Raw genomic sequence first — 461373 nt, forward strand, 5'->3', positions numbered from 1 at the left:
TTGAGGGAACCAATACTTTAAAGCAAAGTGGTGTGTCAAATCCACAGCTAGATTGTGAAATTTTATTATCTAACTCAATTAATAAAGATAAAAGATATATCATCCTAAATCCGAAACAAATTTTAAATGATGGGCAATTAAGTGATTTTAAGAGTCTTATTGAAAAAAGAAAAAAAGGAGAACCCATAGCTTATTTGATAAATAAAAAAGAATTTTGGAATAATGAATTTTTTGTTAATAAAGATGTTTTAATTCCAAGACCAGATACAGAATTAATAATTGAAGAGGTATTAAAAATATATTCAAAAAATACTCATCTTCAAGTTTTAGACATAGGTACAGGATCAGGATGTATTTTGTTATCAATATTAAAAGAAAGAAAATATTTCTATGGAACAGGAATAGATATTTCTAAAAAAAGCATAAATGTGAGTAAATTCAATGCAAAAAAGCTAAATTTAGAAAATAGGGCTAAATTTTTTCACTCTAGTGTTGACAATTTCACTATAGGCAAATATGATCTTATTGTTTCAAATCCTCCTTATATTGAATTAGTAAGTTTAAAATATTTGGAAAAAGATATTATTAATTTTGAACCAAAATTAGCTTTGAGTGGTGGATTTGATGGTTTTTCAAAAATCAGAAAAGTTATTAATAAAGCAAACTATCTGATAAAAAAAAATGGTAAATTTATTTTAGAGATAGGTTTTAATCAAAAAAATAAAGTTAAGGAAATATTAAAACAAGAGGGTTTTTATATAAATAAAGCTGTAAGAGACTATGGCAATAATGATCGCTGCATAATCAGCACTAAAATATAAATTAAAAATATAATTATGGTAACATTTAGAAGTAATAATTCAAATAACAACAGAAGATCTCCATTTAGAAATAATAATAACAGAAGACCCTCGTTTAGAAATAACAATGAAGGATCAAAATTTTCTAATAATGATAATTTTCAAAGAAAAGTTCCAGGTAGAAACAATCATAATGCTGTTAAACTAATTGAAAAATACAATGATTTAGCAAGAGAAGCTCTAGCCAATGAGGATAAGATTTTATCTGAAAATTATTTTCAACATGCTGATCACTTTCAAAGAGTTCAAAATGAACAAGAAAGTCTTAGAATGGCAAGAGTAAATTCATCTCCAACAGAGATAGTAAAGCCCATTACACCAGCAGATCAGATTGTAAAAGAAGCTAAAATAGAAGCACCTATTGTTAAAAAAGAAACTCAAGAGCAAGAGACAGAATTAAAAAAGCCTTCAAAAACAATTGAGAAAAAAATCGCAGAAAAAAAATCTGCGGCAGTTTAATTCAAGCCAATAATAAGCTCTGACTTTAAAACATCTAATTTAATTCGTGTAACCTCAAACAATTCTCTATTTTTACTTTTAAGAATTTTTCCAGAAGGCAGTTTTAGTTTTTGTGAATTAATTTTTTTTCCATTTTCTATAACTTCATAATGTAAATGGGGTCCAGTAGATTTTCCTGTTGAGCCAACATAGCCAATTATTTGACCCTGCTTAACTCTGACACCTTCTTTAATCCCTCGTGCAAAATTTTTCATATGAGCATAAATGGTTTCATATGTTGAGTTGTGTTTTATTTTTACGCAGTTTCCACCACCACCACACCATCTTGCTCTAGTAACGACACCACTTCCTGACGCCATAATAGGTGTGCCCATTGGTGCTGCAAAATCTGTTCCTCTATGCATTTTATTATAACCATCTATTGGATGTTTTCTCATTCCAAAAGCAGAGGAAAGTCTTGCACCGTTAATAGGAGTTTTCATTAAAGCTTTTTCAACACTCTTTCCATTTTGATCGTAGTGCCCCTCATTTCCTTTTTTATCAAAATAATATAAAGAATTATTTACTCCACTAAGTTTTAAATCTGCAAAAATAATATTTCCAGTTTCAAACACTTTTCCATTATCATCCTCAAATACTTCATACATAATTTGAAAATTATCATTTTTTCTAATATCTCTTTGAAAATCTACCTGAAAGCCATAGATTCTTGCAAACTCGATTATTATGTTGGGTTGAACATTAAGATCAATAGCGGTTTTATACAAACTTTGTAAAATCCTTCCTTCTTTAAAGATAATTTTTTTATTTAAGTTTGTAATAATTTTTTTTTTGTTAAATTTATCTGTGTCTAAATTTCTAGTTAACAAAATTTTTTCAGTTCTAGATACAGGGAATAAAAAAGATATAATTTTTTTATTATTTGATTGATCAATTGTAAATTTTATATCAAGATTACTTTTTAAATTGCTTAAGTTATAATCTGAACTTAAACTTTTTTTGATATCTAAAATTTCTTTACTTGGAATAGAATAGTTATTTAATATTTTATCAAATGTTTCACCACTAGATATTTTATGATCAATACTTTTATATCTAGGTTTTAGATTATCAAAAATTTGCTTTAAGCTTTTTTGAAAATAAATATTATTTATTACCTCTTTATAATTCTTATTAGTTTTCAATTTTTCATTATTATAAATTGTGGTGCTAAAAATTGTAAAGATCAGCAATAAAAAGAGTAAGAAAATCTCAGTATTTTTTTTTACTAATTTAGTTAATTTATTTAGACTAAAAATCATTTGGAATTTTCAATTATTAATTTAGTAATACCAAAAAATCAAAAAAAACCTTGTATTTACTGATGTATTTATTGATTTATTTAAATGCTAAAAGCTTGATTTACTTTTATTTTAGCTTATAAGCAGCACACTTTCTCAGTAAAATTATTGTTTATTCAATAGATTAGTGAGGATTATTGGGCGTTTTAGACCCAATTAGCTATTTTAAAAGTAAAAATTTAAGAAGAGAAGTGTGGACGGTTAAGGTTACCAAAATTTGTCGTACACACTTCAAAATCGTATGGATTGTATTCTTACAATTTATATATGAAGCTAGTGTGCGCCGTTTTTTAACTTGAGAGTTTGATCATGGCTCAGAACGTACGCTGGCGGCACGCCTAACACATGCAAGTCGAACGAAGTAGCAATACTTAGTGGCAGACGGGTGAGTAACATGTGGGTATCTACCCTTTGGCCTGGAATAACACGAGGAAACTTGTGCTAATACCGGATAAGTCTTTACGGAGAAAGCTTTATGCACCATTGGATGAGCCCGCACTTGATTAGTTTGTTGGTAGGGTAATGGCCTACCAAGACTATGATCAATAGCTGATTTGAGAGGATGATCAGCCACATTGGGACTGAGACACGGCCCAAACTCCTACGGGAGGCAGCAGTGGGGAATCTTGCACAATGGAGGAAACTCTGATGCAGCGATGCCGCGTGAGTGAAGAAGGCCCTTGGGTTGTAAAGCTCTTTCGTCGGGGAAGAAAATGACTGTACCCGAATAAGAAGGTCCGGCTAACTTCGTGCCAGCAGCCGCGGTAATACGAAGGGACCTAGCGTAGTTCGGAATTACTGGGCTTAAAGAGTTCGTAGGTGGTTGAAAAAGTTGGTGGTGAAATCCCAGAGCTTAACTCTGGAACTGCCATCAAAACTTTTCAGCTAGAGTATGATAGAGGAAAGCAGAATTTCTAGTGTAGAGGTGAAATTCGTAGATATTAGAAAGAATACCAATTGCGAAGGCAGCTTTCTGGATCATTACTGACACTGAGGAACGAAAGCATGGGTAGCGAAGAGGATTAGATACCCTCGTAGTCCATGCCGTAAACGATGTGTGTTAGACGTTGGAAATTTATTTTCAGTGTCGCAGGGAAACCGATAAACACACCGCCTGGGGAGTACGACCGCAAGGTTAAAACTCAAATGAATTGACGGGGACCCGCACAAGTAGTGGAGCATGTGGTTTAATTCGAAGATACGCGCAGAACCTTACCAACACTTGACATGTTCGTCGCGACTCTAAGAGATTAGAGTTTTCGGTTCGGCCGGACGAAACACAGGTGCTGCATGGCTGTCGTCAGCTCGTGTCGTGAGATGTTGGGTTAAGTCCCGCAACGAGCGCAACCCTCACTTTTAGTTGCCATCATTAAGTTGGGCACTCTGAAAGAACTGCCAGTGATAAGCTGGAGGAAGGTGGGGATGACGTCAAGTCCTCATGGCCCTTACGTGTTGGGCTACACACGTGCTACAATGGCATCTACAACAGGAAGCAAAACGGCAACGTTAAGCAAATCCCGAAAAGATGCCTCAGTTCGGATTGCACTCTGCAACTCGAGTGCATGAAGCTGGAATTACTAGTAATCGTGGATCAGCGTGCCACGGTGAATGCGTTCCCGGGTCTTGTACACACCGCCCGTCACACCATGGGAGTTGGTTCTACCTTAAGGCAAGGTTTCAAACCCTTGACCACGGTATAGTCAGCGACTGGGGTGAAGTCGTAACAAGGTAGCCGTAGGGGAACCTGCGGCTGGATTACCTCCTTTCTAAGGATGAGTGAAAGTAAAATTTCACTCTAAATAATATACATCGGTAATGTTGACCGTCCTCATTTCTCTTCTTAAAGTAATGTTTCCTTCTTGTAGGGCCGGTAGCTCAGTTGGTTAGAGCACACCCTTGATAAGGGTGGGGTCGAAAGTTCGAGTCTTTCTCGGCCCACCATACTTAACTGGGGGATTAGCTCAGCTGGGAGAGCGCCTGATTTGCATTCAGGAGGTCAGCGGTTCGATCCCGCTATCCTCCACCAGGAAACATTTAGTTATTAAAACTGTAAATAAAAATAATTTATATCAATATCTATATCCGAACATTAAAAGTTATTATTTAATGTTCAAAATAAAAATTTGATCACAACATAGATAAATTTTCTGTAAAAAGAATTTTTTTCTGTGCATAAATCAAGCGTTTAAGGGCGTGTAGTGAATGCCTTGGCACTGAAAGCCGATGAAGGACGTGATATACTGCGATAAGTTTCGGGGAGCTGTATGTAAGCTTTGATCCGAAAATTTCCGAATGGGGAAACCCACCACTTTATGTGGTACTTTAAACTGAATACATAGGTTTAAAGAGACAACCTGGAGAACTGAAACATCTAAGTAACCAGAGGAAAAGAAATCAATTGAGATTCCGTTAGTAGTGGCGAGCGAACGCGGAGTAGGCCAGTAGTTTTGTTAGAAAAATTTGAATAGTTTGGAAATGCTAACCATAGAGGGTGATAGTCCCGTATGAGTAATGTCTAACAAAATTCTTGAGTAAAGCGGGACACGAGAAATCCTGCTCGAATATAGGGGGACCACCCTCTAAGCCTAAATACTCTTCAGTGACCGATAGTGAACTAGTACCGTGAGGGAAAGGTGAAAAGAACCCCTATTAGGGGAGTGAAATAGAACCTGAAACTGCATGCCTACAATCAGTCCGAGCCCTTTTTAGGGTGAGGGCGTACCTTTTGTATAATGGGTCAGTGACTTAATTTATTAAGCAAGCTTAAGCCATCTAGGTGTAGGCGCAGCGAAAGCGAGTCTTAATAGGGCGATTAGTTTAATGAATTAGACCCGAAAACGAATGAGCTTACCATGAGCAGGTTGAAAGTTGGGTAACACCAACCGGAGGACCGAACCAGTTGACGTTGAAAAGTCTTTGGATGACTTGTGGTAAGGGGTGAAAGGCCAACCAAATTCGTAGATAGCTGGTTTTCCGCGAAAACTATTTAGGTAGTGCGTCGAATAAATAGATGTTTAGAGGTAGAGCACTAAATGGGCTAGGGGGAAGAGATTCTTACCAAACCTAATAAAACTCCGAATGCTAAACATTGTTCTTCGGCAGACAGACTGTGGGTGCTAAGGTCCATGGTCGAGAGGGAAAGAGCCCAGACCACCAGATAAGGTCCCAAAATCATGATTAAGTGTGAAAGGATGTGGAAATTCCTTAACAGCCGGGAGGTTGGCTTAGAAGCAGCCATCCTTTAAAGATAGCGTAACAGCTCACCGGTCTAATAGAGTTTCTGCGCCGAAGATGTAACGGGGCTAAAATCATGTACCGAATCTGTGGCTTTGCAAAGTTTTCGAACTTTGTAAGGGGTAGCGGAACGTTCTGTAAGCCTGCGAAGGGATACCCGTGAGGGATCCTGGAGGTATCAGAAGTGCGAATGCTGACATAAGTAACGATAAACGAAGTGAAAAACTTCGTCGCCGAAAATCTAAGGGTTTCTATGCAAGGTTAATCCGCGTAGAGTTAGTCGGCACCTAAGGCGAGGGCGAAAGCCGTAGTCGATGGAAACAAGGTTAATATTCCTTGACCTGATGGTAGTGACGGATTTCGTAAGTTGTGAGTTCTTAATGGATTGAACTTGCCGCGAAGAGGTCCCAAGAAATAGCTCCATCATGAAGACCGTACCCGAAACCGACACAGGTAGATTAATAGAGTATATTTAGGCGCTTGAGAGAATGATGTTGAAGGAACTCGGCAAAATGCTTCCGTAACTTCGGGATAAGGAAGACCCTTTGGTAGGCAACTATAGAAGGGTGGCACAAGCCAGGGAGAAGCGACTGTTTATCAAAAACACAGGGCTCTGCTAACACGTAAGTGGATGTATAGGGTCTGACGCCTGCCCGGTGCTGGAAGGTTAATGCGGTTGGTGCAAGCTAACTTCTGAAGCCCCAGTAAACGGCGGCCGTAACTATAACGGTCCTAAGGTAGCGAAATTCCTTGTCGGGTAAGTTCCGACCTGCATGAATGGCGTAACGATTTCTCCGCTGTCTCCAACATCAACTCAGTGAAATTGAATTCTCCGTGAAGATGCGGAGTTCGCGTAGTTAGACGGAAAGACCCCGTGCACCTTTACTGCAACTTTACATTGGTGTTAGGAAAAACATATTTAGCATAGGAGGGAGACTTTGAAGCAAAGGCGTTAGCTTTTGTGGAGTCACCAGTGAAATACCTCTTTTGTTTTTCTTGACATCTAACCGCTAGCCGTCATCCGGCAGCGAGACATTGTATGGTGGGTAGTTTGACTGGGGCGGTCGCCTCCCAAATAGTAACGGAGGCGTGCGAAGGTAGGCTCAGAACGGTCAGAAATCGTTCGTAGAGTGCAATGGCATAAGCCTGCCTGACTGTGAGACTGACAAGTCGAGCAGAGACGAAAGTCGGTCATAGTGATCCGGTGCTTCTGAGTGGAAGGGGCATCGCTCAACGGATAAAAGGTACGCCGGGGATAACAGGCTGATACTGCCCAAGAGCTCATATCGACGGCAGTGTTTGGCACCTCGATGTCGGCTCATCACATCCTGGGGCTGGAGCAGGTCCCAAGGGTTTGGCTGTTCGCCAATTAAAGTGGTACGTGAGCTGGGTTCAGAACGTCGTGAGACAGTTCGGTCCCTATCTGCTATGCGTGTAGAAGAATTGAGAGGAGTTGACCCTAGTACGAGAGGACCGGGTTGAACATACCACTGGTGGACCTGTTGTGGCGCCAGCCGCAGTGCAGGGTAGCTAAGTATGGAAGAGATAACTGCTGAAAGCATCTAAGCGGGAAACTCACCTCAAAACTAGTTCTTCCTATAGAGCCGTGGTAGACCACCACGTTGATAGGCTGGATGTGGAAGCGCAGTAATGCGTGTAGCTGACCAGTACTAATAGCTCAATTGGCTTGATTTATGCACTGAAAAAAATTTTTATAGAAGTAATAAAGATAAAGATAAAGATATTGCAAACTCTAATATTTTAATAAATAATTTAGTGACGTTTTTGTATAATATTTAGAAAAATTACCCTCAGACGATCCTAATTATTATCAATAAAAAATTTTATGTTTAAAAAAATATTTTTTTAAATTCCAAAGAAATTATATGCTGTGTTAATGTTAAAAAAAACAGATATAGTAAAATATGAAAAAACTATTTTGGTCAGGTAAAAATGGACCAATGTTGATTGCTGAAATTGGTGGAAACCATGAAGGCAATTTCAACTATGCTAAAAAACTTGTAAAACTTGCCATTAAATCTGGTGTTGATGTTGTTAAATTACAAATTTATAAAGGAGATGAGCTTGTTAGTACTTTTGAGTCAAAAAAAAGAAATAAGCATTTTAAGAAGTTTGAGTTAACTAAAGACCAACATATTCACCTTGCAAATATTTGCAAAAAAAACAAAGTAATATATGCGGCTTCAGTTTGGGATAATGAGTCTATTAAATGGATTGACAAGTATTTAAAATTTTACAAAATTGGTTCTGGTGATCTTACAGCATTTCCAATTATTGAAAGTATAATCAAAAAAAAAAACCTATTATATTATCAACTGGCCTCTCAACGCTTCAGGAGATTAAAGAAACAATTAATTTTATTCAGTCTAAAAACAAAAGATACAAAAATTCTAATATGTTGTCTTTACTACAGTGCACCTCATCATACCCAACACTTGATAGTGAAGTTAACTTAAATGTTATAAAAGCTCTTAAAGAAAAAACTAATTTAACTGTTGGATATTCTCATCATAATAAGGGGTCGTTAGCGTTATTAGCCGCATATGCTTTAGGAGCAGAAATTTTAGAGTTTCACTTTACAGATGACAGGAGAGGAAAAAAGTTTAGAGATCATAAAATTTCCTTAAATTATAATGAAACAAAAAATTTGATAATAGATATTAAAAAAATGGGCAAGTTATTTGGAAATTTTGAAAAAAAACCAACAAAATCAGAAATATCTAGTGGCCATGTTACATCTTTCAGAAGAGCAGTATATTCAACAAAATTTTTAAAATCAGGAGAAAGGTTGTCAAATAATACTTTGGTATGTTTGAGGCCAAATTTGGGACTAGACCCAAGAAACTTAAAAAAAAATTTAGGAAAAAAAGTGAAAAAAAATATATTCCCATTTCAAAGAATTTTGCTTAAATAAAATGATTAAAGACCCACACTGGTGAGCATTTATATTACCAATCATAATTATGGTAAGTATATTGCAAAAAGTATTAAAAGTGCGCTAAATCAAAACTATAAAAATATTAGAAATATTAAGTTAATTTTTAGTTCTAAAAAAATTGCTCAATTGACTTGATTTATGCACTGAAATTTTTTTTTATGAAAATTTGATATTTTATTTCACAAGCCCCAACAATATAATTGTTAGGTTTTTTATATGTTTATTGTGAAATTATCTTAAAAATATCTTCACCATTTATTTTAACCGGATTATTTCCAAGTCTTAATAAATTAATGCCTTTAATTATTTTTTCTGAACTTTGTTTAATATTTATATTAAGTGCATGGAGATCGTCTTCCAGGTTGGCTTTTTTTTTATTAATTTTATCTTTGAGCTAAAATCATTAATATTTTTTACATTAAAAAGATTAAATATTAATTCAAATCTTTTTTGTAAATCAAAAGACGTGTCTGATTTATCTAAATTATTAAAATTAAATTTAAAAAAACTTTCAAAAAATAGAGCAACAGCATGACCATGACTAATATTAAATAAAGATGTAAATGGATAGGATACAGCATGTGGTGCAGTTGTTTTGGATATATTAATAGCTTTGCCCGCTAAATTAGAGGAAATACTCATTTCTGATGCATTTTTATAATTTGGATTATTTAAAAAAGAGATGTAGCTATTAATTGATATTTTTAAAGATTTTGAAGCATAGTCTACACTTTGAGCGTTAGATTTTTTTGAAACCAAAGATTCTAAGGCTTGAGCAATAGAATCAAATCCTGCCGAAGCTTTAATTTTATTTGGTGCTGAAATCAAAAATTCAGGTATGAGAAAAAAATTATCAGGTATCAATAGCTCACTTTCAAAGGAGTGTTTGATGCCATTTACATAAATAACAGCATTAGAAGTAACCTCAGCCCCTGAACCAGCAGTTGTTGGTATGACAGCCAAGTGTGAATATTTTTTTTTAAAAGGGTAAGAATAGTTTATAATTAAATCTTCAAGATCAGGTCTTACATTAACTATATTAGCTATTTTTGCATAATCTATTATAGCTCCACCGCCTACAGCTAGAATTAAGTCAGGTTCAAAATTTCTAATTTTTTTTATAATAATGATTAATTCCTCAAGAACAGGTATCTCTGAGTTTTTATAAGAAAGTTTAATCTCTTTTTTATATAATAGTTTTTTAAATAAAGTTTCTGCACCTGAGTTTGCAAAAGATTTTTTTCCACACAAAATAAAAATTTTTTTAAAACTTTTATCCTCAATAAATTTTCCAATATCTTCCAAAGAGTTAATCATTTATTTCATAAATTGGTTTTTTATTTTAATTAAATCGTTAGGCCTTGGTAGTTTTTTTATCTTACTGTTTGCTACCCTAACCTCTAAAAAGCTTAAACTCTTTTCGGAAAGAAAATTAATTATATTTTTTTTTAAATTTTTTTCATTTTTGATGGAATAGAATTTTTTAAAACCTAGACTTTTTGAAAGTTTTTCAAAATTAACATCATCTGCATAGGTGCTTTGACCACCAACAGAGTCATGAGAATTATTATTCAACATTATATATTTAAAGTTTTTATTAGCAAAAGTTCCAGCTGTTTTAATTGAACCCAGATGCATTAATAATGAACCATCACCATCAATACAGACTGTATTATTTATACTTGATAATGAGTATCCAAGAGCAACTGATGACGCATGACCCATGCCACCAACCATATAAAAATCTTTACTATCTTTTAATTTATATTTATTTCTGATAAGCATTAGCTCTCTTGAATTATATCCAGTACTTGAAATAATTTTTGTTTTTTTTTTAAATTTTCCAATAAAGTTTTTAAAAAAAACTTTTTGTCTAATTTGTAATAATCTATTTTTTTAGTTGATTTATTATTTTTTTCTAAGGTACCTTGTTCTATTAAACAAGCCACAATAGATTTATTTTTTTTAGCAATTTTAATTTGTTTTTCAAATTTATGAAAATCAGCATTTGATCTTAAGATAGTATATTTTATATTCAAAAGTTTTAAAATCTGTTCGGTGATTTTGCCTTTTACATTATGTTGAGGCTCATCACTAAATCTAGGCGAACCTCTCCAGCCAATAATTAATATTAATGGGATAGAATAAACCTTCTTATGTGCTATTGAAATTAATGGATTAAGTGCATTTGATAAGCCTGAATTTTGCATATAAATGCAGGGCACATTCTTTGTTGCTAAATAGTGACCAATACCAAGTGAAACTGCAGAACCTTCATTTGTTGACACAATATGGTTATTTTTACCTTTATTCTGTAATGCAGAAGAAAGCTCTTTAAGAACACTATCAGGAACACCTGTAAAAAAATTACTTTTATTTTTTTTTAATATATTAATTAAAGTGTTAACTTTAATCATTTTTAATTAAATTAATAATCTCTTTTATTGAAATAATTTTTTTATCAACTTCAAAAGCACGTCTCTTTTCTAGTATTAATTTTGCTGCTTTCTGCATAGCTGGGTATGCGGCTCTTAAAAGTTGATTTGCATAAATAACCAATTTAAAACCATTTTTTATTAAATCTTTTTCATAAACTTTTGGATACGTAGATGGAACAGAAACTAGGGGTATAAAATTTTTACTTTTTTTAAATTCTTTTGCAAAAGCAAATATTTCTTTTGGAGTTTTTTCTTTGCTATGAATTAAAATTGCATCAGCTCCTGCTTTTGAATATATCTCAGCTCTTTTTAAGGCATCATTTAACCCCTTACCAACAATAAAACTTTCAATTCTTGCAATTACCATAAAATCTTTTGATTGCCTTGAGTTGCAAATTTTTTTGATTTTTTTTGCAAAAATTTGAGGCTTATCTTGTTTTGTGCCAGTTTGATTTTTAAATAAAGAATTTTTTTTTAGCCCTATTTTATCTTCCATAATCATTGCTGAGACACCAGATCTTTCTAACGATCTAACTAAAAAGGGTAAATGTTCTAATTGACCTCCATTGTCAGCATCAAAAACTAATGGTTTTGTTGTTACATCCATCATGTCATTTAAAGAAGATATCCTAGCAGAAAAATCTAAAGATGAGTTATCGGGCTTACCTTTGGTCGCTGAATCAGTTAAGCTTGAAGACCACATACCATCAAATTCTATATTTTTATTTTTATTAATAACTTTAAGTTTTTCAATTATTAAACCAGTCAAAGAGTTGTGAGACTCAAGTATTCTAACTATATTTTTTGTTGACATAAGCCTTTTTAGCTTATCAACTCTTTGTTGAGGTAAAGCACTAAGTTCTAAGATTTTATTTTTTATAATAGTAGAAGAAATATTTTTAGTATATTTTGGCTCTATTAACTTACCTGACCATTTTTTTAAAGTTTTTATTACCCTGTCTCTTGTTTTTTTTTGAACACCTTTTTTCCAGTCATCTCCATGAACAACAAAATCAGGTTTAATTAGGATTAAATTTGGAACATAATCTAAGGTATTTTGAGGTATTACTTTTTTAACATATTTTATATTTTGAATGATAATTTTCCTCCTTTTATAATTTAAATGAGGAATATTTTTGTAGGATGCTATAGCTTCGTCTGTTAAAAGGCCTACAGTTACTTCACCGTAGCTATTTGCAATTTTTAAAATATTAATATGACCTTCATGAACAATGTCTACAGCCAAACCAACATAAACTTTTTTTTTAATATTCATTGAATTATTCTTAGAATGAAGTTGTTTTATACACAAGCTTTAAATTAAACTTAAAATTATTTAAGAATTTTAATCTATAATAATAAGTTACTTTTTTCCACTAAAGCTTTTGAATCATTTTTACTTTTATCTTTATCTTTAAAATACCTCTTATATTTAGACCCATATTTTTTTTTTGTATATGTATAATATATTATTCTTCTATTTTTTTTAGAGTTATTTATGTTTGACCTATGTGGACATGTATGTAAAAAGAAAAGCATATCTCCAACTTCTAAATTTACTAATTTAAATACAGTTTCATCCTCTATTGTTTTTTTTATTGCTGGCGTACCGTCATTTTTAGTATTTTTTAATAGATCATCAAAACTACCTTTGTGAGCATTTGCAATTTCAATAGTACCATTTTTTTTATCACACTTATCAAGAGCCACAAGAACGTTTATAAAAAAATTTCCATATTCATACCAACCTTTTTTTTTTTCATTATTATGATTTATAAATTTAAAAATGCCATCATAGTGAGCAAAAAAACCATCTCCCCCTGGTGGCTTAACATTAAATTTGTCTTTAAAAATTGTGTATTCTTCACCTAATAAATTTTTTAGTATCATTAGTATTTTTTTGTTTAAAAGTTTTAAGGCTTCGCTTTTGTCATAAATTTTTTCTATTCTTCTTAGATTTTTCTTACTATCAAAATATTTAATAGTACCTTTAGCAGATTTTATATCTTTTTTGATATCTGTAATGAATTTTTTATCAAATATTCTTTCATATTTAAAAAAACCTTCAGTTAAAATTTTTTTCTTAAAATTTTTATTTTCAATAATCATACTTTTTTTTATAATAATATTTTTAATCTTATTTTGTAATTCCAGTTCATAAAAAGTTAAATGCTTATTAAATGTATTGTATATTGTAATATCTGGATTTTTTGGAAATTGGGGTTTTATATTTACACCAACAATATTTTTTTTATTCTTATAAATTTTTTTTTCTTACCTTTTGATATTATCTTTTGAACGTCTGATTTAATAAAAATTTCTATATACTTTTCTATATGTTTTCTATTCCACGCCCTAGGTTTATTCATTAGACCAACTATAGAAAATACCACATTAACACCCTGATCTGTAAAAAGTTTTGCTAGGCTTACGAATTTTTTTGAATTAGATATCCTTTCCTTAAATGTATAGCCATATAACTCTAAAATGCCTCTTAGTGTATCACCATCCAGGTGTATTGTTGCCCCATATTTTTTATTAATAAAAGGTAAAATTTTTCTGGCTAAATTAGTTTTACCAGATCCTGACAAACCAGTTATCCAAAATAAAATACCTTTTTTTCTATTTTTATTCATCATGATTAATAAATGTAATTATTTAATAAATATACTTTCTATTAGAAAAAAAAATAAGTTTTTAATGCCTCTTGTAAAAATTTTATTTTCATATAATTGTAAAATGATGAAGTTTATTTCAGAAATTGGTTTAAATTATAACAATAACTCTAATCTTTGTTATGAGTTAATAAAACAGTCAAAACTTTCTGGTGTTGATATTGTTAAATTTCAATTAGGTTGGGGGGGAAAGCAAAATGAAATAAATTATCTAGATTACGAAAGGCTTTAGAACATAATATTTTTACAAAATTTCCTTAAAAAATATTAAAAAATGAAATTTCTAAATGTAAAAATTTAATAGAAAAAATAAGACATCCTATCCAGAAAGAAAATACAATACTAATATGATTAAGATTTTAAAAGGACTTAATATTTTAACTTGTCCAATAGCAAGTGGACAAAAGATTGCAAAAAAAAAGATACATATAAGATAAAAAGAATTATGGTAGGATTTAATGATAAAAAATTTCCAAAATTTTAAATTTAAATTAACCTTCGTATAAAATATTATAATTTATTGTTTGTGAATAAGAAATATCAAAAAGAAATTTCCAAAATAAATAGTTTACCGATTTTAGCATTGGGAGCCAATGCACATAATGGACTAGATTGGGTTCATAGTCTAATTGATGGTCACACAGAGGTTGGAATATTACCTGCTTTTAGTTTTTTTAGGTTTACAGTAAGAGAGAAAATAAATCAAAATATGTTTGATAATAAAAAAAAATTGATCCTAAGAATAGGCAACATACTTTATAAAAATAAATCATATAATGTCCCAAGAAGAAAATTCTTTTCAAACTATAAAGAAAAAAAAATTTTTGAAAATTATTTAAGAATTTATTTAACAATTCAAAAGGAAATTTCTTTTAGATCTTTATTTTTTGCAATCCATTTTGCATATTTAAAATTAAAAAAAGAAAATATTATGTCAAAAAAAATTATTGTCAGTCATGAACATATGTGCTGGAATCATCATAAATACTCTATTTTTAAGAATGTTAAGTTTTGTTTTGTGATTAGAGATCCTAGAGCAGCTTTTGCGGGAAGTATACTTCAAATGAAAAAAGTAAATAAATTTTTTTTTTTAGAAAGTTCTGCAATGAATAAAATTTTATTAAATTATATTGCTGGATGGAAATTTATTAAAAGTGAAAAACTAAATAATCCAAATAATATTTTTTTTTTATAAATGAAAAAATGAATAAAGATTTAAAAAATGAAATGATTAAGTTTTGTAAATGGAGTAAGATTAGTTTTAAAATAAGTATGTTAAAAAGTACTTTTAATAAAAAACTCTGGAAAGGTGAGTCTTCTTATTTAATGAAAAAAAAAATTGACTTAAATAAAAAAGCTCCCAAAAATTATTATAATTTAGAAAAAGTAAAAAAGAGATGGATGTCCTTATTAGGCCCCCGAGAAATTCAAATAATAGAAGCCTTTTCTTATGATTACATGAAAGTATTCAGTTATAAAAGAAATTATGTTAATAAATTTTATCAAATTTATATTAATAAGTTTTTAATTTTATTTTTTTATATATTACCTAACATGAATAAAGATAAGAATTTTTTATATCAATTAATAAAAAATACAATTAAAAGACTTTTAATTGTAGTATTACCTATGAAATCAATAAATATATTGTCAATAAAATAGACTATGAAAATATTAGTTACTGGAGGTGCAGGATTTATTGGTTTTCACCTATCATTAAATTTACTTAAACAAGGTTATTCAGTTGTAAGTATTGATAACCTAAATGAATATTATGATATTAATTTAAAAAAAAATCGTATTAAAATACTTAATAATAAATTCAGTAAACAAAAACAATTTCAATTTAAAAAAATTGATATCACAAACTTTGTAAAACTTAGTAAGTTGGGTAAATTTAAATTTGATATAGTTATCAATTTAGCAGCACAAGCTGGCGTTAGGTATTCGATAGAAAATCCAAGAGCATATATTAATTCAAATTTGGTTGGTTTTTTTAATGTTTTAGAATTTTCTAAGGTTAATAAAGTCAAACACTTGTTATACGCGAGTACAAGTAGCGTATATGGAGCTAATGAAAATTTTCCTTATAAAGAAAAAAATTCAGCAGATAATCCAATCCAATTATATGCTGCAACAAAACGATCAAATGAATTAATGGCTCATAGCTACAGTCACTTATACAATTTACCCACAACTGGATTAAGATTTTTTACCGTTTATGGTCCATATGGCAGACCAGACATGGCACTATTTAAATTTACAAAAAACATACTTGCGGGCAAAGCAATAGAGGTATTTAACTATGGAAATCATTATAGAGACTTTACTTATGTCGACGATTTAGTTGATGTAATAAAGGTTCTTATAAATAAAATTCCAAAATTAACAAAATGGAATAAAAAAAAACCTGATCCTTCATCAAGTACGGCTCCGTTTGAAGTATATAATATAGGGAACAATGATCCTATTAAGCTCACTAAATATATTGAAATTTTAGAGAAAGTTTTGAATAAAAAAGCAAAAAAGAAATATATGAAATTACAAGCAGGGGATATTAAAAAAACATTTGCAGACAACTCAAAGATTAAAAAGTTTTATAAAAAAAAACCAACTCGAGTGACAAAAGGAATTCAAAATTTTGTTGAATGGTACAAAAAATATTATAATGAATAATCTTAAATTAAAAATTGGAATTGTTGGATTGGGATATGTAGGTTTACCTTTGGCAATAGAGTTTGGAAAATTTTTTGATGTGGTGGGATATGATATAGATAAAAAAAGAGTCTATGAAATAAATCAAAAAAAAGATCGTAACAATGAAGTTAAAAAAAAAGAATTTGTAAATTCAAAAAATTTATCAGTTTATGATAAAATTTCACAGTTAAATAATTGTAATATAATAATAATCACAACACCCACACCAATTAACAAAAAAAATATTCCAGATTTAAGAATGTTGAAAAATTCTACGACAAAAGTTTCGTCAATACTAAAAAAAAATATGATTATAGTTTTTGAGTCAACTGTCTATCCAGGTTGTACCGAAGAAGTTTGTATTCCAATCTTAGAAAAAAAATCAAAATTGAAATTTAATAAAGATTTTTTTTGTGGTTATTCACCAGAAAGAATAAATGTTGGAGACAAAAACCACAAACTAACCAATGTTAAAAAAATAATTAGTGGCTCAAATTATAAAACTTTGAACTATTTAGACAAAGTATATTCTAAGATAATCAAGGCTGGGGTATTTAAAGCAAGTTCAATTAAGGTGGCAGAAGCAGCAAAAGTAATTGAAAATGTTCAGAGGGATTTAAACATTGCATTGATGAATGAAATTTCAATTATCTTTAATAAATTAAATTTAGATACAAAAGATGTAATAAAAGCTGCTTCAACAAAATGGAATTTTCATGAATACCAACCAGGCCTAGTAGGTGGTCATTGCATAGGAGTTGATCCCTATTACTTAACTTACAAATCAAAAAAAATTGGCTATGAGCCAAAGGTAATCTTGGCGGGTAGAAAAATTAATGACTCGATGTACTTAGAAATTATTTCAAGGATAAAGAGTAATAATAAGTTCAAATTAATGAAAAATAAAAAAAAATTTTTAATTTTAGGATTGGCTTTTAAAGAAAATTGTAACGATATAAGAAATTCCAAAATTTTTGATTTAGCAAAACATTTTATTAAAGAGGGTCATGAAGTGCATGGCTTTGATCCATTAGTAAATACTAGCATACCAATAAAAAAGATGATTTTTCATAAAACAATGACTAAAAAAAATTTTTTTGATATTATAATAATTTCAACTCCTCATAGAAACTTTATAAGACTAGGTATTAATAAAATTAAAAGTTTTGGAAAAAAAAATTCAATTATATTTGATGTTAAAAGTGTTTTTAATAAAGATGTAAATGTTGATGAGAACCTTTAGGAATTAAATTAATGATTTCAAATAAAAAAAAAATACTAGCTGTTATACTTGCAAGAGGTGGCTCCAAAGGGATTAAATTAAAAAATATAACTGATCTAGCGGGCAATCCACTAATTAGCTATACAATAGAAGCTGCAAAAAGATCAAAATACATTGATAATATCATTGTATCCACTGATAGTAAAAAAATTGCCAAGGTGGCTTCTGACTTTGGTGCAGAAGTACCTTTTTTTAGAAATAAAAAATTAAGTGGCGATAAAGTGAACTCAGTTGATGCACTACATGATGCTGTAGTCAGATATCAAAATATCAAAAATACTTTTTTTGATTATATAATAGAACTTCCATGTGTCAGTCCATTAAGAGGACACAAACATATAGATGAAGCTATAAAATTATTGGATAAAAGCTTCGACAATAATATTGACAGTGTTACAGCATACGTAAATACTGGAGAAAAACATCCAACCAGATTAAAGAGAATCAAAAACAATTTGATCACCGACTTTTGTAAAGAGTATCCTGAAAAAAATAATATCTCCAGAAGACAAGACTTTGAACCTTGTTATATTAGAAATGGCTCTATATATGCGATGACAAATAATTGTCTTGTTAAACATAAAAGTAGACATGGAAAAAAAATGTTACCTTATATTATGTCATCAATAAGCTCAATTAACATTGATGAAAAATCAGATTTAGTGCTTGCTGAATCATTGATTAAAAACGGTTATTCTGTAAACTTTCCAAAAAAAATTTTTCGTTCAGAGATATTCTACTCAAAGCAAAAAAATAAAATAAAATTATTGATAACTACAGACTTAGATTTTGTTCCATTAATAAGAAAAAAACTTGAAAATGAATTTGAGTGTGTATTTATTAAAAATGAAACTAATATAAATACTATCAAAAATGAAATTAAAAAAGTAGATGGCTGGATATGCTCTCCATGTCCAAATTACAAAATTGATAAGAGTCTAATTCCAGATACAAATAAATTAAAATTTATTTTAACACCCTCAACTGGGGTAAGCCATATTGATGTAAAATTCTTTGAAGAAAGAGGAGTTATTGTAAAAAGTCTAAAAAATACAAAACTAATAAATAAAATTTCTGCCTCATCGGAATTTACATTTTTGATGCTTTTAAATTCTTTTAAAAATTTTGTTAAAGGAGTTTCCAGCGTTAAAATTGGATATTGGAGAGAAAATGAGAGAAAATTAAGAGGAAACGAAATTTTTGATAAAACTTTAGGAATTGTAGGTTTTGGAAGAATAGGCTCAAATGTTGCAAAATATGCTCTTTCAATGGGAATGAAGATTTTAGTTTTCGATCCATATGTAAAAACTAAAAATCCAAAAATTTTTCAATTTAACAACTTATATCAAATGTTAAGAAAATGTGACGCAGTAATTGTTTCGGTCCACCTTGATAAAAAGACAAAAAATTTGATTGATAAAAAATTTTTAAATAATCTTAAAAATGGATCAATATTGATAAATTCATCTAGGGGCGAAATATTAGATGATAAAGAACTGATAAAGTTTTTAAGAAAAAATTCAAAATCAAAAGCAATTATTGACGTAATTAAAGATGAACAAAAAAAAATGTTGAAGGGTAATCTTTTGTACAAGTTTTCAAAAATAAATGAACGTTTGCTCATAACACCACATATGGCAGGATTAACCTATGAGTCTGAGTCTAAGGCGGCTATACAAACATATGATAGTCTAACTAAAATAATAAGGAGAATAAATTTTGAATAAAATTTTCTTACCAGATATTAGTGTTATTGTATGTACTTATAATCATGAAAAATGGATTGAGAGATGTATAAGAAGTATCATTAACCAAGCAAATATAAAAAAAGATAAATGGGAATTAATTATTGTAGATGACTTTTCAAAAGATAGTACAAAAGAAATTCTAAAACCTTATAAAAAAATAGAGAATATCAATTTTATTCATAATAAAAAAAATTTAGGTTTACCAAAGTCTTTAAACTTAGCCTTAAAAAAAGCCAAGGGAAGATATGTTGTTAGAGTAGATTCTGACGATTACATAGCAAGAAACTATCTCTTTGTCTCAAGTTTGTTTTTGGAGATGAATCGAGAGTATCAAGCTGTAGCCACAGATTATGTTGAGGTTAACAACTATGAGCAAAAAATCAAAAAAGTAAACTGTTTAAAAAAACAAATTGCTTGTGGGGTGATGTTTAGAAAAGAATGTTTGTTTGATATTGGTATGTACAATGAAAAATTTAAAATGAGAGAAGGCCATGAATTAAAAACTAGATTTGAAAAAAAATTTCAAATAGGGAGAATTGAATTTCCCATGTATAAATATAGAAAACATGAGAATAATCGTACAAACAATAAAAAAAATATTAAACGATATGATCATTATTTAAAAGAAAATAAGAAATAATAATGAGTTCAAAACATAATGCAGGAATAGTAATTCTTTTAGCAAGAACAAAAATTTTAGAAAAAACTTTAGAGAATTTTTATGAAAATTTTAATTCAAAATATGATTATCCAATTTATTTACATACTTTTGGAAAATTAACAAGTGATGGTTATTTAACAAATCTTAGAAAAAAATTCTCAGAAAATATTTTTTTAAAAGAAATTGACTATGAAATTCCCAAACAAGTAAAAGAGAAAGAGTTATTTTATAATAGATCATATAACAGGTATGTAAAAAAAAATTTTTCAAAAAAGAGAATTGGGTATCTTCACATGCTAAGATTTTCAACTAACCTAACATCATTTGGTAAAATTGGCTGTATGTGTAAAGATATGGAAAAGTATGAAAAGTTAATGAAATTTGATGACGAGTCATGGTTTAAAAAAAAAATTAATTTTGATCTTTTTGACATACTTAATGAGTATCCAACAGCCTCAGCTTACGCTGATGGAGATAATGTCTCAATTCAAACAAGGCGCGAGACTACAGAAAATTTATGGAATTTTTATAAATATTATTTAAAAAAATATAATTACGAGCCCTTATGCCCAAAACTAAAAAATGCCCTTAAAAATAATGATGAAGATATAGTCAATACACTAATGTTTAAATGTGGGAATATGGAATTATATAATATTGATATGATAAAGAAATCACCATGGAATGAATATATTGAAGAAGTTAATCAATATGCGGGTGATTATAAATATAGATGGGGTGATAATGAAGTCATAGGACTTTTTTTCTTAACTCATTTTGAAAAACCTTTTTATGATTTTAAATTTAAAGAAAAAGGAATCTATTTTCCATCAATACCAAGTGAATATACTGAAGGATATGCACCATCTCCAAATAACCTATTAAATATTCATAGTAAAAGTTTAATTATATCACATATTTATAAGTTGATTTTAACTATAAAAAAAAGTTTAAAAAAGCTACTTCCATTTAGATGAAAGAAATTTGTATTCATCAAATATTTTTTTAAGCTCTAAATGCCTTTTTTTAGATAAATCATCATAGAAATTTTTTCCTGCTGAAGTTTTACTTTTATATTTTGATTCACCATCTAAAAATTCTTTAAGTTGTAAAAATAAATCATCTTCATCATTTAAATCAAATTCGTTAACAAATTTTGCATATTCATCGTCCAATATAGCTTTTGAATAAAAAACTGGAAGATTAAAATAAAAAGCCTCAAGCAAGGGTAGAGTTGATCTTGCTACGTATGTTGGCATAAGTAGGGCGTCGGAATTCATATATAGTGATATAATTTGATCTTCATTTAAGAAATTGTAAAATTTAACATAGTTTTCTAAATTATATTCAGTGACCTTTTTTTTTAAAAATTCTAAGTTACCTTTGTTTCCACCAGTCAAAATTAATATGAAATCGCTATTTACTTTTTTAAGTTTTTTTATAACATTAAATAAATAAATGTGATTTTTATGAGGCCAATATTGAGCAGGATAAAAAAAAATTTTATTTTTTTTGTCTATTTCAAAATTATCAAAAATTTCATTATAAAATTCTTTATTATTATTTTTTGATATATTAGGTAAGGGAGTATTAAATGGGATTATTGAAATTTTTTTTTGATTACAATTGTAAAATTTCTCTATATCCTCAGATGCTTTTTTACTATTTACAATTATTTTAAAAGAATTATTTACAACTTTTTTTAAAACTTTTTCTTTTTGATTAAATGTTTCTATAGATTTAAATTCAGGGAAGTAGTTATCTAATTTATGATTAATATCCCAAATATTTACTATAAAATTGGAATATTCAGTATTTTTAACTAAATCAATTAGAGTTGAGGGTCCAAGAAAAAAAAATAGATCAATTTTATTTTTTTCTGAAATTTTATGAATTGAGTTTCTATATCTTAATTTTTTTAAAATTTTAGAAAAAAAAATTTTTTGATCAATTATATTAATAAATCTTTCAAAATAGCCAATTTTTAAAATTTTACTTTTTATATTATGTTTGAAAAGTACTTTTTGAACATTTTCTGATGTACAAAAAAAAACTATTTTAAGATTGGGATTTTTGAAGTCATTAATTATTTTAGCAGTAGAAAGAGATTGATAAAATCCACCACCACCATTTGTTTCAGTGTCAAAAATTACAGCTAAGTTAATTGTCATATTTTAATTACTAATCACACATTTATTCACTAGTTAAAATAGACTTTTACATATATTAATATATTAATACAGCCTTTAATGATTCAATTAATAAAAAAGTATAAAAAAACTTCCATATTACTGGTTGTCATCTTAACGATCACTTCTTTAACCTCTTATTATTTTGGGGCCTTATCTTATCATTATAAATTTTTTCCATTCAATTCTAAAATTAAAAAAGTAGAGGAACAAATTAGTTTTATTGAAACAGCTAAGAATAATCTTAAATTATTAGAATATAATTTGCCCACTTATAAAAAATATGGAGCGATAGATAATTTTAAAGATAAGATAATTTTTGTAGATAATGACGGTTTTCTCTATTTATTTGATACAAAAAATAAATCATTTGTTAAAATTAAATCACCAATACTTATAAATAATAAAAAAAAATTTATTAAAAAATATGAAAATGAATTAGGCACAGTTAGATTAGAAAATTTATTTGGTACTAGAGATATTTTAATAGAAATTATAAATGGTCAAAATCAAATTTTTCTGTCCTCTTTAGACTATAATGTTCAAAATGATTGTTATGTAATTTCAGTTTATAACAGCCAAATTAAAGATAAAGACAACGAAATTTTAATTAATGATTGGAAAAAAATATTTAGTTCCAATCCTTGTTTAAAAACTGATTTAACTCCTAATGATTTATTTGCATCGTCATCATCAGGGGGAAGAATTGCAAAATTAGATGAGTCTAATATTTTAATTACCTTGGGAGATTTTTATGCTGATGGAGTGAATGGTCCAATATTAAGTCAAAAATTAGATAATGACTATGGAAAAATTGTTCAATTAAATATTAACACAAAACAAAAAAAGTTTTTTTCTGTTGGTCATAGAAACCCACAGGGTCTCTTTGTAAATAAAAATAAAGAAATTTTTTCAACTGAACATGGGCCTGAAGGTGGCGATGAATTAAATTTAATTTTAGAAAATAAAAATTATGGATGGCCCTATGAAACGTTTGGTACAGATTATAATAGTAAAATTTGGCCCTTAACTAAAAAAAATAGAATCATCGATAATTATGAGAAACCATTATTTTCTTGGGGTCCAGGGCTAGGGATTTCTAATCTTATAGTTTATGGCTCAAATTATTTTTTTGAATGGGAGGACAATATACTTGTAACATCATTAATAGGAAATAAAATTATTAGACTTGTGTACGATAAAGAAAACAATAAGATTGGCTATATTGAATATATAAAATTAAATCATAGAATAAGAGATATCATTGAATTAAAAAATGGTAGAATAGCTATTTTAACAGATATTTTAGATGCAAATGCATATGGAAGTATTCCAAAACTTCTCATTTTGGAAAAAAATCTATAGGCGATGTTGCCAAAATATAATTTAATAACTACTGCATTAAAAACTAAAAAAAGTAAGTACGATAAATTTTATCTTGGAGATTGGTGTATAAAATACAATAACAAAAACACTAGCTTAGATGCAAGCAAACACCCATATCATTGGAATGATAAAAAAAAATTAATTAAAGATTATAAATATTTAAAAAGCCTTCATCCAATAATATTAGATACAATATATAAAAAATTAAATAAAGAACTTGGAATAAATTATAAAAAAATTTTTTGGGAAATTTATTTGGGTCCTTGGTTGAATTATTATTTACAAGTCATGTTTGATAGATGGGAAATAATAGACTCTTTTTTAAAAATACATGGAGACAATTTTTTAACTGATAAATTTGATTATGATGAAAATGATTTTATCTGTAAAAATCTTGAAGAGTTTGTGTATAGTTTATATTCAGATGAATATAACCATATTATATTTAATGAGATACTAGCATATAGATTAAACACAAAAAATATTTTCTTCAATAATGGAATTAAAATAAAACCACTTATAAAAAAAAAATATAAGATAGGTAGAAATATAAAAATTTTAAGAACATTTGAAAAAATATTTTCATCAATTATAAAAAAACAAAATTTTCTTTTATTTGACACATACTTATCCAGATATGAAGAAACTTTATTAAACTTAAAATTAAAACAAATACCAACTGTACATTCTCCCAATTTATCTCTTGAAAACTGGATTATAGACAGAAAGTTTAGAAGAGAAGTTTTTAAATATGAAAATAAAAGTAATAGTTTTGAGGATTTTTTATTAAAAAAGTTAAATTTATTTATACCATCAGAGTTTTTAGAAAATTTTTCCAACTTAAAAGATCAATCAAATAACTTATGTTGGCCAAAAAATCCCAAAATAATTTTTACATCACACGCGCTAAATAATTATTCACTATCAAAATTCTATATTGCCGATAAGGTAAACCATGGCTGTAAGCTAATTCATGGACAACATGGAGGTGTTTATGGTTTAGATGAATTCACTACTCATGAAGATTATGAATTAAATGTTTCAAATTATTTTATTTCTTGGGGTTGGTCACATAAGGAAAAAATTAAACCTATTGGAATTTTAAAGCCTATTAAAAATATTAGCAGAAAAAACAATTTTAAAAATAATGATAAGGATAAACTACTTTATGTTTTAAGATCTCGATCACGTTATTCGGTCAACTTATTGCATTCAGATATAAGAAGCTCTCAAATGATCACTTACTATAATGAAAATATTAATTTATTATCAAATATTGATGACAAAATACAAAAAAAAACAATTTTAAGACTTCATTCTAGAAAATATGGATGGGACGAAAAAAAGAGATTTAGTGACTGTTTTAATACTATAAAAATTGATGAGGGACATAAAAAAATTTCCGATTTAATTAAAAAATCACGTTTAGTGATACATACTTATAATGCAACAGGGTTTCTAGAAACTTTAGCAGCTAATGTTCCAACAATTATTTATTTTAACTCCAAAAATAATTTGATAAGAAATGATGCAAAAGTAATATTTAAAGAATTACAAAAAAATAAAATTTATTTTAGTGATGCAAAAGAAGCATCGGATCATATTAACAATGTTTGGAATAATATCGATTTATGGTGGAACAACAAAGAAACACAAAGCACAAGAAAATTATTTTGTACAAAATATGCAAAAATAAATGATAATAAGTTGAATGAAATAAAAAATTTAATTATTGATTCTACTTATGAAAAATAAAATTTTACAATTGATTTCTAATAAAGAAAAAAAGAAAGTTTTTATAATCATTATTGGATTATTTATTATTGCATTTCTAGAAATGATAAGTATAGGTTCTATTCCTGCATTTGTTTATTTATTTCTAGATGTAGATAGAGTTTATGATGTAATTAATCAGTATAATTTAAATTACGAATTTATTGTAAATCTAAATACATCAAAGTTATTAATTTTTTCAAGCCTTATCTTAATATTTATTTTTTTAATAAAGAATATAATAATTTTATTTTTTAATTTTTTTCATTTTAAATTTAATTATGAAATTAAGAAAAACCTCTGTCTAAAGTTTTTTTCGAAATACATTGATGAAAACTATGAAATAATTAAAACAAAAAGTAATTCAAAAATTACTAGAGACATTCTCGTTGAAACATCCCAATTTGTTGACATAATTGATAATTCTATAATATTTATAAGAGAAATTTTAATTTTAACTGGAATAATAATATTACTAATCATTACTGATCCAATTATTACTTTTACAATTGGAATTACATTGAGCCTAATTTTAATTTTTTTTTATTTGTTCTTTAGAAAAAAAATAGCCTCTAAAGGAAAAATAGTTCAACTTGAAAGAGAAAGACTTTTTCAGTGGATTAATCAAACTATGGGTTCAATTATTGACATAAAAATTTTTAACAGGAAATTGTTTTTCTTTAAATTGTTCTCCTCATCTATCAAGAGATATGAAAAGCAAAACCTTTATATGAATTTTATATCAACTTTACCAAGAGTTATACTTGAAATAGTAAGTGTTAGTATGATCTTGTTATTTATGGTTATTTATATTATATCAAATGAAGATTTAGCTTCATTTTTGCCATTTCTAACATTATTAGTTGTTGCATTATTGAAGATGATACCATCTTTTAATAATTTAATTCTTTCAGTTAATACCTTAAAATTTAGAAAACCTTCTTTAGATTTAATCTATGAGAATCTAGCAAATTACAAAACTACTACACAAAAAATAAATCAAGATAAAAATTTAGAAATTAAAGAAGGATTAAAAATAATAGATTTAACTTACTCATACCCAGATAATAAAATAGAAATTTTAAAAAATATTAATTTAGTAATTAAAAAAGGTGAATTTACAGCAATAATTGGAAAAAGTGGATCAGGAAAAACAACACTGATGTTAATTTTATTGGGTTTACTTCAGCCGAAGAAAGGAAAAATTTTAATTGATGGAAAATGTATACACAAAGGACTGATAAATTTTTGGCAATCTAAGATTAGTTTTGTTTCACAGAACCCTTATTTAATAAATGATACTATCAAATCAAATATAATGTTTGGGGATGCAGAAAATAAAAAAAACATTAAATTGCTAGAAGTAGTTTGTAAAATATCAAAATTAGATGAATTTATTTATAAAAATAAAAATGGATTAGAGTCAATTATTGAAGATAATGGAACCAATTTATCTGGTGGCCAGAAACAAAGAATAAGTATTGCAAGAGCATTATATAAAAATTCAGAATTCATATTTTTTGATGAAGCAACTAACGCATTGGATGAAAAATTAGAAAAAGAAATATTTGAACTCATTCATTTATATTTCCCTAAAAAAACAATAATAGTGATTACACATAGATTAAATTCTATTAAGGATGCAGACAATATTATTTATATTGAAAAAGGAAAGCATATTGATAATGGAAAGTATGATTTTATAAAATCAAAATACATTGATGTATAATAGAAGATAATATAAATTAATTTTATTAAAATTTAACTATATGAAAAAAATATCTTACCCTCTTTTAAAGGATGCCTTTTCCAAGTCTGATTTGATGGCAGCACAAAAAGTAATAAAAACCGGACAATTAACAATGTCAAAAATAACAAAAAATTTTGAATTAGAATTTGCTAAAAAAATTGGCTCAAAATATGCATTAATGGTAAACTCAGGATCTTCTGCAAATTTATTGGCAACTTTTGCTGCATGCAATCCTTATAGAAAAAATATCTTTCGAAAAGGTGATGAGGCAATTATCCCTTCCCTGTGCTGGTCAACATCACTATGGCCACTAGTTCAAGCCGGATTAAAACCAGTGTTCGTTGATGTAGATCCTAAGACTTTAAATTTAGGTATAGAAGATATTATTAAAAGTATTACAAAAAAAACCAAACTAATCATGGCGGTACATGTTTTGGGAGGTTGCACTGATATGAAAAAATTAACGCAGATTACTAAAAAAAAAAAAATTATATTAATAGAGGATACTTGTGAAAGCTTAGGATCTACATTTAATAAAAAAAAACTAGGAACCTTCGGTGATTTTGGAACGTATTCTTTTTATTATTCTCACCAAATAAGCTCAGCGGAGGGGGGAATGGTAGTTTGTAACAATTATAATGATTATTCAATTTTACATTCATTAAGATCCCATGGGTGGACTAGGGATTTAAAAGTGGAAAAAAAATTTAATAAATCTGATAAAAGATTTATTTTTTACAATATGGGGTTTAATTTAAGACCAACAGATATTACAGCATCAATTGGACATAATCAGCTAAAAAGAATTAAAACTTTTCAAATACAAAGAAGCTGGAATAGAAAAAAGATTATAGACACAATCAAACAATCAAAGTTATGGAAAAATCAATTTTCATTTCAGGAAATCCATGAAAAATGTGACCCTAGTTGGTTTGGTTTGCCAATAATGATTAATAAAAAATACAGTAAGTATAAAAATAAATTTATAGAGTATTTAGAAAAATCAGGAATCGAAACAAGGCCAATTATAAGTGGTAATTTTGCCAATCAACCGGCTATAAAAAAATTTAACCTTAATAAAAAAAATAAAAAGTTTCCTAATGCTCAAATCATTGAAGACTCAGGTTTTTTTATTGGCTTACATACAAAAAAAATTACTACTAAAGAGGTTAATTATTTAACTTCAAGGTTATTTAAAATTGAAGAATTTAATTAGAACAAGAAAAGTGGTCGGTATTACTGGTGGAAGTGGAGTACTAGGTAAGTTTTTTATTGAAAAATATAAAAATATTTTTAATTTTAAAATGTTTCAAGGTGATATTACCAACTATAAAGTTTTAAAAAGGTGGTACATTGAAAGCAAACCAGATTATTTCTTACATTTTGCTGCTAAAGTTCCTGTTAAATTTGTTGAAAAAAACTATAAAAAATCAAAAAAAATTAATGTTGGGGGAGTAAGCAATATAATAAAAATTATTGAAAATGATAAAAATTTATTATGGTTCTTTCTAGCGTCTACATCCCATGTTTATAAAAAAACTAATTTTCCTTTATCAGAAAATTCAAGAACAGTACCTGCAAACAAATATGGAAAGACTAAATTATTTGCTGAAAATAAATTAAAAAAAATTTACAAAAAAAAAACTATCTGTATTGGTAGAATTTTCAGTTTTACTGACAAAAGTCAATCTAAAGATTTTGTAATACCATCAATTTTTAAAAAGATAAAAGAATCCAGAAATAAGAAGTTTATAATAAATGAAGCTACACGAGATTTCATTCATATAGATGACATATGTTCAGCAATATATTTTTTGCTTAGAAATAATGCAAAAGGTATTTATAATATTGGCACTGGTCATATATCTAAAATAACTGATGTTATAAAATTTTTTTCAAAAAGATTAAAAAAAAAAATATCTATTATTTTAAAAAAAAATAAAGTTAGCGATGTTTTAATCTCTAATAACAATAAAATTAAATCATTAGGCTGGTATCCCAAAAAAAGTTTTTTAGACATTTTAAATGATTATTATTTATCAAATAGATAAGTTTAACACTTTTTTATATAGTTCGATTAATTCTTTTGTATTCTTATCAAGATCAAAATTTTTAACAGTTTTCATGGTTTCTAACTTGGTTATAGATATTTGATTTTTTGAAATTTTATCAATAACATTAACGTACTTTTTATAATTAAAGCTATTAATTAAAAAACCATTTTTATTGTTTACAATCAGTTCGTCAATTCCTTTAGTATTAAACGATAAAATTGGTAAGTTCGAAGCTAAGGCCTCAATAAAAGTAATACCAAAAGATTCAATTCTTGATAAATTTAAGTAAATATCAGACGATTTGTAGTGCTTAATCAGTTCTTCATTTGGAAAATATAATTCATTGATATTTTGTATATCTTCAATTATTTCAAAATCATCTATATTTTTTTTTAATTCTTTATATTTTAAAACTTTATTTGTACCTTTTCCAATAATTTTCCATTTAAATTTTATTTTCTTTTTATTTAAAATAGGTACAATTTTTTTAATTAAATCGAATCCCTTTTTTTTTCTGCAAATCTTCCAACAGTTATAAATTTTATATAATAAGATTTTTTTTTTTAATTTGTGTTTTTTTAAATTTTTTTAAATAAACACTATTTGGAATTAAAAAAATTCTATTTTTTTTTACACCTAATTTTATAAGATCTTTTTCTATGTTTTTTGAAATTGCTGTGAATGCATCTATATATTTGATTGTAGATATTAATAAATCATTATATTTTTTATTTAATCTATAACCATAATTAATCTTAGTCAAAATTTGAACATCGATACCTTGAAATGTAACTATTACTTTTTGATCTAATTTTTTTAAGCAATTAATCAAAATTAAACTTTTAAAGTTTAAAAAACAAAAATGCCAAATATCATATTTTTTTTTTTAATTTTTCTTCTTAAAAAAAATGTAATAATAAAATTTAAATTAATCCCAAGATGATAAAAAAAAAATATACTATAGAGGTTAAAAAATAATTAATTTTTATAATATTATAATTTGTGTTCTTAATATTTGCCTTTCTGTAAATTAAGCAATCTACTTTTAAGCCATTTTCTATAAGTTTATTTGCAAAGTTATTTACCTGTACTTGAGCACCACCTGGTTGGGGGAAAAATACCCCTGGAATAAATGCGATATTCATTTTTTATTAATAAAAAACATAATTGCTTTATGTGTTATAATGGTAAAAAAAAGAAAAAATAAATAAATTTTGCTTTGTTTGTTATTAGCTCTTATTCTTATTTCTTCAATTAATCTTGTGTAATACGGTAATCTTGAAGAAAGACCATCTACTGCAAATTTACCAAATATCTCATTTTTATTAGTTGCCATACCAATAAATTTAGACCTAATTAATCTGTATAATAAATCTCTGTCTGATGAGAATCTAAAATTTGTATTATATAATCCTATTTTTTGTTGAACTGTTCTCTTTATAAAAAAACCAACAGAATGTGAGGGATAAATATTTAATTTGTACCAGATTTTTTTGGGATAAAAACCATGATAAAGTTTTTTGTGTTGAACACTGCCAAATAAAAAGTCTATTTTATGTTTTAAGAAATAATTATTTACAATATTAAATGTATTTGGATAATAATAATCATCAGAATTTAATATTCCTATAATTTCTCCACTACAGAGTTTAATACCTTTATTCATTGCATAATAAATACCTTTATCCTTATGGCTCTCCCAGTGTTTAATTTTATTATTATATTTTTTAATTATATTAACAGTGTTATCTGAAGATTTACCGTCAATTATTATATGTTCAATTTTATTTTTAGTATAATTCTGATTTATTACACTTTTTATAGATCTCTCTATCTTACTCCCTGAATTCAAACTAACAGTTATAATTGATATTTTTAATCTTTTTTTCATTTAACCAATTAACTTTAAATATTGATTTGAATTATTGATTGTGTATTTTTTTAAATTTTTATGAGTTAGTTTTAATTTATTAACTGACAGATCATAGTCATTAATAATGCTTTTTAATTTTTTTTCTAAATCACAATAATCATTTATTTTAAAAATGTGTTTTGTATCATTTTGCAAAATATCAGTTACACCACTACAGTTACTTGCTAAGACAGGCGTACTATTGTTGATAGCATCAAGGAGAACATTTGGAGACCCTTCATATAGAGACGTTAGTATAAATAAGTTTGCATTTTCGTAATATTTTTTTAAGTTTTTTTTCCAACTCTTAATTTTAATAAATCTACTATTTTTAATTAATTTTTCTAATGAATTTTTTTTATAGCCACTTCCTATAATTAATAAATTTATTTTAATATTTTCAGCGGCTATTTTTTTAATGACATTTATTAACATTTCAAAGTTTTTTTGTTTTACAAGCCTACCAGTAGAAATTATATTAAATTTTTCATTTTTATTATATTTTTTTTGGTAAAATTTCTCTTTTTTTTTCAAATAAGGATTGTAAATTATTTTTATTTTTTTTTTATTAAAAACTATTTTTTTTAATGATTTTTTAGATAATCTCGAAAGTGCTATTATTTTATATGTAAATTGATAAAATATTATCTTGGCAATAAATACAAGACAAGCATTTACAATGTTATCTGAGTATTTAGTAGCTCCAATAATTTCTTCAGAATTTCTTATTATTATTTTATTTTTTTTTATTAGAGAAACAAATATTGAAAATAAATGATTTTGCATTGATAAAATTTTGTCATTTTTTTTTAAATTGTTAAATAATAAAATTGCAGAAAAAAAAGAACTTAATAAATTTGAAAAAAAATTGTTTTTATTACTTTTATAATTGATAATTTTTAAATATTTTGATTTTATTAATAATTTTTTATTAATATTGTTTGTAATTAGAACAACTTTTCTTTTTTTATAAACAAAAAAGTTAATTAGATTCAAAGCAATTTTTGAGACACCACCTCGATCAAAACTTGGAAGATAAATACAAATTCTTGAAGATTTATTATTAAGTTTATTCATTTAAAATATAATACTGATTAAATTATAAATAAGTTTAAAAATATTATTTACTATTAATTTGATTTTTTCAGTTTTTACTATAGTTTGGTGGCAATTTGATGATTAATTTTCTAGCTAGAATTATACTAAAATTATTAAAGATATTAGATTTTATTTTAAAAAAAATGAATAAAACTCTATTATCTCATTCATTATATGAAAACCTTAGAAATACTTATACTATTCACCAAATAAATTTTGAAAAAGTGGCCTTTCAAACATTTAATTCTCAATTATATTTCAGGTCCAAAACATTGTTCACTAAAGAGCCGGAAACAATTGACTGGATTAATAAATTTGAAAACAAAAATGATAATATATTTTGGGATATAGGTTCTAATATTGGCCTATATTCAGTTTATGCATCAAAAGCAAAAGATAAAATAAAGGTATTTTCATTTGAACCTTCAACAAAAAATTTAAATATTTTAAGTAATAATATCTCAAAAAATAAATTGGAAGAAAGAGTCAAAATTATTCAATTACCTTTAACAGAAATTAAAAATCAAATTTTAAAAATGTCTGAAAAAAACTCAATTGAAGGTTCAGCGTCAAATAGTTTTGGTGTTGATTATACTTTTGGAGGAAAAAAATTTGATTTTCAAAATAATTATTACTTATTTGGTACCTCAATAGATAATTTAATAGAAGAAAAAATATTAGAAGTTCCTGATTATATCAAAATTGATGTTGATGGTATTGAACATTTAATACTAAATGGTGCAAAAAATACACTACAAAATCAGAAAATTAAGTCAATATTAATCGAAGTACAAGAAGATTTTGAAGAACAATTTGAAGGAATTAAAAAAATTTTAAATGAGAATAAATTTCATTTATCATCAAAAAATCAAAGTGAAAGATATAGAAATCATCCTAAATTTAAATATTCATACAACTATATTTATTACAGATGATAGATGTTATTGAATATAATAATTAATATTAATTGATTTTCTTAAAGCATTTTTTTCTAAAATTTTTTCAATTTTATGAAATGAATTATTTGTTTTTAAAAAACCAATAAGCTTATTTGCTGTAAAAGGAGACTGATAAAATTTTTCCATGTGTTCTAAAAATTTTGAAGACATTTCTTCATTCATAAATTTTGAATCCCATAAATCAACCTTTTGATTTTTATCTTTAAATTTAAAGAAACAAGTCCCCCAATTATCAGAGTTATTTATTTTTTTTAGGTCTGGCAAATAAACCATCAAAGAAATAAGTTTGTTTTTTTTATCAGTATGTAAGGGTATATAACAATTACTTTTTATTATTGAGAATTCAAAGCCAAGTTTAACAATTTTAATATTAAATAAGCCCATAAAATATTTTAAAACTTTAATTATAAATTTATTGTTAATTGTAACTAAAAAAAATTTATTAAAATTTTTTCTCTCATCAATTTTGTTTATTTCAGTTTTTAATAAATTGTAAATTTTTTTGAATATTTCAGGGTTATTTAAATAATTATATAATTTATTATAACTATCTTTTTTTTTTAAAAATTTGAAAAAATCTATACTTTCATTATTCAAATAATTTTTTTTACCAATTTCAAAAGCATTTTTAAATTCACTTTCAGGAGGAAATTCAGATATTAAATTATCATAAAATTTTGTATCAAAAATATTGTTTATCTCAAAAATACAAAATGGTTCAGCTATATATATATCTGAATCCTCGATTCTATTTGGAAGTTTAAATAAAGAATTTTTCATTTAAGTTTATACATTTTTTTTTTTAAAAATTTAGGACAATTATAATCAAGGGCATTTTTATGAAGAACATAAAAGGGTATTTTTTGTGAAATAAAATCATAGGCCATAGTTGAGTATTTAGAAATAAAAACCTGTTTGTATGTTAAAAAGTCGAGTTTATTGAAAATTTTAACATTATTTGGTAATTTTTGTTGAATTTTTGAAATATCAACTTTTGGGTGTATTTTTAATATAAATTTTTTGTTTGAAGAATTTATCAATACATAATTTATAATTAATTTAATTGTTTCTTTATAATCATGCAGACCTAGGATTATTAGATAAACATTTGAAGACTTAGAAATTTTTATAACATTCTTTTCTTTATTGTTAGTATTAAATATATTTATTATATTATTGTTCTTAAAATATTTTAAATAATCAATTCTACTTTTTTTATATTTACAACAAACTAAATCAGGAAGATATTCTTTAAAATGCTTTCTAAGCTTAATGATATCTAGCCACATTAGATTTTCATTAAAAATACCGTGTTGAAAACCAAAAAATTTAATTTTTTTGTTCAACCTAAAAAAATTTTTTTTAACATAGAACCCAAAATGATATTCAAAAAGGTAATAATTAATTACTTTTGGAGATAAGGTTGTGTTAGCTCTTTCAATAGCTGATTCTGTTGTAGATAGTTTAAAAAAATTTAACAAAGAAATTTCAAAATAATCTAAAAGTGATTCATTGATCTTAATGTTTTCATAATTAATATCTGCTTTAAAATTTTCTGTAAGAATATTGTTATATTTAAAAAAATATTTTATTTGTCGCAATATATCTCTTAATTTAACAAAATATTCTATATTGATCATATCATTTTGTATTGATTGAAAAATCTTTTTCATTGTTTTGAAATAATTGTCAGAAAAATGAGTGTCATCTGTGTGAATAAAGTTCAAGTTATTTTTATCATGTGATGATTTAAAAAATAATTTTGGAAAAATTGAGATATTTAATATTTTTTTTTTTTATTAGTTTTTTAGAAGTAAATATTTTGCAAAGTAAAGATGTTACATATAACTTAAACATAAATTTTAATAAAGTTACAGATTTAAAATTTGGAAATATTTTATTATTTACTTTACTGGAGATTAAAATTAGTTTTTTTTTAGTAAATAAATTTGAATATATATTTTTAAGTCTAAAATCATCATAATATATCAATATCTTTTGGTATTTATTAAAATCTAATTCATTTTTTAAAATTGCAAGTATGATTATTTTTTCAAAAATAGGGTTTTTATCATTTCGTAAATTATTAAACTCTAAAAAATTTTGATCTATATAAAAATTTTTGAATATCTTATCAAATTCTTTATTAATTTTTTGAGCAAATTTTTTTCTATACGAGGGAAAAAATTTCTTAACATATTTTTCAAAATATATTTTTTTAAAATTTAAGTTTTTGCTAATAAAGCTATTTCCAATGTTGATTAGATCAAAATTAGAATATTTAATATTAATATTAATGTTTGTATCAACAATAATTAATGTTTTGTTAAACATTATAACTAGAAATTTTTGTTTTTATTTTTTTTTCTTTTATATGAGTTTTAATTTTTGAGATAATATTATTATTAAATTTATTTTTAGCCAAACCATAAATATTAATATTTAAAAAGTTCCTGCTTATAAAATAAGCAACCGCATACACAAGTGCTAGATTTAGATTGAACGTGCAATAATTTTGTTTTATTGATAATTTTTTTGAAAATAACATATCGTATATAATTATTTGTTTGTTTTTTAAATTATTATCAATTCTTGCTTTTTGTGGCACTACTAATTTATTTTTAAAATTTTTTAAATATTGATTTTCAGTTACTAATCGAAATGGATTACATAAAAAAAGATAATCAATGTTACTATTTTTGATGTGCTTTGAATAGTTAAGTAAGGCATATATGTCACTTTTTTTCTTTCGAGTTAATATGGTCTCAATTTCCCTTGTGCTGTTAAGAATTATATTTGCACTAGTTTTGTTTTGAATTACAATTTTTTCTTTTGAAATATTAATTGTTTTATTTTTTATATTATGATTTTTTTTATAAAAAAGATTATCAAATATATTCAAATCATATTTAGATGCTTTTTGTTTCTTTAAAAAATTAAGGATATTTTGTATTTGTTTATAATTGAATTTTTTATCTTCCAATAATCTCTGAACGTATGTTGGATGTATAGTGTTTTTAGCCGCATATTGATAATACTTATTTGAACCCCAGTTGTATTTTTTTTTTAATTTTATAAAATTTTTTTTTATAAAATTTTTTAAATTTTTCTCTCCGGCGTCATCTCTTTTGACATGAGTCAGAAAATCTTCCAGTTTAAGATTCCCCGCTCCTCTTCCCATACCTAGTACAGATGTATCAATTATACCAAATCCTAATTCTTTTGCTTTTAAAGAATTTTTAAGCGCATTATTCATATTATCATGAGCATGGAACCCCAGCTTATTTATATCAATTTTTTTTTTTAAGAGTTTTGCTGATAAATTTTCAATAATCTTTGGATTACAATTCCCATAACTGTCTGCAAGATAGTAATAATCAATTAATTTTGAATCCAATTGATTAAAAAAATTATATATTTGTTTAGGATTAAGTGAAGTAAATTTCATTAAATTTACTGCAATTTTATATCCTAACAAGTTTAATTCTATTATTATTTTGGAAAGATATCTAAGGTCATCAAAACTTACCGCAATTCTAACCAAGTCAATATTTGTATATATCTTGTTTTTGAATAATTCATTAATTTTTAAATCTTTTTTAAAATCTGCCAGGTCAATCATGACTGAAATTTTAAAATTATGTTTATTTGTTAATTTAAAAATATCTTTATCTGTTATTGAAAAAAATTTTCCAAATTTTTTTTCTTTATCAATTTTTCTGAAACCTATTTCGACATAGTCAACCTTCAAGATTTCCATTAAATTAAGATATTTTCTAACTAAACTATCATTAAAATCCCATTGATTATAGTATCCACCATCTCTAAATGTACAATCTAATATTTTATTAGCCATGTTTAAGGATTACCTATATTAATTAAATTGTAAATGAAAAAATTAGTCGTCGTAATTCCTTGTAGATTAAATTCAAAACGATTATCAAAAAAACTTATCAGAAAAGTGGCCGGAAAAGAAATTTTTTTGCATACTTATAAAAAGTGCTGTTCAGCAATTTCAAAAAAAAATATTTTTATAGCAACAGATAGCTATAAGATTATTAATATATGTAAAAATAATAAAATTAACGTAGTTAAAACTTCATCAAAACATTTAACAGGTTCAGATAGAATTTATGAGTTTTCAAAGAAAGTTAAGGCAAAAAATTATATAAATGTACAAGGTGATGAGCCAATTATTGATCCAAAAAATATTAAAAAAATAATAAACTCTACAAAAAAGAATAATGCTAGAGTATACAATTGTTACACTGAAATTAGCCATGAAGAAGCTTTAAAAAGTAGCATTCCGAAAGTTATTATAAATAATAGAAATGAGCTAGTTTATATGTCAAGATCAACTATACCGTTTAATCAATCAAAACTTAAAATAAACTATTATAAGCAAGTTTGTATTTATTCTTATCCAAGAAATATTTTAAAAAATTTTAATAATAAAAAAAGCAAAGTTGAAAAAAATGAGGATATAGAAATTTTAAGGTTAATTGAAAATGGCATAAAAATAAAAATGATAAAAGTTAATACAAGCAGTTTTGCAATAGATACAAAAGATGATCTAATTAACTTTAAAAAGCTGATTTGATTAACTTATTATAAATTTAATAATTCATTCTCAAAATCTTTTTCAATTCTATCAAAACTAAATTTATTAAGAGCATTATGTGCATTTAATGCAAAATTTTCATACTTTTTTTTATTCTTTTTAAAATTTAATATTTTTTGTGATAAAGCTTTTGAATTATTTGTTTCAAAAAATACCCCTGAAAAGTTATTTTGGATGATTTCATTTATGCCACCAAATGATTTTGAGGTGATAATTGGTAAACTATTATTTATAGCCTGAATGACAGAATTTGGAAAACTTTCATACAGAGAAGTACTTATATATAAATTTGTAGAATTAAAATATTTAGTTAAATTTTTTTTATAACCACAAAATACAAATCTTTTGGTTAATTTTAATTTATTTATTTTTTTTAAATAATCTCTCTTATTTATATCATTTGATAAAATAAATACTTTTATTTCATCATCGTTTATAATTTTAATGGCATCAATTAACGTATCTAAAGATTTTTCTTTTGAAAATCTCCCAATCCACAAAATATTAATTTTATTTTTAAATTTTTTTTTAAAGGGTTTTATTTTCTTAATACTTTTTGAATAAATGGTAATTACTTTTTGTTTTGTCAATTTAGATAAGTCAAAACTGGTTGTTTTAGAGTTAGCTATTATTTTGTCTGAAAACCTATATGTTAAAAACATAAGAAACTTAATAGTTTTATTCTTAATTTTTCTATAAAAACTTCCATAATCAAAATCAAGTTCCTGAATTGGCGTTCTCTCATATAAAATGATTTTTAAATTTTTTAAAGAACGAAAAAAGATTATGCTTAAAATATTGGCATAATTAATGTTAGAAATTAAAGTAATTTTTTTTTTATGAATTATAAAACTATTAATTAAACCTCTTATTTTAAGCATTGAAAATAAAGTTTTATTAGAAAAAATTTCAAAAATCTTAATATCATATTTTGTTAATTGTTTTTTATAAAAACATTTATTCAAACAAATTAATACACACTCGTATTTTTTTTTTGCTAAATATATCATTAACTTACTAATTGATTCTGCAGCACCACCCTGAGAAAAATTAGGTAAAAAGAAAATAAAAGTTTTTTTTTTCAAAGCAAAAATGATTGTTAATTCAAACATTTTTATATTATAAAAAACATAATGAAAGTTTTAATTTGGAGCCCTTTTATATCAAGTGACATAGGCACTGTAGGAACAGTTTTAAATACAGCTAAATGCATCAATAAATTTTCAAATCAAAAGTATAATCTATCATTAATAAATGTTGCTGGAGAATGGCAAAAATTCAACAAATTTCTTTCAGAAAATGAAATAAAATCAATTAATCTTAACATTAGATTAAGTTTTAAAAATTTACCAAAAGGATCATATTTTAAAAGTAGGCTCACTTATATTTTGATTTCTTTATTTTCATTATTCAAGTTACATAAGCTACTCAAAAAAGAAAAACCCGAATTTTTTTTTGTACATTTGTTAACTTTTACCCCCTTGTTGTTAATGATCTTATTTAAGTATAAGACAAAATTTATTTTAAGAATTTCAGGTTACCCTAAAATAAATTTTTTAAGAAAATTTTTTTGGAAATTATCTAATAAAAAGATAAATAAAATTTTATGTCCAACATATCAGACAAAAAAACAGTTGATGCAAGAAAATATTTTTGATGAATCGAAGTTATATGTTGTGCATGAACCAATATTAGACCTGAAAAAAATCAGAATATATAAAGAAATTAAAGACCACTTTAATTATAAACAATATGGTAAATATGTTGTGTCAATAGGAAGATTAACTAAACAAAAAAATCATAGATTCTTAATAAAATGTTTTAATGAAATATTAAGAAAGGATCCAGATTTAAAATTGTTAATTTGTGGTGAGGGTGAGGAAAGAAATAATTTAAAAAAACTAATAATTGATATTAAAAGAGAGAATAATATATATTTATTAGGGTATGTAGAAAATATCATACCTGTTCTTAAAAACTCACTTTTCTTTATTTTGACTTCTGAATGGGAAGACCCAGGGTTTGTAATAATTGAGTCTATGTTTTCGAATACTATTGTTTATTCAAGTGACTGTAAAAATGGCCCAATAGACTTGATTAAAAACTATAATAATGGTTTTTTATATAAGAAAAATAATAAAATAGAATTTATAGAGAATTTTTTTTCGATACATAAGTTAATTCTTCAAAAAGATCAATTAATCAAAAAAATAAAATTTAATGCAAAATATAAAACTAGATTATATACTTTATTCAATCATTATAAAAAATTAAAAGAAATTTTAAAATAGGAAACAATAAATTAGAAAAATATGTTTGATATATTGTTGCTAATGTTTTTGACTTTCATTATAGCTTTTTTAAACTTTGTCTTTAAAAAAAATAATTTTCTTTTAAGTTTTACAGGAGAAAAACATCAGATATTTGCATCTAAAGAAAAAATACCCTTGTCAGGTGGAATAATAATCTTAATTAGCTATTTCATTTTTTTTACTACTTATTCAAAGTTATTATCAATTTTTATAATTTTAATATTTGCCATAGGAATAATATCAGATGTAAAAGTCAATTTTTCTCCTAATATAAGATTATCACTTCAATTTTTGATTATAATTTTATTTTTATTGCTTTATGATCTTAAAATTGAAAATACAAGAATCATAATTTTAGATAACCTTTTAAAAAACCAATACTTAAATTATTTTTTTGTTTCATTTTGTTTATTGATTTTGATAAATGGATCTAATCTTATAGATGGCTTAAATACGAATGTTATTGGATATTACTTAATTATTTCAATATTACTTCTTCAAACGAATTTTATTAGTGATCTTGCATTTAGTAAAATGCAATGGATTTTATGGACTATTTCACTATCAATTGTTTATATATTTAATTTTTTAAAGAAAATTTTTTTAGGTGATAATGGGTCTTATATTTTAGCTTTTATTTATGGTATTTTTTTAATTGAATTTTATTCAAATAATAATTATGTCTCACCTTTTTTCATAATTGCTATACTTTGGTACCCGTGTTTTGAATTGTTATTTTCAATATCAAGAAAATTATTAACAAAAAAATCGCCATTTTCAGCAGATACAAGACACTTACATCAACTTTTGTTTTCTAAAATTTTAAAATCTAAAATAAAAATAACTGACAAATATAAGAATAGTATTGCTGGAACATTCTTAAATATCTATAATTTTTTTTTTATACATTTCAGTTTTACAGAAATTAGCAATAGCTCATATCAAATAACTTTAATAATAATCAATACAGCCATTTATTCTTATTCTTATTTCTATTTAATAAAAAATAATTAGTTTGTGTTATTTGAATAAATTTAAAATATAGAATTTAATACCAATTTTATTTAAAACACGTCCTACAAATCTTCTTATTAGTCTTTTTAAAATCAAAAAGTTACCAAATTTTAAATATTTTTTTTCTATATTTTGAATTTCTTCTATTGTTTCATTATAGTGATATTTAATTTCTTCACTCACCATTGAAACCTTACACAATGCTTGAATTTTTTTATTTATTTTGAGTATACATAAATTGTTTTTTATACAGAAATTTTTAAATGAATTTAAAGAAAAATGATAGCAATGAGCAATATGTAGATATTTTAAAAAATCTGAGTCATACATATTATCAATCATATGAATTGAAGGAACCTCAATATAAAATAATGTATTTTTATGAGCATAATTTTTTATTATATCTATTTCGATTTCGGGATTTTTCATATGCTCAAGGACATGTGATATGATGATAAGATCAAATTTATAATCACTTTCAAAACTAAATTTATTTATTAAATTAAGTTTTTGATTTTTCCCATAATTTAGATGTTCCTCGTCAAGGTCTAAGCCCGTTACAGAAAATCCTTTATTTTTAAAATATTTTAAAATACCCCCTGGTCCACATCCAATTTCCAATATTCTAAATTTTTTTTTATCATTAATATTTTTTAGATAATCACATAGAAAAATAAATTTATCATTTGCTAATTTAAATTGAGATTCAAATCTCTTTTTTGGATCAATAAAATTAAAATATATTTTATTATAAAAAGATTTGTAGAAATGATTTAGCGCATCTTCAGAGTAATATTCTATTTGTTGTAAATTACCACATTCCCTACATATGCCGGTAGTGTAAGATAATCCATATCTATCCTTTTCTGAAATAACCTCAAATTTATAATTTTTACAGATTAGACATGATAATTTCTCTGAAGGTTTAAATCTATTTTTGTTAAGATCATCTACAAATCTATTAATATTCTCTTTTTGAGTTTTATTAAGTTTTACATGTGGTTTAAAATTTTGCTTGTATCTTTTACTTAATAACATCTATTCTTTTTATATTAGATTTTATTTGAATTAAATTCTTTTTATTGCACTAACATTTGTTAGTGTATAATAAATCATAAAATGATAAATAAAATCAAATTATCTGATTACGGATTTACTATTTTACAAATCGAAAGTACTGCTGCTTGCAACATGGCGTGTAGTTTTTGTCCATACCCACTTAAAGAGGATAAATCTTCAAAAATGAGCATTGAAGATATAAAAAATATTATTAACCAATTAAACCCGGATGATGAAAAATTTAAGTATGTAACTTTTTCACAATTTAATGAGCCATTATTAGACAAAAGAATATTTGAGCTAATAGAATATGTTCAATCACAAGGATTTAAAGTATTAATGATTACAAATGGCTTATTGTTAAATAAAGAAAAAAATATTCAAGAATTATTGAGATTAAAACCAGATTTAAAAATATCTCTTCAAGTTATAGAAGAATCTACACTAAAAGAAAGAGGCCTGAATTTAGAAATGGAGGCATATGCAAAAACTATTTTTGATTTTTGTAATAGAATTAAAGGAACAAAATTAAACACAGTATTAGATATTGGAAATCAATATAATAATTCAAAAATAAAGTTTTATTTAAAAAAATTACTAGGGATTTCAACTGGTGATCCTGCTGCACCCAAAAGTACAAATGAAACTTTGGATAAATTTAAAATATTTTTAAGAAAACTTAATAAAATTGATAGCAATTATATAGATGCCTCAAAATTAGATGAATTAAATAAAAAACAAAATGAGTCTGCTTTTGAGTTTGCACCAAATGATCACAATGCGGAAAAAGGGTTTAAGTTAGCTGAAAATATTGAATTAAAGTTAAAACATTTTTGGTATGGGAGAAAAATTAAGGATTTTTATCCAGCTTTAGATAGATCTTTTTCTTGTCATAATCCAATTTTAGGAATTCAGGCCGATGGAAATGTGGCACCTTGTTGTTTGGCTTATGATGACTCAATTTCTCAAGGAAATATAAAAAATAAGAGTTTGAAAAGTATGTTAGAAAATAATGTATTTTTAAAAAATTTAAGATCCAAAAATGGAAAAAAACATATTACATGCAGGAAGTGTATGGGGGAAAAAACAAGAAGAGGAGTAATATTTCAATACCTAAGAAGAAGATTTAATAGCATTTTTAGTTAGCTGTAGACAATTATCACAAAGTAAAACAATAAATAATTTATTTAAGATTATGGACCTAATCAGTATAATTTTGCCATATTACAAGAAAAAAAAATTTATTGATCAAACTATAAAATCAATATTATCCCAGTCTTATAAAAAATTTGAATTAATAATAATTTATGATGACTCTGATAAAACTGACCTCTTTTTTTTAAAAAAATTAATTAAAAATAATTCAAAAATAAAGATTGTTATTAATAAGAATAACAAAGGAGCGGGCAGATCAAGAAATATAGGACTATCAATGTCAAAGGGTAGCTATATCTGTTTTATAGACGCAGATGATATTTGGACTAAAAATAAGTTAAGAATACAGATAAATTTTATGAAAAAAAATAAACTACCAATATCATGCACCTCATATAAGGTTATCAACGAACAAAATAAAATAATTAGTCATCGAAAATCTTATAAATCATTAAATTATTCTACTCTCCTCAAGGATTGCAATATAGGGCTTTCTACAGTTATGTTAGATTCTTCAATATTAAAAAATAAACTCAATTTCCCCAATTTAAAAACTAAAGAAGATTTTGTGTTATGGCTCAAAATCTCAAAAACTACAAATATAGCTGGTATTAGTCAATTTTTATCATACTGGCGTGATACCAAAAATTCACTATCTAAAAATATAGTTCAAAAGATTTTTGATGGATATAGAGTTTACAGAATTCATATGGATATGAGTATTGCAAAATCAATTTATTTCTTAGTTTTTCTGTGTATGAAGCACTTAATAAAAAAATTAAATTAATAATTTAACTAAAAAATTATTGAAATATTTTTTTTATAATAATTATTTTTAGTAATTTTTCTTGTGGTGTAAAAATTTAGAATAATTTCTAATGTAATCATTCTTAAAGTACTCTGTATTAGTTAATACTAATAATTGGTCATCGTCATTGTTAAAAAAAATCTCAGTCCAATTGTTTTCAGGCACAAATAAGGCAGTTTTATTTTTTTTTTCAAGATAAAAAGTTTTTTTTTTGTTAACTAAAATCTTAATTTTTCCTTTAAGAGGTATGTAAATTTGTTTTGATTTAATATGAGCATGTTTACTTCTGACATGATTTTTTTTACCAAATATTATGAAAAGTCTTTTTATAGATAAGGGTAAATCTTTTTTAAATGAAATTGGCAAAAGAGAACCACTGCTATCTTTGAAAATTTGTAATTTGATTAATTTGACTTGCATGATTAAATATTTATAAATTAAATAATGAGAATTAAATTCAATAACTTATATAAAAATTTCAATAAAAGCAAAAAAATCTTTAAAAATTTCAATTCATTATTAAAAAATAATGAATTAATGGGTGGCAAATATCTAGAGTCTTTTGAAAGAAAAATTTCAAAGTATTTTGGTACTAAATATTGTATTTCTGTTGGTAATGGAACAGATGCTATTGAAATTGCACTAGAGTCTTTAAATCTAAAAAAAAACTCTGAAGTAATAGTTCCTGCAAATACATGGATATCAACCGCTTCAGCAGTTATAAGGCAAAATTTGAATTTAGTTTTTTGTGATATCAACCTTCAAGATTTTAATCTTTGTTTGAAAGATTTAAAAAATAAAATTAATAAAAAAACATCTGCGATAATAGTTGTCCATTTATTTGGTAAGGCTGCAAAAATGAATGATATTTTAAAACTAGTAAAAAAAAAGAATATTAAGATTGTAGAAGACTGTGCTCAATCAAGTGGCACAAAAATAAACAATAAACATGTAGGTACATTTGGTGATATTGGAGCAATAAGCTTCTACCCAACAAAAAATTTAGGAGCTTATGGAGATGGTGGATGTATTTTGACTAATAGTAACAAGATAAATTTAAAATGTAGAAGAATTAAAAACCATGGAAGTTTGTTAAGACATGATCATCAATTAATTGGAAGAAATTCAAGACTTGATAATTTCCAGGCATTGGTAATTACTGAAAAACTAAAAAAATTAAATTTTGATATTAAAAAAAAAAATTATATTGCTCAAAAATATATTGATAAATTATCGATTTTGAAGGATTTTATTTTATTGCCCAAACTTTACAATCATGAAGTACATTCTTTTCATCAATTTGTTATAATATGTAAACATAGAAATAAATTGAAAGAATTTCTTATAAAGAATAAAATAGAAACATTAATTCATTATCCAAAAATGCTAAGTGATCTAAATATTTTTAGACATAATATTAGTAAAAATAAAATTACTAATGCTAAAGGATTGGGTGGAAAGCTTCTTAGCTTACCTATATCCTCTGAACATAAACTTAAAGAAATTAATTATATATGTAAAAAAATAATATTTTTTTATGAAAAAAAAATATTTTTAAGAAAAATATAATTTAATTAAACTTACTAAGATATATAAGCCATCCTTAAAAGCATTAACTTTTTTTTTACCAGCTATTCTAGGCCGCTCATAAGATGGGCTTGAAATTATAATGTTTTTTCCCCTTTTAGCTTTAATTGGTAGTTCAACACAAAAACTAAAGTCTTTCTTATTTAGATTTAACAACTTCGCTTTTTTTGTATCAGCCAGCACGTAAGTGTAAAGGATATCAGATATATTTAATGAAAAGAAAAAATTTCCAAAAAAAGTAAATATTTTATTACCTATGTAAGTAATTATTGTATCATCTTTACTTCCAGAATTTTTCATATACCTAGATCCAAAAATAAAATCAGCTTTTTTTAAAACAGCAAGATTATACATGTTTGTAAGTTCTTTAGGATCAAAGGAGCCATCAGCATTAAAAATACAAAAATATTTTGTTTTGCACTGCTTGATTCCTTGTATTAAAGCATCACCATATCCCAAGTTTTCTTGATAAATTATATTTAGGTCATATTTTTTAATTGCTTGAATTGTTTCTAAGTCAGTGATGTGTAAAATAATGTTTATTTTACAATTATATTTTTTTAATTCATCCAAGACAATTGGAAGACTTTCTGCTTCATTTTTTGCAGGTATTAATAAGGTTAGTTCATTCATTTATGTTAATTATTTAGACAAATGTTAATTTAAATTTTATAAACAATTTCAACATATCAATAAAATATAAGTTAATAACAATACTAATATAATGTACAATTTTTTTGTATTTACCACATATTACTTTCTAATTCTTACATCAATAGTTGGCTATGGCCTATATTCTCTAAAATTACTAAAAATTAAATTTAATTTTGTTAACTTTGGATATTCAGGCTTATTTGGAATTTATATATTAATTGTATATTCGTATTTTAGTAATCTTTTTATTGCCCACACTGAAATTCATAATCTTATAATACTCTTTATTGGATTAATTTTATTTATTTATTTAGTAAAGCAAAAATATTCTTTATATAAAAGTGAAATTATTTTTTCTTTTATAGTTTTTATTTTATTATTTTGTGCTGTATTTCAATTTAAAAATCACGATGATTTTCCATATTATCATTTTCCTTATACATATTATCTAACACAACAAAGTTTACATATAGGAATTGGCCAATTTAATCATGGCTTTAGAACACCATCATCTATATTTTATATAAATTCTTTATTTTATTTGCCATATGCAAAATTTTATTTATTTAATTTTACTTCTTTATTTATCTTAGGATTTACAAATATTATTCTTCTAAAGAAAATCCATAATTATTTTAAATTTATATTTATTAAAGTTGAGCAATTAAATTTAATTCATTTTTTAAGCCTACTATCATTTGTTTTTATAAATATATTTTTTTATAGGATGTCTGAATATGGAACTGATCGTGCTGCAATGATATTAATATTTTTATTTATAATTGAATTGTTAAATTTTGTTAATTTAAAAACTATTAAAACCTTAAATTTATTTAATATATATTTGCTTGGTGCATTGATTGTTTCTTTTAAAACTTTTTATATTTTGTATATAATCTTTGTTATTCCATTATTTTTTTATATTTTAAAAAAAAATAAAAATTATATTCAAACCTCATATTTTTTATTTTTTAATAAATATTTTGTGTTATTTTTAGTTTTATTTTTATTTATTTTACTTACATATTTTATTAACACAGGCTGTTTAGTTTATCCATTAAGTTTAACATGTTTTAATGGGATCGAATGGGGCATACCATTGGCACAAGTTCAACAAATGAACGACTGGTATGAATTGTGGTCGAAGGGAGGTGCAGCTCCAAATTTTAGGATAGACAATCCTGAAGAATATATAAAAAATTTTAATTGGGTAAGTAATTGGATTAATATTTATTTTTTTAATAAAGTAAGTGATTTTATATTAGGTATAATATTGCTAATTAGCATATTCCTATTTTTTTTTAGAAAAAGTTTTTTTAAAAAAGTAATAATCAAAATAGATCATCATGTGTATTTAGTTTATTTGTTAATTTTGATCTTAGGTATTGAATGGTTTTATAATCACCCAGCATTAAGATATGGTGGTTACCATATAATAGCTTTATTGCTATTTATTCCAATATCAATAAAACTTGGATTATCTCAAATTGACCTAAAAAAATATTCAAAAATTTCTATTGTGCTAATTTCTTTAACAATAATTATTTTTTTATCGAGGAATATAAGTAGAATAGTTAATGAAGTAGAGCAGTATAGCTATAAACCAATCAGGCAAACTTACTATTTTCTTGATGATAATCATTTTAGAATACAAAAAAAAATGGATCAATTAATTGAACAATATAACAACTGTAAAAATAAAAATTTTAAGTGCAATAAAGATGTTAAAATAAAAAAAGTAATGGGTAAGATTATATTTATAAATCAATGATTCAAAAAATAATACTATGGGGACTCAGTTTATTTGATTATTCTTATCAAAAAAAGTGGATTAAATTTTTAAAAAAAAATAAGTATAATAATTTTAAACTCCTTATAGATATTGGTGCACATAAGGGAGAGTCAATTGAATTATTCTCAAAAAACTTTATTATAAAAAAGATTATTTCTTTTGAAGCAAGTCCAATTAATTTTGAATATTTAAAAAAAAAAATAGAAAAAAATAAACAAAGATATCATAATACAGAGATAGTTTTAGAAAATAAAGCTCTTGGTGCAGAAGATAAGATTATTGAATTTAACCAGTTTAATGAAAGTTCATCATCTACAATTAAAGAAATAGATAAAGAGTCCAAATACTATAAAAGAAAATTTAGATTAATTAATTTTTTAAATAATAAAGAAACCTACCAAAAAATAAAAATAAAAATATCCAAATTAAAAGATTACATTGAAAAAAATAATATAAAAAAAATAGATTTTATGAAAATAGATACGGAAGGATATGAATTTGAAGTATTATTAGGTTTAAAAAATAAGATTAATTTAGTTGATATCATTATGTTTGAACATCATTATGATAACATGATTAAAAAAGGGTATACATTCAGAGACATTAATAAGTTACTAATTAAAAACAATTTTAATAAAATGTATAAATCTAGAATGCCTTTTAGAAAAACATTTGAGTATATTTATAAAAGAAAAGAGATCATTAATTGAAAGATATTAAAGTATCAGTACTAATTGCTAACTATAATAATGAAAAGTATTTAAATGAATGTATCGATTCAATAAAAAAACAAACTTATCAAAATGTTGAAATAATAATTCACGACGACTCATCATCAGATAATTCCATTAAAAGAATCAACAAATATAAAAATATTATTATTATAAGGAATAGAAAAAGAGGCAAATATGGCTCTTATAACCAAATGAACGGGTATTATAGGGCTTTTAAAAAAAGCAAAGGAAAAATTATTTTTTTATTAGATAGTGACGACCTATTTAAAAAAAATAAGATAAAAACTGTAGTTAATAAATTTTCAAAAAATAAAAAAATATCCTCACTATTTGATCTACCCATTTATAAATATAGTAATAAATTAAAATTTATCAAAAACAAAAAAAAAATTATTTCTAACTTTTGGCCATTTATTCCACCTCAAAGCTGTATTGTTATGAAAAGAGAAAAGTTTAAAGAAATAATTAAGAAGATAAATTTTAATTTGTTTCCAGATATATGGATGGACTTCAGGATTGGAATGTATTTAAAGTATATTAAAAAAGATTTTTATATTTTAGATCAAAACCTTACTTATTATAGACAATCTCAAGAAATGATTTCAGCAAACTTTAAATTTTTATCATTTGCTTGGTGGAAAAGACGTAAGCAAGCTCACCATTATGTAAAATATTTTTTTTTTAAAAATAATATACGATATAAAAAAAATTTAGATTATTTGATAACAAATTTTGTTAATTATTTTATAAGATGAATAAAAAGATACTTATTATTGGTCTAAAAGGACTTATAGGTAGCAACTTATTTAATTATTTTAAGATTAAAAAATTAAATGTTTATCAACTTAGTTTTGAAAACTTTATAAAAAATAAAAATATACATGTTGATAAGTTTGACGTAATCATTAATTGTACATCCAATCAAAAATTTATTAAAAATCAATATCAAGATAAAAATGATAATGATCTAAGAATTGCAAAAAAAATTCTACATTCTAAAACAAAATTAGTTATGCTAAGCACTAGAAAAGTTTATAAAGCCAAATTTAATATTGATGAATTAGATAAGGAAAAACCGAATTGTAATTATTCAAAAAATAAAATTAAATCTGAAATTAATATAAAAAAAATCCTTACTAATAGAGTTTTAATTTTAAGAATTTCAAACATTATATGTTATCCAAATAGTAATAAAAGAAAGTTGCACAAAACTTTTTCTGATATTTTTTTTGAAATGGCAAAAAAAGGCTTTATTTATAAAAACAATAAAACATACAAAGACTTCATTTCTATTAAAAAATTTAATCAAATAGTTCTTGAATTAATAAAGAAAAATTCTTTTGGATTATATAATGTATCTTTAGGTAAGAAAATTTACCTAAATCAACTTATTACTTGGTTAAATTTTTATAATTCAGCACAAATAAAGATTATTAAACTAAAAAATAGTTTCAATAATGATAGTTTTACTTTAAATAACAAGAAACTTATGCAAGAGATTAAAATTAAGAATAATACTTTGGAACTTAAAAATGAATGCTTAAGAATAAGTAAGAATTTTTTTACTAAAAAATGAAAAAAAAAATTGCTTTAATTTTTGGTATTACTGGACAAGATGGTTCTTACCTTGCTAAATTATTAATTGATAAAGGTTATATTGTTCATGGTGTAAAAAGAAGGTCATCATCATTTAACACAGGAAGAATAGATCATTTATATCAAGAGCCTCAAGTAAAAAGTAGAAATTTTATTTTGCATTATGGGGATATCACAGATTCTCTGTCTGTTTCAACAATGATTAAAAATATTAAACCAAATGAAATTTATAATCTAGCTGCACAATCACACGTAGCAGTCTCATTTGAAGTTCCAGAATACACAGCAAATGCAGATGCTGTTGGTGCATTAAGAATATTAGAGGCTATTAAGTTTCATGGGTTTCAAAAAAAAACAAAATTTTATCAAGCAGGAACTTCAGAGATGTTTGGTAAAGTTCAGCAGACTCCACAATCTGAAAAGACACCTTTTTACCCAAGAAGCCCGTATGGTGTTGCTAAAGTGTATGCACACTGGATAACAGTAAACTACAGAGAAGCTTACAATATATTTGCATGTAATGGAATTTTATTTAATCACGAAAGTCCTGTAAGAGGCGAAACTTTTGTTACAAGAAAAATTGTTGTGGCGTTATGTAAAATAAAATTAGGATTGCAAAATAAATTATATCTTGGAAATTTAGATGCGAAACGTGATTGGGGACATGCTAGAGACTATGTGGAGGCTATGTGGAAAATGATGCAAAAAAAAAATCCATCTGATTATGTAATTGCGACTGGAAATCAATATACAGTGAAACAATTTGTAGACCTTACCTTAAATCAGTTGGGTATAAAGTATTATTGGAAAGGATCTGGAATTAAAAAGAAATGCTTTGATATAAAAGGAAAATGTATAGTTGAATGTGATAAAGAATATTTTAGACCTTTAGAAGTTGATACACTACTAGGAGACTCATCTAAAGCAAAAAAAGAACTTAATTGGAGGCCAAAGATTAAAATAAAAATGCTTGTAAAAGAAATGGTTGAAGCCGAGTTGTCAAAGCTAGGGAATGATTAGTTTTAAATCAAAAATATATGTTGCTGGTCATAAAGGTTTAGTTGGGAGTGCAATTGTAAGAAAACTTAGACAAAAAGGGTATAAAAATATTATTTTTAGATCTAGAAAACAATTAGATCTAAAAAATCAAAAAAAAGTTTATAGTTTTTTAAAGAAAAATAAACCTGATTTTATTTTTATTGCTGCAGCAAAAGTAGGTGGAATTTATTCAAATGACAAATATAGAGCAGAATTTATTTTTGATAACTTGTCTATCCAAGTTAATTTAATTCATTCAGCATACTTGTGTGGAATAAAAAAATTGATTTTTCTTGGCTCTAGTTGTGTTTATCCTAGAACCTGTAAGCAACCGATTAAAGAAAGCTATTTATTAACTGGAGAATTAGAAAAAACCAATGATGCATACGCAATTGCTAAAATTGCAGGAATTAAAATGTGTGAGAATTATAATGTTCAGTATAAAACAAACTACAAGTGTTTAATGCCAACAAATACATTTGGACCAAATGACAATTATGATGCTTTAAATTCACATTTTTTACCCGCACTCATTAAGAAAGTGCATAACCTAAGATTAAACAATAAAAAAGAACTAATACTATGGGGAAATGGCTTAGCAAAAAGAGAGGTTGTTTATGTTGATGATTTGGCAGATGCCTGTATTTTTTTTATGAAAAAAAATTTTTTTGGAACAACTATTAACATTGGTTCGGGAAAAGACTTTTCAATCAAAGAATATGCAAAAAAAATACTTAATATAATTATACCCAAAAAAAAAATTAAAATTAAATATGACCTATCAAAACCAAATGGTACACCAAGAAAAGTTTTGGACATTAAATTGGCAAATAAATATGGTTGGAGACCTAAGACTAAATTAGATGTAGCAATAAAAAAAACTTATAAAAATTTTTTAGAAAATAATAAAATTGTATAAAAAAAAAAATTAATAGTAATTACTGGTGGAGCTGGTTTTGTTGGTTCTAATTTGATTAAATATTTATTAAAAAAAACAAACTTTGATATAATAAGTTTAGATAATTATTCAACTGGAAAAAAAATAAATCATATCAAAAATAATAGAGTAAAATATATAAATTCACATACAAAAAATATTTCAAAAAGTTTAGAACAATTTAAAAAAAATATTCATTCACTATTTCATTTTGGTGAGTTTTCTCGAATATATCAAAGTTTTTTAAAAATGACTGATTGTATTGACTCAAATACAATTGGTTCAAATGAAGTATTTAATTTTTGTCTTACTAATAAAATAAAACTTATATATTCTGCAACATCAGCAAGTATTGGCAATAAAGGAAATGATAAAAATTTATCTCCATATGCATTTACTAAAGCTAAAAATTTGGAATTATTGGAGAACTTAAAAAAATGGTTTAATTTTAAATTTGAAATATTGTATTTTTATAATGTTTATGGACCAGGTCAATTAGAAACAGGACCAATGTCTACAGTAATAGGAATATTTGAAAATCAGTTTAAAAGAAAATTACCATTAACAGTTGTTAGGCCAGGATCACAATCTCGAAGATTTACACATATTAACGATACTGTTCAAGCCTGTTATTATGTATGGAAAAAAAACCAGTGTAATCACTACAGCATATCTAATAGAAAAAGTTATACAATTATGGAAGTTGCAAAATTATTTAATGTTAAAATTAAATTACTACCATCCAGAAAAGGTGAAAGATACGCCTCAGCTTTAACAAGCATGAATTTATCAAATAAAGTTCATAAATTGTTTGGAAAAATTAACCTTGAGGATTATTTGAAGAATATTGTTAAAAATGACAAAAAAAAATTATAATTCCTTGTTTACAATATATTTATTTTAGATATAACTCTTTCGCCGGTGATTATTGCGAAGGGGTAATACCCGATCCCATTCCGAACTCGGAAGTCAAGCCCTTCAGCGCCAATGGTACTTTGTCTTAAGACACGGAAGAGTAGGACATTGCCGGCTAAAAAAAAATTATGAAAATTAAAAGCTCGTTAAAATCACTAAAAAAAAGAGACCTTAATTCTAAATTAGTTAGAAGAAGAGGCAGAGTTTATATAATTAATAAAACAAACCCAAAATTTAAAGCAAGACAGAAGTAGTTTTTATGGATAACCAAGACCATAAAAATACCTGGAATAACTTCACAAAGTTTGTGTTGTGGGGAACTGTCGCTGTTATAGGTGTTTTAGTTTTAATGGCAATATTCTTGCTATAAAGTTCTCTTATGAGAATCGCTTCAGTTTTAGAAAACCAAAATATTGAGAAAAGAATTGCAATTACTCCCGAGATTGCAAAAAAATATATAGCTCTTGGTTTTGAAATTACTTTATTTGAAAAATATGGTGAACATTTAGGCTTTAAGGATAGTGACTACAAAGAGTTAGGTGTTGAAATCTCTTCTAATGAAACAGAAATATTAAGTAAAGCAAATATTATTATTCAGTTAGGCTTATTATCTGACGAAAATCTTTCAAATTTAAAAGAAAACCAAACGCTTATTGGAGTATTCAATCCATATGCTAATAAAGAAATAATAGAAAATTTATCTAAAAAAAATATTAATATTTTTTCTTTAGAAATGCTGCCTCGAATAACTAGAGCCCAATCAATGGATATACTTTCTTCTCAAGCTAACCTTGCTGGTTATAAAGCCGTAATAGAGTCGTTTGCAAAGTTTGAAAAAGCAATACCCATGATGATGACAGCAGCTGGTACTATTCCAGCAGCAAAAGTATTAGTGGTTGGTGCAGGTGTTGCGGGTCTTCAAGCAATTGCAACTGCGAAAAGAATGGGTGCTATCGTATTTGCAACAGATGTTAGAATGGCATCAAAAGAGCAAGTTGAAAGTTTAGGTGGAAAATTCTTAACTGTTGAAGGGTCTGAAAACCTTGAGACAGAAGAAGGCTATGCAAAAGAAGCATCTGAAGAATTTAAAAAAAAACAAGAAGGTCTTTTAGCTGAAACTTTAAAGAAAATTGATATTGTAATATGTACTGCTTTAATTCCAGGAAAAAAAGCTCCATTAATCATTAAAGCTTCTATGATTGATAATATGCAATCAGGCTCTGTTATTTATGATTTAGCTGCGATTCAAGGTGGAAATTCAGAGTTTACTGAGGTTGATAAAATTGTAATTAAAAAAGGAGTAAAGATTATGGGTGAAACAAATATTTTAAACAAACTGCCTGTTTCAGCTTCAAACTTATATTCAAAAAACGTATTTAACTTTGTCTCAAATTTATATGACAAAGAAAATAAAAAGATTAATATTAATTTAGAAGATGAAATAATTGAAAAAACTTTAATAAAATAGAATTATGGAAATAGACCCTTTTATATTTAGATTAAGTATATTCATTTTATCAATTTTCATTGGCTATTATGTTGTATGGAGTGTAACTCCATCTTTACACACACCATTAATGTCTGTTACTAATGCTATATCATCAGTAATTATTGTTGGTGCTATAATTGCAGGTTTAGCAGGAAGTATAGACAGTACTTTTACAATCTCAAATATACTTGGATTTTTGGCAATATCTCTTGCTGCTATTAATATATTTGGAGGATTTTTGGTCACTCAAAGAATGCTTCAAATGTATAAAAAAAAGAAGAAAGATAAATAATTATGTCAGCAAATTTATCAGCAATATTTTATTTAGTTTCAGGAGTTTTGTTTATCTTAGCATTAAGAGGTCTTTCATCACCAGAAACATCAAGACAAGGTAATTTTTTTGGAATCTTGGGAATGGTGATAGCTATCGCTGTTACTTTTTTATCTGTTGGAAATTTCTCTAGTGGAATAATTTACGTATTAATTTTTTTACTGGTTGGAGGACTTATAGGGGCATTCATAGCCTACAAGATACCAATGACTGCTATGCCAGAATTAGTTGCAGGATTTCATAGCTTAGTTGGACTATCAGCAGTTTTTGTTGCAATTTCAGCTTTCTTAAATCCGGAGGCATTTAATCTAGGATCAGTAGGTGCCATTAAACTTGCAAGCTTAATTGAAATGTCAATTGGAGCCGCAGTTGGTGCCATAACATTTTCAGGTTCAATAATTGCTTTTTTAAAACTTCAAGGAATAATGTCAGGTTCACCAATTACTTTTAAAGGGCAGCATTTTGTTAATGCCTTATTGTTAATCTCAATAATAATTTTAACTTACTTGTTATGCTCAACTCAGTCCTCTAATTTCTTTTGGATATTAATAGCTGTTTCATTTTTAATAGGATTTTTATTAATTATCCCTATTGGTGGGGCAGACATGCCAGTAGTAATATCTATGTTAAATTCATACTCTGGTTGGGCTGCTGCAGGAATTGGTTTTACTTTAGAAAATACTGCATTGATTATAACAGGAGCTCTTGTTGGATCTTCAGGTGCAATTTTATCTTACATAATGTGCAAAGGTATGAACCGTTCTTTCTTTAATGTAATCTTAGGAGGATTTGGTGCAACAGAACAATCTGCATCATCTGGAAATAAAGAACAAAAACCTGTTAAGAGCGGTAATGCTGAAGATGCAGCTTTCTTAATGAAAAATGCATCATCTGTTATAATTGTTCCAGGTTATGGAATGGCTGTAGCTCAAGCACAACACGCACTAAGAGAGATGGTAGATACCTTAAAGAAAAATGATATTAAAGTGACTTATGCAATTCATCCTGTAGCAGGAAGAATGCCGGGACATATGAATGTATTGTTAGCTGAGGCAAACGTTCCTTACGATGAGGTTTTTGAACTTGAAGAAATTAATAATGATTTTGCTAATGCAGATGTTGCATTTGTAATTGGGGCAAATGATGTAACAAATCCAGTTGCAAAAACTGACCCTCAAAGCCCAATTTATGGAATGCCTGTATTAGATGTTGAAAAATGTAAGTCTGTATTATTTGTAAAAAGAAGTTTATCTCCTGGATATGCTGGAATTGATAATGACCTATTTTATAAAGAAAATACTTTAATGCTATTTGCTGATGCAAAAAAGATGACTGAAGATATAACTAAAAATCTTTAAGACTAATGACAATAAAAATATTTTGTGACATTGCAGAATTAAATCAGATAAAAAAATTTAATAAAAAAAAAATAGTTAAGGGATTTACAACTAATCCAAGTTTAATGAGAAAGGCAGGAGCAAAAGATTATAAATCTTATTCGAAGAAAATACTAAAAATTTGTAATAACAAACCTGTTTCTTTAGAAGTCTTTGCTGATGAATATAAACAAATGAAGCAACAAGCTCTTCAGATCAATACCTGGGGAAAGAATGTTTATGTAAAAGTGCCAGTGGCTAATTCTAGAGGTATTTTTATGGGTAAGATTATTAAAGAGCTTAATAGTTTAAATATTAAACTTAATATTACAGCAGTATATAGTGCTAAACAGACAGAAAAAATTCTGAAATTAATTAATAAGAAAACTAAAGTTATAATTTCGATATTTGCTGGTAGAGCAGGTGATACTGGTAAAGATCCAATCCCAGAATTTAAAAAAAGTATTTCTATAGCAAAAAAGTTTAAAAATGTTGAAATACTTTGGGCGAGTGTTAGAGAGCCTTATAATTATCTACAAGCAAAACAGTTAGGTTGTCATATTATCACTATTCCACCAGCAACTATTGAAAAAATAGAGAATTTTGGAAAAACATTCGATCAACTTACCAAAGAAACGGTTAAAGCTTTTTTGGTTGATAGCAAAAAATCTAAATTTAAAATTTAATTGATTTTGGTTGCGGGGGACGGATTTGAACCGCCGACCTTCAGGTTATGAGCCTGACGAGCTACCAGACTGCTCCACCCCGCGGTATATTTAAATTCTATTTTTAAGCTTATTAAGCTTTTTAACTCTCTTAATATTTTCTTGTAGAATTCTTTTTTTCTTTTCAGAGGGTTTTTCGTAAACACTCTTTAATTTTACTACTTTAAAAAAACCATCACGTTGTAATTTTCTTTTTAAAACTCTTAGAGCTTGTTCAATATTGTTATCTTTAACTTCAATTTTCATAAATTTTAAGTGTGTTTAACTAACATTATATAATTTTACTGTCTATTAAAATTATTCAATGTTTGAGACTTCCCTTGCTAATTTTGCCTTTTCTTTTTCTTTTTTTTCTCTTTTAATTCGTCTTTCTGCTTTTTCAATAGCCTCTACTAAATCTTTTTGAGAAAATAACCCTAAAGCGACAGGATCTTTTGGATTTAAGTTATTATAATTCCAATAACTTTTATTCTTTATCGCTGTAATAGAAGCTTTAGTTACTCCAACTAATTTTGCAATTTGAGAGTCTTTTAGCAATGAATGATGTTTAATTAACCACAAAGCTGAGTCTGGCTTGTCTTGTCTTTTTGATAACGGAATATACTTCTTAATTTTTTTATCCTCAGTTGAGATTTCAATATCAGTATTTTTAATTTGTAATTCTTTATTTTCATCTTTTGAAGCTAATTCAATTTCCTCCCTAGTAAGCTGACCAGATATAATTGGGTTATAAGCCATAATTCCTTTTGCAACTTCACCATCAGCAATACCTTGTACTTCAACTTCATGTAAATTACAAAATTTAGCAATTTGTTTGAATGTAAGTGTAGTATTTTCTACAAGCCAAACAGCTGTTGCCATTGGCATTAAAGGTACGTTTGACATTTAATCTTTTTTTTCTGATCTGAAGTTTTGGAATTTTTTATTAAACTTACTAACACGACCCTTATCCATTAATTTTTGTTTACCACCTGTCCAAGCAGCATGTGATTTTGGATCTATTTCTAGTCTTAAGACTTCTCCTTGTTTTCCCCAAGTTGATCTTGTTTCAAATTGAGTTCCATCAGTCATCTCTACTTTAATTGTATGGTAGTCCGGGTGTATGTCTTTTTTCATATCGAGACTTATAGCAAAAGAATTCTATAAAACAATTAAAAGTTCTTTAATTTTTCAAGCATTTTGTCGTTAATTGCCATACTCGAAGCTCTTATTTGTATATTTTTATTTTGTGAAAGGTCGATTTCATTAATCATTCCACCTGCTTCTTTCACCAATATTATACCTGCAGCTATATCCCATAAATTAAGGTCATTTTGAAAATAACCATCGTATCTTCCTGCAGCAACATAGGCAATATCTAGAGCAGCACTTCCAGACTTTCTTAAAGGTAAGTCGACTTCATTTTTAGCTACACCACCTGTTGCAAACAAACAGCTATTAAGCTCCTTTTTTTTGGATACTCTTATCCTTTGATTATTAAAGAAAGCACCACTGTCTTTTTCAGCATAAAACATTTCATCTTTAATTGGGTCATAAATTAAACCTGAAATAATTTCATTACCATATTTTAAGGCTATAGATATTGCAAAGTGAGGTACACCATGTAAAAAATTTGTAGTACCATCAATAGGATCTATGATCCAAGTATGCTCCTTATCTTTGTTGTTTTCAGAGCCATCTTCTTCACTGATAATAGAATAGTAAGGTCTTGCTTTTTTTAATTCTTCTATAATTATTTTTTCAGCTTTTAGATCAGCGTTTGATACAAAGTCAGTAGGGCCTTTAATTGAAACTTGTAATTTTTCTATTTCTCCAAAATCCCTGATTAATGCTCTAGATGCTTTTTCAGCAGCTTTAATCATAACGTTCAGATTAGCTGATATAGATTGCATAAAAATTATATCTTTTTTATGTATTCCATAGTTCGAGTATCAACTATAATTTTGTCACCACTTTCAATAAAAGGGGGAACTTGAATGTTTACTCCATTATCTAATACGGCAGGTTTATAAGAAGAGGAAACTGTTTGTCCTTTTAGAGCAACATCAGTTGTCTCGATAGTGCATGTCACTTGATTAGGCAATTCTACCGTTAAAGGTTTTTCATTATAGAAACTTATATTAACCTCCAAGTTTTCTGTTAGCATTTTACCCTTTTCACCTACTGTTTCTTTTTTAATATTAATTTGTTCATAAGATTTAGGATCCATAAAATAATAATCTGTTTCATCTTCATAAAGATAATTAAATTTTGTCTCATCTAATGAAGCCTTTTCAACAGATTCACTTGATCTAAATCTTTCATTTAATTTTGTATTTTTATTTACACTTTTCATTTCAACTTGTGCAAAAGCACCACCTTTACCAGGTTTTACATGCTGAGTTTTTAAAACTTGCCAAAGATCATCTTTATATTCTATTAGCATCCCAACTCTAATTTCACTTGCGTATATTTTCATTTTAATTTTTTAATAGCTTCTAAAGGTTTATATTTTTTATTGTGCCAAATGTAGCCTGAAATAGCTAAAAAGTTAGCTTTATTCAATAAGAGTTTTTTGTAATTATTCAACTTTATACCACCAATAGCAACAACCGGTAAGGTAGTTATCTTTTTTATAGATTTCAGTATTCTCAAATTTGCTCTATATTTAACTTTTTTAGTTTGAGTTGAGTAAAACGCACCAAACGCTAAATAATCAGCCCCATCCGAAATTCCTTTTTTTGCTAATTTTATTGAATTATGACAGGTAACACCAATAATCTTATTCTTTAATAGTTTTCTCACCTTAACAATACTCATATCGCTTTGGCCCAAATGACAACCATCTGCATTCAGTTTTTTTGCAATCATGGGATCATCATTCACTAAAAATTTTACTTTGTACTTCTTGCATATTGTTCGAATTTTTTTTCCAATAATAAGTTTATTTTTGATTGTTTCTTTTTTTAGTCTCAATTGAAAATAGCTAACTTTTCCTGATTTTAATACTAATGATAAATTAGTATAAAATTCATCGTCTTCTATTTTATTTGGTGAAATTAAATATATAAACTTTGTATTTTTTTTATTGAGACTCAAGTTCAGCTGACCATTTCCCTTGAGCTGCTAATGTACACATGTTTGCTCTATGATTAAATACGTTTTGTGTGCCTTCAATATTTTTAATATCTTTTGACCAGAATTTAAGAGCGCTTTGTTGTAAGGCTCTTCCATACGAATAGGTTATGATAAAATTTGTATTATTGTGCTTATTTATTAAATTTAAATTTTCTGTTGCCTCAACCTCTGTCTGACCCCCTGATAGGAATGCAATACCAGGTACTTCAGTTGGTACATTTTCTTTAAGACATTTTAGAGTAAGTTTAGCAGTTTCCTCATTAGATATCTTCTTATCAGAACTAGCTCCTGCTAAAATCATATTAGGTTTTAAAATTATTCCACTGAAGTCAATGTTATGGAGCATTAACTCCTCAAAACATTTTTTAAGAACTTTTGAAGTTTTGTTAAAACAGTCTTCAGCTGAATGATCACCGTCCATTAAAACTTCTGGTTCTACTATTGGCACCATTCCACATTCTTGAACCAAGGCTGAATACCTTGCAAGAGCATGTGCGTTTGAATGAATAGATAATTCACTTGGGTGCTTTTTTGTAATATTATAAACACCTCTCCATTTTGTAAATCTTGCCCCTAATTTATAATATTCTTTCAATCTTTCTCTTAAACCATCAAGACCTTCTGTAATTTTTTCTTCAGTAGAATTTGCCATAACTTTAGCTCCAGTATCAACTTTAATTCCAGGAACAGCACCTGTTGCAGAGATTAATTCTGGTATAGCTTTGTTAGAATTAGAAATTTGTTTAATTGTTTCATCATATAAAATAACCCCACCAATAAATTTTTTCATTGCTTCTGAGGTAAAAAGTGTCTCTCTAAATAATAATCTATTTTCTGGAGTTGAAGGAACTGCAACAGAATCTAATCTTTTTGTCATAGTGCCATTACTTTCGTCTGCAGCAAGGATGCCCTTGCCATTTGACAGTATTTTAAGTGCTATTTTGTTTAGTTCTGACATATTAGTTAAGAGCTTTTATACCAGGAAGTTCTTTTCCTTCAAGAAATTCTAAAAAAGCTCCACCTGCGGTTGAGACAAAATTAAAAGAATTAACTCCATCGATAGTATTTAATAGTGAAACAGTATCACCTCCACCTGCTACAGAATAAATTGTATTATTATTATTTTTTTCGACAATTTTTTTTGCAATCTGAATACTTCCTTTAGCAAAATTAGGGTTTTCAAAATAACCTGCAGGTCCATTCCAAAGGATAGTATTGCTTTTATCTATTAAGTTATTGATGGTTTTTATTGATTTAGGACCAATATCTAAAATTAAGTCATCTTTAGAAATATCTTTTAATTCTTTTACTGTTGGATCGTCATTTAAATTTTTTCCAACTACAACATCTTCTGGAAAAAGTATTTCACAATCTTCTTTTTTTGATAAAGAAAATATTCCTTCAATGATTTGATGACAATTATCCTCTTGAAGAGATTTTCCAATTTCATAACCTTGATATTTAAGTATATTATTGGCCATTCCTCCAACTATTATAATATTATTAAACTTTGAAATTAAATTTTTTATAATATTAATTTTAGAAGAAATTTTAGAGCCACCAATTATACAAGTAATAGGCTTCTTAATTTCAGAAGTAATCTTAGTTAATGCTTCAATTTCTAAGTCAAATTGAAGACCTGAATATGAGGTAATAAATTTTGTTATTTTAAAAATAGAGGCATGTGCTCTGTGAGAACATGAAAATGCATCATTAACATAAATATCAGCTAAACTTGCCAAATGTTTAGCAAAAGCATTGTCATTTTTTTCTTCTTCTTCATAAAACCTAAGATTTTCAAGTATCACAATTTTTTCATTTTGATTTTTAAAAAGATCAGTTGAATTTATTTCTCGAATATTTTTAGTGATAAGTTTAATATCAGTTTTTAATTTGATTTTTAGATCTTCACATATAGGTTCAAGGGATAGTTCTTTGACAACTTTACCTTTGGGTCTACCAACATGTGAAAGTATTATTATTTTTGCATTTTTTTCTAATAAATATTTAATGGTTGGTAATATTTTATCAATTCTGGTGGTATCAGTAATTGCTCCATTTTCTAATGGAACATTTAAATCCAACCTAAGTAATATATTTTTTTGATTAAGATCAGCCTGGTCCTTTATACTTTTCATTAAGAGTTTTTATGAAGATATTCTGCTATATCACACATTCTGTTTGAAAAGCCCCATTCATTATCATACCACGCAGAAATCTTACCCATATTTTTACCCACAACATTAGTCAAGGAAAGATCAACGATTGCAGAAGCTGAATTGTGATTAAAATCAATGGATACTAATTTTTCTGATGTTGCTTCTAAAACTTTTTTTTTTTGTTTCTTCACTGCATTTGTAAATGCCATATTTATGATTTCTTTACTTATTTCTTTTTTAGTACAAAAAACTAATTCTATTAAGGAAACATTTGGTGTAGGCACTCGCATAGCTACACCCTCAAGTTTTCCTTTTAAAGCAGGTATAATTTCACCAATTGCTTTTGAGGCACCTGTAGAAGTTGGAACTATTGATTGACTGGCAGATCTTGCTCTTCTTGGATCTTTATGAGAATTATCTAAAATTCTTTGATCACTAGTAAAAGCATGGATAGTAGTCATAAATCCTTTTTCAATTTCAAAATCATTATTTAAAACATTTGCAACAGGAGCCAGACAATTAGTAGTACACGAAGCGGCCGAAATAATTTGGTCATCATTTGTTAAAATATTTTCGTTAACACCAAATACAATTGTTTTATCTGCATCTTTACATGGGGCTGAAACTATAACTTTTTTAGCGCCATTTTTAAGGTGAGCTAATAATTTATCTTTTGAATTAAATTTTCCAGTACATTCAAAAACATAATCAACTCCATATGATTTCCAATTTATATCTTCAATATTTGAGTGTTGAGAAAAAGTAATCTTATTTTTATTAATAATTAAATGCTTTTCATCAAATTCTAACTCTGCGTTAAATTTTCCATGAACAGAGTCATATTTTATTAGTGTACAGCTTGTTTCAGCATTGGATCGGTTGTTTATATGTTTAATTTCTATATTTTTGTTTTGGCTTTCAATGATTGCTCTAATTACCATTCTACCAATTCTGCCCATTCCATTTATTCCAACTTTTAATGTCATTTCTTATTCTTTATAAGGTTTTTTGTCTTTTTTGAAATATTTTCAACTGTTAATCCAAAATATTTATAAATCTCTTTATAAGGTGCACTTTTTCCAAAAGTATCTATTCCAAATGTCAAACCATCAGTGCCAATATATTTCTTCCAACAATCTGTTGATGCAGCTTCAATAGATATTTTAAATTTTGTTTCACCAAGTATTTTCTGCTTATAAGAAGATGACTGTTTGTCAAAAATATCATGGCATGGAACAGATATTACTTTAGAGTATATTTTGTCTTTGGCTAATTTGTGGCTAGTTTTAATTGCAAGATTAACTTCGGATCCACTAGCAAGTATAGTGAGGTTGATCTTTTTATTTGTTCTAAAAACCTCGTATGCTCCTAATGAGCATTTATTTAAGTTTGAATATTTTTTTCTTATAGGATCAAGATTTTGTCTAGTCAATGATAAGATACTGGGTGTATTTGAATTTTTTAGAGAGAATTCCCAACATTCTATAGTTTCCATTCTATCTGCAGGTCTAAAAACATTTAGGTTTGGAATAGATCTTAAGCCGGACAACTGTTCTATTGGCTGATGGGTTGGACCATCCTCACCCAAACCAATAGAGTCGTGTGTCATTACATATATAACTCTTTGACCCATTAGCGCTGATAGACGTATCGATGGTTTACAATAATCTGAGAATATTAAAAATGTTCCTCCATAAGGGATGAGCTTACTATGAAGTGCAATACCATTCATTATTCCACACATTGCATGCTCTCTAACACCATAATGAATATATTCCCCATTAAAATTGTTAGAATTTATAATTTTTTGGTACTTAGTTTTAGTATTATTAGATCCAGCTAAATCAGCAGATCCTCCAATTAAAGTATTGCTCTCTTTAGTCAATGCATTCAAAACTAATTCAGAAGATTTTCTTGTAGCTAGGCTTTTATTTTCTTTTAATGAAATTTGTTTTTCGATTTTTAATGATTTAGAAAAATTATTATTTAATATTTTATCTATTATAAATTTTTTTCTTTTATAAAATTTATTCCAATTTTTTTCTAATTTAATTCCTTTATCACCAGTTTTTTTCCATTCGTTTAAAATATTTTTGGGTATTTCAAAGGGCGCATATTGCCAGTTTAATGTTTTTCTAACAAGTTTGATCTCATCTATCCCAATTGGACTACCATGTGAAGATGATTTACCAGATTTATTTGGTGACCCATAACCAATTTTTGTTTTACATGAAATGACAGTAGGTCTTTTTGCATTCTGAACTTTTTTTAATGCATTAAATATTTCTTTTTCATTGTGACCATTAATTAAGATATAATCCCAACCATAGCTTTCAAATCTTTTTTTATAATTATCAGATACAGCCAAGCTTGTTGGTCCATCAATTGAAATTGAATTATTATCAAAAAGCATAATAAGATTTTTTAATTTTAAGTGACCAGCCAAACTCATAGCTTCGTGACTTATGCCTTCCATTAAACAACCATCACCTGCTAAAACATAAGTTTTATGATTAATTATTTCTTTACCTAATTTTTTTTTAAGAATTTCTTCTGCTACAGCAAATCCAACAGAGTTAGCAATACCCTGCCCAAGTGGACCAGTGGTTGTTTCAATTCCTGTTCCAGGATGATATTCTGGGTGTCCTGCACAAATTGAATTTAATTGTCTAAAATTTTTAATATCCTTTATCGAAACGCTTTTGTATCCAGTTAGATAGAGTAAAGAATACAATAACATTGATCCATGACCCGCAGACAAAACAAATCTATCTCTATTTAGCCAGTTAGGATTATTGGGATTAAATCTTAAAAAACTTCTAAATAAAACTGTAGCAACATCGGCCATACCCATAGGCATTCCAGGGTGACCTGAGTTGGCTTTTTGTACCGCGTCTATAGACAAAAACCTTATTGCGTTTGATAAATCTTTATGTAGTTTGTTCAAAAATTATCCTATCTAGACTTCGTAGACTCAATTTAATATTATAAATATATATATATGAAAACAGAGACTGAAAAAGAAAAAAAATTGAGTTTTGCAATTAATAAACTTAAGAATTTGAAATTACAAAACCCTTCACTAAAAACTAATCTAGAAAATTTGAATGCTCAAAAAAATCAATTAGAAATTGAAAAAAAAGAAATTGAAGAAAAATATCAAAACCTAATGAGCGAACATAAAGCTCTTAATCAAAAATTAGAGGAGATTAAACAACAAAAATTGGATGAACAAAAAAAAGAAACTGAATTTTCAGAAAAAATTGATGAATTAAATCAAGAAACAGATACTTTATTGGAAGAAATAGATAAATGGCAAATGTAAATATCAAATTTAATGGTAAAGATTTTTTATTGTCTTGTGACGATGGACAAGAGGAGCATCTAGAAGAATTGCTTACTCATATTAATGAAAAGTTTAATAAACTTAAAAATGATTTAGGAAATATTGGTGAAAATAAACTTTTATTAATTACTTCTGTTCAAGTAATGGATGAATATTTTGAGACTAAGAAAAAAGTAGAATTAAAAAAAGAGCAGTTAAAAGATCTTTCTAATAAATTTAGAGAGTTAAAATCTTTAGTTTATGAATATAAAGATAAAAAAGAAGAAGAAATAGCTCAACTTACTCAAAATCATGAAGAATTTAAAAATGAAATTGAAAAAAATAAGCAAGACTATGAAAAGATAATAGAAGATGCTGCTGATGAAATTGAAAATTTTGTTGCAAAAGCTAATTTAGAAAATCCAGTCCAGTAAACTTGTGCTAAAAAAAAGATTAAGAAATAAAATTCTTAAAATTAGAGAAACATATAATAAAGATAATATTAAGTTAGATTACAAGAGAATTATTAATTTTTTTAAAAAAGAAAATATAATTGCTAAAAAAATTGGTGGATACTTTCCTATCAATTTTGAATTTGATGATTTAGATTTACTCAAAAAATTTGAAAAAGATAATTATCAAATATCATTACCAGTAATTAAAAAAAGTTTTCAAATGGACTTTTACAATTGGACTTTTATTGATCCATTAAAAATTAATAATCTTGGTATACCAGAGCCAGAAGCAAAAAAATTAGTTCACCCTGATATTTTATTTATTCCTATGGTCGCATTTGATAAAAATTTAAATAGATTGGGGTATGGTGGTGGATATTATGATCGTTTTATTGAAAAATTATCAAGAAAAAAAAATATTATCAAAATTGGCTTAGCTCTATCATGTCAAAAAATAAAAAAAATTCCTATTAACAAACATGATCAAAAACTTGATTTTATTATAACAAATGAGGATATTATAAAATGAGAATCCTTTTTTTAGGGGATGTAGTGGGTATCTCAGGCCGCTCAATGGTCTTAAACAATTTACTATCAAAAATAAAAGATCATAAAATTGATTTTGTTATAGTTAATGGTGAAAATGCTGCTGATGCAGGCGTTGGACTTACAGAGGAAATTTGTAAAGATTTTTTTAACTGTGGCGTGGATGTCATTACGACAGGCAATCATGTTTGGGACCAGAAAGAAACTATGTCTCATATTGAAAAAGAAAATAGATTGTTGAGGCCAAAAAATTTATTTGAACCTTCTCCAGGAAAGGGATTTGAAATATTTAATTCAAAAAATGGGATGAGGGTAGGAGTACTAAATTTAATGGGGAATGTATTTATGAAAAAATGTGATGATGTATTTCAAGTGGCAGAAAAATTTATTAAAAAATATAATTTGAAAGAAGATTATGATTTTCTTGTTGTTGATTTCCATGGTGAAATTACTAGTGAAAAAAATGCAATCGGTCATTTTTTTGATGGAAAGGCCACATTAGTTGTTGGTACTCATACCCATATACCAACAAATGACGCTAGAATTCTTAAAGGAGGAACCGCCTATCAAACAGATGCAGGAATGTGTGGAGATTATGACTCTGTAATTGGAATGAATAAAGAAAATTCAATTAACCGTTTTCTAAAAAAAAAATCTACTAAACACTTTCCATCAATTGGTGATGCTACTTTATGTGGTGTGATTGTTGATTGTGATATAGAAACAGGTTTAGCAAATAAAATTGAAAACTTTATATATGGAGGAGAATTAAAAAATTCTCATTAATTATTATGTCGGGTCACTCAAAATGGGCAAGTATCAAACATTCTAAAGGAAAAGCAGACAAACAAAGATCAAAAGTATTTTCAAAACTCTCAAAAGAAATAAGTGTTGCTGCAAAATTAGGCGACAAAGATCCAGCAATGAATCCGAGACTTAGATCTGCTATCCAGGCTGCAAGATCAGCGAATATGCCAAAAGATAATATCGAAAGAGCAATAGACAAATCCTCAGCTAGCAATGACAATAATTTTGAGAATTTAAGATATGAGGGTTTTGGACCAGATAAAATTGCAGTAATTATTGAAGCTCTAACAGATAATAAAAATAGAACAGCCTCCAATATCAGAACAATATTTCAAAAAAGTGGTGGTAATTTAGGAACACAGGGGTCTGCCTCTCATAATTTTAATCAACTTGGTATTATAAAAATAGATAAAAAAGAAATTTCAGACGAACAAATTTTTGAACTAGCAATTGAGTCGGGTGCAGATGAATGTATTTCCTATGAAAATTTTCATGAAATACAATGTCCCATGAATGAAATTTATAATGTAAAAAAAAATCTTGAAAAAACGATAGCAAATTTTATTTCTACAGAAATCGAATGGGTACCTTTAAAAAGTGTTGATGTTGAAAAAGATAAAATTGACTCTGCAATTGAATTTCTAGAAACTCTTGAAGATGATGATGACGTACAAAATGTTTACTCAAATATTAATTTAAAAAATAATTAATGCTTATAATTGGAATTGACCCAGGCATAACAGGTTCTATTTGTTTTTTTCAAGATGGAAAAATAATTGATGTTGTTGAGATGCCCAATATGCCCGAAGGGAAAAAAAATAAAAAACAAGTAAATGGAGCTCAAATTTATCATGAAATTTCTTTAAGAATAAAAGATTTAAAAAAAGAAGATATTAAAGTGGTGATTGAGCAGGTTTCGGCTATGCCCGGTCAAGGAGTTACAAGTATGTTTAATTTTGGTCAATCATTTGGAATTTTAAAAGGGATATGTTCTGCAATGCAATTACCAATGTATTTTGTTAGACCTGCTAAATGGAAAAAGTACTTTAATCTTATTAATTCAGAAAAAGATGCCAGCAGAACTAAGGCAATCGAAGTATTTCCTTATTATTCATCAGAATTATCTAAGAAAAAAGATTCTAACAAAGCGGATGCAATTTTAATAGCTAGTTTTTATTACGAAACTTATAAATTAGAGGGTTAATTTAACTTTAATAAAGTCAAATTCATGACACATTTTAGTGTGAAAGCTTAATAATGGAAGCTGATATTACATCACAAGCAGTAGGACTTGCATCAAATACTGATTTCTCGTTATGGAGTTTGTTTTTAAGAGCAGATTTTATTGTAAAATCAGTAATACTTACGCTTATTGCCTGCTCTATATATTCATGGGCTATTATTATCGAAAAATTTAAATTATTTAAAAAAATAAATATAGAGTCAGAGGAATTTGAAGAAAAATTTTGGAGATCAAAATCTGCAGAGACTTTTTATAATAGTTTACCAAGTAATTTAGAAAACCCTATGGCTTTATTATTTAAGGAAGCTATGCAAACTTTATTAAAAGCTAAAAATAAAGCTAATTTAAGTGACAGAATGAGTGGAATGCTGGAGGTGAGTATTGAAAAACAAATATCAAAAATTGATAAAGGTTTTACTTTTTTAGCAACAGTTGGTTCAACGGCACCGTTTATTGGTTTATTTGGAACTGTTTGGGGAATAATGAATTCATTTCAATCAATTGCCATTTCAAGAAATACTAGTTTAGCAATTGTAGCACCAGGAATAGCCGAAGCTTTATTTGCAACCGCATTAGGTTTGTTAGCAGCGATTCCAGCAGTTGTTGCTTACAATAAATTTAATTTAGACTCAAAAAAATATTCACAAAAATTAGAAAATTTTTCTAAAAGATTTTTATCAATAATTTAAAATGGCTTTTAAACTCAATCGTTCATCAAAAGAGCCTATGAGTGAAATAAATGTTACTCCTTTTGTGGATGTAATGTTAGTTTTGTTAATTATATTTATGGTTACAGCTCCATTGTTAACAGTCGGAGTACAGGTCGACTTACCTGAAAGTTCTGCAGACACATTACCAGAAGAGCTTGAACCATTAACACTATCTATTAATGCTAAAGGTGAGATATTTATTCAAGAATCAAAAGTTGATTATGATAAAATAACAGCGAAGATTTTAGCTGTATCGAAGAATAGAACAGATACAAGAATCTATGTCAGAGGAGATAAATCAATAAATTATGGTAGGGTTTTGGAGATAATGGGAATGTTGTCTGGGTCTGGTTTTACTAAAGTAGCATTGATTTCTGAACCATATAAAGAGAGGTAGTAAAAGTGAATAGAAATATATTTATTTCTTTTGGGTTTCATATACTTCTTGTATTAATTACTGCCATGAGTTTACCTTTCTTAGCTAAAAAACCAATTGATTTACCACCGATTGTTTCAGTTGAACTAATTCAGATTACAGATAAAACAAATATTCCATTTGCACCTAAAGCAAAAAAAATAATTGAAAAAGTAAAAGAAAAAGAAAAAAAACTTGTCTCTGAACAAGCCCCTCCAAAAGCAGTTAAAAAAGACAAACAAGATGCAATACCTTTACCTGATGAAAAATTAGAAAAGGTTAAAGAAATTAAAGAAGACAAACAAAACCCTGAAAAAGTTGAAACAGAAATTAAACAAGTTTCAGAATTTGAAAAAAAAGATTTATTTGATCCAAATAATATTGCAGCCTTAATTGATAAATCTAAAGTAGAAAGTGCTGAAACAAACAAAAAAAGCAATGAAATAAGCCAGGATCAAGATAAGAATATAGAATTTGGTGGTTTAACACTAAGTGAAGAAGATGCTCTAAAAGCACAAATATTTGGATGTTGGAGTATTCCTTTAGGATTACCTTACAACGAAAATTTACTAGTTAGAATTAAGTTACAATTAAAGCCAGATGGATCTATTGTAGATTCCGAAATTCTTGATCATGCTAGAATGAATAAACCAGGACAAGGATTTTATAAAGTTTTAGCAGAAAGTGCATTGAGAGCAGTAAAACTATGTCAGCCTCTTAGAGTACCTAGCACTGGATATGAGAGATGGAAAGAGTTACAATTAAATTTTGATGCAAGAGAAATGTTAGAAGGATAAAATGCTATATAGATATTTATTAATATTACTGATCATATTTCCAATTAAAGCAATGGCTTTGATAGAAGTTGATATTACGAGAGGAAACTTGAGCCCTCTTCCTGTTGCTGTTTCTCCACTTTCAATCGATGATAATTCTAAAGAAAATTTTAAAAAAATTTTAAAAAAAGAAAATTTAGGAGCTGAAATATCTTTAATAGTTGAAAATAATTTAAAACAGACAGGCCTTTTTAATCCTTTAGATAAAAATGCATTTCTTCAAAAACCTGATGTTGCAAATTTAAAACCTAGATTTGAAGATTGGAATTTAATTAAAGCACAAGCATTAATAACTGGCAAAGTAACTTTTGTAGAAGATAAATTAAGAGTTGAATTTAGACTGTGGGATATTTTAGCTGGAAAAGAAATGATGGCATTAGCATTTACTACCGTTCCAAGTAATTGGAGAAGAGTTGGTCATATAATTACAGATAAAGTTTATGAGCGTCTAACAGGTGAAAAAGGATATTTTGATACAAGAATAATTTATGTAGCGGAAGAGGGGTCAAAAACTAATAGAATAAAGAAATTAGCTATTATGGATCAAGATGGTTTTAATAATAAATTTTTAACTCTAGGGAATGAGTTAGTTTTAACACCAAGATTTAGCCCAACTAATCAAATGGTTACATATCTTTCATATTTTAGAAACTTACCAAGAGTTTATTTACTAGATATTGAAACGGGAATGCAAGAGGTAGTTGGAGATTTCCCAGGAATGACATTTGCACCAAGATTTTCTCCAGATGGAAAAAAAATTATAATGAGTTTTGCTCAAGATGGAAATTCAGATATTTATACAATGGATTTAGAGAATAGAATTGTTGAAAGAATTACAAATCATCCTTCAATTGATACCTCCCCTTCTTATTCTCCTGATGGAAAATACATTACTTTTAATTCTGATAGAAGCGGTTACCAACAAATTTATATAATGGAAAGCAATGGAAAAAATGTTAAAAGAATATCTTTTGGCAACGGTCTTTACGGTACGCCAGTATGGTCTCCAAGAGGGGATTTAATTGCATTTACAAAGCTGCATAAAGGAAAATTTTATATTGGAGTAATGAGAACAGATGGAAGTGGTGAAAGATTATTAACTGAAAATTTTTATCAAGAGGCACCATCATGGTCCCCAAATGGAAGAGTATTAATATTTTATAGAGAAACTAAAACAAACGCAAAAGGAGAGGGATTTTCTGCTAAATTGTGGTCTATAGATTTGACAGGTTATAACGAAAGATTGATTGAAACAGAAACAGATGCTTCAGACCCATCTTGGTCATCTTTATTAACGAATTAGCTGTAATTAAGCTTGATTTTTAACTTGAAAGGTCTAATTAAATATGAAAAAAATAACGAATTACAATAAATGGACTAAGGAGCAATAATGAACTTAAGCAAGATTTTAAAAAATACATTTTTGATTTTAATAGCAAGTTTAGTGCTATCAGCATGTGCAACTAAAAAAACAACAGGTCAACTTCAAGGTGATGTTTATACGGGAACAGATTCAGTAGAATATTTAGCCTCAGGTGTTCCTGACAGAGTTTTCTTTGCAACAAATGAAACAGTACTTACAACAGCTTCAAGAGATACTTTAAGAAAACAAGCTGCATGGTTAAGAAAAAACTCAGATATTAATGTTGTATTAGAAGGTCACGCAGATGAAAGAGGTACAAGAGAGTATAACTTAGCATTAGGCGAAAGAAGAGCTAATTCAGCAAAAGATTATTTAATGACTTATGGAATTTCTTCTGACAGAATTTCAGTATTAAGTTATGGTAAAGAAAGACCTGTAGACTCAGGATCTAATCCATTGGCTTGGTCAAAAAACAGAAGATCGGTTACTGTTAAAGCTAATTAAGTTAGTTAAATAAATTAATTTATAAAAGACCCTATCACTATTTAATTAGTGAATAGGGTCTTTTTTTTGCCATCATTATAATTACAAATTAGACTTTATGTTAAGTTATAAAAAAATATTTCACATCAAGGCCCTAGCTTTATTTATTTTATTTTCAAATATTACGTTGGCTGATAATCATAATTTAAATGAAGTATTAGAACTAATTCAAAAAGATTTAAAAACACTTGAGAAGGCAGTTTATTCAGGATCAATCAATACAAGCAGTTTAAGTAATCAAGAAAATTTTGATCAAAGTTCAGAAGATGTTCTAACAAGACATTTACTAAAACTATCAGATATTGAAAATCAGTTTCAAGAATTAACTAACAAATTTGAAGAAATAAATTTTAAGCTTGATAAATTATCAAATAGACTTTCTAAAGTTCAAGCTGATAATCAAGTAAGATTTCAAGAAGTTGAAAATGCATTATCATCAGGAGAAGTAAATCAAAAATTAACATCTAGACCAAAAGAAACAGTGGAAAAAGTTTTACCAGGCTCTTCACAGCCACAAGATTTGGGCTCAATTTCTTATAAAGATAATGAAGACCAAAATACTACACAACAAATTCAATCTATTGAAACAACCTCTTCAATAGTAACAGAAACTTTTCAGGCAGAACAAACAATACTGCCAGATGATATACCTGAAAAACAATATGAGTTTGCAACAAGTTTTTTAAAAGTGGGAGATTATAATACCGCTGAGCGAGCTTTTAGAGAGTTTGTATTAGCTAATCCAGAAAATGCTTTAGCAGGTAATGCACAATATTGGTATGCTGAAACTTTTAGAATTAGGCAGCTTTATACAGATGCTGCCTCAGCTTATTTGGAAGGTTATCAAAAATATCCAAAAGGTGAGAAGGCTCCTATAAATTTATTAAAACTTGGTGTATCAATGGTACAGATAGGTGAAAAAGAACAAGGATGTAAGATGATCGAAGGTGTTGCAAAGCAATATCCTAAAGCCAATCAATCAGTATTACAAAAAGCTAAGTATGAATCTAAAAAATTTGAGTGTGAAAAACAAAACACGTAGTCAGATTCTTGAATACTTAAATAAAAAAAAAATTTCTAGAATATATAAAAAGTTTGCAGCATCTTTGCAGGTTGAAGAAAACCTAGCCGTGGCTGTATCAGGAGGCCCAGATAGTCTAGCTTTAGCATATTTAGCAAAATGTTATGCTATTAAAAAAAATATAAAAATATATTACTTTATTGTTGATCATAGACTTCGAAGTGAGTCATCTTTAGAGGCCACAAATATAAAAAATTTTTTAAAGAGCATTGATATAAATTGTGAGATTTTAAAATGGAATGGAAAAAAACCAACTAAAAATATTCAAGCTATAGCAAGGAATAAAAGATATTCATTATTAATTAATCAGTGTAAAAAAAAAGATATAAAACACTTATTGTTAGGACATCACTTAAATGATGTTTTAGAAAACTTTTTAATCAGAATAGTTAGAGGAAGTGGATTAAATGGATTAATTTCATTCAATAAAATTAGTAAATACAGAGATCAAAATATTAATATTTTAAGACCACTTCTTGATATAGAAAAAAAAGATTTAATTTATATCACAAAAATTATTTTTAATTTTTATGTTAATGACCCATCTAATAAAGATGAAAAATATAAAAGAACAAGGATTCGAAACTTATTACACTCTTTAGAAAAAGAAGGTTTGGATATTAAAAAGCTTGAACTAACCATTAACAATCTCAGAGACTCAGATAGATCAATTAAATTTTATGTGGATAGAAATTTAAATAAGAATTCAAAGTTATTGAATAAAGGTAAAACTTACATTTTAAATAAATTTTTTTTTGATCAGTCACATGAGGTAATTTTTAGATCTTTAACAAAAATTATTCAAATTATTGGAAGAAAATATTATCCTGTTAGGGGAAAAAGTATTGATGAAGTAATTAATGCCATTAAACAAAAATCTTTTACCAAGTTAACATTGGGTGGCTGTTTTATTGAAAGGATTAATGAAACGATATTAATATCCAGAGAAAGCGTGCATAAAGTCTGAATTATGTAACAATTTGACACTTGTTTAATTAGCAATAATTATTATCTTAAGGGTATGAACATGAAAAATTTAGCAATGTGGGCTGTAATTGTTTTTCTAACAATTGGACTTTACAATATGTTTAAAAACCCACAGGCTAGCATGGGTGCAAATAATGCAATTATATTTTCAGAATTTTTAACTGAGGTGGAAAATGGTGGAGTTGTAAAAGTTGAAATACAGGGCAACAATATAAAAGGTGTTTTTTCTAATGGAGAATCTTTTTCAACATATTCACCTAATGATCCTAATTTAATTGAAAAACTGTCTAGTAAAGGAGTAAGTATTTCTGCAGCTCCAATAGAAGATAAAATGCCATCGCTTTTTGGTATTTTATTATCTTGGTTTCCAATGTTGTTATTAATAGCTGTTTGGATTTTTTTTATGAGACAAATGCAAGGTGGAAAAGGTGGCGCAATGGGCTTTGGTAAGTCCAAAGCTAAAATGATGAACGAGTTAAAAGGAAAAGTAACTTTTAACGATGTTGCTGGAGTTGAAGAAGCAAAAGAAGAAGTTGTAGAAGTTGTAGAATTTTTAAAAGATCCAAAAAAATTTAGTAAGTTAGGAGGTAAAATCCCTAGGGGGTGTTTGTTGGTTGGTCCTCCAGGTACAGGAAAAACATTACTTGCAAGAGCTATAGCAGGAGAAGCTGGGGTTCCTTTCTTTACTATTTCAGGTTCAGATTTTGTAGAGATGTTTGTTGGTGTTGGTGCCTCACGAGTTAGGGACATGTTTGAACAAGGTAAGAAGCATTCCCCATGTATAATCTTTATTGATGAAATAGATGCAGTAGGAAGAAGTAGAGGAGCTGGTCTAGGCGGTGGAAATGACGAGAGAGAGCAAACATTAAACCAATTATTAGTTGAAATGGATGGATTTGACACAAACGAGGGTGTCATAATTATTGCGGCTACTAACAGACCAGATGTTTTAGATCCAGCCTTATTAAGACCAGGAAGATTTGATAGACAGGTAGTTGTTTCAAATCCTGATATTATTGGTAGAGAAAAAATTTTAAAAGTGCATGTTAAAAAAATAAAGATGGCTCCAGATGTTAACTTAAGAACTATTGCAAGAGGAACACCAGGATTTTCAGGGGCTGATCTTGCAAATTTAGTTAATGAGTCAGCTTTATTAGCAGCTAGAAAAAATAAAAGAATAGTAACTCTTGATGAGTTTGAAGAAGCCAAAGATAAAGTAATGATGGGTGCCGAAAGAAGATCAATGGTTATGACAGAGGATGAAAAAAAATTAACAGCCTATCATGAAGGTGGGCATGCACTTGTGTCTTTTAATATGGAAGGCTATGATCCAATACATAAAGCAACAATCATACCAAGAGGTAGAGCCTTAGGAATGGTAATGAATTTACCTGAACGAGACAAGCATGGGTATTCAATTAAGTTTTTAAAAGCTAGAATGGCTGTTTGTTTTGGTGGAAGAGTGGCTGAAGAAGTAATTTTTGGAAAAGACAATATTTCAACAGGAGCTGGCGGTGGAGCTGGATCAGACATAAACCAAGCCACACAATTAGCAAGAGCGATGGTAACAAAATATGGAATGACAGAAGAATTAGGACCTGTAGAATATGGTGAAAATGAAGAAGAGGTCTTTTTAGGTAGATCAGTAGCTAGAACACAAAGTGTGTCAGAAGCTGTTGCTCAAAAAATAGATAAAGAAATAAGAAAACTAGTTGATGAAGGGTACAATAAAGCAAAAGAAATATTAACAACTAAGGTTGATGATCTTCATAAAATTGCAAAAGCACTTTTAGTTTATGAAACATTAACTGGTGAAGAGATAGACAACCTAATAAATAAAAATATATACCCAAGCAACAAAGAAGATTTAAAAGTGGAAGATGATGATAAAGACTCTGCTTTAAGCTCAATGGGTCTTAAGCCAAAAATAGTTCATTAAAAATTAATGAAAAAATATTACACAAGAGCGTGTAATTTTACTCATGGAATAAAATCAATTAATCTTGTAAATAAAAAAATTAATTTACCATTAAGAGGAAATAATAAAATTTCCTTTAATGAAATTGAGATAATTTCTAGAAATTCAAAAAAAACAATTCAGATAAAAGATGTTAAGAATTTACCAAAATTTTTAAGAAATAAAGTTACAAAAGATCTTTCCATAATTACTAAAAAGAATAAAAATTTTGCCAATCTTAATTTAAATGATATTCCAAATTTAATGGGTGTGTTAAATTTAACACCAGATAGTTTTTCTGATGGAGGAAGATTTAATAAAAAAAATAGAGGTGTGACTCATGCTATGAATTTATTTAAATTTGGATCAAATATTATTGATGTGGGCGGTGAGTCAACAAGACCAGGGTCACAAACTGTAAGCAATGCGAGAGAATGGAAAAGAATTGAAAATACTATTAAGAAGATAAGTAAAAAATTGCCAATATCATTAGATACCAGAAAATCAGAAATAATGAAGAAAGGAATTAAACTTGGAGTTAAAATTATAAATGATATTTCAGGGCTAGAATATGATCAAAAAACAATTGAGATCTTAAGAGATTATAAAACACCATTTGTTATTCATCATTGTCAAGGGACACCAGAAACAATGCAAATTAAACCAGTCTATAAAAATGCACTATTAGATATCTATGATTTTTTTGAAAAAAAAATAAAACTGTTAAGAACGAAGGGTATAAAACATAATAATATTATAATTGATCCAGGTATAGGTTTTGGAAAAAATTTGAAACATAATATGAATTTAATAAGGGATATTTCTATTTTTCATACACTTGGTTTTCCTATATTAGTGGGTGTGTCAAAAAAAAGATTTATCAAAGAAATTGCAGGCATAAATGATACAGAAAATAGAACTGGGGGAACAGTTGCTTCGTCTCTTTATTTAGCCTCACAAGGGGTGCAAATTTTGAGAATACATGACGTAAAGGAATTAATGCAAAGTATAAAAGTATTTAAAAACATAATCCAAAACTAATGACAAAAAAATATTTTGGCACAGATGGCATCAGAGGATTAGTTAATAGCAAGAATATTAATGGTGATATGTTTTTCAAGTTTGGATTAGCATCAGGAACATATTTTAAAATTCAAAAAAAAACAAAACAATTAGCTATTATTGCAAAAGATACTAGGTTGTCAGGTTATACACTTGAGCCTGCTTTAGTATCGGGGTTAGCTTCAGCAGGCATGCATGTTTATACTTTGGGCCCCTTACCAACGAATGGTCTTGCAATGCTAACAAGAAAAATGAAGGCTAATATGGGCATTATGATAACAGCTTCACATAATCCTTATTCCGACAATGGTCTAAAATTATTTGGACCAGATGGTCTAAAATTATCTGACAAAATTGAAAAAAAAATAGAAAAATTAATTGATAAAAAAATTGATAACAATTTAAGTCGACCACAAAAATTAGGGAGAGTTAAAAGACTGGAAACAGCAAATGATGAATATATTAAAATTTTAAAAAAAAATTTTCCAAAGGATTTTAACCTTATAGGTTTAAGAATAGTAATAGATTGTGCAAATGGAGCTGGCTATAAAGCAGGTCCAGAATTATTAAAATCCCTTGGAGCAAAAGTGTTTACAATTGGCGCAAAACCAAATGGATTAAATATTAATAAAAATTGTGGTTCAACACATCCAAGTAAAATTAAAAATGCAGTAAAAAAATATAAAGCACACCTTGGTATTTCTTTAGATGGCGATGCGGATAGAATTATTTTGTGTGATGAAAAAAGTAATATCATTGATGGAGATCAAATAATTGCAGCAATAGCTCTAAGGTGGAAACAAAAAAAAATGCTAAAAGGAGGTGTGATTGGCACTCTAATGTCTAATTATGGTTTAGAAAAATTTTTTAAAGGAAAGAATATAAAATTTATAAGAGCAAATGTTGGGGACAGATATGTAAAAGAAAAAATGCAAAAATATAATTTTAATCTTGGAGGTGAACAATCAGGTCATATTATTTTAGGTAAATTTGCAACTACAGGAGATGGTTTGTTGGTTGCTTTAGAAGTATTATTTTCTCTAAGAAAAGGGAAAAGGGCTAGTAATTTTTTTAATACTTTTATTAAAACTCCACAAATCCTAGAAAATATTGAAGTAAAAGATAAAAATATAATAAATAATATCGATGTAAGAAGTTCTATTAAAAAAGCTGAAAAATTAATAAAAAATCAGGGAAGAATCCTAGTTAGAAAGTCAGGAACAGAATCTAAAATAAGGATTATGGGAGAAGGTATAAATAAAAAACTTTTACTGAATTGTTTAGAAATTATTAGGAAAAAAATAAAATAAATTGAAACCTAAAGCAAAAATATTGATAATTGCTGGATCGGACTCTTCTGGTGGAGCGGGCATTCAAGCTGATATTAAAACAGTCACTTCTCTAGGATCCTATGCCATGACAGCAATCACAGCAGTTACAGTTCAAAATACCACAGGTGTAAAATCAATAATCCCAATAAATCCAAAAGAAATATCTAAACAAATAGAATTTACTTCAAAAGATATTAGGCCTGATGCAATCAAGATTGGCATGTTACACTCTTCTAAAGTTATCAAGTCTGTTATTAAATCTTTAGACATAATAAAAGTTAATAAAATTATTTTAGATCCAGTTATGGTAGCCAAAGGAGGTGCAAAGCTAATTGATAATGAAGCAATAAAATTACTAAAAAATAAATTGATTAAAATGGTTAGTTTAATAACTCCAAATATTCCTGAAGCAGAAATCTTAACTAATACAAAGATTAAAAGTAAAGAAGATATGATTTATGCAGCAAGCAAGCTGTTAAACCTTGGTGCTAAAAATGTATTTATTAAAGGGGGGCATCTAAATTCTAAAATAGTCCAAGATATTTTTGTTAATAAAAAAGAGATTATGATTTTTAAAAACAATCGAATTACAACTAATAATACACATGGAACTGGTTGCACTTTATCTTCAGCTATTACTTCATTTTTTGGATGTGGAAAAACACTAAAGAAATCTTGTGAGCTTGCAACTAAGTATGTAAATAATTCAATTAATTCTAAGATTAACTTTGGTAAAGGCCATGGACCGATTAACCATTTAAGCTCGATAACAATAGAAAAAGAATTTAGATAATGAGAAACGTTGTAGTTGTTGGATCACAGTGGGGAGATGAAGGTAAAGGAAAAATCGTTGATTGGCTGTCAGACCAAGCAGATGTTGTAATTAGATTCCAAGGCGGACATAATGCGGGGCATACTTTAGTTATAGATGGTGTCACGTATAAGTTAAGGTTGTTACCTTCTGGAATTGTAAGAAAAAATAAAATTTCAATTATTGGCAATGGAGTTGTTGTTGATCCCTGGGCATTATTGGAAGAAATTAAAGAAATTAAATCTAAAGGTGTTGAGGTTAATATAGATAATTTTATAATTTCAGAATCTGCTAATTTAATTTTACCATTTCACAGAGAAATGGATGAGATAAGAGAAGATGCTGCTGGAAAAGGAAAAATTGGAACTACAAGAAGAGGAATTGGCCCTGCTTATGAAGATAAAGTTGGAAGAAGATCAATTCGAGTTATGGATTTATTGTCGGAGAGTAATCTTGATCATAGATTAGAAACTGTACTTTTACACCACAATGCAATTAGAAAAGGCTTAGGTAAGAAAATCTTTGAAAAAGATAAACTCAAATCAGACTTGTTAAAAATTGCACCAGAAATACTTAAGTTTTCTCAGCCAGTATGGCTTAGAATTGATGAATTCAAAAAACAAAAAAAGAGAATATTATTTGAAGGAGCACAAGGAATTTTACTTGATGTTGATCATGGAACATATCCCTTTGTAACATCCTCGAACACTGTAGCTTCTAGTGCTGCGACTGGAACTGGTTGTGGACCAAATTCTATTCATTATGTTCTTGGAATAACTAAAGCTTACACAACAAGAGTAGGCGAAGGTCCTTTTCCCACTGAACTAACTGATGATATTGGAGAATTACTTGGGTCAAGAGGAAAAGAATTTGGTACTGTTACAAGCAGAAAAAGAAGATGTGGTTGGTTTGATGGGGTCTTAGTAAGACAAACAATTAAAATTTCAGGAATAGATGGTATTGCACTGACTAAATTAGATGTTTTAGATGAATTAGATGAAATTAAAATGTGTGTTGAGTACGAATTGGATGGAAAAAAAATGGATTATTTGCCTGCAGCTGTTGAGGATCAACTAAAAATAAAACCAATTTATAAAACTTTTCCTGGATGGAAAAGCTCTACTCAAGGAATAAAAAATATTGAGGATTTACCCGAGAATGCAAAAAAATATATTTATGAGCTAGAGGACTTTATTGGAACTAAGGTTTCAAGTATTTCGACAAGCCCTGAACGAGAAGACACTATTCTTTTAGAAAATCCTTTTGAAGTTTAGTTAACAGGTAGTAAATTTTTTGATTTAGCAGATAACAGCATATGTTTTTGAAGTTTCTCAAAAGCTTTATTCTCAATTTGTCTAATTCTTTCTCTACTAATTTTATACTTTTTACTTAAGTCTTCCAGTGTAGTAGGTTCATCATTTAATCTTCTTGAATATAAAATTTCTCTTTCTCTTTCATTTAATATTTTTATAGAGTCTTTTAACAAACCTTGTCTTTGAACCATCTCTTCTTGATGAGCAAATTTTAAATCATGATCTAATTCTTTGTCAACCAACCAATCCTGCCACTCATCTCCATCCTCACCAACTTGAGCATTAAGAGAAAATTCTTTACCTGACAGTCTTCTATTCATTGAAACTACTTCATCTTTACTAACATCAAGTTTATTTGCTATTTCATTTACATGTTCTGGTCTTAAATCACCTTCAGATTGAGGTGCAATTTGATTTTTAATTTTTTTTAGATTAAAAAATAATTTTTTTTGAGCAGTTGTTGTTCCTATTTTTACTAGGCTCCAAGATCTTAATATATATTCTTGTATAGATGCTTTGATCCACCACATTGCATATGTAGCCAATCTAAAACCTTTTTCTGGTTCAAATTTCTTTACAGCTTGCATTAATCCTACATTTCCTTCAGAAATCATTTCATTTACTGGAAGACCATATCCTCGGTATCCCATTGCAATTTTTGCAACAAGTCTAAGATGACTTGTTACTAACTTTTCTGCAGATTTTATATTTCCTGTTGCCTTCCAATTTTTTGCTAACATATATTCTTCTTCAGCCTCGAGCATAGGAAACTTTTTAATCTGCTCAAGATAAGCGGATAAACCACCTTCGTTAGAAAGTGTTGGCAGGTTGTTATTCATAGTAGTGCTCATGATTAGTATTTATTTAGTTGACCGTGATATTATTTCAAGACTTTATTTACTAGTATTTCTAAGCAATGTTAGAATATTTTCAAGTTCTTGTGGCAAAATTGAGGTAAAGACCATCTCCTCATTAGTTTTTGGGTGAATAAAACCCAACGTTTGAGCATGTAGAAATTGTCTGTTTAATTTACAAATTAAATTTTCTAAATTTGTGTCAATATTTTTAAGTTTTTTATATTTCTTTTTATATTTACCATCACCCATAATGCTATTACCCATGTGAGTCATGTGAACTCTTATTTGGTGTGTGCGTCCAGTTTCTAATCTACATTCAACAAAACTTAATGTAGGTGTTTTGTCATTTTCAAAAACTTCAATAGTTTTATAATTTGTAATTGCTCTTTTACCTTTAGAATTACTTACTTCCATCATTTGTCTATTTTTTGAACTTCGAGTGATAAACGTATCAATTTTTCCAGACGAAGGTCTAAGTTTTCCCCAGATTAAAAGTTGGTAAACTCTGGTAATTGAATGTTCGCTAAATTGATGCGATAAATTTTCATGTGTTTCATTGTTTTTTGCAATAACAATTAATCCAGAAGTGTCCTTATCTATTCTATGAACGATACCAGGGCGCAGTTCATCACCAATTGTAGATAAAGAGTCTTTATTATAATGCATTAGAGCATTTACAATTGTCTCATCATAATTACCTGCTCCTGGATGCATAATAATTCCAGCTGGTTTATTTATTACAAGAAGGTCACTATCTTCATAAATGATTTCTAATTTAAAATTATAAGGTTTTAATGAAGCTTCTTTTGGTTCAGGAATTTGAAGGGTTATTTTATCACCAATTAGTACTTTTTTGGATGGGCTATTAACAATCTTATTATTTAGCTTTAATTTTTCTTTCAGTATTAAATTTTTAATTCTTGTTCTGCTAATCAAATTTTCACGTTTATTAATAAATACATCAAGCCTGAGGTTGTTTTCATCTTCTTTAACTATTAAATTAATGTTTTTTTCCATAAAATATAATATTAATACTATACGCGCTTGTAGCTCAACTGGATAGAGCGCCTGACTTCGGATCAGGAGGTTCTGGGTTCGACTCCTAGCAGGCGCACCAATTATTGTTGTTATTTTACTACATCTATTTAGTCAAAGTAAACCAACAATCTCATTTGCTTAGCTTCAAAATTAATTTTATCAACCATCATCTTATTTTTATATAATTTTAAAAAATTGATTAGTTCAATTGGTTTTTTTTAATCAAAATTTAGAGGCTCGAATTAATCTGTCATTAATTGATTTTCCAAGAGCCACATTAGGGATTTTTTCTACTGCAATTGATTTATAACCTTTGTTTTTTATTTTTCTTAAACAGGAATAAAGGTTTTTAGCAGCTTCATTCAAATCTCCTTTTTTACTCAGATAAAAATAATTAGATAAATGATTTTTTCTTTTTTTTATTAAAATATATGCCTCATCAATTTTAGTTTTTTTAATATTCATTTTTAGTGGAATACCAGGTGAATAGTGAATTTTAGATTGGCCAGGAGAAATTTTTTTTTTAGGATTAATATTTATTTTAATTTTCTTAGACAAAACTTTTTCTATTTTAGAAATTTCTAGACCACCTAATCTAAGTATTTTTGGTTTATCTCTTAAATCAATTATTGTTGATTCTATACCTATTTTACATTGACCTCCATCTAAAATATATTTAACTTTATTTCCAAAATCCTCTACAATATCTGAACTCTGCACAGCACTTACTTTTGTTGAAATATTTGCACTAGGAGCAGCTAATGGGTAATCAAGCTCTTTTAATAATTTTCTAAAGATTTTATGTTTAGGAAATCTTACTGCTAAATTAGATTTTTTGTTAGTGACTATTTTAGAAATTTTGGAATTTTTTTTTAAATCTAAGACATATGTAATCGGCCCAGGAGAGAATTTTTTATACAATTTGATAAAACTATCATTTAACAAACAATCTTTTTTTAAGTCTTTGATATTGTGATAGTGAACAATTAAGGGGTTAGATTTTGGTCTTTTTTTCAATTTATATATCTTTTTAACTGCATTATTAGAGTAGGCGTTGGCCGCTAATCCATAGACAGTTTCTGTAGGGACACCTATGCAATAATGATTATCAAGATAATTTTTCGCTTTTTTGATTTTTGATTGATAAGATTTCATATATTAATAATTATTATTATATGAAAGATAAAAATTTACCACTTGATAATACCCCTGGTTCTTTAGAAGAATTAACAATTGAAGCAAATAAAATTATTGAATATCTAGAAAAAAAAAAAGATCTAGAAAATTCTATAGATGATTATCAAAAGTTGTTAAGATTAAATAATATTATTGAAAAAAAATTTCATAAGGATAATAAAAAAATTAATGAAGAAACAAAAAATAGAATTAATAAAATATTAATAAAAAAAAATGAGAAATAAGCTTAAAGAAATAGCAAAAGATACAAATATATTTTTACAAAAATTTATTACCAAACAAAAAAAAACTGAATTAATTCCTGCAATGAAATATGGCTTATTTCCTGGCGGAAAAAAGATTAGGTCAAAAATCTTATTAGATATTGGTTCTATATTTAAGATTAAATATCAGACATTAATTGCTATTGGTGCAGCAGTAGAATGTATACATGCATACTCATTAATTCATGATGATTTACCCTGCATGGATAATGACGCTTTAAGAAGAGGTAAACCCTCAACACACATTAAATTTGGTGAGGCTACAGCAGTTCTTGCAGGCAATTCACTTTTAACATTGGCTTTTGAAATTTTAAGTAGCTCTTATTTAAAAATAAGTGAAAGTAGTAAATTGTCTTTAATTAAAAGATTATCTGAATGTTCTGGTCATTTAGGAATAGCAGGAGGACAATATTTAGATTTAAATTTTGAAAAAAAAAAAGTTTCAAAAAATAAGATTATAAATATGGAAGTAAAAAAGACTGGAAAATTATTTAGTTTCTGCTGTTCTGTTGCTCCAATAATAAAAAATAGATCAGCAAAAGAAATAAATTTTTTTGATAAAATTGGTTCTAATGCTGGTCTCTTATTTCAGATAGCAGACGATGTAATCGATTATCAAGGATCTTCCAAGGTTGCTGGAAAAAAAACAGGTAAAGATAAAAAAAAAGGTAAGGCAACCTTAATCAGTTTACTTGGATACAAAAATGCTATTAAATATAGTGAAAATATTAAATTTAAGATAATTAGTGATCTAGATAAACATAATTTTAAATCAAATAATTTAAATGAGACACTGAATTATATTTTAAAAAGAAATAAATGACTGAAGATTATAAATATTTAAAAGAAATTAATTTTCCAGCAGATTTAAGGAAACTTTCTGAGAGTCAACTTCAAGATTTATCTAATGAATTAAGAGCAGAGATGATAAACGCAGTTTCTCAAACTGGTGGACATTTGGGTGCTGGACTAGGTGTTGTAGAATTAACTGTAGCCTTACATTATGTATTTGATACACCAAATGATAAATTAATATGGGATGTAGGTCACCAAACATACCCCCATAAAATTTTAACTGGTAGAAAGTCAAAGATTAAAACTTTAAGACAAGGAAATGGTTTGTCAGGTTTTACTAAAAGATCAGAGAGTGAATACGATCCATTTGGAGCAGCTCACAGCTCAACATCCATTTCATCAGCGCTAGGAATAGCTGAGGCAAACAAGCTATCTAACAAGTCAAATAATGTAATTGCCGTTATTGGTGATGGTGCAATTAGTGCAGGAATGGCTTATGAGGCAATGAATAATGCTGGGGCCTCAAAAACTAAAATGATAGTAGTCTTAAATGATAATGACATGTCGATCGCTAAACCTGTAGGAGCAATGAGAACTTATTTAGCAAAATTATTTTCTGGTAAAATATATTTTAGCTTAAGAGAGACTTTTAAATTAATTACTTCAGCCTTTTCTAAAAGATTTAGTGCAAATGCAGGTAAAGCTGAGGATTTTTTACGTTCAGCTGTTACAGGAGGAACACTATTTAATTCACTGGGATTTTACTATGTTGGTCCAATTGATGGACACGATCTGGATACACTTGTTCCAATTTTAAAAAATGCAAGAGACTCTAAGCATCAAGGACCAATTATGATTCATGTTAAAACGCAAAAAGGAAAAGGATATTCATTTGCTGAAAAAGCAAGTGATCATTATCATGGTGTTTCCAAATTTAATGTAGTTACAGGTGAACAAGTAAAAAGTGGTGTAAATCTTCCAGCTTATACAAAGGTGTTTGCAAATACTCTAGTCAAACATGCTGAAAAGGATAGTAAGATAGTTGGTATTACAGCAGCAATGCCAGGAGGCACAGGTATGGATATTTTTGCAAAACAATTTCCAAAGAGAATGTTTGACGTTGGAATAGCAGAACAACATGCGGTTACTTTTGCTGCTGGTTTATCAACGGAAAATTATAAACCCTATGTTGCAATTTATTCAACTTTTTTACAAAGAGCGTACGATCAAGTTGTTCATGATGTAGCAATACAAAGTTTACCAGTAAGATTTGCTATAGATAGAGCTGGTTTAGTAGGAGCAGATGGATCTACACATGCGGGCTCTTTTGATATTACTTATTTATCAACCTTACCAAATTTTATAGTAATGGCTCCTAGTAATGAGTCTGAATTTATAAAAATGATCAATACTTCAGTGCACATTAATGACAAGCCATGTGCAATTAGATATCCTAGAGGAACTGGAGTTGGTCTGGAGCTTCCATCTATAGATGAAACTTTAGAAATAGGTAAGGGAAGAGTTATTCAAAAGGGAAAACAAGTTTGTATTTTGTCTTTAGGAACTAGGTTGGAGGAGTGTAAAATTGCAGCAGAGGAGCTTAAAATTAAAGGCATTAACCCCACAATCATTGATGCAAGATTTGCAAAACCTTTAGATCAAGAACTTATTTTAAAATGTGCTAGAGAACACGATTTGATGATAACTATAGAAGAAGGTTCAATTGGTGGTTTTGGTTCTCATGTTAAAAATTTATTAGCAGAGAAAGGAATATTTGATAAAGGTTTGAAATTTAGATCAATGACATTACCAGATATTTTTATAGAACAAGATGATCCAAAAAAAATGTATGATGTTGCTGGTTTAAATGCTTCACAAATTTCAAAAAAGATACATGATGTTCTTTTTGTTAAAGAGTCAATTAAAGTAGTTAAAAATTAAAATAAGAACTATCCACACTGAGCTTTATTCATCAGGTAATGATCTAATAAAACACAATTCATCATAGCTTCCCCTACAGGAACCGCTCGAATTCCAACGCATGGATCATGTCTACCTCTAACAGAAATAGTTGTATTTTTTCCAAATTTATCAATCGTTTTTCTAGTTGATAAAATAGAAGAAGTTGGTTTTACAGCAAAAGATGCAATAATTTCTTGACCAGTTGAAATTCCACCCAATATGCCTCCTGCATTATTTGAATTAAATTTTAATTTTTTTCCTTTTTGAGAAATTTCATCAGAATTTTGTTCTCCACTTAATTGAGCTGAATTCATACCTGAGCCAATATTAACTCCTTTGACAGCATTAATACTCATCATAGCAGAAGCAATATCCATATCTAATTTAGAATATATGGGGGCACCTAATCCAACAGGAACTCCTCTTGCTCTTATCTCAATAATTGCTCCACAAGAAGAACCTGATTTTCTTATATTCAATAAATATTTTTCCCACAATTTTATTATATTCTTATCAGGACAAAAAAAAGGGTTTCGATTGATAGTTTTATCTGACCATTTAGTTGTATCACATCCAAGTATACCTAGCTGCGTAACAGCACCAATAACTTTGAATTTCTTACCTAATTTATTTTCCAAAACTTTTTTCGCAATTGCACCAGCTGCAACTCTAGCTGCTGTTTCTCTAGCTGATGATCTTCCACCTCCACGGTAATCTCTTATTCCATATTTTTTAAAGTATGTAAAATCTGCATGGCCAGGTCTAAATTTATCTTTAATATTTCCGTAATCTTTTGATCTCATATCTTTATTATAAATAATTAAAGATATTGGAGTCCCTGTTGTTTTTCCTTCAAATACACCTGATAAAATTTGAACTTTATCATCTTCTTTTCTTTGAGTGGTAAATTTTGATTGTCCAGGTTTTCTTCTATCCAATTCTTTTTGTATATCTAGTTCTTTTAAACTAATATTTGGTGGACATCCATCAACTACACACCCTAGAGCAGGACCGTGAGATTCTCCCCATGTTGTGAAACGAAATTGCTTTCCAAAAGTATTAAATGACATTATCTATATTATATAGATTATTTTGTTAAAATTATGAATCAAAAAAACTCACTAGGACTTAATAGTTGCTTTTTAGATATTAAAGACCCAATAAAGCTATTTGAAGTTTGGATGAATGAGGCAAAAAGGTCAGAGTCTAACGATCCCAATGCTCTTGCATTGGCCACATCTGATCTCAATAATTTTCCTTCAGTAAGAATGGTTTTATTAAAAGATTTTAATAAGCAAGGATTTGTTTTTTATACTAACTTAGAAAGTCAAAAAGGTAATGAATTAAAAAAAAACCCTAAAGCAGCAATGTGTTTTCATTGGAAAAGTCTTTTGAGACAAGTAAGAGTAAATGGTATAGTTAAAAAAGTTACAGATGAGACAGCTGACCAATATTATAATTCTAGAAGCTATGAAAGTAGGATAGGCGCATGGGCCTCCAAACAAAGTTCTGTATTAGATAGTAGAGATGATTTAATAAAATCGATAGAAGATTATAAAAAAAAATACAAAGATAAAAATAATGTTCCACGACCAAATTATTGGTCAGGCTGGATTTTAGAACCCTCAAGTATTGAATTTTGGTTAGATGGAAATAGCAGAATCCATGAGAGGCTTAAATTTACTAAAGATGATAATGATGAGTGGAATAGAACGCTATTAAGCCCTTAAAAACTTCTTTCAAGACTAAACGAAGTAAGATCTTCTAAAATTTTTTTCTCTTCATTATTTTTAAAAATACTTAATGAATTAGATGCAAGGTTTATAAAATGTTCTGCTTTTTTATAGCATTCTTTAATAATCTTATATTTATTAATTAGATCTAGTGTAAAACTTAAATCTTCTTTAGATCTAATTTCTTGTTTAAAAATATTTTGTAACTTATCTTTTTCTAAAGAATTAACTTTTTGAAATAATAAAATCACTGGAAGGGTAATTTTACCTTCAAAAAAATCCTTACCAATTTTTTTACCAAAATTTTTAAGATTAGAATTATAATCTAAAGTGTCATCTGCAATTTGAAAAGTTAATCCTAAATTTTTTCCATAAAACTCCAAAGCTTCTTTTTCTTTAGTTTCACTATTTGATAAAATTGCACCAACTTTAGTGGCCGCTGAAAAAAGTTCTGCAGTCTTAGCTGTAATTATTTTAAGATAAGTTTCCTCAAGCATGTCTGTTTCTCCTTTATACTGAAGTTGTAAAACTTCTCCCTGAGCTATTTTAGACGATGTTGAAGATAAAAGTTTTAAAACTTCTAAATTACCATCCTCTACCATCATTTCAAAACATCTGCTAAGAAGGTAATCTCCAATTAATACAGAAGAGTGATTTCCCCAAATTGAGTTAAGAGTTTTTTTTCCTCGTCTTATATTTCCAAGATCAATTACATCGTCATGCATAAGAGTAGCACCATGTATCATCTCAACACAAGCTGCCAAATTAATATCTCTGCCACCTTTTGTGTAGCCACACAATTTAGCAGATCCAAGAGTCAACAAGGCTCTTAGTCTTTTTCCTCCAGTTAATATATGGTAATCAGTCATTTTTTGAACTAAATCTACATCACTTATGAGTTTTGATTTAATTTTTTCTTCAACAAGAACTAATTTTTCATCAACAGAATCTTTCAGTTGAAAGTAAGAATTATTTATTTGATTTCTTAGTTGAACTACAGTGCCCATAATTATTAAGTTAGTATAATTCAGTTATATTTATTACTTATCAATTGACGCACCTTAATCTTCAACTATAAGTAGGCTTTATATTAAATCAAAAATTCTGTAAGGAATAACAATGTTCTCTTTTTTTAAAAAGAAAAAAATAGTAGCCCATATTAGATTAAATGGAGTTATTGGAAATGCTGGTAAATTTAAGCAGGGTATTGATTTTGCAGGTCAAGAAGAGATAATAAAAAAAGCATTTTCTCTAAAAAAAGCTAAAGCTGTAGCAATTACCATAAATTCCCCTGGAGGATCACCAGTTCAATCTCATTTAATATATAAATTCATAAGAGCTCAAGCAAAAAAGAATAATATTAAAGTAATAGTTTTTGCTGAAGATGTTGCTGCATCAGGAGGCTATCTAATAGCATGTGCGGGGGATGAAATATACGCAAACTCAAGCTCAATCATTGGCTCCATAGGAGTTATATATTCTTCATTTGGTTTCACCGAACTTATAAAAAAAATTGGTGTTGAAAGAAGAGTGCATACTGCTGGGAAAAATAAAAGTTCGCTGGATCCTTTCCAAGATGAAAAAAAAGAGGATATAGATAGACTTAAAAGTATTCAACTAGACTTGCATAAAGATTTCATAGATGTTGTTGAAGAAAGCAGAGGATCTAAATTAAAAAAAGATGGTATTGAACTTTTTTCGGGTGAGTTCTGGGCTGGCAGTAAAGCAAAAGAACTAGGTTTAATTGATGAATTAGGTGATGCTAGTCAAATTTTGAAAGAAAAATTTGGAGATGATGTTGTTATCAAAAAATTTGAAAAACCAAAAGGATGGTTTAGCAAAAAATTTTCTTCTTCTTTAAATCAAGTTGACCAGTTGGCAACTATTTTGGAGGAAAGATCTATCTGGCAAAGATATGGCTTCTAAAGAAAAAATCAAAAATAAAAAAACAAAATCATTTCAAGATATAATTCTGAATCTTCAAAAGTATTGGAGCAAGCAAGGTTGTTTAATCCTTCAGCCATATGATATAGAAGTTGGAGCTGGTACTTTTCATCCTGCAACGACACTAAGATCATTAGGGCCAAAACCTTGGAAGGCTGCCTATGTGCAACCATCAAGAAGACCTACAGATGGTAGGTATGGAAATAACCCAAATAGATTGCAGCATTATTATCAATTTCAAGTTTTGATTAAACCATCACCAGATAATATTAAAAAACTTTACTTAAATAGCCTGTCAGTAATTGGCATTAATCATAAAGAACATGATATTAGATTTGTGGAAGATGACTGGGAAAGTCCAACGTTAGGTGCGGCAGGATTAGGATGGGAAGTTTGGTGTGATGGTATGGAAATCACACAATTCACTTATTTTCAACAAATGGGTGGCATAGAATGTAAACCTGTATCAGTGGAAATCACATATGGCTTAGAAAGAATATGCATGTTTACTCAGCAAAAAAAAAATGTTTATGATCTTTTGTGGAATGATGAAGGTATTAAATATGGAGAAGTTTTTTTGCAAGCTGAAAAAGAATTCTCAGCATATAATTTTGAACATGCCAATACAGATAATCTATTTAAAATGTTTGATATGCATGAATTTGAAGCAAAGGCGCTAGTAGAAAAAAAAATTTCATTACCTGCATACGATCAATGCCTAAAAGCTAGTCATGTATTTAACATTTTAGATGCACGAGGAGCCATAAGTGTTGCTCAAAGGGCAGGGTATATTGGACGTATTAGAGATATTACCAAGGCAGTTGCAGAAATGTGGTTGAGTAGCCAAATAGATTAATGTCTGAATTTTTTTTAGAATTATTTAGTGAAGAAATACCCGCTGGATTACAACAAAATGCTCGTAAAACACTATTAGAGAGTTTTCACAAACTTTTTTTAGAAAAGAAAATTGTCTTTAAAAAAAGTACATCTTTTTCAACACCAAATCGCCTTGTAATTTTATTTGAGGGACTATCTAAAGAAGTAATACAAAAAGAAGAAGAAATAAGAGGACCAATTATAAGTGCACCAGAAAAAGCATTAGAGGGCTTTATAAGATCAAATAAAATAGAAAAAAAAGACTTATTTAAAAAAAAAATAGAAAAAGGTGAATTTTATTTTTATATAAAATCTTCTAAAAAGACCAACACAATTAATTTATTACAAGAGCAAACACCAATAATACTTGAAAATCTTCAATGGAAGAAATCAATGAAATGGGGGAATTATAGTTTAAATTGGGCGAGACCTTTAAAATCAATATTGGGTATTTTTGATGGTAAAAATTTAAACTTTAAATTCCATCATTTAAGCTCTTCCAATACAACCTTTACAGATAAAGAATTTGAAGATAAGAAAAAAAATTTTAAAAATTTTAAAAATTATGAAAAGTTTTTTAGCCATTCAGGAATTATTATTAATCAATCTTTAAGAAAAGAATTTATTATAAAACAATTTGAAAGAATATCTCAAAAAAAAAATTTCACTATTGAGGCTAATAAGAAACTTTTAGATGAGGTTACTGATTTAGTTGAACAACCAAATATTATAGTTTGTAAATTTGATGAAAAATTTTTAGATATACCAAAAGAAATCTTGATAATTACAATGCAACATCATCAAAAATATTTTCCAACCTTTGATAAAAACGGAAAGATCACAAATGAATTTTTAGTTGTTGCAAATAACAAGGATACGTTGGGTTTTATAAAATCGGGTAATGAGAGAGTTGTTGATGCAAGATTAAGTGATGCTCAATTTTTTTGGGAAAAGAATAAATCCCAAAATCTTGTTAAGCAAGTTTCCAAATTGAAAAACATGAATTACTTTAAAGGATTGGGCTCTTATTTTGATAAAATCCAAAGAATGAGAAAACTAGGAGGAATGATTTCAGACCAATTATTAATTAGCAAAGATCAAGTGGAGTTATCAGCATCAATCTGTAAGGTAGATTTAATCTCAGATTTAGTTGGTGAGTTTCCAGAGCTTCAAGGAATAATGGGTGGTTATTTTTCTGAAGTACAAGGTTTTGATAAGGAAATAGCTCTCGCTGTTCGTGAACATTATTTGCCATCCGGTCTTGATAGCAAAACACCCAAAAAGCCATTTAGTGTAGCTTTAGCTCTTACTGATAAAATTGATACCCTAGTTGGATTTTTTGGTATTAATCAAAAACCTACAAGCTCAAAAGATCCATATGCACTAAGGAGATCTGCTTTGGGTGTCGTAAAACTTTTAATTGATAACAATAAAGATTTTAAAATTAAAGATTTAATCAGTTATTCAACATCCCTGCATAGAGACCAGGGTTTTGAGTTAACTAATGAGTTGCATCAAAAAGAATTAGCAGAATTTTTGATGGATAGGCTTAAATATTATATGAAAGAAAAACAAATTAGAGGAGATATTATTGAAGCGAGTGTTAGTTCTCACAATTTAGATAATATGAATAAAATATATAATAAGGCATCAACATTAAATAGCGTTATTTCTAAAGAAATTGGAGAGGATATTGTCATAAATTATAAAAGAGCATCAAGTATATTAAGTGGTGAGTTAAAAGATAAAGATATTGAATTATCAAATACAACTGATCCTGGTATTTTTAAAAATGATTATGAAAAAAACCTATTTAAAAAGATAAATGAATTAAGGAAATATTTTAGCAGCATTAACAAAGATGAAAATTATAAGGAAACACTAATAGTTTTAGCGAGTGCAAAAAAAGTAATTTCAGATTTTTTTGATAACGTAAAAGTCAATGATGAGGATAAAAATATTAAAAAAAACAGATTGGAACTTTTACAAATGTTATGTAGAACATTTAACAATTATATTAATTTTTCTAACATAGAAACCAAATAGTGAATAAACTGATATTAAATTTTAAATCTAAAGAGTCTAAAAAAATAAAGAGTCCTAAAAATTTTTTAGGTGGTAAGGGAGCTAATCTTTCAGAAATGGGAAGAATGGGGCTACCTGTCCCACCAGGCTTTACAATCTCAACTAAAGTTTGTGAATTATTTTATAAAGATAAAAAAAAATTAAATTCCAAAATAATTAATAGTATTAAAAAAGAATTAAGAATTATTGAAAAAGAAGTAGGAAAAAAATTTGGTGATTTAAAAAATCCATTATTATTGTCTGTTAGATCTGGTGCTAGAGTATCAATGCCAGGTATGATGGATACAATTTTGAATTTAGGCTTAAATGACAAAACTGTAATAGCTCTAGCAAATAAAACTTCAAATACAAGATTTGCAAAAGATAGTTATAGAAGATTTATCCAAATGTATGGAAATGTTGTAATGGGGGTGGAGAGCTATCATTTTGAAGAGTTAATTGAAAATTATAAATTAACAAAAGGTGTGCTTTTAGATACAGATTTAGATGCTAGTGATTGGGAGGGGTTAATTAATGATTTTAAAAAAGTTGTTAAAAATCAAACAAAAAAAGAATTTCCACAAAATGTATTTGAGCAATTGCTTGGAGCAATAGATGCAGTTTTTTTATCTTGGGAGAGTAATAGAGCAAAGGTTTATAGAAAATTAAATCAAATACCAGCAGAGTGGGGCACAGCTGTTAATGTACAATCCATGGTTTTTGGTAATATGGGTAATGATTGTGCAACAGGAGTTGTCTTTACTAGAAACCCATCTGATGGCTCTAATGAAGTTTACGGAGAATACTTAATTAATGCACAGGGTGAAGATGTGGTAGCTGGAACAAGAACACCACAATATATTACAAAAAAAGCTCGTAAGGATGCTAAAGCTAAAGAAGCATCTATGGAAGAGTCTATGCCAAAAGTATTTAAGCAACTAGATAAAATTTTAAAGGTTTTAGAAAAACACTACAAAGACATGCAAGATGTAGAGTTTACAGTGGAGAATAATAAACTTTGGATGTTACAGACAAGATCTGGAAAAAGAACTTCAAAATCTGCAGTTAAAATTGCCGTAGATATGGTTAAAGAAGGATTGCTGTCAAAAAAAGAGGCTGTAATGAGAATAGATCCTGCTTCACTTGATACCTTATTGCACCCTACACTTGATGAAAAAAGTTTAGTTAATGTAATAGCAAATGGATTGCCTGCATCTCCAGGTGCAGCAAGTGGAAAAGTTGTTTTTTCATCAGAAGAGGCTGAAAGATTAAATGATGTGATGCAAGATACAATCTTAGTGAGAGTTGAAACTTCCCCAGAAGATATTCATGGAATGCATGCTGCAAAAGGAATTTTAACTGCTAGAGGAGGAATGACTAGTCATGCGGCAGTTGTGGCAAGAGGCATGGGAAGACCATGCGTTTCTGGTTCAAGTGAAATTGATATCAACTATGAAGCAAAAACTTTTAAAACATCTTCAATTGAAGTTAAAGAAGGACAGATAATTACAATTGATGGTTCAACTGGTAGAATTATTCTTGGAGAAGTTCCAACAGTTAAACCAGAAATTTCTGGGGATTTTTCAAAATTAATGAGTTGGGCAGATAGTTTCAGAAAGTTGAAGGTTAGAACTAATTCAGAAACTCCACTTGATACAAAAACTGCAAGAGACTTTGGTGCCGAAGGTATTGGTCTTTGTAGAACAGAGCATATGTTCTTTGATGAAGAAAGAATTTTATCAGTTAGAGAAATGATCCTGTCAAAAACAGTTGATGATAGAAATAAAGCTTTATCAAAACTATTACCACATCAGAGAAATGATTTTATTGAAATATTTAAAATTATGAGTGATTTGCCAGTAACAGTTAGATTGCTAGATCCCCCTTTACATGAGTTTCTTCCTAGAACAGAAAAAGAAATAAATGATGTAGCAAATGTAGTAGGCTTACCATTGAAGGAAATAGAGTCCAGAATTAATGAGTTACATGAACAGAATCCAATGTTAGGACATAGAGGCTGTAGATTGGGAATTTCCTTTCCAGAAATTTATGAAATGCAATGTAGGGCAATTTTTGAAGCTTTATCTGATTTAAAAATTAAGAAGATTAAATCAGCATTTCCTGAAATAATGATTCCTCTTGTATCGACTGAAGCTGAAATTAAAATAATGAAAGATCTAGTAATAAGAGTTGCACAAGAAGTTCAAAAAGATAAAAAAGTTAAAATTGATTATTTAGTAGGAACCATGATTGAGCTCCCTAGAGCAGCTATAAAAGCTAATGACATAGCAAAACATGCAGAGTTTTTTAGCTTTGGCACTAATGATTTAACTCAAACAACATTTGGTTTGAGTAGAGACGATAGTGGAAAATTTTTAAATGATTACCTTGATAATAAGATTTTTTCTATAGATCCTTTTGTTTCCATAGATGATGGCGTAGGTGATCTTGTCGAAATTGCAGTAAAAAAAGGCAGAGAAACAAATAAAAAAATTAAACTTGGAATTTGTGGAGAACATGGGGGAGATCCAAAAAGTATTCATTTTTGCTCAAAAGTAGGTTTAGATTACGTTTCATGCTCACCTTATAGGGTACCAGTTGCAAGATTGGCCGCTGCTCAAGCAGAAATATCAAAAAAAATTAAATCTCTAATTTAAAGTCAACAGCTGGAACGCTATGAGTGATACTACCAATAGAAACTCTATCTACACCTGTTGCTGCAATTTTTTTTATGGATTTTAAATTGACGTTTCCTGATGCTTCAGTTTCGTAGTATTTTTTTGCGATTTTAACTCCAGTCTTTAGCGTTTTTATATTCATATTATCAAATAAGACTGTATCAAACTTTAGACCTATTATTTTTTTAAGTTGATTAAGATTATCAACTTCAACCGTAATTTTTCTTCCTTTTTTATTCTTTATAGCCAGCAAAACTAAAGTTTTAATATCATAACTTGCTATATGATTATCTTTAATTAAAAACTCATCACTTAAATTGAATCTGTGGTTTGTTCCACCACCTAACTTTACAGCATATTTTTGTATTATTCTTAAAGTTGGAATTGTTTTTCTGGTACAACAAATTTTACAGTTCTTATTAACTAGTTTAACAAATTGATTGGTTTTAGTTGCTATACCAGAGATATGACTCAAAAAATTTAATGCAACTCTCTCACCAATTAAAATATTTTCAGCCTTACCTTGTATTATTGCAATAACATCTTTTTTTTTTACAATTGAACCTTCTTTTTTCTTAATAGCAAATTTTATTTTATTATCTATTAGCTTAAATGTGTGTTTTGCAAATTCTAATCCCGCAATTATTGCTGGTTGATTGGAAATTAATTTAACTTTAATAGTTTTATCATTTTTGATTAAATTTGATGTAATGTCACCATCTGGATAAAGGTCTTCATTTAAGGCAAGCTTGACTTTATTTCTTATATAATAGGTACTAAGTTTAAATTTAGACACTTTTGTTATCTGCCAACAGCAGTCATTCTTTCAACAGGTATGCGAGCTTTATTGATAGTTTCTTTATCCATAATTATTTCACCTGTTTCATTTTCCAAACAAGCTAAAATCTTTGGAAGTGTAATTCTTTTCATATGAGGGCATAAATTGCATGGTTTAATAAACTCAACGTTAGGATTCTCTACTTGAATATTATCGCTCATAGAACACTCCGTAACCATCATTACTTTTTTAGGCTGATTATCTTCAACATATTTAATCATTCCAGAAGTTGATCCTGCAAAATCACTAGCTTTAATAACATCTGGAGGACATTCTGGGTGGGCAATTATTTTTATTCCAGGATTATTATTTCTTATCTCGTTTATCTCTTTTTCATTAAACTGATCATGTACAATGCAAATACCCTTCCAAGCAATTATTTCAACATCAGTTTGAGACGCTACATATTTAGCTAGGTAGTCATCTGGCAAAAATATAACTTTTTTGACACCTAAAGAATTTACAATCTTAACCGCATTAGCTGACGTACAGCATATATCAGTTTCAGCTTTAACATCTGCCGATGTATTAACATATGATACAACAGGAACACCCGGATACTTTTCTTTTAGTAATCTTACATCTTTACCTGTAATAGAGGATGACAAAGAGCATCCAGCTAGCATGTCTGGTAATAAAACTTTTTTTTCAGGACTCATTAATTTTGCTGTCTCTGCCATAAAGTGTACTCCAGCCATTACAATTATATCAGCTGAAGTTTTTGAGGCTTCAACTGCTAGCGCTAAAGAGTCAGCCGCAAAGTCTGCAACACCGTGATAGATTTCAGGTGTCTGATAGTTATGAGCTAGAATTACTGCATTTTTTTCTTTTTTTAATTGATTAATTCTATGAACATATGGAGCATGAACCGACCATTCAATTTCAGGTAAAACCTTTGAGATTTTTTGATAAATTGGATCGGTTGCTTTTTTTACTTCTTCAGTGAACTCCATACTAAAACCTATCAATTTGATACAATCTTGTCATGCATTTATTCTGACGCACTAATTAATCCAACTAGGAATGTTAATTTTTAACTTGGCGTTTTTGCTTTTAAACTCATTTTCTTGATTAAAATTATCATCCAAATATTTAATTAAAGCAAAAGGATATTCATTACTTATTAAAACTTTTCCTATCTCAAAATCACCATTATAGATTAAATCATCTTGATTTATTTCTCCTTCAATTAAATAAATAGGTAATAATCTTTTTGAAAGTTTATTTTTTAATTTAATTCTTGCAGTATTCTCTTGCCCAACATAACAGCCTTTTTTAAAGTCTATTCCATTCAATTCTTCAAAGTTACATTCAATTCCAAATAGCTTATTCTGTAATTCATTCATGTTTTTTTGAGGAATTCCTAATTGATGACTCAATTCATAATATTCAGAAATTGGAGAGTCTTTTAGCTCTAATTTTTTTAAAGATAGATAAAGCTTTTCTAAATTAATGATAAGCCTGGCACCTAAATCTTTATTTCTTGGGTCTAACAAGATGGAATCTTCTCTATATTTAATTGTGTTCCCAGCAATATCTTTTGATCCTTCAAATTCTAAAAATTTTTCTTTATTAAACGCAGCTACAACAAATTCGTTACTAAGATTCATAATTTCAACTTTTGATCTAAGTTTATAGACACTAAGTTGTTTGAAAAGTGCTTCTGTTTGGGATTTTTCACAGTCAATGAAGTAGCCAGACTTGTGTTTTATAATAATAAAAGCAAAAAGAAATTTTCCTTGAGGAGTTAATAGTGATGCAAAACAACTACTGTCTTCACGTACTTTATCAATATCATTACTAATCATATTCTGTAAAAATTCTTTAGCATCTGTACCGTTTATATACAGAATTCCTCTATCTTCTAAAATGTACACATTTTGATTATTCATAATTGATTGATGTCTTAATATAATATAATTACTTTTTTCATAAATGTTAGATCTAATAATTAAAAACGGTTCTTGCTACATAGATAAAGATCTTAAAGATCAAGATATAGCAATCAAAGATGGTAAAATCATAGAAATTGGTAAAATTGATAGTGAAGCAAAAGAAGTTTTTGATGCCAAGGGATTAACTGTTTTACCAGGATGTATTGACACTCAAACCCATTTTAGGGAACCCGGATCAACTGACACTGAAGATCTTCATTCTGGAAGTAGGGCAGCAATTGTTGGGGGAATAACGAGTGTTTTTGAAATGCCAAATACTAATCCACCAACTTCTAATAAAGTTGAATTTCAAAAGAAATTAGATCTTGCAAAAAATAGAATGTATTGCAACTATGCTTTTTATTTTGGCGCAACACCAGATAACGCTGATGAGTTAGCAGACTTAAAAAACTTAGAAGGATGTTGTGGAATTAAGCTTTTTGCCGGTTCTTCGACAGGAAATCTATTGGTTCAATTTGAAGAAGATATTGAAAAAGTATTTAAAAGTAGTTCTAAAGTTGTTTCAGTTCACTCTGAAGATGAAGAAATTTTAAATAGGAATAAAAAATTAATTAAAGATGGAGATGTTCACTCACATCCAATTTGGAGAAGTGAAGAATGTGCAATTTCATCGACTAGAAGAATTGTAAGAATAGCTGAGCGATATAAAAAAAAAGCACACATCCTTCATGTAACAACAAAACAAGAAATTGATTTTTTATCGCAGCACAAAGGTAACATCACATTTGAGATAACGCCTCAACATCTAACAATCTACGCCCCAGATTGTTATGATAAACTTGGAACATATGCTCAAATGAATCCACCAATAAGAGATAAGTCTCACTATGACAGGTTGTGGTATGGAGTAAAAAATAATCTTAATGATACAATTGGTTCTGATCATGCTCCACACTTAAAAGAAAACAAAGAAAAAAAATATCCAAATTCACCATCTGGAATGCCAGGTGTTCAGACACTTTTACCAGTTATGTTAAACCATGTTAATGATGGAAAATTAAGTTTAGAACAATTAATGAATTTTATATGTGAAAATCCAGTAAAAATTTTTGGCATTCAAGATAAAGGTTTTATTAAAGAAGGATTTGATGCAGACTTCACAATCGTTGATATGAATAAAAAAATTATAATTAAAAATGAAAATATTGAAAGTAAATGCGCCTGGTCACCTTTTGATGGGTATGAATTTAAAGGAACTCCTGTGTCAACAATTATTGCTGGCCAAATCAAAATGAGAGACGGTAAGATATTGGGTGAACCTGACGGTAAGCCTTTAAAATTTTAGATATTTTTTATAGTAAAGCTATTTACCAGAACAACACCAGTAACAATAAAGAACAACCCTAAAACAGCCTGCCATGATAGTGATTGTTTGAAGAAAATATATCCTAATATTGCAATTGTAAATATACCAAGGCCACTCCATGTTGCATAAACAATGGCGATAGGAAGTTTATCAACCACAAATGTTAAAAGGTAAAATGAAGATAGATACAAAATTGCAAGTGTTGTGGTTGGAATTATTTTGGTAAAATTTTGTGAAACGGGTAATAACATTGTTCCACCTACCTCACAAAAAATTGCAATAGTTAAAAATAAATATGTCTTTATCATTATTTAAGAATATTATTTTTCATTAAGTCTTCTTTTATCTCAGTTAAAATTGAAGGATCATCAATAGTTGCTGGCATTTTATAATCTTCCCCATCAGCAATTTTTCTTATTGTTCCTCTCAATATTTTTCCAGATCTTGTTTTTGGCAATCTTTTAATAACAATTACAATCTTAAATGCAGCAACAGGACCAATTTTATCTCTAACCATCTGAATGCACTCTTTTGAAACTGTTGCGTGATCTTTTTCAACACCAGATTTAAGAACGACCAAACCAATTGGCAATTGTCCTTTTAATTTATCCGCAACACCTAATACTGCACACTCAGCAACTGATTGGTGTTCTGATAAAACTTCTTCAATAGCTCCAGTTGATAATCTGTGGCCTGCAACATTAATAATATCATCTGTTCTAGACATAATCCAAATGTAACCATCTTCATCTATATGACCTGCATCATAAGTTTCATAGTAACCGTCATAGTTCGTCATGTAATTATCTTTGTATCTTTTATCTGCATTCCATAGTGTTGGAAAAGTTCCAGGAGGCAAAGGTAATTTTATAACTATATCTCCCATCTCATTAGGTTTTGCTAAAGTTTGATCTGGCTTCATAATTTGAACGTCATAACCAGGGACTGCCTTACAAGCTGAGCCATACTTTGTTTTCATCATTTCAATTCCTGTACAATTAGAACTAATTGCCCAACTAGTTTCTGTTTGCCACCAATGATCAATTACAGGAACTTTTAATAAATTTTCTGCCCACTTAATGGTATCAGGGTCAGCCCTTTCACCAGCTAAAAACAATGACTCAAATTTACTTAAGTCATACTTAGAAAAAAACTTCCCCTCAGGGTCTTCTTTTTTAATAGCCCTAAAAGCAGTTGGTGCAGTAAAAAGTGATTTTACTTTATAATCAGAAATTATTTTCCAAAAAGCACCAGCATCAGGAGTGCCAACAGGTTTTCCTTCAAATAGTACTGTGGTGCAACCTTTAAACAAAGGAGCATAGACTATATAAGAATGACCAACTATCCAGCCAATATCACTTGCTGACCACCAGACATCATCAGTATCAATATTATAAATATTTTTCATAGTCCATTTTAGAGCAACTATATGACCACCAATATCTCTAACTATTCCTTTAGGAACACCCGTAGTTCCTGAGGTATATAAAATATAAGCTAAATCATTTGAATTCATTTCAACACAATCTACTTCTTTTGCATTTGAAAGCGCTTCATCCCAACTGATTTCTTTTGGAGCATTTATATTTGCTTCATTTCCAGATCTTTGAAATAGGATTAATTTTTCTATCTTATGAGATGCCATTTTTATGGCCTCATCCACTAGAGGTTTGTACTCAACAGTTCTTCCTGGTTCAAAACCACACGAAGCCGTTACTAATATTTTTGCTTTACTATCATCGATTCTGCTTGCTAATTCACTGGATGCAAAACCACCAAATACCACTGAGTGAATTGCTCCAATTCTTCCACAAGCCAACATTGCAATAACTGCCTCTGGGATCATGGGCATATAGATTATAACTCTATCTCCCTTATTAACCCCTTGGTTTTTTAAAGCTCCTGCAAATTTTGAAACTTTTTCTTTTAATTCTTTATAGGTAAACTGCTTTTTGTTACCAGTTATGGGACTGTCATAGATTAAAGCTAATTTTTCACCTCTACCTTCATCGATATGAATGTCTAAAGCATTATAACAGGTGTTGGTAACTCCATCTTCAAACCATTTATAAAAAGGAGGATTAGATTTGTTTAGAATTTTTGTTGGTTTTTTAAACCAAAATATATCCTTCGAGACTTCTTGCCAAAACTCTTCAGGTTTTTTAATAGAATTTTCGTATATTTGGTGAAATTTATTATTCATTGGTTTTGATTCTATTTTTTATTATTTTTGGGTTTTTAAATTAAAAATTGTATTTAAATTTAAAAAGTCAATAAAATCAACACAAATTAGACGAATTTAAAACTTCTAAAAACTTACTTATTTTGATAGTTAATCCACATTGTAGATACAAACTAATATTTGTGTCTAGTTTATATAAACTAAAAGTTAAAAACTAACAAAAGAGGGAGTTTTTTATGAAAAAACTAAAATTGTTTGCTCTTACAGCTGTAGCCCTTATGGGTGTTACAGGTGTAGCAAACGCAGAAACTGCACTGTTAGCTTCTGATGACTTTGTCGGAATTTCGTTCTGGCTTGTGTCAATGGCGTTATTAGCGTCAACGGCATTCTTTTTTATTGAAAGAGCATCAGTTCCAGCTGGCTGGAGAGTTTCAATAACTGTTGCAGGACTAGTAACTGGTATTGCATTCATACACTACATGTACATGAGAGATGTGTGGATCATGACTGGTGAGTCACCAACAGTATACAGATATATTGACTGGTTAATTACAGTTCCATTATTGATGTTAGAATTCTATTTTGTTCTTGCAGCAGTTAATAAAGCAAACTCTGGAATATTCTGGAGATTGATGATTGGTACTTTAGTAATGTTAGTCGGTGGATACTTAGGAGAAGCAGGATACATTAATGCTACACTTGGTTTTGTAATCGGTATGGCTGGATGGTTCTACATTCTTTATGAAGTGTTTTCAGGTGAAGCAGGTAAAAATGCAGCGAAGAGCGGAAACAAAGCTCTTGTTACTGCGTTTGGTGCTATGAGAATGATCGTTACAGTTGGTTGGGCTATTTACCCATTAGGTTATGTATTTGGTTACCTAACAGGTGGTGTAGATGCTAACGCGCTAAACGTGATTTACAATGCAGCTGACTTTTTGAACAAGATCGCTTTTGGTCTAATCATTTGGGCAGCAGCAATGCAACAACCTGGTAGAGCTAAGAAGTAGTTTTACTCGTTAAATAATTAAAAAAAAGGGCAGGTATGTTTTTGCATACTTGCCCTTTTTTCTTTTGTAATTATATTTAGAATATATGCCTAAAATTACTTATTTAGAAAACAATGGTAACAGCAAAATTATAGAAGTGCCCAATGGGCTAACCGTTATGGAAGGCGCTGTCCAGAATGATATTCAAGGTATTGATGCAGATTGTGGAGGTGGTATGGCTTGTGCTACTTGTCACGTTTATGTAAATGAAGAGTGGTTTGACAAACTCCCTAAAAAAGAAGATGGTGAAGAAGATATGTTGGATATGGCATTTGAGCCAAAAAAAAATAGTAGATTAAGCTGCCAACTAATAGTTTCAGATGAATTAGATGGCTTAATAGTAAGCATTCCATCAAAGCAAGGTTAAATGATTAAAACAGATACATTGATTATTGGTGCTGGACCAGTTGGTTTGTTTTGTGTTCATCAACTGGGAATAATTGGGTTGACTTGTGAAGTAGTAGATAATTTAGATAAAATTGGTGGACAATGTATTGAGCTCTATCCAGATAAACCTATATATGACATTCCAGCTATTCCAGAATGTACTGGGGAAGAATTAACTAATAATTTACTTGAACAAATAAAGACATTTAAAACAAATTTTCATTTAAATGAAAGAGTAGAAGAAATTAAGCAAGATGAAAAAAAATGGTTAATAAAAACAAATAAAGGAACTCAATTTGAAACTTCAAGCATAATTATTGCAGCTGGAGTAGGCTCATTTGAACCAAGAAAATTTTCAACAAAAGAAATAGAAAAATACGAAGGTAAAAAAATATTATATTCAGTAAAAGATAAAAAAATTTTTAAAAATAAAACTGTTACTATTTTTGGTGGAGGAGATTCAGCATTAGATTGGGCAATTGAATTATCAAATACCTCAAAGGTAATATTAGTTCACCGAAGAGATGATTTTAGAGGAATGCAAGCAAGTATTGATAAAGTTAATCAAATGAAAGAAGAAGGTAAAATAGAGATTTATACTAAGTACCAACTAGACTCAGTTGAAGGTGATGATAAAATTGAAAGTATTAACATTAAACATGATGATGAAAGTATAAAAGAAATTAAAACAGATTATGTTTTGGGTTTTTTTGGATTGATTATGAAATTGGGACCTATTGCTGAGTGGGGATTAAATTTAGATAAAAAAACTATTCCTGTTAACACAGAAAATTTTGAAACTAATAAAAAAGGTATTTTTGCAATTGGAGACATCTGTTCCTATCCTGGAAAACTAAAACTAATTCTTTCAGGTTTTCATGAAGGGGCATTAGCTGCTAGAGGCTGTTTTAAGTATGCAAAACCAGATGAAAAATACAGATTTGAATTTACGACTTCTTCGAAAACAGTAAAAAGTAGACTGGGTATTAAAGAGTGATAGAGCTTTTTACTGCCGACACTCCAAATGGAAAAAAAATCACAATAATGTTAGAAGAGTTAGGCTGTGATTTTAAAGTTACTAAAATTGATTTATCTAATGGTGAGCAATTAAAAAAAGATTTCATAAAAATAAGTCCTTTTGGAAAAATTCCAGTAATCATTGATCATGAAAATGGACAATCTTTATTTGAGTCTGGGGCAATTCTTATTTATTTAGGTGAAAAATATAACAAGTTTTATGATCTAAAAGATCGCTATATTATTAATCAATGGTTGATGGCGCAGATGGGAATTATTGGACCAATGATTGGTCAACATCATCAGTTTCATCATTATAATCCTGGAAAAAGTGAATTTGGAGAAGAAAGATATTTTAAAATCGCTAAAAGAATTTATGGTGAGTTAGATGAAAGATTATCTTCATCAAAATACTTAGCTGGAAATGAATATACCATTGCTGATATTGCAACTTGGCCCTGGATAGCAAGACATGAATGGCATGATATTGGACTTAATAATTATAAAAGCCTGACAAGATGGTATTTGGATATTTCAAAAAGAGAGGGTGTTATAAAAGGATATGATTTATTAAAAAATGGCTCAATAATACCAAAGCCTTAATCGTCAGCGTATACTTTTTCCTCTTTTTCGTGTTTTTCTTGAGCAGCTATACATAAGTCAGCAACAGGTCTAGCCACTAATCTTTTTAATCCTATTGGCTCAGCTGTTTCTTCACAAAATCCATATGTTCCATTTTTAATTCTCAATAGAGCTTGATCAATTTTAGAAATTAATTTTATTTGACGGTTGATCGCTTTCATTTCAACAGCTTTATCTGTGTATGAGCTTGCTTGGTCCACAATGTCTGCTGAAATACTATTGTCATCCATTGATCCATGATAGAGAGCCTCATTATTTGCTTTAACTAACTCTTTTTTCCACTCAGTTAATTTTATTTTAAAAAAAATTAAGTGCTTTTCACACATATATTTTTCAGTTTCTTTTGGAAGATAGTTTTTTGAAATTTTAACTGGTGCTTTAGTTTTTTTTTCTTCAACAATAACTTTTTTAACTTCTTTAACAGGTTTTGTTTTTATAGAAGTAGATTTTTTAGATTTAGCAACTTTTTTTTTAGCAGTTTTTTTTGAAGTTTTGGGCATATGTATAAATTTAGTGGCCGGAGTATATTCAGCAATTAATAGGTGTCAAGCAAGCTTAATTCATATAAAATCTATATAAAATGTTACTTAATAAAAATAATATTAATAAGTTCTTTTATGTCTTTCTCACAGCACATTTATTTTTATGGACATTTATTCCTTCGTTAACAAATAACAATCTACCTCTTGATACAATTGAAGCCTTAGCATGGGGCAGCAATTTAGAGTGGGGTTTTAACAAACATCCTCCAATGAGTGCTTTTTTTCCAGAAGTTTTTTTTCAAATTTTTGGATCTCAAGATTGGATATATTATTTGCTTAGTCAAATATTTGTAGTTATTTCTTTTTATTATGTATTTAAATTTTCTAAAGAATTCTTTAATAGTGATTTATTAGGTATAATTTCAGTTTTACTTATTGAAGCAATTTATTTTTATAATTTTACCACTCCTGAATTTAACGTAAATGTTTGCCAGCTTCCATTTTGGTCCTTAACAGTTTATTTTTCATGGAAAATTTATACTAGTAAAGAAATAAAATTTACTGATTGTTTTTTAGTTGGATTATTTGCAGCATTTGGTTTTTTATCCAAATATTTGTTTGTTTATCTTTTAGTTTCAATTGATCTTTTATTTATATATTTAATATCTATTAAGAAGGATAGAAAATTTGATTTTAAGTATCTTATAACTCTAGAGGTATTTTTGATTGTTTTAGTTCCTCATCTAATTTGGCTAAACAATAATGATTTTATTACTATAACTTATGGACTTGCAAGAACTGGATTAGAACAATCTGGTTTAATTGATCATATAAAATTTCCATTAATCTTTCTAATAAAGCAAATTGGATTACTAATCCCATTTTTAATTTTAGTTTGGCTTTTAGTAAAAAAAATCAAATTTAGAATATCTTTTAAAGATAAAAAATTACTTTTTTTGTTAGCGATTAACATTTTACCTATCATTTTAATGTTTTTAACTTCAGCGGTTACAGGCTCTAAGATTAGAACAATGTGGATGACACCGTTTTATTTATTTTTTGGAACTTTATTTGTCTATTTATTTCAAGCTCAAATCAATATTAAAAAGTTAAAACCATTTATGATTGGCTTCATCTTTTTATTTTTTCTGTCACCAGTGCTTTATGCTTATGTCTCAATATCAAAAGAAGACAAAAGAACTGATTACCTAGGGAAGGAAATTGCTATTAAAACTCAATATGCTTGGGATCAACAGTTCAATTCTAAGATAAATGTAGTTTATGGAAATGAGTGGAATGCGGGTAATTTATCATATCATCTAAAATCAAGACCGGTGTGGGGGGGTTTTGTTGAAAAAGAAAAGCTTGATCAATTGAAAGATTATATGTGTCTTGATAATGTTTGTGTTGGATCAAAATAGCTATGAAAAAATATGTAATTTTAATTCCAGTTTACAACGATCGAGAGAGCTTAACCAAGCTAATTGAAAATATAAATTCTGAAATAGAAGGTGTCAATTCTGAGATTTCAATTGTTGTTATTAATGATGCATCTTCTCAACAAATAATTGATGAATATCAAAACACTGAAAATATTAATTCAATTGAAATTGTAAATATGAAAGAAAACAGAGGTCATGCAAGATGTATTGCCTCAGGATTAAAGTATATTTATGAAAAAAAAGAATTTGACTATGTAATACCTATGGATGGAGATGGTGAAGATAGACCTGAAGAAATTAAAGAGTTTATAAATCAAATACAAAATTCAAATGATAAACCTATAGTTGGAAAAAGGGTAAAAAGATCCGAAGGTTTGTTTTTTAAATTATGTTATGAATTTCACAAAATAATAACCTTAACATTTACAGGAAAATCAATTAAATTTGGAAATTTTACATGTCTTCCAAAAATAACTGTAGAAAAATTGATAAATGAAAAAGCTACATGGAATAGTTTTTCTGGTTCATTAACAAAAATAGAAAATGACTTATTAGAGATTTCATCTATTAGAGGAGATAGGTATTTTGGTCCTTCTAAAATGAGTTTTATGAATTTGTTGAAGCATTCACTTTCAATAATAAGTGTTTTTAAAAAAACAGTATTAATTCGATCAGCTTTATTTATTGTAATTTATATCCTTTTAATAAAGAGTTATGCCTCTATTTTAACATCAATTCCTCTCGTACTTTTACTAGCAATGATCTACTCAATTTCTGCTTTGGCTTTAAGAGAAAATATGGATGAATTCGATAAAGCTTTATCAAACATAAGTAATATTGATCAAATTAAATGAAAAATTTTTTTTTTACAATATTTCTTAGTTTACTAATTTTAGGAACTACAAATTTTTCTAAAGAAGTAAATGCGAAAGAAATTACAAATCTTCAATGGAAAAAAAGTGTTGCAACAGGTAAGAAACTTTCGAAATTTAGAGAAACTGTTACTTCTCCAGCTTTAGGTGAAAAAGCCTGGAAGATAACATTGCTGCCAAGAGATTGTGGTAAAGATAAAGATGGAGATTATTCTGATTGTAAAAACAATGGAAGAGATGCAGTTGTTGGACATGGAGGAGGAGACAGAGCTAGAAGCGAGTATTCCTCATCTGGTCCGAGATATACAGGTGAAAAATGGATTTCTGTAAGTATTTATATACCAGAGGATTTTCAAACAGTTGAACCTGTAAGCACTTCTCTGTTTCAGATTTATGAGTGGGGAAATACAAATCAACAAAGACATCCAAGAATGATGCTAAGAGTTAAAAGAGGTAATTTAGAACCAAGATATTTTGCTATAAATGGAATGGACTCCCAGGGACTTATATACAAACATCTTAAAATTGATGATATGCGAGGTAAGTGGACTACAATCATATTTCATACCAAAATGTCTAAAGATCCTAATAAAGGATTTATAAAGATGTATGTAAACGATATTCTTTATAATGACTATAAAGGAAGGACTGGTTATGGAGGAAAATATTATAATAAATTTGGAATTTACCATAGTTGGATCAGTAGATGGAACGATGAAGTGCACGGAGAATACCCAACGCAAGTTGTCTATTATGACAATTTATTTAGAACAAATAAAAAAGAAAAACTTTTGAAATTAATTCAAAATTAATTATTTAAGCTCTTATTATTGGTAGACAATAAAAATCAGCAGTATCTATTTTAGAAGAATACTCTCTTTTCATATTCCATTTTTTTTGAACTCCTGCACTTGCAAGACTTAAAGTTGATCTACCATATCTATAATTAGTATTATCAATAGATCTCATTAAAGTATTTATCTTTTCATCTTTTTCAGATGAAAATAGATTTGTTTTTTCATTAGCGTTAGATAATCCTGTAAGCATGACACCTGCTTTTTGGTACTGGTAACCATTTTTGAAAATTGTTTCTAGAATTGTTACTGCAGCTTTAACTATTTCAATACTATTGTTTGTTGCAATTGGAAAATCAACTGTCTTTGCATTTGAGTAATATCCATAGTTTCTTTGAAAGGGACTAGTTCTAACAAATACTGTGATTGCTTTTGCAACTAGCGACTCTGATCTAATTTTTTCAGATGCATTTAAACAATAGTTTGCAACTGCTTCTTTTAATTCTTGAAATCTTTCTACTCTTTTCCCAAATGATCTTGAGACAACACAACTCTTTCTTTTTGTAGTAGTTGTTTCTAAATTAATACAAGGAATACCTTTAAGTTCCATTGCAGTTCTTGAACTTAAAACATTAGAAGATTTTTTAATCCAGCTGTTAGATTTATTTTTAAGCTGCTTAGCATTATAAATTCCATTTTTATTATAAAATTTTGTAAGTTGTCTACCAACACCCCATATATCATTAATATCTATTTTTTCTAAAATAGGGTCAATATTTTCAATATTAATTAAACTAGTAACTCCTGATTGTTTTTTCTTTGCAATATGATTTGCAATTTTACTTAGAGTTTTTGTTTTAGCAATTCCAATACTAGTTGGGATCCCTGTCCATTGTAAAACTGTGTCTCGAATTTCTTTGCCAACTTTTTCTATATCTTGATCTGGAAAATTTGATAAATCTAAAAAAGCTTCATCAATAGAATAAACCTCTATTTTTGTATTAAATCTTTTAAGAGTTCGCATTACTCTTCTAGATAAATCACCATATAAAGAATAATTAGAAGAGAAAACTTCAACCTTATTTTTTATGATAATATCTTTTTCTTTAAAATAAGGCTCACCCATTTTGATCCCTAAAGCTTTTGCTTCATTAGATCTTGAGATGATACAACCATCATTATTAGATAAAACTACAACAGGTTTTCTTCTTATTTTAGGATTGAATAATCTTTCACAAGAAACGTAAAAAGAATTACAATCAACTAATGCTATTTTTTTAGTACGTAGAATGTATGACATAAGTTACAACCCCCCAAATAAAGATGTCTTCTTCTTCATTAATTAAAATTTTATCAGTAAAATCTTTAGACCCTGACGTTAAAAACTTTTTATCTCTTTCTTGAACCAAGCTTTTAACCACAAGCTCATCATGAACGTTTGCAATAACTGTTGAAAAGTTTTTTGGTTTTAAACTTTTATCAACTACCAATAAATCTCCATCATTAATTCCAACATCGACCATTGATTTACCCTGAACACGAATGATGAAAGTTGCTGGAACATTTTTTATTAAATGTATGTTCAGATCAATATCTTCTTCGATATAATCCGTTGCAGGAGAGGGAAACCCAGCACCTGCTTTATGCAAGTAATAAGGGATAGTTAGTTTCATGTTCTTATTTTGTTCTTATTTATAGACTAGTTATACAATGCACGCAATAGGTTGTATTTTGAGTCTGGAAGTGAATCAAAAGTGAATCAAAAGGTGAACATCCAAAACCACATTTTGTATGCTTGTGGATAACTTCAACCAGAGATAGTTTAAAAAATTCGAAAATGAAAAAAATTTTATTAGTTTTAACCTTTATATTAACTTTAAGTTCTCAATTGATGGCATACGAAGAAACAAACTACGAGGTAGTAAAAGAGAATAAAATTTATGAAATAAGAAAATACCCTAATCGTTTGGTCATTGAAACAAATTCTGTTCAAGGTAATGGTTTTAGAAAATTGTTTAATTATATTTCAGGAAATAATAAAGAAAATGAAGAAATAAAAATGACAGTTCCAGTTACTCAAGAAATTAAAAATGAAAATATGACGATGCAATTTTATTTGCCATCAAAATTTAATAAAGATAATGCACCAAAACCAGTCGACTCAGAAGTAAAAATTTTAACTATTGAGGGGGGATATTATGCTGTGATTGAATATTCGGGGAGATCTTCAGATAAAAATTTTTTAAAAAATAAGGATATTTTAGAAAAAGCGCTTAAGCAAGACAACTTATTGGTTCTAAGTCCACCAATAAGAGCGTCATATAACTCACCATTTACTTTACCAATACTTAAAAGAAATGAAGTAATGTATAGAGTAGATTTATAGAAATGGAGAAAAAATAATGAAAAAACTAACTTGTCATTGTGGCACCGTAGAAGCAGAAATTAATTTAGAAGGAGATTTAGCTAAAGTAATAAAATGCAATTGTTCTATTTGTAAAAGAAAAGGAGCAATTATGTCGATGGTAAAAAATGAAGATTTTAAAGTTACCAAAGGTGAAGATAAATTAACTCTTTATCAATTCCATTCAAAAATAGCTAAACATTATTTTTGTTCAGTTTGTGGAATTTATACTCATCATAATCCAAGAGCAAATCCTGCAATGACAGGATTTAATGTAGGATGTATAGATGAAATAAATACTTTTGTTATGAAAGATGTTCCTGTCAATGATGGTCAAAATCATCCTTTAGATAAAAAATAATTTTTTATGTGGTCTGTTGGCGAATGTTATAGCAAGGTTAAGAAAGATTGTTTTAAATTTATTTCTTCACAAGAAACAAAAAAAGATAAATTTAAAAATAAAGATAAGATGATAAAATCTTTTCTAATCCCAATTAGTTATTGGATTTCAAAAAAAACAAAAAAAAATCCATTGATAATTGGTTTAGCAGGAGGGCAAGGATCAGGAAAAACAACCATCTCATCACTTTTAACATTAATTTTACAAAAATATTTTAAACTAAATGTTTTTAAAATTTCAATTGATGATTTTTATAAAACAAGAAAAGATAGAAAATTATTATCTAAAAAAAAACATTCTTTATTAATGACAAGAGGTGTGCCAGGAACACATGATGTTGATTTAATGCTAAATTTTTTTAAAAAGATTAAAGCTAAAAATTTTAAAAGATTACAAGTGCCAGCATTCAATAAAGCGATTGATGATCGTTATCCAAAAAATTTGTGGCATAGAATAAAAAAAAAACCTGATGTTGTAATCTTTGAAGGTTGGTGTGTAGGGGCTAGAGCGCAATCAAATAAACAACTTAAAAAACCAATAAACTCAGTTGAAAAAGTCTATGATCAGCAAGCTAGATGGAGAAAGCATGTTAATGATCAGTTAAAAAATAAATACAAAGCATTATTTGGTCAATTAGATGGATTACTATATTTAAAAGCTAAAAACTTTAGTTTATTAAGAGAGTGGAGGCTAAAGCAAGAGAGAAAGCTTTGGTTACAAACAAAAAATAAGAAAAACTTAAAGATTATGAGTAGCGGTGATGTTATAAATTTTATGCAAACCTATCAAAGAATTACTCAACAAATGTTTAAAGATGCTGTAAAAAACTCTTCAGTTATTATGTATTTAAATAATAAACATCAAATACAAAAAATAAAATTTAAAAAATAATGAAAAAAAACTTTTTAATATTTATATTATTTATTTTCTTTAGTGGAAATGTTTTTTCTGCACCATTATCAGAAGCATTGTTACAAGCTTACAATGAAAATCCAGTGCTGAATGCAGAGCGTGAAAACATTCAAGTTTCTTTAGAAGAAGTAAAAATATCAAAAAGTCAATTTTTGCCAAGCGTTACTTTGTCAGGCTCAAAAAGCCAAGAAAATACTGAAAAGCAAACTGATAGTTCAGGAGCAAACTCTGCGTTTACAGACGTTAATCCTAAAACACAATCTATAGATATCGAACAAAAACTATTTCAAGGATTTGCAGGTACAGCAAGTTTAAAAAAAAGTAAAATTGGATTAACTTTGGCTCAAGCAAAACTATTAAAAACAGAGCAAGAAATTTTATATCAAGCCATAGAAGCTTATACAGGACTTATATTTGCTGAAGAAAAATTAAAGATTAATCAAGATAATGTTAATTTATTAGAGAGACAAGTTGAAACAGACCAGGCTAGATTAGAAAGAGGACAAATTACTTTATCTGATCTCTCTCAATCCGAGTCATCACTTGCAGGAGCGCAAGCTAAATTTTTACAAGCTCAAAATGAAACAGTAACTGCCAAATTAAACTATGAAAAAATAATAGGACCAATTGCTGATACAAATTCTTTAGACAAAGAATCTGATTTAAATTTTGCATTACCAGTAAGCTTAAATGAAGCAATTGAAATTTCTAAAAAAGAAAACCCGAATTTAATTATTTCAAGATTAGAATATGAACAATCAGAAAAAGATATAATTATTGCCAGATCAGATCTATCACCCTCTGCATCCTTATCTTTTAATAGTTCAAAATCAGACGATGTAAGTTCAACGATAGGTGAACGTGATAAAGAAATTTTAAAAGCAACTATTTCATGGCCAATTTTTAGTGGAGGAAAAAATTATGCTTCATTAAATAAAAGTAAAAATCTTAAAAATAGAAAAAAATTATTATTAGATAATGCTCTAAAATCTAATGATACAAATGTTGCAAGTGCATGGTCAAATTTTCAAGTTTCTAAAAGCCTATTAAATTCTGTTACATCTCAAGTTAAAGCAGCTGAGATTGCAAACGAAGGAATAACAGTTGAATATGAGTCAGGACTTGGAAGATCAACTTTGGATGTGATCCAATCCAATTCAATTTTATTAAATGCCAAAATAAGCTTGGCAGATTCAGAAAGAAATTATCTACTGTCTCAATTTAAATTGTTACAGTCAGTAGGCTACTTAAATAGCAAGTATCTAAAACTCCAGTAATTACCTAATTTTTTCACTAAAAAAATAACTATTGAAAATAAGAACAAAATGTGTACATTTAAAACACGATTCGAATACTAATTATTTAATAAAAAAGGGCATAAAATGACTAAAAATAACCTAAAAGTAGTTAAATCTACAAAACAACAAGCAACAGACGCAAACGATAAAAATAAAGCTTTAGACGCAGCAATGAGCCAGATTATTGATAACTTTGGAAAAGGTTCAGTAATGAAGCTAGGTCAAAGAAGAGCAATGGACATAGAATCTGTATCAACTGGATCGTTGAGTTTAGATGTGGCTCTTGGTATTGGTGGCTTGCCTAAAGGAAGAATTGTAGAAATTTATGGACCAGAGTCTTCTGGTAAAACAACATTAGCATTACAGGTGGTTGCTGAAGCTCAAAAAGCAGGTGGTATATGTGCTTTTGTTGATGCTGAACATGCATTAGACCCAGTATATGCAAAAAACCTTGGTGTAAATACTGATGAATTATTAATTTCTCAACCAGATGCTGGTGAGCAAGCTTTAGAAATAGCTGATACTTTAGTTAAATCTGGATCAATATCTGTTATCGTAATTGACTCAGTGGCTGCATTAACACCTAGGGCTGAAATTGAAGGCGAAATGGGAGATCATCACGTAGGTCTTCAATCACGATTAATGAGTCAGGCTTTAAGAAAATTGACTAGCTCAATTTCAAATACAAACACAATGATGATTTTTATAAATCAAATAAGAATGAAAATTGGAGTTATGTTTGGTAGTCCAGAGACAACATCTGGTGGTAATGCACTTAAATTTTATTCATCAGTAAGAATGGATATTAGAAGAATAGGTGCAATTAAAAATGGAGATGAAATAATTGGAAATTCAACAAGAGTTAAAGTGGTGAAAAATAAAGTAGCACCACCATTTAAAGTTGTTGAATTTGATCTAATGTATGGAAAAGGAATTAGCAAAGTTGGTGAGTTGATTGACCTTGGTGCAAAAGCTGAGATTGTTGAAAAATCAGGTGCTTGGTATGCTTATAAAGGTGAAAAAATTGGCCAAGGAAGAGAAAATGCTAAAATTTACTTAGAGCAAAATCCTCAAGTTGCAGCAGAAATTGAAATGGCAATTAGAGAAAAAGCTGGTGTAATAGCAAAAAAAATTGAAGGTAATCCATTAGATCCTGAAAAAGCTGCGAAGGATCAAATAGAAGACCCAGTTACTGAGACAAAAGAAGAAGTAACTCCACCATCTAAAAAGAATTAGTTAAAGTCATCTTTAATTATTAAAAGGCGCTTAATTTAAGCGCCTTTTTTCCCTACTCATATCTAGACATCAAATAAAAAAGCTGTATTTTATAAATATGGCAGACAAAACACTAAATCAAATTAGAACAACTTTCTTAGATTATTTTAAAAAAAATGATCATGAGATAGTAGATTCTAGCAATTTAGTTCCAAATAACGATCCAACCTTAATGTTTGCAAATTCAGGCATGGTTCAATTTAAGAATGTATTTACTGGACTGGAAAAAAGAGATTATGTAAGAGCAACCACTTCACAAAAATGTGTAAGAGCTGGTGGAAAACATAATGATCTTGAAAATGTAGGTTACACACCAAGACACCATACTTTCTTTGAGATGCTGGGCAATTTCTCATTTGGAGATTACTTTAAAGAAGAAGCCATTAGTTATGCCTGGAATTTAATCATTAAAGAATTTGGAATTGATAAAGATCGTCTCTATGTAACTGTATATCATAGTGATGATGAGGCATTCAATTTTTGGAAGAAAATAGCAGGCTTTAGTGATGATAGAATAATTAGAATTTCTACTACAGATAATTTTTGGTCAATGGGTGATTTAGGTCCCTGTGGCCCATGCTCTGAAATATTTTATGATCATGGAGACCATCTTGTGGGTGGATTACCAGGAAGCAAAAATGAAGATGGTAATCGTTTTATAGAAATATGGAATCTAGTATTTATGCAATATGAGCAAATTTCAAAAGATAAAAGAATTGAATTACCAAAGCCATCTGTAGATACTGGAATGGGCCTTGAGAGAATAGCTGCACTTTTACAGGGAACTCATGATAATTATGAAACAGATCATTTTAAAAAATTAATACAATCAGCATCTGATACTTTAAAAGTTAAGGTAACTGATGACAATCAATCAAGCTTTAGAGTAATAGCTGATCATTTACGTGCAAGTTCATTTTTATTAGCAGAGGGAGTTTTGCCTTCTAATGAAGGAAGAGGTTATGTCTTAAGAAGAATAATGAGACGTGGCATGAGACACTCACATTTGTTGGGATCTAAGAAACCAATCTTTTATGATATTTTTAAAACACTATTAGAGGAGATGTCTAATAATTATCCAGAACTTGAAAGAGCGCAATCATTAATTAAAGAAACTCTTAAAACAGAAGAAGAAAAATTTTTAGTTTTATTGGATAAAGGAATTAAAATTCTAAATGAAGAAATATCTAAGATTGATAATATTTTGCCAGGAGATGTAGCATTTAAGCTGTATGAGACTTATGGATTCCCAATTGATTTAACAGACGATATTTTAAAATATAAATCTTTAAAATTTGATAAAGAAAGATTTGATGAATTAATGCGAGAGAGCATAGAACTTGCAAGAAAAAATTGGAAGGGCTCCGGCGATAGTACTGTTGAAAAAATTTGGTATGGTATTAAAGAAAAAATTGGGACAACAGAATTTCTTGGTTACGAATATGACCAAGCTCAAGGCATAATCAAATGTTTACTAAAAAATCATAAAGAAGTATCGGTGCTAAACAAAGGTGATGAAGGCATTATAGTTGTAAATCAAACACCATTCTATGCTGAATCAGGAGGTCAAGTAGCTGATACGGGAGTGATTATTAAGGATGATTTCAAATTTGAAGTAACGGATGTTCAAAAAAAAATAGGAGATTTATTTGTTCACTATGGAAAAGTTTTGAGTGGATCAATTAAACTTGACCAAGATGTTGAAATGAAAATAGACACTAATAGAAGGAATGATACTAGAGCTTATCATTCAGCAACTCATTTACTGCATGAGTCATTGAGAAGAGTATTAGGTGATCATGTCACACAAAAAGGATCACTAGTTCAATCTGATCGATTAAGATTTGATTTTAGCCACATGAAACCTATCTCAAAAGAAGAAATAGAAAAAATTGAGCACAATGTTAATGCTGTTATAGAAAAAAAGTCTGACGTTAAAACAAGAATAATGACCCCAAAAGAAGCGGTTGCTAATGGTGCCCTCGCTTTGTTTGGAGAAAAATATGGTGATGAGGTCAGAGTTTTATCAATGGGAGATGAGGGGGAAAAGTATTTTTCAACTGAGTTATGTGGAGGCACCCATGTTAAAAATACCTCCGATATTGGAAGGTTTAAAATTATTAGTCAATCCGCAGTGGCATCAGGCATAAGAAGAATTGAGGCATTAAGGGACAAGCAGCTTGATGAATACCTTAAAAATAAAGAAAAATTATCAACAGAAACCAATCAAAAAAACAATGAGATTATAAAAGATTTATCAAAAAAAATTATCGAGCTAGGTGGTAAACCAAATATTGAAAACGAGGATACGTTATCTCTAATTAAAGACTTAAATAGACAATTACAGCAACTTAAAGTCGGATCTATATTACAAGATAAGTCAAAAAATAAGATAACCAATTTAGTTGTAAATAAAATTAATGTTAGATTTCAGAATATTCAAGATCTACCCTTCAAAGATTTGCGTAAATTAATTGATCAAGGAAAAAAAGAAATTGGTGAAGGGCTGATTGTAATTTATGCTGTAAATGATAACAAAGTTGGATTAGCAGTTGGTGTTACAAAAACTTTAGAGAACAAATTTAATGCAGTAGAAATTGTGCGTGCTGGTTCAGAGATTATTGGTGGAAAAGGTGGTGGTGGCAGAGCAGATTTTGCTCAAGCAGGTGGAACATTACCGAATAAAATTGAAGAGTCTTTTGAAAATATTAAAAATTTAATTAATTAAGCTTCTTTTTAAGCTGTCCATCTAATTCATCTAAAAACTGGTTAGTAGTTAAATAATTACTAGTTGGACTAATTAAGATCGCCAAGTCTTTAGTCATCGATCCATTTTCAACACAGTCTATACAAACTTTTTCCAAGGTAGTTGAAAATTTAATTAATTCTTCATTGCCATCTAATTTTCCTCTATGTGCTAAACCTCTAGTCCAAGCAAAAATTGAAGCTATAGGATTAGTAGAAGTTTCTTTACCCTGTTGATGCATTCTATAATGTCTTGTTACAGTACCATGAGCTGCTTCAGCCTCCATAGTTTTTCCATCAGGTGCAAGAAGCACACTGGTCATTAATCCTAACGACCCATATCCTTGAGCCACAGTATCTGACTGAACATCACCATCGTAGTTTTTACAAGCCCAAATATATTTACCACTCCATTTCATTGCACATGCTACCATGTCATCAATTAATCTGTGTTCATAAGTAATATTTAGTTTTTCAAATTCTGTCTTAAATTCTTTATCAAAAATATCTTGGAAAATGTCTTTAAATCTTCCGTCGTAAATTTTTAAAATAGTATTTTTTGTTGACAAATAGACTGGCCATTTTTTTATTATTCCATAATTAAAACAAGATCTGGCAAAGTCCTCAATAGATTTATCCAAATTGTACATTGATAAAGCTACCCCTGGTCCTGGAAAGTTAAATACTTCATGTTTTATTTCATCCTTTCCATCTTCTGATGTCCATTTGATTTCCATTTTACCTTTACCAGGCACCTTAAAATCAGTTGCTCTATATTGATCTCCAAAAGCATGTCTTCCAATAATTAAAGGATCAGTCCATGTTGGCACAAGTTTTGGAATATTTTGACAAATTATTGGTTCTCTAAAAACTGTTCCACCTAGTATATTTCTTATAGTTCCATTAGGTGATCTCCACATTTTTTTAAGCTTAAACTCTTCTACACGAGCCTCATCTGGAGTAATTGTTGCACATTTTATACCAACATTGTGCTCTTTAATTGCATTAGCTGAATCTATAGTTATTTGATCATTTGTATTGTCTCGACTTTTCATTCCTAAGTCGTAGTGCTTAATATCTAAATCTAAATAGGGTAAAATTAGTTTCTTTTTAATGAACTCCCAAATGACTCTAGTCATTTCGTCACCATCTAGTTCAACAACTGGATTTTTAACCTTTATTTTAGCCATAATTAAATAATAAATATTAGTAATTGTAATTTAGTGCTTTATATACATATTAATAAAATATTATCAAATAGAAGCTTATGTTAGACAAGGTTTTTCCAAAAATTCATTCTGAAGGGTACAAGTTTTTGGCAATAGCCATAATCGCAACTTTTTTTTTGTATTTGTTTAGTACTTTTTTAGGATTAATTGGATTGGTACTATCTATATGGGTTTACTATTTTTTTAGAGATCCTGAGAGAATTTCAATCAATGATGAAAATTACTTAACAAGCCCAGCAGATGGAGAGGTTTTAATGGTTCATGAGGTTGATGGACCAAAAGAATTAGGTTTGGAAGATAAAAAATTTACAAAGATTAGTATTTTTATGAACGTATTTGATTGCCACGTTAATAGAACACCATGTGATGGTAAAATTTCAGAAATACTTTATAAACCAGGAAAGTTTTTAAATGCATCACTTGATAAAGCAAGTGAAGATAATGAAAGAAATTATTATAAAATTACAAACTCTCAAGGAGAAGAAGTAATTGTCGTGCAGATTGCAGGCTTGATTGCAAGAAGAATTGTATGTGAGTCATCTAAAGATCAACAACTACAGCAAGGTGATAGAATAGGAATGATCAGATTTGGAAGTAGAGCTGATGTCTATTTTGAAAATTATCAGCCTTTAGTTAAAGTTGGACAAAAGACAATCGCAGGTGAAACACTATTAGCTAAGAGGTAGCATATGGAACAACCCAAAAATAATTTTAAAATTGTATCTGATAAAAAAGCAAGGATGCTTCTTCCAAATACACTTACCCTAATCAATATTTGCATTGGTCTTAGCTCTATTAAATTTGCATTAGATGAAAAATTTGAATTATCTATTATAGCTATTATTTTTGCTGCAGTTTTTGATGCACTAGATGGCAGAGTTGCAAGATTAGTAAAAGGCACTTCGTTGGTTGGAAAGGAGTTAGATTCATTAGCTGATTTAATTAGTTTTGGTGTTGCTCCAGCTTTTATAATGTATTTTTGGTCTTTAAATAATTTTGGTAAATTTGGTTGGTTACTTACAATGATCTACGTGGTTTGTGTTGCCCTTAGACTTGCGCGGTTTAATGTAACTTCAAATACTGAACCTTCATGGAAAGATAATTATTTTGAGGGTGTTCCGTCTCCCGCTGGAGGAATTTTAATTCTTATGCCATTAATATTAAGTCTAAGTGATATAAATTTAATTAATATTAATTATGATATTCTTGTACCATTATTCTTTATTGTAAATTCATTTTTATTGATTAGTAAAATACCAACTTTTGCATTTAAAAAGATCTCAATACCTCGTCGAATGACAATTTTTGTATTATTTGGTGTTGTGTTATTTTTTGGTCTATTATTTATATATACATTTAAAATCTTAGTCATTTGTGGCCTGATTTATATAACCTTACTTCCATTTGGATATTTCAGTTATAAAAAAACCTATAAACAAAAGATTTTAAGTGGTGAAAACCAAGAAGTCGAAGATCTTGAAGACATACTCTAAATGAAAAAAAACGTAATTGTATCTTTGGCTGACTCAAATTACTTTGAATTACTTAATGAATTAGTTGATTCTATTAAGAGTTTTGAAAAAAGCAAAGATACAGCAATTTGTATTTTAGATGCCGGTTTATCTGAAGAACAAAAAAATGAATTATCTAAAAAGGTTGATGAAATTAAATCAGCAGAATGGGATATTGATGTTCCAGCATTTAAAGTAAAAGGAAAAGAGTGGCTAAAGAGTCAAGTATCTCGAGCATTTCTACCAAAATATTTTCCCAGTTATGAAAAATTTCTATGGATAGATTGTGACGCGTGGGTGAATGATTGGAATTCTGTTGAATTATATTTTAAAGCTTGTGAAAATGGCAAATTAGGAATTACTCAAACATTAGGACCGGGATACAAAATAATGTCAAAAGTAAATTGGCTGTTTGGTAAAGTAGCAATAATTAAATCTCAAAATTTTAAACATGCAATAAAATCAAAAGTTGGAATTAATAAAGCTAGAAAATTAGCTTTTGCTCCTCATATAAATATTGGCGTTTTTTCATTAGAAAAAAATTCACCTGGTTGGGCTTCTTGGCAAAAAAATCTAGAACAAACATTAAAAAGTGGAAATATCTTTGGTTCAGAGGGTCTTGCTATCAATATGTCAGTTTATATAGATGATCTAGAAACTGAATTTTTACCATTAAATTGCAATTGGATTGCTAGTAATTTATTACCAAAATTTGACGAAATTAAAAATACATTCGTTGAACCTTACTTACCAAATTATAAAATAGGAATTATGCACTTAGCTGCTGGAATTTGGGACTCAGGTAAAGATATGAGGTTAGATAGAGAGGTTAAAATTAATATTAAGACTATCCAGCAAAAAATATTATCTAAAAGTCTTAGATTTGGTCATTAATTGAAAAAAAATAGAATCTCTAAAAACTGGATCAACAAACAAAAAAGAGATATTTATGTTAGACAGTCCCATGTGGATGGGTATCGAGCTAGATCTGCATATAAATTAATTGAAATAGATGAAAAATTTAAGATATTTAAAAATGGAATATCAGTAATAGACTTAGGCGCATCACCCGGTAGCTGGTCTCAGTATATAGCAAGGACAGTAAAAAGTGGAAGATTAGTTTCTATAGATTTAAAAAATATGGAAGCAATTGAAAACATAATTCAAATAAAAGGAGACTTTACTGATTTAGAATCTCAAGAAAAAATAAAAGGTTTATTCAAATCAAAAGTTGATGTTGTCGTGTCAGATATGGCTGTTAATACAACGGGCATAAAGGATATTGATGCAATTTATACAGGGGAACTTGCCATGGAAGCAATGAACTTTTCGAAAGAAATGCTAGTTAAAGATGGGAGATTTGTTTCTAAAATTTTTTTAGGATCATCATTTAACGAAATAGTCGCACTTGGTAAAAAAATATTCAAAGAGGTGAAGGTATTTAAGCCAAAATCCAGTAGAAAAGAATCTAAGGAAAGCTTTATTATTTGTAAAACTCTAAGATAGTAACTTTATTTTTAAAAGGAATCGTATATAAATTATTATGGATCCTATTAAAGAAGCACTCACCTTTGACGATGTCACAATGGCTCCGAAGTACTCAGGGGTTTTACCTTCAGAAGTTGACACAAGCACAAAATTATCAGCTAATTTAACATTAAAAATACCTTTGTTATCATCAGCAATGGATACTGTTACAGAAAGTAAAATGGCAATAGCGATAGCTAAAGCAGGAGGCATTGGTGTAATTCACAGAAATTTAAATATAAAAAAACAAATTGAAGAAATTAGAAAAGTAAAAAAACAAGGATTATTAGTTGGAGCTGCTGTAGGAGCCGGTCCACTAGAACTTAAAAGGGCAGAGGCGATTTTAAAAGAACAAATTAATTTAATTGTAGTTGATACAGCACATGGTCACAGCAAAAAAGTAGCTGAAATTGTTAAAGCAATTAAGAAAATTAAAACTAAAAAGACAACCTTGTGTGCTGGAAATATTGCTACAGCGGATGCTGCAAAATTTTTAATAAAATTAGGTGTAGATATAGTTAAAGTTGGTATTGGACCTGGTTCAATTTGTACTACTAGATTGGTAGCTGGTATTGGTGTACCTCAATTGAGTGCAATCCTAGCAGTTAAACAAGGGATAAAAAATAATAAAACAAAAATAATTTCTGATGGTGGAATTAAATATTCTGGTGATATTGCAAAAGCATTGTCAGCAGGAGCAGATGCTGTAATGATTGGTTCATTATTTGCTGGAAGCACAGAGACACCAGGAAAACTAATAAAAAAAAATGGAAAATTATTTAAAAGTTTTAGAGGAATGGGTTCCGTGGGAGCAATGAATAAAGGTTCTGCTGATAGATATTTTCAAAAAAAACAAAAAGATTCATCCAAATATGTACCAGAAGGTGTAGAGGGTTTTGTTAAATATAAAGGTGATGTTAAAAATATAATTTATAAATTAATCGGAGGATTAAAATCTTCTATGGGCTATTTGGGCGCAAAAAAAGTTTTATATCTAAAAACTAAACCTAATTTTGTAAAAATAACAAAAGCAGGATTTTATGAAAGTATGGTTCATAATGTTGATGAAGTAAAGAGTGACAGCAAATACTAATGATTAAATTTAACAAACTAGTCTTTATAATTTTTGTATTTTTAAATATTTCGAATTTATCTTTTGCAGAAGATAATTTTTTTGAAGAGGGAAAAATTAAATACGATGAAAAAAGTTATGAAGAGGCCAAGTTTTTATTTCAAAGAGGAATAGTATTCAATCCTAAAGATGAAAAATCATATTTATATCTAGCAAAAATTTTTAATATTGAAGAAAATAAAAAAGAAGAAAAAAAGAATATAGATACAGTTTTGTTACTAGAACCTAAAAATGAAGAAGCAAATTATATGCTTATGGAAATAGAACTTAAAAGAAGCAATTATTTAAAAGTTAGAGAATTGGCCCAAAGTTTCTCTAAAATTTGCATTGAGTTATGTGGTAAAGAAAAAATTATTTTACAGTCTTTAAAAGATTTGGAACCAAAAAATGAGTCTTAATAATAAGCTCACCAAAATTCTAATAATAGATTTTGGGTCTCAATTTACACAGCTTATTGCAAGAAGGGTAAGAGAATTTGGTGTTTTTTCAGAAATCATTAGTCATAAAAAAATAAAAATAAATCATATTATTAATAATAACATTGGTGGAATAATTCTCTCAGGCGGTCCACTTAATGTATATGAAAATGATAAATTTAAATTTGATAAAAAGATATTAAGCTTAAAAATACCAGTTTTAGGAATATGTTTTGGACATCAAATACTGTCCAAAGAACTAGGTGGACGTGTTAAAAAATCTAAACATAGAGAGTTTGGTCTAGCAACTATTAAAAAGATTTCAAATAGCAAACTAACAAAAAATTTTTTTAATAAAGACAACAGTAACAATGTATGGATGAGCCATGCAGATCAAGTATCTAAAATGCCAAAAAATTTTAAAATTATTGCATCCTCAAAAAATTCAAAATTAGCAATAATTGAAAATACTAAAGATAATTATTATGGTGTACAGTTTCACCCTGAAGTAACCCATACTTTTAAGGGTAAAATCTTATTACGTAATTTTGTTTTTTATATATGTAAAATCAAAAAAAATTGGTCTTCAAAAGATCAAAAATTAGAATTAATCAGAGCCATAAAGAAACAAGTAGGTAAAAATAAAGTAATTTGTGGTCTATCGGGTGGAGTGGACAGTAGTGTTGTTGCTCAATTATTGAGTAAAGCTATTGGAAAAAACCTTACCTGTATATTTGTTAATAATGGTCTTTTAAGAAAAAATGAGGAAAAACAAGTAGTCAATACATTCAAAAAAAAATTAAAAATAAATTTAGTTTATGTTAATGCAGAAAAAGAATTTATTAATAAATTAACTAACATATCTGATCCTGAAAAAAAAAGAAAAATTATTGGAAATTTATTTATTAAAATATTTGAAAGATACGCAAAAAAAATAAAGAATGTAAAGTTTCTTGCTCAAGGTACTCTTTATCCTGATTTAATAGAAAGTAAGTCGGTTACAGGAAGTCAGACATCAAAAATTAAATCCCATCATAATGTAGGAGGTTTACCAAAAAGAATGAAATTAGAATTAGTTGAACCATTGAAATTTCTTTTTAAAGATGAAGTTAGAAAACTTGGGTTAGAACTAAATTTATCAAAAGATATAATATCTAGACATCCATTTCCAGGTCCTGGTTTAGCAATAAGAATGCCAGGAAATATAACTAGAGAAAAAATTACCATTTTAAAAGAAGCGGACTATTATTTCATCAAGGCTTTAAAAGATTACGGTTTATATGATAAAATTTGGCAAGCTTATGCCGCTTTATTGCCAGTAAAAACAGTTGGTGTAATGGGAGATAACCGAACTTATGAACATATTTGTTTATTAAGAGCAATTACATCAGAAGATGGAATGACAGCAGATTTTTTTGATTTTCCAAAAGGCTTTATGCAAGCAATCTCCAATCAAATCATTAATAATATTAGGGGCATAAATAGAGTGGTTTATGACGTAACATCAAAACCACCAAGTACCATTGAATTAGAGTAACTTTGCTATAAAATATTAAATTATGAAATATCTTTAATATTAGTTACAGTCTTAGGTCAAGTATAGAAACCAGAAAAAGAAATGAATAAAAAAATTATAGATTTTATAAAAAAAAAAATAAATCTAAAATTATAAGCCTTACCGCTTATTCAAAGAATATCGCATCTATTATAGATAAACATTGTGATCTTATTTTAGTAGGAGACTCTCTTGGATCAGTTCTTTACAATTTTTCTTCTACAAAAAAAGTTACACTTGATATGATGATTGAACATTCCAAAAGTGTAAGACAGGGTGTTAAAAAAAGCTTATTAGTAGTAGATATGCCTCATAACACTTATAGAAATTCACGAGAAGCTCTTAACAATGCTAAGAAAATAATATCAAAAACTAAGTGTGATGCTGTAAAATTAGAGGGTGGAAAAAAAGTTGCTCAAATAATAAAAACACTGGTTAAAAATAAGATACCGGTAATGGGACACCTGGGAGTTTTGCCTCAATCTGCAAAAAGTTTTAAATTTAAGGGAAAGAAGTTAACTGAAAGAGCACAAATTTTAAAAGATTCAAAAATTTTAGAAGAGGCCGGTGTTTTTTCGATGGTTTTAGAATGCATTGAAAGTTCTCTTGCAAAAGAAGTTACAAAATCAATAAATATTCCAACTATTGGAATTGGTGCTTCTGTAAATTGTGATGGTCAGGTATTGGTTACTGATGATTTGTTAGGACTTAATTCAATCAATGTTAGGTTTATTAAAAAATACATTAATTTAAAAAAAATTATTAATAAAGCTACGATATCTTTTAAAAATGATGTTAAAAATAAAAAATTTCCAAAAATGAAACACTCTTATTAAAATGAATTTTACAAAAGAAGAATATAAAAATAGATTAAAAAAAGTTCAAAAAATGATGCAAGATAATGGCATCGAATTGTTAATTTCACAAGATCCATCAAACATGAATTATCTAACAGGCTACGATGCCTGGTCATTTTATTATGCCCAGTGTGTAATAATACATCTTAATGCAGATGAACCATTATGCTTTGTTAGAGACCAAGATGCAGGTGGCGCATATATTAAAACTTATTTAAAAGATGAAAATATTATAAAATATGGTGAAAAATATATCCATAATTGGCCACTTCATCCCTATGATGCTTTAACTGATATTATTAAAGAAAGAAAATGGGAAAAACTTTCCATTGGTGTTGAAATGGATAGTCATTATTTCACTGCTTACTGTTATGAAAAAATTAAAACAGGTTTACCTAATGCTAAAATTTTAGATTGCAAAAGATTAGTCAATTGGGCAAGAGTTGTAAAATCAGATTCAGAAATTGATTATATGAAAGCTGCATCAAAGATAGTTCAAACTGGAATGCAAAAAGCTTTTGAGGTAATTAATCCAGGACTTAGACAATGTGATGCTGTTTCTGAAATACAAGCTGCGCTTATAAAAGGAACTCCTGAATTTGGGGGTGATTATGCATCTATTGTTCCAATGCTTCCAACAGGAAAAGGTACGTCAGCCTCACATTTAACATGGACGCAAGATAAATTTGTTGAAGGTGAAGCAACAATTGTTGAAATTGCAGGATCCCATAAAAAATATCATTGCCCAATGGCTAGAACAGTATTACTTGGAAAACCTGACCAGCTTAAAATTGATACAATGAAAAAAACTAATGAGGCTCTTCAAGCAGGAATAGATGCTATTAAACCTGGGAAAACAGCAGATGATGTGGCCCAGGCATTTTGGAAGGTTCTTGATAAGTATGGCATAGAAAAAACCTCGCGTACTGGATATTCTATTGGAATTGGTTACCCACCTGATTGGGGTGAACATACTCTAAATATATCTAAAGGGGATATGACAATTTTAGAACCAAACGTAACATTCCACATGATTGCTGTAATGCAATTTGGAAACTGGGGTGTGGAAGCATCTGAAGCTATTAGAGTTACAGAGAAGGGTAGTGAATTATTTTATAATTTTTCAAGAGACTTACATATTAAATGACCAATAAAGGGCTTGATTAATATCTCCACAAATGTTTTAAATATCTCGTATGTCAAAAAATAGTGAATTCGTAAAATTTGATAATGTCGATAAAAGCTACGATGGAAAAGTCTTAGTTGTTAAGGGATTAAACTTAGATATTCAAGAAGGTGAATTTGTAACTATGTTAGGACCCTCTGGTTCGGGTAAAACAACATGTTTAATGATGTTGGCTGGTTTTGAAACTCCAACTCATGGTGAAATTTATTTAGATAATAATGTTATTTCAAACATTCCACCTCACAAAAGAGGAATTGGAATGGTGTTCCAAAACTATGCTTTGTTTCCTCATATGACAGTTTATGAGAATTTAGCATTTCCATTAAGAGTTAGAAAAATTCCAAAAGATGAAGCTGATAAAAAAATTGACAAAGCTTTATCAATGGTATCGCTTCAAGGTTTTGAAGCTAGAATGCCAATGCAATTATCTGGTGGACAACAACAAAGGGTAGCAGTGGCTAGATCACTGGTGTTTGATCCAAAGCTTGTTTTGATGGATGAACCACTAGGCGCATTAGATAAAAATTTAAGAGAAAGCATGCAATATGAAATAAAACATATTCATGAAAGTATTGGTGTAACAGTTGTGTATGTTACTCATGACCAAACTGAAGCATTAACAATGTCAAATAGAATTGCAGTATTTAATGATGGGAAAGTTCAACAACTTTCAAGTCCTGATGATCTTTATGAAAAACCAGTTAATTCTTTTGTGGCAGAATTTATTGGTGAGAATAACACGTTTAATGGAACAGTGAACGATGTGTCTGGAAACACTTGTAAGATTAAATTAAATAATGGAACTGAAATTTTAGCTAATCCTATTTCTGTAAAAGCTAAAGGTGATAAAACTACTGTATCTTTAAGACCAGAAAGAGCTTTAATTAATCCAAAAGATAAAATGGACAATAATCATAAAGGAAAAATTAAAGAAGTAATTTACCATGGAGATCACACTAGATTGAGAATGGACATATTAGGTAATGAACAATTTATTTTAAAAATTCCAAATAGCTCATCAAACCTAGATATCAAACTTGGAAATGAAATAAATGTTGGCTGGAATGCTATTGATAGTAGAGCCTTAGATCCTAAATAAAAAAATAAAACCTTATATAATTTCTACTCAATCTTTATAATATTCATACATAAATAAAGGTAAAAAACCCAGATTCAACTGTTGACTCATCATTCTGATCTTGTTTTACTTTCTTTTTTAAAAAAACGTTTAAACGGAGGATAAATGAAAAAACTAAGTAAACTATTGTTAGCCTTATCATTTGTACTTTCTATTACTACTTCGGCATTTGCAGTTACTGTAGTGTCATGGGGTGGAGCTTATACAGAAAGTCAAAAATTAGGCTATGGAGATCCAACAGCTAAAAAGCTTGGAATACCTGTTAACTGGGTAGACTACACTGGTGGATTATCAGAGATCAAAGCACAAAAAGAAGCTGGAAAAATCACTTGGGACATCATTGATGTGTACGCAAAAGACACTATCATTGGCTGTGACGAAGGTATTTTTGTTGAATTCGATTTCGACAAAGACTTCGCTCCTGCTCCAGATGGAACACCAGCAAGTAAAGACTTTTTCACAGGCATGCCTTCTAAGTGTGCAGTTGGAAACATTCTTTACTCTTGGAACTTTGCTTACAACAAGAATAATGTAAAAGGTACTCCAAAATCAGCGAAAGACTTTTTTGATACTAAAAAGTTTCCTGGTAAAAGAGCTATCTACAAAGGTGCAATGTCTAACTTAGAATTAGCTTTAGCTGGCACTGGAACAAAAGCTGGTAAAGGTGGTGATAAGATTTACAAATCACTTGAAAAAGGTGGAGTTGATAAAGCAATTGCTGCTATTAAAAAACTTTGCCAAGATCCAAATGGCGGATGTGTATTCTGGAATGCTGGAGCTCAGCCACCAGAACTATTAGCTAATGGTGAAGTTGTTATGGCTACTGGTTGGAATGGTAGATTCTTTAACGCACAAATGGAAGGAACTCCAATTGTGCAAGTATGGGATTCACAAATTCTTGACTATGAGTATTTCGCTATGGTTAAAGGTGGACCTAACGATGCTAACGGTAAAGCTATGAAAGTTCTTAGAGAAATGACAAGTACTGAAGGTCTAGCAGGAAGTGCTAAGTATATTGCTTACGCTCCTTGGAGAAAATCTTCAATTGCTATCATGGAAGCGGGAGAGCCTTGGTTTAAAGATGGTAAAACTAACATGGTACCACATATGCCAACAGCACCTGCGAACACTAAAGCATACATTCTTATGAACCCTGAGTTCTGGGCAGATAACCAGGATGAAATTGGTGAAAAATGGGAAGCTATGAAAGCTGGTCTGTAATTTAATTATAGATTAAACTTTTATTTTATTTAAAGGGCGGTTATTATGTAACCGCCCTTTTTTTATTATGAGCACAGAACAAATTTTATCATCTGATGGTGTACCTCTTGAGGTTAGTTTAAAAAAAGCCGAGAGAAGAAACAAGATAAGAGCATTAATGCTTGTGGGTCCTTTATTTTTATTTCTTTTAATTACTTACGTGTTCCCAATCGGCGATATGTTGTTTAGAAGCGTTGATGATAGAATGATTACAAGTAAGTTGCCGAATACCTTTGCAGCACTAGAGCAGTGGGATGGTAAAGATTTACCAGATGAAAAAGTATATGAAGCATTTTACAAGGATTTTTATCCGCTAGCTATGGCTAAAGAAGCGGGAAAACTTTATCAAAGATTAAATTATGAAAAATCTGGTTTTAGTAGTGGATTAAAAAAAACAAATAGAAAAATTAAAAAATTTGAAGAAGGAAATTATAAAGAGCAGTTCATGGCAACTCACAAAATATGGAATGAAGTTGAATATTGGGTAGCTTTAAAAAATACAGCTCCCAAATGGTCTTATGCAAAGTATTTAAAAGGAATGGATTTAAAATTTGACGATAAAAGAAACATTGTTGAAGTAGCTGAAGATAGAAAAATACATAAAATTTTATGGTTAAGAACTATAAATGTAGCTTTTTGGGTGACAGTTTTTTGTTTTTGTTTAGCTTATCCAATTTCACATTTATTGGCTACATTGCCTATGAAATATAGTAACTTATTGATGATCTGTGTTTTACTTCCTTTCTGGACTTCATTATTAGTTAGAACTTCAAGCTGGATGGTATTACTTCAACAACAAGGCCCGATTAATGATTTAATTGTCTGGTTAGGTTTTGCTGCTAATGATAATAGGCCAGAACTAATGTATAATGTAATTGGAACTTTTGTTGCAATGACACAAATTCTTTTACCTTTTATGGTATTGCCGCTTTACAGTGTAATGAAAACGATTTCTCCAAGCTTAATGAGAGCAGGAAAATCATTGGGTGGCACACCTTTGACAGCATTTTTTAAAATTTATTTTCCATTAACTATGCCTGGAATTGGTGCGGGCTGTTTATTAGTATTTATTATTTCAATTGGTTACTATATTACTCCTGCTTTAGTGGGTGGTGCTAGTGGATCATTAATTAGTAATACAATTGCATATCACATGAAGAGTTCATTAGACTGGGCTTTTGCTTCTGCATTAGGCACAATGTTGTTGGTTGGAGTTTTAACAATTTATTGGATTTATAATAAGTTAGTTGGAATAGATAATATTAAACTAGGATAAACTATGGCTTTACCAAATTATACACCAATACATTACAGAATTTGGCACTACACATATTTAACTATTTGTGGACTAGTATTCTTTTTCTTGATCGCTCCATTATTTGTAATTCTACCACTTTCATTTAATGCTGAGCAATATATTCATTTTTCGGAAAAAATGTTGGCGCTAGACCCAGATGGTTTTTCTTTGAGATGGTATAAAGACATGATTTGGGGAACAAAAAATCCTTGGGGCTTAGCAACAAAAAATAGTTTAATTATTGCATTTTTTGCAACCATAGGATCAACGATCCTGGGAACTGTTGCTGCTCTTGGTTTAAGCAGTCGACATATGCCGTATAAAGCTGCATTTATGGCCTTGTTAATTTCACCGATGATCGTTCCATTAATTATTTCAGGAACAGCAATATTTTTCTTTATGGCAAAAGTAGGCTTGGCCGCAACACACACTGGAATTATTTTATCTCATATAATTTTAGGAACACCATTTGTTGTTATAACAGTTACAGCTACTTTAAGTGGTTTTGACCATAGTGTAACAAGAGCAGCCGCAAGTCTTGGAAGCAATCCTGTTAATACTTTTATGAAAGTGACATTACCTTTAATCACGCCAGGAGTTATCTCTGGTGCATTATTTGCGTTTGTAACATCATTTGATGAAGTGATAGTTGTTCTGTTTTTAGCTGGATTAGAAAATACAACTATTCCAATTCAGATGTGGGTTGGTTTAAGAGAGCAATTAAGTCCAACGATATTAGCTGTTGCAACATGTTTGATTATTATGTCAACTTTAATTCTTGTTAGCGCAGAACTTTTAAGAAGACGTTCTGAGAGACTAAGAGGAATTAACCGATAAGATATTTTCAAATTTCATGGATATTAAAAAAGTAGTTGTCATTGGTTCTGGAACAATGGGAAGTGGAATAGCTGCACATCTTTGCAATGCAAATATTCCTGTAACTTTATTAGATTTAAAGACAGAGATTAGTGAAAAAGCAAGAGATCGAATTCATAAATCAAAACCACCATTATTAATTGATAAATCTAAAATCAATAATATTAAAGTTGGAAATATATCAGATAATTTTGATGCAGTTAAAGATGCAGACTGGGTTGTTGAAGCAGTGGTTGAAAGAATTGATATTAAGCATCAAATTTATGAAAAAATATTCAAAGTAAGAAAAGATGGAGCAATAGTTTCTTCAAACACCTCATCAATTCCAATTAAGATATTATCTGAACATTTAACAAATATTGAAAAAAAAGATTTTTGTATTACACACTTTTTTAATCCAGTTAGATATATGGGTCTTTTAGAGATAGTTAAAAATGAAAATAATGACCTTAATAAGATTAACCAATTAAAAAAATTTTGTGAAGTTGAATTAGGCAAAGGAGCTATAATTTGTAATGATACTCCAGGTTTTTTAGGAAATAGAGTTGGTGTATACGCAATGCAAGTGGCGATGACTGAAGCTTTTAAAATGAAACTTTCAATAGAAGAAGCCGATGCAATTTTTGGAAGACCAATGGGTATTCCAAAAACAGGTGTATTTGGATTATATGATTTAATTGGAATTGATTTAATGGCCGATGTATTAAAAAGTTTTATTAAAGAATTGCCAAAATCTGATGAGTTTCACGAGGTAGCAAAAGAAATTCCATTGGTGAAAAAATTAATTGAAACAGGTTATACAGGTAGAAAAGGTAAGGGTGGTTTTTATAGAATGAATAAAACAGGATCTATCAAAGTCATGGAAGCAATCAATCTTGAAACTGGTGATTATTCAATTAGTAAAAAGATTGATATTAAAACAGACCAAGTAGATTTAAAGAGATTAATTAATAGAAAAGACAAATATGGAGATTATGCTTGGTCAGTTATATCTAAAATAATCAAATATGCATCCTCATTAGTTCCAAAAATTACCAAAGAATTTAATGATATTGATGAAGCAATGAGACTTGGTTTTAACTGGTCAAAAGGTCCATTTGAGATGCTTGATGAAATAGGAGTTAAAAATTTCTTTGATAAAATAGATGATTTTAAAGGAAATAACTTTTTAGAGGAGTTATCAAAAAATAAAAATGAAAATTTTTATGGTGAAAGGCAAAAGTACACAAATATTGAAACTTTAGGAAAAGTAAAAAAAACTGCCTCAAGTGTTGATGGAAATAATTCTGCAAAGATTTATAGATTTAATGATTATAATATTGTTGAATTTACAACTAAAGCTAATGCACTTGATTACGATTCGATGGATGCATTAAAGAAAGCAACCGATAAACCATTAATAATAATCAATGAAAGTATGCAATTTTCAGCTGGTGTTAATCTAACTTACACAATGGAGTTTGCAGATAAAAGAGATTTCAAATCAATTGAAAAATTTATTAAATATTTCCAAGAAACTTGTAAACACCTAAAATATTCAAAATATCCAGTAATTTCAGCCCCATCAGGATTAACATTAGGTGGTGGTTTTGAGGTAATGGTTCAAAGCAACTTTGTAGCATCACATACCAATATTGTAGTCGGATTAGTTGAAACTATTGTAGGATTAATTCCAGCAGGTGGCGGATGTAAAGAAATGTTAGCTAGATGGCTTGATACAGATGAAGCTAAAAAAGATCCTAATTTTGCACCTTTAAAAGTGTTTGATATTATCGGTTACGGTAAAACCGCAACCTCACCTGTAGAGGCAGAACCAATGAAATATTTGATGCCAGAGGATAAAAAAATAATGAATAGAAACAGTTTATTTGAAGTCTCAAAAAAAATTATAATGGAGAACACAGACTTTAAAGCACCAGAAGAGCTTAAATTCAATCTTCCTGGAAAATCAGTATTGGAAGATATGAATAAAATTTTAGATAATCTTTATAATGAAAAAATAATCTTAGATCATGGAGTAATAGTTGCAAAAGAATTAGCGAATGTATTAAGTGGTGGTGACACTACAATAGATAAAACATTATCAGAGAATGATTTATTTAAATTAGAACTAGACGCATTTATGAAATTAATTGAAACAAAAGAAACTCAAGATAGAATCAAACATACTCTAGCTACTGGTAAACCTTTGGTAAATTAATTTTCTTTTGTTTGATTGTTTGCAGATAAACTATTTTCTTCTGAATCTTTTTCGTGCTTAAATGAATTTTCTCGTTCATTTAGTTTTTTTATCATTTCTTCTTCTTTTTTTCTTTGCTCCTCATCAAATCTTCTTTCCCATTCTTTAATTCTTGCATTTTCTTCTTCTATTCTTTTTTCTTCAGCAATTCTTGCATCATGAGCCTTTTGTTCTTCAATCTCTCTCAATCTAATTTCTTCTTCTTTCTTTTTAATTTCTATCTGTCTCTTTTTATATTCTTCATCTTTTTGTCTTAAGGCCCTTAACTCTTCAATTTCTTTTTTTTCTTTTAATCTAAATTCTTCTTCTTTTTTTCTCAATTCCTCAACTTCTTTAAGTTTTTGGATTTCAATTTCTCTTAATCTTTGAGCTTCAATATCCTTTATTCGCTCTGCAGCTTCTTTAAGTTTTTGTTCTTGATATTTTAATTTACGCTCCTCTTCATCCAGTCTACGTTGCTCTTCTAATTGTTTGGCAATTTGAATATCTTTTAGCCTCTGTTTTTCATCTCTTGCTATTCTTCTTTCCGTTTCTAATTTCTCTTTTTCAATATTTTTTATTTTTTCTTCTTCTTCTTTAATTTTTTGTCTTTCTAATCTTATTCTTTGTTTTTCTAAATATTCTAATCTTATTTTTTCTTCTTTTAATTTTAAATCATCTTCTCTGATTTTTTTTTCTTCTTCGTCCTTAATTCTTTGCGCTTCAGCTTGCACCCGCTGTTGTTCTAGTTTAATTTTTTGATTTTCAATAAGTTGTTGTTGTTTTTGAATTTTTATTCTCTGTTTTTCTTGATCAAGTATTCTTTTTTTTTCTTCTTTTTCTTTTAAATCTTGCTCCCTTTTGATTTGACGAGCCTCCTCTAATTTTTGTTTTTGTTGTTGAAGTTTTTCTTGTTTAGCTTGTTTTATTTTATTCTTTTTTAAAGTCTTAATTCTTTCTAATTCAGCTTTTCTTAATTTTTCTTTAAAATTAGTTAAAGTTTTGTTTATAGAAAATGATTTAATGATATTAAGTTTTTGAAAATTTAATTTTTTTATAGCAGCAATAGGCTCTTTCAGAATTTTACTATTACTTTTTTTAAGTATTTTAATTTTGTCTTCTATTACATTTTTCACACATTATTTAACCAAAATTTAGAGGATAAAAAAAGACCATGATTGACTATAATGGGTTCAACTTATAGTTTATTTCTCAATTTAGCATTCTAAATGAGTTAATGAAATCAGGTCTCAATATATATTCTGAATGTCGTTGATATTTAATTTTCTTTAAAATTTCTAAACCATAAAGAACTTTTCCTACAGGTGTATATTCGCCCTCGAACAATGGTTCATCTTGCAGAATTATAAAAAATTGACTGTCTTCTGTATCATTCTTAAAAGTTCTTGCCAAACCCACACTTCCTTTTGTAAAGCTAAAATCATTATCTACTTCAGATCTAATAGTACCTAAGCCAGACTTGCCTGTTCCAATTTTACCATAATTAATTGAATTTTTTTTACCAAACTCTAAGTCACCTGCTTGGACTAATTTATCTTTTATCACTCTATGAAAAGCTACGTCATCATACAAGCCAGATTTTATTAACGTTTTAAATCTTTCAACACCTTTTGGAGACACATTTGGGTACAGCTCAATAATTACATTTCCACACGGTGCATTAAGAATTACTATGTTTTCTGGTTTTTCAAAATTGATATTTTCAGGATTATGATTTTTAACAAATAAACATTTATTTTTTATAATATAATAAGAACCTAGAGTAACTGAAGCCAAAATTATCAAAAATACAAATATTATTTTTTCAAATAACGTTGCTTTAATTTTTTTAATCATTTTACTGTTAAATCCACACTTGTTTAAAATTCTTCTGAAAATTTAAAATCTTTATAAATTTTTAATAGCCTATATTTTATAAATTCAACTTTATTTTTTAAAATATTGTCTGCATCATTAATTTCTTTTAATTTTTTTGGACTTAAAGTCATTATATGAGAAAATGTTTCTGCCATATCTTCAGAGGGTGTAGATTGAGAATATTCAGTAAAAAAACCATTTGTATTTGTATAAGTATTTAACCCAAGTTTTTTAGTGCAAGTAGAACAATCGGCATATTTAAAATTTTTATTATTAAATTTAACCCACTCATCTTCATTGAAAATTTCTTTAAAGCTATCATTGATTAAATGAAAAACCTCATGGTGAATTGTTCTTTTAAAATACTTTTCATTAAACTTGATGTCTAATATCAAAGTCTTCATAATGTTATCTGGTATCCCAGCAGTATTAATTCCAGAAATTGATAAATTTTCACACATAACTACGTATCTTAAGTTTATTTTTTTTAAAAAGTCTTTTGAGTATTTATTAAGGTTATAACTAATTAAATCAAATTTTTTGTTATAATCTTCTTTGGTAGAGTTCATGCATACTATATTTTTTTTAACTCCTAATCTAAACGAGCTTGAAGCGTACAAATATCTAAGCTGATTTTTTTTATCGATTTGATAAAGTTCTAAGTTAGGTATCTTAATCAGATTATAGATAGTGTTTGCTTTTAAAGGTGTAATAAAAAAAATTATTAATAAAATTACTTTAAATAGCTTCATAAATAGTAATATAGAAGATATTCCAAATTCAAAGAATGTGGTACATTTTATTTAGATGAAAAAAGAAAAAAATAAAAACCCTGTTCAGCCAGTTAGTGGAACTAAAGTACCAAGATTTGCTGGACCTTCCACCTTCGCAAGGCTGCCAGAATTAAGAGATGTCAAAGATTGTGATGTAGCTATCGTTGGAATACCTTTTGATGCTGGTACAAGTTATAGGCCTGGAGCTAGATTTGGACCCATGAGCATTAGACAGGCATCACGACATTTAAGAACTAATTATCATCCAAGTTATGATGTTGAGCCATTCAAAGTTCAGCAGGTAGCAGATGCTGGAGATATAACTTGTAATCCATTTAATATTGATGAGGCCATTAAACAAATAGAAGAAGGAGCGACAGAGCTTTTAAAAAAAGTTGGTGGTATAATAAGTTTAGGTGGAGATCACACAATTGCACTTCCGCTTTTAAGAGCTATTAATAAAGAAAATAACGGACCAGTTGCACTAGTTCATTTTGATGCTCATTTAGATACTTGGGATACATATTTTGGAGCACCTTACACTCATGGAACACCATTTAGACGAGCTCGTGAAGAAAATTTATTTCTTGATGATGCATCTATGCATGTAGGGATCAGGGGTCCTCTTTATAGCAGAAATGATATTAAAAATGATGAAGAGTTTGGTTTTAAGATTATTCATTGTGATGATTTTCAAACACAAGGAACAGATAAAATTGCAGAAAGAATACGACAAAGAGTAGGAGATAATCCACTGTATCTTTCAATCGATATAGATGTTTTAGATCCAGCTTTTGCTCCAGGAACTGGAACACCTGAAATTGCAGGAATGACTACAAGAGAAATGGTTAATGTTATAAGAGGTTTGTCAGGTTTAAATTTAATATCTGCAGATGTAGTTGAAGTTTCACCAGCATATGATCATGCAGAAGTTACATCATTAGCTGCTGCAACAATTGTTTATGAGCTAACTAATTTATTTGCAAAAACTAAAAGATAAGGTACTTTTTAAAATGCTAGATAAACGAAATTTTTATATTAATGGAAAATGGGTTGCTCCAAAAAAACAAAATGATTTTAAAGTAATTGATCCCTCAACCGAAAAAGAATGTGCAGTAATATCTCTTGCGGGAGCTGAAGATGTGAATGAAGCAGTAAGTGCTGCAACAAAAGCTTTTCAAACTTGGGCGTTCTCTTCTAAGGAAGAAAGAATAAAATATTTAGAAGCACTATATGATGTTTATAAAAAAAGATGGAATGATATGGCGCAAGCTATTTCTCTTGAAATGGGAGCTCCTATTGATTTTTCAACGCAATTACAGGCTGGAACTGGAGCAAGCCATATCAAATCTTATATTAAAGTATTGAAAGAATATACATTTGAAGCAAAATTAGGAGAGCATGCCCTTAATAATAATATTTTACATGAGCCAAAAGGAGTTTGTGCATTAATCACACCATGGAATTGGCCAATGAATCAGGTTTGTCTAAAAGTAATCCCAGCCATTGCTGCTGGTTGCACAATGGTTCTTAAGCCTTCTGAAATAGCACCACTATCATCTATGATTTTAGCAGAAATGATCGATGAAATTAAATTACCAAAGGGTATATTTAATCTGGTTAATGGGGATGGAGCAGTTGCTGGCAACACATTAACAAGTCATCCTGATGTTAATATGATTTCATTTACAGGATCTACTAGAGCCGGTGCTTTAATTTCTGAAAATGCAGCAAAAGATTTTAAAAGAGTTAGTTTAGAGCTTGGAGGAAAAGGTGCTAACATTATATTTAAAGATGCTGATGCTGAAGCGGTTGAAAGAGGAGCGCTTAGATGTTTTAGAAATACAGGACAATCTTGTAATGCTCCAACAAGAATGTTGGTAGAAAAATCAATGTATGATGAAGCAGTTGAAAGAGTTAAGAATTTTGCTAATTCTATGAAAGTTGATGTTGCTAATAAAGAAGGGGATCACATAGGACCTGTAGTTTCAAAAACCCAATTTGATAAAATTCAATCATTAATCCAAGTTGGAATAGATGAAGGAGCCAAAGTAGTTGCTGGTGGATTAGGTAAACCTGAGGGTTTAAATAAAGGTTATTTTGTAAAACCTACAGCATTTGCAGATGTTAATAATCAAATGCAAATTGCAAGAACAGAAATATTTGGACCCGTGTTATGTATAATTCCTTTTGAGACAGAGGAAGAAGCAATTGCAATTGCAAATGACACACCCTATGGTTTATTAAATTTTATTCAAACTCAAGATCAAGAAAAAGCGAATAGAGTTGCTAGAAAATTAAGATCAGGAATGGTTGATATTAATGGAGCTGGTTTAGCACCAGATGCTCCATTTGGTGGTTATAAACATTCAGGCATTGGTCGTGAAGCTGGTAAATTAGGCCTAGAAGAGTATCTTGAGGTTAAAGTTGTTAGTGGTTGGAACGATTAATCCAATTTATGTTGCTGTTCATAATAGGTTTTCTGCAATTCAATAAGCCCTATATTTATTAGTTAATTTTCTAAACTAGAAGTTGTATCGCTTTATACTTTACAGAACATGAATAATCCATAATGTCGCAGACAGTGTTACCATAGCTTTATAGTTAATAAGAGTAACAAAAATAAATAGGAGAAATAATATGGGTAGATCGTCAAAACTCTACAACTCAGATTTAGCTCCAACTCCAAGCAATAAAAAAAATTGGGGATGGTTCGAAATCTTTAATGTCTGGGCTAATGATGTTCAAAGTTTATTTGGTTATACTTTGGCAGCATCTTTGTTTTTAGCGTCAGGACTAAATGGTTGGGCTGTATTTGCTGCATTAATTCTAGCAGGATTTTTTATAATGTGGCTAGTAAACTTATCAGGTAAACCAAGTGTAAAACATGGAATACCATATCCAGTATTCGCTCGTGTCAGCATGGGTGTATTTGGAGCAAACTTTCCAGCAATGGCTAGAGGCCTTGTTGCAATGTTTTGGTATGGAGCACAAACTTACGCAGCATCAACTGCTGTTGCACTTTTAATCACAGGTATTACTGGCAACGCTGGTACGGAGATGTTCTTAGGAATGACAGGAGTAATGTGGGTGTCATTTATATTTGTGTCAGGTTTTCAAGTCTATTTATTTTGGCAAGGTGTTGATCTTATCAAAAAATTCTTGAACTTTGCTGGACCAGCTGTTTACGTTGTAATGATTGTTTTAATGTTGGTCATATGGGCTAAAGCTGGTGGAGGACTATTTTCAGAAGTAGGAACTATATTCTCTGGAGGAGAACGAACTGGTGGTTTTGAAGGCTTAGGATCATTTGGAGCTTTCATAGCTGTATTTTCAATTATGGTTGGATATTTTGCTGCAGTAGTTATTAATTTTGGTGACTTTGCTAGATTTGTTAAAAATGAAGATGAAATGAGAAAAGGTAACCTATGGGGATTAGTAGGTAACGTAATCTTATTCTCTTTTATTACTTTAATGATCACAGGCGGAACAATCGCAATTTTTGGTGAGTATGTTGCAAGTCCTACAGAGATGGTAGCTAAAGTAGATAACCTAGGTTTAACAATTATTGCTGCATTTGCTTTCTTTGCTGCAACAGTTGGTATTAACATGGTTGCAAACTTTATACCTCCAGCTTATGACTTGGCTAATTTAATGCCAGATAAGATAAATTTCAAAACAGGTGGATTAATTACTGCTGGTTTTGGTTTTATTATTGGTGGTATGTGGGTTGCTGTTATTACTCAAATGGGTTTATTTCCATTTGTTAATACATTAGGAGCAATTCTTGCACCTGTATTTGGTATTATGATTGTTGATTATTACATCATCAAAAAAGAAAAACTAGATGTAGATGCATTGTTTGATGCTAGCCCTAGTGGGAAGTATCATTACAATGGTGGCTTCAATCATAAAGGAATGTTAGCTTGGATACTATCAGGTTACATCGCAGTTGGAACTGTTTGGCCAAACATTTTAGTTTTTGGTTTAGATGATTTCTTCGCAAACCTAGGTGGTGGCGGAGGATATGCTTGGATAATTGGAGCATCATTAGGTGCTGTAGTTCATTTAGCAATATCTAAAAGATAATAAAACTAAATATTTAAAATTAGAAAAACCCGCCGCATTTATGCGGCGGGTTTTAGTATTTTAAGAAAATTTCTTTGTTATTTAAATCTTCAATTACTAAATTGTCTCCAGTGCCTTTTCTATCTACAACTAAAAAATTCATGTCCAAAGTAGATATTAAAGGAAAATGCCATGTGCCAGGTTTATAATTCACACCAATATTTGGAGGAACAATGAAGGACTCAATTTCATCAATATTTGGTTTATCACCTTTCGGAGCAACCAATACTAAAAAAGTAGTTTCTTGCATTGGTATAAAAGCCTGACTTCCTAAAGGATGTTTTTCCATCATATCAATTTTCATTGGAAAGGATCTTTTTAAGGCAGAAAAAATACAAATAGTAGTTTCTCCATTATCAGTTGACGTATCTAAATTTGCTATACCATCAAATCTTTTTGCATAACCATTATTAATTTCAAGTGGCTTTATATCTTTAGTTGTTATTACGTCTCCATACTTAGAGAAGTTTTCTTTAGTGATTGGTTTTGGTTTAATTATAATTTTCATTAAAGCGCCTTACCAAACATTCTAAATCTTGAAATACCACCATCTGGAAAAATATTAATTTTAACATAATTAATTTTATTATTTTTCATTAATTTATTTTTAAATATATGTGTTTTATTTGCTGATAATTTAACTTTATCTAATAGAATTTTCCACTTCTTAGAGTTTTTTATAATTGAAGATGATGTTTTATTGTTTGGAATATAAATCGCTTGAATAGAGCAGTGACTTGGATAATTTCCTTTAAAATGATGTGTTGATATTTCAATTTTATCAATTTTATTGCCATCAATTGAGTTTAGTATTAGCCAATCAAAACCTTTGTCTCTTCTTCTTCTAGTCTCCCATCCATCACCCATATTTTTTGCTTTACCAGGTGCTAAAATATTTTCAGCTTTTCCAAAATGTTCATTATTACAAGCTATAACTGAGGCTCCGTTTAAAAGAGATGTTAAATTTGTAGTCTTATTTTTCAAATTAATTGTGTCCTTTGAAATTTTTCCAAAAAGTCTTAATCTAGCAACTCCTCCATCTGGAAAGATATTAAATTTAATATGAGTAACTGTAGATTTGGATGAGATATTAAAAAAATGATGATTGTTAGCTTTTATTTTTTTTTTACCCAGTAAAGTTTTCCATTTAAAATTTTTATACAAATTGGATTTAGAGTTGCAGGCCTCTAAAGAAATCATAGATGGTTGATTTCCATTGAAATGAGATGTATCTACATCTACTTTAGAAATTTTACCTGGTTTACCTAATTTAATAATTAAATAATCATGTCCTAGATTTCTTTTTCTTCTCGACTCCCAACCATCCATCCATTTTCCATTTCTATCAAACAATCCTTCCTTAAAGACAGCTGATGATGGATTTATAATTCTATTGGCTGAGGCAAAAAAATCATCTGTTTTATAAATAACTTTTGAACCCAATCGAGGTTGAGCCAAGTCTATTAATCCATTTGTGAAAATTATTTTTTCAGACATTGTTAGGAATAGTTTTTAATCCAATGTTTGGCAATATCAACTCTTTTGCAAACCCAAATATCTTCATGTTTTTGTATATAATCTAAAAACTTTTTTAAAGATTGAATTCTACCAGGTTTTCCAATTAGTCTACAGTGTAGTCCAACAGACATCATTTTTGGGTTTGTCCTTCCTTCTTCATATAAAGCATCAAAACTATCTTTAAGATAACTATAAAAATGATCACCAGTATTAAAACCTTGATTTGTTGCAAATCTCATATCATTATTATCAAGAGTATAAGGAATGATTAATTGTTTTTTTTTATTTCTGTTTTCCCAATATGGCAAATCATCACTATACGAGTCACTGTCATATAAAAATCCACCATCTTCCATTACCAAATCTCTAGTATTTGGACTACATCTTCCCGTATACCAACCATCAGGTCTTTTACCAAAAATTTTAGTATGAGTTTTAATAGCAAGCTGCATATGTTTTTTTTCTTCTGATTTTTTAATATTTTGATAATCAATCCATCTCCATCCATGTGAAGCTACTTCATAATCAGCTTCTATTATGGCTTTACAAATTTCAGGGTTTTTTTCTAAGGCCATCCCAACTCCAAAAATAGTTATAGGAATTTCTTTTTCTTGAAAAAGATTGTGAAGTCTCCAAAAACCTGCTCTTGAACCATATTCATAAAGCGACTCCATATTCATATGCCTTCCCTTTATGGGTTGAGCGCCTATAATTTCTGACAGAAAAACTTCTGAATTTTTGTCTCCATTAAGAACACAATTTTCTGCACCTTCTTCATAATTTAAAACTATTTGGACTGCTATACGTGCTTTGTTCGGCCATTCAACTCTAGGTAAATTTGAACCATAACCAATTAGATCACGAGTATCTTTTTTTTTCATAAAAAATTATAATTTAATTTGACCGAATTAACAATTTGTTAATTTATTACAGATTTTTCTTTAATACCATCCAGCAAGCTTAAACATTTTTTAAGCTCATCAAGTTTTATAAATTCATCAATTTTATGTGCTTGTTCAATTGAACCAGGACCACAAACAACTGTGCTTATTCCTATCTCTTGAAATAGACCAGCTTCGGTTCCAAAAGAAACAACTTCTCTTGAATTATCTCCTGTTAAACTTGAAACTAATTCACAGGCTTTTGATGTTTCATCTCTATCAAAACCAATTACTTCACCAATAATTTTTTTACTAATTGTAGCCTTAGGATAAACTTTTTTCATATCTGGCAACAAAACTTCATTAGCATATTTATCTATTTCTAAATTCAAAAATACACCATCCTCTTTAACAACAGGTCTTGTTTCCCAGTTGATGTGACATTTGTCAGCAATTACATTGTGAGCTATCCCGCCAAATATTCCACCAATTGATAGTGTGGAGTGAGGAGGGTCAAAAATAGAGTCCTCAGGAGATCTTTCTTTTAGTTTTTCTCTTAACTCAATTAATTTATTTACATATCTTGATGCGTATTCAACAGCACTGACACCTTTATGTGGAGCAGAGCTATGACCTGCTAAACCCTCAAAATAAGTTGTATATTCATAACACCCTTTATGAGCATCTATGATTTTCATATTAGTTGGTTCTCCAATTATACAAATTCCATCTTTTATTCCTCTTTTTTTTAATTCAGCAATTAATATTGGAGCTCCAATACAAGCTGTTTCTTCATCAAAGGTATAAGAAAAATGGATATCTCTATCAGAATTTGCTTTTGCATAAATTGGAGCGAAAGCTAAAGTGCAAGCAATAAAACCTTTCATATCACAAGCCCCTCTACCAAAAAGTTTTTCATCTTTAATTATCGCTTCAAATGGATCCGCACTCCATCCTTTAGAAACAGGAACAACATCAGTATGACCTGATAAAATTATAGGTTTTTTATTACTAGGGTTCTTTGCTTTAAGTGTTGCAAAAAGATTAACTCTTTTTTTTTCATCATCAAAAGTTCTAAATGATGTAGCACCTATCTTTTTTAAAATTTCATCACAATAATTAATTAAAGAGCTATTATCTTGACCAGATATAGTTTTAAATGAAATCAAATCTTTTAAAATTTTTATAGAATTATTAAATAATTGATTAGAACTATTTTCTGTACTCATAAATTATTTCTATTATATATTAAAATAATGAAAGAACAAATAACGTATGATATTTTTGACAAAGTTGATATTAGAGTTGGAACAGTCATATCTGTTAAAAAAAATGAAAAAGCTCGAAAACCCTCATTGGTAATAAAAGTAGATTTTGGAGATGATATAGGAATTAAACAATCATCTGCTCAAATTACTCATTATTATAATGAAGAAAATTTAAAAGGAAAACAAGTAATTGGTGTTTGTAATTTTCCAGAAAAAAATATTGCAGGAGTTGTTTCGCAAGTTCTTATTTTAGGATCAATAGATGAAGAAGGTAAAGTGATATTGGTTCATCCCTCTCAACCATCTGAGAATGGCCTTCCTATAGCTTAATTTTTTATGTACTCAGAATTATTATTGTTGATTGGTATATCGGTTTCACTTGGTTACACTCCTGGACCAAACAATGCTGTAGCATCTTATTCAGGATTTAATTTTGGTATAAAAAAAACAATTCCACTAATACTAGGTGTTTGGCTAGGATATACTACATTAGTTATATTAATTAATTTTGTTCTAATATCAACTTTTGTTAAGTATCCAATAATTCAAGAGATAATTAGAATATTAGGTACAATTTTTTTATTTTATCTAGCGTATAAAATTTCTTTCACTAATTCATCAACTGAAGATAAAAAAGAAAATCCTGTAAAATTTTTTGATACATTTATATTCCAATTTTTAAATCCAAAAGGTGTAATGGCAGCAATTACTTTAATATCTAAATTTGTCAAAGAGGATAATTATTTGATGAGCTCTTTATCTGTTATTATTGTTTGTTCCTTAACAGCTATAACAAGTATTACTGTATGGGCATTTTTAGGTAAATTCTTAAGGGGTTTTGCGACAAATATTAATTTCATTAAACGTTTCAATTATGCTATGTCATTGCTTCTTATTCTTTGTATAATAGGATTTTACATCTAACTAAATGAAACCAGGAAACAAAAATTCATATAAGTCTTTAAAATCAATCAGTATTGATGGCAAAAACTATAAATATTATTCATTAGCTGAAGCTGAAAAAAATGGATTAGAAGGTATTTCAAAATTACCAAAATCTTTGAAAGTTTTGCTAGAAAATCTTTTAAGATATGAAGATGATTTATCTGTTAATAAAGATCAAATAGATGCAATTAAACTTTGGTTAAAAGATAAAAAATCAAACACTGAAATAGCTTACCGTCCTGCAAGAGTTTTACTGCAAGATTATACAGGTATACCAGCTGTAGCAGATCTAGCTGCTATGAGAGAGGCTGTAAAAGAAAAAAATAGAGATCCAAATTCTATTAATCCTTTGTCAGCGGTAGATTTAGTTATTGATCACTCTGTACAAGTAGACAAATCTGCTAAATCAGATTCTTTTGATAAGAATGTTGATATAGAATTTGAAAGAAATGGAGAACGATATTCATTTCTAAAATGGGGTCAGCAAGCGTTTAACAATTTTAGGATTGTTCCTCCTGGAACAGGAATCTGTCACCAGGTTAATTTAGAATACCTATCCAAAGTAGTGTGGTCAGAAAAATTTAATGAAGAGGATTATCTATTTCCTGATACCTTGGTTGGTACAGATAGCCACACGACAATGGTTAATGGATTGTCAGTGCTTGGATGGGGTGTTGGAGGCATTGAAGCAGAAGCTGGAATGTTAGGTCAGCCAATTTCAATGTTAATTCCTGAAGTAATAGGTTTTGAAGTTAAAAATAAAATGCCAGAGGGTACCACTGCTACTGATTTAGTATTAACAGTTGTAAAGATGTTAAGAGATAAAGGAGTTGTTGGAAAATTTGTTGAATTTTATGGTGAGGGTTTAAAAAATTTAACACTAGCTGATAGAGCAACAATTGCAAACATGGCACCAGAGTATGGTGCAACTTGTGGATTTTTTCCCATTGATAATGAAACATTAAAATATTTAAGATTTTCTGGAAGAGATGAAGCAACAGTAAAAATTGTTGAAGTTTATGCTAAAGAACAAGGTTTATGGGCAAGTGAGGGCATAGAATTTACAGACACTATTTCTTTAGACATGTCTACGGTTGTACCCACAATTTCAGGGCCCAAGAGACCTCAAGATAAAGTTTTGCTTACAAATGCTTCTGTTGAATTTAAAAAAGTTTTTGAAGAGGCAACACAAAGAAATAAACAAAGTGTTTCAAAAGTTGAAAATACAGATTATGAAATTAAAGATGGATCAATATTAATTGCTGCCATAACATCCTGCACCAATACATCAAATCCTAATGTTTTAATTGGTGCTGGTCTTTTAGCTAAAAAAGCTGTTGAATTAGGTTTAACAACTAAACCTTGGGTCAAAACATCTTTAGCCCCAGGATCACAAGTTGTGACTGATTATTTAGAAAAAGCAGGCCTAAACATATTTTTAGATAAACTTGGATTTAATTTAGTGGGCTATGGGTGTACAACATGCATAGGAAACTCTGGGCCTCTACCTGAAAATATTACAGACGCTATCCAAAAAGAAAATTTATATGCTGTATCTGTATTATCAGGAAATAGAAATTTTGAGGGAAGAATATCTCCTCATATCAAAGCTAATTATCTAGCTTCTCCACCTCTTGTAGTAGCTTATGCATTAGCAGGTCATATGGAATTTGATTTATACAAAGATCCTTTAGGACAAGATAAAGATGGAAAAGATATTTTTTTAAAAGATATTTGGCCTTCAAATAAAGAAATTGAAGAAACATTAAGAGACGCACTTAATGCTGACATGTTTATTAAAAGATATTCCAATGTCTCAGAAGGACCTAAACAGTGGCAAGAAATTAAAACAGAAAATACAAGTATATATAATTGGGATGACACTTCTACTTATGTAAAAAAACCACCTTTCTTTGAAAATTTATCTGATACACCAGAAGGCTTTAAACCAATCAAGGATGCAAGACTACTTTTAATTTTAGGTGACATGGTAACGACTGACCATATTTCGCCAGCAGGAAATATTCAAAAAGAAAGTCCAACAGGTGAATATTTTATGGAACATCAAATACAACCGAAAGATTATAATTCTTATGGTTCGAGAAGAGGAAATCACGAGGTTATGATGAGAGGAACATTTGCAAATATTAGAATTAGAAATGAAATGGCACCTGGAACAGAAGGAGGTTTTACTAAATTATATCCAGAAGATAAAGTTATGCCAATTTACAATGCAGTTGAAGAATATAAAAAAAGAGGTGTAGATTTAGTTGTTATAGGTGGCAAGGAATATGGAACAGGTTCTTCAAGAGATTGGGCGGCAAAAGGAACAAAACTATTAGGTGTAAAAGCAGTTATTGCAGAAAGTTTTGAAAGAATTCATAGATCAAATTTAATTGGAATGGGTGTTTTACCGCTTCAGTTTACAGAGGGAAACAATAGAACCAACTTAAATTTAATTGGTTCTGAATTGATTACTGTTTTAGAAATACAAGATGGAGTGAACCCTTCTGACTATATTAGTATAGAGATAAAATATGCAAATGGAGATATAAAAAAGATTAAAACTCTTTGTAGAATTGATACAAAGAACGAATTAGAATATTATAAGCATGGCGGTATTCTTCAATTTGTTTTAAGAAATATGATTTAATATGGATGAAGAAATTTCAATAATCGACTCAAACACGAGAAATGAAAAGATTAAAAACTTTTTAACAAATAATAAAAAAAAAATAATCTCATCAGTATTAATTTTAGTTATTTTGGTAATTGGCATTTATTCAATTGATACCTATAAAAAACAAGCCAAACTCAAGTTGGCTGATAAATATAATTTTGCTGTAATAAATTTTAAACCTGAAAATTCTCAAAAAATAATAGAAGACTTAACTGAAATAGTGAAAGCGAATGACACTACCTATTCACCACTGGCGTTATACTTTTTAATAGATAATAGTTTAATTGAAAACCAAGAAGAAATTAATCTGTTATTTGATGAGGTAATTAACAAAACGAAGCTTGATAAAGAAATAAAAAATCTAAATATTTATAAAAAGGGGCTATTTAATTCAAACTTTGTATCAGAGAATGAATTATTAATTATTTTAAATCCTTTAATTAACTCAGAGAGCATATGGAAATCTCATGCTTTATATTTGATTGCTGAATATTTCTACTCAAAAGATGAAAAGCAAAAAGCAAAAGAATTTTTTAATCAGATACTAAGCCTTCCTCAAGTTAATAACGACATCAAAACAGCATCACAAAAAAGAATAAATAGAGATTTAAGTGAGTAAAAATTTTACAATATTATTAATTTTTATCTTTATCACCAATTGCTCATTTCATAAAAACTCAGAATTTTGGAATAAACAAAAAATTGAAGAAGAAACAAAAGAAAATCTAACAGAAATTTTTAAAAAAGAAGAAACGCTTAATTTTGAATTTAATCCTACTTTGAAAATTGAGTTAGACTCAAGAGCTGTAAATAATAGTGTTTTAAATAGTTTAGATAATAATCATGGAAAAATTGATTTTGACGGCAAACTTGAAAATATTTCTAAATATAAATTCAAAAAAATTAAAAATTTTTTTGAATATGAATCAGAAATTACATTTAACCGAGAAAATGTCATTTTTTTTGATAACGAAGGATCTATTTTAAGTTTTGATAAAAACTCTAATTTAAAATGGAAAAAAAACTATTATTTAAAATCTGAAAAAAAACAAAATCCATTTCTATTTTTTGGATACACCGATAGAATTTTAGTAATTGCAGACAATGTAGCAAAATTATATGCTATAAATATTAATACAGGTGAATTGCTTTGGGAAAAAAAAAATACTGCTCCATACAATTCACAAGTAAAAATTTATAAAGATAATATTTATGTGGTAGATTATGATAATACATTAAAAGCTTACTCTATAAATAATGGTGATGAGATTTGGTCAATAAAAACTCAAAAGTCATTTATAAGGTCACAAAAAAAATTATCATTAGCCATCAAAAATGAAAAAATTTATTTTAATAACTCTTTAGGCGATATTAGCTCAGTAGACATCAACAATGGTAATTTGATATGGCAAATACCAACACAAAGCAGTTTAGCGTTTGATGCTGGTTTTTTCTTAAAGACATCTGATATTGTAGTAGAAAAAAATGCATTATTTTTTTCGAACAATCAAAATGAATTTTTTTCACTTGATGCTCAAACTGGTAATTTGAACTGGAAACAAGAAATAAACTCTAATTTAAGACCAGTAATAATTAATGATTTAATTTTTACTGTTACATTAGAGGGATATTTAGTAATTGTAGAAAAAAATAGTGGGAATATTGTAAGATCTAATTATTTACTTAATCAATTTAAAAAAAAGAAAAGACCTGATATTGAACCAACAGGATTTATTATTGGTAACAAAAACATTTATTTATCAAATAATATTGGGCGTCTATCAGTTATTGATATTGCAACTGGTGTAACAAGAAATGTTTTGAAAATTGATAATAAGAAAATTTCAAGACCAGCTATATTTAATAAAAATTTATATATTATAAGTAATAACTCTATTATTAAGTTAGATTAACATGTTTCTAAAGCTCCTTGAAATATTAGGAAAAAAAAAAGTTGTATTTGATAGAGGTCCTTCTCACCCGAAATATGATCAAGCAAAACCTTGGATGAATCGATATTATGTTTTGTTTAGACATCGTCCAAAATGGTTTCCATTTAACATTTTAATCCATGAAATGCTCGCAGATGATCATGGTGAAGGTGTGCATAATCACTTATGTCCATATATCACTATCATTCTTAGAGGTGGTTACTGGGAAACTACAAAAGAGGGTAAATTTTGGAGAAAACCAGGTTATATAGGATTTCGTTCAGCAAATGCCCATCATAGAGTAGACTTAAAAGAAGGCACAAAGCCTATGACAATATTTATTCCTGGTCCCTTTGGATTAAGAAAAGGGCCAAGATCAGAATATGGTATCGATTTTAAAACCAAAAAAAATTAATGGTAAACCAATTACAAAATTTTTTTATATCGCATTGTGATATTCAACAATTAGAAGTTAATTCAAATCAAATAGAAATTGTTAAGAAATTAGAACAATATTATAAAGAGAATTTTCAATCTTATTTTTCAAAATTATTTTCAAAAAAATCATCAAAAAAATGTTTTTATCTTTATGGTGATGTTGGTGTAGGTAAAACTATGATCTTAAATTTTTTCTTTGAGCATCTAAAAGAAAAAAAATTAAGACTGCACTTTAATGAGTTTATGTTAAATTTTCATAATTTTGTACATGAAAAAAAAGAAAAAGAAGAAGAAAATATAATCAGTCATTTTGTAAAAAATCTAAAATTAAAAGCTTCATTAATTTATTTTGATGAATTTCAGGTAACAAATATAGTTGATGCTATGATTTTAGGAAAATTGTTTGATCAAATTTTTAAAGAAAATATTAAAATTATTGTAACTTCAAATACTAAAATCGATGAGTTATATAAAGATGGACTTCAAAGAGATCAATTTAACCCTTTTATTAAAATTATGGAACAGAAGTCAATTGAATGTGAGCTAAAAATTGAAGATGATTATAGAAAATCCAGTAATAATCAAAAACAAAGATATTTTTATCCGCTTAATCAGGAAACCAACTTTAAGATTAATAAATTTTTTAGAACTATTACAAAAAATAAAAAACATTCTTTAAAAATAATTAATATTAAAGGTAGAGATTTTAAAATAGAAAATTTTTATGAAGGGGTTGTTAGATTTAATTTTAATGAGTTATGTGCTCAAAACTTAGGTGCAGAAGATTATTTGGAAATTATTAAAAATTGTAAATTTATTGTAATAGATCAAATACCACAATTTAATGATATAAATTCAAATCAACAACAACGTTTCATTACTTTACTAGATATAATTTATGATAAAAATATTCCAATTTCAGTTACAGCAAACCAAAGCCTGGATAAATTTGCCTCATCAAAATTATTAGAAAAACCATTCAAACGTACCATCAGTCGTCTATACGAATTAACATCCATGGAAAATAATTGATGAAACAAGAATTTTATAATCTTAAAATAAATACTGATGGTCAAAAATTATACGAATTTACTAACCTAACAATTGAATGGATTAATCAAAACAATTTTAAAAATGGGATGCTTAATTTAAGTATTCAGCACACCAGTGCATCTTTAATTGTACAAGAAAATGCTGATCCAGATGTTCAAACAGATCTAGTAAATTATTTCGATAAACTAGTTCCTATGGATAACAAATTATATATTCACACAGCTGAAGGAAAAGATGATATGCCCGCACACATTAAATCTACCTTAACTAATAATCAAATTGCTCTTAGTATTAAAGAAGGTGAATTATTGCTTGGAACTTGGCAGGGTTTATATCTATTTGAACACAGGTTAAATGCTCAAAATAGAACAATTATTCATCATTTTATTGGAGATTAATTTGTTAATTTCTTACTTTTTTTAAGCTTTGAAAAGCTTCTAAGGCAGAAGCTCTAGCTTTTTCATGTACGACTATTGGCTGAGGATAATCTTTTCCAATTATTGTTTTAATTGCTTGTTGGTACTTTAATTCCATTTCCCAAGGCTTATGAATAAATTTATTTGGCACTTTATCCAATTCGGGGACCCATTTTTTTACATAAAGCCCTTCTTTATCAAATTTTTCACCCTGCAGGATTGGATTAAAAATTCTAAAATAAGGAGCGGCATCTGCCCCACAACCAGCAACCCACTGCCATTGTGCAACATTGTTTGCTTTATTAAAATCCAATAAACAATTTCTGAAATGTTTTTCTCCTTCAGTCCAATTAATTCTTAAATGTTTAACAAGAAAAGATCCAACTACCATACGAACTCTATTATGCATCCAGCCAGTCTCATATAATTCTCTCATACCAGCATCCACTATTGGATATCCTGTCATTCCAGTTTTCCAAGCTTTTAAATATTTTTCGTTTTTAATCCATGGAAATTTATCAAAGTCTTTTCTATAATTGCCTTTTAAAAATTCTGGAAAATAATTGATCAAACTATGTGAAAATTCTCTCCAACCAAGTTCATTAATATATTTTCTATATCCAATACCTTTAGATTTGATTTCACTACATTTTTTCCAAATACTTGCCACATGAATTTGACCATGTTTTATATATGGTGAAAGTTTTGAAGTTCCTTCAACAGACGGAATGTCTCTTGTTGTTCCATAATCTTTGATTTTATTTTCTATTAACTCATTTAGAATTTTTTTTGAATTAGTTTCAGATATTATCCAGTATTTATCAAATTTTTTATACCAATTTTTTTTAGGCAAAATATCTTTAGGTTTAATACAGTTTTTAAAAAAAGTTTTTTCTTTTGACTTATCTTTAATAATATATTTTTTACTAGGAGGTGAAGATAAATATTTTTGCTCAGCAGTTCTCCAAAATGGAGTAAATACTTTAAAAGGTGTTCCATCATTTTTGGTTACTTCTTGAAATTCATTTAAAATATTTCCTTTAAAGTATTTAAAATTGATTTCATTTTTTAAAAAAATATCTCTAATTTTTTTTCCTTTAGCGATTACATCTGGCTCATAAACTTTATTCCAATATATAGAAAGATTATCTTTTTTTTTAATCTTAGAAAAAGTATCAAGCTCATCACCTTTAACTATTTGAAGAGCAATATTATATTTAGATAAGTCTTTTTTATAAACTTCTAATGACTTTGAAACCCACCATTTTTGAGCTTCAGTTTGATTATCAAAATTTTTGTTATTATAGATAAACAATCCAATTACACTCTCATGATTTAGAGTTGCAAAAGATAATGCAGGATTATCTTCTATTCTAAAATCATCTCTTATCCAGAAAATGCCTATGTCTGACATGTAATTAATTTTGATTGATTAACTTTTGGTACATTGCTTTATCTGTATCACCTTCACAACCAATTACTAAAACATTTGAATTTTGATCTAATCTTAAACTTTGTTTTAAATTTTGATCCTCACAACTTGCAATTAAACTTATTACTCCTGGGGCCGAATTTTCACCAGCAATAATAGGCTGATCACTAAAGCTTGAGTTTCCTAATAATTTCATAGTTTTTGCAATATCGTCATCCGGCAGACTTATACAATGTTTAACAGAGTTCTTTAGAATCTTCCATGGGACCAGTGATACTTCTCCACAAGACATACCACCCATCAAACTCTCTCTTTTGATGTCAATTTTTTCTATTTTTCCAGTTTTTATACTTTCTAAAACGCAAGCTGCACTATCAGGTTCAACTACTATAGTAGATGGAATATTATTTAAATATTTGGCAATCCCTGCGATCATTGCTCCAGCCATTCCACCAACACCAGCTTGTAAAATTATATGAGAAATTTTTTCATTATGAATTTGATCTGCAATTTCTTTCATCATGACCGTATATCCAGCCATCGTATACGTAGGCACCTGTATATAATCTCTCCAAGCAATATCTTGTACTATCTGCCAATTATTTTCCGTAGATTGCTTGATGCATTCAATTAATGATTTTTCATAATTTCCTTTTACTTTAATTACATCTGCTCCAAGATCAGCCATAGCTTGACCTCTTGCATCACTTACAAACTCACTAATAAAAATTTTACAGTTTAAACCTAATCTTCTAGCACCCCAAGCAACAGATCTTCCATGATTACCAGCAGTTGCGGTTGCGACTACAATATCTTTATTACCTTTTGTTATTTTTTCAACAGCATAAGCGCCACCTAAAGCTTTAAAAGATTTTAAATTAAATCTTTTACTCTCGTCTTTGTAGTAAATATTTTTTAAATTTAATTCTTTTGATAATTTATTTAAAGAAATTAAAGGAGTAGGGGCATATCCATTCCATTTTGAAATGCTAGAATAAGCATCATCTATTTCATTTTCTGATAATGAGTTTAAAATTTGTTGTTTATCAAAGGAATAATTTTTATTATTTAAAATTTCAGAAAATTTCCATTGATGACCATTAGATAAAATTGTCATTCTAACAATCTAGAGTATTATCTTTTTCCCACTTTGAAATAGGTTTTGTCTTATCAAAACTTTCTTTGGATTGGAATTCTCTAATTTCCAAACTTCTAAGTTTGATATAGCTCATAATTGTTTCTTTACCAAAGGCCTCATTCATTTCTTTATTATTCTTTAATTGCTCTAATGATTGACCTAACTCATTAGGTAATTTTGGTAAATCTGGATATTTTGCGTGGTCCTCGTACATATTACAATTAAGTGGTTTTCCTGGATCGATTTTATTTTTTAAACCATATAATCCAGCAGCTAATACGCTTGCTTGTAACAGATATGGATTAACAGATCCATCCATTAATCTTAATTCAAATCTACCTGGGTCAGGTATTCTAATCATATGAGTTCTATTGTTTCCTGTATAAGAAATACTACTAGGTGACCATGTAGCACCAGATTTTGTTGGTGGAGCATTTATTCTTCTATAACTATTAATTGTTGGATTAAAAAAAGCTGAAAGAGAAGATGCATTTTTGATTACTCCACCAAGAAAATTATAAGCCATTTTACTTAAGCCAAGACTATCTGATTTATCTAAAAATTTATTTTTATTACCTTGCCATACTGAAACGTGTGCGTGACAGCCATTTCCAGTTAAATTTTCAAATGGTTTAGGCATGAAAGTTGCTCTTAGACCATGTTTTTCAGATATTGTTTTAACCATATATTTAAAAAAAGTATGTCTATCTGCAGTTTTTAAGCAATCGTCATAATCCCAATTCATTTCAAATTGGCCATTAGCGTCCTCGTGATCATTTTGATATGGGCCCCATCCCATTTCAATCATACAATCACAAATTTCTTTGATTAAATCATACCTTCTCATTAATGCCGATTGATCATAGCAAGGTTTTGATTGAGTATCTCTTGAATCTGCAATTGAGTTACCATCTTGTGAAATTAAAAAATATTCACATTCAACACCTGATTTCATTATTAAATTTTGTTTTTTAAGTTTTTGAATTTGTTTTTTAAGCATTACTCTTGGTGAGGCCTCAACTGGCTTGCCATTCATCCATAAGTCAGAAGCTAACCATCCTACTTCTTTATTCCATGGCAATTGGATTAAGCTATCTGGATCTGGTATTCCAAACATATCTGAGTCTGCTGGAGACATATCAAGCCATGCAGCAAACCCCGCAAAGCCAGCACCAGCACTCTGCATTTCTTTTATAGCATGAGCAGGAACTAATTTTGATCTAAGTACACCAAATAAATCAACAAAACTTATTAGAAAATATTTAATTTTTTTTTCTTTTGCAATTTTGAATAAATTTTTAGGCATAAATTAAGTTAACATTATTATCTAAATAGTGAAAAGATAGTTTCCTTATAATAAATTAAATTTACAACAATTATTATTACTATAGCTAATATTACTCCATATTTTGCTTTAGGAAAAACAACACCCCTCATTTTAGTAGGTCTCAATTCTTCGTTGTTATTGTCAGCCATATTTAAAGATTATAAAATAGGGCGCCACTTTCAAGTAGCGCCCAAATTTTAAGTTTAATTACCAATCGGTAATATTGCTTTTATGATCATCAGCACCATGTCTTTTTCTAGCTAAACTTGAGAGTTTTTCACTCTCAGATTTAGCAGTCAAAACATGCCAGCCAATCCAAAAAACTACACCAAGAATAACCAGTAAAGTTTCAGTGGATCCAGCTCCCGGATAAACTGCTCCGACAACCTCTTTTGCACTTAAATGATCTATCCAGTTTGTAACTGTAGCCATATTTTTCTCCTTTACCTAGTTGAAGAGGCGACTGCTTTTTCAGCTTTTCTATCGTCCTCCATTATTTCATAGTCTAGTCCAGCTATTTCAACTTCACGAGGTATTCTTAATTTACCCATTCCATGAAGTACTTTAGCTATTACATAACCCGGTAGCATTCCAAGAACACCAAACATAATTATTGCTCCTAAGAATTGCCCCAATGGATTGATTGATGCATAAGTTGATCCGTCCCACATAGCTCCAACACTGTATCCAGATGAAGGATAGCCATTTAAAACAAATCCACAAATTACAAGACCAACAAACCCTGCATAACCGTGCACTGCTACTGCACCAACTGCATCATCGATTTTGAACTTACGTTCAACCCAGTAATGCATTTTATATGCAATAACTACACCGATCGCACCAATAAGCATTGCTTGTATCGGGTGATACAAATCATTACCTGCAGATGCACAGATGATACCTGCTAGTCCACTTGAGTATGTCCAGAACGGATCACCTTTGGCGACCACGTATCCAGCCAATAATCCACCTGATAATGACATCAAGAAGTTAAAGGTAATTCCACTCAGCGTGGTAGGGGTTACATATATGTTTGTTGCTGTCCAGTACGTGACACCTTCCATTCCATATTCAGGTCCAAGATCAAATATCGGTATATTACATGCCGCATAAAATCCCCAGAAACCAGTATAGATTAAAAATAATCCAACTGTAACTAGCCATGGGTTCCTTGGTCCTATATTTCTTGGTTCACCACTAGATGAGAATTTTCCAATTCTAGGTCCTAAAACGATTAGAACACCTAAAGCAAATCCACCCGCAATTGCGTGAATTACTCCTGATGCGTAAGCGTCATGATACCCTAAAATTTTAAGCATCCATCCATCAAAGTGCCATCCCCAAGCAGCATCAATCACCCAGAAGCACGAACCAATTGCAATTGCTAAAATTCCAAATGCAAAAGTTGTAATTCTTTCAATGATTGCTCCAGAGACGATTGAAGCAGCTGTCCATGAAAATAGTAAGAATGCAGCCCAGAATACTCCACTTATGTGATCACCTAAATTGATCGCCATAAATTCTGAGTTAGCTAAATACCATTTAGCACTAAAAGTGCTATCGTCAGTAATTAACGCTGTACTCTCATTCATTATTGAAGGTGCAATTCCTGGTCCTGTTGGAAATGCCCAGTAAATCCACCAACCAAAGAAAAACCAAGTTACTGTAACCAATGGTATCAGCATTGTGTTTTTCATTAAAGTATGTTGGTGATGTTTGTATCGAGAAGCTCCAACTTCATACATACAGAAACCGACGTGAATTAAAAACATCAGTACTACTGTTACCCAATAGTAAAACTCTGTAAATATAGTTGTAAGAGCACCTAACTGATCAGTCATATTCTCTCTCCCATATTAGTTTTTAAAAAAGCTTATGAGATTTCTAAGGGTGTGACAAATGAAACAATCTATAAAAACCTAATATTCACAATAAGTTTGTAAAATAAAAACAACTATAGATTGAGATATTAAAATTTTAAGTAAGCTTTTTTCAAATCAACAAGAGGGTGTTTTGGAGACATTTGAAATTTAACCAAAAGCTCTCTTGCTATCATATCTCTATCTTGTTGGTTGTTCGGTAATTTAATAGATTTTGGAATTGTAACCCAACCATTCGCATTTCTACAAAATACTGCTGGTCTTCCTTCTTCATAACCCATATGAACGTCTTCTAACCAGTTAAGATCATCCCATCCCATTGCTTCCACATATTTTTTAAGAAATGGAGTTACTCTTTTATAATCTGGAAGTAAGTTTACATCATATCTGTAACCGATATGTTGACCAATTAACTTTTCTCTAGCTGTTTCTTTAAAAGTACCAAGTTTTAGTTTTTTTTCTTTTTTAACTTTACTTTTAACTTTTGCTTTAGTTTTTGTTTTTTTCTTAGCCATATTTACCTCTATATTTTGTGATAGTTATCAACACCTACAGTGTAGTTAGTTCCAGCTAAAGGAACTTTTGCTAAAGCAGATGCTTCTGTAGTTAATGCAGCTAAATCCTCAGGCTCTAAAGAGTGGATATTAGTTTTACCACACGCTCTAGCCAAAAGTTGAGCTTCTAACGTCATTGAATGAAGATAGTTGTAAACTCTTAAAGCAGCATCATCTGGATTTAATCTAGCTCTTAGTTTAGGATCCTGCGTTGCAACACCAACTGGACAACGACCAGTATGACAGTGGTAACACTCACCAGCTTTTACACCCATTTCTTTTTCAAAATTAGCTTCAGGGATATCTTTATTACAATTCAAAGCGATCATAGATCCAGTTCCAATTGCAATTGCATCAGCACCTAATGCCAAAGCTTTTGCCATATCAGCACCATCTCTTATACCACCAGCGTAAATTAAAGTAACTTTTCCAGTTTTGCCGACATCATCAATTGCTCTTCTAGCTTCTCTAATTGCAGCAATTCCTGGAATACCAGTATTTGCAGCAGCAATGTGAGGGCCAGCTCCTGTAGAACCTTCCATTCCATCCAAATAAATAGAGTCAGGATCACATTTTGCAGCCATACGCACATCATCATAAACTTTTGATGCACCAAGCTTTAATTGAATTGGTACTTTATTTTTTGTAAGTTGTCTTAATTCCTCAACCTTTAAAGCTAAATCATCTGGACCTAGCCAGTCAGGATGTCGAGCAGGTGATCTTTGGTCAATACCAGATGGTAATGATCTCATCTCAGCTACTTGATCAGTTACTTTTTGACCCATTAAGTGTCCACCCATTCCAACTTTTTGACCTTGACCAATGAAAACCTCTATTCCATCTGCAAGTTGAGCGTGGTGTGGATTAAATCCATATCTTGATTGGATACATTGGTAATACCATTTTTCAGAATACCTTCTTTCATCAGGTATCATTCCGCCTTCTCCAGAACAAGTAGCACTACCAGCCATAGTAGCTCCTCTTGCTAAAGCAGTTTTAGCTTCATAAGAAAGTGCTCCAAAACTCATACCGGTAATGTAAACAGGTATATCAAGTTCAATTGGGTTTTCACATCTTGGACCAATTACAGTTTTTGTTTCACATTTTTCTCTGTAACCTTCAATTACAAATCTTGTAAGTGTTCCAGGTAAGAAAACTAAATCATCAAATGTTGGAATTTTCTTCATCAATGCCATTCCACGCATTCTGTATCTTCCTAACTGAGCTTTTATGTGAATATCGTCAATTACTTCAGGAGTAAAAATAGCATTATGACCTAATAAACTTTTATTTCTTTTACCTTCCTCGTAGGCATGAACATCAGCTTTTCCACCAACACTTCCATTACTTTTTTTCTTTTTAGTTTTTTTCTTAGGCATTAAATTGCTCCTTTCTTCTCAGTAGGTTCTAAATTATCGTAGTTCCATAATTTTTTACCAGCTACAATTTTTTTCATTTTACTTACATCAAAATTTTCACCGATTTCTGCAACTTTTAATTTTCTTCTTAACCAGTCTTGATCACTCTTAGTAAGTTCAGCGTCAACTGCATCACTTCCATAAGATCCAATACTGCCACCAATAAAAATTGTACCATCATACATAGAGTCACCTAAATTTATTCCAACATCTCCAAGAATAATTATTCTCCCTCTTTGCATCATGAAACCTGTAAATGCACCAGCATCACCACCAATAATGATAGTTCCACCTTTCATATCAATACCAGTTCTAGCACCAACACTACCTTTACAAATTAAATCTCCACCTCTAATAGCAGCGCCGAAACAAGATCCTGCATTTTTTTCAATAACTACTTTACCAGCCATTAAATTTTCAGCACAAGACCAACCAACTCTACCGTTAATTCTAACAGTTGGACCATCGCATGAACCCATACCAAAATAACCTAAGCTTCCTTCAAAAATTAAGTTTAATTTATTTAGAATCCCAACACCTAAACTGTGTTTTCCTTGAGGATTTTTTATAACAATTGTTCCATAGCCTTGGCTCATTAAATTATCTATTTCTTTATTTGCGTCTGGAGCAGTCATATCTTTAACATCAAGCTCTGTTCTTTTATTAAAATCAACATCATATGTGCCAAAGTAATAAAAGTTTTCTGCTTCATCAGGATTAAAAAACTTTTGTTGAGTTCTTCCTGTTAAAACTTCTGTGTGCATACCCATTGACTGGGCTTTTGATTTTTTCTCGGTTGTTTTTAGATTTGCCATACTTTTACCTCTCCATCAAATGGATCATATGTATCAATTTCTTGTGGAAGAACTGATCTGATCGCTATTTCTTCTGAACCCATTGCAACCAAATCATCTGACTCATAAAGAACCAAAGGTTTTGCTGCCATAGTGTCTTTTGCCATTCCTAACGAGTCTTTTGTTGCAACAAAATAAGTGAATACTCCATCAAGACCTGTTAAAGAGTCCCTCATACCTTCTTCAAGACTTGCTCCTTCTCTCATCTTTTGAGCAATATAAACGGCAATTAATTCTGAGTCACATTCAGACATAAATCTCATACCTTTATTTTCTAACAGTCTTCTATTATTCCAGTAATTAGTTAATTGTCCGTTATGAACCACGGATACATCACTAAAGGGATAACCCCAGAAAGGATGTGCTGATTTAATATCAACACCAGACTCCGTTGCCATTCTTGCGTGACCAATTGCATGAGTTCCAACCACTTTATCTAAATTATATCTATCACAAACCATTTTAGCATTACCTAAATCTTTAATCACTTCTAATGATTTTCCCATAGAAAGTATTTCCACACCTGGAATACTTTCAATTTTTTGTGAAAATGAAAGTAAATCTTTTGCGCTATAATCAAGTTCATATCTTAAAGAGTAAGGTAAAATCCTTTCTTCCTTAAGAATTTTTGCACCCATCTCGGAAAGATATTGATCAACAATTTTTTTTCTTTCATCATAAACTGAAGTTTCTTCCATTATTGATGAGCTTCCTTCCCCAACATTTTCTCCAACTTTAAAGCGCATGATAAAATTTTTACCATCTGTATCACCGTATAAAGCGTAACCAGTTGAGTCTTCCCCTCTATGTTTTAGGGCCTGCAGCATTCCCTGCAGCTCACTTCCTACATTTGATGATTTACCTCTATGTATTAATCCTGCTATTCCACACATATATTTTCCTTTTTATAATTAAAGACTACGGTAGGCAGTCCAGATAAGTATCTAAATCCCACTGAGTTGTTGCACCTAAAAATCTTTCCCACTCATCGTTTTTGTACCAATGAAACACTTTATACATTTCATCTGGCATAGCTGATTTGATAACTTCGTCTTCAGCTAAACGGTCAAGAGCTTCACCAAGACTTAAAGGTAATTTTTTGACTTCTTTACCAGCTGCTTGAGCTTCGTACATACTTCTAGATTCTGGTTTTCCAGGATCAATATTATTTGATATTCCGTCATCAAAAGATTTTAATAATCCTGAACCCATTAAATAAGGATTATGCATCGAGTCTACCGATCTATATTCAAATCTTCCAGGGGCAGAAACTCTTAATCCACATGTTCTATTTTGATATCCCCAGTCAGCATAAACAGGAGCCCAAAAACCTGTGTCCCATAATCTTCTATATGAATTTACAGTTGAAGAACCAATTGCAGTTAAAGCACCAAGGTGTTTCATTACACCACCAATTGCTTTTAGACCAACCTTACCAGGTAACTGAACATCTTTTGTATCTGGCATGAATGTATTTGTTCCACCCTCAACATAAGTAAATACATGGTCCATTCCTGGTAAAGATTTATGACTTAATTTATTCACAACATCTTTTCCACCTGTCCATAAAGACATATTTGTATGGCAACCACTAGCAGAGACACCCATAAAAGGTTTTGTCATAAAGCAAGCAATTAAATTAAATTCTCTAGCAACTTGGGCACAAATTTGTCTGTAAGTTGATAGTCTATCAGCATTTCTTAAAACATCATCGTACATCCAGTTTAATTCTAGTTGTCCTGGTGCATCCTCATGGTCACCTTGAATCATATCAAAGCCCATTGCTCTAGCATATTCGAAAACTTTCATAAATACAGGCCTTAAAGATTCAAATTGATCTATGTGATAGCAATAAGGTTTAGAAAATCCTTTACCTGTTGGAGACCCATCTTCATTTTTAGTTAACCACATCATTTCTGGTTCTGTTCCAACTCTTAATTGGTAGCCATGCTTTTTTTTAAATTCTTCAGCATGAATTCTTAAATTTCCACGACAATCAGAGGTTAAATGAGCGCCTGGGTTTTCTCTTTCTTCACGATTTCTAAAACAAGTAACAAAAACTCTGGCTACTTTTTTATCCCATGGAAGTTGACAAAAAGTTTCCGGATCAGGTATCCCTACAAGCTCTTTTGCTTCGGGTCCATAACCTATGTATCTACCATGACGATCTGTAAATAAGTTTGCAGTTGCTCCATAAACTAATTGAAAACCTTTTTCACATGTTCTTTCCCAATGGTCTGTTGGAATTCCTTTTCCAACAACTCTACCAGTTACTGATATGAATTGAAAAAATATATATTCAACACCAAGCTCATCAATTTTTGCTCTAACTTGTTTTACTAGTTTAGCTCTGCCTGGTTGGTTAACGTGTTTATCTAGATCAGTCATTTTAATTTCACCCCTCAATGAATTATAATTTATTCAAAGGTAGCTGAAATTTTTATTAGTGTCTAGACTTGAAGTTTAACTCCAAGGGAACGGACTGTTCGATGTAGGGTGAAGTTCACCTTTCTCGTAACGGTTGAATCTAAACGGTTTTAATAAATCACTCTCAGTACCAAGAATTTCTTTTGCTACAAGTTCTCCTACACCAATCATTTTATAACCGTGATTAGCATCAGCAATCATATATACATTCTCTAAAAATCTATCAAAGATTGGAAACGAGTCTGGTGTCATACATCCAAGACCACCAGACGGCCCTTTTCTATAAAGATCAGATTTTCCTTCAAATCTTTTTTGACAATGTGCCAAAGCCGAACACCACATATCATTGAATTCTTCTGTAGTTTGATATTCAGGAGATTCAACTCCATAAGGATCTACATTCACTTTATCAAAATGTTTATCAACTATGTAAGGAGACGTTCCACCTTGAACACCAAGTCCTTCAATGTCAGGTTTATAATAAATTCCCCAAATTTTATCAGTGATTAATTTTTTTGTTTTATCTGAATATAATGGAGCAGTAGAGTCAACATGGATCACAGGAGGTTGTTTTCCATTGTTCATTTTTAAAAAGTCGGGCTCAACCCCAATCACTCCTTCTTGAAGCATCCAATATGTCCACATATCAGTTTCGTGCATTTTGCCATCTTTACCCTTGATATTTGCTGTTTTTGGAAGTTCTAACATATTCCAAAAATCTCTAGCCCAAGGACCAGCACCAACTACTACTTGCTCACACTCAATAGTTCCTTTGTCAGTTTCAACTCCAGTAACTGCTTTACTATTGCTACCTCTTTTAAAACCTGTAACTTTAATACCTTTCATTACCTGAACACCATTTGAAGTAGATTTATTTTCAAGAGCTTTGATAGAATCTTTATTAAATGCATAACCACCTTTTTTTTCATGGAGAACTGAAGTGATGCCTTGAGCTTGCCAGTCATCAAACATCCCCTTCATATAATTCATACAATCTTTTTCACCTTCAATAAATTCTGAATCGTATCCAATTGCTTTTTGTTGCTCGTAAATTGTTGCTACATCTGCATGCATTACTTCTGGAGAAATTTGTAAATATCCTACCGCATTATATTTAAATGCTTTTGGATCACTTTCCCAAACAGAAACTGAGTGTGCCATTAATTCTCTCATGGCTGGTTGAAAATAATTATTTCTAATAACTCCACACGCAATCCCACTTGCACCAGCTGCAATATCTTTTTTTTCTAGGACAACAATGTCACCAGGATTTTTATATGTCTCTGAAAGTTTCCAAGCAGTACTCAATCCATGAATACCACCACCAATGATAACTACTTTTGCTTTTGTAGGTAATGTTGACATATCAAAACATTATTTTTTGGTAATAGTAATTAATATAATTTTTTATAGAACTAAAAATTATATATAAAAGATATATACTTTGTAATTTTGATAAATTAATGGCTAATAGCTTATGTTTTTAAGTGTATCTAAATAATCGTTAAACTCATTAATAAATGACTCACTTGGCACTATATTTTTTATTCTCTGATCAGTTGAAGTTTTTTCAAGGCGAAAGAATCCTTTTTCGCAAGCTTCAGTAATGATTAGTGCAGATTTTGGTCTAGAAGTTTTAAAAAGTTTTGTTTTTAATTCTTCAACAGACAATTTTGTTTGTTCTTTATAAGCTGACATAACTAATAACATCATATGATAATGAGAAGGAGACTTTCTAAAAAAATAGTTACTTGATGTATGAGATTGTTTCATTTGGTCTTCCCAAAAACTTAAAAGAGTTTTTTTATCTTTGGGCATTTTCAAGCTCTTACTCTAGATTTTGTTGGATCATAGAAAGGAAAAGCAACAACCTTTGCACCAATTCTTTTTTGGTGCCCATCTAATTTACCAATCTCAACTTCAGTTCCAATTTCAGAATATTTTACATCAATTCTACAAAGCGCAATATTTTTACCAAGCTTTGGTGACAACATTCCACTCGTTATAACTCCAATTTGCGCTCTACCAACATGAACACAATCACCATGAACAGCTGGTTCATGACCAACAAGTTCTAAGCCTACTAATTTTTTTTGAGGATTAGCTTTTCTTTTTATTAATTCTTCTTTACCAATGAAATCATCTTCTTTAGTTTTAAGTGGAACAGTAAAACCAATTCCAGCTTCAAAAGGATCTGTTTGATCATCAAATTCATATCCATAAAATATAAGTCCAGCTTCAATTCGAACCATATCTAAAGCTTCTAAACCTAAAGGTGTGATGTCAAATTCTTTTCCAGCTTCCCAAACTTTATCCCAAACCTCACTAGCATCTTTTGGATGACACCATATTTCATAACCAAGTTCCCCAGTGTAACCTGTTCTAGAAATTACAATAGGTGTTCCTGTTTCATGTTCAATTCTTGCAATATTAAATCTAAACCATTCAAGTTCGGTTATTGAGGGCTGGATAGGGGCCGTCCAAACAAATTTTTCTAAAATTTTTCTACTATTAGGTCCTTGAACAGCAATATTGTGTATATGGTCTGTTGCAGATTTTATCCATACTTTATAATTTTTCTTTTTAGCCTGTTCTTTTAACCACTCACCGCTGTATTCATCTCCACCAATCCATCTAAAATTATCTTGTCCAAATTTGAACAATGTACCATCATCTAACATACATCCGTTTTCATAACACATTGCAGTGTAGACAACTTGACCTACTGATAGTTTTTTAACATTTCTTGTTAAAGTGTATTGCATTAAATTTTCTGCATCAGGACCAAGTATTTCAAATTTTCTAAGTGGAGAAAGATCTGTTGCTATCGCACTTTCTCGACAGGCGTTATATTCTTTTATTGTTCCCGAATTAGTAAAATTATTTGCTAACCAAAAACCTTTGTATTCAACAAAATTTCTAGTTAGTTCAGATGTTTTTTTATGAAAACCTGTTTCTTGTGTAAGTTTTGGTTCTGAGTCTGTTTTCATTCTAAATGCAATTGCTTTTGAATACTTATTATTCTTTCCGTAAGTTCTAACAAATATATCAGTAGGGTTCCACCCATTAGCAGCATCAACATCACAAGGGCAAGCAGATGAAATGCACGTTAAATCTTTTAACGCTCTAAATAGAACATAATCTCCAGGTCTTGACCATGGCTCATCAAATGTTGCAACATTGTTAGCATCAATAGCTGTATTAAAAAAAAGATTTATAGCTGACCAACTTTTTCGAGCACTTATATCGTATTTTTCTAAACCTTTGTTAAAATTATCTGTGCAATTAATGTGACCCATGTAACCTAGGTCTTCATAGTATTTAGAAGTACAAGCTAAATTAAAAGTGTCATGCCTTCCAACCGTATCCCTTACCACCTCAACCATTGCCTCATGATTTCCATCATAGAATTTTGAAAACAATCCTGGACCAGGATAGGCACTACCCATAAACGTTCTTGTGGCTTTATCGTCAATAATACTTTCAATACCATCATTTAATTTATGAGTATCAAAAGCTAAAAAATCAGAACATTGTCTTCCACCTGTGTCTATAATTTGAATATATTCTCCAGCTTTTACTTCGTAAGTTTCAGCAGTTCTTCTTTTAACAAGCTGTTCAACTATAGGATCATTTAAGGGTTCTGGTAAAATAAACTGTTCATCAGTTTCTGAAAATTTTGCTCTATTAACAAAAATTGTTAAATCTGTTGGTGGATTTTGCTCATGAACATTTAGCGGGTCACCAGGCGCTGCTATTAAAACAAAACATTTATCTTTTGAAGAAAGTGTTATCTTTTCTCCCATCAGACAATCTTCGTTGAATATAATTGATGATTTAGCTTGTTTAAGATTTAGATTTCTTTTCTTAAAAATTTTTGAAATTTTTTCATCTTTTGCAATTGTTCTTTTAGAGAAATCTGCATTTGAATTTTCTTTTAAATCTAAAATTGACAAATCAGGTTTGCCAATTGAGTCAAAGACAATTATTTCACAAATTTGTTTTCCTTCTTCATTAATTATTTCAATTTTATCTTCGGGAAAAACTTCTATTACAGATAAGCCACCACCTTTGACAAAATATCTTTCAACCCCCGGTGGTAAAATCCTTAAACCTGGATTATTGATATCTCTGCTAGTTCCTAACATTTACTTAGCTTTTTATATATATATTATATGAAGCATAATATAATCAAAATGAGTTGACTAGAAGTTTAATTAAGAACATAATTAAAATTAAATTAATAGAGGGAGAAAAAATGAAAAATAAATTACCGTTATTAATCGGTGTAATAATTGTTATTGCAGGTTTAGTTTTCTTCATGGGTGGAGGAGATAAAACTGCTAAGAAATCAGGCGATAGCAGTGCCCCTATAGTAATTCCAACACATAACTGGTCAAGCCAAATTGTAATGGCTTACGTTATTGGTGGAATTTTTGAAAGTATGGGAAACAACGTGAGTTATGTTAATGCTGACTCACAAGCTGTTTACGAGTCAATCAGAATTGGAGACGTAACCATCTCTCACGAGGTATGGGAGTCTGCATTTGGTAAATCATTTACAACTGCTTTAGATAAAGGTGGTGTGTTAGATTGGGGTGATCACGAGGCAAGAACACTTGAGGATATGGGTTATCCTAATTGGGTTGCTGACAAAGGATTATGCCCAGGTTTACCAGACTGGACAGCTTTAAAGAATCCAGACTGTGCCAAAAACTTTGTAACACCTGATTCAGGTGGAAAAGGACGTATGTTAGAAGGTCCTCAAACTTGGCATGGTGACTTAATTCCTCAAAGAGTAGACGCTTTAGGATTAGGTGATCTTTGGATGGTTAAATTCGCTGGAAGTGCTGATGCACTTTGGGCTGAATTATCAGCAGCTGAAAAAGAAGGAAGAGGAACTATTATTTTTAACTGGACACCAAACTTTACAGATGGTGCTGGTTTTACATTTATAGACTTTCCTCCTTATACAGCTGGTTGTAGACCAGAAGATGGTGGAGATGGAAAATGCGGATCTCCAGATGGTTATTTGAAAAAAGCAGTGCATGAGGATTTTCCAAAAACTCATCCAGGTGCAGCTGCAGCTTTCAAAAAAATGTCATTCACTACAAGTCACATTGGAGCAATGGCTGCTTTAGTTGATATTGACAAAATGACTCACGAAGATGCTGCCAAAAAATGGTTAGCTGACAATGAGTCAGTTTGGAAACCATTTACCAAATAAGGTAAATAACAATTAAATTTATAAATCTCCCCCAACAAAGTTGGGGGGGATTTTTTTTAATTTAGATTTCATGTTCAAATATTATTTAGTTATATTAATAAGTTTATTATTCTTTAAGCAGTCATTTGCAAAAAATATTAATATACAAGAAAATGTAAATCTTACTTTTAAATGTGAATTAGAAAAAAAAATAATAAAGAATTCAGAATATAACTATCAAGTATTTTTGGCCAAAGATTTGAAAGAAAAAGATTTAAGTAAATTTGAAATTAAATCACAACAACCTGAAAATCTTGATATTAATGGATTGTCATCATTTCTCTCTGAAATTTTAAAACTTAATGTTAAAGTTGTGAATAAAGATATAATTTTATTTAAAGCAATTGATAAAGATTCTAACTATTCAGAGTCAGGCATTATTAATAGAAAAACAGGTGAGCTAGTTCATGAAATTACAAAAAATATTAAAAGTGAAAATTCTGAAAAGGATATTACTTTTTATTCTTGTAAGAAGAGGGAAAAAGTCTGATTTTTTTTTAATCAATTTGTGTAAGATATAAATATGAAAAATTTTTTGATAAGTTTGATTATAAGTTTATTATTTGTTTCTTCTGCTTTAGCACGTAGCACAGGATGTAAAGAAGGAAATTGTGAAAATGGTTATGGGAAATGGATTTACACTGACAAAACTACATATGAGGGCCAGTGGGTAGAAACAAAAAAAAATGGTCAAGGAACTGAAACCTGGCCAAATGGATATATTTATAAAGGAGAATTTAAAAATAGTGAGTGGAGTGGCATAGGCACTCTAAGTTTTCCTGATGGCTCAACATATGAAGGTGAATGGAAAAAAGGTTTTATGAACGGCCAAGGTACTTTTACTTGGGCTGATGGAAAACAAAAATCAGGAACATGGATTAATGGAAAGTTACAAGAGTAATGTTAAAAGAAAATTATTTACATAAAATAAAAGAGTTGCCAGATACTATCAAAGAATTTGCTGGTTTGACACTCGTAATGATAATTGTAATTTTATTTTTTGCTATCTTGAATAACATTTTTGGAGAAGGAGACGAGCTTGTTGCAAAAATGAAAATTGAGGAAGAAAGAGTTGCTGAAACAAGAAAACTAGACAAGTTAATTTCAAGTCTTCCTTCAGGAATTTTAGTATATTTTGATGGGACTGATCATTTTAGACTAACTGATGAAGTTTATGAGAAAGTTTGTAATGCTACAAAGCTTATTCCACAACGTGCAATAATGGGAGCAAATTTTTTAAACTTTAGAGCACATGAGCTGTACACAATGAATGGTAATCAAATAAGTGATACATTTGTAAAATGGGACAAAGAAAAGAATAAATGTTTTGCAGGATTTGTAGTGAGTGGAGAAAACGTTGGTGTCAACGAAACAATTACTGTTAGTGGTGAAGCTTTAAGTTTTTTAAGCACAGGAATTGATACAAGAGTTTATTATATAAAAAATTTTTAAGGAGGAAAAAAATAATTATATCGATTTTAATTTATCTTAATTTCGTATAACCTAATTACAAGTTATGTCCGATCCAATAATCAAATGTGAAGGCGTTTATAAAATTTTTGGAGAAAATGCCAAAAAAATGCTTCATGAATCTAATGGCAATGTAGATGCAAAAACTTTTCAAGATAATGGATGTATTGTAGGCGTTAATAATGCCTCTTTTGAAGTTTCAAAAGGAGAAATGTTAGTTGTAATGGGTTTATCTGGTTCAGGTAAATCAACTTTATTAAGATGTATTTCTAGATTAACAGATGCAACAAGTGGAAAAATTTTTATTGAAGGGCAAGATTTACTTCAACTTAACAATAAAGAGCTAATTGAACTAAGACGAAATAAAATGGGAATGGTTTTTCAAAGCTTTGCTCTATTACCCCATAAAACAGTTGTAGAGAACATTGCTTTTCCACTTCAAATTAAAGGAATTAAAATTGAAGATAGTATTAGTAAAGCAATGGAAATGGTAAAATTAGTTGGTCTTGATGGAAGAGAAAACTATTTTCCAAGAGAACTTTCAGGAGGTCAACAACAAAGAGTAGGTATCGCCAGATCATTAGCTGTTGAACCAGACATATGGTTTTTAGATGAACCTTTTTCAGCGTTAGATCCATTAATAAGAAAAGAAATGCAAGACGAGTTTTTAAGACTTCAAGGAAAATTACAAAAAACAATAATGTTTATTACTCATGATTTTGATGAAGCTTTAAAACTAGCGGATCGAATTGCGATTATGAAGGACGGTATTATTGAACAATTAGACACACCAGCCAATATTGTTTTAAATCCCGCAACAGAATATGTAAGAAAATTTACTGAAGAAGTCCCTAGAGAAAAAGTTTTGCTAATTGAAGATGTAATGGACGTAATTACAAAAGAAAATTTAAGTGATTTAAAAGTTTCAAAAGATGAAATTATTGAAAATGTAGCAGAAAAAATTCTAACTCAAGAAAAAACAGTTTCTGTAGTAGATGAAAATAATCAAATTGTAGGTTCTATTAATCCATCAAAAATAATTAATACAGTTTTTGGAGGACGTAAAAATAACAATTAAAATATGGAATTTATTAAAAAATATCCCAAATTATTTCAGTGGTTATTTTTATTAATTGTATTTTTTGCACTATGTTTTGCTATTGATGTTCCCGAAACATACAATTTTATTAGAGGACAAGCAGAATTTATTAAAGATCCTAACCAAAGTTCATACGTCTTATTTGGTAAAGAGGTAAGATACTATGCATTTGATGTTTTTTGGAGATTGCCCCCACTTCTAGGGTGGCTTCCTATTTGGATAAATGACTCTTTATTTTTCTTAATGAATGAGTGGATGCCAATGGAGTTTTGGAATGAAGATACTCAAGAGTTTAAAACTCGACCCTTAGTGCTGCAAATCACTAGAAATTTAACTTCTTTTATGACTTTTCTTATTGAGCTAATAAGAGAGTTTTTGTTAGGTGGGCTTAATACTATTGTTGCAATTTCTAGTTGGGACTGGATTGACGCTAATCCTTGGGCAGAATTACCAGGGTTACCATGGACAATCGTGGCAGCAGGGGCAACAATTTTAGCTTATAAACTTAGTGGTAAGGGTCTTGCGTTATTTGCTGCTTTAGTCATGATTTATATTTCCATTTTTGGTCAATGGAAACCTTCGATGCAAACACTCTCTTTTATATTAGTTGCAGCACCTTTATCATTTATTTTTGGTTTGGGTCTAGGGATTGCAGCATTTAAAAGTAAACGAGTTGAGAAAGCTTTATATCCAATACTTTTGGTAATGCAGACTATGCCTCAATATGCAGTTTTAGTTCCAGCAATTGTTCTTTTTGGAGTAGGTGATCATGCGGCTGTAATTATAACTATGGTTGTTGCAGTACCGCCAATGATACTACTAACTTTATTGGGTCTTAGAGGTATATCCCCAGAGGTTATTGAAGCAGGTAAAATGAGCGGATGTAGTAATTGGCAACTGATGTCTAAAGTATTAATTCCAACAGCCAGAAGAGATATATTAATTGGAGTTAACCAGGTTATCATGGTGTGTTTTTCTATGGCTGTTATTTCAGCTTTTATAGGAGCAAAAGGTTTAGGATTTAATTTATTACTAGCTTTAAATCAGTTAAACATAGGATTAGCGTTAGAAGCTGGATTATGTATAAGCCTGATTGCAATCTTGTTAGACAAAATGTCTTTAGCTTGGGCTAATAAACAAATTGATTATTTTGGAAACTTAACTTTTTTTCAACGTCATAAAAATATATTCTTTTTTGTTGTAGCTATAATATTAGGGATTGTATTTGCATACATTGGATCTTTTTACTTTAAAGAAGGTTTTAACTATCTTTTTGAAATTCCACATAACAAAGGAATATCGACAGCTGATTTTTGGAACAAAGGTGTTGATTGGATTTTTGATACGTTCTTCGTATATATAAAAGCATTTAATACTTGGTTAATTGTAGATGTGCTTCAGCCGATGCGTGCTTTATATTTAAGAATGCCTGCTGTAGCTACATTAGTTTTGGTTGTTGGTGCAGGATATATAATAGGTGGCATTCGTTCTGCTTTAATTGTTTGTGGATTAACATTATTTATAGCATTAAGTCCATGGTGGGATAGAGCTTTAGTTACAACTTACATGGCAACCTTTGGAGTTGTCATATCTTGTATAATTGGATTTACAGTCGGCACTTTGTGTTTTCAAAATAAAAATTCAGCAAGTTTTATGTTGGGAGTTTGTGATATTTTTCAAACATTTCCATCATTTGTATATTTAATACCTGTAATGATGCTTTTTGGAATAACAGATACGTCGGTATTGATTGCGGTAATAGTTTACGCAACTATTCCTGCAACAAGGTATACCATTGAGGGATTAAGAAGTGTTCCTGCAGCCTTACATGATGCAGCAACAATGTCGGGTGTAACAAAATTTCAAAGATTATTCAAAATAGAATTTCCTTTAGCATTTCCTCATATGATGCTTGGTTTAAATCAAACAATAGTATTTGCTCTATTCATGGTGATTATCGGTGCATTTATTGGAACAGAAGATTTAGGTCAATATATTCTTAAGGCCTTGTCGGACAAAAATGGAGCGGGTATAGGATTAACACTAGGACTCTGCGTTGCCTTTATTGGCTTGATATTTGATAACTTAATTAGAACTTGGGTTGATCAGCGAAAGAAACACCTTGGGTTAAATTAGCTTAGATATTTAACCTCTGAAAAACGATCTGTTGGAAAAATCCAATAAAATTCTAAAGTTTCTTTTCCATTATTTTTTAAAGCGTGTTTTTCATTTCCACCAATATATACAACGTCACCTTTTTTGATTTTTTCTAAATCACCTGATTTATTTAATATACCTTTGCCATTTGTAATCACATATATTTCATCAGGAGAATGATAGTGAAGAGTTAAATCACCACCCGGTGCTATTTCAGCATAACCAAGTGATAGTCCAGAACTCCCATCAAAATCTTTATCAATTAAAAATTTCCATCTCACTCCCGGGTATTTATCCGTGGTTGTCCAATCTTGATCAGAGACAGATTTAAGGTTTTTTACAAATATCATATAAATTAAACATCAAATACTTATTTTTTTTGATCTAAAAAAACTTTCAAAGAGTCGTCCATTGCAGTTTCCCATGGTGTATGATGAACTGGTCCAACAGAACCCGTTACCGGTGAAGAGAAAGATTTATTTCTATAAGTCATAATATTTTCAACTTTATGATGTTCCCATTCTTTAAAATGTTTTCTGATTAATTCAAAATCAATTTTAGGATAATCAGATAAAGAGTGGAGTTCTTTGGTATATTCAGTTTGAAAATCAATCATTTGGTCTGGATTTTCTAATTTTTCTTCCATCGATACCCATTTATTTATGTCCGTTTCAATTTCTGAGTCATTTGGAATTTTTATTTTTCCCATTATAACATCTCGCGCATACCAAGCCTGACAATCAAACATATTAAAGGTATGAAACTGATCTTGCATACCTAAATACATTAGTTTGTGATTATTTTGCCAAACAACACCTTTATATAATTTTGGTGGATACAATCTATTGTTAGTTTTAAGTTTAAGATCTTCAGATAAAAAGGGGAAATGGTGAAGATAGCCAGTGCAAAGAATAACAGCATCTGTTTCTTGTTCATGACCGTCTTTAAAAATTGCTTTATTGCCCTCAAGTCTATCTAAGTGAAAAACTTCCTTCATTCCTTTAGGCCAATTAAATCCCATTGGATTATGTCTGTAGCCTATGGTTACACTTTTTGCTCCATATTTATGACACTGAAGAGCAACATCTTCAGCAGAATAACTACTTCCCAAAACAACAACATTTTTTCCTCTAAATTCTTCTGCATCTCTAAAGTCATGAGAATGCATTATTCTTCCAGGAAATGATTTCATTCCTGGGTATTCTGGAATGAATGGGACTGAAAAATGACCTGTTGATACAATCACATAATCAAATATATCTTTTAAAATTTTATTATTTATCTTATCTCGATAAGAAACTTCAAAACTTTTACCATTATAAGAAACATTGGTAACAGACGTATTAAATTTGACTTTATCTTTTAAATTTCCTTTTTTAACTCTACCTAAAATATAATCGTACAATACTTCCCTAGGTGGAAAAGATGGAATTGGTTTTCCAAAGTGTTCATCAAATGAATAATCTGCAAACTCTAGACATTCTTTAGGACCGTTTGACCAAAGATATCTATACATACTGTTAGGTACAGGGTCTCCGTATTGGTCAGAACCTGTTCTCCAACTGTAATTCCATAAGCCTCCCCAATCTTCTTGTTTATCAAAACAAACTATTTCAGGTATCTTTTCACCTTTTTTTTCAGCTTGTTCAAAAGATCTCAAAGCAGATAAACCACAAGGTCCAGCACCAATAATTGCCACTTTTGTCATAAAATCACCTCTCCCTAATAAATTTATAACTGTACTTTATCAACAAAATGCTAAAAATTAATATAAAAAAATACAGTATTATGAAAAAAATTATTATTATTGGTGCTGGAGCAATGGGGTCAGCATTCGCTGTTCCATGCCTTGAAAACCAGAATGAAGTAACACTTGTTGGCACACATTTAGAAGATGATTTAATAAATAAAATTAAATTAAATAATAATTTCCATCCAGCTTTAAATATTGAATTACCATCAAAATTGAAGGTAGAAAAATTTGAAAAATTACGATCAATACTTGAAGATAAGGTAGATATAATTGTTGCTGGAGTTAGTTCTATAGGAATTGAATGGTTTGTTAATCAAATATCAAAAAATTATAAAAAAAATATTCCCATTATTTTATTAACAAAAGGTTTGGCCATAGAGGATAATGAATTAATAACACTTTCAGATAAAATTAAAAAACTTCTAAAAAATCAAGGTCAAACTGAAGTAAATGTTTCAGCGATTAAAGGTCCCTGTTTGGCAGCTGGTCTTGCAAATAAAATGAGAACAGGCACAGTTATTGCAAATCCAAACATTAAAGAAACTGAAAAACTAAAAAAATTTATATCAACTGATTATTACTCAACAGAAACTTCAGATGATTTAACAGGTGTAGAATTAGCTGGTGCAATTAAGAATATATATTCAATGTTGATTGGGGCTTCTGAGGGATTGAGTAACTCTAAAGCTTCAAAAGAAATTCAATCTAAGTATTATTTAAACACATCTGCTTCATTAATTCATAGATCAATTTCTGAGATGGTAGAATTTGTTTCTTACTATGGAGGCAAAACAGATACAGTTTATGGTCTAGCTGGCTTGGGTGATTTATATGTCAGTGCAATAGGTGGAAGAAATAGTTTAATGGGTAAATATTTAGGAGAAGGCTATCTTTATAAAGATGCTAAAGAAAAGTTTATGAAAAATATTACAGTTGAAGGAGCACAACTTGCTTTAGAGATTGGACCAAAAATTTTAGAAGAACTTGATCAAAAGGACTTCCCACTTATGTTTAGTATGTTAAAAACTATTTGTGAAAATAAAAAATTAGAAATTCAATGGTAAAAAATATTTTAATATTTGTTTTTATAGTGCTTGGAATGGTGGTTATTTTGAACTTTAGTGACCACAATCTTAAAAGAGCAGTTGATGCCTGTTTAGCTGGAAGTCAAAAATTATCTAAATCAAAGATTACAGATCTTGATGAAGCTAAAAAATTTTGTGAAGAAGAAATAAAAAAAAATAAAAACTAGAAATTTATGCCAAAAATATTTTCAATTTATGTAAATATAATAGATAACATTTGTATCAAAGTTGGCAGATTTGTAATGTATGGTGTTTTTTTTATGATGTTTCTTTTAATACTATCTTTCGTTACAAGAAACATAATCAATTACCCTTTAATGTGGATTATAGAGATGGCTCAATTTACTCTTACTGCATATTATTTGCTTGGTGGTGGGTACTCTATGATCACAGACGACCATGTTAGAATGGATTTATTTTATGGAAAACTATCAACAAAAGGAAAAGCTAAAATGGATATTTTTACTAGTATTTTTTTGATTTTTTTCTTAGTAATTCTCCTTTATGGCTCTATTTCAAGTTTACAATATACATTAGAGTATAAACAAAAACTTTTTACTGCATGGGCACCTTATCTTTGGCCAATAAAATCTTTGATGTTATTAGGTATACTTTTGATGTTATTACAAGCTTTCTCAATGTTGATTAAAGACATTGCAAAAATTAAAAATATTAAAATATAATGTTAGCTCAATATCTAAGTTATGAATTTATTGCCTTGTTTATGTTTATAACGATGTTGGCAATGATGTTTACTGGTCAAAGAGTATTTGGTGCAATTGGGTTTGTAGCTGTTATTTCAGCATTATTGGTTTGGGGAAATGGAGCTATCGAAATGCCATATACGGCTACATGGAAACTTTTTAAATGGTATCCAATGCTTACACTTCCACTTTTTATTTACATGGGTTTTATGATTTCGGAGTCAGGTATTGCTAGTGATTTATATAAAATGTTTCATGTATTTTTTGGTGGAATAAAAGGAGGTTTAGCAATTGGCACAATGTTCATGATGGTTGGAATCTCAGCTATGAATGGATTAAGTGTTGCTGGTATGGCTATAGGGGCAACTATTGCTCTCCCTGAAATGTTAAAACGTAATTATGATAAAAGAATGATTACTGGTGTTGTTCAAGCAGGAAGTTCGTTAGGAATTTTAATACCTCCAAGTGTTGTAATGGTTCTTTATGGAATGATCGCACGTCAACCAGTAAGTAAACTTTGGCTTGCAGGACTTTTACCAGGTCTTTTAATGGCTACTTTATTTATAATTTATATTTATGTAAGATGTCGTCTTCAACCTGAGTTAGGTCCAGTATTAAGCGAAAAAGAAAGAGATATTCCATTTAAAGAAAAACTAAAACTTTTAACAGCTGGAATAATTCCATTTGTAATATTCATGTCTATGACTGGATTATTCTTAATGGGTATAGCAAGTTTAGTTGAATGTGCTGCTGTAGGTGCTTTACTTGCAACTTTAGCATCCATATACAAAAAAAGATTTACCCGAAAAGTTCTTGATACAACACTTAGAAAAACTCTTGGCGTTTCCTGCATGTTTATGTGGATAATATTAGCTGCACTATGTTTTGGAGCGGTATTTGATGGCCTTGGTGCTGCGCGTGCAATTGAAACTTTATTTATAGAAAGATGGCATTTAACTCCTTGGGGAGTTTTAATTATGATGCAACTTTCATATATATTTATGGGAATGTTTTTAGATGATACGGCGATGTTAGTTATAGTGGCGCCACTTTACGTACCTCTAATTATCTCATTAGGATTCGATCCAATCTGGTACGGTGTTCTTTACACAATCACATGTCAGATTGCATATATGACCCCTCCATTCGGCTATAATTTATTTCTTATGAGAGCAATGGCACCAAAAGAAATAACTTTATCTGATATTTATAGATCTATTACACCGTTTCTCCTGGTAATGCTCTTAGCATTAATTTTGGTTATGGTTTTTCCTCAAATTGCAACTTATCTTCCAAATAAGTACTTATAAAAATAATAATACAACTTTAGGTTTTAAAGTTGAAAAGATTATCATTTAATACAAAAAAATATTTCATTTTTTGGTTTAATCGTAATTTTTTTTATAATAGGCTTTAAGAATACTTTTTAACTAATAGGGAGAGTTAATGAAAAAAGAAAAAAAAATAATAACAAGTAAGAGGCGATCGTTTATTAAGAAAGCTGGCTTGTTAACTTTTGGTGTAGCAGGGGCAAGTGTTGTTAAGGCACCCTATGCTTATTCAGCATCAAACCCAATTAAATGGCGGCTTCAAACATATTCTGGAGCTCCACTTGGTGCACATGTTATCAAACCACAAATTGAAGCATTTAATAAAGCAGCTTATGGTGAAATGGAAATTGAACTGTATTATGCAGATCAATTGGTTCCTACCGATGAACTATTCAGAGCTATGCAAGCAGGTACACTTGATGCCGTGCAAAGTGATGATGCTACAATGGGATCACCAGTTGATATCTCAGTGTTTGGTGGATATTTTCCATTTGCAACAAGATACAGCTTAGACGTTCCAGCTTTATTTAAATATTATGGTTTAAATGAAATTTGGGATGAAGCTTATAGTGAGGTTAAAGGTGTTAAATGGTTGAGCACAAGTGCTTGGGATCCATGTCATCTTTTCACTGTAAACAAAAAAGTTACTTCTCTTGCAGACATGAAAGGCTTAAGAGTTTTTGGTGTTCCTACTGCTGGAAAATTCTTAGCGCAATATGGTCTAATACCAGTTACGGTCCCTTGGGATGATGTTGAAGTTGCTATGCAAACCGGAGAACTAGATGGTGTTGCTTGGTGCGGGTTTACTGAGGCATATGAAGTGGGTTGGGCTGATATCTGTAAGTATGCATTAACTAACTCTGTTACAGGAGCATGGTTTGGATCTTACTTTGCCAATCAAAAAGCTTGGGACAAATTAAGTCCAAAACTTCAAGCACTTTACAGAATGTCTATTAATGATTCTCATTATTATAGACAAGTTTGGTATTGGGGTGGAGAAGCTGATCTTCGTGTTAATGGGAAAAAAATGGAACTAACAAGTCTTCCTGATAATGAATGGGCTAAAGTTGTAAACGACTCTAAAGCATTCTGGGATGAGACTTCAAGTATTAGTCCAAGAGCTAAAAAAGTTGTGGATGCATTTAAGTTGTATGCAAGCACAATGGAAAAAGCTGGATACCCTTACAGATAATAAATATTTTTTAGGCGCCTCAAGAAAGAGGCGCCTAAAGTTAATAACTACGGCTTAGCCGTAAGACCCCCATCAACAATCAATTCAGTTCCAGTAATATAACCTGCTTGGTCACTTAATAGGAATAAAGAAGCATTTGAAATATCTTCAGGTTTACCCACTTTATTTAATGGAATAAATTTTTCTAAATTTTTCTTTGCATTAGGATTTTTTTTCCATCTAATCTGCATGCCAGTATCTATTGGCCCTGGTAAAATTATATTTGATCTAATTTTATTTGATGCAAATTGAATAGCAAAAGACTTTGAAAGTCTTATCATTGCTGCTTTTGACGCCCCATAAGCATCCTGTGGTTTGTCATCACCTGATAATGCATCAATAGATGATATATGTACCATTGAACCAAATTTGTTTTTAATCATTTTAGGCACAATAATTTTTGAAAGATACATCATAGATTTTAGATTTATTTCAAAAACTTTATCCCAAACATTTGAGTCTATATTTACTGCTGAAATATCTTTATCAAACCAAAGAACACCAGTTGTATTAACTAAGTAGTCTAATCTTTGGTGTTTTTTATAAAAACTGTCGATATATAACTTTAATTTTTTAAAGTTGGTAACATCAGCTTTTTTAAATTCACATTTTTTATAATTATTTAGAAACTCTTTACTAGGACTTTTAAGATCTAACATCAAAACTGAAATATTATTTTGAGATAATTTCTTGGAAATCTCTAAACCCATGCCACCACTTGCGCCAGTGATTACAGCGGTCTTACCTTTAAAATCTAATTTCATTTTATTGTTCTTTTCTTAGGTGAAAGCTTTTTGGAGAAGTTAATTTTTCATAAGCAACCTCTGATAACGAACAGCCTTTTCCAGTTTCTTTAACGCCCGTCCAAGATAATGCTGGATCAAGGTAATCACATCGGTTCATATAGAAAGTGCCTGTTTCAACTTGATTACCAATTTTTTCAGCAATCTCAATATCTTTTGTCCATATAGAAGCAGTTAAACCATATGGGCTATCATTCATTAATTTAATAGCTTCATTTTCATCTTTAACTTTCATTATTCCAACACAGGGTCCAAAAGTTTCTTCAGTCATAAAACTCATCTCATGAGTGACATTTGTTAAAATTTGAGGAATTAAATAATTTTTATGTTCTTTTGGAAATGTAAATTTATTTTCATCAATCATTTTTTTAGCACCTTTATTAATTGCAGAATTCATTTGTTGTAAAATAAAATCAGCAGCTGACAATTTAACTACAGGTCCCAAATTAGTTTCTTTTTCCAAAGGGTTTCCAAGTTTGTAATTATAAGTTTTTGAAACAAATAATTCTAAAAAGTTATTATAAATTTTTTCATCAACATAAATTCTTTCAATTCCACAACAAGATTGACCTGAATTAAAAAAAGATCCATCAACCAAATTTTCAACTGTTTTTTCTAAGTCACAATCATATCTTGCATAAGCAGGGTCTTTACCACCTAGCTCTAAAGTCATATCAATAAATTTATTCTGGGTTGCTTTTTGAACATCATAACCAGCTTTTACTGAACCAGTGAAAGAAACAAAATTAATTCGTTTATCAGAAACAATTTTTAAACTATCCTCATGGTTTAAGTGTAAATAATTAAAAACATCCTTGGGCAGAATTTTTTTAGCTGATTGGTAAAGTTGTTCAGCACATAAAGGAGTTTGAGCAGAATGTTTTAAAATAACAGAATTACCTGCTGCCATTGCTGGAATTATAGAGTTTACTGCAACAAGATACGGATAGTTCCATGGTGCTATTACAAATACTACTCCAAGAGCTTTTCTTTTTATATAACTTTTAAAATTACCTTCTTTAGTTATATCAATATTTACTAATTTTTTTTCAGCAATAGATAGCATGTAATCAGCTCTCTCTTTAAAACCTTTCAATTCACCAGCTGTTTGAGAAATAGGTCTACCAATTTGTCTACTTAGCTCTTCACAAATCAGATCACTTCTTGATAAAAAATCTTCTATAAAGCTTGTTAATAGTTTTACTCTTTCTTTAATATCAAGATCGGCCCACACTTTTTGAGCTTTCATTGAGCCATTAATAGTTTCTTCTATTTTAGCTCCATCATAATTTCTTTCGATATAAAGAGTATTATCAATAGGTGTAATTGTTTTTTGCATAAATATTTCAGTTAAAATTATTTTAGAAGGTGATATACAATATTTAATTTTAAAAACATTAAACAATAATATGCATAAATACAACTGGAATTACCCTACAACAATGTGGGTAGGCGATAATAGAATTAATGACATTGCTCTAGCATGTAAAAATTTAGATATTAAAAAACCATTACTTGTTACTGACAATGGATTGGCACAATCAGATATTGTTAAAAATACTTTATCAATTTTAAAAGAGAATGGAATTACTACTGCATTATATTCAAATGTAGTAGGTAACCCGAATGGTACAAATGTAACTGAGGGAGCTGATTATTATAATAAAAACAATTGTGATGGAGTAATAGCTTTTGGAGGAGGTAGTGGCTTAGATGTTGGTAAGGCAATTGCATTTATGTCAGGTCAAACTCTGCCTATCTGGGATTTTGAAGATGTTGGAGATAATTGGACCAAAGCAAATTCAGATAAAATTGCACCAATTATTGCAGTACCTACAACTGCAGGTACGGGTTCTGAAACAGGACGAGCATCTGTAATTTTAAATGAAGAAACAGGTGTAAAAAATATTATTTTTCATCCAAAATTTTTACCTTCAATAGTTATTTTAGATCCAGTTTTAACAGTTGGGTTGCCATCAAAAATGACAGCTGCAACTGGGATGGATGCACTAGCACACAATTTAGAAGCTTATTGTGCGCCAAGTTATCACCCAATGGCAGATGGAATTGCTTTAGAAGGAATGAGGTTAATTAATAAATGGCTATTAGAAGCTGTTAATAATGGATCTAATATTGAAGCACGACAAAACATGTTAACTGCAGCCAGTATGGGCTCAACAGCTTTTCAAAAGGGTTTAGGTGCAATTCACTCTCTAAGTCATCCTGTTAATGCATTAAATAATGTTCATCACGGTTTATCGAATGCAATATTCATGCCTTATGTTTTAACATTTAATAAAGATGTTATCGAAGAGAAGATAATTAAGATTTCCAATTATTTAGAACTTAAAGATAGATCTTTTGATGGTTTTGTTAACTGGGTTTTAGATTTAAGAAAAAAACTTGATATGCCTCATAAACTATCAGAAGTGATTGAGGAAAAAGATTTTGATCTTGATAGATTATCAAAAATGGCTTTAGCAGACCCATCTACTGGAGGAAATCCTAAAAAATTAACAGAAGATGATATGAGGATAATGTACCAGCACAGTATGACTGGCGAATTGTTTAAATGAGTAATTTAAATATTTTAATTGTTGAAGGAAATATTAGAGAAGATAGTGAGTTTTTTATTAAAGCAGCTGGTGCCTCTGCAGCAGACAATTTAAAAAATCTAATTTTAAAAATAGAACCATCAACAAATACAGAAATTATAAATCCTGGTCATGATGATGAGACAGCAAATGCTCTAAAAGATATGAGTAAATATAATGGTATTGTATTTACTGGTGGTGCAATGAGAATAAATGATATGACGGATGTAATTAAGAAACATATCAATTTTGCATCTAATTGTTTTTCTCAAAAAAAGAAGATTTTAGCAATTTGTTGGGGGTTACAAGTCTGCACAGCAGCAGCTGGGGGTAAAGTAAACCCTGGAAAAAATGGTGCCCATATTGGAATTGCATCAGATGTAATTATTAATAATGAAGGTGAAAAACACTTTATATACAAAAATAAAAAACAAATTTTTACATCACCAGCATTTAACTTTGATGAAGTAACTGAATTGCCAAAAAATGCTATTCTTTTATCAAGTGATAAAGTTAATAATGTAATGGGTGTTACCTTTAATGTAGGAAATTCTGAAATTATTGGCTTACAATATCATCCTGATTATGAATATTTTCAGATGCTCAAACTTATTGCTGGTCGTAAAGAGCGACTATTTGTAAATAAAAATTTTTTAAATGAAGAAGAATATGAAAGCCATATCTCATATATAAAATCTCAAAATGAACTATTGGATTTTAATAATAGAACATGTGAAGTTAGAAATTGGCTTAATTATTTAAGAAACTAATTTTAAAATAAACCTTCAATTTCACCATCTTTATTTAGCTTAATCGAGTCTGCTGCTGGAACTCTTGGTAGTCCAGGCATAGTCATAACAGCTCCACATATCACAACAATAAACTCTGCTCCTGAAGAAAGTTTAATCTCTCTAATTGGCAAAGCATGACCTGTGGGTGCGCCTTTTAAGCTTGGGTCTGTTGAAAAGCTGTATTGAGTTTTTGCAATACAAATTGGAAAATCTCCATAGCCAGCTTCTTCAAAGCTTTTTAATTGATCTCTAATTTTGGTATCAGCAATAACTTCATCCGCTCTATAAATTTCTTTTGCAATTGTCTCTATTTTTTTAAATAGAGGAGTTTTACTCTCATATAAAAATTTGAATTTATCTTCATTTTTCTCACATAATTCAGCAACATGACTTGCAAGTTCTTTTGTACCTTCACCACCATTTGCCCAATGAGTACAAAGACTTGCTTTAACTCCAATAGTGTCACAAAATTCTATTAATGCTTTTACTTCGTTATCTGTGTCTTTAATAAAATGATTAACAGCCACTGCAACTGGTAAACCAAATTTCTTTACATTTTCCACATGTCTTTGAAGGTTAACTAAACCTTTTTTTAAGGCTTCTACGTTTTCTGTTTTAAGATCATCTTTTGCTACACCACCATGCATTTTTAATGCTCTAATAGTTGCAACAATTACAACACAGCTAGGTTTTAAATCTGATTTTCTACATTTAATATCAAGGAATTTTTCTGCACCAAGGTCTGCACCAAATCCAGCTTCTGTAACAACATAGTCAGCAAGTTTTAATCCAGTCTTTGTAGCAATTACAGAATTGCAGCCATGAGCAATGTTTGCAAAAGGGCCACCGTGAATAATTGCAGGATTATTTTCTAAAGTTTGAGTAACATTAGGTCTAATTGCATCTTTTAATAATACTGTCATTGGTCCTTGTGCTTTTAAGTCTTTAGCATAAATAGGTTTTCTATCTCTAGTATAGGCAATTGTAATATTTCCTATTCTCTTTTCTAAATCTTCTAAATCATTTGATAAGCAAAAGATTGCCATGATTTCAGATGCAACTGTTATATCAAAACCATCTTCTCTTGGAAAACCATTTGCAACTCCACCTAAGTTTATATTTATAGATCTTAAAGAACGATCGTTCATATCTATTACTCTTTTCCAAACAATTCTTCTAACATCGATGTCTAATTTATTTCCCCAATAGATATGATTATCAATTAAGGCTGACAGCAAATTATGAGCTGATGTTATTGCATGAAAATCTCCAGTAAAATGTAAATTAATTTGTTCCATTGGAACTACTTGAGCATAACCACCACCTGCTGCTCCACCTTTCATTCCAAAAGAGGGACCAAGGCTTGGTTCTCTTAAACAAACAATAGATTTTTTTCCAATTTTATTTAATCCATCATTTAAACCAACAGAAGTTGTTGTTTTTCCTTCACCAGCTGGAGTAGGAGTGATTGCTGTTACTAATACAAGTTTTCCATTTGGTTTATTTTTTAAAGTATCTAAATATTCTAAATTAATTTTTGCAATGTGCCTTCCCATTGGACTAAAAGCAGCACTTTCATCAGGTACATTTATCTTTGCTAAAATATCATTTATAGGTTGCATTTTAGCTTCTCTAGCTATTTGAATATCTGACTTAACTTCGCTCATTTAAACTCCTATAAAATTAATTTTTAATGCTCAATTGATATCCTATTATAATTTTTTGGAAACTTCTAAAAAATATATATAAAAAAAATAAGAACTATTTATATTCGTTTGTATAAAATTATTTAATGCAAAAATATTCTATATTTAATTTGATCAAAAATGCTTTTTCTGGTCATCAAAATTGGGATTTAGCCTGGAAAGATCCTACTCCTAAAAAAGAGTATGATGTTGTCATAATTGGTGGAGGTGGACACGGTCTAGCAACCGCTTATTATTTAGCAAAAGAGCACAATATTACCAATGTCGCCATTATTGAAAAAGGATGGATAGGAGGAGGAAATGTTGGAAGAAATACCACAATCATTAGATCAAACTACATGCATGATGATAACGCTTTATTTAGTGAATTTGGAATGGATTTGTGGAGAAAGATGAGCCAGGATTTAAATTACAATGTAATGTTTTCCCCAAGAGGAATTATTAACCTTGCTCACTCAGATGCCCAGATGAATGTTTTTGCAAGAAGAGGAAACTCAATGCGATTAAATGGTATCGACGCAGTTTTATTAAATAGAGAAGAAGTGAAAGAAATTATTCCAATGGCTGACTTTTCAGACAATGTAAGGTTTCCTATATTTGGTGGATTGATGCAACCCAGTGCAGGTACTGCTCGTCATGATGCGGTAGCTTGGGGATATGCACGACAAGCAGATTCTATGGGTGTAGATATAATTCAAAATTGTGAAGTAACAGGTTTTGATGTTGTGAGTGGAAAAATCCAGGGAGTTAGAACTTCACGTGGAGATATTAAAGTTAAAAAAATTGGACTTTGTGTTGCAGGCAGTACAAATATTTTAGCAGAGAAATTAAATATGACATTGCCAATTGAAACACATCTTTTACAAGCTTGTGTTTCAGAACCAGTTAAGCCTGTTTTAGATAGAGTTGTAACTTTTGGTGCGGGTCATTTTTACATAAGTCAGTCAGACAAAGGTGAGATGGTAATGGGAGGAGATTTAGATGGCTATAATAGTTATGCACAAAGAGGTAACCTTCCAACTCTTCAACATGTTTTAACCGAAGGAATTGCAATGATGCCGTTTCTTAGCAAACTAAAAATGCTCAGAACTTGGGGTGGGATAATGGATATGTCTATGGATGGTTCACCTATAATAGATAAAACTCATATTGAAGGATTGTATTTAAATTGTGGATGGTGTTATGGTGGGTTTAAAGCAACACCTGCATCAGGATGGACATTCGCACATACAATTGCACAAGATAGAGTTCACAAATTAAATGCTGGGTATAGTTTGAATAGATTTAACACAGGTCACTTACTAGATGAAAAAGGACTTGGAACTAAAACATGGATTTCATAAATGCTCCATATTAAATGTCCTCACTGTGGGATGAGATCTCAAAATGAATTTTCATATGGTGGAGATGCAACTGTTAAAAGACCAGAGCTTAATAAGGAAGTTTCAGACCAAGATTGGAATAATTTTGTCTATAATAGAAAAAGCTTAAGAGGAAAACACAAAGAGTTATGGCAACATATATCAGGATGTAGACAGTGGATTAAAGTAGAAAGAGACACTGCAACTCACGAAATATTCAAAACAGTTAAAGCAAATGAAGAACTTTAGTATGAAACAGGATTATAGATTAAATGATATTGGTTTAATAAATAGAGACAAAAAGATTTCTTTTAAATTTAATGGTAAAAAATACTTTGGTTATGAAGGGGATACGCTGGCTTCAGCCTTATTAGCTAATGGAGTTCATTTAATTGGAAGAAGCTTTAAGTATCATAGACCCAGAGGCTTTTTTGGAGCGGGAGTGGATGAACCTTATGCAGTTGTCCAACTCTATAGAAATAATGAAACTGAACCTAATGTAAAAGCTACAGAACAAGAGTTGTTTGAAGGCTTAGAAGCTAACAGTGTCAATTGCTGGCCAAGTGTTAATTTTGATATTGGAGCTATAAATAATTTTCTAAAAATATTTTTACCTGCAGGATTTTATTACAAAACTTTTATGTGGCCCAAAAGCTTTTGGTACAAAGTTTATGAACCTTTTATAAGAAAAGCGGCAGGACTTGGGGTAGCATCAATTAAACATGATAAAGAGAGATACGAACATAAATATGAGTACTGTGATTTACTAGTTGCAGGTTCAGGACCTTCTGGTTTAGCAAGTGCATATGCTGCAGCTAAAAATGGTGCCAGAGTTATATTAGCAGAGGATAAACCAAGGTTTGGTGGATCATTGTTAACTAGTGAAGTTAATATTGGTAATCAATCAGGAAAAGAGTGGGCAGATAATATAATTTCAGAACTTAAAGAATTGCCCAATGTTATTGTTAAAAATAGATCTCAAGTATTTGGTTATTATGACCACAATATGCTCGTGATGTCTGAAAAATTAAGTGATCATTTGCCTAATACTAAAAAATATAATCCTAAACAAAGATTATGGTATATCAGAGCTAAAGAAGTTGTAATTTCATCTGGATCAATTGAAAGACCATTAGTATTTGGAAACAATGATACACCAGGTGTGATGTTGTCTTCAGCAGCAAAAGAATATTTAAAAGTCTACGGGGTTTTAGTAGGTAAAAAACCATTAATTTTTACTAATAATGATAGCGGATATGAAACAGCTATAGAATTTAAAAAAAATGGAGTTGATCCAGTTGTTTTAGACACGAGAAAAGAACTAAAATCTGAAATTATAGATGAAGCAAAAAAATTAAATATTCAAATTAAATTTTCTTACGTAGTTGTTGCAGCCAAAGGATATAAAAAAGTTAAATCTGCTGAGGTTGCTAAAATTTCAGATGATAAAAAAAAATTAGGAGCTTTAGAAAATATTAATTGTGATTGTATTTGTGTTTCAGGCTTTTGGACTCCAACAATACACTTAGCTTCCCAATCAGGAAATAAAACAACTTTTAATAAAGAGATAGATGCATTCGTGCCAGGACTATCAAAACAAAATGAAACAACCTTGGGTGCTGCAAATGGAACTTTCACATTAGAAGAAACTTTAAAAAAATCATTTGAAAGTGGATATGAACTTTCAAAAAAAATTACTAAAAATGAAAACAAAACATCAACCCCAACAGTTATGGAGAAAAAATCAACTACACATGATAAATTTTGGTGTGTACCTTTGCCTAAAGACAAAACATATAAAAGATTTTTAGATTTTCAAAACGATGTAGCAGTGTCCGATGTAGAAATTGCACTAAAAGAAGGTTATCGATCAATAGAGCATGTAAAGAGATACACGACACTAGGAATGGCTACAGACCAAGGAAAAACAAGTAACCTCAACGGTTTGCAACTAGTTTCAAACATCGAAAATAAAATAGTGCCAGAAGTAGGTCATACAACTTTTAGACCTCCATATACACCAGTTACTATTGGTGCAATTGTTGGAAGAGAAATTGGCAAACATTCTAAACCAACAAGAAAATCACCGATGCACACTTGGCATGAAAAAAATAATGCAGTGTTTGTAGATGCAGGTGTTTGGTTGAGACCAAGATATTATAAAATTGGAGAAGAAACTTTATTTGAAGGTTCAAAAAGAGAAGCTAAAAATGTTAGAACAAATGTAGGAGTTTGCGATGTAACTACTTTAGGTAAAATTGATATTAAAGGACCTGATGCAGCAGAACTACTAAATCGAGTTTATACTAATGCTTGGTTAAAACTGCCCGTTGGTAAAGCTAGATACGGTGTAATGTTAAGAGAAGATGGAATTGTTATGGATGATGGAACAACAACGAGGATTTCTGAAAATCATTATCATATGACAACAACAACAGCACAAGCAGCAAATGTTTTATCTCATCTTGAATATTATCTACAACTTGTATGGCCAGAACTAAATGCAAATGTTGTTTCAACTACAGAGCAATGGGCAGGAGCTGCAATCGCTGGACCAAAATCTAGAGATTTATTGCAAAAACTATTTCCAAATATTGATGCTTCAAATGAAGGGTTGCCTTTTATGGGGTATTTAGAGGCTGATTTATTTGGAGTTCATGCACGAATTTTTAGAATTTCATTTTCAGGAGAGCTTGCTTATGAAGTTAATGTAGAATCTGATAATGGAAACTTTATGTGGGAGAAAATAATGGAAATAGGACAAGAATTTAAAATTCAACCCTATGGAACTGAAGCATTATCAACATTAAGAATTGAAATGGGACACATTGCAGGATCCGAACTTGATGGTAGAACTATTCCTTATGACAACTCTTTAGAAGCATTGGTCAGTAAAAAGAAAGACTTTATAGGAAAACGTTCTTTAGATAGAGAAGCATTTATAGCAGACGATAGACAAAAGGTAGTAGGAGTTGTTCCAATTGATAAGAAAACAAGTATCCCTGAAGGATCTCATTTAGTTAAAGACGCAATGGCTCCAATCCCAAATCCTAAATTAGGATATATTTCAGCATCTTGCTGGAGTGTTGAATACGATAATCCGTTTTCCTTAGCAATTCTCAAGGATGGAAAAAATATGATAGGGCAAAAACTATTTGCAATGTCACCTTTAAAAAATAAAACAATACCGGTTGAGATTGTTTCATCACATTATGTAGATCCAAAAGGTGAAAGGGTAAGGTCATGAGCTCAATTTCTGCTTTAAAAAATACTCATATCAAAGGTTTATTTGGTGATCATGAAGGAAAAAATGATAATGAGTTGTTAAAAGTAAGTGAATTAACTGATTTTCTAATTATTCAAATTTTTAAATATAGCAGTTCTACAATAGCTATTGAAAATATTAGGTTAGATAATCTGAACTTAAAAAACGAAGCTCTAAATATAAGCTGTAACACTAATACAAGAATTTTATGGAATGGCCCAAATAACTGGCTTTTAGTTTCTTCAAAAAAAGAAACTATAAAAGAAATTAATGAAAAATTACCAGTAACAGATTTTGCTATAACAGATATATCTCATAGCAGAGCAATAATTCAAATAGAGGGAAACAATACAAAAGAGATTTTAAAAAAGGGATGTCCTTTTAATTTTAATGAATTAAAAAAAGATACATGTTTAAATTCAATTTATAACGGAATGTCGGTTACAATTGATATGTTAGAAGACAATCCAGATAAAGTTAGAATGTTCACATTAAGAAGTTTTGGAGAATCCTTTTACCATTCAATTACTGATGCTTGCTTAGAGTTTGGCTATAAAGGAGTTTAAAAATTTATTGCTTTCTTGTTGCTATATAAACACCAAGAGTTGCCACAGCAAAACCAATTAAATCTAGATTATTTAATTTTTCATTTAAAAATAACCAGGCCATTATTGCTGTAGTTGGTGGTATTAAAAAAAATATAGAAACAGTTTTACTTGCTGAGTTATTTTTAATTAAAAACATTAAGATTGTAAATGCTCCAAAAGACACAAGAAATATTTGATGACTCATTGCTATTAAGAATGTGGATGTAAAATTAATATAAGGTTCACTAAAAATTAAAATGATTATTATGTGAAAAGAACAGCCACCTATTGCTTGATACATGTTGCTGACAGACAAAGGTAAATTGTTGCTTATTTTTTTTTGCCATAAAGTAGATGTTGTAATCGCCAGAAGAGCAACAAAAGATGCTACCACTCCAAAAACAGGAAGGCTTGATCCAATATCAAAACCTAAAACTAAAGCAGCACCAATAAATCCGAGGATAACTCCAATCCATTGTATAAAAGTAACTTTTTCACCTAAGAATTTTCCTGCTAAAGCATTAGTTAAAATTGGCTGCAAGGTTACAATTAATGCAGCAATACCAGTGGGCATTCCAATTGAAACTGAATAAAAAACACCCCCTAAATAAACACCATGAAAAAGTACTCCACTCAAAAGTGACTGCAGAAGGTTTTTCGAGTTAGTTAAAATTTTTTGTTTTGCATAAATTGAAAAAATAAAGAAACCAAATGCTACCACAAAAAATCTAAAGGCTAATGCAGCAAAAGGATCACTGTTATCTATTATTGGTTTTGTTGTCACAAATGCTGAGGACCACAAAATAATAAAAATGAATGGGAAAATTTTAACCATATCAAGGTTATAGGCCATATTTAATAGCAATATTAGGGATTAATATGCAAAATGAACACTTTCTCTCTTGAGTTGTGCTTTTAAATACTTAGGATCAAGAGGGAGAATGATGAGTCTAAAAAAAATATTTGCTGGATTATTTTTGCTATTTTTTCTTAATGGGTGTGTACAAGGTACAGCTTTATTGGGACCAGCTTATACATTGGCTAGTAATGGTAATATCTATCAAGCTGGTCTTACATATGGATCGAACCAAGCAATTACAAAAATTACAGGAAAATCTCCTACTGAAAATATAAAAAGTTTTACAGATAGAAAAAAATCAAAAATTGATGAAGAGCAAAACTATGATGAGTTTATTGCTTTAGTAAAAAATAAAATAGAAAAAACAAGTAAAATTATTAATTTAGCTAATCAGTAATACCCAATAAAAGTTGCTCTGATTGCCCAGTTTCTTTGCACCAAAGTTCATAACTTTCACACATACGCCATAAGAATTGGTTTGCTCTATTAGATACATCAATGAGAGTATTATTTTCAGTCTCGTAAAGTTTAGGAATTTTAATTAAATTTTTAACAGTCATATCTTTTTGAATTTTTAAAAGTTTGATGGTTTCATCTGGTATTTTTTTTCCAGTATCTTTGTCTAAATATTCATTTTTTTTTAATTCACTAAACCATTCATCATGTAATGCGCCAGTACTTAATTTTGCAAATTCATTAGTTTCCATGAATTTATTAATAGCTTGTTTTACATCGATTTCTGGATATTTGTTTTTTTCGATGGAAACATAAGAGTAAATAATTTCAGCCATATATATAACATATGGCTTTTTGACTTTTTCGCTCATTTTCTATTTTTTATATTTTGCCATACATGAGTTAGCCAATATTAAATTAGGATCAAGATACAATTTTGAAACTTTAGCATTTTGTAGAGATTTATAAGCAAAAATTGCTATAGGTATCTCAGTACATCCAAGTATTATTTTTTTACACTTTTGTTTAATTAAATATTTAATTGCAGGTTTGATAGTTTTTTCTGCCAATTTTATATTCCCCATTTTTACATGTTTAATAGTTTTATTTACTGAACTTGCTTGTAAATTATTTGAAGGTTTAATTAACACAAAATCTTTTTTAAAAATCTTATCATAAATCTCTGTTTTTAAAGTTCCTTCTGTTGCAAGAAGTCCAATTTTAGAATTTTTCTTACAACTCTTTTTTGTTTGTGTAAAAACTTCTTTAGGCATGTTAATGACAGGTATCTTGATTTTTTTTTTTAAATCTTCATACCAATAGTGTGCAGTATTACAGGGTATCACAATAAATTTGCACCCACTTTTTTCTAATGATTTACAACCCTCTAACAAACTTTTTAAAACGCTATTGTATTTTTTTGTATTTTTGGAATTCCTTGGAATTGTAGATAATAATTTAGTTTGAACACCTATAGATTCTGGTCTTCCAGGAATATTTGACTTGTTATAAAGCATGAATAGAGGGTATTCTTGATCACTTTTTCCTCTATTTAACATTGCAAGTTTATTGCAAAAATCAAGCCCTGCTTGAGTTCCCATTCCACCTAAAATTCCAATCATAAATATATATTTTTTATTAAATTTATTTAATATTTCCTAAAGAGGTTTATTGATACCTCTCATAAAAACTAAAATTAAGCAACCATCTTTAGTATAAGACGAATGTGTTGAGCCTGGTTCGAAAGTAACAAAATCACCTTTTTTAAAAATCTTATTATCTGGATCAGTTAATTCACCTTCTAACATCAAAAACTCCTCAAAACCCGTATGAACATGGGGCAAACTTTTTGTATTTGGCTCCATCTTTAAAAGATAAGTTCCATTACCACCATTTTCTTTATTATAACTTATTTTATGCCAACTCATTCCAGGCACAACTACCCCATAATTATCAAATGGAGTGAATTCAACATTATAAAGGTCAGTTATTTTTCTACTTGTCATGCTTGTTAGTTACTTATTATTAAATTGTTATATCTGATGATTATTAATAAAATATAAATATGCAAGATATATTTATTGAAGATGTTGGAAGTGGTGCTCCACTGGTATTAGTGCATGGTTTTTTAGGATCCTCTGAAATGTGGACTTTACAAACTGACTTTTTTAAAAATAATTTTAGAGTTTTGGCTCCAGCACTACCTGGTTTTGGAAAAAGTAATAAAGTTAAATCATGCAATTCAATTGAAGATATGGCCAAATCTATATTGACATCTTTAGAAAAAAAGAAAATAGAACGCTTTTATCTATTGGGTCACTCAATGGGTGGCATGATTGTACAAGAAATGGTTAAGTTAGTAGGTGAAAAAATCTTAAAGTTAATTTGTTATGGTACAGGACCAAGAGGGAATATGCCTGGTAGATTTGAAACTATAGATGTTTCTAGAGAAAAGCTAAAAACTAATGGACTGGATAATACAGCTTATAGAATTGCAAAAACATGGTTCATTGAAGAGGATAAATCTAAATATTTTTACTTATGTGAAGAGGCGGGAAAGCAAACTTCTTTAGAGGCTGCAGACAATGCTCTTGTTGCTATGAAAAATTGGAGTGGTATTAAAAATTTAAAAAATATTAAGAACGAAACTTTGATAATTTGGGGAAATCAAGACAAAGCATATAATTACAATCAAGTAGAAACTTTAAAAGAAAATATTATAAATAGCGATCTTAGAATAGTTGATGGCTGCTCTCACAATGTTCATTTAGAGAAGCCAGATGAATTTAATTCAATAGTAAGTAATTTTCTTAAAAAAAACTGATTGGTATTGGCTGAAATATTTAGCTAAATAATTAAAAAATTAATTTAATTAAAAAATTGCAGCCAATAAAAAGTGTGAAAATTATGCAGTTTTTAAATTTACTGCAGAAGGACCTTTAGGACCATCTTCAACATCGAAAGTCAAAGCTTGACCTTCATCTAAACCATTCATACCAGCATCTCTTACAGCTGAAACGTGAACGAATACATCTTTTTCTTTATCTTCTCTTTCAATAAAACCAAAACCTTTAGTTGGATTGAACCATTTTACTTTTCCTTGTAGACTCATATTTATCTTCTTACTTTTTATTATGTTACTTTTTATTACTTATAATTAAGTAATTATCGCTTTGTTTAGATTTATAGAGGTTTTGTCAACAAAAAATAGAATATTTATCTAATTTAAACTTTTTTAGTTGTTTATTAGCATGCTCATATAAACCGAATTGATGTCTTCTTTGTAGTGCGAGAAGGGCCCAGTAACTTTAAATCCAGATTGGGTAAAAAGTTTTCTAGCATTTTTAAAGAAAACACCTGATCCAGTTTCCAGGCTTAATTTCTTAATATTTAACTTTTTAGCCTCAAAAATTAGGTGATTGATAACCTTTATTCCATTACCTTTGCCTCTAAATTTATCATTAACTCTGATAGATTTAAACTCACCATGCTCTTTATCTAAAAATTTAAGAGCTCCGCAACCCATTAACTTCTCATCTTCCCATAAGCTCCAAAATTTTATAGTAGGATTTTTTAATCCTGCGATATCAAGTACATGAGCACTTCCCTCTGGTGATACAGATCTCAGTTCTATAAAATGCTTAACTAAAAGTGAATTAACCTCTGGATGATCAAAATTACCTTCAATTGATTTTAACATGAAAATTTTTTAACTAATTAAAGTTGTTAAGTGGCCCATTTTCCTTTTTTCTTTAATTTCTTTTTTTAAATAGTCAAAGAAAAATTCATTTTCAGCATATTTTTTGTCTCTATAATTAATTATTTGATTTCCAATTATATTTAACATTCGGGCATCAGAAATTTTTTTAATAGGTAGTTGATCTAATTTACAAACAGCTCTTATATGATTTTCAAACTGACTAATATTATAGGCATTAATAGTTAAATGGCCAGAGTTATGCACTCGTGGTGCTATTTCATTTACATATAAATTTTCATTTCTGTCTATGAAAAACTCAACACACAAAGTTCCCACATACTTTAGTTCTTCAGCAATTTGTGTTGCCCATAATTTTGATTGTTCTAATATTTTTTCATTAATCTCTGCTGGTATTTTAGAGCTTCTTAAAATTTGATCTTCATGTACATTTTCAATAGGTTCATATATTTCATATTTTCGAACATCAAATCTTGTAATAATAATTGAAATTTCTTTTTTGAGTTTGACTAATTTTTCTAAAACATAACCTTTTGAATAATCAATATTCAGAGAATTTAAAGCTTCTAAATTTTGAATTGGATGTTGGCCTTTACCATCATACCCCAAAGTTACAGTTTTAAGAATTCCAGGCAAAAGATCCTCAACAGACTCTATTTCAGATTTTTTTTCAATTGAAACGTATCTTGTAGTTCTAATATTCAAATTATTAATGAAATCTTTTTCTGCTAATCTATGTTGAATTATTCTATTAACTGAAGGTTTTGGCAAAACAGGTTTAATCTTATTGATTTCTTTTAGTGTCTCATAAGGAATATTTTCAAATTCATAAGTAATAACATCAACTTTGCTAATGAATTCTTTAATCTTATTTTGATCATTATATTCTCCATGAAGAAAATCATTTGCAAATTGTTGGGCAGGAGCGTCTACATCATCGCAAAAAATTACAGTTTTAATTTCTAATTTTTTTGCTGCAACTGCTAGCATGCTACCTAATTGACCTCCGCCTATTATTCCAAGAGTTGGTTTAAACATATGTAAATTATTTAGGTTTTTTTTTAACAGCTTTACTTTGACTTGAGCGCCATTGATCTAATTTTTTTTTTACAACAAGATCATTTATTCCAATTATAGATGCCGCTAATAACGCAGCATTAATTGCACCATCCTCACCAATTGCTAAAGTACCTACTGGTATACCTTTTGGCATTTGAGCTATTGATAAAAGACTATCTAGTCCTTTAAGTTTTTTACTTTCAATTGGAACTCCTAAAACTGGTATTGATGTAAGTGCAGAAATCATTCCTGGTAAATGAGCTGAACCACCAGCACCAGCTATAATAACCCCTATATTATTTTTTTCCGCATCTTTAGCGTATTGATACATTCGATCTGGTGTTCGATGAGCTGATATGATTTTAGTTTCATATTTTATATTTAATTTTTTGAGCGCTTTTTCACAAAATATCATGGTTTTAAAGTCAGATTGACTACCCATTACAATTGATACTTTTTTTTTATTATTTTTGCTCATTTAATCTAATTCCATCTTAACTTAAATTGTTATTTCAAATTAAGCTAAATAATTCAATAAAATTAATAGAATTTATTCAACTTATTGATATTCTTTATAACAAATAAAATCATTATGAATTTCAAAATTGATAACTTGCAATACTGCAATTGGTCTAGAGAAGTTTTTCAAATTAATAGGGAAGCAGGTCTTGATGCGATACACGTAACTATTGTTTATCATGAAGATTTTGATGAGTTAAAAACAGTGGTTAAACAATGGGAAGATCATTTTACAAAAAATTCAGACCTTATATTTCATGGTAAAGATTTTAAAGATATTGAAAAAGCAAAATTAGAAAATAAAACGGCAATATTTTTTGGTTTTCAAAATTGTTCTCCTATAGAAGACGATATTAGCTTAGTTGAAAAGGTATATAATCTTGGCTGCAGATTTATGCAATTAACTTATAATAATCAATCGTTACTAGCCACAGGCTGTTATGAAAATACAGATAGTGGAGTAACAAATTTTGGAAGAGAAGTAATTAAAGAAATGAACAGACTGGGATTTGTAATTGACATGTCTCATTCTGCGGAAAAGAGTACAATTGATGCAATTAAAATAAGTGAAAAACCAATTGCAATCACTCACGCCAATCCATCATTCTGGCACCCAGCAAAAAGAAATAAATCTAATGAACTTTTAAAAATTTTATCTGAAAATAAAGGAATGTTAGGACTGTCTCTTTATTCACATCATTTAAAAAATGGCAAAAATTGTACGCTAGATAGTTTTTGTGAAATGGCAGCAAAAACTGCTGAAATAATGGGAGCAGAATATATTGGAATTGGCTCTGATCTTTGTTTGAATCAACCAGACACTGTTGTTGAGTGGATGAGAAATGGTACCTGGACAAAAAATAGAAATTATGGAGAAGGTTCTAAAAATAAACCAGGTTTTCCTGAGCAACCAAAATGGTTTTTAGATGCAAGAGGTTTTAAAAATATAGAAGCTGGCCTTAAAAAAGTTGGCTTTTCAGAAAATGAAGTAAACGGAATTCTAGGAAATAATTGGTATAATTTTTACAAAGGTCTGAATTAATGAATGTTGAGCTAAGAGATCCCAATGTAGTAATGAAATTATCTAGACTTGGATCATTTCATCAATCTAAACTTTCATTTTTAAGAAGTTTTTTAAATGAGTTTAAAGACTGGGATTATAAAAGAGATTTATTTGAATTAAATGAGAAAGGGTATGGAACAGCAGTTTATTCATTTAAGAAAAAAAATAGAGTGTATTCCTTAATCTGTTTTGCTAATGAATTAGACGAAAGTGAAAGATCAGACAGAGTAATTGCTACAAAGTGGGACGCAGCCTTCACACTTCATGATGGTGTTCCTACAAAACAAGATATTGAACGTTTAAGAAATGAAGTGCCAAAGCAAGAATTTGGAAGGCTTTCTTTTAAAGAATTAACACTATCCAGAGCCAATAAATCAGTTAGAGTTTTTAATCATGTTGTTGAAAACTTAAGTGAGGGCAAACAACCTGATAAAAATTTACTAAATAGTGTCGGATATTTATATAGAACTACAGCAGTTTATGGGTCAGGTAAGTTTGGGTTAGCAGATAGATTTAGAATTAAAGATAGAGAAGAAATATATGGACCTTTTAGACTGGAAATGATGTTGGTTTATTTAGTTCGACAATTTACTTTTGATCAAGTCAATCATGTTGCAAAAACTAAAAATCCAAAAAAAGCTGTAAAGCTTGATGAAAATATTTGTAAAAGTTTAGGTATTGGAAATTCAACTGGACTTGGCATGGCCCCATTTATTGTTAATCATCCAACACTTTTAAATAATTGGATATCAGCAAGAGAAATTGCTCTAAAAAAAATAAGAGAAATAAAAAAAGTATCAAAAAAAGATCAGAATATTTTTTTAGAATGTTTAAAAAAATCAATAAAAAATATTACTTCTTGGAATACTGAGAGTGAGTATCAAATAAATAAGATTAAGTCTTTACTTGAAGATTTAAATAGACTTATTTTGTTTTTAGATCAAAATTTTGATTTTGATCAAGATTATGCTTTTAATGAATTGTACTCGCATTTAGAAAAGAAATATTGTGAGGAATGTATTGAGTATGTTGTTTCAATGATGATGGAGCCATATGATGATATTGTCTCATCACTTATTAAAGGAATGAGCTCAGAGGAAGAAAATTACTTTAATATTCCAACTGATAGAACTGTAGAAGAATTAAGAAAAATTATAGAAAATAAATATCCAGATATTTTAGATTTAGATTTCTCTAAAGATGAAAATAATTTAAATTTTTGGTTTATATCAAAAAATAAAGAGGAGCCAAGATTAGCAAATAGATTTGATGAAATGGGTGCAGAATTAGAGCAGCCTCTTGCAATCGCTCGAGATATTAAACGATTATATGAAGTATTATTAGAAACTAATAATAATTGGACTATTGCTAAATTTTTATCAACCAATAACGAATTGAGACATGTTATTAGAAGGGCATTTATAGTTGAAAAATTTCCTTATTCAGAAATACAGGATAATACAATTGGTAAAACAATTGTACCAATTGATATGTTGAGATTAAAATTGTCATTTTTTGGGGCTTTAAAATTTGATCCACGCTCTGATAAATGGTTAAGAATATGCATGTTTCAAGGCGCGCCCTTACCAGAACAATTAAAAAACTATGACGAGTATTGGGTTTATAATTAAAGAAGATGAAGTCTTTAAGTGAAATTGAAACTGTTTCAAAAAGAGCAAGTAGAGCTGCCGGTTATTCCTGGGGCATTGCAGAAGAAGTTGCAAAGAATATAAGATTGCTCGAGATTTTCAATCTGCCTGGAATTAAAAATCTTAATAGTTTTTTTAAGAAAAAAAAAAATTAAGCCTTGATATGATTAGTATGATTAATCAAGACAACATAGCAAATAGAGACGGATATTGTCCAATAATTGCTGGAGTAAATGTTTTAGATCAAATTAAAACTTTAGAAAATTTAAACCAGATAAACTTTAAAAAGGTACTCTATCCTTTACTTTTCTTACCATTTATAAGTCGAGCTACAGCAGTAATTGGAAAAAGAATTTTCTTAAAGATTGATGATAAAGAGTTTCTATTAAACTTTAATAATAATATTTATTCAAATTATACAAAAAATGAAATTATTGAGAATGCTGACAATATTTATTTTAAAGTTATTGAAAATAGAGATTCCTTTAATATTGAAGAATGGAATGAACTTTATAAACTTTCAGAGGAAACATTTGTTGAAGAAAATGAGTCATTAAAACAAAGTGGAGCTGGTGCTGGATTAACAGATAACGATTAGCTATCTAATTTCACTCATTGCTTTAATATGAGATGGCCTTGTTTCACAACATCCACCTAAAATAGTAGCACCATCATCTTTAAATTTTTTAACAAATTTAGCCATAAATTCAGGTGTTAAATCTTTTCTTTGACCTAAAAACTCATTTGGATTTCCTGTTTTGCTTTTATTATAGTGATTAGTATATCCATTTTTGGGCTTGGTTGTTTCAAATGCATTAAACTTAAATCCAAAAGGAATACCCAAATTTCTAACCTCTTCCAAATTTTTAGAAAAATTTTCAGGTGAAATACAAGACAAGATTACCCCAAGTAAATTTTTGTGGTCAATATTATTTATAATATCAGATATTTTTTCACCACTTGGAAGATTGACACCCTCAGATATGTGCGCACCCATCAGATAAGGTTTTTTGAAATTCTGGATTGCTTCAATTGCTAGTTTGAATTCTTTAACACTTGATAAAACATCTAAATAAAAAAAGTCAACATATGGATCAAGTAATTTTGCTTGATCATAAAAATTTTGTTTAATTTCTTCATCTGCTCTCGTATCTTCTTCGTAAGTTAAATATTGAGGTGGAAGACCCCCGGCTATAAAAATATGTGGAAATTGTTTTTTAGCTTTTTGAGCTATCTCCCCAGCTTTTTTATTTAGGTATTCAAATTTATCCTCAACTTTATTATCACGTAACCTAACCCTTCTAGTTGTAAAAGTTGTGGTAACAATAACTTCAGCTCCAGCTTTAATAAAATCTAAATGAGTATCTAATAATAGCTGATGATATTCTTCTTTAAGTAATGCATTAGCACTCCACAATGTTCCATTAGGCTTCATACCACGAGCTAATAATTCTTGCCCCATACCACCATCTAGAATTCGTGTTGTTTTAAAAAAATTAATATCCATTCTTACTCCTTACTTTTTTAGTGCTTTGGCTTTATGCCAGGTGCACAATATAGTCCAACTACCTTTACCAATTATCTAATGATTTCCTTTTTAGCAGTTAGTACCTGCAATATGGATCAAATCGGTTAGTGTATTTATATATCTAATAGACTGATTAGTAAATCACTTCTTAAATAATATTTTAGCATTAAATGAAAAAGATCTTCTCTCACCATCAACATTAAATGGGTAAGCTGTGTGCATTAAATAATTGGGAAAAATTAATAAATCCCCTAATTTAGGGTTTAAATTGTAGATGCTTTTACTTAAAAAATTTTTCTGACCATTGATAAAATCAATAGTTCCATTAGTTTTAATCTTTTTATTCTTAAGAAATTTATTTTGATTCATATCTTTTGGGATTTTAAGATAGCCAACCCCTGATAATTGTCCTCCATGATAATGAATGGGGTTATACTCATTTTTTAATTGTCTTACTACCCATAGGTTAATTATCTTAATTTCTTTAATTTTTTTAACTTCTGACTTATCAAGATAAACTTTGATATTTTTTATTATTTCTTTAGACAAATTTTTATTAACTATTGTTTTAGGTATCTTAATTTCACTCTTAATTTGACTTGCTAGTTTAGAACTATAATCATTTTTTATAGATGATTGGGTCTTATCAACGTGATTATTTAATATACTAATAATTTTTTTGGATAACTTTGTTTTTCCTATAGTTGGTCCAAAAGCTCTAAATGTTTTCATATTTTATCTATAATAATTTAATACTTCCGTTATGCAAACAACTTCAATCCTATTCGAATAGCGACAAATATGACAAGTGCTGATGTCACTAGAGCCAACATTCTTGCAGGAAAAATTTTAAGATTTAAATAATTTCCTAGTTGACCGCCTATTAAAACAAGCAGAAATAAAGGCCAATAATCGTAAAGCCCATTTATTGTTGATGACTTTGTAGATTGACCAGCAAGACCTGATAGAGAATTAATCAGTATGAATAATGATGCGGCAGTTGCAATATTTTTTACTTTATCTGCTCTAATCAATAACAATATGGGGCTTAAGAAAATTCCACCACCAATTCCAACTACACCAGACACAAATCCAATAGATGCGCCTATTAATGATGATAACATTTTTGGTATCTTTTTATAAACTTCAATCTTTTGATCAAAAGATTTAAATTTCACAAGAAGTAGAGCTCCTGCTAGTGTTAAGACTACAAAAAGTAAAATTTCAAAAATTTCTTTATTTATTGATAAAGAGCCACCTATAAATGCAAGTGGTACAGATGATATTAAAAATGGGGCAAGGATCTTAAGATTAATATTTCCAGCTTTAATATAATTAATACAATTTCCTGATACGACAATAATATTACAAAAGAGGGCAATTACAGGAAAGATTAAGTAAGGAACATCCCAAATTAACAGAAGAGCTAAATACGTAGAACCACCACCAAATCCAACACTAGAGTATAAAGTTGCTGTTAGAAGAAATAAAAATGATAATATAATCATAATAATTATTTTAAATTTATGATTGTAAATATAGCACTTTTAACTGTTACGGACACCAGAACTTTTGAGAATGATAAGTCAGGTGCGATCTTAGTAAAAAAAATAGAGGAGGCTAAACATAAATTGGTAGATAGAAAAATTTGTAAAGATAACAAGGAAGAGATTATTAAAATCATTAAAGATTGGATCAATCAATCTGATATAGACGTTGTAATTACAACAGGTGGCACTGGACTTACGGGTCGAGATATTACACCAGAGGCAATAAACGAGATAGCTGACAAACATATTCCAGGTTTTGGAGAGGTGTTTAGAACGATAAGTTTAAAAACAGTTGGTACATCTGCCATTCAATCTAGAGCTTGTGCTGTACTGGCTAACGGTAAGTATGTGTTTGCTTTACCAGGATCTTCAGGTGGGGTCACGGATGCCTGGGATGGAATTTTAAAACACCAGTTAGATGTAAATCATAAACCTTGTAATTTTGTAGAGTTATTTCCAAGACTTAAAGAAAAATAATTATTTTTGATATTTTTCTTTCCACTCAGAATAAGGCATACCATACACATGCTCACGTGCATCTAGGTCTGAAATTTCAACGCCTCTTTTCTCAGCTTCTTCTCGATACCATTTTGATAAACAGTTTCTACAAAAACCAGCAAGGTTCATAATATCTATATTTTGAACATCTTTTCTCTCATTTAAATGTTTAAGTAGTCTCTCAAAAGTAGCTGATTGTAATTCTTGTTTTTTATCTTTAGTCATAAATAAAATATTAGACACATTTTAATTAAGCACAAGATGTAGGTTTAATTCAATCGTTGGTAGAAATAAAATTTTTATAAAAGTAGATCCTACGCAGTTTCTTTGGTTAAATTAATTATGGCGACTAAAAAGAAAAAAAAAGCCAAAAAGAAAAAAACTAAGGCCAAAAAGAAAAAATCTAAGTTGGTCAATAGATCTAGAAAAATAAAAAAAAATAAAAAAGTTGTGACCAAAAGGTCTGCGACTAAGAAGCGTTCTAAAAATTCTAGAATAAATAATACGCTAAAAAATAAAAAAACAAGAAAGGTAAAAAAGATGAGTACAGAAACAATCAAAGCTGGGAAGTCTCCTTTACTGGATACATCTCACCTTAAAGTTAAATTTCCTTTTAAAGAGCAATATGGAAATTTTATAGGGGGTAAATTCGTTAAACCAAAATCAGGTAAATATTTTGATAACGTAAGCCCAATTAATAATGAAGTTATTTGCTCTGTTCCAAGATCTGATGCTAAAGATGTTGATGCTGCTTTAGATGCTGCACACGCTGCATTTCCTACATGGGGAGTTACTTCAATAACTGAAAGATCAAACATGCTGCTTAAAATAGCAGATGTAATTGAAAAAAATCTAGAACTATTAGCTACTGCTGAGTGTTTAGATAATGGAAAGCCAATTAGAGAATGTATGGCAGCAGATTTACCATTAGTTGTTGATCACTGGAGATATTTTGCTGGAGTAATAAGAGCAGAAGAAGGTTCGGTCGCTGAGATAAGCAATAGTGAATATTCTTATCATATACCTGAACCTCTTGGTGTAGTTGGTCAGATTATACCATGGAACTTTCCATTGTTAATGGCAACATGGAAACTTGCACCAGCACTTGCTGCAGGTAACTGTGTAGTTCTAAAACCAGCTGAACAAACACCAGCGTCTATCTTACTTTTAATGGAACTTATTGGAGACTTATTACCTCCAGGAGTTGTTAACGTTGTAAGTGGCTTTGGTCTTGAGGCCGGTAAACCATTAGCTTCATCTAAAAGAATTAGAAAAATTGCTTTTACTGGTGAGACAACAACTGGACGTTTAATTATGCAATATGCATCACAAAACTTAATTCCAATAACTTTAGAATTAGGTGGAAAATCTCCAAATGTTTTCTTTGAAGATGTCATGGATCATGATGACGATTTCTTTGATAAGTGTATGGAAGGATTTGCAATGTTTACTCTTAACCAAGGTGAGGTTTGTACTTGCCCTAGTAGAGCGCTAGTTCAAGAGTCTATCTATGATAAATTTATGGAAAAAGCTGTAGCTAGAACTAAAGCTGTTAAACAAGGAAATCCTTTGCAGATGGAAACTATGATTGGTGCACAAGCATCGGTAGAACAAATGGAAAAAATAAAATCTTATTTAGATTTAGGTAAGAAAGAAGGTGCCAAAGTTCTATGTGGTGGAAATGTTGCGAAAGTAAATAGTGGTCTTGAAAAAGGTAACTACATTGAACCAACTATCTTTGAAGGAAAAAACTCTATGAGAGTTTTTCAAGAAGAAATTTTTGGACCAGTAGTTTCAGTTACTAAATTTAAAGATGAAGCGGAAGCATTAGAAATTGCTAACGATACTCTTTATGGGTTAGGTGCTGGTGTATGGACTAGAAATGGTAACATAGCCTATAGAATGGGAAGAGGAATCCAGGCAGGAAGAGTTTGGACTAATTGTTACCATGCTTATCCGGCTCATGCTGCTTTTGGAGGTTACAAACAATCTGGTATTGGTAGAGAAACCCACAAAATGATGCTTAATCACTACAGACAGGTGAAAAATTTACACGTGTCTTACAGTGAGAAAAAATTAGGCTTCTTTTAACAGATATATTATAATGGCCCGTATTAAATTACGGGCCATATAAATATGAAAGTTACAGCGACACCTTCTGCTTTAAAGCTTATTGAAGATTTAAAAAAAGATCACGGTAAAGAATTGCTATTCCATCAATCAGGCGGATGTTGTGATGGTAGTGCTCCAATGTGTTATCCATCTAAAGAATATCAAGTAGGACAAGATGATTTAATGATAGGTAAAATAGGTGGCATTCCTTTTTATATAAGTGAAACACAACATGAAGCTTGGAAAAATACAGATTTGATAATTGATTGTGTTAAAGGTATGGGTGGAATGTTTTCTCTAGATAATGGTACTGGTAGAAGATTTTTAACTAGATCTGAGATCTGTATTCCCGAAGATACTACGATAAATTAAATTTCTTTAAATTTATTCTGAATAAAAGAAGAATAATTAAGATAATTAAAAATATTAAAGGTTTAAAAAATATTGTTTTTGATAACCAAATAAAGTGCAAAACTCCAAAAATTGAAATTACATAAACTAATCTATGTAGTTTTTTCCAATTTTTTTTTAAAATTCTAACCATTTTATCTGATGAAGTTATCGCTAAAGGGATTAGTAATAACCAAGCAGAAAATCCTATAAAAATAAATTTTTTTTTCAAAACATCATCAATTAATGGTTCAAAATCAAACCTATAATCTAGACCAACATAACTAAGCATATGAACCGAAGCATAAAAAAATGCAAACAAACCCAGCATCCTTCTAAATTTTATCCACTCTAAGGAATTTGTGATTTTCTTAAGAGGTGTCATTGAAAGAGTTAAAAGTACAAAGATTAAAGTCCATTCTCCAAAATGATTTACAATCCTATCAACAGGCTCAGGACCTAATTTATTATATATTAATTGATAGGTGATTATATAAATTGGCCAAAGTGATAGTAAGAAAACAGCGGGCTTGAAATAATTTTTCAATTTATCTAATAATTTTTTTTAAGGTCCATACCACTATAAAGATGAGCAACCTCATCCCCATAACCATTGAACATTAAAGTTTCTATTCTTGGAGCTAATATACTTTCCCCAATTACTCTTTCTGTGGATTGAGACCATCTTGGATGATCCACTTCAGGATTTACGTTTGAGTAAAAACCATATTCTCGTGGTGAAGCATTTTTCCAAGCAGTATTTGGCATATTTTTTGTTAATTTGATTTTGACAATTGATTTTGCACTCTTAAAACCATACTTCCACGGAATAAATATTCTTAAAGGTGCACCATTTTGATTTGGTAGTGACTTGCCGTATAAACCAGTTACAACAGTTGTTAGAGGATGCATTGCTTCATCTAATCTCAAACCTTCAATGTAAGGCCAGTTTAAAACAGGATATCTCTGTCCAACCATCTCTTCTGGATTATAAACTGTTTCAAATTCTACAAACTTTGCAGTTGATTTAATCTGAACTTTGTTAAGTAGCTCACTTAATGAAAAGCCTAACCAAGGAATTACCATAGACCAACCTTCAACACATCGAAGTTTTAGGATTCTCTCTTCAGATTTGATATCTAGAATTTCCTCTATTGGAAGTTCAATTGACTTTTCAACTTCACCTTCAATTTTAACAGTCCAGGGTCTGGTAGTAAAATTTTTTGCTCGTCTATAGGGATCACCTTTGCCGGTACCAAATTCATAGAAATTGTTATATGTAGTTATATCTTTATAACTAGCTGGCTCATTTAAATTATTTGCTTTAGCATTAATTAGTGGAACTGAACTAAAGGTAAGTGCACTCAAACCATAGCCCATAGACTTTATAAAAGACCTTCTTTTGTTATAAATTTTTTCTGGAGTTATCTCTGAATATCTAAACTTTTTCATTAGCAATAGGATTTCCTTTTAACCATTCACTTTCTTCATTTTCATAATGTTCTTTTTTCCAAATCGGAGATCTTTTTTTAATTTCTTCAATTATATATCTTGAGAGTACATAAGCTTGATCACGATGTTTGCAAGCAACTGCGATAATAATACTTATTTCACCTAATTTTAGATGACCTTTTGCATGTTCAATAAATACAGCTTTATCTTTAATATCAAGTTTTTGATCTGTTTCATTATAAATTTCTTCAAAACTTTTGATCACCATTTCGTCATGGCTATCATAAGTAATTCCAATAACTTTTTTATTATCATTAATGCTTCTTACAGTACCTAAAAAATAAATTGATGCTCCAAACATAGAATCTTTAATAAATTTTTCAGCGTTTGAAGTTAGTATTTTATCTTTTTTATAATCTACTATTTTTGTATGAAGCATTAGCCTCCTCCGATAGGTGGTATAATACCAATCTTTTGATTTTTTGTGATTTTATAATTGTCGCTAATTATTTCATTATTTTCAGAACAAAAAGCAGAAGATTTTACAACTTTAATGAAGTCTTCGTTACCTTGAAAATTTTTGTCTATATATTTGATAATTTCATTCCTTAAATCATCTATTGAAGCTTTATCTTTAATATCTAATTCTAAGTGATCTTTATCACTAAAATCTCTACTAGCTCCAAATAATTCTAATTTGATTTTCATTTTTTTAATTTAGATGAAAATTTTAAGTCTTTACCTTTAAATTCAGATTTATTTTTACTAATAAAGCCATTCATAATCTTTACTTTTTCTTCCTCAAATTCAGCAACTTTTCTTTCATTAAGATCTACATATAAAGCTAGAATTTCAATTGTTGAGGCTAGGAATTTTTTTTCTTTATGTATCATTTCCATTTTATATTGAAGTCTTTTTTTATCATGATCAAAAAAAACACAATTAATATCAACCTCATCATTTAGTTGGAGTTCTTGATTGTAAGTTATATGAGACTCTACAATCATTGTACTTTTCTTAGTTGTCTTTGCAGAGTGTTCACCCATTTTAAACATATTATTTAGAGTATCAGCACCATATTTATCAAACATTAAAAGATAATATGAAACATTCATATGATTGTTATAATCAATCCAATCCTTGATAACTTTTTGAGAACTTAAATAAACAGACATTAAATATTAAAAAATATTTTTAAGAAATTCAGGTAATCCATCTGGATTAGTCCACAATCCACTTTTTCCACCTTCTTTAATTAATAACTTAACATTATCAATTTTAAGATGAGGATTTACTATTTTACTTAAATCATAAATGGTTATTAATGCAGCATTAACTCCCATGATTGCTTCCATCTCAACACCTGTTTTAGCTACCGCTGACACAACACAAAAAACTTCCAATGAGTTATCATCTTCATTCATAATAATTTTTGTTGCCGTGTGATCAATTGCTAGTGGGTGACACAAAGGAATTAATTCACTAGTTTTTTTAACACCCAGTACAGCTGATACTTCTGCTAATGCAATGGGATCACCCTTAGGCATTTTCTTATTTTTGATTAAATTAAAAACTTCTATTCCAACATAAATTTTTCCAGAAGCCAAAGCTCTACGGAATGTTTCTTTTTTAGATGAAACATCAACCATATTAAAAGAGTTTTTTTGAAAAATTTCTTTTGCCCAATCTTTTAATTTTTCTTCATTTATAATTTTTAAGTTTTTCATTTATCCCCCGGTACTTGATAAATTAGGAGTAATTCCAGTATCACCTAATTCTAAATAATGTGACTCTTTTTTAAGATGCAATTGTTTTATAATAAGATTTACAAGTTCATCTTTTTGAGCATCGTCTTGCAGCAAATGTCTAATACTAATTCCAGTATTACCAAACAAACATAATCTCAAATCACCTCTTGAGGTAATTCGCAATCTGTTACATGTTTGACAAAAATCTTTAGTGTAAGGAGCAATTAATCCAAATTTACCTTTAAATTCTGGATGTATAAAATTTAATGAAGGGCCTGCGTCTTTCCCATAAGTTTGAGGGATCCAATTATTTTTCTCTAAATAATCTTTGAATAAATTAGAAGAAACATGATTTTTCTTAAAATATTCAAAATTATCACCAGTTTGCATTAATTCTATAAATCTAAAGTCAATTTTGTTATTTTTAATAAAATTTCCAAATTTATTAAACTCATCAGGGTTATCATTAACACCCTTAAGTAAAACAGCATTAATTTTGATATTTTTAAAATTTAATTTTTGTAAAGTCTTTATGCCTTCTAAAATTTCTTCAAGCCTATCATGTCCTGTTAGTTTTTTAAAAGTTTGTCTATTTAAACTGTCTATACTAATATTTATTCCATCTAAGCCAGCTTCAGATAATTGTTCTGCAATTTTGTCCAAACGATAACCATTAGTCGTCATTGTTACTTTGGGAATATTTGAATTTTGTTTCATATCTTTAAGGATATCAAAAAAATCTTTTCTAACTGTTGGCTCTCCACCAGTTAATCTAATTTTACAAACACCTAATTCAGATAATGCTTTTGTTAATCTGGATATTTCTTCAGCAGACATAAAGCTTCTCGTGTCTCCAGGTGTTTTTTTATAACCTTGAGGCAAGCAATAAGTGCAGCTGTAATTACACACATCTGTAATCGATAATCTTATGTAGGGGAATTTTCTTCCAAAAGTATCAGTTAGTGCTTTCATCTAATTTTAATTACATTATTAAATTGAAACATTAAAACATATTTGTTAGATAATTGAGACAAAATTTTATAAGATCAATTCTATATTTAGCAAATAATGTACGAAAAATTTGGACAATTCATCGATGGTAACTGGTCTCCTTCAACAGACAAGGGAACTTATGAGGTTATCAATCCAGCGACAGAAGAAGTTTTAGGTCATGCTTCTAAAGCAACATCTGCTGATGTTGATAAAGCATTAAAGTCAGCTGAAAAAGGATTACAAGTCTGGAAAAAAACAACACCTTGGAACAGATCTTATATTCTTAGACGTATAGCAGATAAACTTCGAGAGAAAAAAGATGTATTAGCCAAATGGATGACTTTAGAAAATGGAAAACCATTAGCAGAAGGTGTTGGTGAAACAAATGGAGCAGCAGACATTTTTGAATGGAATGCTGAAGAGACAAAAAGAATTTTTGGACAAACTATTGAAAGTAGATTTGAAGACACAAGAGTTCATGTTTATTACCAGCCAGTTGGAGTTGTAGCAGCATTATCGCCTTGGAATTTTCCACTTATTTTAGCAGCTAGAAAAATATCTACTGCACTTGCCGCCGGTTGTTCGGTAATTATTAAACCTGATACAATCACCCCTGGTGTTGTAATGGAGTTAGTTGATATTTGTAGAGAATGTGGTGTTCCTCCTGGAGCAGTTAATCTTTTATCAGGTGACCCTCCAAGTATTGCATCTCAATTAATTCAATCAGATATTATTAAGAAGATTTCTATTACTGGCTCCGTAAGAGTAGGAAAACTAATATTAAAACAAGCCGCTGATAAAGTTCAAAGAGTAACAATGGAATTAAGTGGTCATTCACCATTTATAGTCTTTGATGATGCTGATATTAAAAAAGCAGCTGATATGGCTATAGCTGCAAAATTTAGAAACAATGGCCAAGTATGTATTTCTCCTAATAGATTTTACATTCATGAAAAAAAGAAAGATGAATTTATAAATCTATTTATAGAAAAAACTAAAAAATTAAAAATTGGTAATGGTATGGATCCTGATACTCAACTAGGTCCTTTAACAACCCAAAAAAGATTGAATGAAATTGAAACACTAGTTGAAAAAACAAAGCAAGAAGGAGCTAAAGTTTTATTAGGTGGAAAAAGACCCGCAGGATTCAATAAAGGGTTTTTTTATGAACCAACAATATTTGATGATGTAAAAGATGATTTTACCATTATGAAAGAAGAACCTTTTGGACCATTGGTTCCAATGTTATCATTTAAATCATTTGATGAAGTAATCGAAAGAGCAAATAATCACGAGCTTGGTCTTTGCAGCTATGTTTGTACCAACTCAATGGAGAGAGCTCATTTAGCATCTGAGCAATTAGAGACAGGATCAGTTGCTGTTAACACAGGATTTGTTGCGATTGCGGAAGCACCGTTTGGAGGTATTAAACAAAGCGGCTATGGTAGAGAAGGTGGATCAATGGCCATCAAAGACTATCTTAATGTTAAATATACTCATATGGGAATTAAAGGCTAAGTTAAATGCAGATAGGGTTTGATGTTGGGGCAACAAAGATTGAAAGTGTAGTTTTAGATAAAGAAGGAACTGAACATTTTAGAGAAAGAAGAGACTGCCCAAAAAATTATAACGAAATTATTAAATTAATAAAAAACACTTCTTTAGAATTAGAGAAAAAAACAACACAAACTCTTCAAGTGGGAGTTTGTCATCCAGGTGTTCATTCACCCCAAAGTGGTCTTGTTAAAAATGCACCCAATTGTGTATGGATTGAAAAAAAACCATTTCAAAAAGATTTACATGAAGCTTTAGGAAGAGAGGTTTTTTGTGAAAATGATGGTAATTGTTTTGCATTATCAGAAGCAATTGATGGTTCAGGAAAAAATTATAAAATTGTTTATGGTATTATTCTAGGTTCAGGAGCTGGAGGAGGACTTGTTATAGATAAACAAATTGTATCTGGACCAAATGGTATTGCAGGAGAATGGGGTCATAATCAACTACCATATATGGCTGCTAAAAAAGAAAACCTTGAAACATCGAACCTTAGAGAGTCTGAGATAGAAAGTTTTATTTCGGGGATAGGTTTAGCAAAAAAATATAATAAAAAACATAAAACAAATTTAAAAACTAAAGATATTTTTCAACTTTACTCTAGACACGATATAGATGCTGAAAAATTTATTGATCAATTTAAAATTAATTTAGCAATGTCATTAGCAACCATTGTAAATATAATTGATCCTGATGCATTTGTTTTTGGTGGAGGTGTTTCTAATTCAATTGATTTTTTCCCTGAAGTTCAAAATCTGGTAAAAAAATACGTTATTGGAAGAGAATATGAAGGAGTTTTTCTTAAACCTAAATATGGTGATGCTAGCGGTGTTAGAGGAGCTGCTAGATTGGGTAGAAAAAGTAACTATTAGTTAATTCTCGTGAAAAGTGATTTTTATTCTTTTTACAAATAGAAATTAATAATTAAATCAATATCAATTAATAAAATCTGTCTAAACAATTGTAAGTTGTGTGTTCAATTAGCACTTACTATTTAAAGATTTTATTTGTACAAATTCTATTCAAACATTTAATTTACTTAAATTAACTAGAAGGAAAAATATGAAAATGAAAAAAGTATTAATTGCATTATTTACAATTTCTTTAGTTCCAAATATTTCATTTGCTGCACCTAAAGCTGAAGTACTTCACTGGTGGACATCTGGTGGAGAAGCAAAAGCTTTGAGTGTTTTAAAAGCTGACTTTGCTGCAAAAGGTGGAGTTTGGACTGATATGCCTGTTGCAGGTGGTGGTGGAGATGCTGCTATGCAAACTTTAAAGGCTCGTATTGTAGCTGGTGATTCACCTGCTGCTGCACAAGTTAAAGGACCTGCAATTCAAGAATATGATGATCAAGGTGTTATCAAACCTTACAACATCGACTCTGTTGCAAAAGCTGAGGGTTGGGACAATTTAGTAAGCAAACAAGTTGCACAACATATGAAGTGTAATAATTTTACGCAATATTGTGCTGCTCCAGTTAACATTCACAGAATTGATTGGTTTTGGGCTAACAAAAGTGTTTTAGACTCTAATGGAATTAAAATGCCTACTACTTGGAAGCAATTTAATGCTGCAGCAGATAAACTACAAGCCGCAGGTATAATTCCATTTGCTCATGGTGGTCAGCCTTGGCAGGATGCTACTGTTTTTGAGGCTGTTGCTTTAGGAATAGGTGGAAATGATTTCTATAAAAAAGCTTTTATAGATTTAGATCCAAAAGCCTTGAGCGGTTCAACTATGGTTAAGATATTTGACCAAATGAGAAAACTTAAAGGATACACTGATGCAGGTTCACCAGGAAGAGATTGGAACGTTGCAACTGGTATGGTTATGGATGGCAAAGCTGCTTTTCAAATTATGGGTGACTGGGCAAAAGGAGAATTTTCTGCAAAAGGCTTAACACCTGGAAAAGATTATCTTTGTTCACCAACACCCTCTAATAACGGATACCTTTATAATGTAGATTCTTTTGTATTCTACAATGTTAAAGGAGCTGATAAATTAGAAGGTCAAAAGTTGCTTGCTAGTTTAATCATGGGTAAAAACTTTCAAAAAGTTTTTAACATGTACAAAGGTTCAATACCTGCAAGATTAGATGTTTCAATGGCTGACTTTGATGATTGTGCAAAAAAATCAAATTCAGACTTGAATGCAGCTAGTAAAGCTGGTGGGTTAATGCCAAGTTATGCTCATGGAATGGCTCTTAAAGGAGCTCAATCAGGTGCAATTACTGACGTGGTGACTGAACATTTCAATTCAAATATGTCTTCAAAAGATGCTGCAAAAAAATTAGCAGCAGCTGTTAAAGCATCTTTGTAATTTTTAATTAAAAGCACTAAAATCTGCGCTACTAACTTAGTAGCGCAGATTACTTATTTATAATGTATTGGTTAAAAAAAAATTTACCTAAAATTGTAGTAGCACCATCTTTTGCGGTAGTGCTTTGGTTTGTGTATGGTTTTATTGGATGGACTTTATATATATCATTTACAAAATCAAAACTATTACCTAATTATGAATTTTGGGGAATTCACCAATATGTTCGCTTATGGCAAATGCCTCGTTGGCATATAGCTGTTGAGAATTTATTTATTTTTACAACTTTATTTATTATTTTATGTATTTTCATTGGTGTTATCCTTTCAATATTTTTAGATCAAAAAATTAGATCTGAAGGAGTTATAAAAACTATTTATCTGTACCCAATGGCATTATCTTTTATTGTTACAGGTACTGCTTGGAAGTGGATTTTAAACCCTACAATGGGAATTGAAAAATTTGCACATCAAATAGGATTTGAAAATTTTCAATTTGATTGGTTGGTTACCCCAGGAATGTCTATTTACACAATTGTAATTGCAGGAGTTTGGCAATCATCAGGATTTATAATGGCTATTTTTTTAGCAGGCTTAAGATCTATAGATGATGAAGTTATTAAAGCTGCAAAAGTAGATGGTGCTAGCACTTTTTCAATTTATATAAAAATTGTTTTACCGATGATGAGACCAGTTTTTATGAGTGCAATTGTAATTTTAGTTCATTTATCAATTAAAAGTTATGACTTGGTAATTGCCTTAACTGCTGGTGGCCCAGGAATTTCTTCAGATATGCCAGCAGTATTTATGACAAAAATGGCTTTTGGCAGAAGTGAGGTTGGTTTAGCATCTGCAAGCGCAATCATGATGTTTGCAACTGTTTCAGCAATAATCGTACCATATCTTTATTCAGAATTAAGAAGGGAGCAAGATGCTAAATAAAAAAAAAGTATCACGTATTTTTCTTTTTTTAGTTTTAGGAATATTTGTCTTTTATTATATTACCCCTTTGTATGTAATGATTGTTACTTCATTAAAGACAATGAACGAAATAAGAGAAGGTAACCTTTTTAGTTTGCCAAACAGTATTAATTTTGAATCATGGAAAATTGCATGGGCTGGTAGAGGTGAAGGAACTAGCGATGTTTTTTTAAAACCATATTTTTTTAATTCACTTAAAATAGCTATACCTGCTCTAATAATTTCAACATTTCTAGGAGCTCTAAATGGATATGCTTTAACAAAATGGAAATTTAAAGGTGCAAATTTAATATTTTTACTATTTCTTTTTGGCACATTTATTCCTTATCAAGCAATACTTCTTCCCATGGCTAGAACCTTGGGTTTTCTTGGAATATCAAATTCCCCATTTGGTTTAATACTTGTTCACACTGTGTACGGCTTAGGGTTCACGACTTTGTTTTTTAGAAACTATTATGTTTCAATTTCAGATGAGATTATTAGAGCTGCTAAAGTTGATGGAGCAGGTTTTTTTAAAATTTTTTTTAAAATATTGCTACCTGTATCATTACCAATCTTAGTAGTGACAATTATTTTTCAATTTACACAAATTTGGAATGATTTTTTATTTGGTGTGACTTTTTCATTTGGTGAAAATGCACCGCTTCAAGTAGCGTTAAACAATATGGTATTAACATCGGCCTCTGTAAAATATTATAATGTTGATATGGCAGCAGCAATTATGGCTGCATTACCCACACTAATAATATATGTGTTAGCAGGCAATTATTTTATTAAAGGACTAACAGCAGGTTCAGTGAAAGGATAACATGGCAACGTTAAATATTAATAATTTAGAAAAAAGATTTAAACAAACAGAGGTTTTAAAGGGAATAAACTTAAACGTTGAAGAAGGTGACTTTCTCGTATTATTGGGCCCATCCGGTTGTGGAAAATCTACGTTGCTAAATACTATTGCTGGTCTTGAAGAATCTAGTGCAGGCGAAATATTAATAGACAACCAAATAGTAAACAACATGGAGCCTAGTGAGCGAGATATAGCTTTTGTGTTTCAGTCTTATGCTCTTTATCCAGCAATGAGCGTCAAAGATAATATTACATTTGGTTTAAAACAAAGAAAAATTTCTAAAGAAAAAATTGATCAATCGTTAAGCAAAATAGCAGAATTGCTTAAGATTACTGAATTGTTAAATAGAAAACCAGCGCAACTATCTGGAGGACAAAGGCAAAGAGTAGCCATGGGCAGAGCATTAGTTAGAGAGCCTAAAATCTTTTTGTTTGATGAGCCACTTTCAAATCTAGATGCAAAACTTAGGATTGAGATGCGTAGAGAAATTAAGAAACTACATAAGAATTTAAAAACAACTATGGTTTATGTAACACATGACCAAACTGAAGCTATGAGCTTGGGAACAAAAATTGCAATAATGAATAATGGTAAAATTGAACAATTTGATACTCCAAAAAATATTTATAATAAACCTAGTAGTGTGTTTGTTGCTGACTTTGTAGGCTCTCCGTCAATGAATTTTATTAAAGGCTCTTTGACATCAAATAATAAATTGATTTCATTCTTACCAGATAATGCAAGTGAAAATGAGACTATAAATTTTAATCACAATAAAGAATTACAAAATAATTCTGCAGCTTTATTCGGTATAAGACCAGAACATATTTTTTTAAAAAAAACTCATGCTGCTAGAGTGGCAAAAGATGAAAATTTTGCTGAAATTAAAGTTAAAACCGAATTACATGAATATATTGGTCATGAACAAATAATTACTTTTAGTTATTTGGGGCAGGAACTATTGGGTAAATTTGCATCTTCTATAGATGTTGAGATTGATAAAGAAATGACACTGTTTATTGATTTAAATAATATTTCTATTTTTGATAAAGATACCAAACAGAGAATATAAGCTATATAATCAATATAATGAAAAGTATTGGGTTTATTGGAATCGGACTCATGGGTTTTCCCATGGCAAAAAACCTTCTTAAATCAGGGTATAATTTAAAAGCCTATAATAGATCTCAAGATAAAGCAGATAGATTAAAAGAATTTGGAGCAGAAATATCCCTATCCGTTAAGGACGTTGTTACTAATGCAGATGTAGTTATTACAATGCTTACAGACGATGCTGCAGTTGAGAAAGTAATGAGTAGTGATGAATTTATATCTAATATTAAAGAAGGAGCTACTGTTATTGATATGAGTTCGGTTAATCCAGTTTTGACCATTAAGTATTCAAAAAAATTAAAAGAAAAAAAAATAAATTATTTAGATGCCCCAGTTTCAGGTGGAACAATAGGAGCTGAAGAAGCAACTTTAGCTATAATGGTTGGTGGTGATGAAGAAACGTTTAAAAATTGCTACGAGCTTCTAAAAAAAATGGGTAACCCTACATTAGTTGGCCCAGTATCATCAGGTCAAATATCTAAATTAGCTAATCAAATTATTGTAGGCGTTACTATTGGAGCAGTTGCAGAAGCAATTACATTATGTGAAAAATCAGGAACCAATCCTAATAAAATGATTGAAGCTTTATCAGGAGGTTGGGCTGATAGCAAAATACTGCAAACGCACGGAAAAAGAATGATTGATAAAGATTTTACACCAAAAGGAAAAACAACAACACAACTAAAAGATATGACTAATATTGTTAATGCAGGAAAGGCTGTAGAGACTCATTTGCCTATTTCGAGCCTAATAAAAGAAATGTATAAAGACTTAGTAGCTGATGGACATGGAAATACTGATCATAGCTCTTTATACAATGCTATTGAAAAAATAAATAAAAAATAGAATGAAATTATTAAGAATAGGAAAAATTGGCCAGGAAGTTCCAGCAGCTATAGATAAAAATGGAAAATTTAGAAATTTATCATCAATTATCAAAGATTTAAATCCAGAAAATATTAATTTTGAAACTCTCGATAAATTAAAGAAAATAAATTTAGAAAATCTAGAAGAGATAGATCGAAGTGGAAGAATAGGATCTTGTATTACTCAACCAGGAAATTTTTTTGCTATTGGATTGAATTATACTGAGCATGCAAAAGAAACTGGGGCAAAGCCACCAGAGCATCCAGTATTATTTAATAAATCTGTTCATTCAATTATAGGACCAAATGACAATGTAATTATACCTAAGAACTCAAAGAAACTAGACCATGAAGTTGAAATTGCTTTTGTAATAGGAAAAAAAGCAAAAAGAGTTTTAGAAAAAGATGCACAAGATTATATTTTTGGATACTGCATTTGTAACGATATAAGTGAGAGAGAGTGGCAAAAAGAAAAAGGCGGTCAATGGGTTAAAGGAAAATCTGGCGATACCTTTGGACCTTTAGGCCCATATTTAGTGACAAAAGATGAGATAGAAGATGTTGATAACTTGAGTTTAACGCTAGATGTTAATGGTAATAGACATCAAACAGGAAATACAAGCCAGATGATTTTTAATTTTAATTTTTTAATTGCTCATATTACTAGTTTTATAACATTAATGCCTGGTGATATAGTGACAACAGGAACACCACCGGGTGTGGGTCTTGGAATGACACCACCTATTTTTTTAAAAGATGGAGATGAAATGGAACTTTCGGTCGATAATCTTGGAAAACAAAATATTAAGGTTATAAAAGAATAATTTGATATGATAGAATTAGTCGTTGCGCTAGGAGCAGGTCTTATTAGTTTTTTATCACCTTGTGTTTTACCTTTAATACCTGGTTATGTTTCTTTTGTTACTGGAAGTTCATTAAATGAAATTTTAGAAAATAAAAGAATTAATTTATTGCCGTTAATAATTTTTTCACTTGGCTTCTCTTTTGTTTTTATTATTTTTGGAGCAACTGCATCCTTTTTAGGGCAAATTCTTTTACAAAATTCACAAATCTTAAGACTTATTGCTGGAAGTATAATAGTTATTTTCTCACTTCAATTGATTGGTATTTTAAATATTAAATTTCTTAATATTGAGAAGAAATTTTATACAAAAAAATCAAACAATATATTCTTTGTATTTATTATAGGAATGGCATTTGGTTTTGGATGGACACCTTGCATAGGACCTATTTTAGGATCAATACTTGCTTTAGCTTCAACAGAGGAAACAATTTATAGAGCAATTATACTTTTAAGCTTTTACTCTTTAGGACTTGCGATACCTTTTGTTTTATCAGGGTATTTGATGCAAAGGTTTCTGTTATTTTCAAAGAATTTTAAAAAAAATATTAATTTAGTAACTAAAGGGGGTGGCATAATACTTTTAATAACTGGGGTTCTAATTTTAACAAACCAATTGCAAATTTTAGGCTACTATATTTTAAACTACTTACCCTTTTTGCAAAACTTCGGTTAATAGGTTAATAACAATCTATACTTATGAAAATTTATCAAATTGACTCAAGTGCCAGAAAAGAAGGATCAAGTTCAAGAGCATTAGCAAAAAAATTATTAGATAAAATCAAAAAACCAGGTGATGAAGTAATTTATAGAGATTTAGATGATGATATGCTTTTTGTTAGTGGTTTAACTGAGTCTGGAATGAAAATCGCAGAAAAAGACCAAACTGAAGAGCATAAAAAAATGTTCGAACTATCAGATAAACTTGTAAGTGAATTAAAAGAAAGTGATATCATTATAATTTCAGCACCAATTTATAATTATGGCCCTCCAGCAACTCTTAAAGCTTGGTGTGACTTAGCAGCAAGAATTGGTGAGACTTTCAGGTTTAAACCTAATGGGAGAAGAGAGGGATTACTTAAAAATAAACAAGCTTATTTAGTAATTACTTCAGGTGGAACTAAATTAAATAGCTCAGAGGATTTTTTAACCCCATGGTTAAAATTTATATTAAATTTCTTTGGAATTGAAAAAGTTGAAGTAATAAGTGCTGATCAGATGGCGTTAGATTATGAAAAATCAATTAAAGAAGCTGAAAGTCAAATTGAGAACATAACACAATGAGCTTATTAAGTGTGAACGAGTACAAATTATATTCAAACTTTTTAAACACTTTAGCAAAAGACTTAAATAAATTTTATTATTCAAAACTCAATAAAACTTTTGCCATATCTAACAAACTAAAAGGCAAAGGGTACGATCCTGTTACAACATCTGATAAAGCATTTGAAAAATTTATCAGATTAAAAATTAAAAAAAAATTTCCAAATCATCAAGTTATAGGTGAAGAGTTTGGTCACAAAAAATCAACTAGTGATTTTACATGGGTGATAGACCCGATTGATGGGACAAGATCATTTGTAATAGGTAACCCAACTTGGAGTAATTTAATATCTCTTAATTTTAAAGGTGTACCAGTTGTGGGTTTAGCAAATTTCCCGATATTAAATAAATATTATTTAAACTTTGATAATAAAAATTCTTTTGTTTTTGAAAAAGGTAAAAAAAGAAAAATTTCTGTTTCAAAAAAAATACTATTTAGTCAGATTAAAGTATCAGGAGCATTTCATGGAGCAGTCTCTCTTAAGCAGCAAAGTAGAATTCCAAAAGTTTTAAAATTAATGCAATTTCCAACTGCAGATGCGTTAAGCTACTCTCATTTATGTGAGGGAAAAATTGATGTTGTTTTTCAAGCTAATAATAAAATTTGGGATATTCACCCATTGATGCCAATTATAAAAGCTTCAGGAGGAATTGTTACAACTTGGGATAATAGAAATGCAGTTAATGCTGGAAATATTTTAGTTTCAGCTAATCAATCTATTCATAATAAAATGCTTAAACTTTTAAAACCTATTTCAAAATAAATGCATACAAGAGCTAAAAAAATATTAGATTTTTGGTTTAAAGAAACCTCACCAAAAAAAAGATTTCAAAAACATAAAGATTTTGATGCACTAATAAAAAATAATTTTTTAAAAGATTATGAACTGGCAGGTTCCAATGAGTATGATGATTGGCAAGATAGCCCCCTTGGTTCATTAGCTTTAGTTATTTTATTTGACCAATTTTCAAGAAATATGTTTAGAGATGACCCAAAAGCCTTTAGCCAAGATCATAAAGCAAGGTTAATAGTTAATGATTCTGTTTATGCAGGATTTTTAGATGAAATGGAACAAGACCAAAGATTTTTTATGTTATTGCCACTTATTCATAGTGAAGAAATAACCGACCATGATATGGCCTACTATTTACTCGATAAATATTTAAAAGATCATCCAGACTTAGTTTCTATAAAAAAATTTTGGAAAGATCACACATTAGCAATTAAGAAATTTCATCGATACCCTCACCGAAACATAGTATTAGGAAGAAAATCTACTCCTGAAGAGATAGAGTTTTTAAGTCAACCGAACTCTTCCTGGTAAACATTCATTAAGTGAACAGGTAAAATAAGATATTCAATATTATCATACCTATAATGATAATATATCGTTTTAATATTTTGATGTGCCGTCTATAAAGAATTTAAGAATTCAAAAATTAACATTATCTTCTCCCTCTATTAGGTAGTTAATATAAACTTCCCCGCAAGGGGAAGTTTCTTATTGTCATCATCCTCACTGAATAATATAAATTTTAAATGAACTTTAAGTTTGTTTATAAAATATGCACTAAATCTGAGTGGCAAGAAGTTAAAAATATAGGTCAATTAACAGGTTCTAAAAAAGATTTAGAAGATGGCTTTATTCACTTTTCAGGTGATGACCAAGTTGCAGGAACTCTTAAAAAATTTTACCAAAATCAAAATGATTTAATTTTATTAAAGGTTGATACTTTAAAGTTAGATCATTTAGTTTGGGAACAAGCATCAGACGGAACTATGTTTCCCCATTTATATTCACCACTTGATTTATCTAATGTTGTAGAAGAATTTGAAATTTCTTTGAAGGATGATGGTTCTCACGTATTACCAGATAATTTCTAAGGGGGACACCCTTTCGGAAACTCCAAAAGAGTTCCCCTATAATTTAGCGATTTACGCAAAATCCATAATAATGGACTTATTTTTTGTTTTCTTATTAACTTTGATTATTAAATCACACCAGCTAAGTGTCAGGTGGTGATAAATTCATAATCGCACCTCCTTTGTTGATATATTCAATATAACATTTTAAAAAACTTCATTCAAAATATTTATTTAAATATATTTATTGAATACAACCTGACTTAAGAATAGAGTCTCGATAATTTAATAAACTCTTCCATAATATTTTTTACTAAATCATTGTTTAATTATTTCCAAGCAAGTTAACCATTAACACACCTATTATAATTAAACCTAAACCAATCATTGAATAAAGATTTGGTATTTGATTAAATCTTATGACGCCAACAATTACTGTTGAAATAATTGTTAATCCTGCAAATGATGCATAGGTAATTCCCATTGGAATATTTTTCATCACCATAGACAAAGCATACATGCATGAAACAATTGTAATTGCGGTAATAATACTTGGAAAGAGAAGGGTAAAACCTTCTGCACTTTTTGCAAAACTATTTGAGGTTACTCCAAGAATAACTGCTAGGAGTAGAAATCCATATGAAGTAGCAAGACTCATTCCTTAACATTAAATGAAATCTTGCTAAATATATATAATTATTTAGGTAATTTAGTTGCCCCTGTTTCAAGTGAAATCATTTTTCCATCTTGATATTTAAAGCCAATTAGGGAAAGGCAAGCCTTTTTCTTCAAGAAATTTTTTATTAAACATTTTTGTAGAATATTTATCACTTCTGTCACAAAGAATGGTCACAACAGTTTTTCCAGGCCCCAATTCTTTACCTAATCTTATTGCTCCTGCTATATTAATTCCACAGCTAGTCCCAAGACTTAGTCCTTCATTTTGAATTAGATCATAAAGAATAGGTAATGCTTCATTGTCATCAATAGAATAGGCATCATCTATTTTAGCATTTTCAAAATTCTTTGTTATTCTACTTGAGCCAATTCCTTCAGTAATTGAGCCACCCTCAGATTTTAATTCACCATTTTTAATATAATTATAAAGAGCAGAACCTTTAGGGTCAGATAAAAATATTTTAATATCTTTATTTTTTTCTTTAAGAGCATTACTTACTCCAGAAATTGTTCCACCTGTTCCAGATGAACATACAAAACCATCAACCTTACCTTCTGTTTGTTTCCAAATTTCTTGTCCTGTTCCCTCGTAATGGCCTTTTGCATTTGCAGTATTGTCAAATTGATTAGCCCAGATAACTCCATTATTGTTTGATGGTCTAAGCTCATCAGCAAGTCTAGCTGCAATTTTTACAAAGTTATTGTCATCTTTGTAGGGTTTTGGAGCAACCAATCTTAGTTCTGCACCTAAATTTCTAAGTAAATCTTTTTTTTCTTGAGTTTGATTATCATTCATTACGATAATTGTTTTGTATCCTAATGAATTTCCTAAAAGTCCTAAGCCAATTCCAGTATTGCCAGCTGTACCCTCAACAACGATTCCACCTTTTGAAATTAATTTTTTTTCTTGAGCGTCTTTAATTAAAGCAAGGGCCGCTCTGTCTTTAACTGATCCACCTGGATTTAAAAATTCAGCCTTACCATAAATATTGCACCCTGTAATTTCTGATGCTGCTTTTAATTTTATTAAAGGAGTATTACCAATTCCTGAAATAAAATCATTTTGAATGTTGCTCATTAATCTGATTTTGTATCACTATCTGGAGTAATACCATAAGGTTTGAATTCACTATCAGCGATACCAACATTTTTCGCAGGTATGCCAACCATTACAGCTTTTTCTGGAACATCTTTTGTAATCACTGCATTAGCACCAATCTTTGCGCATCTTCCAACTCTAACAGGACCTAATACTTGCGCACCTGAGCCAATTACAACTTCATCTTCAATTGTTGGATGTCTCTTTATATTACGCTGATCCTTTGAATTAATACTTGGAGCAATTCCACCTAGTGTTACCATATGATAGATAGTGACGTTATCACCAATTTCAGAAGTTTCTCCAATCACAACTCCCATACCATGATCAATAAATAAATTTTTTCCAATTTTTGCTTTTGGATGAATTTCAATACCAGTTAAGAATCTTGAAAATTGTGAAATAATTCTAGCAATTAAATCAAATTTAGCAGTACTAAAAAAATTAGCAATTCTGTGAAAAAAAACTGCTTTAACTCCAGGATAAGTTAATATTAAACTTAATTTTGATTTTGCAGCAGGGTCTCTGTCTATTATAGATTGTAAAAATTTTTCCATTTTATCTTTTTGCTAGATTGACTTAAAAGCGATCTTTATATAGTCATTATATCTAGTAATTAAAGAGAAAAAAATATGTACAAAAATACCAACTGTTTTCACCTAGCAATACCTTGCGGTGACTTAGAAGTTGCAAAAAAGTTTTACAACGAAGCTTTAGGCTGCAGATTAGATAATTCAGCTCAAGAATGGGCTGATGTTGATTTTTGGGGAAATGAATTAACCCTTCACGCAAGTGCTCATAAATTAGAAAACGAAAGACACGATGTTGATATGGGAAATGTTTCTGTCCCACACTTTGGTGTTCATTTATCAAGAAAAGATTTTGATGCTCTTAAACAAAGATTAAAAGATAATGGTACTAAATATTACGATGAACCTTATTTAAGATTTAAGGGTACTAAATATGAGCAAGAAACTTTCTTTGTAAAAGATCCTAACGAAAACATTTTAGAAATTAAAACTCTTACAAGTAATCCTGAATAACTGTTAAATAACAGCTTATCTTCAAACAAAAACTATCTGGATCAGTCATAATTGATTTTGATAAATTTGTAAAATATAGGCCAGTTATATATATTTTTTATATCTTTATTTCCTTTGACACACTTTGTTCATTCGCGTTAGACTTATTTTTTAAATTAATAGGAGAAAATAATGAAAATAATTAAAACTACACTTGTAGCTGGTTTGATTTCTTTATTTGCTACTTTTTCAACATTTGCTGAGAAAGTAAAAATTGGAGATCCAGGTTGGACAGGTGCAACAGCTATTGCAAATTTATTAGCAGCAGTTGTTAATGATAAAATGGGTGGAGAAGCAGAATTAGTTCCAGGGAACAATACTGCTATCTACGCAGCAATTGATAGAAGTAAAGGTGAAATAGAAGTTCACCCAGATATCTGGCTACCTAATCAACAGGCTTATACTAACGATCTAGTTCCTAAAGGAACTCTTAAGTTAAGTTCAAAGCCGTATGAGGGAAACCAAGGATATTGTGTGTCTCAACAATTTGCTAAAAAAATGAATATTACAGCAATTGAAGACTTAGCTAGACCAGAAGTTGTTAAAGCAATGGACAGCGATGGAAATGGAAAAGGTGAGTTTTGGATTGGTGCTGATGGATGGGCTTCAGCAAATGTAAACCAAGTTAAACTTAGAGATTACGGTTTATATGATGCTGGTATTGAAGGCATAAGAGCAGCAGAAGCTGTTAAAAATGCAAGAGTGCTTGATTCAATTAAAAAAGGTGAGGGCTATGCATTTTATTGTTACAAGCCACATGCAATTTGGGGAATGGCAGATGTTGTAATGTTAACAGAACCAAAGTTTGATGAAGCTAAATATAAAATGGTTCAACCCAAAGAAGATGCTGACTGGTACAAAAAATCTTATGTTGCATCGAAAGATGCTCTTAAACAAATTCAAATTGGTTGGGGAACTTCATTAGAAGCTAAATCACCAGCTATTGTTGAATTTTTTAAGAACTTTCAATTGTCAGCAGATGATGTTTCATTAATGGCCTATCAAATTTCAGTTGAAAAAAAGGATCCAGCTGCTGTTGCTAGAACATGGATGAAAAATAATAAGTCTAAAGTTGACGGTTGGTTAGGACTTTAGGTTAAATTAAATTTTTACCTGGCAACTAAAAAGTTGCCAGGTAGTTTTCTTAAAAAAAATTTATTAAATTTTCGAATGGATCTGATGGAATCAGCTATTGAAATAAAAAATGTTTGGAAAATATTTGGTAATAATTCTGAAGAAGCATTAAATGCTATTCAAAATCAACGTATTTCAAAACAGGAAGCTTTAGAAAAATATAATTCAGTAATTGGTGTATCTGATGTTTCTTTTAATGTTAAAAAAGGAGAGATTTTTTGTGTAATGGGTCTTTCTGGAAGTGGTAAATCTACTTTAGTTAGACATATTAATAGATTATTAGAGCCAACCTCTGGACAAATTTTAATCAATAATGAAGACGTGATGAAGTTTGACTCAAAAAGTTTGCAAGATTTAAGAAATAAAAAAATAGGTATGGTTTTTCAAAACTTTGCTTTAATGCCCCATAGATCTGTACTGGATAATATAGCAATGCCACTTGAAATAAGAGGTATAAGCAAAAATGATAGGCTAGATGCCGCTAATAAAATTTTAGATATCGTAGAACTTCAAGGCTGGGGAAATAAATTTGCTCATGAGCTATCAGGCGGAATGCAACAAAGAGTAGGATTAGCAAGAGCTTTAGCAGCCGATCCTGATTTTTTATTAATGGATGAACCATTTAGTGCATTAGATCCATTAATTAGAAGACAGCTTCAAGCGGAATTTATCAAACTTTCAAAACAAATGAAAAAAACCACAGTGTTTATAACGCATGACTTAGATGAAGCTGTTAGGGTAGGTCATAGAATTGCTATCATGAGAGATGGAAAAGTTATTCAAATAGGAACACCAGAAGAAATAGTAATGAAGCCAGTAGATAACTATGTTGCTGATTTTGTAAAAGGAATATCTAGATTAAAAATTGTTCAAGCTAAATCTATCATGCAACCAATTGAAAAATTCAAAAAAGAATTTGGATCACTGGCCAAAGATTTAGAAAGTGTTTATGAAAATGATTTGCTAAATAAATTGATTGAAAAATCTTCTATTAAAGACGAACCAATATTAGTAATTAACAATGATAATAAAAATGTTGGGGTGATAACACAAGCTGATTTACTTAAGGCTGTTGTAGAGGGTAGTGATGGATAATAGAGCAGTTAAAAATCCATCTAGAGATGAATTGATTACTGATTTTGTAAAAAGTAATCCAAATTACTATATTAAAGAGTTTAAAAAAATTGGTAGTAAACCAACTTATTCATTTTCATTTAATCTATTTGCATTTATTTTAGGTCCAGTTTGGTTTGGAATGCGTAATGTTTGGAATTGGACATTAGCTTTTTTAATTATTGAAACTTTTTCAGTAGTACAAATTATTAGAGGTTTATTTGGCAATATTACAGCAGAAGCTATTGCTAAAGTAGAACAAGTTAAAAGTACAATAGCTTTTAGGAATAAACAATTAGAAGCAGCAATAGAAAATAATCCAGATAAGATTGATGTTTTTAAAAGAAATATAAAATCATTAGAGGATGCTATGCAAGGTTATCTTGATGAGATTACAAGAGTAGAAGCCTCAGCAATTTGGATTACAATTTTTGGATTTATTTTATTGATAGCAGTAAAGGTTGTCCAAGGAGTTTTGGCAAATTCAATTTTGGAAAAAAAATATTCTGAATGGTTATCTGATAAATCTATTGATCCAGGTATGCAGATAAAAAATTATATCTTAAGTAGTGTTTTTACTTCTGTAATAATGATTTTTACTGTTATCCATTACAGCTTTCCAGGTTTACTTCAGTTAATGGATACGTTTCCGACCCATCCAGAAATAAGATTATTTTCAATTAAGTGGATAGAAATTATTTTTGATTATGCAGTTGTTAAAGGAGATGTAATTTTTACTGCTATAACAATTGGTATTAGGTCAGTTCTAGATTTTTTAGAATTACTATTCGTTAAAACCCCTTGGATAGTAATTATAACAGCCATTGTAACACTTACTGGTTTATCAGCTGGACCAAGGGCAGCAATATACTCAACTGGATTTTTATGTTACATGGGATTTTTAGGGTTTTGGGTAAAAGCCATGACAACTCTTGCGTTACTTGGAACTGCTGCAATTTTAAGTATAGCAATTGGTATTCCTCTTGGAATTTATTGTGCAAGAAGACAAAGATTTTATTCACTAATAAGACCCATAATGGATTTCATGCAAACAATGCCAGCTTTTGTATTTATGATTCCAGTTATAGCTTTTTTTGGAACTGGAAAGGTTGCGGCAGTAATTATTACAATGATTTTTGGTGGTACACCTGTTGTAAGACTTACGGTTTTAGGGTTACGTGGAGTGCCAGAAACAATTCGAGAGGCAGCTATCGCTTACGGTGCAACTAAATGGTATTTACTTAGAAAAGTAGATTTACCACTAGCCACACCTTCAATTTTGGCAGGTGTTAACCAAACTGTAATGCTTAGTTTAGCTATGGTAGTTGTAGCATCTCTAATTGGTGCAAAAGGTTTAGGACAAGATGTTCTTGAGGCTTTACAGTATGCTAATGTTGGACAAGGTATACTAGCAGGTATTGCTATTTTGTTTGTTGCTTTAATATTGGATAGAGTTGTTCAAGGTAAAAAAAGAGTTTAATAAAACTTAATGGATTTTTTATTATTGGGTTTTTTTACTGGATTAAGTTTAATCTTAGCAATAGGTGCTCAAAATATATTTGTCATTGAACAAGGTTTAAAAAAACAACAAATCTTTATTGTTTGTTTAGTATGTTCATTATCAGATTTATTGTTAATTTTTTTAGGTATTTTTTTATTTCAATATTTAAGTAATTTTTTTACTCCAACAGTAGAGCTAATCTTTAACATTTTACTCTTAATATTCTTATTACATTTTATTTGGGGAAAATTAAAAACTGAAGTTTTAGAAGCAACATTCAATATGGATAGTAAAACTAATAATTTTTTTGGGATTTTAACTAAAACTCTGGGATTTACCTTTCTTAATCCACATGTTTATTCAGATACTGTATTTTTTCTTGGAAATTTTTCTAAAAATTTTAACCAGATAGATAAGTATTATTTTGGAGTTGGTGCAGCTACTTCCTCGTTCTTATTTTTTTTTATGTTGGGATATTTATCAAAATATTTTTCCAAACATCTAAAAAGTAAAAATATATGGAGAAGAATAAATTATTTAATTATTCTTTTTATGTCTATTTTAGCCTTAACAGTGTTAATAGAAATTATCTAAGTTTAGTTAGAATAACCATACTTTTTAAGTCTAACATCACCGGTTCTTGCGTGCGCTTCCATTCCTTCGTATCTAGAAATTCTTGCAGCTGCAGCACCAACTAGCTCTGTAGATTCTTTAGTCATTCTTTGGAAACTTAAAGTTTTAACAAACTTACCAACAAATAGTCCACCCGTATATCTTCCTGCACCTTTAGTTGGAAGTATGTGATTAGTTCCTGAACATTTATCCCCATAAGCAACAGTCGTTTCTTCACCGATAAATAAAGAGCCGTAGTTAGTAAGTCTTTTGTGAAACCACTCTAAATTTTCTGTCTGAACTTCTAAGTGTTCTGGAGCATACTCGTCACTAATGGTTGCCATTTCTTCATCAGTATCACAAAGAATAACTTCTCCATAATCTCTCCAAGCTGCATCAGCGTTTGTTCTTGGAACTTCAGGCAATTCTGCAATTAATTCTGGAACTCTTTTTATCACTTTTTCTGCTAGTTCCTTGCTTGTTGTATATAACCAGCAGGGTGAATTATAACCATGTTCAGCTTGACCCACTAAATCAACAGCAACTATTTCAGGATCAGCTTTAGCATCTGCAATAATTCCAATTTCAGTAGGACCTGCAAATAAATCAATACCAACTTTTCCAAATAAAATTCTTTTAGCTTCAGCAACAAATTGATTTCCAGGACCAACAATAATATCAGCAGGAGGATTATTAAATAAACCATTAGTCATTGCAGCTATAGCTGGAACACCACCTAAATTTAAAATTACATCAGCACCACACAAGTCAGCAGTATAAATAATTGTTGGATGAGCACCCACACCTTCTTTAGGAGGGCTGCATGCAATAACATTTTTTACACCAGCAACTTTAGCAGTTGTTACACTCATCACTGCAGATGCAATGTGCGCATAACGACCTCCTGGTACATAACATCCAGCAGTATTAACTGGTATTAATTTTTGACCAGCAAATAATCCATCTGAAAGCTCCACTTCAAAGTCCTGACCATAGTTTTTTAATTGTGCTTCAGCAAACTTTCTAACTCTTTCATATGAAAATTGAACATCATCTTTTGTTTTTTGGTCTAATGTTTTTTTGATTTCTTCAATTCTTTCTTTGGAAACAATAATATCACCATCATATTTATCAAATTTCTTTGTAAGATCGATACACCCTTGTTCTTTAGTACTTTCAATATTTTTTAATAAATCTTGAACAATTCCAGTTGTTTTAGTGTCATCCGTTGATGATGTTTTAGGTGATTTTTTTAAATAAGTTATAGTCATTGTTTTCCTCTTTAATTTTGAAGCTTTATTTAAAACATTAATATGATTATTTCAATAAAGAACTAGTCTAAAGCAACAACAGCAGCAGCAATAGAGGCCAATCTAGCTTGTGCCTCATCTGATCTACTTGTAATTACTATTGGAACTTTACCACCAACAACTACACCAGCTGCACAAGCTCCCATAAAGTAAATCATCATTTTAACCAAACTATTTCCAGTTTCAACACTTGGAACTAATAATACGTCTGCATCACCAGCAACAATATTCTTAACACCTTTTATAGCGGCAGATTTTTTTGAAATACTATTATCAAATGCCAGAGGACCAAAAACATCAGCATTTAAATTCTCTTCTTTTGCAAGTTTTGTAATTTCATCTGCTTCGATTGAGCTTGGTACACTATCTAAAATTTCTTCTGTTGCTGATAGAACTGCAACTTTTGGTCTTTCAATTCCTATACGATTTGAAAAATCAATTACATTTCTTAAAATATGCATTTTTGTTTTTACATTAGGCAAAACATTTAAAGCACCATCAGTAATTATAAGTGGTTTGTCGTCTTTAGTATTTGTCATATGCCATATATGACTTAGTCTAGTTTTTCCAAGTAAACTATAATCTCTTTTTAAAACTTCTTTCATTAAAATATCTGTATGAATATGACCCTTAACAATAATCTTTATCTTTTTTTCACTGGCAAGCTTTGCAGCAATAGCTGCTGTATTATTTTCTACAGGCTCATCAATAATTTCAAATTCAGAAATATCCCATTTTAAATTTTCTGCACATTTTAAGATCTCTTTTTTATTTCCTATAAAGATAGGTCTGATCAGACCTTCTTTTACAGCATCTTGAACAGAGAGCATGGGCAAAGGTAGACCCGCATTAACAATAGCTGCATTAACGCCTCTTTTTTTATTGGCATGGTCTAAAAGGTTATTTGGACAAACAATTTCTTTATTAGAAAGCATAGGGTATTTTTATCCTCAAATTTACAAAAGTATATAGTGTAAAAATATCAAGATAAATGCTTTTAAATTTCAAATTTTAGATCAAGAGTTAGTTAATTTATAAATATTACTTTATGGACTGAGATAACAAATGAGGGACTTTTTGCTGCTTTAGAGGAACCAAGGCTTTTAGTTAACGATCCTTTAAATACTCCAAGTCTTTTAAAACAGCTTTTGAGATATTAATTTCTTTTTTAAGATTACTTTTAAATCTTTTGAACTTACTTTGTCCTGGATAAAGAATTTCTTTTACGCCTTTTATTTTAGGTAGTTTTTTTATAGTTTTAATATTATCTTTTATTCTTTTATTAAAAGAATTACCGACAAATAAATTAGGCTTTAACACAAAAAATAAATGACCAATATTTTGTGGTCCACTAAAATCAGTAAATGGATCTTTAACTCTTCCGGCATGATTACCACCAGTTAATACCCCACTTAAAATGTCAACCATCCAGGCTAATCCTGAACCTCTAAAACCAGCTATTGGTAATTGAACACCTTCTAATGCTTTTTTAGGGTCAGTAGTGGGTTTACCAAACTTATCTAAAGCAACACCTTCAGGAATTTTAGTTCCCTCTCTTGCTGCTACTCTAATTTTTCCTCTATTAATCATTGAAATAGATGTATCTAAAATAAAAGGAACCTTTGATCCAGTGGGAGTTCCAAAACAAATAGGGTTTGTTCCAAATAAACTTTTTAATGCACCATGAGGTGCAACTGCTGGAGGTGCATTTGTAAACACCATAACCATTAAGCCTTTTTTAACAGCTTGCTCTGCGTAATAGCCGGACAAACCATAATGACCACTATTCTTAACTGCAACTAAGCCTATCCCTGTTTTCTTAGCATTATTTATGGCAGTTTTAATAGCAGTATCTGCCGCAACAAAGCCAATACTATTATTCGCATCAATATGAGCAATTGATTGAGAAATCTTTTTAATTTTAATTTTAGCTCTTGGATTGATCACTTTTTTTGAAATTCGATCACAATACATTTTAAGACGAGATAACCCATGTGAGGGTGCACCAACTAATTCAGCATTGATCAATGCCTCAGCACAGATCGAAGCATGATCTTTACTTAATTTATATTTTATAAATATATCTTTAATTATTGCCTTTAATTTTGAAGAATTCATAATTGTTCAAAAGGATAGTGTGATTATCCTTTTCCTCTCCAAGGAATATATTTGTCTATAAGTTTTCTTAAAGTTACATCAAACAATAATCCAAGCATTCCCATTATAAAAATTGTAATCCAAATAACTTCATATTGAAAATATTTTTTAGCAACATTTTCAACAAACCCTATACCAGTTGTTCCTGCTAGAAATTCAGCTGCAACTAGAGTTCCCCAACACATACCAACCGCAACTCTTATACCCGTTAATATTTCAGGTAAAGAATTTGGAAATATTACATATCTCAATATTTGTTTTTTTGATGCTCCTAGAGAGTGAGCTGCATGGATTTTTGACAATTGCGTTCCAGATGCTCCAGCTCTTGCTGAGATAATCATAATAGATAATGAGACCATGAATAATAAGAAGATTTTTCCTGAATTATCAATTCCAAGTACAGAAATAATTAAAGGAGCCCAAGCTAGAGGGGGTACCGGTCTATAAAGCTCGATTAAAGGATCAAAAAATCCTTTAGCAAATCTATTAAGACCCATAAATAATCCTAAGGGAACACCAATTATTATTCCAAAAATTAATCCTAATAAAACTCTTAAAAAAGAGTCCCAGATATGCCCGTAAGGAACAGGAACTTTAAATAAACTAAAGTCACCTGTAACAATTTTTAAAACATTTCCTTTAAAGTTCTGCTCAACAATACCTTCTTTAGTGTGAATAGGGTACTCACCAGGTATAATATCTGCAAGCCAATCAGGCAAAATGAAACCAATCATTTGACTAACATCAATTAATTGTATCCATAGAAGAGGAACATCCTTATAGCCAACGCTAGGATTAGACATTAGTATAAATTTATTAAAAGTATCAGATGGTTTTGGAAGCCATCTTCCTGAACCTTGCTCTGAACAACTTTGACCACTAGCTACAATAGTTCCTGCAGGAAATAAGAAAATATCAACTAATCTTAACCCACCTTGAATTTCATTTTTTGCATTGTCAAAATTAACAACAGCTCCTTGTAAATTATCAAGGGCATTAGGTGGATAGATGCTTGCAAACTCTATACGTCTTGCAATTTTAACAATATTTTTTGCATATTCAGAAGCAACATCTTCACTTTCATTTAATTCACCTCTGTAAATTTTTATTTGATCTTTAATCTCATTAATCTGATCTTTAAATTGTGAATTATGATTTCTTAATTTAAAAAACTCTTCACTTATTAAACCTATTTCTTCTGCAGCCACATGAAATTTTAAACCTAAATTGGTTGAGGGGATTAATGGTACCTCTAGGGTATTTTCAATAGATCCAGATCCAGCATCAACTTTTACTATACCCCAACCGCCTTCTTTATTTGCTGCATCAAGTCTTTCTTGAAGTTGTTGTTCAGTTTCAAAAGGATATTCAGGTTTTTTAAAATTTTCAGTTAATAGATTAATTTTTCCTGTTATTTCATTTATTTTTTCTTTTGTTTTATTTTCAATTAAATCTTCATTTGTTAATAATGGGATTAATTGAGAAGTTTTATTAAGAAAACCAATTAAAATTTCTTTTTGCTGAGCACTTACACCTGAATTTTGGATTTCAGTTAATAAGCTTCTAATATTTTCATTTTCTTTTTTTATTTGGGCTGTACTTTTTAATTCTCTTTGTTCTATTGGAAATTGATATTTTAATCCTAAAAGAGAATCGTTAATTTTAGCTACCTGACAAAGCTCATTAGCAGATTTTGGATAAAAACCTCTCGCAATATCCCAAGAATAATACATCCAAATTAAAAGTAACGAACAACTTCCTAAAACTACCCAATGTGTGCCACCTTTAGATCTTTCTGGATTACCAAAAACTGCATCAATTTTTTCAGTTTGAATTAATCTTCGACCATAAACAATAGATCCAATAATTGTAATTAAGATTAATATTGTAAGAATTTGTGTAATCATTTCATTCTTTACCCATAATTTCTTCTTCCATATTCCAAATCATAGTTAAGATTTCTTCTCGTGTTTTCGAAAATTCTTTATCTTTTTTAATTTCTCTTAAATCTTCTTTTAATCCTCTGTTTGCAAAAGGTAATTTGTATTCTTTATGTATTCTTCCTGGTCTTGGAGCCATTACATATAATCTTTCACCAAGTAATAACGCTTCTTCAACAGAGTGTGTTATTAAAATAATTGTCTTTCCAGTTTCTTTCCAAATTTTTAATACTAAAGATTGCATTTTTTCTCTTGTCAAAGCATCTAATGCACCAAGAGGTTCATCCATTAAAATTAAATCAGGGTCATTAATCAAACATCTTGCAAGCGCTACTCTCTGCTGCATTCCACCTGATAATTGATAAGTTGGAGTATTGCCAAACCCTTTAAGACCAACAATATCAAGCCATTCATCAACTTTTTTCTGAGTTATTATAGGATCTTCTTTTTTCATACGAAGACCAAAGTTAACGTTCTCAGAAACTGTTAACCATTCAAATAAAGCGCCTTGTTGAAAAACCATTCCTCGTTCAACACCAGGTCCATCAATTTCATTATTATTTAAAGTAATCTTTCCTGATGTTGGTCTAATAAATCCTGCGGTAATATTTAATAAAGTTGTTTTTCCACAACCAGATGGACCAAGGACAGTTAAGAGCTCACCTTTTTTTAAAGTGAAATTTACATCTTTTAAAGCATGAACAGTTTCTCCTTTAGGAGTTTTAAAAATCATGTTTAGATCTTGAGAAACTAATTCACTCATTGAATAATTTTATATTAGAATTTTTAATAAAAATAGGCACCAAAAAATTTTGGTGCCTATTAAACTTTTATATCTCTGTAATATTATAGAGGTAAGAAACTAGTATCTACATTTCCTCTAGGTGTACCCATACCTTGAAGGAACTTATGTAAGTTACCACTTTCCATAGATGTTTTTGTTTCTTGTGCATCTAGAAATTTAAATCCACCAATAGTTTCTTTCATATCACCAAGTTTCATTTCAGCATCTTTTGCTATAACATTTAAGTCAGATTTACCTGCTTTGTATCTAGCATTAGCTTCATGAGTTACTTCGATAAAAGTTCTAACCATTCCAGGATTTTCTTTCATAAACTTTGTAGTTACAGAAGTAATATCGATACCTAATATTCCAGCATCTCTAGCTTCTTGGACTGTTAAAAGTCTAGAACCAACTGCTGTTGCAGCTTTGATAGAATTACCACCAAATAAACAAGCCATAACAACGTCACCACTTACTAAAGCAGCAGCACCTTCTTCAGGGTCCATTTGAATGATATCCATTTTTTTTCTGTCAGCACCAACAACTTTCATACTTTCATCAAAAACGTATTCAGCCATTGTTCCAAGTGGAACAGCAACTTTTTTACCTTCTAATTCAGAACCATTTGCTTTTGTGATTCCTGAAGCATTTGATGTTACACAAGTTGTTCCACCCATCCCGTATTCCATAGCGACATCAATTAATTTGATAGGCGCTTTTGATTTTACAGCATTGATAAAAGGAACTAAACCTTGTGAGTAAGAGATATCAATATCTCCTGCTAACATTGCATCAGTCATTGCACCACCGTTAGTGAAGTTTGTCCACTTAACTGGTACACCCAATGCTTTTTCGTACATTCCTTTAACTTTATCTTCTTGGTTTGGAGTAGGCCATTCTAAAAAGAATGCAACTCTAACTTCTTTAGCAGCTGAATTTGCAACTGATATAGATAAGTTAAGAGCAACTACAGCACCAAGAATAAAACTAAGTATTTTTTTCATTATTGTTCCTCTGTTAGTAATTTAATTAAATTATATGTATTTAAATTGAAATTCGAAAGGATGTAAAACAAATTTTTTACACTTGTAAGTTGTATTTACTTAAGAAAGATTCTAAAAAAAATAATTCTAGAAAACATTATGATTTAGTCTAATACTTAAAAATAGAATTTATTAAACAACACATAAACAGAGAGAAATTTATGAGCTCAGAAAATAGAACTGCCGTACCTAATTCACTAAATGAACATTGGATGCCTTTTACATCTAATAAAGATTTTAAAGCAAATCCAAGATTAATCACAGAAGCTAAAGGGGTTTATTTAAAAACTCATCATGGCAAAACTCAAATAGATGCGAGCTCAGGTTTATTTTGCAATCCACTTGGTCATGGTAGAAGAGAAATTACAGAAGCTGTTACAAAACAATTAGAAACATTAGACTATGCACAACCTTTCCAACAAGGTTTTGGTGGTTCATTTGAGCTTGCTACAAAAATTTCAAAACATACACCTGGTGACTTAAACAAAATGTTTTTTACTATATGCGGATCTACAGCCGTTGAGACTGCACTTAAAATTGCTATAGCTTATCATAGAGCAAAAGGTCATGCAGAAAGATTTAGGTTTGTTGGCCGTGAGCGGGGTTACCATGGAATGAACATTGGCTGTATTTCAGTTGGTGGAATGGTAAACAATGTTAAAACATTCGCAAGTGTTTTAATGCCAGGTGTTCAACATATTAGTCATACACATTTGCCAGAGCATAAATTTGTTAGTGGTCAACCGGAAACAGGGGACTACTTAGCAAATGATTTAGAAACTATTTGTCAAAACTTTGGTGGTGAAAATATAGCTGCTTGTATTGTTGAGCCTATTGCTGGATCAACTGGAACACTAGTTCCACCAAAAGGATATTTACAGAAATTAAGAGAGATCTGTGACAAACATGGAATACTTTTAATTTTTGACGAAGTAATTACTGGCTGGGGAAGAACAGGTTCTAAATTTGGTGCTCAAGAGTTTGGTGTAACTCCTGATATTATGACAATGGCTAAAGCTACAACAAATGGTGTTGTACCTATGGGTGTTGTTGCATGTAATGATTATATTTATGATGCGGTAATGGATGCTTCACCAACTGGTGCTGTTGAATTATTTCATGGCTACACTTATTCAGGAATTCCAGTTGCAGTTGCGGCTGCTCTTGCGGTTCAAGATATTTTTGAAAAAGATGATATTTTTAATAGAGCAAAAAACTTAGCTCCTTATTTTCAAAAAGGGCTGTTCTCTCTTCAAGATCTAGAGTCAGTAGATAATATTAGAGGATATGGAATGATGGGTGGTATAGACATGAAACTAAATACTAAACCAGGTAAAGCTGGCTATGAATGTTTTAAAGCATGCTATGAAGCTGGTGTTAACTTTAAGGCTACAGGAGATTGTTTGATTATAGCTCCTCAATTTATTTGTGAAGAAAAACACATTGATGAGATTATTGAAAAGTTAAGAACTGGTATTACTAACTATCAAAAAAATCAAAAAAATTAAAAACTTTAAAATTTTAAATTAAAGAGAGAGAGAGATAGAGAGTTATGAAAATTGGTGTACCTAAAGAAATCAAACCCCAAGAACATCGTATTGGATTAACACCCGAGAGTGTAAAAACTTTAATATCAGAGGGTCATGAAGTTTTAGTTGAAAATAATGGTGGTTTTGAAGCTGGTTTTGAAAATGATCAATATACAAGTGTTGGTGCTAAAATAGTTGATAAAGCCGAAGATATTTTCAATGATGCAGACATTATTGTTAAAGTAAAAGAACCTCAATCAGGTGAAGTTAAGATGATTAGAGAAAATCAGATTGTTTATACTTATTTACATTTAGCAGCAGCTAAAGAATTAACAGAAGGTTTAATTAAATCCAAAGGTGTTTGTATAGCTTATGAAACGGTTACAGATGACAATGGAAGATTGCCATTACTAGCACCAATGAGTGCAGTTGCTGGACGTATGTCGGTTCAAGCTGGTGCGCATTGTTTAGAAAAAAATCAAAAAGGCAGAGGACTTTTATTGGGAGGCGCTCCTGGAGTAGAAGGTGGAACTGTTGTTATTTTAGGTGGTGGTGTTGTTGGAGAAAATGCTGCTGTAATTGCAACAGGCATGCAAGCAAAAGTTCATATTGTTGATAAATCTGAAGCAAGATTGAAACAATTAGTTGAAATGTTTGGAGATAAAATAATTCCAGAACAAAGTGATAAGATTGATTTAAATAAATTAGTTGCAAAAGCTGATTTATTAATTGGAGGTGTTTTAATTCCAGGTGCCGAAGCTCCAAAGTTAATTACTAAACCAATGTTAAAACTGATGCAAAGAGGATCTGTTATTGTTGATGTTGCAATTGATCAAGGAGGCTGTGTTGAAACTAGTAAACCAACAACCCATGGTGATCCAACTTATATTATTGATGATGTGGTTCATTACTGTGTAGCTAATATGCCAGGGGGAGTTCCAAGAACTTCAACAATTGCATTAAATGCTGCAACACTTCCCTATTTAGTTAAACTTGCTAACAAAGGTTATCAAAAAGCTTTAAGTGAAGATAAAAATTTCCTTGCAGGATTAAACGTTCATAAGGGTATGGTGACTTATAAAGCGGTTGCTGATGTTTTTGGACACGAATTTGTAGCAGCGGAAAAAGCTATAACCCAGTAAAAAAGTATGGATAAAATGCTTCCGGCCAAAGCAAAAGTTGTTGTTATTGGTGGGGGAGTTGCTGGTTGCTCTGTTGCATATCATCTTGCAAAATATGGTTGGAAAGATACCATTTTATTAGAAAGAGACCAATTGACGTCAGGAACTACTTGGCATGCAGCTGGTCTTGTTGGTCAGTTGGGAGCATCCGCTACAATTACAAGACTTCGCAAATACTCTTTAAATCTTTACAAAGAATTAGAAAAAAAAACTGGTTTATCAACTGGACTAAAACAAAATGGCGCAATCACAGTTGCAAGCACACCCGAAAGATTACAAGAATTGTTGAGACAAGCAACTGCTGCTCAACTATTTGATGTTAATGTTGAAAACGTTAGTAAGCAAAGAGTTAAAGAACTTTATCCTGTAATTAATGATGATGATGTATTAGGAGGAGTTTACATGCCCGAAGATGGTCAAGCAGACCCCGTTGGAGTGACTAATGTTTTAGCAAAAGCTGCAAAAATGGAAGGTGCTCAAATATTTGAAAAAACTCCAGTTGAAAAAATATTAGTAAAAAATAAAAAAATTATTGGTGTTCAAACTAAATTTGGCAAAATTGATTGTGAATATGTTGTAATAGCAACCGGGATGTGGGCTCGACAAATGGGTGAAGATATTGGTGTGAGTATACCCCTATATCCGAATGAACATTTTTATATAATTACAGAACCATTAGATAAATTGCCTAAAAATCTACCAGTTTTAAGAGATTATAATTCTTGTCTTTATCTAAAAGAAGATGCTGGCAAAATGTTAGTTGGAATATTTGAACCTAATGCAAAACCTGCCTTTAAAGATAAAGGAATAGTACCAGATGATTTTTCATTTGGAGAATTTCCAGACGACTTTGATCATTTTGAACCTTATTTAGAAAAATCATTTCAAAGATTACCCATTTTAGAGACAGCCGGAATTAGAAAATTTTTTTCAGGACCAGAATCTTTTACGCCTGATACTCAATACCTTTTAGGAGAAACAGCTGAAGTTAATAATCTTTTTACTTGCTGTGGATTTAATAGCATTGGTATAGCAAGCTCAGGGGGAGCAGGTCGTGTTACTGCTGAATGGATGATTAATGGATATATGAATGAAGATTTATTCTCTCTAGATATAAAAAGATTTCAAAAATTTCATTCTTCAAAAAAATTTATTATGGAAAGAGTAACAGAAACTCTTGGTGACTTGTATGGAATGCACTGGCCTTACAAGCAACATAATACTTCGAGAAATCAAAGAATATTACCTTATCATGAAGAGTTAAAAAAGGAGGGAGCATGCTTTGGTGTATCGGGTGAGTACGAAAGACCTATGTGGTATGCAAGAAATAAAAAAAAAGCAGAATACAAATATAGTTTTGACTATCAAAATTGGTATCCAGCAGTTGAATTTGAAACCAAAAATACAGTTACTAATGTTGGTCTGTTTGAGCTTTCTCCTTTTTCAAAATATGAAATAAAAGGAGAGCAAGCATATAGTGAATTGCAAAGAATATGTACGGCAAATATTAAAAACGAAATAGGAAGATCAACTTACACACAAATGTTAAATGAAGCAGGAGGAATTGAAACTGATTTATCGGTTATTTGTATTGATAAAGATTGTTTTAGAATAATAAGTTCAGCTGCAACAAGAACTCATGATAAGGCACATATTTTAAAACATTTATCTCCAACTTTAGAATTAAAAGATATTACGGATGAGCTAGCTTGTCTTGGAGTTTTTGGACCAAAAAGTAGAAACTTAATTTCAAAAATCTCAAAAGATGATTTTAGTAATAAAACATTTAAATTTGGTTATGGAAAATTTATAACAATTAACTCAAAAAAAGTTTGGGCTCAACGATTGTCATATGTGGGTGAACTAGGTTTTGAACTTTATATAGAAAACAAAAATGCTAAAGAAATTTATCAATTAATTATTGAAGAAGGAAAAAATCATAATTTATCACATTGTGGCTCTCATGCAATGGATACCATGAGAATGGAGAGTGGATTTTTACATTGGGGGCATGATATTTCACCAGAAGAAAATCAATATCAAGCAGGATTGAACTTTGCTATTAGCTATAAAAAAGAAACCGGCTTTGTTGGCAAAGAAAGTTTATTGAAAATAAAAGATCAAGAACAAACCAGAAGATTTATTATGTTGTCCTTGAAAGATAGTAAGCCTGGTTATCCTCTATTACTTCATGAAGAGCCAATTTATTTAAAAGATGAAATTATTGGTAGAACCACTTCAGGCAATTATTCTTTTAATTTTAAAAAAAACCTATCTTTTGGATATGTAACCTCAAACCATACAAATGAAGAGCTTTCTAAAATGGATCTATATATTGAGGTTGCTAAACAAAAATACCCAGCCAAGGTAGAGATTACTCCTCTTAAAGATAAAAGTTCTAGATTTTTATGATTTTAGTTGCTGAGTTAAGTAATTGATGTTTTAATAATTAATGCAAAAAAACTTTTTTCACGACAGTAAACATATCAGTGAAAAAAATGATCAAAAAAAAGCTATTACAGTCGAACAAATTAAGCAAAATAGAAGAGTTGATATCAACAAATTATTGAACAGAGTAAGAGTGGACAAAAAGAATGAAAATAAAAGAAAAATTATTTTTTATAGTTCAGTAATTTTATCTTTAGGTCTTTTTTCAACTCTTTTAACAATCATAAAATAAATACACAGATCAAAAGTTAATTGAACTAAATTAAAAACCTATTATAAATCAACAATAATTAAGTGGCGGGGTAGCTCAGTTGGTTAGAGCGCAGGACTCATAAGCCTAAGGTCAGTGGTCGTTATCCTTGTTCCTATTACCTTAATTCATCTTCCTTAGAAACTTGACACACTCCTGACACAACAAGGAATATTAAAACAGTGACAGCGGGAAACTAAACTATTTTTTTAATTTAATTTTTCTTCTAAAAACAATTGTATACATATCAATTGGTTTCTTATTGCAATATTGAATGTGTTCTAAATATTTTTCTTTTTTAAAACCCAGAATCTTCATCATTTCAACAATAGTTGTTGGTGATAATTTCCACCACGTATCATAATTTAAATTTGAATTACTATTTCTTGGTAAAAATTTTGTTAAAGAATTTTTCTTAAAGTATTTACTCGATATAGACTTAGTAATATTGCTAATCTTAATTTTGTTCTTACTAGAAACTATTCCCATATCATCTATAAGGTCTGAAATAATCATCTTTTCCTTAACTTTTGAACTCATCATTTGAAGCGCTAAAAAAGGATTTTGAATATGCAGAAGTACTGTAGCGACAAGACCATAGTCATGTATAGAGGTTGACTCAGGTAAATTTTTTATATGAGTTTCTATCATTCTTGCTTTAGATTTATGCTGTTTATGTGCAAACCAAAATGCGTTTCTAACTTTAGACAATTCTTTCATTCCTTGAATTTGTTTTTTTTTCCAGTCTTTATTAGCGTGGGGTACTGTGTCCCATTTATCTTTTTTGATAGATAAGTCTATGCATGTCATTTTAGCACCTAAAGATTCAAGATAAAATGTAATGTAGCCACTTGCTGGTCCAAGTTCTAAAATTTTTTTGTTTTTAAAATTACAATTTCCAAGTAATTTGTTAATATTTTTTCTAAGATCGAAAAGACCTTTTGTGGGTTTTATAATTCCTGGAATTTCTTGTACCGTATAAAAAGAACAATTTTTTGGTATTTTTTGAATCATAAGATAGTTTTTTTATATTGATTGACTTTTATTTAACAGTTTAAGACAATGTATTATAACTCTTAGTATTTGTATAGATAGTTTATTTCTCAGATTTGCTTCATAACAATATATTATTTATACATAACCATTCCCACTCAACAACAAACCCAGAACCACGATCTCTAAAAGTTTTTTCATAATCTCTAAACGTTACTATAAATCCTGACACACTAAAAATGCATAAATACCTGACACACTCCTGACACAGTAAGAAGGAAAACAAGGCAAATACTTGATTGCAGAAAAAAATAAAACTATTATAAATCAACGATAATTAAGTGGCGGGGTAGCTCAGTTGGTTAGAGCGCAGGACTCATAAGCCTGAGGTCAGTGGTTCGATCCCACTTCCCGCTACCATAAAAATAATGCAAAACCTTAATCAAATTACAGCTGTTATAGTACTGTATGATACAACTGATATTATATTTGAATGTTTAGAAAACCTTAGAAATATAAATATAATTATAGTTGATAATGGTCGTAATAATCAAAATTTAATTAAAAAAATTAAAAGTAATAAAAATATAATTAAATATTTTAGATTTAAAAAAAATATTGGTTTTGGTAGGGCGTGTAATTTTGCTTTTAAATACAGCAAAACAAAATACACACTTTTAATAGAACCTGATGTTTTAATTAAAGAAATAGATATTATTAATCTAGTTGAAGGGTTTAAAAATTACCCTGAGGCTGGTGTATTAGTACCAACATTAGTAGATAAAGATAGTGCAATTATTGATAAACTAGAAAATTTGCCAGAATTAAATAGTAAAGAAGCCAATTTAGTAAAATCTAAATTTAATAATTATCTTCCAAAAAATATTATAAATGGAGATGTTTGTGTAAATTTTTGTTGGGCGGCAGTATTATTACTTAACAACGAAATAATTAAAAAAATAGGTTTGTTTAATAAAAAAATATTTATCTTTTGGGAAGATTTTTATTTTTGTAGAAAATTAAGAACATTAAAAATTCCTATTATCAAAATATTTAATTCTAAAGCAATTCATATTGAAGGTTTTTCAACTAAAAAAAATCTGTTAAGCAATTTTATAATCAATAAACATCACATATTATCTTCATATATATACTTTAAAGTAAATAAAAATGAATTTTATTTGACAAAAAAAATATTTTTATATCTTTTTAGATTTATGACTTATTTATTTATACTTAATTTGAATAAATCATTAAAAAATCTAGCAAGATTTTGTGCCACATATAAGTATAAGTATTTTAAATGAAAAAAAATTTTGTTTATTATTTAATATTCTTAATTATTGTTGCAATCTTATTAGATAGCACCAAGTTAAGATCTGGATATGTTAATAAATCTTATTTTTATTTAAGTCCTGAAAATTTGAGTGCCTCAATTTTTAAAAAGCCTTTTAGATATTTTAGCAAAAAATATGAAATTTTTTTGTTAAAATACTCTAAAAGACACAGGGAATATTGGAGTTTAGAAAGTGACAAAGATAGAAAAAATCTAAAAAAAAAATATACAATAAAAAAAAATAGTAACAATCTTACTAAAAATATTTCACAAAATCCTTTGAATTTTGAAAATTGGGAAAGAAGTCATGGAAATAATCATTCTAATAGATTTTCTAATCTAAAATTAATTAATAAAGAAAATATTAGATTATTAGAGGTGGCTTGGATTTATCATTCTAACAATAAAAAATCATTAGGCATAGACATCCAGTGCAATCCCATAATTATAAATGGCACAATATACTCTCCAATCGTAAATGGAAATATAGTTGCCTTGGATGGTTATACTGGTCAAGAAATCTGGAAATCTCCAATATTCAATGCTGATGTAGCTAGAAGAGGATTAGTATATTGGGAAGGAAATAATTTAATAAAGCCCCAAATTTTTTTTAATGACGGCTCTAAATTGATTTCTTTAAATGCCAAAGATGGGTCTTTAAATAAAAATTTTGGAAAAAATGGAAGAGTAAGTACAGGCTATAGTAAAATTACCCCAATAATTTATAAAAATTCTATTATAGTTGCTTCATGGAAAAAAGACCTTGAGGTTTATGATATTTCAACAGGCAAACTTAAATGGAAATATTTTTTTGGTGACAAAAAAAATGAGATAAATGGTGGAAAAAAATATATGAATGAAGGGGGAAATCCCTGGGGAGGTATTTCTGCAGATATTGAAAGGGGAATTGTTTATATAACCACTGGAAATGCATCAAAATATTTTGATGGGAGTAAAAGACCTGGCTACAACAAAAATTCAAGCAGCTTATTAGCAATTGACTTAGAGAAAAAAAAAGAGCTTTGGTCATTTCAGGAAACAAGTCATGATATTTGGAATTATGATATGCCCGGCCCACCAATTCTTACAAGCATAAACATTAATAGCAATAAAGTTGATGTTGTTATTGCTGTAACAAAGAGAGCAAACACGATAATTCTTGACCGTATAACAGGTCAAAATATCTTTGATTTGAATTATCAGCTAGTAGAAACCTCTAAGGTGCCTGGAGAAAAAACAAGCCCTTATCAGTTAAATTTAGAATTACCCGAAGCATTTGGTAAAAATATCTTTAATAAAAATGATGTTACAAATATTAGTGCCGATAGTGAGAGTTACATTAATTATATAGTTAATAATTCTCAATTTGGTTTTTTTAAACCTATAAGTTTAGATAAAAACACAATTATTTATAATTTTCATGGAGGAGCGGAATGGATGGGGGCATCTATTGATTCTGATAGTCAAACCATGTATGTGAATAATAATAATATAGCTTGGAACGCAAAACTTATAAAAAAAGAAAATATAAATGAGTATGAGTCAAGCTTTTCAAGATTACTTGATCAAGATGGATATCCAGGAACAAAACCACCATGGGGAACTCTTTCTTCAATGAATCTGAATACAGGAAAATTAAATTGGACAGTACCGTTTGGATATTATCCTGAGTTAAAAAAAAAAAATATCATAACGGGAACAGAAAATTTTGGTGGAGTTACCGCCACTAAAAGTGGCCTGGTATTTGCGACTGGAACTTTAGACTCTAATATCTATGCATACGATAATTTAACTGGAAAAGAATTGTGGGTAAGGAAATTACCATTTATAGGATCTGCACCTCCCTCAGTATATTTAGCAAAAAATGAGCAATTTATAATAGTGCAATCAACCGGGTCAAATTCATTAAACCAAGGTTATCCCAATATAAATAAATTTGGAGATGCTATTGTAGCTTTTAAGTTAAGAAAATAAAATTAATTAGATTGTTTATAAGCTGTATAAACGAGCAAAATCAGAGAATGTTAAGTTCGTTCTATCTTTTGCTGAAATAGAAGGATTTTTAATTGGCCATTTAATTTTAAGTACAGGATCGTTCCAAAGTATTCCAGTTTCTGTCTTGGCATCTCTATAATTTGTGCACTTATAATGAAGCATGGTGTTGTTTTCTAGTGAACAAAATCCATGAGCAAAACCCCTAGGGATATAGAGAGATGTATTATCATGTTCAGACAAGTTTATACTAAAATATTTCCCAAAAGTTTTTGATTTTTTTCTACAATCCACAGCAACGTCAAACAATTTACCTTTCATCACAGTAATTAGTTTACCCTGTGATTTTTTTATTTGTAAATGCAATCCTCTTATTACATTTTTTTTTGAAAGTGACATAACATCAAAAGGAAATTTTTCCTTAAAATTTTTTTCTAAAAATAATTCTCTAAAATAACCTCTATTATCTAAATGGGTTTCTTTTTTAAAGATAATTAAACCTTTAAATTTTGTATTAATTATTTTCATTTCTATGATAACTTTTTCTAAGAAAATTTTTAAAGGTATCACATATATAGACGAGTTCTTTTTTTACCATACCTTGGTGGCAACCTAATAAAATACCATTTCTCATTACATCATCAGCAACAGTATGACAGTTTGGATGTTTTTTGCAAAATCTGTTTTTCATTGCTGGTTGTTTTAGGATATTACCAGTAAAAATTGTTCTTGTTTGTATATTTTTTTTTTCAAAATAAATTTGCATTTCTCTACGATTGAAAATATCATTTTTCTTAATTACTAAAGGAAAAGCTAACCAGGGCGTTTTAATTTTTTTATACTGCTCTGGCAAATGAAAAAATTCTTGATGTTTACTAAAAAAATTTATTAAATATTCAAAATTTTTATTTCTTATCAAGATATTATTTTTAAGTTTCTTAATTTGTTCAAGTGCAAATGAAGCAGAAATTTCAGAAGGTAGAAAATTATAACCCATTTCTGAAAAAATATATTTAGCATCGTAATCAATGCCTGAAATCTTAACATTAAATCTTTTTGAAATATCTTCAGACTCATTGAATGTAGCTGAAGATCTTCCCCAACCTCTAAGCAATTTAGCTCTTTCGTATAACTTTCTATCATTAAAACAAACTATACCGCCTGTCCCAGCACCATTAATAATGTGAGAGGCGTAGAAACTATTAGTTGTTACATCTGATAATCTGCCGTTAATAGCACCGTTATCAGTGTAACCTATCGTGTCAGCAGAATCCTCAATAACTTTCAGCTTGTATTTTTTTGCAATTTTATTAATTTTTTTCCAATCTGCAATATTTCCTAACAGATTAGGTATCATCATAGCCACAGTTTTTTTATTAATACATTTTTCTATATGTGTAACATCAGCAACAAATTTGTTTTTTTCAACTCCTATGAAATGTGGCACAAGACCTAATTGATAAATTGGAGCAACTGTAGTTGAAAAAGTAAGATTAGGAGTTATTACCTCTGAACCTTTTTTAAAATTTAATGCTGCTAAAGCTAATAAGTTTGCTGAAGATCCCGAGTTAACCATTAGCCCATATTTTTTGCCAAATAATTTTGCGACTATATTTTCTAATTTTTTAACGTGAGGACCGTCAATCAAAGTTAAGCTGTGATTTTTTAATACATTTATTACAGCATTTATCTCTTTATGATCATATACAGCTTTTCCATAATATATTTTTTTCATTACAAAGAGGTGATATAAGATTCCTTATTCAATAGCAATATAATCTAACTTAAATATTATTTATGATATAATATATTTTTTTCTTAAAGAATGAGTGAATTTAATTTGTATAAAGATATAACGATAGTAATTGTTTTATATAAAGAGACTTTTGAACTTTTATCAAAAACATTAACACCTATAAATTCTTTTAAAAAAATTATAATAGACAATGATGGAAATTTTGAATTAAAAAAAAAAGTAGAATCACAATTTTCTATCAATCAATACATACTGAATAAGAAAAATAATGGCTTTTCAGCAGGATATAATCAAGCAATAAAATTATCTAAAACTAAATTTACGTTAGTGCTAGGGCCTGATTGTATAATAGAAGAACAAGATATTCTTAAATTAATTCAAAAAATTTCAGAAAATAATAATTGTTTTATTGTTTCACCAACTTCATATGATGAAAATAATAATTTAACTTATGCAGGTGGACTTCTGCCAGAAAATGGTGAAAAAAATATTATTTTGGATATAGAGGGTGACACATGTGTAGAAAATACCTTGGGTGCATGTATGCTTTTTAGAACCAACGATTTGATCGAAAATAATTTATTTTTTGATGAAAGCTTTTTTTTATATTTTTCAGATGATGATTTATGCCGAAGAATAAAAAAAATAAACAAATTTATTATTCAGGTGCACGATTCAAAATGTATTCATCAACATGGAATCATTAAGGTAAAAAATAAATATATTAAAAAATTTATTAGAGAGTATAACTATACTTTCGATAAATATTATTATTTTTTTAAAATAAATAATCACATTAATCTAATCAACACATATAAAAGAAGAATACCTTTATTTGTATTAAGATTTTTTTTGAAAGTTTTAACATTAAATATTTTGGCTGCTGTTGGATTAGCTGCAAAATTCTATGCATATCAGCGATTTAAATTTAAAATTTTAAAGAAATAATTGTCAAAAATTTAATATAGTATTAATTTGCAAAAAACATTAAAGGCATTTTTTTTTGTGGTGTTAAAGTGAATTTATAATTTCATTACACGTCTAGACATTCTTAAGAAAGTATTTTTTTTAATTTTGATACATTCATAGAAGGGTTAGGTGGAAATATTTTTTTTCCACTGGTTTTTATTACATCTTTTTTTGTCTTTTTAGCAAAGTTAAATACTGATTGAATTTTACCTCCAATATTTATAATCCCTTTTTTATTAAGGATTTTTGGAATAATTTTTGCAACTTCATCCTGGAACATAAAATTAGTTTTAATATCGTAAAAAGCTTGATTATGTATAAATGGTCTTTCACACATCATAATTCTTAAAATCAGAGATTTTTTGTATAAAATTACAGAAGACTCACCACCCAATTTTGACCAAGCATAATTATTTATTGGTAATACTGGGTCCTTTTCACTGTAGTTACCTTTCTTTCCTTCGTAAACATATCCTGTGGAAAAATAAATTAATTTAATACCAAACTCATTACACAATTTAACTACATTAGCCGTTCCAATAATATTTAAACTTATACTTTTGTTAATATCTTTGACATGTAAATCCATTGGTCTAGATAAACCTGCACAATGAATTATGTATTTAGGTTTAATTTTTTTGATATATTTTTTCATTAAATTTATATTCAAAATATTAAACTTTTTTTTTGTTGGAAAAAAAATTTTTAGTTTTTTATTTTCTTTTTTTAAAACTTGTGCAAATCTTCCATTTCCTCCAGTAACAATTATTTTTTTATTTAAATTTAGTGTAGTCAATTTAATTTTTTAATAATTAAGGTTTAATAATTTTATCTTGAATTAATTTATTTAAATATTTCGAATAGTTACAATTGCCATAAAATTTTATTGATTTTATAATTTCTTTTTTACCTATCCAATTATTAGTAAGTGCAATTTCTTCTATACAAGCAATTTTAAATCCTTGTCTATTTTCAATTGCCTGTACAAAAGCTATTGTTTTATAATAATCATCAATTGAACCTGTATCTAACCAGGCACCACCTCTTCCAATAAAATCAGCTGATAATTTATTATTTTTTTTGTATCTTAATAAAAGATCAATAATTTCTACCTCACCTCTTTTAGATGGTTTTAGTTTTTTTGAATATTGCACAACTTTATTATCAAAAAAATATAGCCCTGTTATGGCGTTATTAGATATAAATTTTTTTGGCTTTTCTTTTAATTGTATAATTTTGTTATTTTTATCTACTTTTGCAACACCAAATAACTCAGGTGTTTGAACACTATGTAATAAAACTTTAGCACCATCTTTAATTTTTGCACAGTCTATTAGTTTCGCAGTTAGGTTCTGACCATAGAAAAAATTATCTCCCAAAATCATTGCAACGTTATCTTTACCAATAAATTTTTCACCTAAAACAAAGGCATCAGGTAACCCCCTGGGTTTAGCTTGCTCTATATAGGTAATTTTAATTCCTAGATTGTTGCCATTAGGAATTAGTTTTTTATATTGATTTAATTGTCCTTTATTTACAATAATTAAAATGTCTTTAATTTTTGCCAACATTAGTATTGAAAGTGGATAAAAGATAAGAGGTTTGTCGTAAATTGGTAAAAGTTGTTTATTTACAGCTTTTGTAAGAGGACTCATTCTTGTCCCCATTCCTCCAGCTAAAATTATCCCTTTTTTAATCATTTTGTACCCAGTCTTTTAACAATATCCTTTTTAGATATAGATTTGTAGTAATTATTATTATGAAGGTACCATAAAAAAGTTTTCTTCAAACCTTTCGCAAAATTTACTTTTGTCTTCCATCTTAAGGTTTTTAATATTTTTTTACTATCAAGCGCATATCTTATGTCATGACCTGGTCGATCCTTAACAAATTTAATCATAACATTTGAACCAATTACATGATTTTGTTTAGCAATATTTATCAAGGCTTTACAAATCTCAAGATTATTCAAATTTTTATTTGAACCTATATTATAAAATTCACCAACCTTACCTTTTTGAAAAACTTTTATTAATGCATCACAATGATCTTCCACATATATCCACTCTCTTGAATTTTTTCCATTACCATAAATAGGTAAACTTTTATTTTTTAAAATATTGTAAATTAATTTTGGAATAAGTTTTTCAGGGTGTTGTTTTGGTCCATAGTTATTTGAACAATTTGTGACTATAGCAGGAATACCATAAGTTCTAACATATGAACTTACAAGATGATCTGAGGCTGCTTTACTAGCAGCATAGGGTGAGCTAGGTTTATAAGGAAAATTTTCATGAGATCGTCCCTTTAATACATCACCATAAACTTCGTCAGTAGAAATATGAATTAACTTACTTTTTTTATTTAATTTTGAATATTTTCTAAATATTTCCAGTAGATTAAAAACACCAATAATATTGCTATCAATAAAACTTTTAGGACCGTCTATTGATCTATCAACATGAGTTTCTGCTGCTAAATTAAAAATACCAATCGGCTTATGTTTAAAAATAATTTTATTAAGTTTATTTTTGTTATTAAGATCACATTTTATAAATTTGTAATTCTTATTTTTTTTATACTCTTTTGTATTATAAAAATTTGATGAGTAGCTAACCTTATCTAGATTTATAACTTTATATTTTTTAAGGAGCAATAGCTCAATTAGATTACTACCTATAAACCCAAGTCCACCAGTTACTAAAATATTCTGCATGATTTTATTTATAATAAACGTTATAATAAGTATATAATAATTTACTTTAAAAATGACTTTAAATTTAAATAACCTAACATTTATAATTGTTACATTTAAAAGCAATCATATAATTTATGAATGTATCGAGTCTTTACCAAAAGAGTCTAGTATAATTATTATTGAAAATTCTAATGATCTAAAACTTAAAGAAAAACTAGAGACAAAAAATTCAAAAATTAAAGTTATTGTTCAAGAAAACAAGGGTATGGGTGCTGCAAATAATGTTGGAATTAAATTATGTAAAACAGATTATGCTTTTGTGATTAATCCTGATGTAAAATTTTATAAAAATACTATTGATGAATTAATCACTTTGTCATCAAAGCATAATGATTATGCAATATTAGCACCAATCTCTGATGATATTCAATATCCAAATTATAAGATTAAAAATAAGAAATTACAAAATAATGACTTAGAGTTTTTAAGTGTCGACTCTGTAGATGGATATGCAATGCTGATAAATAAAAATAGATTTCAAGACAATCTTTTTTTTGATGAGAATTTTTTTCTTTATTTAGAAAATGATGATTTGTGTCTAAGAAAAAAAAAGATAACAACAAAATATATATATCAAAAAAAGCAAAAATAAATCACCTTGGAGGAAAATCCCATTCACCTATTTATGGAAAAGAAATTGAATTTTCACGAAACTGGCATTGGATGTGGTCAAAATTTTATTTTAATAAAAAACATTTTGGTTATACAAGATCTTTTTTAAAGAGCATTCCTACACTGACCACTTCTATAATTAAATTTTTTTATTATTTCGTAACTCTCAATAAATTTAAAAAAAAGATTTACATGATGAGATTTTTAGGACTTTTTAACTCTATGCTTGGCAAAAAATCTTGGTATAGACCAAAAATTTAATACTAGTGACCAGGAAAATCAATCAAGTTTTCTATTTTGTATTTTTTTTTAATTAATTTATTAGATCCTCCTAAATCAAAAAGATTTATTGCAAAAATAAATGCTGCAACATTACCTCCTGAAATTTCTATAAGTTTAGCAGCAGCTTCTGCAGTACCACCTGTTGCAATCAAATCATCTATTATTAGAACGGAGTCACCTTTATTTATAGAGTCTTTGTGAACCTCAATTGTAGCAGTTCCATATTCAAGCTCGAAATCAATTGAATGCACATCAGCTGGTAATTTATTTTTTTTTCTAAGCATTATAAATGGTTTTTTTAAAATATAAGAAACTGCTGATGCAAAAACAAAACCTCTAGACTCAATTGCAGCAATTTTATCAATTTTATATTTTTTTGATCTTTCTATAATCTGGTCAATACATTCTCTGAAAGCATTTTCATCTTTAATTAGAGTTGTAATATCTCTAAATAAAATTCCTTTTTTTGGATAATCAGGAATTGATCTAATAAAATCTTTTAAATTCATAATATTGATATATTTATATCTTTGATAAGAAAAATCTATGGACAAATTATTCCTTGCAGCGATAAAAGAAGAAACTGTTGGCTTAGACTATTTTAAGCACATAGGAGTTGGTAAAATTAATGCTACATACAATACTCTTAAGTTAATACAAATTCATAAACCTAAGATTATTGTTAATTATGGAACTGCTGGTGCAATCAATACTAAATTAAAAGGGATTGTTGAATGTACAAAATTCTATCAAAGAGATATGGATGTTAGAGGTCTTGATTTTAAATTAGGCGAAACACCATTTGATAAAGTTAATGAAATAATTATTTCTGACAGTGGCTATTCTTGTGGTACAGGAGATAATTTCGTTAATCAAAAAATTGAAATGGAAGTTGATGTTGTTGATATGGAAGCTTATGCAATTGCTAAAGTTTGTATGTTGGAAAATATAGAATTTAAATGTTTTAAATATATATCAGATAATGCTGATGAAAATGCTAACAATGATTGGAACACTAATCTGGCATTAGGTGCCGAAGCTTTTGCAAAAATGATTAACAAAAAATTTTAACTTTAATGACTAAAAAAGTGCTGATATTTATCTTTATAGTAGTTACTAAGATTACAGTTCCGAACCAAAGTGAGTAAAATATTGATAGATCAATCAATGCGTGTGTTGAGAAAAAAAGTATATCTACTAATTTTGATAGAGAAGAAGCAATAATTCTTTGTGAGGAGAGGTTAAATTTATAGTAATTGATTAAGTATTGAAAATTGTCCTTACACGTATATAAAACTTTTAAGTTTAATAATAACAAAAATTATAAGAGGAATAATTTTTATGACTAAAGTCGGCGAACATATAACTTTAGACATTATTGGCACCACTCGAGAGTATGACCCCTCAGTCTACGAAAGTGTTATTCATCAAATTGCAAAAGCTGCCGATGTTACAATTCTAGAGATTTCCAAATATAAATTTAAACCACAGGGTTTCACTATACTTGCTTTATTAGCCGAAAGTCACATCAGCTTTCATACGTTTCCAGAAAAAGGAATTATTAGTTTTGATTTTTTTACCTGTGGAAAAATTAGCCCTTCTATTGCACTTGATATTGTTAAAAAAGAATTCAAACATAAAAGAATTGTTAAAAAAGAATTTAATAGAGACACGAAATCTTTGTACCATGACATTTATAGTTCGCCTGGCTTACAAAAATCATATGTAGTGAATGAAGTTTTGGAAGATTTTAAATCAAAAGTTGGACAACACATTGAAATATTAGATTTAGAACAATTTGGTAAGTCACTTTTTATAGATAACGAAATTCAAGTCGCAACCAATGATGAAGTTTTATATAGCTCAACATTTGTTAATGCTGCTTTAAAGTTAAACAAAAATTTAGGCACTGCTGCAATTATTGGTGGTGGTGATGGTGGTGTTGCTAGAGAATGTATCTCTCAAGGCTTTGATTTTATTGATTGGTACGAACTAGATCCAGAAGTGGTTGAAGTTTGCAATAAACATCTTGGAAGCATTAGCAATAAATCTACAGAAAAAAACTCAGTCAAATGCGTTTGGGGCGATGCATTTGAAAGTATAAAATCTGTCGAAGATGATAAATACGATAAAATTTTTGTGGATCTAAATGATGATCAGTTTTGTATAGATCTTGCAGCAAAAAATATGGACATTTTAATTAGAATATTAAAACCAAGTGGAGTAATAACTGCACAAGTTGGTAGCCAAGACAAAAAACCAGAGCAGGTTGAAAAATGGCTAGATGTATTCAACAAGAACTTTGGTAATACAACTTTGGATAGGGTTTATATTCCAAGTTTTGACTGTTCTTGGAACTTTTCTTCTTCAATTAATCACTAAAATTTTCTTTTTAAATTATTAAATTTGTGAAATAAATCCTACATAAATCTATGGAGGAAAAAATGAATATATTTAAAAAAACAATTTTAACTGTTCTTGCTTCTTTATTGTTAATTGGAAATGCTTATTCTGATACAATAAAAATTGGAACAGAAGGTGCTTACCCTCCTTGGAACTCTAAGGATGCATCAGGCAATCTTATTGGTTTTGAGGTTGAATTAGCTCAAGAACTTTGTGCAATTATGGAACGTGAATGTACAATTGTTGAGCAAGATTGGGATGGAATGATTCCAGCTTTATTAATGAGAAAGTTTGATGCGATCATGGCAGGAATGTCAATTACTGCTGAAAGACAAAAAACAATTACTTTTTCACAAGGTTATGCGGATGAAGTTGCAGCCCTTGCGGTAATGAAAGGTTCAAGTTTAGAGAGCATGGATACACCAGAAGGTATTAATTTAACTTTAGGTGGAAGTGCTGTTAAAAAAACTCTTAAGACTTTAACTGCTGCACTTGCTGGAAAAACTGTTTGTACACAAACTGGAACTATTCACCAAAACTTTTTAGAATCTGGTGATGTGGGTAAAGTAAATGTTAGAACTTACAAAACTCAAGATGAAGTAAATTTAGACTTAACTTCTGGTAGATGTGATGTTGCATTAGCAGCAGCAGTTGCATTCACTGATTATGCGGACAAATCAGGAAAACCAGTAGTATTAGTTGGACCTACTTTTTCAGGTGGTGCTTTTGGTAATGGTGTTGGTGTTGGAATTAGACAAGGTGGAGATGATGCAATCGGTACAAGAGATGCAAAACTTCTTAAAGATTTCAACAAAGCAATTAACACTGCTAGAAAACAAGGAATCATCAGCAAATTAGCGATCAAGCATTTTGGCTTTGACGCTTCTATGTAAATAATATTTTGAAAAGGCGACTATTTATTTAGTCGCCCTTTCGATATGGATCTTTTATCATTCGGAAAAACAGGCTGGGGAGACGAGTTGTTTTATGCAACTCTAATGACAATAGCAGTAGCAGTTACTGCAATGTTAATTGGTTTTTTATTTTCATTAATTTTTACACCTCTAAAATTATCAAATAACAAAATTTTAAATTTTATTGGAAATATTTACACAACAGTAATAAGGGGAGTACCAGAATTACTTGTAATTTACCTTTTATTTTTTGGTGGTAGTGGAGCCATAATGTATGTTGCATCAATATTTGGCTATTATGAATATATAGAAATTAATGCATTTATTACTGGATCAGTTGCAATTGGTATTATTTCAGGGGCATACTCAACAGAGGTTTTTAGAGGTGCCATTCAATCAATTGATAAAGGTCAATTTGAAGCTTGTAAGGTTTTAGGTTTTAAAAAATATATTTATTTTTTAAAAGTAATTTTACCTCAAGTGTTAAGACTAGCCATTCCAAATTTAAGTAATGTTTGGCAAATTACTTTAAAAGACACATCATTAATATCAGTTACTGGTTTAGTAGAAATCATGAGACAATCTTATATTGCGGCAGGTTCAACAAGAGATCCATTATTCTTTTATTCTTTTGCTGCAGTTTTATATTTAATGTTAACCTTTATAAGCATGAAGTTAATAAATCGACTTGAAGTTAAATACAGTAGGGGCTTTTAATGGATTTAGATTTAATGCTTACTAGTCTACCAAAACTACTTAGCGCTGCTTTGGTTACTTTAAAATTGCTATCAATTTCATTAATTATTGGTTTATTTATTGGATTTATATTTGCAGTTTTAAGACTTAATAAAAATCCATTCATTAATAAATTTGCCTATGGCTATTCTTATTTATTTAGAGGAACACCATTATTGGTTCAAATATTTATAATTTATTTTGGTCTTGGACAAATAGAGTGGCTTAGAGAAACTTTTCTCTGGGTTATATTAAAGGAACCCTATTGGTGCGCAATTATTGCATTCGCTCTAAATACGGGCGCTTATACTTCTGAAATATTAAGATCTGCTTTTGAAACAATAAAACCTGGAATAATAGAAGCGGGTAAAAGCCTTGGGATAACAAACAAAATAATTTTATATAAAATTCAAATTCCAGTCGCGATCAGACAATCGCTACCAGCTTATGGAAATGAAATTATATTAATGATGAAAGGAACATCACTTGCTAGCACTGTAACCCTAATGGATATTACTGGTGTTGCTAAACACATTGTCTCAACGACTTATAAACCCTTGGAGGTATTTCTTTTAGCAGGTGGAATTTATCTATTTATGACTTTTATCATTCATAACTTGATAAAGTATTTAGAAAAAAAATATAGCTTTCAATAAGACGTATATTCTTTAATTTCTTTTATTTTAGAGCCTGTATGATTATTCATCTCTAATTTTATTTTAGCACGATCATCATTTAAAAAATGAACATCTCTTGAAAGTTTAATAAAGTTTTCAGTAAAATCTGAATTTTTTTCACACAATCTTTTATCATCTTCAATAACCCATAATTTTGCATTAATATCTTTTAGTGAGTTAAAAAGTGTATTGAGCTTTTCATCAGATTTAACATTGTTATTCAATTGATCTTTTAAAATACTGTGTTCAGCATTAATAAATTTTAATTTTTCAGGATCTTTAATTTTTTCTTGTTTAATCTCTAAAATAGAAATTTTATCTAAAAGTTCACCCACAGATACTTCAACTAGAATTTTATTCATAAAAATTTATACTATGTTAAGTTGTTAGAAATATGTCTAATATTTTAGTTATCAAACATGGTTCTTTAGGAGATATAGCCCAAGCAAGTGGGGCAATTCAAGATATTTCTGAAAATCATCCAGAGGATCAAATTCATTTATTAACAACAAAACCTTATTTTGAATTATTTAAAAAAAATCCATTTGTACATAATGTTATTTTAGACAAACGTAAATCAAGATTTAATTTAATTTATCTATATATGTTAATGGGAAACTTGAAAAAGAAGAATTTTAAAAAGGTTTATGATTTGCAAAACTCATCTAGAACAAAATTTTATAAAAATATTTTATTTCCAAAAGCAAATTTTAATATTTGGTCTAGTTCAGAGACTACCTTACCAAGTAATATTTTAAAAGAGGAGTTTGATAAAGATCCAGTTTTGAATAGATTTGATCATCAACTTAAAACTTCCGGAATTAAAACTGAACACACTATGAAACCAGACTTTAATTGGGCTGTAACTAATATTGATAATATTAAACAAGAATTTAATTTAGATAAATATGTTGTTTTATTTCCATTTTGTTCAGCGCATCTAACCCATAAAAAGTGGCCCCATTACAATGAGCTAATAGAGTTAATTAAAAATAAATATAAAAATCAAATTAAAGCTATTGTGGCACCTGGACCCTCTGAAATCGATGATGCAAAAAACATTAATGCTGTTTCAATTTTAGATAAAGGTAAAGCTTTAGATATTTCTCAACTTGCAAGTTTGATTAAAGAAAGCTCATTTGTTGTTGCAAATGATACAGGACCTGCTCATATGACTGCTCATCTTGGAGTAAAAGGTTTGACTTTATTTGGTAAACATACAACAGCTTTTAAAGTTAGTATTGAGCGAGAAAACTTTAAAGCAATACAAGTTGAAGATTTAAATAAATTAAGTGCAGAAAAAGTTTTAGAAAAAATATTAATTTAATTTCTTACCAATAATTTTCAATATTATAGGAACAGTGAAGAGTATCATTAGTAATCTAATAATATGATGAAATGCCACAAAGTTAGGGTCTAAATCAAAAGCTATTGCTATTACAGCTACCTCATAAATTCCTCCAGGAGAAAAAGATAAAAGTAGAGTTAAGAAATTGGTATCAACAAAATATGTTGCAACAATTGCAGCTAATAATCCAAGAGCTACAAGTATTACAGTTGCAACTAAACTATGAAATGAATTACCTGCAACTTCTTTTAATGATTTATCTGCAAAACGACAACCAACGGAGGCACCCAAGATAAGCAAACAAAAATTTATACTTTCATCTGGTAGTTTATAGGAAGCAACTTCAGTTATTTGCAAAATTCCACTTGCAACTAATGTCCCAGATAATAATGCAGCAGGCACACCAATTTTATCAAATAAGAAAATTAATAATATCGATCCTATTAAGAGAATTAAAAGATGAAAATGGTTTTGATCAAGATAATTAAATTTTTCAATTGTTAGTGCTTCATTTGTTGAATAGTTAACAACAAAAAAGGGAATGACAGTTATTATTATAATTAATCTAATTAAATGTGATGTAGCAACTTGCGATAAGTCAGATTTTTCATGTTCAGCCAGTATCATTAACGGACCTAATGCACCCGGTGCTGCTGAAAAAATAGAAGTTTTGACATTATAGCCTGAAAATTTTTGTAAATATTTTGAAACAATTAAAATACTTATTAGAATATAGACAAACATTATTATTGAAGTCCACACCCATTCAGTCATTTGATTGATTAAATTTTGATCGATATAATTTCCAATATGAAGACCAAGAACTATTAAAATTGAACTTAAAGCTAGTTTTGGCATTCTAATTTTCAATCCACTTAATGCTACAATTGAAACTGCAAGCATAGGGCCAAGCATCCATGCTAATGGAATATTAAAATAATCAGCTACAATTGCACTTGGGATTGAAATTAAAATGACTAATAAAAATTTTTTAGAAAATAATTCTTTAATGTTAGAGGAATTAAATTGAATAGAAGAATTTTTCATTAACAAATATTCTTTTATCACTTACCTTTAAAAAGATAACAGAAAAGAAATTCTCTTAATTAGGGATAGTTATTTTTTTTATTATTGAAATAACAAAGCGAATAGTTGCTAATTTATTAAATAAATAAAATCAACTTTAAGTTGTATGTCGTTCAAAAACTTGCATTCATAACTATAGTATAATTAACTGCAACTATTAAAAACAAACAATAGAGGAATATAATGAAAAACATTAAAAAATTAGTTTCAGTATTATTCTCAGCAATTCTATTATTCTCTGCAACAGCAACAAATTCAATCGCAATGGATAAAATCCATTTCGTGATTGGTGGTGGTGCTGGTGGTGGATGGGATGGAACTGCTAGAGGTACTGGAGAAGCTTTAACAAAATCAGGAATGTTAAAAAGTGCATCATTTGAAAATATGTCAGGTGGTGGTGGTGGAAAAGCTTTAGCTTACATGATTAACACTCAACCTAAAAATACGGTTTTAGTACAATCTACACCGCTAGTTTTAAGATCTATTACTAGACACGAAGGTTATGTTACAGGATCTGGAGTTTTATCTTATAAAGATGTTACACCGATTGCTGGTGTAATTGGTGACTACGGTGCGATTGCAGTTGCAAAAAACTCACCTTACAAAAACTTTAAAGATGTAGTTGATGCATACAAAAAGAATCCAAGCTCTATCAAAATGGCTGGTGGATCAGTAAGAGGAAGTATGGACCATTTAATTGGTGCTTTAGCTTTCCAAGCTGCTGGTGCTAATCCAAATGATGTTGCTTACATTCCTTATGATGCTGGTGGAAAAGCGTTAGCTGGACTTTTATCTGGAGAAACTCAAATTATCTCTACAGGTTTAGGTGAACTTATGGGTGCAAGAGACCAAGTTAGAATTATTGGTATCACTGCTCCTTCAAGAGTAGCTGATGCACCGGATGCACCAACTCTAAAAGAGCAAGGTTATGATGTTCAGTTCGTAAACTGGAGAGGATTTTTTGGACCTCCTAATATGAGCAATAAAGATAAAAAAGCTTTATCTAAAATGTTAGGTAAAGTTATGAAAACTCCTGAATGGGAAGCTGTTAGAAAAAGAAATGCTTGGGTTAATATTTATAACTCAGATAAGGATTTTGTTAAATTCTTAGAAAAGCAAACTGTAGAAATGACAGCTCTTATGAAGAAATTGGGAGTTATATAATCCTTTAGGATTATTTAAAAATTAGAGCAGTGAATATAAATACTACTAAAATTATATCACTGCTCTTTTTTATTTTCTCAGCATTCTATTTATATATCGCATATCAAATTCAAGTTTTTTCATTTGATGAAAATGCACCTTTTAATGCCAGAACATTTCCAATTTATTTAGGTTATGCAGGTTTATTTTTTTCTGGTTTAAAAATTATTTTACCAGAGCGTAATACAATTAAAGTCGATCATAATAGTTTAGAGTACAAGAAAACGGCTATACTTGTGATCATAGCAATTATTTATGGAGCAACTATATTAAAAGTAGGTTATTTTTTAACAACCTCTTTATTTCTAGCGTCTTCTTATTATGCGTTAGGTGAGAGAAGGTGGAAGTTAATATTTTTACTCTCTTTCCCTTTTGTGGGTGCTTTTATGTACCTTTTACATGGAGTTCTTGAAATTTATTTAAGGGATCCATTTTTAAAACTAATTGGAGTTATGGGATGATCGAAGGAATTTTAATTGGTTTAAAAACAGCTCTTACATTTCAAAACATATTTATGGTCATGATTGGTTGTTTTTTTGGAACCATCATTGGAATGTTACCTGGCCTTGGACCAATGACGGCAATTGCATTAATGATACCTATTACTTATGGTTTTGATCCAGCTACTGGATTAATTTTAATGGCAGGTGTCTATTATGGTGCAGTATTTGGTGGATCAACTTCATCAATTTTATTAAATGCTCCAGGTGTTCCTGGAACTGTTGCAACATCATTTGATGGATATCCAATGGCTCAACAAGGTAAAGCTGGAAAAGCTTTAGCGATTGCTGCTTGGAGTTCTTTTGCAGGAGGAACTCTTGCTTCAATTTATTTATTATTTCTTGCACCAAGCTTATCTAAAGTAAGCTTATCTTTTAGGTCACCAGATTATTTTGCTTTAATGATTTTAGGTTTAACAGCAATTGCAGCCTTTTCATCAAAGGGACAATTTTTAAAAGCAATGATGATGGTTGTTTTAGGCTTAATGTTAGCGTCAGTTGGTCAAGATAGTCTTTCTGATATTACAAGGTTTACTTTTAATAACATGAATTTATCTGATGGGATAAGTTTCGTTTTAATTGTTATGGCAACTTTTGCAATGAGTGAAGCCTTAACAATTATTTTAAAACGAAATGATCCATCTGTTGTTGCTAAACAAGTTTCATTAACTGAACTTGGTTCAATTAAGATTAACAAAGAAGAGAGAGGTAAAATGTTAAAAACTATTCCTCGAAACTCAGTTCTTGGTTTTTTAATTGGAGTTTTACCAGGAGCTGGTGCAACTATTGCATCATTTCTAGCCTATGGAATGGAGAGAAATTTTGTTAGTGATGAAGAAAAAGAAAAATTTGGTAAAGGAAGCGTTCATGGTTTAACCGCACCAGAAACTGCAAATAATGCAGCATGTTCTGGAGCTTTTGTTCCATTATTAACTTTAGGAATACCTGGAAGTGGAACTACTGCGGTAATGCTTGGTGCTTTATTGGGATTTGGAATTCAACCAGGACCTAGACTTTATATAACCAATCCTGAAATTTTTTGGTCAGTTATTATGTCGATGTATATTGGAATGGTAGTGTTACTTATTCTAAACTTGCCTTTAATACCTTACATAGCAAGAATACTTGCGGTACCTAAAAACTATTTAATTCCACTTATTTTATTTTTTTCAATTACCGGAATTTACGTAATGTCATTTAATAATTTTGACATTTATTTAATGATTGGAATTGCTGTTGTTGCAACTTTTATGCGCTTATATGATTTTCCAATGCCACCACTCATATTAGCCTTTGTCCTTGGTGGATTAATGGAGGAAAATTTAAGAAGATCTTTATTAATAAGTGATGGTTCTTGGACTTTTTTATGGGACAGACCTCTTACTGCTATAATAATAGGAATAACAATTCTAATTGTTGGTTGGCAAATTTATAAAACAATTAAAATTAAAATGATCTAGTTTAGAATTTTTTTATATTCTTCAATAATTGTACTCCACTTAAACTTAGTAGAATTTTCTTTGGCAGCTTTTCCAAATTCGTGAAATTTATTATTTTGTAACATTAAATTAATTGATGAATAAACTTCATCTAATTTATTGCCATCACAGATTAAACCCGTTTTTTCATGTTCAATTGCATCTGCTGCACCACCATCTTTTCCTCCAAGAGAAGGCAATCCATATTGAGCCGCTTCAACATAAGCAATACCAAATCCTTCAACAGATTTTTTATAAACAACTGAAGGCATGACAAAAATATCTGATTTAGCAACTAATGCATTTTTTAATTCATTAGAGATATCTCTAAAAAACATCACTTGAGGCTGAAGGCCGAGTTCTGCTACTAATTTTTTAATATTTTCTTCCTCATCTCCATAGCCTACACAAATATAGACAATACCTGGATAGATTTGTTTTAAATTTCGAAGAGCCATGATTACTTTTTCATGATTTTTTCTTTTATCAAATCTTGATACAGTAATAAGCCTAGGAGACTTATGTTTTAATAAGTTCTCCACTTTGTCTAAAGTTTTTTTATCTAATTCTTCAACTGGATCAACGCCAGGATTAATAACTATAATTTTATCTTGCTTAATTCCCAATGAAATAGCTAAATTTTTAGTATACTCAGAATTAGCAACAATCGTTTCAACATTATTTAAAACTTGTAATACTCTTTTATTAAGAGAAGTATCTTTTTCATGATTAATCTCTTTGCCATGGATTAAACAAATCTTTTTTTTATTTGTTTTAAGATGTTCTAGACTTTTCCAATGATCAGCAATTATACCGTCAACCTTATTTTCTCTAATAAATTCATTAATAAGTTGAGCTTTTCTAAATTTTCTTAGAAGTTTTATTCCACCAACTCGTTCTATTGAAAAAGATACCTCTTCATCAAAAAAATTATGATTTTCATAGTAATCAGCAAAAACTTTTATCATGTGATGTTTTGAAAGTTCATTTGCTAAACCCCACATTAAGTTTTGCATACCACCCACTTCTGGAGGAAATGTTTTTGTAACAATTAAATACATTAATTATCTAACCATTTAATACCGCAGCCTATACTTGGAATTTGTTTTTCTGGACCTTTACCTGTTTCAGCTATTTGCTTCATTGCTACAAATAAATCACTATCACCAGCCCTTACTGGTTTTAAATTTTCTAACTCTCTTATTCTACCTCTATATTGTAATTCTAGGTTATGGTTAAATCCAAAAAAGTCAGGGGTACAAACAGCATCATAACTTTTTGCAACTTTTTGACTTTCATCAAAAAGATATGGAAAATTAAATTGATGTATCTTTGCAAATTCAATCATATTTTCAAAACTATCTTCAGGGTAATTAATCGTGTCATTAGCAGAAATAGCTACTGCTTTTATTCCAAGTTTTTCTAATTTTTTACAGTCATCAACAATGTCTTTAATGACAGCCTTTACATAGGGGCAGTGGTTACAAATAAACATTATTAAGGTCCCAGCATCACCCTTAATATCACTTAAAGAAATAAGCTTATGGTCGGTAGACTTTAGTTTAAAATCTTTAGCGTTTGTTCCAAAATCACATATTGGTGTTTTTAGTGGAGGCATGATAAACATTATATAGTTATGTTTTACGATTTGGAAAATAAAAAAATTAAAAATGTAGGTGAAAATTGGGTAGCTCCCAACGCATCAATTATTGGTGATGTTACTTTAGAAAAAAATACCAGTATTTGGTTTAATGCAACTTTAAGAGGGGATATTGAAAACATTTATGTTGGTGAAGGATCAAATATTCAAGATGGAAGCGTACTTCATACTGATCCAGGTTTTCCTTTAAAAATAGGTAAAGATGTAACTATTGGTCATTTAGTTATGCTTCATGGATGCACCATTGAAGACAATTCTTTAATAGGAATTGGTGCTGTCATTTTAAATGGAGCAAAAATTGGAAAAAATTGCATCATAGGAGCTAATGCTTTGATCACAGAAAACAAAGTCATTCCTGACAATTCTCTAGTGATTGGATCCCCTGGTAAAATTGTAAGACAAGTCTCAACAGAAGAGGCAAAAACAATTACTGAAAATGCAATTCATTACCAAGATAATTGGAAAAAATATTCTAAATCAGTATTTTAAAACTCAAAATAGGTTTTTGTTTATTAGACATTTGAGTTTTAAATAGTTAACTTATATTGGGTTTTTTATAATTTATGAAAAAAATATTTTTAATTTTAATTGTAATTTTATTTTCATCATCTGCTTTTGCAGATCATGATAAATACAAATGCTCTAAAAAAGAATCTATTTTATATGGTGCAGATAAAGTTTTAAAAGATGGGGAGATAATCGCATTGCCTTCTTACACAACAATGGGTTTGTATAACGTTTTAAATGAAAAGTATTTGTTGAACCCAGTAACTGTAACAGGATATTTAGCTTTTCCAAAAGGTACCAATAAAGCTCCTGTAGTGATTATGACTCATGGAAGTGGAGGTGCTGGATCATTATTTACTAATCCTTATTATGTTAAAGCGCGTAAAAATCTTCTGGAGGCTGGGATTGGAGTAATGTTGATTGATAGCTTTTGTAATAGAGGCACAAAAGATACATGGAGAGATCAATCTAAGGCGACGATGGTTAGTCAAGCAATAGATACTATGATGGCTTATCAATTTATAAAATCTCATCCAAGATCAAATGGAAAAATTGGAACTAATGGTCACTCAAGAGGTGGTACGAATTCTTTACTTGTTGCAGATGTAAAATTTACATCAAAATTTTTAGAGGGATCAAATGGATTTGATGCAATACTTCCAGAGGCTGCAGAGTGCAGAATGGCTGGATTGTTTAAAAATGCTGAACTTACAAAGAATACAAAAATGCTTTATGTCCACGGTGAAGATGACGATTTAACTTTAGCAAAGCCATGTGAAGAATATGTTAAAAATATTCTGGCTAAAGAAGGACAAATTGAAATTGATATTAAATCAGGCTGGGGTCATGATTGGCATTCACCATATAAACCTCAAAAAGTTAAGGCAATGGTTATGCCTACATGTCCTGCAAATTACGTTGATGATAATGGTGTTGTTATGGGCAAACTTGCTGACCTAGGTTTAAATAAGTATAAACTTTTTAATAGTTGGGAGGAGTACGGTGAAGCTGCTGCCACAGAACCTAAAAAAACTTTTAAAAAAATGTTTAAAATTTTAAAAGGTGAAAAATGTTTAAAAAGAGGAGCTCATGTTGGAGGAAATCATGGTGATGAATATATGCCTCAATTTATAAATTTTTTTAAGAAAAATCTCTTATAAGTCATGGTTAAAGGGATAGACAATGAATTGATATATTTTATTGTTTCTCATCATATTAACCATTTTCTAAATGTAAAAAAGATGGCGAAACATGATTATGAAAGTCACATGATCTTGTCAGTAGTATATACACATTTTCTCTATCAAACTATCACTTCAGGAAAGTCACTTAGTTGGACTGAAGTTTTTGATGAGACAGAGACTGAAGATCACAAGATATTAATGAAAGATAAAAAATTGACAATCTTTGCAGTTGCAGAAAATCTATCCATGCCTCAAGAAACGGTTAGGAGGAAATTAGAAAAATTAATTAAAAAAAAATTATTAGATTATTCTAAATCAGAAGGGCTAAGTTTAGGTAAAAAATTTAAGGAAACGATTGAACCATTAGGAAAAATAGACACTGAAGATTGTTTAAAACTATATAAAAAATTTGCTAAGCAACTTAAATAAGACTTAAAAAAAAGTATCACCCTCAAAAAGTAAAGTTTTTTCAACAAAAAAAACCTATTTTGAGTTATAAAATATTTGTTTTTTAAGTTATTTAAATTAAGCAATGATAATGAAAGTTTTAGTAATAATATTATCACTATTTATCACAACTGTAGCTAATGCAGATACCAAAGGGCAAACTTTATCTAAAGTTTCAGAAAAAATTTCAGAATACACAATTGGCTTAATTCCTGGTGAAGGACACACTGAGGTAAGTATAGATTTAAGAGAGGACTCTAAACCTAATTATAGTATTTTAGCGGTTAGAGAATTATTAAAAATTGATAGTGGAAATATTTTCACACAATTTTCACTACTTGAAACTGAACAAGCTAACGAAGAAAAAATAATCGGGAATTTTGGGCTAGGTTCAAGAAAATTACTTAATGAAAAAAATTTATTAGTTGGCCTTAACGCTTTTGTGGATAATGATTTTAGTGAAACAAATAGAAGAGCGAGTATAGGTTTTGAATTAAGAAATTCTGTATTAGATTTCCATTCTAATATTTATAAAGGTTTACAAGATTCAGATGATGAAAGAGTATTAGACGGCTGGGACTACAGATTAGCAAGTCAGGTACCTTATCTACATTGGTCAAAAATATTTATTAATCATTATGAGTGGGATGGTGTTTTAAGAGACGATATTAAAGGAACAAAAATGGGTTCTGAAGTGATTTTAACAAAATCACTAAATCTTGAAGTTGCTTATGATGATAAAGACAAAAAAGGTTTAGAAGATGAATGGTATGCAAAAATTCAATTAGTGCACCCACCAAGAAACAATGGTCCAACAGCAATGGATGGTGTTAGTCAAGTTGCTTGGAAAGAAAATAAAGATATGTCAGGTGAATTATTAAGCAAAGTTAAGAGAAATAATAAAATTATGATTGAATTTAAAGGGAGTGCTACGGTTTCAAGAGCAGACTAGTTATGAAAAAAATTATAAACATATTTATTATTACACTTATTTTATTTTTATCAAAAATTTCGATGGTTTATTCTGCTACTGGTGATGCTGCGGTATACAAAATTACAATGAGAAAATTAGAATTTTGCACAGGAAGCACAGGTGTAGCCAATTGTGATGATGCTGTGGTTGTTGGAGATAGTGATACTGTAATTGACATAGCTTCAGTAAACGCTGGGGAAACTGCCGCTTCTTACGGAGATCCAATGGTTTTACCACTTGGAGAAACTTATACCCATATGAGAGTTACAATTGACAGAAAGTTTACTGTGAAAAATGTGACTGCAATAAGTGGTGGTAGTAATACATGTAATACAAAGACTTTAGCTTCAGATGTTTTTACATCTGGATCCAGTGAGTCAGCAAGAAAATATACACACAAACCAGTAGTGGCTGCAGGAGGTACTGCAGCAGAACAAAATATTTATTTGGTAAATGATACTTATATAAGATGTAATACTGCAAACTGTGGAAATACTACGACAGGTCAAACACAAACATATGATCAAGGAACAGGATCATCTTTATTTGCAAGTACACACCCTAGCGATACTGGAAATGACCACGTATTAATTTATGAGCTAACATCTCCTTATGTTGTTACAATGATGCCACCAATTATTGATATTGCATTTGGCACACAGGATTCTATCCAAGCAAATGATGTAGGAAGTTTATGTATGTTCGATGCATCAGAACCAATTGTAACAATTTCAATTAAATAATTATCTAAGTAATTCAAGTAACTTATTTTCTTTTTCTAAAGCTCTAATATCGCCTACATTTGGAATTGAGAGGTGTACTTTTTATTAAGGAACTAACCAGGTATTTTTATTATTCTCTAAATCAAATCTAGCACGACGGTGACCTTTGGCTGCTAAATAAAGCCACTCCATACTTTTAATTTTACATTGAATAACAGTAAAGTTTTTATATCCCACCTCACTTTGCTCCATTGTAAATTCAAAATTATCCAGTTCAGGTTTTAGTCCTGAAGTAGGGGTTTCAGATAATGTTCCTGGCCCGTTATCAACTAAATAACATTTTCTACTCATGTGTCCTGTTTTTAACCAAGACTGTTTTGTAATATCATTGTCATGATTAACGGTGCATTCAACTTTAAGTCTAACTTGGATTTTCTCATCCTTGTCATAAAATAACATTGCAGCGTTTTTATTTGATTTTAATTTAGCAATTTTATCTGATCTGATATCACTATGGTATTGAACAAGATTATTTTCTCTATCTGATTTTCTAAGAACCACAATTCTTCCATCAAAATCATCCTGGTCACCACAGATAAACACAGGAATTCTAAATTGAGAACCTCTATCTTTGATTGCATTGTCCAGCATGGACCAGATTTTATTTTTGATCTCCTCAAAATCTTCGTAGTATGCTGGTTGCATTATGGATTATTTACTTAGTCTTCTGATCAAACTAGAGGTGTCCCATCGGTTTCCACCCATTTTTTGAACTTCAGCGTAATATTTATCAACAATTTCAGTTACTGGAAGTAGGGAACCATTATTTTTAGCTTCATCCATTGCGATTTTTAAATCTTTTCTCATCCAATCAACTGCAAAACCAAATTCAAACTGATCATCAATCATTGTTTTGTATCTGTTTTCCATTTGCCAAGATTGAGCCGCACCTTTAGATATAACCTCAATTACATCTTCCATATTTAAACCAGCTTTCATTCCAAAATTTATTGCCTCAGATAAACCTTGAACAAGACCTGCAATACAAATTTGGTTAACCATTTTTGCTAATTGGCCATTACCAGCGCCACCTAATAATTTCATTTTTTTGCTATAACAATCAATGATGTCCTTAGCTTTATCAAAATCAGCTTGATCTCCACCGATCATCACTGTTAGTGCACCATTTTCAGCACCAGCTTGACCCCCTGATACTGGTGCATCTAATGCACCAAAACCATTTTTTTTAGCAAACTCATTTATTTCTCTAGCAATTGTTGCAGAGGCCGTTGTGTTATCAATATAAACGGAACTTTTTTTAATTGTTTTGAAAATACCGTTGTCACCAAAAGTAACCTCTCTTAAATCATTATCATTACCAACACAGGTAAATATAAAATCTGCACCTTCTGCAGCTTTTGCAGGTGTGTCTGCTTTTGTCCCTTTATATTCTGCAACCCATTTATCAGCTTTTGCAGTAGTTCTATTATAAACAGTTACATTATGACCTGCTTTTGATATATAACCTGCCATTGGATAACCCATGACACCTAATCCTATAAATGCAACATTGCTCATAATTTTTTTTTCCTATGTTTAAAAGTTTGAATTTTAAAGTAATTTTATTTGGTTTTATATTTACATTTTTTTCAAGCTTTGGACAGAGTTTTTTTCTAGGACTATTTAATTCAAGCATAAGAGACGCACTTTCCATCACCCATGGTCAGTTTGGATCAATTTATGCATCTGCTACTTTGTTAAGTAGTTTTATACTTGTTTGGGTTGGAAAAAAAATAGATGACTTTAATATTTTAAAATTTGCATCTTACGTCATTGCGTTACTAGCGATCTCTTGTTTTTTATTTTCTAAAATTTCATCAGTCGCTTTCTTATTTTTATCAATTTTCTTAATGAGGTTATCAGGTCAAGGACTAATGTCTCACACTGCAACTACAACAATATCAAGATTTTTTGAAAAGACTAGGGGACGCGCACTAAGCACAACTTGGCTTGGTTTATCGTTAGCTGAATTTATTTTACCCTTATTAATTATTTTTTTATTAACTTTTGTTGATTGGAGAAATATTTGGATAGCCATTTCAATTTCAGTTATTATTATTTTACCTATTGTCATCATTAAATTAGTTAAAAACGTTAAATTAGATTCAAGAGAAACATCTAGTGCTACAAATATTAAAACTAAAGATATAAAGCAGTGGACGAGAGGTGAAGTTTTAAAAGATTATCGCTTTTATATTATATGTTTAAGCATGTTAGCGATGCCTTGGATTGCAACAGGTACATTTGTTTATCAATCTTTTATAGTGTCATCTAAAGGTTGGGGACCTTATGTTATTGCACAATCTTTTATGGTGTATTCAATTTTATCAGTGATTACTTTATTTTTAACAGGCTTTTTAATCGACAAGTTTAGTAGTCGAAAATTGATAATTTATATGAACATTCCTTTATTGGTCTCAACGTTTGTGCTTTATTATTTTAACTCACCAATTTCATCATTTGCATTTTTAGGTTTAATTGGAATTTCAAATGGACTAGCAAATGTTCTAGGTTCAGCTACATGGGCTGAAATTTATGGTGTAAAATACATTGGTTCAATTAAAGCACTAACGACCGCTTTAATGGTATTTTCAACAGCCTTTGGAACAGCACTTTTTGGAATACTTATAGATGATGGATTTTCTATAGAGCAAATTGCTCTAGTTTCAGGATCTTATATTTTAATAGCTATATCACTGCTATTTCTCATTAAGAGTAAGCTTAATCCTCAATATTTATAAAATTATCCTTGATTTTTTTTAGCCACCGTATAGATACTGCGCATGGCTAGAGTAACTGTAGAAGATTGCATAGATAAAGTAGATAGTCCTTATGAATTAGTATTAGTTGCTAAAGAAAGAGCAGTTCAATTAAATTCAGGATTAGAGCCCACTCTTGATAGAGATAATGACAAAAATACAGTTATATCTTTAAGAGAAATTGCAGCTGACACGATTAAAGTCTCAGATTTAACAGATAGTGCTATTCACAAACTTAGAAAACACGTTGAGCAAGTTGACGATGGTACTGATGATGATGAAATTATTGGTGATGATTTTGAAAGTATGTACAAAGGTGAAATTTCTAAAAGTGGAACTCCTATTTTACCATCTAAAAGAGCTAGAAAAATTCCTGAAAAAATTCAAGTATCCTCTGATGATTTAGAAGAATTAACTGCAAAGGCAGACCCAGAAGTTGATGTTGATGCTGAGTTAGAAGCGGGAGACGAGGAGACAGCAGTTTCTTTAGATCAACTAGCTGAAAGTGAAACTACAGAAGATAGCTCAGAAGAAACTGAACCTAACAGTTAATTACTAAATTCCTTTAAGATTTTTTCTCTGTGTTCATCAAGATCAGGAATATCACCACGTGTTTTTTCATCTTTATAGTTAGACATTTTAATTGGATTGCCCGCTAATTTAAAATCTCCAATTACTTTGTGATGTGCTTTAACAATCATGTTTCTTGCTTCAACTTGAGGGTTTTCAACAGCTTCTTTTATATTAAATATTGGACCACATGGAATTTTTTCTTTTTCCATTTTACTAACCCAATCACTTGTATTTTTCGCACCAAGTTTGTCTTCAAGTATTTTTTTAAGATCTTCCATATTTTGAGATCTTAAAGAGTTAGTATTAAATTTTGGATCGTGAGCAATTTCAGAAATATCTAAAACATTACATAGTTTTTCAAATAATTTTTCATTGCCTGCTGCTATAATGATATGGCTATCTTTAGTTTTAAATGCTTCAAAAGGTGCAATAGATGGGTGACGAGATCCCATAGGTTTTGGTATTTCATTTTTTGCAAGATACCTTGCAATAGCATTTTCTAAAATTGCAATTTGACAATCTAACATTGAAACATCAATAAAAGTTCCCTTACCAGTTTTTTCTCTATCATAAAGTGCAGCATTAATTCCAACAGTTGTAAATAAGCCTGCGGTAATGTCACCAATAGATGTACCAACTCTTGTTGGTTCAGAGTTTGGTTGACCTGTTACACTCATTAAGCCACCCATCCCTTGAACAACCATATCATAAGCAGGTAATTCTTTTAACGGACCTGTTTGTCCAAAGCCTGATGCTGATGCATAAATTAGTCTTGGATATTTTTTACAAACATCTTTCCAGCCATAGCCCCATTTTTCTAACGTGCCTGGTTTAAAATTTTCAACTAAAATATCTGCTTTAGCTAAAATTTTATCAAATATTTTTTTATCATCTTCATTTTTTAAATTAAGAGCGATACTTTCTTTCCCTCTATTTAGTGACATAAAATATGCTGAATAATCTTCAATAAATGGTCCAAATTTTCTAGAGTCGTCCCCAACTTCTGGTGCCTCAATCTTTATTACGCGTGCACCCAGATCTGAAAGCATCATCGTGCAATAAGGACCAACTAGTACTCTAGTTAGGTCAAGAACAAGTAAGTTTTTTAAAGGACCATCCATATTTTGTACTGTAATTATGTAGTCTTGACTCTTATCAATATCTCTAATTAAATACATCACTTAATTAATAATAGAGGAGAGAGTAATGTTAAAAAAAGTATCTTTATATTTTACGGCATTAGTTTTGGTTTTATCAACTGTTGGTTCTGCTTATGCGGTAACGTTAAAAGCAAGTCATCAATGGCCTGGTACACCTAGAGCTGATGGATCTTTTGACCCACGTCATGAGATGGTTCAAATTATTGCTGATGAGGTTAAAAAAGCTAATGTCGATATTGATATTAGAATTTATCCAGCAAAATCTTTATATAAACCTAAAGAGCAATGGAAACCTATGACTACAGGTCAACTAGATATTTCAGCTTTTCCATTAGGATATGCATCAAAGTTTCACCCAGAGTTTAGTGCAACATTAATGCCTGGAACAGTAAAAAACCATGATCACGCATTAAGATTTAATAAATCTCCAATGATGACTGAGATTAAAAAAATTATTAATGATGCAGGTGTAGTTGTTTTATCTGATGCCTGGTTAGGTGGTGGTTTTGCATCAAAAACTAAATGTATTAGAAACCCATCTGATGTTAAAGGACAAGTAATGAGAGCAGCTGGAAAAGCGTTTAACCAAATGTTAGAAGGTGCAGGGGCTGGTATTCAAAGTATGCCATCTTCAGAAATTTATACTGGTCTACAAACAGGTGTATTAACTGGTGCAAACACTAGTTCAGGAAGTTTTGTTAGTTACAAAATTTATGAACAAGTTAAATGCGCAACACCTCCAGGAAAATTTGGCCTTTGGTTTATGTATGAGCCGATCCTTATGTCTAAGAAATCTTTTGATGCTTTAAGTTCGAAGCAACAAAAAGCTCTTATGAAAGCTGGAAAAGTAGCTGAGAAATATATGACAGCACAAGTGTCAAATTTAGATAAAAAATTTGAAGACGCTTATAGAGATGCTGGTGTTGAATTAGTATATATGTCTGAAGCAGATCATGCTGCATGGGTAGAAATAGCTAAGAAAACTTCTCACAAAGCATTTGCTGAGCAAGTACCAGGTGGTGCTAAGCTTATGGAAATGGCTTTAGCAGTTAAATAAAATAATATATAAAGAACCCCTATTTATGAAAATAAATGGGGGTTTTTTTTATGAAAAATAAATATCTTAATTTTTGTCATTATGCTTCTCAAGCCTGTGGTGCTTTCGCAGTAGGAGCTTTAATTTTATCTATTTTAGTCATTGTTGAACTTGTTTTTGAAAGATATTTTTTTCAACGTGCTATTACTTGGCAAACTGAATTAGTTACCATGTTACTTGTTGCATCTACCTTTATTGGTAGTGCTTATGTTTTAAGCGAAAAAGCGCACGTAAGCATGGAATGGATTTACGATTTTTTATCAAACAGAAATATTATTAAATTGAAGATTTTTACTTCATTTATAAGTTTGGGTTTTTTTTTAATACTGTTTTACTTTGGTTTTTTGATGGTAGAGGAAGCTTTTGTTAAAAATTATACTACAGGAACAGTTTGGGATCCTCCTTTGTGGATACCTTATTCTTCAATGTTAATAGGCTCAATACTAATGATACTTCAATATATTGCTGAGATAATTAAACTGTTTGATGAAGGAGATTTAAGATAATGGATCCTTTAATGATTGCACTAATAGTTGCTATCTTTACTTTAATAGTTTTGTTCTCAGGAATTCCAATTGCTTTTGGTTTAAGTTTTGTCTCAATTGCTTTATTAATCGCTTTTGAAGGATTTCAAATGCTAGATGTTTTTGCAGAAACATTTTATGCAGGCTTAAATTCATTTGTTTTACTATCAATCCCAATGTTTATTCTTATGGGAATGGCTGTAGCCAACTCTCCTGCAGGAAAAGATCTTTATACTGGTCTTGATAGATGGTTATGGAGAGTTCCTGGTGGCTTAGTAATCTCTAATATTGGAGCGTGTTCAATTTTTGCAGCATTAAGTGGGTCAAGTCCTGCAACGTGTGCTGCTATTGGAACTATGGGAATTCCTGAAATGAGAAAAAGAGGATATTCAGACCAAATAGCTACCGGTACAATTGCAGCTGGAGGAACGCTTGGGGTTTTAATTCCACCAAGTATAGTTTTAATTGTTTATGGAATGGCAACAGGTACTTCTATTGGAAGATTATTTTTAGCAGGTATTGTTCCTGGTTTTATGTTGGCCAGTCTTTTTGCTGTTTGGGCACTAATACACAGTTACTTTATTGATAAAAATGCAGCTAAATTATTAAGAAACAGAAAACCACCAACGTTGAGAGAAAAATTTGAAGTTCTTCCTAGAATTTTTCCGTTCTTAGCTATTATTGTTGGAGTTTTATACGTTCTCTATGGAGGTGTAGCCACACCATCTGAAGCATCTGGTGTTGGAGCATTCTTAGTTTTTGTAATGATTGCGGTTGTTTACAAAATTTATCAGCCTAAAAAAATATGGAATATTGTTAAAGTTTCAATGAAAGAGAGTGTTATGATAATGTTTATTATTGCAGCCTCTTATCTTTTTGCATTCACATTATCTCAACTTTACGTAACCCAATCGCTTGCTCAAAGTATGATTGAGTTAAGTAGTAATAAATGGATGATTTTTTTAATGGTTAATGTGTTTTTACTTGTTGCTGGTTTCTTTTTACCACCAGTTGCTGTTATTGTGATGACTTCAGCTATATTGTTACCTGTGATAACTACACTTGGTTTTGACCCTTATTGGTTTGCGATTGTATTCACTATAAATATGGAAATAGGTTTAATCACGCCACCCGTTGGATTAAATCTATATATAATTAAAGGAATAACGCCTGATGTAAGTTTATCTACAATCTTAAGGGGATCATTTCCATTTATGATGATGATGGTTTTATCTATATTGATATTGTGTATTTTTCCTGAAATTGTAAGTTGGTTACCTGATAAATTAATGGGTAAACCTCTTGGATATTAAAAAAGACATTAATAGAAAAATTTCTGTAGCACCGATGATGGATTGTACCGATCGTCATGATCGATACTTTTTAAGATTGATGAGTAAGAATGTTATGCTTTACTCAGAAATGGTTGCAACAAAATCTGCAATCCATGGAGATCGTAAAAAAATTTTATCTTACAGTCCCGAAGAAAAACCTCTAGCATTACAAGTGGGTGGATCCGATAAAACAGAGTTAGCTGAAGTTGCAAAAATTGCAGAAGACATGGGCTATGATGAAATTAATATTAACTTAGGTTGCCCCAGTAAAAAAGTTCAAAAAAATATGTTTGGTGCTTGCTTGATGAGAGAACCTGACCTTGTTGCGGAATGCATTGATTCAATGGTTAATGCTTGTAAAATTCCAGTTACTGCAAAAACTAGAATTGGCTTTGATGACACGGAGGAATTTGATTATTTAAATAATTTTATACTAAAGATGAAAGGGGTTGGTTGTAATACTTTTATACTACATGCTCGAAAAGCTATCTTAACTGGTATGTCACCTAAACAAAATTTAAATATTCCAAAACTAAACTATGGAATGGTTTATAAAGTTAAAGAAGAAAATCCTGATTTAGAAATTATTATTAATGGAGGTATTTCAAAGATTGATGAAATTAAAAACCATTTAACTTTATGTGATGGAGTGATGATTGGTAGGTCCATCTATCAAAATCCTTATTCTTTAGTTGAGATTGAAAACGAAATTTTTGGAACAAAAGAACAGCCAACAAGAGAGGAAATAGCTGCAAAACTACTAGAATACCTTGAGAAAGAAGTTAAGCTTGGCACAAAAGTAAATCATATTATGAGACACACAGTTGGATTATATCACGGTCAAATAGGTTCAAAAGAATGGAAGAGATATTTAAGTGATAATATGATGGCAAGAGACTCTGATTTTCAAAAATCAAAACATATAATGACCATTGTGCAAAATAACGAAAAAGCTAATCAAGCTAACTCATAATGGAAAACCTAAACTATGGTGAGATAATTAACCTACTGTCGGTCCTTGCAATATCTGCAGCTGTTGCAGGATTTATGGCTGGATTACTAGGTGTTGGTGGTGGAATTATAATGGTTCCAGCTTTGTATTATGCTTTTACAGTATTAGATTTTGAATTAGTTACCAGGATGCATCTAGCTGTTGGAACTTCTTTAGCGATTATTATTCCAACTTCAATAATTTCAACCAAAACTCATATGGAATATGATGCAGTAGATTTTAAGATGGTAAAATCTTTTGGTATATTTATTTTAATAGGCGTTATTGCTGGAACTTTTTTAGCAGTTAATTTAAAGACACCAACTTTAGTATTATTCTTTTCAATATTTGCTTTTATGGTGGGTTTATTTTTTATTTTTCTTAGAGAAAAACTTGTTGAAAATCCCAAAACAATTTCTGACATTGTCAAAAATATCTCAGGGATTGTGATTGGTTTTATTTCAGTTCCTCTAGGCATTGGTGGAGGATCTTTAATGGTACCATTTATGAGAACTTTTGGTTATGACATAAGAAAATCCATTGGTACAGCTGCAGCAGTTGGCTTTTTGATTTCACTTAGCGGAACGATCACAATGATTATGGGTGGAAAGATAATTGATAATATCAACACACCTTTTAGTGTAGGTTATATAAATTTATTAGGGTTTGCAGTATTTGTTCCAGTTACAATGATTATGGCTAGGTTGGGAGCAAAAGCTGTTTATAAAATAGATAAAAAATTATTAAGTAAAATTTTTGGTACTTTTTTACTTATAGTGTCCATAAGATCTTTCGTTGAATATCTAAATATTATATAATTAATTATGTTTAATTTTAAAGAGATAATCTCATCTATTGCTGATGCAGGTCAAAAACTTTTTAGTATAAAAAAGATTAAAAAAAATGACTTAGAATCTATTTTTTCTTTATGTGATGATTTAATTTCACACAAAGGTGCAGCATTTGGAATAACTGTAGCTAGAGATATTACTGAACTATATCAATCACTATCTCCAGAAAATAAATTATTATTTTTTAAAAAAATTAATGAGAAATATAAGCCTAGCTTTACAAAAGTTAACGAAGCAATTGAAAAATATACCAAATCTCAAAACGAAAATACTTTGTCAAATTTATTTAAAGTTTCTGAAGGTAAGAGAAGAGAACTTTTTAGAAGAATGAATATGGCGCCAAATGGAACAGCGATTATAGTTGCATTAAGAGAAGATTTAATAAGAATATTAAAAGACAACAAAGAACTTTCAGAATTAGATAATGATCTTAGACATTTATTTAGAGCTTGGTTTAATCCAGGATTTCTTAAACTTTCTAAAATCACATGGGATACAAAGGCTGCAGTTTTAGAAAAAATAATTAAATATGAAAGAGTTCATCATATAAAAGATATGAATGAACTTAAAAGAAGATTAGGAGAAGATAGAAGGTTTTTTTCTTACTTTCATCCAGCTCTTGAAGATGAACCTATTATTTTTGTTCAAGTAGCCCTTACAAAAGGTCTTGGTAGATCTATTCAAGAATTAATGAAGCCGACTGATAATGAAGGAAAATCTTATGATACTGCTACTTTCTATTCAATTAGTAACTGTCAAGAAGGCCTATCTAGAGTAACTTTGGGTAATTTTTTAATAAAGAGAGTAGTTTATGAAATACAAGAAGAGCTTCCTCATATTAAAAACTTTGGCACCTTATCACCTATACCAGGGTTTGCTGATTGGTTTAGTTATTTAGAAGAAACTAAGATTAAAAATATTTTAGGCGATCTAAAAGATCAAGATGTTATCTTTTTAAAATCTCAAGACTTAAAACTAGGTGATGGTAGAATTGTAAAAAATAAAGAAGCAATAACGAAATTAGTTGCACATTATATTGTTAATGAAAAAAACCAAAAAGGGTTACCTGTTAATGATGTGAGTAGATTTCATTTAGGTAATGGAGCTATTGTAGAAGATATTGTAATTAATGCTAATATTTCAGAAACTGGCTTTAAAAGATCTTATGGTGTGATGGTCAATTATCTTTATGAATTAAAAAATATTGAAAAAAATCATGAAGATTACATGAATAGCAATAAAGTAATTGTCTCTGATAAAATAAAGAAATATTTATAAATATAATCTTTGAATTTTAATTAAGACCCCATTTAACTTTATTCCAAATTCTTTCATGAAAATAATAAAAAAAAAGAGGAATTATAGAGCCCAGTCCCAATATTCCAGCTCCTTTAAAACTACCAGTAAAAATATATCCAAATATTACCCAGTAGATAAAAATAAAAAGTCTCCATGAAAATGTTTTAGCAACGGATCGTATTTTTTTGTCAGCCATAATTAATTTAGCCTATAATAATTTTTGCTTATAGAACACATTTATATTAATGTTTAACAATGGCAAATAAAGTAAGTAAAAGTTTTCTAAAAGATTCTCATTTAATAACTGAATTAAAACTGTGTAGTATTCGTTTAATTGATAACGCTAAATTTCCTTGGATCATTTTAATTCCTAAGCGAAAAAATATTACTGATATTTCTGAACTTAACTCAAAAGACCAAATGCTATTAATGAAGGAAATTGTTCATTGCAGCAAGTTAATGAAAAAAATATTTAAAACAAAAAAACTTAATGTTGAAAAAATTGGTAATATTGTTCCTCAGTTACACATTCATATAATTGCAAGATCTACTAAAGATAGTACTTGGCCGTTATCGGTTTGGGTGGTTAAAGGAAAACCTTATACAAAAAATTTATTAGCTAAAACTATTTCTAAAATTAAAAAGTATTTTTAATAGAGGGTGAGGACAGAGGTAGTTTTAGTCTCCCGCCACTACCTCTTAACTATTATGTATCTGATTCGTCTCTAATTTGTTAACACGTTTTAATTGAAACTAGACTTTATCAACTGCTTGCTTTACTAATTGGTAAATAAGATGAGCAAAGAGATAAAAGCAGATGATGTTATTTTCAATTTCTTTAAACAAATTTGTGATGAGAAAGATGATGTTAAATGTGTAGAGCTTGGCAATAGTTGGATTAACGCAATGAAGACCAATCTTACTAACATGGAAAAAAATCTGGATGAAGTGGATAAAGCTAAACATCAAGAAAATATAGATAGCAACATGAGCCACCTTAATAACCTTAAGGATAAATCTGCTGTGGAATGGCGTGAATACGCAACTCAGTGTATGATTGAGATCTTAGATCATAAAACTAAATCGTGAATTTCTTTAAGAAACTATTCTCAAGTAGCAATCTAGAATTACAAATCAATGATGGAGGCAGAGCGGCTGCCGGATATAAAGGAAAAGCAGGAGACTGTGTAGTTAGATCTATTGCAATTGTAACAGGTCTTCCTTATCAAAAAATTTATGATGATCTTTATAAAGCTAATGAAGAATTTAGAACTACATCTAGAACAAGACTTGCTAGAAGTTTAAAACAAAAAAATGATAGCCCAAGATCAGGCACTCATAGAGTTGTGGTTAAGAAATATCTTGAAAAACTTGGGTGGCAGTGGACGCCAACGATGTTTGTTGGTCAAGGCTGTAAAGTTCATTTAAAAAAAGATGAACTTCCAAGTGGGACTTTAATTGTATCTTGTTCAAAACACATAACGGTTGTTAAAGATGGTGTTTTACATGATACTTATGATTGCTCTAGACGGGGCACACGTTGTGTTTATGGATATTGGACTAAGCCTAATTAGTCTTAGATAAAAGTAGTTAATAAATTTTATTAATATATAAGTTTTAAAAATGAGTTTTAAAGATAACGTCAACTTACATGTAGATAAATCAGCTAAATTACTAAACTTTAGTGATGATTTACTTGAGCATTTAAAATCTATTCATTCATTAATTAAAGTAAATGTGGGTGTTGTCTTAGATGGAAAAATTAATAATTTTACTGGATGGAGAGCGGTTCATTCAGAGCATATTCTTCCAACTAAAGGTGGACTAAGATATTCTGAAACTGTTGATCAAGATGATACAGAAGCTTTAGCATCTTTAATGACTTACAAATGTGCAATAGTTAATATTCCTTTTGGTGGTGCAAAAGGGGGTTTGAAAATTAATCCTAAGAACTACACAATGCCTCAACTTAGAGAAATTACTAAAGCATTTGCAAGCAAACTAATTAATAAAGGTTTTATTTCTCCAGCATTAAATGTTCCAGCCCCAGATGTTGGAACGTCTGAAAGAGAAATGGAATGGATTTTAGAGACCTACAAAACACTTAAACCTGATGATATAAATTATAGAGGCTGTGTAACAGGCAAACCAATACACAGAGGAGGTATTGCTGGCAGAACTGAGGCTACCGGTAGAGGTATTGAAGAAGTAGTTAGAGAAATATTTAGACATGAAGATGTTGTTAAAGAAGCAGGATTGAAAAATGAATTAAAGGATAATGAAATTATAGTTCAAGGCTTTGGTAATGTTGGAAGTAATTTAGCCAAACATTTATACAATAGAGATAATGCAAAGATTATAGCCATAGGTGAATTTGATGGTTATTTATATAATAAAAAAGGCATTGATATAAATACACTAATTGAATTTTATAAGACAAATAAAACTATCAATAATCCTAAACTTGGAGAATTTAAAAATAATCCAAGCGAACTTTTAGAATTAGATTGTGATATTTTAATTCCAGCTGCATTAGAAAATGTAATCACCATTGATAATGTAGATAAAATTAAAACGAAATTAATAATTGAGGCTGCAAATGGACCCATTTCATTTGAGGCGGATCAAAAATTATTTGAAAAAGGCGTTATGATTATTCCTGATATCTATGTCAATGCGGGTGGTGTTGTGGTTTCTTATTTTGAGTGGGTAAAAGATATTTCTCATATACGTTTTGGTAGAGTTGAAAAAAGATTTCAAGAACAAAAAATATTAGACATTATTGATTTGATAGATAAAAAAACTAATACTAAAACTGACTTTGATACCATTAAAAGAATTGTTCATGGTGCTGATGAAGAGGACTTAGCTTTTTCAGGACTAGAAGACAGTATGAGAAATGCATTTATTGAAATTTATAATGCTAAAAAACAAATAAAAAAATCCTTTAGAGATAGTGCTTATTACGTGTCTCTAAAAAAGATAAGAAACTTCTATACCGTAGAAGGCTTCCCTAAACGATAAATAGCGGTTTAATTTTACCTATAATTAAATTAATAGAAGACTCCTGATCTATGATTTGTTAGCATTTATTATGATAAAATTAATAAGAGCAGGCTTTATGAGCAAGCTTTTTACCATTTTAGTCTTAAGCTTATTGTTAACTAACGGTGCAAAAGCAGGTTGTGATGATGCTCCAACTGATGGAGTGGATTATTCTAATTGTCAATTCTCAGAAGGCCAAGATTTAAGTAGAGCTTATATACCAAATTCTAATCTTTCTTTTATCAGCTTTATTAAAGTTACCTTTGATAAAGGGGTAATGATGAATGCAATATTATCTAATGGTAATTTTGTAGAATCTTCTTTTATTAGAACTAATTTATATGAAGCAAATCTTGAAGGGGGTATTTTGAAAAAGCTAACTTTTCAAGTGCGAACTTAACAAGAGCAAACTTCAAAGGAGCTTCATTGATTGAGACAAACTTCACTAACAGCAATCTTTTTGAAGCAGATTTAACGGGGGCTAATATCTTAAATGCTACCTTTGAAGGTGCCAATCTTAACAATGCAACTTGGATTGATGGAACTAAATGTTCTTTAGGTTCTATTGGTAACTGCAATAAATAAAAAAATTTTAAAAATTATTTTACAGTTTTAATTTTCTGATTAATCACAAGTACTGCTCCAATTATTAAAATGGGTAGACCTATAATTAAATCTTGTTGCCATTCAAGGTTTTCAAATACAGTTGAAATTAATAAAGCAAGTACAGGCATCACAACACCCACATAACCCGCTCGTCCAGCTCCAACTTTTTCTAACAATCTTAAGTAAAATATAAAAGCAAATATTGAACCAACTATTGATAGATAAGCAAGGGAAGCGATATAACTAAAAGTATATTCAAATAATAATTCAGTACCTTTTATCTGGGTGATTAATAGTGTGACCAGTGATCCATAAAGCATTGAATACGCAAGTGTTGGTATTAATTGAAAGTTATTATTTAAGTTTCTTTGATGAACCATGTTACCTGTTGATGCACTTAGTGTACCAAGTAAGGCTAAAAATAATCCAACATGGGTTCCATTCGCAAAGCTGAAATTGAAAATCTCATCATTAAAGATGATTATAATCCCAATCATTCCAATAGTTGCACCCAGTAAAGTTTTTAAAGATGGTTTCTTTTTAAAATAAAACCCTTCTCCTAAAATATTCATAATGACGACCGTTGAAAAGACAATCGCTGGAAATGCGCTTATTAAATAAGTGTTTGATAAATAAAAGAAAACGTAATTTAGAGAATAAAGACAAACCCCAAATAGCAAAAACCAAAGATGTTGATTAAAAGAGAACTTAAGATTTTTCTTCTTATAAATTAGATAAATAAAGATAACTATTCCAGCTATCAAAAACCTATAGAACACGGATACTAAAGGATCAACGTAGCCTAATTGAAACTTGATGACATACCAAGTAGGAGACCAGCAAAAAAGTGTGACAATAAATAATAAAAAATTGTTCATTAATAAACACTTATAATCAATCAATCTTAAAAAAATATAAGATTAATCTAACAATTTTAATATATAAGTTTAGTTGTTATGAAAAAGATACTTTTAATTTTAACTCTGTTTATATCATTAAGTAGTATTTCTTATTCAGATAATCATTTTCCAATTACCAGAGATTCTGAGTTAATGATTGCTAGAGGTAAAATTGTATACCAAAATAATTGTGCTAGTTGTCACCAAGTTAATTTATCGGGAGCTGAAAATTGGAAGGGTTTAGATGAAGATGGTCATCGTAAAGCACCACCACTAAATGGAACGGGTCATACTTGGCACCATGATGATGAGACATTACATAAAATTATTAAATATGGCTTAGTTGGAATAATTAGTGACTATGAAGGTAAAATGGGTGCTTTTGGAGACAAGTTAAATGACAAAGATATAGATTCAGTTTTAGCCTACATTAAAAGTTTTTGGCCAGATGATTATTACCAACATCAAATAAATTTAAGTAAATAAATTATATGACAACAGATACATTTCATTGGTCTTGTAAACACACCTGGAAAAGAAGTGCCAAAAATACTGCCTGGTGTTTGTTAGGTTGTGCTATTGGTGATTTTGGTACCATTTTATATTTTCAAATAACAGGTATTCCTTGGCCTGTCTTAGCTATTATGACTTTAGCAATTATTAATGGTTTAATTACAAGTATTATTTTGGAAACTATAATTTTGATAAGACAAAATTTTAAATTTAATGATGCTTTAAAAACAGCATTGGGAATGAGTTTTATTTCAATGGTTAGTATGGAAATCTCTATGAATGCTACAGATTATTTTTTAACAGGAGGAGCAATGTTAACGTGGTGGGTAGTACCTATTATGTTAACCGTTGGTTTTTTAACACCTTGGCCGTATAATTACTGGAGACTAAAAAAATTTAATCAAGCGTGTCATTAAATATTGAAATGGTTACAACTTTTGAAATTATATTAGCAGTTATTATCGTTACCTTATCGATTGTCATGCCTATTTATTACACTTATCAAAAAAAGAAAAATCCAAAGGTAGACGATAAACTCTCAGAAAGTACTGAAATTAAAAACTATATTGATAAAATTAATGAGATAACACGCACTAAACGTAAATGAAAAAACGTTTATCTGGTTGCAGTGAGTGTGGAGATGATACAGCCATCTTAACACAAGTAAGCTCTGGACCAGAGGTTATCTTACTTTGTACAGATTGCTATAATCTCAAACATTCAAATGAAACACAAAATCATATTAGCCATGAAGAAGAAAAAAACTAAAAAATTACAGACTAAAAAAACAGAACCAAATTCCTACGGTCTTGGGAAATTTAACTATATGATCTTTAAGTTTTTGTGCTTAAGGTTTAAGCTTAAATAATTAATACTTGAAACTATTTTGCTTAAATTATTAAGCCCTAAGCAATAAATTAAATGCTTAGAGCTAATAATTAAATGTTAATTGTCTTAAAACTTAAAACCAATTATTTGGAATTATGATGTAGTGAATTGCAAGCACAATTCCAACTGACACACTTAATCCGAATATCATTTTAAGAAAGTCTTTACCAATTAGTGGAAACACATATTTGAACTTATAGTCTTTATTCATTGATGCGATTGCTAATTCTCTTCCACATAATAGACCAACAAATACCCAGGTTGTGGACATTGGTAAATCATTAAGCTCTTTAAAGTAATAAAGAACAGCAGCATAAATAATATTAATAATAGTTGCTGATCTTGCATATCTTGTTCCAGTTTTTTCTAAGACAACCTTTTGAATAGTTCCACCATGAATGTAGAAGATATAAAAAAGTAGTGCTGTAAAGTAACCCAGAACAACTAATAAAAGAGCAACATCTAATTGTCTTGGAAGGTATACGGCAATGTTTGCTACATCATGAGATAACCAAACCCACCATAACCAGCCTGAAGTTACCCATACAGAGTTACGCCAAAAGGAAATCCATTTGTCACTAACTTCATCTAATTTTTCATTAATAAATTTAGAGATAACAATCCAACAAATATAAGCAGCAGCTGCAGCTAAACCATAGCCGACAACACTTTTCATAAGCATCTTCTCAAGTACTACCGTTGAGGCAAAAGCTGATAAAACTAAGAAGGTTGTTGAAACAGGTATACCTACTCTTGTTAATATAAGAAGTATTCCTGGTGCCACTGCGTGGTACCATTGTATTTCTTGGAAAGGTATTCTTGTTAATCTACCGTAAGAGATATCTCCATTATTACTGTACCAACCCCAAGTAATAGCAAGTATCATTACAAATGATGCTGCACTAGCAAGAGTGTACCATTTAAACCATTTTTGTTTTGACGCGATAAAAGTTCCCAATGTTTGAATTGAGTCATTTGCAATAACACTGTACCCCGCTAAAGCAAAGCCTACTATCGTATATATTAAGGTCATTTCCATTTTTCTATTTTCCTATTTTATGTTTTTTTTATTGTTTTTCATTTCGAACGATTCTTAGTCTTAAGGTCGATTTAATAGGTTGGTAAAAATATATCTATAGTTAAGTTTATTAGTTTACTTTGGGGAGAGTTGATTCATCAATTTTTATATTATTCGAAGTTGAAGTCTAGCTAGAGAATTTAATAATAAGTTTTAAGAGGAGTTGATTCATCGTTATGTATATTAATTAATGATTTTGTCTAGCTGAATAATAACTTAAATTTCATTTAATAGAGGCTTATAATTAACATAACTATAACGCTTAATGAGTTATATGAATTTACTGATAAAAGTATTTAAAAGATGCTCTATTACAAAAATTCTTAACTAATCTTACTATTTCATTAAGTAACAATCGTCCTAGATATAGACACCCGATTTAGGACTTGTTAAGGTCTGATTATGAAAGGTTATAGATTTATTACAAGTGACGACACTTCAGAATTTTGCCATCGTGTAACGGAGGCCATATCCAATGGATGGAAATTGTATGGTGAACCCAAAATGACTTTTGATAAAAAAAGAGGGGTCATGCGTTGTGCTCAAGCAGTTATAAAAAATTCACCTCAGAAAAAGTATTCCAAAAAGATGAAGCTATCATCGATATAAATGGCAGATCAGATAATACCCTTTGTTTATATGCTAGGGATACTCTTATTAGTACTCCCAGCTTTTCTACAATCTAATTCTAAATTAAAGCAGTTTTTAACTAATCTTAGTATTTGGATTGTCATTATTCTCATAATTTTAACTATTATTTATTTTTTCAATTGACAGTTTGAGAGAAAGTTGATTATATGTGATTGCGCTGAGTTAAGTTAAATTGCAGAGCGCGTTATAAATCCTGCTAAAGCGACGCTTCAACCACCGCTTTAGACAGGTGGTTTTTTTTTATCTTTCATAAAATTAAGCCGGGCAGTTGAACCATATTGTGCGCCCTGCATTTGCTTAAGCACTAAAAAGGAGAAAAGAGGCCTATGAATATAACCTCTGATTATTTTGTGACCTTTTTTCTCCAAAACAAGAGGAAAAAAAATGAGCACAAATAAATTAAAAGAAAGATTAGATAAAGGACCTGTTATATGCGCAGAAGGTTTTTTATTTGAGATAGAAAGACGTGGCTATATGTCATCAGGGGAATTTGTTCCAATGGTGTCATTAGATCATCCTGAAGTTTTAGAAAATTTACATAGAGAATTTCAACACGCAGGATCTGATGTAGTTGAGGCCTTTACTTATAATGGACACAGAGAAAAAATGCGTGTTATTGGTAAGGAAGAACTTCTCGAACCACTAAATCGTTCAGCATTAAAAATTGCTAAAAAAGTAGCACTAGATACTCCTAAAGGATCAAAACCAAATTTGATGGCAGGTAATATTTCAAATTCAAATATCTGGAAACATAATGATCCACAATCTCAAAAAGAAGTTGAAGGAATGTTTACAGAGATGATTGGTTGGGCCGTTGAAGAAGGTGCTGATATGTTAATTGGTGAAACTTTTTATTATGCTGAAGAAGCTTTTAAAGCTTTAGAGATAATGAAAAAAACAGGTTTACCAACTGTATTAACCATATCCCCAATGGGTGAAAATAAAATGAGAGATGGAAAATCAGTTGTTGATACCTGTAAAGAGCTAGAGCAATTAGGGGCTGATGTTGTTGGTTTAAATTGTTTTAGAGGACCTGCTACTATGTTTCCTTTTTTAAAAGAAATTAGAAAAGCAGTTAAATGTCATGTTGGAGCTTTACCTATTCCTTATAGAACCAGTGAAGATTACCCAACATTTTTTAATCTACCAGATAGAAGTAATTGTCAGTGTCCATCACCTCATGGAAGAACGTTTCCAACAGCATTGGACCCACATTTTTGTAATAGATATGAAATAGGTAAATTTGCAAAAGATGCTTATGAGCTAGGTATTAATTACCTTGGAGTATGTTGTGGAGCAAACCCAATGTTGATTAGGGAAGTTGCTGAATCTATTGGTTTAACTGTTCCAGCAAGTAAATATCGAGAGAACATGGAAAATCATTTTATGTATGGAAAAAATAAAAGAATTCCAAAACATATGACTGAATATGGAGACAAAGCGTAAATAAATTAAGAAGGGCATTTAACTAAATTGTGCGCCTGACATATGTCGAAGCACTAAAACAGGAGAAAAAAAATGAGTAACAATCTAAAAGAAACAATAAGTAATCTACAGAAGGATTTTACAGCTAACCCAAAAAATGCTGTGGTCCAATATGAAAGCAACTCAATTCTTAAAGAAGGACTTCAATCTGTAGTCACTCTTAGAGAGCATAAATTAGTTGTTGATGAACCCAAAAGTTTTGGTGGTAAAGACGAAGGTCCGAGCCCAGTAGAGTTAATATTAGCAGCGTTAGCAACGTGTCAGGAGATAACTTATAAAGCATTTGCTACAGCAGCGGGTATTAATATTGAGAGTGTTAGTGTTAAATTAAAAGGTGAATTAGATCTTCAGGGTTTTTTAGCTTTAAATAAAAACACTAGACCTGGCTTTCAATCCATCTCAGGCACTGTTGATATTAAATCTTCATCACCTAAAGCAGAAATAGATAAATTGATTGATACAGTAAATACACATTGCCCGGTATTAGATATTTTATCAAATGGAGTTCCTATTAAATTGTTTCAAAAGGTTTCTTCAAACTCTTATAATGAAGAGCACATAGAGCAAAGAGTAAGTGCTGCTTAACTAATCTAACTCAAGCCCTATGAAAAATAGGGCTTGAGTCTTTTAAGTTCATTTCAAATCCTAAAAAATTAGAAGTTTGACTAGAATTAACTATTAATTGCGTGCTAGGGTCTTGTTAATGAAAAATATTTATCATTCTGATATTTATCAATTTAACACCCCAGTTAGTAGTTATTGGGAAGATCATTCAAGCGAAAATTTAAATCTAGAAAAACTTAATAAAGATATCAGCTCAGAAATTGTTGTAATAGGTGGAGGGTACACTGGTTTATCCTGTGCAATTAATTTAATAGAAAATCATAATTTAGAGGTTATTTTAGTTGAAGCTGGAAAAATAGGCTGGGGGGCTTCATCTCGTAATGCAGGTTTTTGTTGTCTGCCGCCAAGTAAGATGTCTTTTAAAAAGATGCAATCTATTTACGGCAATGATGAAACTAAAAAATTCTTTAAAAATTCTGTTGAAGGCTCAAATTATACAAAAGACATTATAAAAGAATATAATATTGATTGTGATGTAACGGGGGATAGTAATTACGTAGTCGCCCATCACCCAAGTAAGTTTAAAGATATTCAAGAGCAAGCTACAGCTTACAAAGAAGAGTTTGGTATTGAAACTGAAATTTATTCAAAAGAAGACTTTGATAAAATTGGCCATGGTGGCACAGAGCAATTTGGAGCTTTTTCTTATAAACCTGGTTTTGCAATCAATCCTCTTAAATTTGTTAATGGCATTGCAAAATATGCTTTATCTAAACAATTAAAAATCTTCGAGCACACTAAAGTTGATAAAATTGATAAAGATAAGGGTGCTTATATTTTAAGGACTAAAGAAGGATCTATTCGTTCAAAAAAAATAGTCGTTGCAACAAACGGGTTTTATCAAGAAGGCTTAATCCCAGAGATGAATTCAAGAATTTTACCAGTAATTTCAAATATTATTGTCACCAGAGTCTTAACGAAGCAAGAAATTGACCAACATAATTTTACAACATTTTCACCAATAGCTAATACTAAAAATCTTTTATATTATTATCGAAAGTTACCTGACAACCGAATTTTATTTGGCACTAGAGGGGATTTAAGTGGCAGTGATCAATCTAATTTAAATATGTCTAAGAAAATGGAAAAGTTTTTAAAAGATATTTTTCCTAAATGGAAAGACATTAATATTGATTATAATTGGCGGGGATTAATTGCTTTATCTCAAAAATTAACTCCCTCCATTGGTAAAATTGATAATGAAGAGATTTATTATGGATTTGGCTATAATGGGGTTGGAGTGAGTGCTGCTCCTTGGACTGGAAAACAATTGTCTAAGTTAGTATTATCAAACAGTAAAGAGTTAGATATTTCAAAAATTTATAAAGGATTACCTAAGAAATTTATCTTCCCCCAGTTAAGAACGTTTTATTTTAGATTAGCGGTGTGGTTTTATGCAATTAAAGACAGATTTAATATTTAAGAAAATATATGATAAAAACTAATTTATGAACGTATTTATAATTTTATCAGTATTGGTAATTGTTGTTGGGGTTATTTTACTAGTTGCATCACCTGCTGCGTTATTTACTTTAAATTGGAAGGAAAAGTCAGGAAAAGACAAATTTCTAATGTTCGTATTTTATGGTATTTTGGTTTATATAATAAATATCATTTTTTGGATTATTAAATAAAAATATTACCCATTCCCGAGATCTCTTTATTCCTATTTACTATTAGCTAATTCCATCACCTAGACACCTGATTTGAATATTGGTAGGGTTGGATGGTGAGTGATATTTTTCCAAAAGGATCGGCATGGATGAACAGTGAGTTCATTCAACTTTCTGAAGCTAAAATTCCTATTTTAGATTGGGCTTTTTTAAGATCTGATGCCACATATGATGTTGTCCATGTTTGGAAGGGTAGATTTTTTCAATTAGATAAACATATTGATCGTTTCTTTAAATCAACAGAAAAACTGAGAATGCCATGCAGACTTAGTCGTGAAGAAATAAAAAAAATATTAGCAGGTTGTGTTAAAAAAGCAGATCTTGAAGATTCTTATGTTGAAATGATACAAACAAGAGGAATGTCTCCAAACTTTGTTAGAGATCCTCGAAAAGCGACACCACGTTTTATGGCTTTTGCAGTACCCTTTGGTTGGATACTTAAACCAGAAGATTTTGAAAAAGGATTAGATGTATATTTAACCGATATAACAAGAATTCCTCCAAGTTCAGTTGATCCTACTATTAAAAATTATCATTGGATGGATTTAGTCACCGGTATGCTTGATGCTTATGAGAGAGGACATCATACTGCTTTATTAGTAGATGAGGATAACAATATCTCAGAAGGCCCAGGCTTTAATATTTTCTCTGTTGATGAAAATGGAATTAATACCCCAGACCATGGAGTACTAGAAGGAATTACAAGACAAACCGTTATTGATTTAGCTAAAGAACTAAATATCAAAGTTAATAAAAAATCTATAACGATTGAAATGTTAAAATCATCTAAAGAATTATTTGCAACTTCAACAGCAGGAGGGGTAATGCCAATAACAAAAATAAGTGGGGAAAATATTAAACAAGGAACGGTAGGGGATATTACAAGAAAAATTCACAAACTCTATTGGGATAAGCATTCAGATCCTATGTGGAGCACATCTATAAATGATATATTGTAAAAAATGAACATTAAACAAACAGTTATCTTTGTCTTCATTCCATCAACTGGACACCTGATTTAAGGTTTGGTAGGTTTAAATTATGTCTGGACTTGAAATATTATTAGCCATTGAACTTACTTATTTAGCTTACACAATAATTATGGATTTATGATCAAATATATTCTGCCAGCTATAATCATCTTCTTAATCGTATTATTCTGGGAAAAGATTACCGAAATAGTCTTTAAAAAATTTAATATTAGATTGAATTATATTATTGTCAGTGCTGTGTTAGTAGCTATCGCCATAATAGTTTTATTGGTAAATTATTGATAAATTTAATTAATGAATAAACAAATAGATAAAAAAAAATACAAAAAAGCTTTAGATTTTACTTACAAGATACACTTTAAACAAAACCGCAAAGGAACAGGAATTCCTTACTTCACTCACTTAGTATCAGTTAGTAACAATATTATTGAAGATGGCGGTACTACTGATGAAGCTATAGGAGGTTTATTACATGATGCTGTTGAAGATCAAGGTGGATTAAGAGTTTTAAAAGAAATTAAAAAGCAGTTTGGTAGTAAAGTTGCTAAAATAGTTGATGAATGTAGTGATACTGCAGTAGTTCCAAAACCACCTTGGCAGGAAAGAAAAAAGAAATACATTTCTGATATTAAGAAAAAAGGCCAATCTTCTATGTTTGTATCCCTTTGTGATAAATTACATAACGGTACCTGTATTGTTAATGATTATAAAAGAGTAGGTAAGAAAATCTGGAACAGATTTACAGCGTCTCCTAAGCAAGTTGCCTGGTATTATGAGAGTTTATACAAAGAGTTTTCAAAACATCTAAAAGGTCATAAAGTTCTTAAAGATAATTACTTAATGGTGGTTAAAGAAATTAAGAAAGCAGCATCAAAATGAAAATAATTGATATTGAAATGAAGGATAAGACTATCAACTGCCCTATTTGTAAATCTGAAAATCTTAATGATAAAGGAATAAAAGATATTTGTGAACATTTAATTTTTATAGGAACTAGTCACTCTGATGATCCAGAAATAGATACTGAAGATTTAAACTCAAAATATGATATGGAAAAATATGAAACTATAACTGATTTTTTTAAAGCCGATCTGGATGATAGTTACTCACTATTTGTAGACTCTAGCACCAGACAAATTGATGTTTATTTATTATACAAAAATATTTAATTTTAAGTATATTTCAATCAGTTAACAAATTGTTGAAGAAACATTTTGAAGTATTACTAAGATTATTTGAAATTAAATTCACTCATTATTTTATCAGAGTCTTTTTTATTCAATATTGTTGGGCAATTTAGTAAAATAAATCCTATTGAATTGTCTTTCATCAAATCTAATTTTTCAAAAATTTTTAAACCATCAATCCATTCTTTAGTATTCAATGATTTAACTAATTTAGTTTGAATAGAAACTTCATAGCTTTTGTCATATTTAATTATTATTGGAAGATCAACTATCTCGTTAGATAAAATTTCCCTGATATCAGAAAATTTTTTAATTTTTGAAATATATGTAAAAATTATATCACCTTTATTAAATATTAATTTTTTTGATTTGCTTTTAGAAATACCTAAATTCTTATATCCATTTATTTCATCTTGTTTTCTGTTAAATTCGCTTTCAACAAATAACCAATAATTTTTATGATTTTTTGAATACATTGATGATTTCTTTAAATGAATTTGGTGTAATCTTAATTTGATCCCATATTTCTTGTTTTACGTATAAATAGTCCCAACTTTTTCCAGTTGTTTCGGTTGCATCTTCACACCAAGTTTTTAACCTCTCAATTTTTTTAGGATCATCAATATTTTCTGCACCTTTTGTCTCAACTATCCACATACTTCCATCATTTAATTTAATAGTGAAATCAGGGTAATAGTTTCCAATGCTTTTATCACTTTTTATATAACTAATTTTAAAATTTAATTGTTTAAAATTTTTAACAAAAGCTCTTACATCTATAGTTGCATCTAAAAATCCAGCAAATCTTAATTCAAACTTAGAATCTCCTACAATTTTATTAAATACAGATTTTTTTGCTGGTAAATATTCTGTAGTTCTTGCAACACTAAACGTTCTAGTTTGACCTACTTTAATATAATCTACAATTTCTGATGTTCCAGTATCACTAATAGTTAATTCGTTTATGTGTGTTTTGAATGTTTCAATTATCGATCTTCTAACTTCAGTTTCACTTAAATTTCTAGCTATATTGAGATCTTCAAGATTAACTTTTCTATCAAAAAGAATTTCTTGCATAAATAATTTAACTTTTTCATATAAAATTTCTTGACCTCCAAACAATCTCATTTCGCTCATTATAGATTTTGTAAAAAAAGATACTATGGAGGAAGAGTTTATCATCAATTCATCATTAACTTTTATTTCATAAGCAACCTCGCCCTCTAGTAGATATCTAAATACAAAGTTTTTCTGATCTTCAGCATTAAACTCTTTTATTTTAAGTGATTTAAAATTAAATTTTTTAGGATTTAATTCATTTAAATTATTATAATTTCTTTGAATTCTTGGTGAAAGTATTGGAATTTCCAAGTCTAATTTGTCTAAATCTTTTTTCTTATCAACCTCAATAATTGTTGGGCCAGACGCCTCAGAGTTTTTGCCCATTGATCTTTTTTCTAAAACAACTCCCTCTGATTTAATACTTTCAACAAAATCTAAAAAATTTTCCGTTCCAATTACATTTAATTCTTCAGATATATTTTCACCAAAATACATTCTTCTTAATCCTCTGCCGAGAGTTTGTTCAGGTAGAATATTGGACTTTGCAGAATAAGGTCTTAATCCAATTACTGTAGTTACATTTTTTACATCCCAACCTTCTTTTAACATTAATACTGAAACTATTGCTTTTATATTATTTTTATCTGAGTCTACTTGATTAGACAGATCTCTTAACTCTTTAAGTTCTTGCTGACTTTTTGAAGAAACACCTTCTTCAATTCTTCCTTCTTTGTTTGTGTGAATAGCAAATGTACTATCTTTTAGTAAAGGAAAATTATTTTCCAAATACTGTTTTACATCATCACAATCCTTGGTGTCATCAACCATAACAAAAAGTAATGCTTTTTTTCCAAGTTTGGCATGTTTCTCATAATCCTGATGCCACACGGTTACACCTAAATTGATATAATCTCTATATCTTTCTGAAAATTTTGTTGAAGTTTTTTCACTTAATTTTCCTCGACTTGCTTCGTCAGGTAAAACTGGTTTTTTAACAACTTCTTGAGCAATTGCTTCAACAAGTGGGTAATCGGAAACAGTTTGAATAAAAATATCTCCATTCTGATGTTTTGGAGTTGCTGTAACATCTATTTGAATTCCAATTCTTTTTCCTTTTTGTACTAAATTATTATTTATATTTTCTATAGTTTTTGCCCATGACATTGTAGAGTCATGTATGTGATGTGCTTCATCATTTAAAACAACTATATCTTCGAGCTCTTTAACAATATCTTTTACAAAAATTTTATTATCTGATGATTTAATTGCTGGCTTTTCTCCTAAAAAAAAATCTTTTAAATCATTTTTTTTTCTTGATTTTTTCTTTCTTTCAGCAAATCTTTGAATATTTGTCAGAAATATATTTCCATCTTCAGATAAATGATAAATATCATCTTGAATGTGAACCTTTAATCTAAAATCATTTATCCATGTTTTGTTGTCATAATTATTTGGAGGAATAATGGGATCCTGATTAAAAATTTTTAAATCTTCTATGTCTGTTTTTAATCTATCAAGAACTATTGTGTTTGGTGCAATAAGTAAAAAGTTTTTAGATAAGTCTGAATTTTTTTCATAAAGTTTGTTAAAATAACACCAAGCAATTAATAAAGATAAAACTTTAGTTTTACCAGTACCCGTCGCCTGTTTTATAATCAATCTTAACCATTGTTCTTCAAACATAGAGGGCAATATGACACCCGATGAGTCATATTTAATTAAGTCTGAAGGATTAGTAATTTGTGCAACTTCATATAAATAAATTATAGTTTCTACTGACTCTCTTTGTGCAAAATAATAATTAAATTCATTTTCATGTGGAGTTTTAAACCAATATTCTAACAGAGATTTAGAAGTACTAGAAATATTTGGATAGTTTTTTTTTCTCCACTCAAAGACTTCTTGACGAATTTTAGTTACTAACGGTGCTAAGAGTTTTTCTCTACCTTTGTTTCCTAAACTTTCATCTCCAGGAAACCATCTCACGTCAGGATTGATTACATTAAACGGAGATTTTGGAAAATTTTTATTTAAACCCATTTTCAACTACCTCAATAAATTTTTTAAAAGAACATAAAATTCCATTTGTAGGTGGTTGTCCTTTCTCTAATTTATTTATTTGTTCAATACTAAGTTTAAAAACATAACAATTACCAGTTAAATCTAACTTTGAACCAACTTTTTTTAAAGTGTTTGCACAGACCATATACAAATCAATATTCAAATCTTCACAGTCTTTTACAATTCTCCGTAAAGACCTTGCTCCATAAATACCTTTCCAAGAAGGTCTTCGATTAATTTTTGAAATTAATCTTTCTGCCTCATGTTTGTTTTTAAATGGCATGTAAAATGTTGTAAATTCAAATCCCTTCCATCCATTTAAACTTTTAAAAACATAATCTATATCAATTGTATAATAATCATTATTATTTTTTGATAATGTAAATTCCATCAAAGATTTATATTTGCCATCTATAAGAAATTGAAGTTCGTGATAATTTGGATAAAGTTTTTGATTATTGGATTTAAGATCTAAATATACAAAAGGTATACCTTTTTGACTTTTAGGTAAATTTTTTATATCTGAATTAATTTCATTTTTTTCTAATACATAAAATACTGTTCCATTATCAAGTATTTTTCCTAAACAGATTATATTCAAAGTATTTTTCTTTCCATATTTTCTTGAAAGATCATTTGATATATCTGTTTCGATTTTTCCTATAGAATTTATATATGAAGGTATCGCTTGTGGCATGATTAGATTTTTACTTCCATAACTTTCATTGTGTCATTGCCAAAAATATCAACAACTTTTACAGCAATCTTAGTCTTATTTTTTCTAATTTCTTTTTTTGATGATAATAAATCAATTTTTTGATTCTTTTTTGTTCTGAAAGATTGCCATTCATTTTCAAAAATATAATTACCAGTCCAAACTTCCTCTACTTTATTATTTTTTTTAAATTTTATTATTTCTGGTTTTGACTCAAAGTCATAATCCACAGACCAATAATCTATCCAATCATACCAATTTTTTGTTAGCACATCTCTTTTAATTATACCTTCTTTGCTTTTTGAAACTCTAATGATATTTCCTGCTTCTGCTATTATTTTAGAATTCCCATTTTTAAGTTCCTCATCAATTCCAATATTATTTTCATTATAGAAAACTGCAAAATCTGTTAATTCGATAGAAACAAAATTTTTTTTTATTATTGGTTTAAATTCTATTGCAGCAACATCAAAAAATACTACTTTCCCTTTTTTAACTGCTTGATCATCAAAAATATCCATTGGTATTTGTTTGTAATTTAATCTGAGTCCCTGTGATTTTGCATCCTCTTGTACAGATGGAAAAAGTCCCATCTCATATTCAAAACCTAATATATCAACACTAGTTATATTATTTTTGATACATTCTTTAATAACTTCTTCGACATGATTTCTCGATAGACTCTGATTGATTGGTCCTATTGAAACAAAAGTGCTGCCCTTTTTACCTTTTATAGTTAAAAAGCCATCAACTTTATCTGCTTTAAATGCTTCCAGAATTAATTCTTGAAATGCCTCTTCCTTTCTTTTCTTATCTAATAACTTAACTTCATCTCTTTCAGATATTCCATCATAAATATAATATTGTCTTTGATATTTCCCTAAATTTAATAGTTCAAATGCTCTCCAATTTTTTCCATCTTTTTTAAGTTTTCTTTGTGTGTCTATTAATCTTTTTTTAGTAACATGAATTGAAAATTTACCAATGTCTGTTACCAACCATTTTCTATTTAAATTTTCACATACATTTGCTGTGGTTCCACTTCCGTTAAAAAAATCACAAACAATATCATTTTCATTTGTACATGCCCTTATAACTCTCTCCAGAAGTTGGGTAGAATTTTCAGTTGGATAACCAGTTGAAAATGAATAACCTGGAATATCGGTCCAATTAGTATCTATGGTTCCTGTTGATGAAGCTTCAACTAAATATTGAACTTTATTAGTATTTTCATTAATTCTTAGTTTGCCATGTTTATATAATTCATCCATTCTTTCTTGACTAAATTTAAAATGACACCCTTTTCTTGCATAAAAAGTTTTTCCTTTCACATTTCTAGTTGGAGAACCAGACACACCTGCCGAGTCATCTGTTGCCCTCCAATAACTTTCTCTTTTTTCCTTCAAATTATATTCAGTGTTTAGATAGAAAAATTTTTCTGATTTAGAATATACAAATAAAGATTCTACCCCAGATAACAATGCTAGTTGTTTAGTATTTTTAGTAACATTTTTTTTTGTTCTATTGATAATTATTTCATTTCTAAAATTATTAAATCCAAATATTTCATCTAAAATTCCTTTAACATAATGACCCCAATGAAAATCAATTCTTAAAACCAAAACACCATCATCTCTTAATAATTCTTTCATTAAATAAAGTCTCTCATAAAGCATCTGTAAGAAACTATTTCCTTCTCTGTTCCAAGTATTTCTATATGCAAAGTTTTCTATAACTGATGGTTCTTTGTTAAATATTTCTCCATCTCCAATTTCCACATCAATTGTATAATCTTGGCCCACACTAAAAGGAGGATCGATATAAATAAGTTTTACACCTCCTTCATTATCCATTTCATTTCTCATTGGCCCATTTTTTATTGAAGAGAGAATATATTTATTGTCACCCCAAATTAATTTATTGGTCCAACCAGCATTTTGTCTTCCTGAAGCAAAATCAAATGACCCTTGTAATAATTTAATTTTTTCATCCCTTGGTTCATCTACTTGTTCTATTATTTGAAAGGGAAGTGATAAATTGGATATTTCGTTTACTTTGTTATTCCAGGTTATCTCAACTTGTCTTTTATCACCAAAAAGAAGAAATCTATACTTTTCAGGTATATCTTTTCCTTCTTCAATTAATCTTACAATATCTCTTTTTTCATTGTCAGTTAAATTCATTATTATTCTCTTTTTTAACAAAGTTTAGACCTATTGAAAACAAAACATTATGTAATAGTTATATGATGCATTGGATTTCATTCCTTTTCACCCGTTTACGTTTCTTTTCATTGTTCTCCTCTTTACGTAGACCTCTTGATATGAGAAGGGGTGAAACCATTACTAACTACAAATTACTTTCCCTTAAAAATACAACCAACAATAGGAGTTTTGATATATGGAAATAAATGGTATTAATAAATACTGTCATGTAAGCGCTTACATTGCTTATGATAACTGCAGCCCAGTTTACAAACAAACCTTCAAGTTTGAACTCAGTCCAAGTACCCATAACAGCATCATTTGGGAGAAAATAATCAAAATATTCAAGGAAAACGGAATAAATGTGGAGCTTAAATCATGAAGCGGTTCTTAATTTTTGTGTCAGCTCATTTGGTTTTGTTTCTATTAGTTATAGCTTACCAAGCCCAAGCAGATCATGAGGAATGGAATATTAATAAATTTGAAAAGCTAGTTTATGCAAGAGTTTCAGGCGAAGTAACCCACGGAGACTCGCTTAACTTTTTTATACACGTTAATGATGATTGTGAGCGAGTATGGAATAACTTTACATTTTACACCTATGAAAAACCAGGCGATATCAAACAGTTAATAGGAAAACATATCCCAATAAGAATTAATAACCAAGAAGAGACTGCAGAAGTTGAAGCTGTAACCCCTTTTTTAATGGGTTACCGTGTTTTGTTTTCTATTGGAACTTTTGACTTAAAAAAATACATCTACAAATTAAATGATTTTTATAAGGAAGAAAAAAGGTTTGAAATTGAAATAGTTGATGGAGTTGGCTTTAAAGTAGCTAAATACTTTGACATCCCTAATAATAATTGGAAATTAGATAAACTAGTACCCTCTGTATTAGAAGCACGTAAACTTTGTAAAACTATTGATCAGGTGGGTAGTTAGACAATGTTAAGAGTTCTTTTATTTATCTTAATATTGCTACCAACAACCTCTAAAGCTGATCAAGGTTTAAAAATCTCATGTCTTAATATGAAAGATGTAATCATTGGAAGAAAGCATGATCCTTTAAATTTTACAATGCAAGCAGTAGGGCTTGAATACTTTGATAAAGAAAAGGGTGAATTTGTCATGATTGAAGCTAATAAATTAGATATTGGTGAAAACCAGGTTACTGCAAGATTTGCAGATTATGAATTAGGGTTTCAAATGATTGTATTTGATGGAGACACAAAACCTAGCATGACCATGTCAAAATACGACTTTAAAAATAATAGGTTCTTAGAGCATTATCAGTGTGATTTTGAGACTGCAAATATTGATTAAAAATTTATGATTGATCAGTTCTTTCTTTGGTGTGTGTGGGTTCTTGAAGTTATAGGGGAGGTAACCGGCATGGGCTATGAACTTGCTAACATTGTTATCTTTGTAATTTTACAACCTGGGCTAATACTTCTATTTTTTATTTTGTGGAGATTTGAAAAGAAGAGAAAAATAAAATTATCCAATAATATTAGACTTATATAGAATAATTAACATTGAATGTCTTAAAGAAGAGTGTAAGTTAATTAAAGGTAAGTTTTTATAATATATTAAGGATTAATATATATACTTTTTGTTAATAACTTTCTGAGAGTATATTTACTAATCCTTAATGTTAATTCTGACGAAGCCTTAATAACTTTTCAAGGTTATTAAGAAGGTTGGAATAAAATTCATAAATATTTACCTGTAAAATAAACTTAAAGAACAAAGGTTTATCTTGGTAATTAGAAAGTTAATTTTTAATAAATTTCATTTTTGTACCAAATAACCCTCTGTTTCAGAAAGAGGTAATATGAGTAAGAAAAAGATTACAAAACTAGAAAGCAGTGAAGACCATAATAAATTAATACAACTATTCTATGAAAACAGCCCAGAAGAGAGACAAAGGTTGTTAACTAATATTGATACGGTGTTGTGTTCTATGCTAGATTTAGAACATGACGATTTGCCTTGGCTTAATCCCAACCAGCACAATCACAAATGGGAAAAAATCATGACCAATCTTAGGTTAGTGGTAGGTAAAATAGAATTTGAAGCTGCACAAAAAGCAAGGTCGGTACACTAATGACAGATAAAATTTATAATTTAGATAAAACCAACATTAAAGATGGAGTCCAATGTGTTAAGAAACTTTGGTTTAACCTTCATGAGCCAATTAAAATAAGAGATAACCCTGAATTCCATAAAGGGGATCGTTTTGGCTTAATTGTTCGAAAAATCTATGGAGATGGCTTAGATTTATCAGATAATTTTAATATCAAAGATGTGATGAGTAAAACTGAAGAAGCATTAAAATCTAAAGATATTAATGTTATCTATGAGGGTGCATTTATTTTTGAAAATACTCTGGTGAGAACTGACGTTCTGATTAAAAATAAAAATGGTTGGGATTTATTAGAGGCAAAAGCCACAACTAATATTGAAGAAAAAAAAGGTATTTTAAAAAAAGAGTACCTATTAGATTTATCAATTCAAACTTTCATACTAAAAAAAAGTGGAGTTAATTTAAAAAACATTAAATTAATTTATATTAATAAAGAATTTATTTATAATGGAGATAACAAATACACTGATCTTATATTAGAAGAAATAATGAATGACGTAATATCGTTAGAGGAGAAAGAAGTTCCAAATTATATTAAAACTTTAGAACCTTTAATAAATAAAAAAACTACAAGCCCAAACATAGAAATGGGTTCTCATTGTGAAAAACCACACAAATGTAGTTATGAAAAAAACTGTAAAACTTTATTACCTAAAACAGATATCGTTCCATACACGATTTTACCTTATGTTTCTAAAAACAAAGAAATAACTGAATATTTTAAGGATAAAAAAAATAAAGATTTACAGGATATACCAGAAAAACTTTTATTTTTTAAACGAAAAGGTTATGTGGAAAATTTTTATAAGATAATACAAGAAGCACATAAAGAAAATAAACCTTGGTTTAGTGAAAACTTAAAAAATATTTTTAAAGATTATACGTGGCCTTATTATTTTATGGATTTTGAAACAGCTATACAAGGAGTGCCAATTATTAAAGGAACAGAACCTAATTATCAATTACCATTTCAATGGTCAGTCCATAAATGGGATTCAATAAAAGAGGAAATTGAATTAAAAGAAGCTAAATCCTTTTTAGATTTTGAAGACCAGAATATAGAAAGAAATTTTATTGAAAGTTTATTAGATGCAATTGGTAGCAAAGGAACAATATTTGCACATAGTGCTAGTACCGAAATATCTACATTACAAAGATTATTAAAGAAAGATAATCTTAAAGACCTATCTGATAAAATTACTAAATTAATTGATAGAGTGGTAGATACAAAAAAAATAGTTAGAGAGAACTTTTATTCACCCCTTATGAATGGGAGCTCATCGATAAAAGAAGTTGTAAAAGCTATTCCGGGTGACATTGTTTACAACAAAGATGATAGTATGGCTGGAGGTGCAGATGCTATGTTGGCTTGGTTTCTTTATACTGATCCAAAAACATCAAAAGAAGAGAAAAATAAACTGAAAAAAAACCTCTTAGAGTACTGCTCTAAAGATACATTAGCCATTTACCATTTGATTAAATATTTACTAGACCAAAAAAATATAAACAAAAAGGAGCTTAAATGAGCACAAAACAAGAAATTAAATGCCCACATTGTAATAAATCTTTCCCAATACAAGAGGGTTTTAAGCATCAAGCAGAAGAACTTAGAAAAAAATTAGAAACTGAGGAAAAACAAAAATCAGCTATTAGACAAAAAGAAATTGAAGAGGCTTATAAAGCTAAAGTTTCAAAACAAGATAAAGAACATCGGGCACAATTAGTAAAAATTGAACAAGAAGCCTCTATAAAACAGAAAAAAGAAGCTGAAAAATTAGCAGCAGTTCAGGTTAAAAAATTCAAAGAAACTGTAGATCAACAATCTAAAAAGATAAAAGATGAAGCTGAGGCTAAGGCTAAAAGAGATAAAAAAGATAACGAAGTTTTAAAAGAAGAAATGATAAAAATTAAAAAAGCCCATCAAATTGATTTAGACAGGGTAAGAACTAATGCGGAAGCGCAAGCACGTGTTGCAAGCCAATCACCTGTTGAAAGAAAAGGTGAAATTCAAGAAGAATTAATTGAAGAGTATTTAAAAAAACAGTTTCCTATGGATCAATACGAACCAGTTAAAAAAGGCAAAAGAGGAGCCGACGTAATTCAATTTGTGCATCACAAACAGCAAGAAGTTGGAAAAATTTTACACGAAAGTAAAGATGTTTTAAATTTTGATGAGAAGTGGGTTGGTAAATTAATTGATGACATGCATCGTGAAGATGCGATGTTAGGTATAATTTTTACCAGAGTTATGCCTAAAAAATCAAAAGGTGTTATGGAATTAAGAGAAGGTGGAAGAATTACAATTTGTTCTGATGAATCTGTTTTTCAATATATAGTAGACATGTCTAGAAAATTAATTATTCAACAAAATTCACTAAGCAACAATATTAAAGAGGATATCTCTTCAAAATTACAGCAGCTACATGATTATGTGAATAGTAATGAATTTAAACTCCAATATAGAAAAATTAGAAATAATCTTCAAGCAACAAGTGATCAATTAGAAAAAGATGAACGTTCATTTGAAATGCAAATCAAAAATCGTAAAAAAAATCTAGATGAAAGTAAGAAGAATATTCATGGTGTAGTTACATCCTTAATTTCTAATGCTGGATTATCTGACGATTTATTATTGGAGTAATAAAAAGAGAACTATTTATGAAAAAGATATGGGTATAATCAAAAAAAAACCAATCTATGGATATGTTAGATGTGAAACAAAACATTGTGTAAATAATTTCAAATTACTCAAAGTTCCAAAAGTTTTAGTTGGTAAACAAAAATGTCAGATCTGTAAAAATGTTATGCAGAATGTAAAGATTGACAAAAATATGGAGGTAGTTGAAAATAAAAAGACAAAAAACAAAAGAAAGATTGATCATTTTTATAAAAATTTAAACATAGATAAACTTTTGAATATTTTAAATAATTGGAAGCCAGAGCTAGTTTATGACTTAGCAGAAAAGATAACTGAATGTGTAAAAGGGTATAATGATCTTAATGATGAAGAGGAACATTTTACAAATTATTTAGCTCCATTAATTTATAGTGGTGGATTATTTCAAAAACTTAAGAAACATTTTAAAATTATAAGCTGTTACGAATGCATAATGTATGAAGACACAATGTGGAACGATGCATTTGTTCTTTATTGTTCTAAAGATCAAAAATACAGACTAATTAATACAGAAAAAAGATCAAACATGCATGACTCAGTTTTTATCTTAGATACTATTACTGAAAAAAATTATAATAAAATTTCAAATAAGAATGAATATTTTATGAAAATTTTAGATAAATATGTTGAGAAAGAGTATGACTTTATGTTTAAAGACAAAAATGTTGATGATGATTTTTTTAAAGCTAAAAATCCCCCATATTACAAGCCGGTAAAAACCTTAATATTACCTGAAAGTTATTACCGATCATATCATAAGGAAGCTTTATTTCTTGAGCATGTTGAGAGAGTTGAGAAAGACATAACTGAGATTACAGAAGCATATTCAGGAAAATATAAGTTTGGAAAAAAACATGGATATGGAACCATTAAATATAAAAGTGGAGATATTTATAAAGGAGAATTCAAAATAGATTTATTTAATGGAATTGGTGAATATATTTGGAATGATGGTTTAAGATACAAGGGTGATTGGATGAAGGGTAAAATGAATGGAAAAGGAACATTAACACATCCTAGTGGCGAAAAATATTCAGGAGAATTTAAAGACGATAAAAAACATGGCGAAGGATATTATATTTATCCAAATGGTACTACTTATGAGGGTGGTTATAAAAATGATGTCTTTCATGGAAAAGGTAAATTTATTGATCCTATGGGAAAAGTAATAGAAGGAAATTTTAAAAACGGAAAATTCTTAAAATAAAAAATGAAAAAGAATTTAAATTTTTCTCAAATTGCTCTTTTAAATGAAATTAAAACTTATAATGATGAAATGAGATGGGACTCATATTATTTTGAAGGTTACCAACATGATCCTGAACCACATACGTTAGAAGAAGCAGGTGAAGCATATTTTGATGACAAAGATTTTATGTTGGAAGCTGTAAAGATTGATGCTTATTGTCTAAAATATGCATCAGAAAGATTAAAAAATAATAAGATCATTGTTAAAGCTGCCGCTAAGAGTGAAAGATTTGCTGATTATGTATTTGAATTCATTGGTGAAGATATTAAAAAAAATAAAATATTTATTAAGAAGTTAAAAAAAATATAAACAAAAAAGTTGTTCTGATCCTATAAACGTAGGGAAATTTGGCTCATCTAGGTCTTTTATTAAAAAAATAGATAGGAAATATTACTAAAAATAGAGACGGTACATGAAGTTAACAGAGACAACTGTTAGAACAATTACTAGTAAGTAAAGAGAGATATAGTCTTTTGGAGTTAACATGGCTTATGAATACTAGACTTACTAAGAACTTGCTAGTTTCTTTTTAGGATCATAGAAAGGTTTTTCAACAACTGTTGCCTTAATAATTTTGTCATTCATTTTAACATCAAGTATCGTTCCAGTCTCTGAATTGTTAATTGTAACCATTGCAAGGGCAATGTTTTGTTTTAGTCTTGGTGAATAAACCGCAGAAGTAATTTTACCAACTACTTGTTTGTCTTTTAAGATTTCCCAAAAGGTAGTGTTAGGTCCAGTTAAAGGATCACAGTCTAAAATAACCCCAACTTGTTTTCTTTTAATGCCATCCTTGTTTATTTTTTGTAACGCAACTTTTCCAATAAAGTTTATATCAGTATCTAAATTAACAAGTCTTCCTAAATTCAGTTCATAAGGGTTTGTATTTATATCAGCATCTGCATGGTACGATAACATTCCACCTTCAATACGTCTAATCGATGATGTATGACCTGGTTTTAATCCGTGAGGTTTGCCAGCTGCCATTATTTTTTCCCATAACTCATCTCCTTTAGATCCATCTCTTAAATATAACTCATAACCAAGTTCACTTGACCAACCTGTACGGGACACAATTAAAGGAATGCCATCTAAATCTAATTCACGTAACCAATAATATTTAAGATCATTAATACTTTCACCAAATAAAGCCTCCATAATTTTTCCAGAGTTTGGTCCTTGTAATTGAAGAGGGGAGACATCGGGCTCAATAATTTTAACATTAAGACCTGAATTGATTGCAACCCCTTGTGCCCATAATAAAATATCACTATCTGCAAGAGATAACCAATAATGGTTTTCTTTTAATCTTAATAAAACTGGATCATTTAAAATTCCACCTTCATTATTAACTATTAAAACATATTTACATTGACCAACTGCAAGCTTTGATAAATCTCGAGGGGTTAACAGTTGAATAAATTTAGTAGCATCGGGTCCTGTAATTTCTACTTGTCGCTCCACTGCAACATCACATAAAATTGCTTCATTGACTAAATTCCAAAAGTTTTGTTCAGGAGAACCAAAGTCACGAGGAATATACATGTGATTATAAACTGAAAAACCAGTTGCACCCCATTTAACAGTTGAGTTAAAATAAGGGGATTTTCTAATTTGAGTGCCAAAACCAAAGTTTTTCTTATCTTCCATTTTTAAAATCTATTAATTATTTTATTATTTGAAAAGCTATTTATTATTTTCGCACTCAATTGTCGCAAATTCAGTTAATTGTTGAATCTCATCAGGCTCTTTGCTGAAGACTTCATCCATCTCTTCATCACTAAATTTTGCGCTTAATTTATCAACGGTGCACTGACAGTATATTTTAGCGCCATCTGGGCCAATATATGCTTTAGAGTTAGAGTAACAACCAATGTACAATTCCTTCTCATATTCAGGGCTTAAAGCGTGACTTTTAGAGGTAAACAGGAGGATAAGGATTAGTAAATATTTATATTTTTTGATCATATTCACCGACTTTGCCAGTTTTTTGTAAAAGATCATCAATAAAATCAAAGATCTTTTTCTTTCTCTCATCTGATGTCGGGCTTTCAGTTACAACAACAAGGGATGGTTTATTAGATGAAGCTCTAATCAAACCCCATGAACCATCTTTAAAAGAAAATCTGATACCATTAACCGTTAAGACTTCACTTATCTCTTGGCCATCAATTTTAGTGTGATTATCTTTCAATTCATTTACTTGTTTAACCAACTCTTCAACCACTTGATATTTCTCTTCATCTTTACAATGTGGTGCCATAGTTGGAGTTTGAAAAGTATTAGGTAGTTCTTTTATAATCTCATTCATACTTTTATTTTCATTATCTAATAAATGGCACACTTGAATTGCTGAATTTATTCCATCATCATAACCAAATCCCAAAGGTTGATTAAAGAAAAAGTGACCACTTTTCTCAAATCCCGCTAGTGCTTTTTCAGTATTAACTTTTCTTTTAATATGTGAGTGACCTGTCTTCCAATAAATAGTTTCACAGTTGTTCTCATTTAACACTTTGTCAGTTGCGTACAGTCCAGTTGATTTAACATCGACAATAAATTTAGAATTTTTATGAGTTTTAGATAAGTTTCTTGCAATTAATAATCCAATTTTATCTGAAAATATTTCATCTCCCAAATTATCAATTACACCAACTCTATCACCATCACCATCAAAACCAAAACCAATATCAGCGTTATTGTCTTTTACTGCTTTTGCAATTGCATGTAACATTTCTAAATCTTCTGGATTTGGATTATATTTTGGAAAGGTCCAATCCAAATTACAATCAAGTTCAATTACCTCACAACCAATTCCTCTTAAAATTTCAGGGGCAAATATTCCAGCTGTACCATTTCCACAAGCAACAACAGCTTTAATTTTTTTTGTTATTTTATTTTTAGTTATTAAATCATCTTTATAAATTTGTTGAAAACCTTCTATTTGTTTTTCATTACCTTCACCTTTGATAAAATTTTCATTTAGTGTTATTTCTTTTAATTCTTTCATCTCTTCAGGTGCATGAGTTAAACCTTTTTTGATACCCATTTTAACACCAGTCCAACCATTTTCATTATGACTAGCAGTTACCATTGCAACAGCATCCGCATCTAAATTAAATTGTGCAAAATAAACAGTAGGGGACAATGATAAACCGATGTCTTCAATATTACATCCCGTTGAAAGTAATCCTTTCTTAAGTGCAGTTTTTATTTCCTCACTGTAGGACCTGTAATCGTGACCAACAATTATTCTCGGATTCGTTTTTTTAGTATGTTTTATAATTTGTGTGCCTAAACCTTTACCTAGATTCTCTATTCCAAGGCTATTAATATCTGTTCCATACAACCATCTCGCGTCGTACTCCCTGAAGCCATATGGATCTATTTTTAATTTTGTTGTCATTGCTAACCTTTCTTACATTCATTTTATTTTTTTATTGATATTTTTTTTATATGTTCTATAAATGTTCTGTTGAATAATGATTTATATGGTGTATCAATGGTTCTAGCATACAACATATAGTTGTTTTGTTAAAAATAACTGAAAAACTTAAAAATTTATGAATAAAATACTATCACAGGCACTCAAGAAAGCTGTCTCCGAGTATAGCCCAAATAACAGCGAACTTTCTAAAAACAAAGGACCTGATTTATTCTCACTTAATAATGACACTGAACTTTTTCAAAATGAAAAAGGCATCATTATTAAAATTGATAGAACAAAAGATTCTAAATTAACAGACTTTGGTAAAGCAACTTTAAAAGATCGTTACTTAGGTCACAATGAATCTTATCAAGATTTATTTGCACGTGTTGCAAGTTCATACGCAGATGACAATTTACATGCACAAAGAATTTATAACTACATTAGTAATTTATGGTTCATGCCAGCAACTCCAGTTTTATCAAACGGGGGAACTAAAAGAGGTTTACCCATTTCTTGTTTCTTAAATGAAGCATCAGATAGTTTAAGTGGAATTTTAGATCTATGGAGTGAAAATGTTTGGTTAGCTGCTAAAGGTGGTGGAATTGGAAGTTACTGGGGTAACCTTAGATCCATTGGTGAAAAAATTGGTAAAGTGGGTAAGACTTCAGGAATTATTCCTTTCATTAAAGTAATGGACTCGTTAACGATGGCAATTAGCCAAGGATCATTAAGAAGAGGATCGGCTGCTTGTTATCTACCAATTGATCATCCTGAAATTGAAGAATTTATTGAAATGAGAAGACCCACTGGTGGAGACCCAAATAGAAAAGCATTAAACCTTCATCATGGTATTTTAGTATCAGATGCGTTTATGAGAGCTGTTGAAACAGATGAACAGTGGGCACTAAAAAGTCCTGCTGATGGAACTGTTCAACAAACGATCTCTGCAAGAAATTTATGGATTAGATTATTAACGGCTAGAATGGAAACTGGAGAGCCTTACATTATCTATATCGATACAGTGAACAGACAAATTCCACAACATCATAAGTTAGCAAACCTAACAGTTAAAACTTCTAACTTATGTAGTGAAATAACTTTACCAACAGGCATTGATAAAGATGGCAGAGACAGAACAGCTGTTTGTTGCCTATCTTCTTTAAACTTAGAAAAATATGATGAGTGGAAAGATGATGCGATGATGATCAACGATGTGATGAGATTTTTAGATAATGTTTTAACTGACTTTATCGAAAGAGCACCAGATCAGTTTGCAGATGCAAAATATTCTGCAGCAAGAGAACGAAGTGTTGGTCTTGGAGTTATGGGTTTCCATTCTTATTTACAAAAGCACAGCATTCCACTTGAATCGGTCATGAGTAAAGTTTGGAATAAAAAAATATTCAAACACATTCAAGAACATGTTGATCAAGCATCAAAAGATTTAGCGGATGAAAGAGGACCTTGTCCAGATGCTGCTGAATATGGATTTAATGAGAGATTTTCAAATAAAACTGCGATTGCACCAACTGCATCAATTTCAATTATTTGTGGTGGAGCTTCTCCAGGGGTTGAGCCAGTTGCTGCAAATAGCTACACACATAAAACATTGTCAGGTTCATTTAATGTTAGAAATAGATATTTAGTAGAACTGCTTGAAAAACATGGCAAAAATAATGAGGATGTTTGGTCTGGGATTACAACTAACCAAGGCTCAGTTTCTGACTTAGATTTTTTAACAGATCATGAAAAAGATGTTTTTAAAACTGCTTTTGAATTAGATCAAAAGTGGATCATTGAACTAAGTGGTGACAGAACTCCACACATCTCACAAGCTCAATCTATTAATTTATTTTTAGCAGCAGATGTTCATAAAAAAGAGTTACATAAAATTCATTTTGATGCTTGGAAAAAAGGCTTGAAGAGTCTTTATTACTGTAGATCAAAATCAATTCAGCGTGCAGAAAATGTTAATGATGAAAAATCAACAGATATTCTTGCAAACGTTTACAAACAAAAACCAACAGCGGCGAAAGATCCGGAATACGAGGAGTGTTTATCATGTCAGTAGCAGAAAAAATAAAAGCTGAAATTGTTCAGCCAAAAAATAATAACGGCTTATTAGTAGCCAATCCAGTTTACAAACCATTTAGATATCCATGGTGTTATGATGCTTGGTTAACCCAACAAAGAATTCACTGGTTACCAGAAGAGGTGCCTCTTGGAGATGATGTTAAAGACTGGCAGAAAAATTTATCAGCATCTGAAAAAAATTTATTAACTCAAATTTTTAGATTTTTTACTCAAGCGGATGTTGAAGTAAGCAACTGTTACATTCGTCACTACATGAATGTATTTAAACCAACTGAAGTATTAATGATGATGTCAGCGTTTGCTTCAATGGAGACAGTTCACATTGCTGCGTACTCTCATTTATTGGATACAATTGGAATGCCTGAGTCAGAATATTCAGCGTTCATGCAGTACAAAGAAATGAAAGATAAATACGATTACATGCAAGGCTTTGATGTTAAATCAAATCATGACATTGCAAAAACAATAGCGGTGTTTAGTGCATTTACTGAAGGCTTACAATTGTTTGCAAGTTTTGCAATTCTTCTTAACTTTCCAAGACACAATAAGATGAAAGGAATGGGCCAAATTGTAACTTGGTCTGTTAGAGATGAAACATTGCACTGTAATTCTATGATTAGACTATTCAAAGAGTTCGTTAATGAAAATCCTGGTATCTGGACTGAGAAGTTAACAAGCGAATTATATCACGCTTGTAAAACAATCATTGCTCACGAAGATGCTTTTATTGATTTAGCTTTTGAAATGGGTCCAATGGAAGGTCTAACTGCACAAGAAGTTAAAGATTATATTAGATTTATTGCTAATAGAAGATTAACTCAGTTAGGTTTAGAACCGCTTTACAATGTTCATAAAAACCCACTTACATGGTTAGATACGATGTTAAATGCGGTTGAGCACATGAACTTCTTTGAAGGTCGTGCAACTGAATATTCTAAAGCATCAACTCAAGGAACTTGGACAGAAGCCTTTAGTTAGGAAAATTGAAAAGTTTTATCCTATCAAATAATGAAGCTAGGTTAGTTGTTTTACAAAGAATTGAATTAATCAGCCCTTTCTTAAAAAAATTAAGAAAATTTTTTGGTAGGACACTTTTTACTAATTTTGTAACAAAATATTTTTTAAACTCTAATCAAACCGGAATTAGCTATTATGCAGCTATGCATAAAGAGTTTTTAACGTTTCAAAATCTAATTAATTCAGATCAAGACCAACTCTTTTTGAGCATTGGAGGAGGTCTTGGAGGTCTAGAGCTCATTATAAATCAAAATTTGCCAAGTAAAAAATATTATTTTATTGAAAGAAATTTTATTTCTAAAAAAGTTAAGTATGGGTGGGGTGGGACAATTAACAATGAAGCATACAACAATTTAGAAATACAAAAAAGATTTTTAAAAAATAATGGAATGCAAAATTCTCAAATTAATATTTTTGATTATGACAAGGATAAACTTCCAGGGCAAAAATTTGACGTAGTGATTTCACTACTTTCATTGGATTACCATTATGACTTTGAGATCTATGCTGAGTACTTAAAAAAAATATCTAAACCTGATACTAAAATTATTTTTGATACAATAAGACCTGATTATTTCTTGAAAGTTTTTAAAAGTGTTAAAATACTAGCAATACAAGAAAATACTGTACATAAATCCAAGCGTATTTTATGCAGCGAATTTCTTGTTTAAAAATTATCTTTGGTTTAGTTCTAAAACTTTTCTATGTTTTTGACCTTTGTAACTTGCAAGGGGTCTAATTAATTTATTAGCCGCATGTTGTTCCATAATATGTGCAGACCAACCCGTAATTCTAGAAATAACAAATATAGGTGTAAAGAAATCTGTATCAAATCCCATTAAGTGGTAAGTAGGTCCCGTTGGGTAATCCACATTGGGGTAAATATTTTTTTCTTTAATCATTACTTTCTCTACAATATCGTAAATTTTTTCAAAAGTTTTGTCTTTTTTAATAATGGCCACTCTTTTAAAATATTCTCTCATTGTCGGAACTCTTGAGTCTCCACTTTTGTAAACCCTATGACCAAATCCCATCACAACATCTTTATTTTTAAGAGCTTTAGTAATCCATTTTAAAGCATTTTCTGGTTTTTTAATCTTTTTCATCATGTGCATTACTTCTTCATTGGCACCACCATGAAGAGGTCCCTTTAAACTAGCGATTGCACCGGTGATTGCCCCATGGATATCTGATAAACTACTAGTGATAGTTCTTGCTGTAAAAGTTGATACATTAAAACTATGTTCAGCGTATAAAATTAGAGATACATCAAATGCTTTAACAATTTCTTTTTCAGGCACATTGGCAAAACACATATGAAAAAAGTTTTCAGAGAAAGAAAGATTTTTCTTAGGAGCTATAATTTTTTTTCCTTTTCTAAGTCTATAAAAAGCAGCAAGAGCAGTTGGAGTTTTTGCAAAAATTCTTAAAGCCTTTCTTAAATTTGCTTTAGGAGAGTTGTCTTTACTCTCTTTGTCCTCTAAACCCATTACACTAACAGCCGTTCTTGCAACATCCATTGGATGTGAATTTTTTGGAATTCTTTTTAAAATTTCGATTAAATTTTTAGATAATGTTCTCTCTTTTATTAAGTCCTTAACAAATTGTTTAAGCTGATTCTTTTTTGGTAGTTCTTTATTTAATATTAAATAAGCAACTTCTTCAAAGTTACATCTGGCACACAAATCTTGAGCAGCATAACCTCTATAAGTAAGAGAGTTAATTTCTGGCATAACTTTAGAGATTTCAGTTTCATCAACAATTATACCCAGTAAACCTTTTTTAATATCATCGCTCATTATTCATGTCCTTCCGTACTAAAGTTATAAATCTTTTCATCTAGCGAGTTATATTTCTCATATTCCACTAATTCGTATAATCGTTTTCTAGTTTGCATTTTATCAATAATATTGTTCTGATGTCCATTTACAAAAATGTTCTTCAAGCCATCTTCTACATTTTTCATAGCTAATCTTTGTGTTGTCACTGGATAAATTACAATATTATAGCCAAAATTTTCTAATTCCTTATAGTTGAATAGTTTTGATTTACCAAACTCGGTCATATTGGCTAGTAAATAACATGATAATTCTTTTCTAACTTTTTCAAAATCTTTTTCATCATAAAGAGCCTCTGGAAATATAATTTCTGCTCCAGCATCAATGTAGGCTTTACATCTATCAATCATTTTATCAATTCCCTCAACACCTTTAGCATCTGATCTTGCTATAATTTTAAAATTTTCATCTTGTTTTGCAGCAACACACTCTTTAATTTTTTTAACCATTGCTTCAGTTGAAATTAATTCTTTGTTATCCAAGTGGCCACATCTCTTACGTTCCACTTGATCTTCTAAATGAACAGCAGACACTCCAAACTCTTCAAAAGTTTTAATAGTTTCTTCACAAGATTTAAAACCAGTATCGATATCAACAATTGTTGGTAAATTAGTAACTCTTGAAATTAAATATGATCTTGTACTAACATCTTGTAGTGTTGTTAAACCAATATCAGGAAACCCAAGATCATTTGCCATAACTCCACCTGACACGTAAACTGCGTCATAACCAATTTCTTCAATTAATTTTGCAGTTAAAGGATTGTAAGCACCTGGCACTCTTAAAATTTTATTAGATTTTAATTTGCTGACAAAGTCAGCTCTCTTTTGATTAGGTTCTTTTTCTACAAAATGCACTAAAAAATTCCTTGTTTTGTATTTTTCTTTATTTGATTTTTCTTAACTTGAATGTTCAGTTTATGTAGTTCTCCCACTTTTAAATTCTTAAGGTTTTGAACTGTCTTTAAAAAACGAGCACTCTCTTTCTTATCTAATATTCCATCTGTTAAAGTTAGAAACTTTTTAATATAATTTTCTCTTTTAAAAGGACGTGCTCCATAAGGGTGCGCATCTGCTCTATCAAGTTGTTCGATAATTTTTTTCCCATTGTTCAAAGTAACCACCACTTTTGCACCAAACGATTTATTCTTTGGATTTGGATCGTGATATTTTTTAGTCCATTTTTTATCTTCATAAGTAGTAATTGATTTCCAAATTTTTACAGTACTCTTTCTACTTGCTCTTTGTTTTGTGTAAGATTTTACATGATGCCAATCTGCATCTTCAAGCGCTACTGCAAAAATATACATAATAGAGTGATCTAGCGTTTCTCTACTTGCATTAGGATCCATTTTTTGAGGATCATTAGCGCCTGTTCCTATTACATAATGAGTATGATGACTTGTAAAGATATCAATTTTTTTAATCTGTCCTAAGTTTGGAATTTTTTTATTTAATTTTTTAGCAATATCTATCAACGCTTGAGATTGGTATTCTGCAGAATATTCTTTGGTGTACGTTTCAAGTATAGCTTTTTTAGGTTCATTCTTTTTAGGTAATGGCACATTATATAAAGCTTTCTTACCATCTAAAATTCTAGCAATAACACTATCTTCACCTTCATAAATTGGACTCGGAGCACCTTCACCACGCATGGCTCTATCTACTGCTTCAATTGCAAGTTTGCCTGCGTGAGCAGGGGCGTAAGCTTTCCAACTAGAGATTTCTCCTTTTCTAGATTGCCGAGTTGAAATTGTTGTGTGTAGAGCCTGTTGAACAGCTTGATAAATTGTTTCAGTATTTAATTTTAACATCGTACCAAGTCCTGCTGCAACACTAGGCCCTAAATGTGCAATATGATCAATTTTATGTTTATGCAAACATATACCTTTAACTAAATTAACCTGAACTTCATAACCAGTAATAATCCCTCTTAATAAATCTAAACCACTTTTTTTAGTTTGTTGAGCGACACTTAAAATTGGAGGAATGTTGTCTCCTGGGTGACTATAGTCAGCAGCTAAAAAGGTATCATGGAAATCAAGTTCTCTTACAGCAGTACCATTTGACCATGCAGCCCATTCACAATCAAATTTTAATTTTGTATCTATACCAAATAAATTTGCTCCATTTTTTCTTGGATGTTTTAAGGCCATCTCTCTTGAAGAGATTACTGCTTTTCTATTTAAAGAAGCTATAGCAACTGATGCATTATCAATAATTCTATTGATGACCATTTCAATTGCAGCTTTGTCTAATTTTGCATTGTCAGAGGCAATTTCAGCAATTTTCCATGCTAATTGATTTTTCTTAGGTAGATGAATTTTTGATGGATAAACTTTTACTTTATGTGAAATCATTAGACCTCCTAAATTGTCTGCACATATTAATAGTAAGAAAAAAAATTAAATCAATCTTTTAAGTAAGTAGAAACTATTTTTTCAACACCAATAAAGTCTTTTATTAAATGATTATGGTAAATTTCATTAGTATTTTTTTCGGTATAACCATTTTCTAATAAAACAACTGGAATTGAAGCAGCTTTTGCAGCATTTGCATCGGTTTCACTGTCACCAAACATGAGAGATTTATTTATTTCACCACCCATAATTTCGATTATATTTGTAATGTGTCTTGGATCAGGTTTGCAATAATCAAAAGTATCTGATCCAGCTACATATTCAAAGTAATCATAAACTCCAATTTTTTTTAAAAGATCTATTGCTAAGTGTTCTTGTTTATTTGTGCATACTGCCATTGAAATATTCTGAGATTTACACCATTTTAAAAATTCTATAACTCCATTAATAAGTGTGCTTTCATTAATAATATTTTTTCCATAAAAATTTATAAAATCCTTAACCATTTCAGCTTTAATCTTTTGATCATCAATTTTGCTAAATTCTTTTTTTGCTTGCCCCCATATAGATCTTCCAATCATAGCGCCTGCGCCTTGACCAACTAGATTTCTAATTTCTTCAGTAGATTTTGTGGGATAACCATATTTTTTCATTACATGGTTATGGGCATTCATTAAGTCTGGCGCTGTATCAACCAGTGTTCCATCAAGATCAAATATAATTGTGTATTTTTGAGTCATTTATAAAGTATTTTTAAGAAATAAATTGTGAATTAAGATACCTATACACTTAATATAAAAGTATTTCCAGATGAAACAAATAAATTCTAATAGCAATCAAGAAAAACTTAGAAAATTTTTTATAAAGTCTGGTGTAAGGATGATTGGACCAGAGACAGTTTTTTTTTCCAAAGACACTAAAATTGGAAAAAATGTAACGATTAATCCTTATGTTGTAATTGGACCAAAAGTTAAAATTGGTAGCAATGTAATTATAAATTCATTTTCTCACCTAGAAGGTTGCAATATAAAAAATAAAGTTGAAGTTGGTCCTTACGCAAGACTTAGACCAGGAACAATTTTAGAAGAAGGATCTAAAATTGGAAATTTTGTAGAAGTTAAGAAAAGTAAAATTGGAAAGAAATCAAAAGTAAATCATTTGTCTTATATTGGTGATAGTGAATTGGGAAAAGGTGTAAATATCGGAGCTGGCACAATTACATGTAATTATGATGGTATCAAAAAAAGTAAAACAAAAATTAAAGATAATGTTTTTGTAGGCTCAAATTCATCACTAGTCGCACCAGTAACTTTAGAAAAAAGCAGTATTGTTGGGGCGGGCTCTGTAATTACAAAAAATGTAAAAAAAAACTCATTAGCTTTAACTAGAGCATCTCAAACCTCAGTTAAAAATTATAGAGGAAAAAAATAATATGTGTGGAATTATTGGAATAGCTAGTAATAAACCAGTTTCATCGACAATCATAAATTCACTTAAAAAATTGGAATATAGAGGGTACGACTCAGCTGGAATTGCGACATTGTCAAATGGCATTGTAAGTGAAGCAAAATCTGAAGGTCGAGTTGATATTTTAGAAAAAAACTCAATTGTTAAAAATATGATTGGATCAATTGGTATTGGCCATGTGAGATGGGCAACGCATGGAGTGCCAAACACTCTTAATGCTCACCCACATTCTTCTGAAAATGTATCTGTTGTACATAATGGTATTATAGAAAACTCAACTATTTTAAAAAAATTTTTAGTAGGGAAGGGACATATATTTAAGTCTCAAACTGATACAGAGGTAATAGTTCACCTTATTACTGAGTATTTAAAAGAATTAAATTTAAAAGAAGCAATTATAAAAACTTTAAAGCAACTTCACGGTAGTTTTGCATTGGGGATTATTTTTAAAGATCAGCCTGACCTTATAGTTGGTGCCAGAAGAGGATCTCCCCTTGCAGTTGGTTATGGTCCTAGTGAGAATTATTTAGGATCAGATTCGTATGCATTAAAATCAATGACTAATAAGATTTCATATTTAAACGATGGAGAGTTTTGCATTATAAAAAAAGACCATGTTGAATTTTTTGATGAAGAAGGATTAAAAGTTAATAAAAAAGTTTTAGAATTATCATCTAAAGAACAGGATTACGACAAAGGTGATTTTAAGCATTTCATGGCCAAAGAAATCGAAGAACAGCCTGCAACACTTAAGAATTGTATTAATGAATATGTTGACAAAATTAATAACGATATAAATATTTACAATTTTCCATGGAATATAAGTGATATTTCATCAATTACCTTAATTGGCTGTGGAACAGCTTATCACTCTTGTTTAATGGCAAAATATTGGTTTGAAGAAAATACCTCTCTTGAAGTTGCAGTTGATATTGCTTCTGAGTTTAGATATCGAAAAAATAGATTTAAAAAAGACAACTTATATATATTTGTCTCTCAATCAGGTGAAACAGCGGATACGTATGCTGCATTAGATTTATGTAATCAAAATAACATGAAAACTTGTAGTATTGTAAATGTTGTTGAAAGTTCTATTGCAAGAGATTCTAACTTTGTATTACCTATTCATTGTGGACCAGAAATTGGAGTAGCATCTACTAAAGCATTTATGGGACAGATGTTAGTGCTTTATATTTTAGTATTAAAACTTGGAAGATTAAGAGAGGATTTTGATAAAGAAACATATTTAGACAAAATTAAAGAATTAAAAAAATTACCTAAATTAGTTGAAGATACTTTGTTAACTGAAAATAAAATTCAAGCAGTCTCAGGTTCTTTTACTGATGCCAAGGGTTCAATGTTTTTAGGTAGAGGTTTTTCTTATCCAATAGCATTGGAAGGTGCTTTAAAGTTAAAAGAGTTAGCATATGTGCATGCAGAAGGGTATCCAGCTGGTGAGATGAAGCATGGTCCATTAGCCTTGATTGAAGATGGAATGCCTGTGGTAGTTTTAGCCCCAAGAGATAATTATTATAAAAAAACTATTTCTAATATGCAGGAAGTAATAGCAAGAGGAGCAAAAGTTTTATTAATTACCAATAAAAGTAAAGATGAAGTTTTTTCAGAAAATATTTGGGAAACAATATTAGTTGAAAGCGCAAATGATGATTTACTTCCATTTTTATTAACCGTTCCTTTACAAAAATTAGCTTATTATTCAGCACTCCTTAAAGGCTATGATATTGATAAACCAAGAAATTTGGCAAAATCAGTCACAGTTGAATAATAAATAAACTCTGATACAACACTCCCAGGTTGAACATGAAAAATTGGAAAATAAATAGCTGGAGAAATTATCCTGTAAAACACATTCCGGAATATCCGGATCAAAAAGAATTAGATGGTGTTTTAAGTAAGATTAAAAGTTTTCCACCATTAGTTTTTGCTGGTGAGACAAGACATTTAAAAGAGCAATTGGCAGATGTTGTTGATGGAAAAGCTTTTTTACTTCAAGGTGGCGATTGTGCTGAAAGTTTTGCTGAATTTCATCCAGACAATATTAGAGATACATTTAAATTAATTTTACAAATGTCATTGGTGCTTACTTACTCTGCATCATTGCCTGTAATTAAACTTGGAAGAATTGCTGGACAATTTTCAAAACCAAGAAGTTCACCTGTTGAAAATATAAATGGTGTTGAGCTACCAAGTTATTTAGGTGACAATATAAATGGAATGGATTTTAGTGAAAAATCAAGAATACCAGATCCAAAAAGATTATTTAAAGCTTACTCTCAGTCAGCATCGACATTAAACCTCATAAGAGCATTCTCTCATGGTGGTTTTGCTGATCTTAAAAAAGTACATACTTGGAATTTAAGTTTTATTAAAAATACTCCAACAGCTAAGAAATTCAAAGAATTAGAGGATAGAATAGCCGATGCTTTAGCCTTTATGGATGCTTGTGGTATTAACTCAGATTTTAATAGAAGATTAAAAACAGTAAATTTTTGGACATCTCATGAAGCTTTACTACTTCCTTTTGAACAAGCAATGACAAGAATAGATTCAACAACTGGTGAATATCATGATACCTCTGCTCACTTTGTTTGGATAGGAGATCGTACAAGACAATTAGATGGAGGACATGTTGAATTTTGTAGAGGAATAGAAAATCCTATTGGTATTAAATGTGGCCCAACTTTAAAACCAGATGATTTAATAAATCTATGTAACAAGATTAATCCAAAAAATGAAAAAGGAAAAATTACTTTAATATCAAGATTTGGACATGAAAATGTTTCTAAATTTTTACCAAAATTAATTAGAGCAATTAAAAAAGAAGGTTTAAATGTTATATGGTCATGTGATCCTTGCCATGGAAATACTATTAAATCGACAACTGGATTTAAAACTAGACCTTTTAATAGTGTTGTTAAAGAAGTAAAAAATGTTTTTGAATGCCATCAAAGTGAAGGTAGTTATGCAGGTGGTCTACACATTGAAATGACTGGTCAAGATGTAACAGAATGCACCGGTGGAGCTCAGAAAATATCTGACCAAGATTTATCACATCGTTACCACACACATTGCGACCCAAGGCTTAATGCAAATCAAGCTTTAGAGTTAGCATTCTTAATTTCTGATGAAATTAAGAAGAATGCTGCCTATTCTAAAAAAAATATTAAAGCGGCATCTTAAGCCATTGTATTAAATACAATTTTGTTTAATTTCTTTGAATAATGAAACCTTTAGAAAAAGCACAATTTATAAGTAATTGGATCAAGGATTACGTAGAAAAAATGCCAAGTAAGGCTCAATCTTTGGTTATTGGAATTTCTGGCGGAATTGACTCTTCAGTGTCAAGCACCTTGAGCGCCATGACAGGTTTAAAAACAATTGTTTTATCAATGCCAATTAAACAAAAAGATGCTCAACATGATTTAAGTTTAAAGCACCAAGAATGGCTTGTTAAAAATTTTAAAAATGTTGAAGCTCATACTATAAATTTAGATAAGCTTTTTGAAACATTTGAAAATACATTGTCTAATTTTGACAATGAACATGGAATGGCTAACTCTAGAGCTAGAATTAGAATGACCACACTTTATCAAGTAGCCGCTGCTAACAAAGGAATAGTAGTTGGTACTGGGAATAAAGTAGAGGATTTTGGTGTGGGTTTTTACACAAAATATGGTGATGGAGGAGTTGATATTTCTCCAATTGCAGATTGCAATAAATCAGATGTTTGGGAAATTGGAAAATCTCTTAATATATTAAATGAAATTATAGAGGCACCACCAACAGATGGTCTATGGGATGATGGTAGAACGGATGAGGGTCAACTTGGTCTTAAATATGAAGAATTAGAAGAAGCAATGAATAACCCTAAATCAATAAATCGAGAAAAATACGAAAAAATAAGAAATATGAACTTGCACAAAATGGAGCCAATCCCAGTTTGCAAGATTCCCAACTAATCTTATAGATTCACAAATCTATAATTAAAGTATAATTCTAAGATAATGAATAAGGATATTTTTTTAACAAACAATCTAAGTAATAAAAAAGAGAAATTTATTCCTCTAGATCAAAACAATGTTGGAATGTATGTTTGTGGTCCTACTGTCTATGATAATCCACACATAGGCAATGCAAGACCTCTTGTAATTTTTGATATTTTATACAAAGTTTTGAAATCCAAATATGGACATGACAAAATTACCTATATTAGAAATATTACAGACGTTGATGATAAGATTATAAAATCTTCTAAAGAAAAAAATGTTTCAATAGTAGATTTAACTAACAACATTATTGCTGAATTTAATGATGATTGTAATTATCTAAATTTAGAAAATCCATCTCAACAACCTAAAGCAACAGAACATATTGATCTAATGATAGAAATGATTAATTCTTTAATCAACAAAGGTTTTGCTTATGAAGCAAACAATCATGTTTATTTTGAAGTAAGTAAATTTTCTGATTATGGAAAATTATCTAATAAAAAATTAGAAGATTTGATTGCTGGATCAAGAGTTGAAGTTTCAAAAAATAAAAAAAAATCAGAAGATTTTGTTTTATGGAAACCTTCCATTAATGATGAGCCTTTTTGGGATTCTCCTTGGGGAAAAGGAAGACCTGGTTGGCATTTAGAATGTTCGGCCATGTCAAAGAAATATTTAGGAAATGTATTTGATATTCATGGAGGCGGAATTGATTTAATTTTTCCTCATCATGAAAATGAAATTGCTCAATCAAGATGTGTAAATGATACAAAAGTTTTTGCTAATTATTGGGTTCATAACGCATTTATTACAATGTCTAATGAAAAAATGGCTAAATCCACTGGCAATATTTTAAAGATAAAAGATTTTAAGGACAATATTGATGGCCAAGTTTTAAAGCTTGCTCTTATGAGTGCTCATTATAAGCAACCTCTAGATTGGAATGAAAAACTTTTAGAGGATTGTAAAAATACTATTGATAAATGGTATGAGGTCTACAAAGTTGTAAAAGATAAATCTGTTTTAAATGAAGATATTTTATCTCCACTCTATGATGATTTAAATACACCAGGTTACATAGCAAATTTACACAAACTATATGATAAAGCTTTAAAAGGAAATGATGCTGATAAAAATTTATTTGTTTCAGCTTGTAACTTCATAGGTATTTTAAATAAGACAAAAGAAGAGTGGTTAGAATTTAAAAAGAAAAAATTATCAATAACTGAAGCTGATATTTTAAAAAAAATTGAACTTCGTAATAAAGCAAGAGAAGACAAGGATTATAAACGGGCAGATTTAATTAGAGATGAGCTTTTAGACAAAGGGGTTTTAATAGAAGACAAAGATGGTAAAACAGTTTGGAAATTTAAATGAGCAAAGAACAACTTTTTATATTTGATACAACATTAAGAGATGGTGCCCAAACTCAAGGGGTAGATTTTTCTGTAGATGATAAGATTAAAATAGCCAAAGCCTTAGATGCTTTAGGTGTTGATTATATTGAAGGAGGATGGCCTGGAGCAAATCCTACTGATACTGAGTTTTTTCAAAAAAAACATTCGTTTAAAAATGCAAAATTAACTTCATTTGGCATGACCAAAAGAACTGGTCGAAGTGCTGATAATGATCCAGGTTTATCTGCTCTATTAAATGCCAACACACCAGCAGTTTGCATTGTTGGTAAAGCTTGGGATTTTCATGTCGATATTGCTCTTGGTATTAGTAATGAAGAAAATTTAGAAAATATTAGTGAGACTGCAAAACATTTTGTTAAGGAAAATAAAGAGTTTATGTTTGATGCAGAACATTTTTTTGATGGTTACAAAGCTAACCCTAGTTATGCATTGTCTTGTCTTAAAGTTGCGTATGATGCGGGAACAAGATGGATTGTTTTATGTGACACTAATGGAGGAACGTTACCTCATGAAATTAGCAAAATAGTAACAGAAGTTACAAAAACTATACCTGGAAAAAATTTAGGCATTCATGCTCATAATGATACAGGTAATGCAGTTGCTAATTCTTTAGCTGCAGTTTGGGCTGGAGTAAGACAAGTTCAGGGAACAATTAATGGTTTAGGTGAACGATGTGGTAATGCCAACTTAATGTCATTAATTCCAACATTCTTTTTAAAAAATGATTTTAATGAAAAATTTCAATTACAAATTAAGCCCAATAATATCAAAAATTTAACTCAATGTTCTAGATTATTAGATGAAATATTAAATAGAAAACCTAATAAACATTTACCTTATGTTGGTGCCGCTGCTTTTTCTCACAAGGGTGGCCTTCACGTATCAGCAGTTCAAAAAGATCCAAAGACTTATGAACATATCGATCCAGAAGAAGTTGGTAATTCTAGAAATATTGTAATTTCAGATCAATCAGGCAAATCTAATATCATCTCAAGATTAAGATCTATTGGTATTGAAATAGAGGAAAGCGATCCTAAGATTAAAAAATTATTAGATGAAGTAAAAGACAGAGAATTTATTGGCTATAGTTACGATGGGGCAGATGCATCGTTTGAATTACTAGCTAGAAGAATTATCAGTAAAATACCAACATATATCTCAATTAAAGAATACGATGTTTCAGTTAAAAAAGATTCTTCTGGAAAAATTATTTCATCTGCAAAAGCAGAACTAGAGGTTGATGGAAAAAAAATTGTTTGTACTGGTGAAGGAAATGGTCCAGTTAATGCATTGGATAATGCTATTAGACAAAATGTTGAGAGATTAAATAAATACTCATCTTATTTGAAAGATCTTAAATTAGTAGATTACAAGGTTAGAATTTTAAATACAGGTACAGAAGCCATCACTAGAGTTTCAATTGAGAGCACTGACTCAAAAGGTAAGAACTGGTTTACTATTGGAGTTTCAGCAAATATAATTGATGCTTCATTTAAAGCATTAGTTGATAGTTTGGATTATAAGTTATTCAAAGATAATGCTCCAGCTAGTCTTTAATGTCATTTAATAATATTTCATTTATTTTACACCAACCCCAACTATCTGAAAACATCGGTGCTTGTGCTAGAGCAATTAAAAACTTTAACTTTAAAAAATTAGTTATAGTTAAGCCAAAGCCAATTTTTCCAAACGATAAAATTTTAGCAACCTCTGTAGGTGCAAAAGACTTAATCACTAATGCTAAAGTTCACGAAACCTTAGAGACTGCTGTAAAAAAAGTAGATTATGTTATTGCAACGTCAGCAAGATTTAGAAATAAGAATATCAAACATTTAAATTTGGAAGATCTTAAAAAAATTGATTTCAGTAAAAAAGTTGCTTTCTTGTTTGGTTCTGAAGCGTCTGGATTATCTAACAATGAGATTAGTTATGCTAATTACACTATGCAAATCCCAACTAATCCTGATTTTAAGTCACTAAACCTATCTCATAGTGTTATTATTATTGCCCATACAGTTGCAAGTATTATTAATTTAAAAGGTGCAAACTACTCTAAATCAAAGAAAGTAACTTTAGCTAGCAAGAAAGATGTGCAGGCTATGACCAACTTATGCATTAACAAACTTGAAGAAAAAGACTTTTTTAAACCTTTAGAAAAGAAACCTATTATGCTTGAAAACTTAAGAAGTATTTTTTCTAAAATGGAGCTTTCAGAGAAGGAAACGCGTATTTTATCAAGTGTATTTGCAAGTCTAGCCAAAAAAGGTTGATTGACAAAATAATGAGTAAGTTTATAAACCCTCCTATCAAATGACAAAAAGAATTAGTTCTAAACACAAAATTGACAGAAGACTTAAAATAAACTTATGGGGTAGACCCAAAAGTCCTTTTAACACTAGAGCCTATGGACCAGGACAACACGGTCAGTCTAGACAAGGTAAGCCATCTGATTATGGAATTCAGCTTCAAGCTAAACAGAAACTAAAAGGTTACTACGGTAACATTAATGAAAGACAATTCAGAAATATTTATAAAAAAGCAACCATGTTAAAAGGAGATACTGGTGAAAATTTAATTGGTTTGCTTGAAAGAAGATTAGACTCAGTTGTGTATAGAGCTAAATTTTCAACTACAGTTTTTTCTGCAAGACAACTTATTAACCACGGCCATGTAAGAGTTAATGGCAAGAAAGTTAATATTGGTAGCTATGTTGTTAAAGAAGAGGATGTAATTGAAATAAGAGACAAGTCAAAACAATTAGCTTTTATTGATATTGCTTTAGCAAACAAAGAAAGAGAAACTCCTGAATATATTCAATTAGATGAAAAGAACAAAAAAGTTACTTTTGTTAGAACACCTAAGTTTGAAGAAGTTCCATACCCAGTTGTAATGGAACCTAATCTAGTAATCGAATATTACTCTAGATAATAAAATTTTATTTTTTAAAATTTATTCCTTTATCCTCAAGTACTTTCTTGAGCTCACCGTTTTCATACATTTCTTTAACGATGTCACAGCCACCAATAAATTCACCTTTGATATAAACTTGGGGAATAGTAGGCCAGTCACTAAATTCTTTTATACCTTCTCTTAGTGCTTGAGATTCTAAAACATTAATTCCTTGATACTTAACTTCTAAAATTTTTAACATGTTTGAAACTGCCATAGAAAAACCACACTGAGGAGCATCAGGAGTTCCCTTCATAAATAAACAGACTTCGTTTGAATCAATATGACCTTGAATTAAATTTTTTGTGTTATCATCCATTATTGTTCCTTTGTTTTAATTGCTAATGCGTGCAGTTCATTGCCCATTTTTCCTTTTAAAGAATTATAGACCATTTTGTGTTGTTCAATTTTACTTTTTCCAGAGAATTCTTTAGAGGTCACTGTTGCTGAATAATGATTGCCATCACCTGCTAAATCTTCAATCACAACAATTGCATCAGAAATAGCTTCTTTAATTAGTGTCTCAATTTCTTTTAAATCCATTGCCATATTAGTTACTAATGTAGTTAGTTAGCCAAGTTGTATGCGATTTAATCAAATCGTCAATTGATACTTTTGTCTTATCATTTATGATTAAATCACCTTCATTGACCATTCCAAGCTCATCATAATGAACAGAATTATCTTTAAGAATTTTAGTTACATTTTTAAGATCATCTTTACTAATTTCAATAATATATCTTCCTTGATCTTCACCAAATAAATATTCAAATTCATTTATCAAATAATTAGGTTTTTTAAGAGTTGCACCCTTTTTTCCTTTAATACACATTTTTGAAAGAGCGGTAACTATTCCACCAAGAGATACATCATGAGCTGATTTTATAAATTTTTGATCAATTAATCTTAAGATTGTTTCACCATTATTTTTTTCATTAAAAAGATTAATTTCGGGTGGCGGTCCATTTTTTTCACTTAAGATTTCTCTTGCAAATAAGCTTTGATCTAAGTGACCCTCAGTTTTACCAATAACCAAAAGTATATTATCGACTTCTTTTAAATTCATGGTTACCATATTTTTATAATCTTTAATTAAACCAACACCTCCAATAGTGGGAGTAGGTTTAATTCCAACTTCTTTTGTTTGATTATAAAAAGAAACATTTCCTGATACTACTGGGAACTCCAAATATGCACTTGCCTCACCTAATCCTTGAACACATTCAACAAACTCACCCATATTTTCTTCATTTTCAGGACTACCAAAATTTAAGCAATTAGTAATAGCAATTGGTTTAGCACCAACTGAAATTAAATTTCTCCAACTTTCACAAACAATTTGTTTACCTCCACTTAAAGGGTGAGCCCAGCAATAAACTGCAGAAGAGTCTACAGAGGCTGCAACCGCTTTCTTGGTACCATGAACTCTAACAACACCAGCATCTCCACCAGGTTTTTGAATAGTATCCCCCATAACAGTATGATCATACTGTTGCCAAATCCATTCTTTACTACATACATTTGGATTAGATAAAATTTTATTTAAAACGCTAACGACTTTAAGACTTTTTAAATCTTCTTTTTGAATCTTAATTTTTTTAGGAAGTTTTGCCTTCTTCCATTTACGATCATACATAGGAGAGTTTTCAACTAAGGTATTAACAGGAATGTTAGCAACTTTTTTTTCATCAAAGTATAATTCTATTCTTTTACTTTTTGTAGTTTTGCCAATTATTGCAAAATCTAAATTCCATTTATCAAATATTTTTTTAGCCAAATCTTCTTTACCATTTTCTAGAACAATCAACATTCTCTCTTGGCTTTCTGACAACATAATCTCATAAGGTGTCATATTTGCTTCACGACATGGAACTTTGTTTAAATTAATCTCAATTCCTAAATTTCCTTTTGAAGCCATTTCAATACTTGAAGAAGTTAGTCCAGCAGCTCCCATATCTTGAATTGCTATAATTGAATCTCCTGCCATTAACTCTAAACAAGCTTCTAATAATAGTTTTTCAGTAAAAGGATCACCAACTTGAACTGTTGGTTTTTTTTCTTCAATTTTATCATCGAATGATGCAGAGGCCATACTTGCACCATGGATACCATCTCTACCTGTTTTTGAACCAACATAGATGACAGGCTTTCCTAATCCAGCAGCTTTGGAGTAAAAAATCTTATCTTTTTTAACAAGTCCTAAAGTCATAGCATTAACTAAGATGTTTCCATTATAAGACTCATCAAAGCTTGTCTGACCAGCAATAGTTGGAACCCCCATACAATTACCATAGCCACCAATTCCATGAACAACACCACGTAATAAATTCTTTGTTTTTTTATGCTGAGGAGATCCAAAGTGAATTGAATTTAAATTAGCAATAGGTCTAGCTCCCATAGTAAACACATCTCTCATAATTCCACCCACTCCAGTTGCTGCACCTTGATAAGGTTCAATAAAGGATGGGTGATTATGACTTTCTATTTTAAAGACAATTGCATCATTATCTCCTATATCAATAACACCTGCATTTTCTCCAGGACCTTGAATTACATTTTTTCCTTTTGTGGGTAAGTTTTTAAGATGAAATCTTGAAGATTTATAAGAGCAATGTTCATTCCACATTGCAGAAAAAATACCTAATTCAGTAATATTTGGAACTCGCTTTAGTAAATCACAGATCTTTTTATACTCATCTTTTTTTAAACCATGATCGATTGCAAGTTTTTCGTTTACTATCATTATCTAAGATTATTAATTAAGTTTTCAAAAAATAAAGAACCATCTTCACCCGATAGAGCAGGGTCTATCATTCGTTCAGGATGAGGCATCATTCCTAAAACATTTTTTTGTTTATTAAATATTCCGGCTATATTCTGTAATGAGCCATTAGGATTTGATTGTTCATTAACGTTTCCATTTTCATCAGAATAAAACATGGCAATTTGATTGTTGTCATTAATATCTTTAATTTGATCATTAGAGCAAAAGTAATTTCCTTCATTATGTGCTATATGAAATTCATAAACTTCTTTTTTGTTATCCTTAAAATAAGAGTTGTCTTGATTATTAACTTTTACAAAAACATTTTTACAAATGAACTCTAAATATTTATTTCTAAGTAGAACTCCTGGCAACAAACCTGACTCAACTAAAATTTGAAACCCATTACAAACCCCCATAACTTTACCACCACCTTGGGCAAAATTTAAAACAGATTTCATGATTTTAGATTTTGATGCCATACTTCCACATCTAAGATAATCTCCATATGAAAATCCACCTGGCAAAACGACTAAGTCGCTTTTTGGAAGCTCAACATCATCATGCCAAACCATTTTATTTTTAAAGCCAAATTTCTTTAAGGCAACATCCATATCTCTGTCACAGTTGGATCCTGGAAAAGTGATTACGGATGAATGCATTATTTATTATTCTGATCCGATAATTTTATAATCTTCTATAACTAAATTCGCTAAAAGCTTTTTACACATATCTTCAACATTTTTTTCAGCTTTTTTTTTATCAGTTTCTTTTGTATTAATTTCAAAGTACTTGCCTTGTCTAACTTCATTAATGTTTTCAAACCCCATACCAGCAAGTGTTTGATGAATAACTTTACCCTGAGGATCCAAAACATCTTTTTTAAGTGTGATGATAACTGATACTTTCATATTATTTTATTTTCTTTATTGAGCTTAATTTTGTAACGTTTACAGCACTCATGTTAGATTGTTCGTGTAAAATTCCTAACCTTTTAGCAACTTCGGTGTAAGCGGGTATTAAATCTCCAAGATCTTTTCTAAATCTATCTTTATCAAGTTTTTTATCAGTAATACTATCCCATAATCTGCAAGTATCAGGGCTAATTTCATCTGCTAAAATAACTTCAGATTTACCGTTTTCTTTAAGTCTGCCAAATTCAAGTTTAAAATCAATTAACTTAATCCCAACTCCTCTGAACATACCAATCATGAAATCATTAATTCTTAGGATCATTTTTTTAACTTTTTCTAATTCAGATTTTGTAGCCCAATCAAATGCAAGAATATGCTCTTCAGCAATAAGTGGATCACCTAATTTATCATCTTTAAGGCAATACTCTAATAGAGGCTGCTTTAGAACAGTTCCGTCTTCGATACCTAATCTTTTAGTAATAGAACCAGTAGCAACGTTACGTACAATAAATTCAATAGGTATAATCTCAACTAACTTAATAATTTGCTCTCTCATATTTAGTCTTTTTACTAAATGATTTTTAATTCCGATTTGAGAGAGATTTGTTAGAATGTGTTCTGATATTCTATTGTTTAAAACACCTTTGCCTTCAATAGTTGATTTTTTTAAATTATTAAAAGCAGTAGCATCATCTTTGAAATATTGAATAACTAATCTTTTATCAGCAGTTGCATAAATTATTTTTGCTTTACCTTCATATAATTTTTTACCTTTTTTCATTATTTAAATACTCTTCTAAAGATTAAATCTACGTTTTTAAAATGGGATGAATAATTGAATATAGCTTTTAATCTTTTTGATGAAATTTTAGCCATTATAAATTTATCGTCTGATATAACGTCAAATAAATTTAAATTGTCAGCAAAACATTTTTTGGCATAATTTTGCACCATTTTGTAAGATTGTTCACGGCTCAATCCTGATTTTGTAAGCTCTAGCATTACTTCTTGAGAAAAAATTAAACCTTTAGTGATATTTAAATTTTCAATCATTTTTTTTGGATAAACTATCATTTTATCTAAAATATTACTTAGTCTTACTAAAGCAAAATCTAGAGTAATATTTGCATCAGGGCCAATATTTCTTTCAACACTTGAATGAGAAATATCTCTTTCATGCCAAAGTGCAATATTTTCAAGAGCAGGAATTACTGCACTTCGAACCATTCTAGCAAGCCCTGTTAAATTTTCACTTAAGATTGGATTTTTTTTGTGTGGCATTGCTGATGAACCTTTTTGATCTTTTGAAAAAAATTCTTGAACTTCATAAACTTCAGTTCTTTGTAAATGTCTAATTTCAATTGCAACTCTTTCAACTGAGCCTGCAATAATTCCAAGGACTGAGAAATAAAAAGCATGTCTATCTCTTGGTATTACCTGTGTTGATATAGGCTCAACTTTTAAACCTAGTTTTTTAGCCACATGTTTTTCAACATTAGGGTTAATGTTTGCAAATGTTCCAACTGCTCCAGATATTGCGCATGTTGAAATTTCATCAATCGCATCAACTAACCTTTTTCTATTTCTCTTAAATTCCTCATAAAATGACGCAAGTTTTAATCCAAAAGTAATAGGCTCGGCATGAATACCGTGACTTCTACCCATACAAGGAGTGTATTTATATTTCTTGGCTTGTTTTTTTAAAACTTTTAAAATTTGATCAATATCAGTAAGTAAAATTTTGCCTGACTGAACTAATTGTATATTTAAACTTGTATCCAGTACATCAGAAGATGTCATTCCTTGATGAAGGTACCTTGCTTTAATACCCGCTTTTTCAGTAACAGAAGTTAAAAAAGCAATGACATCATGCTTAACCTTAGTCTCAATTTGATGAATTCTTTTAACATTTATCTTGGCTTTTTTTCTAACAACTGATGCTACCCCTTTAGGGATTTGACCAAGTTTTTCCATGGCTTCAGCTGCTGCAACCTCTACATCAAGCCAAATTTGGTATTTATTTTGTTCTGACCATATGTCAGTGAGTTGTTTTCTAGAATATCTTTCAATCATTAATTATAAGTAAGGGGGCTTTGAATAACCTTTAACAGATTCTGTAAAGATTTCATAACCATTTTCAGTAATACCTAGTGTATGCTCAAATTGTGCTGATAAAGATTTATCTTTTGTAACAGCTGTCCAACCATCTTTTAGCATTTTTACATCCCATTCACCTGTATTTATCATGGGTTCAATTGTAAACGTCATGCCTGGTCTAAGTTCCATTCCGGTATTTTTTCTTCCATAATGTAATATATTAGGAGGCTCATGAAAGGTAGTGCTTATTCCATGACCACAAAAATCTCTAACAACAGAATAACCTTTTTTTTCAACAAAAGATTGTATTTCATAACCAATGTCACCAAGTTTTAATCCTGGTTTTAATAAATCTATAGCTCTCATCATAGACTCGTGCGTTGCATCAATTAAATTATTTACTTTAACTGAGGTTTTACCAACACAAAACATTCGACTTGTATCACCATAATGTTCATCAACTATAGCAGTTACATCAACATTTAAAGCATCACCTTCCTCCAATACTCTATCTGAAGGTATTCCATGACAGACAACATGATTTAAAGAAGTACATAATGATTTTTTAAAACCTCTATAATAAAGAGGAGCTGAATATCCACCATGGTCTTTTATAAATTCATAACTCAACTTATCAATATGATCAGTTGTAATTCCAGGTTTAATATTTTCTGTCAACATATCAAGAGTTCTTGCCGCAAGATTTCCAGCAACTCTCATTTTTTCAAATTTTTCTAAATAATCAGGCATCAATAATTTTAATTTTTTTATCTATCTTAATTGCTTTTGCACTTATTTTACATTGATAAGCTAAAAAAATAACACCAGCTTTTTTTGCTAGTAAATAATTTTCATAATATTCTTTATCAATATCTTTGGCTATTTTAAAATTATTAACTCCTTGGATTTGAACTAAGAACAATAGATAGGATTTATAACCTTTTTTAACAGCTTCAATAAGAGTTTTTAAATGTTTAGACCCTCTAGACGTTACAGCATCAGGAAATTCTGCAGTTTTTTCATCCCTAAATAAAGTAACATTTTTAACCTCTACAAATATTTTTTGCTTGTTCTTTTCAATTAAAAAATCAAATCTAGTTTCTTTATCAAAGAATACTTCAGGTTTAATACTGTCACTATTTGCAACCTCTTTCACTAGATTATTTGATAAGCCATGATAAGCAATTTTATTTGCAAAATGAGTATTTACACCAACCAAATTTTTTTTAGCTTTAATGATCTCGAGCGTATATTTTAGCTTTCTTTTTGGGTCATCATTTTTGGACACAAAAACTTCATTACCCTCATCCAACAAACCCTTCATTGATCCTGTATTAGGGCAATGTGCTGTAACAATTTCCTTACCAATTTTAACATCAGTAAAAAATCTCTTGTAGCGTTTGATAAGTTTGCCTTTAATTAAAGCTTTGGTAAATTCCATATATAAAATGTATATTTAATAATGACAGAAAATACAAAATTTAATGCCGCAATTCTTATTATTGGTAATGAAATTCTTTCAGGAAGAACACAAGACACTAATACGGGAACTATTGCCAAGTGGTTAAACTCTATTGGAGTGACAGTTAATGAAGTTAGAGTAATTCCAGATATTGAGAGCACTATTGTTGAAACAGTTAACCACTTAAGAAAAGTTAACAACTACGTATTTACAACTGGAGGTATTGGTCCGACACATGATGATATTACCGCTCAATCTATATCAAAAGCATTTAACCTTGAGTATGAAATTCATCAGGAGGCATTTAAAATATTAGAGGCGTATTATAAAGTTGGAGAATTTAATCAAGGAAGACAGAAAATGGTTTGGATGCCAAAAAATGCTAACTTAATTCTTAACCCAACAAGTGGTGCCCCTGGATTTTATGTTGAAAATGTTTTTTGTTTACCTGGAGTGCCATCAATTTTAAAGTCAATGTTAGGTGGATTAAAAGATAAAATAGTAGGGGGAAATCCAATAATAAGTCATACGATAAGTTTAAAAACTGTTGAAAGTGAAATTGCAAACTCATTAACCAACGTTCAAGACAACAATAAAGATGTTGAAATAGGAAGCTACCCTTTTTTTCAAGCAGGTAAATTAGGAGTATCTATTGTTATACGATCAGAGGATCAAAAAAAAATTGATAAATGTAGTACCGAGATATTGGAATTTGTTAATCAAAAAAAAATAGAAGTAGTTATTAGATAATAAGAATGCTGTATTTTGCCTACGGTAGTAATCTAAATCATTTTCAAATGAAAAGAAGATGCAAAGATAGTGTTTTTTTAAAAAAAATTAATCTTAAAGATTTTAAATTAACTTTTAGAAGTAAATATAGAGCGGCCGATATAGAGCCTAAAAAAAATTCATTAGTTCCAGGTGCATTATTTGAAATATCTAAAAGTGATGAAAGAAAATTAGATATTTATGAGGACTACCCAGTTCTTTATAAAAAATATTATTTTACTTATTATGGTAAGAAAGTAATGACCTATACAATGACAAAAAAAACTTTGTTTGCGTACCCAACAGAACGATATTTAAATACTGTAAAGAAAGGTTATAAAGATTGTAATTTAAATTACCAAATTCTTAAAAGAGCATTAAAAGCTTAATTGAGATATGGTTAAGATTGTTAACAAAAATAAGTTGAGTTATAAATAAAAACAGTTAAACAAATGAAAATAATACGTGCCCTCGTGGTGAAATTGGTAGACACAAAGGACTTAAAATCCTTGCCGCTTGCGGAGTGCCAGTTCGAGTCTGGCCGAGGGCACCAATAAATGAAAGATAAAATTTATTTAGTTTTTGACAAAACAAAAGCTTCCTTAAAAGTTAAATCTTTACTTGTAAAAAAACTAAATATCACCTCTTTAAAAAAATCTAATGTAATTATTGTAGTTGGTGGCGATGGTTTTATGCTTCAAACCTTAAAAAGACTTTACAAATTTAAAAAACCTTTTTACGGAATTAACTCTGGAAACTATGGCTTTCTAATGAATAAATTTTCAAATAAAAATATTATTAAGAATTTAGCAGTTTCTAATAGTGTTAAGATTTATCCTTTACAAATGACGGTTACTAATAAAAGTAATTTAATTAGAAAATCTATAGCAATTAATGAGATATCAATTTTAAGACAAAGCAAGCAAGCGTCATCAATTGCAATTACAGCTAATAAAAAAAATATTATTAAGAAATTAATTTCTGACGGAGTTTTAGTATCAACTCCTGCAGGGAGCACTGCTTATAATCTATCAGCTCATGGACCTATTTTAGATTTAGACTCAAGAAAATTAGCAGTTACACCTATAAGTCCTTTTAGACCAAGGAGATGGCGAGGAACCATTGTAAGTGATAAATCTAAAATTTTAATAAAGAATTTAGATACAAATAAAAGACCAATAAGTGCTGTTGCAGATAATTTTGAAGTAAGAAATGCAAAAACAATTAAAATTCAAGCTAATAAAAATATTAGCTTTGAGTTATTGTATGACAAAAACAATAGCTTACATAAAAAGATAAAGATTGAGCAAACAAGAAAAGAGACTACAAACAATTAAGTGATGGTGCCCCCGCACGGAGTCGAACCGCGGACCTATTGATTACAAATCAATTGCTCTACCAGCTGAGCTACAAGGGCATAGGTGATTTCTATTAAGAAATCTTAGACTAATCAAGAATTTTTTTTTAAATAACTTAAATGATGAAACACAATTGCAGCACTATTTGAGATATTTAAGCTTTCTACATCCTTATTTATATCAATCTTAACAAAAAAATCTGTGTACTTTCCTGTGTGCTCTCTCATGCCAAATCCCTCAGAACCAAATAAAAGAACATTTTTTCCTTCCCATTTTATATCTGTGAAGTCTTTTTCTCCTCTTGCATCAAAACCATAAACCCAAAAATTTTTTTCCCTTAAGTTTTTTAGCGTGGAATTTATATTTGCCACTTCAAAAATATTGATATGTTCCATACAACCACTTGCAGCTTTATACATAAGCTTACTATCTGATGGAAATTGTCTTTCTTTAACAATTAATCCATCAATATTAAATGATGCTGCACTTCTAATTAATGAACCAATATTTCTTGGGTCCGTTACCTCATCAATACAAACAAATGTTAAATTATTTTTTTCTTTTATAAACTCTTTTAAGTCAGGTTGATCAATATGTTCCACTTCAGCAACGTATCCACCGTGCATAATTTGATCTTTAGAAGTGTATTTATCTAGTTCTTTTTTTGATTTGAAATAAACCTTAACATCTTCAAGGACATTATTTTTTGGATTTTTTCTGTGAATATTTTTTTTACTTTCTTCTGTTAAAAATACTTTTAAAACCTTCCTTTTAGGGTTTCTTAATGCTTCAATTACAGCATGTTGACCAACGATTAAAAAAGATGATTTATTCATAAAATTAGTTTGTTTTATACGTTTTTTCCTCCATTTTCACAGTAAATCTCGTGTTGCAATTGCATAATAAAAATATATAAAACGCCTGTTGTTTGAAGCTTTATTGAACAAGGGGACACTTCCCCAAAAAGGAGGGGTTCCAGAGCGGTCAAATGGGGCGGGCTGTAAACCCGTTGACTTCGGTCTTCGAAAGTTCGAATCTTTCCCCCTCCACCATTCAATAAAATTTTTTATAACAATGGAGTGTTATTCTTGATGTTGTGCGGGTGTAGTTCAATGGTAGAACGCTAGCCTTCCAAGCTGGATGTAAGAGTTCGATTCTCTTTACCCGCTCCAAGAAAAAAAGAAATTATTAATAAAACTAAACTGAGGTAAAAAAGTAATGTCAAAAGAAAAATTTGTAAGAAATAAACCACACTGTAACATTGGTACAATTGGTCATGTCGACCATGGTAAAACAACATTAACAGCTGCTATCACAATTACATTAGCAGCAACTGGTGGAGCAAAAGCGGTTGCTTACGATCAGATTGATAAAGCCCCTGAAGAAAAAGAAAGAGGAATTACAATCTCAACTGCTCACGTTGAATACGAAACTGAAAAAAGACATTACGCACACGTTGATTGTCCAGGTCACGCTGACTATGTAAAAAACATGATTACAGGTGCAGCCCAAATGGATGGAGCTATCTTGGTAGTTAATGCTGCTGATGGTCCTATGCCTCAAACAAGGGAGCATATTCTTTTAGGAAGACAAGTTGGTATTCCAGCAATTGTTGTTTACTTAAATAAAGTAGACCAAGTTGATGATAAAGATATGATTGAACTTGTTGAAGAAGAAATTAGAGAACTTCTAACTTCATACAAATATCCAGGTGACAAAACTCCCATCGTTAAAGGTTCTGCATTAGCTGCTGTTGAAGGTAGAGATGATGAAATTGGAAAAAATTCTATTTTAGAATTAATGAAAGCTGTTGATGATTTTATTCCACAGCCAGCAAGAGAAGTTGACAAACCTTTCTTGATGCCAGTTGAAGACGTATTCTCAATTTCTGGAAGAGGAACAGTTGTTACTGGAAGAGTAGAGACAGGTGTTGTAAAAACTGGTGAAGAAATTGAAATCGTTGGTATTAGAGATACTAAAAAATCAGTTTGTACTGGAGTTGAAATGTTTAGAAAACTTTTAGATTCAGGAGAAGCAGGTGACAACATCGGTGTGCTTTTAAGAGGTGTTGAAAGAACTGATGTTGAAAGAGGTCAAGTTCTCTGTAAACCTGGTTCAGTTACTCCTCACACTAAATTTGAGGCTCAGGCTTATGTACTTAAAAAAGATGAAGGTGGAAGACACACTCCATTTTTTACTAAATACAGACCTCAGTTTTACTTTAGAACAACAGATGTAACTGGAGAAGTTACATTACCAGCTGGAACTGAAATGGTTATGCCAGGTGATGATGCTAAGTTCACTGTTACATTAATTACTCCAATTGCGATGAGTGAAAAATTAAACTTCGCTATTCGTGAAGGTGGTAGAACAGTTGGAGCTGGAGTAGTAACTAAAATTATAGAGTAAACTCTATAGGAGTGTAGCTCAATTGGTAGAGCGCCGGTCTCCAAAACCGGAGGCTGAGGGTTCGAGTCCCTCCGCTCCTGCCAATAAGTGAACAGTATATTATGAAAAACCCGATAAAATTTATACAGGAAGTAAAACAAGAAGCCTTTAAGGTTTCTTGGCCAACAGGAAAAGAGACTATGCAAGGTGCTTTAATGGTATTTGCAATGGCTGTTATTATGTCTTTGTTTTTTTTACTTCTTGATCAAGTTCTTAAATTTTTATTGGAAGCTTTACTGAAGGTAAGCATTTAATGAAAAATTGGTATATTGTTCAATCACACTCAAATTTTGAAAATAAGGTTGCTGGATTAATAAAAGAAGAGGCTGAAAAAGCTAAAATCTCAGATAAAATTGAGGAAATTGTTGTACCAACTCATGATGTAACAGAAGTTAAAAGAGGAAAGAGAATTCAAAGAAAAAAGAAATATTTTCCTGGTTACGTACTAATTAAAAGTGAGATGGACAATGATCTTTATCATTTAATTAAAAATCTTAAGAGAGTAAGCGGATTTTTAGGTTCAAAAGGTATTCCAGTACCTGTTTCAGATAAAGAAATAGAAAAAATATTAGGACAAATAAAAGATGGTGTAGCACAGCCAAAATCTGGTATAGAGTATGCCATTGGTGAAAAAGTTCAGGTTGTTGACGGTCCTTTTGCATCATTCAGCGGTATGGTTGAAGACATTGATGAAGAAAAATCAAGACTTAAAGTTTCTGTGTCGATATTTGGAAGACCAACACCCGTTGATTTAGAATATAACCAAGTTGAGAAAGTAAGTTAATGGCTAAAGAGATAAGTGGATATATAAAATTGCAAATTATGGGTGGACAAGCTAACCCAGCTCCACCAGTTGGTCCTGCATTAGGACAACGGGGCATTAATATAATGGAATTCTGTAAAGCATTTAATGATAAGACAAAGGCGTTTGCTGGAAAACCAATCCCAGTTATCATTACCGTATATAAAGATAAAAAATTTGATTTTGAAATTAAATCACCGCCTGCTTCACATTTTATAAAAGAAGCAGCTAAACTTAAAGGTGGATCTAAAGAACCAGGAAGAAGTATAGCTGGTTCAATTACAAAAAAACAAGCAGAAGAAATTGCAACACAAAAAATGAAAGATCTTAATGCGCACGACTTAGACCAAGCTGTAAAGATTATTGCTGGATCTGCAAGATCTATGGGAATTGAGGTTAAAGACTAATGCCATCAAAAAGATTCAAACAATTACCAGAAAAAACTAAAAATTTGCCTGCTGATGCAATTGAAAGTTTATTATCTATAGTTAAAAAAAATTGTACAACTAAATTTGATGAGTCAATTGATTTAAGTTTCCAAGTTAACAATAAGCAAAAAAAAGGTGAGGTAAATATTAGAACTGTTGTTAATTTACCAGGTGGAACAGGAAAAAAAGTAAAAGTTGCCGTTGTTTGTGAAGATGCAAAAGCTAAAGAAGCTAAAGATGCAGGTGCCGACATAGTTGGCAGTGATGAATTTATAGAAAAAATTAAATCAGGTGAATTAAATTTTGAAAAACTTATCTGTACACCAGGGATGATGATTAAGCTCTCAAAGTTAGGTAAAGTTTTAGGCCCCAAAGGTTTAATGCCTAATCCAAAATTAGGTTCAGTTTCAGACAACATCAAGCAAGCTGTAACTGATGCAAAATCAGGTCAAGCTGAAATTAGAAATGATAAAGATGGTAATATAGGTGTTAGCATTGGAAAAAAATCTTTTCATGATGATCAATTATTGAAAAATTATCAAGCAATTTTAGACACTTTAGAAAAAGAAAAAGGAAATCTTACTTTAAAAGGTGATTTAATTAAAAATGCCTTTGTAACATCAAGTATGGGTGTGTCATACAAAGTCAAATTAGGAAAAGCTATATAGTTATGATGAACAAGGAACAAAAAAAGAATTATATAAGTGAAATGGAAACTCAGTTTCAAAACAATGAGGCTGTTATGGTTACTCATTATCAAGGTTTAACAATGTCTCAATTAGATGAGTTAAGAGCTCAAATGAGAGAACATGGAATAAAATTTAAAATTACTAAAAACAGAATTACTAAGTTGGCAATTGAAAAAACTAAATGTAAAGATCTTGCTAATTTATTTACAGGAGCTACTGCTGTAGCTTTTTCTAACGATGCTATTATCTCGGCTAGAATTTTATCCAAATTTGCGAAAACTAATGAAAATCTAAAACTTTTAGGTGGAATAATGGGCAATGATGTTTTGGACCAAGCTGGAGTTCAAAATGTAGCTAATTTACCAACATTAGATGAAGCTAGAGCAAATATAGTAGGTATTCTAGCAACACCAGCATCAAAATTTGTAAGTATTTTACTTGCACGTTCTGAAAAAATGAGTAGTTTGTCCCCAGAAAATTCTGAAAAATAACCTAAAGAAGTATAAATATTATGCCTGATCTAAATAAAATTATAGAAGATTTATCAAGTTTAACTGTAGTTGAAGCAGCTGAACTTTCAAAACAACTTGAGGAAAAATGGGGTGTTACAGCTATGGCTGCAGCAGCACCGGCAGCAGCAGCAGCAGGTGGAGCAGCTGAAGAAGCAAAAGATGATTTTACAATTATGTTAGTTTCTGCGGGAGATAAAAAAATTAATGTTATTAAAGAAGTTAGAGCAGCAACATCTTTAGGTCTTAAAGAAGCAAAAGATCTAGTTGAAGGTGCACCGAAAGAAGTTAAATCGGGTGTAAACAAAAAAGATGCTGAAGAGATCAAAGCTAAGTTGGAAGCAGCTGGCGCAAAAGTAGAACTTAAATAATTTAATTAGAAAGAACTTAATTGCTAGTTAATTTAATTAACTAGTAACTGATTATAAATGCAATTATCTTTTACTGAAAAGAAAAATGTAAGAAAAAGCTTTGGTAAGTTAGCTGAGACTTTATCTATTCCAAACTTAATTGAAGTTCAAAAAAATTCATACAAACAATTAACTGACTTTGATTCAGATGCAGGAGATCTGACAAAAGGTTTTGATAGAGTTTTTAAAGGCATTTTTCCAATTGAAGACCTTAATGACAAAGCTACTTTAGAATATGTTTCTTATAGATTAGAAAAACCAAAATTTGATACAGAAGAATGTATACAAAGAGGTTTGTCTTTTACCTCTGCACTTAAATGTACTTTAAGACTTGTTGTTTATGAAATAGATCAAGAAAATAATACTAAAGATATTTTATCAGCAAAAGAACAAGAAGTTTACATGGGAGAAGTTCCAATGATGACTGATAGTGGTACTTTTATTACTAACGGTGTTCAAAGAGTTGTTGTAAATCAAATGCATAGAAGTCCAGGTGTATTTTTTGATCATGATAAGGGAAAGTCTCATGCAAGTGGTAAACTTCTTTTTAATTGTAGAGTTATACCAAATAGAGGTTCATGGTTAGATCTTGAGTATGATGTAAAAGACTTTTTATATTTTAAAATTGATAGAAAGAAAAAAATTTTTGTATCAACTTTATTAATGGCCCTAGGTTTTACTAAAACTGAAATTGCTGATGAATTTTATGATAAAGAAACTTACACATTAGATCCTAAAACAAATAAATGGAAAACAAAATTTAATCCAGAAAACTATAAAGCTAAAAACTTTTCAGAAGAAGTTATGGATGCAAAAAATGGCAATGTTGTCATTAAACTAGGTGATAAAATTAATTTTTTAACTGCAAAAAAACTTGCTAACGATGGTTTAAAAGACATTTTAGTTTCACAAGAGTCACTTTATGGAAAATATCTTCATAAAGAAGTTGTTGTTAGTGACAACGAGGAAGAAGGTACTTTTGGTATTGGAACTGAGCTAAATGATACAATCATTAAACAAATCTTAGAAGCGAACATCAATTCAATTGACATTTCTATAACTAATTCAATTAATAAAGGCCCTTACTTACTAACAACAATTTTGAATGATAAAAATAATAACAAAAATGATGCTATTACTGAAATTTATAAAGTTTTAAGACCAGGTGAACCACCGACAATTGAAATAGCCACTCAAATTTTTAATAACTTATTTTTCAGTTCAGATAGATACGATCTTTCTGATGTAGGTAGAGTAAAAATGAACTCTAGATTAAATTTAGAATGTTCTGACAAAATTACAATTTTAAGAAATGACGATATTATAGCTATAGTTCATAAAATGTTAGATCTTCGTGATGGTAAAGATGAAGTTGATGATATTGACCATCTTGGAAATAGAAGAGTTAGGTCTGTTGGAGAACTTGTAGAAAATCAAGCTCGTATTGGTGTTTACAGAATGGAAAGAGCTATCAAGGAAAAAATGACAACTCTTGATATTGAATCTGCAATGCCTCAAGATTTAATTAATGCTAAACCTCTAACAGTTTCTTTAAAAGATTTTTTTGTAAGTTCTCAACTTTCACAGTTTATGGATCAAACCAATCCTTTATCTGAAATTACTCATAAAAGAAGAGTATCAGCTTTAGGACCTGGTGGTTTAACTAGAGAAAGAGCTGGCTTTGAAGTACGTGACGTACACCCAACGCATTATGGAAGAATTTGTCCGATTGAAACGCCTGAAGGGCCAAACATTGGGCTGATTAATAGTTTATCTACTTATGCAAAAATTAATAAATATGGTTTCATTGAAAGCCCGTACAAAAAAGTTAAAAACGGAGTTGTAGAAGATAAAGTGGAATATTTATCTGCAATGGAAGAAACTAAATATACTATTGCTCAAGCCAACACTAAATTAGATAAGAATGGAAAAATTATAGAAGACCTAGTTTCTTGTAGAGAAAACTTAAACTTTATTTTATCAAGACCTGAGAATATTGATTATATAGACGTATCCCCAAAACAACTAGTCTCAGTTGCAGCATCATTAATTCCTTTTTTAGAAAATGATGATGCAAACAGAGCTCTAATGGGATCTAACATGATGAGACAGGCAGTGCCTTTATTAAAACCTGAATCACCATTAGTTGGAACTGGTATAGAAAGGGATGTTGCTCTAGACTCAGGAGTAACAATTGTTGCTAAACGAGATGGTACAGTTGATAAAATTGATGGTAAAAGAATTGTTATCAAAGCAACAGAAGAGACTGATTTTACTAAGTCTGGTGTAGATATTTATAATTTACAAAAATTTAAAAGATCAAATCAAAATACATGTATAAACCAAAAACCTTTAGTAAGAGTTGGTGATAAAGTTAAATCTGGCGATATAATTGCTGATGGACCATCTACAAAGCTAGGTGAATTAGCATTAGGTAAAAATGTTACCGTAGCATTTATGCCTTGGCAAGGTTACAATTTTGAAGACTCTATCTTAATTTCAGAAAGATGTGTAACAGACGATGTATTCACATCAGTGCATATAGTTGAGTATGAAGTTATGGCTAGAGATACTAAATTAGGAGAGGAAGAAATTACAAGAGATATACCAAATGTTAATGAAGAAGCTTTAAAAAATCTTGATGAATCAGGGATCGTTTATATTGGTGCAGAAGTTAAAGCTGGAGACATTCTTGTTGGTAAAGTTACACCTAAAGGAGACTCAGCTTCAGGTCCAGAAGAGAAATTATTAAGATCAATTTTTGGCGAAAAAGCAATTGATGTTACAGATACCTCTTTAAGAATGTCTAGAGGAAGTAGTGGTACTATTGTTGATGTAAGAGTTTTCAACAGACATGGAATTGAAAAAGATGAAAGATCAATTACAATTGAGAGAGCTGAAATCGAAACTGTACAGCAAGATAAAATTGTTGAAGAAGAAATTCTAGAGAGAAGCATTAAGCAAAGAGCAAATCAAATCTTATCTGGTTCATCTTTAACTAAAAAAATTAAAGATTTAGAAGTTGGAACGAAGTTAGATCTCGAGACAATCAACAAAATTAGCATAAATGATATTTTCAAAATAACAGTAGGAAATGTCAATGATGAAGCAAGTCTTGCTCAATTAAAAGATCAATACAATAAGGCAAAACAATCAATTTTAGAAAGATTTGAAGATAAAGTTTTAAAAATTAGAAGTGGTGATGATTTACTACCAAGTGTAATGAAAATGGTAAAAGTTTTTGTTGCTATTAAAAGAAGATTGAGACCTGGAGATAAAATGTCGGGTAGGCATGGAAACAAAGGTGTTGTTAGTAAAATTGTTCCAGTTGAAGACATGCCATACAGAGAAGATGGTAGACCAGTTGATATTGTTTTAAATCCATTAGGTGTTCCAAGTCGTATGAATGTTGGTCAAATTTTAGAAACTCACCTTGGTTGGGCATGTAAAGAATTTGGTGAAGAAGTTAAAAGATTAGTTAATGAAAATAATAAAAAATTTGAAAAAACAGATAAGATTTCTTCGTTTTTAAAGTCTGTTTATGGAAATGATGTTTTTGACGGTGCCATAGACAAATTAAATAAAACGGAATTTAGTGATTTATGTGAAAATCTTCAAAATGGTATAGCTATCTCAACACCGGTTTTTGATGGTGCTAAAGAAAAGGATGTTTCTGAGATGCTTAATTTAGCAAAACTACCAACATCTGGACAAACTAATTTATGGGATGGAAGAACAGGAGAAATGTTTGATAGACCAGTGACTGTTGGAATAATTTATATGTTAAAACTTCATCACTTAGTTGAAGACAAAATACATGCTAGATCTACTGGACCTTACAGTCTTGTTACACAGCAACCTTTAGGTGGAAAAGCTCAACTTGGTGGTCAAAGATTTGGTGAGATGGAAGTATGGGCTCTTGAAGCTTATGGAGCATCTTATACTTTACAAGAAATTTTAACTGTTAAGTCAGACGATGTGGCTGGTAGAGTTAAAGTTTACGAAACAATAGTTAAAGGTGAAGAAAATTTTGAATCTGGAATACCAGAGTCATTCAACGTATTAGTAAAAGAAATAAAATCATTAGCACTAAACATTGAGTTAAATTAAATATGAAAAAAGAATTAACAGATTTATTCAAAAATAGTGAAGTTTCTGAAGCTCAAAATTTTAATAGTATTAAAATTACTTTAGCAAGTCCTGAAAAGATAAAATCATGGACTTACGGTGAAATTAAAAAACCTGAAACAATAAATTATAGAACTTTTAGACCTGAAAAAGATGGTCTTTTTTGTGCTAGAATTTTTGGTCCAATTAAAGATTATGAATGTTTGTGCGGCAAGTACAAAAGAATGAAATTCAGAGGAATAATTTGTGAAAAATGTGGTGTTGAAGTAACAAAATCTAATGTTCGTAGAGAGCGAATGGGTCACATCAATTTAGCAACACCTGTTGCACATATATGGTTCTTAAAATCATTACCAAGCAGAATATCACTTGCAGTTGATATGAAGTTAAAAGAAGTTGAGAGAGTTTTGTACTTTGAAAACTTTATTGTAATTGAACCTGGTTTAACTGGTTTACAAAAAAATCAATTATTAAACGAAGAAGAATTAGCTAAATATCAAGATGAATTTGGTGAAGAGTCATTTGAGGCTGGAATTGGAGCAGAAGCAATTTTAACAATTCTTAAAGCAATGGATTTAGAACTTGAAAGAACTAAATTAATTAATTCAATTAAAGAAACAAAATCTAAAGTTAACGAAGAAAGATCAATTAAAAGACTAAAATTAATTGAGTCATTTATTGAAACTGGTCAAAAACCAGAATGGATGATTTTAACTGTAATTCCAGTTATTCCGCCTGAATTAAGACCTCTAGTACCTTTGGATGGAGGTAGATTTGCTACTTCAGATTTAAATGATCTTTATAGAAGAGTAATCAATAGAAATAATCGTCTAAAGAGATTAATGGATCTTAAGGCTCCAGACATTATTGTTAGAAATGAAAAAAGAATGCTTCAGGAATCAGTAGATGCACTTTTCGACAATGGAAGAAGAGGTAGAGTAATTACTGGAACAGGCAAAAGGCCTCTTAAATCATTAGCTGAAATGCTTAAAGGTAAGCAGGGTAGGTTTAGACAAAACTTATTAGGTAAAAGAGTAGATTATTCAGGAAGATCTGTAATCGTCGTAGGACCAGACCTTAAACTTCATGAATGTGGTTTACCAAAAAAAATGGCTCTTGAACTATTCAAACCATTTTTATATGCAAGATTAAATAAATTAGGATTAGCATCAACAATCAAACAAGCTAAAAAGTTAGTTGAAAAAGAAACTAATGCAGTTTGGGATGCATTGGAACTTATTGTAAGAGAACACCCAGTTTTATTAAACCGAGCTCCAACTCTTCACAGATTAGGTGTGCAAGCATTTGAACCTAAGTTAATTGAAGGTGATGCCATTGAGTTACACCCGTTATGTTGTGCGGCTTTTAACGCTGACTTTGATGGAGATCAGATGGCAGTTCACGTTCCATTAAGTTTGGAAGCACAGCTAGAAGCAAGAATTTTGATGCTTTCTACTAATAATATTTTAAGTCCATCAAATGGAAAACCTATTATTGTACCGAGTCAGGATATGATTTTAGGTTTATATTATTTGTCTCAAGCTCCTTTTCAAACAGAAAAACCAGATGGCTATTTTATAAATAATGATGAAATTGAACATGCTTTGTCTACAGGTCAAATAAAAGTTCATTCTACTATTGTTTCAAGATTTGAAACTCTTGATGAAAATGGAAATAAGAAAGTTGAAAAACACACTACAACTGCTGGAAGATTTTTATTAGCAAACTTACTACCTAAACATAAAGATATTACATTTTCAATGATTGATAGATTACTGCCTAAGAAAACGGTATCTGAAATTATTGATAGCGTATTTAGATTTTGTGGTCAGAAAACTACCGTTATATTTTGTGACCACTTAAAAGATTTAGGTTTCAAACATGCATTTAAAGCAGGTATTTCTTTTGGTAAAGATGACTTAGTTATTCCAGAAAACAAAGGTCAATTAATTGAAGATACCAAAAAACTAATTGCTGATTATGAAAATCAATATTCTGAAGGTTTGATCACTCGAGGTGAAAAATATAACAAAGTAGTTGATGCTTGGTCTAAGTGTACAGATAAAGTTGCTGGTGAAATGATGAGAGGTATTTCTGCAACTGAAAGTACTGCTGATGGAATGAAAATTAACTCTGTATTTATGATGGCAGATAGTGGTGCGAGAGGATCTGCAGCTCAAATGAAACAGTTAGCTGGGATGAGAGGACTAATTGCTAAACCATCTGGCGAAATTATTGAGACACCTATTATATCAAACTTTAAAGAAGGTCTAACAGCCTTAGAATACTTTAACTCTACCCATGGAGCTAGAAAAGGTCTGGCAGATACTGCATTAAAAACAGCAAGTTCTGGATATCTAACAAGAAGATTATGTGATGTTGCTCAAGATTTAACAATTTCAAAAATTAAATGTGATAATCCAGGTTTTATTGAATTAGCAGAAATTCTTGAAGGTGGAAATGTTGTTGTCAGTTTATCTGAAAGAGCTCTTGGAAGGGTAACAGCATTTGATGTTAAAAATCCTATTACTGGTGAAGTTGTAATTAAAAAAGAAACAATGATCGATGAAGCTGGTTGCGATAAAATTGATGCAGCAGGGGTTAAATTTATTAAAGCATACTCTGTTATGACTTGTAGCTCTAAAAAAGGTGTTTGTGCAACTTGTTATGGACGTGATTTATCTAGAGGAAAAATGGTACATGTGGGTGAAGCAATTGGTATGATCTCAGCTCAATCTATTGGTGAACCAGGCACGCAATTAACAATGAGAACTTTCCACGTTGGTGGAACAGCTTCTGTTAAACAAGAATCGCAAATCATCACTAAATCAGCTGGTACTTTAAAAATAATTAATTCTAACTTATTAGAAGACTCTAAAAAGAATTTGATAGTAATGGGAAGAAATACTCAGCTATCAATTGAAGATGATAATGGTGTTCAAGTTGCTGTTTATAAAGTCGCCTATGGTTCAAAATTATTTTTCCAGAATGGAGATAAAGTTAAAGCAAATGAAAAAATTTGTGAATGGGATCCCTATACAACACCAGTTATTGCTGAAAAAAGTGGTATAGCAGGTTATGTTGATTTAATTGACGGTGTTTCAATTCAAGAAACTACTGATGATGCAACAGGAATTTCATCTAAATCAGTTATTGATTGGAGAGCTCAATCTAAAAATACTGATTTAAAACCAAGAATTACTCTAAGAGATGACAAAGGTAATGTTATTAAAAAAGCTGATGACAATGAAGCCAGATATTATTTAGTTCCAGACTCAATTCTTTCAGTGAAAGATGGTCAAAAAATATTTGCTGGTGACATAATAGCTAGACTTCCAAAAGAAACTACTAAAACAAAAGATATTACAGGAGGTCTACCTCGTGTTGCTGAATTATTTGAAGCTAGAAAAGCAAAAGATAGTGCAATAATTGCAGAGAATGATGGTCAAGTTTTATTTGGTAAAGAAGTAAGAGGAAAACAAAGAATTTCTATTCAACCTGAAAATGGAGAACCTTCAAACTATCTAATTCCAAAAGGCAAACATATTAATTTCAACCAAGGTGAAAAAATTAAAAAAGGTGAGTATCTTTTAGACGGACAGCCATTACCACATGATATTTTAAGAATACTTGGTATAAAAGATTTAACAGAATACTTTGTTAACCAAGTACAAGAAGTTTATAGGTTACAAGGTGTAATTATAAACGACAAACATATTGAAACGATTCTAAGACAAATGCTTAAAAAAGTAGAAGTTAAAGAGTCTGGTGACTCGAGTTATTTACCAGGTGAGATGATAGATAGAATTAAATTTGATAATACAAATGAAAAGCTTGTTGCTGAAGGAAAAAATCCAGCAACTGGAGAAAGAGTTTTAATGGGTATTACTAAAGCATCTTTACAAACAGAGTCTTTTATATCAGCAGCTTCATTCCAAGAAACTACAAGAGTTCTTACAGATGCGGCTATTAAAGGTAAAGTTGACCCGCTTAATGGCTTAAAAGAGAACGTCATTGTTGGTAGATTAGTTCCAGCTGGAACAGGTCACATTAAGAACAAATGGAACAAGAATGCTTTAGAAGCAGATAATAAGTTCTTGGCCGATCAAGATAAAATTGAACCAGCAGAACCCACTGAAACTCAAGCAAACTAAACAAAATAACACTCTTCAAAAGTAGTTTTTAGTTTGACAAACTAGAATTAAATAGTAGTTTGGCGATGTTTTTGGTTGGAATGTAGTACCTACTTTATGGAACTAAACGCTGCCACAAAATAACCTGTCAGTTATTTTCATTCAAAAATATATTAATTAATTATAAAAATTTATGCCAACTATTAACCAGTTGTTAAGAAAAAAAAGAATTAAACCTGTGGCTAGGAACAAAGTTCCAGCTTTGCAGAAACAACCTTTAAAAAGAGGTGTCTGTGTAAAAGTTTATACAACAACTCCAAAAAAACCTAACTCAGCATTAAGGAAAGTTGCAAGAGTTAGACTATCAAATGGTTTTGAAGTTACCGCTTACATTGGTGGCGAGGGTCACAATCTACAAGAACACTCTGTTGTATTGATTAGAGGTGGTCGTGTAAAAGATTTACCAGGTGTACGTTATCATATTCTAAGAGGAAACTTAGATACTCAAGGTGTTGCAAATAGAAAGAAGCGTAGATCTTTGTATGGAACTAAAAAGGGTAAATAATAGATATGTCTAGAAAAAAAACACAACCCAAAAAAGTTGTTACCCCAGACCCGATATTTAATTCTACAATTATTCCAAAACTAATAAACTCGATTATGTATGATGGAAAAAAAGTTGTAGCTGAAAAAATAGTTTATGAAGCAATAGAAAAAATTAAATCAAAAACGAAAGAAGAGCCAATTAATGTTTTTAATGAAGCAATTAATAACATTAAACCAACTGTAGAAGTTAGATCTAGAAGAGTTGGTGGTGCAACATATCAAGTGCCAGTTGAAGTAAAATCAAAAAGAGCACAAGCTCTGGCAATCAGATGGTTAGTTGATGCATCTAGAAAAAGAAAAGATAAACAAATGTCTGATAAAATTTTTAACGAACTGTATGATGCTTATGAAAAAAAAGGTTCTGCAGTTAAAAAAAGAGAAGATGTTCACAAAATGGCTGAGTCAAATAAAGCATTTGCTCATTTCAGGTGGTAAAAAATTATGGCTAGAACACATACTTTAGATAAATACAGAAACATTGGCATCATGGCACACATTGATGCTGGAAAAACTACTACTACAGAGAGAATATTATACTACACTGGTAAAAGTCATAAAATTGGTGAAGTACATGATGGTGCTGCAACAATGGACTGGATGGAACAAGAACAAGAAAGAGGAATAACAATTACCTCTGCCGCTACAACTTGTTTCTGGAACGATCATAGAATTAATATTATTGATACCCCTGGCCACGTAGATTTTACTATCGAAGTTGAAAGATCCCTTAAAGTTTTAGATGGAGCTGTTTGTGTTTTTGATGGTGTCGCAGGTGTAGAACCTCAATCAGAAACTGTTTGGAGACAAGCTGACAAATATAAAGTTCCAAGAATATGTTTTGTTAATAAATTAGATAGAACAGGTGCTGATTTCTATAGATGCGTTGAAATGATTAAAGATAGACTAGGTTGTACGCCTCTACCTATTCAAATTCCCATTGGTATTGAAGCAGATTTAGTGGGTGTTGTAGATTTAGTAAAAATGAAAGCACAAATTTGGAAAAATGAAGCTCTAGGTGCAGAGTGGGAGTACAAAGATATCCCAGATGATTTAAAAGAAATTTCTCAAAAATATAGAACAGAATTAGTTGAGTTGGCTGTTGAGCAAGATGAGAAATTAATGGAAGCCTATTTAAATGGTGAAGAAATTAAAGAAGAAGATTTAATTAGATGTATAAGAAAAGGTACATTAAATTTCACTTTTGTACCAATAACAACTGGTTCTGCTTTTAAAAATAAAGGTGTACAACCACTTCTTGATGCAACAATAAATTATCTTCCAAGTCCAATTGATATTGGATCAATTAAAGGTACAAAACCTGGAACAGAAGATGAGTTAGATATGAAGTTTGATGATAAAGAGCCATTTTCTGCATTAGCTTTTAAAGTTGCTAACGATCCATTTGTTGGATCTCTTACATTTATTAGAATTTATTCTGGTACAATTAAAACTGGTACAGCTGTATATAATACATCAAAAGACAAAGAGGAAAGAGTTGGCAGAATGTTATTAATGCATGCAAACTCTAGAGAAGATATCAAAGAAGCTAATGCTGGAGATATAGTTGCTTTAGCTGGTCTTAAATATACTATTACAGGTCACACATTATGTGATGAAAGCAATCCAGTATTACTTGAACCAATGGAATTCCCTGAACCAGTAATAGAAATTGCAGTTGAGCCAAAAACAAAAGCTGACCAAGAAAAAATGGGTGAAGCCCTTGGTAGATTGGCAGCTGAAGACCCTTCATTTAGAGTTACCTCTGATGAAGAGTCAGGACAAACTATTATTAAAGGTATGGGAGAGTTACATTTAGATATTATTGTTGATAGAATGAAAAGAGAATTTAAAGTTGAAGCAAATGTAGGTGCTCCTCAAGTTGCTTATAGAGAAACTTTACAAAATCCTTCTGAATTTGAGTACACTCACAAAAAACAAAGTGGTGGTGCAGGACAATTTGCAAAAGTTAAGCTTTTAGTAGAACCACAAGAACCTGGTTCTGGAAGATTAGTTGAAAGTAAAATTAAAGGTGGAGCCATTCCTAAAGAGTTTATTCCAGGTGTTGAAAAAGGAATTGAAACAATTTCTGATGGTGGAATTTTAGCTGGATTTCCAATGATTGATTATAAAGTGACAATACTTGATGGTTTACACCACGATGTCGACTCAAGTGTTTTAGCTTTTGAATTAGCTGGAAGAGCTTGTTTTAAAGAAGCCTGTACAAGAGGAACTTTAAAACTGTTAGAACCAGTAATGAGAGTTGAAGTTGTAACTCCTGAAGATTACATGGGTGATGTTATTGGAGACCTAAATAGTAGAAGAGGTCAAATTAGCACTCAAGAGCAAAGAGGAAATGCCACAGTTATTACAGCAATGGTACCTCTAGCTAATATGTTTGGTTATATTAATAGCTTAAGATCAATGTCACAAGGTAGAGCTCAATATTCAATGTTTTTTGACCATTATTCTAAAGTCCCACAAAACGTTCAGGATGAAGTAACTAAAAAGATTGCAGGCTAATCATTATGGAAAAACAAAATATAAGAATTAAATTAAGAGCATACGATAATAAAATTTTAGATGCTTCTACAGAAGAAATTGTAAACACGGTAAAAAGAACAGGTGCTACGATTAAGGGTCCAATACCTTTACCAACTAGAATTGAAAGATATACAGTTTTAAAAGGTCCACATATCGATAAAAAAAGTAGAGAACAATTTGAAACAAGAACGCATAAAAGACTAATAGATATTATAGAGCCAACACCTCAAACTGTTGAGGCTTTAATGAAACTTGATTTAGCATCAGGTGTTGATGTGGAGATTAAAATTTAATCATGAGTGAAATTGCATTAATTGGAAAAAAAATTGGTATGACTAGGGAGTTCTATAAAACAGGACGACTAGTACCCGTTACAGTCATTAAGATGGAAAAAGCAAGAGTTATTCAAGTAATTAACGAGGATAAACGAGGATACAAGGCTGTGCAGCTTGGTTTCGGTAAAATTAAGGCTTCAAAACTTACTAAGGCAATGAAAGGTTTTTATGCTAAAAAAAATACAGAAGCCAAAAAGAAATTAAAAGAATTTAGAGTAGAAGATACTGAACAGTATAAAGAAGGCAATGAGTTTGGATTAGAAATATTTAATGAAGTAAAATTTGTTGATACCACATCTAAAACTATTGGTAAGGGTTTTGCTGGAGCAATGAAAAGACATAATTTTGGGGGATTAAGAGCCACACATGGTGTTTCAGTCTCTCACAGATCTCATGGTTCAACTGGTCAAAGACAAGATCCAGGTAAAGTTTTTAAAGGAAAAAAAATGGCTGGACATATGGGTGACAGATTAAGAACTATGCAAAATTTAGAAATCGTTAAAACCGATTTAGAAAATGAATTATTATATTTAAAAGGTTCAATTCCTGGATCAAAAAACACTGAAATTTTGGTTAAAAAATCAGTTAAAGTTATTAATAAAATGACTATTAATGAAAAAATTGTTGCTGCAGAAGAAGCTAAAAAAACACCGGATAAAAAGAAAAAATAATGAAAATTGATAAAATAAATTTAGACGGAAAAAAAGTTTCTATTGAAGTTTTAGACAAAGTTTTTGGAGCTAAAATCAATAAGAAATTAGTTGATAATGTTTTGTTTAAAACAAATGCAAACTACAAGGGTAGACACGCAAAAACCAAACAACAAAATGAAATTACTGGATCTACCTCTAAAATTTATGCTCAAAAAGGAACTGGTGGTGCTAGACATGCTAGTAGAAAAGCGCCTATTTTCGTAGGTGGTGGTGTCGCACATGGTCCAAAGGGAGAGTTAGCCTACAAAAAAAGAAAATTAAATAAAAGTGAAAAAAAACTAAGTATTGCTTCATTGATAACTGAAAAAAATAAATTAAATAATCTATTAATCTTTAATGATTTTGGAAGTGAGATTAAAAAAACAAAAGAGATGAATTTAATAATCAAGAAATTTGAAATTACAAACTCATTAATTGTTTTAGATAAATTATCTAAAGAAAAAATAGAAAAATCTGTAAGAAATATTCCAAATGTTAAAGTTACAGATATTAATCATTTTAGTGCTTTTGATATAATAAAATTTAAAAAAGTAGTCTTTACTGAAAGTTCAGTTAAAGAGCTAGAAAAGAGATATTCGTAATATGGACAAGATACATCTATACGATAAGATTTTATCACCGATGGTTACTGAAAAAACCACAAATTTATCTGAGCAAAATAAAATTGTGTTTAGGGTGCCTCGTGCTGCAAACAAAACAAACTTAAAAAAAAATATTGAAAAAATTTTTAAAGTGAATGTAACAAAAATAAATATTATCAATAAACAGAATAGATCTAAAGTAACAAGAGGCAAAAAAGTTAATGTCCAAGGTTACAAAAAAGCAATAGTAACACTTAAAAAAGGTCAAAGTATTGACCTAACAACAGGAATTTAAGAAATGGCATTAAAAACTTTTAAACCATATACAAAATCAACTAGAGGAACAATTTTAGTTGATAGAACTGGACTATGGAAGGGAAAACCTTTTAAAGCTTTAGTAGAACCAAAAAGTTCTATGCGTGGAAGAAATAATAATGGTCACATAACTTCTCGTAATATGTCAGGTGGTGGACATAAGCAAATGTATAGAGTTGTAGATTTCTACCGAAAAAAAATTGATATGCCAGGTACTGTAGAAAGAATTGAGTATGATCCAAATAGATCTTGCTACATCATGCTTGTTAAGTTTGATGACGGACAACATTTTTACTATTTAGCTCCTCAAAAAATTCAAGTTGGAGATAAAGTTGAAAATGGTCCTGAAAAAGAAATTAAAGTTGGTAACTGTATGCCACTAAGAGATATTCCAGTAGGTATAAACATTCATAATGTTGAATTAAAGCCCGGAGCAGGTGGAAAAATTGCAAGATCTGCAGGAACTTCAGTTACAATCAGCGGTCTAGATGGAAATTATTCATTAATTAAGATGACCTCTGGAGAAGTTAGAAAAATTGACTCAAGATGTATGGCAACTATTGGGGTACTTTCAAATCCTGATCAAAAAAATATAAAAATAGGTAAAGCTGGTAGATCTAGATGGCTTGGTCGAAGACCTCATACTAGAGGAGTTGTGATGAACCCAGTTGATCACCCTCACGGTGGTGGTGAAGGTAAAACAGCAGGTGGAAGACACCCTGTATCACCTACGGGTCAGTCAGCCAAAGGATTAAAAACAAGAGATAATAAGAGTACTGACAAATTTATTGTAAGAAGAAGAAATAATAGGAAGGATTCTAAAAAATAATGTCTAGATCAGTGTGGAAAGGACCATTTGTTGAAGAAAGCTTGATCAAAAAAGTTGAAAAACAAAAATTAGATCCAAAAAAAATGCCTATTAAAACATGGTCAAGAAAGTCTACAATTATTCCTGAATTTGTTGGAGTAAGCTTTTTAATCTACAATGGTAAAAAATTTATTCCTGTAACGATATCAGAAGATATGGTCGGACATAAACTTGGCGAATTTTCTCCAACAAGAACATTTTTTGGACATACACCAGCTGATAAAAAAGCAAAACCAGCTGAAACGAAAAAATAATTATGAGTAAGACAAAAAAAATTAATAAATTAAAAGAAAACACTGTTAGATCAGTTAATAACAACATCAGATCTAGTGTTAGAAAACTAAATCCAATTTTAAAAGCTATAGTAGGCAAAAAAGTTGATGTTGCAATTCGAGAACTTCAATTTTCTGCTAAAAGAATTACTAAAGAAATCAGAAAAACAGTTTCATCTGCAGTTGCAAATGCAGAAAATAATAATCAATACGATATAGATAAACTAATAGTTAAAGAGGCATATTGTGGAAAAAAAGTTGTTATGAAAAGGTTTAGACCAAGAGCCAAAGGAAGAGCAGCTCCGATTTTGAAACCATATTCAACAGTTACTATAATTTTATCAGAAGCAAAAAAAATGGAGAGTCATGGGACAAAAAGTTAATCCAGTAGGTTTTAGACTTGGTGTGAATAGAGGATGGGACTCTGTTTGGTATGCGAAAAAGAAAGATTTTGGAAATTATTTAATAGAAGATTTTAAAATAAGAGAATATATCAAAAAAAATGTAGTTAATTCTGGTGTTTCAAAAGTTATGATCGAAAGAACATCAAACAAATGTTACGTTACCATTTATACTTCTCGACCAGGTTTTGTGATTGGTAAAAAAGGTAGTGATATTGATAAAATTAAAAATAATTTATCAAAATTTACTAGCAATGAAGTTACTCTAAATATTAAAGAGGTAAAAAAACCTGAAACTAATGCATATTTAGTTGCAGAAAATATTGCTCAGCAACTTGTTAAAAGAATTTCATATAGAAGAGCAATGAAAAGAGCTATGCAATCTTGTCTAAGGTTAGGAGCAAAAGGAATTAAAGTATCTATTAGTGGGAGATTAGGTGGAAATGAAATTGCAAGAACTGAATGGTTAAGAGACGGAAGCATTCCTTCTCACACTTTAAGAGCTGATATTGATTATGCTGAAGCTGAAGCACTAACTACTTTTGGGATTATTGGTATCAAAGTATGGATCTATAAAGGAGAAGTTTTTGCTAAAGAATTTAGCCAAGAAACAAATAAAATAGTACCAAAAGAGGTTAAAGAATAATTATGCTACAGCCAGTTAGAACAAAATACAGAAAAGCTCATAAAGGAAGAATTCATGGTACAGCAACACGTGCAAGTAAAATAAATTATGGATCTTATGCTTTGAAAGCAATGGCCCCAGAAAGAATTATTGGTAAACAAATTGAAGCTGCTAGAGTCGCTTTAACTAGACACATGAAAAGACAAGGTAGAGTTTGGACGAGAATTTTTCCAAATATTCCTGTTTCAAAAAAACCTGTAGAAGTACGTATGGGAAAAGGCAAGGGTGCACCAGAATATTGGGCTTGTAGAGTTAAGCCAGGCAGAATTTTATTTGAAATTGATGGTGTTTCAGAAACTATTGCTAAAGAAGCCCTTTACAAAGCTTCAGCTAAATTACCAATTAAAACTAAATTTATTAAAAGATTTGTATAAAAATGAAAAAACAAGAAATTAAAAAATTATCAAAAGATGAAGTTATCAAGAATATTGATAAATTAAAAAAAGATTTATTTAATTTTAGATTTCAAAAAATTAACTCACAAGTTACAAATCCATCTAAAATAGGACAGACTAAAAAAACTATAGCAAGATTAAAAACTATACTAAAAGGAAAGTTAAATGCCTAAAAAAATATTAACAGGAGTAGTAACTAGCGATAAAGCCAATAAAACTATAACTGTTTCAGTTGAAAGAAAATATTCACATCCTGTATTAAAGAAAGTTGTTAAAGTAAGAAAAAAATATAACGCTCATGATGAAAAAAATAAATATAAAATTGGAGACACGGTTTCAATTATTGAAAGTAAACCTTTTTCAAAAAATAAAAAGTTTCAAGTAATGGATGGATCTAAATGATACAAGTACAAACAGAATTATTAGTAGCTGATAACACTGGTGCAAAAAGAATTGAATGTATCAAAGTTTTAGGTGGTTCTAAACGTAGATATGCAAGTATTGGAGATACCATTGTAATTGCTGTTAAAGAAGCTTTACCAAAAGGTAAGGTAAAAAAAGGATCAGTTCATAAAGCTGTAGTAGTAAGAGTTAAGAAAGGCATTCATAGAGATGATGGGTCTAAAGTTAGATTTGATAACAATGCAGCTGTTCTAGTTGATGATAAAGGTGAACCTGTTGGCACAAGAATTTTTGGTCCTGTAACAAGAGAATTAAGAAATAGAGGTCAAATGAAGATTATTTCATTGGCTCCAGAGGTTTTATAATGATTAAAAAAGGTTTAAAAGTGAGAATTTTAACTGGAAGAGATAGAAAAAAAGAAGGTGAAGTTATAGAAATTGATAGACCTAATAATAGAGCAAAAGTTCAAGGAATTAACATTGTTAAAAAACATGTCAAAACAACAAAAGAAAAAAAAGGTGGAATAATTTCTAAAGAAAGCTTTATTCATTTATCTAATTTAAAACTTGTTGATGACAAATCGAAAACAAAAAAAATTGAGGCTAAGAAATAATGACACCTAGATTAAAAGAACTTTATTACAAAGAAATCCAGCCACAGTTAAAAGAGCAGCTTGGTTTTAAAAACACTTACATGGGTCCAAAATTACAAAAAGTAGTTATAAATATGGGCCTAGGTTTAGATGGTGCGGATGCAAAAATCATGAAATCTACCGAAGAAGATTTAGGAAAAATTGCTGGCCAAAAACCAGTTGTTACTAAATTTAAAAAATCAGTTGCAAATTTTAAGACAAGAAAAGGCACAAATGCAGGATTAAAAGTTACGTTAAGAGGTAACAAGATGTATGAATTTATAGATAGATTAGTGAATATTGCCTTACCTAGAATTAAAGATTTTAGAGGCTTATCACCTAAGGGTTTTGATAAGTTTGGAAATTATACTTTTGGAATCAAAGAACATATAATTTTTCCTGAAGTTAACTTCGATAGAATTGATAAAATTAGAGGTCTTGATATTGTTGTCGTGATTTCTGCGATAAGTAAAGAGCATAGTTTTGCTCTACTAGAAAAACTTAATTTCCCGTTCATTAAAAAAGGAGATAATTAAAAATGGCAAAAGTAAGCGCAATTAATAAAAACAATAAGAGAATTAAACTTTCTGATAGGCTTTATAAAAAGAGACAAGCTTTAAAGAAGATTGTAATGGATAAGAAAATATCATTAGAAGAAAGATTTAAAGCTCAACAAAAATTATCAAATTTACCACGTAATTCTGCAAAAAATAGAGTTATGAACAGATGTCAAATTACAGGTAGACCGCATGGTGTTTACAGAAAATTAAAAATATCAAGAATAGCCTTAAGAGACTTGGGACTGCATGGATTAATTCCTGGCATGACTAAGTCCAGTTGGTAGAAAGGATAATATGAGTTTAAGTGACCCAATTGGGGATATGATTGCAAGAATAAAGAACGCTCTACTTAGAAACCATAAAAAAGTATCACTGCCTTCTTCTAACTTTAAAGTTAAGATTGCAGATATTTTAAAAAGTGAAGGCTTTATAAAAGATTATAAAATTGAAACAGATGATAAAAAACCAACATTATCTGTTGACCTTAAGTATTACTCAGGAAATCCAGTAATTAGCACTTTTGAAAGAGTGTCTAAACCAGGAAGAAGAATATTTTCTAGTGCTGATAGCTTACCAAAAATTAACGGTGGTCTTGGAATAGCAATTGTATCAACACCAAAAGGTGTAATGACTGATATTGAAGCTAGAAAACAAAAAGTAGGTGGCGAAATTATTTGTAAGGTATTTTAATGTCTAAAATTGGTAAAATAAGTATTTCAATCCCAGAAAAAGTAAAAGCAGTTCTATCTGGCAATGTTTTGAACATAGAGGGGCCATTAGGTAAAAAATCGTTAAACGTTGATTTAGATATGTTTAATGTAGATATTGCTGAAGGCAAAGAAATATCAATTAAACCAAAAAAATTAGATCAAAATTCAAAAAGATTATGGGGCATGAATAGAAGTCTAATAAATAATGCAGTAATTGGTTCAAGTAAAGGCTATGAAAAAACACTTGAGCTTGTAGGAGTTGGTTATAGAGCTGCCCTTAAAGACAAACAGCTAAATTTACAGCTAGGTTACAGTCATGATATAAACTTTGATATCCCTGAAGGTATTAAAATTGCTGTAGAAAAACAAACTATAGTTAAAGTTAGTGGATCAGACAAACAACAAGTGGGAATGGTTGTTTCAAAAATAAAATCTTTTAGAAAGCCAGAACCTTATAAGGGCAAAGGTATAAGAGAAAAAGGACAGTATATTTTAAGAAAAGAAGGAAAGAAAAAATAATGAAATTAAACACAATTCAAAGAAAAAAGTTTAGAGTAACTGGAAAGTTAAAAAAGGTATCTTCTCCAGACAGACTAAGATTGAGTATTTCTAGATCTGCAAATAATATTTCAGCTCAAATTATTGATGATACAAAAAATATAACTGTGGTCTCATGCTCATCTGTAGAAAAAGATATCAGGGCAATGGATAAAACTAACAAAACTGAAATTTCAAAAATTGTAGCTGAAAAATTAGCAAAAAAAGCACAAGAAAAAAAGATAACAAAAATATATTTTGATAGAGGAATATATAAATATCACGGTAGAGTTAAGGCTTTTGCTGATACTTTACGTAAAAATGGAATGGAATTTTAATTATGGATTTTAAAAATAAGAACGATGACGGTATCTTAGAAAAATTAGTTCACATCAATAGAATTACAAAAGTTGTAAAAGGTGGACGTAGGTTTGGTTTTTCAGCACTTGTGGTTGTTGGAAATCAAGCAGGAAAAATTGGTATAGCTCACGCAAAAGCAAAACAAGTACCTGATGCTATAAAGAAAGCTAATGAAACAGCACGTAGAAAATTAATACATATTCCACTTAGAGAAGGAAGAACTATTCACCATGATGTTTATGGTAAAGATGGTGCTGGTAAAATTGTTTTAAGATCAGCTCCTAAAGGAACCGGTATTATTGCTGGTGGACCTGTTAGGTCTGTTTGCGAAGTTTTAGGTATAAAAGATATTGTTGCAAAATCTATGGGAACATCTAACCCACATAATATGATTAGAGCAACAATGAAAGCTTTATCAAAACAAAATTCACCAAAACACATAGCAACGATTAGAAATAAAAAAATTTCTGATGTAATTGAAAAAAGAGGATAATGAGCACACTTAATACAACTGGAAAAGTTACAAAGAAAAAAATTAGAGTAGGTAGAGGTATTGGATCTGGTAAGGGTAAAACATCTGGAAGAGGTGTGAAAGGTCAAAAGTCAAGATCTGGTGTAGCAATAAAAGCTTTTGAAGGTGGACAAATGCCTTTATATAGAAGACTGCCTAAAAGAGGATTTAATGCAATCAAAAGATACCAGGCAGCAATTGCAATTATTAATTTAGAAAAAATTCAATCATTTATTGATGAAAAAACTATCAATTCAAGTGATGTTATTAACATAGCTTTATTAAAAAAATTAAAATTGATTAATAAAAACTCAGATAAATTAAAAATCCTTGGTACAGGAGAGATCAAAGATAAAATAAATATTGAAGCTGATTTAATCTCAAAGTCCGCAGTAGAAAAACTTGAAAAAGCAGGTGGATCAATACAGTTAAAAAAATAATTAAGATATTATGAGTGCATCTTCTCAAACTAATGATCTTAAAAATCGAATAATTTTTACAATATTTATTCTAGCAGTCTACAGATTTGGTACATTTGTACCTCTTCCAGGTATTGACCCAGATCAATTGCAGGTAATGATGGATGGTAATCAAAAAGGGTTGCTAGGCATGTTTAATGTTTTTGCAGGAGGAGCTGTTAGTAGAATGGCTATATTTGCATTAGGTATAATGCCTTATATTTCCTCATCTATTATTGTTCAGTTGTTAACTGGTGTTTCTGATTACTTTAAGCACTTAAAATCTCAAGGTGAAACAGGTAGAGCAAAAATTACTCAAATTACAAGATACGGAACTGTTTTGCTTGCTACAATTCAAGGTTACGGATTATCGATTGGTCTAGAGTCTTCACCAAACTTAGTTATAAACCCAGGTCTATTTTTTAAAATAACTACTGTTTCAACTATTGTTGCTGGCACAATGTTTTTAATGTGGTTAGGTGAGCAAATTACACAAAGAGGGATTGGAAACGGTATCTCGCTAATTATTTTTGCTGGTATAGTTGCTGAAATACCAAGAGCTTTAGTTACTACTTTTGAGTTAGGTAGAACAGGAGCTGTTTCAACATTCATGATTATAGCAATATTTGTTTTATTAATTGCCACAATAATGTTTATCGTTTTTATGGAAAGAGCATTAAGAAAAATTCTTATAAACTATCCAAAAAGACAAATGGGTAACAAAATGTATGGTGGAGAGTCTTCTCATTTACCTTTAAAGATAAACCAAGCTGGAGTTATCCCTGCTATTTTTGCTTCTGCTTTATTGTTATTACCAGTGACTTTTTCAGGATTTAGCTTTTCTGACAATGATACATTTTTAAATATAAGTTCTTATTTTACACAAGGTCAGCCTCTTTATATGATCTTATATGCTTCAGGAATAATATTTTTTACTTTTTTTTATACCTCAATTACTTTTAATCCGACTGAGACTGCAGATAATTTAAGAAAATATGGAGGGTTTGTTCCTGGAATTAGACCTGGTGAAAATACAGCATTATATATTGAAAAAATTATAACAAAACTTACAACAATTGGCGCTCTTTATTTAACATTAGTTTGTTTAATGCCTGAGTTTTTAATTGCAAATTATCCAATACCTTTTTACTTGGGTGGAACATCAATTCTAATTGTTGTTGTTGTAGCAATTGATACCGTAACTCAAATACAAACTAGATTAATGAGCTCTCAATACGAGCAATTAATAAAAAAAACAAAATTCGGTAAGTAAAAATCGTGAATATAATTTTATTTGGACCCCCAGGTGCTGGAAAGGGGACTCAAGCACAGTTCATTGTAAAGAAGCATAATTATTTTCAATTATCAACGGGTAATTTATTAAGAAATGAAGTTAAGCTAAATACTGAACTTGGAAGTGAAATTGAAGAACTTATTTCAAACGGAAAATTTGTTTCAGATGAAATAGTGAATAAATTGCTGAAACAATCAATTACTAATTTAAAATTTAGAGATAGAATTATATTTGATGGCTATCCAAGAAATGTCGAGCAAGCAATTAATTTAGAAATTATATTGAATGAATTTAATCAATCTATAGGTCATACAATATTCTTAAATGTTTCAAGAGATATTATTGAAAAACGTATTATGGGAAGAATGACCTGTGATATATGCAATATGACTTTAAACGCTTATTTTAACAAAAAAGAAATTGAATTGCATCCCTGTGGTGCTGAACATTTAAAAAAAAGAAAAGATGATAATTTAGAAGTGGTCATCGCAAGATACGATACTTATATGACGGCTACAAAACCTGTATTAGATTTTTATATTAAAAATTCAAATTTCACAGAAATTGATGGAGCAGATGAAATTGGTCAAATTACCAATAAAATTAATGATATTCTTAAGGTTTAAGACGTTGACTTTGGAACATCTTCTTATATAAAAGGCTAAATTTATTCTCAAAAATATGGCTCGTATAGCAGGTGTAAATATTCCGCAAAACAAACTTGTTCACATAGGACTTACCTATATCTATGGTATTGGTGATAAGTTTTCTAATCAGATTTGTACATCACTTGAAATTCCCAGAGAAAAAAGAATTAATGAACTTACTGACGAAGATATTCTAAAAATTAGAGAATATATTGACTCAAACTTTAAAGTAGAGGGTGACTTAAGAAGAGATTATTCTTTAACCATAAAAAGATTAATCGATCTTGCTTGTTACAGAGGGTCTCGTCACAGAAAAAAACTTCCTGTTAGAGGGCAAAGAACAAGATGTAATGCAAGAACAAGAAAAGGTAAGGCGATCGCGATTGCAGGAAAAAAATTAACACCACTTAAAAAATAATTTATTTATGGCTAAAGTTGACAAAGTTGAAAATAAGGATGCTGTTGTAGAAAAAAAAGCTGATAAGAAATCTAAAAAAAGCTCATATTCTAAAAAAAAGAAGATAAAGAAAAATATTCTTAATGGTATTGCTTATGTGCAATCAACATTTAATAATACAATAATATCCATCGCAGATACTAATGGTAACGTTATTTCATGGGCTTCGGCAGGACAAAAAGGATTCAAAGGTTCAAGAAAATCAACTCCATATGCTGCACAAATTGCTGCAGACTCTGCCGCATCTAAAGCTTTAGAGTACGGAATGAAAACTTTATCAGTTGAGGTTAAAGGACCTGGTTCAGGAAGAGAAACTGCTTTGAGAGCTTTACAAGCAAGAGGTTTTAAAATTCTTTCAATTAAAGATACTACACCAATGCCACATAACGGCGTAAGACCACCAAAAAAAAGGAGAGTTTAATAAATGGAAAGTTTAAATGTAAATGCAAAAAATTGGAAAGCATTAATTAAACCAGCCCAATTAGATGTAAAAATTAATGATGATAAATCACATGCAAAAATTGTAGCAGAACCTTTAGAAAAAGGTTATGGATTAACATTAGGAAATTCACTAAGAAGAATTTTACTTTCATCTATAAGAGGAGCCGCTGTAACTTCTATTCAAATTGATGGTGTGCTACATGAATTTACATCTATAAAAGGTGTTAGAGAAGATGTAACAGATATAGTTCTTAACGTTAAATCTTTAGCATTAAAAAGCTCATCTGAAAGTACTAAAAAACTTATTTTAGACGCTAAAGGTCCTGGTGAAATTAAAGCCTCTGATATAACACCAGTTACTGATATTGAAATTTTAAATCCAGATTTAGTTATCTGTAACCTTGATGAAAATACACATTTTCACATGGAAATGAATGTTGGCACAGGTAAAGGTTATGTCCCTGCTGTAATGAATAAACCTGAGGAACCACCATTAGGTTTAATAGCAATAGACTCTTTATATAGCCCAGTTAAAAAAGTTTCTTTTTCTGTTAGCACAGCTAGAGAAGGAAAAGCTCTTGATTACGATAAGTTAACTATGGAAGTTGAAACAAATGGTTCAATTTCAGCTGAAGATGCAGTTGCTTATTCTGCTAGAATTTTTCAAGATCAACTAAATATGTTTGTTAATTTTGATGAACCAGTTGAAGCTCCTATAAAAGAAGTGTCAACTGAACCAGAATTTAATAAGAACTTATTAAGAAAAGTTGATGAACTTGAATTATCAGTACGTTCTATGAATTGCTTAAAGAATGATAATATAATTTACATTGGTGATTTAGTTCAAAAATCTGAAGGTGAAATGCTTAGAACACCTAATTTTGGTAGAAAGTCATTGAATGAGATTAAAGAAGTATTAACTGGCATGTCTTTATATCTTGGTATGGAAATACCTAACTGGCCACCAGATAATATTGCTGAAATGTCTAAGAAGTTAGAGGAACAGATCTAATGAGACACGGAATGGCCAATAAGAAGTTAAACAGAACTTCTGAACATAGAAAAGCTTTACTGAAGAATATGCTAAATTCTTTAATAAAATATGAACAGATTACAACGACACTTCCAAAGGCTAAATTCCTAAAACCCCAAGCAGACAAGATTATAACACTTGGAAAAAAAGAAACTTTACAAACTACAAAAATGTTAATGTCAAAACTACAAGATATTTCATCAGCAAATAAGGTTAAAAAAACTTTATCTAAAAGATATGCCTCTAGAAATGGTGGTTATACTCGAATAGTTAAGGCAGGTTTTAGATATGGTGACAATGCACCAATGGCAGTAATTGAATTTGTTGATAGAGATGTAGAAGCTAAAAGAGTTGATAGAAAGAAAAAAGACGTTTCAAAAGATAAAACTGAAGAGAAAAAATTAGCTACTGCTTAATTTTTATATAATAATATAACATCATGAAAAAGTCATTCAACGTTGATTCAACGTTCAACGATATGCGTATCGACAGATGGATTCGTAATAATCTTGGTAATTATCCACAAAGCTTAATTGAAAAAAGTTTAAAAAGTGGAAAAATAAAAATAAACACTAAAAAAGTAAAAAGCTCACATAAAGTTAAAACTGGTGATGTGATTAATATTTTTAATTTTGATTTTAAAGAAACTATAGCTCAAAAAACAATTAAATTTGTTCCTACAGAGGAGGTTATTAAGGAAAATGAGGATTTGATTATTGATAACAACGAAGATTTTATTGTTTTAAATAAGAGTGCAGGTATTTCGGTTCAAGGTGGAACTAAGTCTAAAAAAAATCTAGTAGATATTTTTGCTCGAAGTGAGATTTTTCAAAATACCAAACCTTTTTCAGTTCATAGATTAGATAAAGATACCTCAGGTGTTTTTATTATGGCTAAACATAGAGAGTCAGCCCAACTATTAACATCTCTATTTAGACTAAGAAAAGTTCACAAAACTTATCTTGCCATTTGTCATGGAGAACTAGAGAAAGACTCTGGTGAATGGAATAATGATTTAACAAGGTATGATAATGATAAAGAAATAGTTGAAAAAGCTAGAACTCTTTATAAGGTTTTAGATAAAAATTCTATATGTAGTTTAGTTGAAATGAAACCTATAACGGGACGAAAACACCAATTAAGAAAACAACTTTATGCTGTTGGATGCCCTATTTATGGAGACCAAAAATATAAATTTAGTAATACTGACAAGGCAATTAATAAGAATTTAATGCTACATTCATATCAAATTAAATTTATGATAAAGGATAAGAAGTATACCTACACGGCTTTGTTACCCGATTATTTTAAAAAACTTTTAAAAACTAAAAGACTTAGACTTCCAAATTCTTAGAAAATTTATCAATAACGATATCTTTTAAATTCTCATAATTTTGGTTATTGATCATTTTAAGATTAGTCACACTTTTATCTGAAATACCACAAGGTATTATTTTTTTATAATTATTAAGATCATTATCAATATTGATTGCAAAACCATGATAAGCAATCCACTTACTCACTCTAACTCCAATTGCTGCAACTTTACTAATTTCATCATTATGCTTAATCCAAATTCCTATATTTTTAGGATCTCCAAAAGTTTTGATATTAAATTCTAATAAACTTTGAATAATTGTTTTTTCAATTAATGTAATAAATTTTCTAATATCTTTTTCTCTCTTTTTTAAATCGATAACAAAGTAACAAATTAGTTGTCCTGGACCATGATAAGTAATTTTGCCACCGCGATTTGTTTTAACTAGATTTATTTCATTATTGAGAACTTCCTCTGATTTATAGCTGGTACCAGCAGTAAATACTTCTTCATGTTCAAGAATCCAAATTAGTTCATTATTTTTACCACTATTTATTTCAATCAGTCTATTTTCTAAGAAATTTATAGCATCTTGGTATTTTACTGGTTTTGTTGACTTTTTTATCTCTATCTTCATTTATAAATTGTATTATTCTTATTATACACTATTAGTGCAAAAATTGATTTATAGGTAAATTTATGTCTTTAATAAAAAAAATAAAAGATAAAAAAGTTAATTTTGAATTTAACAAAGAGTATATAAAAGTAGTTACTTCAAAGATTAGCAATAATGATGCTGAATTTATTACAAATTCTTTTAATGAAATGCATCCAGCTGATGCTGCTGATATTATTGAACACTTAAATCAAAGCGATAGAGAAAGTTTAATTAAACTTAATAAATTTAATATCGATCCTCAAGTTTTTATTGAATTAAATGAGGCAATACAATCTGAAATTATAGCCTATCTATCACCTGAAAGTATTGTTAGACTTTTAAAGAATCTTGAGTCTGACGATGCCATCACAATATTAGAAAACGTAGAAGAAAAAGATAAAAATTCTATATTAAGCTCTTTACCACCTAAAGATCGTTTCGCATTATTGGAAAGTTTAAGTTATCCAGAAGATACAGCAGCGAGAATTATGCAACGAGAATTTACAGCAATTCCAAGCAATTGGTCTGTAGGTCAAACGATAGATTATTTAAGAGATAATAAAGATTTACCTGAAGAATTTTTAGAAATTTTCATAATAGATGAGGATTTTAAACCAATAGGAACCGTTCCTTCTTCTAAAGTTTTAACTACTTCTCGAGAAACAAAAATGTTGTCTATTATGTCGGAATCTCAATTATTAATTCCTGTTGATATGGACAAAGAAGAAGTGGGACATGTTTTTGAAAATTATAATTTAAATTCAGCTGCAGTTGTAGACAAAACTAATAAGTTAGTTGGAATGATCATGTATGATGATATTTTAACTGTCCTTAAAGAAGAAGCAGAAGAAGATGCTTTAAGATTGGCTGGGGTAGGAGATGAGGAAATTACAGATGGTGTTTTTAAGAAGACAAGACGTAGATTTAATTGGTTATTATTAAATTTATTTACTGCTTTTCTAGCAACATGGGTTATTAGTTTATTTGGTGCCACTATAGAACAAATGGTTGTGCTGGCATTTTTAATGCCAATTGTAGCTTCAATGGGTGGTAATGCAGGAATGCAAACTTTAGCTGTAACAGTTAGAACTTTAGCAACCAACGATTTAACTAAAAACAATTTTACACAAAATATTCTCAAAGAATTTAATATAGGTATTTTAAATGGAATTATTTTTGCAGTAATTAGTGCATTAATAGTTCAATTATGGTTTCAGGATAATTTACTTTCATTGATTATTTCTATGTCCATGATTATTACAATGATGGTAGCAGGTTTATTTGGAATTGTTGTACCCATTACCTTAAAAAAGATGAGCATAGACCCAGCAATTGCCTCAAGTGTATTTGTTACAACAATTACAGATGTTATTGGTTTTGTATCTTTTCTAGGAGTAAGTGCGTATTTTCTTTAAAAGTTATCTATAAGTCGAATACCACTTAAATAATAAGCAACAAATAATTTGAAATTATGTTTTTTAATTTTTTTACTCAAATTTATAAGATTTCTACATTCTAAATATTCAATCTTTATATTAAATTTTTTTATAAGATTATGAGAGGCTTTTTTTATTAAGTTTTTATCTTTAATATTTTTTTTGATCAATTTCTTTAATTTGAATAATTCACCAGCAATTGTTCCAGCTATTTTTAGATTATGAGCATTTAATAAAAAATTTCTCGTTGATAAAGCTGCTTTATTAGAGTCTCTGATAGTTTTACAAACATTAACTTTAGTTTTATATTTTTTCTCAATAAAATTACGTACTAAAAAGAATTGTTGATAATCTTTTTCACCCATCCAAATAATTTTTGGTCTTATTATGTTTGTTAAACGGTCTAAAACATCAATAACCCCTTCAAAATGACCTTTTCTAAATTTAGCACATAATATTTTTTGTGATTTTTTTAATAAAATTTTGTTCAGTTTTTTTTTACCATAAATCTGATCTACTGAAGGAATAAAAAGGTAGTCAATCTTTAATTTCTTAAGAAGCTTAATGTCTTTATTAAGGTTTCTAGGATATGTTTTATAATCTTTTTTGCTGTTAAACTGTGAGGGGTTTACAAAAATACTTACTAGAGTTTTTTTACATTTTTTTTTGGAAATATTTATAAGTGATACATGGCCTTTATGTAAACCACCCATTGTAGGAACAAATCCCAGTCCTTTCTCTTGGACTATTGCCTTATTTAAATCAACTATCTTTCGTATTAATTTCATTTGTAATAATAGTATTAATAAGTAAAACATTTATATGATTAAACAAGCAATTATTCCGCTTGCAGGACTTGGAACAAGACTGCTACCTCTCACAAGTGTTTTTGCTAAAGAACTTTTACCAATTAACGGTAAACCTGGAATAGAATATATTTTAGATGAATGTATTAATGCTGGTATAAAAGAAGTTATTTTTATTATCTCAAAAAAAAAATTAATGATAAAGAATTATTTTTATAACGATAAATTTTATAAAGATATTATTAAAAAGAAAAAAGACCAAAGAATCATTAAAGAGTATAAAAAAATATTAAAATACAAAAAAATGATTAAATTTGTATTTCAAGAAAAACCATTAGGAACAGGTGATGCTGTTTTAAAAACAAAAAAATTTATTAAAGATAAATATTTTTTAATGTTATTACCTGATGATCTAATAATGAAAAGTAATTGCTCAAAGTCTATGATTTCTATTCATAAAAAATATAACTCTTCTGTTATGGCGAGCATGAAGGTTAATAAGAAAGATGTTTCTAGATGGGGTATTTACAATATAAAAAAGAATATTGATAAAAATAATTTTATAATCAAAAATGTTGTAGAAAAGCCTTCAATTAAATCTGCTCCATCAAAAAATGCTGTTATTGGTAGGTATATTTTGCCTAAAACAATTTTTAAAAAGTTATCAAAGTTAAGACCTGGTAGTGGTAAAGAAATTCATATCACTGATGCTATTCAATCTTTGATAGATGAAAATTATAGATTTATTGGACATAACTTTAATGGCAAATATTTAGACTGTGGAACAATGAACGGTTATATTAACTCTACTTTAGAAATTGCAAAGATATGAAACTATGTATGATAGGCACTGGCTATGTAGGTTTAGTAAGCGGTGTTTGCTTTTCTGATTTAGGTAACGATGTCATTTGTGTTGATAAAGATTCAAATAAGATTAACAATCTTAAGCAGGGCATTATTCCTATTTATGAGCCTGGTTTAGAAGAGTTAGTTTTAAAAAATTTTAAAAACAACAGATTAAAATTTACAACTAATTTAAAAGAAGCTGTTTTAAAATCTGATATTATTTTTATATGTGTTGGAACACCTACCAAAAAAAATAGCAGTGCTGCTGATTTAACACAGGTTTATGATGTAGCTAAAGAAATTAGCAGATCTATTTCTAAATTTAAGATTATTATTACTAAATCGACTGTACCTGTTACTACGGGAGATGAAATTGAAAAAATAATATCAAAAAAAATACCAAAAAAGTTATTTTCTGTTGTTTCAAATCCAGAATTTTTAAGGGAAGGTGAGGCTATAAGAGACTTCATTTACCCTGACAGAATTGTAATAGGTACATCAAATAAAAGATCAAATAAAATTTTAAAAAATCTCTATTCTCCACTTATATCTAAAGGTGCAAAATATATTAATACCTCAAGAAGAGCAGCAGAGTTAATCAAGTATGCGTCTAATGCTTTTTTAGCCACAAAGATAACCTTTATTAATGAACTTTCTAATCTATGTGAAAAAATAAATGTGAATATTGAGGATATTTCTATTGGAATGGGTCTTGATAAAAGAATTGGTAGTCGTTTTTTAAGAGCTGGTCCGGCTTATGGTGGATCATGCTTTCCAAAAGACACGAAAGCTATTGTTTCAACTGGTGACAAATTTAAAACAAATTTATCAGTAATCAAAAGTGTAATTAAATCTAATGACAATAGATCATCTTTATTACTTAAAAGAACTTTTGAAATTTTAAACAACAAGATAAAAAATAAGAAAATATGTTTTCTAGGTGTAACATTTAAAGCAAATACAGATGATATGAGAGATTCGTCTAGTCTATCTATGATTCCTTTGTTACATAAAAAAGGTGCAAAAATTAATTACTTTGATCCTACTGGTGAGAAAAATGATTTTAAGAAATTAAAAAATGTAACATTTTCTAATGATATTAAATCTGCAATTTCTAACTCAGATCTAATTATTATTCACACTGAATGGAATGACTTTAAATCAATAAATTTTAACAAACTCGTTAAAAACAAAAATTATAAAATCTTTGACATGCGAAACATTTATTCAGCAAAAAAAATGTCCGAGCAGAAAATTAAATATTTTGCTATTGGATCCTAGTTTAATTCAAATATTGCATCAACTTCTACTGACACGCCTAGAGGTAAACTATTAGTACTAACTGCTGCTCTGGTATGCATTCCAGCTTCACCAAAAACTGATACAATTAAGTCAGAGGCACCATTAATTACTTTTGGTTGTTCAGTAAAATCTTCTGTAGAATTTACAAATCCGGTTAACTTCACACATGATTTAACTTTAGAGAGGTCATCATTGCAAGCTTTTTTTACTTGAGAGATAATGTTTAGGCCACATCTTTTAGCCGCTTCATACCCATCTTCAGTGCTTAATTCTTTGCCAATTTTACCTTTAATTAGCTCACCATCTACATTAGTAGAAATTTGTCCTGATATAAAAAGCATTTTGCCAATTATTTTTGATGCCACATATGAGCCTACAGGATCTCTTGCTTCTGGTAATTTTAATTTTAATTCGTTAATTTTTTCATCATAATTCATTTTTATTTACCTTTTTTCTTTTTTTTATTTTTTTTATTTCTATCGTATTCTTTTCTTTTCTCAATTAATATTAAAGCTTCTTCCATATTTAACTCCAATGGGTCTTTTTCTTCAGGAATAGTTGCATTTAAAGATTTATACTTAATGTAAGGTCCATATTGACCTTTCATTACTCTAACTGGTTTTTTGTCCTCAGGATGTTCTCCTAGATCTTTAATTATAGATGCTGACATTCTTCCAGGTTTAGCTTCTGCTATTAATGTTATTGCTCTATTTAAGCCTATAGAAAAAATTTCTTCTACATTTTCAATTCTTGCAGATTTATTTTCACATTTTAAATAAGGGCCAAATCTACCAGAATTTAATATAATATCTTTTTGATTTTCAGGATTGATGCCTAAGCTTTTAGGTAATGAACATAAGAATTTAGCTCTATCAAGATCTATACTATCTAATGTAATTCCTTTAGGTATAGAGACATTTCTTAAATTGTTATCTTCTTTTTCTATTTTCTTTTTTTTTGTTTTCTTTTTTTTTTCGTTTCAACAATAGCTTCATCTTTTAATTCTTCAATTTTTTCATATTGTAAGTAGGGACCAAATCTTCCATTTTTAAGATACATGTCATTGCCATTTTCATGCTTTCCTATAAACTTTGGTTCTGCTAGTTGAGATTGAGCAGCTGCTTTAGCTTTAGATAAAGGTCTAGTAAATTTACACTCTGGATAATTTGAACAACCTATAAAAGCACCACCTCTAAAACTATTTTTTAAACTTAATGATCCCGTATCACAAAGTTTACATTGTCTATTTATATTACCTTCTTTATCTCTTTCAAAAATTAAACTACCAAGACTGTCATTTAAAAGGTCTAAAACTTCTCTAGTTCTTTTTTCTTTAACATCAGACACATTTTGATTGAAATCTTTCCAAAACATTTCAAGAACTCTAATCCATCCTTCTTTGCCTGTAGTTATGTCATCTAATTGATTTTCTAATCCAGCAGTAAAATTATAATCAACGTATTTAGAAAATAATTTTTCAAGAAATGCAGATATTAATTTTCCTCGGTCAGTAGGATGAAATCTTTTATTTATAGTTTCAGCATAACCTCTAGTTGATATGACTGATATTATGCTTGCATATGTTGATGGCCTTCCAATTCCTAATTCTTCTAGTTTTTTTACTAAGCTTGCCTCAGAATATCTTGGAGGAGGTTGTGTAAAGTGCTGTTCGTCTAATAAAGCTTCAATATTTATTGGCCCTTTGTCCATTTCTGGAAGAATATCTTCATCTTCATCTTTCTTATTATCGTTCATAACTTTTAAGAATCCGTCAAATTTAATCACCGAACCACTAGCTTTACAAATTGTTCCATTATCATCTGAAGTTATTGTAATAGTATTTCTGTCAAATTGAGCAGGCTGCATTTGAGAAGAAAGGGCTCTACTCCAAATTAAATCATATAATTTATGCTGATCAGGACTTAAATATTTTTTAACAGACCCAGGTGCGCGCATAATATCTGTTGGACGGATTGCTTCATGTGCTTCTTGAGCATTTTTTGCTTTTTTACCAGAATAACTAGCTGGCTGATCAGGCAAATATTCACTTCCAAACTGAATCTTGATATATTTTCTGAAAGCATCCACAGCATCTTTAGATAGATTTGTACCATCTGTTCTCATATAGGTAATTAAGCCAATAGTTTCTCCCTCAATTTCTATTCCTTGATACAATTTTTGAGCGATTTGCATTGTACGTGATGCTCCAAACCCTAATCTACCTGAAGCAACTTGTTGAAGAGTAGAAGTTGTGAATGGACCAGAAGGATTTCTATTTACAACTTTGCTAGAAATATCACTTATTTGAAATTTTTTAGATTGAACAGTATTCATTGCTTTTTTGATTTCATCTTTATTTTTGAATGAAAATTTTTCAATTTTTTTATTCTCTAGTTGAGTGATGCTAGCGAGAATACTATTTTTATTATTATCATTAAATTTAATACTTAGTGTCCAAAATTCTTCTGGATTAAATAATTCAATTTCATGCTCTCTTTCAGTAATAAGTTTTAAGGCTACTGATTGAACTCGACCTGCAGATTTTGATCCTGGCAATTTTGTCCACAGTATAGGCGATATGTTAAAGCCAACTAAGTAGTCTAGAGCTCTTCTAGCCATATAAGCATCAACAAGTAAAGGTTCAATTTGCCTAGGATTTTCAATGCCATGCACTACTGCTTTTTTGGTTATTTCATTAAAAACAACTCTTTCAACATATTTATCTTTTATCAATTTTTTTTCATTCAAATATTCTTTTACATGCCATGCTATTGCTTCACCTTCACGATCAGGGTCTGTTGCCAAAATTATTTTTGAAGAAATTTTAGCAGCATCAGTAATTTCCTTAAGATATTTTTTTGAAAAACTATCAACTTCCCATTCCATTTTAAAATTATTTTCTGGATCAACAGATCCATTTTTTGATGGAAGATCTCTAATATGTCCATAACTTGCTAAAACAATATAGTTATCACCTAAATATTTATTAATAGTTTTAGCTTTAGCAGGACTTTCTACGATGACTAGATTCATTATAAAACAAACTACTCAAAAGCTTTTGATAGTCAAATCAATAAATTTTTGTCTTTGTTTCTTCTTTATTTTTAAGGCGTTTAACGTTTTCTCTATGAGTATAGAGTATTAAAATAAACATTATCATAAAAAAAATTGAATTATGATTTCCAAAAATGAATAAATAAAGTGGAATAACCAAACTTGCAATTATTGATGATAAAGATGAAAATTTTGAAATGACAAATATAATTCCCCAACTAACAACAAAAACAAAACCTAGAATAATATTTATAGAAAAAAGTATACCAACATAAGTTGCAACACCTTTTCCACCTTTAAATTTTAGCCATACAGGAAATACATGACCCAAAAATGCACTTAAAGAAGCTATAAAAACGTATTCTGGATAGTTAAATTTTACAAATAAAACTGGAATAACTGCTTTTGCTATATCTAGGGCTAATGTCGTATATCCTAAAGTCTTATTACCAGTTCTTAGGGCATTCGTTGCACCAATATTTCCTGAGCCAATATTTCTAATATCTTTTTTTAAAAATATTTTTGTGAGTATAAAACCAAAAGGTATAGAGCCAAGAACATATGATACTAATGCAATTAATAAATATTCCATTATTATAATTTAAATAGTTCTTCACCTTTTACAAATGTATTTGTTACTTTACCTTGGAGTTTTTTATCTTCTATCGAAGTATTTTTAGATTTTGATATCAGTTTTTCTTTTTTTACAATCCACGGTTTATCAATATCAACTATACAAAAATCAGCTTCATTTCCGACTGAAAGATTACCTTTGTTTATTTTTAATATTTTAGCTGGGTTTGATGTAAGTGCTTTAATTATAGTTTCTAATTTTACTGATCCGTTATGATATAATTCTAAACTTAATGAAAGTAGTGTTTCAATACCTGATGCACCAGTAGCTGCTTGAGCAAATGTTAATCTTTTTTGCTCTTCATCTTCAGGCTTATGATCTGAAACAATTACATCAATAGCACCATCCTTTAAACCTTGCACAAGCCCAATTCTATCTTCTTCTGTTCTTAATGGTGGTGATAATTTTAAGAAGGTTCTGAAATCCCCAATATCATTTTCATTTAATGAAAGATTGTTTATAGAAACACCAGTTGTAAATTTAACTTTTTCTTTTCTTTCTTTAATTATTTCAATTGATTTTGCAGCAGATACTTGTGATATATGATATCTACACTTTATATTTTCTAGTAACGTTAGATCTCTCTCTATAATTATTCTTTCAGCCACCGAAGATATTCCTGATAGTCCTAGTTTTGTTGCAATAATTCCTGAATTGATCATTCCATTTTTAGATAACTCATAGTCTTCAGCATGCTGCATAATTAAAGTCCCAAGATCTTTAGCAGAATTCATTATACGAGACATTAATCTAGTATTTTGAATAGTTTTTATACCATCTGTAAATCCAATTATACCTCTGCTTTGAAGTAAACCAAATTCTGTCATTGTAATTCCTTCAATGTTTTTTGTAAGGGCTGCACTAGGAAACACGTTAATTTTAGATTTATCTCTTCCACGTCTTTTTAAAAAATCTACAATTGAAACATTATCTATAATAGGATCTGTGTTTGGCATAGTGACAACTGAAGTTACGCCACCAGCAAGAGCCGCATTACTTAAGGTTCTAAAATTTTCCTTGTATTCATAACCTGGCTCACCTGCAAAAACTCGCATATCTACTAAGCCTGGAAATATATATTTTCCCTTTAAATCAATAATCTTTTCTCTTGAAGGTATATTGTTTGTGTTTACTTTTTTGCCAATAGCTTCAACAGAACCATCTTCAGCAATAATCATTCCACCATTTTCATTAATTGAATTATGAGGATCAATTATATTAGCATTTATAAAGTATTGTTTTTTCATTTATTCACAAAATATTTTTAAACAAGCCATTCTTACTGCCACCCCAAGCTCAACTTGTTCTTTAATTACACTCCTGTTGATATCGTCAGCTAACTTTGTATCTATTTCAATACCTCTATTCATTGGCCCTGGATGCATTATTAATGCATCATCTTTTGCATGTAATAGTTTGTCAGGAGTTAATCCATAATATTCATAGTATTCTCTATTTGAAGATAAAAATGAGCTAGTCATTCTTTCATTTTGTAATCTTAACATCATCACAATGTCACAGTCCTTTAATCCTTTTTTCATGTCTGTAAAAGTATTTACACCAAATTTTTCTATCTCTTTTGGCATTAAATTAGATGGTGCAATAATATTAACTTCTGCCCCTAACATATTGAGCAGATAAATATTTGATCTTGCAACACGTGAATGTGTTATGTCACCACAAATTGCTATCCTCAAACCTTCAATTTTTTCTTTTCTATTTATAATTGTTAAAGCATCTAATAAAGCTTGAGTAGGGTGTTCACGACTTCCATCACCAGCATTAAGTACAGCACAATTTACTTTTTGAGACAAAAGATTACATGCTCCAGAGTCTTGATGTCTAATAACAATAATATCAGGATGCATTGCATTCAAGGTCATTGCTGTGTCTATAAGCGTTTCACCTTTTTTAATTGCAGAATTTGCCATATTCATAGACATGACATCTGCACCAAGTCTTTTACCAGCTAGTTCAAACGAACTTTGTGTTCTTGTAGAAGGTTCAAAAAATAAATTGATTTGTGTCTTACCATTTAAAATATTTGTTTTTTTGCTTTTACTTTGATTTAATTTAATAAATGATTTTGCTTCATCTAAAATTAGATTGACATCATTGATGGATAAATCTTGAATACCTAGGAGGTGTTTTTGAGAGATTTTAATAGCTTTATTTGTTTTACTTGCCATTAAAATTAACTCTATAACTATTAATAGGCACTATGGCAAGTATTAATTATTCAAATAATCTATTGCCCCTTGTAAAATAAAGGCAGCAGCATTTTGATCTATAGTTTTTACTCTTTTAGATACATTAACATCCAATAAACTAGAAATATTAAATGCCCCAACCGTTGAAAGTCTTTCATCCCATAGTATCACTGGCAGATTAATTGATTTAGATATATTTAAAGCTACATCATTAACAGATTGAGCTGATCTGCCCATGCTACCGTCCATATTGACAGGGTTCCCAATAATTATCCCTCCAATATTGTTTTCTTTGATAATAATTTTAAGTTGGTCGATTAGTTCATTGGTGTTTGTTTTATCGATAGTTTTAAATGGTGTGGCAATTGATTGCCTCTCATCACATATGGATACACCAATTCTTTTAGAACCCAAATCTAAACCAATAAATCTGACTTTATTTGCTTGTTTTAATTTGAATTCTTCAATTGTGATCATATTGTATATTTTAAACTTAAGTGATAGTTTGCCGACATATTTAATTATCACATGACTATTGATCTTAAAACAATAAAGCACATATCAAAATTATCAAGGATTTCTGTAGAAGAAAGTAAAGCTAAAAAATTGGCTGGAGACCTGAATTCGATATTTGATTTTATAGAAAAATTAAATGAACTTGACACTGAAAATATTGAACCTTTAACCTCTGTTGCTGAAATAACTTTAAAATTAAGATCTGATGAAGTTAAAAGTGAAAATATTAGAGAGCAAATATTGAAAAATTCACCTGATGAAAATGAAGATTTTTTTGTCGTACCAAGAGTTGTTGAATAATGACTAATATTACTTCATTAACATTGTCTGAATTAGTAAAAAATATTAAAGATAAAAAACTATCCTCAGAAGAAACTACAAAAGCTTACATAGAAAGAGGAGAAAAATCTCAAGATTTAAATACATATATTACTGAAGATTTTTCTAATGCTCTCAAAAAGTCAAAAATTTTTGACCAAAAACCAAATTTTGATTTAAAACTACCTGGGGTCCCCATGGCAGTTAAAGATTTATTTTGCACTAATGGAGTAAAAACAACTGCGGGAAGCAAGATGTTAAGCAATTTCATTCCAACATACGAGTCAACAGTCACTCAGAATATTTGGAACGAAGGTGCCATTTTACTTGGTAAGTTAAATTGTGATGAATTTGCAATGGGATCTTCTAATGAAACAAGTTTTTTTGGAAATGTTCAAAGTCCAATAGATAAAGATCTTGTCCCTGGTGGTTCATCTGGTGGTTCAGCATCAGCTTTAGCTGCTAACTTAACTCCAATTACAATTGGTACTGATACAGGAGGTTCTATTAGACAGCCAGCATCATTTACAGGAACTGTAGGATTAAAACCAACTTATGGAAGCTGCTCAAGATATGGGATAGTTGCTTTTGCATCTTCTTTAGATCAAGCAGGTCCAATGTCTAAAAATGTAAAAGATTGTGCTTTGCTTCAAGAAGTTATTAGTACCTACGATGAAAAAGACTCAACATCAATAAACTTTAAAAGAAATGAGTACAGCAAGGAGTTAACAAACAATATTAAAGATATGAAAATTGGAATTCCTAAAGAATATAGAGTTGATGGCATGCCTAAAGAAATTGAAGATTTATGGTCTAAAGGGATTGAGTATATAAAAGATTGTGGTGCAGAAATTATAGAAATTACGCTGCCACATACGAACTATGCTTTACCAACTTATTATATTGTAGCTCCTGCAGAGGCGTCTTCAAACTTAGCAAGATACGATGGTGTAAAATATGGTTTTAGGTCTAATGGTGAAAATCTTATTGATATGTATGAGAGAACTAGATCAGAAGGTTTTGGTAGTGAGGTTCAAAGAAGAATAATGATTGGAACTTATGTTTTGTCATCAGGTTACTATGATGCATATTATTTAAAAGCACAAAAAGTTAGAAAATTAATTAAAAATGATTTTGATGATGCGTATAAAAAGGTTGATGCAATTTTAACCCCCTCAACACCCAGTGCTGCTTTTAAGATTGGGGAAAAAACTAACGATCCAATTTCGATGTATTTAAACGATATATTTACAGTACCAGTTAATCTAGCTGGTTTACCTGCAATTTCTATACCAGCAGGTTTGGATGCAAAGGGTTACCCGTTAGGACTTCAAATTATTGGAAAAGCCTTTGATGAACAAAAAATATTAAACATTGCTTATGCAATGGAAGAAAAAATTCAATTTAAAAATAATATTACAGATTGGTGGATTAAGTAAATGTCAAAAGATAAATCAGAATATCTGGTTGAAAGAGGAGACAACATCTATGAGGTAGTCATTGGTCTTGAAGTCCATGCACAAGTAACCTCAAATTCCAAATTATTTTCATCATCATCAACAACTTTTGGAGCTGAGCCCAATACACAAGTAAGTTTAGTAGATGCTGCCTTTCCTGGAATGTTACCGGTTATTAATGAATTTTGTGTTCAACAAGCAATTAAAACTGGCATTGGATTAAAAGCTCAAATTAATAAAAGATCAGTTTTTGATCGAAAAAATTATTTTTATGCAGATCTTCCACAAGGGTATCAAATATCTCAGTTTAAATATCCCATAGTAGGTGAGGGCACTGTAATACTTGATATGCCAGATGGTCAAAAAGAAGTTGGTATAGAAAGACTTCATTTAGAGCAAGACGCTGGAAAAAGTATACATGATATGGATCCACAAAATACATTAGTAGATTTAAATAGATCAGGAGTAGCATTAATGGAAATTGTGAGCAAACCTGATTTAAGATCACCCGATGAGGTGAGTGCTTATATTAAAAAGCTAAGATCAATTATGAGGTACTTAGGTACTTGTGATGGAAACATGCAAGAAGGTTCTTTAAGAGCAGATGTAAATGTTTCTGTACGATTGAAAGATTCTAAAGAACTAGGGACACGTTGTGAAATTAAAAATGTAAATTCAATTAAATTTATGCAAATGGCAATAAATTATGAAGCAAATAGACAGGTTGATTTAATTGAAGAAGGAAAATCAATTGATCAAGAAACAAGATTGTTTGACACTAAAAAGAATGAGACTAGATCAATGAGATCAAAAGAAGATGCTCATGATTATAGATATTTTCCAGACCCAGATTTATTACCATTAGAAGTATCAGATGAATTTATTGAAAAACTTAAAAGTAATATTCCAGAACTTCCTGATGATAAGAAAAAAAGATTTATTGATGAATTTAAGATTTCTTCCTATGAAGCTACAATATTAGTTTCTGACATTGATATAGCAAAATATTTTGAGGAAGTTGTTGCCAAAATGGGCAAGAACAAAGATATGAAGTTAGCAGTTAATTGGATTACTGGTGAGTTATTTGCAGTTCTAAATAATAGAAACTTGGAAATTTCAGAAAGTCCAGTAAGTGCAAAAAATTTAGCTAAACTTATCAACTTAATTAAAAATGGAACTATTTCTGGAAAAATAGCCAAGTCAATTTTTGAATTAATGATAGATAATGATAAAGATCCTCAAATAATTGTCGAAGAAAAAGGTTTAAAACAAGAAAGTGACCCAAAAGCTTTAGAAGCGTTAATAGATAAAATAATTGATACCAATAGAGAAAAAGCTATTGAATATAAACAGGGTAAAGAAAAACTATTTGGTTTCTTTGTAGGGCAGGCAATGAAGGTTTCTGGTGGTAAAGCTAATCCACAGCTAATAAACGAAATATTAAAGAAAAAACTTCAATAGCCCTATAATAGGTAGACATAAAGTACTTAAAAGATTGTCGGTAGAAGATTAAGTCAGTCCATAGTAATCCAAGACAACATGAACATCTTATTAAATAATATAACTTTAACTTAGCTTTCATTACTATTAAGATTAGAAAATAAGGTTTAATTAAATTGAGCAGACTAGTAACAAACTGGTACCCAAAGAGATAATATTATAGAGTAAAAAAATGGAACTTTTAATAGATATTATAAATTTAGTTAGTCTATTTTTTTAGACTTTAAACATGGATATAAAGAATGAAATCTAGATAAAAATATCTCAACAAAGTTTTAATAATAAAAATTTAACAATTTTAAATATGATTAATCAAGATAATATTTCTAGAAATTTATTGTTTTCATTTTTTTCAACAACTCTCTTCGTTTCTTTTTTTATTGGTGAAAATTCAGCTGGTGGTGCTAAATATGATCATTTAGTAACTAGTGAATATATATTATTATTTTCAAACAATATTAAAGAAAATTTATTAATATACGATCCAAAGACAAATCCGCACTTACCTTTTTTTTATATTATATTAGGAAAATTACTTAATTTATTTAGCTTAGAGATTTTAAGATTTTTTTATTTATTGATATCATTAACATTACCAGTTGTGTTTTATAAAATTTTAAAATTAAAATTTAAAAGTAGTGATAAAAATATATTATTTATAATTAGTTTATTAATTTTTTTATCTCCATACTTCAGATCCTCAGCTGTATGGTTAACTAATGACAATTTAACATTAATATTACTTTCTCTTTCAATTTATTATTTTTTTAAAACTGAAAAATTTAAATCAAAGAATATAAACCATATACTAAAGTGTTTTATTTTTTTAGCACTAGCTGCCTATCTTAGACAAAATTTTATATTGTTTATTTTTTTTTATCTTTATTATTTATTTTTAAATTCAGAATTAAGAATAATATTCATTGTTTTGCTTATAAACTTTTTATTATCAATACCAATATTATATTATGCAATTTATTATGAACATATATCTTATTATATTGTTACTAATTCTATAGATAGAATTAATTTTTTATTAAATATCACAATATATTTAAATTTAATTTTGTTTTATTTATTTCCTTTTATAATTTCTAAAATAATTTTTAAAAAAATAATATTTAGATTAAAAACTAATCTAAAAGAAATTTTAATATTAATTTTATTAATTTTTTTAGTTAACTATTTTATTTTAGATTACTCATATTCTACTCATGGATTTGGAGGAGGTGCATTTTATAAATTATTTGTTAACTTTCTAAATATTCCTGAATTATTTTTTTTATTTTCAATTATTTCTTTAGTTTTATTATTTTGTTTTTTGGATAAAAAAATTAGCAATTATATTGTAATAATTTTACTTTTTTTGCTTTATCCTTTGCCTACTCTTTATCAAAAGTATTATGATCCATTATTTATGATAATATTATTTTCTTTATTAAGTTTTGATAAAGATATTAATATAAATTTTTTAGATAAAAAGTATGTTGTAATCCCAACAATATATTTTTCTTCATTCTATTTATTTGCATTGTATTATTATTCATAATGAAGTTTAAAAATTTTTTGAATGAAGATTTAGATAAAGATATAGAGCTTAAAAAAAATATATTCAACTTTATAATAAAAAATTTAAAACATTCTATTTTTAACCTTTTTAGTTTCAATGAATTTAAAAAAATATATTTCAATTACAACAAAAAATTTATATATATAAATTTTGTCAACAATGAAATTAATTGTTTATTAACATATCTAAATAAAGAAAATGAAGTTTATCTAAGAAAAAACTTTTTAAAGTTTTTTTTAAAAAATCCTTTAAAATTTATAATTTTTATCATTAACCCTATTAATTTATTTAAGAACATTAGTCCTCCAAAAGATTATTTACAGTTATTTCACTTTGTAAATTTGAATTTAAAATTTATTGATAGAAAAAGAAAATATGAATTTATTAATTATGTTCATAAAATTGTTATTAAAAATGAATATAAAGGTATTTACGTGATATATAGAAATTCTAATATCTTTGCCAAAAAATATTATCAAAATAATGAATATAAGACATATAAAAAAAATTTTTTTTACACATTAGCACTTAAAAAATTTTGAATTTTCTTAAAAAATTAATTTTAATTGAAATTAAATAAAAAAAACATTTTATAATTAAATCAAGTTTATTGCTCGTAGTTTTTGACACACCACTTCTTCTATCTAATTCAACATATGGTAATTCAATAATTTTTAAATTATTCATTTTTGCATCTACTAATAATCTTATAAAATAATCACCATAATAACCTTTTAATTTATGATTTTCCAAAAAAGTTTTTTTAATTAATATAAAACCACTAGTGTAATCATATAAATCTTTAAATAAAAAAAAATTACATAATTTATTTAAATATATACTTAATTTATCAATTGTTTGAGCTGAATACTTTTTATTTTGAAAATATCTTTTGCTTTCTTCTAAAAATCTTGAAAAAAAAATCAGATCATAATTATGTTCATTCATTTTATTAATCATTTCATTAATATACTTAGGTGGATGAGAATAATCTGCATCAAGCCAAATAACATAATCAAATTTTGATTGTTTAATACCTTCATTTAATGAATTAACTAAACTATTCTTATAATTGGTTCTAACAATCAAACTTAGGTTATTAATTGAGGTTTTTAATTGGTTGATCTTTTTTATAGTACCATCTTTTGATCCATCATCGACAACGATAATTTCAAACTGAATTTTTTTTTTTGTAAAAATATTATGTATATCTTGAATTAAATCCTGAATATGTCCAGCTTCATTATAAGTTGGAAGTATTATTGAATATGTGTTATTTAAATTTATTGGCATTATAATATCGTAATATGGTTAAACTAATTAAATACAAGAATAATATTTTTGCATATATTATTAAAATATCAAATAAAAATGGGGTTAATTTTTGCACGCCTAAAGATATTACTCAACAAGTTGGGATATTAAATCATAAGAAGGGTCATATAATTAATCCTCATATTCATTTCAAAAACCCAAGAAAAATAATCTATACAACAGAGGTTTTAATTATATTGGAAGGAAAGGTAAGAGTTGATTTCTTTGATAAACAAAAAAAATACCTTTTTAGTAAAATTTTAAATAAAAATAAAATTATAATATTTATAGATGGAGGTCATGGATTTGAAATTATTCAAAATGCTAAAATTATAGAGGTAAAGCAAGGTCCTTACAATGAAGTAAAAGATAAGATAATTTTTTCTTCTAAAATTAAAAAGAAGATCATCAAATAGGCATAAAAAATTATGTTACCTAAATCATATAAATTTATACCTGTAAATGAGCCTGTAGTTACAAGTTCAGACGCAAAATCAGTTTATAAAACTGTAAAATCTGGTTGGATTAGCTCAACAGGAAATGAAATTAATAAATTTGAAAAAAAATTTGCAAAAATTATTAATAAAAAATATGCAACAACTGTTTCAAATGGGACTGCAGCTTTAGAAATAGCATTAAAAGCGCTTTGTATTGGAAAAAATGATGAAGTTATAATTCCTAATTTTACTATTATATCAACAGCTTTAGCAGTAATAAAATTAAATGCCACTCCAGTGCTTGTTGATTGCGATCATTTTAATTGGAATATGAATATTGATCAAATAAAAAAAAAATTACAAAAAAAACTAAAGCAATAATAGCTACACATATTTATAACTATCCTTTAGAAATTGATAAAATAATTAGAATTTGTAAAAAAAAAAATATTAAAATCATTGAAGATGCCGCAGAAGTAATTGGTTTAAAATATAAAAATAAGATGTGTGGTTCTTTTGGAGATATTTCTACATTTAGTTTTTATGCAAACAAACATGTTACCACAGGTGAAGGTGGAATGATTTTAACAAATGATTCTAAGATTTATGAAAAATGCAAATCATTAAAAAATCTTTGTTTCGGTAAAAATGATAGACGGTTTTTGAATTCAGATGTCGGATGGAATTATAGATTTACAAATATTCAGGCATCGCTTGGCTTATCACAATTAAATAGATTAAAAAGTATTGTTAATAAAAAAATTTTTGTAGGTAAGACATATTATAAATATTTAAAAAATAATAAAAATATTTATTTTCCAGAACCAAAAAAAAATAACCTTGAAAATATTTATTGGGTTAATGGTTTATTAATTTTAAATGGTGCAAAAAAAGATGCAAAGAAATTAGCAGAAGAACTTAAGAAACATAAAATAGAAACAAGACCTTTTTTTTGGCCAATGCATAAGCAACCAATATTAAAAAAAAAATATCTTCAAATAAAAATGATAAATTCCCATTTTCAAATATATTAAGTAAGTATGGAATTTACTTGCCATCTAGCATTAACCTTTCTTATAATAAAATAAGATATATTAGCTTAATTGTTAATAAATTAACTAATGAAAAAAAAAATTAAAAAATTTTTACTTATTTACTTTGTACAATTATTAATATTAGCAAAAACACCAATGAAATTCTTTAATGTTCTCGTGGCGAAATTAATAGACACAAAGGACTTAAAATACCATGGGTAAAGCAATTAGAATTACTGAAAAGCTTGAAAAATATATAAATGATTTTAGTTTAAAGTTAAATCCCATCCAGCAAGAAATCATCGATTATAACAAATCACTTGGTGACGTTAAGAGAATGCAAGTAGCAACATCTCAGTGTCATTTTCTTCATTTAATTATAAAAACCTCTAACATTAGAAATGTTCTTGAGATTGGTACTTTTACTGGGTTAAGTGCGCTTTCAATTGCTTTAGCATTACCAGAGAATGGTAAACTTATAGCTCTTGATAAAAATGAAGAGACTAACAAGATTGCAGTAAGTTTTTTTAAGAAAGCTAATCTGGACAATAAAATTCAAACAATTGTTAAGCCTGCATTAGATACTTTGGAAGAATTAAAGAATAATAAATTCGATATGGTTTTTATTGATGCTGATAAAATGAATTATAAAGAATATTACGAAAGATCTTTAAAATTAGTGAATAAAGGTGGATTGGTTATTGTAGATAATGTTTTGTGGCACGGTGAAGTTGCAGATGAGAATAATTTAGATAAATTTACTGTAAATATTAGAGACTTTAATGATTATGTTGCAAAAGATAATAGAGTGGAACAAATCATTGTACCATTAGGTGATGGAATGACTGTTTGTAGAGTGTTGTAATGTTTGATGTATTTGGATTTTACAAATTTAAAAAACTTACCTCATTAAAAAAATATAAGGTTTTACTTCAGAATTATTTAATAAAAAAAAATATCCGAGGAACAATAATTATAGCGAGTGAAGGTGTAAATGCAACCATCTCAGGAAAAGCTAACGATCTAAAGTCAACTATTACCAAGATTAAAAAGATATTAAATTTTAAAAAGTTTGATAGTGAAAATATTTCAAAAAGTAAATTTCAACCGTTTCACAAACCAAAAGTAAAAATTAAAAAAGAAGTAGTTCCCATGGGTCTTTCTTTGTCATCAAAAAATAAAAAAGATAATCATGTAGATCCTAAAAAATGGAATAAGTTAATTAATGATAAAAACACATTAGTTTTAGACTCAAGAAAACCATTTGAATATAATGTAGGTACCTTTAAAAGATCAGTTAATCCTGATGTTGCTAATTTTAGAGAATTTCCAAAATACCTAAATAAGTTAAAAAAAACAAAGCCAATAGCGATGTTTTGTACAGGTGGAATCAGATGTGAGAAAGCTACAGTATTTTTAGAAAAAAAAGGTTTTAAAAATGTTTATCAATTGAAAGGTGGAATTTTAAATTATTTAAAAAATATTAAAAAAAAAGAAAGTCTATGGAATGGTGAATGCTTTGTTTTTGATAACCGAATTAGTGTTAAACATGGATTAAAGGTTGGCAGTTATTCAATGTGTAGTGGATGTAGAAAACCTGTCTCTCCAAAAGATAAAAAGTCTAAAAAGTATGAAGAAGGTGTTTCTTGCCCAAATTGTCATGATAGTTTGACAATCGTTCAGAAAGAAAGATTTAGAATGAGACAAAGTCAAATAAACCTTGCTAAAAAGGCTGGTTCAAAGCATAAATTCCAAAAAGAATTTAAATAGGAAAATCATTTGTCTAAAGCTATTAACTTAACAAAAGATCCAATTTGGTCACTACTTCAAAAAGTAACGATACCTGCTAGTGTAGGTTCTTTATTTCAAACTTTCTATAATTTAGTTGATACATGGTTTGCAGGAAGAATTTCTGCTGAAGCTATAAGTGCTATAGCTAAATCATTTCCAATATATTTTGTAATTATTGCAGTTGGTGTTGGTATTGGGGCTGCAACAAATTCATGTATTGGTAATCTTTTAGGTGAAAAAAAAATAAATAAAGCTTCATTATTTATTGCTCAATCAATAATTTTTGCATTAGTTACTTCAATCGTTGTAACTTTATTTGGACTAAACGCTGCTGATTTTCTTTTAAGCGTTATGGGATCTGATGCAACAGGTATTGCTTTAACTAGAGAGTATTTAGACATCATTTTTTATGGAACGTTTATTGTGATGATTCAAATCTCTTTAAATGGAGCTTTGAATGCGCAGGGTGATACCAAGAGTTACAGAAATGTACTTATTTTTAGTTTCTTTTTAAACATTTTTTTAAACCCTTTGTTTATTTGGGGATATGGAATTATCCCTGCATTTGGAATAGGGGGACTTGCTATTGCAACTGTCATATCTCAAACAATTGGAACTATTTATTTAGCTTACAAAATCAATTCTTGTAAATTAAAAAAATATTTATCAATAAATTGTTTTATACCTAAGTTTATTCTCCTAAGAGAATTGTTCATGCAAGCTACTCCAATTATGATTAGCATGCTTTTTATTGGTGTGGGTATCTTTAATATATTGTATTTTATTGGACAGTTTGGAGATCTTGCTACTGCTGGTTATGGTGCGGCTTTAAGAGTAGAACAAGTTTTTTTACTTCCTGTAATTGGATTAAATACAGCCGTCCTTTCAATTGGTGGACAAAACTTTGGTGCAAAAAAGTACAATCGTATTCGTGAACTTTATACCAAAGCTTTAACCTTTGGATGTTCTTTTATGGCTGCTGCAGGTGTAATTTTGTTTTTTGGAGCAGATTTCTTTGTTTCTTTATTCACAGAAAACCAAGAAGCCATTTATCATGGAGCTATTTATCTAAAAATTGCTGCTTTAATTGCACCAATTTATCCTGTATTTTTTATTACCACAGCAGTATTTCAGGCTCTAAAAAAACCAATTTTTAGTCTTTACCTTAGTATTTTGAGATTAACAGCTTTTCCGTTTTTGTCTTTATGGTATGTAATTAATATTAGAGGTGGTGATTATGCAGACATTTTTTACACAATCATGGCTACAAACTGGTTTATGGGTATTGCAGTAATTATATTTATTGGATATTTTTTAAATAATGTTTTTAAACAAAAGAAAAGCCATTTTACTTATTAGCATAAGTTTAATAATATTTTTTTTAACATACAATCAAGTTAAGTCTCAAATTATTAAAATAGTTGATGGAGATACAATTCATCTTAATGGAGAAAAGATCAGATTTACTGGTATTGATACTCCAGAATTAAAACAAACATGTGTGAAAGCTGGTGTTAGTGACCCCTGTGGAATTACCGCAAGGCAGATACTTATTGATAAAATAGGAAATAATACTGTTGAGTGTATTGTAGAGGGACAAGATCAATACAAAAGAAGCTTGGCTGAATGCTTTGTAAACAAAGAAAGTCTATCAACTTATCTTGTAAGAAAAGGTTATGCTTTTGCTTATAGAAAGTATTCAAAAAAATTTATAGCAGATGAAGACTATGCAAGAATAAATAAAATTGGCATGTGGTCTATGAGTTTTGATTATCCTTGGGATTATAGAAAATCTAAAAAAAATTAAACCTAAAGATTACTTTTTTTTAACAGTCTTAATTCTTAATTATTACCATCTCTTTTGAGGCGATTTTCAAACTTTCTTACAAAAAATGAGACAATTAAGATCAAAACTAAATATTCTAATATTAAGAAGGTATAAATTTCTAATGGTCTATAAGTAGACACAACTAATTCATTAGCCTTTCTTGTTAAGTCACCAATACCAATAATTGAAACTAGTGAAGACATCTTTAATACATATACAAATTGATTGCCTAATGCAGGTAAGATATTTTTAATTGCCTGAGGAAGGATGACCAATCTTAACCTTTGATAAAAAGTTAATCCAAGTGTTGACCCTGCTTCCCACTGAGATTTTTTTATTGAGTTTATACCAGCTCTAAATATTTCTGCTTGAAAAGCACTCTCACTTATCGCAAGTGCAATTATTCCAGATACAAAGGGACTAAAACTTATTCCTGTCATTATTGGAAGTCCATAATAAATCCATAAAATTAAAACAAGCAGGGGTATAGCTCTTACAATTTCTACATAGCAAACATTTATGTATGTTAAAAATCTATTTTTAGCTAAAGATGGAATTGCAACAATAAACCCTAATATTGCAGATATGATTATAGATACTACTGAAATATAAATTGTTGTAGTTAAACCACTTAATAAAAATTTAAGATTTGTTAACCCTTCAACATTATTGGGCGAAAGAATAAACCAGCCTAATTCTTGGCCACTACAAGAAGTAAGAGTTATAAATAAAAGTAAAAAAATTAAATTTTTCACTTTTAAATTATAATTGATTAAAGAATATTATCTAATCTTTATAAGCTTTTTAAATTATATTTTGCTAAAAGTTTATCAAAGAAACCAGAGGATTTTTTATCTTTAATCCACTTATTTACATAATCATTCCAAACTTTATCATTTTTATTAACCATCATAGCTAAAAAAGCAGGATTTTTTTCTCCATCAGGAACAATGGCTAGCTCAGGATATGTAATAACTAATTTATTTGCCTCAGTAGAGCTTGTAATATTTCCATCTGCTCTTCCAGCTAAAACTTCTTGAAAATCTCTTGCTGGCGCTTCAACAGATCTTAGATTTGATTTTGGAAAAAACTCCTTTGCTTTTTCTTCTTGTGAAGTTCCTAGTGTTGTTGCAATAGTAACATTACTGTTGTTCAATGAATCCCATGTCGAATATTTTTTTAAATTCTTTTTAAGCACCAATGGTACAGTTCCATATTTATAATATGTATCAGTAAATCCAGCTACTTCTGCTCTTTTTGGTGTTTTCGTAACACTTGTAGAAATATCATATCTTCCTGCAGTAATTCCAGAAACTATAGTTTTCCATTCTGTAGGTACAAATTTAATTTTAACACCCATATCTTTAGCTAGTTCGCTCATTACATCAATATCAAATCCTTTATACTTATTTGTAGCAGGATCTTTTAGAGTCATTGGATCCCAGTCACCTGTAGTTCCAACTTTTAATTCACCAGAAGATAAAATCTGATCAAGTTTAGATTCTGCGTTAAGTGAGAAGGGTAAAAGTGCTAATAGCACCACAAGGAGTATTTTTTTCATAATTTAAATATATATGAAAATTAATGTGTGTAAGGTTATAACCTTGACGCACTATCACTCATCCAGGAGTGTAAATGTTGGGAAAAAGAGCGCCTAATGAATAAATCCACATTATTTATCTCTTTATGGTGAATAATAACATCAATATGAGCTAGAATCGTTTGAACAACCAAACCTTTTTTCGTTTTAAAATTATTAAAGTTAAAAGGCGAGCCTGTTGCTAGTAAATCAAAAACCTTACTACCCTTAATATTTAGCATTACAAACTGATCACTTACATCAGTCACTGCACCCAATTTAACTTTTGATATATTTCTAATTAACTCATCTTCAACTTCATAAGTATTATTGTCTTCACTTACAGTTTCATTTGATATTAACATCCATTCATCAGGGCTTAACCAAAAAGCAGTTAACTTTTCAGTTGAAGTAGAAGTATTAGCTTCTGTCGGTAAAAGCATATTAAGATTTTTTCCAATTGCCGTCATAAATTCTTTTGTTTTGCCTCTTATGATTAGTTTCATTATAGGTTTAATTTCTTTTATTTCTAAATCAGAATAAGCGATATCACCTTTAATAGATGTTTTATAATTAAGCATTTAACCTTTCATTTTCTTTGTCAAAAAAAACAGGGTTAACAATTGTGACGTTAATATTTTTGTTTTCCATTGGAATAAATAATTTTTGACCAAGCATATTTTTTCCACCCCTAACTACAGCTAGTGCAATTGATTTATTTAGATTGGGACTATAATAACTTGAAGTAACATGACCTAACATTTCAACTGGTTTTTGATTTATATTAGCTACTATCTGAGCACCTTCTTCCAATACCTCTGATGGATTATCTGTTAATAGACCAACCAGTTGTTTACGGTCCTCTCTCATAGTGTCTGATCTATATAAAGATCTTTTTCCAATAAAGTCATATTTTTTCTTACTAACAATCCAGTCCATTTGTAGGTCTATAGGTGTCATCGTTGCATCGGTATCCTGACCAACAATAATAAATCCTTTTTCCGCTCTTAATAAGTGCATCGTCTCAGTGCCATAAGGTGTAATGCTGAACTCTTCACCGGCCTCCATACATTTTTTCCATAAAGCTTCACCATAATTTGCTTGAATATTAATTTCATAACTATGTTCACCCGTAAAACTAATACGCATAATTCTACATTTAATATTATCTATTTTGACATTCTTGAATGACATATGAGGAAAATTTTCATCAGAAAGATCAAGATCTGGTGCTAATTTTTTTAAAATCTTTTTACTATTTGGCCCACAGATACTAGCTGTTGCATAATGATCAGTTACCGACGATAGGTAAACATCTAGTTCGGGCCATTCGGTTTGAAGATAATCTTCTAATTTTCCAAGTACATTTGCTGCGCCCCCAGTTGTGGTTGTCATTATATAATGATTTTCATCTAGTCTAGTTGTAACACCATCATCATAAACCATACCATCTTCATTGAGCATTAAACCATAACGACATTTTCCAATAGCAAGTTTTGACCATGCATTTGTGTAAACTCTATTTAAAAATTCAGAAGCGTCTGTTCCTTGAATATCAATTTTACCAAGTGTTGAAGCGTCTAATATGCCTGCACTCTCTCTTGCTGCTTTACTTTCTCTTTGTACGGCTTCATGCATGGTTTCATTATTTTTTGGATAGTACCAAGCTCTTTTCCATTGACCTACGTTTTCAAATTCAGCCTTATTTTCTATATGCCAATCGTTCATAGGCGTTCTTCTAAATGTATCAAAAAATTCACCAACATTTCGTCCAACAATTGTTCCAAATGTTAAAGGAGTGTAGGGAGGCCTAAAAGTTGTTGTTCCAAGTTCACCCATTTTTACACCTGCAGTTTCTGCAATAATACCAAGTGCATGCATATTACCAAGTTTGCCTTGATCGGTACCCATCCCTGTTGTTGTATATCTTTTTACATGCTCAATTGATCTGAAACCCTCTCTTAGAGCAAGTTTAATATCTTTTGCTGTTGCATCATTTTGATAATCAACAAAGGGTTTGGTCTTTCCTAAAATCTTATCAGAAGGAAGCAACCAAATATTTCTAAAATTCTTATCTTTAGGACATTTTATTTCTAAATTGTCATATTCAGTTTCGTTTATATTTAAAAATTCTTTTATAGATTTTACAGAGCTGGTTATTACATCATCAATTTCAAAATCACCATTACAAGATCCGATACTTATTTGATCGGAAGAGTATTTATTTGGTATAAAAACCTGATCTTCATCTCTAAATTTTAATTTACCACCTGATTGAGTAAAAAGATGTACTGCTGGTGTCCATCCTCCCGCAATAGATAAACAATCACAATTCAATATAATTTTGTCAGAACCACTAAATGATTGTCCATCTTTAGATAGTTTCATAATTGTAATTTTATTTATTCTTTTATAACCCCCTGTATCCACTACTGTATAAGAGTTATATATTTTAACTCCTAGATTTTGAGCTTCTTTTGTAAATTCTGTATTAGATTTTTCTCTAATATCGATTATTGCATCTACATTAATTCCTTTTTTTATCAAAGAAATTGCTGCTTCATAAGCTGTATCATTATTAGTAAAGAAGATATTTTTTTGACCAGTTGCTACGCCATAATAATCGGCATATTTTTTAACAGCTGAAGCAAGCATAATGCCAGGTCTATCATTGTTATTAAATATTAATGGTCTTTCTAATGCTCCTGTTGCAACAATAACTTTTTTTGCTCTTATCTTTAATAATCTTTGTCTTACTTTATTTCTTTTATCTGAATGAGGAAGATGATCTGTTAAATTTTCTCTTGCTAATAAATAATTATATCCATGATAAGCTGCCACACTAGTTCTTGTTTTAATTTCTAAATTATCAATTTTTTTTAAATCATTAATTTCATTTTCTAACCAAATTGATGAATTTTGATCATTTATCTTAATATGATCTGTATCTTGGTAGATTGTAGTACCACCAAGTTCATTTTTTTCATCAAGCAATAATGTTTTTAACTCATTTTTTGCAGCAGTTTTTGCAGCTAAAATTCCTGCAACACCAGCACCTATTACAAGAACATCACAATGAACATATTTATGCTCATATATATCTGGATCAGGTTCAGTTGGTGACTTCCCCAATCCTGCTGAATGTCTTATTAAAAATTCATATTTTTCCCAAAAATTAGCTGGCCACATAAACGTCTTATAATAAAATCCTGCAGGCAAAAGGGGAGATATAAAATTATTTATACCCCCTATATCAAAGTTGACACTCGGCCAACAATTTTGACTTGTAGCCTCTAAACCATCATAGATTTCAATTTCAGTAGCTCTAACATTTGGTTCTGTAATTGCTGTATTATTATTAACCTGAACAATTGCGCTAGGCTCTTCAGAGCCTGCCGTCATTATTCCTCTTGGTCTGTGGTATTTAAAACTTCTTCCAACTAAATGAACATCATTTGAAAGGAGGGCTGAAGCTAATGTATCTCCTTTAAATCCATAGTAAGTTTTATTATTGAACTTAAAAGCAATCTTTGTTGTTTCATCAATAAAATTACTAGTTTTTACTCTTAACTTTTTTTGCATATAAAATTAAATTGACGGTGGTTTTTCACCCATTTTATAAACGGCTTTTATTTCATCATTGGAAGTGTCACGTACCATGTTAAACCATTTTCGACATCCGTGGGCATGGTTCCATCTTTCAAATTGCACACCTTTAATATTTTTTCTCATGAAGAGATATTCTGCCCACTCATCATCACTTAATTCTGTAGGTTGTTTTGGTCTTTCAATATGAGCTTCTCCACCAGCTTTAAACTCGCTTTGCTCTCTTTCTCCACAAAAGGGACAAGTAATTAAAAACATTAATGAGCTACCGCCGCTGCACCATGCTCATCTACAAGATCCCCACTAACAAATCTATTTAGATTAAATGCAGCATTTAATTTATGAGGCTCATCATTAGCTATCGTATGAGCAAATAGATCACCTGACCCAGGTGTTGCTTTAAATCCACCAGTGCCCCAACCACAGTTAAAATAAAGACCTTTTATAGTAGTCTTACTTATTATAGGACTTGCATCTGGACAAATATCAACAATACCACCCCATTGTCTAAGCATACGCATTCTACTAAAAATGGGATAAAGTTCTAAAATAGCGTTTAAAGTTCCTTCAACAATATCATGACTTCCTTTTTGTGAATACGAAACATAATCGTCTGTACCTGCACCAATTACAAGTTCACCCTTGTCAGATTGGCTAACATAAGCATGTACAGCATTAGACATCACAACTGTATCAATGATTGGTTTAACAGGCTCAGACACTAAAGCTTGAAGAGGTTTGCTCTCTAAGGGCAAACGTAAACCAGCCATATTTGCAAGTACGCTTGAGTGACCTGCAGCAACTACGCCAATTTTTTTAGCTTTAATAAATCCTTTTGAAGTTTCTATACCTTCAACTTCATCACCATTTCTTTTAATACCTTTTACTTCACAATTTTGAATTATATCGACACCCATTTCATCTGCACCACGTGCATAACCCCACGCAACAGCATCGTGTCTAGCTGTCCCAGCTCTTCTTTGTAACGTTCCACCTAATACAGGATAACGTATGTCAGGAGAAGTGTTTATGATTGGACAAAATTTTTTAACTTCTTCAGTACTTAAATAAACAGCATCAATTCCATTTAATCTATTTGCATGAGTTCTTCTTTTTAAATCTCTAATATCTTGAAGATTGTGAGCCAGATTCATCACACCTCTTTGACTAAACATTACGTTATAATTTATTTCTTGTGAAAGACCTTCCCATAATTTTAAAGCATGATCATAAAGGCCAGCACTTGCGTCCCATAAATAATTTGATCTTATAATAGTTGTGTTTCTTCCTGTGTTTCCACCACCAATCCATCCTTTTTCAACAACTGCAATATTTTTCATATTATGTTTTTTTGCTAAATAATATGCTGTTGCAAGACCATGACCACCACCTCCAATAATTATTGCATCGTACTCTTTTTTTGGAGCAGGGTCTTTCCATGCCTTTTGCCAATTTTCATGGTAGGAAAAAGCATTTTTAACTAAAGAAAATATTGAATAGTTGTTTTTCATAATAATAAATAATAATTACTTTATAAATATTGAATATTCAATACAATCAGCTATATCGTTAATCTGTGGAAGAGTGGGTGAGAGGCTGAAACCAGTCGTTTGCTAAATGACCGTGCGGGGAAACTTGTACCGAGGGTTCGAATCCCTCCTCTTCCGCCATTAGAATAGTGGTTGATCCTTAAAAAAATCTTTCATTTCTATTGGTTTTTTTTCTAAAATGTATCTGTAAACATTATAGTTTTCCATTACACGCTGAACATAATTCCTAGTTTCCTTGAATGGAATTAATTCAACCCAATCAACAAAATCAATCTGTTTTTTTTGCGGATCTTTATTAATTTTTTTCCAGTGTTTAACTCTTTTAGGTCCAGCATTGTAAGCTGCTGTTGCAAACGGGTAAGCTCCATCATAATCAAGTATTAACCCTGCGATATAATGAGATCCTAAATTGATATTATATTCTGGGTCAGAGGTTAACCGAGACTTTGAGTAGGGGAGCTTTGCTTGTTTTGCAACTAGTTTTGCAGTGTAAGGCATTAGCTGCATCAACCCTTGAGCACCAACATGACTATTAGCTCTCATATCAAATTCACTTTCTTGTCTTATAAGTGATAGTATAAAAGCAGTTTCAGGAATTTTTCTTCCATTCACGTATTGAGACACACTTATTATTGGATAGTTGTAAGTATTATGAAATCTCTTTTCATATGAGGCTATCTTTGAAACTTGTATAGCAAAATCATATCTTGAGATATTCGTTGCAAGTTCTGCAGCCAAAACCTCACTTCCACTCTTAATATTATCATTTGCTAGATGTCTTAAGATATTTTTAGTATATTTATCTTTATCTAATTCATCTAAAAGATAACTAATTTTAACAAGTTCTTTTTTTTTAAAATATTTTCTATATTCATCCTCAACAATCTGTTGTTCTTCAAGTTCAAATTTTTCATTGGGACTAATTTTTAAAAAAGCTAATTGACCGTAGTATGTGGTTAGATATTTAGTTGCCTCCTTATACCAATCTTCTGATTGTTTTTTATCACCAATTTTTTCATAAGCTCTACCAAGCCAATATGCACCTCTAGATAGACTTATAGGATAACTTACATTTTGGTAAAAATTATTGAAGTGATCAATTGCTAAAATTGGATCATCTAAAAAACTTAATGCAATCCATCCACTTATCCATTCAGCTTCAGCAAATTCAGGACCTGGATCAAGAGAATGTTGACTTGCAACTTTGTATGCTGTTTCATATTTATCTTTATAAATTAGAGCTCTTGTCATTATAGCTCTTTCAACCCACCATTTGTCAGGTCTCACAAGATAATCTTTATCATTTTTAATTGAATATATAATCTCTAGAGAGCTATCAATTCTTCCTCTTTTTCTTCTCCATTTAAGTCGATCATGATTTAAACCAGCATCATTTTTAAATTTTTGTGGAACATTTTTAATTGCATTGTCTACACCATAAGATTTACTCATTAAAATTTGTCTAGCTGTATAAAGTAATTGATAATCTTTTGGCAGATAGGGAAGCATTCTTTTTAAATCCCAATATTTATTTTCCCAGGCTAAATAATCAGCCCTTTTTACATAGTCTGTTGAATTAAGATATTTTTTATATTTTTTGTTCAATTTTTTCATTTGAGATCTTGAAAGTTTGGCTGTGATCCAACCTTTTTTTATCAATGAAACTCCTTTTTCAATATTTCCAGTTTGAATAAAACTTTCTCCTAATATTAGTTCACCATAACCGCTTAATGGTTCCTTCGAATTAAACCAATCAATGATTTTCTTGGGTGAAATTTTTTCTGTAGAAAGTTTTTCTTCTGCTAAATATCTAATTCTGTTTATTCGAGGATAGTCATCATTATTCTTTAAAAAAACTAAATAATCGTAAAAAGTTGCTTGATTTCCTGAAGTTAATAAATGTCTCCATTGAACAAAATTATATATAGATTTGTCTTTTGCTTTTTTAGAAATTGACAAAGCTGATGACCACTGACTTTTTTCCATTGCCTGAATAGATTTTTTTGCTATGGCGAAATCTTTTTGACTATAATATTTAGAAGTATTTTTAACCGAGGGTTTTATCTTTTTTACTATTAAAGGTTTGCTCTTTGGAATTGAATAATTAATCTTTTTATCAACAACTTTTGCAACTTTATCTTTATTTAATTGAATTTTTGTAGGTTTAGATTTTGGCTTTATTATACTCTGGGAAATTTTTTCATTTTTTGTTTTTTCATCTAATATAGGTTTTTTTAAGGGTAATATTGTAACTTCAGCAGCATAAGAATTGCTTATTATTGACAATAATAACAAAAATAATTTTATAAAAAATAAAGTATTTTTAACCATAAATTTAGTAAATGAATCTTTAAACTATGTTATAAGTATTTATGTTCAAAGGATCAAATGTTGCTTTAATCACCCCGTTTAAAAATAATGAGCTAGATATAGATGCTTATATTAAGCTTATACATTTTCAAATTTCTAATGGCACAAATGGATTGGTACCAGCAGGTACAACGGGTGAATCTCCAACTTTAAGTCATAATGAGCATCAAAAAGTAATCGATTTATGCGTTAAAGAGAGCAATGGTAAAACTATAGTAATAGCTGGAACCGGTTCTAATTCTACAGAAGAAGCAATTTCACTCACAACGCATGCAGAAAAAGCAGGTGCTGATGCGGCATTGGTGGTTACACCTTATTACAATAAACCTACGCAAGAGGGACTATTTCAACACTATAAAGCGATAAATGATAAATGTGGAATACCAATTATAATTTATAATATTCCTGGAAGATCTGTAATCGATATGTCTGTTGATACAATGGCTAGATTGTTTGAATTGAAAAATATTGTTGGCGTTAAAGACGCTACAGGTGATTTAGAAAGAGTTAACCAACAAAAAGATAAGATGGGAAATGATTTTATTCAACTTACAGGTAATGATGATAATGCTTTAGAGTTTAATAACAGAGGTGGCATTGGTTCAATAAGTGTAACAGCAAATATTGCACCTAAGTTATGCTCAGATTTTCAGAAGGCATCAAAGTTAGATAATGCAGAAAGTAAACTTGAAGCTGTTAAATTAGATAAAATTTTACAACCTGTTCATAGCTCAATGTTTGTTGAAAGCAATCCAAGTCCAGTTAAGCATGCAGCTAAACTTTTAGGCTTATGTGAGGACGATGTAAGATTGCCATTGGTTAAAGTTACTGACACAACCAAAAATATTGTTAAAAAAGCTCTAGTATCTGCAAAATTACTCTAATGAATAAAAAAACCAATTCTGGTTTAAAAATTATTTGCTTAAATAGAAAAGCAAGTTTTAATTATTTTTTCGAGGAATTAATTGAAGCTGGAATTGTTCTCAAAGGCTCTGAAATAAAATCGATTAGAGAAGGCAAAATAAATATAGCAGACTCTTATGCTGTTGAAAAAAGTGGAGAAATTGTTTTGATTAATTCACACATCTCAGCATTTAAACAAGCAAGTTATTCTAATCATAATCCCACAGATGAAAGAAAATTATTATTAAATAGAAAAGAAATTAATAAACTAATTGGTAAAATGCAAAGAGATGGACTAACTCTTGTTCCAACAAAAATGTATTTTAAAAAGGGCAAAGCTAAAATTGAGATAGCAGTTGCAAAAGGTAAAAAGCAATTTGACAAAAGAGCTACTAAAAAAAACAGAGATTGGAATCGTGAAAAAGCCAGACATATTAGAAAATCGAGTTAAACATTCATATTTGGCAATCGGATCAAATCTAGGTAACAAAATTAACAATATTAATTTAGCTAAATTTGAATTAGAAAAAAATAGAATAAAAATAGTTAAAACCTCATCATATTATCTATCTAACTCATGGCCAGATCCACTGTTGCCAAAATATATAAATGTAGTCATTAAGGTCAAAACTACACTTAACCCTCTTGAATTATTGAAATATTGTAAATTAATTGAAAAAAAATTAGGTAGATCTAGAACAAAGAAGAATGCTCCAAGAACATGTGATATTGACATTATTGATTATGACAAAAAAGTATTAAATTTTATTGAAGAAAACCTTTTTATTCCACACCCTAGAATGAAAATGAGAAGTTTTGTTTTATTGCCTTTATTTGAAATAGATAAAAAATGGAAAGATCCAAAATCTGGTAAAAATATTGTTAATTTAGTCTATAGTTTGTCAGTAAAAAACCTTAGATCTATTAAACAAATATAAATTAGTGTTATAATAACCTATGCTTAATTCTGAAGAACTTATAAATAAAGTCAAAAATTATAATAAGTTTTTAAATCCTGAAAAATTAAATAAAGCATACCAATACGCTGTTAAAGCGCATGAAAATCAAAAACGTGCATCAGGCGATCCCTATTCAAATCATCCAATAGCTGTTGCTTCTATACTTAGCGATTTAGAATTAGATAGCGCTACAATTGTTACTGGATTACTTCATGACACAATTGAAGACACACATGCTACATATGAAAATATCAAGATAGAGTTTGGACAAGAAATTGCGGATTTAGTTGAGGGTGTAACCAAAATTTCTGTTTTTGAAAATCAAGCAAACTCTAGTTCAAAAGCTGAGAATTTTAGAAAATTAATTTTAGCTACCTCTAAAGATATTAGAGTTTTATTAGTAAAACTTGCGGATCGTTTACATAATATGAGAACGATTGATGCTATTAGCAAAATTGAAAAAAAAGAAAGAATTGCTAAGGAAACTATGGAGATCTATGGACCATTAGCTGATAGAATGGGCATGCACAGAATAAGAGATGAATTGGAAGATTTATCTTTTAAAGTTTTAAATAATAAAGCAAGAGAACTTATCAAAAAAAGATTAGATGAAATTCGTGAAGATAAAGTAAATAACTTTAAATCAATTTCTATACAAATTACAGAACTTTTAAATGATCATGACATTAAAGCTAAGATTTTTGGAAGAGAAAAAACTCCTTTTTCAATTTGGAGAAAAGTACAAAAAAAAAGAATATCCCTTGAGCAAATTACAGATATAATAGGTTTTAGGGTTATATTGCCTAGTGAGCATGATTGTTATCAAGCACTTGGAATATTTCACCAACATTGGAACTGTATACCTGGAAAATTTAAAGATTATATTTCTTCACCAAAAATTAATCACTATAAATCATTACACACAGCTGTAATTGGACCAAATAAAAGACCTATAGAAATTCAAATTAGAACTATGGAAATGCATGAATTTGCTGAAAGAGGTATTGCATCTCACTGGAAATATAAATCTTCTGAGAAATTTAACTCTCTTACTTGGAAAGAATATGATTGGTTAGCAGATTTAGTAGAAATTATTGATAAAAATGAAAATCCTGAACATTTCTATGAGTATACTAAACTTCAAATGTTTCAGGAAAATGTTTTTTGCTTCACACCCAAAGGTTCAGTAATAAAATTGCCAAAGGGCGCAACTCCAATTGATTTTGCTTATGCGGTTCACACAAAAATTGGCGATAATGCTATTAGCTGTCAAATAAATGGAAATGATAGTGAACTACAAAGTATTCTTCATAATGGAGATGTCGTTAATATAATAACTTCAAAAAATAAATCACCTTCACTTCACTGGATACCAGTTACTAAAACAGGAAAAGCTAGAGCAGCAATAAGAAGATATTGGCATTCGAAAGGTGAACAAAAAGAAGAAAGAATAAAGAAATATAACACTACTTTATGGATATCTTTACCAGATCAGCCAGGTAAACTAGGTGAAATTACAACATTACTAGGTAATCACAGATTAAACATATCTAATGTTGAGATGCATGAAAAAACACAATATTATATTAACTTTAAGTTCCATTTGATAATTAGAGACCTGAAAAACTTTACAAATTTTATTAGCGAACTAAAACAAAAGAATATTAAGTTTAAAATCATAAGACACGAGGAAAAAAGAAATGCTTTCACACAAAAAATCTTTAAATATTTTAAAAAAAACTAACGCTTTACTTGAGGGACATTTCGTACTTTCTTCTGGACTACATTCATCAAAATATATTCAATGTGCAAAACTGTTAAGTTTTCCAAATTTAGCTAATTCTATTTGTAAATCATTGGCCCAGAAGATTAAAAAAAAATTTAGATATATAGATTTAATTTTGGCTCCAGCGATGGGTGGAGTAATTATTGGCTACGAAATAGGTAAAATTTTAAAAAAAGAAACTATATTTTGCGAGAGAGTTAACGGTAAATTTACTTTGAGAAGAGGCTTTAATATTAAAAAAGGTTCTAAAGTATTAATTATTGAAGATGTTATAACAACAGGAAAATCCAGTTTAGAATGTGTAAATCTAATTACTAGACCAGGAGCAAAACTTGTTGGTTTTGCTACCATTATTGATAGATCAACAAAAAAATCTTTAAAAATAAAAAAAGAAATTATTTCTCATATGAAAATTGATGTTCCAACTTTTAAAAAAAATAAACTTCCTGAATTTCTTAAAAATACACCCATAACAGTGCCAGGAAGTAGATTTATAAAATGAAAAAATTGGGTGTAAACATAGATCATGTTGCAACAATTAGAAATGCAAGAGGCTCAAACCATCCAAATCCATTATTGATAGCAAAACATGTTAGTAAATGTGGTGCAGATTCCGTTACAATACATTTAAGAGAAGATAGAAGGCACATAAATGATCAAGATGTTTTAGAAATCTGTAAAGATAGAAAAATAATTACTAACCTGGAAATTTCTTTAAATGATGAAATAGTAAAGATAGCATTAAAAAATAAACCCAATTATATTTGCATTGTTCCAGAAAAAAGAAAAGAGATAACTACAGAAGGCGGTTTAAATTTAAATAAAAATAGAACTAAAATTAAAAAAGTAATTTCATTATTTAATAAAGCAAATATTAGAACTAGTCTATTTATAGATCCAAATTTAAAAGATATTCAAAGTGCAAAAGAATTAAATGCTGATTGTGTTGAAATACATACTGGAAAAATTTCAGATTTAATTAAAAAGAATAAAGACTATAAAAAAGAACTAATAAAAATTAAAAAATGTTCTAAGTTTGGTAAAAATTTTGGTCTTGAAATCCATGCGGGTCACGGTCTTGACTATAAAACAACTGCAATATTAACAAAAATTAAAGAAATTACAGAATTCAATATTGGACATTTTATAATTGGTGAATCTGTCACTCATGGTTTAAAAAAAACGATTAAATCTTTTAGAAAAATAATAAGTAAATAACCATGAAAATACTTGGTATAGGTGTTGATATAGTTGATATCACAAGATTTAATAAATTAATAAAAAATAAAGATTTTATTAAAAGAATATTTTCTAACTCAGAAATACTTATTGCTAAAAAAATTAGAAATAAAAAAGCCTATTATGCAAAAAGATTTGCTGCTAAAGAAGCTTTAGCCAAATCAATTGGCACTGGCTTTAGAGACAATTTTAACTTTAAAGATATATCAATTATTAATGATAAATTAGGCAAACCTTCTTTTGTAATTACAAATAAGATAAAAAATATTGTTAAAGATCAATTCAAAACCTCTTCATTTAATTTCTTTCTATCAATTTCAGATGAAAAAAAATATTCTATAGCTTACGTAATTTTACAAAAAAATAAATAATGATAAGTAAAAACTTTATAATTGAAAATGTTAAAACAATTTTTTATGCCTTAATCATTGCGATTATTATTAGATCTTTTTTCATACAACCTTTTTATATACCCTCATCTTCTATGGAACCTACATTATTGGTTGGGGATAGATTATTTGTTACCAAATATTCTTATGGTTATAGCAAACATTCTTTTCCATTTAGTCCACCGATACTCAATGGCAGAATATTTTCACAAAAACCTGAAGTAGGAGATGTTATTGTTTTTAAAACCCCTGCTGACAATAGAACAGATTATATCAAAAGATTAATAGGATTACCTGGTGATAATATTCAATTCATAAATGGTGATTTATTTCTTAATAATAATCAAATTTTTAAATCAAGAGTTTCAAAGAATGATATAATTTATTGTGGCAATCAAACTATAGATGTTATTAAGTTTGAAGAAAAATTACCAAATGGTGCAATACATAATACCGTTTATTTAAAAAATTATAGTTTTCAAAATTCTGATGTATTTATAGTTCCACCAAAACATTACTTTTTCCTTGGAGACAATCGAGATTGCTCTAAAGATAGTAGATATTTAACAAGCGTTGGATATGTCCATGAAGATAATCTAGTTGGTAAGGCACAATTTATCTTTTTTTCATCAGATTTTAGAATTGCAAGTATCTTTTCTTTTTGGAAATGGCACAAAACTATTAGGTTCGATCGTTTTTTTAAAACTATTAATTAATGAAAATATCTTCATCAATCTTAGAAAAGAAATTAAAGTTAAAATTTTTTGATCCTAAAATTTTAATAAAAAGTCTTACTCATAAAAGCTATGACTCTTTGAATAATAATGAAAAAATTGAATTTTTAGGTGATAGAGTTTTAGGGTTGGTTATTGCAAAAAAATTATTAGAAATTTATCCAGATGAACGTGAAGGAATATTGGATAAAAAATTTGCATCTCTAGTTAATAAAAGAAAATGCTTAGAAATTGCAAAAAAAATTGAATTACAAAAATATATTTTGGTATTTAATCCAAAAAATAAAAAAATTGTAATTGAAGACAAAGTTATAGCTGATTGCTTAGAAGCTTTAATAGGTGCGATTTATTTAGACAAAGGTATTAATTTTGTTGAAAAATTTATTCTAAATTTGTGGAATGAGCATATTAATGCAAGTGTGATAACTGAAATTGATGCCAAAACTAAACTTCAAGAATATTCTTTAAAGATGTTTAAAACTTTACCTATTTATAGATTAATATCAAATACAGGGCCTCGTCATAAGCCATTATTTAAAGTCTCTGTGAAATTAAAGAATACTAGAATTTTTACAGCAGAAGGTTCATCTAAAAAAGATGCTGAACAGAACGCTGCAACCATATGTTTTGAGAGTATTTTTAAAAAATGAATTGGGATGATAAAGGATATTTGTTATCTAAAAATCGATACAATGAAAATTCCATTATAGCAGAGGTATTTACTGAAAATTATGGAAAAATTTCTGGTATTATTTTTGGTGGTACTTCAAAAAAAATTAAAAATTATTTACAGATTGGCAATAAGATTCATGTTAATTATAATTCCAAAAGTTTAAATAGAATTGGTTATTTTAAAGTAGAAATTGTTAAAGCTACTACGCCAATTTATTTTGATAATAGTATAAAACTTTGCTGCATAACTTCTGCTATGCATCTTGTAAAACTTTTAACAGCTGAAGCTCAATCAAATAATGACATTTACATTTTAATAGATGAATTTTTTGATTTATTAACTCATGATAATTGGATTGAAGAATATATTTTTTGGGAATTAAAGTTATTAAAATTACTTGGTTATGATCTTGAACTTAAAAAAATGGTCGAAAAAGAAGTTATAGAAGGAGAAATTAATTATTTTGTAAAATCATCTTCAGAAAAAAAATTTATTCCAAACTTTTTGATAGATCAAAATACAAAAAATATTGATTTAAAAAATTTATTAAAAGGTTTTAAGCTTCTTAGTGATTATCTTGAAAAAAGTATATTGAAACCAAATAATTTAAATTTACCCGTTTCAAGAAGTCATTTTATAAATTTATTAAAATAGCCTTAAAGTATTATTTCATTTATTCTGTCAGCATAATAACTGACTATTGCATTTGCGCCAGCTCTCTTAAATGAGATCAAGCTTTCTAATATTGAGTTTTTATCTATTAAACGTTTATTAATACTATTTGTGAGTAAGCTATATTCTCCTGAAACTTGATAAGCTAAAACTGGAATTTTGAAATTATCTTTTACTGATTTTATAATATCAAGGTAGGGCATTCCTGGTTTCACCATTACCATATCTGCTCCTTCCTTTATATCTAGGGCAACCTCTCTTAAGGCTTCATTACTGTTTCGAAAATCCATTTGATAGGTCTTTTTATCTCCTTTTAGAAGTCCTCTTGATCCAACCGCATCTCTGAAAGGTCCATAAAAACTTGATGCATATTTTACTGCATATGAGAGAATTTGAACTAACTGATAGCCATTTTTATCCAATGCTTTTCTTATTTTTCCAATCCTACCATCCATCATGTCTGAAGGTGCTAGCACATCACATCCCATTTCGGATTGCAATAAGGATTGATTAATTAAAATTTCATTTGTTTCATCATTTAATATATAGCCAGATTTTATAAGACCATCATGACCATGGGAAGTGTAGGGATCTAAAGCTACATCACACATAATACCAATTTCATTTCTGTATCTTTTTTTAATATATTGGATAGCTCTACAAACTAAATTGTCCTCATTTAACGCTTCGGTGCCAATTTCATTTTTTAACTTTGAATTTGTGTATGGAAATAACGCAACCATAGGTATTTTATTCTTAATGGCTTTATCAACAATATGACCAATTTTATCTATAGAATACCTAAAAACTCCAGGCATAGTTTTTATGGATTGTTTCTTATTTTTTCCATCAATAAGAAATATTGGTAAAATAAAGTCACTTGAAGATAGGCTGTTTTCCTGAATAAGTCTTCTAGACCAATCATTCTTTCTACTACGTCTAAGCCTTAGGTTTGGATAGCTTCCTGTTATCATGTTTTTATTATATTTATAAAATGCGACAAATGTATTATACAAATATATTCTAAAAAGAGTAACTAATAAATATTATGACATTAAATTTTAATGATTTTCAAAAACAGGAAATTAAATTTGATATTACTGAACTTCAAAAGGCATATAGTGAAATTTTAAAAATAAAAAAATTTGATGGTCCCGAAGAGATTAGTAACTTTGGAGCAATATCTCTAACTCAAATTCCTGGTGATCCAGACTCTATTAAAGGTCATAAAGCCAGAGGTGTTTTTTGGACTAAACCGGATGCAACAGGCAAGGAAGTTGTTAGAGATATAACTATCGACGAGTCTGCATATTCAGAATTTATCGATGAATTTAAAGATACTTATTTTAAGGAAGTTTTTGATGTGCTTTCATCTAAGTATAAACTTGGAAGAGTAAGAGTATTGTTAAAACAACCAAGATCAACATTAAGTTGGCATAGAGACCCTGAGCCTAGATTGCATATACCAATTATTACTAACCCAGGATCAATAATGGTCATTGATAATGTTGCCATGCATTTACCAGCTGATGGTTCTGTTTGGATTACAAATAATACAAAATATCATAATGCATTTAATGGTGGTGAAGAAGATCGTATCCATTTAGTTGCTTGTGTTTTAGATCATAAATTTAATTAGTTTGAAAAAAATATTCATATCATCTGATCATGCTGGGTTTAAATTAAAAGAATTAATCAAAAATTACTTAGATAAAAAAAATATAAAGATAGTTGATTTGGGTCCATTTAACGATGGTAGGGTAGATTATCCTGATTTTGCTCATAAGGTTGCTAAAAAAGTTAAGATTAGCAACAAACATGTAGGTATTTTAGTTTGTGGGTCTGGTATGGGAATGAATATTGCTGCTAATAGACATAAAAATATTCGTGCTGCACAGTGCTATAATTCAAAATCTACAAAATTATCAAGATTGCATAATAATGCAAATATCATTACATTAGGATCAAGACTTCTTACTAAAAAAAATGCTTTAAATTGCGTTAGCATTTTTTTAAATACAAAGTTTGAAGGTGGAAGACACGCAAAAAGAATTAAAAAGATTTAATTATGTCTAGTGAAAAAAACTATTTAAATAAAAATTATAAAAGCTTTTTTGAAGACAGTTTATCTGAAACTGATCCAGAATTACATAAAGCCATAAGTGATGAGTTAAAAAGACAACAACAACATATAGAACTAATTGCTTCTGAAAATATAGTTTCTCAAGCTGTTTTAGAGGCGCAAGGCTCTGTATTAACAAACAAATATGCAGAAGGGTATCCTGGAAAAAGATACTACAATGGATGTGAGCATGTTGATGTTGCAGAAAATTTAGCCATAGAAAGATTAAAAAAACTTTTTGATTGTAAATTTGCAAATGCCCAACCACATTCTGGGGCTCAAGCAAATGGAGCTGTATTTTTAGCTCTATTAAATCCTGGTGATACATTTATGGGAATGAGTTTAAATTCTGGTGGACACATTACTCATGGGTTAAAAATTTCAATGTCAGGTAAATGGTTTAATCCAATAGGGTATGATGTTGATAAAGAGTCTGAACTTATTGATTATGATAATGTTGAAAAACTTGCATTAGAACATAAACCAAAACTTATAATTTGTGGTGGTAGCGCTTACTCTAGAGTAATCGATTTTAAAAGATTTAGAGCGATTGCTGATAAAGTAGGGGCATATTTGATGGTGGATATGGCTCATTTTTCAGGTTTAGTTGCCGGCAAAGGGTACCCTAACCCATGTGAACACGCGCATGTAGTAACTTCAACAACTCATAAAGTTTTCAGAAGTGCTAGAGGTGGAATTATTTTAACTAATCATGAAGACCTAGCAAAAAAATTTAACACAGCAGTATTCCCTGGTTATCAAGGCGGACCATTGATGCATGTCATTGCTGCAAAGGCTGCTGGTTTTTTAGAAGCATTAAGACCAGATTTCAAAGATTATATCAAATCAGTTTTAGCTAATGCCAAAATTTTATCAGAGACACTTAAGAATAATGGTTTTAAGATTTATTCTGGTGGAACAGATACACACTTAATGTTAGTTGATCTAAGACCTTTCAATGTAAAAGGTAATGCTGCTGCTGAAAGCCTTTCAAATGCTAATATTACCTGTAACAAAAATGGAATACCTTTCGATTCAGAAAAGCCAATGATTACCTCTGGAATAAGACTAGGTACTCAAGCCGCAACAACTAGAGGTTTTGGATTAAAAGAGTTTGAGAAAGTAGGTGAACTAATAACTAAAGTTGTAAAAGGTTTATCTGAAAACCCTGACGATAATAGCAAAATTGAAGAAGAAGTTAGAAATGAAGTAATAGAACTTACATCTAACTTTCCAATATATAAAAATTTAAAATAATGATTTGTTCAATTTGTAAAAAAGGTGAAACCTCAGTAGTAGACTCAAGACCAACTGAAGATGGCACAGCCATAAGAAGAAGAAGGCTTTGTGTGTGTGGAGCAAGATTTACAACTTTTGAAAGAGTGCAATTTAGAGAAATTATGGTTGTTAAAAAAAATGGAAGAAAATCTTCATTTGATAGAGATAAATTATCAAAATCTATTTTTATTGCTCTTAAAAAAAGACCTATTGATACTGAAACAGCAGAAAAATTTATAAGTAAAATTTCTCGATCACTTGAGGAGCTTGGTCAAAGTGAAATTTCAACTACTACTATTGGAACTATGGTTATGGAAGGTTTAAAAGAGCTCGACCCTGTTGCTTACGTAAGATTTGCTTCTGTTTATAGAAATTTTAGAGAAGAAAAAGACTTTGTGCAATTCGTGGACAAATTAGATGTCTACAAAAAAAGATAAATTTTCAATCAAAGATAAAATTTTTATGGAGCTGGCCTTGAAATTGGCAAAAGCTCGTCATGGATTAACTGGAATTAATCCTTCTGTAGGTTGTGTAATCGTTAAAGATAATGAAATACTTTCAATTGGTCAAACAGGTTTTAAAGGTACACCTCACGCTGAATTTAATGCCATTAAAAATTCACATGAAAATTTGGAAGGCTCAAAAATGTATGTGACTCTTGAACCTTGTAGTCATTATGGAAAAACTCCTCCGTGCACAAATATTATAATTAAAAATAAAATTAAAGAAGTTGTATATGGAGTTGAAGATATTGATAAAAAAGTTAAAGGTAAAACCTTAAAAATTCTTAAGTTAAAAAATGTTTTAGTAAAAAAAAATTTACTCAAAAAAGAAATTAATAAATTTTATACACCTTATTTCTTTAATAGAAAAAAAAACCTTCCTTATGTTACTGGTAAAATTGCAATTTCTAGAAATAATTTGATATATAGCAAAGATACAAAAAGAATTTCAGATATTCATACTGATAAATTTACACATTATCTTAGATATAAAAATGATTCGTTAATGATTTCGTCCAAAACTTTAAATAAAGATAACCCAAAACTTAATTGCAGACTAGAAGGTTTGAATAAATTTTCACCTAAAAGAATAATTTTGGATAAAAACTTAGAAATTAAAAAAAATTCATACATTTTTAAAACAGCTAATAAAAACAATACTATAATTTTTTATCACAATTCCAAAGCTGAAATGAAATTGATGTTAAAAAAAAGAGGCATAAATTTAATCAAAAGTAAATTAAATAAAAATAACTTTGATATTAAATCAATTTTAATGAAACTCTATGTCCTTGGCTGCAGAAATTTATTAGTCGAAGGGGGAAATGATCTTTCTAAACACATTATTAAAAAAAAATTATTTAATGAATTTTATTTATACAAATGTGCTAAAACTTTATCAAAGTTAGTTAACCATAAAGAGTTTCGTTTTCTTAATGAATTAAAGAAAAATTATAAAAATAAATTGAAAATTAAAAAAAAATTAGGCAAAGATGTAATTACACTTTACAAATAATATTATGTTTAATGGAATAATTTTTAATCAAGGTTTAATCACTAAATTTGAAAAAAGATCAAAAGGTATTAATATTTTTGTAAAAGCTGATTTAAAGCTAACACTTAAAGATCTGGGTGTATCAGTTGCTTGTGACGGCGTTTGCTTAACATTAATTGATATTAAGAATAAAATAATGGAATTTTATCTTTCTGATGAAACAATACAAAGATCAAAATTTCGATTCTTAAAAATCAATGATAAAATTAATCTTGAACTTCCTTTAAGATTTGGTCAAAAAATATCAGGACATATTTGCCAAGGCCATATTGATGCAGTAGGCAAAATACAGAATATTAAGAAAATTGATAAATCGTATTTATTTGATTTTGAAATTGTTAAAAAAGAAAGAGCAAATCTAATTGATAAAGCCTCTATATGTATAAATGGAATTTCTTTAACAATTTCCAAAGTAACCAAAAAAGGTTTTCAAGTTTGGGTTATTCCCCACACCTTTAAACTAACGAATTTATCTTCATTAAAAAAGAACAGCCTAGTTAATATAGAGATAGATATCTTATCTAAATACGTTAGAAATTATTTTAATGAAAAAAAATAATTATGCATCCATTGAAAGTATAATTAATATCGCAAAGCAGGGCGGTATGTTCATCTTAGTTGATGATGAGAAAAGAGAAAACGAAGGAGACTTAATAATATCAACCACTGACTCAAGTGCTAAAAATATAAATTTTATGGCAAAATATGGTCGTGGATTAATTTGTCTGGCGCTAGATAGTGTACAGGCAAAACGTTTAAATTTATCTTTGATGTCACCTATAAATCAATCCAGGAATAAAACTGCCTTTACAATTTCTATTGAAGCAAAAAAAGGAATAACAACTGGAATCTCAGCAAAAGATAGAGCAAAGACAATTAAAATTGCTTCAAAGAAAAATGCGAATAAAAAAGATATTGTTTCACCAGGACATGTTTTTCCAATTATTGCTAAAGATGGGGGTGTTCTAGTAAGAGCTGGTCATACAGAAGCTTCTGTTGATATATCAAAACTTGCTAAAAAAAATAACTCTGCAGTTATTTGTGAAATAATGAATGAAGATGGCACAATGGCTAAAGGCCAAGATTTATTTGATTTTGCAAAAAAACATAATTTAAAGATAGGTAAAATTGAAGACCTTATTGCTTATCGTTTAAAAAAAGAAAAACTAATTAAACTTAAAAAACAATCTGATATTGAAATCAAAAATCAAAAATTTAAAATTAGAATCTATGAAAATCTTTTAGATGGATCTGAACACTTTGCTCTAATTAAAGGTAATATTAAAAAAGGAATAATACCAAGAGTTAGAGTAATTTCATCTAACGTAGTTCAAAATTATTTAATCAATCAACAATTGCCAAATTCATTTCATAAAACATTAAATTATTTTAAGAAATTCAATAACTGTGTTTTAGTTTTTATAAAAGATACAAATTTAAAATCTGTTACACAAACACTCAAGGATTATAAGAACAAAGATTTTTATAAAAAGGGAAATGATAAACTTATAAGGAATTATGGTATTGGTGCTCAAATAATTAAAGATTTAAAGATTAAAAATATGATATTAATAACTAAATCTCTTAAAAAAGTTATTGGTTTAGAGGGTTATGATATAAAGATTATTAAACAGGAAATCATTTAATGAAAAAAAAATATTTAATAGTTATTGCAGATTATTATAAAGATATATCAAAAGGTTTATTAAGTAGTGCGAAAAACGCATTGCCCAAATCTAGTTTAATAAAAACTATCTATGTCCCAGGTGTCTTTGAAATACCAGTTACCATTTCAAAGAATATTAAGAAGTATGATGCTTTTTTAGCTCTTGGTTGTGTGATTAAAGGACAAACTCCTCATTTTGACTTTATTTCATATTCTTCAACTGATGCAATAATGAAACTATCCGTAGAAAATAAAAAACCCATTGGCAATGGAATTATTACTTGTCTCAATATGCGTCAAGCTATAGCTAGAAAGAAAAAGGGAAGAGAAGCAGCTCTAGCTGTAATATCTGTCCTTTCCCAATAAGAATGAGAACTCCATATAACCCAAATCAAAATCCTAGGGTTATTATTATTCAAAAACTCTATACTAAATTTTTTAATGATGATGAAGATATAACTTTTTCAAAACACAGATTTAAAAAATCTATTAAAGATGTGGTGCTTGGTACAATTGAAAGAGATGATGTTATTAAAGAAGAGGTCAAAAATTTTTTAAGTGAAGATCTTGAATTGTCAAATATGGATAAAGTTTTCCAGATCATTGTTAAGGCAGCTATATATGAATTTCTTTATAAGCCTAAAATTTCTAAAAAAATCATAATCAAGGAATATTTAGATGCTTCAAATTTTTTTTTAGAAGACTCCCAAACTAAATATTTGAATGCAATATTAGATAAAATTGCCAAAAAAATAAGAAATTCTAATGCATGAATTTGATTTAATTAAAAATTATTTTCAAAAACTTTCTAAAAAGACAATTGGTTCTTTAAACCTTAATGATGATGTTTTTTTTGATAAAAAACATGAGTTAGTAGTATCAATAGATACATATATTCAAGGAAACCATTTTATAGATTTTAAAAAACCAGATTTGGTAATAAAAAAGATCATAAGATCATCAATATCTGATTTAATTTGTAAAGGCGTAAGTCCAAAATACTATTTTGTTTCAGGCTCAGGTAATAAAAAATCTTTTTCAAAAAATAACTTAAAAAAAATATCTAAATCACTTAATGATGAACAAAAAAAGTATAAAATTTATCTTTGTGGTGGTGATACGGTTTTTTCTAACAAATTAAGTTTTACAATAACCTCCATTGGTTTTGCAAAAAAAATTATTGAAAGAAATAAAGCTAAAATTAATGATGACATTTATGTTACAGGAAATTTAGGTGATAGCTATTTAGGGTTATTAGTTTTAAAAAATAAATTTAAAATAAACAAAATTCAAAAAGATTATTTTATTAACCAATATTATAAACCTAATATTCAAATCGATTTATCTAAACATTTAAATAAATTTGCAAATACTTCAATTGATATTTCGGACGGTTTACTAGCAGATCTTGAAAAATTGATTAATAATCAAAAACTATCTTATAAAGTAAGTTTAGATGATATACCAGTTTCTAATTCCTTGAATAAACTCATATCAAAAAAAAATATCTTGAAAGAGTATTGTATTTCAAAAGGTGATGATTATCAGGTTCTATTTACTGCCTCGAAAGATAAAAGAAGAATCATAAAAAAAGTTTCAAATGAATTAAGAGTTAAAATTTCAAAAATAGGAATAATTCAAAATTTAAATAATAAACCCACATTAATTGATAAAAAAAGAGGAATAATTAGCCTTAAAAATAAGGGTTATTTTCATCATTTTTAAAAAGTTAAATATTGCCTTTTATGGTTTTTTTTGTATTGTCCGGACTTTAAACGTTTAATTTAACAACCAAACAACCAAAAGGCAAAATGAACTCAATCGTCGAAACAATATTACTTTATACTATAGCTGCTGGATTTCTTTCAATTGTATATGGATACTTTACTGGAAAAAATATATTAAGCTCGAGCACTGGAAATGCTAAAATGCAAGAAATTGCATCTGCTATTCAAATTGGTGCAAAAGCTTATTTAGCAAGACAATACAAAACAATTGCCGTGGTTGGAGTTGTTGTTTTGGTTATTATATGCATTGTATTTAGTCCTCTTGTTGGTTTAGGTTATTTCATTGGTGCAGCTTTATCTGGTATAGCTGGTTATGTTGGAATGTTAGTTTCAGTTCAGGCTAACGTTAGAACTGCTGAAGCATCTAGAAAAGGTTTAGCAAGTGGTTTAGCTGTAGCATTTAAATCAGGTGCTGTAACAGGTATGTTGGTTGCTGGTTTGGCCTTGTTAGCAATAGCTGTTTATTATTATTTTTTATTAAAAGCAGGAGTTGATGAAAGGGAAATTGTTAATGCTCTTGTTGCTCTAGGTTTTGGTGCTTCTTTAATTTCAATTTTTGCAAGATTAGGTGGCGGAATCTTTACCAAAGGTGCTGATGTTGGTGCTGATTTAGTTGGAAAAGTTGAGGCAGGTATACCTGAAGATGACCCTAGAAACCCAGCTGTAATTGCAGACAACGTTGGAGACAATGTTGGTGATTGTGCTGGAATGGCTGCAGATTTATTCGAAACTTATGCTGTAACAATTGTTGCAACAATGGTTCTTTCTTCTATATTTTTTTATGGTGATATTAATATGATGATTTACCCATTAACGATTGGGGGCGCTTGTATTTTAACATCAATACTAGGAACATTTTTTGTAAAACTTGGAAAAAGTAAAAATGTAATGAATGCATTATACAAGGGATTTGTTGTTTCTGCAGTTTCATCATTATTAATTCTATATCCAGTAACTGATTATGTTATTGGCTTTGCTAATGAGTATTCTGTAAATGGAAAAACTTTTACTGGTATGAGTCTTTATTACTGTGGTGTAATTGGCTTAGTTATTACCGGTTTATTAATTTGGATTACTGAATATTATACTGGAACAGATTATAGACCTGTAAGAAGTATCGCAAAATCATCAACAACAGGACATGGCACAAACGTTATTCAAGGATTAGCTGTTTCTATGGAGGCAACTGCAATTCCTGCTTTAATAATTGTTGCGGGTATTCTTGCTACCAACTCTATTGCTGGTCTTTATGGAATTGCTATTTCCGTAACAACTATGCTAGCTTTGGCTGGAATGGTCGTCGCACTTGATGCGTATGGTCCAGTTACAGATAATGCGGGTGGTATTGCAGAAATGTCAAATTTACCAAAAAGTGTAAGAAAAACTACAGATGCGTTGGATGCAGTTGGTAATACTACAAAAGCTGTTACCAAAGGTTATGCTATTGGATCAGCAGGGTTAGGTGCACTAGTTTTATTTGCCGCTTATGTTGAAGATATTAAACACTTTTCTGGTGTAGCAGGATCAAAGCTAGAAGGAATAGTTGTAACATTTGATTTATCTAATCCATACGTTGTAGTTGGATTATTAATAGGTGGAATGCTTCCATATTTATTTGGATCAATGGGAATGCAAGCCGTAGGAAGAGCAGGAGGGGCTGTTGTTATAGAAGTTAGAAGGCAATTTAAAAAATACCCAGGTATTATGAAGCGTAAACAAAAACCTGATTACGCTAAACTTGTTGATTTATTAACATTAGCTGCAATTAGAGAAATGATTTTACCTTCATTATTACCAGTTCTATCTCCGATTGTTTTATACTTTGTTATATTTCAAATTGGTGGGCAAGTTGCTGCTTTAGCTGCTGTCGGTGCAATGTTATTAGGTGTCATAATCACTGGATTATTTGTTGCAGTTTCAATGACAGCTGGTGGTGGTGCTTGGGATAACGCTAAGAAATATATTGAAGATGGAAATTATGGTGGAAAAGGTTCAGAAGCTCATAAAGCAGCTGTTACAGGTGATACTGTTGGTGACCCATACAAAGATACTGCTGGGCCTGCTGTAAACCCAATGATAAAGATTACAAATATTGTTGCTTTATTATTGTTAGCGGTGATTGCGGGCTAGATTATTTTATTTTTTTTTTCCCGAGTGGATCGTTGATTTTTTCTCTTAAAGAATACAAGAATTCATAGATAAAACTATTTTTAGAATAACTCATTTGGGTTGTGTTTTCTGTGAATTTTATTTCATTCATTTTATCTTTATCAAAAAAAATGCTTTTTGTTAGAATACCTTTGTTATCGATATCTAAAAGTAAAATGTTATTTTTTAGTAATTTTTTTTTCCCTAATCTTGATAATTTTGTTGAGCTTGTTTGAATTTCCATATAAATCCATAATTCCTCATCAAAAGAACCTTTTGTAGATGGAGGACCCAAAAGTTCAAAGATATCATTTTTATTAGTTTTGCCAATCACAAGTTTTTCACTTTTTTTTTCTAAAAAATGCACACCATGATGCTTTATAACTTTATTTAATGTACAACTTGAAATAAATAAAAAAAGAACAATTAGATTAAAAATTTTTTTCATGAATAAAAACTATATTAATATTTACAATAATTTAGTTAAATTAACTAGAAATAAAGAATTGTATAAAGACTTTAAAAATCAAGACACATTTTCAGACAGAATGATCTTTTTTCTATTACATTTTGCTTTTTTTTTAAAAATTTACAAAAAAGATAACAATAAAGAAATACTCCAAGAAATTTATGATTATGTCTTCAGGCAATTGGAGTTAAGTGTCCGAGAGATTGGTTATGGAGACCAATCGATAAATAAAAAAATGAAAGATTATCTCAATTTATTTTATGGAATGATTGATAAAATTCATAATTGGGATCATTTAAACAATGAATCAAAAAAAGAGCAATTAACAATATTTTTAGATAATGCTCAAAATAGCGATTATTTGGTAAAATATTTTGATAAATATATTGAATTTTTGATAAATAACACTTTAAATTCTCATATAAAAGGTGTAGTTAAACATTAATTTTATTATGGCTGTACCAAAACGTAAACAATCACCGTCAAGAACTGGGATGAGAAGAGCTCAGAATATGAAATTTTCATCTAAAAATATAGTTGAGGATAAGAAATCTGGTGAGTACAGACTCCCTCATCATCTAGATCTTAAAACTGGTATGTATCGTGGTAGACAAGTTTTGGACCCTAAAGAGTAAATTATTTTTTCAACTAAATAAATAGAATGAGCAAAACAATCAAAATTGCTGTTGATGCAATGGGTGGCGATGGTTCACCAAAAAAAATTATTGAAGGTATTAATCATCATTTTAAAAACAATAAAAATACCTTTTATCAAATTTTTGGTGATAAAGGTCAAATTGAAAAGTTTATTACTGATGAATTGCCTAGTGAAAACTTTGAAATAGTTCATACAGAAGATGTTGTTAAAGGAACAGATAGTCCATTGGAAGGTGCAAAAAGAGGAAAAAAAACTAGTATGTGGTTAGCGATTCAGAGTGTTAAAGAAAAAAAATCTGATGTAGTAATTTCAGCAGGGAATACTGGTGCATTATTAGTTATTTCAAAGTTAAATCTTAAAATGATAGACAATATAGATAAACCAGCTCTTTCAGCCTTATGGCCAAATAAAAAGAATATGAGTGTTGTTTTAGACTTAGGTGCAAATATTGAATGTAGTCCGAAAAATTTAATTGATTTTTCGATAATGGGTTCCTCTTTATTTAATTCATTATATCCGAACGATGAAGCAAAAGTTGCACTATTAAATATTGGCTCTGAAGAACTTAAAGGAAATGAAATTATAAAAGAAACTTATCAACAGTTGAATAAAAGAACTAATAACGATTTTGAGTTTAAAGGTTATATTGAAGGGAATCAATTAATGAACGGTGATGTTAACGTTATAGTAGCAGATGGTTTTACTGGCAATGTTGCATTAAAGACTGCTGAAGGTACTGCTAATTTTATCACAAGTGAATTAAAAAAAGCAATGACTGGAAATTTGATTGGAAAAATGTCATCGCTACTTAATATTTCAAATTTAAAAAAATTTAAAAAAAGACTGGATCCAAGATTATATAATGGGGCAATTTTTATTGGATTAGACTCCCCTGTAATTAAAAGTCATGGTGGAACAGATTATATAGGTTTTTCAAATTCTTTAAGTGTTTGCTCTAAAACGGTAACTGGAAATTTGATTGAAAAAATAACTAATAATATTAATTAATGACGAGAACTAACCTTACAAAAAAAGATCTAATTAACTCAATTTATATGCAGATTGGTTTTTCTAAAAATCTTTCTGAAAATTTAATTGATGATTTTTTTACTACAATCCTGGAAAATTTAAAGATTGAAAAAAAACTTAAACTTTCAAAATTTGGTACGTTTTCTATAAGACAAAAAAAAAGTAGAGTTGGAAGAAATCCTAAAACTAAAGAAGAAGCGGCTATATCTGATAGAAATGTTGTTTTATTTAAAGCTTCTAAAGAGTTTAAAGATTTAGTAAATTCTATAAATGATCAATAAAAATTTAGATGCTTACAAATCAATAGGTGAGGTTGCTAAAATTCTAGATTTAGTAAATGCCAAAAAGGGTACTTTAAATACTCATACCATAAGGTTTTGGGAAAAAGAATTTAAACAGATCAAACCAAAAATTCTCAATGGTAATAGAAGATACTATAATAATCAGACTATAGAAGTTCTTAAAAAAGTTAAATTTTTACTTAAAGAACAAGGAATGACAATCAATGGAGTTAAAAAAGTTCTCAATTCTGACAAATCTTTAAACCTTGACGAATTATCAAATAATTCTATAAGTGCTAATTATAATATAAGAAATAAATTAAAAAATATTTCTAACTTAGTAAAACAAATTAAAAAGCTTAAATAGTATGGCAAAAAAAACACACGTTAAAGTAAGATTGGTCCCTGAAGCTAAACCTGATAGTCCTTTTTTCTATTATGTAAAAAAGCCAGCGGGCGGTGAAAAAGCTAAAGTTAAATTGTCTGCTAAAAAATACAATCCATCAACTAGAAAACATGAAATGTTTGTGGAGAAAAAACTACCACCACACAGTAAATAGTTTATTTCTTCTTAAAGTTTCTCTTCTCGTAATCAATAAAAGACCAAATCATATTCTTCCAAATTCTGTTCGTAATTTTTGGATCAATTTTTGTCTTGATTGATTTTTTTTTAATTTTTTTAAGTATATAGCTTATTCTTGTTTTATCGATTATTTCTTTTTTATAAATTTTTACTTTTAAAACTTCATTTACTAAAAGCGATCTTTTTTTAATAAGTTTAAGCAGATCATTATCTAATTTATCAAGTTTTATTCTTAATTGGGTAAGTTTTTTTTTATTAGTAGGCGACATTTAATCAATTGGTTATTAAAATAATTATTATAAGTATAATTTATGTTTGTAAATAGCGACAACTATATAAAATATTTAAAGATATGGTTAATAGGACTATTTTTGCTAATTGTTCTTATGGTTGCGGTAGGTGGCTTAACCAGATTAACTGACTCAGGCTTATCCATTACGGCATGGGAGCTTTTTTCAGGTATATTGCCACCACTTAATTCAAATGATTGGAATATGTATTTTGAAGAATATAAAAAAATTCCAGAGTATAAAAATATTAACTATGGAATGTCTTTAAACGAATTTAAAGTAATTTTTTATTGGGAGTATGCTCATAGATTATTAGCACGTATTGTTGGCTTGTTTACCCTAATACCTTTAATTTTTTTTTGGATTAAATATAGAGATTCTAATTTTTATTCTAATAAATATTTTTTGATATTTTTTCTTATATGTTTGCAGGGATTTTTAGGTTGGTTTATGGTTACAAGTGGATTAACACAAAATAATGATGTTAGTCATTTTAGATTAGCAATTCACTTATCACTTGCACTTTTTATCTTATGTTTAATTTTTTGGTATATTTTAGATTTTTTTGATATTCAAAAAATAGATTATAAAATTCCACAATCCTTATTGTTATTTATTTTTTTATTGATTGTTATTCAAATTATATTGGGCGCTTTTCTTTCAGGTTTAAATGGAGGTTTAATTTATAATACTTGGCCAGATATGAATGGTACTTTTTTTCCAAATGATGTTTTATTATTAGATCTTTTTACCTCTGAGTCATTTTATAATACTTCTATTATTCAATTTTTACATAGATCAACTGCCTATCTGCTTGTGATCCTTGTTATGATTATTAACTATTTATTTATTAAAGAAGGAGTTGCCATAAAGAATATAATTCTTTTTGATATAGCTTTACTTATTCAAATATTATTAGGAATCGTTACATTAATGTCTGGTGTAGAGATAAAGTATGCATCACTACACCAGTTAGGTTCTATTTTTGTATTAACAACCTATATTTTACTCATTTATAAAAACTCAAGAGGTTTTTTAAAATGATAAAGAATTGTTATGAAGCACTAAGTGCTTGATCAAGATCATCTATTATATCGTCAATATGTTCTAATCCTATACACAGTCTTATATATCCAGGTGTAACTCCTGCAGCACTTAATTCTTGCTCCGTGAGTTGGCTATGAGTTGTCGTTGCCGGATGTATAGCTAAGCTTCTAGCATCTCCTATATTTGCTACATGATAAAACATTTTTAAAGCTTCTATAAATTTCTTACCAGACTCAATGCCACCTTTTAGTTCTATTCCTATTAAAGCACCATTTCCTCCATCAAGATATTTTTTTGCTCTTTTTCCAATATCTCCCTCATACTTAGTTGGGTAAATCACTCTAGAAACTTTTTTATGATTAGATAAATGATCCACTGTTTTTTCCGCATTAGAGCAATGTTGTTTCATCCTCAAGGCTACTGTTTCAAGTCCTTGAATTATTCCAAAAGCATTATCAGGAGCTAATGCAGCTCCAAGATCTCTCAAAAGAGTAACTCTTGCTCTAACAGCAAAGGATACATTGGCGCCAGTTAATTCAGGAACTGCCTTACCCCATACTACGCCACCATAACTTGCATCAGGTTCATTAAACAAGGGTTGTCTTTTTGGATTGGCTGTCCAATCAAAATTTCCACCATCAATTAGTGCTCCACCTACAACTGTACCATGTCCACCTATATATTTTGTAAGTGAGTAAACCACTATTGCAGCTCCATGCTCTATAGGCTTACAGATGATAGGGGCGGCGGTGTTATCAACTATTAATGGAATATTATATTTTTTTCCAATATCAGAAACTTCTTTAATAGGAAATACTCTTAAATATGGATTGGGCAATGTTTCTCCATAAAAAGCTCTAGTTTTATCATCTATTGCTTTTTCAAAGTTTTTAGGATCTGCTGGATCAGCATATCTAACTTCAATACCAAGCTTGCTCAATGTATGAGTAAACAATGAAACAGTTCCACCATAAAGATCTGTAGAACTAACAATATTATCCCCAGCTTGAGCAACATTCAAAATAGCAAATGTTGAAGCTGTTTGACCCGAAGAAACAGTTAAACTTGCTAATCCACCATCTAAGGCAGCTAGTCTTTTTTCAAGAACATCATTGGTTGGATTCATAATTCTTGTGTAGATATTTCCAAACTCTTTTAGACCAAATAAATTGGCTGCATGCTCAGTGCTATCAAATAGATATGAAGTTGTTCTATAAATTGGGACAGCTACAGCTTTTGTAGTTGGGTCACTTCTATAATCACCACCATGTAATGCGATAGTTTCTGGGTTTTGTCTTTTTGTACTCATCTTAATACTCCTTTTTTAGTACTTTTGCTTTATGCAAGGCGTACAATACAGTTCAAATGCGCCTACCGAAAATGTGGGTAAAAAATCCATTTTAGCAATTATTAGCCTGCAATAGGAACAAATCGGCAAATAAAAATTACCATTAAATGGCTATATTGCAAGAGAAATATAAAATTGACTTTATAATTATTAATAGTATTAATCCACGCTCTATGACTAAATTTTTAAAAAGTAGCGAATTAACAAGTAATTGGTTTGAAATTGATGCTAAAGGAGCAGTTGTTGGAAGACTAGCATCTATAATAGCAATGATTGTTAGGGGAAAAAACAAAACTACTTACACACCTCACATGGATGATGGTGACTTTGTAGTTGTTAAAAATATAGAACATGCAAAATTTACTGGAAAAAAATTTAAAGACAAAAAATACTATAGACATACGGGCCACCCAGGTGGAATTAAAGAAATAACTCCTGAAAAACTATTAGAAAAGAATAAACCAGGAGAGACTTTAAAATTAGCGGTTAAAAGAATGTTACCAGGAGGTGTTCTTGGTAGAAAGCAACTAACTAAAGTTAAAATTTATGCTGGTGAAGAGCATCCTCATGCAGCTCAAAATCCTAAACTTTTAGATTTAGGAAAATTAAATAGCAAAAATTTAATTAGAAATTAATATGGAACAAACAGCACAAACAATATCAAAAAAACCTAAGATCAAGTTAGATTTTAAAGATAGCAAATATGCTACTGGCAGAAGAAAAAAATCAATTGCTAAAATTTGGTTAAAAAAAGGGACCGGTAAAATTTATGTTAATGGTCGAACAATGGATGAATACTTCACTAGTGGTAGTCATAAAATGCAAATTACTAGACCTTTTGAAATTATTAATCAAGCAACAGCATATGATGTTAGATGTAGTGTTGCTGGAGGCGGTCACACTGGACAGGCAGGAGCAATGGTTCACGGTATTGCAAAAGCCTTAATATTATTTGACTCAGAACTAAGAAGTACACTAAAAACAGAGAAACTTAACACCAGAGACTCAAGATCTGTTGAAAGAAAAAAACCTGGTCGTAAAAAAGCTAGAAGAAGCTTCCAATTCTCGAAAAGATAATTTTTTTTTATTTCAAAATAGTTATAATAAACAATGCCTAAGCTTAATGTTTTAGTTGCTGGTTCAACTGGTTATATCGGTGTTCAATTAATAAGATTATTAGTTAAGCACAAAAATATTAATATAAAATATTTGTGTGGTAGCTCATCTGTTGGTAAGAAAATTACTAGTTATGAAAAATCATTAAAATCAAAAAATTTACCCAAGATTACTAAATTTAATAAATCATTTTTAAAAGAAGTTGATTTGGTATTTACCGCATTACCAAATGGTGAAGCTCAATCTATATCAAATAGTTTATTAAAACATAATGTGTTGATTGATTTGGCAGCAGATTTTAGACTTAATAATGCATCCTTATATCTAAAATGGTATAAACAAAAACACAGATCAATTTCAAATATTAAAAAATCTATATATTCATTACCTGAAATTACAGGTGAAAAAGTTAAAAATTTTAATATTATTGGTTGCCCGGGTTGTTATCCAACATCAATATTGTTACCGTTAATTCCATTGATTAAAAAAAATTTAATTAAAGTTAATAATATAATTATAGACTCTAAATCGGGATATTCTGGAGCTGGAAGAGGAGTACATGACAAATATAAAAATAAAAACCTTTATGAATCTTTAAGTGCCTACGGTGTTGGTTTTCATCGTCACAATTCTGAAATACAACAAGAGTTTAATTTTTTTACAAAAAAGAAAGTAAATTTTACTTTTACTCCACATTTAACACCAATGTTTAGAGGAATATTAAGCACCATTTATGTAGAGCTAAATAAAGGATCTACAATTAAAAAATTAGAAAAAGTTTTGATTAATCATTATCCCAATAATGGATTTGTAAAAATTCTAAAAACTAACTCTTTAATAAGTACAAATGATATAATTAATACAAATAACTGCCATATATCAATTTGTAAAACTAAGTATAAAGATAAAGTGATTATCTTGTCATCAATAGACAATCTAATTAAAGGTGGCGCAGGACAAGCTATACAAAATATGAATATTAGATTTGGATTTAAAAAGACAGAGGGCTTAATATGAAATATTTCTTAATGTTTTCATTTTTATTTTTTTTGTCTTGTTCTTTAGATAAAGTTTCTATTAAAAAAACTATTGAAAAAGAAAAATATACTAAAATGTTAGAAAAAAATGGAGATTTTAAACAAATGTCATTTGATGAATTTGATTTATTTCTTAAAGAATATTCAAAAAACTCAGACTATCCTGATATAAACAAGTAAATGAAAATGAATTTAAATATTGCTGTAGTTGGATTGGGTCAAGTAGGTAACTATTTACTAAATGAATTAAATATAAAAAAAAAAGAAATTGAATTAATTACAGGCAAAAGAATTAATGTTGTAGCTGTTTCTGCAAAAAACCTAAAAAAGAAAAGAAAATTTAAAGTTAATAAAAATATCTTTTTTAAAAATCCTTTAGATATTTTTAAATTAAATAAAGTAGATATTTTATTTGAAGCAATAGGAATGTCAGATGGCATTTCTAAAAGAGTAGTTGAAACTGCTTTAAGAAATAAAATTCACGTTATTACACCAAATAAAGCTCTAATATCAAAACATGGAGATTATCTTGCTAAATTAGCTGAAGATAATAATGTAAATCTTGAATTTGAAGCATCTGTTGCTGGTGGTATTCCAATATTAAGAACTATTAAAGAGGGTCTAGCAACTAACAAAATTACTAAAGTTTATGGAATTTTGAATGGAACTTCTAATTATATTCTATCAGAAATGAGAAATTCTAAAGATAGTTTTGCCAATGTTTTAAAAAAGGCTCAAAAATTAGGATACGCTGAACCAGGTAACCCTAAATTAGATCTTAATGGTTTTGATGCTTTTGCTAAAGTAAGAATTTTGTCTGCTCTTGCATTTAATACTAAGATTTCAAAATATAAATGTTTAATGGAAGGAATTGAAAAAATTGAATTAAAAGATATTGAAATAGCTAGCCAATTAAATTTACGTATTAAGTTACTTGGTATCTCTGAAATTATTAATGGTTGTTTATTTGAAACTGTCCACCCATGTCTTGTAAGTAAAAATTCTTATATTGGTAATGTTTCTGGTGTGATGAATGCTGTCATACTTGAGGGTAAACCTGTTGGTGAAAGTATATTACAAGGAGAGGGTGCTGGGCCTGGACCTACTTCTTCATCATTACTATCTGATTTACTTTCTATTTTGAAAGGGGATATTAAAAAACCCTTTGGTATGCCTAACAACAAGCGTAAGTCCATAAAATGTTATAATGTCAATAATTATACTAATTCTTTATATTTGAGATTTGAAGTTAAAGATAAACCTGGTGTTCTGTCCAGGATTACTAACAGGTTAGCTAAATACAAAATTTCTGTAAAAAGAATGATTCAAACACCAGATAAAAAAAATAATAAAGCTACTGTTGTTATTATTACTCACAAAACAAGCGAACTTAATTCAAATAACTGTCTTGCAAAATTTAAAAAAGATAAAGATATTCTTAAATATCCTACATTAATTAGAATTCATAATTAATGGAATTATATTCCAAAATTTTTGAAGTTTTATTTCCTGTTTTTTTTGTTATCGGTATTGGTTATTACCTAGGCAAAAAAAATCCAAAAATAGACACTAATTTCATAACTAATTTTGCAGGTAATATAGGAACGCCTGCAATGATTTTTTATACCGTAACTACCACAGGTATTACTTTAGCAGTTTTTACCTCCTACTTCTTCTATGCTTTGGTTATGATTGGAGGCTTTTCCATAGTTGGTCTAATACTTCTTTTTATTTTAAAAAGAGATCTAAGTATGGAACTACCGCCAATGATTTTACCAAATACTGGTAATATGGGTATACCAATTTGTCTTTTTGCTTATGGTGCTGAAGGGCTTGGTGTAGCATCTGCTATAGCCTCTGTTATAATTTTGTTTCATTTTACGTTGGGTGTTTTTCTTGCTAAAAAAAAATTTTCTTTCGATGTGGTTCTTAAAAGTCCTCCTGTTTATGCAATAATAATATCAATATTATTTCTTTATTTTAACTTAGATGTCCCGGTATTTCTTGAAAACACCACTTTTCTTTTAACATATGCAACAATATTTTTAGTTTTAATGTCCCTTGGTATAGCCTTAACAAGGTTTAAGTTTTCTTTAAAAAATTCAATTATATTAGCCTTAGGACGTGTTATTTTGGGTCCAATCATATGTATTCTTATAATAAATAAACTCGATTTGAATGGTTTTGCAGCTGGTGTCTTATTAATACAAAGTGCAATGCCAAGTGCTGTGTTAAATTATCTTGTTGGATCGATGTATTCACCTAAAAAAATTGTTGATAGTATCGCTAGTACAATTGTAACATCTACATTGATGTCTTTTATTACTATTCCAATAGTAGTATTCTTTGCTTTAAAGTACTTCAATTAAACTGTATCTATTGGCTTATGAAAGCCATTATTTTTAGCTTATTAGGTTGGATGTTTCTTCCAGTAATGGATGGATTTGCAAAATATTTAAGTACAGATTTACCAGTACTACAAATAACTTGGGCTAGGTATTTTTTCACAGTTGTATTTACTCTTCCAATAATGTTTTTCTTTTATAAAAAACACCTAGTCTGGTCTGATAAACCAAAACTACAAATACTTAGAGGTTTGATTTTACTTTCTGCGAATGTGTGTTTTTTTTATTCAATATCTGTAATCTCACTAGCTAAGGCCTTAACATTAGCTTTTATTGCTCCATTAATCGTTACAGCATTTTCACCCATTTTATTAGGTGAGAAGGTGGGTTTAAGAAGATGGACAGCTGTAATAATTGGATTTGTAGGTTCCTTAGTAGTAATTAGGCCAGGTTTTTTAGAATTAAATCTAGCAAGTTTTGCTGCTCTAGGAACAGGTGTTATGTATGGTTTTTATTTGATAATTACAAGAAAGCTAAGTACTTCAGACAACCCATTATTAACGCTTTTATTAACAGGTTTAGTTGGGGCGATCATAATATCTATGATAATTCCTTTTATTTGGGTTAAACCTACTCTTAATCAGTGGTCTATTATGGCTGGAATAGGGGTCTTTGCATGCATTGGACACTTATTCCTTATATTGTCGCTTAAATATGCTGATGCATCTAAATTAGCTCCTTTAGGCTATACTGAGATAATTCCAAATGTGATTATTGGCTACTATTTCTTTGGTGATTTCCCTGATAATTGGACATTTTTAGGTCTCTTTATAATTGTGCTAAGTGGTATATATATTTCTAGAAGAGAAGTAGTGGTTAAGAGAATTTAATATAGGTTACTTATATTTACTAATACTTAATATAGTACATTAAGTTTACAATTTATAGTATTGTAATCATTAAATTTTATAGTAATAAATAATTATCAAAATAAGAAGAAAATAGCATATTCAGAGTTAAAAATTTATAAATACTTTTTTAAATTAAAGTCATGATATTTAATTAAAGCTTAATTTTTTAAAAATTATTCTAATCAATAAAAAAGCATTGTATATCAACGTTTATATCCAATCCTAGTCTATAAAATATAATGATATGTTGCCCAGATATGAGGTGGGAGTCAAAAACCCTTTAAAATTGAGCTTTTTTGGACAACTAAAAAACTGTTGGTATTGTTCAAAACTAGAGCAATGCACTATCAGAATATGCCTTTTAAACGTCCATAGAGCACCTTAGTTTTAGCATGATCTCATATCTGGTACAACTAAAGGGTGCATTATAACATTTTTAGTAATTGTTATAAAAAAGCTCTATAAGGATTGATTTTATTGACTTTTAGATGCTTTTAATAGGCTTGAATCTCTATTTGATGAAAACCTTCTCAGACCTTAATAATTGACGTTTTAGCCTAATCCCACCTTTTGCTGAGTAACCACCAAGGCTTCCGTCCGATCTTATCACCCTATGACAGGGTATTTTGGGTGGATAGGGGTTTTTACCCACTGCATTAGCAACAGCTCTGAATGCTTTAGGTTTTCCAATGGCTTTAGCAACTTCCAAGTAGGTCTTAACTTTGCCCTTGGGTATTTTCTTTAGGTAATTCCAAACTTTTAGCTGAAACTTAGTCCCCTTTAAGTTCATATAGTTCAAAACCTGTATTATTAGCTATTTTATCGTATAATTTCTTTGCATTTTCATTGGAAGAGTGGGTGATCCAACGAATTCCATCCCAATTATTGGCTTTAGATAATGATTTTAGGTGACTAATGAGTTTTTGAGCTATTTTTTGACCTCTGAAATCTGGGTCAACAAATAAATCGTCTAAAAAGCCTATATATTGACCCTTAATCGGTCTTGGCATTGTTCTATAATGAGCAATTCCAAGGATTTTGTTATTTAATTCAAAGCATATTCCGTTAACAATATGATTTTCATCATTAATCCACTCCCAAAGAGTTTCTAAAATACCCATATTCATTGGAACATTATAAAAAATTGCATAATCTTGATATAAATTTGACCATCTTTTAAAATCATCTTTATTAAATTTTCTAATCATTTTTTTTAAATTAAACTATTGACTTATAAAATCACTTAATATATTACTAACGATAATTAATGGTTATCAATAGTAATATATATGAATAATATAATAACAGATATAAAAGCATTACAAGAAGAAACATTATTAAATCTTAAAAGCTCTAAAGCTAAGAATACAATAAGAGCCTATAAATCTGATTTTAATGATTTTGGACTGTTTTGTGCTCAAAACGGATTTAAATCTTTACCGTCAGAAGCAAAAATAATATCATTATATTTGACACAACTATCAACTAAAGAAGTTAAAATCAGTACCATAAAGAGAAGATTGGTATCAATAGGAGTAATACATAGGCTTAAAGGTCATTATTTAGATACCAAGCATCCGTTAATTGTCGAAAATTTAATGGGTATTAAAAGAAGAAAAGGAAGCATTCAAAATGGAAAAAAACCATTATTAATCAATAATTTAAAAAGATTAATTAATGTTATAGATCAGCAAAAAAAAGAGCAGATTAAAATATTTAGAGATAGAACTATAATCTTAATTGGATTTTCAGGTGGTTTTAGAAGAAATGAAATAGTTTCACTTGATTATGATGATTTGGATTTTGTTGAAGAAGGAATTAAGATAAATATAAAACGCTCAAAAACTGACCAGTTTGGTGAAGGTTCTATAAAAGGCCTCCCCTACTTTGACAATTCTCAATATTGTCCAGTAGTTTCATTGAAAAATTGGATAGATATAGCAAAAATTAATTCTGGTTCTTTATTTAGGAGATTTTCTAAGGGTTCAAGATTAACAGAAAAAAGATTAACAGATCAAACAGTAGCTTTACTCATTAAAGAATATTTACAATTAGCTGGTATAGATAATAAAAATTATTCAGGTCACAGCTTAAGATCAGGTTTCGCTACTTCAGCAGCTGAATCTGGAGCAGAGGAGCGAAGTATAATGGCTATGACAGGGCATAAATCTTCAGAAATGGTAAGAAGATACATTAAAGAAGCAAACTTATTTAAAAATAATGCATTAAATAAGATTAAAATTTAGTTTTATTTGTCTAAGTTTAAATATTTCAATGTATCATCATAACTTTTAATATTTAAAAAATTTTTATGATTATAAAAAGTAATCACTAAATTTTAATCTTTTAAAATTTTTACAGTTTAGATCAAGAATATTTTGGTTTTTATTCTTTCTTATTATGGCAACACCAAAATCAATTTTACTAGTAATTATATCTAAATACGGATCACACCTCAATTCAACAATAGATTTCCAAACATCACCGTTCCAAGATCCTCTATATCTTGGTACAGCCTGATGCGCCAAACTTCTAGGAAGACAATCATGAACTAAAATAAACCCATCATCATTTAGAATCTTTAAAGAATTCTTAATATCTTTAATAACTTGTTCATAATAATGAAGCCCGTCAATAAAAATTACATCATATTTATCGTTAGGATTTTTTAAGAAAAAAATATCGCTAGTAGAGCGAATTGTGCCACCGCTAATTGGGTCTACACCTACCTTGTTTTTAATTCTTATTTTAGAAAATAGTTGGTCTTTATCACAACCAATTTCAAGATAATTTTCAAAATTTTATTTATTGATTATCATTTGAATCAAATCCCAACGATAAATATTTTTAGGAAAATCAAAAAATAGTTTTTTAGAAAATCTTTCTAAAAATATAAAATGATATATCCTAAAAAAGAAAAGTTTAAAAAGGTTAAGATTTTCCATATTTCTCTAAAAAATTAACTTATATATCATAGTTACATATAATAAAATTGATATTAATCTAAAAAAATTTTTTAAAGATTTTTTAAATCTTAAGATTAATAAATTAATTATAAATCTCTGTAAATAATCAATAAAATTTTTAGAAATAATTAAAATCAAATTAATTAATAAAACATTTTTTTTCAGGTAAATATATTCAGAAATTTTATGAATTATTGATAATTTATAACTTTGGAAATAATTTTTTTTTGAAGAAGAGTTTTCTAAATGAATAACTTTAGCTGAGGGCACCTCAACTACAGTTTTGCCTTTTTTAATTATACGATCACATAAATCATTGTCCTCAAAGTACATGAAAAAGTCTTTATCAAATCCTCCTAATTCCAAGAAAAAATCTCTTCTCATAAAAAGACAGCATCCAACTAGAAAATCACAGCACATATTATTTTCCGGAATATTATTTAAGGAATTGAAAAGCTTTCTCCCTTTTATTTTTTTGACATGAGAAATTGAACCGTTGGTTCTTCTTTTCATGTTAGAGTCATATAAAGAAGGTCCTATAACACCAACATCATCATTATAATTTAAAAATTCAGAATAAAGAGCATTTATTAGCTGTTCGTTAAGAAGAATATCTGGATTTACGATTAAAACATAAGGAGTTTTCGATTTATTAACACCTAAATTATTAGCTTTCCCGTAACCTAAATTTAAGTCAGGCGTAATTAACTTTATGTTTTTAAAATCATTAATAAGAGAATCAAATTTATTCGATTTTGAATTATCAATTATAATTGTGGGAAATTTTTTTAAAGTTTCTAAATTTTGAATAATCAATTTTTCACTTTCATAACTAACAATAATAATAGTAATATCTTTATAAAAACTCATATAGTTTTTAATAATTTTACCCATTGTTTAGAAATAATACTTAATCTAAATTTTTTTGAATGATTAAATGAATCTTTAATTAACTTATTTTTCTTATACTTATTTAATGATAATAGGTAAAAAATTTTATTTTCTAAATCATCAAAATTTTTTGCTATAATGCTATTATAGTTAGAAATTGAATATTTTTTTAAAGCAGTTTTTCCAAATGTAATAATGGGTAAACCACATGAATTTGCCTCTAAAGCATTTAAGCAAAATGTCTCATCGTATCCGAGACATATCATTGCTAATGAATTTAAATATGTACTTTTAAGTTTTGATTTAGAAACACGTCCGTAAAAAAAAATATTTTTAGATTTTAAAAATTTAAGTTCTGATTTTAGTTTTTTAGTATTAACACCAAAAATATATAATTTTAAAGATTTATCTCTTTGGTAAATTTTATTAACCCAAATTTCTACTAATTTACTTAATCCCCTATCCCGCTGAACTGACCAGACAAAAATTTTTTTTCTATTAAAATTTAGTTTTTTTGTTATAAAAAAATCTGAAAGAAAATTTGAAATTACAAATCTTTTTTTAAACAAAAGAAAGTTATTAGTGATATTGCTAAGATAGTCACTTACAAAAACTACATAAGGTCTATGATAAATTATTGGAAAAAAATTTTTTTTTCTAATTGCTTTTTCAATTTGCAATTTATTATGAAGCCACAGAATTTTTTTTGATTTATTGAAATATGAATATAGAGACGTATCATTTGAAGAAACAATTATATCATACGAATAATTCTTAGCATTTTTTTTTAGTTTGTTGATAGGTATATTGACAATCTTATCTTTAATTAATGTTTTTTTACAATTTGTTGCTAGTGTAATATTAAAATTTTCTTTACTTAAGGTCTTTGCTAATTCTATATTTAAAGATTCTACGCCACCTAATTTTTTAAGATTATTTGATTTCAAACTAAAATTTGAAGGACAGCTAAGCAATATATTCATTTAATTAAATAGTTTGATATAAAATAGTGTTAATTTAACTTTTAATAAATCTAAATAATAATTAATGTTTTTGTTTGGTTCTTTTAACAAACCCTCAAACTTAGTGTCAGATCTTAAATAGTGTTTTTTAAAAAATCTAATAGTTATCCCCCACTTTTTTAAAAAGATTTTATTTCCTTTATTTCCAGTATCAGTGATTGAAAAGAAATTTTTTTCTTTTTGACGTGTAACAACTGAACCAAAATGATAAACTCTAGATTTACTAACACCTTTAAATATTCTAACTCCCAGCTTCCATAATTTCATATTTAAATCAGGGTCCGAACCTGTGCCGGGTGAAAATTCAACACTAAAGCCTCCTACTTTATTCCAAACCTCTTTATGAATAAGATGTGGTGCCCAAGTAGAACCTTGGAAATCATCACAATTAAGACTCATATAGTTTTTCAATAATCTTAACTCATCAAAGGTTTTAGCAGTTTCACCAGCATAGAAATTTAAATGACCATTAAGTTTTGGATCACCATTTATCATCGTTCCCGACAAATAAAAAAGTTTAGTATTTAATTTGTTAACTTCTTCAATCAGATATTGATCCCAATTAGGACAAAAATACATATCATCATGAGCATAAAGTATTAGATCATAAACACTAATTGATGCAGCTTTATTGCAACCTACGCAGATACCATCATTGATTTTGGAATAAGAAAATTTATAATTATTCTTTTTTACATAATCAAGAGTTCCATCATTTCCCTCATTAACATGTAGAATTATTTCATTTGGTAATTTTGAATTTTTTTGAATACTTTCTATAGCAAGTTTTAGATAATCTAAATTATTAAAAGTAGGAATTATTATAGATATCATTATTAATTTGTATTATTTGGCACAAAGACCAAATCGTCATGAACCCAGTTAATTAATTTATAATTGTGTTTTGTCATAAAATTATAAATTTCTGAGGATATAATGTTATCAATTTTATTCATGTAATATTCTTTAATTTTAATATCTATAAATTCTAAAACAACTAATTCAGGTTTATATTTATTTATGTCGAAACCATTTAATACATTCATTTCATGACCCTCCACATCTATACTTAAATAGTTTATCTTTTGATTTTTGTATGGGCTATTTTCAATAATATCATTTAATGTACGAGTTCTTATTTTTCTAATTTCTTTAGCTTTTGCCCCAGTTTCTTTTGATAAAGTATTAATAGCTGATCTATTATGAAAAAAATATAAATCTGTATCCTCATTTTTATCTGAAATTGCTGCATTTACATTAAAATCTTTTTTTCTAAAAAAATTAAATAAATCAATACTATTAAAATCTAAATCAATATTGATTCCAGTCCAACCCCTTTTATAAAGTCTATAAGTATTATTATTTAAGAAAGGTTGGTGACAACCAATATCAATATATATGCCATACTCTTTTTTTTTGAAAAAATCATCAGCCAACATATCTAGGCCCCAATTCGAATAAAAAGTATTTTGTTTAAGAATTTTTCTAGTTTTAAAATATTGATAGATAAAATAAAATATTTTAAAAAAATTAAATCCTTTTTTATACAAATACTTTTCTTTAAGACGTTCTTCTATCTTCATTAATTATTTTTAATTTTAGTAATAAAATTCTTAAAAGATAAACCATTAGCATCTTTATTTGATAGAATAGGTTTTATTTTAGGCCACTTGATACCAATATCAACATCGTTAAAATTTAAGGTTATTTCAGAATTTGCATTTCTATAGTTCGTGCAGTTGTAAGCGATTATATTTTCTTTTTCTAAAGCAAGAAAACCGTGTGCAAAGCCTTCAGGAATATAAATGCTTTTACAGTTGGTATCGCTAAGTATTAAAGAATAATATTGTCCAAATGTTTTTGATTTAACTCTTAAATCAACCATAACATCAAAAATTTTACCTTTTATTATAGATAGGTATTTTCCTTGGGAATTTATAGTTTGAATATGTAGACCTCTTAAAACATTTTTATTAGATTTGGAAATAATTTGAAATCTAAATTTTTTCTTTATAATTTTTTCTAAATAAAGTTCTCGTAAATATCCCCTTTTATCTTTATGTAATTCACCCTCTATAACGAGCAAATCTTTAAATCTATTTCTAATAACTTTCATTAAATTATAATCCTTCCCACACAAAACTATTTTTACTTTTTATATCTAATGTTTTAGATAAAATAAAATCAGCAACTATAGTTGAATTTATATATCTTAAATAAAAATCCCTACCATTTTTTGCTATTTTTTTTCTTTCTTTGTCGTCTTTCTTATATTTATTGATTTTAAAACTAAGGTCATCAATGTCTTGATAACTTATAAAGGTTTTTTTTGGTAAAAAATCTTCAAATTGAGTTATTTTATTAACAAATGTAAGTAGTCCATTACCAAATAGTTGCGCCACACGATCACTACTATAATATTTAGTAGCCGGCCCTCTGCTTAAATTAAGCCCCATTGAAGAATTGGATATTCTTGATAAAAAATCATCTCCCCAGACTGGCTGCACATTGTTCATGCCATATAAATCAAATTTGATAAGTTTGTTTTTATTAATAAGTTTATTTATAAATAATTCCCTATCATCATACTTGCCTATTTTTAACGAACCTCGATGTACTCCATGACTCATTGCAAAGAAAATATCGTTATTACAATTTTTTTCATAATTTTTTAATGTTTCAAAAGAATGATCTGAAGGATTTGGAATGAAAAAAGAATTTTTAATTTTATCTCTTAATATTTTTGGGTCAGTAGTCAAAAATGTTGCATCTAAATATTTTGCTTTATCATTAATTCTTTCATTATTTTTAACGTAATCTGGTCCTTTTTTCACTATAGGGTCTAAAAACCATTGGCATATTTTTAAGTTTTTATTTGAATCTTTTAATTCTTGTAAGGTATTATTTTCAACAGCATCTGCATGACCTAAAATAATACAATCAGCTTTAAAATTTTTATATGTTTTAATAATTGAATTTTGTAAACTTTTTTTCCCACTAATATCTTGTAAAGATTTATTTTTATTAATTATATCTCTATCACTTATAGCTAAAACATTATGACCTAATCTAACAAATCCATTTTGTAATCTTTTTCCTGTATTGTAATGTAAACGACCATTAAAACGTTGGTTGAAATTTGTTATATGAATAATTTTTAGTGGATATTTCTTTTTGATATAAAAATTTTTTATTTCTTTAGATAGGAAAGCTTTTCTTAAGTTATCAATAATATCAGAAACATATTTGTGAGTGTAAATAAAATTATTGTAATTTTCTTTTTGAGTTTTTAACAATTTTTTTTTATCTTTAATAAGACTATCAATAATATTAAATAAACTGATGTGATTTAATTTTTTTAAAATTATTGCTGAATTACTTGTTTCAGGTAAGCCTCCTCTTCCACTAATTATAACAGCTGAACCTCTGCTAGCAGCTTCTAAGCTTGTTCTACCAAAAGGTTCCTCCCATCTAGAACACACCACAGAAATACTAATTTCTTTTAGACTATTTAATATATATTCATTATTCTTAAAACCTAATATTTTTAAATTTTTGTGTTTAAATGATAATCTCTCTCTTGGTTCATCTCCAAAAACTTTAGCAGACCAATTAGGATATTTATCTAATATTCTAATTATAGCCTGACCAAAAACATCATATCCCTTAGCTTTATTTAATTTTCCAACAAAAGATATAATATTTTTTTTATTTTTAAAATTAATCTTAGTTTTTGATGATGACTGAAAACAAACAGATGTTTTATTAAGTAAATTTTTTTGATTTGATAAACCAATAAAAAAACGTTTTTGTGACCATGTACTATTAAATATAATCTTATCTAAATTATTTAATAAATAAATACGCTCATTAATTGATTTGGAACCATTCATTGATAGAGGATCATTGTGAAAATATAAAAACAATTTATTTATATATTTTTGTTTAATTATTTTTATATAATTTGGCCTATTGTGAACCTCTATAATTTCTGTATTTAATTTCTTTTGAGCCTTAAGAAAAGTTTCAACATAAATTTTACTAGTACTTTGAAATATTTTTTTATTTAACTTTAAGTTTATATAATTTTTTGATAATTTTTTTTTTGATTGTGTGTTACCAAAAATAAGAATATCTTTTTTAAAATAACTGATTTTTGTAATATCGTTTACAAATAATGATACAGCACCTGCATATTGAGGTGAATAATTTTCTTTATAAGGCAATAATATAGAAATTTTCATTTATTATATTTTTCTAAAATCTCTTTTCTTAATACTTTATTGTGTTTTAATTTATATTCAAATGACATTGCTTCATTTTTACTTTTAAATTTTTTTTTATAAATTAATTTCCACTTGTAACCTTTAGTAGATTTTGCGCCTTTATTGGAATTGTGTTTATTTAATCTTTTATCAATATCTATAGTATATCCAACATAACTCTTTTTAGTCCCTGGAGTGATAGATTTAAGCATATATGTAAAGTAATACATAAGGGGTATGGCGGTCCCTGGGGGAATCGAACCCCCCTTTGCAGGATGAAAACCAGCTGTCCTAACCGATAGACGAAGGGACCACGTTGTGATCTTTTATTTTAAAAGTCATTATTTATCAAGCGCAATAAACTATAGCGTAATGTCTCTAATAGTTAATTGTAGAGTTTTTTTATTATTCCATATGCTTTCACTTATTTGCCCTATAACATTAATATTTTTTTTATACCCTATTAAAAAATCGGCCATCTTAGTATTAATAGAATTAAAGGATATCGATTTAATAGAAAATCCTGTTTTTGACTTTAATATCAATGATATGTGGCTGTTATTCAATATTTTAGATTTTAGTATTGTTAAATCTTTTATTAAAAATGTCGGTAACGTGTTTCCAGTTCCAAAAGGTTCTATTTTTTTTAAATTTTCATAAAATTCTTGCTTTAAAGAATGAGATGAAATTTCTGAGTCATAATAAAAAGTATTATTTCTAAAATTTATATTTTTTTTAAAATCTTCCAATATATAATTAGTAAATATTTTAAGATTTTCTTTAGTCAAAGTAAATCCAGCGGCCATATTATGACCTCCTCCTCCAATTATTATATTTTCATCTAACAAATTCTTAATAACACGTCCAATATTATAATTATAAACAGATCTTGCAGATCCTTTTAATAAATCATTTGATGAAGTGATAACAATAGCTGGTTTGTTAAAAAATTCTTTCAATCTTGCTGCAATAATTCCAATCAAACCCTCATTAATATTTGGACTATAGTAGATGATTACATCTTTGTTATTCTCTTCGATTTTTTTAAAATTAATCTCATTTAATATTAAACCTTCAATATGTTTTCTTTTTTCATTCAATTTTATTAAATCTTTACACTTATCATTTATGATTTTATCATTCGGTGATGATAGTACCTCCGTAGCATATTCAGATTTGCCCAATCTTCCACCAGCATTTAAAATTGGTCCAATTAAATAGCCAAGATCATTAATACTAATTTTGTTTTTCTTATTATTTAATTCAAATAATGTTTTAATTGGCAGATTTTTTTCTATATCAAAATTATTAAGAGCATTTATTGCAATCAATCTATTGAGTTTTCTTATAGGCATTACATCACATACTGTAGCTAATAAAACATAAATCAAATAATCTTTAATTATGGTGTTACACTTGATTTCTTTAATTAATAGATCTAGGAAAAAATAAGAAAGTGTTGTTGCACATAAATAATCATATTCATTATAACCATTATTTTTTTTTGGATTTATAATTGAGTTAGCATCAGGAAACGGTTTATTAATTTCATGGTGATCAATTATTAGAGACTTTATTTTTTTTTCATTTAAAAAATCAATAGCCTCATTAGATGTTGAGCCACAGTCAACCATGATAACTAGTTTTGGATTTCTTAATATTAATTTTTGAAAAAGTTTTTTAGTTGCACCGTAGCCATCTTTTTCTCTATCAGGTATATAATAAAAATATGGGTGTTTTATATCCTCAAGAAATTTAACAAATAATGATGTTGCTGCAGACCCATCCACATCATAGTCACCTAAAATACATATTTTTTCTTTTTTATTTATAGACTCTAAAACTAGTTGAACTGATCTTTTAAAATCATCTGTATTAAGGAAAACATTATTAAGATTAAGATTGTTATTTATTGAGGCAATTTCTTCTTCATTAAATTTTCTTGAAATAATTAATCTGGATAAAATATCATTAAAACCATAATCTTGCTTTAACTTGTTTACTAAATTTTGATTAATTTTTACTTCTTCCCAGTTTTTACCCGAAACTGAAATCATTCTTCAAGAATATTGGATCTTTTTAATATTTCCCTAAAATTAGTATTTTTATGTGTAACTAGAGTTTCTGAATTATACCTATTACCTTGTATGTGAATACCGGATAAAACCTCACTAGAAGTTATTCCTGTTGCACAGAAAATCGAATCTCCCTTAACAATTTCCTTTAATTCATATTTTTTATCTAAATCTTTAATACCCATTAGTTTTGCTTCATTAATATCTTTATCATTATCAAAAATAAATCTTCCTTGAAAATGACAATTAAAAGCATCAAGAGCAGAAGCTGCCAAAACGCCTTCTGGACCACCGCCAATACCTAAAAATATATCTACATTATATTTAGGGTTTGAAACATATAAAGCACCCAAAACATCTCCATCAGTAATAAGTTTAATTTTAACGTTAAGCTGTTTTAGTTCTTCAATAATTCTTTTATGTCTCGGCCTATCCATTACACAAGCTGTTATAGATGAAATGTCTTTATTTAAAAATTCTGCTAAATTAGAAATATTTTTCTTTATTGAAAAATCAAGATCAATTAAACCCTTTTCTATATTACCAGTAGCAATTTTATCCATATATGTTTCTGGTGCATTAAAAAGATTTCCCTTTTCAGAAACAGCTATAACAGATATCGCACCAGGTAAATTATTTGCTGCAAAATTTGTTCCTTCGAGGGGATCTACCGCAATATCAAACTCGGGTCCTTTTTTGTTTCCTAATTTTTCTCCTGTATATAAAAGTGGTGCCTCATCTAATGCTCCTTCACCTATAACAATAGTGCCATTCATATCTATTTTATTAAGCTCAATTCTCATAGCATCCACAGCGGCTTGATCAGCTGCAATCTTATCTTTTTTTCCAACTAAATAAGATGAAGCCAATGCTGCTCTAGATGAAACATTTACAAAGTGTTCAATATACTTTTTGTCTAATGACATTAAACTTTTTCTTCAACTATTTTTGATAAATTAATTTTGGTTTCAAATTCTCTCAATCTTTTATAAACACTTGCTAATTCTATAATAGTTGGCCATGCTTTTATAAGATACTGCATTGAACCTTCAACTCTACCAAAGGCTCTAATAATCTGCTGCATAACTCCTAGTGTTACTACACCTGCAACAATAGCTGGGGCTAAAAAAACATAAGCAGACAATACATTAGCCTGCAAATAAGCCATTCTCCCAATATTAAAATAAAGATAACGTAAATATTTTAAATAATGGATTGAACGAACATCTTCAAATAATTCATTAATTGTTTTTGGTCTTATGTTGCCATCATCTTCGGCTATTACTAATATTTTTCTATATGCAGCTTCTTTTTTTTGTACATCATATTCGACACCAACAAGTCTTAATAGCCAGCCTAAACCTATTAAAAATATAGTCCCACCAATAGTCCACAAAAGAGCACCCGTAATTAATCCATATTGCCAATCCCCAAAAAAGAAAATTGGTATACCAATTGATAGCCCTAATAATATTGGAATAAATTGGATTAAAAGCATTACTGACTCTATAAATGAAGTGCCAAGATCTTCCATATAACGAGTAAATTTAATTGTGTCTTCTTGTACTCTCTGTGATGCACCTTCAATTTTACCAGCTTTGTCGTAGACTGTATGGTACCACTCAACCATTGAAGCTCTCCATCTAAATAAAAAGTGCGAAGTAAAAAAAATAATGACAACATAAAGAGCAATATAAACACCTGCTAGTGAAATAAACGATACTAAAGTAGCCCAATATTCTTCAATAGTTATTGCATTAGGTTTAGCAAGAGCTTTTTGAATCATGTCGTAAAAAACACCAAACCACTCATTAATTTTTACATCAATTATAACTTGTACCCATAATGATAATAGAATTGTAAATGACCCAACCCACGACCACAAAAACCATTTTCTTAATTTAAAAAATCTAAACATATTTTATTTTAAAAAATTATCTGCGTATGACTTTTTAATAGTTTTTCTTTTTTGAGGTTCGATAATTTCAAAATCTATTTTATTTTTTTTTGCATATTCAATGGCTAACTCTTTTGTAGAAAATTCTAAATTTAATTCTGATAATGTATCTGAACTAGATTCCCATCCCATTAAGGGATTTAATCCCGAGTCATTTGTTTCAAATCTAATAAGCCATTTATCAGATTTACCAAGTCCAGACTGCATTGAGTTTTTTGTTGGAATATAAATTATTGCTTTTTTCATATAATGGTCGGGGCGGCAGGATTTGAACCTGCGACCCTCTGGTCCCAAACCAGATGCGCTACCAGGCTGCGCTACGCCCCGATTGAGGTACTAATACATTAGATATTCATAATTTCAAAGAATAAAGAACATCAAAAATAAGGCTTTTTAACAAGAATCGTATATACAGACTATATGATCGTTCAATGTAACAATTGTCATAAAAAGTTTGATTTAGATGCCAATCTAATTCCAGAAGAAGGTCGTCTGTTACAGTGTAGTGCTTGTAACAATACATGGTTTTTCAAAAAAAAAATAGAGACACCTCAAGAATTAACTAAACTTGAAATTCAAAATAATAAAGAAGAAGAGATTATATCTCCAAAAGAGGATCATGTAAATTCTTCTGAAAAATCCTCAAATGATGAAATAAAAAATGTTAAAGAAGAAAAAATTATTGAACCCCTGCCTGATAAAAAAAATTATAGAATATTAAATATATTAGTTGTCTCAATAATATCTTTTGCTGCTTTTATTATTATTATAGATACTTTTAAAACACCTTTAGGAAAAATTGTCCCAGATACTGAACTTTTACTTTATAATTTGTATGAAACATTTAGGGATATAGGTCTATTTATTCGTGATTTATTCTAATTTATGATCAAAACTTTATCAAAGCCCTTTAAATGGTTTTTTCGATTGGAGGCAGCAAGTGGATTAGTTTTATTGATTGCTGCAATAATCGCTCTTGTAATAAGTAATTCAAATCTAAGTGAATTATATTTTAATACGCTTGAACAATATTTATTTATTGGTGTAAATAATTTTGGCCTAAAACTTTCTGTTCATCATTGGATTAACGACTTGCTAATGGCTGTTTTTTTCTTTTTCGTTACTTTAGAAATTAAAAGAGAATTTATACAAGGTGAGCTTTCTAATTTAAAAAAAGCACTACTTCCAATCATAGGTGCGGTTGGAGGGATGGTAATTCCTGCACTAGTTTATGTTTCAATAAATCTTGGTAATTCAGAAACATTAAATGGTTGGGCTATACCCTCAGCAACAGATATTGCTTTCTCTTTAGGTATATTATCTTTATTAGGATCAAGAGTTCCAATTTCATTAAAGATTTTTTTAACTGCTCTGGCAATTATTGATGATCTTGGTGCTATATTAATTATTGCTTTTTTCTATTCAGGAGATCTAAGTATTAGTTATTTAAGTTTAATTTTGATTTCTTATATTTTGTTACTAATATTAAATAAGTTTGGAATTAAGAAATTTATTCCTTATTTGATAATTGGATCCTTTATGTGGTTTTTTACTTACAAATCTGGCATTCATGCAACTATTGCAGGTGTTTTACTTGCATCAACAATACCTCATAGAGCTAAAGAAAAAGACTTTTCTTTATTAATTAAACTTGAGCACGCAATAAGCCCTTATGTAGCCTTCATCATTATGCCAATATTTGCTTTTGCAAATGCTGGTGTTAATTTAACAGGATTATCATTTTCTAGTTTGTTGGCCCCTGTTCCATTGGGTATACTTTTAGGACTATTTGTTGGTAAGCAAGTTGGCGTGATGGTTATATCATATCTTGCAGTAAAATTAGGGGCAGCACAAATGCCCGATAAGTCTAACTGGTTAAGTTTATATGGTGTTTCAATATTAACTGGTATTGGTTTTACTATGAGTTTGTTTGTTGGAAATTTAGCATTTGTTGAAAATACTCAGTATATGGATGGTGTAAAAATTGGTGTTCTTTCTGGTTCTCTTTTATCAACTATATTTGGCTATTTTATTTTATTATATGCCTCTAAAAAATAGATTATGTATAATAGTAAATATTTCATAATTATATTAACAATATTAATGTTCTCTTTTTTTAACAATGTTGATGCAAAATATGAAAAAATATTTTTTGATCATACGATCAAAAATATAAACAATGAAGTTATTGATTTAAATCAATACAAAGGAAAAACTATTTTACTAGTAAACGTAGCTAGTAAGTGTGGTTTTACAAAACAATATACTGGACTGCAGGAACTATTCGAAAAATATAGAGATAAAGGTTTTTATGTTATAGGAGTTCCATCAAATCAATTTGGAGGTCAAGAACCAGGATCTAATGCAGAAATTAAAGATTTTTGTGAAACTAATTTTAACATTACTTTTCCATTGACAGATAAGGTTGATGTTAAAGGAGACAATGCTCACGAAATATATAAATGGGCAAAAAAAAATTATGGAACCTCAACAGTTCCAAAATGGAATTTTCATAAAATATTGATTAATAAAGAGGGTAAAATAGAAGACACTTTTAATTCTTTTGTAACCCCTATGTCCGGAAAAATTATTAATAAGATAGAGTCTGTATTATAAATTTACTGTTAATCCATCAAAACCAGGAATAACTTTTTTTGGTAATTTTTTTTTTAACTTATCATAATCAAGATCGCTATGCATATTTGTCAAAATTGTTTTTTTTGGTGAAAGATCTTTAACCAGCTCTAAGACTTGATCTAGATTAAAATGAGCAGAATGATTTCTATACCATAAGCAATCAATAATTAAATAATCAATTTTTTTTAATTTTTTATAATCTTTTTTAAAAAATAAACTTATATCGCTAGCATATGCTAATTTTTTATTAATTATATAACAAACACTTTTAATTTTACCATGCTCAACTGGAATGGATTCAATTAAAATTTTTTTATTCTTATTAATAAAGATATGCTTACTTTTAAGAGAGTTAATCTTTAGTGTTGATGGGTATCCATGTGATGATTTAAAACAATAACCAAAAGTTGATAGCAAATATTTAGCTGTAAGATTATCCGCATATACAGGAATTTGTTGTTTATTAATCAGAAAAAAAGGTCTTAAATCATTAATACCATGAGTTTGATCGGCATGTAGATGTGTATAAAAAACTCTATTAATATTTTTGATTTTATTTTGTAAAAGTTGTGTTCTTAAATCAGGAGAGGTATCAATTAAGATGTTTTGATTGTCAAATTTAATCAAGGCAGAACATCGTGTTCTAAAGTTTTTTTTATTTTTTAAATCACAATTACCAGAATAACCATCCGCTCTAGGTACACCCATTGAACTCCCGCTACCGAGTATGACAAATTTAACTGACATTAAAAATCAAAAAGTCTATTGAAATTATCAGTTGTCAAATCTGACATATCTTTAATAGTTTGATTTTTAATTAAAGATAATTTTTCGAGTGTATATTTAACAAAGCTAGGTTCATTTTTTTTTCCTCTCATAGGTATAGGGGCTAAGAAAGGACTATCAGTTTCTACAAGAAGTTTATCTAAGGGAATAGTTTTAAATGTTTCTTGTAACTCAAGACTATTCTTAAATGTGATTATTCCACTTGCAGAAAAAAATGCATTTAAATCTAATAATCTATTTGCAAAAGTTGTAGAGCCCGTAAAACAATGCATTAAAATTTTTAATCCTTGTGATTTGTAAGATTTTAGAATTTGATAAGTTTCTTCCTCTGCCTCCCTTGAATGAATAATAATAGGCTTATCAAGAGCTATTGCAGCATCAATATGTGCCTTAAAACAACTTATTTGCTTTTCTCTATCACTATGGTCATAAAAAAAATCTAATCCTGTTTCTCCAACTCCAATTATCTTGTCATTTTGGCTAACTTCTTTGATTATGAAATTTTTATCTACTGATAAATTTACGTTAGCTTCATGAGGATGAATTCCAAATGTTCCATATATAATTGGATCTCTTTTTATAATTTCTTTAATTCTATTAAAACTATCTAATGTAGTGCATATTGTTAACAATTTAGTTATGCCCACCTCTTTTGACCTTTTAATAACTTCGTCCAAATTTTCTAAAAGTGGTTCATGATCTAAGTGACAATGTGAATCAATCATTTTTTTCAATTTTTTTAAACAAAATATCAATTTTATTAATTATCTCTCCAGACTTAAGAAAATTATTTTCTCCTATAGAATTAAAGTCAATGTCTCCTTCTTTAAGACCAAATATATTTAGAGCTTTGATGGCTGAGTCTGGAATAATAGGATAAAGCATGAAAGTAATTTTTCTAATCATTTCAAGAGATGTATATATTATTGTAGCAAGTCTTTGTGATTCATCTTTTTTTTTCCAAGGTTCTTGATCATTAAAGTATTTATTTGCTTCAAATAGTGCATTAATAATAAAGTTAATATAGTAATTTATGTTTTGATTATCAATTTCTTTACGTATTAATGACATATTATCTGAAAATTTATTTAACATTAATAAATCCTCCTCAATAAAATTTTTGATATCAGGAACTTTGGATTGACAATTTTTTTCAGCAAATGCTGTAACTCTTTGGCATAAATTGCCATAATTATTTGCAAGATCACTATTAATACAATCTTCCAACCTGTCTTGAGAAATATTACCGTCATTACCAAAAGAAACCTCTTTAATTAAATAATATCTCAAGGGGTCAAGGCCATAAGTTTCAATAATATCAAGAGGGTCAAGGATATTACCTTTTGATTTTGACATTTTTTCATCACCAGATAAAATCCAACCATGACCATAAACTTTATTTGGTAATGTAATTTTGGCTGCCATTAAAAAGGCTGGCCAGTAGACAGCATGGAATCTTAATATATCTTTGCCTATTAAGTGAACTGAGGCAGGCCAAAAATTTTTAAACAAATCATCATCTGTATTTGGATAATTTAAAGCACTAATATAGTTAGTTAATGCATCTAACCAAACATAGATAACATGTTCTGGATTATTTGGAACTTTAATTCCCCAAGAAAAAGCTTTACGACTTATTGATAAATCTTTTAAACCACTTTTAACAAAACTGATGACTTCATTTTTTCTAGATTTTGGTGAAATAAAATCTGGGTTATTCTTATAATATTCAAGCAACTTATCCTGCCATTTAGATAAACGAAAAAAATAAGATTCTTCTTCAATCCATTCAACTAGGGATCCAGATGAAGTAGCTATCTTATTATCTTCTTTTTCAGAAATTTCTTCTTCGGTGTAGAAAGCTTCGTCTGAAACAGAATACCACCCTGAATATTTAGACAAGTAGATATCATCATTTTTCTCAAGTTGTGACCATAAATATTGGACTGTTTTTTTATGCCTATCTTCAGTAGTTCTAATAAAATCAGTATTAGATAAATTTAATGTATTAGATAAATTTCTAAACGTTTGACTTATTTCATCACAAAAAATTTGAGGATCTATATTTTTACTTTCAGCTGCTCTTTGAATCTTTAAGCCATGTTCATCTGTGCCAGTTAAAAAATGTACATTAAAACCATCAATACGTTTAAATCTAGCAAAAAAATCAGCTGCTATACTTGAGTATGCGTGCCCCATGTGTGGCTTCGCTGAAGGATAATATATTGGTGTAGTAATATAAAAATTTTTATTCATTTATAATACTTTTGATTTAAATTCTAAAAATAAACTCTCTTCATCAAGATTGAATTTTTCGGTATTATTAATTTTTTGAATAAAACTTTGATAAAAATTTAATAAAAAATTTTTATTATTTGATGTTTTATATCTTTTTAATAAAAATAATTCGATAAAATTAATTAACAAATTTTTAATAAATATATTTTTTTTATAATACATATTTTCAATAATTAAACTTATTATAGAAGAAACATCATGGTCTCTAAGATTAATTTGTTTTTCTTCTGCAAATTGAATTAATTTAATAATTTCACCAGGAGTACAATAATAATTAATCAAATCATAATTTAATTCATTTAAAATATTTTGATTAAGTATTTGATTGCATATGTTGACAGTTTCATCAAAAGAAAAGTGAATTTTAAACGTTATACATCTAGATTTTAAAGTAGGTAGAATATTTTTTTCACTATTAGCTATTAAGATAAAATAAATATTTTCATTAGGCTCTTCTATAATTTTAAGTAAAGCATTTATAGAATTTTTATTAAGATACTCAACATTATCAATCATAATAAATCGATCTTGATTATTAAAAGTAGATTTATTTGTATAAGAGATCATTCCTCTTATCTGAGCAACATCTATATTTTTTTTCTCAGCCAGTAAATCAATCAAATAAAAATTTGGATGAGAATTATTCTGTAATAACTTGAAGGATTTATTTTCAGAATTAATCTTATTTTCAATTAAATCATATTTTAATTCTTCATCTTTTGATAAAAAAAAATTGACTAAATGATAGGCAAAAGTGGATTTACCTGAACCTTTTTTGCCCGATAATAAAATCTTATTAGGCATTTTTCTATTATTATAAAGTTGAATAATTTCTTTAAAAAAATATTTATAGCCATAAATTGACGTATTTTCTGAAGGTTGTAAATTCATATCCTTAAATTAAACTTTTGATTTTATCCAATATAATTTTTTCATTAATCTTTATATTCATATTAGAATTAATCTTAATATATTTTTTAGGTTTAGATTTTGATAGTTTAATAAAGCCATCTTGAACTTTATTATAAAATTTACTATTGAACTTATCGTATCTATTAAGTTTTTTTCTCTGTCCAAGTCTTTTTTTCATATTATAATTATTGACTGTATTCAAAAAAGTAAAATCAATTTTTATATCTTTTAGTAAATGATTGTTAATATTTTCTATTAATTTACGATTTACACCCATGCCATAATGCTGATATGCAATTGTAGAATCGGAGAAACGATCTATTAATATAATTTTTTTACCTTTATTTTTTTTAATAAGTTCAATATTTTCACTTCTAGCAGATAAATATAAAAGTAAATCAGTTTCTTTATTAAAGTTAGATTTATTATCTAATATTAGTTTTCTAATTTTCTCTGAATTAACACTCCCACCAGGTTCTCTGATTTTTATAAAAGCAATTTTTTTTTTTTTAAAAAAAAAGAAACTTTTTTGATATGATGAGATTTGCCAGTCCCTTCTATACCTTCAAAGACAATAATTGGTTTTTTAGACATCGCCCCATATTAAAAAATTAATGGATTTCATTAATCTAGAGAAAATATTTAATTTTTTAACATCTTCGAATGCTAATAAGTCATATTCTTCAATAAATTCACCTTTATAACTTAGGTTTAATTTACCAATTACATCATCTTTCTTAATAGGAGCATGTATTGGGCCATTGTACTTTAATGTAACTTTTAATAAACTTTTTCTTCCTTTATTAATTACTTTATAAATATCTTTGTTAACATAGGTCTTTACAGTATCTTTTTTACCCAACCATACCTCAACATCTTCAATAGGAGTATCGCTTTCTGTAACTTTAACTAAATCAAAATTCGTTAGTCCCCATGTTAAAAGTTTGGAGCTTTCGCGAGATCTATCCTTTTTTGTATCAAAACCACTTCCTACAGCAATTAACCTTCTACCATTTCTATCAACAGAAGAGGCTAAAGAATATTTTTCAACTGCTAGGTAACCAGTTTTAATACCGTCAGCAAGAAGTGAGGAATATAATAGTGGATTTCTATTTCCTTGAGTTATTGGTTCACCCCCAGTTCTATCCCAAGTAAATTCTTTTTCAGCAAACATTTTATATTCTTCAGGAAAATTTTTTATAAGGTAGTTTGACATAATCATTATGTCTCTTACAGTAGATACATTTTTTGTGTTATTTATACCAGAAGAATTAGCAAAATTAGTATTTTCCATACCAATTTCTTTTGCTTTAGTAGTCATCATGATTGCAAATTCATCTTCTGAACCAGCAATGCCCTCAGCTAGAGCCACACAAGCATCATTACCAGAAGCAACTATTATACCTTTGAGCAAATTTTCTACAGTAACTTCGTCTCCAACCATAATAAACATTGATGAATAACCGGCTGATGATAATCGCCATGCATTTTCAGATACTGTAAATTTTTCTTCAAGGCTTAAGTCACCTTTTTTAATCAAATCAAAAGCAATTATAGCAGTCATGATTTTTGTCATAGAAGCAGGATAAATTGATTTATCAGGTTCTTTTTCAAATAAAATTTCACCAGACAGGTAGTCTTGTAGGATAGCTGTTCTTGCCTTAATATCAAATGAAGCTTTTACACTAAATGTAAATGATAAAAGTGTAAATAATACTAAGAAAAATTTTGTTTTAATCATTTTATAATTTCAATGTTTTCAAATTCTAATATGTTTATATCATTAAAGGATTTTTGTAGAGCATTAATGTTGTGGAATGGACCTAAATAAACTCTATATTTATTTTCCATAATTTTTTCAATTTTAACATCTGTAACATTTGTTTCATTACTGATTCTATTAGTTAATAACAAAGCTGTATCTTTAAAGTAGAAATCAGCTATTTTAATTTTATATAAAAATTGATTTGTAGTTTTAGTTAAACTTTCAATTTCTGTATTATTTAAATCACTAATACTAATATCGTTAACTGGTGCTTTAGTGACAACTTCTTTTTCTTCTTCAAAAGTTTTAGCTCTTTTTGCAACAAAAACTGAGTTTTCTAGGATTTCTAAAATCTCTACATATGGCTCTTCTTTATCTAAATTTATTTCATCTGCTATACGAATTGATAAAACAGAGTTATTAAAAGAGGGATAGTTAGCTTTTTTTCCAACAGTTGCTATTATTGATTTTTCATTTTTTATATTAGTAATTTTTACTTTTGTATTTTTTTTTAAATTTTTTTGAAAAATTATAAGACTTCCTTTCATCTATTTTTCTAGAAATTATTTTTTCCTTTAAAAGATTTTCATTATATATAAGTGCAAACCCTTTGTTAATAAAAGGATCTTCTAAAAATTGAGTCGACTGAATTTTTGTTTGATTGATGTTAGTGCAGTTACTTATAAATATTATAAATAAAAAAAGAAATATCTTTTTATAGAACATTTTCAAATTTTTCTTTTAAAGTACAAACAGCTAGAGCAAAACGTAATGATCTATTCCATTGAAGAATTTTTTCGTAATTTTCAAAAACAATATAAGCTGGTTCTAAATTTTGTGCTTCAGGAATAATATCTTTATCTGGTGTAATAATTGAGGCTATCATATTGTTGTCAATATTTGTAAAATTATCATTTTTAATTATATATTTTTTTAAAGTCTTAAATTTTTGCTTACTATGCAAATTTCTTGCTGATGTATTTAATATATTTTGGGGCACATTTTTATCTAATTTTACTCTAATAAAACAAGGTTGATTTTTTTTCCAACCTATTTTGTTTATATAGTTTGCAGCTGAAGCAAAAGCATCTTTTGTTGACTTTAATTCAATAATATTATTCTTATCAAAATCAATCGCATAACGCTCCATAGTAGAAGGCATAAATTGAAAATATCCAAAAGCGCCTGCCCAAGAACCATATAGGATATCATGATTAATTTTTTTACTATCTATCAATTTAAGTATTGTAATAAGTTCTTTTGTGAAAAACTCAGATCTTCTTTTATCAAAACTCAATGTTGCAAGAGATGATAAAATATCCATCTTGCCAACATAAGTTCCAAAATTAGTTTCAATGCCCATTAGTGCTAAAAGCAATTCTTTTTCAACAGAAAATTTATCATCAATAAGATTTATAAAATCTTTGTTCGATCTATAAATATCACTTCCCTTCCTTAATTTTTGATCTGAAGTTCTTTTGGATATGTATAATTTTGTATCCTCATAAAATTCAGGCTGAAAACGGTCATACTTTATTACCTTTGGTAAGAACACAACATCAGACATTGCAAGGTCAAAAGTTTTTTCAGAAACACCTTGTTTTAAAGCATAAATTTTAAAATTTTTTAACCATTTAGAAAAATCATTTTCATCTGCCATTAAGTTGCTGGCAAAAAATATAAAAAATATTATCGATAAATATCTAATTATTTTCATATAAATCTTTTAAATAAATAATTACAGCAATCCAAATTAAAATGAAACTTAATGATTTATCGAGAGAAAAAGTTTCATTATAGTAAAAAAAACCCAGTAAAAACTGAAATGTAGGAGTTATATAAAAAATCATTCCAGTTGGTCCTAATCCTGACAGTTCAACACCTCTTACATATAAAAATAAAGGAATCACTGTCATTGGACCAGCCAACATTAATATAAACATTAATGGTATATTGTTAAAACTGAAATAATTTTGGCCATTTTGATATAAAAGATAAAATCCTAACAAGGCAAATGGTAAAATAAATAAGCTTTCTATTAGTAGACCAATATCTGTATCTACATTAACCTTTTTTCTTATCAGATTATAAAGCCCCCAACTTACACCTACAATTATTCCAACCCAAGGTATTAAGTCAAAGTTTTTAAACAATAAGAAAATTATTGAAATCAATACCAAAATAATAGACAGACCTCTTTTTTGATTTATTTTTTCATCATAAAAAATATATCCTAAAAAAACACTCAAAATTGGCATAATAAAATATCCAAAACTAGCATCTATAATTTTTTCATTTCCTACAGCATAGATCCAGGTCGCCCAATTGAGAAATATTAATACACTTGAAAAAAATAACAGAGTTATATTTCTAATATTAGATATTATTTCAAAAAAAATATTCCATTTTGAAAAATAAAAAGTAGTTATTATCAGCATTACTGCTGTCCATACGCATCTATGAATTACCACTTCTATAGAGCCAGTATAGGAAATAAACTTAAAGTAGATTACACCAATTACTCCCCACCAAAAAGATCCTAAGGCTGTTAAAATAATACCTTTATTGAATTTATTATTTTTCATTATAAATATTTCAAATATTAGCTCATTATTTATTCAATTTATCTATTTTATTGTTGAATTAAAAAATTATGATAATAAAACGTTGTTACGGAGAGATGGCAGAGTGGTTGAATGCACCGGTCTTGAAAACCGGCAAAGGGGCAACTCTTTCCTGAGTTCGAATCTCAGTCTCTCCGCCATTAATCTGACCTGTATTCATAATTTTTAAATAATTCGATAACTTTGTTATTTTCAAAAAATTTGTCTGTTTGTATATTGTGATTTAGCTTATAGAGATCTTCATCATCGTTATCCAATAGATTGCTTAAAAGTATGAGATCATTTTCATTAAGTTTATTTATATATCTTTTAGTAAATGAAGTTAAAAGTTTATCCATTTCCTTAGTACCTCTATAAGTAGCACGGTAAATTATTTTATTTTTTAAATCCTTTATATTAATCATTGTAATTACTATTATATTCTATCTATCATGAAAAATAAGAATAATTACGATTATTTATTATCAGATCTTACAAAACTAAATGGTGTTGGAAAAAAAACCATGGATATTTTGAAGAAAAAAAAAGTTAATACAATTTTTGATTTATTATGGAGACTACCGAAATCTTATACAGATAGATCATTAGTCACTAAAATTTCTGACCTTCAAATTAATAAAGTTCAGACAATTAGAATAATACCTGCAAAATATCAATTTCCTAGAGTAAGAAACTTGCCAAATAGAGTGAATTGCTCAGATGAAACTGGCAAAATTGATTGTATTTTTTTTCATAGTTATGAAGGATATGTAAGAAAAATTTTACCACTTAATCAAGAAGTTACTATTAGTGGTAAAATCACATCTTTTAGGGGCAAATATCAAATAACAAATCCAACATACGTTTCACAGGACAGTTCATTAATAGAGACAGTTCACAATAAATATTCTCTTACCGAAGGTATTACTGAAAAAAATTATAATAAGATTATTAAACAAATATTAGAGAATTTACCTATCTTAAATGAATGGCATGACAAAGAAATATTAGAAAGATTTAAAAATGAAAGTTGGAATGAATCAATTATCAAATTACATGACCCAGAAAATATTGAAAACTACAAAGCAAACTTTTATCAAAGACTAGCTTACGATGAAATATTTGCATCATTTCTTGTAAATTCAGAAATTCGAAAAAAAATTAAGAAAATTAAAAAAACTTCAAAAAAAATTACATATAACTCATATAGCCAAATAATTAATAAACTTAATTTTAAATTAACAAATGATCAAAAAAAATCATTATCCGATATAAATAAGGACTTAAGTTCAAACAGTAAAATGTTTAGACTTTTACAGGGTGATGTAGGCAGTGGAAAAACTATTGTAGCATTAATTTCTGCATTAAGTGTAATAAATTCAAATTTCCAAGTGGCTCTAATGGCCCCCACAGAAATATTAGCTAGACAACACTACACCTTAGCTAAAAAACTATTTCCTGAAAATATAACTATAGAATTACTTTCAAGCAAAAGTGAAAACATAGATAAGAAAAGAATTATAAACGAATTAAAAAATAATAAAATTAAAATGATTTTTGGAACCCATGCAATATTTCAAAAGAAAATATTGTTTAATAAATTAGGCTATATAATTATTGATGAGCAGCATAAATTTGGTGTTAGGCAAAGAAAATTATTATCTGACAAAGGTGGAGATAATTGCGATGTACTCTTGATGTCTGCAACGCCTATACCAAGAACTTTAACTATGTCTGTTTATGGTGACATGGATGTATCAATAATTAGAGAAAAACCTAATAATCGTAAAGAAGTTAAAACTTATAGTAAACTAGAAACTAAAATAGATGATGTTATCCAATTTGTTAAAAATGAAATTACAGAAGGAAATCAAGTTTTCTGGGTATGTCCTTTAATTGAAGAGTCTAAAAAATTAGATCATCAATCCTCAGTTAATAAATACGAGTATTTGAATAAAATCTTTCCAAATAAAGTAGCTTTACTTCATGGGAAAATTGAAAATGATGAAAAGGAGGAAATTCTTTATAAGTTTCTTAATAAAAAATATTCAATATTAGTTTCAACAACAATAATTGAAGTTGGGATAGATTTTCCGAATGCCAATGTAATTATAATTGAAAATGCTAATAAATTTGGTTTGTCACAACTCCATCAATTAAGAGGTCGCGTTGGTAGAGGCAATAAACAAGCAAGCTGTATTTTAATGTTTAAATCTAATTTAAGTGTCAATGCAAAAAAAAGGATCAATATATTGAAAAATTCTAATGATGGCTTTGAAATATCAGAAGAAGATATGAGGCTTAGAGGTTTTGGTGACTTATTAGGATTTAAACAAAGTGGTGCTAAAAATTTTAGGTTAGCTGATCCAATACAAAATGAAGATTTATTTATCTTGGCAGAAAAACAAATTAAAAAAATTGAACAAGAAAACATTAATATAGAAAAATATAGACCTTTGCTAAAATTATACGATCAAGCTGATATTATTAACGATATAGTTTAATTTTTTGGATTTGAGGTTCCTGCAGAAACAATAAATTTTGACGCTTCTTCAAATGTCATATCCAGATAAACTAGCTCTTCTTTAGGTATCATCAGTAAAAAACCACTTGTTGGGTTTGGTGTTGTTGGAACAAAAACGTTTACAAGATTTAACTTAGTTTTAGTTTTAATTTCTCCAGTATTTTCTTTAGTAGCAAAACCAACCGCCCATGAGCCTTTTCTTGGATACTCAACCAAAACAACACTTTTTTTATTTCCTTCCTGATCTCTAAATGAATCTGTCATCTGACCTATGGCAGAATATATTGTTCTCAAAATAGGTATTCTCTTAAAAAGATCATCAACTAATTGTAAAAATTTTTTCCCAATAAAAGATAATGAGAGGCCCCCAACGATTGTAATAAATATAATTGTCAAAATTATTTCAATTCCAGGAATTGAATAAGGAAGATAAGTGTTGGGATTTAGTCCAGCTGGAACTAATTTTGTTGAAAAATTAATTAAAAATTTACTTAAGTAAAGCGTAAATCCAATTGGAACAAGTACAATTACTCCAGTGAAAAAATAATTTCTTAATTTCAAGGTAAATGATTTTTTCTTTTTTGACATTTTGTATTAATTGTAGCTAGAATAAATTACAAATGAAATTGCAATAATGAAAAGAACTAATAATATTTTGTTGTTTAAATTCATATATGATAATGATTATATAATTATCAAATTTTATAAAAAATGAATAGAAGAAAATTTTTAAATGTAATGGGGTGTGGATGTTCAGGTCTACTGATTAATGCTTGCTCTACAACGCCTATTACAGATCGTAGACAGTTCAAAATTATACCAGAGGCTAAATTAAATGCTCAAGCAGCTCAAATTTACGAAAAAGTAAAAGAAAAAGAAAAAATGAGTGATGATAAAAAAACATTTAATGAAATTAAAGATATTGGAAAACGGATGGAAGATTCAATATCGGAATATTTTTATAGAGCAGGACTGGATGACCCTACAGTAAATTTTGATTGGGAGTATATATTAATTGACAATAAAAAGATCAAAAATGCCTGGTGTATGCCAGGTGGCAAAATTGCTGTCTATACAGGAATTCTTGATGTTACCAAAAATACTGATGGTTTAGCTTCAGTGATGGGTCATGAGATAGCCCATGCAGTTGCAAAGCATTCTGTTGAAAGAGCTAGTAGAAGTGTTTTATTAAATACAAGTACTCAGCTTATTGATATTTTTTCAGGAGGCAAATTATCACAAGTTAATAGAGTAACTGGCATGGATACTGTTGGTTTGTTATCTCAAATAGGATTAATGAATCCCTTCTCTAGAACTCAAGAAAGTGAAGCTGATTATTTAGGAATGATATTTGCTTCATTATCTGGGTTTGATATTAGAGAAACAAAAAAATTGTGGGAAAGAATGAAAAAGTCCAATAAAGGGAAAGAACCACCTCAGTTTATGAGCACCCATCCCTCTTCTTCTAAGAGAATAAAAGATCTTTCAGAATGGGAAAATAGTGTGATACTTGACTATCCACCAATTAATATCAGTTAATTTTATTTTATTGGTGAGCCCTGATGGACTCGAACCATCGACCCATTCCTTAAAAGGGAATTGCTCTACCAACTGAGCTAAGGGCCCACATAGAATTTAAAAAAAGTTGAGATTTTGTTTTTTTTTATTATATTTTAAAAAAAAACTTTTGGTGAAGCCTTCTTTAAAATTTTTAAATTTCTTTACACTTAAAAATTTAAACAATAAAAAAATATCTAAACTTAAATAAATTTTATTACCAAAAAACAATTATTTATTCCATAACTTGTTAAATTGCAAATATTTTTATTACAACCTATCAATGTATTCATCGTGAAACTTGTTAAATGTGCCATTTTTAATATTATCTCTTATGGCAGACATTAATTCTTGATAAAAGTTGATATTATGTAGTGTTAAAAGAGTAGAGCCTAAAATTTCATTTGTATTAAATAAATGGTTTATATAATTTTTAGAATATTTATTAAGACTTAAATTAGAACAATTAATATCTAATGGCTCATTGTCATTTTTATATTTATTATTTTTAATATTTAAACGTCCATTCCAAGTAAAAGCTAGACCTGTTCTTCCTGATCTTGTTGGCATAACGCAATCAAACATATCAACGCCTCTTTTAACAGCACCAAGAATGTCTGTAGGTGTTCCAACGCCCATTAAATATCGAGGTTTATCACTTGGCATATGTTCTTTGATATCATCTAAAACATTAAACATTTCTTTTTGTGTCTCACCTACTGCAAGTCCTCCAATTGCATAACCATCAAATTCAATTTTAGTTAAGGCATTAAGTGACTTTAATCTAAGATCTTTGAATAATCCTCCTTGAACAATACCAAAAAGAGCTTTATGGGGATTTGAGCCAAATGCTATTTTTGATCGCTCGGCCCAATAAATTGATAGTTCCATTGATTTATTAATGATGTCGTAATCATTAGTTTTTTTTGGACATTCGTCCATGATCATTACAATGTCCGAGTTTAATCCTTTTTGAATACCGATACTTTCTTCAGGACTTAAAATAAATTTTTTTCCATCAACATGTGAATTAAAAATCGCACCTTTTTCTCTATCTACTTTATTTAGTTTGGATAAAGACATCACTTGAAATCCTCCAGAGTCTGTAAGAATAGGAAGTTTGCAATTCATAAATTTATGAAGACCACCAGCACTAATAATTCTTTCAACTCCAGGTCTAATCATTAAATGATAAGTGTTACAAAGAATAATTTCTGAGCCTGTTTTTATAACATCATCAATTAAGCAGGCCTTAACAGTTGCCTGGGTTCCAACTGGCATGAAAGCTGGAGTTTGAATATTTCCTCTATGAGTTTCAATAACACCAGCTCTGGCAAAGTTATCATTTCCCAAGACATTAAAATTAAATTTTTTTAACGTCATTAATTGTTTTAAATGATTATTTAAAACTAATAATCTTATCTGGATTAGTTACTGAGCCGTTATTATTTTGGTCACCTCTTTTAATCTTATCTACAAATTCCATTCCTTCAATAACTTTACCAAAGACCGTATATTGTCTATCTAAAAATGAAGCCTCTTTGAAACAAATAAAAAATTGACTATTAGCACTATTTGGATCTTGTGAACGAGCCATTGATAGCGTTCCTCTTTCATGAGGTAAATTACTGAACTCTTCCTTAAGATCTGGAAGATCTGAACCACCCATGCCAGCTCGTCTAAGATCAAACTCGTCACTTGTAGAACTTCCAAACTTAACATCGCCAGTTTGTGCCATGAAACCATCAATTACTCTGTGAAAAACTACACCATCATATTTACCTTCTTCAGCGAGTTGTTTTATCCTTTTTACATGATTAGGTGCCACGTCCTCAAAAAGTTCTATTTTTACATCACCATCTTTAAGTTTTAAAATCATTATGTTCTCCTCTGCAGTTGCATTATTAGTTGTTAAAAAGATTAAAAGTAAAATTTTGATTATAAATTTATTCATATTTTTCTTTTAAAGATTTTATTGTGCTTTTTGTAGTAAATTTTCTAATATCACCTTTTAATTTGATAATTTCTTTTACAAATCTAGAAGAAATAATCTGGTTTTCTACATCTGACATTAAAAAAATCGTTTCAATATTGTTATTTAATTTTCTATTCATACCCGCTAATTGAAATTCATATTCGAAATCAGAAACAGCCCTAAGGCCTCTTAAAATTATGTTTGATTTATATTTTTTACAAATATCAGTAGTTAAAGACTGAAACGAAATGATCTCAATTTTACTCTTATTTAATTTTTGGTCTTTGAAAAGTGCTTTTTTAATGATTTCTATTCTCTCATCAGAATTGAACAAGTAATTTTTATTTGCACCATCTGAAACAGCAATGACAATTTTTTCAAATAATTTTAAGGATTTTTTAATAACATCTATGTGGCCATATGTAATAGGATCAAACGTACCTGGATACACAGCAACTTTTTTCATTACACTAAGTTATCATCAATTTTTATTGCTGAAACTACTTTTTCATCACCTGATAATTTAATAATACGTACACCTTGAGTATTTCTTCCCGCTGTTCTAATTTCTTTTACAGCAACTCTAATAACTCTACCTTTATTTGTTGAGATCATAACTTCATCAGCCTCTAAAACTGGAAAGCTAGAGGATATATTTCCATTTCTTGGAGAATTAACAATTCCTATAATTCCCTTTCCACCTCTATTTGTTACCCTGTAATCATTATGCAATGTTTTTTTACCATAACCATTTTCAGTTATAGATAAAATAAATCTCTCTTCTGTATTTGAGTCTTTTTTATTCTTTACATGTTCAATGATAGATAATGAAACAATTTCATCATTCGGTGCTAATTCTAAACCTTTTATTCCTTTAGAAGATCTTCCTTTAAAAATTCTTAATTTTTTCGACTCGAATCTTATACATTTTCCATTTTTTGTACTTAGCATTATATTTTGATCATCTTTACAGATTTCAACCCCAACAATTTTATCATTTGGATCAAGTTTCATTGCAATTTTTCCAGCTGAATTAATAGATGAAAAATCTTCAAGACTATTTTTTCTAATCTTACCTTTGGCGGTTGCAAAAACTATTTGCAAATTTTTCCAATCATTTTCAGGAAATGGCATTATAGAGCTAATTGATTGGTGACTTTTTAAAGGTAAAATATTGAATAATGATTTTCCTTTAGATGCAGTTGATCCTTCGGGAATTTTCCAAGCTTTAATTTTATAAACAAGACCTTCGGTTGAAAAAAAGAGTAATGATGTGTGCGTATTAACAGATAATGTTTTAACAACAGAGTCTTCATCTCTTGTAACAATACCAGATTTTCCTTTACCACCTCTTTTTTGCTGTTTAACGTTACTTAATGCACCACGTTTAATATAACCTTGTAAAGTAACTGTTATGATTACTGACTCTTTTTGAATAGTTTCTTCAATATCGTAATTCAAAATTGCATCAATAATTTTAGTTCTTCTTGCTACAGCAAATTTTTCTTTGATAGTTTTAAGCTCTTCACTTATTACCTTTAAAAGCTCTTTTTTTGAATTAATTATTTTTTTATATCCTTTTATTAAATCTGCTAATTTTTTAATCTCTACTTCAATTTCATTGATGCCTAAAGCGGTTAACTTTTGCAGTCTCAATTCTAAAATTGCAATTACTTGAGGTTCTGAAAAAGAATAAAGATTTTTACCCTTTTTATCCACTATTAAGGATATTAATTTTAAAGATTTATTTATTTTCCATTTAGTGTTTAATAAAGATTTTTTTGCATCATCTGGTGTTTTTGATGAACGAATAATCTTAATAATCTTATCTAGGTTTTCTACAGAAACGGAAAGGCCAATTAATATGTGTGCTCTATCTTCAGCTTTTTTTAAATCAAATTTAGTCTTCTTAATTACAACATCTTCTCTAAATGATAAGAAATGAGATAAAAACTCTTTAAGGTTACATATTTTTGGTTTTCCATCAACTATAGCTAAAGTATTAAAACCAAAAGAACTTTCTATAGATGTATTTTTATAAAGTTGTCTCTTAATCGTCTCAGGCTCCACACCATTTCTTAAATCAATAGCAACTCTTATACCTTCTCTATTTGACTCATCTCTAATATCTTTAATACCTTCAATTTTTTTTTCTCTAACAAGCTGTGCAATACGTTCGTTTAGTACTGATTTGTTCACTTGATAAGGTACTGAGGTAATAACAAGTCTTTCTCTTCCATTTTTTTGTGCTTCAACAGATATTTCACCTCTTATTTTAAAAGATCCACGTCCAATATTGTATCCATCTTTAATAATTGACTTACCAATGATCACGCCCCCAGTTGGAAAATCTGGACCTGGTATATGTTTCATTAAATCTTTAATCTTAATGTCTTTGTTTTCAATTAAAGCTAATGTTCCATCAATTATTTCACCAAGATTATGTGGTGGTATACTTGTAGCCATACCAACCGCTATACCGCCAGCTCCATTAACTAGTAGATTTGGATATTGCGCGGGTAAAACCGAAGGTTCTTTTTCAGTTTCATCGTAATTGCTTTTATATTCAATAGTATTTTTTTCAATATCATCAATTAAATACTGTGAAACTTTAGCCAATCTTGTCTCGGTGTACCTCATAGCTGCTGCCGGATCTCCGTCTATAGAACCAAAGTTACCTTGGCCTTCAACTAAAGGTAAGCTCATAGAAAAATCTTGAACCATTCTAACTAAAGCGTCATAAACAGATTGATCGCCATGTGGGTGATATTTACCAATTACATCTCCAACTATTCTTGCAGATTTTCTAAATTGTTTAGACCAATCATAGCCACCTTTATACATTGCAAATAATATTCTTCTATGAACAGGTTTTAAGCCATCTCTTACGTCTGGGAGTGCCCTACTTACAATTACACTCATCGCATAAGATAGATAAGACGAGCTCATCTCGTCATGCATCGAAATTAACTTGATATTTTTATCTTTAGGAATTTCTGTGTTAGGCATAAAAAACTAAAATGGAATTTCGTCATCCATATCGTTTGATGTTTGTGGCGAGTCTTCAAAATTGTTATTTGATACTTGATTATTATCATTTTGAATTCCACCACCTGTGTTGCCACCACCAAGCATTGTAAGAGAAGAGTTGTAGCCTTGTATTACAATTTCAGTTGAATATTTATCTTGTCCAGATTGTTCATCTTTCCATTTTCTTGTTACAATTTGACCTTCAACATAAATTTGAGCACCTTTTTTTAGATATTGCTGCACTACATTTACTAAACCATCATTAAATACAACTATACGGTGCCATTCAGTCTTTTCTTTTTTTTCACCAGAAGTTTTGTCTTTCCAGGTTTGGCTTGTTGCTAAACTTAATCTTGCAACACTTTTTCCATTTACCATTTGTTTAATCTCAGGGTCTGCGCCTAAACGCCCAATTAATAATACTTTATTTAAACTTCCAGCCATAATATTTTAAAATGTTTATTTATTTATTTAGTTTTTATATCACAATATAACCTGAATATTAATTTTATTAATTTAAAGCAACTAAAATTATGATCAAAAAGATAGTTATCAAGGGTGCAAAAGAACATAATTTAAAGAATGTTTCAGTTGAAATTCCTAAAGATCAATTTGTAGTCATAACTGGACTTTCAGGTTCAGGAAAGTCCTCTCTTGCTTTTGATACAATTTATGCTGAGGGACAAAGACGATATGTTGAAAGTTTATCTGCCTATGCACGTCAATTTTTAGATAAAATGAAAAAACCAAATGTTGATCTTATTGAAGGTTTAAGTCCTGCTATAGCTATAGAACAAAAAAATACTTCAAAAAATCCAAGATCAACAGTTGCTACTGTAACAGAAATATATGACTACATGAGGGTACTTTATGCAAGAGCTGGAATACCATTCTCTCCATTTACTGCCAAACCTATAACATCACAAACAATTACTCAAATTGTAGATTTAATAAAAAAATTACCAAAAAAATCTACAATTTATATTTACGCTCCAGTAGTAAGAGGTCGTAAGGGTGAATATAAAAAAGACATTCTTAGTTATAAAAGAAGAGGTTTTAGAAAAATTAAGATAGATGAAGTTTTATATGATATTGAAAAAGCTCCTGATTTAGATAAAAAAATCAAACACGATATATCGGTTCTTGTAGATAGAATTGTTATTAACTCATCTCTTGGAAATAGGTTGGCTGAAAGTATAGAGGCGGCTGTAAATCTATCAAATGGCTTGGTTTTTGTTGAATATGAAGATGAAACCTTACCTCAAAAGTTTAGAAAAACTGAAAAATTGATTTACTCAACTAAATTTGCATGTCCTGAGAGTGGATTTACTATTGAAGAGATTGAACCAAGACTATTTTCTTTTAATAGTCCGTACGGTGCCTGTGCAGAATGTGAGGGTATTGGCATAAAGCTAAATGTAGATCCAAATTTGGTAATACCCGATGAGAGAAAAAGTATCGCTGATGGAGCAATTGAACCATGGGCCAAATCTACAACGCTATATTATGCGCAAACACTAGCTTCAATAGCAAAACATTACGGATTCTCATTGGATGAAAAGTGGAAAAAATTACCAAAAAAAATTAAGGATGTAATTTTATTTGGTTCAGATGAAGAAGAAATAAAATTTAATTATGATGATGGATATGAAAAAT

General features: G+C 29.3%; 493 protein-coding genes, 15 tRNA genes, 3 rRNA genes, 4 pseudogenes and 4 riboswitches (2 of these 519 running past the window's edge). Of the genes and pseudogenes, 322 read left to right on the forward strand and 193 right to left on the reverse strand.

Annotated features, from left to right (window positions below; translation table 11 throughout):
* Positions 1–821, forward strand: the 3' portion of a protein-coding gene (prmC, locus tag AC5SLL_RS00615) for a peptide chain release factor N(5)-glutamine methyltransferase (protein WP_494586678.1). 22 nt of this gene lie to the left of the window's left edge; only the last 821 of its 843 coding nucleotides appear in the window; the start codon falls outside the window, past its left edge; the stop codon is at positions 819–821.
* 15 nt (positions 822–836) lie between these two features.
* Positions 837–1319, forward strand: a complete 483-nt coding sequence (locus AC5SLL_RS00620; protein WP_494586679.1) for a DUF4167 domain-containing protein — start codon at positions 837–839, stop codon at positions 1317–1319.
* Here the strand turns inward: AC5SLL_RS00620 and AC5SLL_RS00625 are convergent.
* Positions 1316–2620 (reverse strand): M23 family metallopeptidase, encoded by a 1305-nt coding sequence (locus tag AC5SLL_RS00625; RefSeq protein WP_494586680.1) that lies wholly within the window; start codon positions 2618–2620, stop codon positions 1316–1318. The two genes, AC5SLL_RS00620 and AC5SLL_RS00625, sit on opposite strands and share 4 nt — an antisense overlap.
* Before the next feature lie 330 nt (positions 2621–2950).
* On the opposite strand from AC5SLL_RS00625, the gene AC5SLL_RS00630 reads away from it, so the two are divergent.
* The 6 genes from AC5SLL_RS00630 (at position 2951) to AC5SLL_RS00655 (ending at position 8828) form a co-directional block, all read left to right on the forward strand.
* Positions 2951–4425: ribosomal RNA gene (locus AC5SLL_RS00630) — 16S ribosomal RNA — on the forward strand.
* A gap of 98 nt (positions 4426–4523) precedes the next feature.
* A tRNA-Ile gene (locus tag AC5SLL_RS00635) sits at positions 4524–4600 on the forward strand.
* A gap of 9 nt (positions 4601–4609) precedes the next feature.
* A tRNA-Ala gene (locus tag AC5SLL_RS00640) sits at positions 4610–4685 on the forward strand.
* Positions 4686–4834: 149 nt separating this feature from the next.
* Positions 4835–7588, forward strand: a 23S ribosomal RNA gene (locus AC5SLL_RS00645).
* Together the 16S and 23S rRNA genes with 2 tRNA genes alongside form the textbook arrangement of a ribosomal RNA operon.
* Before the next feature lie 230 nt (positions 7589–7818).
* A complete protein-coding gene (locus tag AC5SLL_RS00650) occupies positions 7819–8370 on the forward strand; it encodes an N-acetylneuraminate synthase family protein (RefSeq protein ID WP_494586681.1) in 552 nt (183 codons plus the stop codon).
* Entirely contained in the window at positions 8253–8828 is a 576-nt protein-coding gene (locus tag AC5SLL_RS00655; protein ID WP_494587058.1) for an N-acetylneuraminate synthase family protein, read from the forward strand. Before AC5SLL_RS00650 ends, AC5SLL_RS00655 begins: the two co-directional genes overlap by 118 nt.
* Before the next feature lie 354 nt (positions 8829–9182).
* Here the strand turns inward: AC5SLL_RS00655 and AC5SLL_RS00660 are convergent, their stop codons facing one another.
* The 6 genes from AC5SLL_RS00660 to AC5SLL_RS00685 form a co-directional block, all read right to left on the reverse strand.
* Positions 9183–10169, reverse strand: coding sequence for an iron-containing alcohol dehydrogenase (locus AC5SLL_RS00660; protein WP_494586682.1), 987 nt, complete (start codon positions 10167–10169; stop codon positions 9183–9185).
* Positions 10170–10637 carry a thiamine pyrophosphate-dependent enzyme gene (locus AC5SLL_RS00665; RefSeq protein WP_494586683.1) on the reverse strand — a complete coding sequence of 156 codons (468 nt, stop codon included), beginning with the start codon at positions 10635–10637 and terminating at the stop codon, positions 10170–10172.
* Positions 10637–11269, reverse strand: a complete 633-nt coding sequence (locus AC5SLL_RS00670) for a thiamine pyrophosphate-binding protein (protein ID WP_494586684.1) — start codon at positions 11267–11269, stop codon at positions 10637–10639. The genes AC5SLL_RS00665 and AC5SLL_RS00670 overlap by 1 nt, the downstream gene beginning before the upstream one ends.
* Positions 11262–12560, reverse strand: coding sequence for a phosphoenolpyruvate mutase (gene aepX, locus AC5SLL_RS00675; RefSeq protein ID WP_494587059.1), 1299 nt, complete (start codon positions 12558–12560; stop codon positions 11262–11264). Before aepX ends, AC5SLL_RS00670 begins: the two co-directional genes overlap by 8 nt.
* A gap of 80 nt (positions 12561–12640) precedes the next feature.
* Positions 12641–13399 carry a phytanoyl-CoA dioxygenase family protein gene (locus tag AC5SLL_RS00680; protein WP_494586685.1) on the reverse strand — a complete coding sequence of 253 codons (759 nt, stop codon included), beginning with the start codon at positions 13397–13399 and terminating at the stop codon, positions 12641–12643.
* 122 nt (positions 13400–13521) lie between these two features.
* Positions 13522–13929: an adenylyl-sulfate kinase gene (locus AC5SLL_RS00685; RefSeq protein ID WP_494586686.1), complete on the reverse strand. Its 408-nt coding sequence runs from the start codon at positions 13927–13929 to the stop codon at positions 13522–13524.
* On the opposite strand from AC5SLL_RS00685, the gene AC5SLL_RS00690 reads away from it, so the two are divergent.
* The 8 genes from AC5SLL_RS00690 (at position 13928) to AC5SLL_RS00725 (ending at position 21330) form a co-directional block, all read left to right on the forward strand.
* Positions 13928–14197, forward strand: coding sequence for a hypothetical protein (locus tag AC5SLL_RS00690; protein WP_494586687.1), 270 nt, complete (start codon positions 13928–13930; stop codon positions 14195–14197). The two genes, AC5SLL_RS00685 and AC5SLL_RS00690, sit on opposite strands and share 2 nt — an antisense overlap.
* A gap of 294 nt (positions 14198–14491) precedes the next feature.
* Complete coding sequence (locus AC5SLL_RS00695; RefSeq protein WP_494586688.1) at positions 14492–15160, forward strand: hypothetical protein; 669 nt, start codon at positions 14492–14494, stop codon at positions 15158–15160.
* Positions 15161–15168: 8 nt separating this feature from the next.
* On the forward strand, positions 15169–15627 hold the full coding sequence (locus AC5SLL_RS00700; protein WP_494586689.1) for a hypothetical protein: 459 nt from the start codon (positions 15169–15171) through the stop codon (positions 15625–15627).
* A 3-nt stretch (positions 15628–15630) separates the two neighbouring features.
* Positions 15631–16641 carry an NAD-dependent epimerase/dehydratase family protein gene (locus AC5SLL_RS00705; protein ID WP_494586690.1) on the forward strand — a complete coding sequence of 337 codons (1011 nt, stop codon included), beginning with the start codon at positions 15631–15633 and terminating at the stop codon, positions 16639–16641.
* Entirely contained in the window at positions 16634–17905 is a 1272-nt protein-coding gene (locus AC5SLL_RS00710) for a nucleotide sugar dehydrogenase (protein WP_494586691.1), read from the forward strand. Before AC5SLL_RS00705 ends, AC5SLL_RS00710 begins: the two co-directional genes overlap by 8 nt.
* Before the next feature lie 11 nt (positions 17906–17916).
* The gene (locus AC5SLL_RS00715; RefSeq protein ID WP_494586692.1) at positions 17917–19671 is read left to right on the forward strand and encodes an NAD(P)-dependent oxidoreductase; all 1755 of its coding nucleotides are present in this window, start codon (positions 17917–17919) and stop codon (positions 19669–19671) included.
* On the forward strand, positions 19664–20332 hold the full coding sequence (locus tag AC5SLL_RS00720) for a glycosyltransferase family 2 protein (RefSeq protein ID WP_494586693.1): 669 nt from the start codon (positions 19664–19666) through the stop codon (positions 20330–20332). The genes AC5SLL_RS00715 and AC5SLL_RS00720 overlap by 8 nt, the downstream gene beginning before the upstream one ends.
* Before the next feature lie 2 nt (positions 20333–20334).
* On the forward strand, positions 20335–21330 hold the full coding sequence (locus AC5SLL_RS00725) for a glycosyltransferase family 15 protein (RefSeq protein ID WP_494586694.1): 996 nt from the start codon (positions 20335–20337) through the stop codon (positions 21328–21330).
* On the opposite strand, the gene AC5SLL_RS00730 is transcribed toward AC5SLL_RS00725, so the two are convergent.
* Positions 21313–22524 carry a glycosyltransferase gene (locus AC5SLL_RS00730; RefSeq protein ID WP_494586695.1) on the reverse strand — a complete coding sequence of 404 codons (1212 nt, stop codon included), beginning with the start codon at positions 22522–22524 and terminating at the stop codon, positions 21313–21315. The two genes, AC5SLL_RS00725 and AC5SLL_RS00730, sit on opposite strands and share 18 nt — an antisense overlap.
* Before the next feature lie 78 nt (positions 22525–22602).
* On the opposite strand from AC5SLL_RS00730, the gene AC5SLL_RS00735 reads away from it, so the two are divergent.
* From AC5SLL_RS00735 to AC5SLL_RS00755, 5 genes are read left to right on the forward strand one after another with little or no spacing between them, the layout of a single operon-like run.
* A complete protein-coding gene (locus AC5SLL_RS00735; RefSeq protein WP_494586696.1) occupies positions 22603–23907 on the forward strand; it encodes a PQQ-dependent sugar dehydrogenase in 1305 nt (434 codons plus the stop codon).
* Positions 23908–23910: 3 nt separating this feature from the next.
* Positions 23911–25683 carry an LIC12162 family transferase gene (locus tag AC5SLL_RS00740; protein ID WP_494586697.1) on the forward strand — a complete coding sequence of 591 codons (1773 nt, stop codon included), beginning with the start codon at positions 23911–23913 and terminating at the stop codon, positions 25681–25683.
* Complete coding sequence (locus AC5SLL_RS00745; protein WP_494586698.1) at positions 25673–27430, forward strand: ATP-binding cassette domain-containing protein; 1758 nt, start codon at positions 25673–25675, stop codon at positions 27428–27430. Before AC5SLL_RS00740 ends, AC5SLL_RS00745 begins: the two co-directional genes overlap by 11 nt.
* Before the next feature lie 40 nt (positions 27431–27470).
* Positions 27471–28667 carry a DegT/DnrJ/EryC1/StrS family aminotransferase gene (locus tag AC5SLL_RS00750; RefSeq protein WP_494586699.1) on the forward strand — a complete coding sequence of 399 codons (1197 nt, stop codon included), beginning with the start codon at positions 27471–27473 and terminating at the stop codon, positions 28665–28667.
* A complete protein-coding gene (locus AC5SLL_RS00755; protein ID WP_494586700.1) occupies positions 28651–29502 on the forward strand; it encodes an NAD-dependent epimerase/dehydratase family protein in 852 nt (283 codons plus the stop codon). Before AC5SLL_RS00750 ends, AC5SLL_RS00755 begins: the two co-directional genes overlap by 17 nt.
* Here the strand turns inward: AC5SLL_RS00755 and AC5SLL_RS00760 are convergent.
* The 5 genes from AC5SLL_RS00760 to AC5SLL_RS00780 are packed head-to-tail and all read right to left on the reverse strand — an operon-like array spanning position 29491 to position 32494.
* On the reverse strand, positions 29491–30060 hold the full coding sequence (locus tag AC5SLL_RS00760) for a glycosyltransferase (RefSeq protein ID WP_494587060.1): 570 nt from the start codon (positions 30058–30060) through the stop codon (positions 29491–29493). The two genes, AC5SLL_RS00755 and AC5SLL_RS00760, sit on opposite strands and share 12 nt — an antisense overlap.
* Positions 30047–30376, reverse strand: a complete 330-nt coding sequence (locus AC5SLL_RS00765) for a glycosyltransferase family 4 protein (protein WP_494587061.1) — start codon at positions 30374–30376, stop codon at positions 30047–30049. Before AC5SLL_RS00765 ends, AC5SLL_RS00760 begins: the two co-directional genes overlap by 14 nt.
* A 52-nt stretch (positions 30377–30428) precedes the next feature.
* Positions 30429–30650 carry a hypothetical protein gene (locus AC5SLL_RS00770; RefSeq protein ID WP_494586701.1) on the reverse strand — a complete coding sequence of 74 codons (222 nt, stop codon included), beginning with the start codon at positions 30648–30650 and terminating at the stop codon, positions 30429–30431.
* Positions 30647–31396 carry a glycosyltransferase family 2 protein gene (locus tag AC5SLL_RS00775; protein ID WP_494586702.1) on the reverse strand — a complete coding sequence of 250 codons (750 nt, stop codon included), beginning with the start codon at positions 31394–31396 and terminating at the stop codon, positions 30647–30649. The genes AC5SLL_RS00770 and AC5SLL_RS00775 overlap by 4 nt, the downstream gene beginning before the upstream one ends.
* Positions 31397–32494 carry a glycosyltransferase gene (locus AC5SLL_RS00780; protein WP_494586703.1) on the reverse strand — a complete coding sequence of 366 codons (1098 nt, stop codon included), beginning with the start codon at positions 32492–32494 and terminating at the stop codon, positions 31397–31399.
* A gap of 98 nt (positions 32495–32592) precedes the next feature.
* On the opposite strand from AC5SLL_RS00780, the gene AC5SLL_RS00785 reads away from it, so the two are divergent.
* Positions 32593–33450, forward strand: coding sequence for an FkbM family methyltransferase (locus tag AC5SLL_RS00785; protein ID WP_494586704.1), 858 nt, complete (start codon positions 32593–32595; stop codon positions 33448–33450).
* Positions 33451–33456: 6 nt separating this feature from the next.
* Here the strand turns inward: AC5SLL_RS00785 and AC5SLL_RS00790 are convergent, their stop codons facing one another.
* From AC5SLL_RS00790 to AC5SLL_RS00805, 4 genes are all read right to left on the reverse strand, one after another.
* On the reverse strand, positions 33457–34254 hold the full coding sequence (locus tag AC5SLL_RS00790; protein WP_494586705.1) for a hypothetical protein: 798 nt from the start codon (positions 34252–34254) through the stop codon (positions 33457–33459).
* Positions 34251–35147 (reverse strand): hypothetical protein, encoded by an 897-nt coding sequence (locus AC5SLL_RS00795; protein WP_494586706.1) that lies wholly within the window; start codon positions 35145–35147, stop codon positions 34251–34253. The genes AC5SLL_RS00790 and AC5SLL_RS00795 overlap by 4 nt, the downstream gene beginning before the upstream one ends.
* 76 nt (positions 35148–35223) lie before the next feature.
* Positions 35224–35808 (reverse strand): hypothetical protein, encoded by a 585-nt coding sequence (locus tag AC5SLL_RS00800; RefSeq protein ID WP_494586707.1) that lies wholly within the window; start codon positions 35806–35808, stop codon positions 35224–35226.
* The gene (locus AC5SLL_RS00805; RefSeq protein WP_494586708.1) at positions 35801–37330 is read right to left on the reverse strand and encodes a hydroxymethylglutaryl-CoA lyase-like TIM-barrel protein; all 1530 of its coding nucleotides are present in this window, start codon (positions 37328–37330) and stop codon (positions 35801–35803) included. The genes AC5SLL_RS00800 and AC5SLL_RS00805 overlap by 8 nt, the downstream gene beginning before the upstream one ends.
* Positions 37331–37363: 33 nt before the next feature.
* Here AC5SLL_RS00805 and kdsB point away from each other — a divergent pair, with 33 nt between their 5' ends.
* Positions 37364–38074, forward strand: coding sequence for a 3-deoxy-manno-octulosonate cytidylyltransferase (gene kdsB / locus AC5SLL_RS00810; RefSeq protein WP_494586709.1), 711 nt, complete (start codon positions 37364–37366; stop codon positions 38072–38074).
* A gap of 8 nt (positions 38075–38082) precedes the next feature.
* On the opposite strand, the gene AC5SLL_RS00815 is transcribed toward kdsB, so the two are convergent.
* The gene (locus AC5SLL_RS00815) at positions 38083–39207 is read right to left on the reverse strand and encodes a glycosyltransferase (protein ID WP_494586710.1); all 1125 of its coding nucleotides are present in this window, start codon (positions 39205–39207) and stop codon (positions 38083–38085) included.
* A 21-nt stretch (positions 39208–39228) separates the two neighbouring features.
* Between AC5SLL_RS00815 and AC5SLL_RS00820 the strand changes: the two genes are divergently transcribed.
* Entirely contained in the window at positions 39229–40386 is a 1158-nt protein-coding gene (locus tag AC5SLL_RS00820) for a glycosyltransferase (protein ID WP_494586711.1), read from the forward strand.
* Between the two features lie 42 nt (positions 40387–40428).
* Positions 40429–41421, forward strand: coding sequence for an MraY family glycosyltransferase (locus tag AC5SLL_RS00825; RefSeq protein ID WP_494586712.1), 993 nt, complete (start codon positions 40429–40431; stop codon positions 41419–41421).
* Between the two features lie 6 nt (positions 41422–41427).
* Here AC5SLL_RS00825 and AC5SLL_RS00830 read toward each other — a convergent pair whose 3' ends face one another.
* On the reverse strand, positions 41428–42459 hold the full coding sequence (locus AC5SLL_RS00830) for a class I SAM-dependent methyltransferase (protein ID WP_494586713.1): 1032 nt from the start codon (positions 42457–42459) through the stop codon (positions 41428–41430).
* 81 nt (positions 42460–42540) lie between these two features.
* On the opposite strand from AC5SLL_RS00830, the gene AC5SLL_RS00835 reads away from it, so the two are divergent.
* Both AC5SLL_RS00835 and AC5SLL_RS00840 read left to right on the forward strand, forming a co-directional pair.
* A complete protein-coding gene (locus AC5SLL_RS00835) occupies positions 42541–43626 on the forward strand; it encodes a radical SAM protein (protein WP_494586714.1) in 1086 nt (361 codons plus the stop codon).
* Positions 43627–43675: 49 nt separating this feature from the next.
* The gene (locus tag AC5SLL_RS00840) at positions 43676–44422 is read left to right on the forward strand and encodes a glycosyltransferase family 2 protein (protein ID WP_494586715.1); all 747 of its coding nucleotides are present in this window, start codon (positions 43676–43678) and stop codon (positions 44420–44422) included.
* A gap of 48 nt (positions 44423–44470) precedes the next feature.
* Here AC5SLL_RS00840 and AC5SLL_RS00845 read toward each other — a convergent pair whose 3' ends face one another.
* Positions 44471–44863, reverse strand: coding sequence for a sugar 3,4-ketoisomerase (locus AC5SLL_RS00845; RefSeq protein ID WP_494586716.1), 393 nt, complete (start codon positions 44861–44863; stop codon positions 44471–44473).
* Between the two features lie 24 nt (positions 44864–44887).
* On the opposite strand from AC5SLL_RS00845, the gene AC5SLL_RS00850 reads away from it, so the two are divergent.
* Positions 44888–46012: a DegT/DnrJ/EryC1/StrS family aminotransferase gene (locus tag AC5SLL_RS00850; protein ID WP_494586717.1), complete on the forward strand. Its 1125-nt coding sequence runs from the start codon at positions 44888–44890 to the stop codon at positions 46010–46012.
* Here the strand turns inward: AC5SLL_RS00850 and AC5SLL_RS00855 are convergent.
* Positions 45998–46663 (reverse strand): glycosyltransferase family 2 protein, encoded by a 666-nt coding sequence (locus AC5SLL_RS00855; RefSeq protein WP_494586718.1) that lies wholly within the window; start codon positions 46661–46663, stop codon positions 45998–46000. The two genes, AC5SLL_RS00850 and AC5SLL_RS00855, sit on opposite strands and share 15 nt — an antisense overlap.
* Positions 46664–46754: 91 nt before the next feature.
* Between AC5SLL_RS00855 and AC5SLL_RS00860 the strand changes: the two genes are divergently transcribed.
* From AC5SLL_RS00860 to AC5SLL_RS00925, 14 genes are all read left to right on the forward strand, one after another.
* Positions 46755–48455: a DUF8201 family protein gene (locus AC5SLL_RS00860; protein ID WP_494586719.1), complete on the forward strand. Its 1701-nt coding sequence runs from the start codon at positions 46755–46757 to the stop codon at positions 48453–48455.
* A complete protein-coding gene (locus AC5SLL_RS00865; RefSeq protein WP_494586720.1) occupies positions 48452–49186 on the forward strand; it encodes an FkbM family methyltransferase in 735 nt (244 codons plus the stop codon). Before AC5SLL_RS00860 ends, AC5SLL_RS00865 begins: the two co-directional genes overlap by 4 nt.
* On the forward strand, positions 49183–49965 hold the full coding sequence (locus tag AC5SLL_RS00870; RefSeq protein ID WP_494586721.1) for a glycosyltransferase family 2 protein: 783 nt from the start codon (positions 49183–49185) through the stop codon (positions 49963–49965). The genes AC5SLL_RS00865 and AC5SLL_RS00870 overlap by 4 nt, the downstream gene beginning before the upstream one ends.
* The gene (locus AC5SLL_RS00875) at positions 49962–50786 is read left to right on the forward strand and encodes a sugar nucleotide-binding protein (RefSeq protein ID WP_494586722.1); all 825 of its coding nucleotides are present in this window, start codon (positions 49962–49964) and stop codon (positions 50784–50786) included. Before AC5SLL_RS00870 ends, AC5SLL_RS00875 begins: the two co-directional genes overlap by 4 nt.
* Entirely contained in the window at positions 50783–51826 is a 1044-nt protein-coding gene (gene gmd, locus AC5SLL_RS00880; protein WP_494586723.1) for a GDP-mannose 4,6-dehydratase, read from the forward strand. Before AC5SLL_RS00875 ends, gmd begins: the two co-directional genes overlap by 4 nt.
* Positions 51819–52763, forward strand: coding sequence for a GDP-L-fucose synthase family protein (locus AC5SLL_RS00885; protein ID WP_494586724.1), 945 nt, complete (start codon positions 51819–51821; stop codon positions 52761–52763). The genes gmd and AC5SLL_RS00885 overlap by 8 nt, the downstream gene beginning before the upstream one ends.
* Before the next feature lie 12 nt (positions 52764–52775).
* Positions 52776–53657 (forward strand): NAD-dependent epimerase/dehydratase family protein, encoded by an 882-nt coding sequence (locus AC5SLL_RS00890; protein WP_494587062.1) that lies wholly within the window; start codon positions 52776–52778, stop codon positions 53655–53657.
* A gap of 41 nt (positions 53658–53698) precedes the next feature.
* Positions 53699–53813 (forward strand): 5S ribosomal RNA (gene rrf / locus AC5SLL_RS00895).
* 11 nt (positions 53814–53824) lie between these two features.
* Positions 53825–53950 carry a type B 50S ribosomal protein L36 gene (ykgO, locus tag AC5SLL_RS00900; protein WP_006997331.1) on the forward strand — a complete coding sequence of 42 codons (126 nt, stop codon included), beginning with the start codon at positions 53825–53827 and terminating at the stop codon, positions 53948–53950.
* Between the two features lie 5 nt (positions 53951–53955).
* Complete coding sequence (locus AC5SLL_RS00905; protein ID WP_018413861.1) at positions 53956–54066, forward strand: aa3-type cytochrome c oxidase subunit IV; 111 nt, start codon at positions 53956–53958, stop codon at positions 54064–54066.
* 9 nt (positions 54067–54075) lie between these two features.
* Entirely contained in the window at positions 54076–55164 is a 1089-nt protein-coding gene (locus tag AC5SLL_RS00910) for a Re/Si-specific NAD(P)(+) transhydrogenase subunit alpha (RefSeq protein ID WP_494586725.1), read from the forward strand.
* A 4-nt stretch (positions 55165–55168) separates the two neighbouring features.
* The gene (locus AC5SLL_RS00915; RefSeq protein WP_494586726.1) at positions 55169–55477 is read left to right on the forward strand and encodes a proton-translocating transhydrogenase family protein; all 309 of its coding nucleotides are present in this window, start codon (positions 55169–55171) and stop codon (positions 55475–55477) included.
* Positions 55478–55479: 2 nt separating this feature from the next.
* Entirely contained in the window at positions 55480–56874 is a 1395-nt protein-coding gene (locus AC5SLL_RS00920; protein ID WP_494586727.1) for an NAD(P)(+) transhydrogenase (Re/Si-specific) subunit beta, read from the forward strand.
* A 5-nt stretch (positions 56875–56879) separates the two neighbouring features.
* On the forward strand, positions 56880–57578 hold the full coding sequence (locus AC5SLL_RS00925; RefSeq protein ID WP_494586728.1) for a transaldolase family protein: 699 nt from the start codon (positions 56880–56882) through the stop codon (positions 57576–57578).
* A gap of 7 nt (positions 57579–57585) precedes the next feature.
* Here the strand turns inward: AC5SLL_RS00925 and AC5SLL_RS00930 are convergent.
* From AC5SLL_RS00930 to tkt, 11 genes are all read right to left on the reverse strand, one after another.
* A tRNA-Met gene (locus AC5SLL_RS00930) sits at positions 57586–57662 on the reverse strand.
* 6 nt (positions 57663–57668) lie between these two features.
* On the reverse strand, positions 57669–57863 hold the full coding sequence (rpsU, locus tag AC5SLL_RS00935; RefSeq protein WP_006997326.1) for a 30S ribosomal protein S21: 195 nt from the start codon (positions 57861–57863) through the stop codon (positions 57669–57671).
* Between the two features lie 51 nt (positions 57864–57914).
* A complete protein-coding gene (locus AC5SLL_RS00940; RefSeq protein WP_494586729.1) occupies positions 57915–58502 on the reverse strand; it encodes a cell cycle transcriptional regulator TrcR in 588 nt (195 codons plus the stop codon).
* Positions 58503–58733 carry a 50S ribosomal protein L31 gene (gene rpmE, locus AC5SLL_RS00945; RefSeq protein WP_271516353.1) on the reverse strand — a complete coding sequence of 77 codons (231 nt, stop codon included), beginning with the start codon at positions 58731–58733 and terminating at the stop codon, positions 58503–58505.
* Positions 58734–58768: 35 nt separating this feature from the next.
* Positions 58769–59509 carry an inositol monophosphatase family protein gene (locus tag AC5SLL_RS00950; protein ID WP_494586730.1) on the reverse strand — a complete coding sequence of 247 codons (741 nt, stop codon included), beginning with the start codon at positions 59507–59509 and terminating at the stop codon, positions 58769–58771.
* Positions 59510–59514: 5 nt separating this feature from the next.
* On the reverse strand, positions 59515–60075 hold the full coding sequence (efp, locus tag AC5SLL_RS00955; RefSeq protein WP_494586731.1) for an elongation factor P: 561 nt from the start codon (positions 60073–60075) through the stop codon (positions 59515–59517).
* Positions 60072–60695, reverse strand: coding sequence for a thiamine phosphate synthase (gene thiE, locus AC5SLL_RS00960; protein WP_494586732.1), 624 nt, complete (start codon positions 60693–60695; stop codon positions 60072–60074). The genes efp and thiE overlap by 4 nt, the downstream gene beginning before the upstream one ends.
* Positions 60682–61692, reverse strand: coding sequence for a class I fructose-bisphosphate aldolase (locus AC5SLL_RS00965; RefSeq protein ID WP_494586733.1), 1011 nt, complete (start codon positions 61690–61692; stop codon positions 60682–60684). The genes thiE and AC5SLL_RS00965 overlap by 14 nt, the downstream gene beginning before the upstream one ends.
* A gap of 1 nt (position 61693) precedes the next feature.
* On the reverse strand, positions 61694–62872 hold the full coding sequence (locus AC5SLL_RS00970; RefSeq protein WP_494586734.1) for a phosphoglycerate kinase: 1179 nt from the start codon (positions 62870–62872) through the stop codon (positions 61694–61696).
* A complete protein-coding gene (gene gap / locus AC5SLL_RS00975; protein WP_494586735.1) occupies positions 62872–63879 on the reverse strand; it encodes a type I glyceraldehyde-3-phosphate dehydrogenase in 1008 nt (335 codons plus the stop codon). Before gap ends, AC5SLL_RS00970 begins: the two co-directional genes overlap by 1 nt.
* Entirely contained in the window at positions 63876–65840 is a 1965-nt protein-coding gene (gene tkt / locus AC5SLL_RS00980; RefSeq protein ID WP_494586736.1) for a transketolase, read from the reverse strand. The genes gap and tkt overlap by 4 nt, the downstream gene beginning before the upstream one ends.
* 54 nt (positions 65841–65894) lie before the next feature.
* On the opposite strand from tkt, the gene AC5SLL_RS00985 reads away from it, so the two are divergent.
* From AC5SLL_RS00985 to AC5SLL_RS01070, 18 genes are all read left to right on the forward strand, one after another.
* On the forward strand, positions 65895–66218 hold the full coding sequence (locus tag AC5SLL_RS00985) for a 5-formyltetrahydrofolate cyclo-ligase (protein ID WP_271516365.1): 324 nt from the start codon (positions 65895–65897) through the stop codon (positions 66216–66218).
* Positions 66206–66652 (forward strand): cell division protein ZapA, encoded by a 447-nt coding sequence (locus AC5SLL_RS00990; RefSeq protein WP_271516367.1) that lies wholly within the window; start codon positions 66206–66208, stop codon positions 66650–66652. The genes AC5SLL_RS00985 and AC5SLL_RS00990 overlap by 13 nt, the downstream gene beginning before the upstream one ends.
* 4 nt (positions 66653–66656) lie before the next feature.
* Complete coding sequence (locus AC5SLL_RS00995) at positions 66657–67202, forward strand: 5-formyltetrahydrofolate cyclo-ligase (protein ID WP_271516368.1); 546 nt, start codon at positions 66657–66659, stop codon at positions 67200–67202.
* Positions 67199–68005: a TIGR00282 family metallophosphoesterase gene (locus AC5SLL_RS01000; RefSeq protein WP_494586737.1), complete on the forward strand. Its 807-nt coding sequence runs from the start codon at positions 67199–67201 to the stop codon at positions 68003–68005. Before AC5SLL_RS00995 ends, AC5SLL_RS01000 begins: the two co-directional genes overlap by 4 nt.
* Positions 68006–68010: 5 nt before the next feature.
* Positions 68011–68736, forward strand: coding sequence for a YebC/PmpR family DNA-binding transcriptional regulator (locus AC5SLL_RS01005; RefSeq protein WP_494586738.1), 726 nt, complete (start codon positions 68011–68013; stop codon positions 68734–68736).
* Complete coding sequence (locus AC5SLL_RS01010; RefSeq protein ID WP_271516377.1) at positions 68736–69230, forward strand: RuvC family protein; 495 nt, start codon at positions 68736–68738, stop codon at positions 69228–69230. Before AC5SLL_RS01005 ends, AC5SLL_RS01010 begins: the two co-directional genes overlap by 1 nt.
* Before the next feature lie 53 nt (positions 69231–69283).
* Positions 69284–69958: a protein TolQ gene (gene tolQ / locus AC5SLL_RS01015; protein ID WP_494586739.1), complete on the forward strand. Its 675-nt coding sequence runs from the start codon at positions 69284–69286 to the stop codon at positions 69956–69958.
* 1 nt (position 69959) lies between these two features.
* Positions 69960–70376 carry a protein TolR gene (gene tolR, locus AC5SLL_RS01020; RefSeq protein WP_494573348.1) on the forward strand — a complete coding sequence of 139 codons (417 nt, stop codon included), beginning with the start codon at positions 69960–69962 and terminating at the stop codon, positions 70374–70376.
* Between the two features lie 5 nt (positions 70377–70381).
* Complete coding sequence (gene tolA, locus AC5SLL_RS01025; RefSeq protein ID WP_271516384.1) at positions 70382–71191, forward strand: cell envelope integrity protein TolA; 810 nt, start codon at positions 70382–70384, stop codon at positions 71189–71191.
* A gap of 1 nt (position 71192) precedes the next feature.
* A complete protein-coding gene (tolB, locus tag AC5SLL_RS01030) occupies positions 71193–72533 on the forward strand; it encodes a Tol-Pal system beta propeller repeat protein TolB (protein ID WP_494586740.1) in 1341 nt (446 codons plus the stop codon).
* A gap of 87 nt (positions 72534–72620) precedes the next feature.
* Complete coding sequence (gene pal / locus AC5SLL_RS01035) at positions 72621–73097, forward strand: peptidoglycan-associated lipoprotein Pal (protein WP_271516389.1); 477 nt, start codon at positions 72621–72623, stop codon at positions 73095–73097.
* Between the two features lie 97 nt (positions 73098–73194).
* Entirely contained in the window at positions 73195–74178 is a 984-nt protein-coding gene (gene ybgF / locus AC5SLL_RS01040) for a tol-pal system protein YbgF (RefSeq protein ID WP_494586741.1), read from the forward strand.
* On the forward strand, positions 74159–75184 hold the full coding sequence (gene tilS, locus AC5SLL_RS01045) for a tRNA lysidine(34) synthetase TilS (protein WP_494586742.1): 1026 nt from the start codon (positions 74159–74161) through the stop codon (positions 75182–75184). Before ybgF ends, tilS begins: the two co-directional genes overlap by 20 nt.
* A 60-nt stretch (positions 75185–75244) precedes the next feature.
* Complete coding sequence (gene ftsH, locus AC5SLL_RS01050) at positions 75245–77143, forward strand: ATP-dependent zinc metalloprotease FtsH (protein WP_494586743.1); 1899 nt, start codon at positions 75245–75247, stop codon at positions 77141–77143.
* 6 nt (positions 77144–77149) lie between these two features.
* Positions 77150–78202 carry a dihydropteroate synthase gene (gene folP / locus AC5SLL_RS01055; RefSeq protein WP_494586744.1) on the forward strand — a complete coding sequence of 351 codons (1053 nt, stop codon included), beginning with the start codon at positions 77150–77152 and terminating at the stop codon, positions 78200–78202.
* Positions 78202–79533: a phosphoglucosamine mutase gene (gene glmM, locus AC5SLL_RS01060; protein ID WP_494586745.1), complete on the forward strand. Its 1332-nt coding sequence runs from the start codon at positions 78202–78204 to the stop codon at positions 79531–79533. The genes folP and glmM overlap by 1 nt, the downstream gene beginning before the upstream one ends.
* Before the next feature lies 1 nt (position 79534).
* Positions 79535–80347, forward strand: coding sequence for a bifunctional hydroxymethylpyrimidine kinase/phosphomethylpyrimidine kinase (gene thiD, locus AC5SLL_RS01065; RefSeq protein ID WP_494586746.1), 813 nt, complete (start codon positions 79535–79537; stop codon positions 80345–80347).
* Positions 80347–81639, forward strand: coding sequence for an adenylosuccinate synthase (locus tag AC5SLL_RS01070; RefSeq protein ID WP_494586747.1), 1293 nt, complete (start codon positions 80347–80349; stop codon positions 81637–81639). The genes thiD and AC5SLL_RS01070 overlap by 1 nt, the downstream gene beginning before the upstream one ends.
* On the opposite strand, the gene rpoH is transcribed toward AC5SLL_RS01070, so the two are convergent.
* Positions 81636–82517, reverse strand: a complete 882-nt coding sequence (gene rpoH / locus AC5SLL_RS01075; protein WP_494580187.1) for an RNA polymerase sigma factor RpoH — start codon at positions 82515–82517, stop codon at positions 81636–81638. The two genes, AC5SLL_RS01070 and rpoH, sit on opposite strands and share 4 nt — an antisense overlap.
* 54 nt (positions 82518–82571) lie before the next feature.
* The gene (locus AC5SLL_RS01080) at positions 82572–83552 is read right to left on the reverse strand and encodes an RluA family pseudouridine synthase (RefSeq protein ID WP_494586748.1); all 981 of its coding nucleotides are present in this window, start codon (positions 83550–83552) and stop codon (positions 82572–82574) included.
* Positions 83553–83575: 23 nt separating this feature from the next.
* On the opposite strand from AC5SLL_RS01080, the gene AC5SLL_RS01085 reads away from it, so the two are divergent.
* Positions 83576–83652, forward strand: a tRNA-Arg gene (locus AC5SLL_RS01085).
* 143 nt (positions 83653–83795) lie between these two features.
* Here AC5SLL_RS01085 and AC5SLL_RS01090 read toward each other — a convergent pair.
* Positions 83796–84728, reverse strand: a complete 933-nt coding sequence (locus AC5SLL_RS01090; RefSeq protein WP_494586749.1) for an L-threonylcarbamoyladenylate synthase — start codon at positions 84726–84728, stop codon at positions 83796–83798.
* 20 nt (positions 84729–84748) lie between these two features.
* On the opposite strand from AC5SLL_RS01090, the gene AC5SLL_RS01095 reads away from it, so the two are divergent.
* The 3 genes from AC5SLL_RS01095 to dxs are packed head-to-tail and all read left to right on the forward strand — an operon-like array spanning position 84749 to position 87769.
* On the forward strand, positions 84749–84994 hold the full coding sequence (locus AC5SLL_RS01095; RefSeq protein ID WP_494586750.1) for an exonuclease VII small subunit: 246 nt from the start codon (positions 84749–84751) through the stop codon (positions 84992–84994).
* Complete coding sequence (locus tag AC5SLL_RS01100; RefSeq protein WP_494586751.1) at positions 84984–85856, forward strand: polyprenyl synthetase family protein; 873 nt, start codon at positions 84984–84986, stop codon at positions 85854–85856. The genes AC5SLL_RS01095 and AC5SLL_RS01100 overlap by 11 nt, the downstream gene beginning before the upstream one ends.
* A complete protein-coding gene (dxs, locus tag AC5SLL_RS01105) occupies positions 85853–87769 on the forward strand; it encodes a 1-deoxy-D-xylulose-5-phosphate synthase (protein ID WP_494586752.1) in 1917 nt (638 codons plus the stop codon). Before AC5SLL_RS01100 ends, dxs begins: the two co-directional genes overlap by 4 nt.
* Positions 87770–87777: 8 nt before the next feature.
* On the opposite strand, the gene aroC is transcribed toward dxs, so the two are convergent.
* Entirely contained in the window at positions 87778–88860 is a 1083-nt protein-coding gene (gene aroC, locus AC5SLL_RS01110) for a chorismate synthase (RefSeq protein WP_494586753.1), read from the reverse strand.
* 33 nt (positions 88861–88893) lie between these two features.
* Here aroC and pdxH point away from each other — a divergent pair, with 33 nt between their 5' ends.
* Positions 88894–89520, forward strand: coding sequence for a pyridoxamine 5'-phosphate oxidase (gene pdxH, locus AC5SLL_RS01115; RefSeq protein WP_494580198.1), 627 nt, complete (start codon positions 88894–88896; stop codon positions 89518–89520).
* Here pdxH and AC5SLL_RS01120 read toward each other — a convergent pair.
* Positions 89517–90530, reverse strand: a complete 1014-nt coding sequence (locus tag AC5SLL_RS01120) for a polyprenyl synthetase family protein (protein WP_494586754.1) — start codon at positions 90528–90530, stop codon at positions 89517–89519. The genes pdxH and AC5SLL_RS01120 overlap by 4 nt on opposite strands.
* A gap of 112 nt (positions 90531–90642) precedes the next feature.
* Here AC5SLL_RS01120 and AC5SLL_RS01125 point away from each other — a divergent pair, with 112 nt between their 5' ends.
* The 4 genes from AC5SLL_RS01125 to ppdK are packed head-to-tail and all read left to right on the forward strand — an operon-like array spanning position 90643 to position 97064.
* Positions 90643–91449: a S49 family peptidase gene (locus tag AC5SLL_RS01125; protein WP_494586755.1), complete on the forward strand. Its 807-nt coding sequence runs from the start codon at positions 90643–90645 to the stop codon at positions 91447–91449.
* On the forward strand, positions 91439–92323 hold the full coding sequence (locus tag AC5SLL_RS01130) for a glycine--tRNA ligase subunit alpha (RefSeq protein WP_494573367.1): 885 nt from the start codon (positions 91439–91441) through the stop codon (positions 92321–92323). Before AC5SLL_RS01125 ends, AC5SLL_RS01130 begins: the two co-directional genes overlap by 11 nt.
* Positions 92323–94389, forward strand: a complete 2067-nt coding sequence (gene glyS / locus AC5SLL_RS01135; protein ID WP_494586756.1) for a glycine--tRNA ligase subunit beta — start codon at positions 92323–92325, stop codon at positions 94387–94389. The genes AC5SLL_RS01130 and glyS overlap by 1 nt, the downstream gene beginning before the upstream one ends.
* Entirely contained in the window at positions 94389–97064 is a 2676-nt protein-coding gene (gene ppdK, locus AC5SLL_RS01140; RefSeq protein WP_494586757.1) for a pyruvate, phosphate dikinase, read from the forward strand. The genes glyS and ppdK overlap by 1 nt, the downstream gene beginning before the upstream one ends.
* Here the strand turns inward: ppdK and nadC are convergent.
* Genes nadC through ygfZ form a run of 3 tightly spaced genes read right to left on the reverse strand, consistent with a single transcriptional unit; the run spans position 97048 to position 99815 of the window.
* Positions 97048–97881, reverse strand: a complete 834-nt coding sequence (nadC, locus tag AC5SLL_RS01145; protein ID WP_494586758.1) for a carboxylating nicotinate-nucleotide diphosphorylase — start codon at positions 97879–97881, stop codon at positions 97048–97050. The genes ppdK and nadC overlap by 17 nt on opposite strands.
* A 5-nt stretch (positions 97882–97886) precedes the next feature.
* Positions 97887–98876 carry a quinolinate synthase NadA gene (gene nadA, locus AC5SLL_RS01150; protein WP_494586759.1) on the reverse strand — a complete coding sequence of 330 codons (990 nt, stop codon included), beginning with the start codon at positions 98874–98876 and terminating at the stop codon, positions 97887–97889.
* Positions 98877–98927: 51 nt separating this feature from the next.
* Positions 98928–99815, reverse strand: coding sequence for a CAF17-like 4Fe-4S cluster assembly/insertion protein YgfZ (gene ygfZ, locus AC5SLL_RS01155; protein ID WP_494586760.1), 888 nt, complete (start codon positions 99813–99815; stop codon positions 98928–98930).
* A 43-nt stretch (positions 99816–99858) separates the two neighbouring features.
* On the opposite strand from ygfZ, the gene AC5SLL_RS01160 reads away from it, so the two are divergent.
* Positions 99859–101163, forward strand: a complete 1305-nt coding sequence (locus tag AC5SLL_RS01160; RefSeq protein ID WP_494586761.1) for a dihydroorotase — start codon at positions 99859–99861, stop codon at positions 101161–101163.
* On the opposite strand, the gene AC5SLL_RS01165 is transcribed toward AC5SLL_RS01160, so the two are convergent.
* Positions 101160–101492: a DMT family transporter gene (locus AC5SLL_RS01165; protein ID WP_494573374.1), complete on the reverse strand. Its 333-nt coding sequence runs from the start codon at positions 101490–101492 to the stop codon at positions 101160–101162. The genes AC5SLL_RS01160 and AC5SLL_RS01165 overlap by 4 nt on opposite strands.
* The gene (locus AC5SLL_RS01170; RefSeq protein WP_494586762.1) at positions 101492–103387 is read right to left on the reverse strand and encodes a propionyl-CoA synthetase; all 1896 of its coding nucleotides are present in this window, start codon (positions 103385–103387) and stop codon (positions 101492–101494) included. Before AC5SLL_RS01170 ends, AC5SLL_RS01165 begins: the two co-directional genes overlap by 1 nt.
* 215 nt (positions 103388–103602) lie before the next feature.
* On the opposite strand from AC5SLL_RS01170, the gene AC5SLL_RS01175 reads away from it, so the two are divergent.
* The 4 genes from AC5SLL_RS01175 to AC5SLL_RS01190 all read left to right on the forward strand — a co-directional run bounded on the left by AC5SLL_RS01175 (position 103603) and on the right by AC5SLL_RS01190 (position 106419).
* On the forward strand, positions 103603–104373 hold the full coding sequence (locus tag AC5SLL_RS01175) for a bacteriorhodopsin-like (protein WP_494573376.1): 771 nt from the start codon (positions 103603–103605) through the stop codon (positions 104371–104373).
* Positions 104374–104458: 85 nt separating this feature from the next.
* Positions 104459–104779 carry a 2Fe-2S iron-sulfur cluster-binding protein gene (locus AC5SLL_RS01180; protein ID WP_494573377.1) on the forward strand — a complete coding sequence of 107 codons (321 nt, stop codon included), beginning with the start codon at positions 104459–104461 and terminating at the stop codon, positions 104777–104779.
* Positions 104780–105796 carry an NAD(P)/FAD-dependent oxidoreductase gene (locus AC5SLL_RS01185; RefSeq protein ID WP_494586763.1) on the forward strand — a complete coding sequence of 339 codons (1017 nt, stop codon included), beginning with the start codon at positions 104780–104782 and terminating at the stop codon, positions 105794–105796. It abuts the gene before it with no gap.
* Positions 105793–106419, forward strand: coding sequence for a glutathione S-transferase family protein (locus tag AC5SLL_RS01190; RefSeq protein ID WP_494586764.1), 627 nt, complete (start codon positions 105793–105795; stop codon positions 106417–106419). The genes AC5SLL_RS01185 and AC5SLL_RS01190 overlap by 4 nt, the downstream gene beginning before the upstream one ends.
* Here AC5SLL_RS01190 and AC5SLL_RS01195 read toward each other — a convergent pair.
* Positions 106416–106958 carry a TraR/DksA family transcriptional regulator gene (locus AC5SLL_RS01195; RefSeq protein ID WP_494586765.1) on the reverse strand — a complete coding sequence of 181 codons (543 nt, stop codon included), beginning with the start codon at positions 106956–106958 and terminating at the stop codon, positions 106416–106418. The genes AC5SLL_RS01190 and AC5SLL_RS01195 overlap by 4 nt on opposite strands.
* Positions 106959–107038: 80 nt before the next feature.
* Here AC5SLL_RS01195 and AC5SLL_RS01200 point away from each other — a divergent pair, with 80 nt between their 5' ends.
* Genes AC5SLL_RS01200 through AC5SLL_RS01210 form a run of 3 tightly spaced genes read left to right on the forward strand, consistent with a single transcriptional unit; the run spans position 107039 to position 110066 of the window.
* Positions 107039–108361: a glycosyltransferase family 39 protein gene (locus AC5SLL_RS01200; RefSeq protein ID WP_494586766.1), complete on the forward strand. Its 1323-nt coding sequence runs from the start codon at positions 107039–107041 to the stop codon at positions 108359–108361.
* A gap of 2 nt (positions 108362–108363) precedes the next feature.
* Positions 108364–109236 carry a glycosyltransferase gene (locus AC5SLL_RS01205; RefSeq protein WP_494586767.1) on the forward strand — a complete coding sequence of 291 codons (873 nt, stop codon included), beginning with the start codon at positions 108364–108366 and terminating at the stop codon, positions 109234–109236.
* Positions 109233–110066 (forward strand): heparin lyase I family protein, encoded by an 834-nt coding sequence (locus AC5SLL_RS01210; RefSeq protein ID WP_494586768.1) that lies wholly within the window; start codon positions 109233–109235, stop codon positions 110064–110066. Before AC5SLL_RS01205 ends, AC5SLL_RS01210 begins: the two co-directional genes overlap by 4 nt.
* 4 nt (positions 110067–110070) lie before the next feature.
* Here the strand turns inward: AC5SLL_RS01210 and AC5SLL_RS01215 are convergent, their stop codons facing one another.
* A complete protein-coding gene (locus tag AC5SLL_RS01215) occupies positions 110071–111348 on the reverse strand; it encodes a Y-family DNA polymerase (protein WP_494586769.1) in 1278 nt (425 codons plus the stop codon).
* Positions 111326–111721 (reverse strand): LexA family protein, encoded by a 396-nt coding sequence (locus tag AC5SLL_RS01220; RefSeq protein ID WP_494573385.1) that lies wholly within the window; start codon positions 111719–111721, stop codon positions 111326–111328. The genes AC5SLL_RS01215 and AC5SLL_RS01220 overlap by 23 nt, the downstream gene beginning before the upstream one ends.
* Positions 111722–111885: 164 nt before the next feature.
* On the opposite strand from AC5SLL_RS01220, the gene AC5SLL_RS01225 reads away from it, so the two are divergent.
* The 6 genes from AC5SLL_RS01225 (at position 111886) to alaS (ending at position 119065) form a co-directional block, all read left to right on the forward strand.
* On the forward strand, positions 111886–112434 hold the full coding sequence (locus AC5SLL_RS01225) for an SOUL family heme-binding protein (RefSeq protein WP_494573386.1): 549 nt from the start codon (positions 111886–111888) through the stop codon (positions 112432–112434).
* 16 nt (positions 112435–112450) lie between these two features.
* Positions 112451–112813, forward strand: coding sequence for a GFA family protein (locus tag AC5SLL_RS01230; protein WP_494573387.1), 363 nt, complete (start codon positions 112451–112453; stop codon positions 112811–112813).
* A gap of 6 nt (positions 112814–112819) precedes the next feature.
* Positions 112820–113743, forward strand: coding sequence for a uridine kinase (locus AC5SLL_RS01235; RefSeq protein ID WP_494586770.1), 924 nt, complete (start codon positions 112820–112822; stop codon positions 113741–113743).
* Complete coding sequence (locus AC5SLL_RS01240; RefSeq protein ID WP_494586771.1) at positions 113743–115041, forward strand: TolC family outer membrane protein; 1299 nt, start codon at positions 113743–113745, stop codon at positions 115039–115041. Before AC5SLL_RS01235 ends, AC5SLL_RS01240 begins: the two co-directional genes overlap by 1 nt.
* Positions 115042–115146: 105 nt before the next feature.
* Positions 115147–116298, forward strand: a complete 1152-nt coding sequence (gene recA, locus AC5SLL_RS01245; protein WP_494573390.1) for a recombinase RecA — start codon at positions 115147–115149, stop codon at positions 116296–116298.
* Positions 116299–116395: 97 nt separating this feature from the next.
* Positions 116396–119065 (forward strand): alanine--tRNA ligase, encoded by a 2670-nt coding sequence (gene alaS / locus AC5SLL_RS01250; RefSeq protein WP_494586772.1) that lies wholly within the window; start codon positions 116396–116398, stop codon positions 119063–119065.
* On the opposite strand, the gene AC5SLL_RS01255 is transcribed toward alaS, so the two are convergent.
* Positions 119058–120272 carry an NADP-dependent isocitrate dehydrogenase gene (locus AC5SLL_RS01255; RefSeq protein ID WP_494586773.1) on the reverse strand — a complete coding sequence of 405 codons (1215 nt, stop codon included), beginning with the start codon at positions 120270–120272 and terminating at the stop codon, positions 119058–119060. The genes alaS and AC5SLL_RS01255 overlap by 8 nt on opposite strands.
* A gap of 77 nt (positions 120273–120349) precedes the next feature.
* On the opposite strand from AC5SLL_RS01255, the gene AC5SLL_RS01260 reads away from it, so the two are divergent.
* From AC5SLL_RS01260 to AC5SLL_RS01325, 14 genes and pseudogenes are all read left to right on the forward strand, one after another.
* Positions 120350–120997: a phosphatidylserine decarboxylase gene (locus AC5SLL_RS01260; protein WP_494573393.1), complete on the forward strand. Its 648-nt coding sequence runs from the start codon at positions 120350–120352 to the stop codon at positions 120995–120997.
* A 3-nt stretch (positions 120998–121000) separates the two neighbouring features.
* Positions 121001–121804: a CDP-diacylglycerol--serine O-phosphatidyltransferase gene (gene pssA, locus AC5SLL_RS01265; protein WP_494586774.1), complete on the forward strand. Its 804-nt coding sequence runs from the start codon at positions 121001–121003 to the stop codon at positions 121802–121804.
* Positions 121805–122716: a glycosyltransferase gene (locus tag AC5SLL_RS01270; RefSeq protein WP_494573395.1), complete on the forward strand. Its 912-nt coding sequence runs from the start codon at positions 121805–121807 to the stop codon at positions 122714–122716.
* Complete coding sequence (locus tag AC5SLL_RS01275; RefSeq protein WP_494586775.1) at positions 122717–123328, forward strand: RlmE family RNA methyltransferase; 612 nt, start codon at positions 122717–122719, stop codon at positions 123326–123328.
* 37 nt (positions 123329–123365) lie between these two features.
* Complete coding sequence (guaB, locus tag AC5SLL_RS01280) at positions 123366–124442, forward strand: IMP dehydrogenase (RefSeq protein WP_494586776.1); 1077 nt, start codon at positions 123366–123368, stop codon at positions 124440–124442.
* Positions 124442–124879: a hypothetical protein gene (locus tag AC5SLL_RS01285; RefSeq protein ID WP_494586777.1), complete on the forward strand. Its 438-nt coding sequence runs from the start codon at positions 124442–124444 to the stop codon at positions 124877–124879. The genes guaB and AC5SLL_RS01285 overlap by 1 nt, the downstream gene beginning before the upstream one ends.
* Positions 124869–126434, forward strand: coding sequence for a glutamine-hydrolyzing GMP synthase (guaA, locus tag AC5SLL_RS01290; RefSeq protein WP_494586778.1), 1566 nt, complete (start codon positions 124869–124871; stop codon positions 126432–126434). Before AC5SLL_RS01285 ends, guaA begins: the two co-directional genes overlap by 11 nt.
* Positions 126435–126515: 81 nt before the next feature.
* Positions 126516–127288, forward strand: a pseudogene (gene panB, locus AC5SLL_RS01295) (3-methyl-2-oxobutanoate hydroxymethyltransferase).
* Position 127289: 1 nt separating this feature from the next.
* Positions 127290–128456: a M24 family metallopeptidase gene (locus AC5SLL_RS01300; RefSeq protein ID WP_494586779.1), complete on the forward strand. Its 1167-nt coding sequence runs from the start codon at positions 127290–127292 to the stop codon at positions 128454–128456.
* A gap of 49 nt (positions 128457–128505) precedes the next feature.
* Positions 128506–129594, forward strand: a complete 1089-nt coding sequence (locus AC5SLL_RS01305; RefSeq protein WP_494573402.1) for an ABC transporter ATP-binding protein — start codon at positions 128506–128508, stop codon at positions 129592–129594.
* Between the two features lie 144 nt (positions 129595–129738).
* Positions 129739–130854 carry an extracellular solute-binding protein gene (locus AC5SLL_RS01310; RefSeq protein ID WP_494586780.1) on the forward strand — a complete coding sequence of 372 codons (1116 nt, stop codon included), beginning with the start codon at positions 129739–129741 and terminating at the stop codon, positions 130852–130854.
* A 67-nt stretch (positions 130855–130921) separates the two neighbouring features.
* Positions 130922–132169, forward strand: coding sequence for an ABC transporter permease (locus tag AC5SLL_RS01315; protein ID WP_494586781.1), 1248 nt, complete (start codon positions 130922–130924; stop codon positions 132167–132169).
* Between the two features lie 3 nt (positions 132170–132172).
* Complete coding sequence (locus tag AC5SLL_RS01320) at positions 132173–133027, forward strand: ABC transporter permease (RefSeq protein WP_494573405.1); 855 nt, start codon at positions 132173–132175, stop codon at positions 133025–133027.
* Between the two features lie 16 nt (positions 133028–133043).
* A complete protein-coding gene (locus AC5SLL_RS01325; protein WP_494586782.1) occupies positions 133044–135266 on the forward strand; it encodes a 3-hydroxyacyl-CoA dehydrogenase/enoyl-CoA hydratase family protein in 2223 nt (740 codons plus the stop codon).
* Here the strand turns inward: AC5SLL_RS01325 and AC5SLL_RS01330 are convergent.
* The 3 genes from AC5SLL_RS01330 to AC5SLL_RS01340 all read right to left on the reverse strand — a co-directional run bounded on the left by AC5SLL_RS01330 (position 135263) and on the right by AC5SLL_RS01340 (position 137914).
* On the reverse strand, positions 135263–136420 hold the full coding sequence (locus AC5SLL_RS01330) for a primosomal protein (protein WP_494586783.1): 1158 nt from the start codon (positions 136418–136420) through the stop codon (positions 135263–135265). The two genes, AC5SLL_RS01325 and AC5SLL_RS01330, sit on opposite strands and share 4 nt — an antisense overlap.
* A gap of 76 nt (positions 136421–136496) precedes the next feature.
* Positions 136497–137141 (reverse strand): peptidylprolyl isomerase, encoded by a 645-nt coding sequence (locus tag AC5SLL_RS01335; protein ID WP_494586784.1) that lies wholly within the window; start codon positions 137139–137141, stop codon positions 136497–136499.
* Between the two features lie 23 nt (positions 137142–137164).
* Complete coding sequence (locus tag AC5SLL_RS01340; protein WP_494586785.1) at positions 137165–137914, reverse strand: putative zinc-binding metallopeptidase; 750 nt, start codon at positions 137912–137914, stop codon at positions 137165–137167.
* Positions 137915–137969: 55 nt separating this feature from the next.
* Here AC5SLL_RS01340 and speB point away from each other — a divergent pair, with 55 nt between their 5' ends.
* The 3 genes from speB to AC5SLL_RS01355 all read left to right on the forward strand — a co-directional run bounded on the left by speB (position 137970) and on the right by AC5SLL_RS01355 (position 142024).
* Positions 137970–138935, forward strand: coding sequence for an agmatinase (gene speB / locus AC5SLL_RS01345; protein WP_494573410.1), 966 nt, complete (start codon positions 137970–137972; stop codon positions 138933–138935).
* A gap of 13 nt (positions 138936–138948) precedes the next feature.
* On the forward strand, positions 138949–140385 hold the full coding sequence (locus AC5SLL_RS01350; protein WP_494573411.1) for an aldehyde dehydrogenase family protein: 1437 nt from the start codon (positions 138949–138951) through the stop codon (positions 140383–140385).
* Between the two features lie 190 nt (positions 140386–140575).
* Positions 140576–142024, forward strand: coding sequence for an NCS1 family nucleobase:cation symporter-1 (locus tag AC5SLL_RS01355; RefSeq protein ID WP_494586786.1), 1449 nt, complete (start codon positions 140576–140578; stop codon positions 142022–142024).
* A gap of 52 nt (positions 142025–142076) precedes the next feature.
* Here the strand turns inward: AC5SLL_RS01355 and AC5SLL_RS01360 are convergent, their stop codons facing one another.
* From AC5SLL_RS01360 to argE, 4 genes are read right to left on the reverse strand one after another with little or no spacing between them, the layout of a single operon-like run.
* On the reverse strand, positions 142077–142571 hold the full coding sequence (locus AC5SLL_RS01360; protein ID WP_494586787.1) for an ureidoglycolate lyase: 495 nt from the start codon (positions 142569–142571) through the stop codon (positions 142077–142079).
* Entirely contained in the window at positions 142571–143560 is a 990-nt protein-coding gene (gene alc / locus AC5SLL_RS01365; protein ID WP_494586788.1) for an allantoicase, read from the reverse strand. The genes AC5SLL_RS01360 and alc overlap by 1 nt, the downstream gene beginning before the upstream one ends.
* 2 nt (positions 143561–143562) lie before the next feature.
* A complete protein-coding gene (puuE, locus tag AC5SLL_RS01370; protein WP_494586789.1) occupies positions 143563–144462 on the reverse strand; it encodes an allantoinase PuuE in 900 nt (299 codons plus the stop codon).
* A gap of 38 nt (positions 144463–144500) precedes the next feature.
* A complete protein-coding gene (gene argE, locus AC5SLL_RS01375; RefSeq protein WP_494586790.1) occupies positions 144501–145691 on the reverse strand; it encodes an acetylornithine deacetylase in 1191 nt (396 codons plus the stop codon).
* A 27-nt stretch (positions 145692–145718) separates the two neighbouring features.
* On the opposite strand from argE, the gene AC5SLL_RS01380 reads away from it, so the two are divergent.
* Genes AC5SLL_RS01380 through AC5SLL_RS01415 form a run of 8 tightly spaced genes read left to right on the forward strand, consistent with a single transcriptional unit; the run spans position 145719 to position 153175 of the window.
* Positions 145719–146060 carry a tRNA-binding protein gene (locus AC5SLL_RS01380; protein WP_494586791.1) on the forward strand — a complete coding sequence of 114 codons (342 nt, stop codon included), beginning with the start codon at positions 145719–145721 and terminating at the stop codon, positions 146058–146060.
* Between the two features lie 6 nt (positions 146061–146066).
* Positions 146067–146654: a LysE family translocator gene (locus tag AC5SLL_RS01385; protein WP_494579249.1), complete on the forward strand. Its 588-nt coding sequence runs from the start codon at positions 146067–146069 to the stop codon at positions 146652–146654.
* 4 nt (positions 146655–146658) lie between these two features.
* A complete protein-coding gene (gene acnA / locus AC5SLL_RS01390; RefSeq protein WP_494586792.1) occupies positions 146659–149328 on the forward strand; it encodes an aconitate hydratase AcnA in 2670 nt (889 codons plus the stop codon).
* Position 149329: 1 nt separating this feature from the next.
* On the forward strand, positions 149330–149974 hold the full coding sequence (locus AC5SLL_RS01395; RefSeq protein ID WP_494586793.1) for a hypothetical protein: 645 nt from the start codon (positions 149330–149332) through the stop codon (positions 149972–149974).
* Positions 149967–151268 (forward strand): PQQ-binding-like beta-propeller repeat protein, encoded by a 1302-nt coding sequence (locus AC5SLL_RS01400; RefSeq protein WP_494586794.1) that lies wholly within the window; start codon positions 149967–149969, stop codon positions 151266–151268. Before AC5SLL_RS01395 ends, AC5SLL_RS01400 begins: the two co-directional genes overlap by 8 nt.
* A gap of 1 nt (position 151269) precedes the next feature.
* Positions 151270–151701, forward strand: coding sequence for a hypothetical protein (locus AC5SLL_RS01405; protein ID WP_494573422.1), 432 nt, complete (start codon positions 151270–151272; stop codon positions 151699–151701).
* Entirely contained in the window at positions 151701–152756 is a 1056-nt protein-coding gene (gene zapE, locus AC5SLL_RS01410; protein WP_494586795.1) for a cell division protein ZapE, read from the forward strand. The genes AC5SLL_RS01405 and zapE overlap by 1 nt, the downstream gene beginning before the upstream one ends.
* Complete coding sequence (locus tag AC5SLL_RS01415; RefSeq protein WP_494573424.1) at positions 152756–153175, forward strand: secondary thiamine-phosphate synthase enzyme YjbQ; 420 nt, start codon at positions 152756–152758, stop codon at positions 153173–153175. The genes zapE and AC5SLL_RS01415 overlap by 1 nt, the downstream gene beginning before the upstream one ends.
* A 4-nt stretch (positions 153176–153179) precedes the next feature.
* Here AC5SLL_RS01415 and AC5SLL_RS01420 read toward each other — a convergent pair whose 3' ends face one another.
* The 14 genes from AC5SLL_RS01420 to AC5SLL_RS01485 all read right to left on the reverse strand — a co-directional run bounded on the left by AC5SLL_RS01420 (position 153180) and on the right by AC5SLL_RS01485 (position 168374).
* The gene (locus AC5SLL_RS01420) at positions 153180–154607 is read right to left on the reverse strand and encodes a cryptochrome/photolyase family protein (protein WP_494586796.1); all 1428 of its coding nucleotides are present in this window, start codon (positions 154605–154607) and stop codon (positions 153180–153182) included.
* A 4-nt stretch (positions 154608–154611) separates the two neighbouring features.
* Positions 154612–155742, reverse strand: coding sequence for a diaminopropionate ammonia-lyase (locus tag AC5SLL_RS01425; RefSeq protein ID WP_494586797.1), 1131 nt, complete (start codon positions 155740–155742; stop codon positions 154612–154614).
* 1 nt (position 155743) lies between these two features.
* On the reverse strand, positions 155744–157069 hold the full coding sequence (gene glnT, locus AC5SLL_RS01430) for a type III glutamate--ammonia ligase (protein WP_494586798.1): 1326 nt from the start codon (positions 157067–157069) through the stop codon (positions 155744–155746).
* A gap of 17 nt (positions 157070–157086) precedes the next feature.
* Positions 157087–157239, reverse strand: coding sequence for a hypothetical protein (locus AC5SLL_RS01435; RefSeq protein ID WP_494573428.1), 153 nt, complete (start codon positions 157237–157239; stop codon positions 157087–157089).
* Between the two features lie 58 nt (positions 157240–157297).
* Positions 157298–157522 carry a hypothetical protein gene (locus AC5SLL_RS01440; RefSeq protein WP_494586799.1) on the reverse strand — a complete coding sequence of 75 codons (225 nt, stop codon included), beginning with the start codon at positions 157520–157522 and terminating at the stop codon, positions 157298–157300.
* 11 nt (positions 157523–157533) lie between these two features.
* Positions 157534–158934, reverse strand: a complete 1401-nt coding sequence (locus AC5SLL_RS01445) for an ammonium transporter (protein WP_494586800.1) — start codon at positions 158932–158934, stop codon at positions 157534–157536.
* 128 nt (positions 158935–159062) lie between these two features.
* Entirely contained in the window at positions 159063–159488 is a 426-nt protein-coding gene (locus AC5SLL_RS01450) for a hypothetical protein (RefSeq protein WP_494586801.1), read from the reverse strand.
* 8 nt (positions 159489–159496) lie between these two features.
* Positions 159497–160906 carry an FMN-binding glutamate synthase family protein gene (locus AC5SLL_RS01455; protein WP_494573432.1) on the reverse strand — a complete coding sequence of 470 codons (1410 nt, stop codon included), beginning with the start codon at positions 160904–160906 and terminating at the stop codon, positions 159497–159499.
* The gene (locus AC5SLL_RS01460; RefSeq protein ID WP_494573433.1) at positions 160906–161760 is read right to left on the reverse strand and encodes a GltB/FmdC/FwdC-like GXGXG domain-containing protein; all 855 of its coding nucleotides are present in this window, start codon (positions 161758–161760) and stop codon (positions 160906–160908) included. The genes AC5SLL_RS01455 and AC5SLL_RS01460 overlap by 1 nt, the downstream gene beginning before the upstream one ends.
* Entirely contained in the window at positions 161748–162692 is a 945-nt protein-coding gene (locus AC5SLL_RS01465; protein ID WP_494573434.1) for a class II glutamine amidotransferase domain-containing protein, read from the reverse strand. Before AC5SLL_RS01465 ends, AC5SLL_RS01460 begins: the two co-directional genes overlap by 13 nt.
* Positions 162693–162717: 25 nt before the next feature.
* Complete coding sequence (locus AC5SLL_RS01470) at positions 162718–164187, reverse strand: glutamine synthetase family protein (protein ID WP_494586802.1); 1470 nt, start codon at positions 164185–164187, stop codon at positions 162718–162720.
* A 75-nt stretch (positions 164188–164262) separates the two neighbouring features.
* Entirely contained in the window at positions 164263–165591 is a 1329-nt protein-coding gene (locus tag AC5SLL_RS01475) for an NAD(P)/FAD-dependent oxidoreductase (RefSeq protein ID WP_494579227.1), read from the reverse strand.
* Positions 165592–165693: 102 nt separating this feature from the next.
* Positions 165694–166044 (reverse strand): hypothetical protein, encoded by a 351-nt coding sequence (locus AC5SLL_RS01480; RefSeq protein ID WP_494586803.1) that lies wholly within the window; start codon positions 166042–166044, stop codon positions 165694–165696.
* A gap of 2 nt (positions 166045–166046) precedes the next feature.
* Complete coding sequence (locus AC5SLL_RS01485; protein WP_494586804.1) at positions 166047–168374, reverse strand: trimethylamine N-oxide demethylase; 2328 nt, start codon at positions 168372–168374, stop codon at positions 166047–166049.
* 173 nt (positions 168375–168547) lie between these two features.
* Here AC5SLL_RS01485 and tmoX point away from each other — a divergent pair, with 173 nt between their 5' ends.
* The 6 genes from tmoX to tmoV all read left to right on the forward strand — a co-directional run bounded on the left by tmoX (position 168548) and on the right by tmoV (position 174197).
* Entirely contained in the window at positions 168548–169453 is a 906-nt protein-coding gene (tmoX, locus tag AC5SLL_RS01490) for a trimethylamine N-oxide ABC transporter substrate-binding protein TmoX (RefSeq protein ID WP_494587063.1), read from the forward strand.
* A gap of 70 nt (positions 169454–169523) precedes the next feature.
* Positions 169524–169982, forward strand: a complete 459-nt coding sequence (locus tag AC5SLL_RS01495) for a hypothetical protein (RefSeq protein ID WP_494586805.1) — start codon at positions 169524–169526, stop codon at positions 169980–169982.
* Positions 169983–170015: 33 nt separating this feature from the next.
* The gene (locus tag AC5SLL_RS01500; RefSeq protein ID WP_494586806.1) at positions 170016–170393 is read left to right on the forward strand and encodes an MORN repeat-containing protein; all 378 of its coding nucleotides are present in this window, start codon (positions 170016–170018) and stop codon (positions 170391–170393) included.
* On the forward strand, positions 170393–170944 hold the full coding sequence (locus tag AC5SLL_RS01505; protein ID WP_494586807.1) for a hypothetical protein: 552 nt from the start codon (positions 170393–170395) through the stop codon (positions 170942–170944). Before AC5SLL_RS01500 ends, AC5SLL_RS01505 begins: the two co-directional genes overlap by 1 nt.
* A gap of 64 nt (positions 170945–171008) precedes the next feature.
* Positions 171009–172040, forward strand: a complete 1032-nt coding sequence (tmoW, locus tag AC5SLL_RS01510; protein ID WP_494586808.1) for a trimethylamine N-oxide ABC transporter ATP-binding protein TmoW — start codon at positions 171009–171011, stop codon at positions 172038–172040.
* Between the two features lie 3 nt (positions 172041–172043).
* Entirely contained in the window at positions 172044–174197 is a 2154-nt protein-coding gene (tmoV, locus tag AC5SLL_RS01515) for a trimethylamine N-oxide ABC transporter permease protein TmoV (RefSeq protein WP_494586809.1), read from the forward strand.
* Here tmoV and AC5SLL_RS01520 read toward each other — a convergent pair.
* Positions 174194–174568, reverse strand: a complete 375-nt coding sequence (locus AC5SLL_RS01520) for a cupin domain-containing protein (protein ID WP_494586810.1) — start codon at positions 174566–174568, stop codon at positions 174194–174196. The genes tmoV and AC5SLL_RS01520 overlap by 4 nt on opposite strands.
* Before the next feature lie 20 nt (positions 174569–174588).
* Positions 174589–175926 carry a trimethylamine monooxygenase gene (locus AC5SLL_RS01525; RefSeq protein ID WP_494586811.1) on the reverse strand — a complete coding sequence of 446 codons (1338 nt, stop codon included), beginning with the start codon at positions 175924–175926 and terminating at the stop codon, positions 174589–174591.
* Positions 175927–176006: 80 nt separating this feature from the next.
* On the opposite strand from AC5SLL_RS01525, the gene AC5SLL_RS01530 reads away from it, so the two are divergent.
* The 5 genes from AC5SLL_RS01530 to AC5SLL_RS01550 all read left to right on the forward strand — a co-directional run bounded on the left by AC5SLL_RS01530 (position 176007) and on the right by AC5SLL_RS01550 (position 180283).
* The gene (locus tag AC5SLL_RS01530; RefSeq protein ID WP_494586812.1) at positions 176007–177035 is read left to right on the forward strand and encodes a 2-dehydropantoate 2-reductase N-terminal domain-containing protein; all 1029 of its coding nucleotides are present in this window, start codon (positions 176007–176009) and stop codon (positions 177033–177035) included.
* A complete protein-coding gene (locus AC5SLL_RS01535; RefSeq protein WP_494586813.1) occupies positions 177029–177223 on the forward strand; it encodes a hypothetical protein in 195 nt (64 codons plus the stop codon). Before AC5SLL_RS01530 ends, AC5SLL_RS01535 begins: the two co-directional genes overlap by 7 nt.
* 6 nt (positions 177224–177229) lie before the next feature.
* On the forward strand, positions 177230–177739 hold the full coding sequence (locus AC5SLL_RS01540) for a TRAP transporter small permease subunit (RefSeq protein ID WP_494586814.1): 510 nt from the start codon (positions 177230–177232) through the stop codon (positions 177737–177739).
* Positions 177739–179070: a TRAP transporter large permease gene (locus AC5SLL_RS01545; protein WP_494586815.1), complete on the forward strand. Its 1332-nt coding sequence runs from the start codon at positions 177739–177741 to the stop codon at positions 179068–179070. The genes AC5SLL_RS01540 and AC5SLL_RS01545 overlap by 1 nt, the downstream gene beginning before the upstream one ends.
* 136 nt (positions 179071–179206) lie before the next feature.
* Positions 179207–180283, forward strand: coding sequence for a type 2 periplasmic-binding domain-containing protein (locus AC5SLL_RS01550; protein ID WP_494586816.1), 1077 nt, complete (start codon positions 179207–179209; stop codon positions 180281–180283).
* A 47-nt stretch (positions 180284–180330) separates the two neighbouring features.
* Here the strand turns inward: AC5SLL_RS01550 and AC5SLL_RS01555 are convergent, their stop codons facing one another.
* Positions 180331–181086 carry an SDR family NAD(P)-dependent oxidoreductase gene (locus AC5SLL_RS01555; protein WP_494586817.1) on the reverse strand — a complete coding sequence of 252 codons (756 nt, stop codon included), beginning with the start codon at positions 181084–181086 and terminating at the stop codon, positions 180331–180333.
* Position 181087: 1 nt separating this feature from the next.
* Entirely contained in the window at positions 181088–182464 is a 1377-nt protein-coding gene (locus tag AC5SLL_RS01560; RefSeq protein ID WP_494586818.1) for an aldehyde dehydrogenase family protein, read from the reverse strand.
* A 70-nt stretch (positions 182465–182534) separates the two neighbouring features.
* Here AC5SLL_RS01560 and AC5SLL_RS01565 point away from each other — a divergent pair, with 70 nt between their 5' ends.
* Positions 182535–183701 (forward strand): iron-containing alcohol dehydrogenase, encoded by a 1167-nt coding sequence (locus tag AC5SLL_RS01565; RefSeq protein WP_494586819.1) that lies wholly within the window; start codon positions 182535–182537, stop codon positions 183699–183701.
* A complete protein-coding gene (locus tag AC5SLL_RS01570) occupies positions 183698–184489 on the forward strand; it encodes a type 1 glutamine amidotransferase (protein ID WP_494586820.1) in 792 nt (263 codons plus the stop codon). The genes AC5SLL_RS01565 and AC5SLL_RS01570 overlap by 4 nt, the downstream gene beginning before the upstream one ends.
* A gap of 2 nt (positions 184490–184491) precedes the next feature.
* Here the strand turns inward: AC5SLL_RS01570 and AC5SLL_RS01575 are convergent, their stop codons facing one another.
* Positions 184492–186177, reverse strand: a complete 1686-nt coding sequence (locus AC5SLL_RS01575) for a formate--tetrahydrofolate ligase (RefSeq protein WP_494586821.1) — start codon at positions 186175–186177, stop codon at positions 184492–184494.
* Between the two features lie 125 nt (positions 186178–186302).
* On the opposite strand from AC5SLL_RS01575, the gene AC5SLL_RS01580 reads away from it, so the two are divergent.
* From AC5SLL_RS01580 to AC5SLL_RS01595, 4 genes are read left to right on the forward strand one after another with little or no spacing between them, the layout of a single operon-like run.
* Positions 186303–187559: a sarcosine oxidase subunit beta family protein gene (locus AC5SLL_RS01580; protein ID WP_494586822.1), complete on the forward strand. Its 1257-nt coding sequence runs from the start codon at positions 186303–186305 to the stop codon at positions 187557–187559.
* On the forward strand, positions 187560–187826 hold the full coding sequence (locus AC5SLL_RS01585; RefSeq protein WP_494573453.1) for a sarcosine oxidase subunit delta: 267 nt from the start codon (positions 187560–187562) through the stop codon (positions 187824–187826).
* A 1-nt stretch (position 187827) separates the two neighbouring features.
* Positions 187828–190824, forward strand: a complete 2997-nt coding sequence (locus AC5SLL_RS01590; RefSeq protein WP_494586823.1) for a sarcosine oxidase subunit alpha family protein — start codon at positions 187828–187830, stop codon at positions 190822–190824.
* Complete coding sequence (locus AC5SLL_RS01595; protein ID WP_494586824.1) at positions 190821–191408, forward strand: sarcosine oxidase; 588 nt, start codon at positions 190821–190823, stop codon at positions 191406–191408. The genes AC5SLL_RS01590 and AC5SLL_RS01595 overlap by 4 nt, the downstream gene beginning before the upstream one ends.
* Positions 191409–191412: 4 nt before the next feature.
* On the opposite strand, the gene AC5SLL_RS01600 is transcribed toward AC5SLL_RS01595, so the two are convergent.
* Entirely contained in the window at positions 191413–192264 is an 852-nt protein-coding gene (locus tag AC5SLL_RS01600) for a DMT family transporter (RefSeq protein ID WP_494586825.1), read from the reverse strand.
* A gap of 106 nt (positions 192265–192370) precedes the next feature.
* Here AC5SLL_RS01600 and AC5SLL_RS01605 point away from each other — a divergent pair, with 106 nt between their 5' ends.
* On the forward strand, positions 192371–192685 hold the full coding sequence (locus AC5SLL_RS01605; RefSeq protein WP_494586826.1) for a hypothetical protein: 315 nt from the start codon (positions 192371–192373) through the stop codon (positions 192683–192685).
* Here the strand turns inward: AC5SLL_RS01605 and AC5SLL_RS01610 are convergent.
* From AC5SLL_RS01610 to AC5SLL_RS01620, 3 genes are read right to left on the reverse strand one after another with little or no spacing between them, the layout of a single operon-like run.
* On the reverse strand, positions 192675–193115 hold the full coding sequence (locus AC5SLL_RS01610) for a hypothetical protein (RefSeq protein WP_494586827.1): 441 nt from the start codon (positions 193113–193115) through the stop codon (positions 192675–192677). The two genes, AC5SLL_RS01605 and AC5SLL_RS01610, sit on opposite strands and share 11 nt — an antisense overlap.
* Before the next feature lie 3 nt (positions 193116–193118).
* On the reverse strand, positions 193119–193865 hold the full coding sequence (locus AC5SLL_RS01615; protein WP_494573458.1) for an aspartate/glutamate racemase family protein: 747 nt from the start codon (positions 193863–193865) through the stop codon (positions 193119–193121).
* A gap of 36 nt (positions 193866–193901) precedes the next feature.
* On the reverse strand, positions 193902–194249 hold the full coding sequence (locus AC5SLL_RS01620; protein WP_494586828.1) for a cupin domain-containing protein: 348 nt from the start codon (positions 194247–194249) through the stop codon (positions 193902–193904).
* 59 nt (positions 194250–194308) lie between these two features.
* Between AC5SLL_RS01620 and AC5SLL_RS01625 the strand changes: the two genes are divergently transcribed.
* Positions 194309–195067, forward strand: coding sequence for an alpha/beta fold hydrolase (locus AC5SLL_RS01625; protein ID WP_494586829.1), 759 nt, complete (start codon positions 194309–194311; stop codon positions 195065–195067).
* Between the two features lie 81 nt (positions 195068–195148).
* Here the strand turns inward: AC5SLL_RS01625 and AC5SLL_RS01630 are convergent, their stop codons facing one another.
* The 4 genes from AC5SLL_RS01630 to purE form a co-directional block, all read right to left on the reverse strand.
* Positions 195149–195355 (reverse strand): cold-shock protein, encoded by a 207-nt coding sequence (locus tag AC5SLL_RS01630; RefSeq protein WP_008545539.1) that lies wholly within the window; start codon positions 195353–195355, stop codon positions 195149–195151.
* Between the two features lie 123 nt (positions 195356–195478).
* A complete protein-coding gene (locus AC5SLL_RS01635) occupies positions 195479–195943 on the reverse strand; it encodes a GNAT family N-acetyltransferase (protein WP_494586830.1) in 465 nt (154 codons plus the stop codon).
* Between the two features lie 9 nt (positions 195944–195952).
* Positions 195953–196999, reverse strand: a complete 1047-nt coding sequence (locus AC5SLL_RS01640) for a 5-(carboxyamino)imidazole ribonucleotide synthase (protein ID WP_494586831.1) — start codon at positions 196997–196999, stop codon at positions 195953–195955.
* A 7-nt stretch (positions 197000–197006) separates the two neighbouring features.
* On the reverse strand, positions 197007–197498 hold the full coding sequence (gene purE, locus AC5SLL_RS01645; RefSeq protein ID WP_494586832.1) for a 5-(carboxyamino)imidazole ribonucleotide mutase: 492 nt from the start codon (positions 197496–197498) through the stop codon (positions 197007–197009).
* Between the two features lie 114 nt (positions 197499–197612).
* Between purE and AC5SLL_RS01650 the strand changes: the two genes are divergently transcribed.
* The 4 genes from AC5SLL_RS01650 to AC5SLL_RS01665 are packed head-to-tail and all read left to right on the forward strand — an operon-like array spanning position 197613 to position 200849.
* Positions 197613–198581 (forward strand): membrane dipeptidase, encoded by a 969-nt coding sequence (locus AC5SLL_RS01650; RefSeq protein WP_494586833.1) that lies wholly within the window; start codon positions 197613–197615, stop codon positions 198579–198581.
* Positions 198581–200233: a hypothetical protein gene (locus tag AC5SLL_RS01655; RefSeq protein ID WP_494586834.1), complete on the forward strand. Its 1653-nt coding sequence runs from the start codon at positions 198581–198583 to the stop codon at positions 200231–200233. The genes AC5SLL_RS01650 and AC5SLL_RS01655 overlap by 1 nt, the downstream gene beginning before the upstream one ends.
* Before the next feature lie 5 nt (positions 200234–200238).
* Entirely contained in the window at positions 200239–200406 is a 168-nt protein-coding gene (locus tag AC5SLL_RS01660) for a DUF3726 domain-containing protein (protein WP_494573466.1), read from the forward strand.
* 8 nt (positions 200407–200414) lie between these two features.
* Positions 200415–200849: a DUF3726 domain-containing protein gene (locus AC5SLL_RS01665; RefSeq protein ID WP_494586835.1), complete on the forward strand. Its 435-nt coding sequence runs from the start codon at positions 200415–200417 to the stop codon at positions 200847–200849.
* On the opposite strand, the gene AC5SLL_RS01670 is transcribed toward AC5SLL_RS01665, so the two are convergent.
* From AC5SLL_RS01670 to AC5SLL_RS01680, 3 genes are all read right to left on the reverse strand, one after another.
* Entirely contained in the window at positions 200850–201758 is a 909-nt protein-coding gene (locus AC5SLL_RS01670; protein ID WP_494586836.1) for a homocysteine S-methyltransferase family protein, read from the reverse strand. It abuts the gene before it with no gap.
* Between the two features lie 9 nt (positions 201759–201767).
* A riboswitch (SAM riboswitch) is annotated at positions 201768–201831 on the reverse strand.
* A gap of 89 nt (positions 201832–201920) precedes the next feature.
* Positions 201921–202511, reverse strand: a complete 591-nt coding sequence (locus tag AC5SLL_RS01675) for a 2OG-Fe(II) oxygenase family protein (RefSeq protein WP_494573469.1) — start codon at positions 202509–202511, stop codon at positions 201921–201923.
* A 29-nt stretch (positions 202512–202540) separates the two neighbouring features.
* Entirely contained in the window at positions 202541–203287 is a 747-nt protein-coding gene (locus tag AC5SLL_RS01680; protein WP_494586837.1) for a sulfite exporter TauE/SafE family protein, read from the reverse strand.
* Positions 203288–203305: 18 nt separating this feature from the next.
* Between AC5SLL_RS01680 and moaB the strand changes: the two genes are divergently transcribed.
* Positions 203306–203806, forward strand: coding sequence for a molybdenum cofactor biosynthesis protein B (moaB, locus tag AC5SLL_RS01685; protein ID WP_494586838.1), 501 nt, complete (start codon positions 203306–203308; stop codon positions 203804–203806).
* Here moaB and AC5SLL_RS01690 read toward each other — a convergent pair whose 3' ends face one another.
* Positions 203807–204052, reverse strand: a complete 246-nt coding sequence (locus tag AC5SLL_RS01690; protein WP_494580397.1) for a DUF1244 domain-containing protein — start codon at positions 204050–204052, stop codon at positions 203807–203809.
* A 315-nt stretch (positions 204053–204367) separates the two neighbouring features.
* Here AC5SLL_RS01690 and AC5SLL_RS01695 point away from each other — a divergent pair, with 315 nt between their 5' ends.
* Together AC5SLL_RS01695 and AC5SLL_RS01700 are read left to right on the forward strand one after the other, a co-directional pair.
* Positions 204368–205918 carry an aldehyde dehydrogenase family protein gene (locus AC5SLL_RS01695; protein ID WP_494573773.1) on the forward strand — a complete coding sequence of 517 codons (1551 nt, stop codon included), beginning with the start codon at positions 204368–204370 and terminating at the stop codon, positions 205916–205918.
* 45 nt (positions 205919–205963) lie between these two features.
* Positions 205964–206311 carry a DUF779 domain-containing protein gene (locus tag AC5SLL_RS01700; RefSeq protein ID WP_494580398.1) on the forward strand — a complete coding sequence of 116 codons (348 nt, stop codon included), beginning with the start codon at positions 205964–205966 and terminating at the stop codon, positions 206309–206311.
* Here AC5SLL_RS01700 and msrQ read toward each other — a convergent pair.
* From msrQ to moaA, 7 genes are read right to left on the reverse strand one after another with little or no spacing between them, the layout of a single operon-like run.
* Positions 206298–206876, reverse strand: a complete 579-nt coding sequence (gene msrQ, locus AC5SLL_RS01705; RefSeq protein WP_494573475.1) for a protein-methionine-sulfoxide reductase heme-binding subunit MsrQ — start codon at positions 206874–206876, stop codon at positions 206298–206300. The genes AC5SLL_RS01700 and msrQ overlap by 14 nt on opposite strands.
* A gap of 5 nt (positions 206877–206881) precedes the next feature.
* Positions 206882–207781 carry a protein-methionine-sulfoxide reductase catalytic subunit MsrP gene (msrP, locus tag AC5SLL_RS01710; RefSeq protein ID WP_494586839.1) on the reverse strand — a complete coding sequence of 300 codons (900 nt, stop codon included), beginning with the start codon at positions 207779–207781 and terminating at the stop codon, positions 206882–206884.
* Entirely contained in the window at positions 207768–208220 is a 453-nt protein-coding gene (locus AC5SLL_RS01715; RefSeq protein ID WP_494586840.1) for a molybdopterin synthase catalytic subunit, read from the reverse strand. The genes msrP and AC5SLL_RS01715 overlap by 14 nt, the downstream gene beginning before the upstream one ends.
* Complete coding sequence (locus AC5SLL_RS01720) at positions 208220–208489, reverse strand: MoaD/ThiS family protein (protein WP_494573478.1); 270 nt, start codon at positions 208487–208489, stop codon at positions 208220–208222. Before AC5SLL_RS01720 ends, AC5SLL_RS01715 begins: the two co-directional genes overlap by 1 nt.
* Entirely contained in the window at positions 208486–208956 is a 471-nt protein-coding gene (locus AC5SLL_RS01725; protein ID WP_494586841.1) for a thioesterase family protein, read from the reverse strand. The genes AC5SLL_RS01720 and AC5SLL_RS01725 overlap by 4 nt, the downstream gene beginning before the upstream one ends.
* 6 nt (positions 208957–208962) lie before the next feature.
* Positions 208963–209508, reverse strand: coding sequence for a cyclic pyranopterin monophosphate synthase MoaC (gene moaC / locus AC5SLL_RS01730; protein ID WP_494586842.1), 546 nt, complete (start codon positions 209506–209508; stop codon positions 208963–208965).
* A complete protein-coding gene (moaA, locus tag AC5SLL_RS01735; RefSeq protein ID WP_494586843.1) occupies positions 209509–210501 on the reverse strand; it encodes a GTP 3',8-cyclase MoaA in 993 nt (330 codons plus the stop codon).
* Between the two features lie 96 nt (positions 210502–210597).
* Here moaA and AC5SLL_RS01740 point away from each other — a divergent pair, with 96 nt between their 5' ends.
* The 13 genes from AC5SLL_RS01740 (at position 210598) to AC5SLL_RS01800 (ending at position 222271) form a co-directional block, all read left to right on the forward strand.
* Positions 210598–212040, forward strand: coding sequence for an NAD-dependent succinate-semialdehyde dehydrogenase (locus tag AC5SLL_RS01740; protein ID WP_494586844.1), 1443 nt, complete (start codon positions 210598–210600; stop codon positions 212038–212040).
* Between the two features lie 5 nt (positions 212041–212045).
* Positions 212046–212948, forward strand: coding sequence for an ROK family protein (locus tag AC5SLL_RS01745; RefSeq protein ID WP_494573483.1), 903 nt, complete (start codon positions 212046–212048; stop codon positions 212946–212948).
* A 190-nt stretch (positions 212949–213138) separates the two neighbouring features.
* Entirely contained in the window at positions 213139–214398 is a 1260-nt protein-coding gene (locus tag AC5SLL_RS01750) for an ABC transporter substrate-binding protein (protein WP_494586845.1), read from the forward strand.
* A gap of 62 nt (positions 214399–214460) precedes the next feature.
* Positions 214461–215336, forward strand: coding sequence for a carbohydrate ABC transporter permease (locus AC5SLL_RS01755; RefSeq protein WP_494573485.1), 876 nt, complete (start codon positions 214461–214463; stop codon positions 215334–215336).
* Positions 215326–216183, forward strand: a complete 858-nt coding sequence (locus AC5SLL_RS01760) for a carbohydrate ABC transporter permease (protein ID WP_494573486.1) — start codon at positions 215326–215328, stop codon at positions 216181–216183. Before AC5SLL_RS01755 ends, AC5SLL_RS01760 begins: the two co-directional genes overlap by 11 nt.
* Position 216184: 1 nt before the next feature.
* Positions 216185–217294 (forward strand): ABC transporter ATP-binding protein, encoded by a 1110-nt coding sequence (locus AC5SLL_RS01765; RefSeq protein ID WP_494573487.1) that lies wholly within the window; start codon positions 216185–216187, stop codon positions 217292–217294.
* A gap of 17 nt (positions 217295–217311) precedes the next feature.
* Positions 217312–218181, forward strand: coding sequence for an NAD(P)-dependent oxidoreductase (locus AC5SLL_RS01770; protein WP_494573488.1), 870 nt, complete (start codon positions 217312–217314; stop codon positions 218179–218181).
* Between the two features lies 1 nt (position 218182).
* Positions 218183–219025, forward strand: a complete 843-nt coding sequence (locus AC5SLL_RS01775) for a fumarylacetoacetate hydrolase family protein (protein WP_494586846.1) — start codon at positions 218183–218185, stop codon at positions 219023–219025.
* A 6-nt stretch (positions 219026–219031) separates the two neighbouring features.
* Entirely contained in the window at positions 219032–219739 is a 708-nt protein-coding gene (locus tag AC5SLL_RS01780) for a cytochrome c biogenesis CcdA family protein (RefSeq protein ID WP_494573490.1), read from the forward strand.
* Positions 219740–219762: 23 nt separating this feature from the next.
* Positions 219763–220347: an FMN-dependent NADH-azoreductase gene (locus AC5SLL_RS01785; RefSeq protein ID WP_494573491.1), complete on the forward strand. Its 585-nt coding sequence runs from the start codon at positions 219763–219765 to the stop codon at positions 220345–220347.
* The gene (locus AC5SLL_RS01790) at positions 220344–221150 is read left to right on the forward strand and encodes an inositol monophosphatase family protein (RefSeq protein ID WP_494573492.1); all 807 of its coding nucleotides are present in this window, start codon (positions 220344–220346) and stop codon (positions 221148–221150) included. Before AC5SLL_RS01785 ends, AC5SLL_RS01790 begins: the two co-directional genes overlap by 4 nt.
* On the forward strand, positions 221151–221711 hold the full coding sequence (locus AC5SLL_RS01795; RefSeq protein WP_494573493.1) for a DUF924 family protein: 561 nt from the start codon (positions 221151–221153) through the stop codon (positions 221709–221711).
* Positions 221712–221926: 215 nt separating this feature from the next.
* Positions 221927–222271 carry a DUF952 domain-containing protein gene (locus AC5SLL_RS01800; RefSeq protein WP_494573494.1) on the forward strand — a complete coding sequence of 115 codons (345 nt, stop codon included), beginning with the start codon at positions 221927–221929 and terminating at the stop codon, positions 222269–222271.
* A 304-nt stretch (positions 222272–222575) separates the two neighbouring features.
* Here AC5SLL_RS01800 and AC5SLL_RS01805 read toward each other — a convergent pair whose 3' ends face one another.
* The 3 genes from AC5SLL_RS01805 to epsC all read right to left on the reverse strand — a co-directional run bounded on the left by AC5SLL_RS01805 (position 222576) and on the right by epsC (position 224584).
* Positions 222576–222908 carry a DMT family transporter gene (locus AC5SLL_RS01805; RefSeq protein ID WP_494573495.1) on the reverse strand — a complete coding sequence of 111 codons (333 nt, stop codon included), beginning with the start codon at positions 222906–222908 and terminating at the stop codon, positions 222576–222578.
* Between the two features lie 96 nt (positions 222909–223004).
* Positions 223005–224006, reverse strand: a complete 1002-nt coding sequence (locus AC5SLL_RS01810) for a cysteine synthase A (protein WP_494586847.1) — start codon at positions 224004–224006, stop codon at positions 223005–223007.
* Positions 224006–224584 carry a serine O-acetyltransferase EpsC gene (gene epsC, locus AC5SLL_RS01815; RefSeq protein WP_494573497.1) on the reverse strand — a complete coding sequence of 193 codons (579 nt, stop codon included), beginning with the start codon at positions 224582–224584 and terminating at the stop codon, positions 224006–224008. The genes AC5SLL_RS01810 and epsC overlap by 1 nt, the downstream gene beginning before the upstream one ends.
* 75 nt (positions 224585–224659) lie before the next feature.
* On the opposite strand from epsC, the gene AC5SLL_RS01820 reads away from it, so the two are divergent.
* From AC5SLL_RS01820 to AC5SLL_RS01840, 5 genes are all read left to right on the forward strand, one after another.
* Positions 224660–225070 carry a VOC family protein gene (locus AC5SLL_RS01820; RefSeq protein ID WP_494573498.1) on the forward strand — a complete coding sequence of 137 codons (411 nt, stop codon included), beginning with the start codon at positions 224660–224662 and terminating at the stop codon, positions 225068–225070.
* A gap of 171 nt (positions 225071–225241) precedes the next feature.
* Entirely contained in the window at positions 225242–226204 is a 963-nt protein-coding gene (locus tag AC5SLL_RS01825; RefSeq protein WP_494573499.1) for an ABC transporter substrate-binding protein, read from the forward strand.
* Between the two features lie 84 nt (positions 226205–226288).
* Entirely contained in the window at positions 226289–227338 is a 1050-nt protein-coding gene (locus AC5SLL_RS01830) for a quaternary amine ABC transporter ATP-binding protein (protein ID WP_494573500.1), read from the forward strand.
* A complete protein-coding gene (locus AC5SLL_RS01835) occupies positions 227331–228836 on the forward strand; it encodes an ABC transporter permease (protein WP_494586848.1) in 1506 nt (501 codons plus the stop codon). The genes AC5SLL_RS01830 and AC5SLL_RS01835 overlap by 8 nt, the downstream gene beginning before the upstream one ends.
* Before the next feature lie 9 nt (positions 228837–228845).
* Entirely contained in the window at positions 228846–229451 is a 606-nt protein-coding gene (locus AC5SLL_RS01840; protein ID WP_494580436.1) for a LysE/ArgO family amino acid transporter, read from the forward strand.
* Positions 229452–229453: 2 nt separating this feature from the next.
* Here AC5SLL_RS01840 and hisD read toward each other — a convergent pair whose 3' ends face one another.
* The 6 genes from hisD to AC5SLL_RS01870 form a co-directional block, all read right to left on the reverse strand.
* Positions 229454–230740, reverse strand: a complete 1287-nt coding sequence (gene hisD, locus AC5SLL_RS01845) for a histidinol dehydrogenase (protein WP_494586849.1) — start codon at positions 230738–230740, stop codon at positions 229454–229456.
* A gap of 62 nt (positions 230741–230802) precedes the next feature.
* Positions 230803–231714: a bifunctional enoyl-CoA hydratase/phosphate acetyltransferase gene (locus tag AC5SLL_RS01850; RefSeq protein WP_494586850.1), complete on the reverse strand. Its 912-nt coding sequence runs from the start codon at positions 231712–231714 to the stop codon at positions 230803–230805.
* A 172-nt stretch (positions 231715–231886) separates the two neighbouring features.
* Positions 231887–232897, reverse strand: coding sequence for an Ldh family oxidoreductase (locus tag AC5SLL_RS01855; RefSeq protein ID WP_494586851.1), 1011 nt, complete (start codon positions 232895–232897; stop codon positions 231887–231889).
* A 23-nt stretch (positions 232898–232920) separates the two neighbouring features.
* On the reverse strand, positions 232921–234843 hold the full coding sequence (locus AC5SLL_RS01860) for an ABC transporter permease (protein WP_494586852.1): 1923 nt from the start codon (positions 234841–234843) through the stop codon (positions 232921–232923).
* A gap of 1 nt (position 234844) precedes the next feature.
* Positions 234845–235639, reverse strand: coding sequence for a taurine ABC transporter ATP-binding protein (locus tag AC5SLL_RS01865; RefSeq protein WP_494586853.1), 795 nt, complete (start codon positions 235637–235639; stop codon positions 234845–234847).
* Between the two features lie 83 nt (positions 235640–235722).
* The gene (locus tag AC5SLL_RS01870) at positions 235723–236664 is read right to left on the reverse strand and encodes an ABC transporter substrate-binding protein (protein ID WP_494580446.1); all 942 of its coding nucleotides are present in this window, start codon (positions 236662–236664) and stop codon (positions 235723–235725) included.
* A 200-nt stretch (positions 236665–236864) separates the two neighbouring features.
* Between AC5SLL_RS01870 and aptA the strand changes: the two genes are divergently transcribed.
* The 4 genes from aptA to AC5SLL_RS01890 are packed head-to-tail and all read left to right on the forward strand — an operon-like array spanning position 236865 to position 242093.
* Positions 236865–238211, forward strand: a complete 1347-nt coding sequence (gene aptA, locus AC5SLL_RS01875) for an omega-aminotransferase AptA (RefSeq protein ID WP_494573513.1) — start codon at positions 236865–236867, stop codon at positions 238209–238211.
* A 44-nt stretch (positions 238212–238255) separates the two neighbouring features.
* Entirely contained in the window at positions 238256–239374 is a 1119-nt protein-coding gene (gene ald, locus AC5SLL_RS01880) for an alanine dehydrogenase (protein ID WP_494586854.1), read from the forward strand.
* Positions 239375–239380: 6 nt separating this feature from the next.
* On the forward strand, positions 239381–241825 hold the full coding sequence (locus tag AC5SLL_RS01885) for a GcvT family protein (RefSeq protein ID WP_494586855.1): 2445 nt from the start codon (positions 239381–239383) through the stop codon (positions 241823–241825).
* 40 nt (positions 241826–241865) lie between these two features.
* Positions 241866–242093, forward strand: coding sequence for a hypothetical protein (locus tag AC5SLL_RS01890; protein ID WP_494586856.1), 228 nt, complete (start codon positions 241866–241868; stop codon positions 242091–242093).
* A gap of 219 nt (positions 242094–242312) precedes the next feature.
* Here the strand turns inward: AC5SLL_RS01890 and AC5SLL_RS01895 are convergent, their stop codons facing one another.
* Entirely contained in the window at positions 242313–243125 is an 813-nt protein-coding gene (locus tag AC5SLL_RS01895) for a class I SAM-dependent methyltransferase (RefSeq protein ID WP_494586857.1), read from the reverse strand.
* Positions 243126–243447: 322 nt separating this feature from the next.
* On the opposite strand from AC5SLL_RS01895, the gene AC5SLL_RS01900 reads away from it, so the two are divergent.
* The 3 genes from AC5SLL_RS01900 to AC5SLL_RS01910 all read left to right on the forward strand — a co-directional run bounded on the left by AC5SLL_RS01900 (position 243448) and on the right by AC5SLL_RS01910 (position 246414).
* Positions 243448–243524, forward strand: a tRNA-Met gene (locus AC5SLL_RS01900).
* 8 nt (positions 243525–243532) lie between these two features.
* Entirely contained in the window at positions 243533–244411 is an 879-nt protein-coding gene (locus AC5SLL_RS01905) for a glycosyltransferase (RefSeq protein WP_494586858.1), read from the forward strand.
* Positions 244408–246414 carry an outer membrane protein assembly factor BamB family protein gene (locus AC5SLL_RS01910; RefSeq protein ID WP_494586859.1) on the forward strand — a complete coding sequence of 669 codons (2007 nt, stop codon included), beginning with the start codon at positions 244408–244410 and terminating at the stop codon, positions 246412–246414. The genes AC5SLL_RS01905 and AC5SLL_RS01910 overlap by 4 nt, the downstream gene beginning before the upstream one ends.
* 15 nt (positions 246415–246429) lie before the next feature.
* On the opposite strand, the gene rfbC (AC5SLL_RS01915) is transcribed toward AC5SLL_RS01910, so the two are convergent.
* Both rfbC (AC5SLL_RS01915) and AC5SLL_RS01920 read right to left on the reverse strand, forming a co-directional pair.
* Complete coding sequence (gene rfbC / locus AC5SLL_RS01915) at positions 246430–246960, reverse strand: dTDP-4-dehydrorhamnose 3,5-epimerase (RefSeq protein ID WP_494586860.1); 531 nt, start codon at positions 246958–246960, stop codon at positions 246430–246432.
* Positions 246947–248167: a DegT/DnrJ/EryC1/StrS family aminotransferase gene (locus tag AC5SLL_RS01920; protein ID WP_494586861.1), complete on the reverse strand. Its 1221-nt coding sequence runs from the start codon at positions 248165–248167 to the stop codon at positions 246947–246949. Before AC5SLL_RS01920 ends, rfbC (AC5SLL_RS01915) begins: the two co-directional genes overlap by 14 nt.
* A gap of 90 nt (positions 248168–248257) precedes the next feature.
* On the opposite strand from AC5SLL_RS01920, the gene AC5SLL_RS01925 reads away from it, so the two are divergent.
* Positions 248258–249136, forward strand: a complete 879-nt coding sequence (locus AC5SLL_RS01925) for a glycosyltransferase (protein ID WP_494586862.1) — start codon at positions 248258–248260, stop codon at positions 249134–249136.
* A 103-nt stretch (positions 249137–249239) separates the two neighbouring features.
* Here the strand turns inward: AC5SLL_RS01925 and AC5SLL_RS01930 are convergent, their stop codons facing one another.
* Genes AC5SLL_RS01930 through rfbB form a run of 3 tightly spaced genes read right to left on the reverse strand, consistent with a single transcriptional unit; the run spans position 249240 to position 251873 of the window.
* Positions 249240–249953: a sugar nucleotide-binding protein gene (locus AC5SLL_RS01930; RefSeq protein ID WP_494586863.1), complete on the reverse strand. Its 714-nt coding sequence runs from the start codon at positions 249951–249953 to the stop codon at positions 249240–249242.
* 16 nt (positions 249954–249969) lie between these two features.
* Positions 249970–250857, reverse strand: coding sequence for a sugar nucleotidyltransferase (locus AC5SLL_RS01935; protein WP_494586864.1), 888 nt, complete (start codon positions 250855–250857; stop codon positions 249970–249972).
* The gene (gene rfbB, locus AC5SLL_RS01940; protein WP_494586865.1) at positions 250854–251873 is read right to left on the reverse strand and encodes a dTDP-glucose 4,6-dehydratase; all 1020 of its coding nucleotides are present in this window, start codon (positions 251871–251873) and stop codon (positions 250854–250856) included. The genes AC5SLL_RS01935 and rfbB overlap by 4 nt, the downstream gene beginning before the upstream one ends.
* Positions 251874–251925: 52 nt before the next feature.
* On the opposite strand from rfbB, the gene AC5SLL_RS01945 reads away from it, so the two are divergent.
* Positions 251926–252507: a glycosyltransferase gene (locus AC5SLL_RS01945; protein ID WP_494586866.1), complete on the forward strand. Its 582-nt coding sequence runs from the start codon at positions 251926–251928 to the stop codon at positions 252505–252507.
* A gap of 283 nt (positions 252508–252790) precedes the next feature.
* On the opposite strand, the gene AC5SLL_RS01950 is transcribed toward AC5SLL_RS01945, so the two are convergent.
* Positions 252791–253318, reverse strand: coding sequence for an adenine phosphoribosyltransferase (locus AC5SLL_RS01950; protein ID WP_494586867.1), 528 nt, complete (start codon positions 253316–253318; stop codon positions 252791–252793).
* Between the two features lie 37 nt (positions 253319–253355).
* Between AC5SLL_RS01950 and AC5SLL_RS01955 the strand changes: the two genes are divergently transcribed.
* From AC5SLL_RS01955 to AC5SLL_RS01975, 5 genes are all read left to right on the forward strand, one after another.
* Complete coding sequence (locus AC5SLL_RS01955) at positions 253356–253880, forward strand: 5'-methylthioadenosine/S-adenosylhomocysteine nucleosidase family protein (RefSeq protein ID WP_494586868.1); 525 nt, start codon at positions 253356–253358, stop codon at positions 253878–253880.
* 270 nt (positions 253881–254150) lie between these two features.
* Positions 254151–255191, forward strand: a complete 1041-nt coding sequence (gene speD / locus AC5SLL_RS01960) for an adenosylmethionine decarboxylase (protein WP_494586869.1) — start codon at positions 254151–254153, stop codon at positions 255189–255191.
* A gap of 62 nt (positions 255192–255253) precedes the next feature.
* A complete protein-coding gene (locus tag AC5SLL_RS01965) occupies positions 255254–256105 on the forward strand; it encodes a transporter substrate-binding domain-containing protein (protein WP_494586870.1) in 852 nt (283 codons plus the stop codon).
* Positions 256106–256150: 45 nt separating this feature from the next.
* Positions 256151–256843: an ABC transporter permease gene (locus AC5SLL_RS01970; protein ID WP_494573527.1), complete on the forward strand. Its 693-nt coding sequence runs from the start codon at positions 256151–256153 to the stop codon at positions 256841–256843.
* Positions 256843–257517 (forward strand): ABC transporter permease, encoded by a 675-nt coding sequence (locus tag AC5SLL_RS01975; protein ID WP_494573528.1) that lies wholly within the window; start codon positions 256843–256845, stop codon positions 257515–257517. Before AC5SLL_RS01970 ends, AC5SLL_RS01975 begins: the two co-directional genes overlap by 1 nt.
* On the opposite strand, the gene AC5SLL_RS01980 is transcribed toward AC5SLL_RS01975, so the two are convergent.
* On the reverse strand, positions 257511–257900 hold the full coding sequence (locus AC5SLL_RS01980) for a DUF6165 family protein (RefSeq protein WP_494586871.1): 390 nt from the start codon (positions 257898–257900) through the stop codon (positions 257511–257513). The genes AC5SLL_RS01975 and AC5SLL_RS01980 overlap by 7 nt on opposite strands.
* A gap of 32 nt (positions 257901–257932) precedes the next feature.
* Between AC5SLL_RS01980 and AC5SLL_RS01985 the strand changes: the two genes are divergently transcribed.
* Complete coding sequence (locus AC5SLL_RS01985; RefSeq protein WP_494586872.1) at positions 257933–258865, forward strand: glycosyltransferase family 9 protein; 933 nt, start codon at positions 257933–257935, stop codon at positions 258863–258865.
* Here the strand turns inward: AC5SLL_RS01985 and AC5SLL_RS01990 are convergent.
* On the reverse strand, positions 258857–259933 hold the full coding sequence (locus tag AC5SLL_RS01990; RefSeq protein WP_494586873.1) for an AbrB family transcriptional regulator: 1077 nt from the start codon (positions 259931–259933) through the stop codon (positions 258857–258859). The genes AC5SLL_RS01985 and AC5SLL_RS01990 overlap by 9 nt on opposite strands.
* A gap of 222 nt (positions 259934–260155) precedes the next feature.
* Here AC5SLL_RS01990 and AC5SLL_RS01995 point away from each other — a divergent pair, with 222 nt between their 5' ends.
* The 3 genes from AC5SLL_RS01995 to AC5SLL_RS02005 are packed head-to-tail and all read left to right on the forward strand — an operon-like array spanning position 260156 to position 263135.
* Entirely contained in the window at positions 260156–261136 is a 981-nt protein-coding gene (locus tag AC5SLL_RS01995; RefSeq protein ID WP_494577177.1) for a tripartite tricarboxylate transporter substrate binding protein, read from the forward strand.
* A gap of 29 nt (positions 261137–261165) precedes the next feature.
* Complete coding sequence (locus AC5SLL_RS02000) at positions 261166–261636, forward strand: tripartite tricarboxylate transporter TctB family protein (RefSeq protein WP_494586874.1); 471 nt, start codon at positions 261166–261168, stop codon at positions 261634–261636.
* Positions 261633–263135 carry a tripartite tricarboxylate transporter permease gene (locus AC5SLL_RS02005; RefSeq protein WP_494586875.1) on the forward strand — a complete coding sequence of 501 codons (1503 nt, stop codon included), beginning with the start codon at positions 261633–261635 and terminating at the stop codon, positions 263133–263135. The genes AC5SLL_RS02000 and AC5SLL_RS02005 overlap by 4 nt, the downstream gene beginning before the upstream one ends.
* Here the strand turns inward: AC5SLL_RS02005 and AC5SLL_RS02010 are convergent.
* Together AC5SLL_RS02010 and AC5SLL_RS02015 are read right to left on the reverse strand one after the other, a co-directional pair.
* The gene (locus AC5SLL_RS02010) at positions 263132–264214 is read right to left on the reverse strand and encodes a glycosyltransferase family 4 protein (RefSeq protein WP_494586876.1); all 1083 of its coding nucleotides are present in this window, start codon (positions 264212–264214) and stop codon (positions 263132–263134) included. The two genes, AC5SLL_RS02005 and AC5SLL_RS02010, sit on opposite strands and share 4 nt — an antisense overlap.
* Positions 264214–264771 carry a thioredoxin family protein gene (locus AC5SLL_RS02015; protein WP_494586877.1) on the reverse strand — a complete coding sequence of 186 codons (558 nt, stop codon included), beginning with the start codon at positions 264769–264771 and terminating at the stop codon, positions 264214–264216. The genes AC5SLL_RS02010 and AC5SLL_RS02015 overlap by 1 nt, the downstream gene beginning before the upstream one ends.
* Positions 264772–264789: 18 nt before the next feature.
* On the opposite strand from AC5SLL_RS02015, the gene AC5SLL_RS02020 reads away from it, so the two are divergent.
* The 5 genes from AC5SLL_RS02020 to AC5SLL_RS02040 all read left to right on the forward strand — a co-directional run bounded on the left by AC5SLL_RS02020 (position 264790) and on the right by AC5SLL_RS02040 (position 268667).
* Positions 264790–265302, forward strand: coding sequence for a gamma carbonic anhydrase family protein (locus tag AC5SLL_RS02020; protein ID WP_494586878.1), 513 nt, complete (start codon positions 264790–264792; stop codon positions 265300–265302).
* 74 nt (positions 265303–265376) lie between these two features.
* Complete coding sequence (locus AC5SLL_RS02025; protein ID WP_494578546.1) at positions 265377–266480, forward strand: dienelactone hydrolase family protein; 1104 nt, start codon at positions 265377–265379, stop codon at positions 266478–266480.
* 3 nt (positions 266481–266483) lie between these two features.
* Positions 266484–266933, forward strand: coding sequence for a hypothetical protein (locus AC5SLL_RS02030; protein ID WP_494586879.1), 450 nt, complete (start codon positions 266484–266486; stop codon positions 266931–266933).
* A gap of 109 nt (positions 266934–267042) precedes the next feature.
* Complete coding sequence (locus AC5SLL_RS02035; RefSeq protein WP_494586880.1) at positions 267043–267903, forward strand: inverse autotransporter beta domain-containing protein; 861 nt, start codon at positions 267043–267045, stop codon at positions 267901–267903.
* A gap of 2 nt (positions 267904–267905) precedes the next feature.
* Positions 267906–268667, forward strand: coding sequence for a hypothetical protein (locus AC5SLL_RS02040; RefSeq protein ID WP_494586881.1), 762 nt, complete (start codon positions 267906–267908; stop codon positions 268665–268667).
* A gap of 84 nt (positions 268668–268751) precedes the next feature.
* Here the strand turns inward: AC5SLL_RS02040 and AC5SLL_RS02045 are convergent, their stop codons facing one another.
* Positions 268752–269351 carry a flavin-binding protein gene (locus AC5SLL_RS02045; RefSeq protein ID WP_494586882.1) on the reverse strand — a complete coding sequence of 200 codons (600 nt, stop codon included), beginning with the start codon at positions 269349–269351 and terminating at the stop codon, positions 268752–268754.
* A gap of 6 nt (positions 269352–269357) precedes the next feature.
* Entirely contained in the window at positions 269358–270224 is an 867-nt protein-coding gene (locus tag AC5SLL_RS02050; protein ID WP_494586883.1) for an NAD(P)-dependent oxidoreductase, read from the reverse strand.
* Between the two features lie 14 nt (positions 270225–270238).
* Here AC5SLL_RS02050 and AC5SLL_RS02055 point away from each other — a divergent pair, with 14 nt between their 5' ends.
* Positions 270239–271447 (forward strand): MFS transporter, encoded by a 1209-nt coding sequence (locus tag AC5SLL_RS02055; RefSeq protein WP_494586884.1) that lies wholly within the window; start codon positions 270239–270241, stop codon positions 271445–271447.
* Positions 271448–271489: 42 nt separating this feature from the next.
* Positions 271490–272017, forward strand: a complete 528-nt coding sequence (rpoZ, locus tag AC5SLL_RS02060) for a DNA-directed RNA polymerase subunit omega (protein ID WP_494586885.1) — start codon at positions 271490–271492, stop codon at positions 272015–272017.
* Here the strand turns inward: rpoZ and AC5SLL_RS02065 are convergent.
* On the reverse strand, positions 272014–273159 hold the full coding sequence (locus tag AC5SLL_RS02065) for a CaiB/BaiF CoA transferase family protein (protein ID WP_494587064.1): 1146 nt from the start codon (positions 273157–273159) through the stop codon (positions 272014–272016). The two genes, rpoZ and AC5SLL_RS02065, sit on opposite strands and share 4 nt — an antisense overlap.
* An 85-nt stretch (positions 273160–273244) precedes the next feature.
* Between AC5SLL_RS02065 and dctP the strand changes: the two genes are divergently transcribed.
* The 6 genes from dctP to AC5SLL_RS02095 are packed head-to-tail and all read left to right on the forward strand — an operon-like array spanning position 273245 to position 279272.
* Positions 273245–274255 (forward strand): TRAP transporter substrate-binding protein DctP, encoded by a 1011-nt coding sequence (gene dctP / locus AC5SLL_RS02070; protein ID WP_494586886.1) that lies wholly within the window; start codon positions 273245–273247, stop codon positions 274253–274255.
* A 50-nt stretch (positions 274256–274305) separates the two neighbouring features.
* Positions 274306–274800, forward strand: a complete 495-nt coding sequence (locus AC5SLL_RS02075; RefSeq protein WP_494586887.1) for a TRAP transporter small permease subunit — start codon at positions 274306–274308, stop codon at positions 274798–274800.
* On the forward strand, positions 274800–276131 hold the full coding sequence (locus AC5SLL_RS02080) for a TRAP transporter large permease (protein WP_494586888.1): 1332 nt from the start codon (positions 274800–274802) through the stop codon (positions 276129–276131). Before AC5SLL_RS02075 ends, AC5SLL_RS02080 begins: the two co-directional genes overlap by 1 nt.
* Positions 276121–277125 (forward strand): tRNA dihydrouridine(20/20a) synthase DusA, encoded by a 1005-nt coding sequence (gene dusA, locus AC5SLL_RS02085; RefSeq protein WP_494586889.1) that lies wholly within the window; start codon positions 276121–276123, stop codon positions 277123–277125. Before AC5SLL_RS02080 ends, dusA begins: the two co-directional genes overlap by 11 nt.
* Complete coding sequence (locus tag AC5SLL_RS02090) at positions 277125–277961, forward strand: sulfite exporter TauE/SafE family protein (RefSeq protein ID WP_494573540.1); 837 nt, start codon at positions 277125–277127, stop codon at positions 277959–277961. Before dusA ends, AC5SLL_RS02090 begins: the two co-directional genes overlap by 1 nt.
* A 6-nt stretch (positions 277962–277967) precedes the next feature.
* The gene (locus AC5SLL_RS02095) at positions 277968–279272 is read left to right on the forward strand and encodes a malonyl-CoA decarboxylase domain-containing protein (protein ID WP_494586890.1); all 1305 of its coding nucleotides are present in this window, start codon (positions 277968–277970) and stop codon (positions 279270–279272) included.
* 16 nt (positions 279273–279288) lie between these two features.
* Here AC5SLL_RS02095 and AC5SLL_RS02100 read toward each other — a convergent pair whose 3' ends face one another.
* On the reverse strand, positions 279289–279489 hold the full coding sequence (locus tag AC5SLL_RS02100; protein WP_168606116.1) for a DUF2061 domain-containing protein: 201 nt from the start codon (positions 279487–279489) through the stop codon (positions 279289–279291).
* Positions 279490–279548: 59 nt separating this feature from the next.
* On the opposite strand from AC5SLL_RS02100, the gene AC5SLL_RS02105 reads away from it, so the two are divergent.
* From AC5SLL_RS02105 to AC5SLL_RS02130, 6 genes are all read left to right on the forward strand, one after another.
* Positions 279549–279947, forward strand: a complete 399-nt coding sequence (locus AC5SLL_RS02105) for an HIT domain-containing protein (RefSeq protein WP_271487184.1) — start codon at positions 279549–279551, stop codon at positions 279945–279947.
* Between the two features lie 141 nt (positions 279948–280088).
* Positions 280089–280382 (forward strand): hypothetical protein, encoded by a 294-nt coding sequence (locus AC5SLL_RS02110; RefSeq protein WP_494573543.1) that lies wholly within the window; start codon positions 280089–280091, stop codon positions 280380–280382.
* Positions 280379–280867 carry a hypothetical protein gene (locus AC5SLL_RS02115; protein ID WP_494586891.1) on the forward strand — a complete coding sequence of 163 codons (489 nt, stop codon included), beginning with the start codon at positions 280379–280381 and terminating at the stop codon, positions 280865–280867. Before AC5SLL_RS02110 ends, AC5SLL_RS02115 begins: the two co-directional genes overlap by 4 nt.
* Before the next feature lie 49 nt (positions 280868–280916).
* Entirely contained in the window at positions 280917–282317 is a 1401-nt protein-coding gene (locus AC5SLL_RS02120; protein ID WP_494586892.1) for a Glu/Leu/Phe/Val family dehydrogenase, read from the forward strand.
* 97 nt (positions 282318–282414) lie between these two features.
* Complete coding sequence (locus AC5SLL_RS02125; RefSeq protein ID WP_494586893.1) at positions 282415–282738, forward strand: pentapeptide repeat-containing protein; 324 nt, start codon at positions 282415–282417, stop codon at positions 282736–282738.
* 26 nt (positions 282739–282764) lie between these two features.
* Positions 282765–282923, forward strand: coding sequence for a pentapeptide repeat-containing protein (locus AC5SLL_RS02130; protein WP_494586894.1), 159 nt, complete (start codon positions 282765–282767; stop codon positions 282921–282923).
* Positions 282924–282937: 14 nt separating this feature from the next.
* Here the strand turns inward: AC5SLL_RS02130 and AC5SLL_RS02135 are convergent, their stop codons facing one another.
* Positions 282938–283822, reverse strand: coding sequence for a DMT family transporter (locus AC5SLL_RS02135; protein WP_494586895.1), 885 nt, complete (start codon positions 283820–283822; stop codon positions 282938–282940).
* A 78-nt stretch (positions 283823–283900) separates the two neighbouring features.
* Here AC5SLL_RS02135 and AC5SLL_RS02140 point away from each other — a divergent pair, with 78 nt between their 5' ends.
* The 3 genes from AC5SLL_RS02140 to AC5SLL_RS02150 all read left to right on the forward strand — a co-directional run bounded on the left by AC5SLL_RS02140 (position 283901) and on the right by AC5SLL_RS02150 (position 285124).
* Positions 283901–284329 carry a c-type cytochrome gene (locus tag AC5SLL_RS02140; protein ID WP_494586896.1) on the forward strand — a complete coding sequence of 143 codons (429 nt, stop codon included), beginning with the start codon at positions 283901–283903 and terminating at the stop codon, positions 284327–284329.
* 5 nt (positions 284330–284334) lie between these two features.
* Entirely contained in the window at positions 284335–284772 is a 438-nt protein-coding gene (locus tag AC5SLL_RS02145; protein ID WP_494579087.1) for a DUF4396 domain-containing protein, read from the forward strand.
* Between the two features lie 187 nt (positions 284773–284959).
* Positions 284960–285124: a hypothetical protein gene (locus AC5SLL_RS02150; protein WP_271617183.1), complete on the forward strand. Its 165-nt coding sequence runs from the start codon at positions 284960–284962 to the stop codon at positions 285122–285124.
* Positions 285125–285317: 193 nt separating this feature from the next.
* Here the strand turns inward: AC5SLL_RS02150 and AC5SLL_RS02155 are convergent, their stop codons facing one another.
* Complete coding sequence (locus tag AC5SLL_RS02155; RefSeq protein WP_494586897.1) at positions 285318–286283, reverse strand: hypothetical protein; 966 nt, start codon at positions 286281–286283, stop codon at positions 285318–285320.
* Between the two features lie 441 nt (positions 286284–286724).
* Here AC5SLL_RS02155 and AC5SLL_RS02160 point away from each other — a divergent pair, with 441 nt between their 5' ends.
* From AC5SLL_RS02160 to AC5SLL_RS02195, 8 genes are all read left to right on the forward strand, one after another.
* On the forward strand, positions 286725–286931 hold the full coding sequence (locus AC5SLL_RS02160; protein ID WP_006996714.1) for a DUF1737 domain-containing protein: 207 nt from the start codon (positions 286725–286727) through the stop codon (positions 286929–286931).
* A 295-nt stretch (positions 286932–287226) separates the two neighbouring features.
* Positions 287227–287291, forward strand: a riboswitch (SAM riboswitch).
* Positions 287292–287357: 66 nt separating this feature from the next.
* Positions 287358–288419 (forward strand): homocysteine S-methyltransferase family protein, encoded by a 1062-nt coding sequence (locus AC5SLL_RS02165; protein WP_006996716.1) that lies wholly within the window; start codon positions 287358–287360, stop codon positions 288417–288419.
* Positions 288420–288422: 3 nt separating this feature from the next.
* Positions 288423–288487, forward strand: a riboswitch (SAM riboswitch).
* Between the two features lie 4 nt (positions 288488–288491).
* Positions 288492–289043 carry an OsmC family protein gene (locus AC5SLL_RS02170; protein ID WP_494586898.1) on the forward strand — a complete coding sequence of 184 codons (552 nt, stop codon included), beginning with the start codon at positions 288492–288494 and terminating at the stop codon, positions 289041–289043.
* 118 nt (positions 289044–289161) lie between these two features.
* Positions 289162–290505, forward strand: coding sequence for an NAD(P)/FAD-dependent oxidoreductase (locus AC5SLL_RS02175; protein WP_494586899.1), 1344 nt, complete (start codon positions 289162–289164; stop codon positions 290503–290505).
* A gap of 25 nt (positions 290506–290530) precedes the next feature.
* On the forward strand, positions 290531–290716 hold the full coding sequence (locus tag AC5SLL_RS02180) for a hypothetical protein (protein ID WP_494586900.1): 186 nt from the start codon (positions 290531–290533) through the stop codon (positions 290714–290716).
* A 92-nt stretch (positions 290717–290808) separates the two neighbouring features.
* Positions 290809–291714 carry an aminotransferase class IV gene (locus tag AC5SLL_RS02185; RefSeq protein ID WP_494586901.1) on the forward strand — a complete coding sequence of 302 codons (906 nt, stop codon included), beginning with the start codon at positions 290809–290811 and terminating at the stop codon, positions 291712–291714.
* Between the two features lie 327 nt (positions 291715–292041).
* On the forward strand, positions 292042–292626 hold the full coding sequence (locus tag AC5SLL_RS02190) for an HD domain-containing protein (RefSeq protein ID WP_494586902.1): 585 nt from the start codon (positions 292042–292044) through the stop codon (positions 292624–292626).
* Complete coding sequence (locus tag AC5SLL_RS02195) at positions 292623–292916, forward strand: hypothetical protein (RefSeq protein ID WP_494586903.1); 294 nt, start codon at positions 292623–292625, stop codon at positions 292914–292916. The genes AC5SLL_RS02190 and AC5SLL_RS02195 overlap by 4 nt, the downstream gene beginning before the upstream one ends.
* Positions 292917–292978: 62 nt before the next feature.
* On the opposite strand, the gene AC5SLL_RS02200 is transcribed toward AC5SLL_RS02195, so the two are convergent.
* The 4 genes from AC5SLL_RS02200 to AC5SLL_RS02215 are packed head-to-tail and all read right to left on the reverse strand — an operon-like array spanning position 292979 to position 298955.
* A complete protein-coding gene (locus tag AC5SLL_RS02200; protein ID WP_494586904.1) occupies positions 292979–293410 on the reverse strand; it encodes a hypothetical protein in 432 nt (143 codons plus the stop codon).
* The gene (locus tag AC5SLL_RS02205; protein WP_494586905.1) at positions 293391–296036 is read right to left on the reverse strand and encodes a DEAD/DEAH box helicase; all 2646 of its coding nucleotides are present in this window, start codon (positions 296034–296036) and stop codon (positions 293391–293393) included. Before AC5SLL_RS02205 ends, AC5SLL_RS02200 begins: the two co-directional genes overlap by 20 nt.
* Positions 296023–296754 carry a hypothetical protein gene (locus AC5SLL_RS02210; RefSeq protein WP_494586906.1) on the reverse strand — a complete coding sequence of 244 codons (732 nt, stop codon included), beginning with the start codon at positions 296752–296754 and terminating at the stop codon, positions 296023–296025. The genes AC5SLL_RS02205 and AC5SLL_RS02210 overlap by 14 nt, the downstream gene beginning before the upstream one ends.
* Positions 296755–296756: 2 nt before the next feature.
* Entirely contained in the window at positions 296757–298955 is a 2199-nt protein-coding gene (locus AC5SLL_RS02215) for a site-specific DNA-methyltransferase (protein WP_494586907.1), read from the reverse strand.
* Positions 298956–299354: 399 nt separating this feature from the next.
* On the opposite strand from AC5SLL_RS02215, the gene AC5SLL_RS02220 reads away from it, so the two are divergent.
* The 7 genes from AC5SLL_RS02220 to AC5SLL_RS02250 all read left to right on the forward strand — a co-directional run bounded on the left by AC5SLL_RS02220 (position 299355) and on the right by AC5SLL_RS02250 (position 305357).
* Positions 299355–299918 carry a hypothetical protein gene (locus AC5SLL_RS02220; protein ID WP_494586908.1) on the forward strand — a complete coding sequence of 188 codons (564 nt, stop codon included), beginning with the start codon at positions 299355–299357 and terminating at the stop codon, positions 299916–299918.
* 3 nt (positions 299919–299921) lie between these two features.
* The gene (locus tag AC5SLL_RS02225) at positions 299922–300299 is read left to right on the forward strand and encodes a hypothetical protein (protein ID WP_494586909.1); all 378 of its coding nucleotides are present in this window, start codon (positions 299922–299924) and stop codon (positions 300297–300299) included.
* Positions 300300–300810: 511 nt separating this feature from the next.
* Positions 300811–301083, forward strand: coding sequence for a hypothetical protein (locus AC5SLL_RS02230; RefSeq protein ID WP_494586910.1), 273 nt, complete (start codon positions 300811–300813; stop codon positions 301081–301083).
* Positions 301083–302648, forward strand: coding sequence for a DUF2779 domain-containing protein (locus AC5SLL_RS02235; RefSeq protein WP_494586911.1), 1566 nt, complete (start codon positions 301083–301085; stop codon positions 302646–302648). The genes AC5SLL_RS02230 and AC5SLL_RS02235 overlap by 1 nt, the downstream gene beginning before the upstream one ends.
* Positions 302645–303763 carry a DUF2130 domain-containing protein gene (locus AC5SLL_RS02240; protein ID WP_494586912.1) on the forward strand — a complete coding sequence of 373 codons (1119 nt, stop codon included), beginning with the start codon at positions 302645–302647 and terminating at the stop codon, positions 303761–303763. Before AC5SLL_RS02235 ends, AC5SLL_RS02240 begins: the two co-directional genes overlap by 4 nt.
* A complete protein-coding gene (locus tag AC5SLL_RS02245; protein ID WP_494586913.1) occupies positions 303729–305006 on the forward strand; it encodes an MORN repeat-containing protein in 1278 nt (425 codons plus the stop codon). The genes AC5SLL_RS02240 and AC5SLL_RS02245 overlap by 35 nt, the downstream gene beginning before the upstream one ends.
* A gap of 3 nt (positions 305007–305009) precedes the next feature.
* Positions 305010–305357, forward strand: coding sequence for a DUF4116 domain-containing protein (locus AC5SLL_RS02250; RefSeq protein WP_494586914.1), 348 nt, complete (start codon positions 305010–305012; stop codon positions 305355–305357).
* 198 nt (positions 305358–305555) lie between these two features.
* On the opposite strand, the gene AC5SLL_RS02255 is transcribed toward AC5SLL_RS02250, so the two are convergent.
* From AC5SLL_RS02255 to AC5SLL_RS02265, 3 genes are read right to left on the reverse strand one after another with little or no spacing between them, the layout of a single operon-like run.
* Entirely contained in the window at positions 305556–306698 is a 1143-nt protein-coding gene (locus AC5SLL_RS02255; protein ID WP_494586915.1) for a glycine cleavage T C-terminal barrel domain-containing protein, read from the reverse strand.
* Positions 306699–306734: 36 nt separating this feature from the next.
* A complete protein-coding gene (locus AC5SLL_RS02260) occupies positions 306735–307016 on the reverse strand; it encodes a hypothetical protein (protein WP_494586916.1) in 282 nt (93 codons plus the stop codon).
* Complete coding sequence (locus tag AC5SLL_RS02265) at positions 307000–308454, reverse strand: phosphomannomutase/phosphoglucomutase (protein ID WP_494586917.1); 1455 nt, start codon at positions 308452–308454, stop codon at positions 307000–307002. Before AC5SLL_RS02265 ends, AC5SLL_RS02260 begins: the two co-directional genes overlap by 17 nt.
* 157 nt (positions 308455–308611) lie before the next feature.
* Between AC5SLL_RS02265 and AC5SLL_RS02270 the strand changes: the two genes are divergently transcribed.
* Genes AC5SLL_RS02270 through AC5SLL_RS02280 form a run of 3 tightly spaced genes read left to right on the forward strand, consistent with a single transcriptional unit; the run spans position 308612 to position 312260 of the window.
* A complete protein-coding gene (locus tag AC5SLL_RS02270) occupies positions 308612–310549 on the forward strand; it encodes a ribonucleoside-diphosphate reductase subunit alpha (protein WP_494573559.1) in 1938 nt (645 codons plus the stop codon).
* Positions 310540–311550 (forward strand): ribonucleotide-diphosphate reductase subunit beta, encoded by a 1011-nt coding sequence (locus AC5SLL_RS02275; protein WP_494573560.1) that lies wholly within the window; start codon positions 310540–310542, stop codon positions 311548–311550. Before AC5SLL_RS02270 ends, AC5SLL_RS02275 begins: the two co-directional genes overlap by 10 nt.
* A gap of 5 nt (positions 311551–311555) precedes the next feature.
* Positions 311556–312260 carry a hypothetical protein gene (locus tag AC5SLL_RS02280; protein WP_494586918.1) on the forward strand — a complete coding sequence of 235 codons (705 nt, stop codon included), beginning with the start codon at positions 311556–311558 and terminating at the stop codon, positions 312258–312260.
* Between the two features lie 3 nt (positions 312261–312263).
* On the opposite strand, the gene AC5SLL_RS02285 is transcribed toward AC5SLL_RS02280, so the two are convergent.
* Genes AC5SLL_RS02285 through AC5SLL_RS02300 form a run of 4 tightly spaced genes read right to left on the reverse strand, consistent with a single transcriptional unit; the run spans position 312264 to position 316526 of the window.
* Positions 312264–313388 (reverse strand): bifunctional 2-methylcitrate synthase/citrate synthase, encoded by a 1125-nt coding sequence (locus tag AC5SLL_RS02285; protein ID WP_494586919.1) that lies wholly within the window; start codon positions 313386–313388, stop codon positions 312264–312266.
* On the reverse strand, positions 313388–314284 hold the full coding sequence (gene prpB, locus AC5SLL_RS02290; protein ID WP_494586920.1) for a methylisocitrate lyase: 897 nt from the start codon (positions 314282–314284) through the stop codon (positions 313388–313390). The genes AC5SLL_RS02285 and prpB overlap by 1 nt, the downstream gene beginning before the upstream one ends.
* Positions 314284–315786: an MmgE/PrpD family protein gene (locus AC5SLL_RS02295; RefSeq protein WP_494586921.1), complete on the reverse strand. Its 1503-nt coding sequence runs from the start codon at positions 315784–315786 to the stop codon at positions 314284–314286. Before AC5SLL_RS02295 ends, prpB begins: the two co-directional genes overlap by 1 nt.
* Positions 315787–315836: 50 nt before the next feature.
* On the reverse strand, positions 315837–316526 hold the full coding sequence (locus AC5SLL_RS02300; protein ID WP_494586922.1) for an HAD-IA family hydrolase: 690 nt from the start codon (positions 316524–316526) through the stop codon (positions 315837–315839).
* A 70-nt stretch (positions 316527–316596) separates the two neighbouring features.
* On the opposite strand from AC5SLL_RS02300, the gene AC5SLL_RS02305 reads away from it, so the two are divergent.
* Genes AC5SLL_RS02305 through rpsD form a run of 8 tightly spaced genes read left to right on the forward strand, consistent with a single transcriptional unit; the run spans position 316597 to position 325609 of the window.
* Positions 316597–317217 (forward strand): DapH/DapD/GlmU-related protein, encoded by a 621-nt coding sequence (locus AC5SLL_RS02305; protein WP_494586923.1) that lies wholly within the window; start codon positions 316597–316599, stop codon positions 317215–317217.
* Position 317218: 1 nt separating this feature from the next.
* On the forward strand, positions 317219–319039 hold the full coding sequence (glmS, locus tag AC5SLL_RS02310; RefSeq protein WP_494586924.1) for a glutamine--fructose-6-phosphate transaminase (isomerizing): 1821 nt from the start codon (positions 317219–317221) through the stop codon (positions 319037–319039).
* 35 nt (positions 319040–319074) lie between these two features.
* Entirely contained in the window at positions 319075–320454 is a 1380-nt protein-coding gene (locus tag AC5SLL_RS02315; protein WP_494586925.1) for a class II 3-deoxy-7-phosphoheptulonate synthase, read from the forward strand.
* Between the two features lie 41 nt (positions 320455–320495).
* The gene (gene nadE, locus AC5SLL_RS02320; protein WP_494573775.1) at positions 320496–321233 is read left to right on the forward strand and encodes an NAD(+) synthase; all 738 of its coding nucleotides are present in this window, start codon (positions 320496–320498) and stop codon (positions 321231–321233) included.
* 45 nt (positions 321234–321278) lie between these two features.
* A complete protein-coding gene (cysS, locus tag AC5SLL_RS02325) occupies positions 321279–322640 on the forward strand; it encodes a cysteine--tRNA ligase (RefSeq protein ID WP_494586926.1) in 1362 nt (453 codons plus the stop codon).
* Positions 322637–324238 carry a citramalate synthase gene (gene cimA, locus AC5SLL_RS02330; protein ID WP_494586927.1) on the forward strand — a complete coding sequence of 534 codons (1602 nt, stop codon included), beginning with the start codon at positions 322637–322639 and terminating at the stop codon, positions 324236–324238. The genes cysS and cimA overlap by 4 nt, the downstream gene beginning before the upstream one ends.
* Positions 324238–324951: an RNA methyltransferase gene (locus AC5SLL_RS02335; protein ID WP_494586928.1), complete on the forward strand. Its 714-nt coding sequence runs from the start codon at positions 324238–324240 to the stop codon at positions 324949–324951. The genes cimA and AC5SLL_RS02335 overlap by 1 nt, the downstream gene beginning before the upstream one ends.
* 40 nt (positions 324952–324991) lie before the next feature.
* Entirely contained in the window at positions 324992–325609 is a 618-nt protein-coding gene (gene rpsD, locus AC5SLL_RS02340; RefSeq protein WP_494573572.1) for a 30S ribosomal protein S4, read from the forward strand.
* A 7-nt stretch (positions 325610–325616) separates the two neighbouring features.
* On the opposite strand, the gene grxD is transcribed toward rpsD, so the two are convergent.
* Genes grxD through sfsA form a run of 9 tightly spaced genes read right to left on the reverse strand, consistent with a single transcriptional unit; the run spans position 325617 to position 332846 of the window.
* The gene (gene grxD / locus AC5SLL_RS02345; RefSeq protein ID WP_494586929.1) at positions 325617–325949 is read right to left on the reverse strand and encodes a Grx4 family monothiol glutaredoxin; all 333 of its coding nucleotides are present in this window, start codon (positions 325947–325949) and stop codon (positions 325617–325619) included.
* Complete coding sequence (locus AC5SLL_RS02350; protein WP_494573574.1) at positions 325949–326179, reverse strand: BolA/IbaG family iron-sulfur metabolism protein; 231 nt, start codon at positions 326177–326179, stop codon at positions 325949–325951. Before AC5SLL_RS02350 ends, grxD begins: the two co-directional genes overlap by 1 nt.
* A 1-nt stretch (position 326180) precedes the next feature.
* Entirely contained in the window at positions 326181–328373 is a 2193-nt protein-coding gene (purL, locus tag AC5SLL_RS02355) for a phosphoribosylformylglycinamidine synthase subunit PurL (RefSeq protein WP_494586930.1), read from the reverse strand.
* Positions 328373–329056 (reverse strand): phosphoribosylformylglycinamidine synthase I, encoded by a 684-nt coding sequence (gene purQ / locus AC5SLL_RS02360; RefSeq protein ID WP_494573576.1) that lies wholly within the window; start codon positions 329054–329056, stop codon positions 328373–328375. The genes purL and purQ overlap by 1 nt, the downstream gene beginning before the upstream one ends.
* Before the next feature lie 6 nt (positions 329057–329062).
* Positions 329063–329305, reverse strand: coding sequence for a phosphoribosylformylglycinamidine synthase subunit PurS (purS, locus tag AC5SLL_RS02365; protein WP_494586931.1), 243 nt, complete (start codon positions 329303–329305; stop codon positions 329063–329065).
* Position 329306: 1 nt separating this feature from the next.
* Positions 329307–330089, reverse strand: a complete 783-nt coding sequence (purC, locus tag AC5SLL_RS02370) for a phosphoribosylaminoimidazolesuccinocarboxamide synthase (protein WP_494573578.1) — start codon at positions 330087–330089, stop codon at positions 329307–329309.
* Positions 330089–331381, reverse strand: a complete 1293-nt coding sequence (purB, locus tag AC5SLL_RS02375) for an adenylosuccinate lyase (protein WP_494586932.1) — start codon at positions 331379–331381, stop codon at positions 330089–330091. Before purB ends, purC begins: the two co-directional genes overlap by 1 nt.
* Positions 331382–331384: 3 nt before the next feature.
* Positions 331385–332155: a type I methionyl aminopeptidase gene (gene map, locus AC5SLL_RS02380; protein ID WP_494586933.1), complete on the reverse strand. Its 771-nt coding sequence runs from the start codon at positions 332153–332155 to the stop codon at positions 331385–331387.
* Entirely contained in the window at positions 332148–332846 is a 699-nt protein-coding gene (sfsA, locus tag AC5SLL_RS02385) for a DNA/RNA nuclease SfsA (RefSeq protein WP_494586934.1), read from the reverse strand. The genes map and sfsA overlap by 8 nt, the downstream gene beginning before the upstream one ends.
* 21 nt (positions 332847–332867) lie before the next feature.
* On the opposite strand from sfsA, the gene AC5SLL_RS02390 reads away from it, so the two are divergent.
* From AC5SLL_RS02390 to AC5SLL_RS02405, 4 genes are all read left to right on the forward strand, one after another.
* Positions 332868–333617, forward strand: a complete 750-nt coding sequence (locus AC5SLL_RS02390) for a competence/damage-inducible protein A (protein WP_494586935.1) — start codon at positions 332868–332870, stop codon at positions 333615–333617.
* 5 nt (positions 333618–333622) lie between these two features.
* Positions 333623–334024 (forward strand): gamma-glutamylcyclotransferase family protein, encoded by a 402-nt coding sequence (locus tag AC5SLL_RS02395; protein WP_494586936.1) that lies wholly within the window; start codon positions 333623–333625, stop codon positions 334022–334024.
* 78 nt (positions 334025–334102) lie between these two features.
* Positions 334103–334188, forward strand: a tRNA-Leu gene (locus AC5SLL_RS02400).
* Positions 334189–334192: 4 nt separating this feature from the next.
* On the forward strand, positions 334193–334972 hold the full coding sequence (locus tag AC5SLL_RS02405; RefSeq protein ID WP_494586937.1) for an NAD kinase: 780 nt from the start codon (positions 334193–334195) through the stop codon (positions 334970–334972).
* Between the two features lie 4 nt (positions 334973–334976).
* On the opposite strand, the gene AC5SLL_RS02410 is transcribed toward AC5SLL_RS02405, so the two are convergent.
* Positions 334977–335052: transfer RNA gene (locus tag AC5SLL_RS02410), tRNA-Thr, on the reverse strand.
* A gap of 33 nt (positions 335053–335085) precedes the next feature.
* Complete coding sequence (rlmB, locus tag AC5SLL_RS02415) at positions 335086–335829, reverse strand: 23S rRNA (guanosine(2251)-2'-O)-methyltransferase RlmB (RefSeq protein WP_494586938.1); 744 nt, start codon at positions 335827–335829, stop codon at positions 335086–335088.
* A gap of 130 nt (positions 335830–335959) precedes the next feature.
* Between rlmB and AC5SLL_RS02420 the strand changes: the two genes are divergently transcribed.
* The 42 genes from AC5SLL_RS02420 (at position 335960) to AC5SLL_RS02625 (ending at position 365647) form a co-directional block, all read left to right on the forward strand.
* Positions 335960–336045: transfer RNA gene (locus tag AC5SLL_RS02420), tRNA-Tyr, on the forward strand.
* Positions 336046–336091: 46 nt separating this feature from the next.
* A tRNA-Gly gene (locus AC5SLL_RS02425) sits at positions 336092–336165 on the forward strand.
* Positions 336166–336211: 46 nt separating this feature from the next.
* The gene (gene tuf, locus AC5SLL_RS02430) at positions 336212–337402 is read left to right on the forward strand and encodes an elongation factor Tu (RefSeq protein ID WP_494586939.1); all 1191 of its coding nucleotides are present in this window, start codon (positions 336212–336214) and stop codon (positions 337400–337402) included.
* A gap of 7 nt (positions 337403–337409) precedes the next feature.
* Positions 337410–337485 (forward strand) — tRNA-Trp (locus AC5SLL_RS02435).
* A gap of 18 nt (positions 337486–337503) precedes the next feature.
* A complete protein-coding gene (gene secE / locus AC5SLL_RS02440) occupies positions 337504–337695 on the forward strand; it encodes a preprotein translocase subunit SecE (RefSeq protein ID WP_006996799.1) in 192 nt (63 codons plus the stop codon).
* The gene (gene nusG, locus AC5SLL_RS02445) at positions 337695–338225 is read left to right on the forward strand and encodes a transcription termination/antitermination protein NusG (protein ID WP_494573592.1); all 531 of its coding nucleotides are present in this window, start codon (positions 337695–337697) and stop codon (positions 338223–338225) included. The genes secE and nusG overlap by 1 nt, the downstream gene beginning before the upstream one ends.
* Complete coding sequence (rplK, locus tag AC5SLL_RS02450; protein ID WP_494579021.1) at positions 338225–338650, forward strand: 50S ribosomal protein L11; 426 nt, start codon at positions 338225–338227, stop codon at positions 338648–338650. Before nusG ends, rplK begins: the two co-directional genes overlap by 1 nt.
* Complete coding sequence (rplA, locus tag AC5SLL_RS02455) at positions 338650–339339, forward strand: 50S ribosomal protein L1 (protein WP_494586940.1); 690 nt, start codon at positions 338650–338652, stop codon at positions 339337–339339. Before rplK ends, rplA begins: the two co-directional genes overlap by 1 nt.
* 5 nt (positions 339340–339344) lie before the next feature.
* Positions 339345–339851 carry a 50S ribosomal protein L10 gene (rplJ, locus tag AC5SLL_RS02460; RefSeq protein ID WP_494573776.1) on the forward strand — a complete coding sequence of 169 codons (507 nt, stop codon included), beginning with the start codon at positions 339345–339347 and terminating at the stop codon, positions 339849–339851.
* A gap of 20 nt (positions 339852–339871) precedes the next feature.
* Positions 339872–340240: a 50S ribosomal protein L7/L12 gene (rplL, locus tag AC5SLL_RS02465; protein ID WP_494573595.1), complete on the forward strand. Its 369-nt coding sequence runs from the start codon at positions 339872–339874 to the stop codon at positions 340238–340240.
* Positions 340241–340297: 57 nt separating this feature from the next.
* Positions 340298–344389, forward strand: coding sequence for a DNA-directed RNA polymerase subunit beta (rpoB, locus tag AC5SLL_RS02470; protein ID WP_494586941.1), 4092 nt, complete (start codon positions 340298–340300; stop codon positions 344387–344389).
* Positions 344390–344391: 2 nt separating this feature from the next.
* A complete protein-coding gene (gene rpoC / locus AC5SLL_RS02475) occupies positions 344392–348561 on the forward strand; it encodes a DNA-directed RNA polymerase subunit beta' (RefSeq protein ID WP_494573597.1) in 4170 nt (1389 codons plus the stop codon).
* A gap of 172 nt (positions 348562–348733) precedes the next feature.
* Positions 348734–349105, forward strand: a complete 372-nt coding sequence (gene rpsL, locus AC5SLL_RS02480; protein WP_006996807.1) for a 30S ribosomal protein S12 — start codon at positions 348734–348736, stop codon at positions 349103–349105.
* Positions 349106–349110: 5 nt separating this feature from the next.
* Positions 349111–349581, forward strand: coding sequence for a 30S ribosomal protein S7 (rpsG, locus tag AC5SLL_RS02485; RefSeq protein WP_494573598.1), 471 nt, complete (start codon positions 349111–349113; stop codon positions 349579–349581).
* A gap of 6 nt (positions 349582–349587) precedes the next feature.
* Complete coding sequence (gene fusA, locus AC5SLL_RS02490) at positions 349588–351666, forward strand: elongation factor G (RefSeq protein WP_494586942.1); 2079 nt, start codon at positions 349588–349590, stop codon at positions 351664–351666.
* A 5-nt stretch (positions 351667–351671) separates the two neighbouring features.
* Complete coding sequence (rpsJ, locus tag AC5SLL_RS02495; protein WP_006996810.1) at positions 351672–351980, forward strand: 30S ribosomal protein S10; 309 nt, start codon at positions 351672–351674, stop codon at positions 351978–351980.
* 2 nt (positions 351981–351982) lie between these two features.
* Positions 351983–352693, forward strand: coding sequence for a 50S ribosomal protein L3 (rplC, locus tag AC5SLL_RS02500; RefSeq protein ID WP_494573600.1), 711 nt, complete (start codon positions 351983–351985; stop codon positions 352691–352693).
* Entirely contained in the window at positions 352693–353316 is a 624-nt protein-coding gene (rplD, locus tag AC5SLL_RS02505; protein ID WP_494573601.1) for a 50S ribosomal protein L4, read from the forward strand. Before rplC ends, rplD begins: the two co-directional genes overlap by 1 nt.
* Before the next feature lies 1 nt (position 353317).
* Positions 353318–353611: a 50S ribosomal protein L23 gene (gene rplW / locus AC5SLL_RS02510; RefSeq protein ID WP_494573602.1), complete on the forward strand. Its 294-nt coding sequence runs from the start codon at positions 353318–353320 to the stop codon at positions 353609–353611.
* A gap of 3 nt (positions 353612–353614) precedes the next feature.
* The gene (gene rplB, locus AC5SLL_RS02515) at positions 353615–354460 is read left to right on the forward strand and encodes a 50S ribosomal protein L2 (protein ID WP_494573603.1); all 846 of its coding nucleotides are present in this window, start codon (positions 353615–353617) and stop codon (positions 354458–354460) included.
* Positions 354460–354753, forward strand: a complete 294-nt coding sequence (gene rpsS / locus AC5SLL_RS02520; RefSeq protein WP_494573604.1) for a 30S ribosomal protein S19 — start codon at positions 354460–354462, stop codon at positions 354751–354753. The genes rplB and rpsS overlap by 1 nt, the downstream gene beginning before the upstream one ends.
* 2 nt (positions 354754–354755) lie before the next feature.
* Positions 354756–355154, forward strand: a complete 399-nt coding sequence (rplV, locus tag AC5SLL_RS02525; protein WP_494573605.1) for a 50S ribosomal protein L22 — start codon at positions 354756–354758, stop codon at positions 355152–355154.
* Positions 355138–355818, forward strand: coding sequence for a 30S ribosomal protein S3 (rpsC, locus tag AC5SLL_RS02530; RefSeq protein WP_494573606.1), 681 nt, complete (start codon positions 355138–355140; stop codon positions 355816–355818). The genes rplV and rpsC overlap by 17 nt, the downstream gene beginning before the upstream one ends.
* Positions 355819–355820: 2 nt before the next feature.
* Complete coding sequence (gene rplP / locus AC5SLL_RS02535) at positions 355821–356231, forward strand: 50S ribosomal protein L16 (RefSeq protein ID WP_494573607.1); 411 nt, start codon at positions 355821–355823, stop codon at positions 356229–356231.
* 2 nt (positions 356232–356233) lie between these two features.
* Positions 356234–356425, forward strand: coding sequence for a 50S ribosomal protein L29 (gene rpmC, locus AC5SLL_RS02540; protein ID WP_347186771.1), 192 nt, complete (start codon positions 356234–356236; stop codon positions 356423–356425).
* Positions 356418–356654, forward strand: a complete 237-nt coding sequence (rpsQ, locus tag AC5SLL_RS02545; RefSeq protein ID WP_494573608.1) for a 30S ribosomal protein S17 — start codon at positions 356418–356420, stop codon at positions 356652–356654. The genes rpmC and rpsQ overlap by 8 nt, the downstream gene beginning before the upstream one ends.
* On the forward strand, positions 356651–357019 hold the full coding sequence (gene rplN / locus AC5SLL_RS02550; RefSeq protein ID WP_347186773.1) for a 50S ribosomal protein L14: 369 nt from the start codon (positions 356651–356653) through the stop codon (positions 357017–357019). The genes rpsQ and rplN overlap by 4 nt, the downstream gene beginning before the upstream one ends.
* On the forward strand, positions 357019–357267 hold the full coding sequence (gene rplX / locus AC5SLL_RS02555; protein ID WP_494586943.1) for a 50S ribosomal protein L24: 249 nt from the start codon (positions 357019–357021) through the stop codon (positions 357265–357267). Before rplN ends, rplX begins: the two co-directional genes overlap by 1 nt.
* Positions 357267–357821 carry a 50S ribosomal protein L5 gene (gene rplE / locus AC5SLL_RS02560; protein WP_347186775.1) on the forward strand — a complete coding sequence of 185 codons (555 nt, stop codon included), beginning with the start codon at positions 357267–357269 and terminating at the stop codon, positions 357819–357821. Before rplX ends, rplE begins: the two co-directional genes overlap by 1 nt.
* A gap of 2 nt (positions 357822–357823) precedes the next feature.
* On the forward strand, positions 357824–358129 hold the full coding sequence (rpsN, locus tag AC5SLL_RS02565; protein ID WP_347186776.1) for a 30S ribosomal protein S14: 306 nt from the start codon (positions 357824–357826) through the stop codon (positions 358127–358129).
* Positions 358130–358139: 10 nt separating this feature from the next.
* Positions 358140–358535: a 30S ribosomal protein S8 gene (rpsH, locus tag AC5SLL_RS02570; RefSeq protein WP_347186777.1), complete on the forward strand. Its 396-nt coding sequence runs from the start codon at positions 358140–358142 to the stop codon at positions 358533–358535.
* Positions 358535–359074 (forward strand): 50S ribosomal protein L6, encoded by a 540-nt coding sequence (rplF, locus tag AC5SLL_RS02575; RefSeq protein WP_347186778.1) that lies wholly within the window; start codon positions 358535–358537, stop codon positions 359072–359074. Before rpsH ends, rplF begins: the two co-directional genes overlap by 1 nt.
* Positions 359074–359430, forward strand: a complete 357-nt coding sequence (gene rplR, locus AC5SLL_RS02580) for a 50S ribosomal protein L18 (protein ID WP_494573609.1) — start codon at positions 359074–359076, stop codon at positions 359428–359430. Before rplF ends, rplR begins: the two co-directional genes overlap by 1 nt.
* A 2-nt stretch (positions 359431–359432) precedes the next feature.
* Positions 359433–359945, forward strand: coding sequence for a 30S ribosomal protein S5 (gene rpsE / locus AC5SLL_RS02585; RefSeq protein WP_494573610.1), 513 nt, complete (start codon positions 359433–359435; stop codon positions 359943–359945).
* Entirely contained in the window at positions 359945–360403 is a 459-nt protein-coding gene (rplO, locus tag AC5SLL_RS02590) for a 50S ribosomal protein L15 (RefSeq protein ID WP_494573611.1), read from the forward strand. The genes rpsE and rplO overlap by 1 nt, the downstream gene beginning before the upstream one ends.
* Positions 360404–360413: 10 nt before the next feature.
* Positions 360414–361694 carry a preprotein translocase subunit SecY gene (gene secY / locus AC5SLL_RS02595; protein ID WP_494573612.1) on the forward strand — a complete coding sequence of 427 codons (1281 nt, stop codon included), beginning with the start codon at positions 360414–360416 and terminating at the stop codon, positions 361692–361694.
* A gap of 5 nt (positions 361695–361699) precedes the next feature.
* Positions 361700–362341: an adenylate kinase gene (locus tag AC5SLL_RS02600; RefSeq protein WP_494586944.1), complete on the forward strand. Its 642-nt coding sequence runs from the start codon at positions 361700–361702 to the stop codon at positions 362339–362341.
* A 55-nt stretch (positions 362342–362396) separates the two neighbouring features.
* The gene (gene rpsM / locus AC5SLL_RS02605) at positions 362397–362780 is read left to right on the forward strand and encodes a 30S ribosomal protein S13 (protein ID WP_494573614.1); all 384 of its coding nucleotides are present in this window, start codon (positions 362397–362399) and stop codon (positions 362778–362780) included.
* A gap of 7 nt (positions 362781–362787) precedes the next feature.
* Positions 362788–363240 carry a 30S ribosomal protein S11 gene (gene rpsK, locus AC5SLL_RS02610; RefSeq protein ID WP_494573615.1) on the forward strand — a complete coding sequence of 151 codons (453 nt, stop codon included), beginning with the start codon at positions 362788–362790 and terminating at the stop codon, positions 363238–363240.
* Positions 363241–363243: 3 nt separating this feature from the next.
* Positions 363244–364272, forward strand: coding sequence for a DNA-directed RNA polymerase subunit alpha (locus AC5SLL_RS02615; RefSeq protein WP_494586945.1), 1029 nt, complete (start codon positions 363244–363246; stop codon positions 364270–364272).
* Positions 364272–364709, forward strand: a complete 438-nt coding sequence (gene rplQ, locus AC5SLL_RS02620; RefSeq protein WP_494573617.1) for a 50S ribosomal protein L17 — start codon at positions 364272–364274, stop codon at positions 364707–364709. Before AC5SLL_RS02615 ends, rplQ begins: the two co-directional genes overlap by 1 nt.
* Before the next feature lie 23 nt (positions 364710–364732).
* Entirely contained in the window at positions 364733–365647 is a 915-nt protein-coding gene (locus tag AC5SLL_RS02625; protein WP_494586946.1) for an RluA family pseudouridine synthase, read from the forward strand.
* Here the strand turns inward: AC5SLL_RS02625 and lipB are convergent.
* Positions 365628–366248: a lipoyl(octanoyl) transferase LipB gene (lipB, locus tag AC5SLL_RS02630; RefSeq protein WP_494586947.1), complete on the reverse strand. Its 621-nt coding sequence runs from the start codon at positions 366246–366248 to the stop codon at positions 365628–365630. The genes AC5SLL_RS02625 and lipB overlap by 20 nt on opposite strands.
* 62 nt (positions 366249–366310) lie before the next feature.
* Between lipB and mgtE the strand changes: the two genes are divergently transcribed.
* Positions 366311–367684: a magnesium transporter gene (mgtE, locus tag AC5SLL_RS02635; RefSeq protein WP_494573620.1), complete on the forward strand. Its 1374-nt coding sequence runs from the start codon at positions 366311–366313 to the stop codon at positions 367682–367684.
* Here mgtE and panC read toward each other — a convergent pair.
* Positions 367681–368523, reverse strand: coding sequence for a pantoate--beta-alanine ligase (gene panC / locus AC5SLL_RS02640; protein WP_494586948.1), 843 nt, complete (start codon positions 368521–368523; stop codon positions 367681–367683). The two genes, mgtE and panC, sit on opposite strands and share 4 nt — an antisense overlap.
* A 4-nt stretch (positions 368524–368527) precedes the next feature.
* Between panC and AC5SLL_RS02645 the strand changes: the two genes are divergently transcribed.
* Both AC5SLL_RS02645 and AC5SLL_RS02650 read left to right on the forward strand, forming a co-directional pair.
* Positions 368528–369343 carry a sugar phosphate nucleotidyltransferase gene (locus AC5SLL_RS02645; RefSeq protein ID WP_494573622.1) on the forward strand — a complete coding sequence of 272 codons (816 nt, stop codon included), beginning with the start codon at positions 368528–368530 and terminating at the stop codon, positions 369341–369343.
* Positions 369340–370638, forward strand: a complete 1299-nt coding sequence (locus tag AC5SLL_RS02650; RefSeq protein WP_494586949.1) for a UDP-glucose dehydrogenase family protein — start codon at positions 369340–369342, stop codon at positions 370636–370638. The genes AC5SLL_RS02645 and AC5SLL_RS02650 overlap by 4 nt, the downstream gene beginning before the upstream one ends.
* Here AC5SLL_RS02650 and AC5SLL_RS02655 read toward each other — a convergent pair.
* The 6 genes and pseudogenes from AC5SLL_RS02655 to ruvX form a co-directional block, all read right to left on the reverse strand.
* A complete protein-coding gene (locus AC5SLL_RS02655; protein WP_494573624.1) occupies positions 370635–371096 on the reverse strand; it encodes a RidA family protein in 462 nt (153 codons plus the stop codon). The two genes, AC5SLL_RS02650 and AC5SLL_RS02655, sit on opposite strands and share 4 nt — an antisense overlap.
* A 2-nt stretch (positions 371097–371098) precedes the next feature.
* Positions 371099–373692: pseudogene (gene topA, locus AC5SLL_RS02660) on the reverse strand (type I DNA topoisomerase).
* Positions 373693–373729: 37 nt separating this feature from the next.
* Positions 373730–374305 carry a glycerol-3-phosphate 1-O-acyltransferase PlsY gene (plsY, locus tag AC5SLL_RS02665; protein ID WP_494586950.1) on the reverse strand — a complete coding sequence of 192 codons (576 nt, stop codon included), beginning with the start codon at positions 374303–374305 and terminating at the stop codon, positions 373730–373732.
* A 2-nt stretch (positions 374306–374307) separates the two neighbouring features.
* Positions 374308–375594: a dihydroorotase gene (gene pyrC / locus AC5SLL_RS02670; RefSeq protein ID WP_494586951.1), complete on the reverse strand. Its 1287-nt coding sequence runs from the start codon at positions 375592–375594 to the stop codon at positions 374308–374310.
* Positions 375595–376536 carry an aspartate carbamoyltransferase catalytic subunit gene (locus AC5SLL_RS02675; protein WP_494580769.1) on the reverse strand — a complete coding sequence of 314 codons (942 nt, stop codon included), beginning with the start codon at positions 376534–376536 and terminating at the stop codon, positions 375595–375597.
* 42 nt (positions 376537–376578) lie between these two features.
* Positions 376579–377034, reverse strand: a complete 456-nt coding sequence (gene ruvX, locus AC5SLL_RS02680; RefSeq protein ID WP_494586952.1) for a Holliday junction resolvase RuvX — start codon at positions 377032–377034, stop codon at positions 376579–376581.
* Positions 377035–377085: 51 nt separating this feature from the next.
* On the opposite strand from ruvX, the gene gatC reads away from it, so the two are divergent.
* From gatC to AC5SLL_RS02705, 5 genes are all read left to right on the forward strand, one after another.
* A complete protein-coding gene (gene gatC / locus AC5SLL_RS02685) occupies positions 377086–377373 on the forward strand; it encodes an Asp-tRNA(Asn)/Glu-tRNA(Gln) amidotransferase subunit GatC (protein ID WP_494580767.1) in 288 nt (95 codons plus the stop codon).
* Positions 377373–378830 carry an Asp-tRNA(Asn)/Glu-tRNA(Gln) amidotransferase subunit GatA gene (gene gatA / locus AC5SLL_RS02690; protein ID WP_494586953.1) on the forward strand — a complete coding sequence of 486 codons (1458 nt, stop codon included), beginning with the start codon at positions 377373–377375 and terminating at the stop codon, positions 378828–378830. The genes gatC and gatA overlap by 1 nt, the downstream gene beginning before the upstream one ends.
* Positions 378831–380309, forward strand: coding sequence for an Asp-tRNA(Asn)/Glu-tRNA(Gln) amidotransferase subunit GatB (gene gatB, locus AC5SLL_RS02695; RefSeq protein WP_494586954.1), 1479 nt, complete (start codon positions 378831–378833; stop codon positions 380307–380309).
* 343 nt (positions 380310–380652) lie between these two features.
* Entirely contained in the window at positions 380653–381897 is a 1245-nt protein-coding gene (locus AC5SLL_RS02700; RefSeq protein ID WP_494586955.1) for a hypothetical protein, read from the forward strand.
* On the forward strand, positions 381897–382460 hold the full coding sequence (locus AC5SLL_RS02705; protein WP_494586956.1) for a hypothetical protein: 564 nt from the start codon (positions 381897–381899) through the stop codon (positions 382458–382460). Before AC5SLL_RS02700 ends, AC5SLL_RS02705 begins: the two co-directional genes overlap by 1 nt.
* Here AC5SLL_RS02705 and AC5SLL_RS02710 read toward each other — a convergent pair.
* Entirely contained in the window at positions 382447–383211 is a 765-nt protein-coding gene (locus tag AC5SLL_RS02710; RefSeq protein WP_494586957.1) for a glycosyltransferase, read from the reverse strand. The genes AC5SLL_RS02705 and AC5SLL_RS02710 overlap by 14 nt on opposite strands.
* 14 nt (positions 383212–383225) lie before the next feature.
* Between AC5SLL_RS02710 and AC5SLL_RS02715 the strand changes: the two genes are divergently transcribed.
* From AC5SLL_RS02715 to AC5SLL_RS02740, 6 genes and pseudogenes are all read left to right on the forward strand, one after another.
* Complete coding sequence (locus tag AC5SLL_RS02715; protein WP_494586958.1) at positions 383226–383648, forward strand: cupin domain-containing protein; 423 nt, start codon at positions 383226–383228, stop codon at positions 383646–383648.
* A gap of 12 nt (positions 383649–383660) precedes the next feature.
* A pseudogene (locus AC5SLL_RS02720) lies at positions 383661–384703 on the forward strand (DegT/DnrJ/EryC1/StrS family aminotransferase).
* Positions 384704–384917: 214 nt separating this feature from the next.
* Positions 384918–385568, forward strand: coding sequence for an O-methyltransferase (locus AC5SLL_RS02725; RefSeq protein WP_494586959.1), 651 nt, complete (start codon positions 384918–384920; stop codon positions 385566–385568).
* Positions 385568–386473 carry an oxygen-dependent tRNA uridine(34) hydroxylase TrhO gene (gene trhO, locus AC5SLL_RS02730; RefSeq protein ID WP_494586960.1) on the forward strand — a complete coding sequence of 302 codons (906 nt, stop codon included), beginning with the start codon at positions 385568–385570 and terminating at the stop codon, positions 386471–386473. Before AC5SLL_RS02725 ends, trhO begins: the two co-directional genes overlap by 1 nt.
* A gap of 9 nt (positions 386474–386482) precedes the next feature.
* Positions 386483–387853, forward strand: coding sequence for an MATE family efflux transporter (locus AC5SLL_RS02735; protein WP_494586961.1), 1371 nt, complete (start codon positions 386483–386485; stop codon positions 387851–387853).
* On the forward strand, positions 387816–388301 hold the full coding sequence (locus tag AC5SLL_RS02740) for a thermonuclease family protein (protein ID WP_494586962.1): 486 nt from the start codon (positions 387816–387818) through the stop codon (positions 388299–388301). Before AC5SLL_RS02735 ends, AC5SLL_RS02740 begins: the two co-directional genes overlap by 38 nt.
* Before the next feature lie 35 nt (positions 388302–388336).
* Here AC5SLL_RS02740 and AC5SLL_RS02745 read toward each other — a convergent pair whose 3' ends face one another.
* From AC5SLL_RS02745 to AC5SLL_RS02770, 6 genes are read right to left on the reverse strand one after another with little or no spacing between them, the layout of a single operon-like run.
* Entirely contained in the window at positions 388337–389077 is a 741-nt protein-coding gene (locus AC5SLL_RS02745) for an amino acid ABC transporter permease (protein WP_494573638.1), read from the reverse strand.
* A 38-nt stretch (positions 389078–389115) separates the two neighbouring features.
* Positions 389116–389883, reverse strand: coding sequence for a transporter substrate-binding domain-containing protein (locus AC5SLL_RS02750; RefSeq protein WP_494586963.1), 768 nt, complete (start codon positions 389881–389883; stop codon positions 389116–389118).
* Positions 389884–389918: 35 nt separating this feature from the next.
* Positions 389919–390482 carry a sarcosine oxidase subunit gamma gene (locus tag AC5SLL_RS02755; RefSeq protein ID WP_494586964.1) on the reverse strand — a complete coding sequence of 188 codons (564 nt, stop codon included), beginning with the start codon at positions 390480–390482 and terminating at the stop codon, positions 389919–389921.
* Entirely contained in the window at positions 390475–393483 is a 3009-nt protein-coding gene (locus AC5SLL_RS02760; protein WP_494586965.1) for a sarcosine oxidase subunit alpha family protein, read from the reverse strand. Before AC5SLL_RS02760 ends, AC5SLL_RS02755 begins: the two co-directional genes overlap by 8 nt.
* A gap of 6 nt (positions 393484–393489) precedes the next feature.
* Positions 393490–393765, reverse strand: coding sequence for a sarcosine oxidase subunit delta (locus tag AC5SLL_RS02765; RefSeq protein WP_494573642.1), 276 nt, complete (start codon positions 393763–393765; stop codon positions 393490–393492).
* Positions 393765–395018, reverse strand: a complete 1254-nt coding sequence (locus AC5SLL_RS02770; protein WP_494586966.1) for a sarcosine oxidase subunit beta family protein — start codon at positions 395016–395018, stop codon at positions 393765–393767. Before AC5SLL_RS02770 ends, AC5SLL_RS02765 begins: the two co-directional genes overlap by 1 nt.
* A 67-nt stretch (positions 395019–395085) precedes the next feature.
* Between AC5SLL_RS02770 and AC5SLL_RS02775 the strand changes: the two genes are divergently transcribed.
* Positions 395086–395177: transfer RNA gene (locus tag AC5SLL_RS02775), tRNA-Ser, on the forward strand.
* Here AC5SLL_RS02775 and AC5SLL_RS02780 read toward each other — a convergent pair.
* Positions 395178–397388, reverse strand: coding sequence for a lytic transglycosylase domain-containing protein (locus tag AC5SLL_RS02780; RefSeq protein WP_494586967.1), 2211 nt, complete (start codon positions 397386–397388; stop codon positions 395178–395180).
* A gap of 41 nt (positions 397389–397429) precedes the next feature.
* Between AC5SLL_RS02780 and dapA the strand changes: the two genes are divergently transcribed.
* From dapA to recO, 10 genes are read left to right on the forward strand one after another with little or no spacing between them, the layout of a single operon-like run.
* Complete coding sequence (gene dapA / locus AC5SLL_RS02785; RefSeq protein WP_494573646.1) at positions 397430–398311, forward strand: 4-hydroxy-tetrahydrodipicolinate synthase; 882 nt, start codon at positions 397430–397432, stop codon at positions 398309–398311.
* A complete protein-coding gene (gene smpB, locus AC5SLL_RS02790; protein WP_494580755.1) occupies positions 398311–398781 on the forward strand; it encodes an SsrA-binding protein SmpB in 471 nt (156 codons plus the stop codon). The genes dapA and smpB overlap by 1 nt, the downstream gene beginning before the upstream one ends.
* The gene (gene folK / locus AC5SLL_RS02795) at positions 398747–399268 is read left to right on the forward strand and encodes a 2-amino-4-hydroxy-6-hydroxymethyldihydropteridine diphosphokinase (RefSeq protein ID WP_494580754.1); all 522 of its coding nucleotides are present in this window, start codon (positions 398747–398749) and stop codon (positions 399266–399268) included. The genes smpB and folK overlap by 35 nt, the downstream gene beginning before the upstream one ends.
* Positions 399269–399287: 19 nt before the next feature.
* Positions 399288–401033, forward strand: coding sequence for a bifunctional (p)ppGpp synthetase/guanosine-3',5'-bis(diphosphate) 3'-pyrophosphohydrolase (locus AC5SLL_RS02800; RefSeq protein ID WP_494586968.1), 1746 nt, complete (start codon positions 399288–399290; stop codon positions 401031–401033).
* Positions 400990–401577 carry an orotate phosphoribosyltransferase gene (gene pyrE / locus AC5SLL_RS02805; RefSeq protein ID WP_494586969.1) on the forward strand — a complete coding sequence of 196 codons (588 nt, stop codon included), beginning with the start codon at positions 400990–400992 and terminating at the stop codon, positions 401575–401577. The genes AC5SLL_RS02800 and pyrE overlap by 44 nt, the downstream gene beginning before the upstream one ends.
* Complete coding sequence (locus tag AC5SLL_RS02810; protein WP_494586970.1) at positions 401574–402293, forward strand: pyridoxine 5'-phosphate synthase; 720 nt, start codon at positions 401574–401576, stop codon at positions 402291–402293. The genes pyrE and AC5SLL_RS02810 overlap by 4 nt, the downstream gene beginning before the upstream one ends.
* Positions 402294–402295: 2 nt before the next feature.
* Positions 402296–402685: a holo-ACP synthase gene (gene acpS / locus AC5SLL_RS02815; RefSeq protein WP_494586971.1), complete on the forward strand. Its 390-nt coding sequence runs from the start codon at positions 402296–402298 to the stop codon at positions 402683–402685.
* The gene (lepB, locus tag AC5SLL_RS02820) at positions 402685–403419 is read left to right on the forward strand and encodes a signal peptidase I (protein ID WP_494586972.1); all 735 of its coding nucleotides are present in this window, start codon (positions 402685–402687) and stop codon (positions 403417–403419) included. Before acpS ends, lepB begins: the two co-directional genes overlap by 1 nt.
* Entirely contained in the window at positions 403419–404087 is a 669-nt protein-coding gene (gene rnc, locus AC5SLL_RS02825; RefSeq protein WP_494586973.1) for a ribonuclease III, read from the forward strand. Before lepB ends, rnc begins: the two co-directional genes overlap by 1 nt.
* On the forward strand, positions 404084–404764 hold the full coding sequence (gene recO, locus AC5SLL_RS02830) for a DNA repair protein RecO (protein ID WP_494586974.1): 681 nt from the start codon (positions 404084–404086) through the stop codon (positions 404762–404764). The genes rnc and recO overlap by 4 nt, the downstream gene beginning before the upstream one ends.
* Before the next feature lie 2 nt (positions 404765–404766).
* On the opposite strand, the gene hemB is transcribed toward recO, so the two are convergent.
* Entirely contained in the window at positions 404767–405756 is a 990-nt protein-coding gene (hemB, locus tag AC5SLL_RS02835; protein WP_494573656.1) for a porphobilinogen synthase, read from the reverse strand.
* Positions 405757–405830: 74 nt separating this feature from the next.
* Between hemB and AC5SLL_RS02840 the strand changes: the two genes are divergently transcribed.
* The 11 genes from AC5SLL_RS02840 (at position 405831) to AC5SLL_RS02890 (ending at position 415322) form a co-directional block, all read left to right on the forward strand.
* Entirely contained in the window at positions 405831–406421 is a 591-nt protein-coding gene (locus tag AC5SLL_RS02840) for an aspartyl/asparaginyl beta-hydroxylase domain-containing protein (RefSeq protein WP_494586975.1), read from the forward strand.
* Position 406422: 1 nt separating this feature from the next.
* Positions 406423–406848 carry a ribose 5-phosphate isomerase B gene (gene rpiB / locus AC5SLL_RS02845; protein WP_494580744.1) on the forward strand — a complete coding sequence of 142 codons (426 nt, stop codon included), beginning with the start codon at positions 406423–406425 and terminating at the stop codon, positions 406846–406848.
* A 2-nt stretch (positions 406849–406850) separates the two neighbouring features.
* Entirely contained in the window at positions 406851–408161 is a 1311-nt protein-coding gene (gene glyA / locus AC5SLL_RS02850) for a serine hydroxymethyltransferase (RefSeq protein WP_494573659.1), read from the forward strand.
* Positions 408161–408619, forward strand: a complete 459-nt coding sequence (gene nrdR, locus AC5SLL_RS02855) for a transcriptional regulator NrdR (RefSeq protein ID WP_494586976.1) — start codon at positions 408161–408163, stop codon at positions 408617–408619. Before glyA ends, nrdR begins: the two co-directional genes overlap by 1 nt.
* Entirely contained in the window at positions 408600–409700 is a 1101-nt protein-coding gene (gene ribD / locus AC5SLL_RS02860) for a bifunctional diaminohydroxyphosphoribosylaminopyrimidine deaminase/5-amino-6-(5-phosphoribosylamino)uracil reductase RibD (RefSeq protein WP_494586977.1), read from the forward strand. The genes nrdR and ribD overlap by 20 nt, the downstream gene beginning before the upstream one ends.
* 4 nt (positions 409701–409704) lie before the next feature.
* Positions 409705–410298 (forward strand): riboflavin synthase, encoded by a 594-nt coding sequence (locus tag AC5SLL_RS02865; protein ID WP_494586978.1) that lies wholly within the window; start codon positions 409705–409707, stop codon positions 410296–410298.
* On the forward strand, positions 410285–411385 hold the full coding sequence (gene ribB / locus AC5SLL_RS02870) for a 3,4-dihydroxy-2-butanone-4-phosphate synthase (RefSeq protein WP_494586979.1): 1101 nt from the start codon (positions 410285–410287) through the stop codon (positions 411383–411385). The genes AC5SLL_RS02865 and ribB overlap by 14 nt, the downstream gene beginning before the upstream one ends.
* A complete protein-coding gene (gene ribH / locus AC5SLL_RS02875) occupies positions 411385–411771 on the forward strand; it encodes a 6,7-dimethyl-8-ribityllumazine synthase (protein WP_494586980.1) in 387 nt (128 codons plus the stop codon). Before ribB ends, ribH begins: the two co-directional genes overlap by 1 nt.
* A 2-nt stretch (positions 411772–411773) precedes the next feature.
* Entirely contained in the window at positions 411774–412178 is a 405-nt protein-coding gene (locus tag AC5SLL_RS02880; protein WP_494586981.1) for a transcription antitermination factor NusB, read from the forward strand.
* A complete protein-coding gene (thiL, locus tag AC5SLL_RS02885) occupies positions 412171–413130 on the forward strand; it encodes a thiamine-phosphate kinase (RefSeq protein ID WP_494586982.1) in 960 nt (319 codons plus the stop codon). Before AC5SLL_RS02880 ends, thiL begins: the two co-directional genes overlap by 8 nt.
* A gap of 86 nt (positions 413131–413216) precedes the next feature.
* The gene (locus AC5SLL_RS02890) at positions 413217–415322 is read left to right on the forward strand and encodes a sodium-translocating pyrophosphatase (RefSeq protein WP_494586983.1); all 2106 of its coding nucleotides are present in this window, start codon (positions 413217–413219) and stop codon (positions 415320–415322) included.
* A gap of 1 nt (position 415323) precedes the next feature.
* Here the strand turns inward: AC5SLL_RS02890 and AC5SLL_RS02895 are convergent, their stop codons facing one another.
* Positions 415324–415788, reverse strand: a complete 465-nt coding sequence (locus AC5SLL_RS02895) for a hypothetical protein (protein ID WP_494586984.1) — start codon at positions 415786–415788, stop codon at positions 415324–415326.
* Between AC5SLL_RS02895 and AC5SLL_RS02900 the strand changes: the two genes are divergently transcribed.
* Genes AC5SLL_RS02900 through AC5SLL_RS02925 form a run of 6 tightly spaced genes read left to right on the forward strand, consistent with a single transcriptional unit; the run spans position 415787 to position 418337 of the window.
* Positions 415787–416254: a ubiquinol-cytochrome C chaperone family protein gene (locus tag AC5SLL_RS02900; RefSeq protein WP_494573669.1), complete on the forward strand. Its 468-nt coding sequence runs from the start codon at positions 415787–415789 to the stop codon at positions 416252–416254. The two genes, AC5SLL_RS02895 and AC5SLL_RS02900, sit on opposite strands and share 2 nt — an antisense overlap.
* Before the next feature lie 7 nt (positions 416255–416261).
* Complete coding sequence (rpmF, locus tag AC5SLL_RS02905) at positions 416262–416444, forward strand: 50S ribosomal protein L32 (RefSeq protein ID WP_494573670.1); 183 nt, start codon at positions 416262–416264, stop codon at positions 416442–416444.
* A gap of 26 nt (positions 416445–416470) precedes the next feature.
* Complete coding sequence (gene plsX, locus AC5SLL_RS02910; protein WP_494580733.1) at positions 416471–417475, forward strand: phosphate acyltransferase PlsX; 1005 nt, start codon at positions 416471–416473, stop codon at positions 417473–417475.
* A complete protein-coding gene (locus AC5SLL_RS02915) occupies positions 417475–417777 on the forward strand; it encodes an integration host factor subunit alpha (RefSeq protein ID WP_494586985.1) in 303 nt (100 codons plus the stop codon). Before plsX ends, AC5SLL_RS02915 begins: the two co-directional genes overlap by 1 nt.
* Entirely contained in the window at positions 417767–418144 is a 378-nt protein-coding gene (locus AC5SLL_RS02920; RefSeq protein ID WP_494586986.1) for a MerR family transcriptional regulator, read from the forward strand. The genes AC5SLL_RS02915 and AC5SLL_RS02920 overlap by 11 nt, the downstream gene beginning before the upstream one ends.
* Before the next feature lies 1 nt (position 418145).
* Positions 418146–418337 (forward strand): 50S ribosomal protein L33, encoded by a 192-nt coding sequence (locus AC5SLL_RS02925; RefSeq protein WP_006996892.1) that lies wholly within the window; start codon positions 418146–418148, stop codon positions 418335–418337.
* 1 nt (position 418338) lies between these two features.
* On the opposite strand, the gene AC5SLL_RS02930 is transcribed toward AC5SLL_RS02925, so the two are convergent.
* Complete coding sequence (locus AC5SLL_RS02930) at positions 418339–418629, reverse strand: chorismate mutase (RefSeq protein WP_494573674.1); 291 nt, start codon at positions 418627–418629, stop codon at positions 418339–418341.
* A 42-nt stretch (positions 418630–418671) separates the two neighbouring features.
* Between AC5SLL_RS02930 and AC5SLL_RS02935 the strand changes: the two genes are divergently transcribed.
* Positions 418672–419694 (forward strand): COX15/CtaA family protein, encoded by a 1023-nt coding sequence (locus AC5SLL_RS02935; protein ID WP_494586987.1) that lies wholly within the window; start codon positions 418672–418674, stop codon positions 419692–419694.
* Between the two features lie 10 nt (positions 419695–419704).
* On the opposite strand, the gene AC5SLL_RS02940 is transcribed toward AC5SLL_RS02935, so the two are convergent.
* Positions 419705–421006, reverse strand: coding sequence for an O-acetylhomoserine aminocarboxypropyltransferase/cysteine synthase family protein (locus AC5SLL_RS02940; RefSeq protein WP_494586988.1), 1302 nt, complete (start codon positions 421004–421006; stop codon positions 419705–419707).
* Between the two features lie 4 nt (positions 421007–421010).
* Positions 421011–421079: riboswitch (SAM riboswitch) on the reverse strand.
* Between the two features lie 139 nt (positions 421080–421218).
* On the opposite strand from AC5SLL_RS02940, the gene rplM reads away from it, so the two are divergent.
* Genes rplM through AC5SLL_RS02975 form a run of 7 tightly spaced genes read left to right on the forward strand, consistent with a single transcriptional unit; the run spans position 421219 to position 426433 of the window.
* Positions 421219–421680, forward strand: a complete 462-nt coding sequence (gene rplM, locus AC5SLL_RS02945) for a 50S ribosomal protein L13 (protein ID WP_494573777.1) — start codon at positions 421219–421221, stop codon at positions 421678–421680.
* 1 nt (position 421681) lies between these two features.
* Entirely contained in the window at positions 421682–422122 is a 441-nt protein-coding gene (gene rpsI, locus AC5SLL_RS02950; RefSeq protein ID WP_494580727.1) for a 30S ribosomal protein S9, read from the forward strand.
* Between the two features lie 33 nt (positions 422123–422155).
* A complete protein-coding gene (argC, locus tag AC5SLL_RS02955; protein ID WP_494586989.1) occupies positions 422156–423178 on the forward strand; it encodes an N-acetyl-gamma-glutamyl-phosphate reductase in 1023 nt (340 codons plus the stop codon).
* Positions 423179–423189: 11 nt separating this feature from the next.
* Positions 423190–423378: a hypothetical protein gene (locus AC5SLL_RS02960; RefSeq protein WP_494586990.1), complete on the forward strand. Its 189-nt coding sequence runs from the start codon at positions 423190–423192 to the stop codon at positions 423376–423378.
* A complete protein-coding gene (locus AC5SLL_RS02965; RefSeq protein WP_494586991.1) occupies positions 423379–424671 on the forward strand; it encodes a homoserine dehydrogenase in 1293 nt (430 codons plus the stop codon).
* A complete protein-coding gene (locus tag AC5SLL_RS02970) occupies positions 424671–425567 on the forward strand; it encodes an AEC family transporter (RefSeq protein ID WP_494586992.1) in 897 nt (298 codons plus the stop codon). The genes AC5SLL_RS02965 and AC5SLL_RS02970 overlap by 1 nt, the downstream gene beginning before the upstream one ends.
* A gap of 17 nt (positions 425568–425584) precedes the next feature.
* A complete protein-coding gene (locus AC5SLL_RS02975) occupies positions 425585–426433 on the forward strand; it encodes a DMT family transporter (protein ID WP_494573682.1) in 849 nt (282 codons plus the stop codon).
* Positions 426434–426965: 532 nt separating this feature from the next.
* Here AC5SLL_RS02975 and AC5SLL_RS02980 read toward each other — a convergent pair.
* Both AC5SLL_RS02980 and AC5SLL_RS02985 read right to left on the reverse strand, forming a co-directional pair.
* On the reverse strand, positions 426966–427244 hold the full coding sequence (locus AC5SLL_RS02980) for a methylated-DNA--[protein]-cysteine S-methyltransferase (RefSeq protein WP_494586993.1): 279 nt from the start codon (positions 427242–427244) through the stop codon (positions 426966–426968).
* Positions 427225–427662, reverse strand: coding sequence for a GNAT family N-acetyltransferase (locus AC5SLL_RS02985; RefSeq protein ID WP_494586994.1), 438 nt, complete (start codon positions 427660–427662; stop codon positions 427225–427227). The genes AC5SLL_RS02980 and AC5SLL_RS02985 overlap by 20 nt, the downstream gene beginning before the upstream one ends.
* Positions 427663–427743: 81 nt before the next feature.
* Between AC5SLL_RS02985 and AC5SLL_RS02990 the strand changes: the two genes are divergently transcribed.
* Complete coding sequence (locus AC5SLL_RS02990; protein ID WP_494586995.1) at positions 427744–428700, forward strand: site-specific integrase; 957 nt, start codon at positions 427744–427746, stop codon at positions 428698–428700.
* Positions 428701–428769: 69 nt separating this feature from the next.
* Here AC5SLL_RS02990 and AC5SLL_RS02995 read toward each other — a convergent pair whose 3' ends face one another.
* The 15 genes and pseudogenes from AC5SLL_RS02995 to AC5SLL_RS03065 all read right to left on the reverse strand — a co-directional run bounded on the left by AC5SLL_RS02995 (position 428770) and on the right by AC5SLL_RS03065 (position 439957).
* On the reverse strand, positions 428770–428982 hold the full coding sequence (locus AC5SLL_RS02995) for a hypothetical protein (protein WP_494586996.1): 213 nt from the start codon (positions 428980–428982) through the stop codon (positions 428770–428772).
* Between the two features lie 72 nt (positions 428983–429054).
* Positions 429055–429234 (reverse strand): annotated as a pseudogene (locus tag AC5SLL_RS03000) (class I SAM-dependent methyltransferase); the annotation flags it as partial.
* A gap of 171 nt (positions 429235–429405) precedes the next feature.
* On the reverse strand, positions 429406–430314 hold the full coding sequence (locus AC5SLL_RS03005; RefSeq protein ID WP_494586997.1) for a glycosyltransferase family 2 protein: 909 nt from the start codon (positions 430312–430314) through the stop codon (positions 429406–429408).
* Complete coding sequence (locus tag AC5SLL_RS03010; RefSeq protein ID WP_494586998.1) at positions 430287–431294, reverse strand: glycosyltransferase; 1008 nt, start codon at positions 431292–431294, stop codon at positions 430287–430289. Before AC5SLL_RS03010 ends, AC5SLL_RS03005 begins: the two co-directional genes overlap by 28 nt.
* Positions 431295–432167, reverse strand: coding sequence for a glycosyltransferase family 2 protein (locus AC5SLL_RS03015; protein ID WP_494586999.1), 873 nt, complete (start codon positions 432165–432167; stop codon positions 431295–431297).
* A 2-nt stretch (positions 432168–432169) separates the two neighbouring features.
* Complete coding sequence (locus AC5SLL_RS03020; protein ID WP_494587000.1) at positions 432170–432916, reverse strand: FkbM family methyltransferase; 747 nt, start codon at positions 432914–432916, stop codon at positions 432170–432172.
* Positions 432916–433449 (reverse strand): dTDP-4-dehydrorhamnose 3,5-epimerase, encoded by a 534-nt coding sequence (gene rfbC, locus AC5SLL_RS03025; protein ID WP_494587001.1) that lies wholly within the window; start codon positions 433447–433449, stop codon positions 432916–432918. Before rfbC (AC5SLL_RS03025) ends, AC5SLL_RS03020 begins: the two co-directional genes overlap by 1 nt.
* Positions 433450–433453: 4 nt before the next feature.
* Complete coding sequence (locus tag AC5SLL_RS03030; RefSeq protein WP_494587002.1) at positions 433454–435577, reverse strand: glycosyltransferase; 2124 nt, start codon at positions 435575–435577, stop codon at positions 433454–433456.
* On the reverse strand, positions 435574–435810 hold the full coding sequence (locus tag AC5SLL_RS03035) for a GIY-YIG nuclease family protein (protein WP_494578734.1): 237 nt from the start codon (positions 435808–435810) through the stop codon (positions 435574–435576). The genes AC5SLL_RS03030 and AC5SLL_RS03035 overlap by 4 nt, the downstream gene beginning before the upstream one ends.
* 26 nt (positions 435811–435836) lie before the next feature.
* Positions 435837–435911: transfer RNA gene (locus AC5SLL_RS03040), tRNA-Glu, on the reverse strand.
* A 49-nt stretch (positions 435912–435960) separates the two neighbouring features.
* Entirely contained in the window at positions 435961–437655 is a 1695-nt protein-coding gene (gene recJ, locus AC5SLL_RS03045; protein ID WP_494587003.1) for a single-stranded-DNA-specific exonuclease RecJ, read from the reverse strand.
* A complete protein-coding gene (gene glpX / locus AC5SLL_RS03050; RefSeq protein ID WP_494587004.1) occupies positions 437652–438599 on the reverse strand; it encodes a class II fructose-bisphosphatase in 948 nt (315 codons plus the stop codon). The genes recJ and glpX overlap by 4 nt, the downstream gene beginning before the upstream one ends.
* Complete coding sequence (locus tag AC5SLL_RS03055) at positions 438599–439591, reverse strand: putative transporter (protein WP_494587005.1); 993 nt, start codon at positions 439589–439591, stop codon at positions 438599–438601. Before AC5SLL_RS03055 ends, glpX begins: the two co-directional genes overlap by 1 nt.
* Before the next feature lie 3 nt (positions 439592–439594).
* Positions 439595–439876 (reverse strand): ETC complex I subunit, encoded by a 282-nt coding sequence (locus AC5SLL_RS03060; protein ID WP_494573696.1) that lies wholly within the window; start codon positions 439874–439876, stop codon positions 439595–439597.
* 4 nt (positions 439877–439880) lie between these two features.
* Positions 439881–439957 (reverse strand) — tRNA-Pro (locus AC5SLL_RS03065).
* Between the two features lie 93 nt (positions 439958–440050).
* Between AC5SLL_RS03065 and AC5SLL_RS03070 the strand changes: the two genes are divergently transcribed.
* From AC5SLL_RS03070 to AC5SLL_RS03080, 3 genes are read left to right on the forward strand one after another with little or no spacing between them, the layout of a single operon-like run.
* A complete protein-coding gene (locus tag AC5SLL_RS03070) occupies positions 440051–440512 on the forward strand; it encodes a zinc-ribbon domain-containing protein (protein WP_494587006.1) in 462 nt (153 codons plus the stop codon).
* Between the two features lie 3 nt (positions 440513–440515).
* On the forward strand, positions 440516–441688 hold the full coding sequence (gene nhaA / locus AC5SLL_RS03075; protein ID WP_494587007.1) for a Na+/H+ antiporter NhaA: 1173 nt from the start codon (positions 440516–440518) through the stop codon (positions 441686–441688).
* A gap of 45 nt (positions 441689–441733) precedes the next feature.
* Entirely contained in the window at positions 441734–442246 is a 513-nt protein-coding gene (locus AC5SLL_RS03080) for a glutathione peroxidase (RefSeq protein WP_494587008.1), read from the forward strand.
* On the opposite strand, the gene AC5SLL_RS03085 is transcribed toward AC5SLL_RS03080, so the two are convergent.
* From AC5SLL_RS03085 to rarD, 9 genes are all read right to left on the reverse strand, one after another.
* Positions 442241–443014 (reverse strand): MBL fold metallo-hydrolase, encoded by a 774-nt coding sequence (locus AC5SLL_RS03085; protein ID WP_494587009.1) that lies wholly within the window; start codon positions 443012–443014, stop codon positions 442241–442243. The genes AC5SLL_RS03080 and AC5SLL_RS03085 overlap by 6 nt on opposite strands.
* On the reverse strand, positions 443014–443778 hold the full coding sequence (locus tag AC5SLL_RS03090; protein WP_494587010.1) for a TatD family hydrolase: 765 nt from the start codon (positions 443776–443778) through the stop codon (positions 443014–443016). Before AC5SLL_RS03090 ends, AC5SLL_RS03085 begins: the two co-directional genes overlap by 1 nt.
* Positions 443771–445309, reverse strand: a complete 1539-nt coding sequence (gene metG, locus AC5SLL_RS03095; RefSeq protein WP_494587011.1) for a methionine--tRNA ligase — start codon at positions 445307–445309, stop codon at positions 443771–443773. Before metG ends, AC5SLL_RS03090 begins: the two co-directional genes overlap by 8 nt.
* The gene (locus tag AC5SLL_RS03100; RefSeq protein ID WP_494587012.1) at positions 445310–446242 is read right to left on the reverse strand and encodes a DNA polymerase III delta subunit-related protein; all 933 of its coding nucleotides are present in this window, start codon (positions 446240–446242) and stop codon (positions 445310–445312) included.
* Positions 446243–446246: 4 nt separating this feature from the next.
* Positions 446247–446807 (reverse strand): dTMP kinase, encoded by a 561-nt coding sequence (gene tmk / locus AC5SLL_RS03105; protein ID WP_494587065.1) that lies wholly within the window; start codon positions 446805–446807, stop codon positions 446247–446249.
* A 42-nt stretch (positions 446808–446849) separates the two neighbouring features.
* Positions 446850–448004 carry a D-alanyl-D-alanine carboxypeptidase family protein gene (locus AC5SLL_RS03110; RefSeq protein WP_494587013.1) on the reverse strand — a complete coding sequence of 385 codons (1155 nt, stop codon included), beginning with the start codon at positions 448002–448004 and terminating at the stop codon, positions 446850–446852.
* Complete coding sequence (locus tag AC5SLL_RS03115; RefSeq protein ID WP_494587014.1) at positions 448001–448576, reverse strand: hypothetical protein; 576 nt, start codon at positions 448574–448576, stop codon at positions 448001–448003. Before AC5SLL_RS03115 ends, AC5SLL_RS03110 begins: the two co-directional genes overlap by 4 nt.
* 167 nt (positions 448577–448743) lie before the next feature.
* Entirely contained in the window at positions 448744–449745 is a 1002-nt protein-coding gene (locus tag AC5SLL_RS03120) for a lytic murein transglycosylase (protein WP_494587015.1), read from the reverse strand.
* A complete protein-coding gene (rarD, locus tag AC5SLL_RS03125; RefSeq protein WP_494587016.1) occupies positions 449732–450613 on the reverse strand; it encodes an EamA family transporter RarD in 882 nt (293 codons plus the stop codon). The genes AC5SLL_RS03120 and rarD overlap by 14 nt, the downstream gene beginning before the upstream one ends.
* Positions 450614–450702: 89 nt before the next feature.
* Here rarD and AC5SLL_RS03130 point away from each other — a divergent pair.
* Positions 450703–450792: transfer RNA gene (locus tag AC5SLL_RS03130), tRNA-Ser, on the forward strand.
* Here the strand turns inward: AC5SLL_RS03130 and AC5SLL_RS03135 are convergent.
* Positions 450793–451056: a succinate dehydrogenase assembly factor 2 gene (locus AC5SLL_RS03135; RefSeq protein ID WP_494587017.1), complete on the reverse strand. Its 264-nt coding sequence runs from the start codon at positions 451054–451056 to the stop codon at positions 450793–450795.
* Positions 451057–451083: 27 nt separating this feature from the next.
* Here AC5SLL_RS03135 and AC5SLL_RS03140 point away from each other — a divergent pair, with 27 nt between their 5' ends.
* Complete coding sequence (locus tag AC5SLL_RS03140; protein WP_494587018.1) at positions 451084–453135, forward strand: ATP-dependent DNA helicase RecG; 2052 nt, start codon at positions 451084–451086, stop codon at positions 453133–453135.
* Here the strand turns inward: AC5SLL_RS03140 and AC5SLL_RS03145 are convergent.
* The gene (locus AC5SLL_RS03145) at positions 453132–453743 is read right to left on the reverse strand and encodes a DUF502 domain-containing protein (RefSeq protein ID WP_494587019.1); all 612 of its coding nucleotides are present in this window, start codon (positions 453741–453743) and stop codon (positions 453132–453134) included. The genes AC5SLL_RS03140 and AC5SLL_RS03145 overlap by 4 nt on opposite strands.
* A 123-nt stretch (positions 453744–453866) precedes the next feature.
* On the opposite strand from AC5SLL_RS03145, the gene AC5SLL_RS03150 reads away from it, so the two are divergent.
* A complete protein-coding gene (locus AC5SLL_RS03150; protein ID WP_494587020.1) occupies positions 453867–454694 on the forward strand; it encodes a M48 family metallopeptidase in 828 nt (275 codons plus the stop codon).
* A gap of 11 nt (positions 454695–454705) precedes the next feature.
* Here the strand turns inward: AC5SLL_RS03150 and AC5SLL_RS03155 are convergent.
* The 6 genes from AC5SLL_RS03155 to ssb all read right to left on the reverse strand — a co-directional run bounded on the left by AC5SLL_RS03155 (position 454706) and on the right by ssb (position 460161).
* Positions 454706–454781, reverse strand: a tRNA-Lys gene (locus AC5SLL_RS03155).
* Between the two features lie 201 nt (positions 454782–454982).
* A complete protein-coding gene (tgt, locus tag AC5SLL_RS03160; protein WP_494587021.1) occupies positions 454983–456095 on the reverse strand; it encodes a tRNA guanosine(34) transglycosylase Tgt in 1113 nt (370 codons plus the stop codon).
* Positions 456096–456111: 16 nt separating this feature from the next.
* Complete coding sequence (locus AC5SLL_RS03165) at positions 456112–456666, reverse strand: peptidylprolyl isomerase (RefSeq protein ID WP_494573713.1); 555 nt, start codon at positions 456664–456666, stop codon at positions 456112–456114.
* Entirely contained in the window at positions 456659–457153 is a 495-nt protein-coding gene (gene coaD / locus AC5SLL_RS03170) for a pantetheine-phosphate adenylyltransferase (RefSeq protein WP_494587022.1), read from the reverse strand. Before coaD ends, AC5SLL_RS03165 begins: the two co-directional genes overlap by 8 nt.
* Positions 457153–459696: a DNA gyrase subunit A gene (gene gyrA / locus AC5SLL_RS03175; protein WP_494587023.1), complete on the reverse strand. Its 2544-nt coding sequence runs from the start codon at positions 459694–459696 to the stop codon at positions 457153–457155. Before gyrA ends, coaD begins: the two co-directional genes overlap by 1 nt.
* A gap of 6 nt (positions 459697–459702) precedes the next feature.
* Positions 459703–460161, reverse strand: coding sequence for a single-stranded DNA-binding protein (gene ssb / locus AC5SLL_RS03180; protein ID WP_494573716.1), 459 nt, complete (start codon positions 460159–460161; stop codon positions 459703–459705).
* Between the two features lie 89 nt (positions 460162–460250).
* Here ssb and uvrA point away from each other — a divergent pair, with 89 nt between their 5' ends.
* On the forward strand, positions 460251–461373 hold the 5' portion of the coding sequence (gene uvrA / locus AC5SLL_RS03185; RefSeq protein ID WP_494587024.1) for an excinuclease ABC subunit UvrA. Its footprint extends 1757 nt past the window's final position; 1123 of the gene's 2880 nt are visible here — the first part of the coding sequence; its start codon is at positions 460251–460253; its stop codon lies beyond the right edge, outside the window.

Source organism: Candidatus Pelagibacter sp. PS_43 (assembly GCF_059417795.1).

Coding starts and splice junctions, on each gene's coding strand:
- AC5SLL_RS01070 (WP_494586747.1), top strand. CDS start 80,347: ATGAGAAACGTTGTAGTTGTTGGATCACAGTGGGGAGATGAAGGTAAA.
- AC5SLL_RS01670 (WP_494586836.1), bottom strand. CDS start 201,758: ATGGATATTAATTTTTTTAAAACAACACGAATTCTAGATGGTGGTATG.
- AC5SLL_RS01950 (WP_494586867.1), bottom strand. CDS start 253,318: ATGAATTTAAAAGATTTTATTAGATCAATTCCTGATTATCCAAAAAAA.
- AC5SLL_RS00795 (WP_494586706.1), bottom strand. CDS start 35,147: ATGAAAAAGATTTTTCAATCAATACAAAATGATATGATCAATATAGAA.
- rpsQ (WP_494573608.1), top strand. CDS start 356,418: ATGCCTAAAAAAATATTAACAGGAGTAGTAACTAGCGATAAAGCCAAT.
- rpsU (WP_006997326.1), bottom strand. CDS start 57,863: ATGAAAATTGAAGTTAAAGATAACAATATTGAACAAGCTCTAAGAGTT.
- fusA (WP_494586942.1), top strand. CDS start 349,588: ATGGCTAGAACACATACTTTAGATAAATACAGAAACATTGGCATCATG.
- rpmE (WP_271516353.1), bottom strand. CDS start 58,733: ATGAAAAAAGACATACACCCGGACTACCATACAATTAAAGTAGAGATG.
- AC5SLL_RS00815 (WP_494586710.1), bottom strand. CDS start 39,207: ATGTTTGAATTAACAATCATTTTTGCTTTGAAAAAAAAAACTTTTATT.
- AC5SLL_RS02700 (WP_494586955.1), top strand. CDS start 380,653: ATGATTAATCAAGATAATATTTCTAGAAATTTATTGTTTTCATTTTTT.
- moaB (WP_494586838.1), top strand. CDS start 203,306: ATGATTGTAAATATAGCACTTTTAACTGTTACGGACACCAGAACTTTT.
- AC5SLL_RS03005 (WP_494586997.1), bottom strand. CDS start 430,314: ATGGGTAAAATTATTAAAAACTATATGAGTTTTTATAAAGATATTACT.
- AC5SLL_RS02970 (WP_494586992.1), top strand. CDS start 424,671: ATGGAATTATATTCCAAAATTTTTGAAGTTTTATTTCCTGTTTTTTTT.
- dxs (WP_494586752.1), top strand. CDS start 85,853: ATGACTGAAGATTATAAATATTTAAAAGAAATTAATTTTCCAGCAGAT.
- AC5SLL_RS02765 (WP_494573642.1), bottom strand. CDS start 393,765: ATGTTTTTAATTACTTGTCCCTTTTGTGGAGAAAGAGAGCAAAGCGAG.
- aroC (WP_494586753.1), bottom strand. CDS start 88,860: ATGTCATTTAATACTTTTGGAAAGCAATTTCGTTTCACAACATGGGGA.
- AC5SLL_RS00805 (WP_494586708.1), bottom strand. CDS start 37,330: ATGGCTAATAAAATATTAGATTGTACATTTAGAGATGGTGGATACTAT.
- AC5SLL_RS01595 (WP_494586824.1), top strand. CDS start 190,821: ATGAGCTCAATTTCTGCTTTAAAAAATACTCATATCAAAGGTTTATTT.
- AC5SLL_RS02045 (WP_494586882.1), bottom strand. CDS start 269,351: ATGCAACCAGCATACTACGAAGATTTTGAGGAGATCAAAAATAAAATC.
- AC5SLL_RS00700 (WP_494586689.1), top strand. CDS start 15,169: ATGAATAAAGATTTAAAAAATGAAATGATTAAGTTTTGTAAATGGAGT.
- rplV (WP_494573605.1), top strand. CDS start 354,756: ATGAGTAAGACAAAAAAAATTAATAAATTAAAAGAAAACACTGTTAGA.
- tmoW (WP_494586808.1), top strand. CDS start 171,009: ATGTCCGATCCAATAATCAAATGTGAAGGCGTTTATAAAATTTTTGGA.
- AC5SLL_RS01565 (WP_494586819.1), top strand. CDS start 182,535: ATGCATAAATACAACTGGAATTACCCTACAACAATGTGGGTAGGCGAT.
- tmoV (WP_494586809.1), top strand. CDS start 172,044: ATGGAATTTATTAAAAAATATCCCAAATTATTTCAGTGGTTATTTTTA.
- gap (WP_494586735.1), bottom strand. CDS start 63,879: ATGACATTAAAAGTTGGAATAAATGGAATGGGCAGAATTGGTAGAATG.
- AC5SLL_RS01590 (WP_494586823.1), top strand. CDS start 187,828: ATGAAACAGGATTATAGATTAAATGATATTGGTTTAATAAATAGAGAC.
- lepB (WP_494586972.1), top strand. CDS start 402,685: ATGATAAGTAAAAACTTTATAATTGAAAATGTTAAAACAATTTTTTAT.
- AC5SLL_RS00875 (WP_494586722.1), top strand. CDS start 49,962: ATGAATAAAAAGATACTTATTATTGGTCTAAAAGGACTTATAGGTAGC.
- AC5SLL_RS01465 (WP_494573434.1), bottom strand. CDS start 162,692: ATGTGTGGAATAGCAGGATTAATACATAGAGGTAAATCATCAAATGTA.
- AC5SLL_RS01925 (WP_494586862.1), top strand. CDS start 248,258: ATGAGTGAATTTAATTTGTATAAAGATATAACGATAGTAATTGTTTTA.
- AC5SLL_RS01220 (WP_494573385.1), bottom strand. CDS start 111,721: ATGAAACTAACTATCCCTTATTACTTGCATAAAGCAGGTGCTGGGTTT.
- rnc (WP_494586973.1), top strand. CDS start 403,419: ATGAAAATATCTTCATCAATCTTAGAAAAGAAATTAAAGTTAAAATTT.
- AC5SLL_RS00685 (WP_494586686.1), bottom strand. CDS start 13,929: ATGATGAATAAAAATAGAAAAAAAGGTATTTTATTTTGGATAACTGGT.
- AC5SLL_RS01470 (WP_494586802.1), bottom strand. CDS start 164,187: ATGACTGATCTAGATAAACACGTTAACCAACCAGGCAGAGCTAAACTA.
- AC5SLL_RS02925 (WP_006996892.1), top strand. CDS start 418,146: ATGGCAAAAAAAACACACGTTAAAGTAAGATTGGTCCCTGAAGCTAAA.
- AC5SLL_RS01420 (WP_494586796.1), bottom strand. CDS start 154,607: ATGTCAGACATAGGCATTTTCTGGATAAGAGATGATTTTAGAATAGAA.
- argE (WP_494586790.1), bottom strand. CDS start 145,691: ATGAGTACAGAAAATAGTTCTAATCAATTATTTAATAATTCTATAAAA.
- AC5SLL_RS02965 (WP_494586991.1), top strand. CDS start 423,379: ATGAAAATGAATTTAAATATTGCTGTAGTTGGATTGGGTCAAGTAGGT.
- AC5SLL_RS01385 (WP_494579249.1), top strand. CDS start 146,067: ATGTACTCAGAATTATTATTGTTGATTGGTATATCGGTTTCACTTGGT.
- AC5SLL_RS02990 (WP_494586995.1), top strand. CDS start 427,744: ATGAATAATATAATAACAGATATAAAAGCATTACAAGAAGAAACATTA.
- pyrE (WP_494586969.1), top strand. CDS start 400,990: ATGCTTTCACACAAAAAATCTTTAAATATTTTAAAAAAAACTAACGCT.
- AC5SLL_RS02335 (WP_494586928.1), top strand. CDS start 324,238: ATGTCATTTAATAATATTTCATTTATTTTACACCAACCCCAACTATCT.
- AC5SLL_RS01990 (WP_494586873.1), bottom strand. CDS start 259,933: ATGAAAAATTCTTCTATTCAATTTAATTCCTCTAACATTAAAGAATTA.
- AC5SLL_RS01665 (WP_494586835.1), top strand. CDS start 200,415: ATGATTAGTATGATTAATCAAGACAACATAGCAAATAGAGACGGATAT.
- AC5SLL_RS00735 (WP_494586696.1), top strand. CDS start 22,603: ATGATTCAATTAATAAAAAAGTATAAAAAAACTTCCATATTACTGGTT.
- AC5SLL_RS01795 (WP_494573493.1), top strand. CDS start 221,151: ATGCATACAAGAGCTAAAAAAATATTAGATTTTTGGTTTAAAGAAACC.
- rpoB (WP_494586941.1), top strand. CDS start 340,298: ATGCAATTATCTTTTACTGAAAAGAAAAATGTAAGAAAAAGCTTTGGT.
- AC5SLL_RS02780 (WP_494586967.1), bottom strand. CDS start 397,388: ATGGTTAAAAATACTTTATTTTTTATAAAATTATTTTTGTTATTATTG.
- AC5SLL_RS02195 (WP_494586903.1), top strand. CDS start 292,623: ATGAAAATAATTGATATTGAAATGAAGGATAAGACTATCAACTGCCCT.
- rpoH (WP_494580187.1), bottom strand. CDS start 82,517: ATGAATAACAACCTGCCAACACTTTCTAACGAAGGTGGTTTATCCGCT.
- AC5SLL_RS01810 (WP_494586847.1), bottom strand. CDS start 224,006: ATGAGCAACATTCAAAATGATTTTATTTCAGGAATTGGTAATACTCCT.
- recA (WP_494573390.1), top strand. CDS start 115,147: ATGACTAAAAATAACCTAAAAGTAGTTAAATCTACAAAACAACAAGCA.
- AC5SLL_RS01525 (WP_494586811.1), bottom strand. CDS start 175,926: ATGACAAAAGTGGCAATTATTGGTGCTGGACCTTGTGGTTTATCTGCT.
- AC5SLL_RS00905 (WP_018413861.1), top strand. CDS start 53,956: ATGGATAACCAAGACCATAAAAATACCTGGAATAACTTCACAAAGTTT.
- AC5SLL_RS01865 (WP_494586853.1), bottom strand. CDS start 235,639: ATGAGTGAATTAGTTTCTCAAGATCTAAACATGATTTTTAAAACTCCT.
- guaB (WP_494586776.1), top strand. CDS start 123,366: ATGGATCCTATTAAAGAAGCACTCACCTTTGACGATGTCACAATGGCT.
- AC5SLL_RS03070 (WP_494587006.1), top strand. CDS start 440,051: ATGATCGTTCAATGTAACAATTGTCATAAAAAGTTTGATTTAGATGCC.
- AC5SLL_RS02240 (WP_494586912.1), top strand. CDS start 302,645: ATGAGCACAAAACAAGAAATTAAATGCCCACATTGTAATAAATCTTTC.
- AC5SLL_RS01495 (WP_494586805.1), top strand. CDS start 169,524: ATGTTCAAATATTATTTAGTTATATTAATAAGTTTATTATTCTTTAAG.
- AC5SLL_RS01825 (WP_494573499.1), top strand. CDS start 225,242: ATGAAAATAATTAAAACTACACTTGTAGCTGGTTTGATTTCTTTATTT.
- AC5SLL_RS00660 (WP_494586682.1), bottom strand. CDS start 10,169: ATGATTAACTCTTTGGAAGATATTGGAAAATTTATTGAGGATAAAAGT.
- mgtE (WP_494573620.1), top strand. CDS start 366,311: ATGTCTTTAATAAAAAAAATAAAAGATAAAAAAGTTAATTTTGAATTT.
- gatB (WP_494586954.1), top strand. CDS start 378,831: ATGTCAAAAGATAAATCAGAATATCTGGTTGAAAGAGGAGACAACATC.
- rarD (WP_494587016.1), bottom strand. CDS start 450,613: ATGAAAAATAATAAATTCAATAAAGGTATTATTTTAACAGCCTTAGGA.
- AC5SLL_RS02615 (WP_494586945.1), top strand. CDS start 363,244: ATGGAAAGTTTAAATGTAAATGCAAAAAATTGGAAAGCATTAATTAAA.
- AC5SLL_RS00625 (WP_494586680.1), bottom strand. CDS start 2,620: ATGATTTTTAGTCTAAATAAATTAACTAAATTAGTAAAAAAAAATACT.
- AC5SLL_RS01910 (WP_494586859.1), top strand. CDS start 244,408: ATGAAAAAAAATTTTGTTTATTATTTAATATTCTTAATTATTGTTGCA.
- AC5SLL_RS02095 (WP_494586890.1), top strand. CDS start 277,968: ATGTTTAATTTTAAAGAGATAATCTCATCTATTGCTGATGCAGGTCAA.
- moaA (WP_494586843.1), bottom strand. CDS start 210,501: ATGAAAGCACTAACTGATACTTTTGGAAGAAAATTCCCCTACATAAGA.
- AC5SLL_RS01855 (WP_494586851.1), bottom strand. CDS start 232,897: ATGAATTCTTCAAAATTAAAGGCAATAATTAAAGATATATTTATAAAA.
- AC5SLL_RS02275 (WP_494573560.1), top strand. CDS start 310,540: ATGTCAGTAGCAGAAAAAATAAAAGCTGAAATTGTTCAGCCAAAAAAT.
- AC5SLL_RS01165 (WP_494573374.1), bottom strand. CDS start 101,492: ATGATAAAGACATATTTATTTTTAACTATTGCAATTTTTTGTGAGGTA.
- AC5SLL_RS01860 (WP_494586852.1), bottom strand. CDS start 234,843: ATGATTACACAAATTCTTACAATATTAATCTTAATTACAATTATTGGA.
- ribH (WP_494586980.1), top strand. CDS start 411,385: ATGAAAAAAAAATATTTAATAGTTATTGCAGATTATTATAAAGATATA.
- sfsA (WP_494586934.1), bottom strand. CDS start 332,846: ATGGAATTTACCAAAGCTTTAATTAAAGGCAAACTTATCAAACGCTAC.
- AC5SLL_RS01270 (WP_494573395.1), top strand. CDS start 121,805: ATGAAAAAAAACGTAATTGTATCTTTGGCTGACTCAAATTACTTTGAA.
- AC5SLL_RS01695 (WP_494573773.1), top strand. CDS start 204,368: ATGAGTACAGAAACAATCAAAGCTGGGAAGTCTCCTTTACTGGATACA.
- AC5SLL_RS00950 (WP_494586730.1), bottom strand. CDS start 59,509: ATGCAATCTATATCAGCTAATCTGAACGTTATGATTAAAGCTGCTGAA.
- AC5SLL_RS01210 (WP_494586768.1), top strand. CDS start 109,233: ATGAAAAATTTTTTTTTTACAATATTTCTTAGTTTACTAATTTTAGGA.
- AC5SLL_RS02625 (WP_494586946.1), top strand. CDS start 364,733: ATGAAAAAGTCATTCAACGTTGATTCAACGTTCAACGATATGCGTATC.
- AC5SLL_RS02350 (WP_494573574.1), bottom strand. CDS start 326,179: ATGGCAATGGATTTAAAAGAAATTGAGACACTAATTAAAGAAGCTATT.
- AC5SLL_RS01840 (WP_494580436.1), top strand. CDS start 228,846: ATGGATTTTTTATTATTGGGTTTTTTTACTGGATTAAGTTTAATCTTA.
- AC5SLL_RS02975 (WP_494573682.1), top strand. CDS start 425,585: ATGAAAGCCATTATTTTTAGCTTATTAGGTTGGATGTTTCTTCCAGTA.
- AC5SLL_RS01545 (WP_494586815.1), top strand. CDS start 177,739: ATGTTAGCTCAATATCTAAGTTATGAATTTATTGCCTTGTTTATGTTT.
- AC5SLL_RS02165 (WP_006996716.1), top strand. CDS start 287,358: ATGAGCACAAATAAATTAAAAGAAAGATTAGATAAAGGACCTGTTATA.
- AC5SLL_RS01415 (WP_494573424.1), top strand. CDS start 152,756: ATGAAACAAGAATTTTATAATCTTAAAATAAATACTGATGGTCAAAAA.
- AC5SLL_RS02300 (WP_494586922.1), bottom strand. CDS start 316,526: ATGACTCAAAAATACACAATTATATTTGATCTTGATGGAACACTGGTT.
- AC5SLL_RS00820 (WP_494586711.1), top strand. CDS start 39,229: ATGAAAGTTTTAATTTGGAGCCCTTTTATATCAAGTGACATAGGCACT.
- AC5SLL_RS02650 (WP_494586949.1), top strand. CDS start 369,340: ATGAAACTATGTATGATAGGCACTGGCTATGTAGGTTTAGTAAGCGGT.
- AC5SLL_RS00800 (WP_494586707.1), bottom strand. CDS start 35,808: ATGTTTAACAAAACATTAATTATTGTTGATACAAACATTAATATTAAT.
- glyA (WP_494573659.1), top strand. CDS start 406,851: ATGTCTAGTGAAAAAAACTATTTAAATAAAAATTATAAAAGCTTTTTT.
- AC5SLL_RS01405 (WP_494573422.1), top strand. CDS start 151,270: ATGTTTCTAAAGCTCCTTGAAATATTAGGAAAAAAAAAAGTTGTATTT.
- AC5SLL_RS01315 (WP_494586781.1), top strand. CDS start 130,922: ATGAGCACAGAACAAATTTTATCATCTGATGGTGTACCTCTTGAGGTT.
- AC5SLL_RS01120 (WP_494586754.1), bottom strand. CDS start 90,530: ATGGGCACTGTAGTTCAACTAAGAAATCAAATAAATAATTCTTACTTT.
- dctP (WP_494586886.1), top strand. CDS start 273,245: ATGTTAAAAAAAGTATCTTTATATTTTACGGCATTAGTTTTGGTTTTA.
- AC5SLL_RS02315 (WP_494586925.1), top strand. CDS start 319,075: ATGAAAAATTGGAAAATAAATAGCTGGAGAAATTATCCTGTAAAACAC.
- AC5SLL_RS01725 (WP_494586841.1), bottom strand. CDS start 208,956: ATGTCTGTTTATTTAAGTTCTCAAAAAGTTATCAAGGATTGGATTGAT.
- AC5SLL_RS00985 (WP_271516365.1), top strand. CDS start 65,895: ATGAAAACAGAGACTGAAAAAGAAAAAAAATTGAGTTTTGCAATTAAT.
- AC5SLL_RS02645 (WP_494573622.1), top strand. CDS start 368,528: ATGATTAAACAAGCAATTATTCCGCTTGCAGGACTTGGAACAAGACTG.
- recO (WP_494586974.1), top strand. CDS start 404,084: ATGAATTGGGATGATAAAGGATATTTGTTATCTAAAAATCGATACAAT.
- purC (WP_494573578.1), bottom strand. CDS start 330,089: ATGAAAAAAGGTAAAAAATTATATGAAGGTAAAGCAAAAATAATTTAT.
- AC5SLL_RS02285 (WP_494586919.1), bottom strand. CDS start 313,388: ATGAGCGATGATATTAAAAAAGGTTTACTGGGTATAATTGTTGATGAA.
- AC5SLL_RS01160 (WP_494586761.1), top strand. CDS start 99,859: ATGTTAGATCTAATAATTAAAAACGGTTCTTGCTACATAGATAAAGAT.
- guaA (WP_494586778.1), top strand. CDS start 124,869: ATGAGTCTTAATAATAAGCTCACCAAAATTCTAATAATAGATTTTGGG.
- gatA (WP_494586953.1), top strand. CDS start 377,373: ATGACTAATATTACTTCATTAACATTGTCTGAATTAGTAAAAAATATT.
- AC5SLL_RS02710 (WP_494586957.1), bottom strand. CDS start 383,211: ATGCCAATAAATTTAAATAACACATATTCAATAATACTTCCAACTTAT.
- AC5SLL_RS01010 (WP_271516377.1), top strand. CDS start 68,736: ATGCTTATAATTGGAATTGACCCAGGCATAACAGGTTCTATTTGTTTT.
- AC5SLL_RS01820 (WP_494573498.1), top strand. CDS start 224,660: ATGTACAAAAATACCAACTGTTTTCACCTAGCAATACCTTGCGGTGAC.
- secY (WP_494573612.1), top strand. CDS start 360,414: ATGAGTGCATCTTCTCAAACTAATGATCTTAAAAATCGAATAATTTTT.
- AC5SLL_RS02245 (WP_494586913.1), top strand. CDS start 303,729: ATGCTGGATTATCTGACGATTTATTATTGGAGTAATAAAAAGAGAACT.
- ftsH (WP_494586743.1), top strand. CDS start 75,245: ATGAAAAATTTAGCAATGTGGGCTGTAATTGTTTTTCTAACAATTGGA.
- AC5SLL_RS01780 (WP_494573490.1), top strand. CDS start 219,032: ATGATAGAATTAGTCGTTGCGCTAGGAGCAGGTCTTATTAGTTTTTTA.
- AC5SLL_RS01425 (WP_494586797.1), bottom strand. CDS start 155,742: ATGACAATTTTATCTAATGGTCATCAATGGAAATTTTCTGAAATTTTA.
- AC5SLL_RS02270 (WP_494573559.1), top strand. CDS start 308,612: ATGAATAAAATACTATCACAGGCACTCAAGAAAGCTGTCTCCGAGTAT.
- AC5SLL_RS01000 (WP_494586737.1), top strand. CDS start 67,199: ATGAGAATCCTTTTTTTAGGGGATGTAGTGGGTATCTCAGGCCGCTCA.
- AC5SLL_RS02740 (WP_494586962.1), top strand. CDS start 387,816: ATGTTTTTAAACAAAAGAAAAGCCATTTTACTTATTAGCATAAGTTTA.
- glnT (WP_494586798.1), bottom strand. CDS start 157,069: ATGCCTAAAAATTTATTCAAAATTGCAAAAGAAAAAAAAATTAAATAT.
- tolR (WP_494573348.1), top strand. CDS start 69,960: ATGGCTTTTAAACTCAATCGTTCATCAAAAGAGCCTATGAGTGAAATA.
- nhaA (WP_494587007.1), top strand. CDS start 440,516: ATGATCAAAACTTTATCAAAGCCCTTTAAATGGTTTTTTCGATTGGAG.
- AC5SLL_RS00940 (WP_494586729.1), bottom strand. CDS start 58,502: ATGTCAAACGTACCTTTAATGCCAATGGCAACAGCTGTTTGGCTTGTA.
- rplJ (WP_494573776.1), top strand. CDS start 339,345: ATGAACAAGGAACAAAAAAAGAATTATATAAGTGAAATGGAAACTCAG.
- AC5SLL_RS02840 (WP_494586975.1), top strand. CDS start 405,831: ATGACATTAAATTTTAATGATTTTCAAAAACAGGAAATTAAATTTGAT.
- purB (WP_494586932.1), bottom strand. CDS start 331,381: ATGATTGAAAGATATTCTAGAAAACAACTCACTGACATATGGTCAGAA.
- ribB (WP_494586979.1), top strand. CDS start 410,285: ATGAAAAAAAATAATTATGCATCCATTGAAAGTATAATTAATATCGCA.
- AC5SLL_RS02940 (WP_494586988.1), bottom strand. CDS start 421,006: ATGAGTACAAAAAGACAAAACCCAGAAACTATCGCATTACATGGTGGT.
- AC5SLL_RS01320 (WP_494573405.1), top strand. CDS start 132,173: ATGGCTTTACCAAATTATACACCAATACATTACAGAATTTGGCACTAC.
- AC5SLL_RS01850 (WP_494586850.1), bottom strand. CDS start 231,714: ATGCTTTCTAATAAAGAAATTGTTTGTCCAAATAACCTTTTAGACCAT.
- rpsG (WP_494573598.1), top strand. CDS start 349,111: ATGTCTAGAAAAAAAACACAACCCAAAAAAGTTGTTACCCCAGACCCG.
- AC5SLL_RS02760 (WP_494586965.1), bottom strand. CDS start 393,483: ATGCAAAAAAAGTTAAGAGTAAAAACTAGTAATTTTATTGATGAAACA.
- hemB (WP_494573656.1), bottom strand. CDS start 405,756: ATGATAACAGGAAGCTATCCAAACCTAAGGCTTAGACGTAGTAGAAAG.
- AC5SLL_RS02715 (WP_494586958.1), top strand. CDS start 383,226: ATGGTTAAACTAATTAAATACAAGAATAATATTTTTGCATATATTATT.
- plsX (WP_494580733.1), top strand. CDS start 416,471: ATGAGCAAAACAATCAAAATTGCTGTTGATGCAATGGGTGGCGATGGT.
- cimA (WP_494586927.1), top strand. CDS start 322,637: ATGAGCAAAGAACAACTTTTTATATTTGATACAACATTAAGAGATGGT.
- AC5SLL_RS02225 (WP_494586909.1), top strand. CDS start 299,922: ATGTTAAGAGTTCTTTTATTTATCTTAATATTGCTACCAACAACCTCT.
- efp (WP_494586731.1), bottom strand. CDS start 60,075: ATGAAAATATACGCAAGTGAAATTAGAGTTGGGATGCTAATAGAATAT.
- zapE (WP_494586795.1), top strand. CDS start 151,701: ATGGTAAACCAATTACAAAATTTTTTTATATCGCATTGTGATATTCAA.
- nusG (WP_494573592.1), top strand. CDS start 337,695: ATGAAAAATTGGTATATTGTTCAATCACACTCAAATTTTGAAAATAAG.
- AC5SLL_RS01720 (WP_494573478.1), bottom strand. CDS start 208,489: ATGAAAATCAAATTAGAATTATTTGGAGCTAGTAGAGATTTTAGTGAT.
- AC5SLL_RS02075 (WP_494586887.1), top strand. CDS start 274,306: ATGAAAAATAAATATCTTAATTTTTGTCATTATGCTTCTCAAGCCTGT.
- ykgO (WP_006997331.1), top strand. CDS start 53,825: ATGAAAATTAAAAGCTCGTTAAAATCACTAAAAAAAAGAGACCTTAAT.
- AC5SLL_RS01660 (WP_494573466.1), top strand. CDS start 200,239: ATGAAGTCTTTAAGTGAAATTGAAACTGTTTCAAAAAGAGCAAGTAGA.
- AC5SLL_RS02015 (WP_494586877.1), bottom strand. CDS start 264,771: ATGCCTCCACTAAAAACACCAATATGTGATTTTGGAACAAACGCTAAA.
- AC5SLL_RS00665 (WP_494586683.1), bottom strand. CDS start 10,637: ATGCTTATCAGAAATAAATATAAATTAAAAGATAGTAAAGATTTTTAT.
- AC5SLL_RS01785 (WP_494573491.1), top strand. CDS start 219,763: ATGAAAATTTATCAAATTGACTCAAGTGCCAGAAAAGAAGGATCAAGT.
- rpsK (WP_494573615.1), top strand. CDS start 362,788: ATGGCTAAAGTTGACAAAGTTGAAAATAAGGATGCTGTTGTAGAAAAA.
- AC5SLL_RS02005 (WP_494586875.1), top strand. CDS start 261,633: ATGATCGAAGGAATTTTAATTGGTTTAAAAACAGCTCTTACATTTCAA.
- recJ (WP_494587003.1), bottom strand. CDS start 437,655: ATGATTTCAGTTTCGGGTAAAAACTGGGAAGAAGTAAAAATTAATCAA.
- glmM (WP_494586745.1), top strand. CDS start 78,202: ATGACAAAAAAATATTTTGGCACAGATGGCATCAGAGGATTAGTTAAT.
- rplC (WP_494573600.1), top strand. CDS start 351,983: ATGAGTGAAATTGCATTAATTGGAAAAAAAATTGGTATGACTAGGGAG.
- AC5SLL_RS01090 (WP_494586749.1), bottom strand. CDS start 84,728: ATGAAATCTTATCAATCAAAAATCAAAAAAGCGAAAAATTATCTTGAT.
- AC5SLL_RS02750 (WP_494586963.1), bottom strand. CDS start 389,883: ATGAAAAAAATACTCCTTGTGGTGCTATTAGCACTTTTACCCTTCTCA.
- puuE (WP_494586789.1), bottom strand. CDS start 144,462: ATGAAAAAAAAAGATACTCGTGATCTAATTGGTTATGGTTCAAATTTA.
- smpB (WP_494580755.1), top strand. CDS start 398,311: ATGAATAAAAAAACCAATTCTGGTTTAAAAATTATTTGCTTAAATAGA.
- glyS (WP_494586756.1), top strand. CDS start 92,323: ATGTCTGAATTTTTTTTAGAATTATTTAGTGAAGAAATACCCGCTGGA.
- AC5SLL_RS01130 (WP_494573367.1), top strand. CDS start 91,439: ATGGCTTCTAAAGAAAAAATCAAAAATAAAAAAACAAAATCATTTCAA.
- ssb (WP_494573716.1), bottom strand. CDS start 460,161: ATGGCTGGAAGTTTAAATAAAGTATTATTAATTGGGCGTTTAGGCGCA.
- AC5SLL_RS01230 (WP_494573387.1), top strand. CDS start 112,451: ATGAAAAAACTAACTTGTCATTGTGGCACCGTAGAAGCAGAAATTAAT.
- AC5SLL_RS00740 (WP_494586697.1), top strand. CDS start 23,911: ATGTTGCCAAAATATAATTTAATAACTACTGCATTAAAAACTAAAAAA.
- AC5SLL_RS01615 (WP_494573458.1), bottom strand. CDS start 193,865: ATGATTGGAATTTTAGGTGGAATGGGAACTCAAGCAGGGCTTGATTTT.
- AC5SLL_RS01570 (WP_494586820.1), top strand. CDS start 183,698: ATGAGTAATTTAAATATTTTAATTGTTGAAGGAAATATTAGAGAAGAT.
- AC5SLL_RS02405 (WP_494586937.1), top strand. CDS start 334,193: ATGAAAGATAAAATTTATTTAGTTTTTGACAAAACAAAAGCTTCCTTA.
- AC5SLL_RS03055 (WP_494587005.1), bottom strand. CDS start 439,591: ATGTTTAGATTTTTTAAATTAAGAAAATGGTTTTTGTGGTCGTGGGTT.
- AC5SLL_RS02220 (WP_494586908.1), top strand. CDS start 299,355: ATGAAGCGGTTCTTAATTTTTGTGTCAGCTCATTTGGTTTTGTTTCTA.
- AC5SLL_RS00840 (WP_494586715.1), top strand. CDS start 43,676: ATGGACCTAATCAGTATAATTTTGCCATATTACAAGAAAAAAAAATTT.
- AC5SLL_RS02105 (WP_271487184.1), top strand. CDS start 279,549: ATGGCAAATAAAGTAAGTAAAAGTTTTCTAAAAGATTCTCATTTAATA.
- ygfZ (WP_494586760.1), bottom strand. CDS start 99,815: ATGAATAATCAAAATGTGTACATTTTAGAAGATAGAGGAATTCTGTAT.
- nadE (WP_494573775.1), top strand. CDS start 320,496: ATGAAACCTTTAGAAAAAGCACAATTTATAAGTAATTGGATCAAGGAT.
- AC5SLL_RS02900 (WP_494573669.1), top strand. CDS start 415,787: ATGAATAAAAACTATATTAATATTTACAATAATTTAGTTAAATTAACT.
- AC5SLL_RS02675 (WP_494580769.1), bottom strand. CDS start 376,536: ATGGCAAGTAAAACAAATAAAGCTATTAAAATCTCTCAAAAACACCTC.
- AC5SLL_RS01655 (WP_494586834.1), top strand. CDS start 198,581: ATGAATGTTGAGCTAAGAGATCCCAATGTAGTAATGAAATTATCTAGA.
- AC5SLL_RS01650 (WP_494586833.1), top strand. CDS start 197,613: ATGAATTTCAAAATTGATAACTTGCAATACTGCAATTGGTCTAGAGAA.
- AC5SLL_RS03115 (WP_494587014.1), bottom strand. CDS start 448,576: ATGAAAGGAAGTCTTATAATTTTTCAAAAAAATTTAAAAAAAAATACA.
- gmd (WP_494586723.1), top strand. CDS start 50,783: ATGAAAAAAAAAATTGCTTTAATTTTTGGTATTACTGGACAAGATGGT.
- msrP (WP_494586839.1), bottom strand. CDS start 207,781: ATGAAAAAGTTTAGATATTCAGAGATAACTCCAGAAAAAATTTATAAC.
- AC5SLL_RS02180 (WP_494586900.1), top strand. CDS start 290,531: ATGAACGTATTTATAATTTTATCAGTATTGGTAATTGTTGTTGGGGTT.
- AC5SLL_RS00750 (WP_494586699.1), top strand. CDS start 27,471: ATGAAAAAAATATCTTACCCTCTTTTAAAGGATGCCTTTTCCAAGTCT.
- rpsJ (WP_006996810.1), top strand. CDS start 351,672: ATGGAAAAACAAAATATAAGAATTAAATTAAGAGCATACGATAATAAA.
- AC5SLL_RS02050 (WP_494586883.1), bottom strand. CDS start 270,224: ATGAGCAATGTTGCATTTATAGGATTAGGTGTCATGGGTTATCCAATG.
- AC5SLL_RS01620 (WP_494586828.1), bottom strand. CDS start 194,249: ATGACAAGTAGAAAAATAACTGACCTTTATAATGTTGAATTCACTCCA.
- AC5SLL_RS01995 (WP_494577177.1), top strand. CDS start 260,156: ATGAAAAACATTAAAAAATTAGTTTCAGTATTATTCTCAGCAATTCTA.
- cysS (WP_494586926.1), top strand. CDS start 321,279: ATGAATAAGGATATTTTTTTAACAAACAATCTAAGTAATAAAAAAGAG.
- hisD (WP_494586849.1), bottom strand. CDS start 230,740: ATGACTATAACTTATTTAAAAAAATCACCTAAAACATCATCAACGGAT.
- AC5SLL_RS00745 (WP_494586698.1), top strand. CDS start 25,673: ATGAAAAATAAAATTTTACAATTGATTTCTAATAAAGAAAAAAAGAAA.
- rpsS (WP_494573604.1), top strand. CDS start 354,460: ATGTCTAGATCAGTGTGGAAAGGACCATTTGTTGAAGAAAGCTTGATC.
- AC5SLL_RS02210 (WP_494586906.1), bottom strand. CDS start 296,754: ATGCCACAAGCGATACCTTCATATATAAATTCTATAGGAAAAATCGAA.
- rplW (WP_494573602.1), top strand. CDS start 353,318: ATGGACAAGATACATCTATACGATAAGATTTTATCACCGATGGTTACT.
- rpoC (WP_494573597.1), top strand. CDS start 344,392: ATGAAAAAAGAATTAACAGATTTATTCAAAAATAGTGAAGTTTCTGAA.
- AC5SLL_RS03020 (WP_494587000.1), bottom strand. CDS start 432,916: ATGAAGATAGAAGAACGTCTTAAAGAAAAGTATTTGTATAAAAAAGGA.
- AC5SLL_RS01300 (WP_494586779.1), top strand. CDS start 127,290: ATGAATTTTACAAAAGAAGAATATAAAAATAGATTAAAAAAAGTTCAA.
- AC5SLL_RS02140 (WP_494586896.1), top strand. CDS start 283,901: ATGAAAAAGATACTTTTAATTTTAACTCTGTTTATATCATTAAGTAGT.
- AC5SLL_RS01970 (WP_494573527.1), top strand. CDS start 256,151: ATGGATCTTTTATCATTCGGAAAAACAGGCTGGGGAGACGAGTTGTTT.
- purS (WP_494586931.1), bottom strand. CDS start 329,305: ATGAAAGTATCAGTTATCATCACACTTAAAAAAGATGTTTTGGATCCT.
- rplF (WP_347186778.1), top strand. CDS start 358,535: ATGTCTAAAATTGGTAAAATAAGTATTTCAATCCCAGAAAAAGTAAAA.
- AC5SLL_RS00925 (WP_494586728.1), top strand. CDS start 56,880: ATGACAATAAAAATATTTTGTGACATTGCAGAATTAAATCAGATAAAA.
- rfbC (WP_494587001.1), bottom strand. CDS start 433,449: ATGAAAGTTATTAGAAATAGATTTAAAGATTTGCTCGTTATAGAGGGT.
- AC5SLL_RS01740 (WP_494586844.1), top strand. CDS start 210,598: ATGTACGAAAAATTTGGACAATTCATCGATGGTAACTGGTCTCCTTCA.
- ald (WP_494586854.1), top strand. CDS start 238,256: ATGAAAATTGGTGTACCTAAAGAAATCAAACCCCAAGAACATCGTATT.
- acpS (WP_494586971.1), top strand. CDS start 402,296: ATGAAAATACTTGGTATAGGTGTTGATATAGTTGATATCACAAGATTT.
- panC (WP_494586948.1), bottom strand. CDS start 368,523: ATGTTTTACTTATTAATACTATTATTACAAATGAAATTAATACGAAAG.
- AC5SLL_RS00965 (WP_494586733.1), bottom strand. CDS start 61,692: ATGTCAGAACTAAACAAAATAGCACTTAAAATACTGTCAAATGGCAAG.
- rplD (WP_494573601.1), top strand. CDS start 352,693: ATGAAAATTGATAAAATAAATTTAGACGGAAAAAAAGTTTCTATTGAA.
- AC5SLL_RS03110 (WP_494587013.1), bottom strand. CDS start 448,004: ATGATTAAAACAAAATTTTTCTTAGTATTATTTACACTTTTATCATTT.
- AC5SLL_RS01580 (WP_494586822.1), top strand. CDS start 186,303: ATGCAAAAATATTCTATATTTAATTTGATCAAAAATGCTTTTTCTGGT.
- AC5SLL_RS01770 (WP_494573488.1), top strand. CDS start 217,312: ATGAAAAGTATTGGGTTTATTGGAATCGGACTCATGGGTTTTCCCATG.
- nadA (WP_494586759.1), bottom strand. CDS start 98,876: ATGGAGTTCACTGAAGAAGTAAAAAAAGCAACCGATCCAATTTATCAA.
- AC5SLL_RS03085 (WP_494587009.1), bottom strand. CDS start 443,014: ATGTCAGTTAAATTTGTCATACTCGGTAGCGGGAGTTCAATGGGTGTA.
- tgt (WP_494587021.1), bottom strand. CDS start 456,095: ATGACGTTAAAAAAATTTAATTTTAATGTCTTGGGAAATGATAACTTT.
- AC5SLL_RS01935 (WP_494586864.1), bottom strand. CDS start 250,857: ATGATTAAAAAAGGGATAATTTTAGCTGGAGGAATGGGGACAAGAATG.
- AC5SLL_RS00860 (WP_494586719.1), top strand. CDS start 46,755: ATGTACAATTTTTTTGTATTTACCACATATTACTTTCTAATTCTTACA.
- rplN (WP_347186773.1), top strand. CDS start 356,651: ATGATACAAGTACAAACAGAATTATTAGTAGCTGATAACACTGGTGCA.
- rpsM (WP_494573614.1), top strand. CDS start 362,397: ATGGCTCGTATAGCAGGTGTAAATATTCCGCAAAACAAACTTGTTCAC.
- AC5SLL_RS02190 (WP_494586902.1), top strand. CDS start 292,042: ATGAATAAACAAATAGATAAAAAAAAATACAAAAAAGCTTTAGATTTT.
- AC5SLL_RS01905 (WP_494586858.1), top strand. CDS start 243,533: ATGCAAAACCTTAATCAAATTACAGCTGTTATAGTACTGTATGATACA.
- AC5SLL_RS02135 (WP_494586895.1), bottom strand. CDS start 283,822: ATGAACAATTTTTTATTATTTATTGTCACACTTTTTTGCTGGTCTCCT.
- AC5SLL_RS01180 (WP_494573377.1), top strand. CDS start 104,459: ATGCCTAAAATTACTTATTTAGAAAACAATGGTAACAGCAAAATTATA.
- AC5SLL_RS01235 (WP_494586770.1), top strand. CDS start 112,820: ATGTGGTCTGTTGGCGAATGTTATAGCAAGGTTAAGAAAGATTGTTTT.
- AC5SLL_RS00915 (WP_494586726.1), top strand. CDS start 55,169: ATGGAAATAGACCCTTTTATATTTAGATTAAGTATATTCATTTTATCA.
- rpsD (WP_494573572.1), top strand. CDS start 324,992: ATGACAAAAAGAATTAGTTCTAAACACAAAATTGACAGAAGACTTAAA.
- secE (WP_006996799.1), top strand. CDS start 337,504: ATGAAAAACCCGATAAAATTTATACAGGAAGTAAAACAAGAAGCCTTT.
- AC5SLL_RS00865 (WP_494586720.1), top strand. CDS start 48,452: ATGATTCAAAAAATAATACTATGGGGACTCAGTTTATTTGATTATTCT.
- pdxH (WP_494580198.1), top strand. CDS start 88,894: ATGAATCAAAAAAACTCACTAGGACTTAATAGTTGCTTTTTAGATATT.
- rlmB (WP_494586938.1), bottom strand. CDS start 335,829: ATGAATAAATCATCTTTTTTAATCGTTGGTCAACATGCTGTAATTGAA.
- AC5SLL_RS01195 (WP_494586765.1), bottom strand. CDS start 106,958: ATGCCCAAAACTTCAAAAAAAACTGCTAAAAAAAAAGTTGCTAAATCT.
- AC5SLL_RS01185 (WP_494586763.1), top strand. CDS start 104,780: ATGATTAAAACAGATACATTGATTATTGGTGCTGGACCAGTTGGTTTG.
- AC5SLL_RS02020 (WP_494586878.1), top strand. CDS start 264,790: ATGTTTTACGATTTGGAAAATAAAAAAATTAAAAATGTAGGTGAAAAT.
- gyrA (WP_494587023.1), bottom strand. CDS start 459,696: ATGCCTAACACAGAAATTCCTAAAGATAAAAATATCAAGTTAATTTCG.
- rplA (WP_494586940.1), top strand. CDS start 338,650: ATGCCATCAAAAAGATTCAAACAATTACCAGAAAAAACTAAAAATTTG.
- AC5SLL_RS02985 (WP_494586994.1), bottom strand. CDS start 427,662: ATGATTAGAAAATTTAATAAAGATGATTTTAAAAGATGGTCAAATTTA.
- dapA (WP_494573646.1), top strand. CDS start 397,430: ATGTTCAAAGGATCAAATGTTGCTTTAATCACCCCGTTTAAAAATAAT.
- tolB (WP_494586740.1), top strand. CDS start 71,193: ATGCTATATAGATATTTATTAATATTACTGATCATATTTCCAATTAAA.
- AC5SLL_RS02230 (WP_494586910.1), top strand. CDS start 300,811: ATGAGTAAGAAAAAGATTACAAAACTAGAAAGCAGTGAAGACCATAAT.
- AC5SLL_RS01555 (WP_494586817.1), bottom strand. CDS start 181,086: ATGAAATTAGATTTTAAAGGTAAGACCGCTGTAATCACTGGCGCAAGT.
- AC5SLL_RS01350 (WP_494573411.1), top strand. CDS start 138,949: ATGCTAGATAAACGAAATTTTTATATTAATGGAAAATGGGTTGCTCCA.
- AC5SLL_RS01750 (WP_494586845.1), top strand. CDS start 213,139: ATGAAAATGAAAAAAGTATTAATTGCATTATTTACAATTTCTTTAGTT.
- AC5SLL_RS02030 (WP_494586879.1), top strand. CDS start 266,484: ATGGTTAAAGGGATAGACAATGAATTGATATATTTTATTGTTTCTCAT.
- AC5SLL_RS01610 (WP_494586827.1), bottom strand. CDS start 193,115: ATGAGCGAAAAAGTCAAAAAGCCATATGTTATATATATGGCTGAAATT.
- AC5SLL_RS02770 (WP_494586966.1), bottom strand. CDS start 395,018: ATGAAAAACAACTATTCAATATTTTCTTTAGTTAAAAATGCTTTTTCC.
- aptA (WP_494573513.1), top strand. CDS start 236,865: ATGAGCTCAGAAAATAGAACTGCCGTACCTAATTCACTAAATGAACAT.
- AC5SLL_RS02655 (WP_494573624.1), bottom strand. CDS start 371,096: ATGAATTATGATGAAAAAATTAACGAATTAAAATTAAAATTACCAGAA.
- AC5SLL_RS00830 (WP_494586713.1), bottom strand. CDS start 42,459: ATGTTATTAAGTAAAAGATACAAGCAAAATTTTAAACCACATGTAAAA.
- AC5SLL_RS00970 (WP_494586734.1), bottom strand. CDS start 62,872: ATGAAAAGTATAAAGGACCAGGCTGATCTTAATCAAAAAAATATATTA.
- AC5SLL_RS02935 (WP_494586987.1), top strand. CDS start 418,672: ATGTTTGTAAATAGCGACAACTATATAAAATATTTAAAGATATGGTTA.
- purE (WP_494586832.1), bottom strand. CDS start 197,498: ATGAGCAAAAATAATAAAAAAAAAGTATCAATTGTAATGGGTAGTCAA.
- AC5SLL_RS02055 (WP_494586884.1), top strand. CDS start 270,239: ATGTTTAAAAGTTTGAATTTTAAAGTAATTTTATTTGGTTTTATATTT.
- AC5SLL_RS02930 (WP_494573674.1), bottom strand. CDS start 418,629: ATGTCGCCTACTAATAAAAAAAAACTTACCCAATTAAGAATAAAACTT.
- AC5SLL_RS02810 (WP_494586970.1), top strand. CDS start 401,574: ATGAAAAAATTGGGTGTAAACATAGATCATGTTGCAACAATTAGAAAT.
- AC5SLL_RS03145 (WP_494587019.1), bottom strand. CDS start 453,743: ATGTCAAAAAAGAAAAAATCATTTACCTTGAAATTAAGAAATTATTTT.
- AC5SLL_RS01200 (WP_494586766.1), top strand. CDS start 107,039: ATGTTACTTAATAAAAATAATATTAATAAGTTCTTTTATGTCTTTCTC.
- rfbC (WP_494586860.1), bottom strand. CDS start 246,960: ATGAAAATAATTAATACAAAATTTAAAGGTTTAATTATCTTTAAAAAA.
- argC (WP_494586989.1), top strand. CDS start 422,156: ATGCCTAAGCTTAATGTTTTAGTTGCTGGTTCAACTGGTTATATCGGT.
- AC5SLL_RS00730 (WP_494586695.1), bottom strand. CDS start 22,524: ATGACAATTAACTTAGCTGTAATTTTTGACACTGAAACAAATGGTGGT.
- rplQ (WP_494573617.1), top strand. CDS start 364,272: ATGAGACACGGAATGGCCAATAAGAAGTTAAACAGAACTTCTGAACAT.
- AC5SLL_RS01540 (WP_494586814.1), top strand. CDS start 177,230: ATGCCAAAAATATTTTCAATTTATGTAAATATAATAGATAACATTTGT.
- AC5SLL_RS02800 (WP_494586968.1), top strand. CDS start 399,288: ATGCTTAATTCTGAAGAACTTATAAATAAAGTCAAAAATTATAATAAG.
- grxD (WP_494586929.1), bottom strand. CDS start 325,949: ATGGATGATAACACAAAAAATTTAATTCAAGGTCATATTGATTCAAAC.
- AC5SLL_RS01505 (WP_494586807.1), top strand. CDS start 170,393: ATGTTAAAAGAAAATTATTTACATAAAATAAAAGAGTTGCCAGATACT.
- AC5SLL_RS01600 (WP_494586825.1), bottom strand. CDS start 192,264: ATGGTTAAAATTTTCCCATTCATTTTTATTATTTTGTGGTCCTCAGCA.
- AC5SLL_RS00990 (WP_271516367.1), top strand. CDS start 66,206: ATGGCAAATGTAAATATCAAATTTAATGGTAAAGATTTTTTATTGTCT.
- glmS (WP_494586924.1), top strand. CDS start 317,219: ATGTGTGGAATTATTGGAATAGCTAGTAATAAACCAGTTTCATCGACA.
- acnA (WP_494586792.1), top strand. CDS start 146,659: ATGAAACCAGGAAACAAAAATTCATATAAGTCTTTAAAATCAATCAGT.
- AC5SLL_RS00650 (WP_494586681.1), top strand. CDS start 7,819: ATGAAAAAACTATTTTGGTCAGGTAAAAATGGACCAATGTTGATTGCT.
- AC5SLL_RS01335 (WP_494586784.1), bottom strand. CDS start 137,141: ATGATTAAAAAAATTAAAGCAACGTTATTTGAAAAAATAATATTTGTA.
- AC5SLL_RS00855 (WP_494586718.1), bottom strand. CDS start 46,663: ATGAATGAACTAACCTTATTAATACCTGCAAAAAATGAAGCAGAAAGT.
- AC5SLL_RS03035 (WP_494578734.1), bottom strand. CDS start 435,810: ATGCTTAAATCTATCACTCCAGGGACTAAAAAGAGTTATGTTGGATAT.
- AC5SLL_RS00850 (WP_494586717.1), top strand. CDS start 44,888: ATGAGAATTAAATTCAATAACTTATATAAAAATTTCAATAAAAGCAAA.
- AC5SLL_RS01480 (WP_494586803.1), bottom strand. CDS start 166,044: ATGCCCAAAGATAAAAAAACTCTTTTAAGTTTTTGGGAAGACCAAATG.
- AC5SLL_RS01080 (WP_494586748.1), bottom strand. CDS start 83,552: ATGGAAAAAAACATTAATTTAATAGTTAAAGAAGATGAAAACAACCTC.
- rpoZ (WP_494586885.1), top strand. CDS start 271,490: ATGGCTAGAGTAACTGTAGAAGATTGCATAGATAAAGTAGATAGTCCT.
- AC5SLL_RS01215 (WP_494586769.1), bottom strand. CDS start 111,348: ATGTCATACATTCTACGTACTAAAAAAATAGCATTAGTTGATTGTAAT.
- AC5SLL_RS02295 (WP_494586921.1), bottom strand. CDS start 315,786: ATGATTTCACATAAAGTAAAAGTTTATCCATCAAAAATTCATCTACCT.
- AC5SLL_RS02205 (WP_494586905.1), bottom strand. CDS start 296,036: ATGGGTTTAAATAAAAATTTTCCAAAATCTCCGTTTAATGTAATCAAT.
- pssA (WP_494586774.1), top strand. CDS start 121,001: ATGGAACAACCCAAAAATAATTTTAAAATTGTATCTGATAAAAAAGCA.
- trhO (WP_494586960.1), top strand. CDS start 385,568: ATGTTTGATGTATTTGGATTTTACAAATTTAAAAAACTTACCTCATTA.
- AC5SLL_RS01435 (WP_494573428.1), bottom strand. CDS start 157,239: ATGGCTGACAATAACAACGAAGAATTGAGACCTACTAAAATGAGGGGT.
- AC5SLL_RS00790 (WP_494586705.1), bottom strand. CDS start 34,254: ATGAAAAATTCTTTATTTAAACTTCCAAATAGAATCGAGGATTCAGAT.
- AC5SLL_RS01255 (WP_494586773.1), bottom strand. CDS start 120,272: ATGGCTAAAATAAAGGTTAAAAATCCAGTTGTTGAACTAGATGGTGAC.
- AC5SLL_RS01475 (WP_494579227.1), bottom strand. CDS start 165,591: ATGTCAACATTACCTACAAAAGCAAAAGTAGTTATCATTGGTGGTGGT.
- purQ (WP_494573576.1), bottom strand. CDS start 329,056: ATGCATTCATCCGTAATCACTTTTCCAGGATCCAACTGTGACAGAGAT.
- AC5SLL_RS01830 (WP_494573500.1), top strand. CDS start 226,289: ATGGAATCAGCTATTGAAATAAAAAATGTTTGGAAAATATTTGGTAAT.
- AC5SLL_RS01305 (WP_494573402.1), top strand. CDS start 128,506: ATGTCAAAAAATAGTGAATTCGTAAAATTTGATAATGTCGATAAAAGC.
- AC5SLL_RS02865 (WP_494586978.1), top strand. CDS start 409,705: ATGTTTAATGGAATAATTTTTAATCAAGGTTTAATCACTAAATTTGAA.
- AC5SLL_RS00885 (WP_494586724.1), top strand. CDS start 51,819: ATGATTAGTTTTAAATCAAAAATATATGTTGCTGGTCATAAAGGTTTA.
- folP (WP_494586744.1), top strand. CDS start 77,150: ATGAAAAAATATTACACAAGAGCGTGTAATTTTACTCATGGAATAAAA.
- AC5SLL_RS01440 (WP_494586799.1), bottom strand. CDS start 157,522: ATGGCTACAGTTACAAACTGGATAGATCATTTAAGTGCAAAAGAGGTT.
- AC5SLL_RS02215 (WP_494586907.1), bottom strand. CDS start 298,955: ATGAATTTAACTGACAATGAAAAAAGAGATATTGTAAGATTAATTGAA.
- AC5SLL_RS00705 (WP_494586690.1), top strand. CDS start 15,631: ATGAAAATATTAGTTACTGGAGGTGCAGGATTTATTGGTTTTCACCTA.
- AC5SLL_RS01170 (WP_494586762.1), bottom strand. CDS start 103,387: ATGAATAATAAATTTCACCAAATATACGAAAATTCTATTAAAAAACCT.
- AC5SLL_RS02980 (WP_494586993.1), bottom strand. CDS start 427,244: ATGAACTTAAAGGGGACTAAGTTTCAGCTAAAAGTTTGGAATTACCTA.
- AC5SLL_RS01445 (WP_494586800.1), bottom strand. CDS start 158,934: ATGACTGATCAGTTAGGTGCTCTTACAACTATATTTACAGAGTTTTAC.
- AC5SLL_RS03165 (WP_494573713.1), bottom strand. CDS start 456,666: ATGAATAAATTTATAATCAAAATTTTACTTTTAATCTTTTTAACAACT.
- AC5SLL_RS02080 (WP_494586888.1), top strand. CDS start 274,800: ATGGATCCTTTAATGATTGCACTAATAGTTGCTATCTTTACTTTAATA.
- rpsN (WP_347186776.1), top strand. CDS start 357,824: ATGGCAAAAGTAAGCGCAATTAATAAAAACAATAAGAGAATTAAACTT.
- AC5SLL_RS02920 (WP_494586986.1), top strand. CDS start 417,767: ATGATCAATAAAAATTTAGATGCTTACAAATCAATAGGTGAGGTTGCT.
- AC5SLL_RS03090 (WP_494587010.1), bottom strand. CDS start 443,778: ATGATTGATTCACATTGTCACTTAGATCATGAACCACTTTTAGAAAAT.
- AC5SLL_RS02155 (WP_494586897.1), bottom strand. CDS start 286,283: ATGGAAATGACCTTAATATATACGATAGTAGGCTTTGCTTTAGCGGGG.
- AC5SLL_RS03120 (WP_494587015.1), bottom strand. CDS start 449,745: ATGAAAATAATTAGATATTTATCGATAATATTTTTTATATTTTTTGCC.
- rpmC (WP_347186771.1), top strand. CDS start 356,234: ATGAAAAAACAAGAAATTAAAAAATTATCAAAAGATGAAGTTATCAAG.
- purL (WP_494586930.1), bottom strand. CDS start 328,373: ATGATAGTAAACGAAAAACTTGCAATCGATCATGGTTTAAAAAAAGAT.
- AC5SLL_RS03150 (WP_494587020.1), top strand. CDS start 453,867: ATGAATAGAAGAAAATTTTTAAATGTAATGGGGTGTGGATGTTCAGGT.
- AC5SLL_RS02065 (WP_494587064.1), bottom strand. CDS start 273,159: ATGGATGGTCCTTTAAAAAACTTACTTGTTCTTGACCTAACTAGAGTA.
- coaD (WP_494587022.1), bottom strand. CDS start 457,153: ATGAAAAAAGTTGCTGTGTATCCAGGTACGTTTGATCCTATTACATAT.
- AC5SLL_RS01690 (WP_494580397.1), bottom strand. CDS start 204,052: ATGACTAAAGATAAAAAACAAGAATTACAATCAGCTACTTTTGAGAGA.
- AC5SLL_RS01635 (WP_494586830.1), bottom strand. CDS start 195,943: ATGTTAAAATCAATTGAAGGTAATTTTGATCATCCAGAGGTTAATTCA.
- AC5SLL_RS01095 (WP_494586750.1), top strand. CDS start 84,749: ATGAAAGATAAAAATTTACCACTTGATAATACCCCTGGTTCTTTAGAA.
- ruvX (WP_494586952.1), bottom strand. CDS start 377,034: ATGATCACAATTGAAGAATTCAAATTAAAACAAGCAAATAAAGTCAGA.
- AC5SLL_RS01630 (WP_008545539.1), bottom strand. CDS start 195,355: ATGAGTCTACAAGGAAAAGTAAAATGGTTCAATCCAACTAAAGGTTTT.
- ribD (WP_494586977.1), top strand. CDS start 408,600: ATGTCTACAAAAAAAGATAAATTTTCAATCAAAGATAAAATTTTTATG.
- rpsE (WP_494573610.1), top strand. CDS start 359,433: ATGGATTTTAAAAATAAGAACGATGACGGTATCTTAGAAAAATTAGTT.
- rfbB (WP_494586865.1), bottom strand. CDS start 251,873: ATGCAGAATATTTTAGTAACTGGTGGACTTGGGTTTATAGGTAGTAAT.
- AC5SLL_RS01455 (WP_494573432.1), bottom strand. CDS start 160,906: ATGCCTAAGAAAAAAACTAAAAAGAAAAAAAGTAATGGAAGTGTTGGT.
- AC5SLL_RS02890 (WP_494586983.1), top strand. CDS start 413,217: ATGAACTCAATCGTCGAAACAATATTACTTTATACTATAGCTGCTGGA.
- AC5SLL_RS01790 (WP_494573492.1), top strand. CDS start 220,344: ATGAGCTTATTAAGTGTGAACGAGTACAAATTATATTCAAACTTTTTA.
- map (WP_494586933.1), bottom strand. CDS start 332,155: ATGCCTGATTATTTAGAAAAATTTGAAAAAATGAGAGTTGCTGGAAAT.
- AC5SLL_RS02390 (WP_494586935.1), top strand. CDS start 332,868: ATGACAGAAAATACAAAATTTAATGCCGCAATTCTTATTATTGGTAAT.
- AC5SLL_RS03030 (WP_494587002.1), bottom strand. CDS start 435,577: ATGAAAATTTCTATATTATTGCCTTATAAAGAAAATTATTCACCTCAA.
- AC5SLL_RS01530 (WP_494586812.1), top strand. CDS start 176,007: ATGAAAAAAATTATTATTATTGGTGCTGGAGCAATGGGGTCAGCATTC.
- tolQ (WP_494586739.1), top strand. CDS start 69,284: ATGGAAGCTGATATTACATCACAAGCAGTAGGACTTGCATCAAATACT.
- AC5SLL_RS02260 (WP_494586916.1), bottom strand. CDS start 307,016: ATGATCAAAAAATATAAATATTTACTAATCCTTATCCTCCTGTTTACC.
- AC5SLL_RS01715 (WP_494586840.1), bottom strand. CDS start 208,220: ATGCTTCATACAAAAATAGTAGATTATAAAAAAGATAAAATACTAACT.
- AC5SLL_RS01460 (WP_494573433.1), bottom strand. CDS start 161,760: ATGGCAAATCTAAAAACAACCGAGAAAAAATCAAAAGCCCAGTCAATG.
- AC5SLL_RS03135 (WP_494587017.1), bottom strand. CDS start 451,056: ATGATTAATATAAAGGATTTAAAAAATAAAATAATTTACCGTGCTACT.
- AC5SLL_RS01560 (WP_494586818.1), bottom strand. CDS start 182,464: ATGCAAAAAACAATTACACCTATTGATAATACTCTTTATATCGAAAGA.
- AC5SLL_RS02145 (WP_494579087.1), top strand. CDS start 284,335: ATGACAACAGATACATTTCATTGGTCTTGTAAACACACCTGGAAAAGA.
- AC5SLL_RS02160 (WP_006996714.1), top strand. CDS start 286,725: ATGAAAGGTTATAGATTTATTACAAGTGACGACACTTCAGAATTTTGC.
- AC5SLL_RS03060 (WP_494573696.1), bottom strand. CDS start 439,876: ATGAAAAAAGCAATAATTTATATTCCAACAAAAAACTCAATGCAGTCT.
- AC5SLL_RS02125 (WP_494586893.1), top strand. CDS start 282,415: ATGAGCAAGCTTTTTACCATTTTAGTCTTAAGCTTATTGTTAACTAAC.
- AC5SLL_RS02915 (WP_494586985.1), top strand. CDS start 417,475: ATGACGAGAACTAACCTTACAAAAAAAGATCTAATTAACTCAATTTAT.
- AC5SLL_RS02255 (WP_494586915.1), bottom strand. CDS start 306,698: ATGGAAGATAAGAAAAACTTTGGTTTTGGCACTCAAATTAGAAAATCC.
- AC5SLL_RS01745 (WP_494573483.1), top strand. CDS start 212,046: ATGCAGATAGGGTTTGATGTTGGGGCAACAAAGATTGAAAGTGTAGTT.
- AC5SLL_RS01240 (WP_494586771.1), top strand. CDS start 113,743: ATGAAAAAAAACTTTTTAATATTTATATTATTTATTTTCTTTAGTGGA.
- AC5SLL_RS02010 (WP_494586876.1), bottom strand. CDS start 264,214: ATGTATTTAATTGTTACAAAAACATTTCCTCCAGAAGTGGGTGGTATG.
- pal (WP_271516389.1), top strand. CDS start 72,621: ATGAACTTAAGCAAGATTTTAAAAAATACATTTTTGATTTTAATAGCA.
- AC5SLL_RS01340 (WP_494586785.1), bottom strand. CDS start 137,914: ATGAAGCTATTTAAAGTAATTTTATTAATAATTTTTTTTATTACACCT.
- AC5SLL_RS01325 (WP_494586782.1), top strand. CDS start 133,044: ATGGATATTAAAAAAGTAGTTGTCATTGGTTCTGGAACAATGGGAAGT.
- AC5SLL_RS01225 (WP_494573386.1), top strand. CDS start 111,886: ATGAAAAAAATTTTATTAGTTTTAACCTTTATATTAACTTTAAGTTCT.
- alaS (WP_494586772.1), top strand. CDS start 116,396: ATGGCAGACAAAACACTAAATCAAATTAGAACAACTTTCTTAGATTAT.
- AC5SLL_RS01895 (WP_494586857.1), bottom strand. CDS start 243,125: ATGATTCAAAAAATACCAAAAAATTGTTCTTTTTATACGGTACAAGAA.
- AC5SLL_RS01485 (WP_494586804.1), bottom strand. CDS start 168,374: ATGTTAGGAACTAGCAGAGATATCAATAATCCAGGTTTAAGGATTTTA.
- metG (WP_494587011.1), bottom strand. CDS start 445,309: ATGAATAAAAATTTTTATATTACTACACCAATATATTATCCTTCAGCG.
- rpsI (WP_494580727.1), top strand. CDS start 421,682: ATGGAACAAACAGCACAAACAATATCAAAAAAACCTAAGATCAAGTTA.
- AC5SLL_RS02200 (WP_494586904.1), bottom strand. CDS start 293,410: ATGTATTCAAAAAATCATAAAAATTATTGGTTATTTGTTGAAAGCGAA.
- AC5SLL_RS01870 (WP_494580446.1), bottom strand. CDS start 236,664: ATGAAAAAAATACTTAGTTTTATTCTTGGTGCTGTAGTTGCTCTTAAC.
- AC5SLL_RS00835 (WP_494586714.1), top strand. CDS start 42,541: ATGATAAATAAAATCAAATTATCTGATTACGGATTTACTATTTTACAA.
- AC5SLL_RS00715 (WP_494586692.1), top strand. CDS start 17,917: ATGATTTCAAATAAAAAAAAAATACTAGCTGTTATACTTGCAAGAGGT.
- AC5SLL_RS01955 (WP_494586868.1), top strand. CDS start 253,356: ATGGACAAATTATTCCTTGCAGCGATAAAAGAAGAAACTGTTGGCTTA.
- rpmF (WP_494573670.1), top strand. CDS start 416,262: ATGGCTGTACCAAAACGTAAACAATCACCGTCAAGAACTGGGATGAGA.
- AC5SLL_RS00825 (WP_494586712.1), top strand. CDS start 40,429: ATGTTTTTGACTTTCATTATAGCTTTTTTAAACTTTGTCTTTAAAAAA.
- AC5SLL_RS01975 (WP_494573528.1), top strand. CDS start 256,843: ATGGATTTAGATTTAATGCTTACTAGTCTACCAAAACTACTTAGCGCT.
- AC5SLL_RS01805 (WP_494573495.1), bottom strand. CDS start 222,908: ATGAGTCTTGCTACTTCATATGGATTTCTACTCCTAGCAGTTATTCTT.
- AC5SLL_RS01775 (WP_494586846.1), top strand. CDS start 218,183: ATGAAATTATTAAGAATAGGAAAAATTGGCCAGGAAGTTCCAGCAGCT.
- AC5SLL_RS00785 (WP_494586704.1), top strand. CDS start 32,593: ATGATTAATTTTCTAGCTAGAATTATACTAAAATTATTAAAGATATTA.
- AC5SLL_RS01700 (WP_494580398.1), top strand. CDS start 205,964: ATGAAAGTTACAGCGACACCTTCTGCTTTAAAGCTTATTGAAGATTTA.
- AC5SLL_RS03140 (WP_494587018.1), top strand. CDS start 451,084: ATGAAAAATAAGAATAATTACGATTATTTATTATCAGATCTTACAAAA.
- AC5SLL_RS01835 (WP_494586848.1), top strand. CDS start 227,331: ATGGATAATAGAGCAGTTAAAAATCCATCTAGAGATGAATTGATTACT.
- AC5SLL_RS01175 (WP_494573376.1), top strand. CDS start 103,603: ATGAAAAAACTAAAATTGTTTGCTCTTACAGCTGTAGCCCTTATGGGT.
- AC5SLL_RS01575 (WP_494586821.1), bottom strand. CDS start 186,177: ATGAGCGAAGTTAAGTCAGATATTCAAATAGCTAGAGAAGCTAAAATG.
- ybgF (WP_494586741.1), top strand. CDS start 73,195: ATGTTAAGTTATAAAAAAATATTTCACATCAAGGCCCTAGCTTTATTT.
- tmoX (WP_494587063.1), top strand. CDS start 168,548: ATGGGTGGAGGAGATAAAACTGCTAAGAAATCAGGCGATAGCAGTGCC.
- AC5SLL_RS01450 (WP_494586801.1), bottom strand. CDS start 159,488: ATGGCTAAGAAAAAAACAAAAACTAAAGCAAAAGTTAAAAGTAAAGTT.
- AC5SLL_RS01285 (WP_494586777.1), top strand. CDS start 124,442: ATGATTAAATTTAACAAACTAGTCTTTATAATTTTTGTATTTTTAAAT.
- AC5SLL_RS01380 (WP_494586791.1), top strand. CDS start 145,719: ATGAAAGAACAAATAACGTATGATATTTTTGACAAAGTTGATATTAGA.
- AC5SLL_RS01500 (WP_494586806.1), top strand. CDS start 170,016: ATGAAAAATTTTTTGATAAGTTTGATTATAAGTTTATTATTTGTTTCT.
- AC5SLL_RS01675 (WP_494573469.1), bottom strand. CDS start 202,511: ATGAAAACATTTAGAGCTTTTGGACCAACTATAGGAAAAACAAAGTTA.
- rplP (WP_494573607.1), top strand. CDS start 355,821: ATGCTACAGCCAGTTAGAACAAAATACAGAAAAGCTCATAAAGGAAGA.
- AC5SLL_RS02960 (WP_494586990.1), top strand. CDS start 423,190: ATGTTTTCATTTTTATTTTTTTTGTCTTGTTCTTTAGATAAAGTTTCT.
- AC5SLL_RS02170 (WP_494586898.1), top strand. CDS start 288,492: ATGAGTAACAATCTAAAAGAAACAATAAGTAATCTACAGAAGGATTTT.
- AC5SLL_RS01535 (WP_494586813.1), top strand. CDS start 177,029: ATGGTAAAAAATATTTTAATATTTGTTTTTATAGTGCTTGGAATGGTG.
- AC5SLL_RS01125 (WP_494586755.1), top strand. CDS start 90,643: ATGTTCTCTTTTTTTAAAAAGAAAAAAATAGTAGCCCATATTAGATTA.
- AC5SLL_RS02755 (WP_494586964.1), bottom strand. CDS start 390,482: ATGCTTAATTATAAAACATCTATTAAAGGTGATATCGCTTATTCTGAT.
- AC5SLL_RS00910 (WP_494586725.1), top strand. CDS start 54,076: ATGAGAATCGCTTCAGTTTTAGAAAACCAAAATATTGAGAAAAGAATT.
- AC5SLL_RS01680 (WP_494586837.1), bottom strand. CDS start 203,287: ATGATTATATTATCATTTTTATTTCTTCTAACAGCAACTTTATACTCT.
- AC5SLL_RS01310 (WP_494586780.1), top strand. CDS start 129,739: ATGAAAAAACTAAGTAAACTATTGTTAGCCTTATCATTTGTACTTTCT.
- AC5SLL_RS01355 (WP_494586786.1), top strand. CDS start 140,576: ATGGGTAGATCGTCAAAACTCTACAACTCAGATTTAGCTCCAACTCCA.
- epsC (WP_494573497.1), bottom strand. CDS start 224,584: ATGGAAAAATTTTTACAATCTATAATAGACAGAGACCCTGCTGCAAAA.
- rplE (WP_347186775.1), top strand. CDS start 357,267: ATGACACCTAGATTAAAAGAACTTTATTACAAAGAAATCCAGCCACAG.
- gatC (WP_494580767.1), top strand. CDS start 377,086: ATGACTATTGATCTTAAAACAATAAAGCACATATCAAAATTATCAAGG.
- AC5SLL_RS01765 (WP_494573487.1), top strand. CDS start 216,185: ATGGCAACGTTAAATATTAATAATTTAGAAAAAAGATTTAAACAAACA.
- AC5SLL_RS01640 (WP_494586831.1), bottom strand. CDS start 196,999: ATGTTTAAACCAACTCTTGGAATAATAGGCGGAGGTCAATTAGGTAGC.
- AC5SLL_RS03100 (WP_494587012.1), bottom strand. CDS start 446,242: ATGAATTTACAACCTTCAGAAAATACGTCAATTTATGGCTATAAATAT.
- AC5SLL_RS00670 (WP_494586684.1), bottom strand. CDS start 11,269: ATGATTAAAGTTAACACTTTAATTAATATATTAAAAAAAAATAAAAGT.
- AC5SLL_RS01360 (WP_494586787.1), bottom strand. CDS start 142,571: ATGAAAATTATAATTAAACCAAAACCAATCACTAAAGAAAACTTCTCT.
- rplR (WP_494573609.1), top strand. CDS start 359,074: ATGAAATTAAACACAATTCAAAGAAAAAAGTTTAGAGTAACTGGAAAG.
- AC5SLL_RS01585 (WP_494573453.1), top strand. CDS start 187,560: ATGCTCCATATTAAATGTCCTCACTGTGGGATGAGATCTCAAAATGAA.
- AC5SLL_RS02090 (WP_494573540.1), top strand. CDS start 277,125: ATGGAAAACCTAAACTATGGTGAGATAATTAACCTACTGTCGGTCCTT.
- AC5SLL_RS03015 (WP_494586999.1), bottom strand. CDS start 432,167: ATGATATCTATAATAATTCCTACTTTTAATAATTTAGATTATCTAAAA.
- speB (WP_494573410.1), top strand. CDS start 137,970: ATGAAAAAAGAAAAAAATAAAAACCCTGTTCAGCCAGTTAGTGGAACT.
- AC5SLL_RS02025 (WP_494578546.1), top strand. CDS start 265,377: ATGAAAAAAATATTTTTAATTTTAATTGTAATTTTATTTTCATCATCT.
- AC5SLL_RS00620 (WP_494586679.1), top strand. CDS start 837: ATGGTAACATTTAGAAGTAATAATTCAAATAACAACAGAAGATCTCCA.
- AC5SLL_RS01395 (WP_494586793.1), top strand. CDS start 149,330: ATGGATGAAGAAATTTCAATAATCGACTCAAACACGAGAAATGAAAAG.
- AC5SLL_RS02705 (WP_494586956.1), top strand. CDS start 381,897: ATGAAGTTTAAAAATTTTTTGAATGAAGATTTAGATAAAGATATAGAG.
- AC5SLL_RS02120 (WP_494586892.1), top strand. CDS start 280,917: ATGAGTTTTAAAGATAACGTCAACTTACATGTAGATAAATCAGCTAAA.
- AC5SLL_RS01205 (WP_494586767.1), top strand. CDS start 108,364: ATGAAAAAATATGTAATTTTAATTCCAGTTTACAACGATCGAGAGAGC.
- pyrC (WP_494586951.1), bottom strand. CDS start 375,594: ATGAAAAAACAATACTTTATAAATGCTAATATAATTGATCCTCATAAT.
- nrdR (WP_494586976.1), top strand. CDS start 408,161: ATGATTTGTTCAATTTGTAAAAAAGGTGAAACCTCAGTAGTAGACTCA.
- rplX (WP_494586943.1), top strand. CDS start 357,019: ATGATTAAAAAAGGTTTAAAAGTGAGAATTTTAACTGGAAGAGATAGA.
- rpsH (WP_347186777.1), top strand. CDS start 358,140: ATGAGTTTAAGTGACCCAATTGGGGATATGATTGCAAGAATAAAGAAC.
- thiL (WP_494586982.1), top strand. CDS start 412,171: ATGCATGAATTTGATTTAATTAAAAATTATTTTCAAAAACTTTCTAAA.
- AC5SLL_RS00780 (WP_494586703.1), bottom strand. CDS start 32,494: ATGAATAAACTTAATAATAAATCTTCAAGAATTTGTATTTATCTTCCA.
- AC5SLL_RS01800 (WP_494573494.1), top strand. CDS start 221,927: ATGAACTTTAAGTTTGTTTATAAAATATGCACTAAATCTGAGTGGCAA.
- lipB (WP_494586947.1), bottom strand. CDS start 366,248: ATGAAGATAGAGATAAAAAAGTCAACAAAACCAGTAAAATACCAAGAT.
- AC5SLL_RS02175 (WP_494586899.1), top strand. CDS start 289,162: ATGAAAAATATTTATCATTCTGATATTTATCAATTTAACACCCCAGTT.
- AC5SLL_RS00775 (WP_494586702.1), bottom strand. CDS start 31,396: ATGAAAAAAAGATTAAAAATATCAATTATAACTGTTAGTTTGAATTCA.
- AC5SLL_RS01100 (WP_494586751.1), top strand. CDS start 84,984: ATGAGAAATAAGCTTAAAGAAATAGCAAAAGATACAAATATATTTTTA.
- AC5SLL_RS02110 (WP_494573543.1), top strand. CDS start 280,089: ATGAGCAAAGAGATAAAAGCAGATGATGTTATTTTCAATTTCTTTAAA.
- AC5SLL_RS02250 (WP_494586914.1), top strand. CDS start 305,010: ATGAAAAAGAATTTAAATTTTTCTCAAATTGCTCTTTTAAATGAAATT.
- AC5SLL_RS02395 (WP_494586936.1), top strand. CDS start 333,623: ATGCTGTATTTTGCCTACGGTAGTAATCTAAATCATTTTCAAATGAAA.
- AC5SLL_RS02035 (WP_494586880.1), top strand. CDS start 267,043: ATGAAAGTTTTAGTAATAATATTATCACTATTTATCACAACTGTAGCT.
- AC5SLL_RS01755 (WP_494573485.1), top strand. CDS start 214,461: ATGTATTGGTTAAAAAAAAATTTACCTAAAATTGTAGTAGCACCATCT.
- speD (WP_494586869.1), top strand. CDS start 254,151: ATGACTAAAGTCGGCGAACATATAACTTTAGACATTATTGGCACCACT.
- AC5SLL_RS01605 (WP_494586826.1), top strand. CDS start 192,371: ATGATGAGTCTAAAAAAAATATTTGCTGGATTATTTTTGCTATTTTTT.
- kdsB (WP_494586709.1), top strand. CDS start 37,364: ATGAAAAAATTAGTCGTCGTAATTCCTTGTAGATTAAATTCAAAACGA.
- AC5SLL_RS02880 (WP_494586981.1), top strand. CDS start 411,774: ATGAGAACTCCATATAACCCAAATCAAAATCCTAGGGTTATTATTATT.
- AC5SLL_RS02150 (WP_271617183.1), top strand. CDS start 284,960: ATGAAAAAACGTTTATCTGGTTGCAGTGAGTGTGGAGATGATACAGCC.
- AC5SLL_RS01985 (WP_494586872.1), top strand. CDS start 257,933: ATGTCTAATATTTTAGTTATCAAACATGGTTCTTTAGGAGATATAGCC.
- AC5SLL_RS01760 (WP_494573486.1), top strand. CDS start 215,326: ATGCTAAATAAAAAAAAAGTATCACGTATTTTTCTTTTTTTAGTTTTA.
- AC5SLL_RS02040 (WP_494586881.1), top strand. CDS start 267,906: ATGAAAAAAATTATAAACATATTTATTATTACACTTATTTTATTTTTA.
- alc (WP_494586788.1), bottom strand. CDS start 143,560: ATGTCTGAAAAAATAATTTTCACAAATGGATTAATAGACTTGGCTCAA.
- AC5SLL_RS01890 (WP_494586856.1), top strand. CDS start 241,866: ATGCAAAAAAACTTTTTTCACGACAGTAAACATATCAGTGAAAAAAAT.
- AC5SLL_RS01945 (WP_494586866.1), top strand. CDS start 251,926: ATGACTTTAAATTTAAATAACCTAACATTTATAATTGTTACATTTAAA.
- AC5SLL_RS02235 (WP_494586911.1), top strand. CDS start 301,083: ATGACAGATAAAATTTATAATTTAGATAAAACCAACATTAAAGATGGA.
- AC5SLL_RS00725 (WP_494586694.1), top strand. CDS start 20,335: ATGAGTTCAAAACATAATGCAGGAATAGTAATTCTTTTAGCAAGAACA.
- rplO (WP_494573611.1), top strand. CDS start 359,945: ATGAGCACACTTAATACAACTGGAAAAGTTACAAAGAAAAAAATTAGA.
- AC5SLL_RS00710 (WP_494586691.1), top strand. CDS start 16,634: ATGAATAATCTTAAATTAAAAATTGGAATTGTTGGATTGGGATATGTA.
- AC5SLL_RS01920 (WP_494586861.1), bottom strand. CDS start 248,167: ATGAAAAAAATATATTATGGAAAAGCTGTATATGATCATAAAGAGATA.
- plsY (WP_494586950.1), bottom strand. CDS start 374,305: ATGGAATATTTATTAATTGCATTAGTATCATATGTTCTTGGCTCTATA.
- rpsC (WP_494573606.1), top strand. CDS start 355,138: ATGGGACAAAAAGTTAATCCAGTAGGTTTTAGACTTGGTGTGAATAGA.
- AC5SLL_RS00690 (WP_494586687.1), top strand. CDS start 13,928: ATGATTAATAAATGTAATTATTTAATAAATATACTTTCTATTAGAAAA.
- glpX (WP_494587004.1), bottom strand. CDS start 438,599: ATGTCATTAGACAAAAAGTATATTGAACACTTTGTAAATGTTTCATCT.
- AC5SLL_RS01980 (WP_494586871.1), bottom strand. CDS start 257,900: ATGAATAAAATTCTAGTTGAAGTATCTGTGGGTGAACTTTTAGATAAA.
- AC5SLL_RS01260 (WP_494573393.1), top strand. CDS start 120,350: ATGTTAGACAAGGTTTTTCCAAAAATTCATTCTGAAGGGTACAAGTTT.
- rplL (WP_494573595.1), top strand. CDS start 339,872: ATGCCTGATCTAAATAAAATTATAGAAGATTTATCAAGTTTAACTGTA.
- AC5SLL_RS02895 (WP_494586984.1), bottom strand. CDS start 415,788: ATGAAAAAAATTTTTAATCTAATTGTTCTTTTTTTATTTATTTCAAGT.
- AC5SLL_RS00920 (WP_494586727.1), top strand. CDS start 55,480: ATGTCAGCAAATTTATCAGCAATATTTTATTTAGTTTCAGGAGTTTTG.
- AC5SLL_RS01005 (WP_494586738.1), top strand. CDS start 68,011: ATGTCGGGTCACTCAAAATGGGCAAGTATCAAACATTCTAAAGGAAAA.
- AC5SLL_RS02725 (WP_494586959.1), top strand. CDS start 384,918: ATGGGTAAAGCAATTAGAATTACTGAAAAGCTTGAAAAATATATAAAT.
- moaC (WP_494586842.1), bottom strand. CDS start 209,508: ATGAAAAACTTAAAAATTATAAATGAAGAAAAATTAAAAGATTGGGCA.
- AC5SLL_RS03010 (WP_494586998.1), bottom strand. CDS start 431,294: ATGAATATATTGCTTAGCTGTCCTTCAAATTTTAGTTTGAAATCAAAT.
- rplB (WP_494573603.1), top strand. CDS start 353,615: ATGGCATTAAAAACTTTTAAACCATATACAAAATCAACTAGAGGAACA.
- AC5SLL_RS02185 (WP_494586901.1), top strand. CDS start 290,809: ATGGTGAGTGATATTTTTCCAAAAGGATCGGCATGGATGAACAGTGAG.
- AC5SLL_RS01965 (WP_494586870.1), top strand. CDS start 255,254: ATGAATATATTTAAAAAAACAATTTTAACTGTTCTTGCTTCTTTATTG.
- AC5SLL_RS00845 (WP_494586716.1), bottom strand. CDS start 44,863: ATGCAAGTCAAATTAATCAAATTACAAATTTTCAAAGATAGCAGTGGT.
- AC5SLL_RS02100 (WP_168606116.1), bottom strand. CDS start 279,489: ATGGCTGACAAAAAAATACGATCCGTTGCTAAAACATTTTCATGGAGA.
- AC5SLL_RS03080 (WP_494587008.1), top strand. CDS start 441,734: ATGTTCTCTTTTTTTAACAATGTTGATGCAAAATATGAAAAAATATTT.
- AC5SLL_RS01520 (WP_494586810.1), bottom strand. CDS start 174,568: ATGATATTTGTAAAAAACCTTAAATCTGTCTCTGATCAAGATTGGACA.
- AC5SLL_RS02305 (WP_494586923.1), top strand. CDS start 316,597: ATGAAACAAATAAATTCTAATAGCAATCAAGAAAAACTTAGAAAATTT.
- AC5SLL_RS01550 (WP_494586816.1), top strand. CDS start 179,207: ATGAAAAAAGAAAAAAAAATAATAACAAGTAAGAGGCGATCGTTTATT.
- AC5SLL_RS00770 (WP_494586701.1), bottom strand. CDS start 30,650: ATGAATATCGCATTTATTCCAGGGGTATTTTTCCCCCAACCAGGTGGT.
- AC5SLL_RS00680 (WP_494586685.1), bottom strand. CDS start 13,399: ATGATTATTGAAAATAAAAATTTTAAGAAAAAAATTTTAACTGAAGGT.
- rplK (WP_494579021.1), top strand. CDS start 338,225: ATGGCTAAAGAGATAAGTGGATATATAAAATTGCAAATTATGGGTGGA.
- AC5SLL_RS01885 (WP_494586855.1), top strand. CDS start 239,381: ATGGATAAAATGCTTCCGGCCAAAGCAAAAGTTGTTGTTATTGGTGGG.
- AC5SLL_RS01625 (WP_494586829.1), top strand. CDS start 194,309: ATGCAAGATATATTTATTGAAGATGTTGGAAGTGGTGCTCCACTGGTA.
- rpsL (WP_006996807.1), top strand. CDS start 348,734: ATGCCAACTATTAACCAGTTGTTAAGAAAAAAAAGAATTAAACCTGTG.
- AC5SLL_RS02265 (WP_494586917.1), bottom strand. CDS start 308,454: ATGACAACAAAATTAAAAATAGATCCATATGGCTTCAGGGAGTACGAC.
- tuf (WP_494586939.1), top strand. CDS start 336,212: ATGTCAAAAGAAAAATTTGTAAGAAATAAACCACACTGTAACATTGGT.
- rplM (WP_494573777.1), top strand. CDS start 421,219: ATGACTAAATTTTTAAAAAGTAGCGAATTAACAAGTAATTGGTTTGAA.